Origin of the sequence: Cellulosimicrobium marinum, from assembly GCF_020551945.1 — a bacterium.
GTDB lineage: Bacteria > Actinomycetota > Actinomycetes > Actinomycetales > Cellulomonadaceae > Cellulosimicrobium > Cellulosimicrobium marinum.
Genome location: NZ_JAJBZH010000001.1, coordinates 185,779 through 644,010, shown reverse-complemented (window position 1 = coordinate 644,010; position 458,232 = coordinate 185,779). Strand labels below are relative to the sequence as shown.

Annotated in this window: 412 protein-coding genes, 8 tRNA genes, 1 other RNA gene, 4 pseudogenes, 2 riboswitches and 1 other annotated feature (1 of these 428 only partly in view); of the genes and pseudogenes, 178 read left to right on the top strand and 247 right to left on the bottom strand. The window is 74.3% G+C overall.

Annotated features, from left to right (window positions below; genetic code table 11):
• The first annotated feature begins 115 nt into the window (after positions 1-115).
• Both nadA and LGQ04_RS02905 read left to right on the top strand, forming a co-directional pair.
• On the top strand, positions 116-1,333 hold the full coding sequence (gene nadA, locus LGQ04_RS02910; protein WP_267494116.1) for a quinolinate synthase NadA: 1,218 nt from the start codon (positions 116-118) through the stop codon (positions 1,331-1,333).
• A 21-nt stretch (positions 1,334-1,354) separates the two neighbouring features.
• Complete coding sequence (locus LGQ04_RS02905; protein WP_229242045.1) at positions 1,355-1,954, top strand: DJ-1/PfpI family protein; 600 nt, start codon at positions 1,355-1,357, stop codon at positions 1,952-1,954.
• Here the strand turns inward: LGQ04_RS02905 and LGQ04_RS02900 are convergent.
• Complete coding sequence (locus LGQ04_RS02900) at positions 1,951-2,316, bottom strand: DUF3817 domain-containing protein (RefSeq protein WP_229242044.1); 366 nt, start codon at positions 2,314-2,316, stop codon at positions 1,951-1,953. The genes LGQ04_RS02905 and LGQ04_RS02900 overlap by 4 nt on opposite strands.
• Before the next feature lie 124 nt (positions 2,317-2,440).
• On the opposite strand from LGQ04_RS02900, the gene LGQ04_RS02895 reads away from it, so the two are divergent.
• Both LGQ04_RS02895 and LGQ04_RS02890 read left to right on the top strand, forming a co-directional pair.
• Positions 2,441-2,974 (top strand): acyl-CoA thioesterase, encoded by a 534-nt coding sequence (locus tag LGQ04_RS02895; RefSeq protein ID WP_229242042.1) that lies wholly within the window; start codon positions 2,441-2,443, stop codon positions 2,972-2,974.
• A gap of 97 nt (positions 2,975-3,071) precedes the next feature.
• Entirely contained in the window at positions 3,072-3,905 is an 834-nt protein-coding gene (locus LGQ04_RS02890; protein WP_229242040.1) for a DUF8817 family protein, read from the top strand.
• A gap of 81 nt (positions 3,906-3,986) precedes the next feature.
• Here LGQ04_RS02890 and LGQ04_RS02885 read toward each other — a convergent pair whose 3' ends face one another.
• On the bottom strand, positions 3,987-5,372 hold the full coding sequence (locus LGQ04_RS02885; RefSeq protein ID WP_372469907.1) for a dipeptidase: 1,386 nt from the start codon (positions 5,370-5,372) through the stop codon (positions 3,987-3,989).
• 63 nt (positions 5,373-5,435) lie between these two features.
• On the opposite strand from LGQ04_RS02885, the gene LGQ04_RS02880 reads away from it, so the two are divergent.
• Both LGQ04_RS02880 and LGQ04_RS02875 read left to right on the top strand, forming a co-directional pair.
• Positions 5,436-6,047 carry a DUF3043 domain-containing protein gene (locus tag LGQ04_RS02880; protein ID WP_229242038.1) on the top strand — a complete coding sequence of 204 codons (612 nt, stop codon included), beginning with the start codon at positions 5,436-5,438 and terminating at the stop codon, positions 6,045-6,047.
• Between the two features lie 68 nt (positions 6,048-6,115).
• The gene (locus LGQ04_RS02875; RefSeq protein ID WP_229242036.1) at positions 6,116-7,129 is read left to right on the top strand and encodes an aldo/keto reductase family protein; all 1,014 of its coding nucleotides are present in this window, start codon (positions 6,116-6,118) and stop codon (positions 7,127-7,129) included.
• 62 nt (positions 7,130-7,191) lie between these two features.
• Here the strand turns inward: LGQ04_RS02875 and yczE are convergent, their stop codons facing one another.
• Positions 7,192-7,851: a membrane protein YczE gene (gene yczE / locus LGQ04_RS02870; RefSeq protein WP_229242035.1), complete on the bottom strand. Its 660-nt coding sequence runs from the start codon at positions 7,849-7,851 to the stop codon at positions 7,192-7,194.
• Between the two features lie 63 nt (positions 7,852-7,914).
• Here yczE and yczR point away from each other — a divergent pair, with 63 nt between their 5' ends.
• Positions 7,915-9,390 carry a MocR-like transcription factor YczR gene (yczR, locus tag LGQ04_RS02865; protein ID WP_229242033.1) on the top strand — a complete coding sequence of 492 codons (1,476 nt, stop codon included), beginning with the start codon at positions 7,915-7,917 and terminating at the stop codon, positions 9,388-9,390.
• A gap of 15 nt (positions 9,391-9,405) precedes the next feature.
• On the opposite strand, the gene LGQ04_RS02860 is transcribed toward yczR, so the two are convergent.
• Genes LGQ04_RS02860 through LGQ04_RS02845 form a run of 4 tightly spaced genes read right to left on the bottom strand, consistent with a single transcriptional unit; the run spans position 9,406 to position 11,553 of the window.
• Positions 9,406-9,615, bottom strand: coding sequence for a hypothetical protein (locus tag LGQ04_RS02860; RefSeq protein WP_229242031.1), 210 nt, complete (start codon positions 9,613-9,615; stop codon positions 9,406-9,408).
• Positions 9,612-10,730: a quinone-dependent dihydroorotate dehydrogenase gene (locus tag LGQ04_RS02855; RefSeq protein WP_229242029.1), complete on the bottom strand. Its 1,119-nt coding sequence runs from the start codon at positions 10,728-10,730 to the stop codon at positions 9,612-9,614. Before LGQ04_RS02855 ends, LGQ04_RS02860 begins: the two co-directional genes overlap by 4 nt.
• On the bottom strand, positions 10,727-11,182 hold the full coding sequence (locus LGQ04_RS02850) for a hypothetical protein (protein WP_229242028.1): 456 nt from the start codon (positions 11,180-11,182) through the stop codon (positions 10,727-10,729). The genes LGQ04_RS02855 and LGQ04_RS02850 overlap by 4 nt, the downstream gene beginning before the upstream one ends.
• A 14-nt stretch (positions 11,183-11,196) precedes the next feature.
• Complete coding sequence (locus LGQ04_RS02845) at positions 11,197-11,553, bottom strand: hypothetical protein (protein ID WP_229242026.1); 357 nt, start codon at positions 11,551-11,553, stop codon at positions 11,197-11,199.
• Between the two features lie 80 nt (positions 11,554-11,633).
• Here LGQ04_RS02845 and LGQ04_RS02840 point away from each other — a divergent pair, with 80 nt between their 5' ends.
• Positions 11,634-13,139, top strand: a complete 1,506-nt coding sequence (locus tag LGQ04_RS02840) for a leucyl aminopeptidase (RefSeq protein ID WP_229242024.1) — start codon at positions 11,634-11,636, stop codon at positions 13,137-13,139.
• A 32-nt stretch (positions 13,140-13,171) separates the two neighbouring features.
• Here LGQ04_RS02840 and LGQ04_RS02835 read toward each other — a convergent pair whose 3' ends face one another.
• On the bottom strand, positions 13,172-13,510 hold the full coding sequence (locus LGQ04_RS02835) for an oxidoreductase (RefSeq protein ID WP_229242022.1): 339 nt from the start codon (positions 13,508-13,510) through the stop codon (positions 13,172-13,174).
• 234 nt (positions 13,511-13,744) lie between these two features.
• Here LGQ04_RS02835 and lpdA point away from each other — a divergent pair, with 234 nt between their 5' ends.
• The 3 genes from lpdA to LGQ04_RS02820 all read left to right on the top strand — a co-directional run bounded on the left by lpdA (position 13,745) and on the right by LGQ04_RS02820 (position 17,999).
• On the top strand, positions 13,745-15,127 hold the full coding sequence (gene lpdA, locus LGQ04_RS02830; protein ID WP_229242020.1) for a dihydrolipoyl dehydrogenase: 1,383 nt from the start codon (positions 13,745-13,747) through the stop codon (positions 15,125-15,127).
• Between the two features lie 30 nt (positions 15,128-15,157).
• A complete protein-coding gene (gene sucB, locus LGQ04_RS02825) occupies positions 15,158-16,975 on the top strand; it encodes a 2-oxoglutarate dehydrogenase, E2 component, dihydrolipoamide succinyltransferase (RefSeq protein WP_229242018.1) in 1,818 nt (605 codons plus the stop codon).
• A 133-nt stretch (positions 16,976-17,108) separates the two neighbouring features.
• Complete coding sequence (locus LGQ04_RS02820) at positions 17,109-17,999, top strand: TIGR01777 family oxidoreductase (protein WP_229242017.1); 891 nt, start codon at positions 17,109-17,111, stop codon at positions 17,997-17,999.
• Between the two features lie 28 nt (positions 18,000-18,027).
• Here LGQ04_RS02820 and LGQ04_RS02815 read toward each other — a convergent pair whose 3' ends face one another.
• Positions 18,028-19,671 carry a hypothetical protein gene (locus LGQ04_RS02815; protein ID WP_229242016.1) on the bottom strand — a complete coding sequence of 548 codons (1,644 nt, stop codon included), beginning with the start codon at positions 19,669-19,671 and terminating at the stop codon, positions 18,028-18,030.
• A gap of 66 nt (positions 19,672-19,737) precedes the next feature.
• Positions 19,738-20,778: a Gfo/Idh/MocA family oxidoreductase gene (locus LGQ04_RS02810; protein WP_229242014.1), complete on the bottom strand. Its 1,041-nt coding sequence runs from the start codon at positions 20,776-20,778 to the stop codon at positions 19,738-19,740.
• A gap of 145 nt (positions 20,779-20,923) precedes the next feature.
• Here LGQ04_RS02810 and LGQ04_RS02805 point away from each other — a divergent pair, with 145 nt between their 5' ends.
• Positions 20,924-21,640, top strand: a complete 717-nt coding sequence (locus tag LGQ04_RS02805; protein WP_229242012.1) for an HNH endonuclease family protein — start codon at positions 20,924-20,926, stop codon at positions 21,638-21,640.
• A 70-nt stretch (positions 21,641-21,710) separates the two neighbouring features.
• On the opposite strand, the gene LGQ04_RS02800 is transcribed toward LGQ04_RS02805, so the two are convergent.
• A complete protein-coding gene (locus LGQ04_RS02800) occupies positions 21,711-24,041 on the bottom strand; it encodes an MMPL family transporter (RefSeq protein ID WP_229242010.1) in 2,331 nt (776 codons plus the stop codon).
• Positions 24,042-24,078: 37 nt separating this feature from the next.
• Here LGQ04_RS02800 and LGQ04_RS02795 point away from each other — a divergent pair, with 37 nt between their 5' ends.
• From LGQ04_RS02795 to LGQ04_RS02775, 5 genes are all read left to right on the top strand, one after another.
• Positions 24,079-24,621 (top strand): MarR family winged helix-turn-helix transcriptional regulator, encoded by a 543-nt coding sequence (locus LGQ04_RS02795; RefSeq protein WP_229242009.1) that lies wholly within the window; start codon positions 24,079-24,081, stop codon positions 24,619-24,621.
• Positions 24,622-24,630: 9 nt separating this feature from the next.
• Positions 24,631-25,335, top strand: a complete 705-nt coding sequence (gene lipB, locus LGQ04_RS02790) for a lipoyl(octanoyl) transferase LipB (protein ID WP_229242007.1) — start codon at positions 24,631-24,633, stop codon at positions 25,333-25,335.
• 91 nt (positions 25,336-25,426) lie between these two features.
• On the top strand, positions 25,427-26,740 hold the full coding sequence (locus LGQ04_RS02785) for an MFS transporter (protein ID WP_229242005.1): 1,314 nt from the start codon (positions 25,427-25,429) through the stop codon (positions 26,738-26,740).
• 106 nt (positions 26,741-26,846) lie between these two features.
• Positions 26,847-27,857: a lipoyl synthase gene (gene lipA / locus LGQ04_RS02780; protein ID WP_229242004.1), complete on the top strand. Its 1,011-nt coding sequence runs from the start codon at positions 26,847-26,849 to the stop codon at positions 27,855-27,857.
• Positions 27,858-27,867: 10 nt separating this feature from the next.
• Positions 27,868-28,611 (top strand): DUF4191 domain-containing protein, encoded by a 744-nt coding sequence (locus LGQ04_RS02775; RefSeq protein ID WP_229242002.1) that lies wholly within the window; start codon positions 27,868-27,870, stop codon positions 28,609-28,611.
• Positions 28,612-28,702: 91 nt separating this feature from the next.
• Here LGQ04_RS02775 and LGQ04_RS02770 read toward each other — a convergent pair whose 3' ends face one another.
• Positions 28,703-29,179 (bottom strand): RDD family protein, encoded by a 477-nt coding sequence (locus LGQ04_RS02770; RefSeq protein WP_229242000.1) that lies wholly within the window; start codon positions 29,177-29,179, stop codon positions 28,703-28,705.
• 260 nt (positions 29,180-29,439) lie between these two features.
• Between LGQ04_RS02770 and glnA (LGQ04_RS02765) the strand changes: the two genes are divergently transcribed.
• The 3 genes from glnA (LGQ04_RS02765) to LGQ04_RS02755 all read left to right on the top strand — a co-directional run bounded on the left by glnA (LGQ04_RS02765) (position 29,440) and on the right by LGQ04_RS02755 (position 33,960).
• Positions 29,440-30,864, top strand: a complete 1,425-nt coding sequence (glnA, locus tag LGQ04_RS02765; RefSeq protein ID WP_229241998.1) for a type I glutamate--ammonia ligase — start codon at positions 29,440-29,442, stop codon at positions 30,862-30,864.
• Between the two features lie 225 nt (positions 30,865-31,089).
• Positions 31,090-32,973 (top strand): alkyl/aryl-sulfatase, encoded by a 1,884-nt coding sequence (locus tag LGQ04_RS02760; RefSeq protein WP_229241996.1) that lies wholly within the window; start codon positions 31,090-31,092, stop codon positions 32,971-32,973.
• Between the two features lie 93 nt (positions 32,974-33,066).
• A complete protein-coding gene (locus LGQ04_RS02755) occupies positions 33,067-33,960 on the top strand; it encodes a glycoside hydrolase family 19 protein (protein ID WP_229241994.1) in 894 nt (297 codons plus the stop codon).
• Positions 33,961-33,996: 36 nt separating this feature from the next.
• On the opposite strand, the gene LGQ04_RS02750 is transcribed toward LGQ04_RS02755, so the two are convergent.
• The 3 genes from LGQ04_RS02750 to glnA (LGQ04_RS02740) all read right to left on the bottom strand — a co-directional run bounded on the left by LGQ04_RS02750 (position 33,997) and on the right by glnA (LGQ04_RS02740) (position 38,859).
• On the bottom strand, positions 33,997-34,266 hold the full coding sequence (locus LGQ04_RS02750; protein ID WP_229241993.1) for a hypothetical protein: 270 nt from the start codon (positions 34,264-34,266) through the stop codon (positions 33,997-33,999).
• Between the two features lie 181 nt (positions 34,267-34,447).
• Positions 34,448-37,525: a bifunctional [glutamine synthetase] adenylyltransferase/[glutamine synthetase]-adenylyl-L-tyrosine phosphorylase gene (locus LGQ04_RS02745; RefSeq protein ID WP_229241991.1), complete on the bottom strand. Its 3,078-nt coding sequence runs from the start codon at positions 37,523-37,525 to the stop codon at positions 34,448-34,450.
• Positions 37,522-38,859, bottom strand: a complete 1,338-nt coding sequence (gene glnA / locus LGQ04_RS02740) for a type I glutamate--ammonia ligase (protein ID WP_229241989.1) — start codon at positions 38,857-38,859, stop codon at positions 37,522-37,524. The genes LGQ04_RS02745 and glnA (LGQ04_RS02740) overlap by 4 nt, the downstream gene beginning before the upstream one ends.
• A gap of 128 nt (positions 38,860-38,987) precedes the next feature.
• Here glnA (LGQ04_RS02740) and LGQ04_RS02735 point away from each other — a divergent pair, with 128 nt between their 5' ends.
• Together LGQ04_RS02735 and panB are read left to right on the top strand one after the other, a co-directional pair.
• Positions 38,988-40,712, top strand: a complete 1,725-nt coding sequence (locus LGQ04_RS02735; protein ID WP_229241987.1) for an NAD+ synthase — start codon at positions 38,988-38,990, stop codon at positions 40,710-40,712.
• Positions 40,713-40,767: 55 nt separating this feature from the next.
• The gene (panB, locus tag LGQ04_RS02730; protein ID WP_229241985.1) at positions 40,768-41,598 is read left to right on the top strand and encodes a 3-methyl-2-oxobutanoate hydroxymethyltransferase; all 831 of its coding nucleotides are present in this window, start codon (positions 40,768-40,770) and stop codon (positions 41,596-41,598) included.
• 79 nt (positions 41,599-41,677) lie between these two features.
• On the opposite strand, the gene LGQ04_RS02725 is transcribed toward panB, so the two are convergent.
• Both LGQ04_RS02725 and LGQ04_RS02720 read right to left on the bottom strand, forming a co-directional pair.
• Positions 41,678-42,577 (bottom strand): N-acetylmuramoyl-L-alanine amidase, encoded by a 900-nt coding sequence (locus LGQ04_RS02725; protein ID WP_229241983.1) that lies wholly within the window; start codon positions 42,575-42,577, stop codon positions 41,678-41,680.
• The gene (locus LGQ04_RS02720; RefSeq protein ID WP_308016334.1) at positions 42,574-42,831 is read right to left on the bottom strand and encodes an SPOR domain-containing protein; all 258 of its coding nucleotides are present in this window, start codon (positions 42,829-42,831) and stop codon (positions 42,574-42,576) included. The genes LGQ04_RS02725 and LGQ04_RS02720 overlap by 4 nt, the downstream gene beginning before the upstream one ends.
• 64 nt (positions 42,832-42,895) lie before the next feature.
• On the opposite strand from LGQ04_RS02720, the gene map reads away from it, so the two are divergent.
• Positions 42,896-43,801 (top strand): type I methionyl aminopeptidase, encoded by a 906-nt coding sequence (map, locus tag LGQ04_RS02715; protein WP_229241981.1) that lies wholly within the window; start codon positions 42,896-42,898, stop codon positions 43,799-43,801.
• Positions 43,798-44,595: a polyphosphate--glucose phosphotransferase gene (gene ppgK / locus LGQ04_RS02710; protein ID WP_229241980.1), complete on the top strand. Its 798-nt coding sequence runs from the start codon at positions 43,798-43,800 to the stop codon at positions 44,593-44,595. Before map ends, ppgK begins: the two co-directional genes overlap by 4 nt.
• 34 nt (positions 44,596-44,629) lie before the next feature.
• Here ppgK and LGQ04_RS02705 read toward each other — a convergent pair whose 3' ends face one another.
• The 5 genes from LGQ04_RS02705 to LGQ04_RS02685 all read right to left on the bottom strand — a co-directional run bounded on the left by LGQ04_RS02705 (position 44,630) and on the right by LGQ04_RS02685 (position 49,871).
• The gene (locus LGQ04_RS02705) at positions 44,630-44,995 is read right to left on the bottom strand and encodes an STAS domain-containing protein (protein ID WP_229241978.1); all 366 of its coding nucleotides are present in this window, start codon (positions 44,993-44,995) and stop codon (positions 44,630-44,632) included.
• 341 nt (positions 44,996-45,336) lie between these two features.
• Positions 45,337-48,018, bottom strand: coding sequence for a phosphoenolpyruvate carboxylase (locus LGQ04_RS02700; RefSeq protein WP_229242385.1), 2,682 nt, complete (start codon positions 48,016-48,018; stop codon positions 45,337-45,339).
• A 145-nt stretch (positions 48,019-48,163) separates the two neighbouring features.
• The gene (locus LGQ04_RS02695; RefSeq protein WP_229241976.1) at positions 48,164-48,973 is read right to left on the bottom strand and encodes a PfkB family carbohydrate kinase; all 810 of its coding nucleotides are present in this window, start codon (positions 48,971-48,973) and stop codon (positions 48,164-48,166) included.
• A 62-nt stretch (positions 48,974-49,035) separates the two neighbouring features.
• Positions 49,036-49,451, bottom strand: an RNA gene (gene rnpB, locus LGQ04_RS02690) — RNase P RNA component class A.
• A gap of 36 nt (positions 49,452-49,487) precedes the next feature.
• Positions 49,488-49,871, bottom strand: a complete 384-nt coding sequence (locus LGQ04_RS02685; RefSeq protein ID WP_229241974.1) for a tautomerase family protein — start codon at positions 49,869-49,871, stop codon at positions 49,488-49,490.
• A 99-nt stretch (positions 49,872-49,970) separates the two neighbouring features.
• Between LGQ04_RS02685 and LGQ04_RS02680 the strand changes: the two genes are divergently transcribed.
• On the top strand, positions 49,971-50,768 hold the full coding sequence (locus LGQ04_RS02680) for a YaaA family protein (RefSeq protein ID WP_229241972.1): 798 nt from the start codon (positions 49,971-49,973) through the stop codon (positions 50,766-50,768).
• Positions 50,769-50,783: 15 nt separating this feature from the next.
• Here the strand turns inward: LGQ04_RS02680 and LGQ04_RS02675 are convergent, their stop codons facing one another.
• The 8 genes from LGQ04_RS02675 to LGQ04_RS02640 form a co-directional block, all read right to left on the bottom strand.
• The gene (locus tag LGQ04_RS02675; protein ID WP_229241970.1) at positions 50,784-51,989 is read right to left on the bottom strand and encodes a bifunctional RNase H/acid phosphatase; all 1,206 of its coding nucleotides are present in this window, start codon (positions 51,987-51,989) and stop codon (positions 50,784-50,786) included.
• Positions 51,986-52,729 carry a zinc ribbon domain-containing protein gene (locus LGQ04_RS02670; RefSeq protein ID WP_229241968.1) on the bottom strand — a complete coding sequence of 248 codons (744 nt, stop codon included), beginning with the start codon at positions 52,727-52,729 and terminating at the stop codon, positions 51,986-51,988. The genes LGQ04_RS02675 and LGQ04_RS02670 overlap by 4 nt, the downstream gene beginning before the upstream one ends.
• Before the next feature lie 80 nt (positions 52,730-52,809).
• The gene (locus LGQ04_RS02665) at positions 52,810-53,727 is read right to left on the bottom strand and encodes a Nif3-like dinuclear metal center hexameric protein (protein WP_229241966.1); all 918 of its coding nucleotides are present in this window, start codon (positions 53,725-53,727) and stop codon (positions 52,810-52,812) included.
• 34 nt (positions 53,728-53,761) lie between these two features.
• Entirely contained in the window at positions 53,762-55,552 is a 1,791-nt protein-coding gene (locus LGQ04_RS02660) for a bifunctional 3'-5' exonuclease/DNA polymerase (RefSeq protein WP_372469904.1), read from the bottom strand.
• A gap of 131 nt (positions 55,553-55,683) precedes the next feature.
• Positions 55,684-56,961, bottom strand: coding sequence for a YihY/virulence factor BrkB family protein (locus tag LGQ04_RS02655; RefSeq protein WP_229241964.1), 1,278 nt, complete (start codon positions 56,959-56,961; stop codon positions 55,684-55,686).
• A gap of 254 nt (positions 56,962-57,215) precedes the next feature.
• Positions 57,216-57,289 (bottom strand) — tRNA-Val (locus LGQ04_RS02650).
• A gap of 38 nt (positions 57,290-57,327) precedes the next feature.
• Positions 57,328-57,840 (bottom strand): peroxiredoxin, encoded by a 513-nt coding sequence (locus tag LGQ04_RS02645; protein ID WP_308016333.1) that lies wholly within the window; start codon positions 57,838-57,840, stop codon positions 57,328-57,330.
• Positions 57,824-58,210 (bottom strand): DUF3052 domain-containing protein, encoded by a 387-nt coding sequence (locus LGQ04_RS02640; protein WP_229241962.1) that lies wholly within the window; start codon positions 58,208-58,210, stop codon positions 57,824-57,826. The genes LGQ04_RS02645 and LGQ04_RS02640 overlap by 17 nt, the downstream gene beginning before the upstream one ends.
• Positions 58,211-58,628: 418 nt before the next feature.
• Between LGQ04_RS02640 and aceE the strand changes: the two genes are divergently transcribed.
• On the top strand, positions 58,629-61,376 hold the full coding sequence (aceE, locus tag LGQ04_RS02635) for a pyruvate dehydrogenase (acetyl-transferring), homodimeric type (protein WP_229241961.1): 2,748 nt from the start codon (positions 58,629-58,631) through the stop codon (positions 61,374-61,376).
• A 106-nt stretch (positions 61,377-61,482) separates the two neighbouring features.
• Here the strand turns inward: aceE and LGQ04_RS02630 are convergent, their stop codons facing one another.
• Positions 61,483-62,169, bottom strand: a complete 687-nt coding sequence (locus tag LGQ04_RS02630) for a hypothetical protein (RefSeq protein WP_229241960.1) — start codon at positions 62,167-62,169, stop codon at positions 61,483-61,485.
• Positions 62,170-62,288: 119 nt separating this feature from the next.
• Here LGQ04_RS02630 and LGQ04_RS02625 point away from each other — a divergent pair, with 119 nt between their 5' ends.
• The 5 genes from LGQ04_RS02625 (at position 62,289) to LGQ04_RS02605 (ending at position 67,367) form a co-directional block, all read left to right on the top strand.
• Positions 62,289-63,488, top strand: a complete 1,200-nt coding sequence (locus LGQ04_RS02625) for a PucR family transcriptional regulator (RefSeq protein WP_372469902.1) — start codon at positions 62,289-62,291, stop codon at positions 63,486-63,488.
• A 165-nt stretch (positions 63,489-63,653) separates the two neighbouring features.
• The gene (locus tag LGQ04_RS02620; RefSeq protein WP_229241958.1) at positions 63,654-64,640 is read left to right on the top strand and encodes an ACP S-malonyltransferase; all 987 of its coding nucleotides are present in this window, start codon (positions 63,654-63,656) and stop codon (positions 64,638-64,640) included.
• Positions 64,637-65,644, top strand: coding sequence for a beta-ketoacyl-ACP synthase III (locus LGQ04_RS02615; RefSeq protein WP_229241956.1), 1,008 nt, complete (start codon positions 64,637-64,639; stop codon positions 65,642-65,644). Before LGQ04_RS02620 ends, LGQ04_RS02615 begins: the two co-directional genes overlap by 4 nt.
• Positions 65,645-65,776: 132 nt before the next feature.
• On the top strand, positions 65,777-66,025 hold the full coding sequence (locus tag LGQ04_RS02610) for an acyl carrier protein (protein ID WP_069387563.1): 249 nt from the start codon (positions 65,777-65,779) through the stop codon (positions 66,023-66,025).
• Between the two features lie 97 nt (positions 66,026-66,122).
• Entirely contained in the window at positions 66,123-67,367 is a 1,245-nt protein-coding gene (locus LGQ04_RS02605) for a beta-ketoacyl-[acyl-carrier-protein] synthase family protein (protein ID WP_229241954.1), read from the top strand.
• Positions 67,368-67,445: 78 nt separating this feature from the next.
• Here the strand turns inward: LGQ04_RS02605 and LGQ04_RS02600 are convergent, their stop codons facing one another.
• The 3 genes from LGQ04_RS02600 to LGQ04_RS02590 all read right to left on the bottom strand — a co-directional run bounded on the left by LGQ04_RS02600 (position 67,446) and on the right by LGQ04_RS02590 (position 69,474).
• Entirely contained in the window at positions 67,446-67,946 is a 501-nt protein-coding gene (locus tag LGQ04_RS02600) for a DUF3145 domain-containing protein (RefSeq protein WP_229241952.1), read from the bottom strand.
• Between the two features lie 168 nt (positions 67,947-68,114).
• Positions 68,115-68,600: a peptide deformylase gene (gene def / locus LGQ04_RS02595; RefSeq protein ID WP_229241950.1), complete on the bottom strand. Its 486-nt coding sequence runs from the start codon at positions 68,598-68,600 to the stop codon at positions 68,115-68,117.
• 67 nt (positions 68,601-68,667) lie between these two features.
• On the bottom strand, positions 68,668-69,474 hold the full coding sequence (locus LGQ04_RS02590; RefSeq protein ID WP_229241949.1) for a DUF1206 domain-containing protein: 807 nt from the start codon (positions 69,472-69,474) through the stop codon (positions 68,668-68,670).
• A 135-nt stretch (positions 69,475-69,609) separates the two neighbouring features.
• Between LGQ04_RS02590 and LGQ04_RS02585 the strand changes: the two genes are divergently transcribed.
• Entirely contained in the window at positions 69,610-70,737 is a 1,128-nt protein-coding gene (locus tag LGQ04_RS02585; protein WP_229241947.1) for an acyltransferase family protein, read from the top strand.
• Positions 70,738-70,790: 53 nt separating this feature from the next.
• On the top strand, positions 70,791-71,306 hold the full coding sequence (locus LGQ04_RS02580) for an acyltransferase (RefSeq protein WP_229241945.1): 516 nt from the start codon (positions 70,791-70,793) through the stop codon (positions 71,304-71,306).
• Positions 71,307-71,328: 22 nt separating this feature from the next.
• Here LGQ04_RS02580 and LGQ04_RS02575 read toward each other — a convergent pair.
• A tRNA-Ile gene (locus tag LGQ04_RS02575) sits at positions 71,329-71,402 on the bottom strand.
• A gap of 69 nt (positions 71,403-71,471) precedes the next feature.
• Between LGQ04_RS02575 and LGQ04_RS02570 the strand changes: the two genes are divergently transcribed.
• The gene (locus tag LGQ04_RS02570; protein ID WP_229241943.1) at positions 71,472-71,984 is read left to right on the top strand and encodes a hypothetical protein; all 513 of its coding nucleotides are present in this window, start codon (positions 71,472-71,474) and stop codon (positions 71,982-71,984) included.
• 52 nt (positions 71,985-72,036) lie between these two features.
• Positions 72,037-72,109 (top strand) — tRNA-Asn (locus LGQ04_RS02565).
• A gap of 105 nt (positions 72,110-72,214) precedes the next feature.
• On the opposite strand, the gene dnaG is transcribed toward LGQ04_RS02565, so the two are convergent.
• Together dnaG and LGQ04_RS17595 are read right to left on the bottom strand one after the other, a co-directional pair.
• The gene (dnaG, locus tag LGQ04_RS02560) at positions 72,215-74,170 is read right to left on the bottom strand and encodes a DNA primase (protein WP_229241942.1); all 1,956 of its coding nucleotides are present in this window, start codon (positions 74,168-74,170) and stop codon (positions 72,215-72,217) included.
• A 9-nt stretch (positions 74,171-74,179) separates the two neighbouring features.
• The gene (locus LGQ04_RS17595; RefSeq protein ID WP_229241941.1) at positions 74,180-75,067 is read right to left on the bottom strand and encodes an AraC family transcriptional regulator; all 888 of its coding nucleotides are present in this window, start codon (positions 75,065-75,067) and stop codon (positions 74,180-74,182) included.
• 98 nt (positions 75,068-75,165) lie between these two features.
• Here LGQ04_RS17595 and LGQ04_RS02550 point away from each other — a divergent pair, with 98 nt between their 5' ends.
• Positions 75,166-75,624: a VOC family protein gene (locus tag LGQ04_RS02550; RefSeq protein ID WP_229241939.1), complete on the top strand. Its 459-nt coding sequence runs from the start codon at positions 75,166-75,168 to the stop codon at positions 75,622-75,624.
• A 25-nt stretch (positions 75,625-75,649) separates the two neighbouring features.
• Here LGQ04_RS02550 and LGQ04_RS02545 read toward each other — a convergent pair whose 3' ends face one another.
• The 6 genes from LGQ04_RS02545 to LGQ04_RS02520 all read right to left on the bottom strand — a co-directional run bounded on the left by LGQ04_RS02545 (position 75,650) and on the right by LGQ04_RS02520 (position 83,711).
• Positions 75,650-76,933 carry a deoxyguanosinetriphosphate triphosphohydrolase gene (locus LGQ04_RS02545; protein ID WP_229242380.1) on the bottom strand — a complete coding sequence of 428 codons (1,284 nt, stop codon included), beginning with the start codon at positions 76,931-76,933 and terminating at the stop codon, positions 75,650-75,652.
• A gap of 81 nt (positions 76,934-77,014) precedes the next feature.
• Positions 77,015-77,758, bottom strand: coding sequence for a metallophosphoesterase family protein (locus tag LGQ04_RS02540; RefSeq protein WP_229241937.1), 744 nt, complete (start codon positions 77,756-77,758; stop codon positions 77,015-77,017).
• A gap of 106 nt (positions 77,759-77,864) precedes the next feature.
• Positions 77,865-79,718 carry a glycoside hydrolase family 13 protein gene (locus LGQ04_RS02535; RefSeq protein ID WP_372469931.1) on the bottom strand — a complete coding sequence of 618 codons (1,854 nt, stop codon included), beginning with the start codon at positions 79,716-79,718 and terminating at the stop codon, positions 77,865-77,867.
• Positions 79,719-79,773: 55 nt separating this feature from the next.
• Positions 79,774-80,691, bottom strand: a complete 918-nt coding sequence (locus LGQ04_RS02530; RefSeq protein WP_372469899.1) for a sugar ABC transporter permease — start codon at positions 80,689-80,691, stop codon at positions 79,774-79,776.
• A 1-nt stretch (position 80,692) separates the two neighbouring features.
• Positions 80,693-82,330: an ABC transporter permease subunit gene (locus tag LGQ04_RS02525; RefSeq protein ID WP_229241935.1), complete on the bottom strand. Its 1,638-nt coding sequence runs from the start codon at positions 82,328-82,330 to the stop codon at positions 80,693-80,695.
• Positions 82,331-82,481: 151 nt separating this feature from the next.
• Positions 82,482-83,711, bottom strand: coding sequence for a sugar ABC transporter substrate-binding protein (locus LGQ04_RS02520; protein WP_229241933.1), 1,230 nt, complete (start codon positions 83,709-83,711; stop codon positions 82,482-82,484).
• 259 nt (positions 83,712-83,970) lie between these two features.
• On the opposite strand from LGQ04_RS02520, the gene LGQ04_RS02515 reads away from it, so the two are divergent.
• Positions 83,971-84,999: a LacI family DNA-binding transcriptional regulator gene (locus tag LGQ04_RS02515; protein WP_229241931.1), complete on the top strand. Its 1,029-nt coding sequence runs from the start codon at positions 83,971-83,973 to the stop codon at positions 84,997-84,999.
• 169 nt (positions 85,000-85,168) lie between these two features.
• Entirely contained in the window at positions 85,169-86,953 is a 1,785-nt protein-coding gene (locus tag LGQ04_RS02510) for a glycoside hydrolase family 13 protein (protein ID WP_229241930.1), read from the top strand.
• Between the two features lie 61 nt (positions 86,954-87,014).
• Here LGQ04_RS02510 and dusB read toward each other — a convergent pair.
• A pseudogene (gene dusB / locus LGQ04_RS02505) lies at positions 87,015-88,241 on the bottom strand (tRNA dihydrouridine synthase DusB); the annotation flags it as partial.
• Positions 88,242-88,579: 338 nt separating this feature from the next.
• On the opposite strand from dusB, the gene LGQ04_RS02500 reads away from it, so the two are divergent.
• On the top strand, positions 88,580-88,750 hold the full coding sequence (locus tag LGQ04_RS02500; protein ID WP_229241929.1) for a hypothetical protein: 171 nt from the start codon (positions 88,580-88,582) through the stop codon (positions 88,748-88,750).
• A 74-nt stretch (positions 88,751-88,824) separates the two neighbouring features.
• On the opposite strand, the gene LGQ04_RS02495 is transcribed toward LGQ04_RS02500, so the two are convergent.
• Positions 88,825-90,228 carry a glycine--tRNA ligase gene (locus tag LGQ04_RS02495; RefSeq protein ID WP_229241927.1) on the bottom strand — a complete coding sequence of 468 codons (1,404 nt, stop codon included), beginning with the start codon at positions 90,226-90,228 and terminating at the stop codon, positions 88,825-88,827.
• Between the two features lie 168 nt (positions 90,229-90,396).
• Here LGQ04_RS02495 and LGQ04_RS02490 point away from each other — a divergent pair, with 168 nt between their 5' ends.
• The 6 genes from LGQ04_RS02490 to LGQ04_RS02465 are packed head-to-tail and all read left to right on the top strand — an operon-like array spanning position 90,397 to position 94,883.
• On the top strand, positions 90,397-91,383 hold the full coding sequence (locus LGQ04_RS02490; RefSeq protein ID WP_229241926.1) for a metal ABC transporter substrate-binding protein: 987 nt from the start codon (positions 90,397-90,399) through the stop codon (positions 91,381-91,383).
• Positions 91,380-92,207 carry a metal ABC transporter ATP-binding protein gene (locus LGQ04_RS02485; RefSeq protein WP_229241925.1) on the top strand — a complete coding sequence of 276 codons (828 nt, stop codon included), beginning with the start codon at positions 91,380-91,382 and terminating at the stop codon, positions 92,205-92,207. The genes LGQ04_RS02490 and LGQ04_RS02485 overlap by 4 nt, the downstream gene beginning before the upstream one ends.
• The gene (locus LGQ04_RS02480; protein WP_229241923.1) at positions 92,204-93,193 is read left to right on the top strand and encodes a metal ABC transporter permease; all 990 of its coding nucleotides are present in this window, start codon (positions 92,204-92,206) and stop codon (positions 93,191-93,193) included. The genes LGQ04_RS02485 and LGQ04_RS02480 overlap by 4 nt, the downstream gene beginning before the upstream one ends.
• On the top strand, positions 93,190-93,588 hold the full coding sequence (locus LGQ04_RS02475) for a Fur family transcriptional regulator (RefSeq protein WP_229241921.1): 399 nt from the start codon (positions 93,190-93,192) through the stop codon (positions 93,586-93,588). Before LGQ04_RS02480 ends, LGQ04_RS02475 begins: the two co-directional genes overlap by 4 nt.
• A 3-nt stretch (positions 93,589-93,591) precedes the next feature.
• Positions 93,592-94,140, top strand: a complete 549-nt coding sequence (locus LGQ04_RS02470) for a DedA family protein (RefSeq protein WP_229241919.1) — start codon at positions 93,592-93,594, stop codon at positions 94,138-94,140.
• Positions 94,141-94,196: 56 nt separating this feature from the next.
• Positions 94,197-94,883 carry an alpha/beta hydrolase gene (locus LGQ04_RS02465; RefSeq protein ID WP_229241918.1) on the top strand — a complete coding sequence of 229 codons (687 nt, stop codon included), beginning with the start codon at positions 94,197-94,199 and terminating at the stop codon, positions 94,881-94,883.
• A gap of 20 nt (positions 94,884-94,903) precedes the next feature.
• Here the strand turns inward: LGQ04_RS02465 and LGQ04_RS02460 are convergent, their stop codons facing one another.
• The 14 genes from LGQ04_RS02460 to hrcA all read right to left on the bottom strand — a co-directional run bounded on the left by LGQ04_RS02460 (position 94,904) and on the right by hrcA (position 111,652).
• Entirely contained in the window at positions 94,904-95,704 is an 801-nt protein-coding gene (locus tag LGQ04_RS02460) for an isoprenyl transferase (protein WP_229241916.1), read from the bottom strand.
• Positions 95,704-96,492, bottom strand: a complete 789-nt coding sequence (gene recO, locus LGQ04_RS02455; RefSeq protein ID WP_229241915.1) for a DNA repair protein RecO — start codon at positions 96,490-96,492, stop codon at positions 95,704-95,706. Before recO ends, LGQ04_RS02460 begins: the two co-directional genes overlap by 1 nt.
• A 369-nt stretch (positions 96,493-96,861) precedes the next feature.
• Positions 96,862-98,640 (bottom strand): 2-isopropylmalate synthase, encoded by a 1,779-nt coding sequence (gene leuA / locus LGQ04_RS02450; protein WP_229241913.1) that lies wholly within the window; start codon positions 98,638-98,640, stop codon positions 96,862-96,864.
• Between the two features lie 259 nt (positions 98,641-98,899).
• Positions 98,900-100,915, bottom strand: a complete 2,016-nt coding sequence (locus LGQ04_RS02445) for a DUF7937 domain-containing protein (protein WP_229241911.1) — start codon at positions 100,913-100,915, stop codon at positions 98,900-98,902.
• Between the two features lie 111 nt (positions 100,916-101,026).
• Positions 101,027-102,460 carry an outer membrane protein assembly factor BamB family protein gene (locus tag LGQ04_RS02440; RefSeq protein WP_229241909.1) on the bottom strand — a complete coding sequence of 478 codons (1,434 nt, stop codon included), beginning with the start codon at positions 102,458-102,460 and terminating at the stop codon, positions 101,027-101,029.
• 50 nt (positions 102,461-102,510) lie between these two features.
• A complete protein-coding gene (locus LGQ04_RS02435; protein WP_229241907.1) occupies positions 102,511-104,085 on the bottom strand; it encodes an alpha/beta hydrolase family protein in 1,575 nt (524 codons plus the stop codon).
• A 21-nt stretch (positions 104,086-104,106) separates the two neighbouring features.
• A complete protein-coding gene (gene era, locus LGQ04_RS02430) occupies positions 104,107-105,057 on the bottom strand; it encodes a GTPase Era (RefSeq protein WP_229241905.1) in 951 nt (316 codons plus the stop codon).
• Entirely contained in the window at positions 105,054-106,433 is a 1,380-nt protein-coding gene (locus LGQ04_RS02425; protein ID WP_229241903.1) for a hemolysin family protein, read from the bottom strand. Before LGQ04_RS02425 ends, era begins: the two co-directional genes overlap by 4 nt.
• Positions 106,430-106,882 carry an rRNA maturation RNase YbeY gene (gene ybeY / locus LGQ04_RS02420; protein WP_229241901.1) on the bottom strand — a complete coding sequence of 151 codons (453 nt, stop codon included), beginning with the start codon at positions 106,880-106,882 and terminating at the stop codon, positions 106,430-106,432. Before ybeY ends, LGQ04_RS02425 begins: the two co-directional genes overlap by 4 nt.
• A complete protein-coding gene (locus LGQ04_RS02415; RefSeq protein ID WP_229241899.1) occupies positions 106,879-107,979 on the bottom strand; it encodes a PhoH family protein in 1,101 nt (366 codons plus the stop codon). Before LGQ04_RS02415 ends, ybeY begins: the two co-directional genes overlap by 4 nt.
• Positions 107,980-108,118: 139 nt before the next feature.
• Complete coding sequence (locus tag LGQ04_RS02410) at positions 108,119-108,475, bottom strand: HIT domain-containing protein (RefSeq protein WP_229241898.1); 357 nt, start codon at positions 108,473-108,475, stop codon at positions 108,119-108,121.
• An 88-nt stretch (positions 108,476-108,563) separates the two neighbouring features.
• Entirely contained in the window at positions 108,564-109,370 is an 807-nt protein-coding gene (locus LGQ04_RS02405) for a 16S rRNA (uracil(1498)-N(3))-methyltransferase (RefSeq protein WP_229241896.1), read from the bottom strand.
• Between the two features lie 25 nt (positions 109,371-109,395).
• A complete protein-coding gene (gene dnaJ, locus LGQ04_RS02400) occupies positions 109,396-110,520 on the bottom strand; it encodes a molecular chaperone DnaJ (protein WP_229241894.1) in 1,125 nt (374 codons plus the stop codon).
• 115 nt (positions 110,521-110,635) lie between these two features.
• Positions 110,636-111,652, bottom strand: a complete 1,017-nt coding sequence (gene hrcA, locus LGQ04_RS02395) for a heat-inducible transcriptional repressor HrcA (protein WP_229241893.1) — start codon at positions 111,650-111,652, stop codon at positions 110,636-110,638.
• A 202-nt stretch (positions 111,653-111,854) separates the two neighbouring features.
• On the opposite strand from hrcA, the gene LGQ04_RS02390 reads away from it, so the two are divergent.
• A complete protein-coding gene (locus LGQ04_RS02390) occupies positions 111,855-112,715 on the top strand; it encodes a DUF3097 domain-containing protein (RefSeq protein WP_229241891.1) in 861 nt (286 codons plus the stop codon).
• Between the two features lie 9 nt (positions 112,716-112,724).
• Here LGQ04_RS02390 and LGQ04_RS02385 read toward each other — a convergent pair whose 3' ends face one another.
• The 4 genes from LGQ04_RS02385 to lepA form a co-directional block, all read right to left on the bottom strand.
• Positions 112,725-113,435 (bottom strand): DUF2189 domain-containing protein, encoded by a 711-nt coding sequence (locus LGQ04_RS02385; RefSeq protein ID WP_229241889.1) that lies wholly within the window; start codon positions 113,433-113,435, stop codon positions 112,725-112,727.
• 122 nt (positions 113,436-113,557) lie between these two features.
• A complete protein-coding gene (locus LGQ04_RS02380; protein WP_229241887.1) occupies positions 113,558-114,610 on the bottom strand; it encodes a DUF7544 domain-containing protein in 1,053 nt (350 codons plus the stop codon).
• Between the two features lie 163 nt (positions 114,611-114,773).
• A complete protein-coding gene (gene hemW, locus LGQ04_RS02375) occupies positions 114,774-116,054 on the bottom strand; it encodes a radical SAM family heme chaperone HemW (protein WP_229241886.1) in 1,281 nt (426 codons plus the stop codon).
• A gap of 4 nt (positions 116,055-116,058) precedes the next feature.
• A complete protein-coding gene (gene lepA / locus LGQ04_RS02370) occupies positions 116,059-117,939 on the bottom strand; it encodes a translation elongation factor 4 (RefSeq protein ID WP_267493958.1) in 1,881 nt (626 codons plus the stop codon).
• A gap of 218 nt (positions 117,940-118,157) precedes the next feature.
• On the opposite strand from lepA, the gene LGQ04_RS02365 reads away from it, so the two are divergent.
• Together LGQ04_RS02365 and LGQ04_RS02360 are read left to right on the top strand one after the other, a co-directional pair.
• Positions 118,158-118,718 carry a type 1 glutamine amidotransferase domain-containing protein gene (locus LGQ04_RS02365; protein ID WP_229241885.1) on the top strand — a complete coding sequence of 187 codons (561 nt, stop codon included), beginning with the start codon at positions 118,158-118,160 and terminating at the stop codon, positions 118,716-118,718.
• Positions 118,719-118,768: 50 nt separating this feature from the next.
• Positions 118,769-119,524 carry a maleylpyruvate isomerase family mycothiol-dependent enzyme gene (locus tag LGQ04_RS02360; protein WP_229241883.1) on the top strand — a complete coding sequence of 252 codons (756 nt, stop codon included), beginning with the start codon at positions 118,769-118,771 and terminating at the stop codon, positions 119,522-119,524.
• A gap of 12 nt (positions 119,525-119,536) precedes the next feature.
• Here the strand turns inward: LGQ04_RS02360 and LGQ04_RS02355 are convergent, their stop codons facing one another.
• From LGQ04_RS02355 to LGQ04_RS02345, 3 genes are read right to left on the bottom strand one after another with little or no spacing between them, the layout of a single operon-like run.
• A complete protein-coding gene (locus LGQ04_RS02355) occupies positions 119,537-120,379 on the bottom strand; it encodes a transglutaminase family protein (RefSeq protein WP_229241881.1) in 843 nt (280 codons plus the stop codon).
• On the bottom strand, positions 120,376-121,308 hold the full coding sequence (locus LGQ04_RS02350; RefSeq protein WP_229241879.1) for an alpha-E domain-containing protein: 933 nt from the start codon (positions 121,306-121,308) through the stop codon (positions 120,376-120,378). Before LGQ04_RS02350 ends, LGQ04_RS02355 begins: the two co-directional genes overlap by 4 nt.
• Complete coding sequence (locus LGQ04_RS02345) at positions 121,302-122,987, bottom strand: circularly permuted type 2 ATP-grasp protein (RefSeq protein WP_229241878.1); 1,686 nt, start codon at positions 122,985-122,987, stop codon at positions 121,302-121,304. Before LGQ04_RS02345 ends, LGQ04_RS02350 begins: the two co-directional genes overlap by 7 nt.
• A 219-nt stretch (positions 122,988-123,206) precedes the next feature.
• Between LGQ04_RS02345 and LGQ04_RS02340 the strand changes: the two genes are divergently transcribed.
• On the top strand, positions 123,207-123,788 hold the full coding sequence (locus LGQ04_RS02340; protein ID WP_229241876.1) for a type II toxin-antitoxin system PemK/MazF family toxin: 582 nt from the start codon (positions 123,207-123,209) through the stop codon (positions 123,786-123,788).
• On the opposite strand, the pseudogene LGQ04_RS17885 reads toward LGQ04_RS02340, so the two are convergent.
• Positions 123,717-123,896, bottom strand: a pseudogene (locus LGQ04_RS17885) (hypothetical protein); the annotation flags it as partial. The gene LGQ04_RS02340 and the pseudogene LGQ04_RS17885 overlap by 72 nt on opposite strands.
• Positions 123,897-123,991: 95 nt before the next feature.
• On the opposite strand from LGQ04_RS17885, the gene rpsT reads away from it, so the two are divergent.
• A complete protein-coding gene (gene rpsT / locus LGQ04_RS02335) occupies positions 123,992-124,252 on the top strand; it encodes a 30S ribosomal protein S20 (RefSeq protein ID WP_021482133.1) in 261 nt (86 codons plus the stop codon).
• 146 nt (positions 124,253-124,398) lie between these two features.
• Here rpsT and holA read toward each other — a convergent pair whose 3' ends face one another.
• The 4 genes from holA to LGQ04_RS02315 all read right to left on the bottom strand — a co-directional run bounded on the left by holA (position 124,399) and on the right by LGQ04_RS02315 (position 130,239).
• Entirely contained in the window at positions 124,399-125,403 is a 1,005-nt protein-coding gene (holA, locus tag LGQ04_RS02330; protein WP_229241875.1) for a DNA polymerase III subunit delta, read from the bottom strand.
• 64 nt (positions 125,404-125,467) lie between these two features.
• Positions 125,468-127,987, bottom strand: a complete 2,520-nt coding sequence (locus LGQ04_RS02325) for a ComEC/Rec2 family competence protein (RefSeq protein WP_229241874.1) — start codon at positions 127,985-127,987, stop codon at positions 125,468-125,470.
• Positions 127,984-129,267 carry a ComEA family DNA-binding protein gene (locus tag LGQ04_RS02320; protein WP_229241872.1) on the bottom strand — a complete coding sequence of 428 codons (1,284 nt, stop codon included), beginning with the start codon at positions 129,265-129,267 and terminating at the stop codon, positions 127,984-127,986. Before LGQ04_RS02320 ends, LGQ04_RS02325 begins: the two co-directional genes overlap by 4 nt.
• A 117-nt stretch (positions 129,268-129,384) precedes the next feature.
• Positions 129,385-130,239, bottom strand: a complete 855-nt coding sequence (locus LGQ04_RS02315) for a DegV family protein (protein ID WP_229241870.1) — start codon at positions 130,237-130,239, stop codon at positions 129,385-129,387.
• A 189-nt stretch (positions 130,240-130,428) separates the two neighbouring features.
• Between LGQ04_RS02315 and LGQ04_RS02310 the strand changes: the two genes are divergently transcribed.
• Positions 130,429-131,319: a putative endonuclease domain-containing protein gene (locus LGQ04_RS02310; RefSeq protein WP_229241868.1), complete on the top strand. Its 891-nt coding sequence runs from the start codon at positions 130,429-130,431 to the stop codon at positions 131,317-131,319.
• A 59-nt stretch (positions 131,320-131,378) separates the two neighbouring features.
• On the opposite strand, the gene leuS is transcribed toward LGQ04_RS02310, so the two are convergent.
• Positions 131,379-134,387 (bottom strand): leucine--tRNA ligase, encoded by a 3,009-nt coding sequence (gene leuS, locus LGQ04_RS02305; RefSeq protein ID WP_229241866.1) that lies wholly within the window; start codon positions 134,385-134,387, stop codon positions 131,379-131,381.
• A 74-nt stretch (positions 134,388-134,461) separates the two neighbouring features.
• On the opposite strand from leuS, the gene LGQ04_RS02300 reads away from it, so the two are divergent.
• Positions 134,462-134,902: a YbjQ family protein gene (locus LGQ04_RS02300; protein WP_229241864.1), complete on the top strand. Its 441-nt coding sequence runs from the start codon at positions 134,462-134,464 to the stop codon at positions 134,900-134,902.
• A 66-nt stretch (positions 134,903-134,968) separates the two neighbouring features.
• Here the strand turns inward: LGQ04_RS02300 and LGQ04_RS02295 are convergent, their stop codons facing one another.
• From LGQ04_RS02295 to LGQ04_RS17265, 5 genes are all read right to left on the bottom strand, one after another.
• Positions 134,969-135,628 carry a vitamin K epoxide reductase family protein gene (locus LGQ04_RS02295; RefSeq protein ID WP_229241862.1) on the bottom strand — a complete coding sequence of 220 codons (660 nt, stop codon included), beginning with the start codon at positions 135,626-135,628 and terminating at the stop codon, positions 134,969-134,971.
• A 171-nt stretch (positions 135,629-135,799) separates the two neighbouring features.
• Positions 135,800-137,005 (bottom strand): MFS transporter, encoded by a 1,206-nt coding sequence (locus tag LGQ04_RS02290; protein ID WP_229241861.1) that lies wholly within the window; start codon positions 137,003-137,005, stop codon positions 135,800-135,802.
• A 146-nt stretch (positions 137,006-137,151) separates the two neighbouring features.
• Positions 137,152-137,853, bottom strand: coding sequence for a metal-dependent transcriptional regulator (locus LGQ04_RS02285; RefSeq protein ID WP_229241860.1), 702 nt, complete (start codon positions 137,851-137,853; stop codon positions 137,152-137,154).
• A 26-nt stretch (positions 137,854-137,879) separates the two neighbouring features.
• Positions 137,880-138,581 carry a YceI family protein gene (locus tag LGQ04_RS02280; protein ID WP_229241859.1) on the bottom strand — a complete coding sequence of 234 codons (702 nt, stop codon included), beginning with the start codon at positions 138,579-138,581 and terminating at the stop codon, positions 137,880-137,882.
• 56 nt (positions 138,582-138,637) lie between these two features.
• Positions 138,638-140,524 (bottom strand): metallophosphoesterase family protein, encoded by a 1,887-nt coding sequence (locus LGQ04_RS17265; RefSeq protein ID WP_267493957.1) that lies wholly within the window; start codon positions 140,522-140,524, stop codon positions 138,638-138,640.
• A gap of 87 nt (positions 140,525-140,611) precedes the next feature.
• Between LGQ04_RS17265 and LGQ04_RS02270 the strand changes: the two genes are divergently transcribed.
• Both LGQ04_RS02270 and LGQ04_RS02265 read left to right on the top strand, forming a co-directional pair.
• Positions 140,612-140,872 (top strand): hypothetical protein, encoded by a 261-nt coding sequence (locus tag LGQ04_RS02270; protein ID WP_229242400.1) that lies wholly within the window; start codon positions 140,612-140,614, stop codon positions 140,870-140,872.
• Positions 140,860-141,258 (top strand): type II toxin-antitoxin system VapC family toxin, encoded by a 399-nt coding sequence (locus tag LGQ04_RS02265; RefSeq protein WP_229241857.1) that lies wholly within the window; start codon positions 140,860-140,862, stop codon positions 141,256-141,258. Before LGQ04_RS02270 ends, LGQ04_RS02265 begins: the two co-directional genes overlap by 13 nt.
• A 49-nt stretch (positions 141,259-141,307) precedes the next feature.
• Here the strand turns inward: LGQ04_RS02265 and LGQ04_RS02260 are convergent, their stop codons facing one another.
• On the bottom strand, positions 141,308-142,855 hold the full coding sequence (locus LGQ04_RS02260; protein ID WP_229241855.1) for an MFS transporter: 1,548 nt from the start codon (positions 142,853-142,855) through the stop codon (positions 141,308-141,310).
• A 177-nt stretch (positions 142,856-143,032) separates the two neighbouring features.
• Between LGQ04_RS02260 and LGQ04_RS02255 the strand changes: the two genes are divergently transcribed.
• On the top strand, positions 143,033-143,668 hold the full coding sequence (locus LGQ04_RS02255) for a TetR/AcrR family transcriptional regulator (RefSeq protein WP_229241853.1): 636 nt from the start codon (positions 143,033-143,035) through the stop codon (positions 143,666-143,668).
• Positions 143,669-143,775: 107 nt separating this feature from the next.
• Here LGQ04_RS02255 and LGQ04_RS02250 read toward each other — a convergent pair.
• From LGQ04_RS02250 to ku, 5 genes and pseudogenes are all read right to left on the bottom strand, one after another.
• A pseudogene (locus LGQ04_RS02250) lies at positions 143,776-144,003 on the bottom strand (integrase core domain-containing protein); the annotation flags it as partial.
• A gap of 13 nt (positions 144,004-144,016) precedes the next feature.
• Positions 144,017-145,281 (bottom strand): IS3 family transposase gene (locus LGQ04_RS02245; RefSeq protein ID WP_229241851.1). Its coding sequence is split into 2 segments (ribosomal slippage): positions 144,017-144,990 and positions 144,990-145,281, totalling 1,266 coding nucleotides; the frame shifts between segments, so codons are not numbered across the junction.
• Positions 144,860-145,003: a sequence feature (AL1L pseudoknot), on the bottom strand. (Overlaps the previous gene by 144 nt.)
• A gap of 543 nt (positions 145,282-145,824) precedes the next feature.
• Positions 145,825-146,256 (bottom strand): hypothetical protein, encoded by a 432-nt coding sequence (locus LGQ04_RS02240; RefSeq protein WP_229241849.1) that lies wholly within the window; start codon positions 146,254-146,256, stop codon positions 145,825-145,827.
• A gap of 338 nt (positions 146,257-146,594) precedes the next feature.
• Positions 146,595-147,050 (bottom strand): VOC family protein, encoded by a 456-nt coding sequence (locus LGQ04_RS02235; protein ID WP_229241847.1) that lies wholly within the window; start codon positions 147,048-147,050, stop codon positions 146,595-146,597.
• Between the two features lie 99 nt (positions 147,051-147,149).
• Positions 147,150-148,193 carry a non-homologous end joining protein Ku gene (gene ku, locus LGQ04_RS02230; RefSeq protein ID WP_229241845.1) on the bottom strand — a complete coding sequence of 348 codons (1,044 nt, stop codon included), beginning with the start codon at positions 148,191-148,193 and terminating at the stop codon, positions 147,150-147,152.
• A gap of 86 nt (positions 148,194-148,279) precedes the next feature.
• On the opposite strand from ku, the gene LGQ04_RS02225 reads away from it, so the two are divergent.
• The gene (locus tag LGQ04_RS02225; RefSeq protein ID WP_229241844.1) at positions 148,280-148,609 is read left to right on the top strand and encodes a DUF1905 domain-containing protein; all 330 of its coding nucleotides are present in this window, start codon (positions 148,280-148,282) and stop codon (positions 148,607-148,609) included.
• 70 nt (positions 148,610-148,679) lie between these two features.
• On the opposite strand, the gene LGQ04_RS02220 is transcribed toward LGQ04_RS02225, so the two are convergent.
• Entirely contained in the window at positions 148,680-149,339 is a 660-nt protein-coding gene (locus tag LGQ04_RS02220) for a response regulator (protein ID WP_229241842.1), read from the bottom strand.
• Complete coding sequence (locus LGQ04_RS02215) at positions 149,336-150,568, bottom strand: sensor histidine kinase (protein ID WP_229241841.1); 1,233 nt, start codon at positions 150,566-150,568, stop codon at positions 149,336-149,338. The genes LGQ04_RS02220 and LGQ04_RS02215 overlap by 4 nt, the downstream gene beginning before the upstream one ends.
• A 155-nt stretch (positions 150,569-150,723) precedes the next feature.
• Here LGQ04_RS02215 and LGQ04_RS17260 point away from each other — a divergent pair, with 155 nt between their 5' ends.
• Both LGQ04_RS17260 and LGQ04_RS17590 read left to right on the top strand, forming a co-directional pair.
• Positions 150,724-151,191, top strand: coding sequence for a hypothetical protein (locus LGQ04_RS17260; RefSeq protein ID WP_267493956.1), 468 nt, complete (start codon positions 150,724-150,726; stop codon positions 151,189-151,191).
• Entirely contained in the window at positions 151,188-152,720 is a 1,533-nt protein-coding gene (locus LGQ04_RS17590; RefSeq protein WP_229241839.1) for a multicopper oxidase family protein, read from the top strand. Before LGQ04_RS17260 ends, LGQ04_RS17590 begins: the two co-directional genes overlap by 4 nt.
• Before the next feature lie 21 nt (positions 152,721-152,741).
• Here LGQ04_RS17590 and LGQ04_RS02195 read toward each other — a convergent pair whose 3' ends face one another.
• Positions 152,742-153,440 (bottom strand): GTP pyrophosphokinase, encoded by a 699-nt coding sequence (locus LGQ04_RS02195; RefSeq protein WP_229242373.1) that lies wholly within the window; start codon positions 153,438-153,440, stop codon positions 152,742-152,744.
• Between the two features lie 236 nt (positions 153,441-153,676).
• Here LGQ04_RS02195 and LGQ04_RS02190 point away from each other — a divergent pair, with 236 nt between their 5' ends.
• Together LGQ04_RS02190 and LGQ04_RS02185 are read left to right on the top strand one after the other, a co-directional pair.
• Positions 153,677-156,409 (top strand): ATP-dependent DNA ligase, encoded by a 2,733-nt coding sequence (locus LGQ04_RS02190; RefSeq protein ID WP_229241838.1) that lies wholly within the window; start codon positions 153,677-153,679, stop codon positions 156,407-156,409.
• Between the two features lie 30 nt (positions 156,410-156,439).
• Positions 156,440-156,679 (top strand): hypothetical protein, encoded by a 240-nt coding sequence (locus tag LGQ04_RS02185; RefSeq protein ID WP_229241837.1) that lies wholly within the window; start codon positions 156,440-156,442, stop codon positions 156,677-156,679.
• A 16-nt stretch (positions 156,680-156,695) separates the two neighbouring features.
• On the opposite strand, the gene LGQ04_RS02180 is transcribed toward LGQ04_RS02185, so the two are convergent.
• The 17 genes from LGQ04_RS02180 to LGQ04_RS02100 all read right to left on the bottom strand — a co-directional run bounded on the left by LGQ04_RS02180 (position 156,696) and on the right by LGQ04_RS02100 (position 171,637).
• Positions 156,696-156,977 (bottom strand): hypothetical protein, encoded by a 282-nt coding sequence (locus LGQ04_RS02180; RefSeq protein ID WP_229241836.1) that lies wholly within the window; start codon positions 156,975-156,977, stop codon positions 156,696-156,698.
• A gap of 50 nt (positions 156,978-157,027) precedes the next feature.
• Positions 157,028-157,594: a hypothetical protein gene (locus LGQ04_RS02175; protein WP_229241835.1), complete on the bottom strand. Its 567-nt coding sequence runs from the start codon at positions 157,592-157,594 to the stop codon at positions 157,028-157,030.
• Positions 157,595-157,597: 3 nt separating this feature from the next.
• Positions 157,598-158,395, bottom strand: a complete 798-nt coding sequence (locus LGQ04_RS02170) for a tail fiber domain-containing protein (protein ID WP_229241834.1) — start codon at positions 158,393-158,395, stop codon at positions 157,598-157,600.
• Between the two features lie 2 nt (positions 158,396-158,397).
• Positions 158,398-159,624, bottom strand: a complete 1,227-nt coding sequence (locus LGQ04_RS02165; protein WP_229241833.1) for a hypothetical protein — start codon at positions 159,622-159,624, stop codon at positions 158,398-158,400.
• On the bottom strand, positions 159,621-159,983 hold the full coding sequence (locus LGQ04_RS02160) for a hypothetical protein (protein WP_229241832.1): 363 nt from the start codon (positions 159,981-159,983) through the stop codon (positions 159,621-159,623). The genes LGQ04_RS02165 and LGQ04_RS02160 overlap by 4 nt, the downstream gene beginning before the upstream one ends.
• The gene (locus LGQ04_RS02155) at positions 159,983-161,347 is read right to left on the bottom strand and encodes a hypothetical protein (RefSeq protein ID WP_229241831.1); all 1,365 of its coding nucleotides are present in this window, start codon (positions 161,345-161,347) and stop codon (positions 159,983-159,985) included. Before LGQ04_RS02155 ends, LGQ04_RS02160 begins: the two co-directional genes overlap by 1 nt.
• 4 nt (positions 161,348-161,351) lie before the next feature.
• Complete coding sequence (locus LGQ04_RS02150; RefSeq protein WP_229241830.1) at positions 161,352-161,840, bottom strand: hypothetical protein; 489 nt, start codon at positions 161,838-161,840, stop codon at positions 161,352-161,354.
• 3 nt (positions 161,841-161,843) lie between these two features.
• Positions 161,844-162,254, bottom strand: coding sequence for a hypothetical protein (locus LGQ04_RS02145; RefSeq protein WP_229241829.1), 411 nt, complete (start codon positions 162,252-162,254; stop codon positions 161,844-161,846).
• A gap of 13 nt (positions 162,255-162,267) precedes the next feature.
• The gene (locus LGQ04_RS02140) at positions 162,268-162,648 is read right to left on the bottom strand and encodes a hypothetical protein (protein WP_229241828.1); all 381 of its coding nucleotides are present in this window, start codon (positions 162,646-162,648) and stop codon (positions 162,268-162,270) included.
• Positions 162,648-162,977 carry a hypothetical protein gene (locus tag LGQ04_RS02135; protein ID WP_229241827.1) on the bottom strand — a complete coding sequence of 110 codons (330 nt, stop codon included), beginning with the start codon at positions 162,975-162,977 and terminating at the stop codon, positions 162,648-162,650. The genes LGQ04_RS02140 and LGQ04_RS02135 overlap by 1 nt, the downstream gene beginning before the upstream one ends.
• Before the next feature lie 73 nt (positions 162,978-163,050).
• Positions 163,051-164,574, bottom strand: a complete 1,524-nt coding sequence (locus tag LGQ04_RS02130; protein ID WP_229241826.1) for an HK97 family phage prohead protease — start codon at positions 164,572-164,574, stop codon at positions 163,051-163,053.
• A 95-nt stretch (positions 164,575-164,669) separates the two neighbouring features.
• Positions 164,670-165,710 (bottom strand): phage portal protein, encoded by a 1,041-nt coding sequence (locus tag LGQ04_RS02125; protein WP_229241825.1) that lies wholly within the window; start codon positions 165,708-165,710, stop codon positions 164,670-164,672.
• Positions 165,711-165,726: 16 nt separating this feature from the next.
• On the bottom strand, positions 165,727-167,031 hold the full coding sequence (locus LGQ04_RS02120; RefSeq protein ID WP_229241824.1) for a terminase large subunit domain-containing protein: 1,305 nt from the start codon (positions 167,029-167,031) through the stop codon (positions 165,727-165,729).
• A gap of 1,025 nt (positions 167,032-168,056) precedes the next feature.
• Entirely contained in the window at positions 168,057-168,362 is a 306-nt protein-coding gene (locus LGQ04_RS02115) for a hypothetical protein (protein WP_229241822.1), read from the bottom strand.
• A 207-nt stretch (positions 168,363-168,569) separates the two neighbouring features.
• The gene (locus tag LGQ04_RS02110) at positions 168,570-169,001 is read right to left on the bottom strand and encodes a hypothetical protein (protein WP_229241820.1); all 432 of its coding nucleotides are present in this window, start codon (positions 168,999-169,001) and stop codon (positions 168,570-168,572) included.
• A 124-nt stretch (positions 169,002-169,125) separates the two neighbouring features.
• Positions 169,126-169,674: a hypothetical protein gene (locus LGQ04_RS02105; RefSeq protein ID WP_229241818.1), complete on the bottom strand. Its 549-nt coding sequence runs from the start codon at positions 169,672-169,674 to the stop codon at positions 169,126-169,128.
• Positions 169,675-170,287: 613 nt separating this feature from the next.
• A complete protein-coding gene (locus LGQ04_RS02100; RefSeq protein ID WP_229241817.1) occupies positions 170,288-171,637 on the bottom strand; it encodes a recombinase family protein in 1,350 nt (449 codons plus the stop codon).
• A 15-nt stretch (positions 171,638-171,652) separates the two neighbouring features.
• Here LGQ04_RS02100 and LGQ04_RS02095 point away from each other — a divergent pair, with 15 nt between their 5' ends.
• Entirely contained in the window at positions 171,653-172,678 is a 1,026-nt protein-coding gene (locus LGQ04_RS02095) for an amidohydrolase family protein (protein ID WP_229241815.1), read from the top strand.
• 43 nt (positions 172,679-172,721) lie between these two features.
• Here the strand turns inward: LGQ04_RS02095 and LGQ04_RS02090 are convergent, their stop codons facing one another.
• Together LGQ04_RS02090 and LGQ04_RS02085 are read right to left on the bottom strand one after the other, a co-directional pair.
• Positions 172,722-173,585 carry an alpha/beta hydrolase gene (locus LGQ04_RS02090; protein WP_229241813.1) on the bottom strand — a complete coding sequence of 288 codons (864 nt, stop codon included), beginning with the start codon at positions 173,583-173,585 and terminating at the stop codon, positions 172,722-172,724.
• 110 nt (positions 173,586-173,695) lie between these two features.
• Positions 173,696-176,467, bottom strand: coding sequence for a helix-turn-helix transcriptional regulator (locus tag LGQ04_RS02085; protein WP_229241811.1), 2,772 nt, complete (start codon positions 176,465-176,467; stop codon positions 173,696-173,698).
• Between the two features lie 199 nt (positions 176,468-176,666).
• Here LGQ04_RS02085 and LGQ04_RS02080 point away from each other — a divergent pair, with 199 nt between their 5' ends.
• Together LGQ04_RS02080 and LGQ04_RS02075 are read left to right on the top strand one after the other, a co-directional pair.
• Positions 176,667-177,074 (top strand): VOC family protein, encoded by a 408-nt coding sequence (locus tag LGQ04_RS02080; protein ID WP_229241809.1) that lies wholly within the window; start codon positions 176,667-176,669, stop codon positions 177,072-177,074.
• A 44-nt stretch (positions 177,075-177,118) separates the two neighbouring features.
• Positions 177,119-178,054, top strand: a complete 936-nt coding sequence (locus LGQ04_RS02075) for an NADP-dependent oxidoreductase (RefSeq protein ID WP_229241808.1) — start codon at positions 177,119-177,121, stop codon at positions 178,052-178,054.
• A 13-nt stretch (positions 178,055-178,067) separates the two neighbouring features.
• Here the strand turns inward: LGQ04_RS02075 and LGQ04_RS02070 are convergent, their stop codons facing one another.
• Positions 178,068-178,445 (bottom strand): cupin domain-containing protein, encoded by a 378-nt coding sequence (locus LGQ04_RS02070; protein ID WP_229241807.1) that lies wholly within the window; start codon positions 178,443-178,445, stop codon positions 178,068-178,070.
• A 111-nt stretch (positions 178,446-178,556) separates the two neighbouring features.
• On the opposite strand from LGQ04_RS02070, the gene LGQ04_RS02065 reads away from it, so the two are divergent.
• Positions 178,557-179,729 carry an aminopeptidase P family protein gene (locus LGQ04_RS02065; protein WP_229241806.1) on the top strand — a complete coding sequence of 391 codons (1,173 nt, stop codon included), beginning with the start codon at positions 178,557-178,559 and terminating at the stop codon, positions 179,727-179,729.
• 43 nt (positions 179,730-179,772) lie between these two features.
• Here LGQ04_RS02065 and LGQ04_RS02060 read toward each other — a convergent pair whose 3' ends face one another.
• Together LGQ04_RS02060 and bioB are read right to left on the bottom strand one after the other, a co-directional pair.
• Complete coding sequence (locus LGQ04_RS02060) at positions 179,773-181,158, bottom strand: DHA2 family efflux MFS transporter permease subunit (protein WP_229241805.1); 1,386 nt, start codon at positions 181,156-181,158, stop codon at positions 179,773-179,775.
• Between the two features lie 71 nt (positions 181,159-181,229).
• Positions 181,230-182,321, bottom strand: coding sequence for a biotin synthase BioB (gene bioB / locus LGQ04_RS02055; RefSeq protein WP_229241804.1), 1,092 nt, complete (start codon positions 182,319-182,321; stop codon positions 181,230-181,232).
• Between the two features lie 202 nt (positions 182,322-182,523).
• On the opposite strand from bioB, the gene LGQ04_RS02050 reads away from it, so the two are divergent.
• The 3 genes from LGQ04_RS02050 (at position 182,524) to LGQ04_RS02040 (ending at position 184,457) form a co-directional block, all read left to right on the top strand.
• A complete protein-coding gene (locus LGQ04_RS02050) occupies positions 182,524-183,201 on the top strand; it encodes a pyridoxine/pyridoxamine 5'-phosphate oxidase (protein WP_229241803.1) in 678 nt (225 codons plus the stop codon).
• Positions 183,202-183,678: 477 nt separating this feature from the next.
• Entirely contained in the window at positions 183,679-183,984 is a 306-nt protein-coding gene (locus LGQ04_RS02045; RefSeq protein WP_229241802.1) for an STAS domain-containing protein, read from the top strand.
• A complete protein-coding gene (locus LGQ04_RS02040) occupies positions 183,981-184,457 on the top strand; it encodes an ATP-binding protein (protein WP_229241801.1) in 477 nt (158 codons plus the stop codon). Before LGQ04_RS02045 ends, LGQ04_RS02040 begins: the two co-directional genes overlap by 4 nt.
• A gap of 39 nt (positions 184,458-184,496) precedes the next feature.
• Here LGQ04_RS02040 and LGQ04_RS02035 read toward each other — a convergent pair whose 3' ends face one another.
• Positions 184,497-186,785: a SpoIIE family protein phosphatase gene (locus tag LGQ04_RS02035; RefSeq protein WP_229241800.1), complete on the bottom strand. Its 2,289-nt coding sequence runs from the start codon at positions 186,783-186,785 to the stop codon at positions 184,497-184,499.
• 244 nt (positions 186,786-187,029) lie between these two features.
• Here LGQ04_RS02035 and LGQ04_RS02030 point away from each other — a divergent pair, with 244 nt between their 5' ends.
• From LGQ04_RS02030 to LGQ04_RS02020, 3 genes are all read left to right on the top strand, one after another.
• Complete coding sequence (locus LGQ04_RS02030; protein ID WP_229241799.1) at positions 187,030-187,836, top strand: ABC transporter ATP-binding protein; 807 nt, start codon at positions 187,030-187,032, stop codon at positions 187,834-187,836.
• A 128-nt stretch (positions 187,837-187,964) separates the two neighbouring features.
• Positions 187,965-188,399 (top strand): YciI family protein, encoded by a 435-nt coding sequence (locus tag LGQ04_RS02025; RefSeq protein ID WP_229241798.1) that lies wholly within the window; start codon positions 187,965-187,967, stop codon positions 188,397-188,399.
• A gap of 49 nt (positions 188,400-188,448) precedes the next feature.
• A complete protein-coding gene (locus tag LGQ04_RS02020; protein WP_229241797.1) occupies positions 188,449-189,801 on the top strand; it encodes an RNA polymerase sigma factor in 1,353 nt (450 codons plus the stop codon).
• A gap of 280 nt (positions 189,802-190,081) precedes the next feature.
• Here LGQ04_RS02020 and LGQ04_RS02015 read toward each other — a convergent pair whose 3' ends face one another.
• The 7 genes and pseudogenes from LGQ04_RS02015 to LGQ04_RS01985 all read right to left on the bottom strand — a co-directional run bounded on the left by LGQ04_RS02015 (position 190,082) and on the right by LGQ04_RS01985 (position 198,652).
• On the bottom strand, positions 190,082-191,131 hold the full coding sequence (locus LGQ04_RS02015) for an aldo/keto reductase (protein ID WP_229241796.1): 1,050 nt from the start codon (positions 191,129-191,131) through the stop codon (positions 190,082-190,084).
• A gap of 99 nt (positions 191,132-191,230) precedes the next feature.
• On the bottom strand, positions 191,231-192,256 hold the full coding sequence (locus LGQ04_RS02010) for a beta-ketoacyl-ACP synthase 3 (protein WP_229241795.1): 1,026 nt from the start codon (positions 192,254-192,256) through the stop codon (positions 191,231-191,233).
• A gap of 41 nt (positions 192,257-192,297) precedes the next feature.
• The gene (locus LGQ04_RS02005) at positions 192,298-193,848 is read right to left on the bottom strand and encodes a UxaA family hydrolase (RefSeq protein WP_229241794.1); all 1,551 of its coding nucleotides are present in this window, start codon (positions 193,846-193,848) and stop codon (positions 192,298-192,300) included.
• A complete protein-coding gene (locus LGQ04_RS02000; protein ID WP_229241793.1) occupies positions 193,845-195,245 on the bottom strand; it encodes a Gfo/Idh/MocA family protein in 1,401 nt (466 codons plus the stop codon). Before LGQ04_RS02000 ends, LGQ04_RS02005 begins: the two co-directional genes overlap by 4 nt.
• Positions 195,246-195,601: 356 nt before the next feature.
• A pseudogene (locus LGQ04_RS01995) lies at positions 195,602-196,705 on the bottom strand (ABC transporter substrate-binding protein); the annotation flags it as partial.
• An 83-nt stretch (positions 196,706-196,788) separates the two neighbouring features.
• Positions 196,789-197,718, bottom strand: a complete 930-nt coding sequence (locus LGQ04_RS01990; protein ID WP_229241791.1) for a carbohydrate ABC transporter permease — start codon at positions 197,716-197,718, stop codon at positions 196,789-196,791.
• The gene (locus LGQ04_RS01985) at positions 197,711-198,652 is read right to left on the bottom strand and encodes a carbohydrate ABC transporter permease (protein WP_229241790.1); all 942 of its coding nucleotides are present in this window, start codon (positions 198,650-198,652) and stop codon (positions 197,711-197,713) included. Before LGQ04_RS01985 ends, LGQ04_RS01990 begins: the two co-directional genes overlap by 8 nt.
• 221 nt (positions 198,653-198,873) lie before the next feature.
• Here LGQ04_RS01985 and LGQ04_RS01980 point away from each other — a divergent pair, with 221 nt between their 5' ends.
• Both LGQ04_RS01980 and LGQ04_RS01975 read left to right on the top strand, forming a co-directional pair.
• Entirely contained in the window at positions 198,874-200,826 is a 1,953-nt protein-coding gene (locus LGQ04_RS01980; RefSeq protein ID WP_229241789.1) for a DUF6807 family protein, read from the top strand.
• Positions 200,823-201,944, top strand: a complete 1,122-nt coding sequence (locus tag LGQ04_RS01975; protein ID WP_229241788.1) for a Gfo/Idh/MocA family protein — start codon at positions 200,823-200,825, stop codon at positions 201,942-201,944. The genes LGQ04_RS01980 and LGQ04_RS01975 overlap by 4 nt, the downstream gene beginning before the upstream one ends.
• Here the strand turns inward: LGQ04_RS01975 and LGQ04_RS01970 are convergent.
• From LGQ04_RS01970 to LGQ04_RS01945, 6 genes are all read right to left on the bottom strand, one after another.
• Positions 201,913-203,379: a rhamnulokinase gene (locus LGQ04_RS01970; protein WP_229241787.1), complete on the bottom strand. Its 1,467-nt coding sequence runs from the start codon at positions 203,377-203,379 to the stop codon at positions 201,913-201,915. The two genes, LGQ04_RS01975 and LGQ04_RS01970, sit on opposite strands and share 32 nt — an antisense overlap.
• Positions 203,376-205,484, bottom strand: coding sequence for a bifunctional aldolase/short-chain dehydrogenase (locus tag LGQ04_RS01965; protein WP_229241786.1), 2,109 nt, complete (start codon positions 205,482-205,484; stop codon positions 203,376-203,378). The genes LGQ04_RS01970 and LGQ04_RS01965 overlap by 4 nt, the downstream gene beginning before the upstream one ends.
• Before the next feature lies 1 nt (position 205,485).
• Positions 205,486-206,664, bottom strand: coding sequence for an L-rhamnose isomerase (rhaI, locus tag LGQ04_RS01960; RefSeq protein ID WP_229241785.1), 1,179 nt, complete (start codon positions 206,662-206,664; stop codon positions 205,486-205,488).
• A 149-nt stretch (positions 206,665-206,813) separates the two neighbouring features.
• Positions 206,814-207,221 (bottom strand): TIGR03618 family F420-dependent PPOX class oxidoreductase, encoded by a 408-nt coding sequence (locus tag LGQ04_RS01955; RefSeq protein WP_229241784.1) that lies wholly within the window; start codon positions 207,219-207,221, stop codon positions 206,814-206,816.
• A gap of 103 nt (positions 207,222-207,324) precedes the next feature.
• Positions 207,325-207,993, bottom strand: coding sequence for a ThuA domain-containing protein (locus LGQ04_RS01950; RefSeq protein WP_229241783.1), 669 nt, complete (start codon positions 207,991-207,993; stop codon positions 207,325-207,327).
• Positions 207,994-208,025: 32 nt separating this feature from the next.
• Positions 208,026-208,385, bottom strand: coding sequence for an L-rhamnose mutarotase (locus tag LGQ04_RS01945; protein ID WP_229241782.1), 360 nt, complete (start codon positions 208,383-208,385; stop codon positions 208,026-208,028).
• A gap of 150 nt (positions 208,386-208,535) precedes the next feature.
• Here LGQ04_RS01945 and LGQ04_RS01940 point away from each other — a divergent pair, with 150 nt between their 5' ends.
• From LGQ04_RS01940 to LGQ04_RS01915, 6 genes are all read left to right on the top strand, one after another.
• On the top strand, positions 208,536-209,561 hold the full coding sequence (locus LGQ04_RS01940; RefSeq protein ID WP_229241781.1) for a LacI family DNA-binding transcriptional regulator: 1,026 nt from the start codon (positions 208,536-208,538) through the stop codon (positions 209,559-209,561).
• A 153-nt stretch (positions 209,562-209,714) separates the two neighbouring features.
• Positions 209,715-210,428, top strand: a complete 714-nt coding sequence (locus LGQ04_RS01935; protein ID WP_229241780.1) for a GntR family transcriptional regulator — start codon at positions 209,715-209,717, stop codon at positions 210,426-210,428.
• 16 nt (positions 210,429-210,444) lie between these two features.
• The gene (gene atzF, locus LGQ04_RS01930; RefSeq protein WP_229241779.1) at positions 210,445-212,154 is read left to right on the top strand and encodes an allophanate hydrolase; all 1,710 of its coding nucleotides are present in this window, start codon (positions 210,445-210,447) and stop codon (positions 212,152-212,154) included.
• A gap of 30 nt (positions 212,155-212,184) precedes the next feature.
• Positions 212,185-213,147 carry an ABC transporter substrate-binding protein gene (locus LGQ04_RS01925; RefSeq protein WP_229241778.1) on the top strand — a complete coding sequence of 321 codons (963 nt, stop codon included), beginning with the start codon at positions 212,185-212,187 and terminating at the stop codon, positions 213,145-213,147.
• Between the two features lie 27 nt (positions 213,148-213,174).
• Complete coding sequence (locus LGQ04_RS01920; RefSeq protein ID WP_229241777.1) at positions 213,175-214,071, top strand: ABC transporter permease; 897 nt, start codon at positions 213,175-213,177, stop codon at positions 214,069-214,071.
• A gap of 30 nt (positions 214,072-214,101) precedes the next feature.
• A complete protein-coding gene (locus LGQ04_RS01915) occupies positions 214,102-214,905 on the top strand; it encodes an ABC transporter ATP-binding protein (protein ID WP_229241776.1) in 804 nt (267 codons plus the stop codon).
• Positions 214,906-214,911: 6 nt separating this feature from the next.
• Here the strand turns inward: LGQ04_RS01915 and LGQ04_RS01910 are convergent, their stop codons facing one another.
• A complete protein-coding gene (locus tag LGQ04_RS01910) occupies positions 214,912-216,462 on the bottom strand; it encodes a mannitol dehydrogenase family protein (protein WP_308016330.1) in 1,551 nt (516 codons plus the stop codon).
• Complete coding sequence (locus tag LGQ04_RS01905; protein ID WP_229241775.1) at positions 216,459-217,514, bottom strand: LacI family DNA-binding transcriptional regulator; 1,056 nt, start codon at positions 217,512-217,514, stop codon at positions 216,459-216,461. Before LGQ04_RS01905 ends, LGQ04_RS01910 begins: the two co-directional genes overlap by 4 nt.
• Before the next feature lie 144 nt (positions 217,515-217,658).
• On the opposite strand from LGQ04_RS01905, the gene uxaC reads away from it, so the two are divergent.
• Together uxaC and LGQ04_RS01895 are read left to right on the top strand one after the other, a co-directional pair.
• A complete protein-coding gene (gene uxaC / locus LGQ04_RS01900; protein WP_229241774.1) occupies positions 217,659-219,158 on the top strand; it encodes a glucuronate isomerase in 1,500 nt (499 codons plus the stop codon).
• Positions 219,155-220,501, top strand: coding sequence for a serine hydrolase domain-containing protein (locus LGQ04_RS01895; protein WP_229241773.1), 1,347 nt, complete (start codon positions 219,155-219,157; stop codon positions 220,499-220,501). The genes uxaC and LGQ04_RS01895 overlap by 4 nt, the downstream gene beginning before the upstream one ends.
• A gap of 20 nt (positions 220,502-220,521) precedes the next feature.
• Here the strand turns inward: LGQ04_RS01895 and LGQ04_RS01890 are convergent, their stop codons facing one another.
• Positions 220,522-221,280, bottom strand: coding sequence for a FadR/GntR family transcriptional regulator (locus LGQ04_RS01890; protein WP_308016328.1), 759 nt, complete (start codon positions 221,278-221,280; stop codon positions 220,522-220,524).
• Between the two features lie 167 nt (positions 221,281-221,447).
• Here LGQ04_RS01890 and LGQ04_RS01885 point away from each other — a divergent pair, with 167 nt between their 5' ends.
• The 6 genes from LGQ04_RS01885 (at position 221,448) to LGQ04_RS01860 (ending at position 227,720) form a co-directional block, all read left to right on the top strand.
• Entirely contained in the window at positions 221,448-222,248 is an 801-nt protein-coding gene (locus tag LGQ04_RS01885) for a (Fe-S)-binding protein (RefSeq protein WP_229241772.1), read from the top strand.
• Complete coding sequence (locus tag LGQ04_RS01880; protein WP_372469890.1) at positions 222,245-223,774, top strand: LutB/LldF family L-lactate oxidation iron-sulfur protein; 1,530 nt, start codon at positions 222,245-222,247, stop codon at positions 223,772-223,774. Before LGQ04_RS01885 ends, LGQ04_RS01880 begins: the two co-directional genes overlap by 4 nt.
• Complete coding sequence (locus LGQ04_RS01875; protein WP_229241771.1) at positions 223,771-224,481, top strand: LutC/YkgG family protein; 711 nt, start codon at positions 223,771-223,773, stop codon at positions 224,479-224,481. The genes LGQ04_RS01880 and LGQ04_RS01875 overlap by 4 nt, the downstream gene beginning before the upstream one ends.
• Before the next feature lie 157 nt (positions 224,482-224,638).
• Positions 224,639-225,931 (top strand): sugar ABC transporter substrate-binding protein, encoded by a 1,293-nt coding sequence (locus tag LGQ04_RS01870; protein WP_229241770.1) that lies wholly within the window; start codon positions 224,639-224,641, stop codon positions 225,929-225,931.
• A 71-nt stretch (positions 225,932-226,002) separates the two neighbouring features.
• Entirely contained in the window at positions 226,003-226,896 is an 894-nt protein-coding gene (locus LGQ04_RS01865) for a carbohydrate ABC transporter permease (protein ID WP_229242369.1), read from the top strand.
• On the top strand, positions 226,893-227,720 hold the full coding sequence (locus LGQ04_RS01860) for a carbohydrate ABC transporter permease (RefSeq protein ID WP_229241769.1): 828 nt from the start codon (positions 226,893-226,895) through the stop codon (positions 227,718-227,720). Before LGQ04_RS01865 ends, LGQ04_RS01860 begins: the two co-directional genes overlap by 4 nt.
• A 69-nt stretch (positions 227,721-227,789) precedes the next feature.
• Here the strand turns inward: LGQ04_RS01860 and LGQ04_RS01855 are convergent, their stop codons facing one another.
• Complete coding sequence (locus LGQ04_RS01855) at positions 227,790-228,284, bottom strand: GNAT family N-acetyltransferase (protein WP_229241768.1); 495 nt, start codon at positions 228,282-228,284, stop codon at positions 227,790-227,792.
• A 26-nt stretch (positions 228,285-228,310) separates the two neighbouring features.
• Positions 228,311-228,919, bottom strand: a complete 609-nt coding sequence (locus tag LGQ04_RS01850) for an NUDIX hydrolase (protein ID WP_229241767.1) — start codon at positions 228,917-228,919, stop codon at positions 228,311-228,313.
• Between the two features lie 35 nt (positions 228,920-228,954).
• On the opposite strand from LGQ04_RS01850, the gene LGQ04_RS01845 reads away from it, so the two are divergent.
• Positions 228,955-229,584: a uridine kinase family protein gene (locus LGQ04_RS01845; protein WP_229241766.1), complete on the top strand. Its 630-nt coding sequence runs from the start codon at positions 228,955-228,957 to the stop codon at positions 229,582-229,584.
• 44 nt (positions 229,585-229,628) lie between these two features.
• On the opposite strand, the gene LGQ04_RS01840 is transcribed toward LGQ04_RS01845, so the two are convergent.
• On the bottom strand, positions 229,629-230,453 hold the full coding sequence (locus LGQ04_RS01840; RefSeq protein ID WP_229241765.1) for a putative protein N(5)-glutamine methyltransferase: 825 nt from the start codon (positions 230,451-230,453) through the stop codon (positions 229,629-229,631).
• A 135-nt stretch (positions 230,454-230,588) separates the two neighbouring features.
• On the bottom strand, positions 230,589-233,156 hold the full coding sequence (locus tag LGQ04_RS01835; RefSeq protein WP_229241764.1) for an ATP-dependent Clp protease ATP-binding subunit: 2,568 nt from the start codon (positions 233,154-233,156) through the stop codon (positions 230,589-230,591).
• Positions 233,157-233,448: 292 nt separating this feature from the next.
• Between LGQ04_RS01835 and LGQ04_RS01830 the strand changes: the two genes are divergently transcribed.
• Both LGQ04_RS01830 and LGQ04_RS01825 read left to right on the top strand, forming a co-directional pair.
• Positions 233,449-234,099, top strand: coding sequence for a hypothetical protein (locus tag LGQ04_RS01830; protein ID WP_229241763.1), 651 nt, complete (start codon positions 233,449-233,451; stop codon positions 234,097-234,099).
• A gap of 12 nt (positions 234,100-234,111) precedes the next feature.
• Positions 234,112-235,062, top strand: coding sequence for a universal stress protein (locus LGQ04_RS01825; RefSeq protein WP_229241762.1), 951 nt, complete (start codon positions 234,112-234,114; stop codon positions 235,060-235,062).
• A 7-nt stretch (positions 235,063-235,069) separates the two neighbouring features.
• Here the strand turns inward: LGQ04_RS01825 and LGQ04_RS01820 are convergent, their stop codons facing one another.
• Positions 235,070-237,106, bottom strand: a complete 2,037-nt coding sequence (locus tag LGQ04_RS01820; protein WP_229241761.1) for an ABC1 kinase family protein — start codon at positions 237,104-237,106, stop codon at positions 235,070-235,072.
• 82 nt (positions 237,107-237,188) lie between these two features.
• Between LGQ04_RS01820 and LGQ04_RS01815 the strand changes: the two genes are divergently transcribed.
• Positions 237,189-237,521: a cupin domain-containing protein gene (locus LGQ04_RS01815; RefSeq protein WP_229241760.1), complete on the top strand. Its 333-nt coding sequence runs from the start codon at positions 237,189-237,191 to the stop codon at positions 237,519-237,521.
• A gap of 2 nt (positions 237,522-237,523) precedes the next feature.
• Here LGQ04_RS01815 and LGQ04_RS01810 read toward each other — a convergent pair whose 3' ends face one another.
• Entirely contained in the window at positions 237,524-238,081 is a 558-nt protein-coding gene (locus tag LGQ04_RS01810; RefSeq protein ID WP_229241759.1) for a hypothetical protein, read from the bottom strand.
• A gap of 108 nt (positions 238,082-238,189) precedes the next feature.
• Here LGQ04_RS01810 and LGQ04_RS01805 point away from each other — a divergent pair, with 108 nt between their 5' ends.
• From LGQ04_RS01805 to LGQ04_RS01770, 8 genes are all read left to right on the top strand, one after another.
• Complete coding sequence (locus LGQ04_RS01805; RefSeq protein WP_229241758.1) at positions 238,190-239,320, top strand: LacI family DNA-binding transcriptional regulator; 1,131 nt, start codon at positions 238,190-238,192, stop codon at positions 239,318-239,320.
• Positions 239,321-239,519: 199 nt separating this feature from the next.
• Positions 239,520-240,686 carry a Gfo/Idh/MocA family protein gene (locus LGQ04_RS01800; RefSeq protein ID WP_229241757.1) on the top strand — a complete coding sequence of 389 codons (1,167 nt, stop codon included), beginning with the start codon at positions 239,520-239,522 and terminating at the stop codon, positions 240,684-240,686.
• Positions 240,687-240,754: 68 nt separating this feature from the next.
• The gene (locus LGQ04_RS01795) at positions 240,755-241,996 is read left to right on the top strand and encodes a dihydrodipicolinate synthase family protein (RefSeq protein ID WP_372469930.1); all 1,242 of its coding nucleotides are present in this window, start codon (positions 240,755-240,757) and stop codon (positions 241,994-241,996) included.
• On the top strand, positions 241,993-242,967 hold the full coding sequence (locus LGQ04_RS01790; RefSeq protein ID WP_229241756.1) for a sugar phosphate isomerase/epimerase family protein: 975 nt from the start codon (positions 241,993-241,995) through the stop codon (positions 242,965-242,967). Before LGQ04_RS01795 ends, LGQ04_RS01790 begins: the two co-directional genes overlap by 4 nt.
• A 180-nt stretch (positions 242,968-243,147) precedes the next feature.
• Positions 243,148-245,226: a heavy metal translocating P-type ATPase gene (locus LGQ04_RS01785; protein ID WP_229241755.1), complete on the top strand. Its 2,079-nt coding sequence runs from the start codon at positions 243,148-243,150 to the stop codon at positions 245,224-245,226.
• 122 nt (positions 245,227-245,348) lie between these two features.
• Positions 245,349-245,939: an alpha/beta hydrolase family protein gene (locus LGQ04_RS01780; protein WP_229241754.1), complete on the top strand. Its 591-nt coding sequence runs from the start codon at positions 245,349-245,351 to the stop codon at positions 245,937-245,939.
• A gap of 96 nt (positions 245,940-246,035) precedes the next feature.
• Positions 246,036-246,824: a hypothetical protein gene (locus LGQ04_RS01775; protein WP_229241753.1), complete on the top strand. Its 789-nt coding sequence runs from the start codon at positions 246,036-246,038 to the stop codon at positions 246,822-246,824.
• A 50-nt stretch (positions 246,825-246,874) separates the two neighbouring features.
• Positions 246,875-247,096: a hypothetical protein gene (locus LGQ04_RS01770; RefSeq protein ID WP_229241752.1), complete on the top strand. Its 222-nt coding sequence runs from the start codon at positions 246,875-246,877 to the stop codon at positions 247,094-247,096.
• Positions 247,097-247,169: 73 nt separating this feature from the next.
• Here LGQ04_RS01770 and LGQ04_RS01765 read toward each other — a convergent pair.
• The 3 genes from LGQ04_RS01765 to LGQ04_RS01755 all read right to left on the bottom strand — a co-directional run bounded on the left by LGQ04_RS01765 (position 247,170) and on the right by LGQ04_RS01755 (position 249,593).
• Positions 247,170-247,242: transfer RNA gene (locus tag LGQ04_RS01765), tRNA-Thr, on the bottom strand.
• A gap of 91 nt (positions 247,243-247,333) precedes the next feature.
• On the bottom strand, positions 247,334-248,875 hold the full coding sequence (locus LGQ04_RS01760; RefSeq protein WP_229241751.1) for an alpha/beta hydrolase: 1,542 nt from the start codon (positions 248,873-248,875) through the stop codon (positions 247,334-247,336).
• Between the two features lie 127 nt (positions 248,876-249,002).
• Complete coding sequence (locus tag LGQ04_RS01755; protein WP_229241750.1) at positions 249,003-249,593, bottom strand: hypothetical protein; 591 nt, start codon at positions 249,591-249,593, stop codon at positions 249,003-249,005.
• Between the two features lie 199 nt (positions 249,594-249,792).
• Here LGQ04_RS01755 and LGQ04_RS01750 point away from each other — a divergent pair, with 199 nt between their 5' ends.
• Complete coding sequence (locus tag LGQ04_RS01750) at positions 249,793-250,170, top strand: SHOCT domain-containing protein (RefSeq protein WP_229241749.1); 378 nt, start codon at positions 249,793-249,795, stop codon at positions 250,168-250,170.
• Between the two features lie 92 nt (positions 250,171-250,262).
• On the top strand, positions 250,263-251,252 hold the full coding sequence (locus LGQ04_RS01745) for a TIGR03557 family F420-dependent LLM class oxidoreductase (protein ID WP_229241748.1): 990 nt from the start codon (positions 250,263-250,265) through the stop codon (positions 251,250-251,252).
• A 9-nt stretch (positions 251,253-251,261) separates the two neighbouring features.
• On the opposite strand, the gene LGQ04_RS01740 is transcribed toward LGQ04_RS01745, so the two are convergent.
• The gene (locus LGQ04_RS01740; protein ID WP_229241747.1) at positions 251,262-252,398 is read right to left on the bottom strand and encodes a DNA polymerase III subunit delta'; all 1,137 of its coding nucleotides are present in this window, start codon (positions 252,396-252,398) and stop codon (positions 251,262-251,264) included.
• The gene (tmk, locus tag LGQ04_RS01735) at positions 252,395-253,159 is read right to left on the bottom strand and encodes a dTMP kinase (RefSeq protein ID WP_308016326.1); all 765 of its coding nucleotides are present in this window, start codon (positions 253,157-253,159) and stop codon (positions 252,395-252,397) included. The genes LGQ04_RS01740 and tmk overlap by 4 nt, the downstream gene beginning before the upstream one ends.
• A 55-nt stretch (positions 253,160-253,214) precedes the next feature.
• Here tmk and LGQ04_RS01730 point away from each other — a divergent pair, with 55 nt between their 5' ends.
• Positions 253,215-253,904, top strand: a complete 690-nt coding sequence (locus LGQ04_RS01730; protein WP_229241746.1) for an HAD-IA family hydrolase — start codon at positions 253,215-253,217, stop codon at positions 253,902-253,904.
• 48 nt (positions 253,905-253,952) lie between these two features.
• Here the strand turns inward: LGQ04_RS01730 and LGQ04_RS01725 are convergent, their stop codons facing one another.
• Positions 253,953-254,426 carry a MarR family winged helix-turn-helix transcriptional regulator gene (locus LGQ04_RS01725; protein ID WP_229241745.1) on the bottom strand — a complete coding sequence of 158 codons (474 nt, stop codon included), beginning with the start codon at positions 254,424-254,426 and terminating at the stop codon, positions 253,953-253,955.
• A gap of 75 nt (positions 254,427-254,501) precedes the next feature.
• Between LGQ04_RS01725 and LGQ04_RS01720 the strand changes: the two genes are divergently transcribed.
• Positions 254,502-254,720 carry a hypothetical protein gene (locus LGQ04_RS01720; RefSeq protein ID WP_229241744.1) on the top strand — a complete coding sequence of 73 codons (219 nt, stop codon included), beginning with the start codon at positions 254,502-254,504 and terminating at the stop codon, positions 254,718-254,720.
• Here the strand turns inward: LGQ04_RS01720 and LGQ04_RS01715 are convergent.
• Positions 254,696-255,805, bottom strand: a complete 1,110-nt coding sequence (locus LGQ04_RS01715) for a Gfo/Idh/MocA family protein (RefSeq protein WP_229241743.1) — start codon at positions 255,803-255,805, stop codon at positions 254,696-254,698. The genes LGQ04_RS01720 and LGQ04_RS01715 overlap by 25 nt on opposite strands.
• A 94-nt stretch (positions 255,806-255,899) precedes the next feature.
• On the opposite strand from LGQ04_RS01715, the gene LGQ04_RS01710 reads away from it, so the two are divergent.
• The gene (locus tag LGQ04_RS01710) at positions 255,900-256,721 is read left to right on the top strand and encodes an ABC transporter ATP-binding protein (protein ID WP_229241742.1); all 822 of its coding nucleotides are present in this window, start codon (positions 255,900-255,902) and stop codon (positions 256,719-256,721) included.
• Positions 256,718-259,417 carry an ABC transporter permease gene (locus LGQ04_RS01705; protein ID WP_229241741.1) on the top strand — a complete coding sequence of 900 codons (2,700 nt, stop codon included), beginning with the start codon at positions 256,718-256,720 and terminating at the stop codon, positions 259,415-259,417. Before LGQ04_RS01710 ends, LGQ04_RS01705 begins: the two co-directional genes overlap by 4 nt.
• A gap of 362 nt (positions 259,418-259,779) precedes the next feature.
• Here LGQ04_RS01705 and topA read toward each other — a convergent pair whose 3' ends face one another.
• Both topA and LGQ04_RS01695 read right to left on the bottom strand, forming a co-directional pair.
• Positions 259,780-262,569, bottom strand: coding sequence for a type I DNA topoisomerase (gene topA, locus LGQ04_RS01700; protein ID WP_229241740.1), 2,790 nt, complete (start codon positions 262,567-262,569; stop codon positions 259,780-259,782).
• A gap of 216 nt (positions 262,570-262,785) precedes the next feature.
• Positions 262,786-263,838 (bottom strand): phosphatase PAP2 family protein, encoded by a 1,053-nt coding sequence (locus LGQ04_RS01695; protein WP_229241739.1) that lies wholly within the window; start codon positions 263,836-263,838, stop codon positions 262,786-262,788.
• A 127-nt stretch (positions 263,839-263,965) separates the two neighbouring features.
• On the opposite strand from LGQ04_RS01695, the gene LGQ04_RS01690 reads away from it, so the two are divergent.
• Positions 263,966-264,649, top strand: coding sequence for a TetR/AcrR family transcriptional regulator (locus LGQ04_RS01690; RefSeq protein ID WP_229241738.1), 684 nt, complete (start codon positions 263,966-263,968; stop codon positions 264,647-264,649).
• Here LGQ04_RS01690 and LGQ04_RS01685 read toward each other — a convergent pair.
• Genes LGQ04_RS01685 through LGQ04_RS01675 form a run of 3 tightly spaced genes read right to left on the bottom strand, consistent with a single transcriptional unit; the run spans position 264,646 to position 270,469 of the window.
• Entirely contained in the window at positions 264,646-268,188 is a 3,543-nt protein-coding gene (locus LGQ04_RS01685) for an ATP-binding protein (RefSeq protein WP_229241737.1), read from the bottom strand. The two genes, LGQ04_RS01690 and LGQ04_RS01685, sit on opposite strands and share 4 nt — an antisense overlap.
• Positions 268,188-268,892, bottom strand: a complete 705-nt coding sequence (locus LGQ04_RS01680) for a DUF4194 domain-containing protein (RefSeq protein ID WP_229241736.1) — start codon at positions 268,890-268,892, stop codon at positions 268,188-268,190. The genes LGQ04_RS01685 and LGQ04_RS01680 overlap by 1 nt, the downstream gene beginning before the upstream one ends.
• A complete protein-coding gene (locus LGQ04_RS01675; RefSeq protein ID WP_229241735.1) occupies positions 268,889-270,469 on the bottom strand; it encodes a DUF3375 domain-containing protein in 1,581 nt (526 codons plus the stop codon). The genes LGQ04_RS01680 and LGQ04_RS01675 overlap by 4 nt, the downstream gene beginning before the upstream one ends.
• A gap of 280 nt (positions 270,470-270,749) precedes the next feature.
• Here LGQ04_RS01675 and LGQ04_RS01670 point away from each other — a divergent pair, with 280 nt between their 5' ends.
• Entirely contained in the window at positions 270,750-271,442 is a 693-nt protein-coding gene (locus LGQ04_RS01670) for a vitamin K epoxide reductase family protein (RefSeq protein WP_229241734.1), read from the top strand.
• A gap of 89 nt (positions 271,443-271,531) precedes the next feature.
• Here LGQ04_RS01670 and LGQ04_RS01665 read toward each other — a convergent pair whose 3' ends face one another.
• From LGQ04_RS01665 to LGQ04_RS01645, 5 genes are all read right to left on the bottom strand, one after another.
• Positions 271,532-273,040, bottom strand: coding sequence for a S1 family peptidase (locus tag LGQ04_RS01665; protein ID WP_229241733.1), 1,509 nt, complete (start codon positions 273,038-273,040; stop codon positions 271,532-271,534).
• Positions 273,041-273,125: 85 nt separating this feature from the next.
• Positions 273,126-274,118 (bottom strand): LysR family transcriptional regulator, encoded by a 993-nt coding sequence (locus LGQ04_RS01660; RefSeq protein ID WP_229241732.1) that lies wholly within the window; start codon positions 274,116-274,118, stop codon positions 273,126-273,128.
• 105 nt (positions 274,119-274,223) lie between these two features.
• Complete coding sequence (locus tag LGQ04_RS01655; RefSeq protein ID WP_229241731.1) at positions 274,224-275,876, bottom strand: DUF7059 domain-containing protein; 1,653 nt, start codon at positions 275,874-275,876, stop codon at positions 274,224-274,226.
• Between the two features lie 102 nt (positions 275,877-275,978).
• Positions 275,979-276,506 (bottom strand): hypothetical protein, encoded by a 528-nt coding sequence (locus tag LGQ04_RS01650; RefSeq protein ID WP_229241730.1) that lies wholly within the window; start codon positions 276,504-276,506, stop codon positions 275,979-275,981.
• Positions 276,507-276,610: 104 nt separating this feature from the next.
• Entirely contained in the window at positions 276,611-277,255 is a 645-nt protein-coding gene (locus tag LGQ04_RS01645; protein ID WP_229241729.1) for a hypothetical protein, read from the bottom strand.
• A 101-nt stretch (positions 277,256-277,356) separates the two neighbouring features.
• Between LGQ04_RS01645 and LGQ04_RS01640 the strand changes: the two genes are divergently transcribed.
• Entirely contained in the window at positions 277,357-277,998 is a 642-nt protein-coding gene (locus LGQ04_RS01640) for a TetR/AcrR family transcriptional regulator (protein ID WP_229241728.1), read from the top strand.
• A 36-nt stretch (positions 277,999-278,034) separates the two neighbouring features.
• Here LGQ04_RS01640 and LGQ04_RS01635 read toward each other — a convergent pair whose 3' ends face one another.
• Both LGQ04_RS01635 and LGQ04_RS01630 read right to left on the bottom strand, forming a co-directional pair.
• A complete protein-coding gene (locus LGQ04_RS01635; RefSeq protein WP_229241727.1) occupies positions 278,035-280,356 on the bottom strand; it encodes a sodium-translocating pyrophosphatase in 2,322 nt (773 codons plus the stop codon).
• A gap of 112 nt (positions 280,357-280,468) precedes the next feature.
• Complete coding sequence (locus LGQ04_RS01630; protein ID WP_229241726.1) at positions 280,469-281,005, bottom strand: GyrI-like domain-containing protein; 537 nt, start codon at positions 281,003-281,005, stop codon at positions 280,469-280,471.
• 109 nt (positions 281,006-281,114) lie between these two features.
• On the opposite strand from LGQ04_RS01630, the gene LGQ04_RS01625 reads away from it, so the two are divergent.
• Entirely contained in the window at positions 281,115-282,548 is a 1,434-nt protein-coding gene (locus LGQ04_RS01625) for a M18 family aminopeptidase (protein ID WP_229241725.1), read from the top strand.
• Positions 282,549-282,622: 74 nt separating this feature from the next.
• Positions 282,623-285,169, top strand: coding sequence for a DEAD/DEAH box helicase (gene sftH / locus LGQ04_RS01620; protein ID WP_372469886.1), 2,547 nt, complete (start codon positions 282,623-282,625; stop codon positions 285,167-285,169).
• Positions 285,170-285,175: 6 nt separating this feature from the next.
• Here sftH and LGQ04_RS01615 read toward each other — a convergent pair whose 3' ends face one another.
• The 7 genes from LGQ04_RS01615 to ssd all read right to left on the bottom strand — a co-directional run bounded on the left by LGQ04_RS01615 (position 285,176) and on the right by ssd (position 290,068).
• The gene (locus LGQ04_RS01615) at positions 285,176-285,586 is read right to left on the bottom strand and encodes an Rv3654c family TadE-like protein (RefSeq protein ID WP_229241723.1); all 411 of its coding nucleotides are present in this window, start codon (positions 285,584-285,586) and stop codon (positions 285,176-285,178) included.
• Positions 285,587-285,605: 19 nt separating this feature from the next.
• Positions 285,606-286,013 (bottom strand): TadE family type IV pilus minor pilin, encoded by a 408-nt coding sequence (locus LGQ04_RS01610; RefSeq protein WP_229241722.1) that lies wholly within the window; start codon positions 286,011-286,013, stop codon positions 285,606-285,608.
• The gene (locus LGQ04_RS01605; protein WP_229241721.1) at positions 286,010-286,243 is read right to left on the bottom strand and encodes a DUF4244 domain-containing protein; all 234 of its coding nucleotides are present in this window, start codon (positions 286,241-286,243) and stop codon (positions 286,010-286,012) included. The genes LGQ04_RS01610 and LGQ04_RS01605 overlap by 4 nt, the downstream gene beginning before the upstream one ends.
• A gap of 714 nt (positions 286,244-286,957) precedes the next feature.
• Positions 286,958-287,524, bottom strand: a complete 567-nt coding sequence (locus tag LGQ04_RS01600; protein WP_229241720.1) for a type II secretion system F family protein — start codon at positions 287,522-287,524, stop codon at positions 286,958-286,960.
• Positions 287,521-288,201 carry a type II secretion system F family protein gene (locus LGQ04_RS01595; RefSeq protein WP_229241719.1) on the bottom strand — a complete coding sequence of 227 codons (681 nt, stop codon included), beginning with the start codon at positions 288,199-288,201 and terminating at the stop codon, positions 287,521-287,523. The genes LGQ04_RS01600 and LGQ04_RS01595 overlap by 4 nt, the downstream gene beginning before the upstream one ends.
• Positions 288,198-289,361, bottom strand: a complete 1,164-nt coding sequence (locus LGQ04_RS01590; protein WP_229241718.1) for a TadA family conjugal transfer-associated ATPase — start codon at positions 289,359-289,361, stop codon at positions 288,198-288,200. Before LGQ04_RS01590 ends, LGQ04_RS01595 begins: the two co-directional genes overlap by 4 nt.
• Positions 289,358-290,068 carry a septum site-determining protein Ssd gene (ssd, locus tag LGQ04_RS01585; protein WP_229241717.1) on the bottom strand — a complete coding sequence of 237 codons (711 nt, stop codon included), beginning with the start codon at positions 290,066-290,068 and terminating at the stop codon, positions 289,358-289,360. The genes LGQ04_RS01590 and ssd overlap by 4 nt, the downstream gene beginning before the upstream one ends.
• A 144-nt stretch (positions 290,069-290,212) precedes the next feature.
• Here ssd and LGQ04_RS01580 point away from each other — a divergent pair, with 144 nt between their 5' ends.
• The 3 genes from LGQ04_RS01580 (at position 290,213) to LGQ04_RS01570 (ending at position 293,595) form a co-directional block, all read left to right on the top strand.
• Entirely contained in the window at positions 290,213-291,046 is an 834-nt protein-coding gene (locus LGQ04_RS01580) for an HAD family hydrolase (protein WP_229241716.1), read from the top strand.
• 336 nt (positions 291,047-291,382) lie between these two features.
• Positions 291,383-292,780, top strand: a complete 1,398-nt coding sequence (locus tag LGQ04_RS01575; protein ID WP_229241715.1) for an NAD-dependent malic enzyme — start codon at positions 291,383-291,385, stop codon at positions 292,778-292,780.
• On the top strand, positions 292,777-293,595 hold the full coding sequence (locus LGQ04_RS01570) for a TrmH family RNA methyltransferase (protein WP_229241714.1): 819 nt from the start codon (positions 292,777-292,779) through the stop codon (positions 293,593-293,595). The genes LGQ04_RS01575 and LGQ04_RS01570 overlap by 4 nt, the downstream gene beginning before the upstream one ends.
• Positions 293,596-293,613: 18 nt before the next feature.
• Here the strand turns inward: LGQ04_RS01570 and LGQ04_RS01565 are convergent, their stop codons facing one another.
• Complete coding sequence (locus LGQ04_RS01565; RefSeq protein ID WP_229241713.1) at positions 293,614-294,006, bottom strand: DMT family transporter; 393 nt, start codon at positions 294,004-294,006, stop codon at positions 293,614-293,616.
• Between the two features lie 2 nt (positions 294,007-294,008).
• On the bottom strand, positions 294,009-294,323 hold the full coding sequence (locus LGQ04_RS01560) for a DMT family transporter (protein WP_229241712.1): 315 nt from the start codon (positions 294,321-294,323) through the stop codon (positions 294,009-294,011).
• A gap of 12 nt (positions 294,324-294,335) precedes the next feature.
• Positions 294,336-294,403, bottom strand: a riboswitch (guanidine-III (ykkC-III) riboswitch).
• Positions 294,404-294,633: 230 nt separating this feature from the next.
• Here LGQ04_RS01560 and acs point away from each other — a divergent pair.
• Both acs and LGQ04_RS01550 read left to right on the top strand, forming a co-directional pair.
• On the top strand, positions 294,634-296,649 hold the full coding sequence (acs, locus tag LGQ04_RS01555) for an acetate--CoA ligase (protein WP_229241711.1): 2,016 nt from the start codon (positions 294,634-294,636) through the stop codon (positions 296,647-296,649).
• A 109-nt stretch (positions 296,650-296,758) separates the two neighbouring features.
• Entirely contained in the window at positions 296,759-297,637 is an 879-nt protein-coding gene (locus LGQ04_RS01550) for a pentapeptide repeat-containing protein (protein WP_229241710.1), read from the top strand.
• Between the two features lie 17 nt (positions 297,638-297,654).
• Here the strand turns inward: LGQ04_RS01550 and LGQ04_RS01545 are convergent, their stop codons facing one another.
• The gene (locus LGQ04_RS01545) at positions 297,655-299,025 is read right to left on the bottom strand and encodes an MFS transporter (protein ID WP_229241709.1); all 1,371 of its coding nucleotides are present in this window, start codon (positions 299,023-299,025) and stop codon (positions 297,655-297,657) included.
• A gap of 98 nt (positions 299,026-299,123) precedes the next feature.
• On the opposite strand from LGQ04_RS01545, the gene mshD reads away from it, so the two are divergent.
• From mshD to LGQ04_RS01530, 3 genes are read left to right on the top strand one after another with little or no spacing between them, the layout of a single operon-like run.
• Positions 299,124-300,089 (top strand): mycothiol synthase, encoded by a 966-nt coding sequence (mshD, locus tag LGQ04_RS01540; protein WP_229241708.1) that lies wholly within the window; start codon positions 299,124-299,126, stop codon positions 300,087-300,089.
• Between the two features lie 55 nt (positions 300,090-300,144).
• A complete protein-coding gene (locus tag LGQ04_RS01535) occupies positions 300,145-302,478 on the top strand; it encodes an RNA degradosome polyphosphate kinase (protein ID WP_229241707.1) in 2,334 nt (777 codons plus the stop codon).
• Between the two features lie 4 nt (positions 302,479-302,482).
• Positions 302,483-303,520, top strand: a complete 1,038-nt coding sequence (locus LGQ04_RS01530; RefSeq protein WP_229241706.1) for an NUDIX hydrolase — start codon at positions 302,483-302,485, stop codon at positions 303,518-303,520.
• Between the two features lie 13 nt (positions 303,521-303,533).
• Here the strand turns inward: LGQ04_RS01530 and LGQ04_RS01525 are convergent, their stop codons facing one another.
• The 3 genes from LGQ04_RS01525 to LGQ04_RS01515 all read right to left on the bottom strand — a co-directional run bounded on the left by LGQ04_RS01525 (position 303,534) and on the right by LGQ04_RS01515 (position 306,161).
• On the bottom strand, positions 303,534-304,535 hold the full coding sequence (locus LGQ04_RS01525; protein ID WP_229241705.1) for an inorganic phosphate transporter: 1,002 nt from the start codon (positions 304,533-304,535) through the stop codon (positions 303,534-303,536).
• 5 nt (positions 304,536-304,540) lie between these two features.
• Entirely contained in the window at positions 304,541-305,161 is a 621-nt protein-coding gene (locus LGQ04_RS01520; protein WP_229241704.1) for a DUF47 domain-containing protein, read from the bottom strand.
• A 400-nt stretch (positions 305,162-305,561) separates the two neighbouring features.
• On the bottom strand, positions 305,562-306,161 hold the full coding sequence (locus tag LGQ04_RS01515; protein ID WP_229242367.1) for a hypothetical protein: 600 nt from the start codon (positions 306,159-306,161) through the stop codon (positions 305,562-305,564).
• Positions 306,162-306,353: 192 nt separating this feature from the next.
• Here LGQ04_RS01515 and LGQ04_RS01510 point away from each other — a divergent pair, with 192 nt between their 5' ends.
• Positions 306,354-307,808 (top strand): sugar porter family MFS transporter, encoded by a 1,455-nt coding sequence (locus tag LGQ04_RS01510; protein WP_229241703.1) that lies wholly within the window; start codon positions 306,354-306,356, stop codon positions 307,806-307,808.
• A 49-nt stretch (positions 307,809-307,857) separates the two neighbouring features.
• Here the strand turns inward: LGQ04_RS01510 and LGQ04_RS01505 are convergent, their stop codons facing one another.
• On the bottom strand, positions 307,858-308,193 hold the full coding sequence (locus tag LGQ04_RS01505; protein ID WP_229241702.1) for a hypothetical protein: 336 nt from the start codon (positions 308,191-308,193) through the stop codon (positions 307,858-307,860).
• A gap of 161 nt (positions 308,194-308,354) precedes the next feature.
• Between LGQ04_RS01505 and LGQ04_RS01500 the strand changes: the two genes are divergently transcribed.
• The 3 genes from LGQ04_RS01500 to LGQ04_RS01490 all read left to right on the top strand — a co-directional run bounded on the left by LGQ04_RS01500 (position 308,355) and on the right by LGQ04_RS01490 (position 311,327).
• Positions 308,355-308,882 (top strand): MarR family winged helix-turn-helix transcriptional regulator, encoded by a 528-nt coding sequence (locus LGQ04_RS01500; protein WP_229241701.1) that lies wholly within the window; start codon positions 308,355-308,357, stop codon positions 308,880-308,882.
• 93 nt (positions 308,883-308,975) lie between these two features.
• Positions 308,976-310,676 carry an MDR family MFS transporter gene (locus LGQ04_RS01495; protein WP_229241700.1) on the top strand — a complete coding sequence of 567 codons (1,701 nt, stop codon included), beginning with the start codon at positions 308,976-308,978 and terminating at the stop codon, positions 310,674-310,676.
• 159 nt (positions 310,677-310,835) lie between these two features.
• Positions 310,836-311,327 (top strand): MarR family winged helix-turn-helix transcriptional regulator, encoded by a 492-nt coding sequence (locus LGQ04_RS01490; protein WP_229241699.1) that lies wholly within the window; start codon positions 310,836-310,838, stop codon positions 311,325-311,327.
• Between the two features lie 21 nt (positions 311,328-311,348).
• On the opposite strand, the gene msrB is transcribed toward LGQ04_RS01490, so the two are convergent.
• On the bottom strand, positions 311,349-311,810 hold the full coding sequence (gene msrB, locus LGQ04_RS01485; protein ID WP_229241698.1) for a peptide-methionine (R)-S-oxide reductase MsrB: 462 nt from the start codon (positions 311,808-311,810) through the stop codon (positions 311,349-311,351).
• A 115-nt stretch (positions 311,811-311,925) separates the two neighbouring features.
• On the opposite strand from msrB, the gene LGQ04_RS01480 reads away from it, so the two are divergent.
• Together LGQ04_RS01480 and LGQ04_RS01475 are read left to right on the top strand one after the other, a co-directional pair.
• A complete protein-coding gene (locus LGQ04_RS01480) occupies positions 311,926-312,426 on the top strand; it encodes a hypothetical protein (RefSeq protein ID WP_229241697.1) in 501 nt (166 codons plus the stop codon).
• A gap of 151 nt (positions 312,427-312,577) precedes the next feature.
• Positions 312,578-314,944, top strand: a complete 2,367-nt coding sequence (locus LGQ04_RS01475) for an arylsulfatase (protein ID WP_229241696.1) — start codon at positions 312,578-312,580, stop codon at positions 314,942-314,944.
• A 59-nt stretch (positions 314,945-315,003) separates the two neighbouring features.
• On the opposite strand, the gene LGQ04_RS01470 is transcribed toward LGQ04_RS01475, so the two are convergent.
• A complete protein-coding gene (locus LGQ04_RS01470) occupies positions 315,004-316,533 on the bottom strand; it encodes a DEAD/DEAH box helicase (RefSeq protein WP_229241695.1) in 1,530 nt (509 codons plus the stop codon).
• A gap of 289 nt (positions 316,534-316,822) precedes the next feature.
• On the opposite strand from LGQ04_RS01470, the gene LGQ04_RS01465 reads away from it, so the two are divergent.
• Positions 316,823-317,554: a M50 family metallopeptidase gene (locus tag LGQ04_RS01465; RefSeq protein WP_372469877.1), complete on the top strand. Its 732-nt coding sequence runs from the start codon at positions 316,823-316,825 to the stop codon at positions 317,552-317,554.
• A 25-nt stretch (positions 317,555-317,579) separates the two neighbouring features.
• On the opposite strand, the gene LGQ04_RS01460 is transcribed toward LGQ04_RS01465, so the two are convergent.
• Both LGQ04_RS01460 and LGQ04_RS01455 read right to left on the bottom strand, forming a co-directional pair.
• Positions 317,580-318,104, bottom strand: coding sequence for a hypothetical protein (locus LGQ04_RS01460; protein ID WP_229241693.1), 525 nt, complete (start codon positions 318,102-318,104; stop codon positions 317,580-317,582).
• A gap of 187 nt (positions 318,105-318,291) precedes the next feature.
• The gene (locus LGQ04_RS01455) at positions 318,292-318,573 is read right to left on the bottom strand and encodes a HesB/IscA family protein (protein WP_229241692.1); all 282 of its coding nucleotides are present in this window, start codon (positions 318,571-318,573) and stop codon (positions 318,292-318,294) included.
• 315 nt (positions 318,574-318,888) lie between these two features.
• On the opposite strand from LGQ04_RS01455, the gene LGQ04_RS01450 reads away from it, so the two are divergent.
• The 5 genes from LGQ04_RS01450 (at position 318,889) to LGQ04_RS01430 (ending at position 323,440) form a co-directional block, all read left to right on the top strand.
• Positions 318,889-318,961: transfer RNA gene (locus LGQ04_RS01450), tRNA-Lys, on the top strand.
• 210 nt (positions 318,962-319,171) lie between these two features.
• Entirely contained in the window at positions 319,172-319,867 is a 696-nt protein-coding gene (locus tag LGQ04_RS01445) for a hypothetical protein (protein ID WP_229241691.1), read from the top strand.
• Between the two features lie 1,030 nt (positions 319,868-320,897).
• The gene (locus tag LGQ04_RS01440) at positions 320,898-321,335 is read left to right on the top strand and encodes a hypothetical protein (RefSeq protein WP_229241690.1); all 438 of its coding nucleotides are present in this window, start codon (positions 320,898-320,900) and stop codon (positions 321,333-321,335) included.
• A 13-nt stretch (positions 321,336-321,348) separates the two neighbouring features.
• A complete protein-coding gene (locus LGQ04_RS01435; RefSeq protein ID WP_229241689.1) occupies positions 321,349-322,245 on the top strand; it encodes a hypothetical protein in 897 nt (298 codons plus the stop codon).
• 670 nt (positions 322,246-322,915) lie between these two features.
• Positions 322,916-323,440, top strand: coding sequence for a helix-turn-helix domain-containing protein (locus LGQ04_RS01430; protein ID WP_229241688.1), 525 nt, complete (start codon positions 322,916-322,918; stop codon positions 323,438-323,440).
• 424 nt (positions 323,441-323,864) lie between these two features.
• On the opposite strand, the gene LGQ04_RS01425 is transcribed toward LGQ04_RS01430, so the two are convergent.
• The 3 genes from LGQ04_RS01425 to LGQ04_RS01415 all read right to left on the bottom strand — a co-directional run bounded on the left by LGQ04_RS01425 (position 323,865) and on the right by LGQ04_RS01415 (position 325,589).
• On the bottom strand, positions 323,865-324,695 hold the full coding sequence (locus LGQ04_RS01425) for a GAF domain-containing protein (protein WP_229241687.1): 831 nt from the start codon (positions 324,693-324,695) through the stop codon (positions 323,865-323,867).
• Positions 324,696-324,848: 153 nt separating this feature from the next.
• Positions 324,849-325,190, bottom strand: a complete 342-nt coding sequence (locus LGQ04_RS01420) for an STAS domain-containing protein (protein WP_229241686.1) — start codon at positions 325,188-325,190, stop codon at positions 324,849-324,851.
• A gap of 171 nt (positions 325,191-325,361) precedes the next feature.
• Positions 325,362-325,589: a three-helix bundle dimerization domain-containing protein gene (locus LGQ04_RS01415; protein ID WP_229241685.1), complete on the bottom strand. Its 228-nt coding sequence runs from the start codon at positions 325,587-325,589 to the stop codon at positions 325,362-325,364.
• A gap of 143 nt (positions 325,590-325,732) precedes the next feature.
• Here LGQ04_RS01415 and LGQ04_RS01410 point away from each other — a divergent pair, with 143 nt between their 5' ends.
• Positions 325,733-326,026, top strand: a complete 294-nt coding sequence (locus LGQ04_RS01410; protein ID WP_229241684.1) for a DUF4287 domain-containing protein — start codon at positions 325,733-325,735, stop codon at positions 326,024-326,026.
• 52 nt (positions 326,027-326,078) lie between these two features.
• On the top strand, positions 326,079-327,233 hold the full coding sequence (rlmC, locus tag LGQ04_RS01405; protein WP_229241683.1) for a 23S rRNA (uracil(747)-C(5))-methyltransferase RlmC: 1,155 nt from the start codon (positions 326,079-326,081) through the stop codon (positions 327,231-327,233).
• Positions 327,234-327,281: 48 nt separating this feature from the next.
• Here rlmC and LGQ04_RS01400 read toward each other — a convergent pair whose 3' ends face one another.
• A complete protein-coding gene (locus tag LGQ04_RS01400; RefSeq protein WP_229241682.1) occupies positions 327,282-327,905 on the bottom strand; it encodes a DinB family protein in 624 nt (207 codons plus the stop codon).
• Between the two features lie 48 nt (positions 327,906-327,953).
• Here LGQ04_RS01400 and LGQ04_RS01395 point away from each other — a divergent pair, with 48 nt between their 5' ends.
• Positions 327,954-328,505: a pyridoxamine 5'-phosphate oxidase family protein gene (locus LGQ04_RS01395; protein ID WP_229241681.1), complete on the top strand. Its 552-nt coding sequence runs from the start codon at positions 327,954-327,956 to the stop codon at positions 328,503-328,505.
• A 54-nt stretch (positions 328,506-328,559) separates the two neighbouring features.
• Here the strand turns inward: LGQ04_RS01395 and LGQ04_RS01390 are convergent, their stop codons facing one another.
• Both LGQ04_RS01390 and LGQ04_RS01385 read right to left on the bottom strand, forming a co-directional pair.
• Positions 328,560-329,153 (bottom strand): ASCH domain-containing protein, encoded by a 594-nt coding sequence (locus tag LGQ04_RS01390; protein ID WP_229241680.1) that lies wholly within the window; start codon positions 329,151-329,153, stop codon positions 328,560-328,562.
• Positions 329,154-329,250: 97 nt separating this feature from the next.
• On the bottom strand, positions 329,251-330,849 hold the full coding sequence (locus tag LGQ04_RS01385) for an SAM-dependent methyltransferase (RefSeq protein ID WP_229241679.1): 1,599 nt from the start codon (positions 330,847-330,849) through the stop codon (positions 329,251-329,253).
• A gap of 96 nt (positions 330,850-330,945) precedes the next feature.
• Here LGQ04_RS01385 and LGQ04_RS01380 point away from each other — a divergent pair, with 96 nt between their 5' ends.
• Entirely contained in the window at positions 330,946-331,128 is a 183-nt protein-coding gene (locus LGQ04_RS01380; protein ID WP_229241678.1) for a hypothetical protein, read from the top strand.
• 37 nt (positions 331,129-331,165) lie between these two features.
• On the opposite strand, the gene LGQ04_RS01375 is transcribed toward LGQ04_RS01380, so the two are convergent.
• Positions 331,166-331,702, bottom strand: coding sequence for a hypothetical protein (locus LGQ04_RS01375; RefSeq protein ID WP_229241677.1), 537 nt, complete (start codon positions 331,700-331,702; stop codon positions 331,166-331,168).
• 154 nt (positions 331,703-331,856) lie between these two features.
• On the opposite strand from LGQ04_RS01375, the gene LGQ04_RS01370 reads away from it, so the two are divergent.
• Positions 331,857-332,849 carry a 1-phosphofructokinase family hexose kinase gene (locus tag LGQ04_RS01370; protein WP_229241676.1) on the top strand — a complete coding sequence of 331 codons (993 nt, stop codon included), beginning with the start codon at positions 331,857-331,859 and terminating at the stop codon, positions 332,847-332,849.
• A 20-nt stretch (positions 332,850-332,869) separates the two neighbouring features.
• Entirely contained in the window at positions 332,870-333,625 is a 756-nt protein-coding gene (gene surE / locus LGQ04_RS01365) for a 5'/3'-nucleotidase SurE (RefSeq protein ID WP_229241675.1), read from the top strand.
• A gap of 7 nt (positions 333,626-333,632) precedes the next feature.
• Here the strand turns inward: surE and LGQ04_RS01360 are convergent, their stop codons facing one another.
• Positions 333,633-335,276, bottom strand: coding sequence for a mechanosensitive ion channel family protein (locus LGQ04_RS01360; protein ID WP_229241674.1), 1,644 nt, complete (start codon positions 335,274-335,276; stop codon positions 333,633-333,635).
• Positions 335,277-335,350: 74 nt separating this feature from the next.
• On the opposite strand from LGQ04_RS01360, the gene LGQ04_RS01355 reads away from it, so the two are divergent.
• Positions 335,351-335,755, top strand: a complete 405-nt coding sequence (locus LGQ04_RS01355; protein ID WP_229241673.1) for a pilus assembly protein CpaE — start codon at positions 335,351-335,353, stop codon at positions 335,753-335,755.
• 366 nt (positions 335,756-336,121) lie between these two features.
• The gene (locus LGQ04_RS01350; RefSeq protein WP_229241672.1) at positions 336,122-337,582 is read left to right on the top strand and encodes a M15 family metallopeptidase; all 1,461 of its coding nucleotides are present in this window, start codon (positions 336,122-336,124) and stop codon (positions 337,580-337,582) included.
• A 1-nt stretch (position 337,583) separates the two neighbouring features.
• On the opposite strand, the gene LGQ04_RS01345 is transcribed toward LGQ04_RS01350, so the two are convergent.
• From LGQ04_RS01345 to LGQ04_RS01300, 10 genes are all read right to left on the bottom strand, one after another.
• A complete protein-coding gene (locus LGQ04_RS01345; protein WP_229241671.1) occupies positions 337,584-339,116 on the bottom strand; it encodes a hypothetical protein in 1,533 nt (510 codons plus the stop codon).
• Positions 339,117-339,244: 128 nt separating this feature from the next.
• Positions 339,245-340,117 (bottom strand): prenyltransferase, encoded by an 873-nt coding sequence (locus LGQ04_RS01340; RefSeq protein WP_229241670.1) that lies wholly within the window; start codon positions 340,115-340,117, stop codon positions 339,245-339,247.
• A complete protein-coding gene (locus LGQ04_RS01335; protein WP_229241669.1) occupies positions 340,114-340,467 on the bottom strand; it encodes a lycopene cyclase domain-containing protein in 354 nt (117 codons plus the stop codon). The genes LGQ04_RS01340 and LGQ04_RS01335 overlap by 4 nt, the downstream gene beginning before the upstream one ends.
• Positions 340,464-340,802, bottom strand: a complete 339-nt coding sequence (locus tag LGQ04_RS01330; RefSeq protein WP_308016322.1) for a lycopene cyclase domain-containing protein — start codon at positions 340,800-340,802, stop codon at positions 340,464-340,466. The genes LGQ04_RS01335 and LGQ04_RS01330 overlap by 4 nt, the downstream gene beginning before the upstream one ends.
• The gene (crtI, locus tag LGQ04_RS01325; RefSeq protein ID WP_229241668.1) at positions 340,799-342,466 is read right to left on the bottom strand and encodes a phytoene desaturase family protein; all 1,668 of its coding nucleotides are present in this window, start codon (positions 342,464-342,466) and stop codon (positions 340,799-340,801) included. Before crtI ends, LGQ04_RS01330 begins: the two co-directional genes overlap by 4 nt.
• On the bottom strand, positions 342,463-343,377 hold the full coding sequence (locus LGQ04_RS01320) for a phytoene/squalene synthase family protein (RefSeq protein WP_229241667.1): 915 nt from the start codon (positions 343,375-343,377) through the stop codon (positions 342,463-342,465). Before LGQ04_RS01320 ends, crtI begins: the two co-directional genes overlap by 4 nt.
• A gap of 97 nt (positions 343,378-343,474) precedes the next feature.
• Positions 343,475-344,470, bottom strand: a complete 996-nt coding sequence (galE, locus tag LGQ04_RS01315; protein WP_229241666.1) for a UDP-glucose 4-epimerase GalE — start codon at positions 344,468-344,470, stop codon at positions 343,475-343,477.
• A gap of 76 nt (positions 344,471-344,546) precedes the next feature.
• The gene (locus LGQ04_RS01310; RefSeq protein ID WP_229241665.1) at positions 344,547-345,482 is read right to left on the bottom strand and encodes a cation diffusion facilitator family transporter; all 936 of its coding nucleotides are present in this window, start codon (positions 345,480-345,482) and stop codon (positions 344,547-344,549) included.
• The gene (locus LGQ04_RS01305; protein WP_229241664.1) at positions 345,479-345,799 is read right to left on the bottom strand and encodes an ArsR/SmtB family transcription factor; all 321 of its coding nucleotides are present in this window, start codon (positions 345,797-345,799) and stop codon (positions 345,479-345,481) included. The genes LGQ04_RS01310 and LGQ04_RS01305 overlap by 4 nt, the downstream gene beginning before the upstream one ends.
• A 60-nt stretch (positions 345,800-345,859) precedes the next feature.
• The gene (locus LGQ04_RS01300) at positions 345,860-346,204 is read right to left on the bottom strand and encodes a metallopeptidase family protein (RefSeq protein WP_229242365.1); all 345 of its coding nucleotides are present in this window, start codon (positions 346,202-346,204) and stop codon (positions 345,860-345,862) included.
• Positions 346,205-346,254: 50 nt separating this feature from the next.
• Between LGQ04_RS01300 and LGQ04_RS01295 the strand changes: the two genes are divergently transcribed.
• The 5 genes from LGQ04_RS01295 to LGQ04_RS01275 all read left to right on the top strand — a co-directional run bounded on the left by LGQ04_RS01295 (position 346,255) and on the right by LGQ04_RS01275 (position 347,494).
• Positions 346,255-346,327 (top strand) — tRNA-Glu (locus tag LGQ04_RS01295).
• A gap of 118 nt (positions 346,328-346,445) precedes the next feature.
• Positions 346,446-346,519: transfer RNA gene (locus LGQ04_RS01290), tRNA-Asp, on the top strand.
• A 54-nt stretch (positions 346,520-346,573) separates the two neighbouring features.
• Positions 346,574-346,646 (top strand) — tRNA-Phe (locus LGQ04_RS01285).
• A gap of 126 nt (positions 346,647-346,772) precedes the next feature.
• A complete protein-coding gene (locus LGQ04_RS01280; RefSeq protein WP_229241663.1) occupies positions 346,773-347,195 on the top strand; it encodes a phage holin family protein in 423 nt (140 codons plus the stop codon).
• Positions 347,192-347,494 carry a DUF3618 domain-containing protein gene (locus tag LGQ04_RS01275; protein WP_229241662.1) on the top strand — a complete coding sequence of 101 codons (303 nt, stop codon included), beginning with the start codon at positions 347,192-347,194 and terminating at the stop codon, positions 347,492-347,494. The genes LGQ04_RS01280 and LGQ04_RS01275 overlap by 4 nt, the downstream gene beginning before the upstream one ends.
• Positions 347,495-347,594: 100 nt before the next feature.
• Here LGQ04_RS01275 and LGQ04_RS01270 read toward each other — a convergent pair whose 3' ends face one another.
• Entirely contained in the window at positions 347,595-347,807 is a 213-nt protein-coding gene (locus LGQ04_RS01270) for a BldC family transcriptional regulator (RefSeq protein WP_229242364.1), read from the bottom strand.
• A gap of 386 nt (positions 347,808-348,193) precedes the next feature.
• On the opposite strand from LGQ04_RS01270, the gene LGQ04_RS01265 reads away from it, so the two are divergent.
• On the top strand, positions 348,194-348,403 hold the full coding sequence (locus LGQ04_RS01265) for a DUF3073 domain-containing protein (protein ID WP_229241661.1): 210 nt from the start codon (positions 348,194-348,196) through the stop codon (positions 348,401-348,403).
• Between the two features lie 113 nt (positions 348,404-348,516).
• On the opposite strand, the gene purM is transcribed toward LGQ04_RS01265, so the two are convergent.
• Positions 348,517-349,644, bottom strand: coding sequence for a phosphoribosylformylglycinamidine cyclo-ligase (gene purM, locus LGQ04_RS01260; protein WP_229241660.1), 1,128 nt, complete (start codon positions 349,642-349,644; stop codon positions 348,517-348,519).
• A 47-nt stretch (positions 349,645-349,691) separates the two neighbouring features.
• Positions 349,692-351,239 (bottom strand): amidophosphoribosyltransferase, encoded by a 1,548-nt coding sequence (gene purF, locus LGQ04_RS01255; RefSeq protein ID WP_229241659.1) that lies wholly within the window; start codon positions 351,237-351,239, stop codon positions 349,692-349,694.
• Positions 351,240-351,302: 63 nt separating this feature from the next.
• Between purF and LGQ04_RS01250 the strand changes: the two genes are divergently transcribed.
• Positions 351,303-352,598, top strand: a complete 1,296-nt coding sequence (locus LGQ04_RS01250; protein WP_229241658.1) for a hypothetical protein — start codon at positions 351,303-351,305, stop codon at positions 352,596-352,598.
• A gap of 34 nt (positions 352,599-352,632) precedes the next feature.
• Here LGQ04_RS01250 and LGQ04_RS01245 read toward each other — a convergent pair whose 3' ends face one another.
• From LGQ04_RS01245 to LGQ04_RS01160, 18 genes are all read right to left on the bottom strand, one after another.
• Positions 352,633-352,980: a histidine kinase gene (locus tag LGQ04_RS01245; RefSeq protein ID WP_229241657.1), complete on the bottom strand. Its 348-nt coding sequence runs from the start codon at positions 352,978-352,980 to the stop codon at positions 352,633-352,635.
• A gap of 204 nt (positions 352,981-353,184) precedes the next feature.
• Entirely contained in the window at positions 353,185-357,978 is a 4,794-nt protein-coding gene (locus LGQ04_RS01240; protein WP_229241656.1) for an ExeM/NucH family extracellular endonuclease, read from the bottom strand.
• Between the two features lie 288 nt (positions 357,979-358,266).
• Entirely contained in the window at positions 358,267-358,638 is a 372-nt protein-coding gene (locus LGQ04_RS01235; RefSeq protein WP_229241655.1) for a sterol carrier family protein, read from the bottom strand.
• Positions 358,639-358,657: 19 nt separating this feature from the next.
• A complete protein-coding gene (locus LGQ04_RS01230; protein WP_229241654.1) occupies positions 358,658-360,280 on the bottom strand; it encodes a ribonuclease catalytic domain-containing protein in 1,623 nt (540 codons plus the stop codon).
• A 160-nt stretch (positions 360,281-360,440) separates the two neighbouring features.
• The gene (locus LGQ04_RS01225) at positions 360,441-361,325 is read right to left on the bottom strand and encodes an ABC transporter ATP-binding protein (protein ID WP_229241653.1); all 885 of its coding nucleotides are present in this window, start codon (positions 361,323-361,325) and stop codon (positions 360,441-360,443) included.
• The gene (locus LGQ04_RS01220) at positions 361,322-362,269 is read right to left on the bottom strand and encodes an ABC transporter ATP-binding protein (RefSeq protein ID WP_267493948.1); all 948 of its coding nucleotides are present in this window, start codon (positions 362,267-362,269) and stop codon (positions 361,322-361,324) included. Before LGQ04_RS01220 ends, LGQ04_RS01225 begins: the two co-directional genes overlap by 4 nt.
• A complete protein-coding gene (locus LGQ04_RS01215) occupies positions 362,266-363,411 on the bottom strand; it encodes an ABC transporter permease (RefSeq protein ID WP_229241652.1) in 1,146 nt (381 codons plus the stop codon). Before LGQ04_RS01215 ends, LGQ04_RS01220 begins: the two co-directional genes overlap by 4 nt.
• Entirely contained in the window at positions 363,404-364,402 is a 999-nt protein-coding gene (locus LGQ04_RS01210; protein ID WP_229241651.1) for an ABC transporter permease, read from the bottom strand. The genes LGQ04_RS01215 and LGQ04_RS01210 overlap by 8 nt, the downstream gene beginning before the upstream one ends.
• Positions 364,403-364,454: 52 nt before the next feature.
• Complete coding sequence (locus LGQ04_RS01205) at positions 364,455-366,137, bottom strand: ABC transporter substrate-binding protein (RefSeq protein WP_229241650.1); 1,683 nt, start codon at positions 366,135-366,137, stop codon at positions 364,455-364,457.
• Between the two features lie 204 nt (positions 366,138-366,341).
• A complete protein-coding gene (locus tag LGQ04_RS01200) occupies positions 366,342-367,295 on the bottom strand; it encodes an aldo/keto reductase (protein ID WP_229241649.1) in 954 nt (317 codons plus the stop codon).
• A 37-nt stretch (positions 367,296-367,332) separates the two neighbouring features.
• Positions 367,333-368,142, bottom strand: a complete 810-nt coding sequence (locus LGQ04_RS01195) for a copper homeostasis protein CutC (protein ID WP_229241648.1) — start codon at positions 368,140-368,142, stop codon at positions 367,333-367,335.
• A gap of 66 nt (positions 368,143-368,208) precedes the next feature.
• Entirely contained in the window at positions 368,209-369,546 is a 1,338-nt protein-coding gene (gene gdhA / locus LGQ04_RS01190; RefSeq protein WP_229241647.1) for an NADP-specific glutamate dehydrogenase, read from the bottom strand.
• A 123-nt stretch (positions 369,547-369,669) separates the two neighbouring features.
• Entirely contained in the window at positions 369,670-370,071 is a 402-nt protein-coding gene (locus LGQ04_RS01185) for a hypothetical protein (protein WP_229241646.1), read from the bottom strand.
• 87 nt (positions 370,072-370,158) lie between these two features.
• On the bottom strand, positions 370,159-371,166 hold the full coding sequence (locus LGQ04_RS01180; protein ID WP_229241645.1) for an endonuclease/exonuclease/phosphatase family protein: 1,008 nt from the start codon (positions 371,164-371,166) through the stop codon (positions 370,159-370,161).
• 166 nt (positions 371,167-371,332) lie between these two features.
• Positions 371,333-373,720: a phosphoribosylformylglycinamidine synthase subunit PurL gene (gene purL, locus LGQ04_RS01175; protein WP_229241644.1), complete on the bottom strand. Its 2,388-nt coding sequence runs from the start codon at positions 373,718-373,720 to the stop codon at positions 371,333-371,335.
• A 92-nt stretch (positions 373,721-373,812) separates the two neighbouring features.
• A complete protein-coding gene (locus LGQ04_RS01170; protein ID WP_229241643.1) occupies positions 373,813-374,199 on the bottom strand; it encodes a DUF1304 domain-containing protein in 387 nt (128 codons plus the stop codon).
• Positions 374,200-374,240: 41 nt separating this feature from the next.
• Positions 374,241-374,813: a hypothetical protein gene (locus LGQ04_RS01165; RefSeq protein WP_229241642.1), complete on the bottom strand. Its 573-nt coding sequence runs from the start codon at positions 374,811-374,813 to the stop codon at positions 374,241-374,243.
• Between the two features lie 109 nt (positions 374,814-374,922).
• Positions 374,923-375,819 (bottom strand): LysR family transcriptional regulator, encoded by an 897-nt coding sequence (locus LGQ04_RS01160; RefSeq protein ID WP_229241641.1) that lies wholly within the window; start codon positions 375,817-375,819, stop codon positions 374,923-374,925.
• Positions 375,820-375,908: 89 nt separating this feature from the next.
• On the opposite strand from LGQ04_RS01160, the gene LGQ04_RS01155 reads away from it, so the two are divergent.
• The 3 genes from LGQ04_RS01155 to LGQ04_RS01145 all read left to right on the top strand — a co-directional run bounded on the left by LGQ04_RS01155 (position 375,909) and on the right by LGQ04_RS01145 (position 379,475).
• A complete protein-coding gene (locus LGQ04_RS01155; protein WP_229241640.1) occupies positions 375,909-376,985 on the top strand; it encodes an EamA family transporter in 1,077 nt (358 codons plus the stop codon).
• A gap of 16 nt (positions 376,986-377,001) precedes the next feature.
• Positions 377,002-378,468 (top strand): APC family permease, encoded by a 1,467-nt coding sequence (locus tag LGQ04_RS01150; RefSeq protein WP_229241639.1) that lies wholly within the window; start codon positions 377,002-377,004, stop codon positions 378,466-378,468.
• 119 nt (positions 378,469-378,587) lie between these two features.
• Positions 378,588-379,475 (top strand): DUF2599 domain-containing protein, encoded by an 888-nt coding sequence (locus LGQ04_RS01145; RefSeq protein WP_229241638.1) that lies wholly within the window; start codon positions 378,588-378,590, stop codon positions 379,473-379,475.
• Positions 379,476-379,750: 275 nt separating this feature from the next.
• Here LGQ04_RS01145 and LGQ04_RS01140 read toward each other — a convergent pair whose 3' ends face one another.
• Positions 379,751-381,883 (bottom strand): acyl-CoA dehydrogenase family protein, encoded by a 2,133-nt coding sequence (locus LGQ04_RS01140; protein ID WP_229241637.1) that lies wholly within the window; start codon positions 381,881-381,883, stop codon positions 379,751-379,753.
• On the bottom strand, positions 381,880-382,689 hold the full coding sequence (locus tag LGQ04_RS01135) for a TetR/AcrR family transcriptional regulator (protein ID WP_229241636.1): 810 nt from the start codon (positions 382,687-382,689) through the stop codon (positions 381,880-381,882). The genes LGQ04_RS01140 and LGQ04_RS01135 overlap by 4 nt, the downstream gene beginning before the upstream one ends.
• A 244-nt stretch (positions 382,690-382,933) precedes the next feature.
• On the opposite strand from LGQ04_RS01135, the gene LGQ04_RS01130 reads away from it, so the two are divergent.
• Genes LGQ04_RS01130 through LGQ04_RS01120 form a run of 3 tightly spaced genes read left to right on the top strand, consistent with a single transcriptional unit; the run spans position 382,934 to position 387,038 of the window.
• Entirely contained in the window at positions 382,934-384,376 is a 1,443-nt protein-coding gene (locus LGQ04_RS01130; protein ID WP_372469872.1) for an acetyl-CoA C-acetyltransferase, read from the top strand.
• A gap of 29 nt (positions 384,377-384,405) precedes the next feature.
• Entirely contained in the window at positions 384,406-385,965 is a 1,560-nt protein-coding gene (locus tag LGQ04_RS01125) for a 3-oxoacyl-ACP reductase (protein WP_229241635.1), read from the top strand.
• Positions 385,938-387,038, top strand: coding sequence for a MaoC/PaaZ C-terminal domain-containing protein (locus LGQ04_RS01120; protein ID WP_372469871.1), 1,101 nt, complete (start codon positions 385,938-385,940; stop codon positions 387,036-387,038). Before LGQ04_RS01125 ends, LGQ04_RS01120 begins: the two co-directional genes overlap by 28 nt.
• A 25-nt stretch (positions 387,039-387,063) precedes the next feature.
• Here LGQ04_RS01120 and LGQ04_RS01115 read toward each other — a convergent pair whose 3' ends face one another.
• Positions 387,064-387,609 (bottom strand): hypothetical protein, encoded by a 546-nt coding sequence (locus LGQ04_RS01115; protein ID WP_229241634.1) that lies wholly within the window; start codon positions 387,607-387,609, stop codon positions 387,064-387,066.
• A 189-nt stretch (positions 387,610-387,798) separates the two neighbouring features.
• On the opposite strand from LGQ04_RS01115, the gene LGQ04_RS01110 reads away from it, so the two are divergent.
• On the top strand, positions 387,799-387,969 hold the full coding sequence (locus LGQ04_RS01110; RefSeq protein WP_229241633.1) for a CsbD family protein: 171 nt from the start codon (positions 387,799-387,801) through the stop codon (positions 387,967-387,969).
• Positions 387,970-388,060: 91 nt separating this feature from the next.
• Here LGQ04_RS01110 and LGQ04_RS01105 read toward each other — a convergent pair whose 3' ends face one another.
• Both LGQ04_RS01105 and LGQ04_RS01100 read right to left on the bottom strand, forming a co-directional pair.
• Positions 388,061-388,708 (bottom strand): GNAT family N-acetyltransferase, encoded by a 648-nt coding sequence (locus LGQ04_RS01105; RefSeq protein ID WP_229241632.1) that lies wholly within the window; start codon positions 388,706-388,708, stop codon positions 388,061-388,063.
• Between the two features lie 134 nt (positions 388,709-388,842).
• Entirely contained in the window at positions 388,843-390,273 is a 1,431-nt protein-coding gene (locus LGQ04_RS01100; RefSeq protein ID WP_229241631.1) for an aminotransferase class V-fold PLP-dependent enzyme, read from the bottom strand.
• Between the two features lie 34 nt (positions 390,274-390,307).
• Positions 390,308-390,423: riboswitch (SAM riboswitch) on the bottom strand.
• 266 nt (positions 390,424-390,689) lie between these two features.
• Between LGQ04_RS01100 and LGQ04_RS01095 the strand changes: the two genes are divergently transcribed.
• The 5 genes from LGQ04_RS01095 to recD all read left to right on the top strand — a co-directional run bounded on the left by LGQ04_RS01095 (position 390,690) and on the right by recD (position 401,736).
• Positions 390,690-391,175 carry a rhodanese-like domain-containing protein gene (locus LGQ04_RS01095; RefSeq protein ID WP_229241630.1) on the top strand — a complete coding sequence of 162 codons (486 nt, stop codon included), beginning with the start codon at positions 390,690-390,692 and terminating at the stop codon, positions 391,173-391,175.
• Between the two features lie 29 nt (positions 391,176-391,204).
• A complete protein-coding gene (locus LGQ04_RS01090) occupies positions 391,205-392,470 on the top strand; it encodes an O-succinylhomoserine sulfhydrylase (RefSeq protein WP_372469928.1) in 1,266 nt (421 codons plus the stop codon).
• A gap of 223 nt (positions 392,471-392,693) precedes the next feature.
• A complete protein-coding gene (gene recC / locus LGQ04_RS01085) occupies positions 392,694-396,206 on the top strand; it encodes an exodeoxyribonuclease V subunit gamma (RefSeq protein WP_229242359.1) in 3,513 nt (1,170 codons plus the stop codon).
• Positions 396,203-399,718 (top strand): UvrD-helicase domain-containing protein, encoded by a 3,516-nt coding sequence (locus LGQ04_RS01080; RefSeq protein ID WP_229241629.1) that lies wholly within the window; start codon positions 396,203-396,205, stop codon positions 399,716-399,718. The genes recC and LGQ04_RS01080 overlap by 4 nt, the downstream gene beginning before the upstream one ends.
• Positions 399,715-401,736: an exodeoxyribonuclease V subunit alpha gene (gene recD / locus LGQ04_RS01075; protein ID WP_229241628.1), complete on the top strand. Its 2,022-nt coding sequence runs from the start codon at positions 399,715-399,717 to the stop codon at positions 401,734-401,736. The genes LGQ04_RS01080 and recD overlap by 4 nt, the downstream gene beginning before the upstream one ends.
• Before the next feature lie 12 nt (positions 401,737-401,748).
• On the opposite strand, the gene LGQ04_RS01070 is transcribed toward recD, so the two are convergent.
• Together LGQ04_RS01070 and LGQ04_RS01065 are read right to left on the bottom strand one after the other, a co-directional pair.
• Positions 401,749-402,030 (bottom strand): hypothetical protein, encoded by a 282-nt coding sequence (locus tag LGQ04_RS01070; protein ID WP_229241627.1) that lies wholly within the window; start codon positions 402,028-402,030, stop codon positions 401,749-401,751.
• 46 nt (positions 402,031-402,076) lie between these two features.
• Positions 402,077-402,433, bottom strand: a complete 357-nt coding sequence (locus LGQ04_RS01065) for a hypothetical protein (RefSeq protein WP_229241626.1) — start codon at positions 402,431-402,433, stop codon at positions 402,077-402,079.
• A 170-nt stretch (positions 402,434-402,603) separates the two neighbouring features.
• Between LGQ04_RS01065 and LGQ04_RS01060 the strand changes: the two genes are divergently transcribed.
• The 6 genes from LGQ04_RS01060 to LGQ04_RS01035 all read left to right on the top strand — a co-directional run bounded on the left by LGQ04_RS01060 (position 402,604) and on the right by LGQ04_RS01035 (position 406,699).
• Positions 402,604-403,671 carry an LLM class flavin-dependent oxidoreductase gene (locus LGQ04_RS01060; protein WP_229241625.1) on the top strand — a complete coding sequence of 356 codons (1,068 nt, stop codon included), beginning with the start codon at positions 402,604-402,606 and terminating at the stop codon, positions 403,669-403,671.
• A gap of 115 nt (positions 403,672-403,786) precedes the next feature.
• On the top strand, positions 403,787-404,293 hold the full coding sequence (locus tag LGQ04_RS01055; RefSeq protein WP_229241624.1) for a DUF7832 domain-containing protein: 507 nt from the start codon (positions 403,787-403,789) through the stop codon (positions 404,291-404,293).
• An 82-nt stretch (positions 404,294-404,375) separates the two neighbouring features.
• Positions 404,376-404,618 carry a type II toxin-antitoxin system Phd/YefM family antitoxin gene (locus LGQ04_RS01050; protein ID WP_229241623.1) on the top strand — a complete coding sequence of 81 codons (243 nt, stop codon included), beginning with the start codon at positions 404,376-404,378 and terminating at the stop codon, positions 404,616-404,618.
• Positions 404,615-405,001: a type II toxin-antitoxin system VapC family toxin gene (locus tag LGQ04_RS01045; protein WP_229241622.1), complete on the top strand. Its 387-nt coding sequence runs from the start codon at positions 404,615-404,617 to the stop codon at positions 404,999-405,001. Before LGQ04_RS01050 ends, LGQ04_RS01045 begins: the two co-directional genes overlap by 4 nt.
• Positions 405,002-405,068: 67 nt before the next feature.
• Positions 405,069-405,824 (top strand): MBL fold metallo-hydrolase, encoded by a 756-nt coding sequence (locus LGQ04_RS01040; protein WP_229242358.1) that lies wholly within the window; start codon positions 405,069-405,071, stop codon positions 405,822-405,824.
• Positions 405,821-406,699 (top strand): LLM class flavin-dependent oxidoreductase, encoded by an 879-nt coding sequence (locus LGQ04_RS01035; protein WP_229241621.1) that lies wholly within the window; start codon positions 405,821-405,823, stop codon positions 406,697-406,699. Before LGQ04_RS01040 ends, LGQ04_RS01035 begins: the two co-directional genes overlap by 4 nt.
• Before the next feature lie 12 nt (positions 406,700-406,711).
• On the opposite strand, the gene LGQ04_RS01030 is transcribed toward LGQ04_RS01035, so the two are convergent.
• The 6 genes from LGQ04_RS01030 to LGQ04_RS01005 form a co-directional block, all read right to left on the bottom strand.
• Positions 406,712-407,002 (bottom strand): hypothetical protein, encoded by a 291-nt coding sequence (locus LGQ04_RS01030; protein WP_229241620.1) that lies wholly within the window; start codon positions 407,000-407,002, stop codon positions 406,712-406,714.
• A gap of 49 nt (positions 407,003-407,051) precedes the next feature.
• On the bottom strand, positions 407,052-408,170 hold the full coding sequence (locus LGQ04_RS01025) for a GNAT family N-acetyltransferase (RefSeq protein ID WP_229241619.1): 1,119 nt from the start codon (positions 408,168-408,170) through the stop codon (positions 407,052-407,054).
• Positions 408,167-408,898 carry a phosphoribosylformylglycinamidine synthase subunit PurQ gene (purQ, locus tag LGQ04_RS01020; protein WP_229241618.1) on the bottom strand — a complete coding sequence of 244 codons (732 nt, stop codon included), beginning with the start codon at positions 408,896-408,898 and terminating at the stop codon, positions 408,167-408,169. The genes LGQ04_RS01025 and purQ overlap by 4 nt, the downstream gene beginning before the upstream one ends.
• Entirely contained in the window at positions 408,898-409,185 is a 288-nt protein-coding gene (purS, locus tag LGQ04_RS01015; protein ID WP_229241617.1) for a phosphoribosylformylglycinamidine synthase subunit PurS, read from the bottom strand. The genes purQ and purS overlap by 1 nt, the downstream gene beginning before the upstream one ends.
• A 195-nt stretch (positions 409,186-409,380) precedes the next feature.
• A complete protein-coding gene (locus tag LGQ04_RS01010) occupies positions 409,381-409,989 on the bottom strand; it encodes a hypothetical protein (protein WP_229241616.1) in 609 nt (202 codons plus the stop codon).
• Positions 409,986-410,354: a PadR family transcriptional regulator gene (locus tag LGQ04_RS01005; RefSeq protein ID WP_229241615.1), complete on the bottom strand. Its 369-nt coding sequence runs from the start codon at positions 410,352-410,354 to the stop codon at positions 409,986-409,988. Before LGQ04_RS01005 ends, LGQ04_RS01010 begins: the two co-directional genes overlap by 4 nt.
• Positions 410,355-410,589: 235 nt before the next feature.
• Here LGQ04_RS01005 and LGQ04_RS01000 point away from each other — a divergent pair, with 235 nt between their 5' ends.
• Positions 410,590-410,904: an HNH endonuclease signature motif containing protein gene (locus LGQ04_RS01000; RefSeq protein WP_229241614.1), complete on the top strand. Its 315-nt coding sequence runs from the start codon at positions 410,590-410,592 to the stop codon at positions 410,902-410,904.
• Positions 410,905-410,909: 5 nt separating this feature from the next.
• Here the strand turns inward: LGQ04_RS01000 and LGQ04_RS00995 are convergent, their stop codons facing one another.
• Positions 410,910-411,887, bottom strand: a complete 978-nt coding sequence (locus LGQ04_RS00995) for a phosphoribosylaminoimidazolesuccinocarboxamide synthase (RefSeq protein WP_372469927.1) — start codon at positions 411,885-411,887, stop codon at positions 410,910-410,912.
• Positions 411,888-411,920: 33 nt separating this feature from the next.
• Here LGQ04_RS00995 and LGQ04_RS00990 point away from each other — a divergent pair, with 33 nt between their 5' ends.
• Complete coding sequence (locus tag LGQ04_RS00990) at positions 411,921-413,411, top strand: AAA family ATPase (protein ID WP_229241613.1); 1,491 nt, start codon at positions 411,921-411,923, stop codon at positions 413,409-413,411.
• A 97-nt stretch (positions 413,412-413,508) separates the two neighbouring features.
• Here the strand turns inward: LGQ04_RS00990 and purD are convergent, their stop codons facing one another.
• Together purD and LGQ04_RS00980 are read right to left on the bottom strand one after the other, a co-directional pair.
• Positions 413,509-414,831 carry a phosphoribosylamine--glycine ligase gene (gene purD, locus LGQ04_RS00985; RefSeq protein ID WP_229241612.1) on the bottom strand — a complete coding sequence of 441 codons (1,323 nt, stop codon included), beginning with the start codon at positions 414,829-414,831 and terminating at the stop codon, positions 413,509-413,511.
• An 86-nt stretch (positions 414,832-414,917) separates the two neighbouring features.
• Positions 414,918-416,204: an adenylosuccinate synthase gene (locus LGQ04_RS00980; RefSeq protein WP_229241611.1), complete on the bottom strand. Its 1,287-nt coding sequence runs from the start codon at positions 416,202-416,204 to the stop codon at positions 414,918-414,920.
• A 217-nt stretch (positions 416,205-416,421) separates the two neighbouring features.
• Here LGQ04_RS00980 and LGQ04_RS00975 point away from each other — a divergent pair, with 217 nt between their 5' ends.
• Positions 416,422-416,856, top strand: a complete 435-nt coding sequence (locus LGQ04_RS00975) for a DUF3151 domain-containing protein (RefSeq protein ID WP_229241610.1) — start codon at positions 416,422-416,424, stop codon at positions 416,854-416,856.
• Positions 416,857-416,979: 123 nt separating this feature from the next.
• Positions 416,980-417,342 carry an STAS domain-containing protein gene (locus LGQ04_RS00970; RefSeq protein ID WP_229241609.1) on the top strand — a complete coding sequence of 121 codons (363 nt, stop codon included), beginning with the start codon at positions 416,980-416,982 and terminating at the stop codon, positions 417,340-417,342.
• A gap of 46 nt (positions 417,343-417,388) precedes the next feature.
• On the opposite strand, the gene LGQ04_RS00965 is transcribed toward LGQ04_RS00970, so the two are convergent.
• Positions 417,389-419,614 carry a SpoIIE family protein phosphatase gene (locus tag LGQ04_RS00965; RefSeq protein ID WP_229241608.1) on the bottom strand — a complete coding sequence of 742 codons (2,226 nt, stop codon included), beginning with the start codon at positions 419,612-419,614 and terminating at the stop codon, positions 417,389-417,391.
• Between the two features lie 165 nt (positions 419,615-419,779).
• On the opposite strand from LGQ04_RS00965, the gene LGQ04_RS00960 reads away from it, so the two are divergent.
• Complete coding sequence (locus LGQ04_RS00960) at positions 419,780-420,205, top strand: STAS domain-containing protein (RefSeq protein WP_229241607.1); 426 nt, start codon at positions 419,780-419,782, stop codon at positions 420,203-420,205.
• A 113-nt stretch (positions 420,206-420,318) separates the two neighbouring features.
• On the opposite strand, the gene fbaA is transcribed toward LGQ04_RS00960, so the two are convergent.
• The 3 genes from fbaA to LGQ04_RS00945 form a co-directional block, all read right to left on the bottom strand.
• Positions 420,319-421,341 (bottom strand): class II fructose-bisphosphate aldolase, encoded by a 1,023-nt coding sequence (fbaA, locus tag LGQ04_RS00955; RefSeq protein WP_229241606.1) that lies wholly within the window; start codon positions 421,339-421,341, stop codon positions 420,319-420,321.
• 70 nt (positions 421,342-421,411) lie between these two features.
• A complete protein-coding gene (locus tag LGQ04_RS00950) occupies positions 421,412-422,152 on the bottom strand; it encodes a TrmH family RNA methyltransferase (protein ID WP_229241605.1) in 741 nt (246 codons plus the stop codon).
• 13 nt (positions 422,153-422,165) lie between these two features.
• A complete protein-coding gene (locus tag LGQ04_RS00945) occupies positions 422,166-423,146 on the bottom strand; it encodes a DUF368 domain-containing protein (RefSeq protein ID WP_229241604.1) in 981 nt (326 codons plus the stop codon).
• Positions 423,147-423,265: 119 nt separating this feature from the next.
• Between LGQ04_RS00945 and LGQ04_RS00940 the strand changes: the two genes are divergently transcribed.
• Entirely contained in the window at positions 423,266-424,006 is a 741-nt protein-coding gene (locus tag LGQ04_RS00940; RefSeq protein WP_229242355.1) for an HAD-IIA family hydrolase, read from the top strand.
• Between the two features lie 76 nt (positions 424,007-424,082).
• Here LGQ04_RS00940 and LGQ04_RS00935 read toward each other — a convergent pair whose 3' ends face one another.
• The 7 genes from LGQ04_RS00935 to LGQ04_RS00905 form a co-directional block, all read right to left on the bottom strand.
• Complete coding sequence (locus LGQ04_RS00935) at positions 424,083-428,087, bottom strand: HtaA domain-containing protein (protein WP_229241603.1); 4,005 nt, start codon at positions 428,085-428,087, stop codon at positions 424,083-424,085.
• Between the two features lie 180 nt (positions 428,088-428,267).
• Positions 428,268-428,843, bottom strand: coding sequence for an orotate phosphoribosyltransferase (pyrE, locus tag LGQ04_RS00930; RefSeq protein ID WP_229241602.1), 576 nt, complete (start codon positions 428,841-428,843; stop codon positions 428,268-428,270).
• Between the two features lie 49 nt (positions 428,844-428,892).
• Complete coding sequence (locus LGQ04_RS00925) at positions 428,893-429,657, bottom strand: SDR family NAD(P)-dependent oxidoreductase (protein ID WP_229241601.1); 765 nt, start codon at positions 429,655-429,657, stop codon at positions 428,893-428,895.
• Positions 429,658-429,718: 61 nt separating this feature from the next.
• The gene (locus LGQ04_RS00920; protein ID WP_229241600.1) at positions 429,719-430,114 is read right to left on the bottom strand and encodes a universal stress protein; all 396 of its coding nucleotides are present in this window, start codon (positions 430,112-430,114) and stop codon (positions 429,719-429,721) included.
• On the bottom strand, positions 430,114-431,673 hold the full coding sequence (locus LGQ04_RS00915; RefSeq protein WP_229241599.1) for a tripartite tricarboxylate transporter permease: 1,560 nt from the start codon (positions 431,671-431,673) through the stop codon (positions 430,114-430,116). The genes LGQ04_RS00920 and LGQ04_RS00915 overlap by 1 nt, the downstream gene beginning before the upstream one ends.
• Entirely contained in the window at positions 431,666-432,223 is a 558-nt protein-coding gene (locus LGQ04_RS00910; protein WP_229241598.1) for a tripartite tricarboxylate transporter TctB family protein, read from the bottom strand. The genes LGQ04_RS00915 and LGQ04_RS00910 overlap by 8 nt, the downstream gene beginning before the upstream one ends.
• A complete protein-coding gene (locus tag LGQ04_RS00905) occupies positions 432,220-433,284 on the bottom strand; it encodes a Bug family tripartite tricarboxylate transporter substrate binding protein (RefSeq protein ID WP_229241597.1) in 1,065 nt (354 codons plus the stop codon). Before LGQ04_RS00905 ends, LGQ04_RS00910 begins: the two co-directional genes overlap by 4 nt.
• 186 nt (positions 433,285-433,470) lie before the next feature.
• Here LGQ04_RS00905 and LGQ04_RS00900 point away from each other — a divergent pair, with 186 nt between their 5' ends.
• The 5 genes from LGQ04_RS00900 to LGQ04_RS17585 are packed head-to-tail and all read left to right on the top strand — an operon-like array spanning position 433,471 to position 438,057.
• On the top strand, positions 433,471-435,135 hold the full coding sequence (locus LGQ04_RS00900; protein ID WP_229241596.1) for an ATP-binding protein: 1,665 nt from the start codon (positions 433,471-433,473) through the stop codon (positions 435,133-435,135).
• Positions 435,132-435,839, top strand: a complete 708-nt coding sequence (locus LGQ04_RS00895; RefSeq protein ID WP_229241595.1) for a response regulator — start codon at positions 435,132-435,134, stop codon at positions 435,837-435,839. Before LGQ04_RS00900 ends, LGQ04_RS00895 begins: the two co-directional genes overlap by 4 nt.
• 23 nt (positions 435,840-435,862) lie before the next feature.
• On the top strand, positions 435,863-436,663 hold the full coding sequence (locus LGQ04_RS00890; protein WP_229241594.1) for an exodeoxyribonuclease III: 801 nt from the start codon (positions 435,863-435,865) through the stop codon (positions 436,661-436,663).
• A 51-nt stretch (positions 436,664-436,714) separates the two neighbouring features.
• Entirely contained in the window at positions 436,715-437,293 is a 579-nt protein-coding gene (locus LGQ04_RS00885) for a DUF4190 domain-containing protein (protein WP_229241593.1), read from the top strand.
• Between the two features lie 2 nt (positions 437,294-437,295).
• A complete protein-coding gene (locus tag LGQ04_RS17585; protein WP_229241592.1) occupies positions 437,296-438,057 on the top strand; it encodes a septum formation family protein in 762 nt (253 codons plus the stop codon).
• Here the strand turns inward: LGQ04_RS17585 and LGQ04_RS00875 are convergent, their stop codons facing one another.
• From LGQ04_RS00875 to clpB, 5 genes are all read right to left on the bottom strand, one after another.
• The gene (locus LGQ04_RS00875; RefSeq protein WP_229241591.1) at positions 438,058-438,726 is read right to left on the bottom strand and encodes a TetR/AcrR family transcriptional regulator; all 669 of its coding nucleotides are present in this window, start codon (positions 438,724-438,726) and stop codon (positions 438,058-438,060) included.
• Between the two features lie 57 nt (positions 438,727-438,783).
• Positions 438,784-439,584, bottom strand: coding sequence for a peptidoglycan-binding domain-containing protein (locus LGQ04_RS00870; RefSeq protein ID WP_229241590.1), 801 nt, complete (start codon positions 439,582-439,584; stop codon positions 438,784-438,786).
• Between the two features lie 194 nt (positions 439,585-439,778).
• The gene (locus LGQ04_RS00865; protein WP_229241589.1) at positions 439,779-440,072 is read right to left on the bottom strand and encodes a hypothetical protein; all 294 of its coding nucleotides are present in this window, start codon (positions 440,070-440,072) and stop codon (positions 439,779-439,781) included.
• Positions 440,073-440,336: 264 nt separating this feature from the next.
• Complete coding sequence (locus tag LGQ04_RS00860) at positions 440,337-441,311, bottom strand: diacylglycerol/lipid kinase family protein (RefSeq protein WP_229241588.1); 975 nt, start codon at positions 441,309-441,311, stop codon at positions 440,337-440,339.
• A gap of 168 nt (positions 441,312-441,479) precedes the next feature.
• Positions 441,480-444,104, bottom strand: coding sequence for an ATP-dependent chaperone ClpB (clpB, locus tag LGQ04_RS00855; protein ID WP_229241587.1), 2,625 nt, complete (start codon positions 444,102-444,104; stop codon positions 441,480-441,482).
• A 201-nt stretch (positions 444,105-444,305) separates the two neighbouring features.
• Here clpB and LGQ04_RS00850 point away from each other — a divergent pair, with 201 nt between their 5' ends.
• On the top strand, positions 444,306-445,598 hold the full coding sequence (locus LGQ04_RS00850) for an LppM family (lipo)protein (RefSeq protein WP_229242399.1): 1,293 nt from the start codon (positions 444,306-444,308) through the stop codon (positions 445,596-445,598).
• Positions 445,599-445,676: 78 nt separating this feature from the next.
• On the opposite strand, the gene LGQ04_RS00845 is transcribed toward LGQ04_RS00850, so the two are convergent.
• Complete coding sequence (locus LGQ04_RS00845) at positions 445,677-446,756, bottom strand: enoyl-CoA hydratase/isomerase family protein (protein ID WP_308016318.1); 1,080 nt, start codon at positions 446,754-446,756, stop codon at positions 445,677-445,679.
• 22 nt (positions 446,757-446,778) lie between these two features.
• Between LGQ04_RS00845 and LGQ04_RS00840 the strand changes: the two genes are divergently transcribed.
• The 4 genes from LGQ04_RS00840 to LGQ04_RS00825 all read left to right on the top strand — a co-directional run bounded on the left by LGQ04_RS00840 (position 446,779) and on the right by LGQ04_RS00825 (position 450,756).
• Entirely contained in the window at positions 446,779-447,792 is a 1,014-nt protein-coding gene (locus tag LGQ04_RS00840) for an alpha/beta hydrolase (RefSeq protein ID WP_229241585.1), read from the top strand.
• Positions 447,793-447,825: 33 nt separating this feature from the next.
• On the top strand, positions 447,826-449,448 hold the full coding sequence (locus tag LGQ04_RS00835) for an AlkA N-terminal domain-containing protein (RefSeq protein ID WP_229241584.1): 1,623 nt from the start codon (positions 447,826-447,828) through the stop codon (positions 449,446-449,448).
• The gene (locus LGQ04_RS00830) at positions 449,445-450,041 is read left to right on the top strand and encodes a methylated-DNA--[protein]-cysteine S-methyltransferase (RefSeq protein ID WP_229241583.1); all 597 of its coding nucleotides are present in this window, start codon (positions 449,445-449,447) and stop codon (positions 450,039-450,041) included. Before LGQ04_RS00835 ends, LGQ04_RS00830 begins: the two co-directional genes overlap by 4 nt.
• 61 nt (positions 450,042-450,102) lie before the next feature.
• Positions 450,103-450,756 carry a CatA-like O-acetyltransferase gene (locus tag LGQ04_RS00825; protein ID WP_229241582.1) on the top strand — a complete coding sequence of 218 codons (654 nt, stop codon included), beginning with the start codon at positions 450,103-450,105 and terminating at the stop codon, positions 450,754-450,756.
• Positions 450,757-450,774: 18 nt separating this feature from the next.
• Here the strand turns inward: LGQ04_RS00825 and LGQ04_RS00820 are convergent, their stop codons facing one another.
• The 7 genes in view from LGQ04_RS00820 to LGQ04_RS00790 are tightly spaced (at most 52 nt apart) and all read right to left on the bottom strand, a layout consistent with a single transcriptional unit that may run on beyond the window.
• Complete coding sequence (locus LGQ04_RS00820; protein WP_229241581.1) at positions 450,775-451,776, bottom strand: cation diffusion facilitator family transporter; 1,002 nt, start codon at positions 451,774-451,776, stop codon at positions 450,775-450,777.
• Positions 451,777-451,828: 52 nt separating this feature from the next.
• Positions 451,829-452,287 carry a monovalent cation/H(+) antiporter subunit G gene (gene mnhG, locus LGQ04_RS00815; RefSeq protein WP_229241580.1) on the bottom strand — a complete coding sequence of 153 codons (459 nt, stop codon included), beginning with the start codon at positions 452,285-452,287 and terminating at the stop codon, positions 451,829-451,831.
• Positions 452,287-452,694: an MrpF/PhaF family protein gene (locus LGQ04_RS00810; RefSeq protein WP_229241579.1), complete on the bottom strand. Its 408-nt coding sequence runs from the start codon at positions 452,692-452,694 to the stop codon at positions 452,287-452,289. The genes mnhG and LGQ04_RS00810 overlap by 1 nt, the downstream gene beginning before the upstream one ends.
• On the bottom strand, positions 452,691-453,374 hold the full coding sequence (locus LGQ04_RS00805; protein WP_229241578.1) for a Na+/H+ antiporter subunit E: 684 nt from the start codon (positions 453,372-453,374) through the stop codon (positions 452,691-452,693). Before LGQ04_RS00805 ends, LGQ04_RS00810 begins: the two co-directional genes overlap by 4 nt.
• The gene (locus LGQ04_RS00800) at positions 453,371-454,933 is read right to left on the bottom strand and encodes a Na+/H+ antiporter subunit D (protein WP_229241577.1); all 1,563 of its coding nucleotides are present in this window, start codon (positions 454,931-454,933) and stop codon (positions 453,371-453,373) included. The genes LGQ04_RS00805 and LGQ04_RS00800 overlap by 4 nt, the downstream gene beginning before the upstream one ends.
• Positions 454,933-455,532 carry a Na(+)/H(+) antiporter subunit C gene (locus tag LGQ04_RS00795; RefSeq protein ID WP_372469864.1) on the bottom strand — a complete coding sequence of 200 codons (600 nt, stop codon included), beginning with the start codon at positions 455,530-455,532 and terminating at the stop codon, positions 454,933-454,935. Before LGQ04_RS00795 ends, LGQ04_RS00800 begins: the two co-directional genes overlap by 1 nt.
• A protein-coding gene (locus tag LGQ04_RS00790; protein WP_229241576.1) for a Na+/H+ antiporter subunit A crosses the window boundary here: on the bottom strand, positions 455,529-458,232 show its 3' portion. 356 nt of this gene lie beyond the right edge of the window; only the last 2,704 of its 3,060 coding nucleotides appear in the window; its start codon lies off the right edge, out of view; its stop codon occupies positions 455,529-455,531. The genes LGQ04_RS00795 and LGQ04_RS00790 overlap by 4 nt, the downstream gene beginning before the upstream one ends.

The following is a 458,232-nucleotide window of genomic DNA, read 5'->3' as shown; positions in this document are numbered from 1 at the left end:
AGCCGCGGGAGCCGTCGGGGGTGCCGCGCGCGCGGCGCGAGCGGCTCGGGTCCGGCGCGACCTGCTGTGCGACGATGGTCCCGTGAGCACTGGGAGCACCTTGCTGGACGCCGGGCTGACCGGCCCCGACGCGGGCCGTCGCGCGGGCGGTACCGAGTTCGTCGAACCCGCACCCTCCGCCCTGCTGCTGCTGGGGCAGGGTCGCGACCTCGCGTCCGAGCGGGGCGTGGAGTGCGTGGGCGACCTGCCCGCGCCGAGCGACCCGGACCTCGTGGAGCGCGCGCGGGCCGCGCGCGCGGCGCTGGGCGAGCGCGCGTTCGTCCTCGGCCACCACTACCAGCGCGACGAGGTCATCGACTTCGCCGACGTCACGGGCGACTCGTTCAAGCTCGCGCGCGAGGCCGCGGCCCGCCCCGAGGCGGAGTTCATCCTCTTCTGCGGCGTGCACTTCATGGCCGAGAGCGCGGACATCCTCACCTCCGACGCGCAGCAGGTCGTCCTGCCGGACCTCGCGGCGGGCTGCTCGATGGCCGACATGGCCGCGATCGACCAGGTCGAGGACGCCTGGGACGTGCTCGAGGAGGTCGGGATCGCCGACTCGACGATCCCCGTGACCTACATGAACTCCTCGGCCGCGATCAAGGCGTTCACGGGCCGGCACGGCGGCACGGTGTGCACGTCGTCGAACGTCGAGGTCGCGCTGCGGTGGGCGTTCGACCAGGTGGGCGGCGTCGAGGGGACCGGCAAGGTGCTGTTCCTCCCGGACCAGCACCTGGGGCGCAACACCGCCGTGCTGAAGCTCGCGATGTCGACGGGCGACTGCGTCGTGTTCGACCCGCGCAGGCCGAACGGCGGCCTCACGGACGCCGAGCTGCGCGACGCGCGCATGATCCTGTGGCGCGGGCACTGCTCGGTGCACGGGCGGTTCTCCGCGAAGAACGTCTCCGACGTCCGGGCCGCCGTGCCGGACGTCAACGTCCTCGTGCACCCCGAGTGCAAGCACGAGGTGGTCACCGCGGCCGACTACGTCGGGTCGACGGAGTACATCATCAAGACGCTCGAGGCCGCCGAGCCGGGGTCGTCCTGGGCGATCGGCACGGAGCTCAACCTCGTGCGCCGCGTGGCGCGCGAGCACGCGGACAAGCAGGTGCACTACCTCGACTCGACGGTGTGCTTCTGCTCGACGATGAACCGGATCGACCTGCCGCACCTCGTGTGGGCGATGGAGTCGCTCGCCGCCGGTCGCATGGTCAACCGGATCGTCGTGGACGCCGACGACGCGCACTGGGCGCGCGTCGCGCTCGACCAGATGCTCGCCCTCCCCGGGCTGTAGGGGCGCAGCGGGAGGCACCGCATGGGGACCGGCAACGGCATGAACGTCGGCGTCCTCGTCTTCGACGAGGCGGAGGAGCTCGACGTCGCCGGACCGTTCGAGGTGTTCTCGGCGTGGGCCGAGCACTCGGCCCACAAGCCGCACGTGTCGACCTTCTCGCCCGACGGCGCGGGCGTGCGCCTCGCGAAAGGGCTGCGGCTGCTCCCGGACCGGTCGGCGGACGACGTCGGCCCGCTCCACCTGCTCGTCCACCCCGGCGGCCGGGGCACGCGGCGGCTCGTCGCCGACCGCGCCCACCTGGAGTGGTTGCGCGCCGTCCGGGTGCGGACACCGGTCGTCGCGAGCGTCTGCACCGGCTCGCTCGTCCTCGCCGCGGCCGGGCTGCTCGCCGGGCGACCCGCGACGACGCACTGGGCGCACTACGACGAGCTGGCCGAGATCGACCCGAGCGTCGTGCTCGACACCGAGGCGCGGTTCGTCGACGACGGCGACGTCGTGACGTCGGCGGGCGTGTCGGCCGGGATCGACATGGCCCTGCACCTCGTCGCCCGCCTGGAGAGCGACGACGTCGCACGCGCCGTGCGCCGGGCGATCCAGTACGACCCCGACCCTCCCGTCTAGGAGGCGGCCGTCGTGTGCGCGCCGTAGCGGCCCGTGCGGTGCGCCCAGACGTCGAACAGCACGGTGCAGAACGGCGGGACGGTCGCCGCGAGGGCGAGGAACGTCGTCCACAGCGACCAGGGGACGCGCACGGCGACGAGGACGGCCAGCGCGACGTAGACGAGCACGAGCCCGCCGTGGATCGGCCCGAAGATCTCGACGCCGAGCTCGGTGGTCCCGGCGACCCACTTGAGGTACATCCCCACGAGCAGTCCGGCCCAGGAGAACGCCTCGGCGACCGCCACGGCGCGGAACGCGCGGACGACCAGGTCGGGCCGGGCGGCGGTGGCGGAGGGGCGAGGGGCGGTGCTCGTCGTCGTCACGGCGCGCATCCTCGCACACGCTCCTGGGACGGGCGTCCAGGTCGGACGGGCCGCGCGCTCGGCGGCGCGTCCCGCGCGACGGGCGATACCTGATACCGCCGGTGCGAGACAGTAGTCTGCGACGGTGACCCGACAGATCCAGCTCCTCGTCGCCAGCACGATGCCCCGCAAGGCCGTCCCCGGGCGCGGGGTCCTCGACCCGTCCGTCACCCGGATGCGCGTCCACCCCGGGGACCTCGACTTCTACCTGCACGTGAACAACGGCGTCTACCTGCAGATGATGGACATCGCCCGCAGCAACTTCATCGCCGACGTCGGCGGCTTCGGGCTTCTCAAGGACAAGGGCTGGTACCCCGTCGTCGCCGCGTCGACGATGAAGTACCGGCGGTCGCTGCAGCTCGGCGACCGGTTCGAGATCACGACCCGCGTCCTCGGCTGGGACGAGCGGGTCGTCTACCTGGAGCAGGTGTTCGCGCGCCGGGGCGACCTGTGCGCCCGAGGCCTCGTCGCAGGCCGCTTCCTCGCGCGCGGGTCGGGCGACCGCGTCCCCGCGCCGGACGTCGTCGGGCTCCTCGGCGGTGACGTCACCTCGCCCGAGCTCCCCCACGACGTCGCGGCGTGGGCGCGCGCCGTCGACGTCGCGCACCGCACGGTCTGAGGTCACGCCCGGGTGTCCGGTCCCGGGTGGAACCCGGGTGGCACCCGGGTGGCACCCGGGTGGACCGCCGGCGGTTCGCCGGTGGTTCGATGAGGGGATGGGAACCGACCCCTTCGACGCGACGATGATCCCCGCGCTGCCCTGCCCCGACGTCGACGCGATGCGCGACTTCTGGGTCGCGCTCGGGCTCGAGGTCACCTACCGCCAGCAGCGTCCGAACCCGTACGTCTCCCTGCGGCGGGGCGGGTTCGACCTGCACTACTTCGGCATGGACGGCGTCGCGCCCGAGGACTCGTACAGCACCTGCATCGCGCTCGTCGACGACACCGCGGCCGTGTTCGCGACGTTCGCCGCCGGGCTGCGCGAGCGCTACGGGCGCCTCCCGCTCACCGGTGTCCCCCGGATCACCCGCCCCCGACGGCGCGCGAACGCCGGCGGGGCGAGCGGGTTCAGCGTCGTCGACCCGGCGGGCAACTGGGTCCGGGTCATGCGTCGCCCGTCCGCGGTCGACGCCGCGGCGGTCGACGGGACCGCGGTCGACAGCACGACGGTCGACGGGACCTCGGCCGAGGCGACGGCGACCGGGCGCGACGACTCGGCCGCACAGGTCTACGCCGCGCGACCTCCGGGCAAGGTCGCGCGCGCGGTCGACGACGCGGTCGTCCAGGCCGACTCCCACGGCGACCCCGTGCAGGCCCGCCGGATCCTCGCCGGTGCGCTGCGCCGCTCCGGAGAGGACGCGAGCGACGAGGACCGCGTGCGCGCGATCGCCTACCTCGCCGAGCTCGCGCTGCGCACCGACGACCCCGCGGCCGCTCGCGCCGCGCTCGACGACCTCGACGTGCTGTCGGCGAAGCTCGACCCGGCGGCGCGCGTCGTCGTCGGTCCGACGCTCGCCGACGCGGCGGAGCTGCGCTCCCAGCTCCCCTGAGCTCGACCGATGACGGTCACGCTCACCGTCGGGACACACGCGGAGCGCCGACGGTGCGCGCGTGGTTCACGCGGAGGCGGGTCAGAGGGCGGCGCCCAAGCGGGCGAGGAGCAACGCCTCCGCGAGCACGACCTTCTCGAGCTCGCCGAGGTGGACGGACTCGTTCGCGCCGTGCGCACGCGAGTCCGGGTCCTCCACGCCCGTCACGAGGATGGCCGCGTCGGGGAAGACGTCGAGCAGGTCGGCGATGAACGGGATGGACCCACCGACGCCGATGTCCACCGGGTCGGTGCCCCACGAGGTCGCGAACGCCCAGCGGGCGGCCTGCATGGCCGTGGAGTCGCCGGGGGCGAGGAACGGCTTGCCCTGCTCGCCGTCGCGGACCGTGACGTGCGCCCCGAACGGGGCGCGCGACTCCAGGTGCGCGCGCAGCGCCGCCATGGCCTCCGCGGGGTCCTGGCCCGGCGCGAGGCGCACGGAGATCTTCGCGGTCGCGCGCGGCGTGATCGTGTTCGACGCGTGCGCGACGCTCGGCGCGTCGAGACCGATGACCGCGATCGCCGGCTTGGTCCACAGCCGCCCGACGATGCTGCCCTGCCCCGCGAGCCGCGTGCCGTCCAGGAGCGAGGAGTCCGCGCGGAAGTCCGCCTCGGCGTAGTCCACGCTCGGCTCGTCCCCCACGACGAGGCCGTCGACGGCGACGTCGCCCACGTCGTCGTGCAGCGTGGCGATCAGGCGCGCGAGGAGCGTGACGGCGTCGAGCACCGGCCCGCCGTACATGCCCGAGTGCACGGCGTGGTCGAGCACGGCCACCTCGACCTCGCAGTCGACCAGGCCGCGCAGCGACGTGGTGAGCGCGGGGACGCCGACCTTCCAGTTCTGCGAGTCGGCGACGACGATGACATCGGCGGCGAGCAGGTCGCGGTGCTCGGTGAGGAACGGGAGGAACGTGGGCGAGCCGATCTCCTCCTCGCCCTCGACGAACACGGTCACGCCGACCGGCAGGTCCCCGAGCGCGGCGAGGGCGCGCAGCGCGCCGAGGTGCGCGACGATCCCGGCCTTGTCGTCCGCGGCGCCGCGCCCGTACAGGCGCCCGTCGCGCTCGGTCGGGACGAACGGGTCGGTCTCCCAGGTCGCAGCGTCGCCCGGGGGCTGCACGTCGTGGTGGGCGTAGAGGAGGACCGTCGGTGCGCCGTCGGGCGCGGGCCGGCGCGCGACGACGGCGGGCGCTCCCTCGCGCCCGTCGGCCGACGCGCGCAGGACCTGCACCTCGGGGAGCCCGGCGTCGCGCAGGAGCGCGGCCACGGCGTCCGCGCTCGCCGCGACGTGCGCGGCGTCGAACGCCGTGTTCGAGACGCTGGGGATGCGGACGAGGTCCTCGAGGTCGGCGCGCAGGGCCGGGAACTGGGCGGCGACGGTCTCGCGGAGCGTGGTCGCGAGCGGGGAGATGTCGGGTGAGTTCGTCACGACGAGCACGCTACGCCACGGTGCGTGGTGGGGACCGCTCGCGCGCTCGACTACCCTGGACCCGTGTTCTCCCGCAGCAAGCCCGGCGCGACCTCGCCCACCCCCGACCCCGTCGACGCCACGACGGAGATCGACCGGTCCGGCGAGCCCGTGGCCGCCGGCAAGGGCCGCCCGACCCCGAAGCGCAAGGTGTCGGAGGCGGCGAACAAGCGTCCGCTCGTGCCGGGCGACCGGCGTGCGGCGGCGAAGGCGGCGCGGGAGAAGCAGCGCGAGCTGCGGGACCGGCAGTACCGGGCGATGCAGACCGGCGACGAGCGCTACCTGCCGCCGCGCGACAAGGGCCCCGTGAAGCGGTACGTGCGCGACCACGTGGACGCCCGGTGGAACCTCGGGGAGTTCTTCCTCCCGGTGGCACTGGTGTTCATCGTGCTGTCGCTCTTCACGGCGAACAACGCCGGGCTGGCGTTCGCGACCGTGATGACGCTCTACGCGATCGTGCTGCTGACGATCGTCGACGCCGTGCTCATGTGGCGCGGCCTGCGCAAGCGGATCCGCGCGAAGTTCGGCGAGGTCCCCAAGGGCACCGTGATGTACGCCGTGATGCGCGCGTTCCAGCTGCGCCGCGCGCGCCTGCCGAAGCCGACGCACAAGAAGCACGGCGTCTACCCGGAGTGACCCTCGCGACACCGGACGCCTCGCCGTCCGGTTCCTCGGGCAACCGTCGCGCGCGCTAGGTTGGGGTCATGCCCCATTACCGCTACCTCGGCAACAGTGGTCTCAAGATCTCCGAGATCACCTACGGCAACTGGCTCACCCACGGCTCCCAGGTGGAGAACGACGTCGCGACGGCGTGCGTCCACGCCGCCCTCGACGCCGGCATCACGTCCTTCGACACCGCGGACGTCTACGCGAACACGAAGGCCGAGCAGGTCCTCGGCGACGCCCTCAAGGGGCAGCGCCGCGAGTCCCTCGAGATCTTCACCAAGGTGTACTGGCCGACCGGCCCCGCCGGCCCCAACGACTCCGGCCTGTCCCGCAAGCACGTCATGGAGTCGATCAACGCCTCGCTGACACGCCTCGGCACCGACTACGTCGACCTGTACCAGGCGCACCGGTACGACACCGAGACGCCGCTCGAGGAGACGATGCAGGCGTTCGCCGACATCGTGCGCCAGGGCAAGGCGCTGTACATCGGTGTCTCCGAGTGGACCGCGGACCAGATCCGCGCCGGCCACGCCCTCGCGAGGGACCTGGGCTTCCAGCTCATCTCGTCCCAGCCGCAGTACTCGATGCTGTGGCGCGTCATCGAGGACGAGGTCGTGCCGACGTCGCAGGAGCTCGGCGTGTCGCAGATCGTCTGGTCGCCCATGGCGCAGGGCGTGCTGTCCGGCAAGTACGTCCCCGGGCAGCCGCTGCCCGCGGGCTCGCGCGCCACGGACGACAAGGGCGGCGCGCGCATGATCCAGCGGTTCATGACCGACGACGTGCTCTCCCGCGTGCAGCAGCTCAAGCCGGTCGCGGACGAGCTCGACCTCTCGACGGCCCAGCTCGCGATCGCGTGGGTCCTCCAGAACGACAACGTCGCCGCCGCGCTCGTCGGCGCGTCGCGGCCCGAGCAGGTCGCGGAGAACGTCAAGGCGTCCGGCGTGACCATCCCCGCCCAGCTCATGTCCCGCATCGACGAGATCCTCGGCGGCGCCGTCGAGCGTGACCCCGGCAAGACCGCGGAGGGTGCGCCGAGCAAGCGCCCCTCCTGACGCCGGCCCTCGGGGCGGCGCGCGGACTTCCCCGCGCCGCCCCGAGGGTGACCGGGACCCGCTCATCCTGCGGGTGTCACCATCCGCCGGCCCGGCGCCTCACCGGCCGTCGTCGACGCGCCCCCGACGCGCACCGGGCGCGGTGCGAACCAGCGCGCCGTCGCCTGGACGACGGGCCCGACCCCGAGCGCGTACACGACCGTCGCCCAGCCGAGCGTCCCGCCGAGCGCCCAGCCGAGCGAGACGACGACGACCTCGATGACGGTCCGCACGAGCCGGACCGGGCGGCCGGTGCGGGCCACGAGCCCCGTCATGAGACCGTCGCGCGGGCCGGGTCCGAGGCGGACCCCGAGGTAGGCCGACGTCGCGAGGCCGTTGAGCAGCACGCCCGCGAGCGCCATCGCCACGGCGACGGCCGGGGCCGGCGTCGGGACCAGGTGCTCGACGAGCGCGAGCGCGGGGTCGATGGTGACGCCGATGACGACGACGTTCGCGAGCGTGCCCCAGCCGGGCCGCTGGCGCAGCGGCACCCACGCGGCGAGGGCGACGGCGCTGAGGCTCGCGACGACGACGCCGTAGGGCAGTCCGGTGCGGCGCACGACGCCCTGGTGCAGCACGTCCCAGGGCATGCCGCCCTGGCCGGCGTGCAGGAGGAGCGCCATGGACAGCGCGTAGGCGAGGAGGCCGAGGAAGAGTTGGGCGGTGCGCCGGGTCGGGGACATGGCCCCCATCCTCGATCGGCATTGGCCTGGACTTCCATGGCCAATCACGCCAGAGTGGCCTGCATGCTGCTGCCCGACGTCCACCGGCACCTGTCCCCCGCGGCGGCGACGCGGCTGCTCGGGCGCTGGCACGCGGGCGGGCCCGCCTACGTCGCGCTCGCCGACGCGCTGCGCGCCGCCGTCCTCGCCGGGACGCTCGCCCCGCACACCCGCCTGCCGTCCGAGCGCGACCTGGCCGGGGCGCTCGGGGTGTCGCGCACCACGACGGCGGCGGCGTACGGGCGGCTGCGCGAGCTCGGCTTCGCGCGGTCGCGCACCGGCTCCGGGACGGTCGTCGTGCTGCCGCGCGGGGGTGCGCGCACCACGGGCCGCCCGTCCGGCGGGGACGCGCCGCCGGTCCCCGGTCCGCGCCCGGCCGCGGTCCCCGCGCTCGCCGACCTCTCGCAGGCCACGTCCGCCGCCCCGTCCGGGCTGCACGGGGCGTACACCCGCGCGCTGGAGCGCCTGCCCGCGCACCTCGGCGACGGGGGGTACGAGCCGTACGGCCTCGCCGTGCTGCGTGAGGCGATCGCCGCGCGCTACACCGCCCGCGGGACGCCCACGACGCCCGACGAGATCCTCGTGACCACGGGGGGCCAGCACGCCATCACGACGATCGCCGCGACGCTGCTCGGCCCCGGGGACCGCGCCGTCGTCCAGTCCCCGACGTACTACCACGCGATGGACGCCGTCCGACGCGCGGGGGCGCGCCTCGTGCCGCTGCCCGTGGGCGACGGCTCCGACCCCACCCGGCCCGGTCTCGACCTCGCGCTCCTCGCGTCCACGCTGCGCGAGACGGGCCCCCGCCTGGTCTACCTCGTCCCCGACTTCCACAACCCCACCGGGTACACCCTCACGGCGCACGAGCGCGCCGAGGTGCGCGACGTCGCGGCACGTCAGCGCGTCACCGTCGTCGGCGACGAGACCCTGACCGACCTCGCGCTCGACCTCGGTCCAAGCGAGGACGACGGCGCCGTCCCGCCCCTCGCCGGGGACGGGACGTCGCCGTACGTCGTGACCGTCGGGTCGGCGTCGAAGTCGTTCTGGGGCGGGCTGCGCGTGGGCTGGGTGCGCGCCCACCCCGACCTCGTGGCGCGGCTCGCCCGGACCCGTCAGTCCGCGGACATCGCGACGGCGGTGCTGGAGCAGTTCGCCGTCGTCGAGCTCCTCGAGGACCGGCACGCCGTGCTCGCCGAGCGGCGTGCGATGCTCCGCGCACAGCGCGACCTGCTCTGCTCCCTGCTCGCCGAGGCCCTGCCGTCGTGGACGGTCCCGGTGCCTGCCGGGGGCCTGTCGCTGTGGGCGGACCTCGGGGCGCCCGTCGCGCAGGCGTTCGCCGCCACGGCGGCGGGCCGCGGGGTGCTCGTGAACGCCGGGCCGACCTTCACGCCGGACGGCAGCTCCGCCGACCGTGTCCGGATGACGTTCTCGCGACCCGCGGACGAGCTCGCGCGGGCCGTGCCCGCGCTCGCGTCCGCCTGGGAGCACGTGCGCCGCTGACCGCGCGGCGGGCCCTCAGCGTGCCCGCAGCTCCACGGGAGGGGTCACCTGGACGCCGTCGTGCACCAGGCGCGCGACGGCGACCCCGTCCGCCGCGAGCGACCGCCACGTCTCCCCGAGCCACTGCTCGGCGTCGAACTGCGTGGTGAACACCGGGCTGACGGGGGAGGTCCGGGGACGCCCCTCGGCGTCGTCGAGCTGCCACACCCACTGCGGCCGGATCATGCGCCCTCCTGCCCCGCGTGCGTGCCCGCGCCGCGGACCCGCGTCCCGGGCTCCGGGTGCCGCACGAGCGACCGGTTGATGCGCGCCGCCCAGAGCGGACCCTGGTAGAGGAACCCGGTGTACCCCTGGACGAGGTCGGCGCCCGCGTGCAGGTAGTCGCGCGCGTCGTGCGCGGTGGTCACGCCGCCCACCCCGATGATCGCGCGGCGGGGGCCAAGGCGCTCGCGCAGCCGGGCGACCACGGCGAGCCCGCGGGCCCGCACGGGCGGTCCGGACAGCCCGCCGGGTCCGCGGTCGTGCCCGATCGTCGTGTTCACGGCGACGACGCCGTCCAGGTCGAGCTCGTCGACGAGGTCGGCGACCGCGTCGACGTCCTCGTCGGCGAGGTCGGGCGCGATCTTCACGAGCAGCGGCACGCGGTCCGCCCCCGCCGCGGTCGTGGCCGCGTCTGCCGCGTCGCGGACGGCGACGAGGATGGGGCGCAGCGACTCGACCTCCTGCAGGTCGCGCAGGCCGGGCGTGTTGGGCGAGGAGACGTTGACCACGAGGTAGTCCGCCCACGGCGCGAGGAGTCCCGCGCTCGTCGCGTAGTCGCCGGGGGCCTCGTCCGCCGGCGTCACCTTCGTCTTGCCGATGTTCGCGCCGACGACGACGGCCCGCCCGGCCGGCGTCGCGCGCAGGTCCCGCAGCCGCTCGGCGGCCGCCGCGGCACCCTCGTTGTTGAAGCCCATGCGGTTGCGCACGCCGCGCACGTCCAGCTCGCGCCACAGGCGCGGGCGCTCGTTGCCGGGCTGGGCGTGCGCGGTCACGGTCCCGACCTCGACGAACGCGAAGCCGAGCATCGTCAGCCCGCGGACCGCGCGCGCGTTCTTGTCGAACCCGCCCGCGAGGCCGAACGGCGCCGGGAAGACCCGCCCGAGCACCTCGACGCTCCCCCGGCCCCCGGCCCCCCGCCCGAGGTACGGGGCGACGGCGCCCTGCACGACGTCGCGCAGCACCGGGACGCGCCCGGCCGCCGCGATCATCGTGAACGCGACCTCGTGGGCACGCTCCGGGTCCATCCGGGCGAAGACCGTGTCGAAGAGCAGCGAGTACAGGACCGGGCGGCGGCTCATGCGGCGTCCTCCGGGGTGTCGGGGTCGGTGGGGCGGTCGGGGTCCGGCGTGCGCGTGCGCCACAGCCACCAGAGACCGACGAACGGCAGGACGAGGGGGACGTACCCGTAGCCCTGGCCGAAGCCGGACCACACGGTCGCCTCCGGGAAGGCGGCGGGGTCCACGAGCGAGAGGGTCCCGACGGCGAGGACACCGACGAGCTCGACGCCCACCGCGGACCACGCGACGCGGCGCGCGACCGGGCCGCCGCGCGCGAGGGCGACCGTCGCGACGACGTAGACGACGGCGGCGAACGCCGACAGCCCGTACGCGAGGGGCGCCTCGTGCCAGTCGCGCAGGAGCTGCACGCCGGCGCGCGCCGTCGCGGCGACGGCGAAGACGCCGTAGACGACGACCAGCACCCGGCCGAAGCCGGTGCCGGTCGCGCGCGGTGCGCGCGCGGGTGCGCTCATCCTGCCCTCCGGGCTCACGAGTTCCAGATCTGCCAGACGCGCCACTGCAGGAACGCGACGGTCAGCGCCGCGACGGCGAGCACCACCGAGCTCCAGCGGGTCCGCTCCGCGAACGCCCACAGCGCGGCCACGGGGAGCACGAACAGGGCGGTCACGAGGTAGCCCCACAGCAGCACGGGATCGGTCGGTGCCGTCCCGGTCACGCCGAGGACCGCGAGGACGAGACACTGCAGGAGCATCAGCCCCTCGACGACGGCACCGCCCCAGAGCTGGCGCAGGACCACCGCGCGGTCGCGCACGACGAACACCGTCGCCCAGCCCGCGAGCGCCACGCACGCCGCGACGACGACGAGCACGAGGGGAAGGACCACGCCGCCGAGCGTACCGGCGCCCGCGGGTCCGCCGGGAATCGGCCCGGCCGCCGTCGGTCTCCCGGGTTAGCATCGCCGGTGTGGCTGAACTGACCGTCTCCAGCAAGAATCCCGCCGGTGCCAAGGTCGACGCACTCGTCGTCGGCACCCACACGACGTCGGACGGCGTCGCGATCGTCGGGGGCGACCTGCCCCGCGCGGTCGTCGCCGGCCTCGAGGACCTCGCGCCGTCGCTCGGCATCTCGGGCGCCGCCGACGAGGTCCGCAAGCTCCCCGCAGGCCCCGACGTCGCCGCCGGCGTCCTCGTGCTCGTCGGGCTGGGCGCCCGCCGCGGGGACGGGACCTTCAGCGCCGAGGCGCTGCGGCGTGCCGCGGGTGCCGCGGTCCGCGCCCTCGCCGGGACGTCGTCCGTCGCGGTCGCGCTGCCCGTGGCCGACGACGCGGAGGTCGGTGCGGTGGCGGAGGGCGCCCTGCTCGGCGCGTACGCGTTCGTGCGCTACCGCTCGGGCGACGCCGCGACGTCGCGGGCTGCCCAGCCGCCCGCGACGATCGAGGTGCTCGCCCCCGGCGCGCGCAGCGCGGCGACGAAGGCGGCGGTCGAGCGCGCCCGGGTCGTCGCGGACGCCGTGAACTCCGCGCGCGACCTGGTGAACGCCGCGCCGAACGACCTCTACCCGGCGGCGTTCGCGGACCTCGCGAAGCAGGCCGTCAAGGAGTCCGGCGCGAAGGGCCTCAAGGTCACCGTGCTGGACGACAAGGCGCTCGTCGCGGGCGGGTACGGCGGTCTCGTCGGGGTGGGCCAGGGTTCCGCCCGGGGGCCGCGCCTCGTCAAGGTCGCCTACGCGCCGTCGCGCCCGGCCGGGAAGGTGGCGCTCGTCGGCAAGGGCATCACGTTCGACTCGGGCGGCATCTCCATCAAGCCCGCCAAGGGCATGGAGGCCATGAAGTCCGACATGGCGGGGGCGGCGGCCGTGCTCGGCGCCGTCGTGGCGGCCGCGCGGCTCGGGCTGCCCGTCGCCGTGACGGGCTGGCTCTGCCTCGCCGAGAACATGCCGTCGGGGACGGCGCAGCGACCCTCGGACGTCATCACGATCCGTGGCGGCACCACGGTCGAGGTGCTCAACACCGACGCCGAGGGTCGCCTCGTCATGGCGGACGGCCTCGTCGCCGCGGTCGAGGAGAAGCCCGACGCCGTGCTCGACGTCGCGACCCTCACCGGCGCGCAGATGGTCGCGCTCGGCAACCGGGTCTCGGCCGTCATGGGCTCGGACGACGTGCGCGCGGAGGTCGTGGCGGCGGCGGAGGGCGCGGGCGAGCAGTTCTGGCCCATGCCCCTGCCCGAGGAGCTGGGCGCGTCCCTGAAGTCGAAGGTCGCGGACCTCGCGAACATCGGCGACCGGTTCGGCGGCATGCTCGTCGCGGGCCTGTTCCTCCAGGAGTTCGTCGGCTCGACGCCGTGGGCGCACCTCGACATCGCGGGCCCGGCGTTCAACGACGGCGCCGCGCACGGGTACACGCCCGTGGGCGGCACGGGCGTCGCCGTCCGCACCCTCGTGAGCCTGCTGGAGGGCCGCGCCGGGCGCTGACGCCCCGGTCCCCGTCCGCGCGGCGGCGTCGCTCAGCGGCGCCGCTGCGCGGAGTTCCAGTCCCGCATGCGCTGCGGGTAGCCCGTGAACCGCACGTTGTACACGGGCACGCCGAGCGAGCCCGCGACGTCGAACGCCGTGCGCTCGTCGGGGACGCGGCGGCGCGTCCACTCCCCCGTCGTCGCGATGAGCAGCAGGGTGGAGCCGGTGTCCTGCGTGGGCGGCTCCACGTACGCCTCGACGCCGACGCGCGTGCGGACGAACTCCTGCAGGTGCTCGAGCGTCACGCGGCGGCCGTCCGAGGTCGTCGCGCCGGAGCCGCCCGCGGCGGACGGGCCGCGGCGGGAGAACAGTCGTGAGAGGCGGGACACATCGGCAGGGTACAACCCGCCGCTGAGGCCGTCCCGGGTACGGCTGCCAGCCACGCCCACCGCGCGCCTGTCTCCATCGTCACAGGGGTCGACGCCCGTTTCGATTGGGGAGGGGGTGCGCGAGGTGCCAAGATGTCACAGGAGAACGTCCACCCGTCGCGGTCCGGCGCCCCGTCCCGGCCGGCGGCGCGCGGTGGGCGTCCGCACCGCTCTCCCCTCGCGAAGGAGTCGTCCGTGGCCGATCCCGGCACACCATTCGACGTCGTCGTCCTGGGCGGAGGCAGCGCCGGCTACGCGACCGCGCTGCGGTCCGCCCAGTTCGGCCTCTCGGTCGCCCTGATCGAGTCCGGCAAGCTCGGCGGCACGTGCCTGCACGACGGGTGCATCCCCACCAAGGCCCTGCTGCACGCGGCGGAGCTGGCCGACGGCGCCCGCGAGGGCGAGCGCTTCGGGGTCCGCAGCACGTTCGACGGCGTCGACATGCCGGCCGTGAACCGGTACAAGGACGGCGTGGTCGCCGGCCTGTACAAGGGCCTGCAAGGCCTCGTCGCGTCGCGCGGCATCACGTACGTCGAGGGCCACGGCCGCCTCGTGGCGCCGGACACCGTCGAGGTCGACGGGACGCGCTGGACCGGCCGCCACGTCGTGCTCGCCACCGGCTCGTCCTCCCGCACCCTCCCCGGCCTCGAGATCGGCGGGCGCGTCATCACGTCGGACCAGGCGCTGCGGCTCGACCGCGTGCCGTCGTCCGTCGTGGTGCTCGGCGGCGGCGTCATCGGGGTCGAGTTCGCGAGCGTGTGGCGCTCGTTCGGCGCCGACGTCCAGATCGTCGAGGCCCTCCCCCACCTCGTGCCGAACGAGGACGCGGCGCTGTCAAAGGCGCTCGAGCGCGCGTTCCGCAAGCGCGGCATCGCGTTCTCCCTCGGGGACCGTTTCGCGGGCGTCAAGGAGACCGACTCCGGCGTCACCGTGACGCTCGAGTCCGGGAAGACCTTCGACGCCGACCTGCTGCTCGTCGCGGTCGGCCGCGGCCCCCGCACGGCGGGACTCGGGTTCGAGGAGCAGGGCGTCCGCCTCGACCGCGGCTTCGTGGTCGTCGACGAGCGCCTGCACACCGGCGTCGGCAACGTCTGGGCCGCCGGCGACATCGTCCCCGGCCTGCAGCTCGCGCACCGCGGCTTCGCCCAGGGCATCATCCTCGCGGAGCAGATCGCGGGCCTCGACCCGACGCCGATCGTCGAGTCGTCGATCCCCCGCGTCACGTACTGCGAGCCGGAGGTCGCGTCCGTCGGGCTCACCGAGGCCGCGGCCCGCGAGACGTTCGGCGCCGACGCCGTGGAGTCCCTCGAGTACAACCTCGCGGGCAACGGCAAGAGCAAGATCCTCGGCACGAGCGGGTTCGTCAAGCTCGTGCGCCGCACGGACGGTCCCGTCGTCGGCGTGCACATGATCGGTGCGCGCGTCGGCGAGCTCGTCGGCGAGGGCCAGCTCATCGTGGGCTGGGAGGCGTACCCGGAAGACGTCGCCGCCCTCGTCCACGCCCACCCCACCCAGAACGAGGCACTCGGAGAGGCGCACCTGGCCCTGGCCGGCAAGCCTCTGCACGCCCACAACTGACCCCAACGATCGAAGGAGACCAGGCAGGTCATGTCTGAGAACGTGCAGATGCCGGCCCTCGGCGAGTCCGTCACCGAAGGCACCGTCACCCGCTGGCTGAAGTCCGTCGGCGACACCGTCGAGGTCGACGAGCCCCTGCTCGAGGTGTCGACCGACAAGGTCGACACCGAGATCCCGTCGCCCGTCGCGGGCGTCCTCGAGAAGATCCTCGTCGAGGAGGACGAGACCGTCGAGGTCGGCGCGAACCTGGCCGTCATCGGCTCCGGCGAGGGCGGCGGCGACGCCGCGCCCGCGCAGGACGAGGCGCCGGCGGAGCAGGAGGCCCCCGCCGAGGAGCCCGCCGCCGAGGAGCAGCCCCAGCAGGAGCAGGAGCAGCAGCAGGCGCCGGCCGCCGACGCCGCGCCCGCGAGCGGCGGCGGGGGCGGGGGCGAGGAGATCAAGCTCCCCGCGCTCGGCGAGTCCGTCACCGAGGGCACCGTCACCCGCTGGCTGAAGTCCGTCGGCGACACGGTCGAGGTCGACGAGCCCCTGCTCGAGGTGTCGACCGACAAGGTCGACACCGAGGTGCCGTCCCCCGTGGCGGGCACCGTGCAGCAGATCCTCGTCGAGGAGGACGAGACCGTCGAGGTCGGCGCGGTCCTCGCGATCGTCGGCTCCGGCGCGGCCCCGGCCGAGCAGGCACCCGCCCCGGAGCAGCCGGAGCAGCCGGAGCAGTCCGAGCCCGAGCAGCCGAAGCAGGCCGAGCCCGCGGCCCCGGCCAAGGCCGAGACCCCCGCGAGCGAGGCCGACGTCCCGGCGCAGGCCGCGCAGGAGGCCCCGTCCACCACCAGCGCGCCCGAGCCGAAGCAGGCCGAGCAGAAGCAGGCCGCGCCGTCGGCCCCGGGCGCCACCCCCGCCCCGGCCGCGAAGGCGGGCGGGACCTACCTCACGCCGCTCGTGCGCAAGCTCGCCGCCGACAAGGGCGTCGACCTCGCGTCGGTGACCGGCACGGGCGTCGGGGGCCGCATCCGCAAGGAGGACGTGCTGGAGGCCGCCCGCCAGGCCGAGGCCGCCTCGACGAGCGCCGCCGCCCCGGCGGCACCCGCCGCGGAGTCCGCCCCGAAGAAGCCGTCGGTCCCCGCGATCTCGCCGCTGCGCGGCACCACGGAGAAGACGAGCCGCCTGCGCAAGCTCGTCGCAAGCCGCATGGTCGAGGCGCTGAGCACGCAGGCCCAGCTCACGACGGCGGTCGAGGTCGACGTCACGCGCGTCGCCGCCCTGCGCAACCGCGCGAAGGCGGACTTCAAGGCGCGCGAGGGTGCGAACCTCACGTTCCTGCCGTTCTTCACGCTCGCGGCGGTCGAGGCGCTCAAGGCGTACCCGAAGATCAACGCGACGTTCGCCGAGGACGAGATCACCTACCACGGCCAGGAGAACGTCGGCATCGCGGTGGACACCGAGCGCGGCCTCGTCGTCCCGGTGATCAAGGACGCGGGCGACCTCAACCTCGCGGGCGTCGCCCGGAAGATCGCCGACCTCGGCGCCCGCACGCGGGCGAACAAGGTGGGTCCGGACGAGCTCGCGGGTGCGACGTTCACCATCACGAACACCGGGTCGGGCGGCGCGGTCTTCGACACGCCGATCGTCCCCGTGGGCCAGGTCGCGATCCTCGGCACGGGCACCATCACCAAGCGCGCCGCCGTCGTCACCGACGCGGACGGGAACGACACGATCGGCATCCGCTCGACGTGCTTCATCTTCCTGTCCTACGACCACCGTCTGGTCGACGGCGCCGACGCGGCCCGTTTCCTCACGGCGATCAAGAACCGCATCGAGGAAGGCGCGTTCGAGGCCGAGGTCGGCCTCTGACGATCCGCTGACACCGCCGCGCGGCGCACCCGCACGGCACGACCCCCCGAGGGCCCCGGCAGCACGAGCGCCGGGGCCCTCGGCGTGCCCGGCCCGTCCGGTGAAGTGGCGTCATGCCCCGTACCGTGGGGGCATGGACATCGTGGTGGCCGGCTCGCACGGCCTGATCGGCAGCGAGCTGCTCGAACGGCTGCGTGAGGACGGTCACCACGTGCGCCGGCTCGTGCGCCGCGCCCCACAGACGGCGGACGAGCACGAGTGGGACCCCGACGCCGGGATCCTCGACCCTGCGGCGCTCGACGGCGCGGACGCGGTCGTCAACCTCGCGGGCGCGGGGATCGGGGACCGCCGCTGGACCGCCGCGTACAAGCGCACCCTCCTCACGTCGCGCACCCGCACCACCGGTCTCCTCGCGCGCACGCTCGCCGGTCTCGACGCGCCGCCGCCCGTGTGGGTGCAGGGGTCCGCGATCGGCTACTACGGCGACCGCGGCGCCCAGGTGCTCACCGAGACCTCGGCTCCCGGCGACGGGTTCCTCGCGCGCCTCGTGCGCGAGTGGGAGGCCGCCACCGCCCCGGCGCAGGACGCCGGGGTCCGCGTGGTGCACGCGCGCACCGGGATCGTGCTCGCCCCGGGGGGCGGCGCGCTCGGCCGACTGCTGCCCCTCCTGCGCCTCGGGGTCGGTGGTCGCCTCGGGCCGGGCACCCAGTACTGGAGCTGGATCACGCTGCGCGACGAGGTCGCCGCCCTGCGCCACCTCCTCACCGCTCCCGTCCACGGCCCGGTGAACCTCTGCGCGCCGCTGCCCGCGACGAACGCCCAGGTCACCGCCGCGCTCGCGCGCGCACTGCACCGCCCGGCCGTCGTCGCCGTGCCGGCCGTCGCGCTCAAGGTCGTCCTGGGCGAGCTCGCGACGGACATCCTCGGGTCGCAGCGGGCCCTGCCCACGGTCCTCGAGGCGAGCGGGTTCCGTTACGAGGACCCCGAGCTCGACGGCGCCGCACGGAGCGTCGTCGCGCGCTGACGTCCACCCCTCAGGGCGCCTCGCGCGGTCAGCGCACCTCGCCCACGCGCCACCCGTGATCCGTCCAGCGCAGCACGAGCACCACCGTCGTGCGCGGCGACGCGGGGACGTGCACGTCCGTCCCGTCCACGCGCTGGCGGTGCGCGCCGACCGCGTAGTCCACCTCGACCTCGACCTCCGGCGCGACCTCCTCGCCCTGCACCCCGGACCCGGGTCGCACGGCGAAGACCTCGGCGCGCGCGTCGATCACGTCGACCCCGTCGAGCTCGGCGAGGACCGCACGCTCGGCGTGCTCGGCCGCCGAACCGGGCACGACGACCCCGGCCAGCTCGCCGGACCTCTCGGACAGCAGCGCGACGCGTCGGGCGGTGAGCTCGCGCGCCGCGGTGGCGGGGTCGCTCCTATCCGTCGTCGGGTCCGCCGTCGTCGGGTCCGTCGTCGTCGGGTCCGTCGCCGGCTCGGTCGTCGGCTCTGTCGAGGTCTCGGCGGGCGAGCCGGCCGCGGGCGCCGCCTGCGGGTCCGGGCGCGGGTCGGACGCCTGGCCGACCACCTGGACACCGACGAGGACGAACGCCCCGACCGCGACGGCCGCGCCGAGGGTGAGGAGCGCGACGCGCAGCCGCCCACCGCCCGCCGTGGCGAACGCGGAGGTCGGCCCGGTGCCGCCACGGGCGCCCACTCCGCCGGTTCGCGCCCGGCCTGCACGACGGGGGCGCCTCGGTACGGGCGTCGGTCCTGGGGTCGGCGACCCCGAGCGGCCCGCCCTCGCCTCCCGGGCGGCCCGGCGACCGGGTGGTGTCCCGCCCTCCCCCGTGCCTCGGCCGCTCACCGCCGCGGGCGCCGCCAGCACGCGGCGGCTGCCGAGCGCCGTCGCGACGAGACGCGCCGGGTCCGGCATGACGAGCGGCGACGGGGGCACCGCGTCGTAGCAGCGTGCGGCGAACGTCCCCGCCGCGGGACGGGCGGCCGGGTCGTCGCGCAGCGCGGCGACGAGCTCGGCGTGGAGCGCGGCGAGGGCCGCGGCGCGAGCGGGGTCGAGGGAGTGCGACGGTGCGGCGGGGTGCGACGAGGCGGGTGGCGGCACGACGTCGAGCACGAGCCGGGCCAGGTCGCGCACGTCGTCGGCCGGGGTGCCGCCGGGCGGGGTGAGCGGCGGTCGGACGACGGCGCGGCCGTCGGGGGCGACGGTCACCGCCCGCGCGTCGAGCGACCCGTGCACGCGACCGGTCCGGTGCAGCGCCGCGAGCGCCTGTGCCACGGGGACGACGAGCGTGACGGCCTCCCCCGGGTCGAGGGGCTCGCGCGCAGCCACGAGCTCGTCGAGGCCGAGCCCGTCGGCGTGCTCGACGAGGACCGCGAGGGTCCCCGTGCCCGCGTCGAGGACCTGTCGCACGGCGGCGAGGTGCTGCTCGTCGGTCGGGAGGCCGTGCAGGTGCTCGACGAGCGCGGCGCGGGCCGTCGGCCCCTCCGGGACGTCGAGAAGGTGGATCGTGCACAGCGTGCCGTCCGACCCCGCGGCGACGACGCCGGACGGCGCTCCGGGCCGGTCGCGGACGCTCCAGCCCGCTGCCGCCAGCGCGGCGGCGACGGGAGCGGGGACGGCGGGTTCGGACGGCGTCGGGTCCGACGGTCGGGGGTCGCGGCGCGGCCACGGCGCGGGCGGGACGGGCATGTCCCCATCTCACCGCGGTGGGGGCACTGCCGTGGAGTTATCCACAGGCCGGACCGTGACGGGCGGTCAGACCTCGACGCGCGACCCCGACCGGGCGCTGCGCCGGGCGGCGTCGAGCACCTCGGCCGTCCGGACGGCGTCGGCCGGGTCCACGGGGGCGGGCGCGCCGTCGTGCGCCCACGCCGCGACGGCGCGGTAGAAGTCCGCGTGACCGCCGGGCGCACGCGGTACGGGCGTCCGCTCCCGGCCGCGCGTGACCCAGCCCTCTGTGCCCGCGGGCGCGTCGTCGTCGAACCGCTCGAACGGCGAGGCGTCCTCCTCGAACGTCGTCACGACGTACGCGCCCGCCGTGCCGAGCACCCGCGTCCGCGGCCCGGGCGCACCGACCACCGACCCGGCCCACAGGCGGCTGACGACGCTCGCCCCGGCGTCGTCGGGTGCGTGGTGCAGCACGAGGAACACGTCGTCCTCGGTCGGCGTGGTGTGCGCGCGCAGCTCGGCGAGGACGGAGGTCACCGGGCCGAACAGCTGTGTCGCGGAGTCGACGAGGTGCGGGCCGAGGTCGAGGAGCAGCCCGCCGCCGACGGGGTCGTTCTCCTTCCAGCGGTCGCGGGGCACGGGCCGCCAGCGCTCCCAGCGGCGCTCGAACGTGTGCACGGTACCCAGCTCCCCCGTGGCGAGGAGGGCCCGCAGCGTGAGCTGCTCGGGGTCCCACCGGCGGTTCTGGAACACGGTGAGGGGTGCGCCCGCGGCCTGCGCTGCGGAGACGACGGCGCGCGCGGAGGCGGCGTCGAGGGCGATCGGCTTGTCGAGGACGACGGGCAGTCCCGCCTCGGCGACCGCGGCGGCGTGCTCCGCGTGCAGGGGCGTCGGGCTGGCGACGACGACGACGTCGTACGCGGCGCGGTCGGCGACGAGACCGGCCACGTCGTCGTGCAGGTGCACCCCGGGCCAGTCCTCGGCGGCCGCGGCGCGGCGCTCGGGCGATCGCACCACGACGGCGGTGACCTCGTGCCCCGCCTCGCGCACGAGTCGCGCGTGGATCCCGCGGCCCGCCCCTCCGTACCCGACGATCCCGACCCTCAGCGGACGTGCTGCGTTGACCATGCGCACCAATCTAGACGGCCCGGGTCGCGACGGGACCGAGCGCGCGGACGGTGGCCGGAGCACCCCCTCCGACCTGGCAGAATGTGCGCGTTGGTCCGGATTGGTGTATTGCGCACCGCTGCCCCTGTCTCGGGAAGGTCGTCCGTTGAGCACCTCGATCCGTCGGGTCACCCGACGTACCGCGCTGCGCTATGCCCTCGTCGCGCTCGCCCTGCTGATCGTCCTGGCGAACGTCCTCGACGACGAGTCGGCGGCGGTCGACGCCCCCGAGCCCGCCCCCGTGGCGGGCACGGCGCTGGCCGCGCTCGCGACGCTGGAGGTCAAGGGACCGGCGGCGGACACGGGGTACGAGCGCTCCGAGTTCGGCAGCGCGTGGGTGGACGTGGACGGCAACGGCTGCGACACGCGCAACGACATCCTCGCGCGCGACCTCGCGGACCTCACCTTCTCGACGCGCGACGAGCCCTGCCAGGTGCGCACGGGCACGTTCGTCGACCCCTACACGGGCGAGAGCATCGACTTCCGCCGCGGGAACGCGACGAGCTCCGCCGTCCAGATCGACCACGTGGTCGCGCTCCTCGACGCCTGGCGCAAGGGTGCGCAGGGCTGGGACGACGAGACGCGCACGCGCTTCGCGAACGACCCGCTCAACCTCCTCGCGGCGGACGGTCCGGCCAACCAGGCCAAGGGCGCACGCGACGCGTCGGCCTGGCTGCCGCCCAACCACGCGTTCCGCTGCCCGTACGTCGCGCGGCAGATCGCGGTGAAGTCCGAGTACGGGCTCGCGGTCACGCCGTCGGAGTCGGAGGCCATGGCGCACGTCCTCGCGGACTGCCCGGCGGAACCGGTCCCGGCGGGCTGAGCCGCACCGGCCGAGGACCCGGTGGGAGCCGGCAAGCACCCAGCGGGACCCGGCCGTCGCCCGACGGGACTCAGCGGGACGGCGACGCCACGTCGTCGGGCCGTGCCACGGCGTCGGGCCGCTCCTGGCGCGCGAGCGCGCTCGGCCACCAGGACCGCCGCCCGATGTCGTGCACGAGCGCCGGGACGAGCAGGCTGCGCACGACGAGCGTGTCGACGAGCACCCCGAACGCCACGATGAACGCGATCTGCGCGAGGAACAGCAGCGGGATGATCCCGAGCGCCGCGAAGGTCGCCGCGAGCACCACGCCGGCGGACGTGATGACCGACCCGGTGACCGCGAGCGCCCGCAGGACGCCGCGGCGCGTCCCGACGACGAGGCTCTCCTCCCGCACGCGCGTCATGAGGAAGATCGAGTAGTCGACGCCGAGCGCGACGAGGAAACAGAACGCGTAGAGCGGCACGGCGGGGTCGGCGCCGGGGAAGTCGAGCACGTGGTCGAACACGAGCGCGGCGACGCCGAGCGCGGCGCCGAACGACAGCACGTTCGCCGCCATGAGCAGCACGGGCGCGAGCACCGAGCGCAGCAGCACGATCAGGATGAGCAGGATCACGGCGAGCACGACCGGCACGATGACGCGCAGGTCGCGCTGTCCGGCGAGCTGCGTGTCGAGGCGCTCGGCGGCGGCCCCGCCGACGACCGCGTCCGGCGAGGCGTCGTGGACGGCGTCGCGCAGGGCGGAGACGGTCTCCACGGCCTCCTGGCTGTCCGAGGGGGCCTCGGTCGTGACGTCGACGCGCACCTGCCCGTCGACGACGAGCGGGTCGCCCTGCGCGGGCGCGCCGGGTGCGGGGGCGGGCTGGTCGGTGACGGGGGTGGCGGCGGCCACGCCGTCGGTGGCCTCGGCCGCGTCGAGGACGGCCTGGAGGTCGCCCTCGGGTGCGACGACGATCGCGGGCTGGGCGGAGACGCCCTCGAAGTGCTCGGTGAGGACCTCCTCCCCGTCGACCGAGTCGACCTGCGTGAGGAACACCTCGGAGTCGCCGGTGCCCTCGGCGTCGAGGGTGGGCACGAACGCGGCGCACGCGGCGAGCACGACGGCGGTGACGATCCACACGCGACGGTCGTGGCGGCCGACGAAGCTCGCGACGCGCGACCACACGCCGTGCCCCTCGACCGACACCGCGTCGTCGGGCTGCCTGGCGCCGGCGGGCTGCGGGGCTTCGGCGGGCGCGGTGTCCGGCACCGCTTCCAGGGCGGCATGGTCCCCCGCGTAGCGCGGCATGCGGGGCCAGAACAGCGCGCGCGACCGCTGGCCCGCGACGAGCAGAAGAGCGGGCAGGAGCGTCAGGGCGGCGACGAACGCCGCGGCGATGCCGATCGCGGCGACGGGTCCCAGGCTGCGGTTGGAGGCGAGGTCGGACAGCAGGAGGCAGAGCAGGCCGGCGATCACCGTGCCCGCGCTCGCCGCGATCGGCTCGATCGACGCGCGGACCGCGCGGCGCAGGGCCGTGGTGGTCGAGCGCACGAGGCGCAGCTCCTCGCGGTAGCGCGCGACGACGAGCAGCGAGTAGTCGACCGCGGCCCCGACGACGAGGATCGACAGGATGCCCTGGGACTGGCCGTTGAGGGTGAGGACGTCGTTCGCCGCGAGGTGGTACACGACGAGGCCCGCGAGGGTGAGGGCGAGCACCGCGGTGAGGATGACGAGGAACGGCAGGACGGGCGAGCGGTAGACGACCGCGAGGATGACGAGCACGGCGCCGAGCGCGACGAGGAGCAGCACCGTGTCGATGCCGCCGAACGCCGTGACGAGGTCGGCGACGAAGCCGGCGGGCCCGGTGACGTACACGTCGAGGCCGGTCCCGGCGAGCCCGCCGTCGGCGGCGTCGACGGCGGCGAGGTCGCGCAGCGCCGCGACGGCGAGCTCGCTCACGCTGTCCTCGTCCGCACCGACGTTGTCCGCGGCGACGGCCGCGTCGAGCGAGACGACGACGAGCGCGGCCTCGCCGTCCTCCGCGGGCACGAGGACGGGGTCCGCGACCAGGACGTCCCCGACGGTCGCGGGCTCGTCGCCCGTCGTCCCGTCGAGGGGCGCGTCGGGCACGGCGGCGACGTAGGCCTCGAGCGCCGCGAGGTCGTCGGGGTCGAGCGCGCTGTCGTCGCCGGTCGTGGCGACGACGAGGGCCGGCAGCGCCTCGGTGTCGACGAACTCGCTGCCGAGGTCGGCGGCCCGGGTCGACTCGGCGCTCTCGGGCAGGAACGCGGCGGCGTCGTTGGTCTGCACGGTGCTGAGGAGGCCCTGCGCCTGCCCTCCGAGCGCGCCGATCGCCATCCACACACCGATGACTGCGACAATGATCAGCCCGCGGAGTATCCCGCCCGCCCTGTTGCTCAGCATGCTGAGGAATGGTGCCATGTCGGAGGGAGGAATGCACGTGCACGGACAGACGGCGCCGCACGCGACCGGGTCGGACACCGGCCCGGCCCTCGTCGACCCCGCAGCCGTCGACCCCGGGACCGGGTTCGCCGACCCCGCCTCCCGCAACCCCGACGAGTGGCCCACCGGGCGCATCCTCTTCGCCGTCGCACGCCGCATCGAGCGCGAGTGGAACGCCCACCTCGCGCACTGGGACCTCAACCACGCGGGCTTCCCCGTCCTCATGCACCTGCTCGCGGGCCCTCGCTCGCAGCGCGCCCTCGCGGCCGAGTCCGGCGTCACCGAGCAGACGATGAGCCGCATCGTCGCGCGGCTCGAGCGGTCGGGCTACGTCTCGCGCACCGGCGACCCGGACGACCGCCGCCGCCGCGCCGTGGCGATCACGGACACGGGGCGCCTGGCCGGGCTGGCGGCCGCGCGCCGTCGGCCCGCGGAGGAGCTCGTCACGCGCGGGCTCGACGAGGACCAGGTCGAGGCGCTGCGCGGGCTCCTGCTCTCCATGCTCGAGCACTGGCCCCGCACTCCCGACGACGAGGGCTAGCCTGGCCCGATGGACGTGCTCACCCTGCCGGGCCGGACGGACTACCACGAGGCCTGGGACCTCCAGCGGGCCGTGCACGACGACGTCGTCTCCGGTGCGCGCGGGGACACCCTGATCCTCGTCGAGCACCCCGACGTGTACACGGCGGGGCGCCGCACCAACCGTGCCGACCGGCCCGACGACGGCACCCCCGTGGTCGACGTCGACCGCGGCGGGAGGATCACCTGGCACGGCCCCGGTCAGCAGGTCGTCTACCCGGTCGTGCGGCTCGCGGAACCGGTCGACGTCGTCGCGTACGTCCGCGCGCTCGAGGAGGCCGTCATGACCACGTGCGCCGGCCTCGGCCTGGCGACGATGCGCGTCGAGGGCCGCAGCGGCGTGTGGGTCGCCGCCGACGCCGGACGGCGCGAGCGCAAGGTCTGCGCGATCGGCGTGCGCGTCGCGCGCGGCGTGACCATGCACGGGCTCGCGCTCAACTGCGACCCCGACCTCGCCGTCTTCGACCGGATCGTGCCGTGCGGCATCACCGACGCGGACGTGACGTCGCTCACCGCCGAGCTCGGTCGGGACGTGACGCTCGCGGACGTCGCCGGGCCGCTCGTCGACGCGCTCCACCAGGCCCTCGCCCCGCTCCGCGCGGCGCCGCGCACCACCGAGCACGCGGACGCGCGCGCGACCGGACCGTCGGGCCTCGCCACCGCCACGCCGGGGTAGAGCGCCGCGCGCTACGCTGGAGGTCCAGGGAACGTGAGCGCGCCGGAGAACGGGTGGGTCGGCGCGCGGATCGCCGAACCCTGGACGCACGATGACCCGCACCACCTCTCCCTCCCCTGCCCACCCCTCCCCCGGCCGCCCCTCGCCCGCACCTGTCGCGACGCCGCGCGGCGGCTCCTACGCCCGGCTGCCCCGCCTCGCGGGACCCTGGTTCCTGCCGGTCGCGTTCCTCGCCCGGCTCCCCTTCTCGATGCTGACGATCGCGACGCTGCTGCTCGTCACCGAGGCCACCGGCTCCGTCGGCAGCGGCGGGCTCGCGTCGGCCGCCGCGGCGCTCGGCACCGCCGTCGGCGGACCGGTGCAGGGCGCGCTCGCCGACCGCGTGGGACAGCGCCGGGTCGTCGGCGCGTGCGTGCCGGTCTCGGCGCTGTCCGTGGCCGCGCTCCTCGCCACGACCACCGGCACGGACCTCCCCGCGATGCTCGCCTCGGCCGCGCTCGTCGGCGCGTCCGTGCCCCAGGTCAGCCCCCTCGCGCGCGTGCGCTGGCTCGCCCTCGCGGCCGACGAGCCCCGGACCCTCCGTGCCGCGACGAGCTACGAGAGCACCGCCGACGAGCTGGGCTTCGTGCTCGGGCCGGCGCTCGTCGGGATCCTCGCCGCGGCAGGGTCGCCGCGGACGGCCGTCCTCGTCGCCGCCGCGCTCGTGGTGACGGCGGGCACGGCCTTCGCGCTGCACCCGACCGCGCGGCTGGCCTCCGCCCGCCCGGGCGGCCCGACGACGGACCGTGGGCCGCGCGCCGTCGTGCGGCTCGCGCGGGCGCAGGCCGTGACCGTCGTCGGGATGCTCGCCATGGGCCTGCTCTTCGGCGGCACGCAGGCCGCGCTCACGGGGTTCACGCGCGACGTCGGCGCGCCAGGCCTCGCCGGGCTCGTCTACGCCGTCATGGGCGTCGGGTCCGCCGTCACCGCCCTGTCGGTGGTGGCCCTGCCGGACCGGTGGTCGCCGGCGGACCGCTGGACCGGGTTCGCCGCCGGGCTGCTGCTCTCCGCGGGCGCGCTCGTCGGTGCCGCCGCGTCCGGCTCCCTCGCGGCCGTCGTGGTCGCGGTCGCCGTCCTCGGCCTGTTCGTGGGCCCCGTCATGGTCACCGTGTTCTCCGTCGCCGGCGACCGGGCGGCCGCCGGGCGCACCGCCGCCGCGATGACGCTCGTCGCGAGCGCCAACGTCGTGGGCGTCGCGCTGGGCGCGACGACGGCCGGCCAGCTCGCGGAGGCGGGCAGCACGACGGCCGCGTTCCTCCTGCCCGTCGTCGCCGGCGTCGTGCTGCTCGCGGCCGGTGTGTCGCTGACGTCACGTCCACGTGCTGGGCTGCGCAGGGGAGCCGCGACCTCGGCTGCCGTACGCTGACCTGAGTCCGGCGTCGTACCCGGCGCACCGCCCACCGGTGGTCGCCGACCTGGCCGTTCGCGGTCGGACGCCGGCGCTCACCCGCCACGACGACCGGGAGACACCCGTGACGATCGCACCTGAAGGCCGGCGCATGCTGCGGGTCGAGGCCCGCAACGCCGCGACGCCGATCGAGAAGAAGCCCGAGTGGATCAAGACCCGCGCCACGATGGGCCCGGAGTACTCCGAGCTCAAGGGCCTGGTCAAGCGCGAGGGCCTGCACACGGTGTGCGAGGAGGCCGGCTGCCCCAACATCTTCGAGTGCTGGGAGGACCGCGAGGCCACGTTCCTCATCGGCGGCGACCAGTGCACGCGCCGCTGCGACTTCTGCCAGATCGACACGGGCAAGCCCGCCGACTTCGACGCCGACGAGCCGCGGCGCGTCGCCGAGTCCGTGCAGGCGATGGGGCTGCGCTACTCCACCGTCACCGGCGTCGCCCGTGACGACCTGCCCGACGGCGGCGCCTGGCTCTACGCGGAGACCGTCCGCCAGATCCACACGCTCAACCCGGGCACCGGCGTCGAGCTGCTCATCCCCGACTTCAACGCCATCCCCGAGCTGCTCGACCAGGTCAACGAGTCGCGGCCCGAGGTGCTCGCGCACAACCTCGAGACCGTCCCGCGCATCTTCAAGCAGATCCGGCCCGGGTTCCGCTACGAGCGCTCGCTGTCCGTCCTCACGCGGGCGCGCGAGGCCGGTCTCGTGACCAAGTCGAACATCATCCTCGGCATGGGCGAGACGATCGACGAGGCCAAGGACGCCCTGCAGGACCTGCACGACGCGGGCTGCGACCTCGTGACCATCACGCAGTACCTGCGCCCGTCGCTGCGCCACCACCCCGTGGACCGCTGGGTCAAGCCGGAGGAGTTCGTCGAGCTGTCGGACGCGGCGGAGGAGATGGGGTTCCTCGGCGTCATGTCCGGCCCGCTCGTCCGGTCGTCGTACCGGGCCGGCCGCCTCTGGGGGCAGGCGATGACGCGACGCGGCATGGAGGTCCCCGCCGCGCTCGCCCACCTCGCCGAGCCGACGACGGCCCGCCAGGAGGCCGCGAGCCTGCTGTCCCGAGCTCCCCACTAGACTGACCCCCATGGCCCGCAAGAACTCCGACGCCACCGGCGCGCCCGCCGCCGGCGAGCAGGTCGCCAAGCAGAAGAAGCCCAAGAAGCAGCGCTGGTACCACCAGGTGTGGGCCGCGTACCAGATGACCCGCAAGCAGGACCCCGCGGTCACGTGGGTCATGCTCGCCGTGTTCGTCGGGATCGTCGCCGTCGCGGTCGGCATCGGTCTGTGGTGGGGCCAGTGGGTCTACACCCTCATCGTCGGCATCCCGTTCGGTCTCCTGGGCGCGATGTTCGTGCTCACCCGCCGGGCGGAGCGCGCCGCGTACAAGCAGATCGAGGGCCAGCCCGGTGCCGCCCGCGCCGCGCTCGGCACGATCCGCCGCGGGTGGACGTTCGACGACGAGCCGGTCGCCATCGACCCGCGCACCCAGGACCTCGTGTTCCGCGGCGTCGGCCGCGCGGGCGTGGTGCTCATCAGCGAGGGCCCCGCGCACCGCGTGCGCCGCCTGCTCGAGAGCGAGCGCAAGCGTGTCGCGCGCGTCCTGCCGAACGTCCCCGTGACGCTGCTCCAGGTCGGCGACGACGAGGGTCAGCTCGCGCTGCCCCAGCTGCCGAAGAAGGTCCAGAAGCTCAAGCCGACCCTCACCAAGCCCGAGACGGCCGAGGTGTCCAAGCGCCTGCGTGCCCTCGGCGCGGCGCGCCTGCCGATCCCCAAGGGCATCGACCCCACCCGCGCCCGCCCGGACCGCAAGGGCATGAAGGGTCGCTGACCGCAGCGCCCGGCGTCGCCTCGACGCCACTCCTCGACCGAGCCCGCCCGACCCGCTCACGCGGGGACCGGCGGGCTCCGTCGTGCCCGGGTCACGTCCGGACGAGCACCGTCCCGGCCGCGCGGTCGTGCAGGCCGCGGCCGTCCGCGTCCCACACGACGGCAGGGATGACGAGGAGCAGAAGGACCGTGCGCAGGAGGCCGCGCCCGAGGCCGACCATGCGGGCCGGCTCGGCCACCCGGCGGACCCGCAGCCCGAGGAGCCGGTGCCCCACCGTGAAGCCCAGCGTGCTCACGAGCAGCACGTTCTCCACGGCGAACACGAGCGGCTGCGACCACACCGGCAGGGCAGAGATGCCCTCGAAGAAGCCGTCCGCGACCGGACGGAAGAAGAGGTACGCGACGAGGGTCGCGAGGGTCCAGTCGACGACGAGCGCGACGACGCGCCGACCGAGCGTCGCGAGCGACCCCGGGCCGTCGGGCGGGAGCCCCAGCCGCGCCCCTCGTCCCTGCTGCCCGTCCCCGGGGGCTCCTTCGAGCCACGACCCCATGTCCTCACGCGAAACCACGCCCCCAGCCTACGTGCCACGGCGTGGACGGCCCCGACGCGGGCCCGCGCCCCGGCGGTAGGGTGCGGCACGGCGCACCCGAGCGCCGCGGCTGGGCGCGCCCACGTGTAGCACGACCGTCACACAGGGACGCCGGACGTAACACGGACGAAACACGAGGTACACGGCGGGGAAACCGCGCCGCCCTAGGTTCGTGGGCGCCACGTCAGCGGCTCGTCGCCGCGCAGCCCGACGGCACCACCCGATTCAAGGAGCAACGGATGTTCAACAACGCGGAGGAGGCAATCGCCTTCACGCGGAACGAGGGCGTCGAGTTCGTCGACGTCCGCTTCTGCGACCTGCCCGGCATCATGCAGCACTTCAACATCCCCGTCTCGCAGTTCGACGAGGCGGCGTTCGAGGACGGCCTGATGTTCGACGGATCCTCGATCCGCGGCTTCCAGGCGATCCACGAGTCGGACATGAAGCTCGTGCCGGACGTCAAGACCGCGTTCGTGGACCCGTTCCGCAAGCGCAAGACGCTCGTCGTGAACTTCTCCATCGTCGACCCGTTCACGGGCGAGCCGTACTCCCGCGACCCGCGCAACATCGCGGCGAAGGCGGAGGCGTACCTGCGCTCCACCGGCATCGCGGACACGGCGTTCTTCGCCCCCGAGGCCGAGTTCTACGTCTTCGACGAGGCGCGCTTCGCGACGAACCAGCACTCCAGCTTCTACTACCTCGACTCGGTCGAGGCGGCGTGGAACACCGGTCGCGAGGAGGAGGGTGGCAACCTCGCGTACAAGACGCGCTACAAGGGCGGCTACTTCCCCGTCTCGCCATCGGACCGCTTCGCCGACCTGCGCGACGACATGGTCGCCTCGCTCGAGACCGTCGGGCTCGACGTCGAGCGCGCGCACCACGAGGTGGGCACCGCCGGCCAGCAGGAGATCAACTACCGCTTCAACACGCTGCTGCACGCGGCCGACGACCTGATGAAGTTCAAGTACGTCATCCGCAACGTGGGCTTCGAGGCCGGCAAGTCGGTCACGTTCATGCCGAAGCCGATCTTCGGCGACAACGGCTCGGGCATGCACTCGCACCAGTCCCTGTGGAAGGACGGCGAGCCGCTGTTCTTCGACGAGAAGGGCTACGGCGGGCTGTCGGACATCGCCCGCTGGTACATCGGCGGCCTGCTCAAGCACGCCCCGGCGCTGCTCGCGTTCACCAACCCGTCGGTGAACTCCTACCACCGCCTGGTCCCCGGCTACGAGGCCCCGGTCAACCTCGTGTACTCGGCGCGCAACCGCTCCGCGTGCATCCGCATCCCCGTCACGGGCTCCTCCCCGAAGGCGAAGCGCGTCGAGTTCCGCGTGCCGGACCCGTCGAGCAACCCGTACCTCGCGTTCGCCGCGATGCTGCTCGCCGGCATCGACGGCATCAAGAACCGCATCGAGCCGCCGGAGCCGGTCGACAAGGACCTCTACGAGCTGCCGCCCGAGGAGCACGCGCAGATCGCCCAGGTCCCCGCGTCGCTCGGCGAGGCCCTCGACGCCCTCGAGGCCGACCACGAGTTCCTCACCCAGGGTGACGTCTTCACGCCGGACCTCATCCAGACGTGGATCGACTACAAGCGCACCAACGAGATCGACCCGATCCGTCTGCGCCCGCACCCGCACGAGTTCGAGCTCTACTACGACATCTGATCCTCCGGGCCGCACAGGCCCACGGTGTCGACCACGGCGGCCGGTCCGCACGAAGTCCTCGGACGACGTGCGGGGCGGCCGCCTCGTCGTTCTCCCGCCGGGTCCGCGCGCGCCAGCGCGCGACAGGACGGAGGGAAGGTGCCATCCTCGATGGCGCCGCGCCCCCGGTGCCCACCGGCGGTCCGACGACGCGCGGCGGCGACGACGGACGAGGAGACGCGTGCCATGACCGGGACCCGCAAGGAGCCGACCGAGGCGGTGCGGCGACAGCACCGCCGGGCGCTGGAGACGCTGCCGTTCGACGACACCACCGACTTCGAGGACGCCGAGCGCGGACTGCTGGGACGCGCGGAGTCGTGCGTCGTCCGCGACGACGAAGGCCGGGTCGTGTGGGACAACGACGCGTACGGGTTCCTCGCCGGCGACGCACCGCCGTCGGTGCACCCGAGCCTGTGGCGCCAGTCGACGCTCACGGCGATGCAGGGCGTGTACGAGGTCGTCCCGGACCTGGTGTACCAGGTCCGAGGCTTCGACGCGTCCAACCTCACGCTCATCGAGGGCGACGAAGGCGTCGTCGTGGTCGACCCTCTCGTGTCGGCCGAGACCGCGGCGGCGGCCCTCGCGCTGTACCGGGCCCACCGGGGGGACCGGCCCGTCACCGGGGTCGTGTACACGCACTGCCACGCGGACCACTACGGCGGCGTGCGCGGCGTGACGACGCAGGAGGACGTGGACGCAGGCCGCTGCCCGGTCGTCGCACCGGCAGGCTTCGTCGACCACCTCGTCACGGAGTGGGTGTACGCCGGTGGAGCCATGGCACGCCGGATCGCGTACATGTACGGCACGGTGCTGGACCGGGACCCCTACGGACAGGTGGGGGTCGGGCTCGGGCAGACGAACTCGACCGGGTCGATCACCCTGATCCCCCCGACGATCGACATCACCACGACCGGTGAGGAGCACACGGTCGACGGCGTGCGCATGGTGTTCCAGCTCGCCCCGGGCACGGAGGCGCCCGCGGAGATGCACGTCTTCCTCCCGGACCACCGGGCCCTGTGCGTGGCGGAGAACGCGACGCACACCCAGCACAACCTGCTGACGCTGCGCGGCGCCGAGGTGCGGGACGCCCACGCCTGGGCGCACTACCTGCAGGAGATGATCGACCTTTTCGGCAGCGACGTCGAGACGATCTTCTCGCCGCACCACTGGCCGATGTGGGGCAACGCCCGCATCGTGGAGTTCCTGGCGCTGCAGCGCGACCTGTACGCGTTTCTGCACGACCAGACGCTGCGCCTGCTCAACAAGGGGTATGTCGGGGCGGAGATCGCCGAGATGATGACGCTCCCGCCCGCGCTGGAGAAGGCGTGGCACGCCCGCGGCTACTACGGCTCGGTCAGCCACAACGTCAAGGCCATCTACCAGCGGTACATGGGCTGGTACGACGGCAACCCGGCTCACCTCTGGCCCCATCCGCCGCAGGAGCAGGGCGTGCGGTACGTCGAGTACATGGGCGGGGCGGCGGCGGTGCTGGAACGCGCACGACGGTCGTTCGACGACGGAGACCTGCGGTGGGTCGCCGAGGTCGTGAGTCACGTCGTCTTCGCCGAGCCGGACAACGAGGAGGCGAAGGAGCTCCTCGCAGACGCGCTGGAGCAGCTGGGCTACGGCTCCGAGAACGGGACCTGGCGCAACATCTACCTGGCCGGTGCGCACGAGCTGCGCCACGGCAACTTCGGCACTCCCGTCTCGAGCCGCTCCGCCGACACGCTCGCACAGCTCACGCCGTCGCAGATCTTCGACGCGATCGCGGTCCAGATCGACGGGCCTCGCGCGTGGGACGACCACATCACGCTCGACGTGGTGCTGCCCGACCAGGACCTGACGTACCGGCTGGTGCTGCGCAACGGCGTCCTCACCCACACCGCGGCGCCGGCCTCGACCCCGTCCGACGTCACGGTGACCGTCCCCGGTGACAGGCTCTTCGCGGCGTTCACCGCGCCGGATCCGGCGGAAGCCGGCGTGACGGTCGACGGCGATCTGGCGGTCCTCGATCGCCTCCGCGGGTACATCGACCCGCCGGACCCGGACTTCCCCATCGTGCTGCCCTGACGGACGAACGGGCCTCTTGTCCGGATCGTCCTTCCCCGCTAGGTTCGTTCGGGGCGGTAACGATGCCGCCCGGGAACCTCCGAGGGGGAGACGATGAGGAACCTGGTCCGACGCGTGATCGCGTCGACGACGTCCGTGCTGGCCGTGGGCGTGCTGGCGGTGGCCGGCCCGGCGACGGCGCAGGCCGCCCCGGGCGGCGCGGGAGAGCCGGTGTGCGCGACCACGTGGTCCGCGACGACGGCGTACGGCGGCGGGGCGACGGCGTCGCACCACGGCCGGAACTGGACGGCTCGCTGGTGGACGCAGCGGGAGACACCGGGCTCGACGAGCGTGTGGACCGACGCGGGTCCGTGCCTGGACGGCGGCGACGACTTCGTCGTGAGCCGGGCGGAGTTCGACGAGATCTTCCCGAACCGGCACCCGTTCTACACCTACGACGGTCTCGTGGACGCCCTGGGTGCGTATCCGGCGTTCGCGAGCACGGGTACGCCCGAGACGCGCACGCGCGAGGTGGCGGCGTTCCTCACGCACGCGGACTTCGAGTCGGTGGGCCTGCGGTACGTCAAGGAGATCAATGAGGCGAACTACTGGATCAAGTGCGACCTGTCCCAGCCGTTCGGCTGCCCGGCAGGTCAGACGGCGTACTACGGGCGCGGCCCGATCATGTTCAGCTGGAACTTCAACTACAAGGCCGCGGGCGACGCGCTCGGGATCGACCTGCTGAACGACCCGTGGCTCGTGGAGGAGGACCCGGCCGTCGCGTGGCAGACGGCGCTCTGGTACTGGAACACGCAGAACGGGCCGGGGGTCATGACGTCGCACGAGGCGATGGTCAGCGGCGCCGGGTTCGGCCAGACGATCAACTCGCTCAACGGTGCGCTGGAGTGCGACGGCGGCAACCCGGCGTCCGTGCAGTCCCGGGTCGACCGCTACGTGCGGATCACGGAGATCCTCGACGTCGCGCCGGGGTCGGGCCTGACCTGCTGACGCGCGTGTGACCGTCGCGGGTCGCGCGGCACCCGGTCAGGTGCTGCGCGACCCGTGGGCGACGAACGCCGCTCCCGCGAGGACCAGGGCCGCGTGCAGCACCACGAGCAGCAACGCCACGAGGACCCGCGCCAGGACGTGCCTGCCGTCCGCCCGTCCGGCGGCGAGCAGGGGCACGGTACCGCGGATCAGGAACCCGGACGCCACCCAGAGCGCGGCGCCCGCGAGGGGCGCGGGGTGGTTCCGGACGATGGCGAGCGCCACCGCGTAGACGGCGAGCGCCCACGGCGCCCAGGTGGCGACCATCAGCCGCCAGCCCATCGTCCCCCCGAGAACGGGTCGTTTCCGGGGGGTCGCTTCGACGACGGTGGCCTCGGGCGTCGCGTCGGCAGGTCGTCGCGTCGACCCATCGTCACGAGCGCGACGCAGAGCACGCGGCTCGTGCCGCCGGAGCATCCCGGGGACAGGACCCTCCTCGTGCCCCACGTCAGTCCTCGCCGTAGAAGAGCCGCTCCATGACCGCACGGCCACGTCGGGCCGTGCGCAGGTACAGCTCCTCGAGCTCCGCACCCGTGTCCACGTCGGGCAGGTCGAGGACGCGTGCGAGGCCGTACAGCGCCTGGCGGTCGTGCGGCAGCACGTCCGCGCTCGTCCCGCCCGTCCGGCCGGACCACAGGACGAGGGCGCTGCGCAGCCGCGACGCGAGGTGCCAGGCCTCGCCGAGGACCGCCGCGTCGTCGTGCTCGACGAGCCCCGCCGTGACGGCGGCGTCGAGCGCGTCCACCGTCGAGGTGGTGCGCAGTCCGTCGACCTCGTGGGCGTGCTGGAGCTGGAGGAGCTGGACGGTCCACTCGACGTCCGCCACTCCCCCGCGCCCGAGCTTGAGGTGCCGGCTCGCCTCGACACCGCGCGGCAGACGCTCGGACTCGACCCGGGCCTTGATGCGCCGCACCTCGCGGACCTGGGACTGCTCGAGACCGCCCACCGGGTAGCGCACCGGGTCGACCGTGCGCAGGAACGCGGCGCCCAGACCGTCGAGGTCGCCCGCGACGGGACGCGCACGCAGCAGGGCCTGCGCCTCCCACACGCTCGACCAGCGCTCGTAGTACTCGGCGTACGAGGCGAGGGAGCGCACGAGCGGGCCGTTGCGCCCCTCGGGGCGCAGGTCGGCGTCGACCGGCAGGGCGGGCTCGCGCCCCACGGCCGACAGCAGGGACCGGAGCCGCGTCGCGACACCTGTCGCGTACGACTGCGCGTCGCCGTCGGAGGCTCCCGGGACGGGCTCGTGCACGAACATGACGTCCGCGTCCGAGCCGTAGCCCATCTCACGGCCTCCGAGACGACCCATCGCGACGACGAGCACGCGCGCCGGGGCGGAGGCCGGGTCCTGGGCGTCGTAGCCCAGCTCGCCGCGCGCGACGAACTCGGCGATCCGCAGCCCGCCCACGAGGACGACGTCGGCGGCGTCGGAGATGCTGCGCGCCGCCTGGACGGCGTCGACGAGGTCGAGGAGCTCGGCCGCCCCGGTCCGCGCGAGCTCGCGCCGTCGGACCGCGCGCAGGCTCACCGTCGCGGGCTCGGCCTGGTCGGCGCGCGTGAGGATCGCGTCCGTCTCGCTCGCGAGCCGCTCCGCGCCGCGGGGCCTGAGGGTGGCGTCGTCGGCGAGCCAGCGGACCGACTCGGGCGACCGGGCGAGCGCGTCCGCCAGGTACCGGGAGTTCGCGAGGAGCTGGGCGAGGCGGTATGCGGCGGAGCCGGAGTCGCGCAGGAGCTTGAGGTACCAGTGCGTCGCGCCGAGCTGCTCGGAGAGCGTGCGGAACGCGAGGAGCCCCGCGTCGGGGTCGGCACCCTCGGCGAACCAGCCGAGCATGACAGGCAGGAGCTGGCGCTGGATGGCGGCGCGTCGGCTCACGCCCTCGGTGAGCGCGGTGACGTGCCGCAGCGCGCCCGCGGGGTCCCGGTAGCCGATCGCGGCGAAGCGCGCCTTGGCGGCCTCGGGTGCAAGGCTCGCCTCGTCCGGGGAGAGCTGCGCGGTCGCGGGCAGGAGCGGGCGGTAGAAGATCTCCTCGTGGAGGGACCGCACCTCGCGCTTGGTGGCTCGCCACCGCTCGCCGAGCCCTTCGGCGCCCTCGGACCGCATGCCGAGCGACCGCGCGAGGCGGCGCATCTCGTCGTCGGACGTGGGCACGAGGTGGGTGCGCTTGAGGCGGGAGAGCTGGATGCGGTGCTCGAGCGCCCGCAGGAACCGGTAGCACACGCCCAGGCGGGCGGCGTGCTCGCGGCCCACGTACCCGCCGGCGGCGAGCTCGGCGAGCGCCGTGAGCGTCCCGCGGCTGCGGATCGTCTCGTCGGAGCGGCCGTGCACGAGCTGGAGGAGCTGGACGGTGAACTCGACGTCGCGCAGGCCGCCCTTGCCGAGCTTGAGCTGGCGGTCCGCCTCCGCGGCGGGCACGTGGTCCTCGACGCGGCGGCGCATCGCCTGGGAGTCCTCGACGAAGTTGTCCCGGCCCGCCGCCGACCACACGAAGGGCGCCACGGCCTCCTCGTACTCCCGGCCGAGCGCGCGGTCACCCGCGACGGTGCGCGCCTTGAGCAGCGCCTGGAACTCCCACGTCTTCGCCCAGCGCTCGTAGTAGGCGACGTGGCTCGCGAGCGTGCGCACGAGCGGCCCCTGCTTGCCCTCGGGACGCAGCGCGGCGTCGACCTGCCACAGCGCGGGCTCCGCGGACGTGCCGGAGCACACGCGCGCCAGGCTCGTCGCGAGCCGTGCGCCGACGGTCGTCGCGTACGCCTCGTCGTGCCCGTCGGCGGGTTCGACGACGTAGATGACGTCGACGTCGGAGACGTAGTTGAGCTCGCGGGCGCCGCACTTGCCCATCCCGATGACCGCGAGACGCACGCCGGCGCCGTGGTCGTCGAGCTCGGCCCGGGAGACGGCGAGCGCCCCCTCCAGGGCGGCGGCCGCGAGGTCCGCGAGCGCCGCGCCGACGGCGGGCATGCGGGTGAGGGGGTCGGGCACGGTGAGGTCGGTGGCCGCCACGCGCAGGAGCCGGGCGCGGTAGGCGCGGCGCAGGGCGTCGACCGCGTCCGGGCCGGGCTCGGCGGCGACGGGCACGTCCGCATCGGGGTCGGCGCCGACCGCGCGCAGCAGCTCGGCCCGGACGTCGCCCGCGTCGACGCCGGTCCCGGAGGCGGTGTCGGCGAGGACGTGCAGGAGGGCGGGGCGGCGCACCACGTCGTCCCCGAGCGCGACGGACGCGCCGAGCACGGCGAGGAGGCGGTCGCGCGCGGCTCCGGCGCCCAGGCACGACCGGGCGACGTCGTGCAGGGCGGCGTCCTGCGGGTCGAGCGCGCCCGCGAGCCGCACGACCTGCAGGAGCGCGAGGTCGGGGTCCGCCGTGGCGCCGAACGCGGCGAGCAGGTCGTCCCCCGGCCCGGCGCCGAGCAGGCGGGCGAGCTCGGGGTCCTCGACCAGGCCCGCCGAACGGGTGATGTCGGCGAACCCGAACCGGGCGAGGCGCCCGGTGAGGGTGGGCCGTCGGGAACCGGGGGTCGTCGAGCTCACAGGACCTGGAGGAACCGCTTCAGCTCGAACGGCGTCACCTGGGCGCGGTAGCCGTCCCACTCCTGGCGCTTGTTGCGCAGGACGAAGTCGAACACGTGCTCCCCGAGCGTCTCGGCCACGAGCTCCGACGTCTCCATGACGGCGATCGCGGCGTCGAGGGACTGCGGCAGCGGCTTGATGCCGAGCGCGCGCCGCTCGGAGTCCGTGAGCTCCCACACGTCGTCCTCGGTGGCCTCGGGCAGGTCGTAGCCCTCCTCGATGCCCTTGAGGCCCGCGGCGAGCATGACGGCGAACGCGAGGTACGGGTTCGCGGCAGAGTCGAGCGCGCGGTACTCCACGCGGCTCGAGTTGCCCTTGCCCGGCTTGTACATGGGCACGCGCACGAGCGCGGAACGGTTGTTGTGCCCCCAGCACACGTAGCTCGGCGCCTCGGCGCCGCCCCACAGGCGCTTGTACGAGTTGACGTACTGGTTGGTGATCGCGGTGATCTCGGCCGCGTGGACGAGCAGGCCGGAGATGAACTGGCGCGCCGTCTTCGACAGCTCGAACTGGGCGCCCGGCTCGTGGAACGCGTTCCGGTCGCCCTCGAAGAGCGACAGGTGGGTGTGCATGCCGGAGCCCGGGTGCTCCGCCATGGGCTTGGGCATGAACGACGCGAAGACGCCCTGCTCGAGCGCGACCTCCTTGACGACCGTGCGGAACGTCATGAGGTTGTCGGCGGTCGTCAGCGCGTCCGCGTAGCGCAGGTCGATCTCGTTCTGGCCGGGCCCCGCCTCGTGGTGGGAGAACTCGACCGAGATGCCCATCGACTCGAGCATCGTGATCGCCGCGCGGCGGAAGTCGTGCGTCGACCCCCGGGCGAGGTGGTCGAAGTACCCGCCCTGGTCGACGGGGACCAGCGGGGCGTCCGCGGTCGCGGGCTGGTTGAAGAGGTAGAACTCGACCTCGGGGTGCGTGTAGAACGTGAACCCCTTGTCGCTCGCCTTCGCGAGCGCGCGCTTGAGCACGTTGCGCGAGTCCGCGAGCGACGGCTCGCCGTCGGGCGTGAGGATGTCGCAGAACATGCGGGCCGTCCCGTGGCGCTCCCCGCGCCACGGCAGCACCTGGAACGTCGTCGGGTCGGGCCGCGCGATCATGTCCGCCTCGTACACCCGCGTGAGGCCCTCGATCGAGCTGCCGTCGAAGCCGATCCCCTCGGCGAACGCGGACTCGAGCTCGGCGGGGGCCACCGCGACCGACTTCAGCATCCCGAGCACGTCGGTGAACCAGAGCCGGATGAAGCGGATGTCGCGTTCCTCGACCGTGCGGAGCACGAACTCCTGCTGCCTGTCCATGCGGTACATCCTGCCTGATCCGTGTGACGAACGGGTGACACGACCGTGTGACGGACGCCGCGTCGTCGGGCCCGCGCCCTGCGCGTCCCCGGGGCGGACGGGCCGCGCGGCTCGTCTAGGCTGGCGGCATGGCTGATCTGCGCGTCGCGCTGGCACAGGTCGACACGTGCGTGGGCGACCTCGACGGCAACGCCGCCCTCGTCCTCGAGCACACCCGGCAGGCGGCCGCGGCGGGCGCGGACCTCGTCGTCTTCCCCGAGATGACCCTCACGGGGTACCCGATCGAGGACCTCGCCCTGCGCGCGTCGTTCCGCCGCGCGGCGTGGTCCGCCGCGGCCGACGTCGCGCAGCAGCTCGCCGCGGAAGGTCTCGGCGGGACGACGGTCGTCGTCGGGACGGTCGGCACCGCCGGCACGCCACGCGGCGCGGGGGCGGCGGAGCGCGAGGCCTCGGGCGCCCCGGCCGACCTGCCGACGAACCGCGCCGTCGTGCTGCGCGACGGCGTCGTGCAGGCCGCGTACGACAAGCACCACCTGCCGAACTACGGCGTCTTCGACGAGTTCCGCATCTTCGCCCCGGGCGCCACGACGACGGTCGTCGAGGTCGTGGGCCGCCGTGTCGGCGTCGCGATCTGCGAGGACATCTGGCAGGACGGCGGACCGGTCGCCGAGATGGCGACGTTCGACGAGGCCGGGAACGGCCTCGACCTGCTCGTCGTGCTCAACGGCTCGCCCTACGAGGAGGGCAAGGGGCACGTGCGGGTCGACCTGGCCGCGCGCCGCGCCCGCGAGGTGGACGCCCCCGTCGCCTACGTGAACCTCGTCGGCGGCCAGGACGACCTCGTGTTCGACGGCGGGTCGTTCGTCGTCGGGCCCGACGGGGAGGTCCTCGCGCGCGCCCCGCAGTTCGTCGAGGACCTGCTCGTGTGGGACCTGCCCGACGGCGCTCCCCCCCGCCCCGCCGACGGGCGTCGGCCGCTCGCGCCCGTGCTCTCGGCCGACGAGGAGGTCTACCGCGCGTGCGTCACCGGCCTCGCCGGGTACGTGCGCAAGAACGGCTTCCGCTCCGTCGTCCTCGGCCTCTCCGGCGGGATCGACTCCGCCCTCACCGCGACGATGGCCGCCGACGCGATCGGCGGGACGAACGTCGTCGGCGTCTCGATGCCGTCGGTGTACTCGTCCGAGCACAGCAAGGACGACGCCGCCGACCTCGCGAAGCGCCTCGGTGCCGACTACCGCGTCCAGCCGATCGCCCCGATGGTCGACGCGTTCCAGGGCGAGCTGCACGCGCAGGGCGTCACGGAGGAGAACCTACAGGCCCGGGTGCGCGGCGTCGTCCTCATGACGATCTCCAACGCCGAGGGTCACCTCGTCATCGCGCCGGGCAACAAGTCCGAGCTCGCGACCGGCTACGCGACGATCTACGACGCCGGCAGCATCGGCGGGTTCGCCCCGCTCAAGGACGTCGACAAGTCGCGCGTGTGGCAGCTCGCCCGGTGGCGCAACGACCACGCGCTCGACGCGGGCGAGATCCCGCCGATCCCGGAGTCGTCGATCACGAAGCCGCCGTCCGCCGAGCTGCGGCCCGGCCAGACCGACCAGGACTCCCTGCCGCCCTACGCCCTGCTCGACGAGGTGCTCGACGCCTACATCGAGCACGCCGAGGGGCGCGCCGAGCTCCTGGCCCGCGGCTACGACGCCACGGTCGTCGACAAGGTCGTCACCCTCGTCGACCGCGCCGAGTGGAAGCGCCGCCAGTACCCGCCCGGCCCCAAGGTGACGGCGCTGGCGTTCGGCCGTGACCGCCGCCTGCCGATCACCAACCGCTGGCGCGAGCCGCTCGACGGGATCTGACCCCGCGCGCCCCACACCGGCGCTCCCCTCGGACCCGAACCACGAAAGGTCGTCCATGTCCGCTCACACCGAGCCCGCCGCCGCGCCCCGCCGCGTGCGCGTGCACCACCTCACCGAGGCGAAGGAGCGCGGCGAGAAGATCACGATGCTCACCGCCTACGACGCGGTGACGGCACGAATCTTCGACACCGCCGGCATCGACATGCTGCTCGTCGGGGACTCCATCGGGAACACGATGCACGGGCACGCCACGACGCTGCCCGTCACGGTCGACGACCTGATCCCCCCGGCGCGGGCCGTCGCGGGCGCCGCCGCGCGCGCGTTCGTCGTCGTCGACCTCCCCTTCGGCTCCTACGAGGCCGGGCCCGAGCAGGCGCTCGGCACCGCCGTGCGGTTCCTCAAGGAGACGGGCGTCAGCGCGGTCAAGCTCGAGGGCGGACGCCGTGTCGCCGCCCAGGTCCGTGCCCTCACCGACGCCGGCATCCCCGTCGTCGGTCACCTCGGGTACACCCCGCAGTCGGAGAACGCGCTCGGCGGTCCCCGCGTGCAGGGCCGGGGGGACGACGCCGCCGAGCGCCTCAGCGAGGACGCGCTCGCCGTCGCCGAGGCCGGGGCGGTCGCGATCGTGCTGGAGATGGTCCCCGTGGAGGTCGCGGCGCGCATCACCGAGATCCTGCGCATCCCGACCATCGGGATCGGCGCCGGCGCGCAGTGCGACGGCCAGGTCCTCGTGTGGACCGACATGGCCGGGATGACCGACTGGTCGCCGCGCTTCGCCAAGCGCTACGCCGAGATCGGGGCGGCGCTCGGCCAGGCCGCCGCCGACTACGCCGCCGACGTGCGCGGCGGCGCGTTCCCGGACGAGACCACGAGCTTCGCCCGCTGACGCCCCCGCCGGGACCTCCGTCGGCACCTCCGTCGGCACCTTTGTCGGCACCTTTCTCGGCACCGCGGCCGGGGGGACGTCAGCCGCGGTCCCGCGCCCACGCGACGAGCCCGTCGGCCAGGGCGTCGGCGTACCGCTGACGCCCCGCCGCGGTCTCCATGAGCGCACCCTCCTCCGGGTGCCGCATCTCGCCCAGCTCGACCATGACCGCCGGGCGCTGCGCGTGGTTGAGCGTCGCGAGGTCCGACCGGCGCGACACCGCGCCGTCGTACGCCGACGAGGGCGCGAACCCGGCGTCCGCGAGCGCCGCCACCAGGTCACGGGCGAGCGCGACGCTCGGGGCGCCCTGCGGGTCGTGCACGGGCGGGTCGGCGACGATCGCGAAGAAGCCTCGGACGGTGCGGTCCTCGGTGCCGTTCGCGTGCACGGACAGCAGGACGTCGGCGTCGTTCTCCTGGGGCGACCGGCCCCGGGAGTCGACGCACGGGCCCACACCCGCGTCGTCGGACCGGGTGAGGACCACCGTGGCGCCGAGGTCCGTGAGCAGGTCCGTGAGGCGCGAGGACACGTCCCACGCGAACGCGTGCTCGGGGTAGCCGCCGTCCGTCGACGCCCCGACCGTGTTGCACGCCTTGGTCGCGCCGCGACCGTCCGGCACGGGCGCGTTCACCGTGAGCGGGTTCGCGGCGTTGCCGCCGTTGTGGCCCGGGTCGAGCACGATCGTGAGCCCGGCGAGCGGCGGCGTCTCCTGCGGTGTCGGCGCGACGGGAGACGGGTCGGCCTCCGACGGCGTCGCCACCGGGGCGGTGGCCTCGGCGGGCGCCCCGGCGGTCGACGTCACCGCCCCGCCGCCGCCCACGCCGTCGCGCACCTGCAGCGCCAGGAGGAACGTCAACGCCCCCACCGCCAGCCCCGCGAGGAGCAGGCCCGCGCGCCCGCCCCACACCCGGGCGCGCCCCGGGGGCGGGGCGTGCGTCACTCGCCGCGCTCGCGGCGGTCTTCCTCGTCCCAGGCGTCGGAGCGGCGGCGCGCGGTCTCGAGCGCCTCCTGCGCGGCCTCGCGCGTCGGGTACGGGCCCATGCGGTGCGTCCACGAGCTGCCGCGGCCGCGCTGCACCTCGCCGGTGCTCGTGTCGTACCAGTACTGCTCGTCGGGGGACTGCTCGTCGGAGGACTGATCGGCCGGGGACTGCTCGTCGGGTGCGCCGCCGTCGGCGCCGGGTCCGGTGCTCATGCCCCGATCCTCCCCCAGGTCAGGTGCACGACGCACCAGGGCGCGTGTTCGTAGACTGGCTCCCATGCCCCCGACGCCCTCCCCCGCCGGCACGCCCGGGACCCGGACGCCGACGCGCCGGGGACCGCTCACCCCCGGGGTCGTCGGCCCGCGGCGGACCGTGCCGGCCTCGATCCCCCGGCCCGAGTACGTCGGCCGGCCCGGACCGCAGCCGTACACGGGCAGCGAGGTCAACGACCCGGACACCGTCGACCGCATCCGGGTCGCGTCGCGCGTCGCGGCGCAGGCCCTCGCGGAGGTCGGGCGGCACGTCGCGCCGGGCGTGACGACGGACGAGCTCGACCGGGTGGGCCACGCGTTCCTGCTCGACCACGGCGCGTACCCGTCGACGCTCGGTTACCGCGGGTTCCCGAAGTCGCTGTGCACGTCGGTCAACGAGGTGGTGTGCCACGGGATCCCCGACTCGACCGTCCTCGTCGAGGGCGACATCGTCAACGTCGACGTCACGGCGTTCGTCGGGGGCGTGCACGGCGACACCAACGCGACCTTTCCCGTGGGCGAGGTCGACGAGGAGTCCGCGCTCCTCGTCGAGCGCACGCGGGAGTCGCTCGCCCGGGCGGTCAAGGCGGTCGCACCGGGGCGGCAGGTCAACGTGATCGGCCGGGTGACCGAGCGCTACGCGGCCCGGTTCGGGTACGGGGTCGTGCGGGAGTACACGGGTCACGGCGTGGGCCGCGCCTTCCACTCGGGGCTCGTGATCCCCCACTACGACGCCGCGCCCCTGCACGACACCGTCATCGAGCCGGGCATGGTGTTCACCATCGAGCCGATGCTCACGCTCGGCGGCCCCGAGTGGCGGATGTGGGACGACGGGTGGACGGTAGTCACCGCAGACGCCTCACGCACGGCACAGTTCGAGCACACCCTGCTGGTGACCGACCACGGAGCGGAGATCCTCACACTGCCATGAACGCGCACTCCTCCCACCACCCGGCCACCCCGGACCTCGCGTTCGGCATCGACGTCGGCGGCAGCGGCATCAAGGGCGCCCCGGTCGACCTGACGACCGGCGAGTTCGCCCAGGAGCGTCACCGCATCCCGACGCCGCAGCCCTCCACCCCGCAGGCCGTCGCCGAGGTGATCGCCCGGCTGGTCGACGAGTACGACCTCCCGGCTCACGTCCCCGTCGGCGTCGCGTTCCCCGCACCGCTCCAGCACGGCGTCGTGCGGTTCATCGCGAACCTCGACCAGTCGTGGACGGGGGTCGACCTCCCCGCGCTGCTGCAGCGCGAGACGGGACGGCACGTGGTCGCCGTGAACGACGCCGACGCCGCCGGGGTCGGCGAGGTGCGGTACGGCGCGGCGCGCGAGGCGGACGGGGTCGTGCTCGTCGCGACGCTCGGCACGGGCATCGGCAGCGCCCTCGTCGTCGAGGGCCACCTGCTGCCCAACACGGAGCTCGGGCACCTCGAGATCGACGGCCACGACGCCGAGACCCGGGCGTCGGACGCGGCCCGGGACCGTGACGGCCTGGACTGGGCCGAGTGGGCCGAGCGGCTGCAGCGCTACTTCGGCGTCGTCGAGGACCTGTTCTCGCCCGACCTCATCGTCGTCGGCGGAGGCGTGAGCAAGAAGCACGAGAAGTTCCTGCCGCTGCTGCACCTGCGCGCGCCGATCGTGCCGGCGCGGCTGCGCAACGCGGCGGGGATCGTCGGGGCGGCGTCGCTCGCGGCCGACGGCGCGCGGCGGGCCGCGGGCTCGTAGAGCGCCGGCGGCTCGGCCAGGAGCCGGGTCGCGCTCAGGCGGTCGTGACCTCGCGTCGCTGGGCACCGAAGATCTCGATGACGCCGAGCATCTCGAGGACGTCGGTGACGACGCTCGGCGGGTTGCGCAGCGTGACGGTCAGGCCCTCCTCGGAGCCGATCGTGTAGAACTGCACGAGGAACGCGATGCCCGTCGAGTCCATGAACGTCACCTTCGACGTGTCGATGACGACGGGGACGTCCCGTTCGAGGGCGTTCGCCAGAGCGGCGCTCGCCTCGCTGCGCAGGGCGACGTCGATCTCGCCCCACATGTCGACCACGCTCGCGTCCGGTTCCTCGATCAGCCGGATGCCGCCTGTCTCGGACACCGTCCCCGTCTGCCCCACCTCGTGCTCCGACACCGCCCTGCCCTTCTCCCGCACTGCCCCGCACCGTGCCGGCGAGGCCGGCGCCGCCTGCTCGGCGCCACCGACGCGCCGTCCTGAGGTCCGCGCACGCCGATGGGCGCAGAGCCAGGCCGGTGGCCGGTCCACGCAAGCGTACCCCACGGATGCCACGGAGAGGGAGGGGCCTGGCGAACGCTTTACCGAAGCATCCGAACCGTGCCCGATCCACCGCGATCGTTGATGATTCATTCAACTGTTGGACGTGCGTCCAGGGTGCGACGAGGGCGGACACGCGACCGGCCGCCGTCGGAGGGCTGTCCCTCCGACGGCGGCCGGTCGTCCACGTCCTGCCTGGGTCAGCCCGTGTTCTGCAGGCCGGCGGCCACACCGTTCACCGTGAGCAGCAGCAGGTGACGCAGCTCGTCCTTCTCCACGCCCTCCGCGCCCGCGCGCAGCCCGCGCAGCGCCCGCACCTGGAGCAGGGACAGGGCGTCCACGTACGGGCTGCGCAGCTGGACCGCCCGGCCCAGCACACGCCGACCGGCCAGCGGCCAGTCGTGACCCGTCACCGCGAGGACCTGCTCGCGCGTGAGCCGCAGCTCGTCGAGCACGGCCTGCGCGAGGTCGTCCCGGTCCCCCAGCGCGAGGTACCGCTCCGCGATGCGGGCGTCCGTCTTCGCGAGCGACATCTCGACGTTGTCCAGCAGCGTCGCGAACAGCGGCCACTCACGGTGCGCCTCACGCAGCAGCTCGAGGTCGCCGAACTCCGCGAGCGCCGTCCCGAGGCCGTACCAGCCCGCGAGGTTGATGCGCGCCTGCGACCACGAGAACACCCACGGGATCGCCCGCAGGTCGTCCAGCGACGACACCGACAGGCCGCGACGCGCCGGGCGCGACCCGATCGGCAGCAGCCCGACCTCCTCGAGCGGCGTCACCTCGGAGAACCACTGCGGGAAGCCGTCCGCCTTCACGAGCTCGTGGAACCGGCGGCGCGAGGAGGCGTCGAGCGCCGCCGCGAGGTCGCGGTACCGCTCCGTCGCCGCCGCGTTGCGCGCCTCCACCGACGGCGCGGACGCGAGGAGCGTCGCCGCCGCCACCTGCTCGATGTGCCGCGACGCGATCGTCGGGTCGCCGTAGCGGGCCAGGATGACCTCGCCCTGCTCCGTGAGCTTGAACCGGCCGTCCACCGAGCCCGGGGGCTGCGCCAGGACCGCCCGGTTCGCCGGGCCGCCCCCGCGGCCCAGCGCCCCGCCGCGCCCGTGGAACAGTGTCAGGGTGATGTCGTGACGCTGCGCCCATCGCGCGATGCGGCGCTGCGCGTCGTGCAGCGCGAGCGTCGCCGACACCGGGCCCACGTCCTTCGACGAGTCCGAGTAGCCGAGCATGACCTCGACGCGGCGACCGTTCTCCGCGAGCCGACGCTGCACCTGCGGCAGCGTGAGCATCGACTCGAGGATGTCGACGCTCGCCTGGAGGTCCGCGAAGGTCTCGAACAGCGGGATCGCGTCGACGACCGGCGCGTCCGTGCCCTCGAACGCGAGCTCGGCGAGCTGGTAGACCGCCGCGAGGTGCTCCGGCTTCTGCGTGAAGGACACGATGTACCGGCGCGCGGCGCGCTGCCCGTACCGCTGCTGCACCGCGCCGAGCGCGCGGAACGTGTCGAGGACCTCGCGCGTGCGGTCCGACAGGTCGCCGTGCACACCCTTCTCCGCGAGCTCGGCGAGCGCCGACTCGTGGACCTGGGAGTGCTGGCGCACCTCGAGCTCGGCCAGGTGGAAGCCGAACGTCTCGACCTGCCACACGAGCTGCTGCAGGTCCCCGTACGCCGCGCGCGGCGCGCCGGCCGCCACCAGCGAGTCCTGCACGACCCGCAGGTCCGCCTCGAGCTCCTCCGGCGTCGCGTAGGCGAGGTCGGCGTCCCGGGCCCGCGTCGCCGCCACGCGGTCCGCGACGACGAGCAGGACGGCACGGTGCGGCTCGCGCGGCGACGCCTCGGACGCCGCCGCGGTGACCGCCTCGGACAGCTGGCGCTGGCGCTGCCACAGGGCGCGCAGGCCGTCGGACGGCGGCGTGCCGTCCTGGTCGAGCGTGAGCTTGCGCCCCACACGCCTGGCCTGGTCCTCCAGCGCCGCCAGGGCACGGTCCGACGCGATCGCCGCCGCCTGGCGCGTCACCTCCGCCGTGACGTTGGGGTTGCCGTCGCGGTCGCCGCCGATCCACGTGCCCAGGCTGACGAACGGACGCACGAGCGGTTCCTCGCGGCCCGCCTCGTCACCGAGCAGCCAGTCGTCCAGGCGCCGGTAGACGGAGGGGAACGTGTCGAACATCGTCGCGTCGAACACGCCGAGCGCGGTGCGGACCTCGTCGAGGACCGACGGCTTGCGCTCGCGGATCGGCGCGGTGCGCCACATGGTGTCGATCTCGGCGAGGAGGCTCCGCTCGTTCTCCGCGAGCGACGTCCCGCCGAGGTGCGGCGCGTCCCGCTCGTCGAGCAGCGTCGCGATCCGGCGGACCGCGCCGGAGACGGCACGGCGGCGCGCCTCCGTCGGGTGGGCCGTGAGGACCGGGCGGAACTCGAGCTGGCGCAGGCGGCGCAGCGCCTCGTCCCGGCCGACCTCGCCGACGAGCTGCTCGAACGCCTCCGGCAGGGAGTCGTCGTGCGTCACCGCCCGCGTCGCGAACTCGGCCTCGCGCTCGCGCAGCACCCGGACGCGGTGGTACTCCTCCGCGAGGTTCGCGAGGTGGAAGTAGCAGGTGAACGCGCGGGCGACCTGCTCCGCACGCTCCATCGTCAGTCCGGCGACGACGTCCTCGGCCTCCGCGAGCGACTCCCCCGTGGGGTCGTCGTACGCGCGGATCGTGAGCTCGCGCAGGCGCTCGACGTCGTCGAGCAGGCCCTGCCCGCCCGCCTCGCGCAGCACCGTGCCGAGGAGTCCGCCGAGGAGGCGGACGTCGTCGCGCAGCGGTGTCGGGACGTCGTGGCGCGCGAGACCGCGGTCGTGCGCGTCCGAGGGTCCGGGGTTCGGGCCGCCGGTCACGCCGGGGTCGCCGACGCCGGGGATCAGTTCCGGTGGGGAGAGGTCGTTCACGGGGACGAGGGTATTCCTTGACCGACCCCCGACGTGAACCCGTCCGGTGGGTGGTCCCGACCGACCGGACGGTCGGGGGACGCGGCCGAGGGCGTCACCCCTGGTAGGCGCCCTGCCAGACCGTGTCGAACGGGGTCGCGGCCGGGACCCGCGCGGCGATGCCCTGCGTGACGACCTCCTTGGCGACCTCGACCGCGGCGCGCACCGCGGCGCCCTTGGCCAGCTCGGCCGTGATCGCCGCGGCGAACGTGCAGCCCGCGCCCGACACGCGCTCCTCGCCGACCTTCGGGCGCGTCAGGACGAGCACGCCGTCGTCGTCCACCAGCACGTCGACCGCGTCGGGGCCCGGGAGCTCCACGCCGCCCTTCGCGACGACGACCCGCGGCCCCAGGTCACGGATGCGCCGCGCGGCGTCGACGAGCTCGTCGACCGTCCCGATCGCGTCCACGCCCGCGAGCGTGCGCGTCTCGAACAGGTTCGGGGTCACGACCGTCGCGAGCGGCAGCACCTGCTCCCGCAGCGCCGTGTCGGTGTCGAGCGCCGCGCCCGGCTCCTGGCCCTTGCAGATGAGCACCGGGTCGAGCACCACGTGCTCCCAGGTCCGCGAGCGCAGCGAGGCGGCGACCACGTCGATCGTCGTCGGCGTGCCCAGCATGCCCACCTTGACCACCGACGGCGCGTGCGTCGCCACCGCGGCCTCGAACTGGTCCGCGATGACCTGCGGCTCGACCGGGACGAACCGGTGCCCCCAGCCCGCCTTCGGGTCGAACGACACGATGCACGTGAGCGTGCCCACGCCGTACGCGCCGAGCTGCTGGAACGTCTTGAGGTCGGCCTGGATACCGGCCCCGCCGGTCGCCTCGGAACCGGCGATCACGTAGGCGATGGGGGGCTGCTGCGTCATGGGTGCTCCTCGGTGCGGCACGCTGGGTCAGTCCCCCTCCCGCGTACCGCGGGAGAGGAGCGCGGACGAGTCGGTCTGTACGCCGGGTTCTGTCCCCGCGCGCGGTTGCCCCCGCGCGGGTGACGGTCATCCATCTAGGACGCACGTTGCCGTGCGCCTCCAGCGGTCTACCCGACTGTGCTTCTCGACGGAGAATCGGGCGGGCCGCCCTCCGACACAGTCTGTCTGACCTTGCTCCAGGTGGGGTTTACCGAGCCGGACCGGTCACCCGGTCCGCTGGTGGTCTCTTACACCACCGTTTCACCCTTACCGCGTGCGCCCGGCCGGAGCCCGGTGCACGTGGCGGTCTGTTCTCTGTGGCACTGTCCCGCGGGTCACCCCGGGTGGGCGTTACCCACCACCTCGCCCTGTGGAGCCCGGACGTTCCTCGGCGGGGAGGCCTCGCGACCTGCCCCGACGCGACCGTCCGACCGACTCGTCCGCACCGGCTAGCCTACCGCCGGATCCCGGCCGCTCAGACGTCGACCCGGTAAGTGAGCGCGAGCTCGTCGCCGCTCATGCCCCGGATCCCCCAGCTCTCGCGCGGCGCCTCGAGGACCACGAGCTCGAGGTCGTCGGCGCCGAGACCGAGCGCGGGGGCGACGTCGTCGTACAGCGCGGACACGAGAGCCCGCTTCGCGTCGCGCGTGCGCCCCGCGAAGCACACGACCTCGACGACGAGGTAGGCGTCCGAGCGTGGGGCGACGAGGTCGTCGTCGTCCAGGAGCAGGAACCGGTGGAACCGCTTGTCCTCGGGGAGCCGCCAGGCCCGGACGAGGGCGGCGTGCAGCGCGTCGGACACCTCGGCACGCCGCTCGCCCCACACGCGGCGCCGGCCGTAGATCTTCACGTGGGCCATCGCGAGAGCGTAGCGCCGTGCCCGACGCCGTGACGCACCCCACGTGACCGGACCGCCCCGGGCGCGGGCCGGGGCGAGCGGCGACCGTAGAGTGGCCGGGTGCTCGTGCTCCTCCCCCCGTCCGAGGGCAAGTCCCCGGCGCCCGACGGCGCCGCACCGGCCGACCTGGCGACCCTCACCTCCGCGGTCCTCACGCCCCAGCGGGAGCGGGTCCTCGACGCGCTCGTCGCCGTGAGCGCGGGCGAGGACGCCGTCGAGGTGCTGGGGGTGAGTCCCGGGCTCGCGGACGAGGTGCGCCGCAACACGGGCCTGCGTGCGGCGCCCGCGGCTCCTGCCGCGCACGTGTACACGGGCGTCCTGTTCGGGGCCGCTGACCTCGGCGGCGCGCTCGCCGCGGGTGGCGAGACCGCGCGGCGCGCGACGGACGACGTGCGGGTGGTCTCCGGGCTGTGGGGCGCGCTCTCCCCCGTCGACCGCATCCCGGCGTACCGGTTGTCGATGGGCGTCGCGCTCCCCGGCACGGGGCGGCTCGCCACGGCCTGGCGTCCCCACCTCGGCGCCGCGCTCGACGGCCGGGCCGCGGGCGACGTCGTCGTGGACTGCCGTTCGGCGACGTACGCCGCGGCGTGGCGTCCCCGGACGACCGGCGACGACGCCGCGCAGCACGTCGCCGTGCGCGTCCTGCGCGAGGCGGGCGGCAGGCGCTCGGTGGTGTCGCACAACGCGAAGCACACCCGCGGGGTCCTCACGGGCCACCTGGTGCGCCGGGCGGGCGTCGTGCAGTCCGTCGACGACCTGGCCAAGGCCGCCGACGAGCTCGTCGGCACCGCCCTGCTCGACGCCACGCTGCTCGACGACGGCCGCGGACGGTTCACGCTGGAGCTCGTCGTCTCCTGACCGTCGGCCGCCGGGTCAGAGGTCGCTCGGGACGCCCTGGGCGACGAGCTCGCTCGTGCCGTCGCCCCACAGGCGCAGGATGCTCACGGAGGCGGGCGGGACACGGAACCGCGACCACTGGTCGGGCGGCGCCTGGACCGCGACGCCGATCGCGGCGCGCACCTGCACCGCGTGGCCCACGACGACGACGGTGCGGCCCGCCGCCGGCGCGTCCGCGAGGTGGGTGGTGACGAGGTCCTGGAGCCCGGCGAGGACGCGCACGCCGACGTCGGCGGCGGACTCGCCGCCGGGTGCGGCGACGGTGCCCTCCTCGTACCAGGCGCGTCGCAGCCCGGGCCACCGCTCGTCGACCTCGGGCGGGGTGAGCCCTTCCCAGTCGCCGAAGTCGACCTCGGCGAACCGGTCGTCGGTCGTGACCGGCAGCCCCAGTCGCCGGCCGACGGCGCGGGCCGTCTCCTGGGTGCGGACCATCGGCGAGGCCACGAGGGCGGACGGCCGCGGCACGTCCGTCCATGCCGTGCGGCCGACCCGGTGGACCAGGTCGGCGGCCTGGGCGGCCTGCGTCCGGCCCCGTCCCGTGAGGGAGGGACCGGGCACCGACGACCCGCTGAACGCGCCGGCGAGGGTCAGGGGGGTCTGGCCGTGCCGGACGAGCACGACGGTGAGGGCGGGGGCGTCGTCGAACCGCACCGCGACCCCCGAGGGCCGCGCCTCGGCCGTCGGGGCGTCCTTCTCGATCCCGTCCGCATGGTCGCGGGCCACGTCGCCGCCGGTGTCCATGGCCTCGTTCGCGAGCCGGTCGGCGTCGGCGTTCTGCGCGCGCGGGATCCACTCGTAGGTCACCTGCCCGGCGGGCAGCACCTGCGCGGCCTCGTCCGCGAGCCGACGCATGTCGGCGTGCTTGACCTGCCACCGGCCCGTCATCTGCTCGACGACGAGCCGCGAGTCCATCCGGACGGTCACCCGGGCGTCCGGGTCGATCGCGGCGGCCGCGCGCAGACCCGCGACGAGGCCCGAGTACTCGGCGACGTTGTTCGTCGCGACCCCGAGGAAGCCGGCGCGCTCGGCGAGGACGCGCCCGGTTCCCGCGTCGCGCACGAGCGCGCCGTAGCCGGCGGGACCGGGGTTGCCGCGCGACCCCCCGTCCGCCTCGACGACGAGCGCGCGGTCCTCGCCCCGCCCTGCTCCCGGCTGCCCTGTTCCCTGCTGCGACGCGCTCACGCGCCCGTGGCCTCCGGACGGACGACGATGTGCCCGTAGTCCTCGAGCCGGACCACCTGGTCGGGGCCGGCCGACGTCACGGCGGCGAGCTCGGCGGGGCTGAGGTCCACGTTGAGGCCCTCCACCCGCCGGCCGCGCAGCGCGACGACGCCGCGCCCGCCGTTCTGGTCCCGCACCCGCTCGTAGAGGGCGAGGAGCGCGGCGTCGAGCCCGTCGACCGCGACGCGGCGACGGTTCGCGACCTCGCCGGCCTCCGCGTCGAGCTCCGCGAACCGCGCGTCGCGGGCGGCGACGACGTCCGCGCGGGCGGCCTCCAGCTCGGCGTGGGCGGCCTCCAGCTTCGCGAGGGCCTCCTCGTGGGCCTCGAGCCGTTCCATGACGTCGAGCTCGACCTCCTCGAGCACGCCCTGGCGGCGCGCGAGCGACTCCAGCTCCGCGACGAGCGCCTGCGCGTCCTTCGCCCCGACCTGCCCGGCGTCGAGCCGCGCCTGGTCACGCGCGGCGCGCGCACGGACCTGCTCGACGTCCCCCTCGGCCTTCGTCAGCTCGCGACGCAGGTCGGACGCCGCAGTGCGCGACTCGACGAGCGACGAGCCCAGGTCCTTGAGCTGGGCGTCGAGCTCGGTGACGCGCGCGAGCTCGGGCAGGTTCTTGCGCTGGTGCGCGAGCTGCTGGGCACGCGTGTCGAGCTCCTGGACGTCGAGGAGCCGCAGCTGGTCGGCGGGTGATGCGGTGGGCACGTGGTCGTTCCTCTCGTGGGCCCCGGTCGGTCCGGACGCGGGGTCGGTGCCGCGTCGCGCGGCGGGTCGTGGCGGTGGGGTCACCCGGCCGGGCGGGCGGGCACCGAGGGGAGCCGTGCGCTCCACGGGTCCGTGACGAGCGTGCTCACCCGGGTCTCGACGCGCTCGCCGCGCGCCTCGAGCGCACGCGCCAGGTCCTGGGCAGCGTAGCCGAGCCAGGGCCACTCCGACGCGAAGTGCGGGACGTCGACGAGGAACGGCGTGCCGGACGGCCCCGACTCCTGCCGGGCGCGCTCGCGCGCCTCGGAGACCGGGTGGTGGCGCAGGTCGGAGGTGACGTAGACGTCCGCACCGCTCGCGCGCACGGCGTCGAACAGCGAGTCGCCCGAGCCGCCGACGACGGCGACCGACTCGACGGTGGCGTCGAGGTCGCCCGCCACGCGCACGCCCTGCGCCGTCGCGGGGAGCGCCCGCGCGACGTGCTCGGCGAACGCGCGCAACGTCGTCGGGGCGGCGAGCCGCCCGACCCGGCCCGTGCCGGTCGTGACGCCCGCGCGCCCGGCCGCCGGGCCGCCGTCGGGCAGCCGGTGCGGCACGAGGGGAACGCGGTGCAGCAGGTCGAGGGCGTCCGCGAGCGCGTCCGCGACGCCGCGCTCCGCGGCGTCGGCGTTCGTGTGCGCGACGTGCAGGGCGCACCCGCCGCGCACGAGCCGGTGCACGAGCGAGCCCTTGAACGTCGTCGCCGCGACCGAGTGCACGGGGCGCAGGAACAGCGGGTGGTGCGTGACGAGCAGGTCCGCGCCCCAGTCGAGGGCCTCGTCGGCGACCTCCTCCACCGGGTCGACGGCGAACAGCACCTTGCGGACGGCGGCCTGCGGGTCGCCCGCGACGAGCCCGACGGCGTCCCACTCCTCCGCCGTGTCCGGCGGGTAGAGCGTGTCGAGCGCGCGGACGACCGTGGCGAGCGTCGGCGGGGTCGGGTTCGGGTCGGACGCCATGGCGGCAGGCTATCCCGCGCCCCCGCCCCGGGCCTCACTTGGCCTGGGCGTAGTGCTCGACCGTCGCGACCGTGAGGGGGAAGTCGACGGGGAAGTCGCCGAACAGCAGCCGGCCCGCCTCCGCGGCCGCCTCGCGCACGGCGTGCTCGACCGCCTCGGCCAGCTCGGCCGGGGCGTGGACGACGACCTCGTCGTGGAGGAAGAAGACGAGGTGGGCGCGCCCCCGGAACGGCGGCCGGGCCTCCCCCGGGACGTCGCTCACGGGCAGCTCCCACAGCCGACGCCGGATGGACGCCAGCCAGCACAGCGCCCACTCCGCCGCGGTGCCCTGCACGACGAAGTTTCGCGTGAACCGGCCCCACGCGCGCGTGGCGGACCGGGCGCGGGACTCGGCCTGCGCCCGGTCGGGGACACCGTCGTCGGCCGGGGCGTCGGCCGGGACGTCGACCGCGTACGCGCCCGACTGCACCTCCTGCCAGGCCGCGCCCGGCCTCGGCGAGCTCCGCCCGAGCCGCGTCGTGACGACCTCGCCCCGCTCCCCGGCCCGCGCCGCGCGCTCGACCAGCTCGATCGCCGCGGGAAACGCCTGCGCGAGGCGCGGCAGCACGAGCGCGCTGTCCCCCGTCGTCCCCCCGTACATCGCGCCGAGCATCCCGACCTTCGCGTGCTCGCGCGTCGCGACCACGCCCGACGCCACGATCCCGGCGTACAGGTCGACGCCGCGCCCGGCCTGCGCCATGCGCTCGTCGTGCGCGAGCCCGGCGAGCACGCGCGGCTCGAGCTGGGCGGCGTCGGCGACGACCAGGCGCCAGCCCGGGTCCGCGACGACGGCCCGCCGCACCTGCCGGGGGAGCTGGAGCGCCCCGCCCCCGCTCGACGACCAGCGTCCGGTGACCACTCCCCCGACGACGTACTCCGTGCGGAACCGCCCGTCGCGGACCCACGTGTCGAGCCACGCCCACCCGTTGGCCGTGAGGAGGCGCTGGAGCCTCTTGTACTCGAGCAGCGGGGCGACCACGGGGTGGTCGAGGCGTTCGAGCTCCCCCTTGCGCAGCGAGCGCGCGCCGACGCCCGCGTACTGCAGCGCCTTGAGCAGGTCCGGGTGGGAGTCGGGGTTGAGCGTGGGCGGCGCGTCGACCGCCGCCCGGATCGCGCGCGCGAGCTCCTCCATGCGTGCCGGGCGCTCCCCGGGGCGCGGACGCGGACCGAGGACACCGGCGAGGATCTCGTCGTGCACGTCGGCCCGCCACGGCAGGCCCGCGTGGTGCATCTCCGCCGCGACGAGCGCGCCCGCCGACTCGCCCGCGAGCAGCAGACGCAGGCGGCCCGCCGCGTCGGGCCCCTCGGCCGCGGCGGCGGCGGCGAGCTGGTCCACGAGCTCGGGCAGCGGGTCCAGGCCCGGCGGCGCGGCCCCGCCCCCGCGCCGGTCGTCGCCACCGAGGTCGAACAGGGGGTCCGGGCGCTCGGGGAGGGTCGGGTCCGGGCCGGCGGGTGCGGGGGCGAGCGCGTCCCACGGCCCGGGAGGCCGCGCCGCGAGCCCGGTCCCCGCCGTGAGCGCCGACGCGCGCAGGATCGCGTGCGCGAGGCGCAGGTCGTGCGCGCGGTCGACCCGCGTGCCGGCGGCGAGCAGCGCCGGGTACCAGCGGTTGGTGTCGTCCCACACGACGCGCGTCCCGGGCGCCTGCGCCCCGAGCGCCGCACCGAGCAGTCCCGGCGCGACGACGGCCGGGGCCGGGGAGGCCACGGGCGTCCCGGTCCCGGACACGTGCGTGAGCGCGACGGCGGGCCCGGCGTCGCCGGCCACGTGGGAGAGGACGACGGGCACCGGCCCATCCTCGCGCGGACCACCCACGTCCTCCGTGCGCCGACGCACCACCGTGAGCTCGTCGTCCCGCTCGTCGGGGTCAGTCCGGCCTCTCAGTCCGGCCTCTCAGTCCGGCCTCTCAGTCCGGCCTCTCAGCCCGGCGTCGCGTCCGCCGCCCCCGCGTCCGGCCCCGCACCCGCGCGCTCGAGCTCGAGCTCGGCGGTCAGCACCCCGCCCGCGAGCACGGCGATGCTGGACAGCCACAGCCACAGCACGCCCGCGAGGACGAGGCCGAGCATCTGCCCGGCGACGCGCACGAGCGCGGCCGCCCCGGCCTCGACCCCGGGCGTCTCGGGCACCGCGAGCGCGAGGTAGAGGCCGAAGCCCGACGACACGAGCAGGACGCCGAGCGTGCCGACCACCGCACCGGGCACGCAGCGGGTCCACGTCGTGTCGACGGCGGGCGCGTACCGGTAGAGCAGCGTGAGGTACGCGACGCACACCGCGACCACGACCGGCCAGCGCAGCACGTCCCACGACACCCGGAGCGCCTGGCCGAGGCCCAGGCGGTCGGCGAGCGTCGCGCCGTCGCCCAGGAGCGGGCCGACGACGACGAGCCCGAGCACCAGCACGAGGGTCGCGACCGCGCCGAGCGCGAGGGTCAGGCCGAGGACGTACTGCGCCACGACGCCGCGGCGCCGCTCGACCTGGTACGCGTCGTCGAGCGCACGCACGGCGGCGCGGAACACCCGGCTCGCGAGCCACAGCGCGACGAGGAACGCCCCGAGGGCGAAGCCGGTGCGCGCCTCGTCGAGCAGCCCGTCGACGAGCGGGGCGAGCACGTCGACCGCGACCTGCTCCGCGAACACCGTCGTCAGGGCGTCGACGAGGGTCCGACGGATCGCGTCGACCTGCTCGTCGCCGAGCAGCGGGCGCAGGAAGCCGAGGCTCGCGCCGAGGGCCGTGGTGAGCGGGACGAGCGAGATGAGGCCGTAGTACGACATCTCGGCGGCGAGCCCGGTCACGCGCACGTCGGCCGAGCGGAACCCGGCCCGCAGCGCGACCTCGGCGACGGGGACCCCGCGCACCCGTCCCGGGGTGCGCGCGGCACGGGCCAGGAGCCGGTCGCGGACCGTCGGGGAGTCCCGCGCACGCTCCGCACGCCGCGCGGCCAGCGGCCGGACGACGTGGACGACGACCCAGGCGCCCGCGGCGACGACCAGCGGCGCGAGCACGACGACGGCGACCGCGGCGACGACCGCGCGGGCACCGGGATCCTGGACGACGAGCGTCGCGAGGACGAGCGCGGCGCAGGCCGCCGCGACGACGAGGATCGTCGACGTCGCGGTGCTCGTCGCCGACCGGACGGCAGGGACGCGACGCACGACGACAGCGAGCACCAGCCCCGCGAACGTCACGACGGCGAGCACGGGCCTCCCCGATCGGAACGGGCCGCCGGTCGACCGGCGGTCGTGCGGGCGCGGACACCGCACGGCCTGCGCCGCACGGCACGCGTGAGCCCGGGGGCGTCCGGGCCGACGCCCCAGCGTAGACGCCGGGTGCCGACCCCGGCAGCGCGTCGCCGACCGTGTCAGCGGCTCACGTGGCCCGGTCCTCGACGACGTCCCGGAGGCCCTCGACGCAGGACGGGGAGGCGCCGCCGTCGGAGGAGGGGCGCGTGGGGTGGGCCCGGAGGGACTCGAACCCCCGACATCCACGGTGTAAGCGTGGCGCTCTGACCAGCTGAGCTACAGGCCCCGGAAACAGCGGTGCACAGCCTACCGGGTCGCCGGAGGTCAGAGCTGCTCGAGCGCGCGGTGGTAGGCGTCGAGGTCGCGGCGCTGCCCGCGGGGGTTGACGACGGACCAGCGGACCACGCCGTCGGCGTCGACGAGGAAGGATCCGCGCAGCGCGAGCCCGTTCTCCTCGTCGAGCACCCCGTAGGCCCGTGCGACCGCCCCGTGGGGCCAGAAGTCGGAGAGCAGGTCGAACTCGAAGCCCTCCTGGGCGGCCCAGGCCTTCTGCGCGAACACGGAGTCGCAAGAGATGCCGAGGACGGTGACGCCCGCCGCCTCGAAGTCCTCGATGTTGTCCCGCAGCTCGCACAGCTCCCCGGTGCAGATGCCGGAGAACGCGAACGGGTAGAACACGAGAAGGACGGGTCCGCCGCGCAGGTCCGCGAGGTGCACGGGCGTGCCGTGGGTGTCGCGGAGCGTGAAGTCCGGTGCGGGGTCGCCCGGACCGGGGACGGCCGGGGCGGTGCCGGCCGGGGTGGTGCCGGCCGGGGCGGTGTCAGCGTCCGCGGCCACGCGTGCCGAGCCGTGTGGCGGACCAGTCCGGGGCGAGCGAGAACGTGCTCGTCGCGTGGAGGCCGGCGGTCGTCGCGGCCTCCTGGATGTCGTTGTGGCCGACGTGACCCGGACGGCCGGGCTTGGGCGTGAGGATCCAGATGATCCCGCCGTCGTCGAGGACCGTCTGCACGTCGACGAGCGTGTCCGTGAGGTCGCCGTCGTCCTCGCGCCACCACACGATCACGCCGTCGGTGACGTCGCCGTACTCCTCGTCGACGAGCTCGCCGCCGACGACCTCCTCCACGTCGGCGCGCAGGCCGTCGTCGACGTCCTCCGCCCAGCCGAACTCCTGGACCACGTTCCCGGGCGCGAACCCCAGGCGGTCCACGCCGCGGGATCCTGCGGTGTCCGTCACAGTCGTGCCGTTCCTTTCCTCGTCCGTCCGCGTCACCGGCCCGCGCTGCGGACCGGCCGGCAGGTGGCGCACCACCGCGTGCCGTGTCTGGCAAAGGTAGCCCACCGCACGGTGCGGTGCTTGGCAAGGACGCGGTGGCGGACGCGTGGTGGCGCGGGAGAGGCCCGGTGGACGCCCGCCGTCCGCGTGTCGCGGAAATCACGCCTTCTTGACCACTGGTTGGTGTGACTTCACGCGCCGGGGAGAACACAATGGGGAGACCACCCTGGTCTCGTGATGGGGCGCGGTCGCCACCAGCGGCCGTGGCCGCGCGCCCGGAGTGGCTCCGAGACGGACGACGGCGTGTACCGCGCGACCGACGTCCGGCATCCGACGAGATATGAGGTTGCTGGTGGCTTCGTACGACGAGACCGGACCGCTGATCAACGGCCTGCTCAGCCAGGTACCGGACATCGACCCCGCCGAGACCGGCGAGTGGGTCGAGTCCCTCGACGGCCTGATCGACGACCGCGGGGGCCCCCGGGCCCGCTATGTCCTGCTGAACCTGCTCAAGAGGGCCCGGGAGCGCAACGTCGCGATCCCGACCTCCTTCGCCACGCCCTACGTGAACACGATCGGCGTGCACGAGGAGCCGTACTTCCCCGGCGACGAGGCGCTCGAGCGCCGGTACCGCTCGTGGATCCGCTGGAACGCGGCCGTCATGGTGACGCGCGCGCAGCGCCCGGGCATCGGGGTCGGTGGGCACATCTCCTCCTACGCGTCGGTGGCGACGCTGTACGAGGTGGGCCTGAACCACTTCTTCCGCGGCAAGGACCACCCGGGCGGCGGCGACCAGGTCTACTTCCAGGGGCACGCCTCCCCCGGCGTCTACGCCCGCGCGTTCCTCGAGGGTCGCCTGTCGGCGGACCAGCTCGACGGCTTCCGCCAGGAGAAGTCCCACCCCGCGGGCGGCCTGCCGTCCTACCCGCACCCGCGGCTCATGCCGGACTTCTGGGAGTACCCGACGGTCTCGATGGGCCTCGGCCCGGCGAGCGCGATCTACCAGGCGTGGACGGACAAGTACCTCCACAACCGTGGCATCAAGGACACGAGCCAGCAGGACGTGTGGGCGTTCCTCGGCGACGGCGAGATGGACGAGCCCGAGTCGCGCGGCATGCTCCAGCTCGCGGCGCAGCAGGGCCTGGACAACCTGACGTTCGTCGTGAACTGCAACCTGCAGCGCCTGGACGGCCCGGTGCGCGGCAACGGCAAGATCATCCAGGAGCTCGAGGCGCAGTTCCGCGGCGCGGGCTGGAACGTCATCAAGGTCATCTGGGGCCGCGAGTGGGACGTCCTGCTCAACGCGGACAAGGACCGCGCCCTGGTCAACCTCATGAACGTCACGCCGGACGGCGACTACCAGACGTACCGGGCCGAGGACGGCGCGTTCATCCGCGAGCACTTCTTCGGTCGCGACCCGCGCACGAAGCAGCTCGTCGAGAACATGACCGACGACGACATCTGGAACCTCAAGCGCGGCGGCCACGACTACCGCAAGCTGTACGCGGCGTACTCGGCGGCGCGCGCGCACACGGGTCAGCCGACCGTGATCCTCGCGCACACGGTCAAGGGCTACGGCCTCGGGTCGACGTTCGCGGGCCGCAACGCGACGCACCAGATGAAGAAGGTCAACCTCGCCGACCTCAAGACGCTGCGCGACTCGCTGCGCATCCCCATCACCGACGAGGAGCTCGAGGCGAGCCCGTACGAGCCGCCGTACTACCACCCGGGGGCGGACGCGCCGGAGATCCAGTACCTGCTGGACCGCCGTCGCCAGCTCGGCGGGTTCGTGCCGGAGCGGCGCTCGAGGCCGGCGCCGGTGACGCTGCCGGGCGAGAAGACCTACGAGATCCTCAAGAAGGGCTCGGGCCAGCAGGAGATCGCCTCCACGATGGCCTTCGTGCGCCTGCTCAAGGACCTCATCAAGGACAAGGAGTTCGGCAAGCGCATCGTCCCGATCATCCCGGACGAGGCGCGCACGTTCGGCCTGGACTCGATCTTCCCGTCCGCGAAGATCTTCAACACCCAGGGGCAGAACTACCTCGCCGTGGACCGTGAGCTCATGCTGAGCTACAAGGAGTCCGAGGCCGGGCAGATCATGCACACCGGCATCAACGAGGCCGGCTCGGCCGCCGCGTTCCAGGCCGTCGGCACCTCGTACGCCACGCAGGGCGAGGTCATGGTGCCGGTCTACATCTTCTACTCGATGTTCGGCTTCCAGCGCACCGGCGACCAGTTCTGGGCGGCGGGCGACCAGCTCACGCGCGGCTTCATCATCGGCGCCACGGCGGGTCGCACGACGCTCACGGGCGAGGGCCTGCAGCACGCGGACGGCCACTCGCCGCTGCTCGCGGGGACCAACACCGCGATGGTGCAGTACGACCCGGCGTACGGCTACGAGATCCGGCACATCGTGCGCGACGGTCTGGAGCGCATGTACGGCGACGGGTCCGACGGCCGGGACCAGAACGTCATGTACTACCTCACGGTGTACAACGAGCCGATGGTGCAGCCGGCCGAGCCGGAGGACGTCGACGTGGAGGGCATCCTGCGTGGCATCCACCGCCTGTCGGTGTCCGACGCCGAGGGCCCCAAGGCGCAGCTCCTCGCCTCGGGCGTGGGCGTGCCGTGGGCGCTCGAGGCCCAGCAGCTCCTCAAGGAGGACTGGGGCGTCTCGGCCGACGTGTGGAGCGTGACGAGCTGGAACGAGCTGCGTCGTGACGCGCTCGCCGCCGACCAGGCCGCGTTCCTCGACCCGGCGGCCGAGGTCCGCACGCCGTACGTCACCGCGAAGCTGCAGGGTGCCGAGGGTCCGTTCGTCGCGACGAGCGACTACGACCACCTCGTGCCCGACCAGATCCGCAAGTGGGTCCCCGGCGACTACGAGGTGCTCGGCGCGGACGGCTTCGGCTTCTCCGACACGCGCGCCGCGGCCCGCCGCCACTTCAAGATCGACGGCCCGTCCGTCGTCGTGCGCACGCTGCAGGCCCTCGCCCGCCAGGGCAAGGTCCCCGCGGACGCGTCGGCGAAGGCGATCGAGAAGTACCGCCTCATGGACGTCACGGCCGGCACGTCCGGCAACGCCGGCGGAGAGTCCTGACCTCTCCTCCACCAGAGCACGACGACGGCGGCCCACCTCCGAGGAGGTGGGCCGCCGTCGTCGTCGGGTGGTCCGCTCTGCCGGTCCCGGGCTCAGGTCCCGCGGGTCACGTCCCGGCGCGGTGCTGCTCGGCCTGCGCGACGGCGCGCTCCAGCTCGACGCGCAGCGGCGCGACGGCGCGCGGGTCGCCCAGGTCGACGAGCGAGGCGAGGTGCTGGCGCGCCTCCAGGACGCGGTCGGCCTCGATCGCCGCGAGGACGAGCTGGCGGCCCACCTCCGGGTCGTGCTCGCGGGCGCGCCAGTGCCCGACGCCGAGCCCGAGCGCCTCCTGCGGCAGGCCGGCCTCCCGCAGCACCTCCATGCCCCGGGCGAGGGCGCGCCCGGTGCCCTCCCGCTCGGCCGCCGTGGCGAAGCGGCGCAGCGCGGCCTCCTGGTCGTCGTCGAGGGAGAGCCGGCCGAGCTCGACGAGCGGGTACCAGCCCTTGGGGTGGCCGGCGAGCTCCTCGGCGAGCGCCCACACGGCCAGGTCGGCGGCGCGCTGCTTCTCCTGGTCGTCGGGCGGGGCGGCGAGCGGGTCCTGGTCGGTGTGCGCCTCGGCGGCGCGGCGGCGGACGAGCTCGGCGAGGGCGCCGAACGCGCGTTCGTCGTTCGGGTCGTCGACGAGCATGGCGCGCAGGGCGTCCTCGTGGACGGTGTCCCCGCGCCGCTCACCCGCGCGGGGGCGACGCGCGCCCACGGTCGAGGCGGAGGCGGGGCGTCGCATGAGCTGGCGCAGACGGGGCATGAGAGCCATGCACCGACCCTAGCCGCTCCGCCGTGGGCACACCCTCCCGTCGGCGTCCGACCGCCCGGGGCGCCGCGCCCGCTCCGGGGTTTGTGGACTGTCCACAACCCGGCCCGTATGCTCGCCGGGTGACGGCGACCTCCACCCCCGCCTCCGGCCGCCCCCGCACCTCGGGCGGGTCGGGCAACCCGGACAACCTCCAGCGGCTGCGCGACGGCAGCGGCCTGCTCATGGCCGCGGCGCTGCGGCGCCTCGACGACGAGATCCCCTGGTACCGCGAGCTCCCCGCGGAGGACCGGTCGTACGTCGGGCTCGTCGCCCAGTCCGGCATCACGGCGTTCGTGTCGTGGTACGCCGACCCGCAGGCACCGCCGCACGGCGTGAGCGAGATCTTCGCCGCCGCGCCGCCCGAGCTCACCCGCTCGATCTCGCTGCAGAACACCCTCCAGCTCGTGCGCATCGTCGTCGAGGTCGTCGAGGCGCACTCCGACCGTCTCGCCGCGCCCGGTGGCGAGCGCGACCTGCGCGAGGCGGTGCTGCGCTACTCGCGCGAGGTCGCGTTCTCCGCCGCGGAGGTCTACGCCCGTGCGGCCGAGGTCCGCGGTGCGTGGGACGCGCGGCTCGAGGCGCTCGTCGTGGACGCCCTCGTGCGCGGGGACGGGGACGACTCGCTGCGGTCGCGCGTGTCCGCCCTCGGCTGGGGCGGGCGCGGGTCCACGCTCGTCGTGGCCGGGACGACGGCCGCGCACCTCGACGAGGTCCGGACGGCGGAGCTGCGCCGGGCGACGCGGCGCGCGGCGGGAGACGCGCTCGTCGGGATCCACGGCGACCGGCTCGTCCTCGTGCTCGGCGGGGAGGGCGACCTCCAGGCGGCGGCCGCGTCCCTGCTGCCGCGGTTCGGTCCAGGCCCGGTGGTCATCGGACCGACGGTCGCGGGCCTGGAGGAGGCGGGCCGTTCCGCGCAGGCCGCGCTGGCCGCGCTGCGCGCCGCCCCCGCCTGGCCGCAGGCCCCGCGTCCCGTGCTCGCCGACGACCTCCTGCCGGAGAGGGTGCTCACGGGCGACACGACGGCGCGGCGCACGCTCGTGGTGCAGGCGTACCGGCCGCTCGCGGAGGCGACGGGCTCGGTCCTCGAGACCCTCTCCGCCTACCTGGGCACCGGGCGGTCGCTGGAGGCGGCGGCGCGCACCCTGTACGTCCACCCGAACACGGTCCGGTACCGGCTGCGCAAGGTGTCGGAGATCACCGGGTGGGACCCGCTCGACGCGCGCGAGTCGTTCGTGCTCCAGATCGCCCTCGCGCTCGGCCAGCTCTCCGACGCGCGCTGACGCACGCGGACGCACGCGGACGCACGCGGACGCCTCCCGGACCCGACCGGACCCGCCCGGCCCGTCGGCGCGGAGAGCACTTTGGAGGTTCGGCACAAACGCCCCGACCAAGGTTCGTGCGCGTCGTGACGTGGCGCCCGGGGTCGGGATTGGCACAGTTGACGGGTGCTCGCCGTTCTGTGCCCTGGACAGGGCTCCCAGTCCCCCGGAATGCTCGCCCCCTGGCTCGAGCTGCCCGGAGTCTCCGACCGGATCGCCGCCTTCGGCGCCGCCGCCGAGACCGACCTCCTCGCGCACGGCACCACCGCGGACGCGGACACGATCCGTGACACCGCCGTCGCGCAGCCGCTCATCGTGGCGGCGTCCCTCGTGGCGCTGCGCGAGATCCTCGACGGGCGCGCGGCCACGGACGTCGTCGACGTCACCGCGGGGCACTCCGTCGGGGAGCTCGCCGCGGCGGCCGTCGCGGGCGTGCTCGACGACGCGGGCGCCGTCGGGCTCGTGTCCCACCGCGCGCGGTTCATGGCCCGTGCTGCGGCGGCGAACCCCAGCGGGATGAGCGCCGTCGTCGGCGGCGACGCCGAGGAGGTCCTCACCGCGATCGAGGGCGCCGGCCTGTGGCCGGCGAACGTCAACGGCGGCGGCCAGGTCGTCGCCGCGGGCGCCCTCGAGCACCTGCTCACCCTCGCCGAGACCCCGCCTGCGAAGGCACGCGTCATCCCGCTGCAGGTCGCGGGCGCGTTCCACACGCCCTTCATGGCGAGCGCGCTCGAGCAGTTCGAACCGGTCGCCGCGGGCTGGGACGTGCGGGACCCGGCGCTGCCGTTCCTGTCGAACGCCGACGGCGAGCCGTACGGGCGCATCGACGTGGAGGGCAGCGAGCACGGCAAGGCCCGCGACGTGGTGCGCCGCCTCACGGCGCAGATCGCCGCCCCCGTGCGCTGGGACCTGTGCCAGGAGACGCTGGCGGACCTCGGCGTCACCGGCGTCCTCGAGCTCGCCCCCGGCGGCGTGCTCACGGGCCTGGCCCGGCGCACGCTGCCCGGTGTGGAGACCGTCGCCGTGAAGTCGCCCGCGGACGTCGACAAGGCGCGCGACCTGATCGCCCGCCACTCGGTCGCGGCCGGGGCCACGGGCGGGGAAGGCGCGTGAGCCGCGCGACCCTGCGCCAGGCCACGGGCCCCGCGCACTCCCGCATCCTGGCGATCGGCGGCGTGCGGGGCGAGCACGTCGTGACGAACGACGAGCTCGCCGGGCCCATCGACTCCTCCGACGAGTGGATCCGCCAGCGCACCGGGATCGTCACGCGCCGGCGCGCGGGCGCGGACGTCGACGTGCTCGACCTGTCCGAGGCTGCGGCGCGCGACGCGCTCGAGCGCGCGGGCCTGCAGGGCGCCGACGTGGACGCCGTGATCGTCTCCACGGTCACCTACTTCCACCAGACCCCGGCCGCCGCAGCGGTGCTCGCCGAACGCCTCGGCGCCACGCCCGCCGCCGCGTTCGACGTGTCCGCCGCGTGCGCCGGGTACACCTACGCGATCGCGCAGGCCGACGCCCTCGTGCGCTCCGGCGCGGCACGCCACGTGCTCGTCGTCGGCGCCGAGAAGATGAGCGACTTCGTCGACCCGACGGACCGGTCCATCTCGTTCCTCCTCGGCGACGGGGCGGGCGCGGCGATCGTCGGCCCCTCCGACACCCCCGGGATCGGCCCGACCGTGTGGGGCTCCGACGGCGGGAAGGCGCAGGCGATCCGCCAGACGCACGCCTGGTCGGACCTGCGCGAGGACCCGTCCCTGGGCTGGCCCACCCTGCGCCAGGACGGCCAGAGCGTCTTCAAGTGGGCGAGCTTCCAGATGGCTCCCGTCGCGGCGAAGGCGATGGCGGAGGCCGGGGTCGCGCCGTCGGACGTCCAGGCGTTCGTCCCGCACCAGGCCAACATGCGGATCATCGACCAGATGATCAAGCAGCTCCAGCTCCCCGACACCGTCGCGGTCGCCCGCGACATCGCCGAGACGGGCAACACGTCCGCCGCGTCGATCCCGCTCGCGACCCGGCGCCTCCTCGACGAGGGGCAGGTCCGCTCCGGAGATCTCGCCCTGCAGATCGGCTTCGGCGCCGGTCTCGTCTACGCGGCGCAGGTCGTCGTCCTCCCGTAGGGAAGAATCACCCCCGGACGGCACGTCGCCCGCGGGCGGCGCACGTCCCACCGAGTACCGCAGCACCGTTCGGGCCCGTCCCGAGCACCCGCCACAGGGACCGGCACCCCGGCCCCACGACAAGGAGAAACCATGGCTTACACCGAGCAGGAAGTCCTCGCCGGCCTCGCGGAGATCGTCGCCGAGGAGACGGGTCTGCCCACCGACGCCGTCGCGCTCGAGAAGTCCTTCACGGACGACCTCGACATCGACTCCCTCTCGATGATGACGATCGTCACGCACGCCGAGGACAAGTTCGGGGTCCGCATCCCGGACGAGGAGGTCAAGAACCTCACCACGGTCGGCGACGCCGTCTCGTACATCACGGGCGCCCAGGCCTGAGCACCCGCCTGCCGCGGCAGGCAGCGCGGACGGGTCGGCGGCACCCCGCCGACCCGTCCGTCCCCACGTCGACCGACCACCCCTCGAGGAGCTCCCCATGTCTGCCGTCCCTGAAGTCGTCGTCACCGGCCTCGGCGCCACCACGCCGCTCGGCGGGGACGTGCCCACGACGTGGGCGGCGGCGCTCGCCGGCGAGTCCGGGGCGCGCACGCTCGACAACGACTGGTCCGAGCGCTACGAGATCCCCGTGACCTTCGCCGCGACGATCAAGGTCAAGCCCGAGGAGGTCCTCGCGCGCCCCGAGATCAAGCGCATGGACCCCTCGACGCAGTACGCGATCATCGCTGCCCGCGAGGCCTGGGCCGACGCGGGCACCCCCGAGGTCGACGGCGACCGCCTCGGCACCGTCGTGTCGTCGGGCATCGGCGGCATCTGGACCACGCTCGACGGCTGGGACACGCTGCGCGAGCGCGGCGCCCGCCGCATGCTCCCGATGACGGTGCCCATGCTCATGCCGAACTCCCCCACCGCGTACGTCTCGCTGGAGCTCGGCGCCCGCGCCGGCGCGCACGCGCTGGTCTCGGCGTGCGCCTCCGGCGCGGAGGCGATCGGCTACGGCGTCGACATGATCCGCGCCGGCCGCGCGGACGTCGTCGTCGCGGGCGGCACCGAGGCGACCATCCACCCGATGCCGGTCGCGGCGTTCGCCGCGTCGCGCACGCTGTCGCTGCGCAACGACGACCCGCAGGGCGCGTCCCGCCCGTACGACGTCGACCGTGACGGGTTCGTGCTCGGCGAGGGCGCGGGCGTCGTCGTGCTGGAGAGCGCGGAGCACGCAGCCGCCCGCGGGGCGCGCGTGTACGCGCGGATCGCCGGCGTCGGCCTGTCGGCCGACGCCTACCACATCACGTCGCCCGACCCCGACGGTCGCGGTCAGGTCGCCGCGATGCGGCGTGCGCTGGAGGAGGCGGGCGCGACCGGTCGGGACGTGGTGCACGTCAACGCGCACGCGACGTCGACCAAGGTCGGCGACCTCACCGAGACCCGGTCGATCCGGTCGCTCCTCGGGGACGACGCCGACCACGTCCAGCTCTCGGCGACGAAGTCGATGACGGGTCACCTGCTCGGTGGTGCGGGCGCGCTGGAGTCGATCTTCACGATCAAAGCCGTGGCGGAGCGGCTCGCCCCGCCGACGATCAACGTGGCCAACCCCGACCCGGAGCTCCAGGTCCCGCTGGTGCGCGACACCCCCTCGCCGCTGCCCACGGGCGACGTCGTCGCGATCAACAACTCGTTCGGCTTCGGTGGTCACAACGTGGCGCTCGCGGTGACGAACGCCTGACGGTTCCGCCGCCCGCACGCGACGAGGCCGCCTCCCCCGACCTGGGGAGGCGGCCTCGCGCCGTCGTGCGGTGTCCGCTCAGCCCACGCGGTGCAGCCAGCGCACGGGGGCGCCGGCGCCGGCGTAGCGGAACGGCTCGAGCTCGTCGTCCCACGCCTTGCCGAGGGCGAGGTGCAGCGCGTCGCGCATCGCCCGGGGGTCCTGGGCCTGGTCGAGCGCGGCCCGGACCCGGTCCTCGGGTACGACGATGTTGCCGTGCACGTCGGTCGCGGCGTGGAAGATCCCGAGGTCGGGCGTGTGCGACCAGCGGCCGCCGTCGACGCCGTGGCTCGGCTCCTCGGTGACCTCGTACCGCAGGTGGGACCAGCCGCGCAGCGCGGACGCGAGCCGCGCGCCCGTTCCCTGCGCGCCCTGCCACGAGTGCTCGGCCCGGTACAGTCCGCGCGCCGCGGGCTGCTCGGTCCAGTCCAGGGCGACGCGCACGCCGAGGACGTTGCCCGCCGCCCACTCCATGTGCGGGCACAGAGCACGCGGTGCTGAGTGCACGTAAAGAACACCGCGGGTGATGGCACCGGCCATGTCTGCCTCCCTAGGTCGAGGTTCCGTCTTCCCCAACGTCCTCACCGAGGGTGGTGGCACAGCGTGTCGCGGCGTGTCTCGTGCTCATCTTGCCCGACGTCGCGGCGTCGCGCGAGGGATCCGCGCCCGCGTGCCGGGAAACGGGTCGGGCGGGGACGCCCGCCGGTGTCAGAGGTGCTCGCGCAGGGCGCGCATCGCCTTCTTGCGGACCGACCGGTCGAGGCGGTCGAGGTAGAGCATGCCGTCGAGGTGGTCGCACTCGTGCTGGAGGCAGCGGGCCATGAGCTCGGTACCTTCCACGACGACCTCGTTGCCGTCGAGGTCGGTCCCGACGACGCGGGCGTACCAGGCGCGGCGGGTCGGGTACCACAGGTCGGGGACCGAGAGGCAGCCCTCGTCGCCGTCCTGGTAGTCGTCGGAGAGCTCGACGATCCGCGGGTTGAGCACGTACCCAATCTCGTCGTCGATGTTCCAGGAGAACGCGCGCAGGTTCACGCCGATCTGGTTGGCGGCGAGCCCGGCCCGGCCCTCGTGGTCCACGGTCTCGACGAGGTCGGCGACGAGCGAGCGGACGCGCTCGTCGATCGTGGTGATCTCGTCGCAGGGGGTGCGGAGCACGGGGTCCGGGATGGTGCGGATCTCTCTCATCGCCATGCCCGCATTCTTCCACGCCGACGCGCTGCGGCGGCGCCCGTGCTGGGGCGCCGCCGCAGGGTGCGCGTCACATCCGGGCGTACCGCGCCCGGGCGAACGAGTAGAGCCCGTAGGCGGCGAAGCCGAGCCCGATGGCGACGAGGAGTGCGGTCCCGAAGGGCTGCGCGGCGACGGTCGCGAAGGCGGCGTCGAGGCCTCCGGCCTGCTCGGGGTCGTTCTGCACGGCGGCCACGACGAACAGGGCGCCGAGGACGCCGAGCGCGACCCCCTTGGCGATGTAGCCGACGCGGCCGAGCTGGACGACGGCGGTGCCGACGGTGCCGCCCGTCCCGCCGCGCAGGTCCTGGAGAAACTTCTTCTTCCAGCCCTTGACGACGTGGTAGACGCCGGCGACGACGATCCCGACGCCGACCGCGCCGACGACGAGCACGCCGCCCGGGTTCTGCATGAGGCGGGCGGTGAAGCTCTCCTCCTGGCCGGACCCGCTCGACGCGCCGGTCACGACCTGCACGGCGAGCGCGCCGAGCGCGAGGTAGACGAGGGCCTTGCCGACGGCCTTCAGGCGGTCGGACGTCTTCGGGGAGCCGCTGAGCGCGACGGTGAGCTGCCACAGGCCGAGCGCCGCGAACGCGACGACGGCGAACCACAGGAGCGCCGATCCACCCGGCGTCTCGGCGATGGCGGCGAGCGCACCCGTCTGGCTCGCCTCCTCGCTCGACGCCGACCCGGTCGCCACCTGGACGGCGAGCACGCCCACGACGAGGTGCAGCACGCCGCTCACGGCGTAGCCGGCGCGTGCCAGCATCTCGAGCGTCTTGCTGCTCCGGGCGCTGCGCGCCCCCGACTTGCCTGCCGAGCTCATGCTCGATGCCACTGGTCCTCCTCCGCTCGGGGCGCCGGGGCGCCCGCCGGGTCGTCCGGCCCGGACACCCTGGCAGCAGCCGGGGCTCGTCGCACGTCGTGGGCCGTCGACAGGGCGCGTTGATCACGTTTTGGTAACGTCGCGCAGATGTCCGAGCAGACGTCACCGACACCCTCGCGCCTCGTGGCCCTCGACGGGCTCCGTTTCGCGGCAGCAGCAGCGGTGCTCCTCTACCACTTCGTCGCCGTCAACCACCACGCCTGGGGCGGGCGCACCAGCGAGGTGATGCCGGGGGTCCAGCAGGTGGCCGCGTTCGGGTCGTTCGGCGTCCAGCTCTTCTTCGTGATCAGCGGCTTCGTCATCCTCATGACCGCCTGGGGTCGCGACGTGCGCGGCTTCGTCGCCTCGCGGGCCGGGCGCCTCTTCCCCGCCTACTGGGCGGCCGTCCTCGTGACGCTGCTGCTCCTGGTCGTCGTCATGCCCGGACGGCGGGACGTCGACCTGCCGCAGGCGGTCATGAACCTCACCATGGTGCAGCGGGCGTTCGGGATCGAGGACGTCGAGGCCGTCTACTGGACACTCTGGTCCGAGCTGCGCTTCTACGTCCTCGTCGGGCTCCTCCTCGCGGTGGGCCTCACCCGGGGCAGGCTCCTCGCGTTCGTCACGCTGTGGCCGGTCGCCGGTGCCGTCGCGACGCAGACCGGCTCCGACCTCCTCGCGAACGTGCTCGTCGCCGCCGACGCTCCCCTCTTCGCGGGCGGCATGGTGCTCTTCATGCTCACGCGCGAGCCGCGCTCGCCCGCCCTGTGGCTCGCGCTCGGGCTCGACGTCGCGCTCGCCGCCGCGCACTCCGGCCGCATCCAGGCGGTACGGATCGAGAACAGCACCGACCTCGCGCTCGGTCCGGCGACGTACTGGACGGCGATCGTCCTGTGCTTCGTCATCGTCGCCGCCGCGGTCCTCACCCCGCTGCGTCACCTGTCGTGGGGCTGGCCGACGGCGCTCGGCGCGCTCACGTACCCGCTCTACCTCGTGCACTCCTCCTGGGGGCGGTGGGTCATCGAGTCCGTGCACACGTCGTTGCCGGGCTGGGCGACGCTCGCCCTCGCGAGCGCGACCTGCCTGCTGCTCGCCCTCGCGATCCACCGGCTGGTCGAGCGCCCGTTCGGCCCGCGGCTGCGTCGCGCGCTCGACCGCGACCTGCGCCGAGGACCCGACCTGGGAGAGGGGCGGCCCGTCCAGGCGCCCGAGCGCTCCGCGGCGCTCCGCGGGTGAATCGTCCGCCCGGACGCTGACAGCGGACCCCGCTCCTCGGCACACTGGGCGCCATGGCGCGATCCCGCAGGAGAGAGACCCTCGTGGCGCTCGCCAACGTCCCGCTGCTGCGCCGCGCGACCCGGTTGCGCGTGCTGCGCCGTGCCGGCGTGACCTTCGAGGGGGACGCCGACGTCGCGACGGGCTTCTTCGTGAGCCACGACGGACCGCTCACCATCGGCGACGGCACGTGGATCAACCACCACGTCTACGTCGACACGGCGGCCGAGGTCCGCATCGGGGCCGGGGTCGGCATCGCGGACCACGTGCGCATCCTCACCGCCACCCACGACGTCGGCCCGCGCGCGTCGCGCGGCGGACCCTGGGTGACGGCACCCGTGACCATCGGCGACGGGTGCTGGGTCGGGTCGGGCGTGACGATCCTCCCCGGCGTGACCGTCGCGCCGGGATGCGTGCTCGGCGCCGGCGCCGTCGTGACCGCCGACACCGAGCCCGACGGTCTCTACGTCGGCGTCCCCGCCCGCCGCGTGCGCGACCTCGACGGAGACGCCGCACCCGTCACCGCGTGAGCGGCTCCAGGCCGACGACCGGTGCCCCGTGCAGGACTTGAACCCGCGACCGAGAGATTATGAGTCTCCTGCTCTGACCGGCTGAGCTAACGGGGCGCGCCGCGAGCATACCGCCGGACCTCCGACGTGCCCGGCCTGCGCCGCGGCACGGGCTACCGTGGGGACGTGTCCTGGTTCCGCCGCCCCGCGCTCCCCGACGACGTGCGTCGTTCGCTCGACCTGCCCCCGGGCGACCGGGTGCTCGCGACCGCCGAGCTGGACGACGGCGGGTGGGCCGTCGCCACGCGCTCCTCGCTCATGACGAGCGACCGGGACGACGGCGCCTCCGAGCGTCCGTGGTCGGACGTCGACCGGGCGTCCTACGCGCCCGAGACGTCGACCATCACCGTGACGTGGGTGGACGGCTCTCCCCCGCTCGCGCTCCGCCTGGTCGACGCGCGACGTTCCTCCCTGGTCGCGACGCTGCGCGAGCGGGTGCAGTCCTCGGTGGTCCTGTCGGAGACCGTGACGTTCGACGCCGGGCGCGCCGCACGGGTCGCCGTGCGACGCGGGCCCGACGGCGCGCTGTTCTCCCAGGTGGTGACGGAGCCCGGCGTGGACCTCGACGACCCCGAGGTCGCTGCCCGTGTCGACGCGGCCGAGGGACGGGTCCGGGCGGCGTCCGGACTACCCCTCTGAGCCTGCTAGAGTTTTCCCCGGCCGACACGGTGAACGCCGTGGCAGCCGACGGTCCCGCGTAGCTCAGCTGGCAGAGCATCCGACTGTTAATCGGACGGTCGTAGGTTCAAGTCCTACCGCGGGAGCCCAGGTGCGACATTGCACGACAGCCGGATCGACGTCCTCGTCGGTCCGGCTTCGTCGTTCCCGGGGTCGGCCTCGTCCGGTCCCGGCACGGTCGCTCGACGGCCTCAGGCGATGTCGGCCTCGCGGAGCGTGCGACGCTCGGCCTCGAGCCCGAGCAGCCGGGCGAAGGCGTCCTGGTAGCCGGTCGCGTCGGCGGACGGGTCGAGCCGTTGGAGGTGGCTCTTCGCGTCGGCGATGCGGCGCGTGAGGCCGAGGTCGACGAGACCGCGCACCACCCCGGCGACGTAGCCGCCGAGCACGCTCTCGCGGTCCTCGGGCAGCGGCGCGACGGCGAGCTGGGTGACGAGCGCGCGCACGGGCTCCGCGGCCTGCTCCGCGACGGCCTCGACCCAGCGTCCCGGACCCAGGGCCGCGCCGTCGCGCACTCCCCCGGCCGCGCGGATCGCGGCGTGCACGGCCTGCCACGCGGGCACGGCGAACGCGCCCTCGTCGAGCGTGTCGAAGACGGGCGGGACGTGCTGCGGGTACTGCAGGACGGCGACGAGCGCGAGGCGCTCGCGCCGCGCCACGGGGTCCCGCGGGTCGGGTGCCGGGAGCTCGGGGGCCGACGGCGCGGCGTCGGGCCCTCCGGCCGGGGCGCCGTCGTCCGTGCCGGGCCGGGTGGGCCGCACTGGACCGGGCGTGGTGCGGCGGCTCGCGTTCGCGACCTCGCGGCGCACCCGGTCGGTGTCGGTGCCGATCCACCCGGCGAGGAGCCTGGCGTACTCGGGACGCAGCGCGGCGTCGCGGATGCCCGCGACGATGGGCGCTGCGGCGCGCAGGGCGCCGACGCGGCCCTCGGCCGTGTCGAGGTCGAATCCGGCGAGCGTGGTGCGGATGACGAACTCGAACAGCGGCTGCCGCCCGTCCACGAGGGCACGGACCGCGTCGGGCCCGCGCGCCATGCGCAGCTCGCACGGGTCCATGCCGCCGCCCTCGACGGCGACGAAGGTCTGGGCGTAGAAACGCTGGTCCTCGCCGAACGCGCGCACGGCGGCCTTCTGCCCCGCGGCGTCGCCGTCGAACGTGAAGATCACCTCGCCGCCCAGCGACGTGCCGGACGCGAGCTGGAGGCCGCCGCCCGCCGTCGTGTCCCCCAGGAGGCGGCGCACGATGCGGGCGTGGTCGGTGCCGAAGGCCGTGCCGCACGTGGCGACCGCCGTCGTGACGCCCGACAGGTGGGCCGCCATGACGTCCGTGTACCCCTCGACGACGACAACCCGCTTCTGCTTCGCGATCTCCCGCTTGGCGAGGTCGATGCCGTACAGCACGTGCGACTTCTTGTAGAGCGTGGTCTCGGGCGTGTTGAGGTACTTCGGCCCCTGGTCCTCGTCGTACAGGCGGCGGGCGCCGAAGCCGACGACCTCGCCCGTGACGTCGCGGATGGGCCACACGAGGCGGCCGCGGAACCGGTCGTAGATGCCGCGCTGCCCCTGGCTCATGAGGCCCGACGCGACGAGCTCGGCCTGCGTGAACCCGCGCCCCTGGAGGTGCCGTTGCAGGTTGTCCCAACCCGTGGGGGCGTACCCGACGCCGAACCGCTCCGCGTCGGCCCGGTCGAAGCTGCGCTCGGCGAGGAACGCGCGCGCGGCGCCCGCACCGGGGCCGACGAGCTGCTCGGCGAAGTACTGCGCCGCGACGCGGTGCGCCTCGAGGAGCCGCTGGCGACGACCGGGCTCCTCGCGGGGGCGAGGTGCGCCGCCGCCGCGGCCGGACTCCTCGTAGCGGAGCTGGACGCCGGCCCGGTCCGCGAGGTACTCGACGGCCTCGGTGAACGTCAGCCCGTCGACCTTCTGCACGAACGAGATGACGTCGCCGCCCTCGCCGCACCCGAAGCAGTGCCAGCGGCCCACCCCGGGGCGGACGTGGAACGACGGCGAGCGCTCGTCGTGGAAGGGGCACAGCCCCTTGAGCGAGCCGACGCCCGCGGGCTTGAGGGTGACGTGCGCGGAGACGATCTCGTCGATCCGTGCGCGGTCGCGGACGGCGTCCACGTCCTCGCGTCGGATCAGGCCTGCCACGTGCCGAGTCTATGCCCCGACCGCGGTCCTGAGGGCCTCCCGGGACGCCGCGCACCGGCGGGCGTAGGCGGCCGGCGTGGTGCCGGTGACGCGGGCGAAGTCGGTGCCGAGATGAGCCTGGTCGTAATACCCGACCGCGGTGGCGAGCGCCGCGAGGTCCTGCCCGGGGTCGGCGGCGAGACGGTCCGCCGCGACGTGGACGCGGTGCCGGCGCAGCACCCACTTGGGGCTCACGCCGACCGTCGCGGCGAAGAGCCTCTGGAGCGACCGCGGGGTCGTGCCGACGAGGTCCGCGAGGTCCCGTACCGTCGCGCCCGGACCGAGCGTTCCGCCGACGACGGCGGCCATGACGTCCTGCACGCGCGCGAGGTCGCGCACGGTGCGCGCGGTGCGCACGACGCGTGCGCGCTCGCGCAGCAGCGGCTCGACCACGCGCACCGCCTCGTCGTCCCGGTGCTCCCGGACGAGGGTGAGGGCCGAGCGCCCGGTGGCGGGCGCCGTCGGACCGAGGAACGCCGCCGCGGGGACGAGGGCGCCGGGGCGCAGCGCGTCGTCGGACCCGGCGAGGACGCGGAACGCGCCCGGCCGCAGCTTGGTCCCGAGCACGGCGCCGGTCCCGGTGAGGGTGCGGTCGAACAGGCCCGGCGGGATGCCGTGCGCGGCGTACCCGGACGCCTCCGCGACGAGGTTGGCGACGGGGTGCGGCACGAGAGTCTGCGTGAACGACTCCCCCGGCGGCACGTCCCACCGTACGACCCAGTGCCGCTCGACGAGGTCGGCGAGGTCCGGGGCCGCGGGCAGCCGGTCGAGGGTGAAACCGCGCCGGGCCCGGGCAGGGTCGACCAGCCCGTGCCGCGACGTCGTCTCCCGCGCTCCCGACGGCCCTCGTTCGAACACCTGTCGCATTCCTCCAAGACTGGCACGGCCCGCCGACACGACCATGGTCCTGCCGGGGACGTCCCGGCGCCTGCGGGCGGTCCACCGAGGAGGACACCATGGAGATGTCGGCGCTGCACCCCAACGTGACGGTGACGGGAGCGCGCGACGCGATCGCGTTCTACGAGGCGGCCCTCGGGGCGGAGGTGGTCGACGTCGTCACCGCCGGCGACGCCGTGATCCACTCCGACCTGCGCCTGAGGTCGGCGGCGGGCACCTCGACGTTCACCGTCGCCGAGGCGTTCCCGCCCGACTCGGTCGCCCCGGAGCCCGGCGCGCCCACCCACGCGTCGTTCTCCGTCCCCGTCGAGGACACCGACGCCGCGTACGCGCGGGCGGTCGGCGCGGGCGCGACGAGCCTCGCCGAGCCCGGCGACTGGTTCGAGGGCTTCCGGCAGGCGGCGGTGCGCGACCCGTTCGGGCACCGCTGGTACTTCGTCACCGTCGCGGGATCCGTGACGGCCGCGGACGTCCAGCGCGCGAGCGACGCGTGGCTCGCGGAGCACGCCGACGGCTGAGGAGACGAGGTCAGGGACGACGGGTTCAGGACGGCGGGCGCACGAGCCGCGCGTGGAGCTGCATCGCCGAGACGTCGGTGAGCGCCGCCACCTGGTCGACGACGACGCGCAGGCGCGCGGCGTCGTCGGCCGCGGCCCGCCAGTCCGCCGCGAAGGACGGCTCGAGCGCGAGGGGTGCGCGGTCGGCGAGCACGTGGACGAGGTCCGCGATGACCTCGCGCTGACGCTGGTAGAGCGGCTCCTGCTCGCGCGGCGCCATGACGTACGCGACGGCGATGCCCTTGAGGACGAGGATCTCGGCGACCGTCTCGTCGGGCACGACGAGACGGGCGGCGTAGCGCGTCAGCGGGCCGTCGCCGTAGACGGCGCGCGTCGCGTCCTGCGCGGCCCCGGTGAACCGGCCGATGAGCTGGCTCGTGGCGTCCTTGAGCGCGGCGAGCGCGGGTCGCGACCCGTCGAACCCGGTGACGAGGTGCCCGGTGCCCTGCAGCCGCGTGATCGCGGCGTCGAGCTCGGCCGCGTCCAGCGCGGTGCCGTACCAGGCGTGCACGGCACGGACCACCCGCTCGCGCTCGTCGGCGTCGTCGAGCACGGCGAGCTCGATCCGCCCGCCGACGACCGCGTCCTCGACGTCGTGCACCGAGTACGACACGTCGTCCGCGAGGTCCATGACCTGCGCCTCGAGGCACTTCACGTGCCGGGGGGCGCCGGCGCGGAGCCAGTCGAACACGGGGCGGTCGTCCGCGTAGACGCCGAACTTGTGGGTGGGCCGTCCGTCGGCGTGCGCCGGGCCCTCCCCCGGCCCCCACGGGTACTTCACGCTCGCGTCGAGGCTCGCGCGGGTGAGGTTGAGCCCGACGGCGCGACCGTCGTCGGTCACGACCTTCGGCTCCAGGCGGGTCAGCAGGCGCAGCGTCTGCGCGTTGCCCTCGAACCCGCCGACGTCCACGGCGAGGTCCGCGAGCGCCCGCTCGCCGTTGTGCCCGAAGGGCGGGTGCCCGAGGTCGTGCGCGAGGCACGCGGTGTCGACGACGTCGGGGTCGCAGCCGAGCGCCTTGCCGATCTCTCGGCCCACCTGCGCGACCTCGAGCGTGTGGGTGAGGCGGGTGCGGACGAAGTCGTCGCTGCCGGGGCCGAGGACCTGCGTCTTGGCGCCGAGGCGGCGCAGCGCCGAGGAGTGCACGAGGCGGGCGCGGTCGCGCTCGAACGGCGTGCGCGCCTTCGACTTGGGCGACTCGACGAACCAGCGCTCGGTGTCGGCGTCGGTGTACGACGCCGTGCCCTCCTCTCCGGGGGCGGGGCGCGGCACGGTCCCGACCACGGAGGAGTCGAACGCGCCCTGCTCGAACGTCTGCACGGGCCCAGCGTAGCGAGGGCGTGTCGCCGGTGGTCAGGTGGCGTGTCCGCGCCAGACGGCGGTGCGCAGCTCGCGCTCCCACGCGTCGGCCCGCGGCATGCCGAGCGCGTGCGCGACGGCGATCTCCGCCTCGACGTCGTAGGGCACGCGCACGAGCTGGAGGGCGAGGGGCGCGCGCTCGGGCGAGCCGAGCACGCCCTCGACGACGGCGTAGACGGGCGTGGGCTCGTCGAGCGGGTTGCCGACGCTGCCGACGTTGAACAGGGTGCGCCCGGCGTCGGTCTCGACGTAGGCGTCGTGCGTGTCGCCGTAGCCGACGAGGTCGGGCGTCGGTCCGGGCCCGGTGAGGTCGGTGGGGTCGAACATGGCCGCGGCCTCGTGCGGCGTGTGCCGGCGGAAGAGCTTGGCGTGCAGGGACGCCGCGGTCGCGTGGAGGAGCCTCAGGCGCCGGCCGCTGACGAGGAGGTCGTGGCTCAGCGGGAGGGTGCGGGCCCAGTCGCGCTGGTCGGGGCGGAGCTCGTCGCGCCACCACACGTGCTCGGGGAGACCGTCGTCGGCGACCCCCGGCAGGAAGTCCTCCCAGTTGCCGCGCACGTTCACGCTGCACGCGGCGCGGCAGCGGTCGACGACGGCGCTGCCCCGCGGCCCCTTGCCGACCATGTCGCCGAGGTTGAGCACCTGGGTCACGCCCCGGCCCGCGGCGTCCGCGAGGACCGCGTCGAGAGCGGACAGGTTTCCGTGGACGTCCGAGAGGATCGCGAGGCGCTCGACGGTCACGCCCGCGATCCTGCCACGGGTCGCAGCCGCCGGGAAGCCGCCCCGAAACCGCCGGGAGGCCGCCCGGGAGGCCGCCGCCTACGCCGCGCGCGATCGGCGCCCGACGTCAGTGCAGACGCCAGACCCCGACGGCGGGGCCGTCGCCCGCGAGCCGCCACGCGCCGTCGGGCACGACGTCGAGGTCGAGGTCGCCGTGCAGCCGCTCGGCGTCGCGCGCGCCGGCGACCACCGCGGGGTGGAGCCGGACCCCGGGCCAGGGCGCCCGGGCGACGGCGACGAGCACGCGCTCGTGCGCGGTCTCGCGCAGGAAGACGAGCGCGTCGTCGTCCACGTGGACCCAGCGCATCCCGCCCGACCGCAGGGCGTGGGAGCCGCGACGGACCGCGACGAGCGAGCGGAACAGGTCGAACGTCGCACCGTCCCAGCGACCCGCGCCCGTGACGGCGTCGTCCCACGGCATGGTGGCGCGCGCGTGCTCGCCGTTGAGACCGGTGAGCCCGACCTCGTCCCCCGCGAACACGACGGGGGTGCCCGGGTAGGTGAGCAGGAGCGTGGCGGCGACCTCGACGAGCTCGCGCGAGCCGACGATCGAACGCAGGCGCGGCGTGTCGTGCGAGCCGAGCATGTTCCACTGCGCCGCGGTGACGCGCCACGGGTGGACGGCGTCGAAGTCGCGCATCGTCTGCACCACGGACCGACCGCCGCGGCGCGGGGTGCGCACGGGCAGCCCGAGGTACGGCACCGACGACCCCGCGGGCGACAACCACGTCCACACCGGGCGCGTGAACGCCGCATAGTTCATGGTCGCGTGCCAGCCGTCGCCGTCGAGGTCGCCCGTCGCGTCGTGGAAGTGCTCGGCGACGAGCGCGGCGTCGGGGCTGACGGCCGCCATCGTCGCGCGCAGCGTGCGCGCGACGTCGAGCGTGCGGTCCTCGGCGCCGTGGCGGCCCGTCATGTTGGCGACGTCGATGCGCCAGCCGTCGAGACCGAACGGCTCGCGCAGGTAGCGGCCGACCACCGACCCCGGACCGTCGATCATGCGGGACGCGAGCTCGGCGGAGCCGTAGGAGAGCTTGGGCAGCGACGCGTGCTCGAGCCAGCCGACGTACCCCGGCTCGCCGTCGGTCCAGTAGTAGAAGTCGCGCTCCGGCGCGGCGGGGTCCGCGAGCGCGCGCGAGAACCACTCGTGCCCGACGCCCGTGTGGTTCGTCGTGAGGTCGCCCATGACGCGCAGACCGCGCGCGTGCGCGGCACGGATGAGGGACGCGTAGGCGGCGTCGCCGCCGAGCAGGGGGTCGACGCGGTCGAACGTGCTCGCGTCGTACCGGTGGTTCGAACGGCCCGGGAAGACCGGCGTCGTGTAGAGCGTGGAGACACCGAGCGCCACGAGGTGGTCGAGGCGTTCCTCGACGCCGGCGAGGTCGCCGCCGTAGTACTGCGTCCCCACGTCGGGGCCCGCACCGTGGGGCTCGTCGTCCCAGGCGGCCGGCGTCGCCCAGCCCGGCAGCTCGCGTTCCCCCGCGGCCCGAGAGCGCGCGAACCGGTCGGGGAAGACCTGGTACACCACGCCGTCGGACATCCACGCCGGGGCGGGGTCGTGCACGGTGAGCCGGAAGTCCGCGGCGTCGGGCACGTCGCGCTCGTGCTCGCCGCGCCCGTTGAGCCAGCGGTAGCCGCTCGCGCCGTCCGCGCCGGGGGTGTCGAGGAAGAACCGGTAGGGCGTCACGGGGTTGTGCACGCGGACGTCGGCGACGTACCAGTCCTCGTGCTCGTCCGAGCGGTCCAGCCGGGCGGGCGCGAGCCGGGGCTCGCCGTCGCGGACCGTGCGCAGCCACACGTCCCGCACGCCCGCCCCCCGGGGGACGCGGACGCGCACCGGGACGGTGTCACCCAGCGACGGCGTCCCCTCCGGCACGTAGAGCGCGGAGCCGTCGTGGTGCGCCGTCGGCGCGGCCACCACCGGCACCCCGTCGTGCGGCAGGGTGTCGTGCGGCACGGTGTCGTGCGGCACGCGGTCAGCCCTTCACCGATCCGGCGGTGAGGCCGCCGACGATGTACTTCTGCAGGTAGAGGAACAGGGCGAGCACGGGCAGGGCCGAGATGACGGCGCCCGCGGTGAACAGCCCCCAGTTCGCCTCGCGCAGCGACGACACCCAGCCGTAGAGGCCGACGGCGAGGGTCCAGTTCGCCTCCGACGTCAGGACGATGCGCGCCACGATGAACTCGCCGAACGTGCTGATGAAGGACAGCAGCGCGACGACGGCGAGGATCGGGGCGACGAGCCGCAGGATGATCGTCCAGTAGATCTGGGCGTGCGTGGCGCCGTCGATCTTCGCCGCCTCGTCGAGCTCGCGCGGGACGGTGTTGAAGAACCCGTACATGAGGAACGTGTTCACGCCGAGGGCTCCGCCGAGGTAGACGGCGACGAGCGCGAGCTTGCTGTTGAGCCCGAGCGCGGGGACCACGTCCCCCAGGCCGAGGAGCAGCAGGAAGATCGCCACGAACGCGAGCATCTGCGGGAACATCTGGATGATGAGCAGGGACGTGAGCCCGGCCCGTCTCCCGGCGAACCGGAAGCGCGAGAACGCGTAGGCCGCGGCGGCGCCCATGAGGACCGTCCCGACCGACGTGACGATCGCGATGACGAGCGTGTTCGCCGTCCAGGTCCAGAACATCGTCGTGCCGAGCTCGGCGTAGTTCGCGGTGCTCACGTCGGAGAACAGGGTGTTGGACCCGGTGAGCGTGCCGTTCTCGGACAGCGACGCGGAGAGCACGTAGACGAGCGGGAAGGCCGCATACACGACGGCGATCACACCGACGAGGTGCCGCCAGCCCAGCTCGGAGAACCACCGACCAGGCTTCATGTGGCGGTCGGGGGCTGCGGAGGCCGGAGGTGCGCCGTCGACGACGGACGCTGCGTGGGTGGTCGCCATGTCAGCTGATCTCCTCGAACTTGCGCGTGGTCCGGAACGCCAGGGCGGAGATGGTGCCGACGATCAGGAAGATGACGATCGACAGGGCGCTCGCGAGGCCGAAGTCCTTCGCGGCGGAGCCGTCGACGCCCGAGATCGAGTAGACCATCGAGATGAGGATGTCCGTGTGCCCGAGGGGGACGGACGCGTCGGCGAACCGTGGACCGCCGCCCGTGAGCATGTAGATGAGCGTGAAGTTGTTGAAGTTGAAGGCGAACGACGAGATGAGCAGCGGCGCCGTCGCGACGAGCAGCAGCGGGAGCGTGATCGACCTCCACGTCCGCCACCGTCCGGCGCCGTCGATCTTCGCGGCCTCCATGACGTCGGACGGCAGCGACTGCAGCGCGCCCGTGCAGATGAGGAACATGTACGGGAACCCGAGCCACAGGTTGACGCCGATCACCGACAGCTTGGCGAGCCAGGGGTCGGTCAGCCACGGGATCTCGGCGCCCCCGAGCAGGACCGCGTTGACAAACCCGAAGCGGGTGTTGAGCAGGCCCGACCACAGCAGCGCCGCGAGGAACCCGGGGATCGCGTACGGCAGGATCATGAGCGTGCGGTAGAACCGGCGGCCCCGCATGCGCGTGTCGTTGAACGTGATCGCGAGGAACAGGCCGAGCAGGAACGTCGTCACGACCGACGCGACCGCGAAGACGAACGTCCAGACGAGGATCTTGACGAACGGCTCGGCGTAGCGGCCGTCCGTGAACGCCGTGGCGAAGTTGTCGAGCCCGACCGGCACACGCCAGCCCACGGCGAGCGTCGTGCCGTCCGGGGCCTCGAACTGCCCCTCGTCGTTCGACGTGTACACGACCCCGGTCGTGGTGTCGGTCATGGTGTCCGCCGCCTCGTCCCACTCCAGGGACGACGTGGAGACGTACCCGGTGCGGGCGTCCGACGTGCGGACCGACCCGTCCTCCGGGTCGTCGGAGACGGGGACCCGCAGGTCCGTGACCTCGCCCTGGCGCTGCAGCACCTCCTCGCGCGGGACGACGTCCCAGCCGGGGACCTCGGTGACCCGCCCGTCGACGACCGTGGCGCCGTCTGCGACGGCGAGCGGCGCCTCCGCCGAGCCGACCTCGACCTCGCCGTCCTCGGTGAGGACCGCGAACCCGAGCGCGTCGCCCCGCTCGACGACCGTGAGGGGCACGGAGGGCGACCCCTCGACGCGCCGCTCGTTCTGCACGAGGAGCGCGGAGACCGCCTGCTCCTTGGTGCCGTTGTGCCCGGTCCCGTAGTTCGTGAAGGCGACGTAGCCGGTGTAGGCGACGACGAAGATCTGGAACACGAGCAAGAAGGACAGCCCCGGGAGGATGTACTTCAGCGGCAGCGCGCGACGTGAGAAGTAGACCCAGTTCGCGGCGACGAGCAGCGCGAGCGTCGCGAGGAGGACGCCGAAGGAGTCCGCCTGCCACGCCGACCACACGACGTAGACGCCGAGCGCGTCGACGACGGCCATGAGCGCGAGCTTGACGAAGAATCCCGGCCGGTAGTCGCGGGCGTGCGAGGCGTCCGGGCGCGGTGCGCGCGGACGTCGCGGGTCGCCGGGTGCGCCGCCGGACGGCGCGCCGGCGTCGGTCGTGGTCTGTGGGGCGGACATCGTGGTGCCTCCGAGGTCGAGCGGCACGGCGTCGTGGCCGGGTCAGGGGCGTGGGACGGCGTGCACGAGGTGCGGCGTCGGACCGCCGGCGGGCCGTCGTCGGGCACGGGTCGTCCGTGCCCGACGACGGCCGGTGCCGGCCGGGCGGTGGTCAGGAACCGATCGCGCCCTCGATGTCGGCGACCATCTTGTCCCACGTGGCGACCGGGTCGGCGCCGGAGACGATCGCGGCCTCGGTCACGCCCCAGAAGCTCCAGACGGACGCCATCTCCGGGATGGAGGGCATCGGGACGGCCTCGGCGCCGACCTCGCGGAACCCGGCGAGGATCGGGTCCGTCGCGGCGGCGGAGTCCGCGGCAGCCGTCAGCGCGGGGGGACGGTTGCCCGCCTGGTACAGCGCGATCTGCGCCTCCTCGGTCGACATGAAGTTGACGAGGAAGTCGTTCGCGACGATCGCGTTCTCGCTCTCGGCGCTGAGGTAGAAGCCCTGCACGCCGACGAACGGCTGCGCGGCCTGGTCGCCGGCCGCCGGGACCGGGTCGATCGACAGGTCCATGCCCTCGAACGAGTCGATCATCCAGGGCCCGCCGACGATGAACGGCGACTCGCCGTTCTTGAACGCCTCGACGGCGATGTCGTAGGTCGTGTCCTGGCTGAGCACGCCCGCCGCGCCCTGCTCGCCGAGCCACTGCGCGTAGGCCTGGCCCTCGGGACCGCCCATGGCGAGCTCGGACGAGTAGCTGCCGTCCTCGTTCTGCGTGAAGACGGGAGCGCCGAACGACGTCTGGAACGGGTAGTGCGTGTACGGGTCGCCCTTGTCGTTGTCGGACTGGACGAGGATGGGGAAGGTGGTCCCGGCGTCCTGGCCCGCCGCGACGGCGTCGTCCCACGTCGCCGGCGCCTCGGGCGCGAGCTGGGTGTTGCGGATGAGCGCGATGTTCTCGATGGCGTACGGCAGCCCGTACACCTGGCCGTCCTGGGTGAACGCCTCGAGCGAGACGGGCTCGAACTCCGCGGCCTTGTCGCCGAGCTCGAGCGGGGCGACGACGCCGTTCGTCGTGAGCTCGCCGAGCCAGTCGTGCGCGCCGACGGTGACGTCGGGGCCCTCCCCGGTGGGCACCTGGGCGAGGAAGTCCGCGCGGATCTCCTCGTAGTTCTTGAGGACCACCTCGACGCTCGTCCCCGTCTCCTCCTCGAAGGCTGCGGCTGCGGTGGTCACGGCGTCCTGACGGGTCTCGTCGACCCAGACGGTGAGGGAGCCGGAGGCGGTGGCGCTCTCCTCGGGCTCCGCGGTGGTGTCGTCGCCGCTCTCGCCGGACGAGCAGGCCGCGAGGGCGAGCGTCGTCGTCAGCGCGGCGGCGAGAAGGATGCTCCGTCGCATCAGGGGCACTCCAAGCGTGTGAGGTGGGCGGCCCGGGCGGCTCGAGACCGTCCTGGACCCTGATGGCCCGACCGTAGATCGCCGAGTGGCGTTCCTGCAACTCGTTGCGGTAACTTTCATGCAACAGATTTCAGGGCGCCCGCCGGCGCCCGCCCGCCTCCTCCGGGCGGTGCTGTCGCGCGCGCCCCCCGCGGGTCGACGCGGCTCACCGTCCGGACGACCAGGACGAGGAGGTCCGGTGTCCCCTACGCTTCCCCACGTGCGCACCCGTCTCAGCGATCTCGCCGCCCAGGCCGGCGTCTCCACGGCGACGGTCTCACGCGTGCTCAACGGGAAGGCGGGCGTCGCCAGCGAGACGCGCCAGGCGGTGCTCGCTGCGCTCGACGTCCTCGGCTACGAACGCCCCTCTACCCTGCGCACCCGCTCGGCGGGCCTCGTCGGCCTCGTGGTCCCCGAGCTCACCAACCCCGTCTTCCCCGCCTTCGCCCAGGCCATCGAGTCGGTGCTGGCCGAGCACGGGTACACGCCGGTGCTGTGCACCCAGTCCCCGGGCGGCACGACGGAGGACGACTACGTCGAGGTCCTCATGGACCACGCCGTCGACGGGATCGTCTTCGTGTCCGGTCTGCATGCCGACACGCAGGCGAGCCACGAGCGCTACGAACGGCTGCGCAGCCGCGGGGTCCCGATCGTCCTGGTCAACGGCTACGCCGCCGGCATCGACGCGCCGTTCGTCTCCGGCGACGACGCGACGAGCGTCGAGCTGTCGGTCCGCCACCTCGTCGCGCTGGGCCACCGGCAGATCGGGCTGGCCATCGGCCCCGAACGGTTCGTCCCGGCGCAGCGCAAGGTCGCGGGCTTCCTCGACGCGCTGGTCCACCACGGGCTGGCGGACGACGTCGAGACGGCCCGGGAGCACGTCGTCACCACGCTGTACACCGTCGAGGGCGGCCAGGCCGCGGGCGGCGAGCTCATCGAGTCGCAGCACACGGCGATCGTCTGCGGGTCGGACCTCATGGCCCTCGGCGCGATCCGCGCGGCCCGCTCCCGCGGCCTGTCCGTGCCCGACGACGTCTCGGTCGTCGGGTACGACGACTCGCCGCTCATCGGGTTCACCGACCCGCCGCTGACGACGGTGCGCCAGCCCGTGGCCGCGATGGCCCACGCGGCGGTCAGCGCCCTGCTCACCGAGATCCAGGGCGACCGTGCGCCGCGCACCGAGCTGCTGTTCCAGACGGAGCTCATCGTGCGCGACTCGACGGGCGCGGCACCCCACCCCACGGACTGACCCACCGGACCGCCCCGGAGGCGGCCCGGTAGCACGCGTGCAACGGACCGCAACCGCTTACACTCGAAGTACGGGTCCGGCGCGCTCGCCCCCGTCGGCACGGCCGACGTCCGATCCACCCAACCCCCACGTGAGGACCGACACCTCGATGACTCGTATCGATTCGACGATGCCGACCACGACCGCAGCCCAGCCGCTGACCACCGGCGCGCTCGTCCACGCCGGACCGGGCGAGGCCCCCGAGTGGTGGCGCGACGCGGTGATCTACCAGGTCTACCCACGCTCCTTCGCCGACGGCGACGGCGACGGCATCGGCGACCTGCCGGGCATCACCTCGAAGCTCGACCACCTCGCCGAGCTCGGCGTCGACGCCGTGTGGCTCAGCCCGTTCTACCGCTCGCCGCAGAAGGACGCCGGGTACGACGTCGCCGACTACCGCGACGTCGACCCGCTCTTCGGCACCCTCGCGGACGTGGACGAGCTCCTCGCGCAGGCCCACGCGCGCGGCATCCGGGTGGTCGTCGACCTCGTGCCGAACCACACCTCCGACCAGCACGCCTGGTTCCTGGACGCGCTCGCGGCCCCCGAGGGCTCGCCCGAGCGGGCCCGCTACGTCTTCCGCGACGGGAAGGGCGAGCACGGGGAGCTCCCGCCGAACAACTGGCAGTCGATCTTCGGCGGCCCCGCGTGGACGCGCGTGACGGCCGGCCCCGACGCCCGTCCCGTCACGGGTGCCGCCGGCGAGGTCCCGGGCCAGTGGTACCTCCACCTGTTCGACTCCTCCCAGCCCGACCTCGACTGGCAGAACCCGCAGGTCCGCGCCGAGTTCGAGGACGTGCTGCGGTTCTGGCTCGACAAGGGGGTGGACGGGTTCCGCGTCGACGTCGCCCACGGCATGATCAAGGCACCCGGCCTGCCCGACTGGGACGGCACGGTGTCCATGGTCGAGGGCAGCGACCCCGGGGCTCCCGAGGACGGCTCGACGGGCGCGGGCAACGCCGGCCCCATGTTCGACCAGGACGGCGTCCACGAGATCTACCGTGCGTGGCGCCGCGTGCTCGACGAGTACGACGGCGACCGTGCGCTCGTCGCCGAGGCCTGGGTCGAGCCGCTCTCGCGCCTCGCGCGCTACGTGCGCCCCGACGAGATGCACCAGGCCTTCAACTTCTCGTTCCTCACCACGCCGTGGTCCGCGGCGCCGCTGCGCACCGTCGTCGAGGCGTCGCTGCGCGCGAACGACGAGGTCGGGGCGCCCACCACGTGGGTCCTGTCCAACCACGACGTCGTGCGGCACGCGTCACGCCTCGGGCTCGCCGACCCCGGTCTGCGGCCCAACGGCATCTTCGCGCACGAGCCCCAGCCCGACGAGGAGCTCGGCCTGCGGCGGGCCCGCGCGGCCTCGCTCCTCATGCTCGGCCTCCCCGGGTCGTCCTACCTCTACCAGGGTGAGGAGCTCGGCCTGCCCGAGCACACCGCGCTGCCCGACGACGTCCGCCAGGACCCGGCGTTCTTCCGGACCCGGGGCGCCGAGGCGGGCCGCGACGGGTGCCGCGTGCCCCTCCCCTGGACCGCCGACGCACCCGGCCACGGGTTCGGTCCGACCGGGAGGACCTGGCTCCCCCAGCCCGCGTCGTACGCGCGGTACGCCGCCGACGTCCAGCGGGGCGTCGACGGGTCGACGTACGAGATGTACCGGGCCGCCCTCGCGACGCGTCGCGTCGAGCGGCTCGGCAGCGGCACCCTCGCGTGGGTCGACGAGCACGCGGGCTCGGCGGACGTCGTGGCGTTCCGCAACCGGGACGTCGTCGTGCTGGCGAACCTCGGGGCCGAGCCGGTGCTGCTCCCGCGCGGCACGCAGGTGCTGCTCGCCTCCGGGCCCGTCGTGACCGACCGGTCGGCCGACCCGCAGGTGCGCGTCCCCGCGGACACCACGGTCTGGGTCCGCGCGGTCTGAGCACGGACGACGACGGCGGTCGCCCCGGCACGGGGCGACCGCCGGCGCGGGGCGTGCGGCAGCCGCCGGAGACGCGCAGCTCGGCCTCGCGCAGCCGCGCGCGGTGCTCGTCGTCGAGATCGCGCGAGTCGAGCCAGCCGTACGGCAGGTGCGGCGCCTTCGGGGACCCGGCGCGACCCCGCTGGCCCTCCGCGGGCTCGCCCGGGTAGGGCGCGTCGAGGTCGAGGGCGTCGAGCAGCGACCGCAGCTCCGCCAGGGTCGAGACCATCGACAGCGACCGGCGCGCGTCGCCGCCCACCGCGTAGCCCTTGAAGTACCAGGCCATGTGCTTGCGCAGGTCGCGCATGCCCTTGCCCTCGTCGCCGTCGAAGTAGTCGATCATCAGCTCGCCGTGCCGGTAGACCGTCTCCGCGACCTCGCGCAGGCCGGGCCGGACGCGCTCGGGGCGGCCCGCGAACGCCGCCGCGAGGTCGGCGAACAACCACGGACGGCCCTGGCACCCGCGACCGACGACCACCCCGTCGCACCCGGTCTCACGGACCATCCGCACCGCGTCCTCCGCGGACCAGATGTCGCCGTTGCCGAGCACCGGCACGCTCGTCACGGTCTCCTTCAGGCGCGCGATCGCCGACCAGTCCGCGGTCCCCGAGTAGTGCTCGGCGGCCGTGCGCGCGTGGAGCGCGACCGCGGCGACGCCGAGGTCCTCGGCGACGCGACCCGCCTCCAGGTACGTGAGGTGGTCGTCGTCGATCCCCTTGCGCATCTTCACCGTGACCGGCACACCGTACGGGCGCGCCGCCTCGACCGCCCCGCCCACGACGGCCGAGAACAGCTCCCGCTTCCACGGCAGCGCCGCGCCGCCGCCGCGGCGGGTCACCTTGGGCACGGGGCAGCCGAAGTTGAGGTCGACGTGGTCGGCGCGGTCCTCCGCGACGATGATCCGCACCGCCTCGCGCACGGTGGCCGGGTCGACCCCGTACACCTGGGCGGACCGCGGCGACTCGCCCTCGTCGAACGTGACGATGCGCAGCGCCTCCGGGTTGCGCTCCACGAGCGCCCGGCTGGTGACCATCTCCGCGACGTACAGGCCCGCGCCGTGCTCGCGGCACAGCGTCCGGAACGCCTTGTTCGTCACCCCGGCCATCGGTGCGAGGACCACCGGCGTGTCGACGACGTGCGGGCCGATGCGCAGCGGCGGCAGCACGGCACCGGGCGCGCGGGCGTGGTCGGCAGCGTGGTCGGCGGCAGCGGTCGAGGGGTCGAGGGTCGGAGCGGTCACGCGCTCCATTGTCCCATCCCCCGTCCCCGGACCGCGGCCCCCGCGTCGAACCCGCCGTTCGGCGCGCGAGCGGCCGCGGATCGTGGGAACGTTCCGACGTCGACAACCGGTCGACACCCGGACGAAAGGAACTCCATGCCCCTCTGGCTGATCCTCGTCATCGTCGGCGCCGTGCTCCTCATCCTCGGCGTGGCGATCGAAGCCGCGAAGGTTCTCCTGTGGATCGGTGTCGCGATCCTGGTCGTGAGCCTCGTCATCGCGCTGCTGAACCGCGCCAAGGGCGCGACGAAGAAGATCTAGCGCACGACGGCAGGGGGTACCCGCTCGTCCACGTGAAAGGAAGTCCTGTGCAGCTCTGGCTCGTCCTCATCATCGCCGGCCTGATCGCCCTCGTGCTCGGCCTCACGGGCATCTTCGGCGCGTTCGGCGGCATCCTGACCTGGGGCGGCGTCATCGCCATGGTCGTCGGCGTCGTCCTCGTCCTCGTGGGTCGAGGGAAGCGGACGGTCGGTCGCTGACGGACCCCGGGAGCTCTCCGGGCGGGACGCGAGAGGGCGCGGCCCCACCGGGGGACCCGCCCGCCGGCGTCGGCTCAGGCGCCGAGCAGGTGCCCGCCCAGGTACTCGGCGACCTTGTCGAGCGCGACGCGCTCCTGGGCCATCGAGTCGCGGTGGCGGATCGTCACGGCCTGGTCGTCGAGCGTGTCGAAGTCGACCGTGATGCAGAACGGCGTGCCGATCTCGTCCTGGCGGCGGTACCGGCGGCCGATGGCGCCGGCGTCGTCGAAGTCGACGTTCCAGTGCTTCCGCAGCTCCGTGGCGAGGTCCTTCGCCTTGGGCGAGAGCTGCTCGTTGCGGCTCAGCGGCAGCACGGCGGCCTTGACGGGCGCGAGGCGGTGGTCCAGACGCAGGACGGTGCGCGTGTCGACGCCACCCTTCGCGTTGGGAGCCTCGTCCTCGCTGTACGCCTCGACGAGGAACGCCATGAGCGAGCGGGTCAGGCCGGCGGCCGGCTCGATGACGTAGGGCACCCAGCGCTCGTTCTTCGTCTGGTCGAAGTAGGACAGGTCCTTCCCCGAGTGCTCCGCGTGGGTCTTGAGGTCGAAGTCCGTCCGGTTGGCGATGCCCTCGAGCTCGCCCCACTCCGAGCCGGAGAAGCCGAACCGGTACTCGATGTCGACCGTGCGCGTGGAGTAGTGCGAGAGCTTCTCCTGCGGGTGCTCGTACAGGCGCAGGTTGTCGCGCGCGATGCCGAGGTCGACGTACCAGTCGGTGCGCGTGTCGATCCAGTACTGGTGCCACTCGGCGTCCGTCCCGGGCTCGACGAAGAACTCCATCTCCATCTGCTCGAACTCGCGCGTGCGGAAGATGAAGTTGCCCGGCGTGATCTCGTTGCGGAACGACTTGCCGATCTGCCCGATGCCGAAGGGCGGCTTCTTGCGGCTCGCGCCCATGACGTTGGCGAAGTTCACGAAGATGCCCTGGGCCGTCTCCGGGCGCAGGTAGTGCAGGCCCGACTCGTCCTCGACGGGGCCGAGGTACGTCTTGAGCATCATGTTGAAGTCGCGCGGCTCGGTCCACTGCCCGCGGGTGCCGCAGTTGGGGCACGCGATCTCGGCGAGGCCGCCCTCGGGCGCGCGGCCCTTCTTCTCCTCGAACTCGTCGAGCATCTGGTCCTCGCGGAACCGCTTGTGGCACGAGAGGCACTCGGTGAGCGGGTCGGTGAAGACGCCGACGTGGCCCGAGGCGACCCACACCTGGCGCGGCAGGATCACCGAGGAGTCGAGGCCCACGACGTCGTCACGGCTCGTGACCATCGCACGCCACCACTGCTTCTTGATGTTCTCCTTGAGCTCCGTGCCGAGGGGCCCGTAGTCCCACGCGGAGCGCGTGCCTCCGTAGATCTCGCCCGACGGGAAGACGAACCCGCGCCGCTTGGCGAGGGAGACGACGGCGTCGAGACGGGCGGTCGGTGAGGGCGCTGCGGCCACGGTCATCACTCCTGGAGCTCACGGCCCCGCACGTGGCTCGTGGGGGCTGGACGGGGTTCGGACGGGCGCCCGCGGGCGCCGACCGACCAGCGTACCCCGCGGGGCCGACGTCCCGGTGAACGCCGACGGCATCGTCTTTTGACTTTCATTTTCAACAAGAGGGACACTGGTCCCATGCCCCTCTCGACGCCGTCCCGCCACACGCTCGCCCTCCCCGCCGCGCTCCTGTCCGCGGCGCTCCTCGTCGGCTGCTCGACCGGCGGCGGTGCCGGCGAGGGCGAGGACGGCCGCCTCCAGGTGCTCGCCTCGTTCTACCCCCTCCAGTACGTCGCCGAGCAGGTCGGGGGCGACCTCGTCACCGTCTCGAACCTCACCCCGCCCGCGGCCGAGCCGCACGACCTCGAGCTCGCCCCCGCGCAGGTGCGCGCCATCGGCGAGGCCGACCTCGTCGTCTACCAGTCCGGCTTCCAGACCGCGGTCGACGAGGGAGTGGAGCAGCGGCAGCCCCAGCACGTCGTCGACGCGGCAGAGGTGGCCGGCCTGGAGGAGCACCCCGGCGCGGTGACCGAGGAAGGGCACGAGCACGAGACGGAGGAGGAGCACGCCGAGCACGCCGAGGAGGAGGGCGACGGTCACGACCACGGGTCGCTCGACCCGCACTTCTGGCTCGACCCGACCCGCCTCGCCCCCGTCGGCGAGCAGGTCGCCGCCGAGCTCTCCGCGATCGACCCGGACAACGCCGACACGTACGCCGCGAACGCCGAGGCGCTCGTCGCAGACCTCGACGCGCTCGACACCGAGTACACGACCGCCCTCGCCCCGTGCGCCGGAGCGACCCTCGTCACGTCGCACGAGGCGTTCGGCTACCTCGCCGAGCGGTACGACCTCGAGCAGGTCGGCATCTCCGGACTCGACCCCGAGGCCGAGCCCTCCCCCGCCCGCCTGCGCGAGGTCGGCGAGATCGTGCGGGCCGAGGGCGTGACGACGCTGTTCTTCGAGACCCTGACCAGCCCGAAGGTCACCCAGACCCTCGCCGACGACCTCGGGGTCGGCACCGCGGTGCTCGACCCGCTCGAAGGGCTCGCGGACGACGCCACGGACTACCGTGGGGTCATGGAGTCCAACCTCGAGGCGCTCACCTCGGGCCTCGTCTGCTCATGACGGCCCCCGAAGCGCTGGTCGCGGCGCGCGGCCTCCACGTGCGCCTCGGGGGCAGCGAGATCCTCCGCGGCATCGACCTCTCGATCCCCGCCGGTGACGTCGTCGCGCTCCTCGGCGCCAACGGCTCCGGCAAGTCGACCCTCGTCCGCGCCCTGGTCGGGATCGTCCCCGTGTCGGCCGGCGAGGTGGAGCTGTTCGGGACGCCGCTCGGCCCGAAGGTGCCGTGGCGTCGCCTCGGCTACGTGCCGCAGCGCGTCGCCGCGCCCACGGGCATGCCGTCCACGGCCGGGGAGGTCGTCGCGTCCGGGCTGCTCGGGGGCGGGCGCCTGCGCCTGCCGCGCGACTGGCGCCCTCGCGTCACGGACGCGCTCGACCAGGTCGGCCTCGCCGACCGCGTCCACGACTCCACCGCCGAGCTCTCCGGCGGCCAGCAGCAGCGCGTCCTCATCGCCCGCGCGCTCGTCCGGCGCCCGGACGTCCTCGTGCTCGACGAGCCCGTCGCGGGCGTCGACCGGCCCAGCCAGGAGTCGTTCGCCGCCACCATGGCCCGGCTCGTCGACGACGGGCTCACCGTCCTCGTCGTCCTCCACGAGCTCGGCGCGCTCGCCCCGCTCGTCGGCCGGGCCGTCGTGCTGCGGCACGGGCGGGTGGTGCACGACGGCGCCCCGCCCAGCCCGTCGACGACGCACGCCTCCGCGACCCACCAGCACCAGCACCCCCACGAGCCCGCGCACGACGGCGCCCCCGCCGGCCCCGCGACCGGCCTCGTCGACACCCTGTACACCGACCTCGCGACAGGTCACGGCCCGAGGACGGCGTCATGACGGGCACGATCGGCTCCGAGCTCGCGGCGATGCTCACCGACCCCCTCATGCAGCGCGCGCTCGTCGCCGCGCTGCTCGTCGGGGTGAGCGCCCCCGTCGTCGGGACGTACCTCGTGCAGCGCAAGCTGTCGCTCCTCGGCGACGGGATCGGCCACGTGGCGCTCACCGGCGTCGCGCTCGGCTGGCTCGTCGGCGCCGCGATGGGCCTCGTCCCCAACGACGTCCTCGCCATCCCCGGCGCCGTCGTCGCCGCCGTCATCGGCGCCGTCGCGATCGAGGTCGTGCGCGAGCGCGGCCGTACCAGCGGCGACCTCGCGCTCGCCCTGCTCTTCTACGGCGGCATCGCCGGGGGCGTGCTGCTCATCGGCCTCGCCGGCGGGTCGTCCGGCAGCCTCATGCAGTACCTGTTCGGTTCCATCTCCACCGTCACGACCTCCGACCTCGTCCTCACGGTCGTCCTCAGCGCCGTCATCCTCGGCGTCGGTCTCGGGCTGCGCGCCGCGCTGTTCTCCGTGAGCCACGACGAGGAGTTCGCCCGCGCCTCCGGCCTGCCCGTCCGAGCGCTGAACATCGCCGTCGCCGTCGTCGCCGCCCTCACCGTGACCGTGTCGATGCGGGTCGTCGGGCTCCTGCTCGTCAGCGCGCTCATGATCGTCCCCGTCGCCGTCGCCCAGCTCGTCACGCGGTCGTTCCGCCGCACCATGCTCGTGGCGTGCGTCGTCGGCGTCGTCGTGTGCGTCGTCGGGCTGTCGATCACGTACTGGAACTTCCTGTCCCCAGGTGCGACGATCGTCGTCCTCGCGATCGCGACCTACCTCGTCGTGGCCGTGCTGCGTCCCCTGTGGGCGCGGCGTCGGCCCCGCGTCGAGCGCGACCCGCACCCCGACATCCCGGACGACGTGGACCTCCCCGCGGCCCGCCTCGTCCCCGCCGGCACGCCCGGCGCCGACCCCAGAGAACCGGGAGATGACCCGTGCAGCGGATGACCCGACAGCGCGCCGCGGTGTCCGACGCCCTGGAGGACCTCGACGACTTCCGCAGCGCTCAGCAGCTCCACGAGATCCTGCGCTCCCGCGGCGACTCCGTGGGCCTCGCCACCGTCTACCGCACGCTCCAGAGCCTCGCCGACGGCGGGGACGTCGACGTGCTGCGCACCGAGGACGGCGAGAACCTGTACCGGCGGTGCGAGCGCCGCGAGCACCACCACCACCTCGTGTGCCGCGCGTGCGGCCGGACCGTCGAGATCGACGGGCCGACCGTCGAGGCGTGGGCGACCCACGTCGGCGCGACGCACGGCTTCGTCGACATCCAGCACACCGTCGAGCTCTTCGGCACCTGCGAGTCCTGCGCCGCGTCGACCCGCGGGACCGCGGGGGGCTGAGCCGTGCCCGACGGGCTGGACGACGCCTCCTTCGTCGCGCTGTTCGCCTTCTTCTTCGCGATCGCGTTCGTCCGCACGCAGGCCACCTACTGGGTCGCCCGGCTCGTCACCGTCTGGACCCTCGACCGCTCCCGACCCGTGCGCCCCTGGGTCGCGCGCGTCCACGCCTGGCTCTCCGGACGCTCCGCGGCGCGCGGCGTCGAGGTCGTGCGACGCTGGGGCGTGCTCGCCGTGCCCGCGTCGTTCCTCGCCACCGGGACGAAGACGGTCGTCAACGCGGCGGCCGGCGTCGTGCGGATGCCGTTCGGGCGCTACCTGGCCGCGATGGCGCTCGGGTGCGCCGTGCACGCGACCATCTACGCGACCGTCGGCTGGGCGGCGTGGTCCGCCGCGCTCGCCGCCGCGACCGGTTCGCCCTGGGGCGTCGCGACGCTCGCCCTCCTCGTCGCCGCTGCCGCCGCCGGGGTGGCGCTCGCGGTCCGACGTCGCGCCGCACGACGCGACGAGACCCTCGCGGCCCCCGCTCTCGACGACCGGACCGGCCCCGCCTGACGCGGCCCCGCCCGCACCGACCGATGAGTCCTGGCCGGACCCGCGGTCCGCCCCGCATGACGACCTTCCTCCTCGTCCCCGGCGCCGGCGGACACCCCGGCTACTGGCAGCTCCTCGACCCCGAGCTCCGTGCCCGCGGCCACGACCCCGTGGCCGTCGACCTCCCGCAGCACGACGAGCGCCACGGCTGGACCGCCCTCGCCGACGTCGCGCTCGCCGCCCTCGGCGACACCGACGCCACGAGTCCGCCCGTCGTCGTCGCGCAGTCCATGGGCGCCTGGACCGGGGCGCTCGTCGCGACGCGGGTACCCGTCCGGCTCCTCGTCCTCCTCAACCCCATGATCCCCGCGCCCGGCGAGACCGGGGCCGCGTGGTGGGACGCGACCGGCCACGAGCAGGCGCGCGCCGACGCCGGCCTCGGCCCCTTCGACCCCGTCGACGACTTCTTCCACGACGTCCCCCCGGACGTGACCGAGCGCGTGCTCGCCGGGGAGGACCGATCGCCCTCGGCACGCTCGTTCGAGGACCCCTGGCCCGCCGCCGCGTGGCCCGACGTCCGCACCGTCGTGCTCCAGGCCCGCGACGACCGCCTCTTCCCCCTCGCGTTCCAGCGCACCGTCGCGCGCGAACGCCTCGGCCTCGACGTCGAGACGATGCCCGGTGGCCACCTCGTGGCACTCAGCCGCCCCGCCGAGCTCGCGGACCGGCTCGACGCCCTCGCCCGGGACACCGGAACCACCTGACCACGGGTCCGTGCGGCGCCTCAGGCGCCGTCCGGCCCCACCGCGTCGACCGCACCCCCGTACCGGCGGTCACGCCGCGCGAACTCCTCCACGGCACGCCACAGGTGACGGCGGTCGACGTCCGGCCACGGCTCCGGCAGGAACACGAGCTCTGCGTACGCCGCCTGCCAGAGCATGAAGTTCGACGTGCGCTGCTCCCCCGAGCTGCGCAGGAACAGGTCCACGTCCGGCAGGTCCGGCTCGTCCAGGTACTTCTGCACCGTGCGCTCCGTGACCTTCGACGGGTCGAGCCTGCCCGCCTTCGCGTCCCGTGCGATCGCCGCCGCGGCGTCCGCGATCTCCGCCCGGCCGCCGTAGTTCACGCACATCGTCAGGGTGCACACGTCGTTGTCGCGCGTCTGCTCCTCGGCGACCTCCAGCTCCTTCACCACCGACGACCACAGGCGCGGACGCCGGCCCGCCCACCGCACCCGCACGCCCCACGAGTCCATCTCGTCCCGCCGCCGACGGATCACGTCACGGTTGAACCCCATGAGGAAACGCACCTCCTCCGGGGACCGCTTCCAGTTCTCCGTCGAGAACGCGTACGCCGACACGTGACGCACCCCGATCTCGATCGCGCCCGCGACGACGTCCAGCAGCGCCGCCTCCCCCGCCTCGTGACCCGCCGTGCGCGGCAGACCGCGCGCGTTCGCCCACCGGCCGTTGCCGTCCATGACCACGGCCACGTGGTTCGGCACGAACTGCCGCGGGATCGCGGGCGGCCGCGCCCCCGACGGGTGCGCGAACGGAGGAACCACGTCCCGGCCCCGGCGCCCCATCAGGCGTCGACCCCGGCCGCGGACCCGGCACCGGCGTGCCGCCCCTCGACGTGGGCGTCGTCCCGCTCCACCATGCGCAGTGATCGCAACGTTCTCTCCAGGTGATATTGACCGTAGGCGGCGACGAGGCCGCTCGCCTCCTTGCGGTGCCGCGCGTCCGACGCCTCGGCGACGTCCCACTCCCCCGCCAGGAGCGCGGCGAGGAGCGCGAAGGTCTCGGGCGCGGGCGACGTCGAACCCGGCGGGCGGCACCGCGAGCAGACCGCGCCCCCCTGGGCCACGGCGAACGCGCGGTGCGGTCCCGGCTGCCCGCACCGCGCGCAGTCCGTGAACGACGGCGCCCACCCCGCCACAGCCAGCGCGCGCAGCAGGTAGGAGTCCAGCACCAGGGTCGAGGAGTGCGCCCGCTCCGACAGCGCCCGCAACCCCCCCGCGAGCAGCCAGTACTGCTGCACCGCCGGCTCCCGCTCGTCCGCGACGAGCCGCTCCGCCGTCTCCAGCATCACCGTGCCCGCCGTGTAGAGCGCGTAGTCCTCGCAGATCCGGCGCGCGTACGGCCCCACCGTCTCCGCCTGCGTCACCGTGTCGAGCGACCGGCCCGCGTGGAGCTGCACGTCGACCACCATGAACGGCTCCAGACGCGCACCGAACCGGGACGACGTGCGCCGCACCCCCTTCGCGACGGCACGCACCTTCCCGTGCTCACGCGTCAGCAGGGTGACGATGCGGTCCGCCTCGCCCAGCTTCTGGGTGCGCAGGACGATCGCGTCGTCTCGGTAGAGGACCACGCCGCCATTGTCCCGCATGCCGCCCACGGGCGGGGACGGGCGTGGGTCGGTGGGGTTGGGGCTGGGCGGCGGGATTGGGGCAGCGGGCCAGGACAGCGGGGGTCCGGGGGGCGGGGCGGCGGGCCAGGACGGCGGGGTCGGGGGCGAGGCGGCGGGTCTACCATCCGCGGCCTCGTTCCTCGGCCGCTCCCGCCAGACCCACCACGACCCGTCGCCTCGCCCCCGACCCCGCCTTCGTGGACCGTCACCACACGCCGTCGCACCGGCGACCGGCCTTCGGAGGGGCCCGGCATCCGTGGTACGTCACGCCCTGACGGGGTTAGCGGGCAACCGCCCTACAAGTGCGTCGCCGGGGGCGGCGAGACGTCGTCAGGCGGTGCGCTCGGCGCGGTTGACGGCGGAGACGATGGCCTTGAGGGAGGCCGTGGTGATGGAGGCGTCGATGCCGACGCCCCACAGGACGTCGTCGCCCACCTGGCACTCCACGTAGGCCGCGGCGAGGGCGTCGCCACCCTCGGACAGGGCGTGCTCGGCGTAGTCGAGGACACGGACGTCGACGCCGACCTGGGCGACGGCGTCGACGAACGCGGCGACCGGGCCGTTGCCGGTGCCCTCGAGCGTCAGCTCCTCGCCGCGGTCGAGCACGTCGATGCTCAGGGTGTCCGGGCCGTCCTCGCTCGACGACGCGCGCGTGGCACGCAGCTTGAGCCGACCCCACGGCTCCAGGCCCGAGCCGGGCTCGACGGGCAGGTACTCGTCCGAGAAGATCCGCCAGATGTCGCCGCCGGTGACCTCGGTGCCCTGGGAGTCGGTGTGCCGCTGCACGGCCTGGGAGAACTCGATCTGCAGGCGGCGCGGCAGGTCCAGGTGACGCTCGGCCTTGAGCAGGTACGCGATGCCCCCCTTGCCGGACTGGGAGTTGACGCGGATGACGGCCTCGTACGAGCGCCCGACGTCCTTCGGGTCGATGGGCAGGTACGGCACGGCCCAGACGAGGTCGTCGACCGAGCGCCCCTCGGCCTCGGCGTGCACGGCCATCGCCTCGAAGCCCTTCTTGATGGCGTCCTGGTGCGAGCCGGAGAAGGCGGTGAAGACGAGGTCGCCCGCGTAGGGGTGCCGCTCGGGCACGTCGAGCTGGTTGCAGTACTCGACCGTGCGGCGCACGTGGTCGATGTCGGAGAAGTCGATCTGCGGGTCCACGCCCTGGCTGAACAGGTTCATGCCGAGCGTGACCAGGCAGACGTTGCCCGTGCGCTCGCCGTTGCCGAACAGGCAGCCCTCGATGCGGTCGGCGCCCGCCTGGTAGCCCAGCTCCGCGGCGGCGACGGCCGTCCCGCGGTCGTTGTGGGGGTGCAGCGACAGCACGACGTTCTCGCGGTGGTTCAGGTGACGGTTCATCCACTCGATCGAGTCGGCGTAGACGTTCGGGGTCGCCATCTCGACGGTCGCGGGCAGGTTGATGATGACCTTGCGCTCCGGCGTCGGCTCGAGGACCTCCAGGACCTCGTTGCAGATGCGCGCGGCGAACTCCAGCTCGGTGCCGGTGTACGACTCGGGCGAGTACTCGTAGTAGACGGTGGTGCCCGGGACGGTCTCCTCGAACTTGCGGCACAGCCGTGCGCCGTCGACCGCGATCGCGATGATGCCCTCGGGGTCGGAGCGGAACACGACCTCGCGCTGGAGCACCGACGTCGAGTTGTACAGGTGGACGATCGCCTGCTTCGCGCCCTTGATCGCCTCGTAGGTGCGCGCGATGAGGTGCTCGCGCGACTGGGTGAGCACCTGGATGACGACGTCGTCGGGGATGCGGTCCTCCTCGATGAGGGTCCGCACGAAGTCGAAGTCCGTCTGGGAGGCCGAGGGGAAGCCGACCTCGATCTCCTTGTAGCCCATCTCGACGAGCAGCTCGAACATGCGCAGCTTGCGCTCCGCGTTCATGGGCTCGATGAGCGCCTGGTTGCCGTCGCGCAGGTCGACGGCGCACCAGCGGGGGGCGGTCTCGATGCGTCGGTCCGGCCACGTCCTGTCGGGCAGCGTGACGTCGATCTGCCGGTGGAACGGGAGGTACTTGTGGACCGGCATCCCCGACGGCTGCTGCGGGTTGGCGTGCGCGGCGTCGGACGTGGGAGCGGCTGCAGAGGCGTTCATCATGAGGTCCTTCGGGTCGTCCTGATCGGTGTCAGCCGGCATACCGACCACCGCGACGAGGGACCGGCTAGAGAGCCTCGCCGCGGCAACGAAGGAGGAGCTGCCGCATCAGGTGCACGGTGCCACTGTACCCCGGGCCCCGGTGTGCGTCGCGGACGTCCACCCGGCGGCCTCACCGCACCGGCCAGACCCGACCCGACCCGGCCCGGCCCGGCCCGGGGAGCGTTCCCCGGGCCGGGCCGGGCTCGGCGCGGTCCGGTCAGCGGCGCGAGCGCAGCGCGGCGTCGACGGCCGGGTCGCCCAGGTTCCCCAGCCACTCGAGCAGAGCCGGGTAGGTGGACGGGTTCGCCGCGACCTGGGGGCGCAGGTGCGGCGCGTCCTGCACGATCTGTGCCAGGACCTCGAGCGGCGTCGCCGGGTCCAGCGCCTGCTGCGGCGTGAACTGCGGCTGCGCGGGCTCGAACGCCGGCGCGGAGTACCCGTGCCCGCCGTAATTCTCCTGCCCGTAGCCCTGCTGGGCCCCGTAGCCCTGCTGGGCCCCGTACCCCTGCTGGGCTGCGCCGTACCCCTGCTGGGCGGACTGGCCGGGCGCCTGCTGGGGTGCGTACGCGGCGTGCGGGCCGGTCGCCGGGTAGCCCTCCTGGGCCGCCTGGCCCGGAGAGTTCTGCGGCTCCTCGGTGTAGGCCGGCATGACCGCGGTGGTCTGCGCGTCCACGGGGGTGAGCCCCGGCCGCGCCGCGTAGCCGCTGCGCTCCGGCTCGAGGTTCTGCACGGGCACGACCTGCGTCGGCCGGTCCGCGCCGGGCGCGTCCGACCACGTGCCCGCCGTGCCGGGCTCGGGTGCCGGGGCGGGGGCGGGACGCTGCGGCTTCGGCGCCGGGGGCTGCCACACGTAGGCGCGGGAGGTGTCCTGCCCCTCCTGCGCCGGGACGGGGCGGTGCTCGGCGAAGTAGTCCCGCACCTCGCGCGGGACGGTGAGGGCGCCGACGACGAGCAGCGGCAGGCCGAACGCGAGCAGCAGGTTCTCCACGGCGCCGCCGTACGGCACCTGGCTGGACGTCACGACGAGCAGCACGATCCCCAGGACCGCGACGACGCCCGCGGCTCCGAGCGCCAGCGGCCGACCCGCTGCCGAGTCCCGCGCGAGGGCGCGGCGTGCGACGAGCGCGACCCCGACCACCAGGAGGCCGACGACGATCGCCAGCACGAGGTGGACGCCCCGCATCCCGTCCGCGAGCTCGAGCACGCCGTGCACGGCGACGAACGCCCCGACGACCACGAGGAGGTCCAGCCCGCGCACCGCGACGGACACCCAGGCGTCGACCGCCGGGACCGGGGTCATCGCGCGGTGCACCGCGGGCGAGGACGCCACCGCGGCCAGCGCGGGGACGAGGACCAGCCCGAAGCGTCCGATGTGCGTCCCCTCGAGGAGCAGCAGCCCGTCGTTGCCCGAGCCGAGGACGAAGGCGGCGGCGAGGATGACGCCGAGGCCGACGAGCGTGAGCCGCCCCGCCTCGGCACGGCGCCACGTCGCGAGCACGGGCAGGCCCGCGAGGACGACGACGAACGCACCGCCGGCGATCACGTCGATCACGTCGAAGGCGGTGATCCCGTCCGCGCCGAGCACGGTGAGGACGATCGTGAGGGCCGCGCCCACCACGAGCACACCCGACAGGACCAGCAGGACCCGCAACCACTGGTCCGTGACGGACCGGTCGAGGTCCTGCGGGCCGAGTTCGCTCTGTCGCGGCTGCGCCGCGAGCAGCGCACCGGCGAGGCCCAGCGCCACGGCCGAGCCGACGCCGCCCCAGCCGTCCGACAGGTCGCCGCCGCCCACGACGTCGACGACGACGTAGACGGCCACGAGCAGCACGTAGGGCGCGTTCGCGAGGAGGCGCACCTGCCGGGTCGTGTGCACCGTCCAGGTGGGCGGGAGCACGCCCGTGCGCGCGAGGTACGGCAGCGCCAGCGACAGGAGCGACAGGATCGTCAGGAGGACGACCTCGACCTTGTCCGACGCCCGGTGCGCGACGTCCCACGGCAGGGCGAACGAGACGAGCAGCAGCACGGCGGCGACGCCGTCCCGGACGTAGTCGCTCACCGGGATGCCGGCGAACGGCGAGGACGAACCCGGACCGGACGCCGTCGCCTCCCCCGCGGGCTCGGGGTCGGGTCGAGCGGCCGCTGCGCCGCCGGCGGACGCGACGGGCGTCTCGCCGGAAGCACCGGGATCGGAGGTCTGCGGCGTCTCCACCGCTCCGCTCTCGTTGGTCATCGTGGGCTCCCTACGGTGTCGCGCGGTGCGGTGCGCACGCGCGCCGGGCCGGACGGCCCCGACCGTTTCTACCGGTTCATCCTGTGCGGCTCAAGCGGCCACGCTGCCGTCTCACCAGACGGCGGCGAGCCGGTCGCCGGTGAGGACGAGCAGGCGCCCGTCCGCCGGCACGACCCGGTAGGCGTCGTCGGGGACCTCCCAGCGCCAGCGCACCGACCCGTCCTCCAGCGCGATCGCGACGAGATCCTGCCCGCCGGTGCGCTCGTCGTCGGACACGATCACCGCGTGCCCGTCGGTGAGCGTGGGCCACGACCCCCGCTCGGGCAGGTCCACGTCCCACAGCCGCTCGCCCGACTCCACCGCGACACCGTGCAGCGCGCGACCGGTCCCCAGGACCACGACCCCGTCGACCCTCGCCTCCGCGTGGTAGCCCACGCCCTCGAGCGACCACCGGACCGCGCCGGTCGCCGCGTCCACGCCGGACACGCCGCCGAACGAGTTGACGACGAGCACGCCGGGGACGGAGCCGTCGCTCAGCGCCGTGTCGAGGAAGCGGCCGCGCACGCGGAACGCCTCGTCGCCGTCCGCGGTGTACACCGACGCGGTTCCCCGCCCGTACTCGTTGCCCGCGTAGCGACCGTCGGGCAGGCGGGCGATGCTCCAGACCTCGCCCTCCTCCAGCGCGCGCCCGTCCTCGGTGAACGTCGCGACGGCACCCGGCGCCGTGACGGACACCACACCGCGCCCGGCCTCCAGCCGGACCCCGGCGAGGCGGGGCTGCACGAGCCCGTCGAGCCTCCGCCGCTCCACCCGGTGCTGCCAGCGCACGCGGCCCGACGCCGCGTCCTCGCGCACGACGACCACGTCCGCGCCGACGAGGTGCGCCCGGACGACGTCGGACGACCCGACGAGCGCGACCGCGCGCGGCGCGGCCTGAGCGACCCGCTCCCCGACGACCTCCCCGGTCCTCGAGTCGAGCGTCGTGAGGAGCACGCCGCCCTCCCCCTGCGGCACCACGCAGACGACGACGTCGCGCGCGGGGTCGCCCGCACGGGGCAGGCAGCCGCTCGCCACACCGAGCGCCTCCGAGCGCCACAGCGCCTCCCCGTCCTCCACGGCGTAGGCCGTGAGGCGGTCGTCGACGGTCACGACCGCGTCCGGCGCGGCGACGAGGCCGGCGGCGGGGTCGAGGGCGACGGACCAGCGCTCGACCGGCGCCTCCCGCAAGGGCTCCAGACCGCCCGCGAGGGTCCGCACGTCCTGCTGCCGGGAGCCGTCGAGCACGGCCGTCACCGCCGCCGACGCGCCCAGCGCGAGCCCGGCGGCGACGACGAGCGCGAGCCCGACGCGGCCGGGTCGTCGCACCCCGTGACCGCCACGAGAGACCGGACCGGACTCCGGCCGCACGTCGTGGAGGTCGTCGCCGTCGTCGTCCTCCACCAGCTCGAAGCGCAGCCGCTCCCCCGACGCGGCGCGCGCGTCCACGGTCGCGGACGACCGGGCGCGAGCCGTCGCGTCGGACGCAGGCCGCCGACGCCTCACCACCCCTCCACTGTAGGCAGGCGCGGCCCGTCCCGCCGCCCCGCTACCGGAGGTCAGATGCCGAGCTGGTAGACGCCCCAGTAGGCGAGCACGAGGAGCAGCACCGTCGCCCCCACCACGACGCACCACACCATCGCGCGCGCCGACACGCCCGACGCGACACGAGGGACGTGCCCGCCCGCGGGCGCCGGGTCCCCGTCGGCCGCGAACGCCCGCCGGTGGGCGCGCACCTCGGCCGCACGGTTGAGGAGCAGCGCCGCGGCGACGAGCGTGGCGAGACCGACGAGGCGGACGGCGACCCACCCGCCCTGCACGACCCACGCGTCCTTCTCGTAGTCGAGGGCGAGGCGGGCGACGGCGACGAGGTAGGCGACGAGCGCGACCGTGGTCGCGACCGCCCCGGCGCCGAGCCCGGTGAGCGGACCCCGGACCCCCGGGGCGAGGCCGGTGGCGCGCGTCGTCGGGCGTCCGGAGACGCGTCGCAGGCGGTCGACGAGCACCACGGCGAGGCGCACGAGCGGGCCCAGGACGAGCAGCGCGACCGCACCGAGGACGAGTCCGACGAAGAGGTCGCCGTTGCCGAGCCACCGCGGCGTGGGGACGGGTCCGGCGAGGTACTGCTGGTCCGGCACGGCACCTGCGACCTGCGGGGCGGCGTCGGCGCTCGCGGGGAGCGAGGTGATCCAGGCGGCCGTGTCGCGGGGGAAGTCGGGGACGAGGACGTCGTCGATCTTGATCCCGTGGTTGGCGTCCTGGTAGTAGCGGACGGTGGTGCCGGCGCCGGGCTGGTCGGCCGTCGCGTCGAGGACCTGGACGGCGCCCTGCTCGACGGGCATCGACGGGTCGGCCGTGCCGTAGACGACGAGCACCGGCTGGGTGAGCTCCTGGAGGAAGGGATCGACGTCGAAGTCGGCGTACTCGAAGCCGCCCCCGGGGATCGCCATGCCCACGGCGCGGGGGATGGCGCGGAACACCCCGTGCGGCACGTCGGTGTTGCGCAGGTAGCTGTCGACGGCGAAGGCCGCCTGCTCGCGCGGCGGGACGACGGGTGCCGACACGAGGACGGAGAACGCCACGCGCGGGTCCGCGGCGGCCATCACGGGCACGATCCACGTGCCCTCGGACTCGCCGTAGAGCCCGACGCCGGCCGGGTCGACGCCGGGGCGAGCGCGCAGGAGGTCGACGGAGTGCGCGTAGTCGCGGGCCATGGCCTCGTAGTCGCGGTGCCGCGTCGTGTAGGTGTCGAGACGCTTGTCCGGGACGAGCGTCACGACCCCGGCGCTCGCGAGGTCGGTCGCGACGTCGACGAACGCCACGTCCGCGTCTCCCGTGCCCGCACCGTGCACGAACACGACGCCGGGCCGGTCGCCCTCCGCGCCGACGGGCTCCCGCAGGATCCCGTCGACCGTCGTGCCGTCGAGACGGACGGTCACGTCCGTCTCGCGCACGTCGTAGGTGCCGACCCCCGCGGCGCCGCCCGGGGGCTGTCCCCCGATCGTCGTGTCCGACGTCGCGGGCTCGAGGTGCTCGTCCACGGGCACCGGTTCCCACTGCGGTCCCGTCACCGCGCCGAGGACCGCGAGCACGATCGCGAGGGCGGCCGTCGTCGCTGCGGTCCGGAAGATCACCGGGGAATCGTACGCCGTGGCCTAGAACCCGAGGCGGTGCAGCTGCTTCGGGTCGCGCTGCCAGTCCTTGGCGACCTTGACGTGCAGGTCGAGGTAGACGCGCGTGCCGAGCAGCGCCTCGATACCGCGGCGGGCGCGGGTCCCGACGTCGCGCAGGCGCGCACCGCCGCGGCCGATGACGATGGCCTTCTGGCTGTCCCGCTCGACGTAGAGGTTCACGCGCACGTCGAGCAGGGGCGGTCGCCCGGTCTTCTCGTCGCCGGACCCCTCGCGCGGGACGATCTCCTCCACCTGCACCGCGAGGGAGTGAGGCAACTCGTCGCGCACGCCCTCGAGCGCCGCCTCGCGCACGAGCTCGGCGACCATGACGGCCTCCGGCTCGTCGGTGAGCTCCCCGCCCGGGTAGAGCTCGGGGCCCTCGGGCAGGTGCTGGACGAGCACGTCGGTGAGCACGTCGACCTGGTAGCCGTCCTGCGCGGACACCGGGACGATGTCCGCCCAGCCGCCCGCCTGCTCGCCGAGCCGGTCCACGGCCAGGAGGTGCGCGGCGAGGGTGCCGCGGTCCACGAGGTCTGCCTTGGTCACGACGGCGACGACCGGCGTGCGGCGCCGCCCGCGCCGGACCTCCGCGAGCTCGTTCGCGATGAACCGGTCGCCCGGCCCGATCTTCTGGTCGGCGGGCAGGCAGAACGCGACGACGTCGACCTCGGTGAGCGTGTCGCGCACGAGGTCGTTGAGGCGCTCGCCCAGGAGCGTGCGGGGACGGTGCAGACCCGGCGTGTCGACGAGGACGAGCTGGGCGTCCGGGCGGTGCACGATCCCGCGGACGGTGTGGCGCGTCGTCTGAGGCCGGCCCGACGTGATGGCGACCTTCTGCCCGACGAGCGCGTTGGTCAGGGTCGACTTGCCCGCGTTGGGTCGCCCCACGAAGCAGGCGAACCCGGAACGGTGCTCCGGTGGGGTGGTGCTCATGGGGGGTCCTTCACGGTCGGGAGGGCGGGGTCGGTGGTCGGTGCGCGCCCGGCGGACCGGGACGGACCGCGGTCCGGCGCGTCGTCCTCGGCGGCGGCACGACCCACGAGGAGGGTGGCGAGCTGCTTGCGGCGGCCCTGCACGCGGTCCGCCTCGAGCCGCAGCCCGTGCACCTGCGCAGACGACCCGGGCAGCGGGACCTTGCCGAGCGCCTTGGCGAGCAGCCCGCCGGCGGTGTCGACGTCGTCGTCGTCGAGGTCGAGGTCGAAGAGCTCGCCGAGCTCGTCGACGCCGAGACGCGCGGGGACGCGCAGGCGCCCGTCGCCGACGTCCTCCACCTCGGGCTCCGGACGGTCGTGCTCGTCGGTGAGCTCGCCGACGATCTCCTCGAGCGCGTCCTCGATCGTCACGAGCCCCGCGATGCCGCCGTACTCGTCGACGACCATCGCGATGTGCGACATCGACGCCTGCATCTCGCGCAGCAGGTCGTCGACCGGCTTGGACTCGGGCACGAACACGGCGGGGCGGGCGACGCCGCCCACGGGCAGGTCCGGGTCCGTGGCGCCCTGCAGCACCCGGACCACGTCCTTGAAGTACGCGACGCCGACGAGGTCGTCCGCGGACACGCCCGTCACCGGGACGCGGGAGAAGCCCGAGCGCAGGAACAGGCTGAGCACCTTGCGCAGCGGGACGTCGCGCGACGTCGTCACCATGTCGGTCCGCGGCACCATCACCTCGCGCGTGAGCGTGCTGCCGAGCTCGAAGACGGACCGGATGAGCTCGCGCTCCTCCTCCTCGATGACCCGGGACTCGTTCACCCGGTCCACCATGTCCTGCAGCTCGCGCTCGTGCGCCCCCGCGTCGGGGGCGGGTGCCAGCCGCGTGAGCCACCGGGTGGCGCCGACCACCGCGGTCATCAGCCCCGCGAGGGCCAGCAGGACGCGCACGGCGTGCCGCCGGCCCAGCGAGCGCGGGCTGACCCGCACGACGACGAGGCCCACCACGACGCTCAGGGCGAGCGCGACGAGCAGGATCTGCCACCACGGCTCGAGCCACGCGGCGACGAGCAGCGTGAGGCACGTGATCGCGACGATCTCCGCGACGACCCGCACGAACCCGACGGACCGGGCCGTCGCGGCCGGGTCCGCGAGGAGCGCGAGCGCGCGACGCGGCCCCGGCGCCTGCGGGTCGGCACGCCGCTCGGCCTCGTGGTCGCGCTCCGTCCCCCGCTCGGGCGCGCCCCGGCCGCCGACGGCCTGCAGCACCGCGGCACGCGTCACCCGCAGCACCGCGGCCTCCCCCGCGCTCAGGGCCGCCGCGAGGACGAGCGCCACGAGCGTGAGCGCCGCGAGCAGCGCGACCGGCTCGCCGCTCACCGGCTCGCGAGGAACGTCAGGAGGAGCTTGCGCTGCAGCGCGAACATCTCCTTCTCCTCCTCCGGCTCCACGTGGTCGTACCCGAGCAGGTGGAGGATGCCGTGCGTCGTGAGGAGGAGCATCTCCTCGACCGTGGAGTGGCCCGCAGCGCGCGCCTGCTGAGCGGCGACCTCCGGGCACAGCACGACGTCGCCCAGCTGGCCCGGGCCGGACACCTCGCCGTCGCGCCCGGGGCGCAGCTCGTCCATGGGGAACGAGAGCACGTCCGTCGGTCCGGGCTCGCCCATCCACCGCACGTGCAGCTCCGTCATCACGTCGGTGTCGACGAAGAGGATCGACAGCTCGCTCTGCGGGTGCACGCGCATCGCGTCGAGCACGTAGCGGCCCAGCGCCGCGAACTCGGCCTCGTCGACCTGGGCGTCGGTCTCGTTGTTGACCTCGATGCTCATCGTCCGCCTGCCTGCTCGCCCCGTCGGTGGTCCGTCCCGCGCGTCCCGCGCCCGCCGCCCGGCCGCGACCGGTCCGCCGTCGCCACGTCCCAGCGCGCGTACGCGTCGATGATGTCGCTCACGAGCCGGTGCCGCACGACGTCGGACGACGTGAGACGGCAGAACTCGACGTCGTCCACCCCCGTGAGCACGTCCTCGATGACGCGCAGGCCCGACGTCGTGCCGCCGGGCAGGTCGACCTGCGTCGCGTCGCCCGTGATGACCATCTTCGACGCGAACCCGAGCCGCGTGAGGAACATCTTCATCTGCTCGGACGTCGTGTTCTGCGCCTCGTCGAGGATGATGAACGAGTCGTTGAGGCTCCTGCCGCGCATGAACGCGAGCGGTGCGACCTCGATCGTTCCCGCCTCGATGAGCTTGGGGATCGAGTCCGGGTCGATCATGTCGTGCAGCGCGTCGTACAGCGGGCGCAGGTAGGGGTCGATCTTCTCCGTGAGGCTGCCGGGCAGGAAGCCGAGCCGCTCCCCCGCCTCGACGGCGGGGCGCGTGAGGATGATCCGGTTCACCTGCTTGGACTGCAGCGCCTGCACGGCCTTCGCCATCGCGAGGTACGTCTTGCCGGTGCCCGCGGGGCCGACGCCGAACGTGATGGTGTTCGCGTCGATCGCGTCGACATAGTGCTTCTGGCCGACCGTCTTGGGACGGATGGTGCGCCCGCGGCTCGACAGGATGTTGAAGGTCAGCACCTCGGCCGGTCGCGTCGCGGTCGCCGCGCTGAGCATCCGGATGGACCGGCGCACGACGTCGCCCGTGAGCTGCGTGCCCGCCTCGACGACCTCGACCAGCTCGTCCAGGAGGCGCGACGCGAGCGCGACGTCCCCCGCGGGACCGGTGACGGCGATCTCGTTGCCGCGCACGTGCACGTCGACGGCCGGGAAGCCGTCCTCGACGGCGCGGAGCACGGAGTCGCCGCTGCCGAGGAGGGAGACCATCGGCACGTGACCCGGGATGACGATGCGGTGCTCGACCCGGTGCTCGGCGGCGCGAGCGCCCCCGCGGGCGGGGTCGGGTGCGGTGTCACGGGGCAGTGATGTCATGAGCGGGCTTGCGCCGTCGTGCTCCTTCGTTCGGGCGTGCGTCGCGCACCGGGGACCGGGCGTGGCAGGGCCTTCCCATCGTACCGAGCGGGAGGTGCCTCTTCACGCGCATTGGACGGCGACGGCGGCCCGACCGGGCTCAGGCCGGCGACCAGCCGAGCTCCGCGCCGCCGATCACGTGCCCGTGGACGTGGAACACGCTCTGCCCGGCGCGGGGGCCGGAGTTGAAGATCAGCCGGAACTGGCCGTCCGCGAGCTCGCCCGCCACCTCGTCGGCGAGCGCGACGACGTCGCCGAGCAGCTCGGGATCGGCGGCGGCGAGCTGCGCGATGTCGCCGTGGTGGTCGCGCGGCACCACGAGCACGTGCACGGGCGCCTTCGGGTCGATGTCCCGGAACGCGACGGAGCGCTCGCTTGTCGCGACGACGTCGGCAGGGACCTCGCCCGCGACGATCCGGCAGAAGAGGCAGTCGGTGGAGGTGCCCTGGCTCGTCATGCGCCCGACCCTAGCCCAGGGCCGGTGCGGTCGCCCGCGACCGCGCCGGCCCGCGACGTCGGGACGATGTCCGGCGCCGGTGCGAGGCTCAGCCGTCCTGGGTGGCCCAACGCCCCAGCCGCTGCGCGAGCAGCGCGATCGCGACCGGGCCCGCCGTCGACGTCCGGAGCACGTGCGGCCCGAGGCGCGCCGCGACGGCGCCCGCCGCCGTCAGCGCGTCGAGCTCACGCTCGGAGATGCCGCCCTCCGGGCCCACGACGACCAGCACGCGCGGGGCGACGCCCGCGCCGGTCCGCCCGTCCGGCCCGGCGCCGGGCGCGGGCAGCGCGACCTCCGCGAGCGGCGTCGTCGCCTCCTCGTGCAGCACGACGACGCACCCCCCGCCCGCGACGACCTCCGCCGTCCGCTCGGCGAGGCCGCGCGAGTCGAGCGGCAGCCCCACCTCGGGCAGCCGCGCCCGCCGCGCCTGCTTCGTCGCGGTCCGGACCGTCGCGAGCCACCGCGCACGGGACTTCGCCGCACGCTCGCCGCGCCACACCACGACGGACCGCTCGGCCTGCCACGGCACGACCGCGTCCGCGCCCACCTCGGTCGCCGCCTCGATCGCCAGCTCGTCCCGGTCGCCCTTGGCGAGCGCCTGGACGAGGGTCACGACGACGTCCGGCTCCGGCTCGCGGTCGACCTCCTGCACGAGCAGCGTCACGGCGCCGCCGTCCGCCGACTCCACGACGCAGCGCAGCCGCAGGCCCAGCCCGTCGACGACGTCGACGCGCTCCCCGCGCCCCTTGCGCTGCACGACCCCCGCGTGGCGGCCCTCCGCGCCGTCGAGCACGTACCGGTCCCCGGGCGCGACGGCGTCGAGCCCGGTCTCCGCCAGGAACACGGGCGCGCTCACCGCTCGACCTCCCCCACGGCCGGCCTCAGCGCCCGGAGAGCTTGTCGCGCAGGCGCGAGAAGACACCCGGGTGCGCGGCGGACAGGCGCGGCTCCGGCCGCTCCTCGCCGCGCAGGGACGCGAGCGAGCGCAGCAGCTGCTCCTGCTCGTCGTCCATGCCCGTGGGCACCTGGACCTCGATGTGCACGTTGAGGTCGCCGCGGCCCCCGGCGTGCAGGTGACCGACACCCAGGTTCTTCAGCGTGACGATCTGGCCGGGCTGCGTCCCGGGCCGCAGGTCGATCTCCTGGAGGCCGTCGAGGGTCTCGAGCTCGAGCACCGTGCCGAGCGCTGCCGCCGTCATCGGCACCTGGAGCGTGCAGTGCAGGTCGTCCCCGCGGCGCACGAACGTGTCGTGGTTGCGCTCGCGGATCTCCACGTAGAGGTCGCCCGCCGGTCCGCCCGCCGGGCCGACCTCGCCCTGCGCCGTGAGCTTGATGCGGGTCCCCGTGTCGACGCCCGCCGGGACGTTCACCGTGAGGGTGCGGCGCGAGCGCACGCGGCCCTCGCCCGAGCACTCCGCGCACGGCTCCGGGATGACCGTGCCGAACCCCTGGCACGCGGCGCAGGGCGCGCTCGTCATGACCTGGCCGAGGAACGACCGGGCCACGCGCTGCACGGTGCCGCGCCCGTGGCACACCTCGCACGTGCGCGGCGAGGTCCCGGGGCGGCAGCAGGAGCCGCCGCACGTCCCGCACACCACGGCCGTGTCGACCTGGAGCTCACGCTTGGCGCCGAACGTCGCCTCGGCCAGCTCGATGTCGAGCCGCACGAGCGCGTCCTGGCCGCGGCGGGCGCGCGGGATCGGACCCTGCTGCGCCTGCCCGCCGCCGAAGAACGTCTCGAAGATGTCCTGGAAGCCGAACCCTCCGCCCATCGGGCCGCCCGCGCCGCCGCCGGGGGCGCTCGGGTCGACGCCGAGGTCGTACTGCTGGCGCTTCTCCGGGTTGGACAGCACCTCGTAGGCGCGCGCGACGTCCTTGAACCGGTCGCCCGCCTCCTCCCCCGCGACGTCGGGGTGCAGCTCGCGCGCGAGCCGGCGGTACGCCTTCTTGATCTGCTCCGGGCTGGCGTCGCGGGCCACGCCGAGGATCTCGTAGTAGTCGCTCACACGTCACTCTCTGCTGGTGCCGGTCGCCGGGACGAGGTCCCGTCAGGGTGGGTGGTCCGGGGTCGGAGGTCGGGCCGCGCGCGGGGCGGGGCGACCGCGCGGAACGGGTGGCGGGTCACGTGCCCAGCACCCGGGAGAGGTAGCGGGCGACCGCGCGGACCGCGGCGATCGTCCCCGGGTAGTCCATGCGCGTCGGGCCGATCGACCCGACCAGGGCGACCGTGTCGCCGTCGTTACCGTAACCGGTCGTCACGACGGACGTCTCCGAGAGGTTCTCGAGCTGGGTCTCGCGCCCGATCCGGACGCTCACCCCCGACTCCGCGGCCATCTCCGTGAGGAGCCCCAGGAGCACGACCTGCTCCTCCAGCGCCTCGAGGACGGGACGCAGGGCGTGCTCGAACCGCATGCCGTCGCGCGCCAGGTTCGCCGTGCCCGCGAGGACGAGGCGTTCCTCGCTCTCCTCCGCGAGGGTCTGCGCGACGAGGTCGCCCACCGCACGGGCGAGCGGGGCGTCGTCGGGGTGGAAGGACTCCGCGACCCGGGCGAGCCCCTGCGCGAGGGTCGCGAGCCGCTGCCCCGCGGCGGCGGCGTTGAGCCGTGCGCGGACCTCCGCGAGCGTCCCCTCGTCCGGGACCGTGCCGACCTCCAGCATGCGCTGCTCCACCCGGCCCGTGTCCGTGATGATCACCACGAGCAGCCGGGAGTCGGAGACGGGCACCAGCTCGAGGTGCCGCAGGCCCGAGCGCCGCAGTGACGGGTACTGCACGACGGCGACCTGGCCGGTCAACTGGGCGAGGAGGCGTCCCGCACGGGCGATGACGTCGTCGAGGTCCACCCCCTCGGACAGGAACGTCTCGATCGCGCGCTTCTCCGGCGAGGACAGGGGCTTCACCCCGGAGAGCCGGTCCACGAACAGCCGGTAGCCCTTGTCCGTCGGGACGCGACCGGCGGACGTGTGGGGCTGGGCGATGAACCCCGCCTCTTCCAGCGCCGCCATGTCGTTGCGGATCGTCGCCGGGGACACGCCGAGGTCGTGGCGCTCGGTGAGCACGCGCGACCCCACGGGCTCGCGCGTGAGGACGTAGTCCTCGACGATCGCCCGCAGGACCTCGAGCCGCCGCTCCTCGCTCACGTCCACCTCCTCAGGGTTCCCCGCGCGACCGTCCGACGGCCGGCGCGGGGTCGGCACTCTCGACCTCCGAGTGCCAAGCCTACGCGTCCGGACCCCCGGCCCCCGCGCCCTCCGCTCGCCGCGAACACCCGGCCGCGGACCACCCGGACACGGGGCGTGTCGTTCGCCCGCCCCGCCGCCCGGACGAACCTAGGGTGTGCCCGTGCCTACCGACCGCTACGGCTCCGACGTCCTCGGCGGACCCCCCGCCCCCCACCACCGCGCGCGCCCCGTCTCGCGCCCGCAGGCCGCCCAGCACGGCCTCGTCGTCGAGGAGGTGCAGTCGGGGTGGGTGGGCGCCGTCGTCCGCGTCGAGAAGTCCGGAGGGATGCACCTCGTCGTGCTGGAGGACCGCGCCGGCCGCACCCGGTCCTTCCCCCTCGGCCCCGGGTTCTGGGTCGACGGCGAGCCCGTCGAGCTCACGCCCCCCGTGACGTCCCGCGCACCCGCGCCCCCGGCCCGCACCGCCTCCGGGTCCCGCGCCGTCGCCGGGCAGCGCGCCCGCGTCGCGCGCGGCAGCCGCATCTGGGTCGAGGGCAAGCACGACGCCGAGCTCGTCGAGAAGGTGTGGGGCGACGACCTCCGGGTGGAGGGCGTCGTCGTCGAGCCCCTGCACGGCGTCGACGACCTCGCGGCGGCGCTCGCCGACTTCGGCCCGACGCCGCAGCGCCGCGTGGGCGTGCTCGTGGACCACCTGGTGCCGGGGAGCAAGGAGCGGCGGATCGCCGACGACGCGATCCGCCGCTCCCCCGCCGGCACCGTGCTCGTGCTCGGGCACCCGTACGTCGACGTGTGGCAGGCGGTGAAGCCCACGCGCGTGGGGCTCGACCGCTGGCCGGTGATCGAGCGGGGCACCGAGTGGAAGCGGGGCATCCTGCGCGAGCTGGGCTGGCCCGCGGACAGCGCGGAGGACGTCGGCCGCGCGTGGCAGCGCATCCTCGGCACCGTGCGCACCTACGCCGACCTGGAGCCGTCCCTGCTGGGCCGCGTCGAGGAGCTCATCGACTTCGTCACGGCTCCCTGACCGCCGGGCTCAGGCAGGCGTCTGCCCGAGGAGGCGCCGGTAGGCGTAGGCCGTCGCGACGTAGCTCAGGGGGATCGTCACGAACAGGCCGAGGCCGAGCGGGATCGCACCGAGGACGTTGATGCCCGCGAGCGCCAGGAGCAGCAGCAGGACGGAGCCGAAGCTCCGGGAGACGAGGGCCCAGCTCGACCGGATCGCCGTGAAGGCGTCCTGCCCACGGTCGAGCGTGAACGGGTACACGAACACCGAGAAGACGACGACGAGCAGGCCCGGCACGATGCACAGCACGAGCCCGACCCCGGTGAGGACGCCCACGACGAGGGCGGCGACGAGCACGTTGACCACGTTGCCGATGCGGAAGAACGCCGCGACGTCGGGCCGTCGTCCCGCGGTCTCGTCGAGCGCGCCGCGCGTGAAGAACGCCGTGACGAGGTAGCTGATCACCGTGCCCACCACGCCGAGCAGGACGCTCGTGAACGTCAGCCCGGTGACGGCGGCGAGGTTCGTGGCTCCGAGGTCGAGGGAGTCGGTGAGGCGGTCGACGCTCCCGGTGACGAGGTTCCACGCCACGTTCACGGCGACGAACAGCAGCGCGACGAGGACCCACGGCCCAAGGTTCGACGTCACGGCTCGCCACCCGTAGGAGACGGCCTCGCCCACCCGGAACCCGGGTTCCTCGTACGACGGCACCCGCGGGCCGGCGGTCGGGCCGGACGTCATGGGACCACCCCCTCCTCGTCGCGGTCGCGGCACCGTGCGCCGCTGTCCCTACGATGACCGCTCCGGCCACCGGGCGCGCGTCGGGCGCCCGGCGGCCGGTGACGGTCACCCGGCACGACCCGTCAGACGGGCTGCTCGTGGTTGAGGCGGCGGTACACGTAGGCCGTCGCGATCTGCGCGACGGGGAGCGCGACGAGCAGACCCACGTAGCACAGCAGCACGCCGATGATCTGGGCGACGTAGACCCCGAGGAACAGCACGACGACCGTCCCGAGGTTGCGGCTCACCGTGGTGAAGCTGGCCTTGAGGGCGTCGAACACCGCGAGGTTCTTGTCGATGACGTAGAAGATCGTGAACTGGGCGAAGAACGCGAAGACGATCCCGCCGACGATCGTGATGCTGAGGATCCCGACCGCGAGCCCGACGACGAGCGCCGCGAGGACGACGTTGAGCAGGTTCGGCACACGGAAGAAGTCGGCGAACTCGATCTTCTTGCCGCGCGTGATGAGCAACGACACGTTGACGACGACCGCCTGCACGAACAGGCCGAGCACCACGATGATCGCGACGTAGAGGAACGTGCCGAACCCGAACGCCAGACCACCGGTGGTGCTGAGCTCGCCCGTGTTCGGGTCGATCGTCGTGCTCGCGGTCCCGATGAGGAGGAAGAAGAACACGATGCTGAGGACCAGCAGCGCCGCCGCCCACGCGAGCACGCCGCCGATGATCACGCCGGCGTTCTGCGTGAACTTGTTCCAGCCGTAGTTGAACGCGTCGCCGATCTGGACCGGCTGGTCGGCCTGGCCGTACGGCTGGCCGGGGGGCGGGTAGGGCTGCCCGTACGGCTGGGCGGGCGGCGGCTGCTGGCCGTACGGGGCCTGCCCGGGCGGCGGGTAGCCCGGCTGGCCGGGCGGCGGCTGCTGGCCGTACGGGGCCTGCCCGGGCGGCGGGTAGCCCGGCTGGCCCGCGGGAGGCTGCCCCGCTCCGGGCTGCGGACCCACCGGGGGCTGCTGCCCGTACGGCGAGGCGGCGGAGGGCGGCCCGCCCGCGCCGTACGGGTCGGCCGCACCGGGGGCGCTCTCGGGTGCCGGCGGCTCGGCCGGTCGTCCGGGCTCCCGCGGGGTCTGCGGCTGGTCCTTGTCGCCCGGCGTCGCGCCGTCGGTCGTGTCGCTCATCGCGTCTCCTCGATCAGGTCGTGTCCGGCCGCGGTCCGTGACGCGGTGCGGACCGTGTGAAGGTCTCGTGCCGGTCACGCATTTCGCGGTCGGGTCCAGCCTGTCGAGGATCGGGGCCGAGCGCCAGAGGAACCGCCGGATCGGTGCCGCGAATCACCCGCCCTCAGCCGTCGGTGAGCGCCCGCACGACCGTGTCGGCGAGGAGCCGGCCGCGCAGCGTGAGGACGGCGCGCCCCGCGACGGCGGCGCGCCCGTCCAGCAGCCCGTCGGCGACGAGGCCCGCGACGGCGTGGCGGGCACCGGCGTCGAGCACGCCGAGGTCGAGGCCCTCGCGCAGCCGCACGCCGAGCATGACCCGCTCCAGCGCGCCCTCGTCGTGCGTGAGCAGCTCGCGGCCCGCGGCAGGGCTCGACCCTGCCTCGAGGAGCGCCGCGTACCGTCGCGGGTGCTTGACGTTCCACCACCGCACGCCCGTCGCCCCCGCATCCCGGGCCGCGTCGTCGTCCGCCGCGGCGACGTAGGAGTGGGCGCCGGGGCCGACCCCCCACCAGTCGTCGCCGCGCCAGTACGCGAGGTTGTGCCGGCAGCGGTCGTCGTCGGTCCGGGCCCAGTTGCTCACCTCGTACCAGGAGAGCCCTGCCTCGGTGAGCAGCGCGTCGGCGAGCTCGTACTTCGCCGCCTCGTCGTCGTCGTCCGGCGCCGGCAGGTCGCCACGCCGCACCTGGGCCGCCATGCGCGTGCCCGGCTCGACCACGAGCGCGTACGCCGAGACGTGGTCGACGCCCGTGTCGAGGGCGGCCTCCAGGCTCGCCCGCCAGTCGTCGAGGCTCTCCCCCGGCGTGCCGTAGATGAGGTCGAGCGACACCTTGAGGCCGGCGTCCGCGGCCCACCGCACGACGTCGGGCACGCGCCGCGGGTCGTGGGTGCGGTCGAGCGTCGCGAGGACGTGCGGCACGGCCGACTGCATGCCGAACGACACGCGCGTGAATCCCGCCGCGGCGAGCTCCGCGAGCGACGCGGGCGTCACGGAGTCCGGGTTCGCCTCGGTGGTCACCTCGACACCGGGCGCGAGCCCCCAGGCGGCCCGGACGCCGTCGAGCATCCGCACGAGGTCGCCCGCGGGCAGCATCGTCGGGGTGCCGCCCCCCACGAAGACCGTGGACACCGGACGCTCGGGGACCCGCGCGTCGCGCAGCACGCGCGCCGCGAGGTCGATCTCCCGCAGCGCCGTCGTCGCGTACGACGCCTGGCTCGCGCCGCCGCCGAGCTCGGACGCCGTATACGTGTTGAAGTCGCAGTACCCGCACCGCACCGAGCAGAACGGCACGTGCAGGTACACGCCGAAGCTCCCGCGGCCGGACCCCGCCCCGTCCGGGTCGCCCACCCACGCGGGCAGGGCGCCGTCGTCGGGCACGGGCTCGCCGTCGGGCAGGGCCGGGCTCACCGCGTCACTTCTTCGACTTGTCCTTCGCGTCCTTGGCGCCCGCGGAGTCGGACGAGAGCGCGGCGATGAAGGCGTCCTTCGGGACCTCGACGGACCCGATGTTCTTCATGCGCTTCTTGCCCTCCTTCTGCTTCTCGAGCAGCTTGCGCTTGCGGCTGATGTCACCGCCGTAGCACTTCGCGAGGACGTCCTTGCGCATCGCGCGGACCGTCTCGCGCGCGATGACGCGCGCACCGACGGCCGCCTGGATCGGCACCTCGAACTGCTGGCGCGGGATGATCTCCTTGAGCTTGGCGGTCATCATCACGCCGTAGTCGTACGCCTTGTCCTTGTGCACGATCGCGCTGAATGCGTCCACCTGCTCGCCCTGGAGCAGGATGTCGACCTTGACGAGGTCGGCCACCTGGTCGCCGGACGGCTCGTAGTCGAGCGACGCGTAGCCGCGCGTGCGCGACTTGAGCTGGTCGAAGAAGTCGAACACGATCTCGGCGAGCGGCAGCGTGAAGCGCAGCTCGACGCGGTCCTCGGACAGGTAGTCCATGCCGAGCATCTGGCCGCGCCGGTCGTTGCACAGCCCCATGACGGTGCCGACGAACTCGCTCGGGGCCAGGATGGTCGCGCGCACGACCGGCTCCTGGACCTCCTTGATCTTCCCGCCCGGGAACTCCGACGGGTTCGTCACCTTGACGACCGTGCGGTCCTCCAGCGTGACGTCGTAGACGACGTTCGGCGCCGTCGAGATGAGGTCGAGGTCGAACTCGCGCTCCAGGCGCTCGCGCACGATCTCCAGGTGCAGCAGGCCGAGGAAGCCCACGCGGAACCCGAAGCCGAGCGCGACCGACGTCTCGGGCTCGTAGTTGAGCGCCGCGTCGTTGAGCTTGAGCTTGTCGAGCGCGTCGCGCAGCGCCGGGTAGTCGGAGCCGTCGATCGGGTACAGGCCGGAGAACACCATCGGCTTCGGGTCGGAGTACCCGCCGAGCGCCTCGGCCGCGGGCTTGGCCATGTTCGTGACCGTGTCGCCGACCTTCGACTGGCGCACGTCCTTCACGCCCGTGATGAGGTAGCCGACCTCGCCGACGCCCAGCCCCTTCGTCGGGATGGGCTCGGGCGAGATGACGCCGATCTCCAGGAGCTCGTGCGACGCGCGCGTCGACATCATGGCGATGCGCTCGCGCGGGTTGAGGTTGCCGTCGACGACGCGGACGTACGTCACGACGCCGCGGTACGTGTCGTAGACCGAGTCGAAGATCATCGCGCGGGCCGGGGCGCTCGCGTCGCCCACGGGCGCGGGGACGCGCTCGACGATGCGGTCGAGCAGCGCCTCGACGCCCTCGCCGGTCTTGCCCGACACCTTGAGGACGTCCGCCGGGTCGCCCCCGACGAGCCCGGCGATCTCCTCCGCGTACTTCTCCGGCTGCGCCGCGGGCAGGTCGATCTTGTTGAGCACCGGGATGATCTCGAGCTCGTTCTCCATCGCGAGGTAGAGGTTCGCGAGGGTCTGCGCCTCGATGCCCTGCGCCGCGTCGACGAGCAGCACCGCGCCCTCGCACGCCGCGAGCGACCGCGACACCTCGTAGGTGAAGTCGACGTGGCCCGGCGTGTCGATCATGTTCAGCGCGTGCGCGTCGTCGCCCACCTGCCAGGGCATGCGCACGGCCTGCGACTTGATCGTGATGCCGCGCTCGCGCTCGATGTCCATCCGGTCGAGGTACTGCGCGCGCATCGCGCGCGGCTCGACGACTCCCGTGAGCTGCAGCATCCGGTCGGCGAGCGTCGACTTGCCGTGGTCGATGTGCGCGATGATGCAGAAGTTGCGGATGAGCTCCGGCGGCGTCGCCGCGGGCTGGATCCGGGCGCTGCGCTCGGGGCTGGGGATCGGGGACAACGCGGGTGCGCTCCTGTCACGTGGGCTGGGGCGTGGTCGGTCGGTCGACCGGTCGCGTCCTGCGGTGCGACGCGGACGGACCACCATCCTCCCACGTGCCGCCGCGACGACGGGACGCGCGGCCGACCTGCGAGCGGGTCCGCACCGGCCTAGCGTGACGAGGAGACGCGGGCCGGCGCGCGCCGCCGTCCGCACCGCCCCGACGAGAGGAGACCCCCGTGGCCACGACGGATCTCGGCGGCCGCCGCGTGCTGGCGATCGTCACCAACTACGGCGTCGAGCAGGACGAGCTCGTCGTCCCCCTCGACCACCTGCGCGAGGAGGGCGTCCGGGTCGACGTCGCGGCGTCGTCCACCGACGACGTGCAGACGCTCGTGGGCGACAAGGACCCCGGCCGGGTCGTCACGCCCGACCTCACCCACGCCGACGTCGACGCGACGGCCTACGACCTCCTCCTCGTGCCCGGCGGGACGCTCAACGCCGACGCCCTGCGCCTGCAGGACGACGCGATGCAGATCGTGCGGTCGTTCACGACGGCCGGCAAGCCGGTCGCGGCGATCTGCCACGGCCCGTGGGCCCTCGTGGAGACGGCGGCGGTCGAGGGCAAGACCCTGACGAGCTACCCGTCGCTCGAGACCGACGTGCTCAACGCGGGCGGCGGCTGGGTCGACCGGCCCGTCGTGCGGGACGACGAGGGCGGCTACACGCTCGTCACGTCGCGCACCCCGGACGACCTCGACGCGTTCCTGCGCGAGGTCGACGCGGTCCTCGCCGCCTGACCGGACACGGGGGCTTCCGCGCGCCCGGCCGCTCCGGCAGGATATCGCCCGTGCAGGCCACCACCGTGCCCGACGACGGCCGGGAGCCGCGCGCTCTCGACCACCTCGCCCTGCTGCGCGCGTTCCAGGACGCCTTCCTCACGGACGTCGCCGACGCCGACCCCCGCGCGCCCGTGCCCGCGTGCGGCCGGTGGCGCGTGCGCCACCTCGTCGAGCACCTGGGGCGGATCCACCACTGGGCGGCGGGCCAGGCGCGCCGCCGCACCGAGACGCCGCTCGGCCGCGGCCCCTTCGACCTCGCCCCGTTCTACGCGGCGCAGGCGGCGGAGCTGCGCGAGACCCTCGACGCGCTCGACCCGGACGCGCGGGCGTGGACGCTCCTGGAGAACGACGACCCGGGCTCGACCGTCCGGTTCTGGCACCGTCGCCAGGTTCACGAGACGCTCGTCCACCTCCACGACCTGCGCGCCGCGCGTGGCCGCACGGTCGACGACGTCGCACCCGCCGCCTGGGCCGACACCGTCGACGAGGTGGTCACCGTCATGCAGCCGCGCCAGATCCGGCTCGGTCGCGTCGAGCCACCCGACCACCCGGTCGCGCTCGTCGCGCCCGACGCCGGCCGCTCGTGGGTGCTCGGCGCGCCCGACGACGCCCCGACGACCGTGCGGGTCACGGCACCCGCGCGCGAGCTCGCCCTCGTCCTGTGGCGCCGCGTGCCGCCGGACCCGGGCACCGTTCCGGGTCTGGTGGCCGACGGCGACCCCGACGCGCTCGCGCAGACCCTCGCCGGGCGCATCACGCCCTGAGGACGACGCCCCTCACCGCAGGCGCGTCATCTCGACGGTGACCTCCAGGTCGCTCGCCCCCGGGCCGGCGTAGACGCCGACGAGCGGCGCCACGTCCCGGTACTCGCGCCCGCGCCCCAGCACGACGTGGTCGCGCCCGGCCGGGCGGCGGTTCGTCGGGTCGAACCCGTACCAGGAACCCACCCACCACTCGACCCACGCGTGCGACTCGCCCTCGACGGCCTCGCCCACCGGCGCGTCCGGGCGCGGGTGCAGGTAGCCCGAGACGTAGCGCGTCGGGATGCCGACGCTGCGCAACGCCCCCGCGCACAGGTGCGCCATGTCCTGGCACACCCCCTGCCTCGCCTCCCACGCCTCCGTCGCTGGGGTGTGCGCCGTCGTCACACCGGGGACGTAGTCCAGGCGGTCGCGGACCGCGAGGCACACGGCACGTGCCGCGGCGTGCGGGTCGAGACCGGCCGAGACGTCGAGCGCGAGCGCCGCGACGTCGTCCGGCACCGCCGTGGTCGGGGTGTCGGCGAGGAACGCCGCGTAGGCGTCGAGGACGACGTCGCCGCCCAGCTCGGTCCACGACGGCGGGTCCGCGGGCTCCTCCTGCTCGTCCACCACCACCGTGCTCGTCGCCCGCAGCCGCAGGCGGGAGTGGGGCTCGAGCACCTCGAACGCCGTGACCGTCGTGCCCCAGTAGTCCGCGTAGTCGTGCGACCACGTGGTGGGACGCACGCGGACGTCCGCCTCCTGGACGACCTGGTGCTCGTCCGAGACGGGCGTCATGCGCGCCTCGTTGTAGGACGCCGTCACCGGTGACGGGTAGCGGAACTCGGTCGAGTGCACGACCCGCAGGACGCTGCTCACAACGCCTCCCCCACCCACGTCGTCACGGCTCCCGAGGGGAAGTAGCGCGCCCGGACCGCGTCCGACGCCCTCGAGCACGCGTGCTGCACGCGTTCCATCGTCTCCGGGAGCGCCCCCAGCAGGTCGGGGAGCCGACCGAACTCCAGCGCGCTGCGCACGACGCCCAGCTCGCGGCGCGCCTCGTCCGCGACGCCGCGCCTGCCCTCGAGCGGCCCCAGCTCGCGCAGGCACGTCTCGGCCGTCTCCAGCGCGTGCACGATCGAGCGCGGGAAGAGCCGGTCCAGGAGCAGGAACCCGGCGGCCCGCTCGTCGGACGCCAGCCCCCGGTTGGCCCGCACGTACGACTCGTGCGCGCCGCACGAGCGCAGGAGGGTCGTCCACCCCGGCCCCGCCTCCCCGAGCCGCGCCTGCGTCGTCACGAGCCGCGCCGTCATGTCGGCCCGCTCGATCGACCGCCCGAGGATCATGAAGTGCCAGGTCGCGTCGCGGCTCGTCGCCGAGTCCATGAGCCCGGCGACGATGGCCGCGCGCTCGCGCACCCACGAGAAGTACTCGTGCGGCGGCGCGGTGCGGATCGCCCCGAACACCTGGTTGCGCGTCGTGTTGAGACACTCCCACAGCTCCGTCGAGACGATCTCCCGCGCGCGCCGCGCGTTCTCCCGCGCCGCCACGAGCGATCCCGCGATCGACGACGGGTCGATCTGGTCGTGCGCGAGGACCCGCAGGACGTGCGCGCGGTCGACGAGGCTGCCGTCCGCGGGCACCGGGTGGTCCATGACCGCGAGGAGCGACCGGCACGCGAGGTCCTCCTCCGCCCACGGGTCCTCCGAGAGCAGCTGGACGTGCACGTCGAGGATCCGTGCCGTGTCGTCCGCGCGCTCGACGTACCGGCCGATCCAGAAGAGCGACTCCGCGATGCGGCTCAGCACAGGCCCACCTCCGTCTCCGTCGCGCCCTGTCGTTCCGCGTCGTGCCGCTGTTGCTGCTGTTGCTGTTGCTGTTGCTGTTGCTGCTGTTGCTGCTGCTGCTGGGCGGCGCGGCCGGGGCTGCCCGGGTCGTCCGCGGGGTTGGTCACGAGGGGCACGCCCGGCGCGGCCGAGCCGCCGCCCGCGTGCGCGGCCACCGGGGACCCGCTCCCCCGCGTCCCCGCGGCGCCCGCGGCCTCCGGTCGGCGGTCGTCGCCCGTGAGGACCCACGTGTCCTTCGACCCGCCGCCCTGCGAGCTGTTGACCACGAGCTGCCCCTCCGGGAGCGCGACCCGCGTCAGGCCCCCGGGCAGCACCCACACGTCCCGGCCGTCGTGCACGGCGAACGGGCGCAGGTCGACGTGCCGGGGACGGAACGCGCCGTCGACGAACGTCGGGGTCGTCGAGAGCTGGACGACGGGCTGCGCGATCCAGCCGCGCGGGTCGGCCTGCAGCCGCGAGCGCAGGGCGTCCAGCTCGGCCCGGCTCGCCGCCGGGCCGACGACGATCCCCTTGCCCCCCGACCCGTCGACCGGCTTGACGACGAGCTCGTCGAGGCGTTCCAGCACCTCCGCGAGCGCCTCCGGCTCCTGCAGCCGCCACGTGTCGACGTTCGCCAGGACGGGCTCCTCGCCGAGGTAGTAGCGCACGAGGTCGGGCACGTAGGTGTAGACGAGCTTGTCGTCGGCGACGCCGTTGCCGACCGCGTTCGCGACCGTCACGGTGCCGATGCGGGCGCACGTGAGCAGGCCGGGCACGCCGAGCAGCGAGTCGGCGCGGAACGGCACGGGGTCGAGGAAGACGTCGTCGACGCGCCGGTAGACGACGTCGACACGCCGCCGCCCCTCCGTCGTGCGCATGTAGACGCGACCGCCCGCGCAGAACAGGTCGCGCCCCTCGACGAGCTCGACGCCCATGAGCCGCGCGAGGAGCGCGTGCTCGAAGTACGCGGAGTTGAACACGCCCGGCGTGAGGACGACGACGGTGGGGTCGGGGACGCCGTCGGGCGCGGCGGCGAGGAGTGCGTTGAGCAGCCTTTGCGGGTAGTCGATCACGGGCCGGACCCGCAGGCTGGAGAACAGCTCCGGGAACGTGCGGACCATGGCCCGCCGGTTCGAGAGCACGTAGCTCACCCCGCTGGGCACGCGCACGTTGTCCTCCAGCACGCGGAACCCGCCCGCCTCGTCGCGGATCAGGTCGACCCCGGCCACGTGCACGCGCACGCCGTTCGGTGGCTCGATCCCCCACGCCTCGCGGTGGAACTCCGTCGAGGACAGGACGAGGCGCTGCGGCACGACCCCGTCCGCGACGGCCCGTTGCGGCCCGTAGACGTCGGCGAGGAAGGCCTCCAGCGCCCGGACGCGCTGCGCGACGCCCCGCTCCACGACGTCCCACTCGTCCGGCTCGACGACGCGCGGCACCACGTCGAGCGGGAACGGTCGTTCCTCCCCCGCGAAGTCGAACGTCACGCCCTGCGCGAGGTAGGCGCGCGCGAGGGAGTCGGCGCGTGCGGCGACCTCGTCGGCGGTCAGCCGCGTCATCGTCGCGTGGACCTGCTCGTAGCGTGGCCGCAGCGTGCCGTCGCGGTCGAGCATCTCGTCCCAGGCCCGCGAGACCGGGTAGTCGTCGAACAGGTCCGCCATGCCCGCACGGTAGGCGCGACGGGATGCGGGGGTGTCACGCGCGTGTGTCGCCGCGGTAACGGCCGCCCGCCCGGTGTCACGAGCCCGCGTCCACGACGGGGTGTCCCCTCGCGCGTGGACAAGGTCCCCCTCGCGCGTGGACAAGGTCCCCCTCGCGCGTGGACGAGGTCCCCCTCGCGCGTGGACAAGGTCCCCTCGTCGCGCGTGTAGGGTGCGCGCGTGGCACGCAACCGATGGCTCGGCCTCCTGTCCGACGCGGCGCACGCCCTCGCCCGCGGGCTCTCCCGGTCGTCCGGCGCCCGCGCGTCCGGTTCCCGCACGTCCGGCTCCCGGACGACGTCGCGCGGCCCGGCGTCCCGCGCGTCGGGCGGTACGACGACCGCGCCCCGGCCGGGCGACGGGTACCCCGGCGACCACGAGGGTCCGGTCCGCGCGCAGTACGCGCCGCGCCTCGACGGCGACCCCGACCCGGGCGAGATCGTGTGGACGTGGGTCCCGTTCGAGGAGGACCACTCCCAGGGCAAGGACCGGCCCGTGCTCCTCGTCGGCACCGACGGGCCCTGGCTGCTCGCCGTGATGCTCACGAGCAAGGACCACTCGCGCGACGCGCGCGACGAGGCCCGCTGGGGCCGCCACTGGCTCGACATCGGCTCGGGACCGTGGGACGCGAAGGGTCGCGACAGCGAGGTGCGCCTCGACCGGGTGATCCGCGTGGACCCGGGCGCCGTGCGGCGCGAGGGTGCGGTCGTCGGCCGGTCCGTGTTCGACACGGTCGTCGCGGGGATCGCCGCGCACCGCTGATCCGTCGCGCGAGCCTGCGGCGGTCACGGCGCCGACTGGATCGAGACGGGGCCTGGCTGGTATTCTCGTTGGTCGCGTGTCCGCCCAGGTCGGCGGGCACCGCTCCAGCACCTCACCACGGGTTCCCCACCCCAGTCCCGGAGCTGGAGCCGCCCTCTACGACCTATCCGCTCGCTTCGGCGAACACACCAGAAAGCTCACACGTGGCCAACATCAAGTCCCAGATCAAGCGCATCCGTACGAACGAGAAGGCTCGCCTGCGCAACAAGGCGGTCAAGTCCGAGCTCAAGACGTACGTGCGCCGCGTGCGCGAGGCCGTCGCCGCCGGCGACAAGGAGGCGGCGACCACCGCCCTCCAGGCTGCCTCGCGCAAGCTCGACAAGGCCGTCTCGAAGGGCGTCATCCACGCGAACCAGGCCGCGAACCGCAAGTCGGCCATCGCGAAGTCGGTCAACGCGCTCTGAGCGACGCGTCGCCGTCCAGGCGACCACAGGCTCTCCACGAGGGGCGCCGACCCGCACGGGTTGGCGCCCTTCGTGCGTCCGCCGCCCCCCGCGAGGTAGTACCCCCGGTCTCGCGAGGGAGTCCCGAGGTCCGCGACGGGCCCGCGTCAGCGGCCGTGGGCGCGGGCGATGGTGAGGACGGCGCGCTCGACCGCGTACACGGGGTCACGCCCGGCGCCCTTCACCTCGGCGTCGGCCTGCGCGACGGCGGAGATCGCGGTCGCGAGCCCCTCGGGCGTCCACGACGCGAGCTCGCGGCGAGCCCGGTCGACCTGCCAGGGGGCCATGCCGAGGTCCTTCGCGGACGCGCCGCCGCGTCCGCGCATCGCACCGACCTTCGCGAGCGCGCGGAGCTTCATCGCGAGCGCCGCGACGATCGGCACCGGGTCGGCGCCGGTCGCGAGGGCGTGCCGGAGCAGCGCCACCGCCTGACCGGCGTCACCCGCGACCGCGGCGTCGGCCACGCGGAATCCCGTGGCCTCGACACGGCCCCCGTAGTAGCGGTCGACCACCTGCTCCGTCACGGTGCCCTCGGTGTCGGTGACGAGCTGCGCGCACGCCGACGCGAGCTCGCGCAGGTCGTTGCCGAGCGCCTCGACGAGAGCGCGCACGCCCGTGCCGTCGATGCGTCGGCGGGCACGACGGAACTCGGCCGTGACGAACGCCGACTTGTCGGCGTCCTTCTTGATCGCCTCGACGGCGACGACGGGGGCGCCGCTCGTGCGGATCGCGTCGAGCATCCGCTTGCCGCGCACGCCGCCGCCGTGGACGACGACGACCGTGGTCGCCGGGTCCGCGACCGGCACGTAGGCGACGACGTCGGCGACGAGGGCGTCCGTCGCGGCCTCCGCCCCCGTGACGACGACGATCTTCGCCTCGCCGAACAGTGACGGGCTGGCGGCCACCGTGAGCATCCCCGCCTGGTAGGCGGCGCCCTCGAGCACGACCTTCTCCGTGCCCGGGTCCTGCTCGCGGGCGAGGTCGACGAGGGCGTCGACCGCACGCTCCGCGAGCAACGACTCGGGTCCCTGGACCAGCACCACCGGGGCCAGACGGACGTCGTCCCAGCTCGTCGCGGCGGAGGGTCGGGCGGACCGGGAGGGTGCGGGCATGCGCCAAGCCTGCCACGAACCGCCGACCCGGCCCGCAGCCCGGCAGGCCAGCAGCCCGAGCCGGTCACGAGCCGTCCGCGCACCCGGGGACGGCGAGGCCGTCGTCGTGCGCCACGAGCGCGACGGTTCCGCACCGGTCCGTCCGCAGGACCGTGGCGCCCACGGACCGGTACAGGTCGAGCGCGTGGTCCGTGGGATGGCCGTAGGTGTTCTCGCCCGCGCTGACGAGCACGACGGAGGGCGCCAGCAGCCCGGCGAGGCGGTCCGACTGGACCCGCGAGCCGTGGTGCGCCATCTTCACGACATCGACGGGGTCCGCGCCGCGTGCCGCGAGCGTCCGCGCGAGCGCCTCCTGGCCGGGGTCCTCGAGGTCGCCGAGCGCGACGACGTCGACCGCGCCCACCTGGGCCCGCAGGACGACGCTCGCGTCGTTGGCGCCGCCTTCCCACGCCGTGCCGCCGGTGGCCGGTCCGGCCTGGAGGACCTCCCACGCGACGCCGTCCGCGCCCGTGCCGGCGACGCCGGTCGCACCCGCCTGCGCGACGTCGACCCGGACGCCCGCGGCCGCGAGCGCCCCGAGCGTGCGGTCGGCCTGGGCGGCAGGGTCGCGCGTGGCGGTCACGAGCGCGCCCGTGACACGTCGGCCCTGCAGGACGCGGTCGAGCCCGCCCACGTGGTCGGCGTGGAAGTGGCTGAGGACGAGCAGGTCGACCGTGTCCACGCCGAGCGTGTCGAGGCAGCGGCCGGCGGCAGGGCCGTCCGGGCCGACGTCGACCACGACCGCGGACGACTCGCCCGAGCGCAGGACGAGCGCGTCACCCTGCCCGACGTCGCACGCGACGACCGCCCAGTCGTCAGGGACGCGGGTCCCGAGGGTGGTGGCCGGACGGACCAGCAAGAAGGCCAGGACCAGGGCTGCCACCAGTGCCGTCACCACGAGCGCGCCGCGCGCCCGGCCGCTCCCGAGCGAGCGGGTGCTCCGGCCGGACAAGCGAGCGCCGCGCACCCGCCGGAGCCGGACCGTCCAGGGCGGGCGGTGCGCGCGGTCGCGCAGCCGGGCGTCGCCCAGCCGGTCGAGCGTCCGGGAACGCAGCACCAGCACGAGGGCGACCGCGGTGACGACGGCGAGGAGGAGCAGGCCGCCCGGCCCGCCCGGCCACGGGGTGCGAGCGCCGGGGAGCGCCGCGAACGTCGTCGCGACGGCCGCGATCCACCCGGTGAAGAGGCCCGCGCCTGCGGCGACGACGGTCGAGGCCGCGGGCCAGACAGGAGCGAGCAGGGTCGCGACGAGCCCGAGGACGGTCGCCGGGCCGAGCGCGGGGGCCGCCACGAGGTTGGCGAGGACGCCGTAGGTGCTCAGGCCGGGGTCGAGCAGCACGAGGACCGGGCCGCACGCGGCCTGCGCGGCGACGGGGACGGCGACGAGGTGGGCCGTCGCCCTCCCGCACCAGGGTTCCAGCCGACGGGCGATCGGTCCCGCGCCCAGCGCGAGCCCGGCGGTGGCCGCCACCGAGAGCACGAACCCGTAGGACCGCGCGAGCCACGGGTCGAGGACGAGCAGCACGACGACCGCGGCTCCGAGCGCGGCGACCGCCCGTGAGGGACGGCCCAGCAGCAGACCGACGAGTCCGACGGCGCCCATGGCGGCGGCACGCAGCACGCTCGGCTCGGGGTGGACGAGCAGGACGAACCCGGTCATGGCGGCCGCCGTGACGACGACCCGCACGGTGCGCGGCGCGCGCAGCACCACGCACAGGGCGGCGACGCACGCCACGACGATCGCGAAGTGCCCTCCGGACACCGCGGTGACGTGGGTGAGCGACGTGGTCCGCAGCGCGTCGTCGAGGTCGGGGTCGAGTCGCGACGTGTCTCCCACGGCCACGCCGGGGACGAGGCCTCGGGCCTGGGGCGAGAGCCCGTCGGTCCGGTCGAGCAGCCCGGACCGCAGGGCGTGGACGCCGCGCAGGAGCGCGGGCGGCTCCGTGAGGACGCGCGGGGCGTGGTCGACCTGGAGCACGGTGCGGTCGCCGTCGAGCCGGAGCTGCCCGCGCGCCTCGACCGTCGCCCCGTAGGCGATCCCGTCCCATCCGTGCCCGCCGCCGCGCAGGAGCACCGGCCCGGTCGCGGCCGTGGTGACGCCGCGCGCGGTGAGCGTCCGCAGCCCGACGCGCACCTCGTGCTGGTCCACGGCGCCGGTCCACGGGTTCGTGCGCGGCTCCACCGCGGACGTGGGCACGGCGACGACCGTCGCGGTGGCGCCGTCGGCGGCGAGCTCGGCCGTGGCCGCGCCGGCGCGGGCCGCGAGCTGCGCCCCGCACGAGAGCAGGACGGCGCCCGCGCACGCGGCGACGAGCACCGCCTGTCCCCACGGGAGGCGCCGGGCCGCGCGGCGCACCGGCGACCGCACGTCGTCGTCCCCGGACGCCGGGCGGAGACGGCGGACGGCTGCGACCACGAGGACGCCGCCGAGCAGCACCGCCGTGACGCCCGCGGCCACGAGCACCACGTCGGGTTCGGCCCCGACGGCGCACGCGGCCACCGCCCAGGCGACGAGTGCGGCGGGGGCGAGCCGGAGGTCGGTCACACGCGAACGAGGTCGCGCACGTCCGCGAGGACCGCGGGGCCGATCCCGCTCACCTCGCCGAGCTCGTCGACGGTGGAGAACCTGCCGTGCTCGACGCGCCACGCGACGATCCGTTCAGCCAGCACCGGCCCGATCCCCGGGAGCGCGTCGAGCGCGGTCGCGTCGGCGGTGTTGAGGTCGACGACCGTCCCGGCACCGGCGCTCTCGGCACCGCCGGACGCCGGGGGCGGCGGCGCGGGCGGCGTCTCGCCCGGGCGGGTGACGACGATCTGCTCCCCGTCGACGACGGTCCGCGCGAGGTTGAGGGCGGTGAGGTCCGCGTCGCCGGTCGCGCCGCCCGCGGCCGTCAGCGCGTCGGCGACGCGGGCGCCCGCCGGCACCTGCACGAGCCCGGGCGCGCCCACCTGCCCGACGACGTGCACCACCACGCCGGGCTCCCCCACCGCCGGGGCGCCCGCACCGACGACGGGGTCGCCGGCCTGCCCGGCCTCGGGGCCGGGGACCTGCGCCGCCCCCTCGGCCACCGCGCTCTCCTCCGCCCCCTCCTGCGGATGCCCGTCTGCCGCAGCGTGGTCCGCGGAGCCGTCGTCGTGCCCGTCGAGCGCCACGACGGTGCTCACGGGGTCCGGGCGGGTGGCCGCGACCGCGGTCGCGCCGCCGAGCGCCAGGACGACGACTGCCGCGGCGACCGCGACCCGCAGCCGGACCCTGGTCCGCGGCCTCGTCGCGTCCGTACCGTACGTGCCCTCGTCGGCGAGGTCCACGAACCCGGAGTGCACGGTCGGGTGGCCGTGCAGCGCCGCGTAGGCCTGCGCGGCCGTGGTCGCCGCCCGGTCCCTCGCGCGCGCGGCGACGTCCTCCGGGCCGCGCCGCGGCGGGTCGGCACGCCGCCGCAGGTCGGTGCTCCACGCGTCGTCGGCGCGCGCCGCGGTCGGCCGGTCCGGCAGCCACGCGCCGGCGTCGCCGCCGAGGTCCACCACCGCCGAGGTCCCTCCACCCTCCGAGCCGTCCGGCGGCCCCGCGCGGTCGGGTCCCGCCGTGCGGTCCGGGCCCGTGCGACGCGCGCCCCCGGCCGCCGGGACGAGGTCCAGCGCGGCGGTCGCCGGGTGCCACGCGAGCACCGGGCGTCCCCCGGCCGTGACGGCAGGGACGTCGGACGGTGCGGCACGGTCGCCACCGGTCACGGCGCGGAGCCGTTGCCGCACGACGGCGTCGCTGCGGCGCGGGGCGCGGGCCGTCGTCGGGGTCCGGTCACCGGGAGCGTGCCGTGCTGTCGTCATGCGCGGCACGCTAGGTCGTCGGGAGGTCCGGCGGGCCTGTCGTCGCGGCACCTGTGGATGCCGACGCGGGATCGCGGCCTGTGCACGGCCGTGTGACGAGACCTCAGGCCGGAGCGGTCAGTGCTGCGGCGCCCGGTCGGCGACGACGGCGGCCAGCACCCCGGGGCCGACGTGCGCCCCGAGGACCGCGCTCACCGGGGTCACGAGCACGTCGAGGCCCGTCCTCGCGGTCAGCTCGTCCGCGAGGCGGCGTGCGCCGTCCTCGTCCCCCACGTGGTGCACCGCGAGCGCCGGGTCGTTCCGGCGTCCCGCGGAGCCGACGACGACGCTCGTCAGACGCTCGACGGCGGCGGCCCGGGTGCGTACCTTCTGGACCACCTCGATCCGGCCGTCACGCACGGCGAGGAGCGGCCGCACGCCGAGCACGGTGCCGAGCGCGGCGGCGGCGGGGCTCAGCCGGCCCCCGCGCCGCAGGTGGTCGAGGGACTCGACGAGGAACACGGCCCGGCTCGAGTCGGCGACGGTCAGCGCTCGCCGCGCCACCGTGTCGACGTCGGCCCCCTCCTCCGCGGCCGTGACCGCCGCGAGGACGGCGAACCCGAGCCCCGCCGCGGCGGTCCGCGAGTCGACGACCCGCACCGGGACGGGGGCGTCGGACGCCGCCAGGGCCGCGGCGTGCACGGTGCCCGACAGCTCGCCCGAGAGGTGGACGGACACGATCGCGCGCGCCCCGGACGCGGCGGCGGCGGCGTACGCCCGGGCGAACGCGCGCGGCGTCGGCTGGGACGTGGACACCCGGTGCCCCGCCGCGAGGTGCGCGGCGACGTCCTGCGCGGTGATCTCCTCGCCCTCGAGGAACGAGTCCCCCTCGACGGCGACGTGCAGCGGGACGGTGCGCAGCCACGCCACGTCCTGCGGCGGCAGGGAGGCCGTCGAGTCGGTGACGACGTGGACGTGCGGAGCGGGGTTCATGGCCGCGCCACCCTACGGCGTCCGGGCCGTGGCACGCATCTCCGCCCGGCTGCGCCGCCTCCGCTGAGTGCTGGGGATGTGTCGCCGCGAACGTGTTCCGAGGACGAATGGGCCGCACTCAACGGAGGGTTCTCCACAGATCGCCGCGCGGCCTGTCCGGCCGTGCCTCACCACGGCCAGTCTCGGGCCATGACGACGACGATCCTCACCACGGCCGAGGCGCTCGCCGCCGGCCTGACCCCCGGCGTCCTGCGCGGACCGAGCGCCCACGCACCGACGTCAGGAGTGCGGGTGCTCGGCACCACCGACCCGACCCTCGCAGACCGGTGCCGCGCCGTCGCCCGCGTGCTCCACCCCGACAGCGCCTTCGCCCGGACGACCGCCCTCCGGCTGCTCGGGGTCGAGGTCCCGTGGGAGATCGCCCGCGACGACCGTCTCCACGTCGTCTCGACGCGGCGGGGCGATCGTGCCCAGCGGACCGCGGTCGTCTCCCACTACTGCGGGCAGGACCGTCTCGACGTCGTCGAGGTCGACGATCTGCGCGTCACGTCCCCCGCGCAGACCTGGCTCCAGGTCGCGCACGCGCTGCCGCCCGACGCCGTGGTCGTCCTGGCCGACTCGATGACGCGCCGGAGACACCCCGCGACCACCGTGGCCGAGCTGCGACGGCTCATGGACTCGACCTACAAGATGCGTGGGATCGTCCGGTGCCGGGAGGCGATCGGCCTCGTCCGGCCGGGCACGGACTCGAGCATGGAGACCCGCACGCGACTGATCCTCGTGCAGGCCGGGCTGCCGACGCCGGCCGTCAACCGCCCCGCCCTCGACGACGCAGGCCGGTTCCTCGCCCTGCCTGACCTGTCCTACCCGGAGCTGCGCATCGCGATCGAGTACGACGGCGACGTGCACCGCACCGACCCGGCGACGTGGCGACGCGACGTCGAGCGCCGCCAACGCCTGGAGGACGCGGGCTGGGTCGTCGTCACCGCGACGGCCGACGACGTGCTCCGCCTCCCCGAGCGTCTGGTGCGTCGGGTGCGGGCGGCGAGGGCTCGTCGTCGGGCACGGGCATGGCCGTGAGTGCATGAAAAAGTCGCGCCTGGGGCTCCCCGACGCGACTATTTCATGCACTCAACGGGTCAGACGACGATGTTCACCAGCTTCGGCGCGCGGACGATCACCGTGCGGACCTCCGCGCCGTCGATCGCGCGCACGACGTTCGGCTCCGCGAGCGCGGCGGCCGTGAGGTCCTCCTCCGAGATCGACGGCGGCACGTCGAGACGGCCGCGCACCTTGCCCTTGACCTGCACGACGCACGTGACCGTGTCCTCGACGAGGTACTGCTCGTCGGCCGTGGGGAACGGCTCGTGCGCGAGCGAGGTGTCGTGTCCGAGGCGCTCCCAGAGCTCCTCCGCGAGGTGCGGCGCGACGGGCGCGGTCATGAGCACGAGCGGCTCCACGGCCTCGCGCGGCACGCGGTCGAGGGACGTGAGGTGGTTGTTGAGCGTGATGAGCTTCGCGATGGCCGTGTTGGGGCGCATGTGCTCCATCTCGACGCGCACGTCCGCGATCGCACGGTGGACGGCGCGCAGGGTCGCGACGTCGGCGGGCTCGTCCGACACGACCGTCTCCCCCGTGTCTTCACTCACGACGTTCCGCCACAGCCGCTGCAGGAACCGCTGCGACCCGACGACGGCGCGCGTCTCCCACGGGCGCGACAGGTCGAGCGGACCCATCGACATCTCGTAGACGCGGAACGTGTCGGCGCCGTACTCGGCGTACATGTCGTCGGGCGTGACGACGTTCTTCAGCGACTTGCCCATCTTGCCGTACTCGCGCTGCACGACCTCGCCGTTCCAGCGGTAGACGACCTCGCCGGAACCGTCGGCAGCGGGCTCCTCGGTGACCTCTGCCGCGGGGACGTACTGGCCGCGCGCGTCGGTGAACGCGTACGCCTGGACGTACCCCTGGTTGAAGAGCCGGTGGAACGGCTCGATGCTCGACACGTGGCCCAGGTCGTAGAGCACCTTGTGCCAGAACCGGGCGTAGAGCAGGTGCAGCACGGCGTGCTCGACGCCGCCGACGTACAGGTCGACGCCGCCCGAGCGGCCCGCCGTGGCGTTGTGCTCCGGGCCCATCCAGTAGCGCTCGAGGTCGGGGTCGACGACGACGGGTCCCGTGCCGGCGGACCCGGCAGCCTCTCCCCCGGTCCACGCCGGGTCGAGGTAGCGCAGGTAGTACCAGCACGACCCGGCCCAGTTGGGCATGGTGTTGGTGTCGCGGCGGTACTGCTTCGGCCCGTCGCCGAGGTCGAGGGTGACCTGCACCCAGTCGTCGTTGCGGCCGAGCGGCGCCTCGGGCGAGGAGCTCGCGTCGTCGGGCTCGAACGTGCGGGGGGCGTAGTCGGGGACGTCGGGCAGCTCGACGGGCAGCAGCGCGTCGGGGAGGGCGACGGGACGGTCGTCGGAGTCCCACACGATGGGGAACGGCTCGCCCCAGTAGCGCTGTCGGCTGAAGAGCCAGTCGCGCAGGCGGTACGTCGTGGTGCCCTCGCCCAGGCCCTTCGCGACGAGCCACTCGGTGATGCGGCGCTTGGCGTCGGCGACCCCGAGCCCGTCGAGGGACACCTCGTCGTTCGACGACCCCACCGCGACGCCGTCCCCCGTGTACGGGCCGGTGAAGTCCTCGGGCAGCCCGCCCGCGGGCTCGACCGTGCGCACGACGGGCAGCCCGAACGCCTCGGCGAACGCGAAGTCGCGCTCGTCGCCGCCGGGGACGGCCATGATCGCGCCGGTCCCGTAGCCCATGAGCACGTAGTCGGCCGTGAAGACGGGGATGGTCGCGCCGTTGACCGGGTTGACAGCGAGGTGCCCGGTAAACACGCCGGTCTTCTTGCCGGCGTCGGCCTGCCGCTCGACGGCCGTCTTCGCCGCGGCCTCGCGCCGGTACGCCGCGACCGCCTCCACGGGTGAGCGGTGCCCGCCCGTCCACGCCGACGACGTCCCGTCCGGCCAGTGCGCGGGCACCTCGTCGAGCAGCGGGTGCTCGGGCGAGACCACCATGAACGTCGCGCCGAACAGCGTGTCGGGGCGCGTCGTGAAGACCTCGATCTGCGAGCCGGACTCCGCGGCGGCGTCGTTCGCGCCGTCCGCGGCGCCGAGCACCGCGAAGCGCACGAGCGCGCCCTCGCTGCGCCCGATCCAGTTGCGCTGCATCGCCGTGACCTTCTCCGGCCAGTCGATGAGGTCGAGGTCGTCGGCGAGGCGGTCGGCGTACGCCGTGATGCGCATCTTCCACTGGCGCAGGCTGCGCTGGAACACCGGGAAGTTGCCGCGCTCCGAGCGCCCGTCCGCGGTGACCTCCTCGTTCGCGAGGACGGTCCCGAGCCCGGGGGCCCAGTTCACGGGCGACTCGTCGACGTACGCCAGACGCTGGGAGTCCACGACGGCGCGGCGCTGGGCCGGCGTGAGCGTCGCCCAGTCCGCGCCCGCCTCGACGCCCTCGACGCCCGCGGGGACCGGACGCGACCCCGCGGCGAGCTCGGCCTCCAGCTCGGCGATCGGTCGTGCGCGGCCCAGCCCTCCGTCGGGGCGGGCGGAATCGGCGTCGTACCAGGAGTCGAAGATCTGCAGGAAGATCCACTGCGTCCAGCGCACGTACTCGGGGTCGATCGTCGCGAACGACCGCCGCGAGTCGTGCGCCAGGCCGAGGCGGCGCAGCTGGCGGCGCATGTTCGCGATGTTCGCCTCGGTCGTCACGCGCGGGTGCTGACCCGTCTGCACCGCGTACTGCTCGGCGGGCAGGCCGAACGCGTCGTAGCCCAGCGCGTGCAGCACGTTGTCGCCGCACATGCGCCGGAACCGCCCCACGACGTCGGTCGCGATGTATCCCAGCGGGTGCCCGACGTGCAGGCCCGCGCCCGACGGGTACGGGAACATGTCCATGATGAAGTACGGGCTCGCGCCGCCCGGGCCCTCACCGGCGCCGTCGGTGAGCGGACCGTCGGGGTTCGCGGCGAAGAACGTGCCGCGCTGCTCCCACAGGTCCTGCCACTTGAGCTCGATCTGCTCCGCGAGGGCCGGGGTGTACCGGTGGGCGGGCTGGCCGGGGGCGTGCGTGATCTCAGGGGCGGCGTCAGGGGTGGTCACGCGGGCGATTCTACCGGCGGCACCCGTGCGGGACGGCGGCCCGGCGACCGGGTGCGCCGTGGCAGGATGCGCGCATGATCGTGGTGACGACGAACGAGGTCCCGGGCTACCGCATCGACGCCGTGCTCGGGGAGGTGATGGGCATGACCGTGCGCAGCGCCAACTTCGGCGCGAACTTCACGGCGGGCTTCCGCGCGCTCGGCGGCGGCGAGGTCAAGGAGTACACCCAGCTCGTGTACGAGTCGCGCCAGGAGGTCATGCACCGCATGGTCCAGGAGGCGCAGCGCCGCGGCGCGAACGCCGTGATCGGGATGCGGTTCGACACCGGCGACATCGCGCAGCAGTTCTCCGAGGTGTGCGCGTACGGCACGGCCGTGGTCGTCGCCCCCATCCCCGCGGGTCAGCCGGGCGCCACGGCGCAGTCCGCGCACCAGGCGCAGTCGGCGCCCGCCCCGGCGTACGGGGCGCAGGGCGGTCCGCAGGACGCCGCCCCGGACCAGCCGGGCTGGCGCTGAGGCCCCGACGGCGACCACGGCCCGACGGCGCGGGGTCGCCCCGGGGCTGCCCCGCGCCGTCGTCCGTCAGAGGCTGCTGACGATGTACTGCCCCATGACGAGCAGCACCCACGCCACGAGCGCGACGTAGCCGATCGCGAGGAAAAGGTGGCGGTTGCGGACGAGCGTGCGGCGCACGCCGGCGCTCGCCGGGAGCCAGCCCTCCTGGACGGCGTGCACGACCTGGTACCAGAAGAGCGGCAGCACGACGGCCCACACCACCATGCACCACGGGCACAGCCGCACGAGCGCGTAGAGGCTGGTCCACACGAGGAAGACGACGAGCGCGAGCGCGAGCGTCGTCCCGCCCAGCAGCGCGAGCCAGTACCAGCGCGGGAGCCGGGCCCCCGCGAGGACGACGACGCCCGACGTGATGACGACGGAGAACCCGGCGATGCCGAGGAGCGGGTTGGGGAAGCCGAGCAGCGACCCCTGCCACGAGCCCATGGCGGGGCCGCAGTCGACGAAGACGCTCAGCGTGCACGAGAGCGCGTGGTCGGGGTCGACCAGCGTGAGGTAGCGCTCGATCGTGAGGTCGGCGGACGCGAGGAAGCCGATCGCCCCCAGCACGACGAGCAGCCATCCCATGGTCCGCGCGCTGATCGGTCGGGGTTCGCCGGGCTCGGGCAGGTCGGCCTCGTCGTGCCCGGTCTCGTTCGTCGCACCGGCGGTGGCGCTCTTGCTCACGGGGACGCTCCTCGTGGGTCGCCGGCTCGCGCCGGACCGTCGTGGTCGCGCCTGCGGCGCGGTGGGCACAACCTACCGCGTGTCGCTGGGACCTGGCTGTGCGCGGCCGCCCGCCGTCGGCCGGGGTGCTCCCTCGCGCGGCCGGGGTACTACCCTCGGGCGCCCTCGGTACTACCTCGGCGCGGCGGCGTCGGCCGTGGCGGGCAGCTCGCCGACCGTGACGCCGGCGGGGCGACGGCCCGCGACGAGGATGATCGCGAAGCCGACGAGCGTGAGCACCAGCCCGGTCCAGGCAGGGGCGAGGTAGCCCCAGCCCGCGGCGATGACGACGCCGCCGAGGAACGCCCCGCTCGCGTTGCCGACGTTGAGCGCGGAGTGGCACAGCGCGGCGCCCAGGGAGGGCGCGGCGGGCGACAGGTCCATGAGGCGCGTCTGGAGCGAGAGCCCGAGCACCTGGGACGTGACGCCGAGGAGGAAGAGCGCGAGCACGGCGGGCACGGGGTGCTGGCCGGTGAGGGCGAAGAGCACGAGCGACGCGGCGGTGGAGGCGAAGCCGAGGTGGACGGTGCGCATGACCGACCGGTCGGCGAGGCGGCCGCCCACGAGCGTGCCGACGGTCATCCCGACCCCGAAGACGGCGAGGACGACGGGCACGCCGGCGGACGCGAGCCCCGTGACACGCGTGATGGTGGGCTCGACGTAGGAGTAGACGGCGAACATGCCGCCGAAGCCGATGGCGGCGGCGACGAACCCGATCCACAGAGGCCCGTTGCGCAGCGCCGCGAGCTCCTGCCGGGCGCTGGACACCTCGTGCCCGGCGCGTGCCGGCACGAGCCACCACAGGGCCGCGAGGGTGACGAGCCCGAGGGCGCCGACGAGGACGAACGCGGCGCGCCACCCGAGCTGCTGCCCGACGAACGTGGACAGCGGGACGCCGACGACGTTGGCCACGGTGAGGCCGGTCATCATCATGGCGACGGCGTGGCCGCGGCGGCCGGGGCCGGCGACCGCCGCGCCGACGGCGGCCCCGACGCCGAAGAACGCGCCGTGCGGCAGCCCGGCGAGGAAGCGCCCGGCGACGAGCGTCTCGATGCTGCCCGCGGCGGCCGAGAGCACGTTGGCGACGGTGTAGAAGGCCATGAGCGTCAGGAGGAGCGTCTTGCGGGGCAGGCGGGCGGCGAGCACGGTGAGGGTGGGCGCGCCGACGACGACGCCGACGGCGTACGCGGTGATGGCGTGGCCCGCGGTGGGGATGGACACGCCGAGGTCGGTCGCGACGTCGGACAGCAGGCCCATGGTGGCGAACTCGGTGGTGCCGATGGTGAACCCGCCCATGGCGAGGGCGAGGAGCGCGGGGCCGGTCCTCGGTGCGGTCATGGTGCTCCCTGGGTCGTCGCGCGGTCGTGCGGTGGTTCCGGGCGGGTGGTTCCGGTCGGGTGGTGAGTACGCAACGCACGAGCGGATCGAATCGATTCGAGCCCGGTGTCGGCAACGCTGGCGACGAGAAGAGGTGTGGGGACAGTCTAGGCGGGCACGGCGTCGCGCACGACCCACACGTGGCCGGCCGCCCGCAGACCCAGCGGCGACGGGCGCGCACCGGCCGCGCCGGCACCCGACCAGACGAGCGTGAGGGTCCCCGCGTACTCGCGCCGCTCGGTGACCTCGACGCGCGTGTCGAGGCCGACCCCGAGCTCGGCGAGGTAGCGCAGGACGTCCGGGTCGGCGTCGGAGATGCGGGCGACCACGCCGCGGTCGCCCGCCGCGAGCTCGGACAGCGGCGTGGCGGGCGGCCGCACGACGCTCCCGTCGGCGCCGGGGATCGGGTCGCCGTGCGGGTCGCGCGTCGGTCGGCCGAGGCGGGCGTCGATGCGCTCGATCATGAGGTCGGAGACGGCGTGCTCCAGCACCTCCGCCTCGTCGTGCACCTCGTCCCAGCCGTACCCCAGCTCGGAGACGAGGTAGGTCTCGAGCAGGCGGTGGCGGCGCACCATCGCGAGGGCGAGCGCCCGGCCGCGGTCGGTGAGCGCGATCGACCCGTAGGGCGCGTGCTCGAGCAGCCCCTGCGCGCTGAGCCGGCGCACCGTCTCGGACACCGTCGAGGCGCCCACGCCCATGCGCTCGGCGAGAAGCTTCGTGGTGACCCGCTCGTCGGACCACTCGCGCGCCGACCACACGACCTTGAGGTAGTCCTGGGCCACGGGCGTGAGGTCGTCGGGGCGGTCCACGCCACCACCCTAGGCCACGGGCCGGTTCAGGCCCCGGAGCGGGCGAGGACCAGACGCATCTCGACGGTGCCCTGGTCGTCCACCTGGACGGGCGACGACGGGGCGAGCGTCAGCCCGAAGTCGGAGAACCGGACGCTGATCGCCCCCGCCACGACGACGCCCTCGCCGGAGCGCTGCGCCTCGAGCGCCGCCGTGACCGGTTGCGTCTCCCCGCGCAGCGTCAGGGTGCCGCTCGCCTCGAGGTGGACGGCGTCGGTGGTCTCCTCCAGCGCGGAGACGTCGAGCGGGGACGTGAGCGCGAACGTGGCCGTGGGGTTGAGGTCGACCTCGAGCACCTGCCGGACGAGACGGTCCTGCTCCGCGTCGCCCGTGGTGAGCGTCGCGGTGCGGTTCTCGACGGTCGCGCGGACGACCTCCCCGTCGCGGACCTCGACGGAGCCCGTGACGTCGTCCGTGGTCCCGACGACCTCGGCGTCGCCCTCGGGGACGTCGAGCAGCTCGGCACGGAACCCCGCGGCCGAGCCGGGGTTGACGGCCCAGCGGCCGTCGGCGTCGAACGCCCCCGGGGCGGGCGGGTCCACGTCGAGGGACGGCTCCCCCGGCGTCTGGAGGCCGAGCGGGGGCGGGGTCCGGCCCTCCGTGAGCTCGGAGTACACGAACGGGGCGAGCAGGACGACGACGAGGGCGAGCGCCACCGAGACGACGATCCACCGTGCCGACCTGCTCATACGTCACATCCTGCCCAGCGCGCCCCGGCTGCGCGGGGAGCGACGCGCGGGCCGCGTCACCCGTCCTCGCTCGGTGCGTCCGACGTCGCGCCGTCGCCCGGGGTGGAGGTGGCGTCGTCGCCCGGGGTGGAGGTGGCGTCGTCGGCCGGGGTGGAGGTGGCGTCGTCGGCCGGGGTGCCGGCGTCCTCGTCCGTCATGCCCGGGGGCAGCGGGGCGGGCCAGGCGAGGCGCGGCCACACCTTCGCGGACATGTCGGTGCCGACCTGCACGAGCTGCCAGTCGACGACGCGGCGCTGCTGCGGGTCGAAGCGCAGCACGGTCATCTCGGCGGTGCCCTTGAGCGGGCCGATGCGCAGCTGGTCCTTGACGGCGCCCGCGGTGCTGCCGCTGACGTACCGCACTCCCCCGCCCATCCGTTCGGGGCCGGACCGGGTGTGCATGTGTCCGGAGATCTGGTCGGGCACGCACCCGGACTCCATGGCCTCGTTGCCCATGCGGGGCGTGTGGATCATGAGCAGGTCGATCTCCTCGCCGTCCTCCTGGGCGGCGCAGGCGGTCTCCGCGAGGCGCGCCGCGTACTCCTCGGGCGTCTCCTCGCGCTCCGGCTGGGCGCCGACGGCGAGCCGCGTCTCCAACGGGTCGCGGTCGCCGAGGATGCGGATGCCCTCGACCTCGACGATCTCCCCGTCGAGCACGACCTGCCCGTGCGACCGTTCGGTGGCGGACGTCTCGACGCTGTCGTGGTTGCCGTCCGCGACGACCATGGTGACGTCCTGCGGGATCGCCGACGCGAACGCGTCGACGCAGTACGACTCGACCGACGTGCCGTTCATGGTGGTGTCGCCGGCGTTGAGCACGACCTGCGCGCCGGAGCGTTCGACGACGGTGCGGATGAGCGGCGCCATGCCGATGTTGCAGTGCAGGTCGGAGATGACGACGAGCGTGACGAGGTCCTCCTCGGCCGCGGGGGCCGGCGTCGCGGGTGCGTCGACCTGCGTGTCGGTGGCGCCCTCGTCGATGGCGCCCTCGTCGGAGGATCCCTCGTCGGCGGTGCCGTCGGTGGCGCCCTCCGTGGCGCCGTCGGTGGGGGTCTCGTCGGTGGGGTCCGACGGCGCGGGGTCGGGCGTCACGTCCTCGTCGCCCTGGCCGGCGCTCGCGGGGGGCGTGGTGAGGCGCTGGATGGTCGCGCGGCGGTCCCACGCGGCGACGAGGTTGTCGTTCGCCTCGGCGTAGAAGTCCTCGTTCTCGCGGTACAGGTCGATGACCATGCCGCCGTAGGTGTCGACGACGCCGGAGAGCCGCCCGGTGATGCGGGCGCCCTCCAGCGCGGTCCCGGCGAACACGGCGGAGGCGGGGACGGACGGGCCGCGTGTGGTGGCCGGGTCGCTGGCGGACAGCGACGCCCCGACGAGCGCGACGAGGACGACGCTCGCGGTGATCTCGTAGGTGCGGGGCGCGACGACGCGGGTGAGCTCGCGCCGTCGGGCGGCACCGAGGAGGGCGTACAGCCCCGCGCCGGCCGCCGCGACGACGACCACGGCGAAGGCGGTGCGCCGCGCCGCGTCGACGACGAGGGCGCGCGTGACGGAGCCGATGGTCTCCTGCGGCCCGCCGAAGAACCGCAGGTAGTCCTCGAGGTCCTGCTCGAGCCCGGCGAGCGAGTCCGCCTGGCCGACGGCGGTGAGGTCGGCGGGGATCTCCTGGACGGTGACGTCCACACCGAGGTCGAGGGGCAGCGGCGAGTCGATCTGGAGCGTGCCGAGCGGGCCGAGGTCGACGACGACGAGGCCGTCGGTCGAGATCTCGTACCGGGCCTCGTGCGGGCCGAGGCTGCGGTCGGCGGTCGCCGTCGTGACCCCCCACACGACGCAGGGCACGAGCGCGGCGAGGACCGCGAGGGTCCAGCGGGCCCAGCGGGGCGGGGTGCGGTGACGGCTGCTCATCACGGACAACCCTGGCGGATCTGCCGCCCGCCCGCCAACCCGTCCGGCACGGTGTCACACCCCATGCTCCGGTGTTACTCTCGGAGGATGCCGACGCTCAAGCCGCGACACGCGATCACCGAGACCGACGGCGTGGCGCGCGCCCTGGCCGTCGCGCGACGCCGCTGGCCGGGCCAGCCCGCGACTCGACTGCTCACCCGCCTCATCGAGGAGGGGGCGTCTGCCGTCGAGCGGGAGGAAGCGGCGGGACGCGACGAGCACGCACGCGCCGTCGGCGCGCTGACGACGCTCGCCGACTACTACCCCGAGGGGTACCTGGACGACGTGCGCTCCGGGTGGGACACGTGATCGTCGCGGACGCGAACGTCGTGATCGCCGCCTCGAACCCGTCGGACGTGCATCACGCCGGGGCGGTGGCCGTCGTGCTCGAGCACGGTCGTGACGGGATCGTGCTGCACTCGCTGACGATGGCCGAGGTGCTCGTCGCCCCTGCGCGCACGGGTGCGCACGAGCAGGTGCGGGCGCGGCTGGGCGCGGCCGGCTTCCGCCTCTCGCCGGAGGGCGAGCCGTCGCCCGAGGCCCTGGCCCTCGTCCGCGCCGGGACGTCGCTGAAGATGCCCGACGCGTGCGTCCTGGCGACGGCCGAGCACCTGTCCGTCGGGCTCGCGACCTTCGACGCGCGCCTCGCGCGGGACGCCCGCGCCCGTGGCGTGACGGTGCTCGGCCCGACCTGACCTGTGGACGACGAGGTCAGGCTGCGCGCACGCCGTCCCCGTGGTGCCGTCAGGCTCGCGCGTCCCGCAGCGTGACGAGCGCGACACCCGCGGCGACGAGCATGAGGACGACGCCGATGAGCGACGTGACCCCGACGCCGCTGCCGAACGCGGCGTGCGCGGAGTCGAGCAGCGCCTGGGCCTGACCGGCGGGCAGGGTCGAGGCGACCTGGGTCGCGCCGCCAAGGGTCTCGGCCGCGGCGACGGCGTCGGCCGCGGGGACGCCGTCGGGCACGACGACGTTCGCGTGGTACGAGGCAGTGAGGATGCTGCCGAGCACGGCGGTGCCGAGCACGGCCCCGACCTCGTACGCGGTCTCGGAGATCGCCGACGCCGCGCCCGCCTTCTCCGCGGGGACGGACGAGACGATGAGGTCGTTGGAGACGGTCTCGGCGGCGCCGACGCCGAACGACAGGACGACGAACGCGACGACGAGCAGCGCGAGCGTGCTCGTCCCGGCGCCCGCGGCGACGATCGCGTACCCGGCGGCGGAGAACAGCAGCGCGACGGCCACGACGCGTGCGGGCCGCACGTGCCGCACGACCTTCACGACGCCGAGCCCGGCGACGACCATGACGACGAGGCCGGGCAGGAGCGCGACGCCGGCCTGCATGGGCGAGAGCCCGAGGACGAGCTGGACGTCCTGCGAGGCGAAGAACAGGAACCCGACGAGGGAGAACACGGACAGCAGGTTGACGAGGACGGCCCCGCTGAACGCGCCGCGCGTGAAGAGCCGCACGTCGAGCATGGGGTCGGGGCGGCGGAGCTGGCGGCGCACGAACAGCGCACCGGCGGTGAGCCCGACGGCGATGCTCGCCAGCGCGACGCCGCTCACCCCGGACTTGGCGAGGGTCTTGATGCCGTAGACGACGGGCGTCATCGCGGCCATCACGAGCAGGATCGAGAGGACGTCGACGCGCCCGGGGTGCGGGTCGCGCGACTCGGGCACGAAGATCGGCGCGAGGACGAGCAGCAGGACGAGCACGGGCACGGCGAGGAGGAACACGGAGCCCCACCAGAAGTGCTCGAGCAGGAACCCGCCGACGATGGGCCCGAGGGCGGCGCCGGCGGCGAAGCCGGCGGCCCAGATCGCGATGGCGAGGCGTCGTTCCTCGCGGTCGGTGAACACGTTGCGCAGGAGCGAGAGCGTGGACGGCATGAGCATCGCGCCGAAGAACCCGAGGCCCGCGCGCGTGAGGACGAGCGCCTCGGCGGTCGGCGCGTAGGCGGCCACGACGGACACGGCGGCGAAGCCGACGGCGCCCGCGAGGAGCAGGCGGCGGCGTCCGACGCGGTCGGCGAACGACCCCATGGGCACGAGCAGGCCCGCGAGGACGAGCGGGTAGATGTCGATGATCCACAGGAGCTGCGTTCCGGTGGGGCGCAGTGCCTCGGAGATCTGGGGCAGCGCGAAGCTGAGCACCGTGTTGTCGATGGACACGAGCAGCACGGGGAGCATGAGTACCGCGAGCGCGAGCCACCGGCGTGCGGCACCGGGCTGTGGTGCGGCGGGGGTGCTCGGCGGGAGCGCGGGGCGCGAGAGCTGGGTCGCCGTCACGACGAGGTCCTTCCACGAACAGCGGACGGCTGGGGCGGGCACGGCGGCGCCCGGTCTTCCACACCGTCCAGACGGTACAGTAACGTGATCAGCAGGCTCCGGTCATCCCGGAACCGGTGTGACGCTCCGCACCGGCCCCGCTCAGGATCACGACCGGCAGCAACTAGGCTCGACGCCATGCCCCCGCCCCCCGCCGCCCGCGCCAAGGTGCTGCGCGCGTTCGCGTCGCTGCTCGTCGAGCACGGCGAACGCGCCGCGACGATCGAGGCCGTCGCCGACCTCGCCGGGGTGTCGAAGGGCGGGCTGCTCTACCACTTCGGCTCCAAGGACGCGCTCGTCGACGGACTCGTCGAGCACCTGCACGAGCTCACCGACGCCGACGTCGAGACCATGCGCGCCGCGCCCGCCGGACCCGTCGACTACCTCCTGCGCACCTCCACCGTGGTCGACAGCGAGTTCGAGCTCGTCTACCTCGCCGTCACCCGCCTCGCCCAGGGCGCCTACCCCCACGCCCGCGCCGCCCTCGACACCGCCCACGACGCCTGGACACGCACCGTCCTCGACGAGGTCGGCGACCCCGTCGTCGCCCGCGCCATCGTCCTCATCAGCGACGGCCTCTACGCCCACGCCGCCCTCGCCGGCTCCGCCCTCACCGACGGCCCGACGACGACCCGCGCCCCCGCACGCGACCTCACCTACCCCGCCCCCCGCCCCGGCGACGACGTCGATGACCTCCTCGCACTCGTCGCCGAGGTCGTCACGATGCGCACCGGCCGGACGGTCAGGGAGGGCCGGGCAGCCGGGGAGGACTGAACCCAGCGTGGCTGCCTGGGTGACCCTGGCTATTCACCACATGACACGCCAGCCGACAGTGTCACCAATCCACGCTTGGGGCTGCTGCACGATTCCGTGACAGTTGGTTAGGCAGCTTGGTCGGCGGCCTGGCTCATGATGATCTCGAACTCGATCGGGGTCAATCGTGCGAGTCGGGCCTGGCGTCGGCGACGGTGGTAGGTCCGTTCGATCCAGGTCACGATCGCGATCCGCAACTCCTCTCGGCTGGTCCACCTCTGCCGGTCCAAGACGTTGCGCTGAAGCAGGCTGAAGAAGCTCTCCATGGCGGCGTTGTCACCGGCTGATCCGACCTGTTGCGCCCCGGGTTCAGTGGAGGCTCGGAACTGACGCTTCGACGGTAGTCGCAGCGGTGTGGTGACGGTAGTAGGTGTCCTCGAGCTCGGCGGGCGGGACCATGCCGATCTCGCCGTGCAGGCGCCGATGGTTGAACCAGTCGATGTACTCCGCGGTGGCGATCTCGAGGTCGTCGATCGTCTTCCACGGCCCCTTGTTGCGTACGAGTTCGGCCTTGAACAGCGAGTTGAACGCCTCAGCGGCGGCATTGTCATACGAGTCGCCCGTCGAGCCGACCGAGGCGACCGCGCCGGCCTCGGCCAGACGCTGCGTGTACCGAATAGCGACATATTGGACTCCCTTGTCGCTATGGTGCGTCAGCCCGGTGACGTCGTGCCCGTCGCGGGTGCGGGTCCAGATCGCCATCTCCAGGGCGTCCAGCGCCAGATCGGTGCGCAGCGACTTCGACAACTGCCAGCCGACCACGCGACGGGAGAAAACGTCCGTGACGAAGGCGGCATACGCCCAGCCGGAGAACGTGCGGCAGTAGGTGATGTCGCAGACCCACAGTCGGTTCGGGGCGGTGGCGGTGAAGTCGCGCTCGACAAGGTCCGGGCGTGTGTCGGGCCCGCTGCCTTGGATCGTGGTGCGTGGCCCCTCGGCGCGGCTCATGCCCCGCAGCCCGGCCACCCGCATGAGGCGTTCGACCGTGCAGCGCGCCACCCGCTGCCCGCGGCGGCGCAGCTCGGCATGGACCTTGCGAGCCCCGTAGACCCCGTAGTTCTCCCCGTGGACCTGCTGGATCAGGGTCGTCGTGGCCGCGTCGGTGACCGACCTGCGCGACGGCGGGCGCGTCTTGGCCGCGTAGTACGTGCTCGCAGCGACCTGCATCCCTGCACCGGCAAGGACCCTGCAGATCGGCTCGACCCCGAACACCTCGCGGTGCTGGTCGATGTAGTCGACCAGCACCGCAGTACTCACTTGATCTTGCGGTCGAGCTCCGCCGCGGCGAAAAACGCTGACGCGGTCCTCAAAATCTCGTTCGCCCGCCGCAACTCGCGAACCTCACGCTCGAGCTCGGTGATCCGCGCCTGCTCCACCGTCGTGGTCCCGGGCCGCTCGCCGGCATCGACCTCGGCCTGGGTCACCCAGTTGCGCAGCGTCTCGGGGTTGATCCCGAGTTGCTCACCGACCCTGGCCAGCGCGCCCTTGCGGGTCGCAGGGTCACGACGCAGATCGACCGCCATGCGGATGGCGCGGTCCCGGAGCTCGTCCGGGTACTTCCTCGGTGCAGCCATGACTCTCATCCTTCCGTGGATTGAGAGCCTCCATCAGACCCGGGGCGCAACAAATCCGCCTCAAGCAGGCTGCCACGGAGCGGAGAGCGCTCATCGTCAAGAATCACGACGGCGACGCTGGTGCCAATCACTGGCACGTGACCTCCGGCCTTGGTCTTGTCGACGAGCACATCAGTGCCGTCCGTGAGTTTGACCAAGAGACCCCAGGGCAACTCCCGGTCTACCACGGCGGTGAACTCCCGATGCAGGTGCGCACTCATTGACCAACCCAAAATCCATTCATCGCTAGGTCGCTAAATGTGCCGAGTTGATCGGCAGGAATTGCCCACTCGGCTGCGCGCGGCTCCGCCATGCCCTTGCCAGTCTCCCGGACCGACGAGTCCGCCGACGAGGACCAGGCCCGTACTCGCCGCAACCGCGCGACCAGCACGACGAAAACACGAACGAGCGACCACCGACCACCGCTTCCCCGGCCCCGTCGCCCATCTCGAACGCGATCACATCACCGATCGTCCCGAAACCCACCAGCAGGCCCTTCACCGGTCATGCATCGGTACCGCCCAGAATTTCCCGCACCGCTAGATCTCCGCCATTGACTTCAAGACGCAGGACATCCGCTTCGAAGATAAGGTCCAAGGCAGCCATTTCCCCAACTTCATTAAACAATGGCATAAAGTTCAGCAGTCGTTTTCCAACCATTGCCAGGCCAGGTTCGCCCCTCCCGACCGACTCCTTCGTCCACGTGCCGAGGTCCCACGAGGGGTCGTCAGTGTTGATGCCAGCGTACGGGTTCCGCCATGGTCCGCCAGTGACGGCCAGAGTCCAGTCGGACTCCACGTCGAACACGAGAGTCGAACCGTCCTCCCAGGCCAGTTCAAGCGCACCTGGCATCGGTGATTCGCCGCGCCACCAAAAGACGGCGCGGTTCGCCGCCGTGCAGCGCGAGCCGACCCTGAGATGCTCATGAAGCGCCATCAGCGTGGCTGTGCGCCAGAAGCGCTCGCGACTCCCGGAACGACGAGTCCACCGACGAGAGCCAGGCTCGCACCCGCCGCAACCGCGCGAGCAGCACAACGAAAGAACAAACGAGCGACCACCGGCCACCGCTTCCTGTGCTCGGCGCCCGACGACGTCGACGAACGCAGCTTCGCCACGCGCCACACGGCGCGGGCCCTGCCCGGCTCAGACAACTCCCAGCCGACAGGTGCCCGGAAACTACAGTAATGGCCACACTCTGCACAAACACGTCCACGCGATGCCACGCCACTCAATCTCCAGCTTCCCGCCTTTACGGCAGAGACTTTCGGGCGGCCTCAGCCGGCGAACGCCTCGCGCAGCGGGCCGAGGTCGAGCTTGGCCTGGGTCATCATGACGTCGACGACGCGCTGGACCTTGGCGGCGTCGGGGTCCTGGAGCATCTTCAGGAACTCGACGGGCACGATCTGCCAGGACAGCCCGTACCTGTCCTTGAGCCACCCGCACTGCGACTCCTGGCCGCCGTCGGCGGTGAGCGCGTCCCAGTACCGGTCCACCTCGTCCTGCGACTCGCACTCGACGACGAACGACACGGCCTCGGTGAAGGGGAACTGCGGGCCGCCGTTGATGGCGTCGAACCGCTGCCCGGCGATCTCGAAGTCGGCGGACACGACGGTGCCGTCGGGCTGGCGGAGCACGTCCCCGCGCTTCACGTCGGGGAACACGGTCGCGTAGAAGTCGATCGCCTCCTCGAGGTTGTTGTCGAACCACAGGCTCGGGACGATCGCGCGCATGGTGCCTCCTCAGGGTCGCCGCGGCCCGTGCGGGCCGTCACGGGGTACGACGGCGCCCGCCCGCCGAAGTCATCGGCGCGGCACACAGGGCCGGTCGGGTCAGGCGGACTTCTTCTTGCGCGTGCTCGTCGACGAGGTCTTGCGCGTCGACGCGCTCTTCGACGTGCTCGTGGTCGAGCTCTTCGTCGAGGTGGACGTCGACCCGCTCGTGGACGCGCCGGACTTCGCCGTGCGCGTCGAGCCGGACGACCCGCCCTTGCTCGACGAGGCGCGCTTCGAGCCCGTGCCCGACCCCGACTTTGAGGAGGACGACGAAGACGACGAGGACGACGACGCCCCGCTCTTCGAGCCCTTCGTGCTCTTCGACGACGCGACGGACTTGCGCAGCGCCTCCATGAGGTCGATGACCTCGGCGCCCTCGTCGGCCTCGGCCTGCTCCCCGAACGTCTCGGACGTGTCGAGCGCGTCGCCCTGCTCGAGCTTGGCGTCGATGAGAGTGCGGAGCTGGGCCTGGTAGTCGTCCTCGTACTCGTCGGGCTCGAAGTCGGCCTCGAAGCTTGCGACGAGCTGGGAGGACATCGCGAGCTCCTTGTCGGTGATCTTGGCGGGCTCGTCGAGCGACGGGAACGCGGCCTCGCGCACCTCGTCGGCCCACAGCAGCGTCTGGACGACGAGCACGTCGTCGCGCACCCGCAGGGCGGCGAGGCGCGTGCGCTGGCGCAGCGCGAACTTCACGATCGCGGTGCGGTCGGTCTCCTCCAGCGTGCGGCGCATGAGGACGTACGCCTTGTTGGACTTGGAGTCGGGTTCGAGGTAGTAGCTGCGGTCGAGCAGGAGCGGGTCGATCTGGTCGCTCGGCACGAACTCGACGACCTCGATCTCGCGGCTGCGCTCGGCGGGCAGCGCGTCGAAGTCGTCGGACGTGAGCACGACGGTCTGCTCGCCGTCGGTGTACGCCTTGGCGATGTCCTCGTACGGCACCACCTCGCCGTCGATCTCGCACACGCGCCGGTAGCGGATCCGCCCACCGTCCTTCTCGTGCACCTGGTGCAGCGGCACGTCGTGGTCCTCCGTCGCGGAGTACACCTTGACGGGGACGTTGACGAGCCCGAACGTGATGGCGCCCTTCCAGATGGCCCTCATCCGTCCATGGTGGCGCGCCGCGCGCTCCGACGCGAGACCAATCGGGCACGGGCGCCCATGTGGGTGGTCCGGGGCACCATGATCGGGTGGGGACGACAGGGGAAGCGAGAGCGAGCGCGGGCACCCGCTACGAGTTCCGGGCGGAGCTGTGGCGTTGGGAGGCGCGCACCGACAGCTGGGTGTTCCTCGCGCTGCCGGAGGACGTGAGCGACGAGATCGCAGACCTGCCGCTGCTGCCCGCCGGCTTCGGGTCGGTCAAGGTCGAGGTCACGCTCGGCGGCTCGCGGTGGTCCACGTCGATCTTCCCCGACGCGGGCCGCAAGACGTACGTGCTGCCCGTCAAAGCGGCGGTGCGGCGCGCCGAGCGGGTCGACGTCGGGGACGTCGTCACCGTCCGCGTCACCACGGTCGGCTGAGGACCCCGGCCGCACCGCTCAGTCACACCGTTCAGTGGCACCGTCGAGTCGCGCCGTTCACCACCACCGCTCAGCCGCCCGGTCGCACCAGCCCCGTCTCGTAGGCGAGCACGACGAGCGCGGCCCGGTCCCGCGCGTCGAGCTTGGTGAGGAGCCTGCTCACGTAGGTGCGCGCCGTCGCGGGGCTGAGGTAGAGCACGCGCGCGATCTCGTCGTTCGTCAGCCCGCGGCCCACCTGTTCCAGCACCTCCCGCTCGCGCTCGGTCAGCGGCGCGAGGCGGGACTCGTCCACCGCGAGCGGCACGCCGTCCGACAGCGCGCGCATCACCGAGGCCGTGACCGTCGGGGACAGCAGCGACCCGCCGTGCGCGACGACGCGGATCGCCTCGCGCAGCGCACCCGGCGACACGTCCTTGAGCAGGTACCCCGCGGCGCCCGCGCGGATCGCCTCCAGCACGTGCTCGTCCTCGTCGAACGTCGTGAGCACGAGCACTCGCACGCCCTCCAGCGCGGGGTCGGCGACGACGGCGCGCGTCGCCTCGATCCCGTCCATGCCCGGCATGCGCACGTCCATGAGCACCACGTCGGGCCGGTGCTCGCGTACGCGCGCGAGCCCGTCGTGGCCCGACGCCGCCTCCGCCACCACCTCGACGTCGCCGTCGTGCACGGCGAGCGACCGCAGCCCGGCGCGCACGAGCTCCTGGTCGTCGACGATCACCACGCGGATCATGCGTCCAGCCTCGCGGGCAGGTCGGCCTCGACGGCGAACCCGCCGCCCGGCGCGTCGTGCGCCGCGAGCCGGCCGCCGAGCAGCGCGGCCCGCTCGACCATGCCCGCGATCCCCTGGCCCCGGCGGCCCGAGTCCGGCACGCCCGACCCCGCGCCGTCGTCCACGACCCGCAGGCGCAGCCGGCCGTCCGCGACGTGCGCCGCCACGGTCGCGCGCCGTGCACCGGCGTGGCGCAGCACGTTCGTCAACGACTCCTGGACGATCCGGAAGGCCGCGGCGTCGATCGCGCCGTCGAGCGCACCGCGCGGCACGTCGACGTCGAGCACGACGTCGAGACCGGTCGCGCGCGCGGGCCGCACGAGCGCGTCGAGCCCGGCGAGCGACGTCGCGCCGCGCGGGGCGCCGTCGGGCAGCGGTCCGCGCAGCACCTTGACCGTGGTGCGCAGCTCGCGCAGCGCCGCCGAGGTCGCGTCACCCACCTGGCCGAGCGCGGCGCGTGCGGCGGCATCGTCGGCGCCGACGGCCTCCCCCGCGACGTTCGCGTGCAGGGCCACGACGGACAGGTGGTGACCGAGGACGTCGTGCAGGTCGCGCGCGATGCGCACGCGCTCCGCCTCCAGCCGCCGGTCGGCGGCCTGCGCCTGCTCGGCCGCGGTGAGCGCGCGCACCCGCTCGGACTGCGCGCGCGCCTCGCGCGTGAGGCGTACCGCGACACCCAGCGCGATCGCCGCCGCGACCAGGGCGACGTTCGTGAGGATCTCGTACCCGTAGAGGTAGGCGAGCGGCTGGCCCTCGTCGACGCGGAAGTACGCCGCGACCCCCACGAGCACGGCCCCCGCACCCGCCGCCCACGCCGTGCGCCCGAGCTCGGCCGCCGAGTACAGCGCGGCGACCGCGGGCAGCGCCATCCCGATGACGGGCAGGCCGAGCGCGTAGTAGACGAAGATCCCCAGCACGGTAAGGACGAGGAGCGTGCGGGGCCACCGGCGGCGGATCAGCACGAGGGCGCCGAACCCCAGCGCAAACACGTACGACACCGGGCCGGACTCCCCCGGCCCGTCGAAGTCCGCGGCGATGACGACGGCGATCGCGAGCGCCATCGCGACGGCGAGGAGCGCGTCGATCAGGCGGGGGTCGACGACGCCCGGCTGCGCACCGGGCACCTCGTCCCGCACCGCTCGCCGCACCTCGTCCCGCGCCTCGTCCCGCCCCTCGCCTCCCGCCGTCATGCGGCCAGCGTACGGAGGGGCACCCCGAGCGGCATCAGCCCGTGGTCCCGGGGTGGTGTCGCCCCCGGGCGACACCCTCGGTCGCGGCGCGACGACCCCGACCGACGCCCCGGGCCCGATGTGCCGCCCACCGCTCGCCCGGCATCGTCGCCGGCATGAGCGTCGACGACCCCCTGCCCCCCGGCTACTCGCCCCACCTCTCCGGCCCCGGGCGCCCGTCCGGAGGCACGCCCGGCCCCCCGGAGCCCGACGGTCCCGACCGCGGCCCGGTCTCCTGGCCGATCGTCCTCGGGCTCGGCGCGACCGCGCTGCTGTGGCCCCTCACGGGCCTGCTCGGCGTCGACCCGGGCGCCCCGCGCGCGCTGACCCTCGTCGTGCTGACGGCCGCGCTGTGGGTCGGCGTCGTCGGGCTCGGCCGCGTCGCGCGCCCCGTGCTCACGCTGACGCTCGTCGGGCTCACCTACGGCGCGGTCGCGGCCGCCGTGTCCGCGCTCGTGGGCGTCGGCGCAGGCCGACCCGCGTGGACGGTCGCGCCCGCCCTCGCCCTGCACGCCGGGTGGGGCGCCCTCGCGGGCCTCGTCGCCGCGGCGGTCCAGCGACGCCGAGCGAGGTCGGACCGGTGACGACGCGCCAGCGAACCACGCGCCGTCGGCCCGCCCGCTCCGCGGGCCTCGCCGCACTCCTCGCCGTCGTCCTCGCCACGGGGACGACGGCGGGCTGCGCGCTCGCGCCGTCCGTCCACCCCGTCCAGGAGCAGGACTTCACGACGCCGCTCGCGATCCCGCCGCTCGCGCCGTCGCGCGTCGTCGACGGGACGCGCGTCTTCTCGCTCACCGCGCAGGAGGGCACGAGCGAGTTCCTGCCCGCTGTCGAGACCGAGACGTGGGGCTTCGACGGCCCCTACCTCGGCCCGACGCTGCGGGCGAGCCGCGGCGAGCGCGTCGCCGTCGAGGTGACGAACGACCTGACAGAGACCACGAGCGTGCACTGGCACGGGATGCACCTGCCCGCGGCGATGGACGGCGGTCCGCACCAGGAGGTCGCACCCGGCGAGACGTGGCGTTCCACCTGGGTCGTCGACCAGCCCGCGGCGACGCTCTGGTACCACCCGCACCCGCACGGCCGGACGGAGCAGCACGTGTACCGCGGGCTCGCGGGCGTCTTCCTCCTCGACGACGACGCGTCCGACGCCGCCGCCCTGCCCGGCGAGTACGGCGTGGACGACGTCCCGGTCGTCGTGCAGGACAAGGCGTTCGACGACGCGGGCCGGCTCACCACGGAGGGCGCGGGCGAGCCGGGCATCCTCGGGGACGTCGTGCTCACCAACGGCGTCGCCGGGGCCTACCACGACGTGACGACCGAGCGCGTGCGGCTGCGGCTCGTCAACGGGTCGACGGCGCGCACCTACTCCCTCGGCCTGCCCGACCGCCCCGTCGACCTCGTCGCGACCGACGGCGGCCTCCTCGACGCGCCGGTGCGCGTCGACCGGGTGCGGCTCGCGCCGGGCGAGCGGGCCGAGGTCGTCGTGACGATGTCCCCCGGCGAGACGACACGCCTGCACTCGTTCGCCCCGGACCTCGGGGGCGTCGCCGCGTCGTTCGCGATGGGCGGCAAGGAGGCGTTCGACGTGCTCGAGCTCCGCGCCGCCGACGACCTCACGCCCTCCCCCGCCCCGTCCTGGGACCCGTCGCGGCACGCGGACACCGACACGCTGCGCGCGTCCGAGGCCGTCGTCGAGCGCACCTTCGAGCTCGCCGACCGCCGGATCAACGGCCGCCGCATGGACCTCGCCCGGATCGACGAGACCGTCACCGTCGGCGACACCGAGGTGTGGACCGTGCGCAACGCCCACCCCGTGCCCCACAGCTTCCACGTCCACGACGTGCAGTTCCGCGTGCTCGACGTCGACGGCGAGCCCCCGCCCCCGGCGCTCGCCGGACGCAAGGACACCGTCTACCTCGAGCCGAGCCGCACGTACCGCCTGGTGCTGCGCTTCGACGACTACACCGACCCCGACGTGCCGTACATGTACCACTGCCACATGCTCCGGCACGAGGACGAGGGCATGATGGGCCAGCTCGTCGTCGTGGCGCCCGGCGAGACCGCGGGAACCGTCCCCGACCCGGTCGAGCACGGGCACGGGCACGGCTGACGGCCGTCGCCCGGATCGCGGTCAGCCGTCGTGGCGGCGCTCGTGGAACGCCTCGTCCGCGACCTGCACGGTCCGCATGAAGCTCTCCACCATCTCCCGCGGCGACATCAGCGCGTCCGTCGTCTCGACCGGCTCCGCACCGCCGTCGAGCTCACGGACCTCGTCGTGGATGCGCTCCATCGTCGTGTCGAGCGTCGCCGCGACGTCGGCCGCGAGCTTCAGCGCGTCCGTGAGGTGCTGCGGCACCTCGCGCTCGTACTTGTAGTAGATCTTGTGCTCGAGGCTCGCCCAGAAGTCCATCGCGATCGTGCGGAGCTGGATCTCCACCACGACGTCCTCGACCCGGTCCGACAGGAACACCGGCACCTTCACGATGAGGTGCAGGCTCTTGTACCCGTTGCCCTTCGGGTGCGCGATGTAGTCGCGCTCCTCCAGGACCGTGAGGTCCCGCTGGCCCACCAGCATGTCGCGCACCCGGTAGATGTCCGAGACGAAGCTGCACGTCACGCGCACGCCCGCGACGTCGAACATGCTCTCCCGCACCCCCTCCGGGGTGAGGGGGATCCCCTTGCGCTGCGCCTTCGAGAAGATCGAGTCGATCGTCTTCAGCCGCGACCCCAGGTGCTCGATCGGGTTGTAGTCGTGGATGTGACGGAACTCGTCGCGCAGCACCGTGATCTTGGTCATCACCTCGTCGATGCCGAACTTGTACGTCATCATCAGGCGCCGGAACTCCCGCACCCGCGGACGGATCTCCGCGCGGCTCTCCCCCGAGGGCGGCACGTCGTCGGTCGTCAGGTGCGTCACGAGGTTCCTCTCGCCTCCGGTCCGGGCCCGGTCCGGGCCCCGGGCGGCCCGACCCCCGGACCACCACTCCTCCAGTGTGCACGGTCGGACCGGCCGGAAAGTTCCCGCCCTCCGCGCGCCGGACCGGCGAACCTGACCGACGATGGACCATGGCCACCGGGACGGCGGCCGGCCAGACCGTGGACGTCGACGGCCACCGCCTCAAGCTCACCAACCTCGACAAGGTGCTCTACCCCGCGACGGGAACCACCAAGGCCGACGTGCTCGCCTACCTCGCCGCCGTCGCCGACGTCATGCTCCCCCACTGCGCGAACCGGCCCGCGACGCGCAAGCGCTGGCCCGACGGGGTCGACGGCCAGGTGTTCTTCCAGAAGAACGCCGGGCAGGGCGTCCCCTCGTGGGTGCGCACCCGCCGCATCCAGCACAAGAGCAGCGCCAACGACTACGTCCTCGTCAACGACCTCGCGACGCTCACGTGGCTCGGGCAGACCGCGTCCCTCGAGCTGCACGTCCCGCAGTGGCAGTTCGGCCGCACCGGCGTCCACCTCGACCCCGACCGCCTCGTCCTCGACCTCGACCCCGGTCCCGGCGCCGGGCTGCCCGAGTGCGCCGAGGTCGCGCGGCACGCCCGCCGCATCCTCCAGGGCATGGGCCTCGACCCCCTGCCCGTGACCAGCGGGTCCAAGGGCATCCACCTGTACGCCGCGCTCGACGGCACGCAGGACGCCGCCGCGGTCTCCGCCGTCGCGCACGAGCTCGCCCGCTACCTCGAGGCCGAGCACCCCGACCTCGTCGTCAGCGACATGAAGAAGTCCCTGCGGGGCGGCAAGGTGCTCGTCGACTGGAGCCAGAACAACGGCAACAAGACCACCATCGCGCCCTACTCGCTGCGCGGCCGCGAGCGCCCCACCGTCGCCGCGCCCCGCACGTGGGACGAGCTCGACGACCCCGACCTGCGTCACCTGGAGACGGACGAGGTCGTCGAACGCGTCCGCACCCTCGGCGACCCCCTCGCCGCCCTCACCGCCGGGCACCTGTCCGCGCTCGAACCGACACCCGCCCGCATGGCCACCTTCGACCGACTCGCCACCTACCGCTCCATGCGCGACGCCACGAAGACCCCCGAACCGGTCCCCGCCGACGCGCCCCCCACCAGCGAGGGCATGAGCTTCGTCATCCAGGAGCACCACGCCCGCCGCCTGCACTGGGACTTCCGCCTCGAGCACGACGGCGTCCTCGTCAGCTGGGCGCTGCCGCGCGGCGAGCCCACCGACCCCAAGAAGAACCACCTCGCCGTCCAGACCGAGGACCACCCCCTCGCCTACGGCTCGTTCGAGGGCACCATCCCGAAGGGCGAGTACGGCGCCGGCGACGTGACGATCTGGGACGCCGGCACGTACGAGCTCGAGAAGTGGCGCGACGGCGAGGAGGTCATCGTCACCCTCCACGGCGAGCAGCACGGCACCCGCCGCCTCGCCCTCATCCACACCGGCGGCCGGGGCGGTGACGCCGAGAACAACTGGCTGATCCACCTCATGGCGCCGCGGGGCGGGTCGGGTTCGGCACAGGGAGACTCGGCGCAGGGGAAGGGCCGGGACGCGGAGGACGGGGAGGGGGCGCCGGGTCTACCCTCCGCGGCGCGCGGTGGGCCGGAGACGGTGGGGGGCCGACGCGCGTCGGGTCGTGGCGGGTCTGGCGGGAGCGGCGAGGAACGAGCCGCGGATGGTAGACCCGGCGCGCGCCGGCCCCCCACCACCCGAGCCAGCCACGACATCGACATCGACACCGACACCGACACCGACACCGACACCGACACCGACACCGACCAAGGCTCCGGCACCACGCACGAGCCGCCGCGCGCGCGGACGGACTGGCGGCCGATGCTCGCGTCGCCGGGTCGGCCGTCGGACTTCGTGGCGGCCGGGGACGCGTGGGCGTTCGAGATGAAGTGGGACGGGTTCCGGTCGCTCGTCGAGGTGTCCGGGGGCGGGGTGCGGCTGGTGAGCCGGTCGGGCAAGGACATGACGGTGACGTACCCGGAGCTGCAGGCGGTCGCGGAGCAGGTGCCGGCTGACGCGCTGCCGCTCGTGCTCGACGGCGAGATCGTGGCCCTGGACGCGCGGGGCAGGCCGAGCTTCCGCCGGTTGCAGCACCGGGCGAACATCGCCAAGCCGGGTGACGTCGCGGTCGCGCGCCGGCGCGTCTCGGTGGACCTCATGGTGTTCGACGTGCTGGAGACGGCGGGGCGCTCGCTCGCGAAGCGTCCCTACGACGAGCGGCGCGCGGTGCTGGAGGACCTGCTCGCGGACGCGCGGGCGCCGTTGCACGTCCCGCCGGTCTTCGACGGCGACCTGGACGCCGCGATGTCCACGTCGAGGTCGCTGGACCTGGAGGGCGTGGTCGCGAAGCGGCGGGACAGCACGTACGTCGTGGGGCGGCGGTCGCAGCAGTGGCTCAAGCTCAAGCACGCGCGGTCGCAGGAGGTCGTGGTCGTGGGGTGGCGGCCGGGGCACGGCGACCGCACCCACCTCATGGGGTCGCTGCTGCTGGCGGTGCCCGACGGCGACCGGCTCGTCTACGTGGGGCGCGTCGGCTCCGGCTTCACGGACGCCGAGCGTCGTGGGCTCGTGGCCGAGCTGGGCCGGATCGGGCGGACGACGCCGGCGGCGGTGGGGGTGCCGCGCGAGGACGCGGCCGACGCGCGGTGGGTGTCGCCGCGTCGCGTCGCGGAGGTGGTGTACGGCGAGTGGACCGGGCAGTCCGCCGGGGACGACGGCGACCCGGACGACACCCCGCTCGGCAAGCTCCGGCACCCGGTGTGGAAGGGGTGGCGGCGCGACAAGTCGCCGGAGGACGTCGTCGTGGAGCATCCTCGGGTCTGATCCTGCCCGCGTCACCGAGACGGAGTCCTGATGTCCCTGCCTGCCCCCACCGCGCCCGCTCCGGCGACCGACCTCGTGCTGCGCGACGTCCGTCCCTGGGGCGGCGACCGCGTCGACCTGCACGTCGCGGGCGGTCTGATCGCGGCGGTGACGCCGCACGACCCGGCCGTGCCCGCGCCGTCGGGCAGCACGGGGGCGGTGGTCGACGGGAACGGCCTGCTCGCACTGCCCGGGCTGGTCAACGCGCACGCCCACGTCGACAAGAGCTGAGCGTTCGCGCTACTGCCTAGCGACGACGGAAGGGCCTCCGGGACCGCGACTCCAGAGCCTCCAGACGGCGGTCCAGCTCGTCGTCCCGCTTCTCCGCGTAGTCCATGTGCTCACCCAGCGCGGCTTCGATCCGGTTAACGGCGTCCGCCAGCGAGTGCCCGGAGTTGGGCCGTACCTCGTGGGCGGCAATCTCGGCCTTCTGCTTGACCTCCCGCACGTCCCGCTTCGTGTCCCTGGTGTTGATCCACGCGAGGATGCCTGGCCACATGAGCAGCCCGAAGACGATGAACGCTCCCACGAGCGCACCGGGCCAGGTGAGGACTTGGGAGGCGTCCGGCAGTCCATTCATCACAGACGTCCCGCGAGGGAGATCCCAAGGAACGGGTACGTGGTGCCTCCGAGTACGTCGAGGTTGCCCCTGGAGGTCTGGTAGACCTCCAGGCGCACGATGTCTGACGCCGCGAGCGGGTAGGCCACGGTGACGGTCGCGCCGGAGCCTGCGGCACCGGATGCGGCACCCTCCTGCACTGCGATGGTGTCGGTGTTGTTGACGGTGAGCAGGACGCGGCGCATCCCCGTGCCGTTGGACGCCCACCGGACCACGCCCGTGATCGTGTACCACCCGGCCACGGGTGCCCGAAGCCCACCACCGGAGCCCGACACACCGCCTGCGTAGGCGAACGCGGACGGCAGGACGAGAACCGCCGTCGTGCCGCTCGGAATGGCCTGATTGGTGCCGTTGGTGCGCCGGATGCCCGCGACGGCACCGAACTTGCCTTCGGCTGTGTCCATGCGGGAGTCGAAGTCGCCCACCCTGTCCGACGTGGACGCGGCCAGGAGGTTGAGCAGGTCCGACGCCGTGGCTTCGGAGTCGCCCTCGGTGTACTGCCAGATGCCGTTCGTGTCGAGTGCCACGTCTCAGCCCTCCTCGGGGGTCGTCGGGGTCGGGCTCTCCAGCGCCTCCAGGCGCGTCGCAAGGGCCTTGATCTGTGCGTCCTGAGACTTGACGACCGACAGGAGCGAGACGGCCAGGAGGTCGTACCGGATGCCGTCGATCTGGTCGGCGTACCAGGTGACAACCTCCGGCATCCCGGCGTCGTGCACGTCCTCCGCGATGAGCCCGAACTCACGCACTCCTACGGGGTCGTTCTTGTGCTGGTAGGTCACAGGCTGGAGCGCGAGGACCACGGCGGGGTCGATGTCGTGAGGCTCAATCTCGGACTTATAGCGTCGTGAGGACGTGGCCCTGCCGATGTTGCGGTCCCCGTCCATCCACATTGCGTAGCGCGATGCCCCGGCCTCACGCCCGTAGGCGGCACTGGTCACCTTGTCGGCGTCCGACGACGGCACGGACGTCAGGAAGCGCCCATTGGCCCACGCCTGCACATCGTCCACACGGTCCTCGACGTACTGCCGGTTTGCGGCATGGCTCGCACTCGTCGGGTCGGCCACGGCGGTCTGCCCCACAGCGTTGCGCGTCATGATCGTGTAACCGTCCGCGCTGGACGACAGGGTGGGCTTGTCCACCATCGTGTCCCAGTCCGAGGGGTACGTGGTGGGCTTGCCGGTGATCTTGGACCAGGCGTGCGTCCCGTTTGTCTCGTGGTCCGCGAGGTAGTCGCGAGTCTTGTTGATCTCGTCGTACCCCTGCCGCGCGTCGGCGGTGCCCGGGACGACATCCATCCCCGCTGCGGCTGCGGCGTCTCCGTTCGCCATCGTCAGTCCTCCACTTCCATGTGCCAGTCGAGTTCGTCCCAGGACATCCCCATCGGGATGGCGTCCCACGCCCACCCGGGGGGCATGAGCGCCCACGCCATCGGAGGCGTGTCCGTTAGGTCGCGCGAGCGGACCTGCATCTCGTCGGTGTCGAGCGACCACGTGACGCGGGTGATAAGTCCGGTCTGGATCGGGGTGTCCGCCAGGTTCACGGTTAGCGCCTGCCCCGGGGTCGCTTCGGGGTTCGCGACCGCCGACACGGCCTCCACTCGTCCACGCCCACGAGCGCGGTTGAGGATCGCCTGAGCGGCACCAGGGCCGGGGTAGCGCCGCTCATGCTCCACCGTGTAGACGCGAGTAGGCACGCCCACCTGCGCGGTGTCGTAGCGCACCTGTTCCTGCCCGGATGAGTCGGTCCAGCGATACCGGATCACTACGGCGTCGAACCACCCCGTGTCTCGGCTGAGCTGGTCCTCTAGAAGAGTTGCCGTCGCTCCGGAGAACGCAAGCGCGCCCTGAGTGGGAGACAGCGGCGACGTGAGGTGCCACCGTCGCGTCTCGTCGCAGTACAGGCGCATCCCAGCCGTGTCGATCAGTGGCTTCACGTAGTCCCACGCGCTGCGCCCTGGCTCCCATCCCGTCGAGTCCGCCTCAAGGGGAACGTCCGGCCCGTCGATGACCACCGTTGCGCCGATGGAAGCCAGCGCCAATGTGGCCACGCCCTGAACCGTGTTCGTCGGAGGCAGAGCCGCACTCGTGGCCACCAGAGCGAAGTCCTGAAGCAGAGCCTCATCCGAAGCCAGATCAACGTTCACGGTGCCGCGCTCATAGTTCACGACGCGAGAGCGAACGCCCAGGTTCAGACGCCGTACCCGCGAGGGACGCGCTCCGGAAGCGTTGAACGGCAGCGAGTGGCTACCCGTCCAGTTGGCAAGGGGACCGCCGTCGAGGTCTGCGGTCCACCCCGCAACCGACGAACCGACCAGATCCGTCAGGTGCTGGGGCGTGAAGGAAGTCCCGAACTGCTGAGCGAGCGTGAGCCGCACCCTTGCACCTACTCGGGGGTCAAGCGCGTTGAGCACGTCAGGATCGTTCGGCAGCGGGATGGTCAACGAAGCTTGCGCATACGGGGACCACGACTCATCGAGAGTGACGCTGCCGCCAACAGGCGACACACGATGTCCAGCGCCGACGACTTCGACCGAGTACGCAAGATGGGAGCGCGTCACGGAGACACCTCCGCGTAGTCCACGGTCACAGTCCACTTGTCGTTCTCGGCGTCGTAAGACGACCCGACCCGTCCCGAAGCAACGTAGGTCATGTTTGCCAGCGGGTCGTCGTCGCTCTCCAGCGTCAACGGCAACGCCGCCGTGTGGACCGCTTCCATGAACGCCGCCTGATCCCGGCTGGTGCAGAACAGGGCCAGGGTTCCCCGGCGAAGCCCGGTGTGGCGAAGCGTCACGTCAGGTTCTGAGCGATCAAGCACGGCGTGGACCATGGTCCGCGCCTCACGCTCATAGGCGTAGTTCAGCACAAGCTCAGGAGAGGCCGCAGTCTCCGTGCCAGGAACGCTGATCGTGGTAGTCATCAGATCGCCGCCTGTCCAAGTCGGGCCTGGACGACGATGGCGGGCACGTGCAGCCCGTTGACCGTGTTGTACACCGCGCGCTGCCAGGATGCCTGGTCGAACGAGGGGCGCACGGCCACCGTCGCCTCCCCGCCCTCGATGTTGTCGATCTGCTGCTGGGTCAGCTTCGCCGTGCCGTCGTCGGTGACCTCGATGACCTTCCCACCCGGCAGCGCCCGCATGGCGACCGTCACGCCGTCGATCTCGACCTCGAAGTCCTTCGCCTTGCCCGTGGAGTCCGCGAGGGCCTGCGCCTGGTCCGCGATGCGCCGGTTCGCGATGGCGTCCACCTCCGCCTTCGCGGAGGCCGCATCGGTCGCGGCGTTGAGCGCGTCCGTGTTGGTCTCGTAGGAGGACGTCACGTTCGCGATGGCGTCCCCCAGCCCGCGCGACTTCTCGCGCCACTCGTCGGCGGCGGCGGCGGTTGCTTCTGTCGCCAGCCCGTTGTCCTGGATCTGCTGCGCCTCGCGGTCCCACACCGCCACGGCCTCCTCGGTCGCGGCGGTGTGCGCCTGCGTCACCTCCGTGAGCGCCCGCTGGTCCCCCGCCATCGCCCGGAGCACCACGCCACGCTCCACCCCGAGGGAGTTGGCGACGCGAGTAGCGTCGGCCATCTTCTGCGTGTCCTCCGCGAACTCCCCCGCCACGGAGGTGATCGCGAGTTCGCGGCCCATCTCTGCGCCCGCCGTCGCGATGTTCTGGAAGGCGTCGGTGAACGTGGACTGGAACTCCTCCGCGCGCTGCTGCGCGCCCTCGATGAGCGGACCGGCGAACATCTGGGTGACCGACGCTGCCGCGAGCCCTGCGGCCACGCCGACCGGGCCACCGACCGCACCCACAGACACCATCGTGTCCGTGATGCCGTCCACGATGGTCTCCATGTCCTCGGAGTCGAAGCCATCCTTGAGCCCGCGAGCGATCTCCGCGCCCGACTCGGCGGCGTTGGACAGGATCTCCGCCTTGACCTCCGCCCCGAACACGTCATCGGCGGTGATCGCGTTGTCCTCGACGGACTGCGAGATGTCGCGCGCGGCGTCGTCCACGGCGTCCGCCGTCGTGCGGGCCGTGTCGTCCACGTCGCGAAGGGCCTTCTGCACCTTCTCGATCTCGGTGGGGCCGTCGCGCCCGATGCGGCGGGCCGCGTCGAGCAGGTCGTCCCGCGCGCCCGCCTCGCGGAGCGCGTCCTCGACCTTCTGGGAGGCACCCTCCCAGTCGCCCGCCATCCCGTCCGCCTCGCGCTTGATCTCGCGGCGCAGCGCGGAGAACTCCTGCCGGGTGGCCCTCGTGTCGGTGTCTACGACGATGCCAAGCTTGATGTCTGCCACGGGGTCACTTCCCTTCCAAGAGTTCGTGGAGAGTGCGGACGACGGTCTGCCCGTACGCACTCATCAGGCGCTTCACCGCTTCCTTGCCGTACCGGTAGACCACTCGCCCCTTGGCGTTTCGGGCCGGAAGCTGTGCCTGCGTGTTGCGCGTCACCCGGTGCGTCCCACCCCGACGGGAGCGCCGGGAGTAGGTCTGCTTGGTGTGGTTGCTGTCTCCGAACTCAACCGCGTAGGCCGGAACCCGGATGGTCGGTGCCGTGGCACCACTGAGGGTGGTACTGCGTGCCGATGACCGAACCCGAGTACCCGCAAGGGCTGCACGGTCCATCGGTGACTGCGCGTACTTCATCACCGTTGAGTTCGTCCACACGCGGCCAGCGATGGAGGGCACGTGAGCGCTCAGAGCCGCACGAATGCGAGCGTCCGCACCCTCCATCTTGGCTGCGCGCTGGTAGAGCTGATCCCAGTCACGAAGCCGCAGCTTCGACGGCATCGCTCACTCAGCCGGGACCAGAACGGGCTTCGCAGAGCAGGGCAGCGTCACCGACGCGGTAGCCACGGCGTTCACCGCACCACCGATAGCGCCGGGAACAATGGTGACCTCCACCGTGAAGGACGGCCCGCTACCCGACTGAGGCTTGAAGGTCATTTCGATCTTCTCGCCCTCGTTCGCGAACAGGTACTGAGACAGGCTGTTGGCCGTCTCCCAGTCCTGCGCGTACTCGATGGTCACGACCCACGTTGCGATGGACGCACCCGTGTAGCTGTTCTTGCCCAGACCGTTCCACGTAACAGTGGAGCTGGTCGGGGTGAGAGTCACGGACGACACGTTCTTGGCGTAGTCGTCAGTGGGGATGAGAAGCGACACGTCCGTCAGGACGATAGGAGCGACCTCGATGGTTGCCATTGGTTCTGTCCTTTCAGGACGTAGTGGGCTTGATGTTGGAGACGACTTCCGCCTGGACCATGAAGACGGGCACCTTCTCGTTCAGCACCTGGTAGGTAGCCGAGACGAAGACGGCGTTGTGTACGCCGTGAAGGGCAACGATCACTTCGTCCAGGGCCACGTCCAGGGCGTCCAGCGCCTTCGGGCCAACCTGGTTGGAGGTAGCGACATAGAGCGTCACCCGGTTATCCAGGTAGCCGGAGCCAGGAGCGTCCGGGGACGGGACGACGGAAGAGCGGAAGAACATCACCGTCTTACGGGACGGCGTGAACTCCTGGTCGTACGGCATGAGCAGCCACGAGGTACCGAGAGACGCGCGTAGCTGGTCCATGAGCCACAGCCGGACGTTGGCCATCAGAGCACCACCGGGACTGTCTTGGGCCGCAGAAGGTTCTTCACGGTCCAGTCCATCGGGAACACCGTTACCGGGAACTCAGCCCCAATCTGGTTGTTGCCCCCGGCGATGCTGGAGCGGTGCAGTGCGCGCGCCTGCAACACCTGCGCGAGCTTGAAGCGCTGCTGGTCGGTGCCCTCGGGGATGACCTCGAAGCCCACGAAGGCTGCGCACTGCGCGAAGGAAGTTGCGAGAAGCGTGGTGAGCGTCGCCTGATCGAGCGGTGCATCGGACCACAGGGTGGCGACAAGTGCTTGGTCCTCCGGGTCGTTCAGGTTGAGCCAGCTCACGACTTCGTCTCCCTTCGCAGTGTGTGGTGGACCGCTGCCCCTCCGGGCGGAATCGCAGAGGGGCAGCGGAAGGTCACGCGCCCTCAGCCACCAGAGCGAAGGCGTCCGCGCTACCGGTGTTGACCGCGTGGTAGGAGAAGACGCCCGTCTCGACGCCACCCGTCGCGATGTTCACCGTGTCCACGCGAACGGTCTTCTCGCCGTACCACTGGTGCGCCTCAGAGGCACCCACCAGCACCTTCCCGGCAAGCGCCGGGTCAGCCGAAGGAACGATCTTGAAGTTGTTCAGCGCGCCCTCAGAGGGGTCCAGGCCCACAGCCACCGACAGGTACGCAACGGCGTCCTGGTGGCGGGTAAGCGCCAGCTCCCGGTAGAGGTCCACACCGACGATGGCGAAGTCCGGAGTAGCAATGTCCTGAATCGCCAGGACGCCATCGACGGTGTAGGCCAGCGCGATGGGAACGCCGGTCGGGACCGTGCCACCCTCAACCTCCGTGTAGTTCGCAGAGGTCAGCATGTGCGCGAGGGCAGACGCGTCCTGCTTACGGCTCAGGTCGTTCGCGGCCTCTCGGTAGTACCCGGCCCAGAACTCCGGCGTGGAGAAGTCCACGAAGGCACGATCCACAGCGTTAGCACCCGCCAGACGCTGCGCATTGATCGTGACGGCCTCCGTCTTGACCTCAGTCGAGTTCGGCTCAGCCGGGAAGCCCGAGTAGCTAGCGACGGTCGGAGTCGCGGGCGGCTGAGGCGGCGTGCCGGTGCGAGCGGCGAACTTCCAGCCAGTGATCTTCAGGCCGGTGAGCGCCTGCCGGTTGAACAGCGGGACGAACTTCTGGCGGTGCGTACGGCTGTTCCAGATTTCCCCGGCCCACTGCGGCTGCTGAGCGGAGATGGCGTCCGCCTGGACCGTCTGGTCCAGCGCAGCGAGCATCTGCCGGTCACCCGTCGCGTGCGCGTTCGCGAGCGCGGCGAACAGCTCGTTGGCGCTCTTGTCGCGGTTCTCGTTGACCTTGACCGCCGTCGCACGAAGGCCCACGGGAGCGGACGCCTGCGTGGCGACGATCTGGTTGTCCTCGGCCACGGTGGCCTCCTCTTCTGTGTTGTCCTCGTCCGTTGCGAGGGCGTCTGTGGTGTCGTCGTCGGTGTCCTCGGGAAGCTCCCCGGCGTCCTCAGCCACGAGCTGAGCGGAGGGGAAGGCCGGGCGGACGACGGCCCCGGCACCCGTGAGCAGGCCAGCCACGAGACGGCCAGCGCGAATGACGGGGTTGTCCAGCTCCACCGAGACGGCGGGACGAAGGCCGTCCGCAGCCTCAGCCAGCAGGTCGTTGCCTGCCGTGGTGGCGGCAACCTTGAAGGTCGCGGTGAGACCGGCAGCGTCCTCGTCGATGTGGACTGCACGGCCCACCGGACGCTTGAAGTCGTGTTCGAGGTTGAGCGTCACGTCCCCGGCGTTCTCAGGGATGGTCACACTGCCCTTGCTGGCGGTGATCTTCCCCAGGTTCGTCCGGCCTTCCTCGCCGTACGGCAGAAGGCGGTACGTCAGCGTTCGCTCGTCCGCATTCGCGGTAAGCAGCGTTCCGTATGCCTGCATGGTCACGCGCCCCTCTCACGGAGAATCTGGGCCACCGTCTTGGCCTTCTTAGGCTTCGGCCTCTGCTGCGGCTTGGGCTTGGGCTTCTCGTTGGTCATTCCTCAGTCCTCCATGTCAGGTCCGGTGGTGGCCTGCGGAACGGCCAGAAGGTTGGACATGTCGAATGCCACCCGCTGGCCGCGAGGGACCACGTTGTCCATCGAGAGCTGCGCCTCAATCGGCATGGCCCACATGTTCGTCAGTGCGTCGATGAAGTCGTTGCGGCCCGTCTCCGTGGTCTTGTACGTGAGCGACGACTGAACCTGTGAGGCGTCGAGCATCGTTGCGGGGATGCCCGTCATTCGGGCCACATCCAGAGCGATGGCGTTTCGACCCTGGATGAACAGGTCAGTAACGGCGTCGCCGTGAATCCGGAGCTCGATTTCAGCCGGGGTGATGACGACCGCACCGTCCGGGTTCTTGCGTGCCTGGACGTACTCGTCCCGCAGCGTCGCCTTCTCTTCCTTGCTCAACTCGATGTTCGAGTCCGTGATGTGCAGCTCCACCACCGGGATGGGGTTACGCACACGAGCTGCCCAGGTCTGCTCAAGGTTGCGCGCGGCACGGATGGCCGAAGGCGCAGCGGCCAGAATCCCTTCGAACGGCCCCGGAATCAGGATGACTTCGCCGGAATCGACGGGGTTTCCATCGACCTCCACCCGCCCAACCTCATCGAAGCTCCAGCGGTCTGGAGAGACCCGCACTGCGTCGGTGATCTGGTCATCAGCTCCGCGCTGAACGGCCCACAGGCACCAGCCGTAGAAGAACAGATCATCGAGCGTGTAGGCCATGCGCATTTGCGGAGGCGTGTCACTGTTGGTGCGGTACAGCCACGCGGGCTGAGTGCTCAGCTCCGCCTCACCACGGAACACCCGCAGAGGCTGACGGGCCAGCGTCGTGGTGATGAGGTGCCGCGCCTTTGCGATGGCCGGGACACTCATTGCCTCTGCGCGAGACGGGGGAAGGTCCGGCGCACCGAGAACGTCAGCGATGACGAGATTTGGCGAGAGCGTCGAAGGGGTCCAGGGACTCTGAACAGATGCGCCGCTGATGCCGGGCATCTGAAGGCCGTGATTCGGCCGGAAGAGGTCGAGGAATCCCACACCCTTCTATATGCACTCAGCCGACGATGCTGATTCCGCCCGTCCGCCTGTTCATGGCGTCATAGGTGCGAAGAGCCACGGAGGCAGCGACAAGGGGCGCAACGTCGTTTGTGCTCAGCTTTCGAGCGAACAGGCGGGAGTGCCCCGACTCACGCCACGCCGCACCTTCCACTGCGTTGTTGAGCGCCGGTTGGTCAAGGTGCCGAACGCGCGCTTCCCGTACGTCGTTGGCGATGAGGGCAGCAGCAGCCGCCATGTCCTTCATGGAGTGCGTCACGATCTGAGGGCTAGGCCGAAGCCGCGCGATCTGCTCCCCCACGATCTGGTTGTCCCCGATGGAGTCGTACGCGACGGGAGCGCGGTAGGTACGCGCGACACGTCCAGCCTCACCAGGGAGCCAGGAGAAGCCGTCGCGGTACGCCACGACCTCCAGGAAGGCCGTACCGTCCTCGTCGCGCCATGCGGCCACCAGGGCAGCGCTGGTGCCTCCTGGGGCCACGTCGAAGCCCAGGGCCATGCGCTCCGGCCTCTCCGCGAAGTCGGTAGCTCCCTCTGCCCACTTCTCGACGTTGAGCGCTGAGGTCTGCGCGTCGAACGGGAAGCGGCACAGATACTCGCGCTCGAACTGTGGAAGCGTCATCTTCGCGAAGCGCTGTTCCAGCCGTGCCAGCGTGGTGAGCGTCCCGATACCCGGGTGAACGCGCCGCCAGACCTCACGGTCCAGGGAGTCTTCGTCGTCGCGGATGGAGTAGTCCACGACGCCCGTTCCAGGCTTGCCGCTGCGCCCTGACTCCAGCGTCTCCCAGAGCAGACCAGCGCGGACCTTCGAAGGCGTCCCGGCGATGATGGCTTGCCCGTTGGGACGGGTGTCGAGCAGCGGGAGCGCGCCACTCATCAGGTCTTCGGACTTGGCTGGGTCGTACTCGCCGGCCTCATCGAACAGCAGCGCATCCGCAGCTTCACCACGGAAGGCACCAGCGGAGGGAGCAACGACCCACAGCCGGGAGCCGTTGGCGAACTCGAAGCTCTCATCTCCGTTGGCCCAACGGATGCGGTGCCCCTGGCCCTCGAAGCCCGTAGCCTCCAGCGTGCGCGCGACCTCACGGAAGCGCTGGCGCGCGCGGGTGCCGTCCTGTGCCGTGGTGACGACCTTGTACCCGGGGATCATCAGGCACCGGCCCAGGAGCACGGCCCAGATGCTGGTCGTCTTGGTGCTACGACGCGGCATGAGAATGCCCGTCTCGGGGTACAGCGGGAATCCGTCTGCGTCCTTAGCCTCCAGGACGCGCGCAACGTTCAGACCCTGCTCGAACAGGTCCATCCCCAGGAGCTTCGCCCCAGCGTGGGCCGTGGTCAGGTCCACGTCGTCTGGAATCGCGCTCAGAGCCGTTGGAACCGCCATGCCTAGATATATGCCCTGGCGGTCCCCGTTCGGCCCTCACAGGCGCATCCAATCCCCACACAGAGGACAGAGAGATTGTCAGGGGCAAGCAAGCGGAGGCTATCGAGCTCGTCTCAAAACTCAGGCGACGATGTGCGCTTCACGATCACGTCGAACGTGTCGCTGCCATCGGTGGATCAGTTCGTCTTCGCTGACTCCGATGAACCGGTTGTCACATGAGCACACCAGCACGGTGGACCACTCGGTCACATCGAGGGTGAAGCTCTCGTCCCTGTCACTCGTACGGGTAGGTGATCCGTACCTACGCCACCGGGAGTAGTGGGTGCCACACCATCCCCTACCTACCTGGGGTTTGTTGCACCCGGGCAATGTGCATGGTTGTGCGTTGTGCTCCACGTACCACTTGCGATAGCAGGTGCTGCACATCCCCCGGCGAGACTTGGTGCCAACTCCCCTTCCGCACTGGCACGTGTGATCGGAGCAGTACCCGTTCGTGCCCGCGTACCTCTTGCACGTACGACGCTCACACCGTGATGTGCCGACAGTCGCTAGCGCATCCCCGTTCTTGTCCCATCGTTGGTAGTGCTTCCCGCACATTCCCCGCGCTACGTGCTTACCTGTGCACCCGCCGATAGAACGCACGTTCGACATGCGTTGAGCTTAGCTCTCACCACGGTCTGAGTCGCTGATCCTGCTGTTGTATCCGCGTCATTGTCGCTGCCCGTCTTGCCGCCGTCATGCGTCCCCCGCTTCTGTCGCTGCACGCACGGTGAGACACCCACTGATTGGACGGGTCGGTGAGTGATCCGCCCATGCTTCTCGGGACGATGTGCTCAACCACCCACGCCTGATCGGGAAGCACGGGATAAGGGCACAGGAAGCACGGGAGCGGGAGTCTGGGCTTCCACTTGGCACGTGCGTTCGTGACGGTCCTCCCGGCCCACTCAGAACTCATTGCCCTGCTCCCTCAGCTCGTCCAGGCTTCGGGCGTTCTTGATGGCCCACGCGGTGCCTCCTGGCTTGCCCCGGCCTACGTGCCGTTGCAGCTCGTTCCTGGCCGCTGAACGGGCGTGTACGTCCCTCCAGGCGTTCCAGGCTCCCTTATCCGGGTTGAACGTCTGTGAGGCCCGCCAGATGGCTTCTACGGCTGCGCTCTCCAGCTCGTCCCTCAAGTCGTACCGACGCCCGTTCCTCGCCACCTGATCTGCGACGACCACGGCCCTTTCGAGGTCTTCCTTCGACAGCTCCATCAGGACGCCTCCCCCACGATGCGGGGCGTGATCCGTGATGCCACCCGCAGCAGCTCGTGGGTCCAGCAGTAGCGGGCGTGAGCGTGAGCGATGAACTCGTTGCAGCCGTCTGCACGGCACTGAGCCGCCGTCTTCATCGGATCACCGCCAGCAGCAGCGCAGCCACGACCGCAGAGCCCCAGACAGTGAGCAGAGCCTTCAGAGGGGTCATCGTGCAGCCCTCCGCTGTGCGTCCTTGGCGTGGTGGCAGGCGATGCACAGCGGCTCCCAGAACCGGAAGTCCGTAGACGCCGTGAAGCGGTACCCACCGGGGGTGAGCAGTTCGTCGGGGTCGTTGCCCTTGTAGCTCCAGGTCTGAGCCTGCGAACCGCACTCGCAGAACCACTCGGAAGAGCTGCCCCAGCGCTTCGCCACGGCCCTGTGAACTCCGGGGTAGCTGGGTGCTGCGGTGCGCGGGTGAACGCTCCTGTCACCGCACGTCTTCGTGTTGCCGGACAGGAGGTTCTGGCTGGCGACGATGACCGTCCGCTTGCACGTGAAGCACCAGCACTTCCAGTGGGCGTGCCTGTTCCTGGCGTCTGCCCTACCGATCACCCACAGGGTGCCGAACTTCCGCTTGATGAGGTCTCGTGTTGCCATGTCGTCCGCCTTCAGATGGTGTGCGTTCGCTTACACACTCACCATGCGGAGAACGTCAACACCCTAAATCGGACATGCGAAAGGCCCCGACCGAAGCCAGGGCCTTCCTTGGATGGTTGATGCTCTAGAAGCCGCTCATGACGAACTCGCCCCAGGCGCTGGCTTCGACGTAGCAGCCCTCGGCCATGAGGTCACCATTGGCCCCAATGTCCTCCTGGAGCTGTGCGTATTCCTCGTTCGTGGTGAAGGGAGTTCCGTCCGCGTGCCCGTACTGGTTGGTCTCGGGGTTCACGGCGTACTTGCTCGTCCACTCCGCCTTCAGCTCTTCCAGCCACGCGGCACAGTCCACCGACTCTTCGACAGGCTCCGGGGTAGCCACGGTCTCGGGTTCGTTGTCGGCCCTGTAGCCCTCCATCGTGATGTCCACCAGGAGGTCCGATGCGTCGCTCCGCTCGATGGGGCAGCGGTCGTCCATCTCTTCCAGCATGGCGTCCCAGTCGTCGCTGCCCTCGGGACGAACGGTGTTCATCTGGTACTCGGCTGACGCTGCCCACTCGTCGTAGAGGTCCGTGCACGGTACGTCTGCGTACTCGCTTGGGGTGGAGCATCCGGACAGCGTGAGTGCCAGCACAGCAGCTCCAGCGAGGACCAGAGGCTTCAGGGTGTTCTTCACGCTGGCATCCTTCCATGCGGTTCCGGGAGCGTCGAGTTCTTGATGTTGAAGTGATATGTTGTAGCCACAACCGAATGAGTGTTCGCTAGGGAAGAGGGCTACCAGATGGTGGTCCTCTTCCCGTATCTAGTGTTCTTACGCTCTTCCCTCACTCGGGTAAGCACAGGTCGCCCTAGCCGTTCTTATCCGGCCTCCAGCAACCTGGCTAAGACTCATCGGTCTAAGCCCCAGGGTCTCGCACCCTAGAACCACCTGACTTGGTATCGCGTGTTCCCGGTCTTGCTGGGCCACTGTCCGAATCGCTGAACAGGTGCGGTCGAGCCGACATTCTCTGCCGGACCTAGCGCGGGCACTTTCCTCTGTCTCGCGTCTGTGACTCGGCGCGTTCCTCACCCGTTGTCTCTCGGGATCGTCCAGCGCTCTGCTCCCACGGCGCTCCTGGATGGGAGCGGGACAGAGGCTCCACCACAACGTGGTGCCGTCTTGTTAGTTGAGCAGTGCTGCCGTGACCGATGCCAGAAGGCCGGTGGTCCGACAAGTGTTCGCTTCGCTGGACTGATACTCACACGGGGTCCGGGCATCCTCCAGCCACACCACGCCATCCCTCCTAGGTTTAACCCGTCGTGTTGTCAGCGAGGGTGACGCTCACGGAGTCCTCGTCCCTCTTGGCCCCACGGGGCACGGGCTGAACCACGACCTCGAAGTACGCCAGAGCTGCACGCTTCGCGTCTGCGTCCTCACCCCGGAAGTTGGCCATGATCTGGGAGACGGGGACACCAAACCTGCGTGGTGCCTCTGCGGCTCCCAGAGCCTCCTGGACCGCCTCAAGCTTGGTGTTGAGGGCCTGAGTAGCAGTCGTGAGCTGAGAGAGCGTCACGTGGCCCTCTGCGAAGGCCGTAGCCAGGTCGTCCAGACGCTGGCGAAGGGTCTTGGCCTCCTGCTCCAGTCCCGACGTGTCCACGGCCTCACGCTCCGGCTCCAGGAAGCTCGCATCCGTGGACATGTAGAGCCGCATGGCTTTGCCCAGAACGATCCGCTCCAGAGCTTCGGCACGAACCGTCAGGTGGGACGTGGGGCACCGATAGCCCTTGTACCGGTTCGGGGACGTGCCGGTGGAGCAGGCCACCATCGTTCGCCCGCACTTGCCGCACTTGACCAGACCCGTGAGCAGGTTCCGCCGTGGCGACCCGCCCTTGCCGCGCGACTCATCCTTGAGCACGGCCACGGCTGCGTAGTAGGTGCCCTCGTCCACGATGGGCTCCCACGCTCCCTTGCCGACGACCTCTTGCCGGTACTCCCGCAGCCCTGCGTTACGGGCGGACAGCAGGAAGCTTCGGACGCGCACACCACGCCAGAGCTTGCCGCCCAGCTCTCCGTTGCCAGAGGTCAACAGACCGGCGTCGTTGAAGTCCCGCGCGATGGACGCAAGGGTCTTGCCCGCCAGGACAGCCTGGTACGCCTCCCGGACTGCCTGAGCTTCGTCCTCGCGGTGCGTGCCGTCCTTCTCGAAGCCGAACGGACGGTGTGCCCAGAAGTGCTTCCCGGAGGCTGCACGCTGGCGCAGAGCGGCCTTCTGGCGCTCCGCCTTCTGCTCACCCTCGTACGTGCTCCAGGCCGTCACTGTGCGGGCCACAGCGCGCCCCGTAGGCGTCGCCAGGTCCAGAGAGCCAGCCGTGACCGTGTGGACCGTCAGACGGGCGTCTAGCACCCTCTCCAGGTCTCTGGTCACTCGCAGCAGTCGGTCCTGGTGCCAGACGACTACGGGACGACCGTCCTTGATGACGGCTTCGAACCCGGGTCGGGTCTTGCCCTTCGTCGCGGACACGTCGTTGTCCGTGTAGACCTCCGCAACGGTCCACTCGCGATCTTGCGCGAAGCGTCGGCACTCGTCCTCCTGACGGGTCACCGCCAGCTCGTCGCCAGCTCGGTCCATCGACTGCCTGGTGTAGATCACAACGTCCATGCAGCAGACAGTAGCGTGAACCGCACTCTCTCGGACAAGTCGTGGTGGGGCCGGTCGTGGGTGAGCTACCGCGGCGAGCCGACGACGCAGGGTCGGATCGCGCACGAGCGTGCGCACCGTGACGAGCTCGGCATCCCGGGCGTCGAGGTCACGCTGGCGGTGCTGCGGGAGTTCGTGCGCCACGGCACGACGGCGGTCCGCACCCACGTCGACGTGGACCTCGGGGTGGGGCTGCGCGGCGTCGAGGTGGTGCGCGAGGCGCTCTCCGCGCTCGACGGCGCCGTGCACGCGGAGGTCGTCGCGTTCCCCCAGGACGGCGTGCTGCGGCGGCCCGGCGTGCTCGACCTGCTCGACGCGGCGGCCGCGGCGGGCGCGGAGCACGTGGGCGGGCTCGACCCGGCGTCGATCGACCGCGACCCCGTGGGCCAGCTCGACGGGCTCTTCGCGATCGCGGAGCGCCGGGACGTGGGCATCGACGTGCACCTGCACGACGGCGGCGAGCTCGGGGCGTTCCAGGTCGAGCTCCTGGTCGAGCGCACGCTGCGGTCCGGGCTCCAGGGCAGGGTCAACGTGGCGCACGGCTTCGCCGTCGGGGAGCTCCCGGCGTCGCGCCGGGCCGACCTCGTCGCCGCGATGGGCGAGGCGGGCATCACCATGACGACGGTCGCGCCCCTCGGCGCCGCGCCCCTCCCGCTGCACGACCTGCGGGGCGCGGGGGTCGCCGTCGGGCTCGGGACGGACGGGATCCGCGACCTGTGGTCGCCGTACGGCACGGGCGACCTGCTCGCCCTCACCACCCAGCTCGCGCGCCTGTCGCGGTTCCGGCACGACGACGAGCTCGTCACCGCGGCGCGCGTCGCGACGTCCGACGCCGCGCGGTTCGTGGGCCGCGACGTGCACGACCTCGTCGTGGGCGCCCCGGCGGACGTGGTGCTCGTCGACGCCGAGAACGTCCCCGACGCGGTCGTGCGGGCCCCGCGCCGCGCGCTGGTGGTGGCGGGCGGGCGGGTCGTCGCGCGCGACGGCGACGTGCTCGTCTGACCGGGTGCGGGCGGCGGCTCGCGGTGGCCGCCGCCCGCACGCGTCAGTCTGTCGCGGCCGGGGTGCGGGCGTGCTCGAGGGCCCAGTCGAGCGCGAGGTCGGCGACGGCCTCCCACCCGGGCGCCGCGCACGTCCAGTGGTCGCGGCCCTCGAGCTCGACGTACTCCGTGAGCGCGGGCGACTTCTCCCAGTGCTTCGCGTTGGAGCGGTTCACCGAGGGGGGCATGATGTGGTCCTTCTCGCCCGCGACGAACAGCAGGGGCGCACGGTCGACCGAGAAGTCGACCCACGTCTCCTGGTGGCCCGGCTTGAAGTTCGCGATGAGCCCGTAGTCCCACACCCACGCCCCCGGGGCGGGGATGGCGTACCGCTCCCAGACGGCGAGGGACTCCTCCGCCGAGAGCGTGTTGGTGAACGCGTAGTGGAACTCCTCGGGCGTGAAGCCGACGGCGCGGTGCCGGTTCGCGGGGTTGCGCAGCGCGGGGAAGAGGGAGCGTGCCTGCGACGGCGGCGTGACGCGCACGCCCTCGGGGGGCGCGGAGTCGACGACGACCCCCGCGGCGCCGAGGCCGCGGCCGAGCAGGAGCTGGGTGAGGGTCCCGCCGAACGAGTGGCCCATGATGATCGGCGGGGCGTCGAGCGCCTCGATCACGCCGGCGAGGTGGTCGACGGTCTCGGGGACGGTGAGCTCGGCGATGACCTGCGGGTTCTCCCGCAGCGCCTCGACCTCGATCTCGAAGCCGGGGTACCCCGGGGTCAGGACGCGCATGCCCTTCGCCTCGTAGTGCGCGACCCATCCTTCCCAGCTGCGCGGCGTCATCCAGAGGCCGTGCACGAGGACGACGGTGTCGGGTCGGGCGCCTCCCGGCGTCGCGGGCTGCGCCACGGGTCGTTCGGTGTCGGTCATGGCAGGTCCCTCCTACGGTGTGCTCGGACCTCCCGAGCGTCCCGCCGCGACGCGTGGGCCGGACCACGCGCGGCGCGTAGTGCGTCGGGTCCGTGCGGCGCGCCGGAGGGTCAGGCGACGGCACCGCCGAGCCGTTCCCGGAGCTGGCGGCGCGAGGAGACACCGAGCTTCTGGAAGACCTTGCGCAGGTGGTAGTCGACCGTGTTGGCGCTGATGAAGAGCGTCGCGCCGATCTCGGCGTTGGTGCCGCCGTCGGCGGCGAGCCGCGCGACGGCCTCCTCGCGGGCGGTGAGCGGCGACGTGCGGGGGCTGCGGCGCTCCGCGGGGTCCAGACCGGTCGCGGTGATCTCGGCCCGCGCGCGTCGAGCGAACGCCGACGCCCCCGCCGTCGTGAACGCCTCCTCCGCCGCGCCCAGCAGGTCCCGGGCCGACGACCGGCGCCGGCGGCGGCGCAGGAGCTCACCGTGCAGGAGACGCGACCGGGCGGCGTCGACCACCGCGCCGACACCGTCGAGCGTGCGCGCCGCCTGCGCGAACGCGTCGGCCGCGGCGTCGCCGTCGAGCAGCAGCGCGCGGCACCGCAGCGCGACGCCCGCGCTCCAGGGCGAGCCGTCGGCACGTGCGCCCGCCTCCAGCCGGTCGACGTGCGGGGCCGCCTCCTCCGGGCGCCCGGACCGTACCGCCGCCTCGACGAGGTCCGGGACCTGCAACGGCGTGACCTGGAGGAACGGGTCGTCGACGAGCGGGGCGAGGGTCGCGTAGGCGTCGCGGTACCGGCCCTCCGCGAGGTCGTGGATCGCGAGCGCACCGACGGCCGCCGTCTCGACGCCGCCGAACCCGGCCTCCCGGGCGGCCGCCGCCCCGGCGAGCACCTGCTCGCGGGGCGCGTCGACCCACGCGAGGTAGGCGAGGTTGACGACGTGCTCGCCGTCGTACCCGATGGACCGGCGCAGCTCGCGCACCTGCTCCAGGTGCTGCGCGGCACGGCGCGGCGTGCCGCCCGTGAGCTCGGCGAGCGACGCCATCCAGTGGCCGGTGTCGAGCATCTGCACGGACCCCGCCTCGCGGGCCGCCGCCAGGACGCGGCGCAGCCACGCGTCGCGCCCCGGCAGGTCCCACAGGGCCGTGGCGATCGCGACCCCGGCGGTCGCGTGGGCGAGGACGCCCGGACCGTCGAGCGCGTCGAGCGAGCGCCGACCGTCCCGCAGCGCCGCCACGGCGTCCACGCGGTCCCGCAGCACGAGAGCCGCGAGCGCGCGCAGCACGTCCGCCGTGGGCCCGGGACGGGCGTGCGCGCCGGCGGCGAGCCGGGCGCCCAGGGCCGGCAGCGTCGTGCCGCGCAGCCCCCGGTCGGCGACGGTGGCGTGCTCGAACGCGCGGACCAGGGCCTCCTGCTCGCGCGCCGGGTCGACCCCGTGGAACAGGTCGGCCACGGCGAGCATGTGGGCGGTCGCCCGCGTCACGACGGCGGCGTCGCCCGTGAACAGGCCCAGCGCCACGCGCACGGCGAGAGCCCGGGCACGCACCTCGGGTGCGAGGCCGTCCTCGGTGTCCGCCGCCCCGTCTCCACCCGTGCCGACCTGATGGTCGCGCCGCAGGTCGTCGAGGAGGGACGCGGCGATCTGCGCCGCCCCGGCGGCGACCGCCGCCTCGGCCGCCGCGACCCGCCGCCGGTCCCGGTCCGCTCCGGGCGGCGTGAGCTCCGCGGCGCGGCCCAGCACGCGCGCCCGCGACACGAACCCGCCCCGCGAGCCCGCGGCGTCGGCCACGGACTCGAGGCGGGACGCGACCGCGGGGTCGACGCCGACGGTCGCCCGCGACAGGTGCCACGCGGCCCGCTCCGGCGACGAGTCCTCGGTGGCGCGCGCGAGGGCGGCGTGCACGCGCCGTCGGTCACGCCCCGCGGCGGCGCCGTAGGCGGCCGCGCGCACGAGCGGGTGCCGGAAGCGCGCCGTCGTCCCGAGCTGCACGAGCCCGAGGTCCTCCGCGGTCTCCGCCGCGGCGTGGTCGACGCCGAGCGCGTCGCACGCGCGCGCCACGACGGCGAGGTCGCCGGTCGTGTCCGCCGCCGCGACGAGGAGCCAGGTGCGTACGGCGGGGTCGGCGCCCCGCACCCGGTCGAGGTAGTGCTCCCCGAGGTGCCGTCCCACCGGTACCGGGTCCTCCCCCACGCCCGAGTCGTGGAGCTCGCGCGCGGTGAGGTCGTGCGCGAGGTCGACGAGCGCGAGCGGGTGTCCCCCGGTCGCCCGCACGACGCGCGCGACCACGAGGGGGTCGACGCCGTCCCGCGCCCGCGCGGTGAGCAGGCGTGCGGCCGACACCGCGTCGAGACCGCCGAGCACGAGGGTCTCGATCCCGGCGGTGAGCGCGTCGAGACGGGGCTCGTCGCGGCACGCGAGGAGGAGCGCCACGGGCTCGGCACCGAGGCGCCGCGCGGCGAACGCGACCACCTCGGCCGACTCCGCGTCGACCCAGTGCAGATCGTCGACGACCACGACGAGCGGGGCGTCCCGCGCGACGGCCGCGAGCAGCTCGAGCAGTCCGAGCCCGACGGCGAGGCGTTGGGGTGCCCGGCCGTCCTCCAGGCCGAGGACCGTGCGCAGCGCGGCACGATGGGGCGCGGGCAGGGCCCCGAGCGCGTCGTGCCACGGGGCGACGAGGCGGTGCAGGGCGGCGTACGCGACCGCCGACTCGGCCTCGAAGCCGTCCGCCCGCACCACGCGGGTGCCGGGCAGGTCGCGCGTCGCGGCGGCGAGCAGCGTCGTCTTGCCGATGCCGGGCTCGCCGCGCACGACGACGGCGCCACCCACGCCGGCGCGTGCGGCGTCGACGAGCGCCGCCAGCCGCCCCAGCTCGTCCCGCCTGCCCACCGGCTCGTCCACCAGCGCGCCCGTCCTTCCTCGGACCGCGACCAACCCCCGGGTCGACGACCCCGCACCGGCAGGCTAGCGGCCTGGCGCGCGCCACGGATAGCCCCGGACTCCGCCGACCTGCGGCGATGAGTTCGCGCCCCCGGGCACGTCTACCCCGGCACAGACCCTCCGGGCGTGACCGACGACGCCCGACGACCCGAGGAGAGCCATGAGCACCCAGATCTTCGTCAACCTGCCCGTGAAGGACCTCGACGCGTCGAAGGCGTTCTACACCGCGCTCGGCTACGCGGTGAACGAGGAGTTCACCGACGAGAACGCGTCGTCGATCGTGGTGAGCGACGCGATCTACGTGATGCTCCTCAGCGAGGAGTTCGCCACCCAGTTCACGAACAAGGCGATCGCCGACGCGACGGTCACCACCGAGGTCATCAACGCGCTGAGCGTGGACAGCCGCGCGGAGGTCGACCGGCTCGCGGACGCCGCATTCGCCGCGGGCGCGACGCCCGTGAAGGACCCGCAGGAGGAGGGCGGGTTCATGTACTCGCGCAGCTTCGCGGACCCGGACGGGCACCAGTGGGAGGTGCTCCACATGGACCCGGGCGCGCTCGGCGGCTGACCCGGTCGGGAATCGTCCGCGGGGCCGGACCGTTGGCGCGGAGTATGCGAGCCATCACGTACTCCCGCTACGGCGGCCCCGAGGTCCTCGAGCTCACCGAGCTCCCGACGCCCAAGGTCGGGCCCGACTCCGTGCTCGTGCGCGTGCGCGCCGCGAGCGTCAACCCGGTCGACTGGAAGGTCCGTGAGGGCTACCTCGACCCGCTCCTCGACGCCGTCTTCCCGGTGGTGCCCGGGTGGGACGTCGCGGGCGTCGTCGAGCGGGTCGGGCTGGACACACCGGAGCTGCAGGTGGGCGACGAGGTGTTCGGCTACGTCCGCAAGGACGTCGTGGGCGGCGAGGTCGCGGGCGGCACGTTCGCCGAGCTCGTCGCCGCACCCGTGCGCACCCTCGCGCGCAAGCCCGCCGCGTGGTCGTTCGAGGAGGCGGCGGCCGTGCCCCTCGCCGGGCTGACCGCGTACCAGACGATCCGCCGCGCGGGCGTGCGGCCCGGGCACACGGTCCTCGTGCACGCCGCCGCGGGCGGCGTGGGGTCGTTCGCCGTGCAGATCGCGCGGGCGCTCGGTGCGCGCGTGATCGGCACGGCCTCGGAGCCCAACCACGACTTCCTGCGGACGCTCGGCGCCGAGCCGGTCACGTACGGCGACGGGCTCGCGGGCCGGGTCCGGGCTCTCGCGCCGGAGGGCGTCGACGTCGTCCTCGACTACGTGGGCGGCGACGCGCTCGACTCCGTGCCCGACGTCCTGCGCGACGGCGGCACGGTCGCCTCGATCACGGACGCGCGGGCCCGCGACGAGCTCGGCGGGCACTACGTGTGGGTGCGGCCCGACGCGGCGGACCTCGCCGAGCTCGCCCGGCTCGGGGACGCCGGCGAGGTGACACCGCACGTCGCCGAGGTGTTCGACCTCGCCGACGCCGCGGACGCGCACCGCGCGAGCCAGACCGGCCACGTCCGCGGGAAGGTCGTCGTCCGGGTCTGACCCGCGGCGGCGCTCAGCCGGGCAGCTCGCGCAGGGCGGACGTCATCGCCCCGCCCGCGTCGCCGGTGTTCACCGTGCCCTGGCGCTCGACGATCACCGCCGACGTCTCGACGTCCGCCCGCGGGCGGTGCTCGACGCCGCGCGGCACGACGAACAGGTCGTGCGGCCCGAGGACGACCTCCCGCTCGGCGCCGCCCTCCCGCAGCCCGATCGTCAGCGCGCCGTCGAGCACGAGGAACAGCTCGTCGGTGTCCGGGTGGGTGTGCCAGACGAACTCGCCGAGCACCTTGACGACCTTGACGTCGTGGTCGTTCGGGCTGGCGACGCGGTGCGGCTGCCAGTGCGCGTCGAACGCGTCGAGCGCGGCGAGGAGGTTGCGCACGTCGGTCATGCGTCCACCCTGCCACGGCCGGGTCGTCCGGAGGTCGCCGCCCGGCGGCTCTGCACGAACCCGTGCGCGGCTCCGGTCGAGCTCCCGCCCGACCGGTGGGAGGCTGGCGTCATGAGCAGCGACGACGCACGCCCGGGGGCCGCGTTCGGGCCGGAGGTCTACGCCGCCCGCCGGGAGCGCGCCGCCGCCCGCGCGCGCGACGCCGGGCTCGCGGGCCTCCTCGTCTCCCCCGGGCCCGACCTCGCGTACTTCACGGGCCACGCCCCGCCGACCACCGAGCGACTCACCCTCCTCGTCCTGCCCGCGGCGGGCGATCCGGCGGGCCCGCCGCGCGTCGTCGCGCCGCTGCTGGAGGCGGGCGACCTCGCGCACGCGCCCGGTGCCGCCGGGCTCGACGTCGTGACGTGGCGCGACGGCGAGGACGAGCACGCGACGACGGCCCGCGTCCTCGCGGCGGGCGGCACCTGGGCGGTGTCGGACGCGACCTGGGCGCTGCACGTGCTCGGCCTCCAGCGTGCGCTGCCCGTGGCGTCGTTCGTCGCGTTCACCGACGCCGTCCCCACGCTGCGCGCCGTGAAGGACGCGGAGGAGGTCGACCGGCTCGCCGCGGCCGGCGCCGCCGCCGACGCCGCGTTCGCCGACGTGCTCCGCGTGCCGTTCGCAGGCCGCCGGGAGGCCGACGTCGCGGCCGACCTGGACCGCTTCCTGCGCGCGCACGGGCACGAGCAGGTCGACTTCACGCTCGTGTGCTCGGGCCCGAACGGCGCCGACCCGCACCACGAGGCCGGGCAGCGCGTCATCGAGCGCGGCGACCTCGTCGTGCTGGACTTCGGCGGCCTGCGCGCCGGCTACGGGTCGGACACGAGCCGCACCGTGCTCGTCGACGGCGGCACCGACGAGGACGCGCTCGCCGTGCAGCGGGAGGTGTACGAGGTGGTCCGCGCCGCGCAGCAGGCCGGGGTGGACGCCGTCCGCCCCGGGGCGACCTGCCAGGACGTCGACCGTGCGGCGCGCGCCGTGATCGAGGACGCGGGCTACGGCGAGCGCTTCGTGCACCGCACCGGCCACGGCATCGGCACCACGACCCACGAACCGCCCTACCTGGTCGAGGGCGAGGACCGCCCGCTCGAACCCGGCATGTGCTTCTCCGTCGAGCCGGGCATCTACCTGCCCGGCCGGTTCGGGGTGCGCATCGAGGACATCGTCGTCGCGTTCCCCCCGGACGTGCCCGACGGCGCCCGGCGGCTCAACACGTCCACCCGCGCGCTCCAGGTGGTCACCTGACACCGGGCACGGTCCGGTCCTCGCGCGGCGGTGCTGACGCGGGTCAGCGGGGAACCGTCGAGCGGACGTGCTCGTCGCGGATGCCCACCCAGCTCAGCACGCCCCCGAGCACGAGGAGCGCCGCCGTCACCACGAGAGACCGGTGGAAGCCGTCGAGGTCGAGCGCCCCGCCGACGATCACCCCGGCGAGCGCGATGACGACCAGCCCCGCGACCCGCGACACCGCGTTGTTCACCGCCGAGCCGATCCCGGCGTCCGCGGCGGGGATCGAGCCGAGGATCGCCGACGTCAGCGGCGCCACCGTCATCGCCAGCCCGAGACCGAACAGCGCCAGGCCCGGCAGGACCTGGGTGAGGTAGGCCGCCTCCTCGGTGGTCGTGAGCAGCAGGAGGTAGCCGGCGCCCCCGACGAGCGGACCGACCGTCATGAACAGCCGCGGACCGAACCGGCCCGCGAGCGCCCCGAACCGGGTCGAGAGCCCGATGAGCAGCAGCGTGACGGGGATCTGCGCGAGCCCGGCCGCGGTCGCGCTGTACCCGCCGACCTGCTGGAGGAACAGCGTGACGACGAACCCGCCGAAGTAGAGCGCGCCGTAGATCGCCGCGGTCGCCAGGTTGCCCCACGCGAAGTTGCGGATCCTGAACAGGCGCGGCGGGAGCATGGGGTCCGGGGCGCGGCGCTCCCACGCGACGAACCCGACGAGGCACGCCGCACCGACGGCCGCGGGCACCCACACGACCGGGCTCGCCCAGCCGAACCGGCCCTGCTCGATGAGCGCGAACACGGTCCCCGCGAGCCCGACCGCGGCGAGCGTCGCCCCGAGCACGTCGATCCTGCGTCCCGACGCCGACCCCTCCTCCTCCGCGGCCGACCGCGGGATCCCGCGCAGAAGCCACAGCGTCCACGCGACCGGCAGCACGTTGATCCAGAACACCCAGCGCCACGAGATCGCGTCGACGAGCACCCCGCCGAGCAGCGGCCCGACGATCGACGCCGTGCTCGTCCATGCCGTCCAGGCGCCGATCGCGCGGGCCTGCCGCGCGCCGTCGAACGTCGAGATGATCATGGCGAGCGAGCTCGGCACGAGCAGCGCCCCCGCGACACCCTGCAGGCCGCGCGCGACCACGAGGAACAGGCCGTCGGGCGCGACCGCGCACGCGACGGACGTGACGGCGAACCCGACGAGGCCCACGGCGAGGACGCGGCGTCGCCCGTGCACGTCGGACAACGACCCCGCGAGCAGGATGAGCGCGCCGAGCGTGATCATGTACGCGTCGACGACCCACTGCTGCAGCGCGAGTCCCGTCACCGGGCCGGTCGTCAGCTCGTCGGAGATGGCGGGCAGCGCCACGTTCACCACCGACCCGTCGAGGAACGACACGAACGAGGCGAGGATCGCGACCACGAGCACGCGCTGCGGCACCGTCACCCGACCACGGTACGACCGGACCGTCCGGCGCACCGGGCGGCGGGGCGCCGTCGTGCACGGGCCCGGGCAGGTCAGGCGTTCGGCGCCTCCGCGGTGCCCGCACCGCGACGGCGCACCGCGACCCGGCCGGACCGCCCACCGGAGGGCGCGCCCACGGCGTCGACCTCGAACCCCGCGTCGGCGATCATCGCGCGGTCCGCCGACGCGTCCTGCCCCTCGCTCGTGAGGTAGTCGCCGAGGAACAGCGAGCTCACGACGTGCAGGGCGAGCGGCTGGAGCGTCCGCAGGTGGACCTCGCGACCCGCCGCGAGGCGCAGCTCGGCGGCGGGCAGGGCGAAGCGCGCCGCGGCGAGGACCCGCAGGCAGTGCTGCGGCGTGAGGTCCCACCGTCCGGCGAGCGGCGTCCCGTCGAACGGCACGAGGAAGTTCACGGGCACGGAGTCCGGCTCCAGCGCGCGCAGCGCGAGCAGCGCGTCGACCAGCTGTGCGTCGCTCTCCCCCGCCCCCGCGATCAGCCCCGAGCACGCCGAGAGGCCGGCGCCCTGCACGCGGCGGACCGTCGCCACGCGGTCGTCGAAGCCGTGGGTCGTGCACAGCTCCGCGTACGCCTCCTCGGACGTGTTGAGGTTGTGGTTGTACGCGTGGGCGCCCGCGTCGCGCAGACGCTCGGCCTGGCCGTCGGACAGCAGCCCGAGGCACGCGCACACCTCCAGGCCCGGGTGCTCGGCGACGATCCCGGACACGATCCCCGCGACACGGGCGACGTCGCGGTCCGTCGGGCCCCGCCCGCTCGCGACGAGGCACACGCGCGCCGCGCCCCCGTCCACCCCGGCGCGTGCGGCGTCGAGCGCCTCCGTGGGCCGCAGCCACGTGTACCGCAGGATGTCGGACGGCGCACCGAGCCGCTGCGAGCAGTACGTGCAGTCCTCCGGGCACAGCCCCGACCTGAGGTTGACGAGGTAGGCGAGCCGGACCCGCGTGCCGAACCGGTGCCGGCGCACCCGTGCGGCCGCCGCGACGACGTCGAGGAGGGCCTCGTCGGGCGTCCGCAGCACGGCGAGCAGGTTCTCCGGGTCGGGCACGTCGCCGCGCAGCGCCCCGGCGACGAGGCGGTCGAGCAGGTCGGCGGTGGGGCGGACGGGTCCGGCGGCGTCGTGGGTCATGACGACGATCCTCCCCAGGCCCGCCCGTCCGCCGCGTGCGCGGACCGCCCATGCCCGGCGCCGGTGGCCGGTGGGATCCGTGGCCGCGTTGGCGACCACCCACACCGTGTCGGCCCTCACCCTGCACGGTGCGCCCGTTGCGTGGTTGCCTGCTGTCGTGCGGTGGCCCGCACCGCAGGACCGCACGACGTGGAGGGGCGCGATGACCGACGAGACAGGACCGACGATCCGCGAGCGCCTGCGAGCGCTGCCCGTCCTCGGCGACGACCTGCCGGGCCTCGACCTCGACGCCGTGCCAGCCGATCCCGTCTCGCTGTTCGTGTCGTGGCTCGACGACGCCGTGACCGCCGGGGTCCTCGCGCCGCACGCCGCGACGCTCGCGACCGCGGACGCGAGCGGTCGCGTCGACGCGCGCACCCTCCTGCTGAAGGACGTCGGGGCGGACGGCTGGGTGTTCGCGACCCGTGCCGACTCCCCGAAGGGCGTCGCGCTCGCGCAGAACCCGAACGCCGCCCTGACGTTCCTGTGGCGCGAACGTGGCCGTCAGGTCCGGGTGCGCGGCGCCGTCGTGCCGCTGGGGGCCGAGGCCTCCGCGGCGGACTTCCGTGCCCGCTCGGACGCGTCGCGCGCGACCGCGCTCGCCGGCCCGCAGAGCGCTCCGCTGGCCTCACGCGCGCAGTACCGGTCCGCGTGGGACGCCGCGCTCGCCCGGGTGCGCTCCGACCCGGAGCTCGTCCTCGACGCGTGGACCACGTACGCGCTCGAACCCGCGGCGGTCGAGTTCTGGGCGTCGGCACCGGACGGCCAGACCCGCCTCCGCTACACCCCGACCGGCGCGGCCACCCCCACGCCCTGGACCACCCAGCTCCTCTGGCCCTGACGAGGGACGAGAGGAACCGCCCCTCGAGCCAGTCCCGCGGCCCGCGAGGTAGTACCGGAGTTGGCCGAGGTCGTACCGCAGTCCGCCGAGGGAGTACCCAGGTGCGCCGGCTACGGCCCATTCCCTGGTCGGTCCTGCCCGACGGCGAGCGGTCACCAGGGTGGGACGGCACCGGGAGGGGCGGGTGGGGCGCCGCGTCGTGGCGGGTCTGGCGGGAGCCGCGAGGAACGAGCGGCGGAGGGAAGACGCGGCGCCCCACCCGCCCCGACACCCCGGGCGACCACGCGACGTCGGGCACGAGAACCTCGGTACTACCCCGGCCAACCTCGGTACTACCTCGCGTCACCCCGGCACTCCCTCGGCGGCGAGGACTCACGCAGTCGTCCATGCCCGGGTCGCGCGGTGCGAGACGCGGCACGGTCGCGTACCGTTGACGATCGTGCCCCGGAGGTCCCGGGCCGTGGAGGAGACGCATCGATGACCGAGAGCGGGGTCCGGATCCAGGACGAGGGATCGCTGTGGGTCATGTACGGCGAGATCGACGCGGCGGTGCAGTCCCGGCACGAGGACGACCTGCTCCGTCACGCCCGCGCGGTGCCCGGACGGATCCGGATCGACCTCTCGGCCGTGACGTTCATGGACTCGGGCGGTCTGCGCCTGCTATACCACGCGGCGACGGCGGGCGACGACAGGCCGGCGCTCGTCGGGACGCCGCGGCGTGTCCGTGACCTGCTCGAGCTGAGCGGTGTGGACGGTCTCTTCGAGCTGGTCGAGGCACCGTGACGATCGCGCGCATCCCTGTCCCGCCCAGGTTCGTCGAGATCGGTTCCTGGCCCTTGCTGTCCATGGCGGACCTCGCACCGCTGCGGGCGGACCTGCACCGGATGCTCACCGGGACGCCGTGCCCGCCGGACCGTCCGCTGGACGCCCCTCAGGAGCGCATCGTGCTGGTCGCGAGCGAGCTCGCGACGAACGCTCTGCGCCACTCGGCGCCGCCGGCGCGCGTGCTGCTGCTGTCGGACGGCCGGGAGATCGTCGTGGACGTGGTGGACCACTCTCCTGACGCGTCTCCCCGTCTCGCTCCGGGTCGCCCGCCGGGTGCGGGTGGTTTCGGGCTGCAGCTGGCTCGGCGCACGGCCCAGGAGGTCGGCTGGTTCAGCACGCTCGCGGGCGAGAAGCACGTGTGGGCGCGGTTCGCCGTCCCCGTGTTCCGCGCGGGCGCGACGACGCGCAGCGCGTTCGCCCTGCAGGGCTGACCGCCCGCCCCGACCCCTCGGACCGGCGGTCCGACGCCGTCAGTCCTCGCGTCGCACCACGACGAGGGTCGCGTCGTCCGCGGAACGCGGGTCGCGGGCTGCCGCGACGATCGCGTCGACGTCGACCGCCCCGCCGGCGACGACGGCGTCCGCGAAGGCTGCTGCGAGCCGGTCGAGCCCGTCGCGGACGGACTCGTCCCGGCGTTCCACGAGGCCGTCGCTGTACAGCACGAGCGTGCCGCCGGGCGGGACGTGCAGTTCGTGCCCGACCGGGCGGTGGTCCACGAGCCCCAGCGGGGGCGACGTCGCGCGCGCGGTCCACACCGGTGTGCCGTCCGGGTCCACGACGAGCAGGGGCGGGTGCCCGGCGCTGACGTGCTGCACGACGCCGGTGGCCGGGTCGAGCAGCGCGACGGTGAGGGTCGCGATCTCGCCCGGCATGGTCCAGCGTGCGAACTCGCCGAGCCGGCGCACGGCCTCGACCGGGTCGTCCGACGCGACGAGCGCGGCCCGCAGGGTGGTGCTGAGCTGGGCCATCGTCGCGGCGGCCTGCAACCCGTGGCCGGTCACGTCGCCGACGACGAGGGCGACGCGGCCCGAGGGGAGGACGAGCACGTCGTACCAGTCCCCGCCGACGAGCCCGGACCCGGCCGACTCGTACCGCGACTCGACCGTCCACCCGTCGACGCGGGGCAGGAGGCCGGGCAGCAGGCTGCGTTGCAGCGCCTGCGTCGCGCGCAGGTCCTTGCGGCCCCGCAGGTACAGCGCCTCGACGAGGTGGCCTCGCAGTGCTGCCGCCGAGTCGGTCTGGTCGGCGGTCCACGGGTGGCTGTGCCCGCGCACGACCTCGCGCCAGCGGTCGAACGAGCGGCGGGGGCTGAGCCGCACCGTGTCGCCCTCGCGCCGCGCGATCGCCTTGTTGTGCGGGTCGCCGCCCCAGTCGACGGTGCGCAGCACCTCGTCGCGCACCCAGACGACGACCTGCCCGTCGGGCAGCACGATCCCCAGGACGCCCGCGACGTCGGGCGTCAGCGCTGACACCTCTGGCGCGGCCTCGCCCAGGCAGTCCGTGGACACGACCTCCTCGTCCTGGGCGAGCACCCAGGCGACGAGGGCGCGGCAGCCGTCGTCGTCGGGCACGCTGCCCACCGACGTCAGCCGGCCCTCCGCGACGACGGCCGCGCCGTCGGCGTGGACGAGCCGGCGCAACCAGCCCGAGCGGGTGATCGCCGTGCCGAGCGGCACGGTGTCGTCGTGGGAGTCCGCGGCGAGGTGGGCGAGCACGCGCTCGGCGCGCTGGACCTCCGCGTCGCGCTCCTCCTCCGCGCGGGCCACGAGCCGCACGGACAGGGTCGAGCCGAGGAACTCCGCGGCCGTGCGCACCTCGTAGGGCGGCTCGTGCGGGCCCGCGTAGTGGTGGCACGCGATGAGGCCCCACAGCTTCCCGTCGCGCAGGAGCGAGATCGACATCGACGCCCGCACGCCCATGTTCCGCAGGTATTCGAGGTGGATCGGGGAGACGCTGCGCAGGGTGGAGTACGTGAGGTCGATCGGCTCGCCCGTCGTGGGCAGGTCCGTCGGCACGACCGGGGACGGCTCGTAGTCGACGTCCGCGATGAGGCGGATCCAGTTCTTCTCGTACAGCGCGCGCGCCTGCGGCGGGATGTCCGACGCCGGGTAGTGCAGTCCCAGGAACGAGTTCAGGTCGTCCCGGCGCGCCTCCGCGACGACCTCCCCGTTGTACGCGGCGTCGAAGCGGTAGATCATCACGCGGTCGAAGCCGGTGAGGTCGCGCACGTGGCGCGCCGCGTCGTCGTACAGCTCCGCGAGCGTCGCGGCCCGTTCCAGGTCGCGCAGGGCGTGGCGCACCGCGAGGTATGTGTTGGGGAACGTCAGGGGGCGTGCCCCGGCCGCGTCCTCCAGCTCGACGACGAGCACGGGCTCCGCCCCGGGACCGTCGGCGGGCAGCGGCGGGCGGTGGAGCACGGCGTCGACCGTGCGGGTCGTGCCGCGCACGTCGAGGTGCAGGGTGACGGGGTTGCGGTCGGCGAGCTCCACCGACGCGCCGACGTGCTTCAGCACGCGCGCCGCGGGGGCCGCGCCGAGCGCCTGCGACAGCGGGGCGCCGAGCAGCGCGTCCGGCGCGGTACCGAGCACCTGATCGACGTTCTCCGAGACCTGGAGGACCGTGCCGTCGGCCTCGCGGACGACGAGCAGCGCGCCGCGGGGCTGGATCATCCCGGGGACGTGGATCGGTTCGCGCGCGCAGTTGTCGAGGTCGACGGGCGCTCCGGGCGCGAGCAGTCCACGTGGGTCGGCCGTCTCCACCTGACCTCCGTCCGTCTCCGCGCACGCCAGGGGACGGCGGGAGCTCGTCGACGGACCACCTGGGCTCGAGGGTCCGGATCGAACGGGACACGATACCGCGCCGTGCGCCCCCGGCTCGACCACGCGGGCGGCACGGCGTGTGAGCGGGCGCACGGAACTCCGCGGTACCGTCGTTCGTCTCACGACAGGGACGGGCCGGGACGGGGCCGCCCTCCGCGACCTCCCCACGGACCCGAAGGTGATCATGAGCACGAGCCCGAGCAGCACCACGCCCGTCCTGCGCGCCACCGGCCTCGCCGCCGGGTACGCCGGACCGGACGTCGTCCACGACATCGACCTCGACGTCGTGCCCGGCACCGCCCCGGTGGGCATCGTGGGCGAGTCGGGCGCGGGCAAGTCCACGGTCGTGCGGGTGCTCGTCGGGCTGGTGCGCCCCACCCGCGGGCACGCGACGTTCGAGGGCCGGACGGTCACCAAGCTGTCGCGACGCGACAAGAAGACCTTCAAGGCCGAGGTCCGGCGCGTGTCGCAGGACGGCCTCTCCGGCATCGGCGTCGACCCCCGGTGGACGGTCGACCGCACGCTCTCGGCCGCGCTCACCGACGCGCGCAAGGCCGGACGCCCGAGCGGCCGGTCCGTCGCCGACCTCCTCGGCGACGTCACGCTCGAGCCGCGCTACGCGCCGCGGACCGTCCACTCGCTCTCGGGCGGCGAGAAGCAGCGGGTCGCGCTCGCCGTCGCGCTCGCCACCCGGCCCCGCGCGCTGCTCCTCGACGAGCCGCTCACCGCCGTCGACCCGGCCATGCGGGGCGACGTCGTGCGCCGCCTGCGGGAGGCGACCGACGCCCTCGGCGCCGCCGTGCTCCTCGTCTCCCACGACCTCGAGCTCGTCGAGCGGCTCTGCGCCACCACGCACGTGCTCGCCGACGGCACGTTCGTCGCCTCCGGGCCCCTGCGCGACCTCTTCGCCGGCACCGCCCCCGGCGCCGACCACCCCACGGTGCGGGCGCTCGCCGAGGCCGCGCCGCTCGCGGTGCAGCGCTTCCGCTGAGCACCGGCGAGGACCCGCGCGGAACTCGTCGCGCGGTCGTGTCGAAACCGGCCGTACCTCGTTCGACGTCCTGGTGAACCCGCCCCCTCGGCACTACGGTCGAGGGGCACTCACCGAGGAGGAACGTCATGCGAGTCATGGTCCTGATCACCGGTACCGGCGCGGACGAGGACAAGATCGCCCCGACCGAGGAGATGCTCGCCCGGATGGGCGCGTACAACGAGGAGCTCGTCAAGGCCGGCGCCATGCTCGACGGCCAGGGTCTCCAGCCCAGCGCGACCGGCGCGCGCGTCGTCTTCGAGGGCGGCGGCACGTCCGTCGTCGACGGGCCGTTCACCGAGTCCAAGGAGCTGCTCGCCGGGTACTGGGTCTGGCAGGTCTCCTCGCTGGAGGAGGCCGTCGAGTGGGCGCGGAAGTGCCCGTCCGACCCGAAGTACGGCACCACCCAGGTGCTCGAGATCCGGCCGGTCTTCGAGGTGGAGGACTTCGGTGCGGAGTACACGCCCGAGCAGCGCGAGAAGGACGAGCGCCTCGCCGAGCAGATCAAGGCGCAGCACGGCTGAGGGCGAGGGCGGAGGGGTCGGCCGGCCCGCGCGGGCGAGGAGCGCACGCATGGACGCGCGACGCACCGTCGAGGCCGTCTGGCGCATCGAGTCCCCGCGCCTCGTCGCCGGCCTCGCCCGCACCCTGCGCGACGTGGGTCTCGCCGAGGACGTCGCGCAGGAGGCGTTCGTCGCCGCGCTCGAGCAGTGGCCCGTGGACGGCGTGCCCGACAGCCCCGGCGCGTGGCTCACGACCGTCGCCCGACGTCGCGCCGTCGACCTGGTCCGCCGCGAGCGCACGCGCGACGAGAAGTACGCGCGGCTCGCGGCGGACCTCGCCGCGCCCGCCGCGCGGGGCGGCGCGGCGCGCGGGCACGACGGCGGTGCCGTCCTCGTGGGGAGCGTCCCCGCACCCGACCGGGTGGTCGAGGATCCCGTGGACGACGACCTGCTCGCCCTCGTCCTCGTCGCGTGCCACCCCGTGCTCCCGCGGGAGGCGCGCGTCGCGCTGACGCTGCGGCTCGTCGGCGGGCTGACGACCGACGAGATCGCCCGCGCGTTCCTCGTCCCGTCCGCGACGCTCGGGCAGCGCGTCTCGCGCGCCAAGCGCACGCTCGCCGAGGCGCGCGTGTCGTTCGAGGTGCCGCAGGCCGACGAGCTCGCCGCACGCCTCCCGGCCGTCCTCGAGGTCGTGTACGTCGTGTTCACCGAGGGGTACTCGGCGACGTCGGGCGACGCGTGGGTGCGTCGCGACCTCGCGGAGGACGCGATGCGTCTCGGCCGCGTCCTCGCCGGTCTGCTGCCTCGCGAGCCGGAGGTGCACGGCCTCGTCGCGCTCATGGAGCTGCAGGCGTCGCGCTTCGCGGCCCGCACGGGGCCCGACGGCGAGCCCGTCCTCCTGGAGGACCAGGACCGTTCGCGCTGGGACCGGCTGCTCGTCGGGCACGGCCTCGCCGCGCTCGACCGTGCGTTCGCGCTCGGCACGCGCAGCGGGCGCGTGCTCGGCCCGTACACGCTGCAGGCCGCGATCGCGGCGTGCCACGCGCGCGCCGCCACGTTCGCCGACACCGACTGGGAGGCGATCGTGTCGTTGTACGACGCGCTCGCGAGCGTCGCCCCGTCGCCCGTCGTCGAGCTCAACCGCGCCGTGGCCGTGCTCATGGCGGACGGCCCCGAGCCCGCCCTGGCCGTGCTCGACGCCGTGCACGACGACCCCCGGCTGGCGCGCCACCACCTCTACGGGGCGGTGCGCGGCGACGTGCTCACGCGCCTCGGTCGGCACGCCGAGGCCGCGGACGTGCTCGAGCGCGCCGCCGCCCTCGCCCCGACCCGCCACGAACGTCGGCTCCTCCTCGCCCGGGCCGCCACCGCCTCGTCGGCCGCTAACACCTCGCCGACGGGGAACCGTGGTCCCGCGACGTAGAACCGTGGTCCGCCGAGGTAGTAGCCAGGTGCGCCGGCAACGGCCCAGTCGCTGGTCGGTGGTGCCCGACGGCGCGCGGTCACCCAGGTGGGACGGCACCGGGAGGGGTGGGTGGGGCGCCGCGTCGTGGTGGGTCTGGCGGGAGCCGCGAGGAACGAGCGGCGGATGGAAGACGCGGCGCCCCACCCACCCCGACTCCCAGGGCGACCACGCGACGTCGGGCACGAGAACCCCGGTACTACCTCGCGCGACCTCGGTACTACCTCGGCAGACCCCGGTACTACCTCGCGAGGGCCTTCTCGATCGCGGCGGTCTCGTCGTCGGTGAGCGCGGGGGCGGAGAGCGCGGCGACGCTGTTCTCGAGCTGGCCGACGCTGCTCGCGCCGACGAGGGCGGAGGTGACGCGATCGTCGCGCAGCACCCACGCGAGGGCGAGCTGTGCGAGGGACTGCCCGCGGCCCTGCGCGATCTCGTTCAGGGCGCGCGCCGTCGCGAGGTAGTCCTCGTCGAGGTCGTCGCCGGACAGGAACGGCGAGTCGGGGCGTGCGGCCCGCGAGCCCTCGGGGGCGGACCCGGACAGGTAGCGGTCGGTGAGGAGGCCCTGCTGGAGCGGGGAGAAGACGATGGTGCCGACGCCCAGGTCGCCGACGACGTCGAGCAGCGACTCGGTCTGCGCGCCGTCGTACCGGTCCTCGTGCGCAGGGTCCTCGACGTGGCGGTTGAGCATCGAGTAGCTCGGCTGGTGGATGAGGAGGGGCGTGCCGAGGTCGGCGAGGATCGCGGCGGCCTCGCGGGTGCGCGCGGGCGAGTAGTTGGAGACGCCGACGTACAGGGCCTTGCCGGCCTGGACGGCGTCGTGCAGGGCCCTCATGGACTCCTCGAGCGGCGTGCTGGGGTCCGGGCGGTGGTGGTAGAAGACGTCGACGTAGTCGAGTCCCATGCGCTGCAGCGACTGGTCGAGCGACGACAGGAGGTACTTGCGCGACCCGCCGTCGCCGTACGGGCCCGGCCACATGTCGTAGCCGGCCTTGGACGAGATGACGAGCTCGTCGCGGTAGGCGCCGAGGTCGCGGGCGAGGTGGCGCCCGAAGTTCTCCTCGGCCGACCCGTAGGGCGGCCCGTAGTTGTTGGCGAGGTCGAAGTGCGTGATCCCGAGGTCGAACGCGCGGCGCAGCACGGCGCGCTGCGTCTCGAACGGGTTCACGTCGCCGAAGTTGTGCCACAGGCCGAGGGAGATCGCGGGCAGGTCGAGGCCGCTGCGCCCCGTCCGACGGTAGGTCATCGTGTCGTATCGGTCGTCGGCGGCGACGTAGCGCGGGGTGAGGGGCATGACCCCATTCTGCCGCGCGCCGACGTCACGCGCCGTCCGCCGGTGGTGGCCCCGCGGGGGCGCCCCCGCGCAGCCTCCGGCGGACGGCGGACGACGACCTCAGCGCGAGGGCGTCTCCACGACCTGCCCGGCCCAGGCGAAGCCGCCGCCGAAGCCGAACAGCAGCGCCGGGACGCCCGCGGGGATCTTCCCGGCGTGCCACCACTTCGACAGGCCGAGGGGGATGGAGGCGGCGGACGTGTTGCCGGACTCGACGATGTCGGCCACCACCACGCGGGACTCCATGCCGAGGGCCTTGGCGAGCGGTTCGATGATGCGCAGGTTGGCCTGGTGCGCGACGAGCACCTCGATGTCGTCGAGCGCGACGCCGGACCGTTCGACGACGCTGCGTGCCCGCTCGGCCGCGCGCGTGATGGCCCACTTGAAGACGGCGCGTCCGTCCTGCGCGAACCGGTCGGCGGGGGCCTCGATGAGCACGGCTGGCGTGAGGTCGGGCTCGGACCCCCAGGTCACGGGGCCGACGCCGGGGGTGTCGGTGGCCTGGAGCACGGCGGCGCCCGCGCCGTCGGCGGTGAGGATGCAGGTGCTGCGGTCGGTCCAGTCGGTGAAGGCGGTGAGCTTCTCGGCGCCGATGACGACGGCCGTGCGCGCGGACCCGGCGCGGATCGCCTGGTCGGCGAGGGCGAGGGAGTGCGCAAACCCGGAGCAGGCGACGTTGACGTCGAGCACGGCGGGCCCGACGACGCCGCGCAGGTCGAGCTCGGACGCCTCCTCGGGCGTGGACCGCCCGGGCATGACGCCGGTGCGCAGGTGGTAGGCGACGCGGCCGGCGGTGTTGGGCGAGCGGTCGACGGCGGTCGCGGTGGCGACGATCACGAGGTCGACGTCGGCGGCGGCGACGCCGGCGTCGTCGAGCGCGTGGCGGGCGGCCCCGACGGCCATGTCGGCGACGGTCGTGTCGTCGTCGGCGACGTGGCGGGTGACGATCCCGGTGCGCGAGCGGATCCACTCGTCGTTCGTCTCGACGAGGCGGGCGATGTCGTCGTTCGTGAGGGTCTTCTCGGGCTGGTGGTGACCGAGGCCGACGATGCGCGACCCGGCCGCGCCGGTGGCGGGAGTGAGCATGGGGACGATCATGTCACGCGGTCCCGGGCGTCCCGGACGGGTCAGGTGACGGTCCCGAGCTGCCAGGGCACGAACTCCTCGCCGCCGAGGTCGAGGTCCTCGCTCGCGGTCTGCTCGCCCGACGCGACGGCGAGGATGCGGTCGAAGATCTCGTCGGCGACCTGCTCGAGCGTCGCGGTGCCCTCGACGACGCGGCCGCAGTCGATGTCGACGTCGTCGCCCATGCGGGCGAACAGCTCGCTGTTCGTCCCGAGCTTGATCGACGGGGTGGGCTTGCACCCGAACACGGAGCCGCGACCGGTGGTGAAGCAGACGACGGTGGCGCCGCCCGCGACGAGGCCGGTGACGGAGACCGGGTCGTAGCCGGGGGTGTCCATGAACACGAACCCGGGGGTGGTCATGGGCTCGGCGTACTCGTGCACGGCGGCGAGGTCGGCCTGGCCGCCCTTCGCGACGGCGCCGAGCGACTTCTCGAGGATGGTGGTGAGGCCGCCGGCCTTGTTCCCGGGCGAGGGGTTGTTGTCGAGGCTGCCGCCGCCGGCGGCGGCGTACTCCCGCCACCAGGCGAGCCGGTCGAGGAGGCGCTGCCCGACCTCGGGCGTGACGGCGCGCCGGGTGAGCAGGTGCTCGGCGCCGAAGACCTCGGGGGTCTCGGCGAGCGCGGACGTGCCGCCGTAGGCGACGAGGCGGTCGGACGCGATCCCGAGGGCGGGGTTGGCGGTGATGCCGGAGTACCCGTCCGACCCGCCGCAGTTCAGCCCGAGGACGAGCTCGGACACGTCGCACTCGGTGCGCTCGAACCGGGCGTCGATCTCCTCGACCATCTCGCGGACGGCCTCGACGCCGGCGCGCACGGTGGCCCGGACCCCGCCGGTGTCCTGGATCGTCAGGGTGCGCACGACGGTGTCCGGCGAGAGCTCGGCGCCCGCGAGGACGGTGTCGACGGCGATCATCTCGCAGCCGAGGCCCAGCACGAGGACGCCGGTGACGTTGGGGTGCGCGGCGTACCCGCGCAGGGTGCGCAGCAGCACCTGGGCGCCCTCGCTCGTCGGGACGAGCCCGCACCCGGACTGGTGGGTGAGCGCGACGACGCCGTCGACGTCGTCGTACGCGTCCGTCGCGAACCCGCGGAACTGGTCGGCGATCATGCGCGCGGTGCTCGCCGAGCAGTTCACGGAGGTGAGGATCGCGACGTACGAGCGGGTACCGACGCGGCCGTCCGCGCGGCGGTAGCCGCGGAACGTGGGCCGGGGCCCGGGCGGCACGGTGAGGTCGGTGCGGACGGTCGCGAGCTCGTGCTCGCGCTCTCCCTCCTCGAACCCGAGGTTGTGGCCGTGGACGTGCTCGCCGGGCCGGACGTCGCGCGTGGCGACGCCGATGACCTGCCCGTACTTGCGCACCGGGTCGCCCGCGGCAACCGCCCGCAGGGCCATCTTGTGCCCGCGGGGCACGGCGTCGCGGGCGGTGACGGGCGCGCCGTCGTCGGGGGCGACGATCTCGCCGGGGACGAGGTCGCGCGTGGCGACCGCGACGTCGTCCTGCCCGCGCAGCACGAGCAGCGGGGCCCGGTGGGCCGTGGGGGCCGCCGTCACCGGGCGCCGCCCGTGGCGAGGACGTGGGGAGCGTCGAGGCCGAGGTCGGCGACCCGCACGGTGCGTCCGGTGGCGGCGGAGGCGTTCGCCGCGAGCCCGACGGCGGTGGCGGCGACGCCGTCGGACAGCCCGGCGGCCCGGCCGAGGGGGTCCTCCGCGACGCCGCGGAACAGGTCCCGCAGCATGACGGCGTCCCCGCCGCCGTGCGCGCCGCTGCCCGCCGGGATCTCGACCTCGCGGGCCGGCTCCCAGTGACGCTGGACGACGAGGCGGTCGCCGCGTCGTCGGACCGCGTCCGCGGTGGCGTCCTCGACGGCGGACGGGTCGACGACGGGCCGCACGCCGTCGCGCAGCTCGATCGCGGCGCGCTCCACGACCTCGAGCTCGGCGCGCCCGCGCGTGCCCGTGACGGACACCCGGTACCCCTCCCACGGCCCGTAGGCGGTGAGCGAGTACGACAGCATGGCCCCGCCCCGGTACCCGACGAGCACCGACATGGTGTCGTCGATGGTGACGCCGGGCGCGAAGGGGTCCTGGTCGCGGCGGTACCCGTCGTGCGTCTCCGCGTCGAGGTACAGGGCGGCGAGGCGCGGGTCGTCGGTGAGGTCGAGGAGGAACGGGTCGCCCGTGCTGCCCGACGGCGGCCCGTCCGGCCGGCCCGGGGTGCCGCGGACGGGGCGGTGGCCGGGGGGCGCGTGCTCGGCCCCGTAGAACCGGCGGCGCGCCTGCGCGCTCACCGACTCCGGCTCGTCGCCGACCCACCAGTTCACGAGGTCGAAGTGGTGGCTGGCCTTGTGGACGAGCAGCCCGCCGGAGCGTGCCGCGTCGCGGTGCCAGCGGCGGAAGTAGTCGGCGCCGTGCACGGTGTCGAGGACCCACTCCAGGTGGACGGCGGTGACCTCGCCGATCTCCCCCGAGGCGATGACCTCGCGCAGCGCGCTGTTCCGCGGCGAGTAGCGGTAGTTGAAGGTGAGGACGAGCTCGCGCCCGGTCTCCTCGACGGCGGCGGAGATCGCGCGGACCCCCGCGGCCGACGTCGTCATGGGCTTCTCCAGCACGACGTCCGCCCCCGCGCGCAGGGCCCGCACGACGAGGTCGGCGTGGTCCGCGTCGGGCGCCGTGACGACGACGCGGTCCACGGCGTGCTCGGCGATCGTGCGCTCGAGGTCGTCGGGCGTGGTCGCCGCGACGGCGCGGCCCTGCTCGACCCACCAGGCGGGCGCGCGCTCGGCGACGAGGTCGTCGTAGTACGCGACGCGCTGCGGGTTGGGCTCGCACCAGGCGACGACGCGGCCGACGTCGGCGTGCGGCCCGCACAGCGCCTCGACGTACATCTGGGCGCGGTGGCCGGTCCCGACGACGGCGTACCGCGTGCTGCGGTCACCTGCGGTTGTCATGCTCTGTCCTCTCGGTGGTCCTCGCCGTGCGGCCTCGCACGGGCCCGGTGCGGCGTCCGCGCGGGGGCGCGCGCGGACGCTGCGGCGGACCGGCGCCCCGCGGACGGGGCGCCGGTCCGGCTGGGTCAGCCGCCGATCGCGGCGGTGACCTCGCTCGTGTACTGCGTCGCGGCGTCGGCGGGGCTGAGGCGGCCGAAGATCAGCTCGGTGTTGATGCGCGTCGTGATCTCGGGGACCTCGGCGGCGCCCTCCGGCGGCACGGGCGGGCCGTCGACGATCTCGCTCTCCAGACCGGCGAGGAAGTCGGCGGACTGCTGGTCGGCCGGGTCGAGGTCGTCCTGGATGGCCTCGCGCACGTCCGTGTTCGACGGCAGACCGCGGTCGGCGAGGATCAGCGCGCCGGCCTCGGGGTCGTTGAGGAGGAAGTCGACGAACGCCGCGGCGGCCTCGGGGTGCTCGCTCGTCTTGGAGACCGAGTAGTACATGGCAGGCTTGAAGTACATGCCGGTGCGCTCGGCCTCCGACTCGCCCGGCACGCGCAGGAGCTGCAGCTCGCGGCCCGCCGCGCTGGAGATCGCGGGGAGCTGGTTGGACCACCAGAAGCCCATCGCGCCCTTGTTCGTGCCGAGCAGCGACTGCTCGGGGCCGCCCTCGGCGATCTCGACGCTGCGGGCCGGGTCGGGCTGGCCGCCGCCCTCGATGAGGTCCATGGTGATCTGGTTCCACTCGGCGAGCAGCGCGTCGTCGTACCCGACCCCGCCGTCCGGGGAGTAGAGCGACTGGCCGTGCTGGCGGGCGAAGATGTTGAAGCCCGCCTCGTTGCCGCCGAACTCCTGCACGCCGTACACGTCGTCGGGCGTGTTCGCGGAGATCTCGTTCGCGATCTCGACGAAGTCCTCCCACGTCCACGTGCTGTCGTCGGGCATGGGGACGCCGGCCTCCTCGAAGATCGCCGGGTCGGCGACGATCGAGTACGCGTTGACGCCCGTCGCGACGCCGTACAGGCCGTCCTGGGTGGTGCCCGACTCGAGGACCGACTCGTCGATCATGCTCGTGTCGACGCCGATCTCGTCGAGGTCGGCGAGGACGCCGCGCGCGGCGTAGTCGGCGAGGTACCGCTCCTCCTGGGTGATGACGTCGGGCGTGTCGCCGCCGGCGACGGTCGTCGCGAGCTTGTCCCAGTAGCCGCCCCAGTCGGTGAAGTCGGGGACCACCGTGATGTCGGGGTTCTTGTCCTCGAACAGGTCGATGACGGCCTGCGTCGTCTCGTGCCGCGTGTCCGACCCCCACCAGGAGAACCGGATCTCCACGGGACCGGAGTCGGCCGACGCGTCGTCGTCGCCCCCTCCGTCGCCGGCGGCTCCCCCGTCGCCGTTGCAGGCGGTCAGGGCCAGGGTCCCGGCCGCGAGCAGCGCGGCGACGCGCACCCCCCGGCGGAACTGTCGGGTCGAGCTCTTCATCGTGCGTCTCCTTCTATCGAACGTCGTCGTTCTTCGAACAGGGTGGTCGTGCGGGTGGTGCGGGTGGTGCGGGCGTCGGCGGGCTACTTGAGGCCCGTGGTGGCGATGCCCTTCACGAGGTACTTCTGGCCGAACAGGAAGATGAGGAACAGCGGCAGCAGCGAGATGATCGACATCGCGAACAGCGGTCCCCACGAGCTCTCGCCGGTGGAGTCGATGAACGTCCGCAGGGCGACGGGCACGGTGTACATGTCCGGCCGGGTGAGGAACACGAGCTGGCTGAAGAAGTCGTTCCACGTCCAGATGAACGTGAAGATCGCGGTCGTGGCGAGGGCCGGGACGGACAGCGGCAGCATGATGCGCAGGTAGATGCGCCCGTGCCCGCAGCCGTCGATGCGGGCCGCCTCGTCGAGCTCGGTGGGGATGCCGCGGAAGAACTGCACCATGAGGAAGATGAAGAAGGCGTCGGTCGCCAGCAGCTTCGGCACGATGAGCGGCAGGAACGTGTTGATCCACTGGAGCTCGGAGAACAGGATGTACTGCGGCACGATGATCACGTGGATCGGCAGCATGATCGACATGAGCATGACCGCGAACCACAGGTTGCGGCCCCGGAACTGCAGCCGGGCGAACGCGTAGGCCGCCATCGAGCAGGACACGAGGTTCCCCAGGAGCGAGCCGAGGACGATCATCGCGCTGTTGAACAGGTAGTGGTCGAACGGGTGCAGCAGCGCCGTCCACCCGTCGGTGTAGTTGCTGAGCGTCACCTCGCTGGGGATGAGGCCCGTCTCGCGGAAGATGAGGTCGTTCGGCTTGAACGAGCTCACGAGCATCCACAGCAGCGGGTAGAGCATCGTCAGCCCGAAGAGGATCAGCGCCGTGTGCTTGGCGATGGTCCGCAGGCGCGAGCGCCAGTAGACGGGCTTGCGCCGGGGCTGGGGGAAGGTGTCGGCCACCTCGGTGAGCGTGGGCTTGGTGGGGGGCGCGTCGTCGCGCACGAAGACCTCAGTCATTGTAGAAGACCCAGTACTTGGAGGCGAGGAAGTTGACGGCCGTCATGCCCGCGACGATGGCGAGCAGGAGCCAGGCCATGGCGGAGGCGTACCCCATGTCGAGGGCGCTGAAGCCCTTCTGGTAGAGGTACAGCGTGTAGACCATCGTCGAGTCCGCGGGGCCACCGGTGCCGCCGCTGATGATGTTGGCCTGGGTGAAGGTCTGGAACGCGTTGATGACCTGGAGCACGAGGTTGAAGAACACGATCGGCGTGAGCAGCGGCAGCGTGATGGAGCGGAACTGCCGCAGCTTGCTCGCCCCGTCGATCGACGCGGCCTCGTAGTACATCTGCGGGATCTGGCGCAGGCCGGCGAGGAAGATCACCATCGGCGCGCCGAAGGTCCACACGTTGAGGATGATCAGCGTGTCGAGCGCGTAGTCGGGGTGGGAGACCCAGCCCTGGCCCTCGATGCCGAAGATCGCGAGGAACTGGTTGACCAGCCCCTCGGCGCCGAACACCTGGCGCCACAGCAGCGCGACGGCGACGCTCCCGCCGAGGAGGGACGGCAGGTAGAACACGGAGCGGTAGAACGACAGGCCCCGCAGTCCCCGGTCGAGCAGCAGCGCGAGGCCGAGGGCCGCGGCGAGCTGGAGCGGGACGGACACGAGCACGTACCGGAAGGTCACCGCGAGCGAGTTGAGCAGGCGCGGGTCCTCGAACATGCGGGTGTAGTTGTCGAGCCCGATCCACTCCGGCGGCGCCAGGAGGCTGTAGTCGGTGAACGACAGGTAGGCGGAGGCCACCATCGGCCCGGCCGTGATGACCACGAGACCGACGAACCAGGGGGCGAGGAAGACCGCTGCGGCGCGCCCGTCGTGACGGTGCGCGGCGGAGCGTCGCTTGCCCGTGCGGCCCGTCCCGCGGACGCTGCGGAGCTCATCCACGACGGCCATGCGCCACCTCCTCGCACAGCTCGGCGCCGCGGCTTCGTCGCCGTTGCGTTCCCGCCATCGGGACACCTCCGGATCGTCGTCGATCGTGCGGTCCCCCACGGCGGGAAACCGGTTCCACGTGGGGAACGTAACACATGGGGAACCGGTTTCCAATGGTGTACGGTCACGAGTGAGACACGGAGCGGTCACAGACGACCGCACCTCAGGAACCAGGAGACGACATGCCGGACGCGAAGCAGCGCAGTGCCGTCACCATCGCCGACGTCGCGGCTGCGGCCGGGGTGTCCCGCGCGACGGTGTCGCGCGTGATGAACGGCCGCGCGACCGTCGACGAGGCGATCAGCCAGCGCGTCCGCGAGACCGCACAGGCGCTGCAGTACCGGCCGTCCAACGTCGCCCGCAGCCTCTCGCTCGGCCGCACGAACACCGTCGCGCTCGTCGTCCCCGACCTCGGGAACCCCCTGTTCCAGCAGGTCCTGCGAGGCGTCACGAGCGCCGCGGCGCCCGCGGGCTACCGCGTCCTCGTCGCCGACACCGCCGAGGACCCCAGCGAGGAGGCCGGCATCGCGCTGGAGGCACGCCTGCGCTGCGACGCGCTCGTCCTCGTCTCCCCCCGCATGCCCGACGCCGAGCTCGCCGCCCTCCTGCCGACCGCGTCGCCCGTCGTCCTCGTCAACCGCGCGCTCGACGACGCCCCGGGCGTCCCGTCGCTCGTCGTCGACTACGCGCGCGCGGCCGAGCAGGTCGTCGAGCACCTCGTCGCGCTCGGGCACCGCCGCATCGTCTACCTCGCCGGCCCGCCCGGGAGCGCGTCCGACGCCCTGCGCCGCGCGGGGCTGCGACGGGTGCTCGACCGCCGCCCCGACGTCGAGATCGTCGACCTGCCCGCCGGGCCCGACATCGCCTCCGGCCACGGCATCGTCGACGAGGTGCTCACCGCGCGCCCGACGGCGGTCGTCGCCTTCAACGACCTCGTCGCGTTCGGCCTGCTCGCCGGTCTCAACGAGGCGGGCGTCGCCGTCCCCAAGGACATGTCCGTCGCCGGGTTCGACGACATCGACCTCGCCCGCTTCGCCACCCCCTCCCTCACCACCGTCGCCGTGCCGCAGGCCGAGCTCGGCCGCCACGCCTGGAAGGAGCTGTCCGCGTTGATCGACGCCACCGGTACCCCCTCGCGCGCCACCCGGTTCGAGCCCCGCCTCGAGCCCCGCGCGAGCACGGGCCCCGTCCCGCGCCAGGTCGCGCAGGCCCGTGCCGTCCCGCGCCCGCAGGCCCCCGCGCCCGCGACCGCCCCCGGCGCCCCCGGCGCGGGTCGCGACGTGCGCTGGGCGCCCGACGGCGACGCCGTCGTCCTCCGGCACGGCGAGCTGCGCCTCGCCCGCTACCAGCAGGGCGACCGCATCCCCCCGGTGCACGCGCCGCGCGCGCACCTCCACCCCGTGCACACCCTCGCGGGCGTGCCGCTCACGGACGCCGGTCCGGTGGACCACCGCCACCACTACGGCGCGTCGATGGCCGTGCCCGACGTCAACGGGACGTCGTACTGGGGCGGGCGCACGTTCGTCGCGGAGGTCGGCCCCACCCTGCTGCCCAACCACGGCCGCCAGGTGAGCCACGCGCTCCTCGTCGACCCCGTCGAGCAGCACCTCCTGCACGACGCCGTGCGCTGGCACGACGAGCACGGCGTGCCGCAGCTCGAGGAGCAGCGCCGCCTCGACGCGCGCGTGCTCGACGACGAGACCTGGGTCCTCGACTGGACCTCGACCCTGCGCGCCGAGCGCGGCGCCCTCGTCATCGGCTCCCCGGCCACGAACGGTCGGCCCGGCGCCGGGTACGGCGGGTTCTTCTGGCGGCTGCCCGTGGCGTCCGCGACGCACGTCCTCAGCGTGGGCGGCCCGGGCGAGGCCGCCGCCCACGGCAGCTCCTCGCCGTGGGTCGCGTTCGTGCAGGACCACCCCACCCACGCCACGACGCTCGTGCTCGTCCAGCACGGGGTGCCGCGGCCCTGGTTCCTGCGCGCCGCGGAGTACCCGGGCGCGGGGCCCGCGCTCGCCTGGGACGCGCCGCTGACGATCGCGGCGGGCAGCTCGGTGGACACGGGCGCCGCCGCGGTGCTCGTCGACCGCGCCCTCGACCTGGACGAGGCGGCGGAGCTCGCCGGGCGCGTGCGATGAGCGCGACGCCGGTCGCCGTCGTCGGCGTGCACGGGCACGGGGCGTCGCACGTGCGGGCCGTGCAGGGTCTGGTCGAGCGCGGGGTCGCGCGGCTGTGCGCCGTGGTCGACCCGCGCCGGCCCGACGACGCGCCCGCGCCCTGGTTCCCGACGCTCGGCGACCTGCTCTCCGCGCCGGAGCCGGACGTGCGCCCCGAGGTCGTGGTGCTGTCGACGCCGATCCACACGCACCTGCCGCTCGCGCGCGCGGCGATGGAGGCCGGGCTGGACGTGCTGCTGGAGAAGCCGACCGCGGCGTCCCTCGCCGAGCACACGGCGATCGTCGAGGCGGCGGAGCGCACCGGCCGGCTCTGCCAGGTCGGCTTCCAGTCGTTCGGGTCGCACGCCGTCGACGCCGTGACCGAGCTCGTCGAGGACGGCGAGATCGGCGACGTGGTCGGGTACGGCGCCGTCGGCACGTGGGTCCGCACCGCGGGCTACTGGGGGCGAGCCGCGTGGGCGGGGCGGCGACGCCTCGACGGGCGCGACGTCGTGGACGGGGTCGTCACGAACCCCCTCGCCCACGCGGTCGCGACGATGCTGCGCGTGGGCGGTGCCCGCACCGCGCAGGACGTCGCGCACGTCGTCGTCGACCTGCACCGGGCCAACCCGATCGAGGCGGACGACACGTCGTCGCTGCGCGTCGTCACCGCGGACGGCACCCGGTTCGGCGCGGGGCTGACGCTCTGCGCGCCGCACCGCCCGCCCGCGCAGGTGCTCGTGCTCGGCACCGCGGGCGAGATCGTGCTCGAGTACGAGCACGACCGCGTGCTGCTGCGCACACCGCGCCTCCAGGTGGAGAAGAGCTACGACCGCACGAACCTCCTGGAGGACCTCCTCGCCGTCCGCCGCTCCCCCGGTCGCCGCCTCCTGAGCGACGTGCGCGACACGGGCGCGTTCATGCGGGTGCTGGAGGCCGTGCGCACCGCGGCGCCGCCGCGCGCGATCACGCAGGGCGTCACCTGGCTCGGCGAGGGCGACGAGCGCCACCCCGTCGTGGACGACGTCGCGCGCTGGTGCGAGGAGGCCGCGCGTACCGGTCGCACGTTCACCGAGCTCGGCGTGCCCTGGGCGCGCTGAACGTCGTGGGACGCGGCGCGTAGCGGGTCGGTGCGGTGGTCGCGCGGACGACGGCGCGCAGGTCCTTGAGCCCGCCGGTGACGAGACCGGCGGCGCGCGCCTGGACCAGCACGTTGCCGATCGCCGTCGCCTCGACGGGACCGGCGAGGACGGGGAGGCCCGCGCGGTCGGCCGTGGCCTGGCACAGGAGGGTGTTCTGCGCCCCGCCCCCGACCACGTGGATCGCCGAGACGGTCCGCCCGGCGAGCCGGGCGGCGTCGTGCACCGCGTCGGCGAACGCCTGGGCGAGGCTCTCCACGATGCTGCGGACGACCTCGCCGCGCGTGCCGGGGACCGGCCGGTCGTGCTCGCGGCACCAGTCCGCGATGCGCGCGGGGATGTCGCCCGGCGCGAGGAAGCGGGGGTCGTCGACGTCGAAGAGGGTCACCGGGGCGCGGACCGCCGCGGCCTCGCCGAGCAGCTCCTGGAGGGTGCTCGACCGCTGCGCGGCCGTCGCCGCCCGGTCCCACGTGCGGATCGACTCCGACAGCAGCCACAGGCCCATGACGTTGTGCAGGAAGCGCGTGCGCCCGTCGACGCCGCCCTCGTTGGTGAACCCGGCGAGGCGCGCCTGCTCGGCGACGACCGGGGCGTCGAGCTCGAGGCCGACGAGGCCCCACGTCCCGCACGAGACGAAGGCGACGTCGTCGCCGTCGGCCGGGACCGCGACGACGGCGGACGCCGTGTCGTGGGACCCCACCGCGACGAGCGGCACGTCCCGGCCGACGAGCGCCGCGACGTCGGGCGTGAGCCGACCGAGGTCCGCTCCCGGGTCGACGAGCGGGGGCAGGATCCGCTCCGGCAGACCGACGCGGCGGACGAGCTCGCGGTCCCACTCCCCCGTACGGGGGTCGAGCAGGCCCGTGGTCGACGCGTTCGTCCGCTCGGCGACCTCGGCGCCCGTGAGCCAGTGGGCGAGAAGGTCCGGGACGAGCAGGACGCGGTCCGCGACGTCGAGCAGCGGGCCCTCGGTCGCGAGCTGGAAGAGGGTGGTGAAGGGCAGGTGCTGCAGCCCGTTGCGGGCGTACAGCGCGGCCGGGTCGACCCGGGCGTGCACGCGCTCGACCCCGGCCGCCGTGCGGTCGTCCCGGTAGTGGTACGGCAGGCCGAGCAGGCGCCCGTCGCGCAGCAGGCCGTAGTCCACCGCCCACGAGTCGATCCCGACGCTCCCGATCGCGCCGGGGTCCTCCCGCTCGGCCGCCGCGAGCCCGTCGAGCACGCTCCGGTAGAGCCCGAGCAGGTCCCAGTGCAGCCCGTCGCGCGTGCGCACCGGCTCGTTGGGGAACCGCGCGACGTGCCGCAGGCGCAGGTCCGGCCCGTCGAGGTGGCCGACGATCACGCGGCCACTCGTCGCGCCGAGGTCGACCGCCGCGACGGCGCCGGACCGGCGCCTCATCGCAGGAACGCCGCGGCGACGCCCGAGTCCACGGGGACGTGCAGGCCGGTGGTCTGGGCGAGGTCCGGGCCCGTGAGCGCGAGCACCGCGGCGGCGACGTGCTCCGGGAGCACCTCGCGCTTGAGGAGCGTGCGCTGGGCGTAGAACGCGCCGAGGTCCTTCTCCTCGACGCCGTAGACGGCGGCGCGCTGCGCGCCCCACCCCGCGGCGAAGATGCCCGAGCCGCGCACGACCCCGTCGGGGTTCACCCCGTTGACGCGGATCTGGTGCTCGCCGAGTTCGGCCGCGAGGAGCCGCACCTGGTGCGCCTGGTCCGCCTTCGTCGCGGAGTAGGCGACGTTGTTCGGGCCCGCGAAGACGGCGTTCTTGGACGCGATGTAGACGATGTCGCCGCCCATGCCCTGCGCGATCATCGCGCGCGCGGCCTCGCGGGCGACGAGGAACGACCCCTTGGCCATGACGTCGTGCTGGAGGTCCCAGTCCGCCTCGGTGGTCTCGAGCAGCGGCTTGGAGATCGACAGGCCGGCGTTGTTCACGACGAGGTCGACCCCGCCGAACGCGAGCGCCGCGGCGTCGACCATGGCGGCGACGTCGCGCGCGGAGGTGACGTCGCCGCCGACGGCGACCGCGACGTCGGGCCCGCCGAGCGAGTCCGCGACCTCCCGCGCGCCGTCGAGGTTGCGGTCCGCGACGACGACGCACGCCCCCTCGGCCACGAGCCGCTCGGCGATCGCCTTGCCGATGCCCGACCCGCCGCCGGTGACGAGCGCGACGCGCGTCGCCAGCGTCCTCGGCTTCGGCATCCGCCGGAGCTTGGCCTCCTCGAGCGCCCAGTACTCGATGCGGAACTTCTCGGACTCCTCGATGGGCGCGTACGTGCTGATCGCCTCGGCGCCGCGCATGACGTTGATCGCGTTGACGTAGAACTCGCCCGCGACGCGCGCCGTCTGCTTGTTCCTGCCGAAGGAGAACATGCCCACGCCCGGGACGAGCACGACCGCCGGGTCGGCGCCGCGGATCGCGGGGCTGTCCGGCGTGGCGTGGCGGTCGTAGTACGCGCGGTACTCCTCGCGGTACGCGGCGTGCGCCTCGCGCAGCGCCGCGACGGTCTCCTCGACCGACGCGTCGGCGGGGACGTCGACGACGAGCGGGCTCACCTTGGTGCGCAGGAAGTGGTCGGGGCAGCTCGTGCCGAGCGCCGCGAGCGGGGCGAGCTTCTGGCGGGCCAGGAAGTCGAGCACGACGTCGGAGTCGGTGAGGTGCCCGACCTGCGGGGCATCGGTCGACGCCAGGCCGCGGATCGTCGGCGCGAGCGCGGCGGCCTTGGCGCGGCGCTCGGCCTCCGGCAGGGCCTCGTAGCCCGGCCGCACGGCGCCGAACGGGTGCTCCCCGCGCTCGGCGAGCTCCGCCGTCCGGCGCGCGACGAACTCCTCCGCCGTGCGGACGATGCGCAGCGAGCGCTCCTCGGCCTCGGCCGACGTGTCACCCCACGCGGTGATGCCGTGCCCGCCGAGGACGCAGCCGATCGCCTGCGGGTTGGCCTCCTTGATCGCGGCGATGTCCAGACCCAGCTGGAAGCCGGGACGGCGCCACGGCACCCACACGACCTCGTCGCCGAACACCTCGCGCGTCAGCGCCTCGCCGTCGACGGCCGTGGCGAGCGCGATGCCGGCGTCAGGGTGCAGGTGGTCGACGTGCGCGGCGTCGACCAGGCCGTGCATGGCCGTGTCGATCGACGGCGCGGCGCCGCCCGTGCCGTGCAGGCAGTAGTCGAACGCCGCGACCATCTCGTCCTCGCGCTCGACGCCCGGGTACACGCCGGTCAGCGCGCGCAGGCGGTCGAGGCGCAGCACCGCGAGGTTCTTCTCGGTGAGCGTGCCGAGGTCGCCGCCCGAGCCCTTGACCCACAGGAGCTCGACGTCCTCGCCCGTCACCGGGTCCGTCGCCGTGCCCTTCGCGGACGTGTTGCCGCCCGCGTAGTTCGTCACGCGCGGGTCCGCGCCGAGGCGGTTGGACCGTGCGACGAGGTCGGCGACGGCCTCGGTGGCGTGCTGCCGCCCGCCACCCGCGGCGGGCCGGCTCGCGCCGGTGGTGGTGCTGGTCATCTCAGGCTCCCCATCCGGCCTGGGCGCCACCCACGCGCTCGGCCACGATCGTCTCGGTGTAGCCCGACGCCGCGAACGCGGCCATCGGGTCGGGCGCGAGGCCCTGGGCGACGCGCAGGTCCGCGAGGAGCGGGCGCACGTCGGTGCTGTAGGCGTCCATGAGCACGCCGTGCGCGGCGAGCACGTCCCCCGCGACCTGGGCGGCGTCGAGCGCGTCCGTGTCGACGAGCAGGGCCTTCGCGGTCGCCTCCTGGACGTTCATCACGGACCGGATCTGGCCGGGGATCTTCGCCTCGACGTTGTGGCACTGGTCGAGCATGAAGTTCACGCCGGAGTCCGGGGCGAGCGCCCCGGCCTGGACGATCTCGTGCATGATCCGGAAGAGCTGGAACGGGTCGGCGGCACCGGCCATGAGGTCGTCGTCGGCGTAGAAGCGCGAGTTGAAGTCGAACGCGCCGAGCCGCCCCTGGCGCAGGAGCTGCATAACGATGAACTCGATGTTCGTGCCGGGCGCGTGGTGGCCCGTGTCGAGCACGACGAGCGCGCGCTCGCCCAGGGCGAGGCAGTGCAGCAGCGAGGTGCCCCAGTCCGGGACGTCGGTGGCGTAGAACGCGGGCTCGAAGAACTTGTACTCGAGGACGAGTCGGTTCTGGGGGTGCGCGGCGGTGAGGGCCGCGTAGATCTCGGCGAGCGAGTCGGCGAGCCGGTCCTGGCGGGCGCGCAGCGCGTCCTGCCCGGGGTAGTTGATGCCGTCCGGGAGCCACAGCTTGAGGTCGCGCGAGCCGGTCGCCGCCATGACGTCGAGGCACTGCAGGTGGTGGTCGACGGCCTTCTTGCGGACGACCGGGTCGGCGTGCGTGAGCGAGCCCAGCTTGTAGTCGTCGTCCTGGAACAGGTTCGAGTTGATCGTGCCGATCTGCACGCCATGCTCGGCCGCGTGCCGCGCGAGGTCCGCGTAGTCGTCGACGAGGTCCCACGGGATGTGGAGCGAGACGCGCGGCGCGACCCCGGTGTGCCGGTGGACCTGCGCGGCGTCCGCGATCTTCTCGTACGGGTCGCGCGGCACGCCCGGCTGGGCGAACACCTTGAAGCGCGTGCCCGAGTTGCCGAACGCCCACGAGGGCAGCTCGATCGTCTGCTGCGCCAGTGCGGCGCGCGCCGCCTCGGTGCGGTCGGTCATGCTCGTCCTCCTCCGCGCGGCGTCGCGCGTCCTCGACCCGGGACGGCTCCCGGGGCAGTCCTGCTCGGCGTGAATGAATCGTTTCATTCACGTGGCCGTGACGGTACGCGGAACGGTCGGGAGCGGTCAAGCCGCCGTCGCGGCCCGGGTCAGGCGTCCCGGGTCTCGCCCCACCCGTGCCAGCGCTCGACCTCGATCCGGGCGCTCACGCGCGGCGCGGTCCGGTTCGGGTACGGACGGCCCGTGTAGTGCGTGGAGATCCGGTCGATGTCCGCGAGACCCTCGTCGTCGCGCAGCTCGACGACGCGCCCGATCAGCGTCACGTGCGTGTACCAGTCCTCCGCGAGCACCGTGAGGGACGTGCGCGGGTCGCCCCGCAGGTGACCGAGGCGCACCCGCGTCCCGTCGAGGTTCACCAGGACGTGGCCGTCGTCCTCCCACAGGTACCAGGTCGCGGCGGTGACGGGGGTGCCGTCCGCGCGCAGCGTCGCCATGACGGCGGCGTTGGGCAGGCGCAGGAGCTCGACGGCGCGGGGCGGCAGCGGGGGTCGGGACACGACGGTTCCTCTCACGACGGGACGAGCGGACCCCACGACCGTAGGACACCTCGACGGACCGCACGATCGGCGGACCCGATCGGCGGCCGGGTCGGCGAACCCGTCACCGCCCGAGCAACCAGCCGACCTCGCGCCGCAGGAGCTCGCACCGCGACGGCGAGGCGTACGACCCGACGTCGTGGCCGAGCCCGTCGTAGACCGCACGCGCACCCCCGCTGACCCACGCCACGGGCTGGTCCGCGTCGTCGTGGCGCGCCGTGAGCAGCACCCGCGACCCCGGTGCGACGACGAGGTCGCGGTACCGCTCGTCGTCGGCCACCACGTCGCCGAGGCCGCGCACGACGTCGTGGTCCCCCGCCGGGGAGAACCGTGCGACGTCCTGCGGCGGGTGCCACGACGTCCCGGGGACCCAGCGGCCGCCGAGGAGCGTCGCCCAGTGCGGGCTGTCCGCGAACGTGTTCGCCGCCTGGTGCAGCCCGAGCAGGGCGACGCCCGCGGCCGCGGCGTCGCGGACGGCGTCGTGCGCGGGCGCCCAGTCGGCGTCGTCGCCGTCAAAGGTCGCGTCCGTCCGGCCGCGGCCGGCGTTGACGACGACGAGGTCGAACGCGCGAAGGTCCGCGAACGCGTCGCGGAACGTCCCGCGGACGTGCACGTCGAGGCCCTGGTCCGCGAGGAGCCCCGCGACGACGTGGGACGTCGCGGCGTGGTCGTGCCACGGGTCCGCGTAACGCCCGCGACCGGCGAGCACGAGGACGCGCGGGTGCGTCGGCATGGGCCCGACCGTAGCAGCGGCGGCGGGACGCGTCAGGCCGTCGGGAGACCCGCTCGTGCGAGCTGGCCCTCCAGGTGGAACACCTCGTCGAGCAGCGTGAAGCCCTCGTCCGGGTTCCCGTCCGCGACGAAGAAGTCGCCCATCGCCGCCTGCCAGCGCGCGTTGACCTCCGTGCGGGCCATCGCGTCCTGCGCGGCAGCGTAGTCGTCGGTCTCGAGGAACCCGACGAGCAGCCCGTCGGGACGCAGGAACAGGTGGTAGTCGCGCCAGCCGGAGTCGCGCAGCGCCTCGAGCATCTCGGGCCACACGGCGGCGTGGACCTCGCGGTACTCCGCGAGACGTTCGGGACGCACCTGCGACGTGAAGCACACGCGGGCGGGACGGTGGGGCATCGACGACCTCCGGTGCGGCGCCCGGCACGACGCCATGATGAATCGGTTCATCACTCTAGCCGAGACGGTCCTGGGGGCGTCCCTGCGCCCGCGGTGCGCGAGGATGTCCCTCGGGCGAGCGGCGCCCACGGACCACGGGACGGAGGACCCATGACCACGGGGAGCACGCGCCGTCGGGCGTCGGTGAACGACGTCGCGCGGCACGCCCGGGTGTCGGTCGGCACGGTGTCGAACGTGCTCAACCGGCCCGAGCGCGTCTCCCCGGCGACGCGCGAGCGCGTGCTCGCCGCGATCGCCGAGCTCGCGTTCGTCCCCAACGGGTCGGCGCGCCAGCTGCGGGCGGGCACGATCACCACGGTCGGCGCGGTCCTGCTCGACATCGCCAACCCCTTCTTCACCGACGTCGCGCGCGGCATCGAGGACCGGCTCGCACGCGACGACTACACGCTCATGGTCGCGAGCTCCGAGGAGGACGCCGAGCGCGAGTCGCGCTACCTGCGGCTGTTCGAGGAGCACGGGGTCCAGGGCGTCCTCGTCGTGCCCGCGACGGACCGGGTCGACCACCTGCTCGCACTCCGGGAGCGCGGCGTCGGCGTCGTCCTCCTCGACCGGCCCGCCCCGACGCCCGACCTGTCCTCCGTCGCGGTCGACGACCGCCTCGGCGGCGCGCTCGCGGCGCGGCACCTGCTCGCCGAGGGCCGCACGCGCCTCGCGTTCCTCAACGGCCCCCACACGATCCGGCAGTGCGCGGACCGTCTGCGCGGCGTCGAGCAGGCGCTCGCCGACGCCGGGCTCGACCCTGCGGACCACCTCGAGGAGATCACCCTCGACGCGCTCAACGCCGACGGCGGGGAGGCCGCGACGCGCACGCTGCTGGCGCGCGACGACCGGCCCACGGCACTGTTCTGCGTGAACGACCTCGTCGCGCTCGGGGTGCTGCGCACCCTGCGCCGCGAGGGCGTCGCCGTACCGGACGAGGTCTGCGTCGTCGGGTACGACGACGTCGCGTTCGCCGCCGAGCTCGCCACTCCCCTCACGTCGGTCCGTCAGCCGACGCACCGGCTCGGCGAGACCGCTGCCGACCTGCTCCTGCGCGGGCGCGACGCCGCCCCCGAGCAGGTGGTCTTCCGCCCGGAGCTCGTCGTGCGGGCGTCGAGCACGCGACGCACGCGCTGACATCGCGGAACACCGCGCCGTCGGGCCCGCGCGGTCCACGGACCGGGACGCGGGCCGCGTGTCACGAGAACTTCACCGGGGGCGCCCGGAAGTCACCGCGGGGAAACGCTGCGCAACACCCCGGAAACGGTGGATACAGAACGCTGTCCAACTATGGATACAACGACGCCGGCGGAGCTCGAGACGCCTGGTGAGCCGCGGCGCAAGGCCCGGGTGCGGGTCTACGAGGACCTCCGGGACGAGCTGCTCTCCCAGGCCGTCTCGCCGTTCCTCCGCTACACGGAGGAGAGCGTCGCGCGGCGGTTCGACGTCTCCCGGACGCCCGCGCGGGACGCCCTGGCACGCCTGGAGGCCGACGGCCTGCTGGTCAAGCGCGACGGCGGGCTCTACCGGTACACGCCGACGCTGACCGAGTTCACGGAGCTGTACGAGCTGCGGGTCCTCCTGGAGTCCCACGGCATCGAACGGGCCATCGAGGACCCCACGGTCCGGCACGACACCCGGCGCATCGAGGCGGAGCTCGGGCTCTGGCAGGAGCGTGCCGGTGCGGGTCTCACGCCGGACGCCGGGTTCGTCGTCGCCGACGAGCAGTTCCACACGGTGCTGCTGGCCTCCGCGGGCAACGTCGAGCTCGTCCAGGCGCTCGACCGCGTCAACCGGCGGATCCGGCCGATGCGCATGCACGACTACCTCACCCAGGACCGCGTGGACGCCACGATCACCGAGCACATGGAGATCGCCGAGCTCGTCCTCGCGGGCCGCCTGCGCCAGGCGCGCGACGTCCTCAAGAAGCACGTGGGCCAGTCGCAGTCGATCGTCCAGGCCCGCGCCGCGCACGCCATGCACCTGACCCAGCTCGCCCCTTGATCGCAGAGGAGATCGAATGAGCCACACCGACCCGGTGGAGGCGGTGCGGGCCGCCTACGCCCGCATCGGAAGCACCGCGGCCCGTCACGTCTGGATCGGGCTGCGCCCCGAGGACGACGCCGTCGCCGACGCACGCGCCGTCCGGGCGCGCCTGCGCGCGGGCGAGCCGCTGCCCCTCGCGGGGCTCGTGTTCGCCGTCAAGGACAACATCGACGTCGCCGGGATGCCGACGACGGCCGCGCACCCCGCGTTCGCGACCGTCCCGTCGCGCACCGCGAGCGCCGTCACGCGGCTCACGGACGCGGGGGCGGTGCTCGTCGGGAAGACGAACCTCGACCAGCTCGCCACCGGGCTGGTCGGGACCCGCAGCCCGTACGGGGCCGTGAGCAGCGCGGTCGACCCGGGTCGGGTGGCCGGCGGGTCGAGCTCGGGCTCGGGGGCGGCCGTGGGGCTCGGGCTCGTCGACTTCGCGCTCGGCACGGACACCGCCGGGTCGGGGCGCGTCCCCGCGGCGTTCAACGGGGTGGTGGGGCTCAAGCCGACGCTCGGGCTGGTCGCCAAGGACGGCGTGGTCCCGGCGTGCCCCTCCTACGACACGGTCTCGGTGTTCGCCCAGGACGTCGTCTCGGGGGCGCGCGTGCTCGCGGTCGCGGTCGGGCCGTCGGCCGACGACCCGGGCTCGCGCGCGTGGCCCGCCGACGCGCCGCAGGGCGTCCCGCGGCGCCCGGTCGTGGCCGTCCCCCGGGACGAGGACCTCGCCGTCCTGCCGCCGGGGGCCCGTGCCGCGTTCGACGCCGCGGTGGCCCGCGTCGAGGCCCAGGGCGCCACGCTGCGCACGGTCGACCTCACGCCGTTCCTCGAGGCCGGGCGGCTCCTGTACGACGGCGGGCTGGTCGCGGAGCGCGCCTGGTCGTACGGCGACTTCCTCGCCGAGCACCCCGACGACGCGGACCCGTCGGTCGCCGCCATCGCGGCGGCGGCCGCCGCGGTCCCGGGGGTCCGGGTGGTCGCGGACCAGCAGCGGCTGCGCACCCTCACGGCGCAGGCGCGTGCGGCGCTGCGGGGCACGCACGCCCTGGTGGTCCCGACGGCGCCCGTCCACCCGACGCACGAGCAGGTCGCCGCCGACCCGATCGGGCTGAACTCGACGATCGGGACCTTCACGAACTTCGTCAACCTCATGGACATGGCCGCGGTCGCCGTCCCGGCGGGCCGGGTCGACGGCGAGGGGCTGTTCGGCGTGACCTTCGTCGTGCCGGCGTTCCACGACCAGGTGGCCGTGGACCTCGCCGCCCGCTTCCTCGGCGAGAGCGTTCCCGCGCTGCTCGGCGCGCCCGGGACCGACGTCGCGGTGTTCGGCGCCCACCTGCGGGGCGAGCCGCTCAACGTGCAGCTCGAGGCGCTCGGCGGGCGCTACGTCCGCGACGTCGCCACCGCCCGGACGTTCCGGATGCTGCTCGTCGAGGGGGACGTGGAGCGCCCCGCCGTGGTGCGGGGCGAGCCGGGCGCCTCGATCCCCGGCGAGCTCTGGCGCCTCTCGCCGCAGGGCCTGGCGGGACTGCTCACGAGCGTCGCCGCGCCGCTGGCCCTCGGGCCCGTCGAGCTCGCCGACGGGTCGACCGTCGTCGGCTTCGTCGCCGCACCGTCCGGGACCGAGCCCGACATCACCCACCTGGGCGGCTGGCGGGGGTATCGGCACGCCCGACCCCTCGCCGCGTCCGTCTGACCACCCCAGCACCACCCACGAGGAGATCCGATGCCCCTGAAGAAGCACGCTCTTGCCCTCGGCGCCGCCGGCGCGCTGGTCCTCAGCCTCTCCGCCTGCTCCACCGGGTCCGCCGAGAGCGCGGAGGACGGCACCGTCACCGTCGGCACGCTGCGCGCGCAGCCGCACCTGTTCACCCCGTTCCTCTACGAGTCCTTCGCGCCCGAGGGGCTGGAGTTCGAGGTCGTCCTGTTCGACTCCTCCACCGACATCAAGAACGCGGTCGTCTCCGGGTCGGTCGACTTCGGGGTGACGGGCGCCTCGTCGGTGCTCTCGGGGATCTCGCAGGGCCAGGACGTCACCGTCGTCGCCTCGTCCGCCGACGGCGGCACGCGCATCGTCGCCTCGGAGGGCGTCGAGACGCCCGAGGACCTCGTCGGCAAGAAGGTCGGATACCCGATGGGCGCGACGCAGGAGATCCTCCTCAAGCAGACGCTCGACGCGGCGGGGATCGACCCGGCCACGGACGTGGAGCTGGTCAACCTGCCGTTCGCGGAGATGGCGAACGCGTACGGGTCGGGGCAGATCGACGCGTTCATCTCCGCGGAGATCGGGCCGTCGGTCGCCATCGAGGCGGGCGCGCACGAGCTGATGTCGCCCTACGAGACCGGGATCGGCCGCACGAACATCGTCCTCGCCACCACGGGGGCGCTCGTCGAGGAGAACCCGGACCTCGTGCAGCAGGTCGTCGACACGCACGCCGCCGCGACGGAGCACCTGCTCGCCGACCCGGACGCCTGGGCGTCCGGCCTGGTCGAGGAGTTCGGCCTGGACGAGGCGGTCGTGCGGACCGCGATCGAGAACATCTGGCCCCGCTGGGAGATCGACGCCGCGTACCAGGCGACGCTCGAGGCGATGAACGACGAGATGGTGGCGTTCGACCAGCTCGGCGCGCCCGCCGACCCCGCAGCCCTCACCGACACCACGTTCACCGACGCGGTCACGGTCGGCTGACCCACCGCGCTGTCCAGGGAGGACGCCATGACGACCACGACACGAGCCGCCGCCCCGGCGACCGCCGGCACCGAGGGTGACGCCGGCCGGCGGACGAGCACCGGGCCGCGCCGCCGACGTCGCCCCTCCGCCCGGGCCGGCTGGCTGCTCGGCCTGCCGGTGCCGATCCTGATCCTGATCCTGTGGCACCTCGGGGTGCAGGGCGGGTGGACCCTGCCGTTCGACATCAAGATGGCGTTCCTGCCCACGCCCGTGGAGGTCGGGCGCCGGCTCGTCGACGTCGCGTTCGGGGGCGTGTACGACGACTCGTTCAGCGGGACGCTCTGGGTGCACCTGTGGGCCTCCACGGTGCGGGTGCTCCAGGGGTTCGCGCTGGCGGTCGTCGTCGCGGTCCCGCTCGGCGTGGTCATGGGTCGGTCCCGGCTGGCGTTCCGCATGCTCGAGCCGACCGTGAACGTCGTGCGGCCGATCCCGGTCACGGCGTGGGCCCCCCTGACCCTGCTGATCATCGGGTTCGGGGACCGGTCGACGGTGTTCCTCGTGTTCCTCGCCGCGGTGTTCCCGATCCTGCTCAACACGATCAGCGGCGTGCGCCAGGTGCCCGGACGTCTCCTCGAGGCGGCCGCCATGCTCGGCACGCCCCCGTTCCAGGCGCTCTACAAGGTCGTCATCCCGGCGGCGACGCCCAGCATCGTCGGCGGCATGCGGATCGCCATGGGCCTGGCCTGGGTGATCCTCGTCGTCGGGGAGACGGTCGGCATCAGCACCGGCCTGGGCGCGATGATCACGCAGGCCCGCGACCAGTCCCGCACCGACCTGATCGTCGTCGGGATGATCGTCATCGGTCTGGCGGGGTTCCTCGCGGACCGCCTCCTCGGCCTGGTGTTCCACCTGGCCTTCGGGCGCCGCCCGATCCTCAAGTAACCACGGTCCTCGAACGACGGAGAAGTGCTCATGGTGAAGATCGGACCCGACCGGGAGACCCGCCCGGCGGACATCGTCATGGACGGCCTCGGCAAGCGGTACCCCGGCGCGGAGCTCGCCGCCGTCGCGGACGTCGACGTCACCGTCGCCGCGGGGGAGGTGGTGTGCATCGTCGGGGCGTCGGGGTGCGGGAAGTCGACGGTGCTCCGGATGGTCGCCGGGTTCGAGACCGTCACGGACGGCACGCTGCTCGTCGGCTCGGAGCCCGTCGCGGGGCCGGGACCGGACCGCGGCGTGGTGTTCCAGGACTACGGGCTGTTCCCGTGGCTCACCGTCGCGGAGAACGTCGCGTACGGGCCCAAGCAGGCGCGCCACCAGGCCGGGGTCGTCAAGGACAGGACGCGCGCCGCCCTGGAGGCCGTCGGGCTCACGCGCATGGCGGGGTCGTTCCCGCACCAGCTCTCCGGGGGGATGCAGCAGCGCGTGGCGATCGCGCGCGTCCTGGCGAACCGCCCCTCGGTGCTCCTCATGGACGAGCCCTTCGGCGCGCTGGACGCGCTCACGCGCACGGAGATGCAGCACGAGCTGCAGCGCATCCAGCGCGAGGCGGGGATCACGGTCCTCTTCGTGACGCACAGCATCGAGGAGGCCGTGTACCTGGGCGACCGGATCATCGTCATGGCCGGGGGCACCTCGCACGGCGTCTCGGGGCACGTGCGGGAGATCGTCGACGTCGACCTCGGGGTCGACCGCGACCCGACGTCCGCGGAGTTCAACGCGATCGAGCGGCACGTCGACGCGCTCGTGCACGCCGGCCACGTCGTCCCCGCGTAGACCTCCTCAGCCCGGCGCGCGCGCGAGCAGGGCGGCGGCCCGGGCCGCGACGTCCTCGGCCACGGCCGCGAGGGGCCCGGCGGGGACGCCCGGCAGCAGACCCGGGGCGTGCACGAGCGCACGGACCGCCGCGTCGTCGTCCGGCGCCGCCCCGACGAGCGCGGCCAGCTCGTCCGCGCGCGGGTCGTCGACCGTGCGGCCCGCACGGGTCTCGGCGACGACGTACGCGGACCAGGCCGCGAGCGCCGCCACGACCCCGGCGGGCGCGGCACCGGCGGCGAGGCGGTCGGCGAGCGTCCCGCCCCAGCGGAACGGGATCTTCTGCGTACCGTCCATCGCGACCTGGCGGGTCGTGTGCCCGGTCGCAGGGTTGGCGAACCGGTCGAGGACCTGCTCGGCGTACGCGGCGAGGTCGAGCCCGTCGGGCGCGTCGAGCGTCGCGAGCGCGTCGGCCTGGAGCGCGCGCGCACCTGCGGCGAGCGCGGGGTCGGCGACGGCCTCGGCGATCGTCGCGTGGCCGGCGAGCGACCCCGCGTAGGCGAGGTAGGAGTGCGCGCCGTTGAGGAGGCGGAGCTTGGCGCGCTCGTACGGGGCGACGTCCGCGGTGAGGGTGGCGCCGCCGTGCTCCCACGGGGGACGGGGGCCCGCGAAGCGGTCCTCGACGACCCACTGGAGGAACGGCTCGGCGACGACGATGCCCTCGTCGCGCGCACCGAGCAGCGTCTCGACGTCGTCGCGCTGGGCGGGCGTCGTGGCGGGGACGATCCGGTCGACCATGCTGCACGGGAACGTCACGGACGCGGCGAGCCAGGTGCGCAGGTCGTCGCCCGCCGCACCGGGCAGGGCGGCGTCGACGGCCTCGCGCACGAGCGCGGCGAGGACGTGGCCGTTGTCGGCGAGGTTGTCGCAGCTCAGCACGGTGAGCGGCGCTCCCCCGGCCCGACGGCGCGCGGCGAGCCCGCGCACGAGCAGCCCGACCGCGCTCGTCGCCGGGACGGCGGTCCCCGCGTCGGCCGGTGTTCCGTCCACGGCGGGGGCCTGCCGCTCCTCGTCCGCGAGCGCGTCGAGGTCGGCGTGCACCGCACCGAGGTCGAGGTGGCCGTCGGCGCCGCGCGCGTAGCCCTTCTCCGTGATGGTCAGCGTGACGACGTGCGTCGTCGGGGCGGCGAGCGCGGCGAGGACGCGCGGCGTCTCCTCGGCCGGCCACGCGACGTCGGTCACGGACCCGAGCACCCGGGGGGACGCGCCGTCGGGCCCGACCGTGAGCACCGTGTACGCGCCGCCCTGCGGGCGGAGCTGGTCGCGCACGGACGCGGAGCGCTGCGTGACGCCGAGGATGCCCCAGCGCAGGTCGCCGGTGGCGAGCGCGGCGTCCTCGGTGACGACGGCCTGGTGGGCGCGGTGGAACGCCCCGATGCCGAGGTGGACGACTCCCACTTGTGCGGGGCGGACGGGCTCGGGGAGCCCGGCGGGGACGTGGTCGCGGTGCAGGCGGGCGCGCTGCCGGTCCGGTCGCTGCGGGGACTGCGGCGGGGTCGTCGCGGCGGGGGTGCTCACGGGATGGCCTCCGGGGTCGGGGGGACGGTGGTGGAGTCGCGGACGACGAGCTCGACGGGCAGCTCGTCGTCCGCCGTCGGCTCGGCGGGGTCGGTGCCGTCGGTGGCGTCGGCGGCGGGTCCGGCCGTCGCGGGCGGCGTCCCGCGGCGCGGGCCGAGGCGGGCGACGAGACGGTCGACCGCGCGCGCGCCGAGCTGTGCGAGGTCGGTGCGCACGGTGGTGAGGCGGGGCGTGACGAGCGTGGCGACGAAGGTGTCGTCGAACCCGACGACGCTGAGGTCGCGCGGCACGACGAGGCCGCGCTCCCGCAGCCGGTCGACGAGCCCCAGGGCGACGAGGTCGTTGTACGCGAGGACGGCGGTCGCGCCGGACGCGACGACGAGGTCCGCGGCGGCACGGCCCCCGTCGACGTGGGGCCGGAAGGACCCCACGGGCACGGTCTCCACGTCGGGGTGGCGCTCCCGGGCGGCGGCGAGGCCCGCGCGGCGGCGCGCGTCCGACCACGACCGTCCGGGCCCGCCCACGTACGCGACGCGGGTGTGGCCGAGCGCGCGCAGGTGCTCGACGGCGAGCAGCACGCCGTGCGCGTCGTCGGCCGACACGGCGGGCACGCCCGGCAGGCGCAGGTTGACGAGGACGACGGGCGCGTCCCCGGCGGCGGCGAGGTCCGCCTCGGCGGCGCGGGGCGCGCAGAGCACGAGCCCGTCCGTCTGGGCCCGCAGACCGGCGACGAGCTCGGTCTCCAGGGCCGGGTCCTCCGCTGCGTCGACGACGAACACCGCGTGGCCGGTGCGTCGTGCGCGCGCCTGCACGCCCTGCGTGACGGACGCGAAGTACGGGTTCTCGAGGTCGGGGACCACGAGCCCGAGCGCGCCGGTGCGCCCCGCCCGCAGCCCGCTCGCGGCGCGGTTGGGGCGGTAGCCGAGCCGGGTGGCCGCGGCGACCACGCGGTCGCGGGTCGCCGCGGCGACCCGGTCGGGCTCGGCGAGCGCGCGCGAGACGGTGGAGATCGACACGCCGCTGGCGCGGGCGACGTCGTGCACGGTGACCACGGCGGCCTCCTCGCTGTGCCGGAACAATGCTGCGAACGATTGTATCCCGGCTGCTCTCGGACGAGCGCAGACCACCTCTGCACTCCACGCGCGCGGCGGTGGGCTACGCTGCAAACGTTCGCATCGACGTCGAAGGAGATCCCCGTGACGAGCACCGCCCACCGTGAGCCCGCCACCACGACGGCGCCGTGGACGCTGCACCCCGACCGCGCCCTGCCCGCGGACCCCGTGCTGCGCCCCCTCGCGCGCGAGATCCTCTCGGCGACCCGGGGTCTGCCCGTCGTGTCGATGCACGGGCACGTGGACGCCGCGCTCCTCGCCGACGACGCGCCGTTCGGCGACCCGGCCGCGCTCTTCGTCACGCCCGACCACTACCTCGTGCGGATGCTCGTCGCGCAGAGCACGTCCCCGCACGGCGCCCCCGGAGTGCGCGGCATCCACGACCTCGGCGTCGCCCCGGCGCCCGGCGCCCCCGCGGGCACCCCGCCCGCCGAGACCGACCCGCGCGAGATCTGGCGACGCTTCTGCGCGGGCTGGCACCTCTTCCGCGGGACGCCCACGCGCTACTGGCTCGAGCACGCGCTCGTCGAGGTGTTCGACGCGCCCGTCGCGCCGTCCGCCGCGAGCGCCGACGCGCTGTACGACCACCTCGTCGACCGGCTCGCGCGCCCCGAGTTCCGGCCTCGGGCGCTGTTCGACCGGTTCGGCCTGGAGATCCTCGCGACGACCGACCCCGCGCAGTCGCCGCTCGCCGACCACGCCCGCCTCGCCGCCGACGGGTGGGGCGAGCGGGTCGTGCCGACGTTCCGCCCCGACGCCCTCCTGCACGTCGACCGCGCCGACTGGGCGCAGCAGGTGGCCGAGCTCGGCGCCGCGGCGGGGACCGACGTCGTCGACTACCGCTCGTACCTCGACGCCCTGCGCGCACGCCGGGCCGCGTTCGTCGCGGCGGGCGCCCGGGCCACGGACCACGGCCACCTGCGCGCCGACACGACGCCCCTGGACGACGCGGACGCCGCGCGCATCCTCGACGCCGCGCTGCGCGGCGACGTCGCGCCGGCCGACGCGGCCGCGTTCTCGGCCCACATGCTCTTCCAGATGGCCGCCATGTCGGCCGAGGACGGCCTCGTCATGCAGCTCCACCCGGGCGTGCTGCGCGACCACTGCGCGGGCGTCGCCCAGGGGTACGGCCCCGACACGGGCTACGACGTCCCCGAGCGGACGGAGTACGTGCGCGCGCTGCGCCCGGTGCTGGAGGCGTTCGGCCACCACGAGCGCTTCCGGATGATCGCCTTCACCGTCGACGAGACGACGTTCTCGCGCGAGCTCGCACCCCTCGCGGGCGTCTACCCGGCGCTGCGGCTCGGCGCGCCGTGGTGGTTCCTCGACACCCCGGAGGGCATGCGCCGGTTCCGCGAGGCCGCCACCGACACCGCGGGCTTCTACAACACGAGCGGGTTCGTCGACGACACGCGTGCGTTCTGCTCGATCCCCGCCCGCCACGACCTCGCCCGCCGCGTCGACGCGGGCCACCTCGCCCGCCTCGTCGCCGAGCACCGGCTCGACCTCGACGAGGCGGTGACGACCGCCGTCGACCTCGCGTACCACCTTCCCCGCGCGTCGTACCCCTCGCCCCGGGCATGACCCTCGCCGGGCTCGCCCACGACGCCGAGGCCCTCGGGATCGCGCTGCACGGCGTCGAGGTCGGTGTCGGCCGCGAGCTCGTGCTCTCCGCGGGCTGCGCTCCCGCCGGCCCGCACGTGCCGCACCGCGCGTACTCCGTGACGAAGACGCTCACGGCGCTCGCCGTGGGCACCCTCGTCGGCGACGGGACGCTCGACCTCGACGAGCCCGTCGCCGACACCTTCCCCGAGCACCGGTCCCCGCACCCGTGGGTCGCCCGCACGACGGTCCGCGACCTGCTCACCATGCGCGGCCCGCACGCCGCCTCCCCGTTCGCCCCCACCGACCCCGAGCCGCTGGCCTCGTGGTTCACGACGCCGCCCACGCACCCGCCCGGCACGCTCTTCACCTACGACACGAGCGGCTCGTACGCGCTGGGCGCCCTCGTGGAACGGCGCACCGGCACCACCCTCGTGGAGCACCTGCGCCCGCGCCTGCTCGACCCCCTCGGCGTCGCGCCCGACCTGCGCGTGCTCCCCGGGCGCGACGGCCGGAGCCACGGCGGGTCGGGGCTCGTGTGCCGGCCGCGCGACCTGCTGCGCCTCACGCACCTGCTGCTCGACGAGGGGACGCACGCGGGCGAGGCCCTCGTGCCCGCGGGGTTCGTGCGGGCGGCGACGTCCGTCCAGGCCGACACGTCCTCCCTCACGTGGGGCGCGGCCTTCCGCGGCGGGTACGGGTACCAGGTGTGGGTCCCGCCGCGCGGCGGCTTCCTGCTCTTCGGCCTCGGCGGCCAGATCGCCTACGGGTCGCCCGAGCAGGACCTCGCCGTCGTCGTCACCGCGGACGCGCAGGCGTGCGCGCACGGCGACCGTCGGCTCGTCGAGCTCGTGCTGCGGCACCTCGTGGACGACGCCCCCTCCGGTGCGGCCCCCGACCCAGGGACCGCACCGGGGTCCCTGCGGTGGCCCGCACCCCCGCACGACGCGCGGAACGCAGCACCGCGCACCGGCCGCGTCCACGCCCTCGGCACGGGCCCCGCCGTCCTCGACCTCGACCTCGGGACGGACGCCGGGCGCGTCGGCCCGCTCGGTGACGGGGTCCACCTCGCCTACGACGTCGCGCGGCCCGTCCCACAGCCCGTCGGACCCGCCCGGCGCCCGGGCGTCGTCACCGCCGGCTGGACCGCGCCCCGCACCCTGGACGTGCGGTGCTGGACCCTCGATGACGACCTCGACGTCCTGCTCCTGCGGCTGCACGTGGGCGACGACGGCACGGTCGCGGTCCGCGCGGAGGGTCTCGGCGAGGCCGTCGACCCGCGCTGGTCGTTCGTCGGCGGCTACGCGGACGCTCCCGCGCGCTGAGGGCCGCCGGGCGGCGGCCGTCAGAGCCCGGTCTCGGCGGAGAACCCCTCGATGTGGGTGCGGACGGCGCGCTCGGCCTCGTCGGCGTCGCCGGCGACGACGGCGGCGAGGATCGCGCGGTGCTCGGCGCGCAGGCGGGCGGCGGTGCGCTCCCACGACGGCAGGGCGGCGCTCCCGGCGGCGACGTAGGACTCGATCGCACCGCGCAGTCCCGTCATGACCGCCTCGACGAGGGCGTTGCCCGCGAGGCGGACGAGCACGAGGTGGAACGACGCGTCGAGCACGCGGAACTCGGCGGCGGTGAGCGCCGGGTCGTCCATGCGGTCGAGGAGCGCGGCGGCCTCGGCGTGGAGGGGCGCCCCGGCGCGCTCGGTCGCACCGCCGGCCGCGCCGGCAGTGGAGTCGGCAGTGGCGTCGGGAGCGGGGCCGGGTGCCGGGTCGGTCGCTGCGGCGCGCACCGCCCAGGTCTCCAGCAGGACGCGGGTCTGGACCACGTCGCGCACGTCGAGGGTGCCCGAGGCGACGTGCAGGCGCACGGCCGCACCGAGGGCGGCGGCGGGCCGGTCGACGACGGTCGCGCCGGCGTCGGGCCCGGAGCCGACGGCGGTGCGGACGACGCCCATCGCCTCCAGCACCCGCAGGGCCTCGCGCACGGACGGGCGGGAGACCCCGAGCTCCTCCGCGAGCGCCCGCTCGGCGGGCAGGCGCTCGCCGAGGGCCCAGCGGCCGGCGGCGAGGTCGGCCTCGATGCGGGCGAGGACGCGTTCATGGGTGCGCACGCGCTCAGCGTAGGCGAGCGGGCGCTGTGGTCAGACCACAGCGCGCTCGTGGTCTACAGTGGGCCGATGTGGTCTGACCACACCCCGCCGCCCCCGGCGGGGGTCCCGGCGGGCAGCGCGGCCGCTGCCCGGCGAGACCGGCACCGTCCCCTCTCCCCGGAGCACGCATGCGCATCGCCCTCGCCGCCACCTGTCTCGGGGACGTGATGTTCCCGGAGGCGCCGCGCGCCACGGCCCTCCTGCTCGAACGCCTCGGCCACGAGGTCCACGTCCCCGACGGGCAGGCCTGCTGCGGCCAGATGCACGTCAACACCGGGTACATGGACGAGGCCGTGCCCGTCGTCCGCAACCACGTCGAGGCGTTCTCCCCCGTGCTCGACGGCGAGTGGGACGCCGTCGTCGTGCCGTCCGGGTCCTGCACCGGGTCGATCCGTCACCAGCAGGGCATGGTGTGCCGGCGCGCGGGCCTCGACGCGCTCGGCGCCCGCGCGGACGCGGTCGCGGCGAAGACCTACGAGCTGTCCGAGCTCCTCGTGGACGTGCTCGGCGTCACCGACGTCGGCGCGTACTACCCCCACCGCGTGACCTACCACCCGACGTGCCACTCGCTGCGCATGCTGCACGTCGGCGACCGGCCGCTGCGCCTCCTGCGCGCCGTCGAGGGGATCGACCTCGTCGAGCTGCCCGGCGCGGAGTCGTGCTGCGGGTTCGGGGGCACGTTCGCGCTGAAGAACGCCGACACGTCGACCGCGATGCTCGCGGACAAGATGGCGCACGTGAGGTCCACGGGCGCCGAGGTCCTCACCGCGGGCGACGCGTCGTGCCTCATGCACATCGGCGGGGGCCTCTCCCGGATCCGCGCGGGCGTGCGCACGCTGCACCTCGCCGAGATCCTCGCCTCCACGAAGGACGCACCGGCCCCACGCCCCGCGGCCGCTGCCGGCCGCCCGGCGGGAGGTGCCCGGTGAGCACGTTCCTCGGCATCCCCCGCACCCGCACCGCCGTGCCCGACGGCGCCCGCGACGTCCCGCACCCCGACGCACCGCTGCGCTGGGGCCAGGCGTTCCCCGACGCCGCCCGGCAGGCCCTCGAGGACACCCAGCTCCGGCGCAACCTCGCGCACGCGACGTCGACGATCCGCGCCAAGCGGGCGGCGGTGGTCGACGAGGTCCCCGACTGGGAGGCGCTGCGCGACGCGGGCTCCGCGATCAAGACCGACGTCATGGCCCGCCTCCCCGAGCTCCTGGAGGAGCTGGAGCGCAACGTGGTGGCGCGGGGCGGCGTCGTGCACTGGGCGCGCGACGCCGCGGAGGCGAACCGGATCGTCGCGGACCTGGTCAGGGCCAAGGGCGTCGACGAGGTCGTCAAGGTCAAGTCGATGGCGACGCAGGAGATCGGCCTCAACGAGGCGCTCGCCGAGGAGGGCGTCGCCGCGTACGAGACGGACCTCGCCGAGCTGATCGTCCAGCTCGCCGACGACATGCCGTCGCACATCCTCGTGCCCGCGATCCACCGCAACCGGGCGGAGATCCGCGAGATCTTCCTCGAGCGCATGGGCGACGCGCCGCCCGACCTGTCGGACGTGCCGCGCGAGCTCGCCATGGCCGCGCGCGCCCACCTGCGCCGCAAGTTCCTCTCCGCGAAGGTCGCCGTGAGCGGCGCGAACTTCGGCGTCGCCGACACGGGCACGCTCACCGTCGTGGAGTCCGAGGGGAACGGGCGCATGTGCCTCACGCTGCCCGAGACGCTCATCACGATCATGGGGATCGAGAAGGTCGTGCCGTCGTTCACCGACCTGGAGGTGTTCCTCCAGCTCCTGCCGCGCTCGTCCACGGGCGAGCGCATGAACCCGTACACGTCCCTGTGGACGGGGGTCACGCCGGGCGACGGCCCGCAGGAGTTCCACCTCGTGCTGCTCGACAACGGCCGCACCGACGTCCTCGCCGACGAGGTGGGCCGGGCCGCGCTCCACTGCATCCGCTGCTCGGCGTGCCTCAACGTGTGCCCCGTGTACGAGCGCGTGGGCGGGCACGCCTACGGGTCGGTGTACCCCGGGCCGATCGGCGCGATCCTCACGCCGCAGCTCACGGCGTCGTCGGGCGGCCTGTCCGGGCACCACGACCCCAACGCGTCGCTCCCCTACGCGTCGACGCTGTGCGGCGCGTGCTACGAGGTGTGCCCCGTGAAGATCGACATCCCGTCGATCCTCGTCGAGCTGCGGGCGCGCGAGGTCGACGCCGACCGCGGCGGCCTCCCGACGGGGTGGGGCGCCGCGATGAAGGCGGCGTCCTTCGTGATGTCCGACGCGCGGCGGTTCGGGCTCGCCGGGAAGGCGGCGGCGGTGGGCCGCGTGGTCGCCGGGCCGAAGGGCCGCATCTCGACGCTCCCGCCGCCCGCGAGCGCGTGGACGCGCTCGCGCGACCTGCCCGCGCCCGCCCGCCAGTCGTTCCGCGACTGGTGGCGCGACCGCCCCGAGGGAGGTGAGGCGCGGTGAGCGCGCGCGACGCCGTCCTCGCGCGGGTCCGGAACGCCCTGCGCGGGACGACCGCCGGGCCGGCCGCTCCCCGGCAGGGCCCGACGCCGCCCGGTGACCCCGCGCCGTCGGCCACCCCGGTCCCCCGGGCGTACCGGACCACCGGGGAGCACGCGCCCGGCTCGGACGCGGCGGTCGAGGTCCTGGTGGACCGGCTCGTCGACTACCGGGCGCACGTGCACCACGCGTCGTCGACCGAGGAGGTGGCCGAGGTGGTCGCCGACCTGCTCGCCTCGGCGCGGTCCGTCGTCGTGCCGCCGGGGCTCGACGACGCGTGGCTCGCCGGGCTCGGGCCCACGACGGCGCGCGTCGCGGACTCGCGGGAGGACCCGCGCACCGCGGACGAGCTCGACGCGGTCGACGCGGTGGTGACGGCGGCCCGCGTGGCGGTCGCGGACACGGGCACGATCGTGCTGGACGGCGAGCCGGACCAGGGCCGACGAGCCGTCTCGCTCGTCCCCGACCTGCACGTGTGCGTGGTCCGGACGGAGCAGGTGGTGCACACCGTGCCGGAGGCGGTACGCCTGCTGGCGCAGCACCCGGAGCGGCCGCAGACCTGGATCAGCGGGCCCAGCGCGACGAGCGACATCGAGCTGTCGCGGGTCGAGGGGGTGCACGGTCCGCGCACGCTCCACGTCGTGCTCGCGCGGAACGGCGCGGCCAGGTAGCGTCTGCGACACCGGCCGGGCTCAAGTAAGGGCAGGTAACGATCACGTCACCGTCCCGTGAAATTTCTTCACCCACACCGCTGAGTGTGTGAGGATAAGTTTCACGCGCGGAGCAACACCGCTCCGCATCCGGACGGACAGGCCAGGTGATGACGCCTTGAGGACTACTCGTACGATCTCCGCGGTCGCGACGATCAGCGCGACCGCTCTACTGCTCGGAGCATGCTCGGGCGGCGGGGGCGACGACGCCGACTCCGCCGACGGCGGCTCCCTCGAGGTCTGGATCATGCAGGGCACCAACCCTGACTCCGAGGCCTTCTTCGACGAGGTCGCCACCGCCTTCGAGGAGGAGACCGGTGCGACGCTCGACGTCGAGTTCGTCGAGTGGGGCGACGCCCACGACCGCTTCGTCACCTCGATCGCCGGCGGCACGACCCCCGACGTCGCGGAGACCGGCACCACGTGGACGCCGGAGTTCGCCGCGGCGGGCGCCCTCGCACCCCTCGACGAGTACGTCGCCGAGGCAGGTGTCGACGGCGACCTCGTGCAGGGCCTCGTCGACGCCGGCACCTACGACGGCAGCCTCTACGGCATGCCGTGGTACGCCGGCGTGCGCTCCCTCGTCTACAACACCGAGCTCTTCGACGAGCTCGGCCTCGAGGCGCCCACGAACTGGCAGGAGATCGAGGACGCCGGCCTCGCCATCAAGGAGGCGCACCCCGACAAGCTGGGTGTCGCCATCGCGGGCGACGCCGAGTTCACGGTCTACCCGTGGGTCTGGGGCGCCGGCGGCGAGGTCGCGACCGAGGACGGCGGCGAGTGGACGTCGCAGCTCGACAGCCCCGAGTCCCAGGAGGGCATCGGCTTCTGGACGGGCCTGCAGACCGAGCACTCCCTCTCCTCGGCCGGCGCCACGACCTGGCGCGAGACCGACGTCCTCGACGCGTTCGCCCAGGGCGACGTCGGCATGGCCGTCATGGGGTCCTGGACCCCGGCCGCCATCGTCGAGGCCAACGCCGACATGGAGGGCAAGTTCGCGGCCGTGCCGATCCCCGGCAAGGACGGCGGCATCGCCCCCTCGGTCCTCGGCGGCTCGCACCTGAGCATGTTCGAGACCGCGGACGACAAGGACCTCGCGTTCCAGTTCGTCGAGATGATGACGACCGGCGAGTTCGCCGAGAAGTGGGCCGAGCAGTCGGGCTACTTCCCGGGCCAGACGTCGCTCCTCGACGCGGCCGTCGCGAGCGACGACCCGCTCGTCGCGCCCTTCGCCCAGCAGTTCGTCGACGGCGGCGGCGCGGTGCCGAACTCGCCGAACTACGGCGCCGTCCAGGCGAAGAAGACGACCAGCACGATGATGCAGTCCATCCTCTCCGGCCAGGCCGACGTCGCGACCGCGACGACGACCGCCGCCGACGAGATGACCGGCCTGCTCAACCAGGGCTCGTGACGACGACCGTCACGCGCACCGAGCCGACGGGGGCGGGCCGAGGGCCCGCCCCCGTGCGGCGCGGCGCGAGCATGCGCCGCATGGCGCTCGCCCGGCCCTGGATGCTGCTCGCCCCCGCGCTCGCGGTGCTCGCCGCGCTGCTCCTGTGGCCGCTGGTCCGCGTCGTCCTGTTCTCGCTGCAGGACTACGGGCTGCGCCAGATCGTCTCCGGCGAGCAGAACTGGATCGGGTTCGCCAACTTCGTCGAGATCCTCACGTCGGCCCAGCTCTGGCAGGTCGTCCTCCCCAACACGTTCGGCTTCGCCATCCTCGCCGTCGTCGCGACGGTCGCGTTCGGGACCGGCGTCGCCGTGCTGCTCGCGTCCCTCGGCCCGTTCTGGCGCACCGTGACGTCGAGCGCCATCATGGCCGCCTGGGCCATGCCCGCCGTGACCGGCACCTACGTGTGGGTGTGGATCTTCGACGCCGACCGCGGCGTCTTCAACGAGGCGCTGCAGTCCCTCGGCATCATCGACGGCTCCGTCAACTGGTTCACCGACCGCTGGTCGTTCTACGCGATCGTGCTCCTCAACGTCGTGCACCACGGCTTCCCGTTCGTCGCCGTCACCGTGCTCGCCGGTCTGCTCGGCGTGCCCAAGGAGATCCTCGAGGCCGCCGAGATCGACGGCGCCGGGGCGTGGCGCCGGTTCTTCCAGGTGACCGTGCCGCAGCTGCGCCAGGTCTTCGCCGTCGTCATCATCATGTCGACCATCTGGGACTTCAAGGTGTTCGCGCAGGTCTACCTCATGCCCGGCGGCGCCGGGTCCAACCGTGAGGTCCTCAACCTCGGCGTGTGGTCGTACGTGGAGTCGTTCGGGCAGAACCGGTACGGCTTCGGATCCGCCATCGCGGTGCTGCTCACCGTGCTGCTGCTCGTGATCACCGCCGTCTACGTGCGCACGATCCTCAAGGAGGAAGAGCTGTGAGGCGCCCCTCGACCGCGATCCAGGTCGTCAAGGGCGCCCTCGTCGCCCTGCTCCTGGTGTTCACGCTGTTCCCGATCTACTGGATGATCGTCAGCTCGCTCGACGCGCGCAGCGGACGCACCGGAGGGTTCTGGCCGACGGAGCTCACGTTCGACAACTACGTCTTCGTGCTCACCGACGGCGGGTTCGCGACGTTCCTCAAGAACTCGCTCGTCGTCGCCGGCGTGACCGTGCTCATCTCCGGCGTGCTGGCCCTGCTCGCGTCCGTCGCCGTGGCCCGCTTCCGGTTCCGCATGCGCACGCAGATCCTCCTGATGATCCTCGTCGTGCAGATGGTCCCGCTCGAGGCGCTCGTCATCCCCCTGTTCGTGCAGATCCGCGACCTGCAGCTGCTCGGCACGCTCGCCGGCCTCGTCGTCGTGTACGTCGCGCTCGCCCTGCCCTTCGGCATCTGGATGCTGCGCGGCTTCGTCGCCGCCGTGCCGCGCGAGCTGGAGGAGGCCGCGTTCCTCGACGGCGCGTCCTGGGGCCGCATGTTCCGCTCGGTCCTGCTGCCGCTCGTCGCCCCCGGCCTCGTCGCGACCAGCATCTTCGCGTTCATCACCGCGTGGAACGAGTTCATCTTCGCCATGACGATGCTCGGCGGCGAGGAGCAGAACTACACCGTCGCGATCGGTCTGCGCTCGTTCTTCGGGCAGCACTCCAACGACTGGGGCTCCATCATGGCGGGCTCGACGATCATCACCATCCCCGTGATGATCTTCTTCATCATCGTCCAGCGCCGCCTCGCGTCCGGGCTCACGTCCGGCGCCGTCAAGGGCTGACCCCTCCACCACCCGACGGGCCGGTCGCGTCGCACCCGCCGCGACCGGCCCGGCGTCGTCCCCGCACCGTCACAGCGCGCGGTAGTAGTGCACGACGGGCAGGGCCGTGAAGCCACCCGCCTCATACATCGCGCGCGCCGGACCGTGGCCTGCGTCCCCGCCCGTCCACACGTTCGCCCACGCGCAGCCCGCTTCCCGCATGAGGTCGAGGCTCGCGTCCAGGAGCAGACGCCCCGTGCCGGCGCGCTGCGCCCGAGGGTCCACCGCGATCATCTCCAGGTCGCCAGCGCGCATCCCTCGCGCGTCCGGATCCCCGACGACGACGGCCGCGAACCCGACGACGCGCCCGTCCCGCTCCGCGACGAGGGTCGTCCCGGCGTGCGTCGAGCAGGTGGACCGCACCGCGTCCGCCTGGGCGTCGCGCCACGACGGGTGCGCCAGCGCGAAGAGCTCGTCCCCCAGCACGTCGCGCCACGCCCTGAACACGGGCTCCCACGCCCGCAGGGACAGGTCCACCAGGGGATCGAGATCGGCGGTCGCGAAGGGGCGCAGCGTCGTGGTCACGCCGGGAGCCTAGGGTCGCCCGCGCGTCAGGAACCAGGTGTTTCCCGGCGTCCCCGCACCTCCGCGAGGACCGTCGCCAGGCGGTCCGGGAAGTCGGGCGGCGTGCCCGCAGGCAGGTCGTCGACGGCGAACCATGCGACGTCCTCGCTCTCGTCGCTGACGACCGTCCGCGCCGCGGGGTCGGCGAACGCGACGAACCCGACGTCCCGGTGGGCACGGCACGCGCCGAACGCCGCCGCCAGGTCGTGCCGGTGCACGTCCACCGGGAGCACCGCGCCGCCGTCGGGCGCGAACGGCACCAGGTCCGCGAGACCGCTCTCCTCGCGCGCCTCGCGCAGCGCCGCACCGGCGAGCGTCGTGTCGCCCTCCTCCGGGTGCCCGCCCACCTGGACCCAGAACCGGCCCTTGCGGTGGTAGCACAGCAGCACGTGCGCGAGGTCCGGGCTCAGCACGAAGCAGCTCCCCGTGAGGTGCTCGGGCCCTCCGTCGCGCCGCACCGCGTCCGCCCGCGCGCCGCCGTCGTCCGCCCGGAGGAAGTCCGCGTAGTCCGCCGCGAGCGCCGCCTGGGCGGGGTCGACGGGCTGCCAGCGGACGAGCAGGCCGAGCGCGTCGGCGGCGAGGAGCGGGAACGTCACCGGGGCAGCGTACGCGCCTGGGAGAATGGTTCCCCGTGAGCGACCCCGCCCTGTTCGACCTGCCGCCCGGCTCCCGCGACGTCCCCACGCGGGTGGTCCTCCTCACGGGCGCGTCCGGCTCGGGGAAGACGTCGCTCACGCGCCGTCTCGGCCTGCCCGTCGTCGCGCTCGACGACTTCTACCTCGACCACGACCACCCCGGTCTGCCGCGCCGCTTCGGCATCGTGGACTGGGACGACCCGCGCAGCTGGGACGCCGACGGCGCGGTCGCCGCGCTCGTGGAGCTCGCCCGCACGGGCCACGCCGACGTGCCCGTCTACGACATCCCCACGTCGACCCGCACGGGGACGGCGCACCTCGACGTGACGGGCTCGCGCGTCCTGCTCGCCGAGGGCATCTTCGCCGCGGAGATCGTCGCGGCGTGCCGGGCGGAGGACGTGCTCGCCGACGCGATCTGCCTCCGCCGGCCCCGGCTCGTGACGTTCTGGTTCCGCCTGCTGCGCGACCTCGCGGAGATGCGCAAGCCGCCGCTCACGCTGGTGCGGCGCGGCTGGGCGTTGCTGCGGGCCGAGCCCGCGCTCGTGCGGCACTGGGAGTCGCGCGGCTGCCGCGCGCTCTCCCCCGCGCAGGCCGAGAAGGCCGTGCGGGCCCTGCTGCGCCGCTGACCGGGCCCGGGGCGACCTGGCTACCGGGCTACCGGGCTACCGGGCTACCGGGCTCGGAGGGTCGCGACGACGGCGGTCGCCCCGGCCTCCGGGTCCCGCACGACGCGCGGGGCGAGGCCCGCCGACGCCAGCACCTCGACCGCGCCCGCGGCCTGCCGCTCCCCCGACTCCGTGAGCAGCACGCCCCCGGGCGCGAGCCAGAGGGGCGCCGCGTCCGCGACCCGGCGCAGCACGTCGAGCCCGTCGCCCCCGCCGTCGAGCGCGACGCGCGCCTCGTGGTCACGGGCCTCGGGCGGCAGCAGCGCGATCTGGTCCGTGGGCACGTAGGGCACGTTGGCGAGCAGCACGTCGACGCGGCCGCGCAGCCGCCCCGGGAGCGGGTCGAACAGGTCGCCCCGGTGCGCGGTGCCACCGACGGCGGCGACGTTCCGGGCCGCGCACGCCACGGCGGCCGGGTCAACGTCGCACGCGTGCAGCTCGACGTCGGGGCCGTCCGGGCGGCCGGCGCCGAGCTCCGTCGCCACGACGAGCCCGAGCGCCCCGGTGCCGCAGCACACGTCGACCACGACGAGCGACCCGCCGGGCCGCGGGGCGGCGCGGCGCACGTGCGCGACCGCCTCGTCGACGAGCAGCGCCGTGCGCTGCCGCGGGACGAACACCCCCGGGTCGACCCGGACCCGCACGCCGCGCAGCTCCGCCCAGCCCAGCACGTGCTCCAGCGGCTCGCCCGCGACGCGGCGCGCGACGAGCACCTCCAGCGCGGCGGCGTCCGCGGCCTCCGCGCGCAGCAGCGCCGCCTCCTCCTCCGCGAAGACGCACCCCGCCGCCCGCAACCGGGCGACGAGCGCGTCGGTCGGTCGCCCGTCCACCCCCGGACCGTACCCCGAGGCCCCGGGGCCCCGCCCGGCACGACGACGGCCCCGGCCCTCCCGCAGGAGGTCCGGGGCCGTCGTGGTCAGGCCGTGCCGATCGTGCCGCGCGTCAGGGACGCGTCACCCGGCTCCTCATTCGGCGCCGGCCTGCAGCTCGCCCGTCGGCGGCAGGTCGCGCACCGACACGCCGGACGGCGCGTCGAGCGCGGCGGCCGCGCCCACGCTCACCGGGCCGCGGTCGTGCTCGCCCTTGGAGACACCCCGGAAGGTGAACTCCCCGAGCAGACCCTCGCCCTCGGCGTCGACCAGGACGATCTCGCCGGCCTTGAGCTCGCCGAACAGGATCTTCTCGGACAGGACGTCCTCGATGTCGCGCTGGATCGCGCGACGCAGCGGGCGGGCGCCGAGCACCGGGTCGTAGCCCTTCTCCGCGAGGAGGAGCTTGGCGGCCGGCGTGAGCTCGATCCCCATGTCCTTGTCGCGCAGGCGCACGTCGAGGCGGGCGATCATCAGGTCGACGATCTGGATGATCTCCTCCTGCGAGAGCTGCGGGAAGACCACCACGTCGTCGACACGGTTGAGGAACTCCGGGCGGAAGTGCTGCTTCAGCTCGTCGTTGACCTTCGCCTTCATGCGCTCGTACGACGTCACGAGGTCGCCGCCGGCGTTGAAGCCCGTCTGGACGCCCTTCGCGATGTCCCGCGTGCCGAGGTTCGTCGTCATGATGATGACGGTGTTCTTGAAGTCCACGACACGGCCCTGCGAGTCGGTCAGGCGACCGTCCTCGAGGATCTGCAGGAGCGAGTTGAAGATGTCCGCGTGGGCCTTCTCCACCTCGTCGAACAGGACGACCGAGAACGGCTTGCGCCGCACCTTCTCCGTGAGCTGGCCGCCCTCGTCGTACCCGACGTAGCCGGGGGGCGAGCCGAACAGCCGCGAGACGGTGTGCTTCTCGGAGAACTCCGACATGTCGAGCTGGATGAGCGCGTCCTCGTCCCCGAAGAGGAACTCGGCGAGCGCCTTGGCCAGCTCGGTCTTCCCGACGCCCGTGGGGCCGGCGAAGATGAACGACCCACCGGGGCGCTTGGGGTCCTTGAGGCCCGCACGCGTACGGCGGATGGCCTGCGACAGCGCCTTGATCGCGGCCTCCTGGCCGACGACGCGCTTGTGCAGCTCGTCCTCCATGTGGAGCAGGCGGCTGGACTCCTCCTCGGTGAGCTTGAACACCGGGATGCCCGTGGCCATCGCGAGGACCTCGGCGATCAGCTCCTCGTCGACCTCCGCGACCGTGTCGAGGTCACCGGACTTCCACGCCTTCTCCTTGTCGGCGCGCTTCGCGGTGAGCTGCTTCTCGGTGTCGCGCAGGCCCGCGGCCTTCTCGAAGTCCTGCGCGTCGATCGCGGACTCCTTCTCGCGGCGCGCCTCGGCGATCTCCTCGTCGAGCTCCTTGAGCTCCGGCGGGGCGGTCATGCGGCGGATGCGCAGGCGCGCGCCCGCCTCGTCGATGAGGTCGATCGCCTTGTCCGGCAGGTAGCGGTCGTTGATGTACCGGTCGGCGAGCTGCGCGGCGGAGACCAGCGCGGCGTCCGTGATGGACACGCGGTGGTGCGCCTCGTAGCGGTCGCGCAGGCCCTTGAGGATCTCGATGGCGTGCGTGAGCGACGGCTCGGCGACCTGGATGGGCTGGAAGCGCCGCTCCAGGGCCGGGTCCTTCTCGACGTGCTTGCGGTACTCGTCGAGCGTGGTCGCGCCGATGGTCTGGAGCTCGCCGCGCGCCAGCATCGGCTTGAGGATGCTCGCCGCGTCGATGGCGCCCTCCGCGGCGCCGGCGCCCACCAGCGTGTGGATCTCGTCGATGAACAGGATGATGTCGCCGCGGGTGCGGATCTCCTTGAGCACCTTCTTCAGGCGCTCCTCGAAGTCGCCGCGGTAGCGCGACCCGGCGACGAGCGCGCCGAGGTCGAGCGTGTAGAGCTGCTTGTCCTTGAGCGTCTCGGGGACGTCGCCGCGGACGATGTCCTGCGCGAGCCCCTCGACGACGGCCGTCTTGCCGACGCCGGGCTCGCCGATGAGGACGGGGTTGTTCTTCGTACGGCGGCTCAGCACCTGCATGACGCGCTCGATCTCGAGGCTGCGCCCGATGACGGGGTCGAGCTTGCCCTCGCGGGCCGCCTGCGTGAGGTTGCGGCCGAACTGGTCGAGCACGGCCGAGCCGGACGGCTGACCCTCCGTGGGGCCGCCGGCGGCGACGGGCTCCTTGCCCTGGTACCCGGACAGGAGCTGGATGACCTGCTGGCGCACCTTGTTGAGGTCGGCGCCCATCTTCGTCAGGACCTGGGCGGCGACGCCCTCGCCCTCACGGATGAGGCCGAGCAGGATGTGCTCGGTGCCGATGTAGTTGTGGCCCAGCTGGAGCGCCTCGCGCAGCGACAGCTCCAGCACCTTCTTGGCGCGCGGCGTGAACGGGATGTGTCCGCTCGGGGCCTGCTGGCCCTCGCCGATGATCTCGGTCACCTGCGTGCGGACGCCGTCGAGGGAGATCCCGAGGGACTCCAGCGCCTTCGCCGCGACACCCTCGCCCTCGTGGATGAGGCCCAGGAGGATGTGCTCGGTGCCGATGTAGTTGTGGTTGAGCATCCGCGCCTCTTCCTGGGCGAGGACGACGACCCGACGGGCTCGGTCTGTGAATCTCTCGAACATCTGCTGCTCCTCACGAGCGGCGTACACCTGCCCGCCGGGACGACGGGTACAGCCTGACCGCATTGACTCTATGTGCTCCGAACGAGCCGCACCGCCTCCGTATGCCGTTGTTCGCCAGGGGCGTGAAAGTGCTGCCGGACCGTGACCTGCGCGCCCGTCCGGGGCGGGTCGCGGGGGCCGCCGCGCGGACCGGGGTGCCCGACACGCGCCGCGGGCGTTGACCCGGACCCCGCCCGGCGGCAGGCTCGGGGGTGCCGGTCCCGCACGGCCCGGCAGGAGGGTGGGACGCGCGATGCCCGGACAGGAGCAGCACCCCGAGGAGTCGTCGCCGCGCCACGACCGGCCGACCGGCGGCGTCCACCGCGCCCCCGGGTCCCCGGCCCCGTGGGAGCACGTGGTCGCCCGGTTCCAGGGCGACGTCGCCGAGGTGTCCGACCCGTTGACGTGGGGCCTCGACCTCGACGAGGAGACGCTCACCGGCTGGGCCGAGGACGCCCCCGACCCGACGGACGAGCGCTTCCTGCGGTCGTACGTGTCGTTCGCGGGCGAGACGCTCGACGTCGAGACGCTGCGCGTGCGCGCGACCGACACGGAGGCGGACGAGATCGTGCGCACCGCGCTGTCCGGCGCGCTCGCCGCGCCGCTCGACGCGGAGGCGGGCGACGACGACCACCTCCTCGACAACTACCAGGCCTACCGCGCCGCGATGCGCGCGATCGTCGACGAGGTCGACCGCACGCCGCTGGAGGACGTGCCGTTCGTCGTGGACGACGTCGCCCTGCCGTCCCGGCGCGGCGTCCTGCGGGACCGCGCCGCGGTGTACGTCGTCGCGGGCGGGCGGGGCGTCGTGGTGTCCGGGCCGGTCGACCTGGTGGACCAGGTCGACGTCGTCACGGGTCCGCTGCGGGCGATCCTGCACGACGACGAGCAGCACGGGACGTAGGGGGTGGACCGGATGGACGGCACGGTCGTCGGCGTCGACGGGTCGGACGGGTCGGACGCGGCGCTCGACTGGGCGCTGCGGGAGGCCGCGTCGCGGGGCGGGCCGCTCACGGCCGCGCTCGCGTGGGACCCGGGACGGCACGCGGGTCACGACGACACGGGGGACGACGACGCCCGTGCCGCCCGCCGGGTCGCGGCGGTCGCGGGGTGGGTCGAGGCCGCGCGCGGGCGCACCGGTCTCGGGCCGGACGCGGTCGCCGTCGACCCCGTGGAGCTGCGCGGCACGGCCGCGCCCGCCCTCCTCGCGCTCGCCGAGGACGCCGGGGACGAGCTCGTCGTCGGGCGGTGCGGGCGCGGGCGGGTGAGCCGCATGGTGGTCGGCTCCGTGACGACCGCGGTGGCGCAGCACGCGACCGTGCCCGTGACGGTCGTCCGCGGGCCGGACCCGGCGCGCGACGGGCCGGTCGTGGTGGGGGTCGACGGGTCGGCGACGTCCGTCCTCGCGCTCCGGCACGGCGCCGAGGTGGCGCGCCGCACGGGCGCGACGCTGGAGGCCCTGTTCTGCTGGCAGATCGTCACCCTCGCCCCCCTGCCCGACTCGTGGGGCTGGGCGCCGCCCGTCGACGACTACGAGGCGTTCGCCGCGAAGGCCCTCGACGGCGCGCTCGCGCGCGCGGGCGTCGACCTGCCTGCCGAGCAGGTGCAACGCACGGTGCGGCACGTCAACGCCGCGAAGGGCGTCATCGAGGCCTCCTCGCACGCGGGCCGACTCGTTCTCGGCAGCCGCGGCGTGGGCGGCTTCGACCGCCTCCTCCTCGGTTCGGTGACCCGGCACGCGGTCGAGTACGCGCACTGCCCCGTCACCGTGGTGCGACCGCCCCGCCCGGCACCGCCGGTCGACGCCCCGCCGACCGCGGCGCCGCCGACCGCCGAGCCGCCGGCCGACGGCGCCGCGACCGCCTGAGCGCGGGTCACCGCCCGGCGTCGCCCCGGAACGCGAAGACGAGCACCCGCACGCCGAGGACGGTCCCGGCGAAGCCGAGCGCCGCCCCCAGCACCGGGTAGAGGGCGACGTCGTCGCCGAGGCGGGGGCCGCCGTCGGCCACGAGCAGGACGACGGCCGCCACCACGGCCGCGCACGCGACCACCGTGGACACCACCTGCCGCACGAGCCCGGTGAGGAACGCACGGTCCTGCGGGTCCGCGAGCACGCGCACGTTCACGGCGAGGCGACCGGCCTCCAGGTCGCTCACGAGGCGCGAGGCGCGCCGCGGCAGGCGCTGCAGCTCGGGGGCGAGCCCGACGAGCTGCTGCGTCACCTTGCGCCGCAGCGCGTCGGGCGTGACGAGCCGGCGCACCAGGGGCTCCGCCTCGTCCCGGGCCCCGGCGACCAGGTCGAACCCGGGGCTGAGCAGGCGCAACGTCCCGTCGAGCGCCGTGAACGTGCGGAACGCCGCGGCGACCTGCGGCGGGACGGCGCACCCCGCGTCCGTGACGAGGCGGAACAGCGTGCCGAACGACGCGTCCACCGCCGCACCGGCCCGGAAGCGCAGCACGACCTGCCCGACGGCGCGCTCCAGCCGGCGCGCGTCGAGCCCCGGCGGGGCGTCGAGCAGCTCGAGGAGGGCGTCGGTCGCGGCGACCGCGTCGTCCCCGTCGACGGCGAGGAGCAGCGCGCCGAGCCCGAGACGCTCGGGCTCCCCCAGCCGCCCGACCGCGCCCATGTCGAGCAGCGCGAGCCCGCCGTCGGGCGTGACGAGGACGTTGCCCGGGTGCAGGTCCGCGTGGAACGTGCCCGCGACGAGCACCTGCTCCAGCGTCGCCCGCAGCAGACGCCGCGCCAGCCCGGCGCGCGCGGCCTCGTCGAGCGCGCCGAGCACGTCCTGCGCCCGCCCGACCGGCGTGCCCTCCAGGTGCTCCAGGACGAGCAGGGCCGGTCCCGACAGCTCCGGTACCACGTCCGGGACGGTCACGAGCGGGCCCGACGACGCGCCCTCGCCGTCCGGGACGACCCGCAGCGCCGCCCGCAGCGCCAGGGTGTTCTCCGCCTCCGCCGTGTAGTCCAGCTCCTCGCGCAGCGACGCGGCGAACCCGTCCGCGAGCGCCACGACCCCGAGGGACCGCCCCCACACCGTGTCCCGCTCGAGGCGGCGGGCGACGCGGGCGAGGATCGCGAGGTCGAGGTCGACCTGCTCGCGGGCGCCCGGTCGGCGGACCTTGACGACGACGCGCCGCCCGTCGACGAGCGTCGCCGCGTGCACCTGGCCGACGGACGCCGCGGCGAGCGGCTCGGGGTCGAGCCGGGCGAACGCGTCGTCCACCGGACGGCCCAGCGCCGCCACGAGCTCGCGCTCGACGTCGGGCCACGGCGCGGGAGGAACGTCGCTCTGCAGCGTGGCGAGGGCGTCGACGAAGACGGGCGGCAGGAGGTCGCGCCGCGTCGACAGGAGCTGCCCGAACTTCACGAACGTCACGCCCGCCTCGCCCAGGGCGTCCGTCAGCCCGCGGGCGAGACGTTCCGCGTCGCCCGGGACGAGACCCGTCGGGTCGTGCCGGCGTGCCGTGCGGCGCACCGCGCCGACGAGCCCGTGCCGCACCGCGATCGTCACCACCTGCGCGTAGCGGCGCGACTCGCGCCGCCCCTGCCGCAGCCCGCGCAGCGCGCGCCACGGCGTCGGCAGCGCCCCGGTCGGGACGAGCAGCTCCAGGACGAGGAGCACGCACAGCCCGAGGACGAACGTCCACGCGAACGTCAGCGCGATCCCGGCGAGCGCGACGAGCGGGTCGACGGCGAGCCGCCCGTCCGACGTCGCCCAGCCGGCCCGGCGCATCCCGTACGTCAGGGCGGACGACGCCACCGTGAGGGAGACCAGGGAGACGAGGCCCGCGCGCACCCACCCGACGGGTGCACCCATGACGCGGCGCGCCGTCGCGGCGAGGAGCGCGAGCATGACCGCCGTCGCGAGGAGCCCGACGAGGCCGGCGAGGAACCCGGAGACCGCCTGCATGCACCCCACTCTTCCCGACAGCCGCCCGCGCGGTCGTGCGCGCCACGCGGCAGGATGAGAACCCCGACCCTGGAGCCCGCCGATGACGAACGTCGACCTCCTCACGGACGCCCACCTCACCGGGGCGCGGTCCGCGCCGCACGGCCGCAGCGCCGAGGTCGTGCTGCACGACGGTCCTCTGCGCCAGACGATCATCGCCCTGCTCGCGGGCGTCGAGCTCGGCGAGCACAACTCGCCCCCGGCGGCCTCCATCCAGGTGCTGCGCGGCCGCGTGCGCGTCACGGCGCTCGGCGAGGGCGACACCGAGCTCGGCGCCGGAGAGCTGCGCGTGCTGACGCACGAACGTCACGCGGTGCTCGCGCTGGAGGAGAGCGCGTTCCTCCTGACGACCGTGACCGGGGTCGGCGGGGACTGATCTCAGCGGCGCAAGGCCCAGGCGGCGAGCGTGAGCGCCGCCGCGTCCTCGGCGACCGCCCCCGGCCAGTCGGGCCGCACCCCGACGGCGAGCCGCCGCCACGCGGCCCCGCCCCACGTCCCCGCGAGCGCGCCCGCCGCGCCGACGCAGGCCGCCACGACCGTCACGCCCGCCCCGTGGCGCCGACGCGCGAGCAGCACCGCCCCGGCCGCACCGCTCGCCGCGCGCACCGCCGGGCCGGGCGGGTCCAGGCGGCTCGGCGTGCTCGGCAGCTTGTCGCCGACCAGCTCGCCGACGACCGCCACGGCGAGCAGCGCACCGCCGAGTCGTCGCAGGGCGGGCCTCTGCCGTGCGGGCCCTCGCTGGCCGGGTCGCCGCGGGCCGGTGCGGGAGGGGCCGTCGGGCACGGGACGGGCGAGCAGCGGGGCGACGACACCCAGGCTGCCGCGCCCGCCCGCCGCGACACCGAGCGCGGCGGCCCGCGCGAGCGTGGCGGCCACGCCACCCGTGCCGTCGGTGCCGTCCGTGCCGTCCGTGCTGCGCGTCGTCGTCCGTCCCATGGGGCTCCCTCCGCCGGTCCGCCCCCGACGCTAGCCCGGCCACCGGGCAGCCGCTCGGCGGTCCCGGACCGCCCGCCGCACGCCCGCGCCGCCCGGTACCCTGGCCCCGTGGCCGGACCGACCCTGAGCGACGTCGCACGCGAGGCGGGCGTCTCGCTCGCCACCGCGTCCCGTGCGATCAACGGCAGCGCGACCCGCACGGTCCGTGCCGACCTGCACCAGCGCGTCCTCGAGGCCGCGGAACGGCTGCGCTACACGCCCGACCCGAGCGCGCAGGCCATGGCGCGGGGCCGCACGACGACCGTCGGGCTCGTGGTGCACGACATCGCCGACCCGTACTTCTCCTCCCTCGCCGCCGGGGTCGCCGACGCCGCCGAGCAGGAGGGCCTCATCGTCACGCTCACGAGCACGCAGCACCGCCCCGACCGTGAGACGGCGTTCGTCGAGCTCATGGACCGCCAGCGGGCCCGCGTCGTCGTGCTCGGCGGCGGACGGCTGGGCGACGACGACGCCGCGCTGCTCGCCGCGCTCGAGAGGTACCGCGAGGGCGGGGGCCGGGTCGCGCTGGTCGGGCAGCCGCTCGGCACGCTGCCCGTCGTCGAGGTCGCCAACCGGCAGGGCGCCGCCGACCTCGCGACGGCGCTCCACGGCCTGGGCCACCGGTCCTTCGGCGTGCTCGCCGGACCTCCCGGGCACCGCACCGCGCGGGACCGCGTCGCCGGCTGCACGGAGGCCCTCGCGGCGCTCGGCTCCCCCGTCGACCCGCGCGCCGTCGTGCCGTGCGCCTTCACGCGTGACGGCGGGTACGCCGGCATGCGCGCCCTGCTCGACGCGGGCACGCCCCGCCCGCGCGTCGTGCTCGCCGTGAACGACGTCATGGCCGTGGGCGCGATGGCCGCGGCGCGCGACGCCGGGCTGCGCGTCCCGGACGACGTCGCCGTCGCGGGGTTCGACGACATCGTCACGCTCCGGGACGTCGTGCCCGGCCTCACGACCGTCCGCATCCCCCTCGTCACGCTCGGCCGCGTCGCCCTGCGCCTCGCCCTCGGCCTCCCCCCGGGCGACGACCTCCCCCCGGGCGTCACCGTCGCCGGTCCCTCGGCCACGCCGGGCGCGACGGGCGCCGGACCCTCTGCCACGCCGGGCGCGACGGGCACGAGCGGACGGGACCGGGGCACGGACCGCGTCGAGGTGCGCGGCGACGTCGTGCTGCGCGACTCCACCCGTCTGCCCGCGTAGCACCGGACCGGCGGAGGCGCGCCCAGGACCGCGAGGGTAAACCGCGGCCACGCGAGGTAGTACCGGTCAGCCGAGGTAGTACCTCGCGCGGCCGCGCGTTCTCCCGCGGCGCGCCCGTTGACAGCGGAAAGCGCATTCCATACGCTCGGAGGACGCCTTTCGCGGCCGACGTCGCGACCGACAGGACGGAGCCGTCCCGATGACCACCACCCGCACCCTGCGCATCGCCATGAACGGCGTGACCGGCCGCATGGGCTACCGCCAGCACCTCGTGCGCTCGATCCTGCCGATCCGCGAGCAGGGCGGCGTCACCCTCCCCGACGGCACGCGCCTGCAGGTCGAGCCCGTCCTCGTGGGCCGCAACGAGTCGAAGCTGCGCGAGCTCGCCGCCCTGCACGACGTCGAGCACTGGACCACCGACCTCGACGGCGCGATCACCGACCCGGCGACCGACGTCGTGTTCGACGCGTCCATGACCGCGCTGCGCGCGAAGACGCTCACGAAGGCGATGCAGGCGGGCAAGCACGTCTACACGGAGAAGCCGACGGCGGAGACGCTCGCCGAGGCGGTCGACCTCGCCCGGCTGCGCGAGGAGACCGGGGTGACGGCCGGCGTCGTGCACGACAAGCTCTACCTGCCCGGGCTCGTCAAGCTGCGCCGCCTGGTCGACGAGGGGTTCTTCGGCCGCATCCTGTCGCTGCGCGGCGAGTTCGGCTACTGGGTCTTCGAGGGCGACCACCAGGCCGCGCAGCGCCCGTCGTGGAACTACCGCGCCGAGGACGGCGGCGGCATGACGACGGACATGTTCTGCCACTGGAACTACGTGCTGGAGGGGATCCTCGGCTCGGTCCGCACGGTCACCGCGCAGACCACGACGCACATCCCGACGCGCTGGGACGAGCAGGGCCAGGAGTACACGGCGACCGCCGACGACGCGGCGTACGGCATCTTCGAGGTCGAGACCCCGGGCGGGGACCCGGTCGTCGCGCAGATCAACTCGTCGTGGGCCGTGCGCGTGTACCGCGACGAGCTGGTCGAGTTCCAGGTGGACGGCACGCACGGCTCCGCCGTCGCGGGGCTGCGCAAGTGCGTCGCGCAGCAGCGCGCCCACACGCCGAAGCCGGTCTGGAACCCGGACCTGCCCGTCACCGAGCCGTTCCGTGAGCAGTGGCTCGAGGTGCCCGCGAACGCCGACCTCGACAACGGCTTCAAGGCCCAGTGGGAGGAGTTCCTCCGCGACGTCGCCGCCGGCCGCACGCACCGCTTCGACCTGCTCTCGGCGGCGCGCGGCGTGCAGCTCGCCGAGCTCGGCCTGCGCTCGTCCGCCGAGGGACGCCGCCTCGACGTGCCGGAGATCGCGCTGTGAGCGCTCCGACCACCACCCCCCTCCCCGGCGGGCGCGAGGTCCGCGACCGCGACGGGTCGGGCGCCGTCGTGCACCTGCCACGGTTCGCCGACGACGGGCGGGTCGCGGGCACCGAGGTGCGCGAGCTCCTCGTCCCCGGGCCGTGGACGACGCCGACCGCACCGATCACCTCGCGCGTCGCCTTCGCGGCGGCACACGTCGTGCCGCACGTCGGCGCCGACAACGTCCCGGGCGCGCCCGCCGCGGTCGACTGGGACACGACCCTCGCGTACCGCCACCGCATCTGGGAGCACGGACTCGGCGTCGCGGACGCGATGGACACCGCGCAGCGCGGCATGGGGCTCGACTGGGCGGCCACGCAGGAGCTCGTGCGACGGTCCGCGGCCGAGGCGCGCTCGGTCGGCGCGCGGGTCGCGTGCGGGGCCGGCACCGACCAGCTCGACCCCGCGGTCGTCGCGCGCTGGGAACCCGGCGACCCCGCCGCGCTCGCCGCCGTCGTGGACGCGTACCGCGAGCAGGTGCACGTGGTCCAGGACGCCGGCGCGCAGGTCATCGTCATGGCGTCGCGCGCGCTCGCGCACGTCGCACGCTCGCCCGAGGACTACGCGCGCGTCTACGACGCGGTGCTCGCCGAGGCGGGCTCGCCGGTGATCCTGCACTGGCTCGGCACGATGTTCGACCCGGCGCTCGCGGGTTACTGGGGCACCGGGGACGACGTCGCGGCGGCCACCGACGTGTTCGTCGACCTGATCCGCGCCCACCAGGACCGGGTCGACGGGGTCAAGGTGTCGCTGCTCGACGCCGACCACGAGAAGGGGCTGCGGGCGCGGCTCGCGGCGCTCGACAGCGCCGACCGGACCGGCACCGGCCAGAGCGCCCCCGGGGCCGTGCGCCTCTACACGGGCGACGACTTCAACTACCCCGAGCTCGTCGTGGGCGACGGCACCCTGCACTCGGACGCGCTGCTCGGCATCTTCGCGGCGATCTACCCCGCGGCGTCGACGGCGCTGCAGGCGCTCGACGCGGGCCGCCCCGACCGCGCGCACGCGATCCTCGCGGCGACGGAGTCGCTGGGTCGGCACGTGTTCGCCGCGCCGACGTTCTTCTACAAGACGGGCATCGCGTTCCTGTCCTGGCTGAACGGCGCGCAGCCGGGGTTCCAGATGGTCGGCGGGCTCCAGTCGGGGCGGTCGGTCGCGCACCTCGTGACGCTCGTGCGCCTCGCGGACCGGGCCGGGCTGCTGCTCGACCCGGACCTCGCCGCGCAGCGCACGCGCGCGTTCCTCGACACGAACGGGGTGACCCGATGAGCACGACGACCGCGGGGCGCGACCCGGGGACGACCAGCCCGGGCCACGCGCCGTCGGGCATCCCGCGCGACGCCGCCCCGGACCTGACGCGCTGCTCGCTCAACACCGCGACGGTCAAGCGGGCGACGCTCGAGGAGGCCGTGGCGCTCGCCGCGGAGGCGGGGTACGGCGCCGTCGGGCTGTGGCGCGACCGGGTGCAGGAGACCGGCGCGGCGCGCGCGGCGCGGGTCGTCGCCGACGCCGGGCTGCGCGTGTCGTCGCTGTGCCGCGGCGGGTTCCTCACCGCGCCGGACGACGCGGGGATCGCCGCCGCGCTCGACGACAACCGCCGCGCGATCGAGGAGGCCGCGACCGTCGGCACGCGCGAGCTCGTGTTCGTCGTCGGGGGCCTGCCCGCGAACGGCACGCCGGGCCAGGGCCCGCGCCCGGAGGCCGCACCGGAGGACCGGGACGTCGTCGCCGCGCGCGCCCGGGTCGCCGACCGGATCGGCGACCTCGTCCCGTTCGCGACCGAGCACGGCGTGCGGATCGTCCTGGAGGCCCTGCACCCGATCTTCGCCGCGGACCGCGCGGTCGTCTCGACGCTCGGCCAGGCCCTCGACCTCGCCGCGCCGTTCGACCCGGCGGCCGTGGGCGTCGTCGTCGACACGTACCACGTGTGGTGGGACCCGGACCTGCGCGGGGGCGTCGCGCGCGCGGGCGCCGAGGGTCGGCTCGCGGGCTACCAGGTGTGCGACTGGGTGCTCCCGCTCGCGCCCGACCCGCTCCTGTCGCGCGGGTACCCCGGCGACGGCTACGTCGACTTCCCCACGATCACGCGGTGGGTCGCCGAGGCCGGGTACACCGGCGACGTCGAGACGGAGATCTTCCACCAGGACGTCTGGGACGCGGACCCGCGCGACGTCGTGGCGACCGTCGCCGACCGCTACGCGCGGCACGTGCTCCCCCACCTGGAGGGCACCCACCGGTAGAGCACCCCGCCCGCCCCGGCACGAGGTCGGCGGACCTGGTCGAGATCGGCAGCCCCGCGCTGCCGACCTCGGTCGGGTCCGCCGACCTCGTCGTCGTGCGCCACTTGACGAACGGATGTCGAGGGGGCATGGTGGGCGACGTGCATACCCCGTAGGGGTATACGACGGAAGGAGTCACCGGTGGAGCACGCGGAGCAGACCTCGCACGAGCAGCACACCTCGCACGACGAGCACGCGGGGCACGGCGCCGGGCACGCGGGGCACGGCGCCCACGTCGCGCAGTACCGCCGGCTGTTCTGGGTCATGCTCGCGCTCGCCGTCCCGACCGTCGCGCTGAGCGAGATGTTCGCGACGCTCCTCGGCTACGACCTGCCCGACGCCGCATGGGTGGCCTGGGTCTCGCCGGTGCTGGGCTCCGTGATCTTCCTGTGGGGCGGGCGCCCGTTCCTGAGCGGCGCGGTGGACGAGCTGCGGGGTCGCGCGCCCGGGATGATGACGCTCATCTCGCTCGCGATCACGGTCGCGTTCGTGTCCTCGCTCGGCGCGAGCCTCGGCCTCCTGGCGCACGAGCTGGACGTGTGGTGGGAGCTCGCGCTGCTCGTCGTCATCATGCTGCTGGGCCACTGGATCGAGATGCGCTCGCTCGCGCAGACCGCGTCCGCGCTCGACTCCCTCGCCGCGCTGCTGCCCGACGAGGCGGAACGCGTCGCCGACGACGGGACCGTCACCACGGTCTCCCCGACGGACCTGCGCGCGGGCGACCTGGTGGTCGTGCGCCCCGGCGGCCGTGTCCCGGCCGACGGCGAGGTGACGGAGGGGGACGCCGACGTCGACGAGTCGATGATCACCGGGGAGTCGCGCCCGGTCCGGCGCGGGGTCGGCGACCCGGTCGTCGCGGGGACCGTCGCGACCGACGACGCCCTGCGCGTGCGGGTCACGGCCGTCGGCGACGACACCGCGCTCGCGGGCATCCAGCGTCTCGTCGCGGACGCGCAGTCGTCGTCCACGCGGACGCAGCGTCTCGCGGACCGGGCCGCGGGCTGGCTGTTCTGGTACGCGCTGGGCGCGGCCGCGCTGACGGTGGTGCTGTGGCTCGCGTTCGGTACCCCGGAGCAGGCGCTGATCCGGGCCATCACCGTGCTCGTCATCGCGTGCCCCCACGCGCTGGGGCTCGCGATCCCGCTCGTCGTGTCGATTTCGACGGAGCGCGCGGCGCGCGCGGGCGTGCTCGTCAAGGACCGGCTGGCGCTGGAGCGCATGCGCGCCGTCGACACCGTCCTGTTCGACAAGACGGGCACGCTCACCGCGGGCGAGCCGGCGGTCACGCACGTCGCCGTGGCGGGCAGCACCACGGAGGACGACCTGCTCGCGCTCGCGGCCGCGGCCGAGGCGGACAGCCAGCACCCGCTCGCGCGCGCGATCGTCGCCGCGGCCGCCGAGCGCGGCGTCGACGTCCCGCGTGCGTCGGGCTTCCGCTCCCTCACCGCCGTCGGCGTGGAGGCCACGGTCCGCGGCCGGGACGGGGAGCGGCACGTCGCCGTGGGCGGCCCGACGCTGCTCCGCGAGCGCGGGCTCGACCCCCTGCCCGACGCCGCGGCGTGGGCCGACGACGGCGCGACCGTCCTGCACGTGGTCACCGGGACGGACGACGACGCCACGGTGGTCGGCGCGCTCGCGCTCGCCGACGCCGTCCGGCCCGAGTCCCGCGACGCCGTCGACGCGCTGCACCGGCGCGGCCTGCGCGTCGTCATGATCACCGGCGACGCCGAGCCCGTCGCCCGGTCCGTGGCGCGCGAGCTCGGCATCGACCAGGTGTTCGCGGGCGTGCGGCCCGAGGACAAGGACGCGAAGGTGTCGCAGCTCCAGGACGAGGGCCGCGTCGTCGCGATGGTCGGGGACGGCGTGAACGACGCCCCGGCGCTCGCCAAGGCCGACGTGGGCGTCGCGATCGGCGCGGGCACGGACGTGGCCGTCGCCTCGGCGGGGGTGATCCTCGCCGGCTCGGACCCGCGTGCCGTGCTGTCCGTCATCGAGCTGTCCCACGCGTCGTACCGGAAGATGCGTCAGAACCTGTGGTGGGCCGCCGGGTACAACATCGCGGCCGTCCCCCTCGCCGCGGGCGTGCTCGCCCCGGTCGGGTTCGTCCTGCCGATGGCGGTGGGCGCGATCCTCATGTCAGCGTCGACCGTCGTCGTCGCCGCCAACGCCCAGCTCCTGCGCCGTGTCGACCTCGACCCCGCCCGGCTCGCCGACGCCTGAGGGTCTGCCGAGCACGAGGTTGCTGTCGTGAACGCGCTCAGAACGACAGCAACCCCGTGGTGAAGCGCGAGCAACCCCGTGCTCGCGGCGTGTCTGGCCGACGGCGCTGGGAGACTGGGGCGATGACGACCCCCTCCGCCCGACCGCCCGTCGCCGGCGTCCTGCTCACGCCCGGCGCGGGCGCGAGCCGTGACCACCGCGCGCTCGTCGCGATCGAGGAGGCGCTCGCGGCGCTCCCCGAGCCCGTCCCGGTGCGGCGGGTCGACTTCCCCTACCGGCTCGCCGGCAAGAAGATGCCCGACCGGCCGCCGGTCGCCGTCGCGCACGTGCGCGCCGAGGCGCAGGCGTTCGCCGAGGAGCTCGACACGACGACGGACCGGCTCGTGCTCGGCGGCCGGTCGTACGGCGGGCGCATGTGCTCGATGGCCGTCGCCGAGGGCCTGCCCGCCGCGGGGCTCGCGCTCGTCAGCTACCCGCTGCACCCGCCGGGCCGGCCGGACCGGCTGCGCGTCGACCACTTCCCGCAGCTCCGGGTGCCCGCGCTGTTCGTCTCCGGCCGCACCGACCCGTTCGCGACACCGGACGAGCTCGCCGAGCACACGGCCGCCGTCCCCGGCCCCGTGACGCGCGTCGAGCTGACCGGCGCGCACGACCTGAGGAACCAGGACGGGGCGGTCTGCGAGGCGCTGCTCGCCTGGCTCGCGACCCTCTGACAGCGTGGGACGGCGTGCGGCCCGTCCGGCGTCCGACGGCGCCCCGCGGCGTGCGTACGATGTGGCCCGTCCGTCCCCGCGAACCCGGAGGTCCCCATGCGCGCCGCAGCCCGCGCCGTCGCGATCACGCCCGTGGCGCTGGCGCTCCTCGCCGGGACCTGCGCACCGGCGTGGGCGGCCCGCGGCGGTGAGCTCGTCGTCACCCCGGAGCACGTCACGTTCGACGCGGACCAGGTCGACGAGGGCCGCGGCTGGCTGAACTACGCGGTGACCGCGCTCGACGGCTCGCGCCTGCGCTACCTCGGCAGCGGCTACGGCCCGGACGACGTCGCGGACGGTCGTCTCGAGCTCGACGTCCCCGGCCGCGGCGCGTACCGCGACGGGTGGTGCGTCGTGTGGGTGCACCTCACCGGTCTCGACGACCAGTTCGCCGGGTGGGCCGGGGACGACCCGGTGTGCAGCGACGACGAGCCCGAGCCGACCGCGTCACCGTCACCGACGGCGACGGCGACGGCGACGGCCACCGCGACCGCATCACCCGTCCCCCTGCCGTCGAGCACCGCCACCGCGTCGCCCGTCCAGGTCGCGCCCGCCCCCGCCGAGACGGTCGACGCCGCCCCGGCACCCGCGCCGTCGAGCACGCCGACCGCCTCCCCGACGAGGACCGAGGCCGAGCCGACCGCCGAGCCCACGACGACGGCACCCACCACGCGGGCCACGGCGCCCCGGCCCGAACCGTCCCGCACCCCGCTGGTCGCCGCGGGCGAGCGCAGCGCGCCGCCCGCCCCCGACGCCGCGTTCCCGGGCCTCGCCGTCGCCGGGGTCGGCGGGCTCGTCGCGGCCGCGGCGGGCGGCGCGATCCTTCTCCTGCGCCGCGCCGGCTGACCGTCCGCCGCCCGGGTGCCACGCCCCGCCACGCGTGGCAGGGTGGCGCCATGACCTGGACAGCGCGCTACGTCGGCGGCGACCTCGACGGCCGGACCACCACCCTCGACGACGACGCCCTCGACTGGTCCGGGCACGTGGTCCACGACCCCGCCGAGGGCACGACGACGCACATCCTCACCCAGACCGACCCGCCGCAGCACGCGCAGCGCTACGAGCGCCGCCCCGACCCCGACGGCGAGGTCGACTACCTGCTCGTGCTGGTGCCCTGACGGCGCTCGCGGACGAACATGCGGGCACGCACGACGAAGGCCCGGAACCACGAGGGTTCCGGGCCTCCTAGCGAGCCGCCTGTGGGAATCGAACCCACGACCTATTCATTACGAGTGAATCGCTCTGCCGTCTGAGCTAAGGCGGCGTGCTGCGTCCCGGTCCGCTCCGCGAACCGCTGGCAACGAGCGCCTACTGTACCCGGCGAACCGCCCAGACTCCAAAGCGGCTCCGGGCGGTCAGCAGACCAGCCCGTCCTCAGGCACGGTGCCGTCCACGAGGTAGTCGTCGACGGTGTCCTCGAGGCACGCGTTCGCGCGGCCGTAGGCCGTGTGGCCCTCGCCCTCCCACGTCACGAGGACGCCGGAGTCGAGCACGTCGGCGAGGCCCTGCGCCCACACGTACGGCGTGGCCGGGTCGTTGGTCGTGCCGAGGACGAGGACGGGGGCGGCGCCGCTCGCGTGGACGTCGAACTCGGGCTCGGCGACGGGAGCGGGCCAGTCGGCGCAGCGCAGCGCGCCGTAGGTGAAGAACGTCCCCATGGTCGGGGCGGCCGCCTCGATCCGCTCGCGCTGGTCCTCCATGACGTCGGGGTCGGTGTCTTCCCGCCCGTCGAGGCACCCGACGGCGCGGAACGCCTCGGCCGAGTTCGTGCTGAAGGACCCGTCGGCCTCGCGGTCGTTGTAGAAGTCGGCGAGGTACAGCAAGGTGTTGCCGGTCCCCTCGTCGATCGCCTCGGTGAGCGCCTGGGTGAGCGCGGGCCAGCTCTGGTCGTTGTAGAGCGTCACCGCGACGCCGTAGAACGCGAGGGTGGTGGTGACGGACCGCCCCGACGTCGTGGGGAACGGGTTCTCCTTGGCCCGGTCCAGCACCTGACGGACCTGGCTCATGCCCGTGTCGACGTCGCCGCCGAGCGGGCACGCCCCCCCGGCCTGGCAGTCCTCGACGTACGCGCGCAGGGCGTTCTCGAACCCGACGGCCTGCTGCTCGCTGGTCTCGGCGGCGCTCAGGGTCGTGTCGATCGCGCCGTCGAGCACCAGGCGGCCCACGCGGTCCGGGAACAGGCCGGCGTAGGTCGCGCCGAGCTGGGTGCCGTAGGAGTACCCGAGGTACGTCAGGGTCTCGTCGCCGAGGACGGCGCGCAGCAGGTCCATGTCGCGCGCCGCGCTCTGCGTGTCGACCTCGGCGAGCAGGGCGCCCGTGCCGTCCGCGCACGCCCGCGCCCACTCCGCGTAGGCGGCGCGGCGCTGCTCGACGCCCGCCGCGCCGTCGGGCACGTCGAACTCGGTGCTCAGCGCCTCGTCCTTCGCGGCGTCGTCGAGGCACTGCACGGCGCTCGACGACCCGACCCCGCGCGGGTCGAACCCGACGAGGTCGTACGCCTCCAGGACCCGCTCCCCGACCATCGACGCCGCGCCGGAGACGAACTCGACGCCCGACGCGCCGGGGCCGCCCGGGTTCGTCAGCAGCGACCCGACGCGCTCCCCGCTCGCGGGCAGCCGCTTGACCGCGATCTCGACGTCCCCGGAGCCGGCGTCCTGCCACGACAGGGGGGCGACCGCCGTCGCGCACTCCCACCCGCCGCCGCAGTCCTCCCAGGCGAGCGACTGCGCGTAGTAGTCCTCGAAGCCCGCGGGCCCGCTCTCCCCCGTGCCCTGCGCGCTCCCGGAGGCCGCGGCCTCGTCCGCCGGGGTCTGCGACTTGGGTGAGGCGGAGCACGCCCCGACGACGAGCGCGAGGGCGAGGGACGAGGCGCACAGCAGGGCGCGGCGGGACTTCACCCGGCAACGGTAGCCGCTGGCCGCGCCGCGCCGGGCACCCTCCGGACGCCGTCGTGGGCCCTTCACGCCCTCTTCACCGCGGGGGCCCTGAGACCTCGCCCGGTCACGACCCGGGTGACCGCTCGGGTCACTGCGCGGCGACCCACACCGCCCGGCCGGGGGTGCCCGGCTCCGCGGGCGGCAGGACGACGCTCCCCTGGTTCCCGAGCACGACCGTCACCTCCGCGGACGAGTCCACGTCGGCCGGCACGGCGGTGACCGACGTCGCGGGCGCGAGGTCCATCGTGCAGGGCGTGCCCCCGGGGATCTCCTCGAACGTCACGACGACCTCCCCGCCCCGCACCGCGGCGTCGGGCTCCGCGACGAGCGGGCAGCTGCTCGACCCGAACGTCACGACGTACAGCAGGCCGGGCTCCGCGCTCCACGCGGCACCCGTCCCCCCGCCGAGCGGCGCGTCGGCGCCGGGCGGCAGGCCGCGTCCGACGGCGCCCGCCTCCACGGCCATGGTCGCCGCGTCCGGCGCGGGCGTCGCCGTCTCCTCGGGCGACGGCGACGGCTCTGCGGTCGTCCCGGGCGACTCCGGATCGGTCGACGGCGTGCCCGACGCGCTCCCGCCGCCGTCCGTCGACGTCGCGCAGGCGCCGAGCACGGCGACGACGGCGACGAGCCCGGCGAGCACCACCAGGGGTCGGCGTGCGCGGGGGTGGGTGGTGGTCATCGGCGGGTCCCTCCGACGTCGGGATGTGCGGGTCGTGCCATCCTCTCGCCTCCTGCGCGTCCCGGCAGCCGCACCTGCACCGGGTGAACGTCAGGGTTCAGCGCGCGCACTTCGCCCGACATCGCTACCTTCTGCCCTGTAGCCGTCCTCCTGAAACGTTCCGGCCGAAGGGCGGTACTCGTCGAGAAAGGGCGGAAACATGGACTTCTGGGACTTCTTCTGGCTGCTCGTCTGGAGCTTCTTCTTCATCGCGTACCTCATCGTCCTGTTCCAGATCGTCGCGGACCTGTTCCGTGACAAGGAGCTGTCGGGCTGGTGGAAGGCGGTGTGGATCCTCTTCCTCATCTTCCTCCCGGTGCTCACGGCGCTGATCTACCTCATCGCGCGCGGCCGCGGCATGGCGGAGCGCCAGGTCGACGCCGTCTCCCAGGCCAAGCAGGACACCGACGCGTACATCCGCAAGGTGGCCGGGTCCTCGCCGGCCGAGGAGATCGCGAACGCCAAGGCGCTGCTGGACTCCGGGGCGATCACGCCCGAGGAGTTCGCCCACCTCAAGGCCAAGGCCCTCGCCGCCTGACGCGGTGCCGCTCCGGGCGGCGAACGCCGGGACCTCCGGGCCGGGCCTCCCCACCACGTGCGGGGCGGTCCGGCCCGACCCACGATCGGATCATGACCCGATTCGGCTACACCCTCATGACCGAGCAGTCCGGCCCGCGCGAGCTCGTCCGCTACGCCGAGCAGGCGGAGCGCGTCGGGTTCGACTACGAGGTGATGAGCGACCACTACTTCCCGTGGCTCGACACGCAGGGGCACTCCCCCTACGCGTGGTCCGTCCTGGGCGCCGTCGCCCACGCGACCGAGCGCGTCGGCCTCATGACCTACGTGACGTGCCCCACCCTGCGGTACCACCCCGCGGTCGTCGCCCAGAAGGCCGCCACGGTCGGGCTCCTCTCCGACGGCCGCTTCACGCTCGGTCTCGGCGCGGGCGAGAACCTCAACGAGCACGTCGTCGGCGAACGCTGGCCCGCCGTGGACGAACGCCACGCCATGCTCGTCGAGGCGGTCGACATCATCACCGAGCTCTCCACCGGCGACTTCCTCACCTACGAGGGCCAGCACTTCCGCGTCGACTCCGCGCGGCTGTGGGACGTGCCCGACGAGCCGGTGCAGATCGGTGTCGCCGTGTCCGGCGAGCAGTCGGTCGGGCAGTTCGCCACCGTCGCCGACCACCTGATCGCCACCGAGCCGAAGCCGGACCTCGTGCAGCAGTGGGAGTCGTTGCGGTCCGACGCCGCGCTCGAGCCCTCCCGCAAGATCGGCCAGATCCCCATCTCCTGGGATCCGGACGTCGACACCGCCGTCCAGCGCGCCCACGAGCAGTTCCGCTGGTTCGGGCTGGGATGGCCCGTCAACGCCAACCTGCCCACGACGGAGGCGTTCGCCCGCGCGACCGGGTTCGTCCGGCCCGAGGACGTCGCGGCGTCGATCCCGTGCGGCCCTGACCTCGACGCCGTCGTGGAGGCGGTGTCGGCCTACTGGGAGGCCGGGTTCACCGACGTCGGGATCGTGCAGATCGGCGACCAGAAGCAGCAGCAGTTCCTCGACGAGGCCGCGGGGCCGCTCCTGGAGAAGCTCCGCGCGGCCGCGCCCCAGGACTAGCGGCGCCGCTCAGCCCTGGGGCCGCAGCGCGATCGTCATCGCCTCGACGGCGAGCAGCGGCGCGACGTTGCCCTCCAGCCGCTCGCGCGCGACCCCGATCGCGTCCATGCGCCGCACCGTCTGCTCCGGCGTCGAGTCCGCCGCGAGGGTGCGGACCGTCTCCGCGAGACCCGTGTTCACGAGGTCGACGTCCGCACCGAGCTGCACCACGAGCACGTCCCGGTACAGCGACAGCAGGTCCACCATCGCCCGGTCGAGGACGTCGCGCTGGTGCCGGGTCGCCCGACGCTTCTGGTCGGCCTCGAGCTCGCGCACCTGGGACCGCAGGCGCGGCGGCAGCGTCTCCCCGTCGGTCACGCCGAGCGCGCGCAGCAGCTCCGCCTTCTCGTCCGCGTCCCGCTCCTCGGTCGCGGCCCGCGCCTCCGCCTGGGCGAGCTCCACGAGGTCGCCGGCCGCGAGCACCGCGTCGCCGACGCCACGGATGCGGCGGGCGAGCGCGAGCACCGACGACCGCCGCGAGCGCGCGTCCGCGTCCCGCGCGAGCCGCCGCGCGAGCCCGACGTGGCTCTGCGCCGCCCGCGCGGCCTCCTCCGCCAGGGCGGGGTCGACGCCGTCGCGCTCCACGAGCAGGCGGGCCACGGCGTCGACGGGCGGCACGCGCAGCACGACGCCGCGGCAGCGCGACCGGATCGTCACGAGCACGTCCTGCGGGCTCGGGGCGCACAGCACCCACACCGTGTGGGGGGCGGGCTCCTCGACGGCCTTGAGGAGCACGTTCGTGGTGCGCTCGCTCATGCGGTCCGCGTCCTCCACGACGATCACCCGGCGCCGGCCCTGGGACGGGCTGCGGCTCGCGACCGTGACGAGCTCGCGCACCTCCTCGATCTTGATCGTCACGAGCTCGGTCGCGACGAGCGTCACGTCGGGGTGGGTGCCCGCGAGGACCGTGCGGCACGCCTGGCACACCCCGCACCCGCCCTGCTCGCACTGCAGCGCGGCGGCGAACGCGCGCGCCGCGTTCGACCGGCCCGAGCCCGGCGGGCCGGTGAGCAGCCACGCGTGCGTCATCGCCGCGGGGTCGGCCACGGCGGCGCTCAGCGTCGCGACCGCCTGCTCCTGACCGACGACGTCGTCCCAGACGCTCATGCGGACCGCGTCCCGTCCGCGCGGGGGGCCGGGTGGTCGGCCCGGCCGGAGCCGGGCTCGTAGCCGATGGCGCTCTCCGAGTCGTCGAACCCGTCGTCCGGCTCGGCCGCGACGGTGTCCTCCGCCTCCTCGACGACCGGCGTCAGGTCCAGGCGCGCCGCGACGTCCACCCGGATCTGCGCCTGGAGGTCGTCGACCGGCGCGGACGCGTCGAGCACGAGCCACCGCTCGGGCGCGGCCGCCGCACGGGCGAGGAACGCCTCGCGCGCACGGCGGTGGAAGTCGAGGCCCGCGCGCTCCAGCCGGTCGTGCTCGCGGCGGATCCGCGCGGCGGCGACCGACGGCTCCAGGTCGAGCAGGATCGTCACGTCCGGCATGAGGTCCTGCACGGCCCAGCGCGAGATGAGCTCGACCTCGTCCGCGCCGAGCTCGCGCCCGCCCGCCTGGTAGGCGACGGACGAGTCGAGGTACCGGTCCGTGACGACGATCGCTCCGCGCGCGAGCGCGGGCCGCACGAGGCTCGCGACGTGGTGCGCGCGGTCCGCCGCGTAGATCAACGCCTCCGTGCGCGGGTCCATGTCCTCGCCGTGCAGCACCGCGGCGCGCAGCTCCGTGCCGAGCGACGTGCCGCCCGGCTCGCGCGTGAGCACGACCTCGCGTCCCGTCAGCTCGCCGAGCCACTGCCCGAGCAGGCGCGCCTGCGTCGACTTGCCGACGCCGTCGCCGCCCTCGAACGAGACGAAGTACCCGGGTGCGCTCACGGCGACCACCCTAGCCGCGGCGTCGGACACCACGCCCCGCGGCTAGCCTCGACGCATGACCGCGATCCCCGCACCCGGCGCCGCGTTCGCGGGCCGCACGTTCGACGCCGTCCTGTTCGACATGGACGGCACGCTCGTCGACTCCGTCCCCGCGGTGGACCGGAGCTGGCGCCGCATGGCGGCCGAGCACGGCATCCCGGACCCGGACGAGTTCGCGATCCCGCACGGGACGCCCGCCCGGACGGTGCTCGCCGCCGTGCTGCCGCCGGACCGGGTCGACGCGGCGTTCGACCGGCTGCACGAGCTCGAGCTCACCGACGACGAGGGCGTGACGGTGCTGCCGGGCGCACGGGACGCGCTCGCCGCGCTCCCGGAGGAGCGGCGCGCGATCGTCACGTCGTGCACGGCTCCGCTCGCGGCGGTCCGCGTGCGCGCGTCGGGGCTCGCGGCACCCGCGGTCCTCGTCACGGCGGACGACGTGGAGCGCGGCAAGCCGGACCCGGACCCGTTCCTGCTCGGCGCGCGGCGCCTCGGCGTGGACCCGGCCCGCTGCCTCGTGGTGGAGGACGCCCCGGCGGGGATCGCGGCGGCGCGCGCCGCCGGGTGCGCGGTGCTCGCGGTGACGGGCACGCACTCCGCCGAGGAGCTCGCCGCCACCGACCCGGCCCCGGACGCCCTCGCGCCCGGACTCGTGGCGGTGCGGCTCGCCGTCGGGCCGGACGGCGTGCGTGTCACCGACGCCTGACGCCGGACACCCGACGCCGGGCGTGGTCGACGACGCGGGTCGGGTTGGTCAGTAGGCCCCGGCGCGCGCGGCGGCCGCGACGACCTTCGCCGCGGCGGCGTGGACCTGGGCGAGCTCGTCGAGGCTCAGGCCGGTGGCGGCGACGATCGCGGGCGGGATGCGCTCGGCGTCGGCGCGCCGCGCCCGGCCCTGGTCGGTGAGGGTCACGTGGACCTGGCGGGCGTCGGCGGCGGAGCGGGCGCGGCGCACGTAGCCGAGCGCGTCGAGGCGCTTGAGCAGCGGCGAGAGGGTGCCGGGGTCGAGGTGGAGCCGGTCGGCGAGGGCGGTGACGGTGGTCGTCGTGCCCGCCGCGTCGTCCTGCCAGAGCGCGAGCAGGACGAGGTACTGCGGGTGCGTGACGCCGAGCGGCTCGAGCAGCGGCCGGTACATCGCGACCATCCCGCGCGCGCCGGCGGACAGCGCGAAGCACACCTGCGCCTCCAGGGCGAGCGGGTCCTCGGGCGGGGTCGTCGCGTCGGTCACGTGGCCAGGGTAGTCCGCGCCGCGCTATCGTGTGGTCCACCAATGGTTGGCCCACCAAATATCAGGAGCGCGACGATGGCACGACGCCCCCGCACCCCCGACCCGCGACCGCTCGGGCTGCGCATCACGGAGAGCTTCCTGCCGGTCTTCGGGCCCGCGCAGGTCGGCCGCCAGGACGCGGACGGCCGGGGCGTCTCCGACGCCGAGCGCGAGCGCGAGCACGCGCTGCGGACCCGCTTCGAGCGGGTGACCGGCCCGGACGGCCGCAGCTACGTCGTCGAGCACACCGACTGACCCGACGCCCCGCAGCCGCGCCCGCGCGGCCCGCCGCTACTCCCCCGGTACACGACCCCGACCTGGCGGCGCACCTCGTCGAGCGTGCGCATCACCTCGAGCGTCCCGTCCCACGACATGCGCGGGCTCTGCGTCTCGCCCGCGGCCACGCGCCGCGCCACCTCCGCGGCCTCGAACTGGAACCCGTCGACGGTCGTGCCGGCGTAGGACCACGTCGTCCCGTCGAGCCGCACCACCCGGAACGAGGTCGGCGCGTAGAAGTCCCCGTCGACCTCGATGCGCCCCTCGGTGCCCGAGACCACGGCGGTCGTCGCGGTGCGCGACCACAGGGTCGTCGACAGCGTCGCCTGCGCCCCGCCGTCGTACCCGAGGACCACGCTCACCTGCCCGTCCACGCCCGTCTCCGTGAGCGCACCCACGGCCGTGACGGACGACGGCGCGCCCAGCAGGTCGTGCGCGAACGACACCGGGTACACCCCCAGGTCGAGCAGCGCTCCACCGGCGAGCGCCGGCGCGTACAGCCGGTGCCCGGGGTCGAACGCGAACCGCTGCCCGTGGTCCGCGGCGACGTGGACGACGTCGCCGATCTCGCCGCGCGCGATCACGCCCCGCAGCGCGGCGACGTGCGGCAGGTGGCGCGTCCACATGGCCTCCATGACGAACACGCCCGCCGCGCGTGCGGCGTCGAGCACCTCGCGCGCCTGCGCCTCGTCGCGCGTGAACGCCTTCTCGACGAGCACGTGCTTGCCCGCCGCGATCGCGAGGAGCGCGTGCTCGCGGTGGTGCGAGTGCGGGGTCGCGACGTAGACCACGTCGACCTGCGGGTCCTCGACGAGCGCGTCGTAGCCGACGTGCGTCGTCGGGACGCCGTGCGCCGTCGCGAACCGCTCGGCCTTGACCCGGTCGCGCGACCCGACCGCCGCGACCCGGCCCTGCGTGTGCCGCCGCACGGCGTCGGCGAGCGTCGACGCGATCCCGCCCGCACCGAGGATCCCCCACCGCACGGGCGGCGCGGTCCGCGGGTCGGGCACGACGCCGCGCAGCTCGGTGGGCACGGACCGGTGGCCGGGGGCGTCGGCGCTCATGCGCCCACGCTATCCCGGTGGGACCGGTCCCACGACGTCCGTCCACGTCCCCCCGGGTGATGCGCCGTCGCGACGACCGGGCCACGATGGGCCCATGACGACGCCCGCGCGACCGACCGGACGGCACGCCGGACCCTCCGCCGACACGCCCGCCGATCCGCCCGCCGGGACCCCCGAGGCCCGCGCGAGCGCCCGCGACCTCGTCAAGGTCTACGGGTCCGGCCCGACGGCGGTGCGCGCCCTCGACGGCGTCGACGTCGACTTCGCGCGCGGACGCCTCACGGCGATCATGGGCCCGTCCGGGTCGGGCAAGTCCACGCTCATGCACTGCATGGCCGGCCTCGACTCCCCCAGCTCCGGCAGCGTCGTCGTCGACGGGCGCGAGATCAGCCGCATGTCCCAGCGGCGCCTCACCGCGCTGCGTCGCACCCGCGTCGGGTTCGTCTTCCAGTCGTACAACCTCGTGCCCACGCTCACCGCCGCCGAGAACATCACGCTCCCCCTCGACATCGCCCGCGCCCCCGTGGACCGCGCGTGGTTCGACGAGGTCGTGGACGCCGTCGGGCTGCGGGACCGCCTCCACCACCGTCCGTCCGAGCTGTCGGGCGGGCAGCAGCAGCGCGTCGCGTGCGCGCGCGCCCTCGTCTCGCGGCCCTCCGTCGTCTTCGCCGACGAGCCCACGGGCAACCTCGACTCCCGCTCCGCCGGGGAAGTGCTCGGCTTCCTGCGCCGCTCCGTCGACGAGCTCGACCAGACCGTCGTCATGGTCACGCACGACCCGCGGGCCGCGTCGTTCGCGCACCGCGTCGTGTTCCTCGCCGACGGCCGCCTCGTCGGCGAGCTGCACGACCCCTCGCAGCAGGACATCCTCGACGCGCTCGCGGAGGCGGCGGACGACGCCGCCGCGCCCGCATGATCCGCGTCGCGCTGCGCGGCGTGCGCGCGCACCTCGTGCGCTTCGTGCTGTCCGTGCTCGCCGTGACGCTCGGGGTCGCGTTCGTCGTGGGGACGTTCGCGTTCCGCGGCATGCTGTCGTCGACGTTCGACGACATCATCGCGACGACGCTCGTCGCCGACGTGTACGTGCGCGGGTCCCAGGAGGTCACCGGCGCGGCCCCGCAGGAGGGGGGCGGCGGGGGTGCGCCCGGCAGCGGCTTCGGCACCGAGCGGACCCTCGTCCCCGACTCCCTCGCGGCGACGGTCGAGGACGTCGACGGCGTCGACCGGGCCGTCGCCGACGTGTCCGGGCCCGCGGTGCTCGTCGCCGCCGACGGGACCGCCGTCGTGACGAACGGCCCGCCGAGCGTCGGTCTCGCCGTCGACGAGGAGGACCCCAGCCTCACGCTGCTCGACGGCGCGTGGCCCGGCCCCGGCGAGATCGTGCTCGAGGAGAGCGCCGCGCAGGCCGCCGACCTGCGCACCGGCGACGAGACGACGGTCGTGCTGGCCGACGAGCCGCGCCCCGTCACCGTCTCCGGCGTGTTCGGGATCGAGGCCGCGGCCGCCGGTGCGGTGCTCGTCGGCCTCGACGACGCCACCGCGCGCGAGGCGTACGCGCCCGACGGGCAGGTCGCGCAGATCGCGGTGTGGGCGTCCTCGGACGGTGCCGGTGACGCGTCGGGCGAGGCGGCGGGCGAGGGCGCGGCGGGCGAGGAGGCGCTCGCCGACCGGGTCGGCGCAGTGCTGCCCGACGGCGCGGAGGCCGTCACGGGGACGCAGGCCCGGGCCGAGGCGAGCGAGGCCGTGGAGGAGGTGCTGGGCTTCGTCGAGACGTTCCTCCTGGTCTTCGCGGCCATCGCGCTGTTCGTCGGCGCGTTCATCATCGCCAACACGTTCCAGATGTCCGTACGCGAACGGCTCCGAGAGCTCGCGCTCCTGCGCGCGCTCGGCGCGTCCCCCGGTCAGGTGTTCGCCTCCGTGCTGGTCCAGGCGCTCGTGGTCGGGCTCGTCGGCGGGGCGCTCGGCGTCGCGGGCGGCGCCGCGCTCGTGCGCGTCATCCGGTGGGGCCTCGCGGCGGCGGGGATGGAGTTCTCGGGCCGCGTCCCCCTCGGCGGGACGCAGCTCGCCGCAGCGGTCGGCCTCGGCGCGGCCGTCAGCGTGCTCGCCGCCGTCCTGCCCGCGCGCCGCGCCGCGGCGATCCCGCCCGTCCAGGCCATGCGCGACGACGTCGCCCCCGAGCGCGGGACCCGCACCCGCGCCGTCGGCGGCGTCGTGCTCGTCGCGGCGGGCGCGGGCGTCCTGTGGCTCGCGGCGTTCCTCGGCTCGTCCGTCTCCGACACCCCGACCGGGTGGGCGTGGGTCGACGACCTCAGCCCTCGTGTGCTGCTCGGGGTGGGCGCCGGGCTCGTGCTCGTCGGCGTGCTCGTCGGCTCCCCCGCCGTCGCGCGCGGCGTGCTCACCGTGCTCGCCTGGCCGCTCGTCGTCACGCTGCGCCCCCTCGGGCGGCTCGCGCGCGGCAACGTCACCCGCAACCCGCGCCGCACCGCGAGCACCGCCGGCGCCCTGCTCATCGGCATGGCGCTCGTCTCGGTCACGGGCGTCATCGCGGCCTCCACGCAGGCGTCGGTGCGCAGCATCGTCGAGACCGAGGTGCGGGCCGACCTCGTCGTCGACTCCGCGACCCTCACCGTGCCCGACGGCGCCGTCGACGCCGTGCGCGCCGTGCCCGGCGCCGAGACCGTCGACACCGTGCGGCTCGGGCTCGCGCCCGCCGCCGCGGTGGGGTCGAGCGGGTCGGGCGACGAACCGCGCGGGACCGACGTCGCGGGCGTCCCGGCGGCGTTCTTCGACACCGCGCTCGACCCCGTGACCCTCGAGGGGGACGCGACGTCGACGCTCGAGGACGGGGGCGTCGTCGTGCACCGGCGCACCGCGCGCGAGCGCGGCTGGGAGGTCGGCGACACGCTGCGCCTCGGGAGCCAGGCCGAGGGGACCGGTGCCGCCGACGGCGGCACGTCGGCGGTGGTCGACGTCCGGGTGGGCGCGATCATCGACAGCCAGCTCGTCGGCACGGGCGTCCTCGTGCGCGACGACCTGTTCGACACCGTCGTGCCGCCCGCGCAGGCGAGCGTCCGCATCGTCTACGTGAGCGCGGCGAGCCCCGCCGAGGTCGAGGCGTTGCGCGCGGACCTCACGGACGCCGTCGCGCCCTACCTCGTGCTCACCGTCCAGGACCGCGAGGAGACCGCGTCCGCGTTCGCCGACCAGGTCGACCAGGTGCTCGTCATCCTCTACGCCCTGCTCGCGCTGTCGATCGTCATCGCGCTGCTCGGCATCGTCAACACGCTCGCGCTGTCCGTCATCGAGCGCACGCGCGAGATCGGGCTCCTGCGCGCGGTCGGGCTCGGCCGCCTCCAGCTCGCCGGGATCATCGCCGTCGAGTCGGTGCTCACCGCCGTCTACGGGACCGTGCTCGGCGTCGCGACCGGCATCGGCATCGGCGCCGCCCTGCCCGGCGTGCTGGCCGACGAAGGCCTGAGCACCCTCGCGATCCCCTGGGGCCAGGTTCTCGTCATCCTCGCCGCCGCCGTCGTCATCGGACTCGTCGCGAGCGTCTGGCCCGCCATCCGCGCCGCCCGCCTCCCGGTCCTCGACGCCGTCACCGTCGACTGACCACGCCGCGAGGGAGTACCGAGGTCACGAGAGTGGTACCGAGGTCGCGTGAAGTAGTACCGAGGTCGCGTGAAGTAGTACCGAGGACCGCGAAGTAGTACCGCGGTCGCGCGAGGTAGTACCGCAGGTCGCCCGACCTGCACACCGTGGTGACGGACAGCAGCCGAGCGGTGCGGTGGGCTCGGATGCGAAGGGGCGTCAGGCCGCGCGTCGGGAACCCCAGCCCACAGGACGGGCCGACGGCGCGGCAGCCCCGAGCACCGAGGCCGCCGCACCGCGGACCCAGCCCAACCACGGTCCTACCTCGCGGAACCACGGTCCTACCTCGCGCGACCGCGGTACTACCCCGCGGGACTGGGGTACTACTTCGCGGACTTCGCAGCGGGCTTCTTCGCGGGGGCCTTCTTCGCCGCCGGCTTCTTGGCGGGCGTGCGCTTCTTCGCGGGGCCCTGGGCGCGCTTCTCCGCGAGCAGCTCGATCGCGCGCTCGGGCGTGATCGACTCGGGCGTGAGGTCGCGCGGGAGGGTGCGGTTGGTCTCGCCGTCGGTGACGTACGCGCCGAACCGGCCGTCCTTGACGACGATCGGCTTGCCGCTGGTCGGGTCGTCGCCGAGCTCGCGCAGCGGCGGGGCGGCGGTGCGTCCGCGGCCGCGCTTCGGCTGCTTGTAGAGCTCGATCGCCTCGTCGAGCGTGACCGTGAACATCGACTCCTCGCTGGGGAGGGTGCGGGAGTCGGTGCCCTTCTTGAGGTAGGGGCCGTAGCGGCCGTTCTGCGCGGTGATCTCCTCGCCCGACTCGGGATCCGTCCCGACGACGCGCGGCAGGGACAGGAGCTGGAGCGCGTCCTCGATGGTCACGGTGTCGAGGGTCTGCGTCTTGAGCAGCGACGCGGTGCGCGGCTTGGGCTGGGCGGCCTTGGCCTTCTTCTGCGCCGCGGCGGACAGCGACGTGTCGATCGGCGGGAGGTCGAGCACCTCGGTGACGTACGGGCCGTAGCGGCCGGCCTTCGCGATGATCTCGTTGCCCGAGCCGGGGTCGGTGCCGAGCACCTTGCCGTCGTCCGCGCCGGCGGCGAGGAGCTCGCGCGCCTTGGCGACGGTGAGCTCGTCGGGGGCGACGTCGTCGGGCACGGAGGCGCGGGGCGGGTTCTCGCCCTCCTTCACCTCGACCGACAGGTCCTCGACGTACGGGCCGTAGCGGCCGACGCGGAGCTGGATGCCCTCGCCGATCGGCACGGAGTTGATGCCGCGCGCGTCGATGTCGCCGAGGTTCTCGACGAGCTCGCGCAGGCCCTCGCCCGCGTCACCGCGTGCGGCGTCGCCGAAGTAGAACTGGGTGAGCCACTCGACGCGGTCGCGACGCCCGGTCGCGATCTCGTCGAGGTCGGCCTCCATCGCGGCGGTGAACCGGTAGTCGACGAGGCGGTCGAAGTGCTCCTCCAGGAGCCGCGTGACGGCGAACGCGAGCCAGCTCGGCACGAGCGCCTGGCCACGGCTGAGCACGTACCCGCGGTCCTGGATGGTCGAGATCGTCGACGCGTACGTGGACGGCCGCCCGATCCCGAGCTCCTCCAGCGCCTTGACGAGGCTCGCCTCGGTGTAGCGAGGCGGGGCCGACGTCGAGTGGCCGGCCGCCTCGACGTCCTCGCCGCGCAGCGCGTCGCCCTCGGCCATCCGCGGGAGGCGGGTCTCGCGGTCGTCGCCGCCCTTCGCACCGAGGGCGTCCTCGGCGTACCGGTCGACGTCGGCGCTCTCCTCGTACGCGGCGAGGAAGCCGCGGAACGTGATGACGGTCCCGGAGGCCGCGAACACGGCGTCGCGCCCGGCGAGGTCGCCGGCGGCACCGGCGAGCGGCGCGCCGAGGCGCACGGACGCCGTCGAGCCCTTCGCGTCGGCCATCTGCGACGCGACGGTGCGCTTCCAGATGAGCTCGTAGAGCTTGAACTGGTCGCCGCTGAGCTCCTTGGCGACCTGCGCGGGCGTGCGGAAGGAGTCCCCGGCGGGTCGGATCGCCTCGTGGGCCTCCTGCGCGCCGGCGTTCTTCGACGCGTAGACGCGCGGCTTGTCGGGCACGAAGTCCGCGCCGTAGAGCTCGCCGGCCTGGCGGCGTGCTGCGCTCGTCGCCTCGGCGGACAGCGACGGCGAGTCGGTGCGCATGTAGGTGATGTACCCGTTCTCGTACAGCGACTGCGCGGTGCGCATCGTCTGCCGCGAGGACATGCGGAGCTTGCGGCTCGACTCCTGCTGGAGGGTCGACGTCGTGAAGGGGGCGGCCGGTCGCCGCGTGTACGGCTTGGTCTCGAGGGACCGGACGGTGAAGTCGGCGTCCGCGAGGCCCGTGACGACGGCGCGGGCCGTCGCCTCGTCGAGGTGCGCGACGCCGTCGCGCGCCGAGGCCTTGAGCTGCCCGCGGTCGTCGAAGTCGCGGCCGGACGCGACGCGCGCGTCGCCGACCTGGACGAGCCGGGCGCCGAACGCCTTGCCGGCGTCGTCGGGGGCGGCGGCCGCGGCGTCGCCCGCGAGCCCGAACGTGCCGGTGACGTCCCAGTACTCGGCGGCGACGAACGCCATGCGCTCGCGCTCGCGCTCGACGACGAGGCGCGTCGCGACGGACTGCACGCGTCCGGCCGACAGGCCCTGGCGGACCTTGCGCCACAGCACCGGCGAGACCTCGTAGCCGTAGAGGCGGTCGAGGATGCGGCGGGTCTCCTGCGCGTCGACGAGGTGCTCGTCGAGGTCGCGCGTGTTCTCCAGGGCCCGCTGGATGGCCTCGCGCGTGATCTCGTGGAACACCATGCGCTTGACGGGGACCTTCGGCTTGAGGGCCTCCAGCAGGTGCCAGGCGATGGCCTCGCCCTCGCGGTCCTCGTCGGTCGCGAGGTAGAGCTCGTCGGCCTCCTTGAGGGCGCGCTTGAGCTCGGAGACCTTCTTCTTCTTGTCCGCGTAGACCTCGTAGTAGGGGTCGAACCCGTTGTCGACGTCGACGGCGAACTTGCCGTACGGGCCCTTCTTCATGTCGGCGGGCAGCTCGGACGGCTGCGGCAGGTCGCGGATGTGCCCGACGCTCGCCTCGACCTCGTAGTCGTCCCCGAGGTAGCCCTGGATCTTGCGAGCCTTGGCGGGCGACTCGACGATCACGAGCTTGCGTGGCATCCCATCCTGCTTTCCGTCGGTGGTGCGTCGTGCGGTGCGGGCCGCCGTCGCGAGGTGTGGCGGCCGGTGTGGTCCGGGTGGCGGTCGTGCGCGCGTCGTCGTGGGGTCGACGACGGCTGGTCGCCGTGGGCGTCGCACCGCTGCGCCTCCCGGGCCTCCGGTCGGCGGACCGGTCCAGGCAGCCTACGACGTTACGCCATCCGCGCCAGCCGCACCCTACCCCCGAACGGAGAGCCGGTCGGGGCGGGCCGTCGCCTGACGGACGAGGAGCAGGACCGCGAACGCGGCGGCCGTGACCGCGACGACCCCCGCCACGCCCCCGGCGTAGGCGCTCGCCTCCTGGACGGTCGTCGTGTCCCACGTCGCGGGTGTCGCGCGCAGGGCCCAGAGGGCGACGGCGCCCGCCGCACCGGCGCCGAGGAGGAGCAGGACGGCGGTCACGGTCGAGCCCGGGGACGTCCCCGCACCGGGGTCGAGCGCGGAGCGCGGCGTGAACGCGCACACGAGCGCACCCCAGGCGAGGACCACGAGCACGGCCGCGACGACGTCGCTCGGCCGGTGCCACTGCCCGACGAGCGTCGAGATGCCCGTCGCGGCCGTGTACCCGCCGCCGAGCACGGCGACCAGCGGTCGCCATCCTCGCGGCACGACGAGCAGGACGGCCGCCGCGACGGAGCCCGCGACGGTGGTGTGCCCGCTGGGGAGCGAGTTGTCGGCGGTCCAGCCGCCGATGAGGTTCTCGCGACCGAGGAGGACGTGCTTGACGGCCTGCGTGGTGACGTTCGCCCCGACGACGAGGAACGCGACCTGCACGGCCAGGCCCCACCGGCGGCGCAGCAGGGCGATGCCCATGGCTGCGCCGAGGCCCGCGACGACGAACGTCAGGGAGACCGTGTCGAGGACGGGCTTCGCGACGGACCACAGCCGCCCCTGCCCGTTCGTCGCGCCGTCGAACGCGGCCCGCTCGGCCATCTGCCCGGCGTACGTGTCGACGAAGTACCGCCACACCATCCAGCCGAGGACGGCCGCGGCCACCGCGACGAGCGCCGCCGCCACGCGCGACCCGACCCGGGCGGACGCGCCGGCCGGCAGGGTCGGTGGCGCGGTCGACGGCGCGGTCGACGGGCGCGAGACCGGAGCGGCCCCGGACTGCCCGGACGGGGGCGGCACGGCCGCGGGCGGCCCCGCGGACGGGGTGACCGGCAGGGGGCGCGTCGCCCCGTCCCCCGAGCTCGGCAGGGGGCGCGTCGGTGCGTGGTCGGCGGGCATCCTCCCACCGTAGGCGACGATCGTGCCGGTTCCGAGAAGACGACGGGAAGGTCGTGGTCGGTCCGACGGCGCGGCGCCCCTCTCCCGGCCGGTCCGGGCACCCGGGGACCGGGCTAGGGTGGCGGGCATGCCCGACGACACCGCGGGACAACCGCCCGTCGCGCCGCGCCCACCGGGTGCCGGACGCCGCCCGCGCGGCCCCCGCCCCGAGACGATCGCGCGGCGCGAGGAGATCCTGCGGGCGGCCGCGCGCGTGTTCGGCGCGAAGGGCTACCACCAGGGCTCGCTGGCCGAGGTCGCGGAGCAGGTCGGGATCACGCACGCCGGCGTGCTGCACCACTTCGGGTCCAAGGACCGTCTGCTCACCGCCGTGCTCGAGCACCGCGACCGCAGCGACGTCGAGCACCTCGACCCCCAGCACATCCCGGAAGGGCTCGACCTCTTCCGCCACCTCGTCGCGACCGCCGCCGCCAACGCCGAGCGGCCGGGCCTCGTGCAGACGTACACGGTGCTCACCGGGGAGTCCGTGACCGACGGCCACCCCGCCGCCCCGTGGGTGGCCGAACGGTTCCGCGTGCTGCGCGCCGACATCGCCACCGCGCTGCGCGCCGTCGCCGGGACGGACGTCGACCTCGACGCCGCCGCCCTGGACCGGGCGGCGTCGTCGATCATCGCCGTGATGGACGGCCTCCAGGTGCAGTGGCTCCTCGCGCCCGACGCCGTCGACCTCGCCCGGTCGACCGCCTTCGCCGTCGAGGCGATCCTCGCCGCCACCCTCGCGGGCGCCGACCGACCCCGGCCGCTCGGCTAACCGGCGACGGTCTCGGCGGCGACGGTCTCGGCGGCGACGGTCTCGGCCGCGACGGCGTCCCGGGTGTCCCGGCCGTCCCGGTAGGCGTCGATGGTCAGGGTGCGCAGGCGCGACGAGCGGCCGGTCGGGTTGTCGACGAACCCCACGGCGGAGATGTACGGCTCGATGACGTGGATCTTCTGCAGGGGCGTGACGATGAGCAGCTGGAGCCCGAGCCGGCGGAAGAGCTCGAGCGCGAACCGGGTGGACTCGTCCGACCCGCGCCCGAACGCCTCGTCGATGACGACGAACCGGAACGCGGTGGAGCGCACGGCGCCCCAGTCGAGCTTGAACTGGTAGGCGAGGGACGCGGCGAGGACGGTGTAGGCGAGCTTCTCCTTCTGCCCGCCGGACTTGCCGCCGGAGTCGGAGTAGTGCTCGTGCTCGGTGTCGTCGGCGCGGGAGCGCTCGGACGCGGAGAGCACGAACCAGTGCCGCACGTCGGTGACGCGGCGGCGCCACGCGTCGTCGAGGTCGGTCATGCCCTCGCGGCCGCGGAAGCGTTCGACGAGCGCCTTGACGCGCAGGAACCGGTCCTCCGAGTAGGACAGCGCGGCGTCGGCCACCGACCCGTCGCCCTCGGCCAGGGCACGGTCGTCCTCGGCGAGGATGCCGTCGCCGTCGGTGCAGGCCCGCAGGTCCTGCTGGAACTCGCGCACCTCCAGGTTGGGCGTGCGGGACACTTCGAGGCGGATGTACCGGCCAGGGTTGTAGTCGATCGCCCGCAGGGAGTCGTTGATGGTGTCGATGCGGTCGCGGATGAGGTCGGCCTGCTTGGCGAGCTCGGCGGCGAACCCGGCGATGTCGCGGATCGCGTTGGTGTTGAGGTACGCCTTGAAGTCGGCCTCGAAGCGGGGCAGGTCGTCGCGCACGAGCCGGTCGTGGATCTCGCGGTAGCCGTCGGCGGAGCGCACGTCGGCGTCGAGCTCGGCCGTCTCGACGGGGTACGCGGAGCGGAACGCGGCCATCTGCCCGGCGACGCGGGTGCCGAGGTCGGCGCGTTCGCGCTGCGCCTGCTCGGCCTCGGCGGTGAGGCGTGAGCGCACCGCGTTCTCGACCGCGTCGAGGTCGGTGGCCGACGCGAGCTCACGGTCGAACTCCTCGGTGAGCGCCGCCGTCGTCTCCGGGTCGAGGGGCTTGCCCGCGCCGTCGAGCACGGCCCGCGCCCGCTCGCGGGCGGTGCGGGCCTCGTCGAGCGCGTGCCGGTCCGCGCCGAGGGTCGCGACGACGTCGTCCCGGTCGGCCTCCAGGGCGGCGTGGGCGCGCGCGTTCGCGGTGAGCGCGGCGGCGATGCGCCCGAGCTCGTCGCTCGCCTGCTCCAGGCGACGCTTCTCGTCGTCGAGCTCGGCGACGCGGGCCACCTCGGCGCGCCAGTCCAGCTCGTCCCAGTCGCGGTACACGTCCAGGCGCCCGAGGGCGGTCGCGCGCGCCTGGAGCGCGGTGCGCCGGGCGACGACGGCGTCCCGACGCCGCGCGAGGTCGTCGCGCCGCGCCGTCACCTCGGCCGCCTGCTCCAGCAGCGCGTCGACCTTCGCCTGCGTGGACCAGCCGAGCACGTACCCGCGCCGGTCGTCGACGGCGCGCACGTCGTTCTTCTCGTGGTGGTCGGGCGAGTGCTTGACCTGGCCCGCGCGGGTCACGGCGCGCGGCAGGCGGCGGAACGCCGCGAGGTCGTCGGCGCACGCGTGGTCGGCGCGGCGCTCCAGCTCGGCCTCGACCCACGCGGTGAGCGCGGGCGCGTCGTCGAGCGCGCGGACGTCGAGCAGGTCGGCGAGGACGAGCACGCCGTCGGGCCGGTCGGCCTGTCGCGGCGGCGCGACCTGCTCCGGCACGCGGTGGTAGACGAGCCGCAGCCCCAGGTGCTCCCGGTCGACCCACGCCGCGACGGCGTCGGCGTGCGCGACCGGGACGAGCAGCGAGAGCGCGAAGGGGCGCAGGACCCGCTCGGCCGCGCCCTCCCAGTCCTCGTGCTCGGGCCGCACCGCGAGCAGCTCGCCGACGAACGGCAGGTCGCCCGGGGCGAGGCCGACGCCGGCGCTCAGCCGGTCCCGCACGTCGAGGTGGGCGCGCGGGAGGTTGGAGCGACGGTCGGCGAGGCTCGCGAGCTCGGCCTTGACCTCGGCGGTCTCCTGCTCGACGGCGCGCACCGCCGCCGACACCTCGCCCACCTCCTCCTCGACGCGGGCGAGGTCGTCGCGGACCGTGCGGGCGGCGTCGTCGGCGTCGGCGCGCAGCGCGGCGAACGCGGTGGCGTCGACGAGGGCGTCCGCGACGGCCTGCCGGGCCTGGCCCTCACCGTCGGCCGGGGCCCCGGACGACCCGCCCGCCTGCGCGGCGTACCCCGCGAGCTGGGTGACGCGGCGCTCGCGCGCGGCGCGCTCGACCTCGCGGCGCGCCACCTCGCCCTCGATCGCGGCCAGCCGGTCCCCGCCGTGGCCCGCGCGCTCGAGCTCGAGCCGCTGCCGCTCCGACCCGAGGGCGCCGAGCTCGTCGCCGATGCGCGCCCGCCGCGCGTCGCCGTCCGCGACCCGCTCCTCCAGCGCGCCGATGAGCCCGTCGAGGTCCGCGACCCGCCGCGACGCCGTGAACGCGCGCAGGGCGTCCCGTCGCGCCGTGACCGCCTCCGCACGACGTCCGAGCGCGTCGTGCGCGTCGCAGTCGGCGAGCAGCGGGACGAGCCGGGCGACCTGTGCCGTCGCGCGCACGACCGCGTCGTGCGCGCTCGTGAGGTCGTCGAAGTGGGCGACGAGCCGGTCGGTCCAGCGCTGCGCGTCGAACGGCTCGAGCATGTGCTCGCGGACGAACTCGCCGAGGTCGCCCACCGACTTCATGGACACCGTCTGGTGGAACAGGTCCATCGCCTGCTCCGACGGGATGCCGAGCAGGCGCCGGAAGTCGCGCCCGTACTCGGGGAAGTGGTCGCGCACCTGCGCGCCGGACTCGCGCAGGCGCCGCCGCAGCGCCGCCACGTCGCCGCCGAACCCGGCGAAGTCCTCCGTGACCGTCAGGGGCCGGTCGGCCGTGACGAAGAACCGGTCGGGCTGGCCCGTCTGCCCCGGCGCGAGCCAGAACACCTGGGCGAGCGTGGCTTCCTGCTCGAACCCGCGGTTCGCGAACCGCCCGAGGACCACGGAGTACGTGCCGCGCTCGCGCAGGCCGACGTGCCGCGTCGCACCCGTCGCCTCGTCACGCTCCGCCTTGTAGTGGCCCGCGACGTACGACCGCAGCGACCGCTCGCGCGCACCCGCACCCGCCGCCTTGTTGTAGGAGATGCGGTGCGACGGCACGAGGAGCGTCGTCACCGCGTCGACCACCGTCGACTTGCCCGAGCCGATGTCGCCCGTGAGGAGCGCGTTGCGCCCGTCCAGGTCGAACGCCCACACCCGCTGGTCGAACGTGCCCCAGTTGAGCACCTCGAGCCGTTCGAGCCGGAACCCGGCGCGCGCGTCGACGTCGGCCGCCGGGTCGTGCAGCTCTACCGCGCTGAACAGGCCCTCCATCACGCCACCGTGCCCTTCGTCGTCCCGTCCGTCCGGCCTGCCGCCACGTCGAGGTAGGCGGCGAGCCGCGCGTCGAGGTCCGCGAGCCACTGCGCGTCGACGAACGCCTTGAGGATGCGGCGCACCTCGTAGCGCCGCGCGTCGCCCGGCCCGTCGCCGTCCGCCGCCCCGCCGCCGTCCGGCGACCCCGCGGCGTCGTCCCCCGGGTCCGCCGGCCGCAGGAAGCCCAGCTCGACCACGCGGCGCACGAGCGCGTCCACGCGGTCCACGAGCCGTGCCTCGTTCGCCGCGGCGCCCGCGTCCTGCGCGAGGAACACGCGCAGCAGGTCGACGATCTCGGCGCGCGCGAGCACGAGCCGCGTCTCGCCCCCCTCGGAGTCGGCCTGCGCGAGCCGCTTGCGCAGCAGCGCGAGCAGGAGGCTCACGTCGAACGGCAGCTCGCGCCGCGGGACGAGCCGCGGCACCCGCTCGTCGCGCTCGTGCTCCGGCTGCGAGCGCAGGAACGCGTACCCGTCGCCGTCGTCGACCACGACCTGGAGGCCGAGCAGCGCCACCGCGTCGCGCACCTGCGCGTCGTGCGCGAGCAGGTCGCGCCACGTCTCGGGGCTCGTCTCGCGGTAGACGACGCCCTTGAGCAGGGACGTGACGACGACGGACAGCTCGGGGCTGCGCGCGGGACGGGTCGGGGCGGCCGACGTGCTCACTGGTCCTCCTCGGTGCGGGCGGGGGCGGTCGTGGGTCCGCGACGCGCGAACGTGACCCGGGGCAGGCGCGCGACGCGCACCACGGGCTGCGTCCCGGGGCGCTCCGCCGCGGGTTCGTCGGCGTGCCCGACGGCGGGCGGCGGCTCCCCGAGCCAGCTCACCTCGTCGGTGGCGTCGTCGTCGTGCACGACGGCGAACCGGGGGTCGTCGAGGGAGAGGTACGTGACGAGCTCCGCGAGCCCGTGCTCCAGCGGGGCGTCGCGGACGAGGTCGGTGAGCGAGACCTGCGACCGGGCCCCGGGCCCGGCGAGCGCGCCCCGCACGGTCCGGGCGAGGCGGTCGGGGTCGACGTGCACCTGCTCGTAGAGCGCCCCGACCTCGAAGTCGTCGTCGCCGCTCTCCACGTGGTCGGAGTCGACGCGCGCGACGGGCCGCGGCGCGAACAGGGGTCGCTCCGTGGGCAGCACGACCTCCGGGGCGACGGCGTCGACGGTCGCGCCCGGGGGCGTGCCCGCACCGGCGGCAGCGGCGTCGCGCACCGCGAGCGCCTTCGCCTCGATGCCGCGCAGGAGGTCCATGACGCGGCGGTTCTCGAGCCAGACCTGGTCGTCGAGGAAGCGTCGCAGCTGCTCGGACAGGGTCCGCACGGTCGCCTGGGTGCGCTCCCCGGCGTCGAGCCAGTCGTAGTGGACGCGCCGCAGCCGGCGGTGCTCGGCGGCGTGCGCGTCGGGGTCGTCGGCGGCGAGGGCGTCGAGCCCCTGGACCTGCTCGACGAGGCGGGCGAACTCCTCCTGCCGGCCGCGGTCGAGGAGGAAGTCGTAGAACGCGTGGAAGGAGCGGCCCTGGTCGGACTCGGCGATGGCGCTGCGCGAGCGGACGACCTCCTCCAGGAGCTCGCCCTTCGCGCCGTCCCACCCGGTGATCCGCTCCCGCAGCCCCCGGTCGAGGGTGCGGAAGTTCGCCTCGACCTCCCGGAAGTCGGAGAGCAGGTCGGCGGCGGTCTGGGTGAGCTGCTGGTAGCGGTCGCGCTGCGCAGCGGCGTCGAGGACGGCGAGCCGGCCGGCGCGCACCTGGGCGATCTCGTCGTCGATGCGGGCGCGCCGCTCCTCGAGCTCGCGGAGCCGCTCGGCCGGGTCGGTCTGCGTGCCGACGGCGAGCTGGCGCAGGAGCTCGAACACGGTCGCGAGGCGCGACTCCGTGCCGACGAACGCGCGCCCGTGCAGGGACGTGACCCACCGCACGGCCTGCTCGACGGCGGGCGTGGCGTCGTAGTGGGGCTCGGCGGACCCGGGCGGGTACCAGGCGCGCAACCAGCCCTGGTCGGGGTGCGCCCAGTGGTCGACGTACGCCTGCGGGGCGCGCGGGTAGCGGGGCTCGGTGCCGGGCGCGTCGGCGCGGTGCAGGGCGTACAGGTGGTCGTCGAGGCGGGCGACGAGCGCGCTCTCGGGGATGGCGCGCACGTTCTCCTCGACGAACACGGTGCCGAGGAAGGACAGGACGAGGGGGGCGGTGTCGGCGCGCAGGAGACGCCATGCCGCGCTCGACCGCCGCAGGTCCTCGACGTCGTCGTGCAGCACGCGGGTCCTTCCGGGCGGGGGCGGGCGGTCGCCGTGCCGGGAGGGCAGGGGCGCGGGGACGATCCTAGGTCGGGCGCACCGCGAACGATGCACGCCGGGCCGGGCGATGCACCTCTGAGCGCATCACCCGGCCCGGAGTGCATCGCTCGGGCCCGCGAGGGCAGGGACCATGGTCCCTGTCGCCCGACGTCGCGCGCTCCTACGCTGGATCCCGGCGCCTGGCCGGCAGCGCGCCCACCCTGCCGGCCGGTCGCCGCTCCCGCCCCCCGGAGGACCGCCCATGACCGACGTGACCACCGCCCTCGCCGACCGGCCGGGTGCGGGCGCGCGCGCGTCGTCGGGCACCCGGGGCGGGTACGACCCGCTGGAGCGGCCCACCGGGTGGACGCACTCCCGCGCCGTCCTGTTCGGCGAGATGCTCGTGTTCGGGCTGCTCAGCCTCACGGCCGCGTTCGTGCTGTCGTACGACGCGGTGGTGCTGGCCGCGAACCCCACCGCGACCCTGGCGTGCGACGTGAACACCGTGCTGTCGTGCGGCACGGTCGCGCAGTCGTGGCAGGCGCAGGTGTTCGGCTTCCCGAACGCGTTCCTGGGGCTGGTCGCGGAACCGATCGTCATCACGGTCGCGGTCGCGTCGCTCGGCGGGACGCGGTTCCCGCGCTGGTTCCTCTTCGCCGCGCAGTGCGTGCACTTCCTCGGCGTCGTGTTCGCGTACTGGCTCTTCTACCAGTCGATGGTCGTCATCGGGGCGCTGTGCCCGTGGTGCCTGCTCATCACCGTCTCCACGACCCTCGTGTTCGCCTCGCTCCTGCACTGGAACGTGCTGGAGGACAACCTCTACCTGCCCCGGCGCGCCCAGGAGCGGCTGCTCGGGTTCGTGCGGTCCGGCGCGTACGGGTACCTCGTCGCGGCGTGGCTCGTGGCGCTCGCGATCCTCGTCGTCGTGAGCTACGGCCCGGCGCTCCTCGCCTGATCCACCGCCGTCCGCCGCGCCCGGCCCACCGCGCTCCGCCGGGACGGGCCCGCCGCCGCACCCCGGGTGCGACGACGGGCCCGCCGGGCTCACGGCGTCGTGACTCCCAGCGTGTACGACCCGGAGCCCGAGTACGCGTGGACCACGTACCGGTAGTAGCCGGGCGTGCCCGCGTAGGTGACGGACTCGTTCGCGCCGGGCGACGTCGAGCTCGCGACCGACGCCCACGCGGACCCGTTCCACTTCTGCAGGTACAGGTCGACGTCGGTGCCGCTCGCACCGGTGACGCAGCCGCGGTGGGTGCCGGACGACCCGACGGTGAAGTAGGACCCGTTCGGCTGGACCGCGGTCGCGCCGGACGACAGCGAGCCCGTGTAGGTGCGCGCGTAGCCCGAGCACCCCGTCGGCGGCTCGGGGTTGCCGCCGCCGCCGCTCGTGACGAGGGTCAGCCCGTACGTCGAGAGGATCTCCCCGACGGGCTGGAAGTACGTCGTCCCGCCGCTGCGGCAGTTGCCCGACCCGCCGGACGTCACGCCCTGCGCCTGGTTGCCCGCGAGGAGGGAGCCGCCGGAGTCCCCCGGCTCGGCGCACACGTTCGTGCGGATGAGACCGGTGACCGTGCCCTGCGGGTACGTCACCGAGGCGTTGTACGCCTGGACGGTGCCGCAGTGCCAGCCCGTGGTGGAGCCGGAGCGGCACACCGACGACCCGACGGGGGCCTGCGTGGCGCCTGCGACCGGGACGCGTCCGCCGGAGTAGTTGTTCACGGCCCCGACGGGGGTGTTGCCGGCGTCGACCTGCACCCACGCGTAGTCGTTGCCGGGGAAGCTCGACCCGCGGAACGTGCCCGCCGGCCCGGACGTCCGCGCGCCCGTGGAGCCGCAGTGCCCGGCCGTGACGAACCCGCCCTGGACCGCGAACCCGACCGAGCAGCGGCTCCCGCCGCCGATCGTGTACGCGTTGCCGCCCACCACGTCGATCAGGGGCCGGGGCGTCTCCGTGGTCTCGGCGTACGCGACCGCGTCCGCCGGGACGCCCGCGGCCGCGACCTGCGCGGCCACCTCCGCGCGCTCGCCCGCCCGCACGGACACGACGACGCGGTTGCGCGTCACGTCCACGTACCAGCCGGGGAGGGCGGCGGGGTCGTCGGCGAGGGCGTCGTCGAGCGCACCGCGCCACGTCTCGAGGTCGTCGAGCGAGTGCGCGACGGCGACGGCGCGCGCCCCCTCGGCGCGGACCGCGGCGGAGTCCGCGGCGGACGCGCCCTCGGCGACCCCCACGTAGAGCACGTTGGCGTCGTCGTCGACCCACGCACCCGCGTAGTCCGCGCCGAGCTCGTCCTCGAGCTCGGCCTCGGTGCCCGCGGCGTCGGACTGGAACGCGAGACGCTGCCGTGCGTCGCGCGCGCTGAGGCCCAGGTCGCGCTGCAGCGCGCGCTCCAGGCCGGGGGCCGTCTTCGGGACCGCGCGCACCGTCGCGCGGGTCTCGTCGGGGGCCGGTGCGGGGGCCGCGGCGGCGGTCTGTGCCGCGGCGGAACCCGCGAGGAGCGTCGCGGCGGCGGTGACCGCGGCGAGCGCCCTGGGGAGTGGTCGTGTCATGTCGTCCGTCCCTTCGCCGGGCCCGGGTGACCCGGTCGAGGTCACGCTAGGCGGGCTCCCCGACGCCGCACAGATGCCATTCAGGTCATACCCGGGCGGTATGTCCGGGTGGTCCCGTACCCGTACCCGCCCCGTGCTCGACGAGCCACCGCGCGTAGTAGGGCGAGCGCGCGACGGCGTCCCGGTGCGCGGAGCGGGCCGCCGCGGCGACCACGTGCACGGGCAGGCGCTCCCCCGCGTCGTGCCGCCAGCCGACGTGGTGCGTCCAGCGCAGCGGCGCGCCGTCGAGCGCGACCGTCCGCACGCCGGGGGCGTCGAGCAGCACGGGCTGGACGAGCGCGACGGCGTGCCCGCCCCGGACCTGGTCGATGCACGCCGTCCGGTCCGACTCGCCCATCGCGCGCGGCGTGAACCCCGCACGGGCGCACGCCGCGACGAAGCACTGCTCGAAGCAGCCGCTGCCCGGCGCGGACAGCCACAGCGCGTCCGCGAGCTCGCCGAGGCCCACGACGCCACGCCCGGCGCACGGGTGCCGCTCGTCGACGAGGACGAACACGGGGTCGGTGCGCACCGCCGTCCACGTCAGCCCCGGGCCGGGAGGGCGCGAGTCGCCGCACATGCCGACGAGCGCGGCGTCGAGCGTGCCCGCCGCGAGCCGCTCGGCCGTGTCGTCGACGCTCCACGACGTGGCCGTCGTGACGGTCAGGCCGGGCGCCGCCGCGGGCAGCGTCTCGTGCAGGCGGCGCGCGAAGAGCCCGCCGATCGCCGTGCTCACCGTCCCCACGCGCACCGTCCGGCCCGACGGGACGGCGCTGAGGAGGTGGCGCGCGTCGTCGACCAGGGCCGACATCGCCGGCAGCAGGACGCGCGCGTGGCGCAGGACGAGCTCACCGAGCTCGGTCGGACGTGCCCCCTGACGGTCGCGCGTGAAGACGCACCCGCCCAGCGACCGGTCGATCCGGTTGAGCTGGGCGGTCAGCGCGGGCTGGGCCACGCCCAGCGACGCGGCGGCCTTCGTCACGCTGCCCGACTCGGCCACGGCCACGATCATCCGCAGGTGCCGCAGTTCGAGGTCCATGCCTCCCGAACGTAACCGCCCGCACGGGGCGTGTCGCGCAGTGCGGCCCGTCCGGTCCGGCGCCGAGCACGAGGTCGCTCGCCGTCGACCACGGGGTCGTCGTCGTTATCCGGGCTCTTCCGACAGCAACGTCGTGCTCGGCCGGAGCAGGCCGTCGCGCACCAGCCCCCGCACGCCCGGGACGAGCTCCGCCGCGAGGTCCGCCGCCGGGACCTCGAACAGCGCGGCGATCGCCCCGACGAGCTGACCGACGGCCAGCTCCCCGTCGCACGCGCCGACCAGCGCCGCGAGGCCCGTCGACGCGTGCACCGCACGGCCGAGACCCCCGCCCTGGCGCAGCAGCACGACGCTCGGGTCGGCGGCACCCGGCGTGTGGAACCGCTCCTCCGTGACGTCGCCGGCGACGACGAGCCGCTCGGCGGCGAGCGCCGCGTCGTCGCGCGCCGCGAGCCAGTCGTGGGCCGCGAGCGACGCCGCGAGGTGCGCGCCCAGCGGCTGGTGCACCGACCCGGTGTGCTCCTCCAGCCGACGCAGCGTGGGGGCGCCGTCCCGCGGGCGACGCAGCGTGACGATCCCGAACCCGACGGCCTCGACGTCGCGCGACGCGAGGTCGTCGAGCCACGCCTCGTACGCGGCGTCCCAGGCGCCGGGCTCGCGCTCGGCCGTCGTGCCGCCGTCGCGGATCCACGTCTCGGCGTACTCCGCAGGGTCGAGCACCTCGCGCTGCACCACCCACCCGTCGAGGCCCGCGGCGTCGAGCCACGCCCCGACGCGCTCGGTCCACGGCTCGCCGCGGCGGTGCTCCCAGTTGCCGAGGAGCTGGGCGACCCCGCCCGGGGCGAGGACGGCGCCGACGCCGGTGACGAGGTCGCGCACGAGGTCGTCGCCCGCGCGCCCGCCGTCGCGGTACTCGTACTCGGTGACGCCCGCGGTGCGCGGGGTGATGACGAACGGCGGGTTCGACACCACGAGGTCGAACCGCTCGCCGGCGACGGGCTCGAGCATCGACCCGGCGCGCAGGTCGAGGGGCGCCGCCCCGCCGCCGGACGACCCGGCGCCGCCCGTGGGCAGGTCGAGCGCGGCGTTGAACGCGGCGAAGCCGAGCGCACGCCGCGAGATGTCCGTCGCGACGACGTGCCGGGCGTGGCGGGCCGCGTGCAGCGCCTGGATGCCGCACCCGGTGCCGAGGTCGAGCACCCGCTCGACGGGGTCGCGGACGGTCACCTGGGCGAGCGTGAGGGACGCGCCGCCCGCGCCGAGCACGTGGTCGGCGGCGAGACGGCGGCCGGTCGCGAGCTCGCCGAGGTCGGAGGCCAGCCACCACGTGACATCGCCCGCGGCGTCGGACGCGGCGTACGGGCGCAGGTCCACGACGGCGCGCACCGGGTCGTCCGGGCCCGTGCCCGCCGCCTCGACGAGGCCGAGCCGCTGCGCGCCGTCGGTCCCGGTGCGGGCGAGGGCGGCGTCGAGGGCGCGGCGCGGGACGGGGTCACCGAGGAGGAAGAGCGCCGCGAGCGCCGCGGCGGGGTGGTCCGCGGACGTCGCGGCGCGCTCGCGCAGCACCCGGCGTGCGGGGGCGGCCTGCTCGCGGTGGAGCGCCGCGGCGGCGACGGGCCCGAGGACGTCCTCGACCCCGTCGACCGTGAAGCCCGCGCCCGCGAGGTCGGCGTGCAGGGCGTCCACGGCGGGCTCGAGCGCGCCGGGCGGCAGTCCCGTCCCGGGCGGCGGCGGGCTGGGACGGTCCTCGGGTGCGGGCATGGGTCCATCTTCGCGCAGCGGCGGGGACGACGGACCCCGAGCCGCACGGTGTGCCCGGTGGGGCGTGCCGCGCGACCCGGGGTCGGGTCGGTCAGGGTCGGGTCAGCAGTTCTGCGCGCCGTACGTGGCGACGTTCGTCAGCGCGGTCGTGAACGCCTCGTCGCTCAGCAGGCCCATCGCGGCGCTCGGGTCGGCGTTCTCCGGGTCGTTCGTCGCCGTCTCCAGCGTGTCCGTCAGGGTGCGGAAGCCCCCGGCGACGGTGTCCCAGTCGTCGGAGAGCTCGGCCGGGGCCTCGGCGGCCTCGAGCGTGCCCGTGAACTCCTCGAAGGTCGCGAGCGCAGCCTCGGGGTCGTTCATGTCGAGACCGGAGAGCTCGCCCTGGGCGGAGGTCAGGGTGCCGAAGGCGGTGCAGAAGTCGCCCTCGCCCTCCGCCTCGGTCGTGCCCTCCTCGGTCGTCTCCTCGGTGGTCTCCTCGGTCGTCTCCTCGGTGCCGGTCGACTCCTCGGTGGCGGTGTCCTGGGTGGTGGCCTCGTCGTCGCCGGACCCGCCGCAGGCGGCGAGCCCGAGGACGAGCAGGGTGCTCGTGGCGAGCGCGGCGGTGGTCCGGGTGATCGTCGTTCGGTTGCGCATGGACACATCGTGGCCGGTCCCGGGCCCGACGGCGCGCCGCACACCCCCGACCGGGGAGGTCTCCCCATGTGGCGTACGTCATGCGGGTGAAGTCCGGGGCGGCGTCAGGCCGGGCAGCCCGCCTGGAAGAACTCCGTGACGCGCTGGGAGGACGTCGTGAGCGCGCCCGCGTCGATGCGGCGGCCGACCCGGTCGATGGAGCGGGCCAGCTCCTCCGGGTCGTGGGGCCCCGCGGCCTCCACCGCGTCGGCGAGCATCGTCAGGTACGTGGAGACGACGGCCCAGTCGTGCGCGACCTGGGCCGGCGGCTCGGTCGCGGCGAGGGTGTCCCGCGCGGTGGTGAACCCCGTGACGAGCGCCGCCGGGTGGTCCACGCTGAGGTTGACCTGCGCCTTCGCGGCGGCCCCCCACGCGACCTCGGCCTCGCGGCACGCCGGGTCCGCGGGCTCCGCCGCGACGGGCTCCTCCCCGTCCGGTGCCGCGTCGTGCTCCGCGTCGGCGCCGTCCGCCGCCGTGCCCGACGTCGCGGGGTCGGTCCCGGGGTCGGCCGGGGCGTCGGCGGCGGCGTCCGCCGTGCTGTCCGTGGCGGCCGGGTCCGCCGACCCGCCCGACGACCCGGCCGACACCGCGCCGGGTGCCGCACCGAGCGTCACCACGTCGAACGCCCCGCTCAGGACCGTCGCGACGCAGAGGCCGGCCACCGCGACGAGCACGGCACCGTGGGCGACGGCACGCACCGGAGATCGCATGGCCCCTATGATGACGCGTCGCGGCCCGGAGCCGAACCCGTGCGTCCCGCGAACCCGCACACGACCCCTCCGCGCGTCTGCCTCCTCGCTACGATCGTGCCGTGAGCAGCGTCGATCACGCCCCCGAGCGCACCGCCGCCGCACCGGGCGCGGCACCGCAGCCGCGCACCACCGTCCAGGTCCGCAGCACCCGGCGCCAGCAGGCGATGGTCGACGCCGCGGCCCGCCTCCTCATCGAGCACGGCTTCACCGCCGTCACCCACCGGCAGGTCGCCCGCGCCGCCGGGGTCCCGCAGGGCTCCGCGTCGTACTACTTCCCCACGAGCGCGGCCCTCGTCGCCGCCGCCGTCGGCGCCGCCGAGGACCTGCGTGCGCGCGCGGCACGGGAGCACGCCGACGCGCTCGCACCCCGCGCCCGCTCCGCACGGGAGACGGCGCGGGAGGTCGTCGCGACGCTGTACGCCCCGCACGTCGACGACACCGTGGTCGACACCCGCCTCGACCCGATGATCACCGCGCTGCGCGACCCCGCGCTGCGCCCCCTCATGCGCGCCTCCCGGCCCCGGCTGCTCGCGGCGGTGCGGACCGTCCTCGACGTCTCCGGGCACGGCGCCGTGGACGACGTCGACCTCCTCGCCCACGTGGTCGACGCCGCGCTCGTGTCCGCCGCCGCACGGGAGGACGGCCACGTGCTCGACCACGCGACGTCGACCGTCGCCCGGTTCCTCGACCGCTGGACCTGACGGCGCCCGGCGTCGTCGACGTCCTCGGCGTCGACCTCAGGAGGCCGCGACGCGCTCCGGGACACCGACGGCCGACTCCTCGCGGTCGACGCGCGCGGCGCGCAGCCGGGACAGGACCACCGCGCCGAACGCGATCGCTGCGGCCACGACGGCGATGCCGATGCGCAGGACCTGGTTGGCGTCGGCCGGGACGCTGAGCATGACGACGGCGGGCGCGATGAGCACCGACACGAGGTTCATGACCTTGATGAGCGGGTTGATCGCGGGACCGGCGGTGTCCTTGAACGGGTCGCCGACGGTGTCGCCGATGACCGTCGCGGCGTGCGCCTCGGAGCCCTTGCCGCCGTAGGCGCCGTCCTCGACGATCTTCTTCGCGTTGTCCCACGCTCCGCCCGAGTTGGCGAGGAACACCGCCATGAGCACGCCCGCGCCGATCGCGCCCGCGAGGAACCCGGCGAGCGGCCCGACGCCCAGGCCGAAGCCGACGGCGATGGGGGCGAACGCCGCGAGGAGCCCCGGGGTGGCGAGCTCGCGCAGGGAGTCGCGCGTGCAGATGTCGACGACCCGGCCGTACTCGGGGCGCTCCTGGTACGTCATGATCCCGGGGTGCTCGCGGAACTGGCGGCGCACCTCGAACACGATCGCCCCGGCGGCGCGCGTGACCGCGTCGATCGCGAGCCCCGAGAAGAGGAACACCGTCGCCGCGCCGAGGATGACGCCGACGAGCGTGACCGGCGAGATGATCTCGTAGTCGAGCATCGACGTGACGAGCCCGGTGCCGGCCTCCTGGACGTCCGCCATCGCGTGGCTCACCGCGTCGGCGTACGAGCCGAACAGGGCGGTCGCGGCGAGGACGGCCGTGGTGATGGCGATGCCCTTGGTGATGGCCTTGGTCGTGTTCCCGACGGCGTCGAGGTCGGTGAGGATCTGCCCGGCCTCCGTCTCGCCGCCGTCCGCGACGTCCTCGCCGACGGACATCTCGTAGATGCCCTGCGCGTTGTCGGAGACGGGACCGAACGTGTCCATCGCGACGATGACGCCGACCGTGGTGAGCAGGCCGCAGCCCGCGAGCGCCACGAGGAACAGCGCGAGCCAGACGGACCCGCCCGCGAGGAGGAACAGGCCGCAGATCGCGGCGGCGATGACACCGGCGGTGTACACGGCCGACTCGAACCCGACACCGATGCCGGACAGCACGACCGTCGCCGCGCCCGTGCGGGAGGTGGCGGCGACGTGGAGGGTGGGCTTCGACGTCGTGCCCGTGAAGTAGCCCGTGATCCACAGGATGATGCCCGCGAGGACCACGCCGATGACGACGGCGAGGCTCGCCACGACGCGCGGGTCCGCGGCGAGGCCGGAGAGGTCGCCGAGGTCGGCGGTCCCGTCGAGGGCGTCGAACGACGACGGCAGGTAGACGAAGGCGGCGAGCGCGGCGAGGACCGCGCCGATGAGGGCGGAGAGGTAGAACCCGCGGTAGATGGCCCGGAGGCCGTTCTCCTGCCCCTTGACCCGGGTGATGAACACGCCGAGCACGGCGACGAGCGCGCCGACCGCCGTGACGACGAGCGGGAAGACGAGGCCCTCCTCGCCCATCGCGGCCTTGCCGAGGATGAGCGCGGCGACGAGCGTCACCGCGTAGGACTCGAACAGGTCGGCGGCCATGCCCGCGCAGTCGCCGACGTTGTCGCCCACGTTGTCGGCGATGGTCGCGGCGTTGCGGGGGTCGTCCTCGGGGATGCCCTGCTCGACCTTGCCCACGAGGTCGGCGCCGACGTCGGCCGCCTTGGTGAAGATGCCGCCACCCACGCGCATGAACATGGCGAGCAGCGCGGCGCCGAAGCCGAAGCCCTCCAGCACCGCGGGCGCGTCCCCCCGGTACAGCAGGACGACCCCGGCCGCGCCGAGCAGGCCCAGCCCGACGACGGACATCCCGACGACGCCGCCCGTGCGGAACGCGATGCGCGCCCCCTCGGTGCGCCCGCCCGGCCGCGTGGCCGCGTGCGCGACGCGCACGTTCGCCCGGACCGCGAGCCACATGCCGAGGTAGCCGATCGCCGCGGAGAAGCCCGCCCCCACGAGGAAGGCGACCGACCGGCCCACGCGGACGCCGCCGTCGCCGGGCAGGAGGAACAGCAGCCCGAACACGACGACCGCGAAGAGGGCCAGGGTGCGGAACTGCCGGTTGAGGTAGGCGCCGGCACCCTCCTGCACCGCCTGCGCGACGTCGCGCATCTTCGCCGACCCCTCCTCGGCGGCGAGGACCTGTCTGCGCAGGACGACGGCGAATCCGAGGGCGACCAGCGCGATGAGCGCGATCACCCCGACGATGGTCAGACTTCCGGTACCGAGGGTGGGCATCCGTCCTCCTTGACGACTGCGGCCGGCCGGCCCCCTGCCGACACGATGGGGGTGAGTCTACGCACGTGTGGCGCAGGTCACGCACCCCGCGTGCGGCCTCGCGTGAAGGACGTCACGAGCCGTCCGCCGGGTCGGCGAGGCGGAACGCCAGCTCGGTCTCCCACCGTTCCATGTCGTGCTCCTCGCGCGGGTCGGTCCGGTAGGACTCCAGGCGCACGCCCCAGCGCCGCTGCTCGGCGTCCGCGTCCCACGTCAGCCCGCGCTCCGCGGCCCACGCGAGCAGCTCACCGGTCGCCCGCTCGAGCCCGTCGGGGTGCCCCCGGTGGAGCACGACGGCGTAGCGCCCCCCGGGCAGCACGCCGAGGGCGGGGCTCGGGCGGGCCGGGTCGTCGGCGGTCCCGTCGCCGTCGGGCAGCCCGTCGGTCGTGGCGACCGGGACGCCCGCCTCGACGACGAGCCGGGAGTCCATCTCCACGGCGAGGTAGCGCAGGAACGGTGGCCCGGCAGGCTCGACGCCCTGCGCCAGGAGCCAGCCGACCACCCCGGGGAGGCGGTCGGCGATCTCGGGGACGGTCTGCATCGTCACCGTCCGGGTCACGCCGACGTACGGCTGGTCGGGCCGGTGCTGGATCTGCGGTGTCTGCTCCATGGCCGTCGGACCGCGGCCGGAGCGTCGACTCATCGGTGACGGGGCTCGCGCACGTCGCGCGCACCGCGGCGCGCACGGGCGCAGGGTGCGCGTGCGTAGGGTTGACGACGTGCCCACGCCGAACCCGTTCCCCCCGCAGCCCTCCGACAGCACCGCGCGCGAGCGGGCCCGGGCCCACGCGCACGACCTCGCGACGTTCGTCGAGGCCTCGCCGTCGTCGTTCCACGCCGCCCACGAGGTCGCCCGACGGCTCGTCGCCGCGGGCTTCACGCGGCTGGAGGAGACCGCGGCCTGGCCCGGCGCCGGGGACGACGGCGCAGCCGGCGGACGCTACGTCGTCGTGCGGGACGGCGCCGTGATCGCCTGGGTCGTGCCGCCGGGCGCGACGACGACGACGCCGTTCGCGATCCTCGGCGCGCACACCGACTCGCCCGGGTTCACGCTCAAGCCGCGGCCGAGCGTCGTGCGCGAGGGCTGGTGGCAGGCCGGGGTCGAGGTGTACGGCGGGCCGCTGCTCAACTCCTGGCTGGACCGCGAGCTCGAGCTCGCGGGCCGCGTCGTCGTCGGCGACGGCACCGGGCCCGACGACGTGCGCCTCGTGCGCACCGGGCCGCTCCTGCGCATCCCGCAGCTCGCGATCCACCTCGACCGCGCCGCGAACGACGGCCTCGCGCTCGACAAGCAGCAGCACACCCAGCCCGTCTGGGGGCTCGCCTCGGCGAGCGGGCCCGCGGGCTCGGGCGACGTCGTCGGGCACGACGGGGCCGACGACGGCCGCACCGCGGGGGCCGACGTGCTCGCCGAGCTCGCGCACCACGCGGGCGTGCGCGCGAGCGAGATCACCGGGTACGACGTCGTCGTCGCGGACACCCAGGCCCCGCGCGTGTTCGGCGCGCGCGACGCGTTCCTCGCGTCCGGGCGGCTCGACAACCTGCTCTCCGTCCACGCCGGCCTGACGGCCCTGCTCGAGGTCGCGGCGTCGGGCGCGGACGACGCCCGGGACACCGCGCCGACGACGATCCCGGTGCTCGCGGCGTTCGACCACGAGGAGATCGGCTCCCAGTCGCGGTCCGGGGCGTCGGGGCCGTTCCTCGCGGACGTCCTGGCGCGGGTCGCGGCCGGGCTCGGGGCGACCGAGGAGGAGCGGCACCGGCAGCTCGCCGCGTCGCTGTGCGTGTCGAGCGACGTCGGGCACTCGGTCCACCCGAACTACCCGGAGCGGCACGACCCGGTGAACCGCCCCCTCGCGGGCGGCGGCCCGATCCTCAAGATCAACGCCAACCAGCGCTACTCGACCGACGCCCTCGGCGCGGCGGCGTGGGCGCGCGCGTGCGCGGCGGCGGGCGTGCCGAGCCAGGAGTTCGTGTCCCGCAACACCGTGCCGTGCGGCTCGACCATCGGCCCGCTCACCGCGACCCGGCTCGGCATCCGCGTGGTGGACGTCGGCGTGCCCCTCCTGTCGATGCACTCGGCGCGCGAGCTCACCGCCGTCGTCGACCCCTGGTACCTGACGCGCGCCGTCGTCGAGGTGTTCCGCGGCTGACCCTTCCCCCTGCCGGGCCCAGCGCCGAGCAGGCGATCACCTCCCGATCCGGGGGCCCGACGGTCGCCAGGCACATGGTCGGCGGTCGCCAGGCGCATGCTCGGCGGGTGGGTACGGGGTGGGAGACTCGGGACGTGCCCGACGCCCCCGCCCCGCCGACGAACGCGCTGCTCGACGTGCTCGTCGCGGGCGGCCGCCGCGCCGACCGGCTCACCCACGTGCGCGAGCTGCCCGCGCGCGAGGGCACGCACGGCGAGTGGCCCGCGTGGGCCGACGCGACGCTCGTCGCCGGGTACCGCGCGCTCGGCGTCGACCGGCCGTGGGTGCACCAGGCCGTGGCGGCCGACGCCGCGTGGTCCGGCCGGCACGTCGCGCTCGCCACGTCCACGGGGTCGGGCAAGTCGCTCGCGTTCTGGCTGCCCGCGCTGACCGCCGTGCGGGCCGACGCCGCGGCCCGCACCCTCGACCCGGGGCGCATCGAGTCGGTGGGGCGCCGCGGCTCCGTGCTCTACCTGTCGCCGACGAAGGCGCTCGCCGCGGACCAGCTCGCCGGCCTGCAGCGGCTCCTCGACGCGGCCGGGACGCGGGACGTGCGCGTCGCCACCTGCGACGGCGACACGTCGCCCGACGAGCGCCGGTGGGTGCGCGAGCACGCCGACGTCGTGCTCACCAACCCCGACTTCCTGCACTTCGCGCTCCTGCCGAACCACCGCCGCTGGTCGCGTCTCCTGCGCGACCTGCGCTACGTCGTCGTCGACGAGGGCCACGCCTACCGGGGCGTGTTCGGCGCGCACGTGTCGCTCGTGCTGCGGCGGCTGCGGCGCCTCGCCGCCCACTCCGCGCGCGAGGGCGACACGGCGCCGACGTTCGTCGTCGCCTCGGCCACGACGGCCGACCCCGCCGTCAGCGCCGCGCGGCTCGTGGGCGTCGGCGCGCAGGACGTGGTGACGGTCGCGGGCGACACGTCGCCGTCGGGTCACCGCACGTTCGCGCTGTGGGAGCCGCCCGTCGTCGCGGGCTTCGACGACGCGCACGGCGGGTCGGACGCCCACCCCGACGACCCGCCCGTCCCCGCCACCGTCCGCACCGCGGCGGACCACCCGCGCCGCAGCGCGACGGCCGAGGCCGCCGACCTCCTCGCCGACCTCGTCCTCGCCGGGGCCCGCACGCTCGCGTTCACGCGCTCGCGCCGCGGCGCCGAGGCGGTCGCGACGCAGACCCAGGACCACCTGCGGCCCGTCGACGCCGACCTCGCCCGCCGCGTCGCCGCGTACCGCGGCGGCTACCTGCCGGAGGAGCGGCGCGAGCTCGAGGACGCGGTGCGCACGGGAGCGGTGCGGGCGCTCGCGACGACGAACGCGCTCGAGCTCGGCGTCGACATCTCCGGCCTCGACGCCGTGCTCGTCGCGGGCTGGCCCGGCACCCGGATGTCCGTGTGGCAGCAGGCGGGTCGCGCCGGCCGGGCGGGCGCCGACGGACTCGTCGCGTTCGTCGCGCGCGAGGACCCGCTCGACACGTTCCTCGTGCACCACCCCGAGGCGATCTTCGACGCCCCGCTCGAGGCGACCGTCTTCGACCCCGCGAACCCGTACGTCCTCGCCCCCCACCTGTGCGCCGCCGCCGCGGAGGTCCCGCTGCGCCAGTCCGACCTCGCCGCGTTCGGCGACCCCGCCGCCGTGACGAGCCTCCTCGGCGTCCTCGTCGCGCGCGGCGCGCTGCGCCGCCGGTCGTCCGGCTGGTACTGGACCCACGCGCAGCCCGCCGCGGGCATGACGGACCTGCGCGGCTCCGGCGGCGCGCCCGTGCGGGTCGCCGAGGCGAGCACCGGGCGGCTGCTCGGCACGGTCGACGCCGCCTCCGCGGACGGGTCCGTGCACGACGGCGCGGTCTACGTCCACCAGGGCTCCACCTACGTCGTCGAGCGCCTCGACCTGACCGACGGCGTCGCGCTCGTGCGCCGCACCGACGTCGACTTCGGCACGTGGTCGCGGTCCGTCACGTCGATCACCGTCGCCGACGACCCGGACGCCGGCGACGTCGCAGCCGGACGCGACGTCGTCGAACGGCGGTGGGGTCCCGTGACCTGGGGGTACGGGCCCGTCGACGTCAGCTCCCAGGTCGTGAGCTTCCAGCGCCGCCGCCTGCCCGACCTGCAGATCCTCGGCCAGGAGCCCCTCGACCTGCCCGAGCGCACCCTGCCGACCATGGCCGTGTGGTGGGCCGTCCCCGAGTCGGTGCTCGACGAGGCCGGCGTCGACCCCGACACCGCCCCCGGAGCGCTGCACGCCGCCGAGCACGCGTCGATCGGGCTCCTGCCCCTGCTGGCGACGTGCGACCGCTGGGACCTCGGCGGGGTGTCCACCGCGCTGCACGTCGACACCGAGCAGGCGACGGTGTTCGTCTACGACGCCTACCCCGGCGGCGCGGGCTTCGCCGAGCGCGGGTTCGAGCTCGGCGCGACGTGGCTCCGGGCCACGCGCGACGCGATCTCCCGCTGCCCGTGCCACGACGGGTGCCCCGCGTGCGTCCAGTCGCCGAAGTGCGGGTCGTACAACGCCCCGCTCGACAAGGACGCCGCGGTCCGGCTGCTCGACGCCGTGCTCGCCCACGCGCCCGCCTGACCGCCGTCACCCGTCCCGCGCGGTCGCGGGCCCGGCGCGCGCCGCCGCGGACGTCTCGCCGAGCGCGACGCCGAACGCCTCGACGGCGGGCCCGGACACGACGTCCACCCGGACGGAGCCGTCCCCGGCCGCGGTGCACGCCACGACCCGCACGGCGTTGCGCGCCGCGGTCTCGTGCGCGACCGTGCACGCGTCCCACCCGTCGCGCAGCGCCGTCGCGGCGGCGATCGCCGCGAGGTCCGCCCCGGTCTGCGCCCTACCCCGGCCCGCCTGGGCCTGGGCGAGCGCGGCGAGCGCGAGCAGCACGACGGCGACGGCACCGACGACGCCGAGGACCAGCGCCGTCCCGCTGCCCCGCTCGGCGCGCCGGTCCCCGTGCGGGCGCGCACCCGGGCCCGCCCGCACGGGGCCGCTCACGGCCCGACCCGCACGCCGCTCACGGCTCGACCCGGGCCACGGCCTGCCCGCTCGCGCGCAGCGGCGACGACGAGAGCCAGCCGGTGACGACGGGGCTGGTGACGGAGACCTCCACCCACGGGTCGTCCCGGTGGACGACCACGAGCGTCCCGTCGCCGGCGACGTGCTCCGCCGTCGCGCGGACGACCGCGTCCTCCTCGCCGATCGCCGCCGCGCGGGCACCCGCCCGTGCGGCGTCCGCGGACCGCATCTGGGCGCCCGACGCCGCGGAGACCGCGAGGACCCCGGCGAGGACGAGCACGACGGCGGGCAGCGCCACCGCGAGCTCGGCCGTGACGGCGCCCCGCTCGGACGTCGCTCGACGACGCGTGCCGGGCCGGTGGTCGGACCGCGCCCGCCGCCGCGCCCGCTCTCGCCACACGCTCATCCCAGCGCCAGGGCGCTGCGCACGATGCCGAGCAGCAGCTCGCGCACCTCACCGCTCTTCAGCACGACGATGAGCAGCCCGGCGAAGCCCGCCGCGGCGACGGTGGCGATCGCGTACTCGGCGGTCGCGAGCCCGTCCTCGCGCCGGGGCGAGCCCGGCCCACCGGTCAGGCGTGCCGCGATCCGTCCCCCGTGACGCCCCGCCGTCGTGCGGTGCCGTGTCCTCGACATCATTTCTCCCCTTCCTCGTGGCCCGCGCGGTCGCGGGCGGCCGGTCCACTGTGGCGGCGCACGGCACGCCGCGGGGCGGGCGTCGAGCGCCGCTGTGGAGGACGCCGTCGGGCACGGGCCTGTGCACGGCCAGGACGGGCGCGGACCCGGACCCCGGCACCCCGTGGGGCGGTCGGGGGAGCTTCTTGCCACAGTGGTGTCGATCTGCGGGGGCCTCGCACGTCACCACCACGAGACCTCGTCGAGGTCCTCGTCCGGGGGCCACTCGGACGGCGGGACGACGCCCGGAGAGACCATGAGCACCGAGTACGTGATCCTCGTCCACGACGACGAGAGCGCGTGGGTGGACCCGGCCCCCGAGCTCCGGGCGGCGACGTACCCGCGGCACGACGAGTTCGCCCGCCTCGCCGCCGCGCGGGGGCGCCGCGCTACGCGGTCGAGGTCCGACCCGACGACGCGCTGTGACGCCCGGCGCGGCCACGCCCGAGGCGCGCGCGGCCCGGACGCTGCGGTTCGTCGACGGGCTCGGCGTGCCCGACCTCTCCCGCCTGTTCGTCGTCCCGGAGACGACCATGGCGACGAGTCTCACCCGGGCCAAGAAGCGGCTGGCCGCCTCGGGCATCCCCTGCGCGGTCCCGCCGCCGGACCGGCTCGACGAACGGCTCGACGTCGTCGCGACCTGCTCCCCGGGCCGCGACCGTCCTGAGCCGACCCTCACCCGCCCAGCAGCCCCGCCCCGAGCGACAGCAGGACGGGGACCAGGCCGACGAGGACGAAGGCCGGGAGGAAGCAGGCGCCGAGCGGGAGCACGAGGTGCACGCCGAGCCGGGCGGCCGCAGTGCGCGCCGCCGCGGCCCGGTCCTGACGCAGCGCCTCTCCCGCCGCCCGCAGCGACGCGACAGGTCCCGCGCCGTGCACCCAGGCCGGGCGCAGCGCCCGGCGCACCACGTCGAGGCGGGCGGGCGTCCCCGTCCAGGCCGTGTCCCAGGCGGCGCCGAGGAGCAGGGCGGACGCCGCGCGCCGCAACCCGGCGCCGTCGGGCCCGCCGACCGCCGCGCCCACGGCGTCGAGGGCGCGGGGCACCGACGCGCCCGCCCGCACCGCGGCGGCGAGCAGCTCGAGCAGCACCCCGCTCTCCACGCCCGGCGCCGGGTCCTCCCCGCGCCGTGGGCTGCTCGTCGTCCGGCCCAGCGACGCGACGCGGCGCCCCGCCCGGGCGCGCGCCGACCACCACGGACCGAGGGCGACGAGCGCGCAGCACGCCACCAGCGTGCCCGTCACGTCGGCTCCTGCCCGACGGCGCGCGCCCGGTCCACGAGCTTCGCCGACCACGTGCGGCCCGCGAGGAGGAGCAGGACGCCGGTGAGCACGCCGAGGGTGCCCACGCCGCCGTCGAGCGCCGACGCCACCGGGTCCGCACCGAGGACGTACCCGAGCACGACGCCGACGGCCGGGAGCCACAGCAGCACGCGCGTCGTGGCGCGCGGGCCCGCGAGCGCCGCGTCGCGCTCCGCGCGCGCCTCGGCGTCGGCCGCGACCGCCGCGGCGACCTCGTCCAGGACCGTGGCCAGCGGCGCCCCCACCTCGGCGGCGAGCCGGCAGGCCGCGACGACGGCACGGGCGGTGGGCTCGCCGCCGACGTGCGGGGCGAGCGCGGCGACCCGTGGGGCGCCCGCGGCGTCCGCGGGCGCACCGGTGACGGCGGCCCAGGCGGCGGCGGGCGAGCGGCCCGCGCGCAGCAGCGCACCGACCTGCGCGACGACGAGCCGCACCGCCTCCGCCTCGCCGCGGCGGCGGCGACCCCACGGCCACGACCGGCCCGGGCCCGCGGTCGGCCGACCGCCGAGGGGCGTCCGCGCGGCGGGAGAGCCCCCGGCCACGGGCCGTGCCCGCCGTCCCCCGGGGTCGAGCGCGCTCCACGCCGCCAGGGCGACGAGGCCGCCGACGAGGAGCGTCATGCCGCCCACCGCCGGACCAGCTCGGCCCACGCCGGCCCCGGAGCGGGCGCACCCCGCCCGTCCCACGACGCCGCGAGCGCGACGTCGAGTGCGCCCCTCGCGTCGCGACCGACGAGCCCGACCTGCGCGAGGTACCGCCGCCTCGTGCCTCCCGCGCGGTCGCGGCGCAGGTGCAGCACGACGTCGAGCCCGCTCGCCGCCTGCGCCGCCACGGCGGCCCGGCTCATCCCGGCCAGGGACGCGAGCGCCTCCAGCCGCGCGGGGACGACTGTGACGTCGTTGGCGTGCAGGGTCGCCAGGCCGCCGTCGTGCCCCGTGTTGAGCGCCATGAGGACCTCGCGCACCTCCGCGCCGCGGCACTCCCCCAGCACGACGCGGTCGGGCCGCATGCGCAGCGCCGCGCGCACGAGCGCGGCGAGGTCGACGCCGCCCGCGCCCTCGACGTTCGGGCGGCGCGCGGTGAGCGGCACGACGTGCGGGTGGTCCGGGACGAGCTCGCGCGCCTCCTCGACGCACACGACGCGTTCGTCGTGCGGCACGAGCGCGAGGAGCGCGGCGAGCAGGGTCGTCTTGCCCGTCCCGGTACCGCCGGTGACGAGGACGGACGCGCGCCGCGCGACGAGGGCCCGCAGGAGCGGTTCCCACGCCGGCGGGACGGTCCCGCGGGCGACGAGGTCGGGCAGCGCGAACGCGTGGGGTCGCAGGACGCGCAGGGAGATCACGGCGCCGGCGGCGCAGACGGGTGCGACGACGGCGTGGAGCCGGGTCCCGTCGGGCAGCCGGGCGTCGACGACGGGGCTCGCGTCGTCGAGCCGGCCCCCGCCGGCGGCGGCGAGGCGCACCGCGAGCGCCCGCACGTCGGCGGGGCCACCGAGCGGGACGTCGGCACGTTCGAGCCCGGCGCCGCGGTCGACCCAGACCTCGTCGGGACCGTTGACGAGGACGTCGGTGACGTCGGGGGCGTCGAGGAGGTGCTGGAGCGGCCCCGCCCCGAACAGCTCGGCGCGGGTGGTCCGGGTGAGCTCGCGCAGCGCCGTGGACCCGAGCACGCGGCCGGTGGCGAGCAGCGCCTCGGCGACGGCGTCCGGGCCGTCGCCCACGCCCGCGAGGCGCTCGCGCACGGTGTCGAGGAGCCGGGGGTCGGCGGCGGGGCGCGTCATCGTCGCGGCCCGAGGTAGCGCGCGGCGAGCACGCGCCCGGCGCGGTCGAGCGGACCGCCCGCGGGGCCGTGCCCGCGCTCCACGGCGGCGGGCAGGCGCCGGTCCCGGCGGACCGTCGCGGCGACGTCGAGGCCGACGGCGCGCGCCACCTCCCCGGCGCCGAGCCGGCCGGGGGCGGGCCCGCGGACGACGAGCGCGGCGGGGCCCGCGCCGAGGCGGGGACGCAGGGCGGCGGCCCCGGCGACGGACGGCACGTCGAGCGGGGTGACGACGAGCAGCTCGTCGCACGCGGGGAGGAGGTCGGGCACCGGGCCGGTCGCGGCGGCACCGGGGCGGGGCAGGTCGAGCACGACGAGGCCGCCCCGCGGCACGACGCTCTCCGCGAGGGCGGTGACGACGTCCACGACGCACTCGGCCACCGGCCCGCTCGCCGTCGTCGCGCTGACCACGCCGACGCCGTCCCACCGGGGCAGGCGGGCCGCCAGGTCGTCCCCGTCGAGTCGACCCCGCGCGTCCGCGAGGTCCGGCCAGCGGACGCCCGGCTCGTCCTCGACGCCCAGCAGGACGTCGAGGCCGCCGGTGTCGGCGAGGTCGACCACGCAGGCGGGCACGCGGCGTCGGGCAGCGGCCCGGGCGAGGCACGCCGCGACCACGCTCGCCCCGGCTCCGCCACGCGCGCCGACCACCCCGACGACCGCACCGTCCACACGTCCTCCTCCGCCGACCACCCGTGACGGAGCGAGAGCCTGGCGCGCGGGGCGCGCCGTGACCAGGCGCCCGCGCCGACCTGGGGACGCGCCCGTCGCGACCAAGGCCTGTGGACGGCCACGTCGCGCCGCTAGGCTCACGGCGTGACCTCGCCGTCCGAGCAACCACACGTCCCCGACGACCGCGTCGCCGCGTTCTTCGACCTCGACAAGACGATCATCGCGACGTCGTCGGCGGCCGCGTTCTCGCGCCCGTTCTTCGCCGGGGGCCTGCTCAACCGCGCCGACGTGCTCCGCAGCGCGTACGCCCACTTCCTCTTCATGGTGGGCGGCGCCGACGCCGACCAGACGGAGCGGATGCGCGCGCACCTGTCGAGCCTCGTCACCGGCTGGGACGTCGCGACCGTCTCGCGCATCGTCACCGAGACGCTGCACGAGCACATCGACCCCGTCGTGTACGCCGAGGCGGTCGAGCTCATCGACTCCCACCACGCCCACGGGCACGACGTCGTCGTCGTGTCCGCGTCCGGCAGCGAGGTCGTCGAGCCGATCGCGGCGGTCCTCGGCGCCGACCACGTCATCTCCTCGCGCATGGCCGTCGAGGAGGGCCGCTACACGGGGTCGATCGACTTCTACGCCTACGGGGAGAACAAGGCCGTCGCGATCCGCGAGCTCGCCGACCGCGAGGGGTACGACCTGGACGCGAGCTACGCCTACTCCGACTCCGTGACCGACGTCCCGATGCTCGACGCCGTGGGGCGCGCGTCCGTCGTCAACCCGGACCGGGCGCTGCGCCGGCTCGCCGCCGAGCGCGGCTGGGGCGTCCTCACGTTCACCAAGCCCGTCGCGTTGCGCAGCCACCTCTCGCCCCGCGCGCCCGCGCTCGCCGCAGCCGGGGTGCTCGTCGTCGCCGTCGTGGCCTGGTGCGTGTGGCGCGCGGCCCGCCGTCGGGCCCGACGGCGCCAGGACGGCACCTGACCGGCCGGACCGGCCGTTCGAGGTGACCGTCGGAGGCGACCGTCGGGGCAGCCGTTCGAACACCGCGGTAGAACACCGTGTGCACGTCTCGCCCCGCACCCCTCGACCGCTTGCGCTCCCGGCCCTCCCGGGCTGTCATGGGAGGAACAGCATCGCGGCGGAACCCACGCGCAGGAAGTCCACGTAGGGACTCGCTGACCGGGCGGGACCAGGCCACAGCCGGCCCCCCGCACCGTTGCAGCGGAGACGAGACAGCACGCCTGATAGCCGCCGCGATGCTGGCGGGACGGCGTCCGCGAGGGCGCCGTCGTCGTGCCCGGCGCGATACTGGTCCGCATGACCAGTGCGCCCAGCGTGTCGTCGTCCATCACCGCCCGTCTCCAGGTCGAGGCCCGCCCCACCGCCGTGAGCGAGCTGACGACGGCGATCGAGCAGACCGGCGGTCTCGTGTCCGCGCTCGACGTCACGGCGTCGGGCCACGAACGCATCACCGTGGACGTCACCGTCGCGACGCGCGGCGAGGACCACGCCGCCGAGATCGTCGACGCGCTGCGCGGGCTGCACGGCGTCACGGTGGACCGCGTGTCCGACCGCACCTTCCTGCTGCACCTCGGCGGCAAGCTGAAGATCGAGTCGAAAGTGCCGATCCGCAACCGCGACGACCTGTCGATGATCTACACGCCCGGCGTCGCGCGCGTGTGCGAGGCGATCGCGGCGACGCCCGACGACGCCCGCCGCCTCACCATCAAGCGCAACACCATCGCGGTGGTCACCGACGGGTCGGCCGTGCTCGGCCTCGGCGACATCGGACCGCTGGCGTCGCTGCCCGTCATGGAGGGCAAGGCCGCGCTGTTCAAGCGGTTCGCCGACATCGACGCGTTCCCCATCGCCCTCGACACGACCGACGTCGACGAGATCGTGCGGACGGTCAAGGCGATCGCCCCCGTGTTCGCGGGCATCAACCTCGAGGACATCTCCGCGCCGCGCTGCTTCGAGATCGAGCAGCGCCTGCGCGCCGAGCTCGACATCCCGGTGTTCCACGACGACCAGCACGGCACCGCGATCGTCGCGCTCGCCGCGCTCACCAACGCCCTCACGGTCGTCGGCAAGGACCTGCCCGACGTGCGGGTGGTCCTGTCCGGCGCGGGAGCGGCGGGCACCGCGGTGCTCAAGCTCCTCCTCGCGGCGGGCGCGCGCGACGTCGTCGTCGCCGACGTGGAGGGGGTCGTCCACCCGGCGCGGCCCGGCCTCTCGCCGTCGCTCGCGTGGACCGCGGTGAACACCAACCCGCGCGGCGTGACCGGCACGCTGCGGGACGCCGTCGTGGACGCCGACGTGTTCATCGGCGTCTCCGCGCCCGACGTCCTCACGGGCGAGGACGTCGCGCGCATGGCGCCCGGCGCGATCGTCTTCGCCATGGCGAACCCGCGCCCCGAGGTCGACCCGGTCGAGGCGGCGCGGCACGCCGCGATCGTCGGCACCGGACGGTCGGACTTCGCGAACCAGATCAACAACGTCCTCGCGTTCCCGGGCGTGTTCCGCGGCCTGCTCGACGCGCGCTCGCACCGCATCACCGACGCCATGCTGCTCGCCGCGGCCCGCGCGCTCGCGTCCGCCGTGCACCCGGACCAGCTCAACCCGACCTACATCATCCCGAGCGTGTTCAACCCCGAGGTGACGACCCTCGTCGCCGCCGCCGTCGAGCAGGCCGCCACGACGACGCAGGAGGCGTGAGCGTGCAGCGCGTCACGACCCGCAACGCGGCCTTCCAGCAGTGGGAGGCCCTGCTCGCCAACCGGACCAAGCGGCACCGCGCGGGCGAGACGATCGTCCAGGGCGTCCGCCCGATCACCGTCGCCGTCGAGTCGGGGTGGACGGTGCGCACGTGGCTCGTCGACGCGGACCGCTCGCTGTCCTCGTGGGCGCACGGGATGCTCGACCGCGTCCGCACGCGCCGCTTCGCCGTGTCGAGCGCGCTCATGCGCGAGCTCGGCGGCAAGGACGACGACGCGCCCGAGCTGCTCGCCGTCGTCGCCACCCCGCCGGACGACCTGGGCCGCCTCACCGTGACCGACGACTTCCTCGGCGTCGTGATGGACCGGCCGACCAGCCCCGGCAACGTCGGGACGGTCGCGCGCTCCCTCGACGCGTTCGGCGGGACGGGCCTCGTCGTCGCCGGGCACGCCGCCGACCCGTGGGACCCGCGCGCCCTGCGCGCGAGCACCGGCTCGCTGTTCGCGGTGCCGACGGTCCGTGTCCCGGCGGGCCGCGACGTCCTGGGCTGGGTCGCGGCGCAGCGCGCCGCGGGTCGCCCGCTGACCCTCGTCGGCACGGACGAGCACGGCGACGTCGAGCTCGCCGACCACGACCTCACCGGGCCCACGCTCGTGCTCACCGGGAACGAGACGTCGGGCCTCAGCGCGGGCTGGCGCGACGCGTGCGACGTCATGGTGTCCATCCCCATGGCCGGGTCCGCGAGCTCGCTCAACGCCGCGAGCGCGACGACCGTCGTGCTCTACGAGGCGGTCCGCCAGCGCCGCGCGACCTGACGCCCACCGAGAAGGACGTCAGGACCGACCGACCGCCGCGCGCCCGGCCTCGGGACCGGCGTCGGCGTCGGGGCCAGGGCCCGGTGTGGGCTTCCCGGACGGGACGAGCTTGAGCCCGACCACCGCGGCGATGATGCCGACGATGAAGACGACCTTGCCGACGCTGACCGACTCGTCGCCGCTGAGGATCGCGTACGTGACGGTGAGCGCCGCGCCGACACCGACCCACACGGCGTACGCCGTGCCGATGGGGATGTGCTTGGTCGCCCAGCCCAGGCCGATCATGCTGAGGGCGAGCGCGACGAAGAAGACGATCGACGGCGCCAGGACGGACAGGCCGTCGGACATGCCGAGGGCGGTCGCCCAGACCGCCTCGAAGACGGCGCTGACGAGAAGGACGATCCACGGCACGGTCAGCTCACCGCCTTGAGACCGATGACGGAGCCGACGAGCAGCACGAGCAGGCCGACACGGGCCAGGGTCGCGCGCTCCGTGCCGGTGACGAAGCCCCAGACGACGGTGAGCGTCGCGCCGATCCCGACCCAGACCGCGTAGGCGGTGCCGGTCGGCAGGGACGTCATCGCCCAGGCCAGCCCGACCATGCTCAGGGTGATGGCGACGACGAAGACGACCGTCGGTCGCCACTTCCGGAAGTTCTCCGACGCGCCGAGCGCGGTGGCCCACACCGCCTCGAGCAGGCCCGAGAGGACCAGGACGAGCCATGCCATGACAGACACTCCTTCGAGGCAGTCTTGTCCGGTGCGGGTACTGCTCCCTCGTCCGCAGAGTCACCTCCGTGCAACTCTGGTACTAACGTACCACAAATGCGCCAGGCGTCGCGGGCGCCATGGCTCGGACGACTTTGCTACCGATCCCGCCGAATCGTAGGACGGTGTGACCGCCCTCACCCGGAGGGGTCTAGACTCCGCAGGGTCGGGGCCCGAACGGCGGGCGCCCGGCCGCCCCGCGTCCGTCGCCGCTCTCCCGGCGACCCGCGCGCGGGCGCCGCACCGAAGTCGATGCGCACCGGAGGTCAGCGTGCCAGAGAACGAGTCCACCCCTGCTCAGACCGGTCTGGAGAACCTCCTCCACGAGACCCGGAGCTTCCCGCCGAGCCCGGAGTTCGCCGCGCAGGCGAACGCGACGCCCGAGCTCTACGAGGAGGCGCGTACCGACCGGCTGGCCTTCTGGGCGAAGCAGGCGAACGAGCTCGTCTCGTGGCGGACGCCGTTCACCGAGACGCTCGACTGGTCGCAGGCCCCCGTCGCGCGCTGGTTCGCCGACGGCACGCTCAACGCGGCGTACAACGCGGTCGACCGGCACGTCGAGGCCGGCCTGGGCGACCGCGTCGCGATCCACTTCGAGGGCGAGCCGGGCGACACGCGCACGGTCACGTACGCGGAGCTGCAGCGCGAGGTGTCGCGCGCGGCGAACGCGCTGGCGGCGCTCGGCGTCTCCACCGGCGACCGCGTCGTCATCTACCTGCCCATGATCGTCGAGGCGGTCGTCGCGATGCTCGCCTGCGCGCGGCTCGGCGCGCCGCACTCGGTCGTCTTCGGCGGCTTCTCCGCCGACGCGCTGCGCAGCCGCATCGCCGACGCGGAGGCCACCCTCGTCATCACCGCCGACGGCGGGTACCGGCGCGGGTCCGCGTCGGCGCTCAAGCCCGCGGTCGACGAGGCGCTGGCACCCAAGGAGGGCGCGGAGCCGACGACCGTGCAGCACGTCCTCGTGGTGCGGCGCACCGGGCAGGACACCGCGTGGACCGAGGGGCGCGACGTGTGGTGGCACGACGCGCTCGAGTCGGCCGACACGACGCACACGCCCGTCTTCGTCGAGGCGGAGCACCCGCTGTTCATCCTCTACACGTCGGGGACCACGGGGAAGCCGAAGGGCATCCTCCACACGACCGGCGGCTACCTCACGCAGGCCGCGTTCACGCACAAGAACGTGTTCGACCTCAAGCCCGAGACGGACGTGTACTGGTGCACGGCCGACATCGGCTGGGTCACCGGCCACTCGTACGTCGTGTACGGGCCGCTGCTCAACGGCGCGACGCAGGTGATCTACGAGGGCACGCCCGACTCCCCGCACCAGGGCCGCTGGTGGGAGATCGTCGAGAAGTACAAGGTCTCCATCCTCTACACCGCGCCGACGGCGATCCGTGCGTGCATGAAGTGGGGCGCGGAGATCCCGGCGAAGTTCGACCTCTCCTCCCTGCGCGTGCTCGGCTCGGTGGGCGAGCCCATCAACCCCGAGGCGTGGATGTGGTACCGCCGCGTCATCGGCGGCGACCGCACGCCGATCGTCGACACGTGGTGGCAGACCGAGACGGGCGCGATCATGATCTCGCCGCTGCCCGGCGTCACCGCGGCGAAGCCCGGCTCCGCGCAGGTGCCGCTCCCCGGCATCGCCGCGACCGTCGTCGACGACGAGGCGCACGAGGTGCCGGACGGCGGCGGCGGCTACCTGGTCCTGTCCGAGCCGTGGCCGTCGATGCTGCGCGGCATCTGGGGCGACCTGGAGCGCTTCAAGGACACGTACTGGTCGCGCTTCCCCGGCATCTACTTCGCCGGCGACGGCGCGAAGAAGGACGAGGACGGCGACATCTGGCTGCTCGGCCGTGTCGACGACGTCATGAACGTCTCGGGCCACCGCCTGTCGACGACGGAGATCGAGTCGGCGCTCGTGTCGAACGACCTCGTGGCGGAGGCCGCGGTCGTCGGCGCGTCGGACGACCTCACGGGCCAGGCGGTCGTCGCGTTCGTCATCCTGCGCGGCGAGCACGCGTCCCGCGCGGCCGACGCCGACGGCGCGGCGGCGGTCCAGACGGAGTTGCGCAACCACGTGGCGAAGGAGATCGGCCCGATCGCGAAGCCGAAGAAGATCCTCGTCGTGCCGGAGCTCCCCAAGACCCGCTCGGGCAAGATCATGCGCCGTCTCCTGCGCGACGTCGCGGAGAACCGGACCGTGGGCGACGCGACGACGCTCGCGGACTCCTCGGTCATGGAGCTCATCGCGTCGGGCCTGCAGAAGCCGTCGTCCGAGGACTGACGTCGAGCACGGGGTTGTTGCCGTTCTCCTCGCGGGGGCGGCACCAACCTCGTTCTCGTCAGCACGTCTCCCCGTGCTCGTGGGGCCCCCGGCGGCGTAGCGTCGGGGGGTGCCCGCCTCTCCCCCGACCGACCGTCGCGCACTCGTGGAACGGCTCGACCTGCGCGCGGACTGCTCGCGCTGCACCGGGCTGTGCTGCGTCGCGCTGACGCTGCAGCGGTCGAGCGACTTCGCGATCGACAAGCCCGCGGGGACCCCGTGCCCGAACCTGCGCTCCGACTTCGGGTGCGCGATCCACTCGCGGCTCCGCACGAGCGGGTTCCCCGGCTGCACGGCATACGACTGCCTGGGCGCCGGGCAGCGCGTCACCGCGGCGGTCCGCGCGGCGCACGACGGCGCGACGTGGCGCGACGACCCCGCCGCGGCCCGCGAGTCGTTCGCCGCCCTCCCCGTCGCCACGCAGGTCCACGAGCTGCTCTGGTACCTGGCCGAGGTGCTGTCCCTCCCCGGCGCGGCCCCGGTGCACGACGACGCCCGGTCGGCCCTGGACCGCCTCTCCCGTCTCGCGGACCTCGCCCCGGCGGACCTGCTCGCGGCCGACGTCGCCGGCGTCCGGCGCGAGGTCGGGCCGGTCGTCGACGACGCGAGCGCGCTCGTGCGCGCCGCGGCCCGGCCGGGCGGCGGTCGTCGGCCACGCGGCCACCTGCTGACGCGGCTCCGGCCGGGCGCCGACCTCGTCGGGGCGGACCTGCGCCGACTGGACCTCTCCGGGACGGACCTGCGCGGCGCGCTGCTGCTCGGCGCGGACCTGCGCGACGCCGACCTGCACGCGGTGGACCTGCTCGGCGCCGACCTGCGCGGTGCGGACGTCCGGGGCGCGGACCTCGCGCGTGCCCTCTTCCTCACGCCCGCCCAGGTCGGCGCGGCCCGCGGCGACGTACGGACGCGCCTGCCCGCCGCCCTGGACCGCCCGACGGCCTGGAGGTAGCGCGGGCTCTCGGCCGGTCAGCCCCGGACCGACGGCGCGGCGGATCGGCGCGCGACCGCCCGGGCGAGCGGGAGGGCCACGGCGGCGCACACCGCGACGAGGACCGCCGCGCCCCACGCGAGCGCCCCGTACGAGGAGAAGCCGATGATCGCGCCCGCGAGGATCCCGCCGAGCGCGCCGCCGCCGTTCATCAGCAGGTCGGACAGTCCCTGCACGGCGGTGCGCGACCCCGTGGGCGTGGCGTCGACGAGGAGCGCCGACCCGGCGACGAGGCCGCACGACCAGCCGAGCCCGAGCAGCACGAGGCCGACGGTGAGCCGGGCGGAGTCCTCGCCGGGCGCGCCCGCGACGACGACGGCGGACGCGAGGAGCAGGAGGCCGCCGAGGTAGAGCACCCGGGCGTGGCCGAACCGGTCCGCGAGCCAGCCGACGACCGGGCTGAGCGCGTACATCCCGGCGATGTGGGCGCTGATGACGAGCCCGACGACCTGCAGCGTGGCGCCGCCGTGGTTCATGTGGACGGGCGTCATCGACATGAGGCCCACCATGACGAGGTGGCTGAGGACGATCGCGCCGAGGGCGAGCCGCGCCGTCGGGCTCGAGGAGACGACCGACCACCCGGCGCGCAGGCCTCCCCCGCGCGGCAGGGGGTTCGCGGGGGCGTCCGCGGGGCCTCCTGCAGCGGTGCCGCCCGCGGGGGCCCGGGAGACCAGCAGGGGGTCGGGCCGCAGGAGCACCGCGACGACGACGGCGGCGAGGGCGAACGCGATCCCGCCGAGCACGAACGGGGCGGCGCTCGGTGCCGTGTCGCCGTGGTGGGCGTGCGCGTCCCCGCCCAGCCGCAGCGCGGGCCCGGCGACGCGGTCGGCGAGCCCGGCGAGCGTCGGCCCGACGACGGAGCCGACCGTCGTCGCCCACACGACGACGGACAGGTCGCGTGCGCGGTGCGCGGGCGTCGCGAGGTCGGTGGCGGCGAAGCGCGAGGCGAGCCCCGCGGCCGTCCCGGAGCCGAACAGCATCATCGCGACGACGAGCAGGGGCCACGACCCGACGAGCACGGCCACCGTCGCGAGCGCCGCACCCCCGGTCGCGAGCGCGAAGCCGAGGAGGAGGGAGGGTCGTCGCCCGTGCCGCCCGGCGACGTGCGCGAGCGGGAGGGCGACGAGCGCCGCCCCGACGACACCGCCCGTCGCGGTGAGACCGGCGATGGCGTCGGACCCGGACAGCGCCGACGCGACGAGGGGCGCGACGGCGATGCCGCTCGCGACGCCGACGCCCGAGAGCACCTGCGCGGCGGCGAGCGTCGCGACCGTGCGCCGCTGGACGGCGGTGTCGGACGTCTCGGCCAGGTGCGGGGAACCGTCCTGCGACGGCGGGGGTGTGGTCACCCCCGCACGGTAGGCGGACGGAGCCGGTGCGGGCGAGCGTCAGGACCGCCACCGTCCGTCAGGATCCTGCCACGCCGCACGGGGGGCAAGATGGACGGGTGGAGACCGAGATCCTCTGGCACGCCGGACCCCTCATCGACGACGTCGAGATCGCCCAGGTGCACGCCCTCGCGGCGGCCGCCCGGGAGGCGGACGGCGTCGCGCCGCTCTCGGAGCAGCCGCTGCTCAACCTCCGGACCGACAGCGACGACGTGGTCCACCTGCTGACCTGGCGCCGGGGCGAGCTCGCCGGGTACGCGCAGGTCGACCGGCGGGGCGACGCACCGAGGGCGGAGCTCGTGGTGCGGCCGACGTACCGGCGCCGCGGCCTGGGGTTCCACCTCCTCGCGAGCGCGGCGGACCGCGCGTCCGAGTCCGCGACCGCACCGGGGTCGTCGTCCGGTCCCCCGACGAACGGCGCACCGGCGTCGCTGCGGGTCTGGGCGCACGGCGACCTCCCCGCGGCGCGCGCCCTCGCGGCCCGGTCCCGCTACGTCCCCGTCCGCGAGCTCCTCGTGCTCGCCCGACCGCTCGACGCCCTGCCGGAGCCGCCGCCGGTCCCCACCGGCCTGTGGCTGCGCCCGTTCGTGCCCGGGGACGACGACGCGGCGTGGGTCCGCGTCAACGCGGCGGCCTTCGCCCGGCACCCCGAGCAGGGGCGGCTGACGGTGGCGGACCTGCACGACCGCGTGCGCGAGGACTGGTTCGACCCGGAGGGACTGCTCCTGCTCGAGCGCGGGGAGGGCGGTCTCGTCGGTTTCGTCTGGACGAAGGTGCCCACGGGGCAGGACCCGTCGCGCGCGCCCGAGGGCGAGATCTACGTCGTCGGCGTGGCACCCGAGGCCCAGGGCCAGGGGCTGGGAGGGCTGCTCACCGCCGTCGGCCTCGCGCACCTCGCCCGCGTCGGGGTGGGCACCGCGGTCCTCTACGTGGACGGCGACAACGTCCCCGCGCTGCGGACCTACGAGCGCGCCGGGTTCACCCGCCGGGAGGTCCACGTCCAGTACGCGCCCGACGGGCCGTGACCACGAGGAGACCCACGTCACGCGCCGTTCATCCGGCGGTGACACGATAGGGCGCATGAGCACGACTGCGGAGAAGAGCGGACGGACCCGGGACTCCAAGGGGCGCTTCGCCGCCGACGACGAGCAGCGCCCGAACGGAGCGCGCGCCGCGATCGACCCGTCGCTCGCGGCGCACATCGCCGAGCACATCGCCGAGGAGCCGGAGATCGACGGCAGCGTGCTCGAGACGGACGCGCCGCCCCTGCCGGACGACCGGTTCGCCGACCGCGAGCTGAGCTGGCTCGCGTTCAACCAGCGTGTGCTCGAGCTCGCCGAGGACCCGCAGCAGCCCCTGCTGGAACGCGTGCGCTTCCTGGCGATCTTCGCGTCGAACCTCGACGAGTTCTTCATGGTCCGCGTCGCCGGGCTGAAGCGCCGCATGGCGACGGGCATCGCCGTCACCGCCGCCTCGGGGCTCTCCCCGCGCCAGGTGCTCGACGCGATCAGCGAGCGCGCCCACGCGCTCATGGACCGGCACGCGAAGGTGTTCGCGGGCGACGTCCAGCCGGCGCTCGCCGCCGAGGGCATCACGCTGGTGCACTGGGACGAGCTGGAGACGCGTGAGCAGGAGCGCCTGCACAAGTACTTCCGCAAGCAGATCTTCCCCGTCCTCACCCCGCTCGCCGTCGACCCGGCGCACCCGTTCCCCTACATCTCGGGGCTGTCGCTCAACCTCGCGGTCGTGGTGGCGAACCCCACGACGGGCAAGGAGCACTTCGCGCGTGTCAAGGTGCCGCCGCTGCTGCCGCGGTTCATCGCGGTCGACGCGCGGGGCCGGCCCTCCGCGCCGACGTCGAAGACCGCGGCGTCGGACCGCGGGCCCACGTCCTTCGTGCCGGTCGAGGAGGTCATCGCCCAGCACCTCGACCACCTGTTCCCCGGCATGGAGGTGCGGGAGCACCACACGTTCCGGGTCACGCGCAACGAGGACGTGGAGGTCGAGGAGGACGACGCCGAGAACCTCCTCCAGGCGATGGAGAAGGAGCTCCTGCGGCGGCGCTTCGGCCCGCCGGTGCGGCTCGAGCTCACCCACGGGATCAGCCCGCGCATCCGTGCGCTGCTCGTGCGCGAGCTCGACGTGGTCGAGGAGGAGGTGTACGAGCTCACCGAGCCGCTCGACCTCACGGGCCTCAACCTCATCGCCGACCTCGACCGGTCCGACCTGCACTACCCGCCGTTCGTCCCGACGACGCACCGCCTGCTCGCGGAGGTGGAGAGCGCGTCCCCGACCGACGTCTTCGCCGCGATCCGCGAGCGCGACGTGCTGCTGCACCACCCGTACGACTCGTTCTCCACGTCCGTGCAGACGTTCCTCGAGCAGGCCGCGGCCGACCCGGCCGTGCTCGCGATCAAGCAGACGCTGTACCGTACGTCGGGCGACTCCCCGATCGTCGACGCGCTCATCGACGCCGCGGAGGCCGGCAAGCAGGTCCTCGCGCTCGTGGAGATCAAGGCGCGGTTCGACGAGCAGGCGAACATCTCGTGGGCGCGCAAGCTGGAGCAGGCGGGCGTGCACGTCGTGTACGGGATCGTCGGGCTCAAGACGCACTGCAAGCTCTCGCTCGTCGTGCGCCAGGAGTCCGACGGGCTGCGCCGCTACTGCCACGTGGGCACGGGCAACTACCACCCGAAGACGGCCCGCCTGTACACCGACCACGGGCTGCTCACGTGCGACCCGGACGTCGGTCAGGACCTCACGCGCCTGTTCAACCAGCTCTCCGGCTACGCGCCGCAGTCCCGCTTCCACCGCCTGCTGGTCGCGCCCCGCACGGTCCGGTCGGGGCTCGTCGAGCGCATCGAGCGCGAGGCCGCTGCGGCACGCGAGGGCCACGAGGCGTGGGTGAAGATCAAGGTGAACTCCGTCGTCGACGAGACGACGCTCGACGCGCTGTACCGGGCGTCGCAGGCCGGCGTGAAGGTCGACCTCGTCGTCCGCGGCATCTGCGCGGTGCGGCCCGGCGTCCCCGGTCTGTCGGAGAACATCCGGGTGCGCTCCATCCTCGGGCGCTTCCTCGAGCACTCCCGCATCTTCGCGTTCGCGAACTCCGCCGGTCCGGCGATCGGCGAAGGGCCCGAGTCCGGGCCCGAGGTGTTCATCGGCTCCGCCGACCTCATGCACCGCAACCTCGACCGCCGGGTGGAGGCGCTCGTCCGGATCACCGACGAGGGCCAGGTGCGCGAGCTCCTCGACCTGCTCGACACGTCGATGGCCGACTCGACGGCGTCGTGGCACCTCGACGCGGACAACACGTGGCACCGCCCCGAGGCGGCGCCCGACGGCGGTCCCCTGGTCGACCTGCAGGCGGGGCTGGTCAACCGCCAACGGCGCCGGCTGGTGGGGAGGCGCTGAGCGCATGGGAGTTCCGCCGTCCGCACTCCAGGGCGGGGTCCCGCTCGTGCCCGCCCTCGGGCCCACGCACGTCGAGCACGCCCCCGTGATCGAGTCCGCCGGTGCGCTGGTGTGGCGCCGTCACGAGGGCGAGCTGCAGGTGCGGCTCGTCCACCGGCCCCGCTACGACGACTGGTCGTGGCCCAAGGGAAAGCTCGACCCGGGCGAGACCTTCCCCACGGCGGCGGCCCGCGAGGTCGCGGAGGAGACGGGCAAGCCCGTCGTCCTCGGCGTCCCCCTGCCGGGGCTGCAGTACCTCACCCCCGAGGGGCGCGTGAAGCGCGTGCACTACTGGGCGGCACGGCGCGCCTCGCGGTCGCGCGACGCCGGCGCGCTCGCCGCGCGCGCCCCCGTCCCCCCGGTGTCCCCGCAGGAGATCGACGACGCCACGTGGCTCTCGGTGCCCGACGCCGCGCGCCGGCTCACGCGGTACGCCGACCGCGGTCCGCTCGACGCCCTCGTCCGCGAGGACCAGGAGGGCCGCCTGGACACGCACGTCGTCGTCATCGCCCGTCACGGCAAGGCGGTCGCCCGTGGCACGTGGCACGGCGAGGAGCAGGACCGCCCGCTCACGCCGGCCGGCCACGCGCAGTCGGTGGCGCTGGTGCCGGTGCTCGCCGCGTACGGTGTCGAGGCGGTCGTGACGAGCCGGTGGGAGCGCTGCGCGCGCACCATCGAGCCGTACGGCCGCGCGGCGGGGCTCGAGCCGGTGCGCAGCGACCACCTCTCGGAGGCGCAGCACGAGCGGTCCCCCGCCCGGGTCGCGCGCACGGTGCGCGAGCTCCTGGAGGCCGGGCGGTCGTCGGTGCTGTGCACCCACCGCCCGGTCCTGCCGACGGTGCTCGACGTGCTCGGGCAGCACTCGCGCCGCGCGGTCGCGAACGCTCTGCCGACGCGCGACCCGTACCTGGAGCCGGGCGAGATGATCGTCGCGCACGTGGCGCGCACGCCGCGGGGTCCGCGCGTCGTCGCGGCCGAGAAGGTGGCGCCGCCGCTGCACTGACGGCGACGACGGGTCAGATGAGGATCGGGCCGAGCACCCAGTAGACGACGGCCGCGACGAGGGCCGCCATCGGGATGGTGAGAACCCACGCGGCGCCGATGTTCTTGGCGACGCCCCAGCGCACGGCGGAGAGCCGCTTCGTCGCACCGACCCCCATGATCGCGGACGTGATGGTGTGCGTCGTGGAGACGGGCGCGTGGAAGATGAACGCGTTGGCGTAGAGGACGAGCGCGGAGACGGACTCGGCGACGAACCCGCGCGCGGGGTCGAGCTCGATGATCCGCCGCCCCAGCGTGCGCATGATGCGCCAGCCGCCCGCGTAGGTCCCGAGCGAGATCGCGCCCGCGGCCGACAGCTTCACCCACAGCGGGATGGTGTTGTCGTCCTGGAACCCGCCCGCGACGAGCGCGAGCACGATGACGCCCATCGTCTTCTGCGCGTCCTGGAGGCCGTGCCCGAGGGCCATGGCGGCGGCGGACGCGGTCTGCGCGATGCGGAACCGGCGGAACGCCTTGGCCGGCGCCGCCCGGCGGAACAGCCACAGGACGCCGACCATGAGCGCGAACGCGAGGCCGAACCCGATGAGGGGCGAGAAGATCATCGGGAGCACGACCTTGTCGAGGATCGCGTCCCAGTGCACGGTGATGCCCGACGCGATGCCCACGCCGGTGAGCCCGCCGATGATCGCGTGGGTCGACGACGACGGGAGCCCGAACCACCACGTGATGAGGTTCCACGTGATGGCGCCGACGAGGCCGCACAGGACGATGACGAGACCCTGGTGCGGTGGCACGTCGCCGACGGCGACGATGTCCTCGGCGATGGTCTGCGCCACGGCCGTGCCCATGAGGGCGCCGACGAGGTTGAAGAACGCGGCCATCAGGAGCGCGGCGCGCGGCGTGAGGGCGCGGGTCGAGACCGACGTCGCGATCGCGTTCGCCGCGTCGTGGAAACCGTTGGTGTAGTCGAACGCGAGCGCGAACGCCACGACGACGACGACGAGCACTACCTCCACGGCGCTCAGGACTCCTTGAGCGCGATCGTCTCGACCGTGTTGGCGACCTTCTCGAAGGCGTCGGCGGCCGCCTCGAGCGTCTCCACGATCTCCTTGAGCTTCATGAGCAGGATCGGGTCCGACACCTCGTCGAAGAGCTGGGCGAGGAGCTTGCGGTGCAGCTTGTCGGCCTGGTTCTCCAGGCGGTTGAGCTCGACCCAGAACTCCGCGAGGTCGCTCATGGACCGCAGGCGCGGCATGGCATCGGCGGTGAGCTCGGCGGCGCGCTGGAGCACCTGGACCTGCTCGGACACCCGTGCCGGGAGCTCGTCGACCTTGTACAGGACGATGAGGTCGGACGCCTCCTCCATGAAGTCCATGCAGTCGTCGAGCGCGGACGCGAGCGCATAGATGTCGTCCCGGTCGAACGGGGTGACGAACGTCTGGTTGAGGCGCCGCATGATCGTGTGCGTCGAGTCGTCCGCGAGGTGCTCCGTCTCGCTGAGCTGCTTCGCGATCTCCTTGCGCGTCGCCCGGTCGGCGCCGAGCAGCTCTCCGAGGAGCGTGGAGCCGGTGACGAGGTGCTGCGCCAGGTCGGCGAGGAGGTCGAAGAACGAGGTGTCGCGCGGTGTCAGGCGCAGGCGCACGGGTGGCTCCGTTGTGGCGTGGTGGGCGTCGTCACGAGTGGGGACGGTCTCGGTGCGGTCCGGCACGGCCCTCCCCGGAACCGACGGCCTCCGAGGAGACATCGACGGGGTGCGGGTGAACGCCGGTCGAACTCTCGTCAAATGTAGCCGACCGTCACGCGTGCTCCGGCACCGGAACCTGTGCGTCGGCCACGAGGTCCGTCAGGGCCTGTCCGCGTCGTCGCGGCGGCACGCCGCCGAGGGAGCGACGCCGGGCCGGGAGCGCCTCTCGGCGCGTGGCCGCTCGGAGCGGCTGAGTGTGGAGCCCGGGGCTACCGCGGCCCGGCGTCGTCGTCCATCGTACGGGTCGGCCCGGCGTGCAGGCACCCCGGGGGCGCCCGTGTTCGCGGAGCGCGATCGGTCAGTCCAGGCGACCCGCGCGCCACAGCGAGGCCGCGTGCTCGAGCTCCTCGGCGGTCCGCTGGAGGGACGACGCGCCACGGGTCGTGCGCAGCGCGCCGTCGGGGTCGGCGACCTCGCGCGCGTCCGCGTCGAACGCGGCGCCCGTCGCGAGGATGCGGCAGAACGACGCCGCGCGCTCGAGCGCGACGGCGAGGTCGCCCGCGAAGACTCCGGAGAGCACGTCGTCGGCGAGCCGGCGCAGGTCCTGGGGCTCGGGCGGTCGCGGCACGCCGGCGATCGCCTCGTGGACGGGAGCCGCGTCGACGCCGAGCCGGTAGCGCAGGGCGACCGTCTGCGGGTCGCGGCGCACCCACTCCCGCAGGACGTAGAGCCGCCAGAGCGCGCCGGGGAGCGAGCCGGGGGCGGCGTCCGCCCAGAGCGAGGCGACGACGTCGAGCCCCTCGGTCTCGACGAGACGGACCAGACGCGCGACGACCTCCGGGTCCTCGGCGTCGCGTGCGCCGTGCACCATCGCGTGCGCGGTCGTGTGCGCGACCTGGTCGCGCAGGGCGGGGTCGAGCTCGCCCGGGAGGTCCTCGGCGTCGCGGGGGTCGAGCATCGCGGGGCGGCGGGGGCGGGGCGGCCGCGGGGCGTCGTCGGGCATCGCCCCAGTCTCCCCCTGCCGGTGCCGACGACGCACGCCCGCGCCGCCCGGTCCGGCGACGTGCCCGTTCGCCGCGCCCGGCCGACGTGTCCGCCCTACAGTGACGAAAGGGACCGGCAGGGCCCGGAGAGCGACCGGAGGGGATCCATGTCCAGCAGCGACGCCGCAGGTCAGCCGACAGCCACCGCGAAGGACGCGCAACGCAAGGCGATCGGTCTCGCCTTCGCGGCCGCGGTCGGCGGCTTCCTCTTCGGGTTCGACTCGTCCGTCATCAACGGTGCGGTCGAGGCGATCGAGGGCCAGTTCGAGCTGAGCTCGGGCGTGACCGGCCTCGTGGTCGCGATCGCCCTGCTCGGGTGCGCGCTCGGGGCGTGGTCGGGCGGCAAGCTCGCCGACCGCTGGGGGCGCACGCGCGTGATGGTGCTCGGGGCGGTGCTGTTCTTCGTCTCGTCGATCCTGTCCGCGATCGCGTGGTCCGCCGTCGACCTCGCGGTGTGGCGCTTCATGGCGGGGGTCGGCATCGGCATCGCGTCGGTCATCGCCCCGGCGTACATCGCGGAGATCGCCCCGGCCCGCCTGCGCGGCCGCCTCGGCTCTCTGCAGCAGCTCGCGATCACGGTCGGCATCTTCGCCGCGCTGCTCTCGGACCAGCTCCTCGCGGAGTCGGCCGGCGGTGCGGCGAACGAGCTGTGGCTGGGCTGGGAGGCGTGGCGCTGGATGTTCCTCGTGTGCGTCGTGCCGGCCGCGGTCTACGGCCTGCTCGCCGCGCGTATCCCGGAGTCGCCGCGCTACCTCGTGGCGAAGGGCCGGGACGACGAGGCGCGCTCCGTGCTGGCGTCTGTCCTGGGCCCCGACGAGGACGTCGACGACCGCATCGCGCAGATCCACCGGTCCATCGCGATCGACGAGCGCAACGCGGCGGAGGGCACGCTGCGTGGCCCGCGCTTCGGGCTCAAGCCGATCGTCTGGGTCGGCATCATCCTGTCGATCTTCCAGCAGTTCGTCGGGATCAACGCGATCTTCTACTACTCGACGACCCTCTGGCAGTCGGTGGGCTTCGACGAGAGCCAGTCGTTCCTCTTCTCGACCATCACGGCGGTGACCAACGTCGCGGTGACGTTCATCGCGATCGCGCTCGTCGACCGTGTGGGTCGACGCCCCATCCTGCTCATCGGGTCCGCGGGCATGACCGTGTCCCTGGCGCTCATGGCGCTGGCGTTCACCTTCGCGAGCGGCACGGGCGACGACGTCTCGCTCCCGGACCCGTGGGGACCGGTGGCGCTGGTGGCAGCGAACGCGTTCGTCGTGTTCTTCGGTGCGTCGTGGGGACCGCTCGTGTGGGTGCTGCTCGGCGAGATGTTCCCCAACCGCATCCGCGCTGCGGCGCTGGGCGTCGCGGCGATGGCGCAGTGGCTCGCGAACTTCACCGTGACCATCGCGTTCAAGCCGCTGCTCGACGCCTTCGGGGCGTCCGTCCCGTACCTCGCCTTCGCGGTCTTCGCGGCGCTGTCGTTCGTGTTCGTCCTCGGCAAGGTCCCGGAGACGAAGGGGATCGAGCTGGAGGACATGGGCAACGAGTCCCGGTCGCGGGCGTCGTCCTGACGGGACGTGCCCGCGCGGCGGGAACCGGTGCCGCCGCGCGGGCACCGGGTCAGCAGCTCGTGACGCCCCGGATGTAGGAGGGGTTGGCGCTGTTCTTCACCCAGTACCAGGAGACCGTGGCGTACGGGGTGACGGTCTGGCACGCGAGGTCGAAGCCCAGGGCGATGTCGAGCCGCTTCTTCACGGTGACGGAGGAGCAGTTGCGGAAGTACGTGGTGTACGGGGTCTGGCGGTAGATGCGGTTGCTCGCGACGTAGGTCCACGACGTGTGCTTCACCTGCGACATGCCGCAGGGCTGGGCGGCCTGGCTGGCCGGCGCGGCCACGACCATCCCTCCGACCGCCATCATGGCGGCCAGCAGGCTCGAGATCAGTCGACGTCTCATGTCTCTCCCTCGAAACGGGCCCCCTCGGACGGGGGGCGTGGCGGGAGGCTAGCAACGGGGCCGTGGTCCCGCTCGACGAGGGTTGGTGAGGCGACACGTCCAGATGGTTGCTACAAGCAACTTGCGGGCGTACTCTTGCCTGCAGCAACCAAGGAGTTCCCGTGCCCGTCACCCCCACCCTCGTGCCCGACGACGCGCCCCCCGCCTCCCCCGGCCGCACCCCGACCACCGCGCTCGTCCGCGCGCTCGACGACCTCGCCCGGGTGCAGAAGGAGAGCGCGGCGCGGCTCGCCCGCGAGCTCGACGTCCCCCGCGCCGCCCTCGGCGTCCTGCGCATGCTCGACCGCTGCGGCACCGTCCAGCTCGGCGACGTCGCCGGCCGCCTGCGCGTCGACCTGTCCGTCGCGAGCCGTCAGGTGAGCCACCTCGTCGACGCCGGCCTCGCCCACCGCACGGTCGACGACGACGACCGCCGCGCCCGCACCGTCGAGCTCACCGACGCCGGGCGCGAGGTCGTGCGCCACTCGGGCGCGCTCGTCGAGGCCATGGGCGCCGAGGTGTTCGCGGACTGGACGCCCACCGAGATCCACGCCGCCACCGAGCAGATCGAGCGCGTGACCGCCGCGGTCACCGCCGCGCACGCCCTCCCCGCGCCGCTCCCCGCCCCGACCCCCGCCACGACCGGGTGACCGTCGCGCCCGACGACCCCCACGCCGTCGGGCAGCCCCACCGCGCAGCGCCGCGCCCGACCTCCTGACCGCCTCTCCCCGAGGAGCCCCCTCATGACCACCGCCACCCCGGCGACGCCACCCGACGTCGCGCCCACCATGACGCGCCGCGAGGTGCTGGAGTCCCTCTCCGGCATCCTCCTCGGCATGTTCGTCGCGATCCTCGCGAGCTCCATCGTGTCGAGCTCGCTGCCCAAGATCGTCAGCGACCTCGACGGCTCGCAGGCGTCCTACACGTGGGTCGTCACCTCGACCCTGCTCGCGATGTGCATCTCCACCCCGATCTGGGGCAAGCTCGCCGACCTCACCGACCGCAAGGTCCTCATCCAGGTGGCGCTCGTCGTCGCCGTCGTCTCCTCCGCGCTCGCCGGCCTCTCGCAGAACGTCGGCACGCTCATCACCTTCCGCGCGTTCCAGGGACTCGGCGCGGGCGGCCTCATGGCGCTCGCCACCGTCCTGGTCACCGACATCATCTCCCCGCGCGAGCGCGGCAAGTTCATGGGCCTCATGGGCGGGATCATGGCCGTCAGCCAGATCGGCGGCCCCCTGCTCGGCGGCGTCCTCACCGACACCGTGAGCTGGCGCCTCAACTTCTTCGTCGGGCTGCCGTTCGCCATCGCCGCCATCGTCGTCCTGCAGCGCACGCTGCACCTGCCCACGGTGGCGCGCCGCGTCGTGCGGATCGACTACTGGGGCGCGGGCCTCATCAGCGTCGGCGTCGCGACGCTGCTGCTCTGGGTGACGTTCGCCGGCCAGAACTTCGACTGGCTCTCCTGGCAGACGTACGTCATGGTCGGCGGGGCCGTCGCGGCGCTCGTCGCGGCCGTGCTCGTCGAGCGTGTCGCCGCGGAGCCGATCATCCCGCTCCACCTCTTCCGCAACCGCACGTTCGTCCTCGCCGTCGTCGCGTCCGTCGCCGTCGGCGTCGCGATGTTCGGCACCGCCGTCTTCCTCAGCCAGTACATGCAGGTCGCCCGGGGGAAGACGCCGACCGAGTCCGGGCTGCTGACCATCCCCATGATCATCGGGACGTTCGTCGCGTCGACCCTGTTCGGCCAGCTCATCACGCGCTTCGGCCGGTACAAGGCGATCATGGTCGGCGGCGCGGCGCTGCTCACCGTGTCGCTCCTCGCGCTGTCGACGATCGACTACCACACGAGCTTCGTGCTCGTGAGCCTCTACCTGTTCCTGCTCGGCACGTCCATGGGCATGCTCATGCAGAACCTCGTCCTCGCGGTGCAGAACACGCTCGCGGTCGCGGAGATGGGCGCCGGGTCGTCCACCGTCGCGTTCTTCCGCACGCTCGGCGGCGCGATCGGCGTCTCGGTGCTCGGGGCGGTCCTCGCGTCGAAGGTGTCCACCTCGATCCGGTCGGGCCTGGAAGGACTCGGCGTCCCCGCCGACTCCATGGGTGGCAGCAGCGCCGTGCCCGACGTCGCGACGCTCCCCGCGCCGGTCCGGGACCTCGTCGAGCGGTCGTACGGCGACGGCATCGCGGAGATCTTCCTCGTCGCGGTCCCGCTCGCGCTCGTCGCCCTCGTCGCGGTGTCCTTCCTCAAGGAGGTCCCGCTCGGCACGAAGACGGGTCTGCAGGAGCGCCTCGAGCAGGAGGCGGCACGCACCGCCGACCCCGACGACGCCCCCGTCGACACCACCCCCGGTCGCATCACCCTGGCCGAGGAGACGGAGTCGACCCTCGTCGACGCCCTCGCCCCGGGCGGCGTCGTCGACGACCCGGCGGCCCGCACCCGCTGACCCGGCGGCGCCCCCCGTCCGCTGAGTGCGGGAGATCTGTCGTCCCGAATCGATTCGGGACGACAGATCTCCCGCACTCAGCGGACGGGGCACCCTGTCACGGGTGACGTTTGGGTCACGGGCGTGACCCGTCGGCGTGCGGGGCGCCATGATGGGCCTGTGCCCCACGAGACCCCCGCCCCGCAGCCCGCACCGACGCCCGCGCCCGACGCCGCGTACGTCGACCTCGAACGCGAGCTCCGCATCATGCTGCGCCGCGCCGGCGCGGTCGCCGGGTCCATGGCACGCCGCATCCACCCCGACCTCGACGCGAGCGCCTACCCCCTCCTCGCGCACGTCGCCGACCACCCCGGCGTCCGGGGGTCGGAGCTCGCGGCCCACTTCGGCGTCGGGCGCGCGACCATCTCGCGCCAGCTCAGCCGCCTCCACGGGCTCGGGCTCGTCGCCCGCGAGGTCGACCCGGACGACTCGCGCGGGCAGCGCATCACCCTCACGGCCGACGGCGCCGCCCGCCTCCAGGCCGCGCACGTCGGCCGCGTCCAGTCGATCACCGAGGCGCTCGACGGGTGGGACGAGCGCGACGTCGCGCAGCTCGCCACCCTGCTCCACCGCTACTCCGACGACGTCGTGCGGTGGAACGCCGCGCGGTGACCTCTCGTCGGCCGGTCCGGACTACTGGGCCGGCTCGAACGTCAGGCTGACCGAGTTCATGCAGAACCGGTCGCCCGTCGGGGTCTGCGGGGCGTCGTCGAACACGTGGCCCAGGTGCGAACCACAGCGTGCGCAGCGCACCTCGGTGCGCACCATGCCGTGGCTGCGGTCGGTCAGCAGCTCGACACGGTCGCCCGCCAGGGGGCTGAAGAAGCTCGGCCACCCGCAGTGGGAGTCGAACTTCGTGTCGGACCGGAAGAGCTCGTTGCCGCACGCACGACACGCGTAGACGCCCGTGCGCCTCTCGTCGAGCAGCTCACCGGTCCAGGCGCGCTCCGTGCCGGCGTGCCGCAGCACGGCGTACTCCTGGGGCGACAGCTCGGCGCGCCACTGCGCGTCCGTCTTGGTCACCGCGTAGGCGCCGGCCTCGGGGACGCTCTGCGGGGTGCTCGGCTGGGTGCTCTCGTGGGTCTTGTCGGTCATGATCCACCTCCGACGTGAGCAACCACGCCGGCGCCCGGCGTGTTCCGGCCCCGTGGCGGTCGACCGTCGGGCCGAGCATGATGGGGCGCGAGGGGCGAGGACCGCGAGGAGCGCCATGGCCGAGATGCCGAAGTCGTTGCGACGCCACGTGCACTCGCGCGCCGCGCCCGAGCTGCTGTACGGGGCGGTCGTCACGGGGTCGGTGCTCGCGGTGAGCAGCACGCACGCGCAGACGGGCGACCGCGTGGCGATCGGTGCCGCCGTGGTCGCGGCGATCTACTGGCTCGCGCACGTCTACGTCGACGCGGTGGGCGGCCGGTTCACGGACCCGGAGCACTCGACGGGCCAGCGACTGGCCGAGGCGCTGCGGACGAACACGGGCGTGCTCGTGGGCAGCGTCCCCCCGATCCTCGTGTTCATCGGCGCGCGCGCGCTGGGGATCGACGTCCCCGGGGCGGCGTTCGTGGCGCTGTGGTTCACCGTCGCCGTGCTCGCCGGGACCGGAGCGTACGCGGCAGCACGGGCGGGCGACCGCGGCTGGAGGCTCGTGGGCGAGACGTGCGTCGCGGCGGGTTTCGGGCTCGTCGTGATCCTGCTCAAGGTGCTGCTGCACTGAGCGGCGTCGGGTCGCGCGGACGGCGCGATCTCCCGCTCGCCGAGGTCCCGGTCGCCGCACCCCTTACGCCGTGATACAGATCACAGTGATGTGCCGACCGTGACCCGACGCGAACGCGGCCCGCCGGCCGCGACCGGCCCCAGGAGGCTCGATGCGCCCCGACACCCACGCCCGCGCCATGCTCCCGATCCCCGACCGCACGCCGCCCGGTCTCACCACGTACGACGCACGGGACCCCGACACGGCGTACCCCCCGATCGAGCCGCTGCTGCCGCCCGAGGGCGCGCCGAACGTCGTCGTGATCCTGCTCGACGACGTGGGATTCGGTGCGTCGAGCGCGTTCGGCGGTCCGTGCCGCACCCCCACGGCGGAGCGCCTCGCTGCCGGCGGGCTGCGCTTCAACCGCTTCCACACGACGGCGCTGTGCGCCCCGACGCGGCAGGCGCTGCTCACCGGCCGCAACCACCACTCGGTGGGCATGGGCAGCATCACCGAGACCGCGACGTCGGCCCCGGGGAACAGCTCGCTGCGCCCCAACACCAAGGCGCCCCTGGCGCTCACGCTGAAGCTCAACGGCTACTCGACCGCCCAGTTCGGCAAGTGCCACGAGGTGCCCGTGTGGCAGACGTCGCCCATGGGACCGTTCGACGCGTGGCCGTCCGGCGGGGGCGGGTTCGAGACGTTCTACGGCTTCATCGGCGGGGAGAACAACCAGTGGGACCCGGCCCTGTACGAGGGGACGACCCCCGTCGAGCCGCCCGCGACGCCGGAAGAGGGCTACCACCTCACCGAGGACCTGGTCGACCACGCGACGGCGTGGGTGCGCCAGCAGAAGGCCCTCATGCCGGACAAGCCCTTCTTCGTCTACCTCGCCCCCGGCGCGACGCACGCGCCGCACCACGTGCCCGCGGAAGGGGTCGAGAAGTACCGCGGGGCGTTCGACGACGGCTGGGACGTCCAGCGCGAGCGGACGTTCGCCCGGCAGAAGGAGCTCGGGGTCGTGCCGGAGGACGCCGAGCTCACCGCCCGTCACGACGAGATCCCCGCGTGGGACGACATGCCCGACGATCTCAAGCCCGTGCTCGCGCGCCAGATGGAGGTGTACGCGGCGTTCCTCGAGCACACCGACCACCACGTCGGGCGGTTCGTCGACACGCTCGACGAGCTCGGCGTCCTCGACGACACGCTCGTGTACTACATCGTCGGGGACAACGGGGCGTCGGCCGAGGGCACGGTCAACGGCGCGTTCAACGAGATGGCGAACTTCAACGGCATGGCCGCCCTGGAGACGCCGGAGTTCATGCGGTCGAAGATGGACGACTTCGGCTCGCCCGCGTCGTACAACCACTACGCGGTCGGCTGGGCGTGGGCCATGAACTCGCCCCTGCAGTGGACGAAGCAGGTCGCGTCGCACTGGGGCGGGACGCGCAACGGGACGGTGGTGCACTGGCCGCGGCGCATCGCGGAGCGCGGGGGGCTGCGGTCGCAGTTCACCCACGTCGTCGACATCGCGCCGACCGTGCTGGAGGCGGCAGGCATCCCCGAGCCGACCATGGTCAACGGCGTGCTGCAGTCGCCCATGGAGGGCACGTCGATGCTCTACGCGTTCGAGGACGCCACGAGCCCCGAGCGGCACGACCTGCAGTACTTCGAGATGTTCGGCAACCGCGGGATCTACCACAAGGGGTGGAGCGCGGTGACGAAGCACCGCACGCCCTGGATCCTCGTGGGCGGCGACCTCGTGCCGTTCGACGAGGACGTGTGGGAGCTCTACGACGGGTCGTCGGACTTCAGCCAGGCGCACGACCTCGCGGCGGAGCAGCCCGAGCGGCTGCGCGCGCTGCAACGCCTGTGGCTCATCGAGGCGACGAAGTACGGCGTGCTGCCCATGGACGACCGCACGGCGGAGCGCGTCGAGCCGTCCATGGCCGGGCGCCCCACCCTGCTGCGGGGCACGCGGCAGGTGTTCTACCCCGGCATGGGGCGGCTGTCGGAGAACAGCGTCCTCAGCGTGAAGAACCGGTCGTTCTCGGTGACGGCGCAGGTCGACGCACCCGACGCCGGGCTGGCAGGGGTGCTGCTCGCGCAGGGCGGCCGGTTCGGCGGCTGGAGCCTGTACGTGCACGAGGGGCGCCTGACGTTCCTGTACAACGTGCTCGGCATCCACCACTTCGCCGTCCGTGCGGACGTCCCCGTGCCCGCGGGCAGCCACCAGCTCCGGGCCGAGCTCGCGTACGACGGCGGCGGGCTGGGCAAGGGCGGTGACGTCACCCTGTTCCACGACGGCGAGCAGGTCGGCGCGGGGAGGGTCGACGCGACCCAGCCGATGATCTTCTCCGCCGACGAGACGACGGACGTCGGCTACGAGTCGGGCACGTGCGTCTCGCCGGACTACACGTCCCGCACGAGCCGCTTCACGGGTCGCCTGCACTGGGTGCAGCTCGACGTGGGCGGCGACTCGCACGACCACCTCGTCGACCCGGAGACGGTCCTGCGGATCGCGATGGCGAAGCAGTGAGTCGGGGGGGGGGGGGGCCTCGGGCCGCCCCGACTCACGGGTGCTGTGCGCGCGGAAGGTCAGCGCGGCGTGGACGTCGAGTAGACCGTGCCGCCCGCGGGGCGCTGGGCGCGACCGCGGCCGCCCCGACGACGCCCGGTGGACTGGCCGGCCCCGGACGCGGCGGCGCCGGCGCCCTGGTTCCCGCGGCCACCCTGGGCGCTCCGACCGCCGCCGGACGGGCGCTGACCGCCCTGGCCGCGCTGCGTCGTCGTGCCGGAACCCTGGGCGCCGCCCTGCGCGGCGCGGCCGCCACCCTGGCCGCCGCCCTGACCAGCACCCTGGCCACCACGGCCGCGACGCGACGCGCGCGAGCCGCCGTTGGACGACGCCGTCCCGCGCTTGGCCTGCGTCTGGGGCGGGGTGATGTCGGCGGGGCGCACGTACTCGGCGACCTCGCCGACGAGCCCGGTGATCGTCGCGTCGCCCGGCGCGACGGGCGTCGGCTGGGCGGTGATCTTCGCCTTGCGGGTCAGGTCGCGCACGTCGCCGCGCTGCTCGGGGAGCATGACGGTGACGACGACGCCCTCGGACCCGGCGCGGGCGGTGCGGCCCGAGCGGTGCAGGTAGGCCTTGTGCTCGGCGGGCGGGTCGACGTGCACGACGAGCTCGACCTCGTCGACGTGGATGCCGCGCGCCGCGATGTCGGTCGCGACGAGCACCTTCACGCTGCCCGACGAGAACGCCTCGAGGTTGCGCTCGCGCGCGCCCTGGCCGAGGTTGCCGTGCAGGTCGACGGCGGGGACGCCGGCGGCGGTGAGCTGCTTGGCGAGCTTCTTCGCCTGGTGCTTGGTCCGCATGAACAGGACGCGACGGCCGGTGCCGGACGCGAGCTCCTGCACGACCTGCTTCTTCGCCTCCGCGTCACGCACCGCGAGGATGTGGTGCGTCATCTGCGGGGGCGCGGCCGCGGCGTCGTCCACGGAGTGCCGCACCGGGTTGGACAGGTAGCGCTTGACGAGCTGGTCCACGCCGTTGTCGAGCGTGGCGGAGAACAGCATGCGCTGCCCCTGCTTCGGCGTCTTGTCCATGATGCGCTTCACGCCGGGCAGGAAGCCGAGGTCGGCCATGTGGTCCGCCTCGTCGAGCACGGTGATCTCGACGCCGTCGAGCGTGAGGAGCCGCTGGTTGAGCAGGTCCTCCAGGCGACCGGGGCACGCGATGACGATGTCCACGCCCTTGTCGAGCGCCGCGACCTGGCGGGACTGCGCGACGCCGCCGAAGATCGTCGTCGTCGTCAGGCCGAGGGCCTTCGCGACGGGCTCCATGGTGGCGTTGATCTGGTTGGCGAGCTCGCGCGTCGGGCACAGCACGAGCGCACGGGGCCGGCGCGGGTGGCGCGACGACTTCGCCCACGACAGGCGCGAGACCGTCGGGAGGGAGAACGCGAGCGTCTTGCCCGAGCCGGTGCGGCCGCGGCCGAGGACGTCACGACCCTTCAGCGAGTCGGGCAGCGTGGCGGTCTGGATGGGGAACGGGGAGTCGATGCCCTGGCGCGAGAGCTCGCGCACGACAGGGGTGGGCAGGCCGAAATCGGCAAAGGAAGTCACAGGTGAAAAGGCCTCTCGGGGCTGGGGGTCGGGGTCCGCCGCACGCAATCCGGGGGGATCTCCACGACGCGGGGCGCGCAGTCGGCGCTGCCCTCAGGGGACCAGTCTCTCATGCCCGACGCCGCCCGGCCCGGATCGTGGCGGGCGTCACGCCACCCCGCTCCCGCCGAGCACGAGGTTGGTGCCGTTCTGAGCCTCATTTTGGCAGCAGCCTCGTGGTCGACGGCGAGAAGGACCGTTCTCGCGCGACCGCACCTCACGTCCGGCCGGCTGTGGTGGAATGTCGCGCGTGGACTGGGGAGCGGTGACCGACGTCGTCGGGCAGATCTGGGACGCGGCGGTCACACCCGTCGCGCCCCCGGAACCTGCGGTGGTGCTCGCGACGGGAGCCCTCGCCCTGGCCGTCGTGCTCGTCACGCCCGTGTGGCGCGTCGCCCGGCACGCCGTGACCATCGCGCACGAGGGCGCCCACGCCCTCGCCGCCGTCCTCACCGGACGCCGCCTCACCGGGATCCGCCTGCACTCCGACACGTCCGGCCTCACCGTCTCGCGCGGCCGCCCCCGCGGCGTCGGCATGGTCGTCACCGCGTTCATGGGGTACGTCGGCCCCGGGCTGGTCGGGCTGGGCGCCGCCGCGCTGCTGCGTCAGGGCTACGCCGTCGGGCTGCTGTGGCTCCTCGTGCTGCTGCTCGCCCTCATGCTCGTGCAGATCCGCAACTGGTTCGGGCTGTGGTCCGTCCTCGTGAGCGGCGCCGCGCTCGTCGGCGTGTCCTGGTGGGCGACGCCGCCCGTCCAGAGCGCCGTCGCGTACACCGTCACGTGGTTCCTGCTGCTCGGCGCCGTGCGCCCCGTGCTCGAGCTCCAGGCCCAGCGGTCCCGCGGCCAGGCACGACGCTCCGACGCCGACATGCTCGCCGCGCTCACCCGCACTCCCGGCATCCTCTGGGTCGGGGTGTTCCTCCTCGTCACCCTCGGCAGCGCCGTGCTCGGGGGCTGGTGGATCGTCGGCCCCGCGCCCTGACGCCCCTGCCCGCCGCGCCGCGGCGTCACTCGGCGCGCTGGCCGAGCACGCGCACGTGGAGGTCGTCCCGCACGTCCGGCGCGGTGACCTCGACGTGCACGACGACGCCCGCGTCCGTGCGCAGGCACGCCTCCAGCCCGTCGCCGAGCAGGGCCACGGGCACGGCACGGGCCGACGCGCCGGCCTGCTCCCCCACGCCCCCGCCGGTCGACCCGGCGCTCTGCGCGAGGACCTCGTCGCACGTGTCGGGCTCGGTCCCCTCGACCAGCGCCGTCCCGACCGGGAGCGTCAGCCGCTCTCCGTCCCACGCCAGCTCCACCTCCTGGGAGGCCAGCACGACCGTCTCGCCGTCGAGGTCGACCTCGTCGCCCGGGCCCAGGGTCACCGACCCGTCCCGGACCGTCGGCGGGTCGTCGTGCGCGGCGCGCGCACCGCTCGTCACCGGGTCGTCCTCCGCGGGGAGCCGTGCCGGGGCGCACGCCCCGACCAGCGCCGCGACCCCCGCGGCGCACAGGACCGCGGCCGTCGTGCTCGTCGTCCTCGACGTCATCGTCTTCCCTCCCGGTCGCCGGTCGGCGACCCCACGTGACCGGGCTCCCGGCCACGGGAAGGAGGGAGTACCGCAGGCCCGTCCCTGATACGCGCAGCACGACGGGCCGCCCGCGTCAGCGGACGGCCCGTCATGGGGTTCGAGGACGCACCCGGAGGAGGTGGGTGCGCCGTCGACAGCTGGTGCGTCAGCCCTGAGGAGTCAGGACGAACGACGGACCCTGAGCGTTCGGGTCCGTGTCGAGGGTGAGGTTCGACAGCGTCTGGACGGTCTGGGCCTCCACGAAGACCTTCGCCTCGCCGTTCTCGACGACCTCGTCGTCGGGCTGCGGGGCGGGAACGAGCGCGAGCTCGAAGCTGCCGGCCTGGTCCGTCGACTCGGCGATCCGCAGACCGCCTCCCTCGGGGACACCGGCCTGCGTGGTGAGGTCCTGGACAGCGGTACGTGCGTTGTCGGTCAGGGTAAGCACGAGAGCTCCTCTCGTCGCCGGGCGGGGCTACGGGACACGTCGAGCGGCACGCACCTGGAGTGGTGCGACCAGCCGTCGGTGCACCCTCCCGCGGGCCCCTCGGTCTCTACCAACCAAGCAAGAACGCCGGGGGCTCGCAAGCGAATCGCCCCGATCTCACCGAACTTCTCACGGAGCAAGACCCCACCTGACAGGTCGGCCGACCCCGCGTACGGTACGCGCCCGCGCGAGCCGACGGCGCCCGCAGGACGCTCCCGTCCCGCGTACCCTGTGCGTGTCGACGTCCCGGCGCACCCGCGCGCAGACGGACGTCACGGGCCTCTAGCTCAACTGGCAGAGCTGCGGACTTTTAATCCGTAGGTTCCGGGTTCGAACCCCGGGGGGCCCACCCTCTGACCTGGGAAAACACCCCAGCGGACGAACGCACGTTCGAACTCGCTGGGCAGTTGTTGGGCACAGGGTTTGCCGCCGCACCGTCGCCGCGGCCCTCGCCCTGGCCACACCGGCGCTGCTCGCCGGGTCCGCCGCGAGCGCCGACCCGGCCCACGAGCCGGAGCGCTTCGCCGCCTACTCCCCCGCGACGCCGGGCACGTCGTGCGTGCCCGACGAGGCGCTGGGCACGCACGACGCGATCGCCTGGGCGGAGATCGAGCGTCTCGGGAAGGCCGGCCTGCCGGTGTGCGACGTCGACTGGCAGCTCGTGCCCGATCGGGACGAGTGGTGGTGGTGGGGCTGGGCCGCGCCGAGCCGCGGCGAGGGCGACCTGCCGACGGTGTGGATCGTGCACGACGTCGCGGCCTACGCCGAGGACGGCGAGGACCACGTCGACGGCGACCTGCTCGAGCAGCACGTGCGCACCACCGTCAGGCACGAGCTCGGGCACGCCCTGACCTACATGCTCGGCCTCGACGAGATCTCCCTCGAGCGCCTGTTCGTCGCGGACCTCGAGGTGACGCACCCCGGGACGAGGCCGTGGCACGAGGCGTCGGCCGAGGCGCTGGCGCTCGCCCTGACCCCCGACGACGAGCAGCGGACCGTCTTCTACGACGAGGACGTGCCCGCCCAGAACTCGACCGTGGCAGTGCTCGTGCTCAACGCGGTCACCACAACGCACAACCCCTATATGCAGGACGGCCCCGGACGATGCTGCCCCGGCGCCGTCCGGGCCGCCGTCCGCCCGATCTCAACCAACCGCGCGCTGTTCGCCGATCACGTCGAGGCCGCCGCCCTCGCACCACCGCGTCGAGCATGTCCGCAACCGTCCCCGTCCTCGCCAGGCTGCTCGTCGTGCTAGTCGCCGTCGCGGCCGCGAGCTTCACGCTGTCCTTCATGGGACTGTCCGCCGCTGCGCCCTGGGCGTCGATCCCGCCTACTTCGCATGGCGTGCCCCGGTCGCGCTCAAGGTTGCCATGCTCGCCTTCGTCGCCGTCGCGTTCATCCGCACCCACCGCGGCGAACGTGCCCGTCTCCCTGGACGCTCGTGTGGGCCCTGACCACGGTCTCGTCCGCACGGAACGCGCTGCACGCCTGGGGCGCTGGCGACCAGAGCTGGCAGGGCGCCGTAGAGGCGGGCCTCACGGGCATGCCCCCGTTCATGACGCTCGCCGCCGCGCACGTCGTCGCGCACGTCGCGTTCGCTCCTCGTCCGGACATCGCAGGCAAGGCAGACACCGAACAGACGTCCGCGAGCGCCGGACGGGCGGACGGCCGGACGGGCGACGAGCAGGACGCCGGACAGGACACGTCGCACGCCGGACACCCCGCCCGCGGACAGTGTCCGGGTCGCCGCTGAGACGACGGACAGCCCGACGGCGGACACGACGGACGTCCGGACGGAGGCCGGCGTCGCGCCCGAGCGGACGGACGTCCGCGCGCGGACGCGTCGCCGAGCACCGCGCGGACATCATCCGCCCGCACGGACGACCACCCAGTCCGGACGCGCCATCGCCGCCGAGCTCAGTCTGGACAAGTCCGCGGTGTGCGCGATCGTGCGCGCCGTGCGGACGCAGACGAGCCCTGGGGGGACCGACCGCCGGGTGAACTTCGCCGGTAGCCCTGTGATCGGCGCCGCGGCATCCGTAGGGTCGCTAGCATGACGCGGCGCCAGGGGGCCGCGGCCGCAGCATGGCCGCGCTCCTCGTCGCCGTGCTCGGAGCGTCGGTGTGGGCGGTCGGCTCGTCGATGGTCGCCGAGACCCGGCCCGCCTACTAGGCGTACAGGGCGACTACGCCGGGTACGAGCTGCGTCCCGGACGCCCCGGCCGGGGTCGTCGACCCGATCGCGTGGGAAGAGATCCGCCGACTGGGCGAGGCCGGACTTCCGGTGTGTGCGATGTCGAGTGGCCGTTCGTCCCGTCCTCCGACGACTGGGCCTACTGGGGCACGGTGATGGAGGCAGCGCCCGAGTGGGGCAACCGCCCGAAGGTATGGATCGCGAACGACGTCGCCGCCTACGCGACGGGCGGCGACGCCAGCGTCGACTACGAGCTGCTCGAGCAACACATCCAGACGACTGTGAGGCACGAGCTCGGACACATCCTGAACCAACTTCTCGACCTCGACGACGCGTACCTCAAGGCAGTGTTCGGCGCTCAGTTCGACTACACCGAGCCAGATACAAACCTCGGCTACGAGACCTCCGCGGAGGCGATCGCCGTCGCGCTCACGCCGCCCGCTGAGAGCAGGACCTGGTTCTACGAGGAGGACGTCACCGCGGCAACGTCGAGCAGGCGCGGCGGCTCCTCGCCGCGTTCACCGATCTAGGAGAGGATCCGACGTGACGACCTTCGAGCCTTACGACGCTGCGATCTCGATCGAGAGGTCATTGCGACAACTCCTTGATCATGCCTACCGGCGCGCCTTCGGGCCCGACTGGTACGACGAGCTCTCGAACACCAAGATCCGGGACAACGCGCGGAAGTCGCGTGCGGCGTTCGAGGCCGTCGCCGACGACGAAGCGCGCGTCGCCGGGGCCACGAGCGAGCTCGACTTCACCCGCCTGGAAGACCTCGTGATCATGGCGAGGAAGGAGTGGACACCGCTCGAGGAGGCGCTGGGCGACGAGCGTGACATCGACCCGCTGCTCCGTCGAGTCATCGAGTACCGGAACGACGTCATGCATGGGCGCGGCCTCCCGGCGTCGGCGCGCGACATCTTGTCCGGCGTGGCCGTCGAACTACAGAACAGGATCGGTAGGTACATGAGCGAGCAGCATCCGACCGGCACCTTTTACCCGCGCGTCGCCGCCGCTTCCGACTCCCGCGGCCGCGTCGCCACCGCCGAGAAGCTCTCGTCGTGGGCGAGCCGCAGGGTTGTCTACGTCGACGTCGACGTCCTCGTCGGACTGGGCGAGCGCGTGGAGATCGAGGCCACGTTCGTGGACCCGCACGACCGCGAGCTCGAGGTTATCGCGATGCCCGACCTCTCATCTGGGTTCCAGCAGCACCTTGACCGCGGCGAGACGATCGCCCACCACGAGTCGATCCCCTCCGGGGGTACCGTCCGCGTTGCCTACACCTTCACCGAAGTCCGGCACCAGTACGTGACGATCTCCGCGCGAGTCCGCGGCGTCGAGCACCACCAGCACGGTCGCGACGGCGCCGACGTCCACGTGTCCTTCCCGTTCGAGGTGCTTCCGCCAGCACCTGAGGGCGTCAACGACTCCGACGAGTGAGGTCCCCAGCGCCCATCCAGACCCCGATGCCCGCCCACCGGTGGTCGTCGCGCGGGCGCTGGACGAGCGCGGGGGGGCCGTCCACGCGTAGGCGTAGGTGTCGATCCGCTCCTCACCATCGAGCTCGCAGACTATCCGCGCGCGACACCGCGCCCACCCCGTGCGCTGCGCACGGAGCAGTGGTATGGATGCGCGTTGACGATGCGCTGCACCAAGTGGCCGTTCGCGTCCATCGTCCTACTCACTCACGCCCCCAGCGTGCGCGCGCTCGAACACCTTTCGAACTCTCCGAACCGATCTCGCTCCCTGGCTTGCTAGTTAGCAACGTGCGGCAGGGTTGTTCTCTTGTCAGAAAGACGGAAGGAGGAGACCATGGACAAGGACCTCAAGGAGATCCTCGCGGCGATCGAGGCAGCCGGGTACAAGTTGCAGATCAACCGCAAGGGTCACCCCGAGGTCTACACCCGGGACGGGGAGAAGGTCGCGACCTTATCGGGCACCCCGAGCGACCGGCGCAGCGTACTGAACGCGCTCGCCCGCTCAAGCGCCGCGGGTTCCGCTGTCCGCCCAGGCGGTAGCGGACAGGGCCCGGGAGCTGAAGAAAGCACCTCCCGGGCCCAGGACTCCATCCTCCCCCACCAGCACACCGCACGACCAGGAGGCGCCACCCGTGACGGAGTACAACGCCCGTATCGAGTGGCGCACCCGAACCACCGACGACGACCCCCGCGTCGACGAGCTCGTCGGCGCGCTCATCGACTATCGTCCCGCCGTCTCCCGCAGCGAGCGCGGGTGGATCAACGCCGACATCACTCTGCCCGCCGAGAACCTGCGCCAGGCACTGAGCACCGCCCTCGCGATCGCCACAACTGCAGGCACCACCGTGCTCGCCGACGCCGAGCCCCTCGTCCTCGAGGTCATGCCCACAACCGAGTTCGACCAGCGCAACGGCATCGCCCCCGTGCCTGGGCTCGTCTCCGTCACCGACGCCGCCGCCCAGCTCGGCATCAGCCGTCAGGCCGTCCTGCAGCGCCTCAAGTCCGGCTCCCTCGCCGGCTCCAAGGTCGGCAAGACCTGGGTCGTCCAGGCCGCATCCGTCGCCGCAGCCGACCCCGAGCGCCTCGCCGCGGACCTCGCACGCGACCGCGCCGTCCAGTTCACCGCCAGCCCCGAGATCGACAAGACGCGCATCTAGACCTCGTGGGCACGACGAAGGGCCCCACCTCGCCGGAGCGGGGCGGGGCCCGTCGTCGTGCTCTACTGCGCGCTGGCAGTGGTGCGAACTGACGAAGGCGACCACGCAGTTGTGGGGAGCCCTCAACCACTAGGACGCGTGAATCGCCCTGTTCGATGTCCGCTGACGTGCAAGCCGCAACTCGCGTTCCCGACGCTTCTCAGCCTCGCGTCGCGCACGGTCGCGAGCCTCGCGGAAGTAGCTGTCGGGATCCTGAATGATGCGTTGCGCCCTGTCATCGGGTCGAGTTACGCGAAATGCCATCAACCCTCCCTCGGTGTCTACAGACAGCGAAAGCCCCGCAGGTGCGGGGCGGTGCTGACTGGTGTTGACAGCATGAAGTATACCGATGCGGTATGCAAGGTCCGGGACCCTGACGTGTTGGTCACGTCGTGTCCTGGAGTCGCTTGCCGATGGCCAGGATCGTGGCGACGACTCTGACGAAGTCTCCGTGGCCCTCCTTCAGCGCGCCCTTGTACGGCGAGTCCACGGTGACCATGCCGTAGACGACGCCGTCCGCGCGACACGGTACGGAGAGGTAAGCCTTGTAGCTGCGCGGGAGCTTGCCCGCCATGCCGGGCGGAGGATGTTTGCGGACGTTGTCACAGAATTCGACGCGGTCTTCCTTGAGCTGCGCGAGCACGTGGTCGCCCTCGGGCGTCCCCTCCACGAACTCGTAGCGAGAGCGCGGCGCGCGGCCCGAGCTACCCCCTCGAAGACGCAGCCGCGCCTTCCCGTCATCAGTGGCCGCGCCATCCATGAGGTCGTAGTAGTTCACCCGCGCGCGACGGACGTTCAGGACGTGGATGATCGAGTTAAGCGCCTGCTTTCGCAGGCTGCCGAACGCCTCCTTGCGCTGGTCCGGATCGGATGAGGTGAGCTCGGCCAACGAGTCGACAAGCGGGTCCAGCGCGTCGTTGAAGGACATCTCCGTCTCGGCCCGCGCGTCGATGTCGTCGGCCTTGCGCTTCCTCTCGGCCGCGTCGTTGCGCATCTTCAGCACGAGAGTCAGCAACCCGGAAGCGGCGGCGAGGCCGATCTGAAGAGCTCGCGTGACTTGTTCGCCCTTCTCCGTCTCCGCCGCGCCCGCCTGGACACCGCACCACGTGGACACGCCGATGAGGGCGATGGCGAGCGTCGGGAGGATCCACGTCGTCCACCCGAAGTAGGGCAGGCGCTTGCGTACCCTTCGCAGCACCTTCCTCGACCCACTCACAGGTGCGAGGATACGTGCAGCTGTCACACAACCTGCACAGTTGTGCCGGGTGAGATAGGCGTCGACGCCCATCCCGCGTGATGACGCCAGGCCGCGGGCGTGCGATTCAACGGACGGTGATGTCGCCCGCCGCGCAGGAGGGGTTGCCACCAGTCAGGACGCGCGGCCCCCGTCGGCGGGGTGGGCGCTGCGCCCGGTGCCGGGCGGGTCGGGGACGGGGCGTGTCACGTGGTCGACCATCGACGTCGCGCCGGACATCTCGAGCAGGTCGTGGACCTGCTGGGGCGCGTTGACGAGGCGGGGCCGGGACGCGGCGGTGACCTTCATGAGCAGGAGGTGGAGGCCGGAGGAGTCCATGAACGTGACGCGGGACAGGTCGACGGTCTTGGGGAACCCGTCGATCGTCGCGGCGAGCGCTCGCTTGACGCGGTGCGTCACGGAGAAGTCGATCTCACCCGTCATCACCCACCGGGAACCGCCGTCCTCGATCGTCACGTCGCCTGCCTGGTCCGCACCCACCGTGCTCCTGCTCCTCTCCGTCGGCGGGCACGACGGTACGCGCGAAAGCGCCCGTCCGCCCAACGGGGGCCGGTGGGCGCGCTGGTTCGCGACAGGCAGGCGCCGGGACCGCCGCCGGGCAGGAGACGCGCCGGTGGCAGGTGACGCTCAGGCAGGCTCGTCGGTGGTGGCGACGGGGGTCGGGTCGAGGGAGGAGCGCAAGGTGTCCATGACGGCGTTCTCGACGAGCACGGGCACGAAGTCGCGCACGTGCGCGTCGTCGAACCGGTCGAGCTCGGCCAGGACCTGCTCGCGCACCTCGTCGGTGGGGAGCTGGGGGAAGCGGTCGGCGATGCGCTGCACCACGACGTCGATCTCGCGGGACTCGTCGGTCATGCGCGGAGCGTCGCACCCTTTGGTGGCGACCGGTGGAACTCCGGGTGAACACCGGCGGGCGGCGTGACGGTCCGATGAGTTCTGCCGGTCCGGCAGGTCGACGCCTTGGACCGGGCACGGGGCCCGGCACGAGAGGAGCACCCATGTCGTTCCAGGCGTACCTCGACGCGGTCGAGGACAGGACGGGGCTCACGCCGCGCGAGCTGGTGGAGAAGGCGCACGAGCGCGGGTTCGACGCGTCGACGAAGGCGGGGCCGATCCTCGAGTGGCTCAAGGACGACTACGGTCTGGGCCGCGGTCACGGCATGGCGATGGTGCACGTCATCACGAAGGGCCCGCAGATCGGCTCGACGCACGTCGGCACGCAGGGCAGCCACCGCGACGAGACGGACACCCTCTGGCTCGACGGGAAGGCGACGAGGCCCGCCCCCGCCTGAGGGCGGGCCGCGCGGGGCGGACCGGGCGCCGTCGGCCCGTAGACTCGAACGAGTGCAGTGCCACCACTTCGACGCCTGGCGGTGCCGCTCGTGCACCCTGCTCGACCAGGCGTACGCCGTCCAGCTCGCGGGCAAGGTGGGGCACTGCGCCGACCTGCTCGACCCGGTCGCGCCCGGGCTGCGGTGGCTCGACCCGGTGACGTCGCCGGAGGCCGGGTTCCGCAACAAGGCGAAGATGGTCGTCACGGGCACCGTCGACGCGCCGGTGCTCGGCATCCTCTCTGACGACGGCGGCGTCGACCTCACCGACTGCCCGCTCTACCCCGCGGCGCTGCGGGACGCGTTCGGTCCGCTCGCGGCGCTCGTCACGCGCGCCCGCCTCGTCCCCTACGACGTCCGCGCCCGCCGCGGCGAGCTCAAGTACGTCCTCGTCACCCTGTCGCCCGACGGCGACCTCATGGCCCGGTTCGTCCTGCGCTCGACCGAGTCCCTGCCGCGGTTGCGCAAGCACCTGCCGACGCTGCTCGACGACCTCCCCGCGCTGCGTGTCGTGTCCGCGAACATCCACCCCGAGCACAAGGCCGTCGTCGAGGGCGACACGGAGGTCCTGCTCACGGAGGCCGAGACGCTGCGCATGAGCGTCAACGGCCTCGACCTGCACCTGCGCCCGCAGAGCTTCTTCCAGACGAACACCGACGTCGCCGCCGCGCTCTACCGGCAGGGCCGCGCCTGGGTGGACGACGCCGCACCCTCCTCGGTCTGGGACCTCTACTGCGGCGTGGGCGGGTTCGCGCTGCACGTCGCGGGCGGCGGTCGCGACGTCGTGGGGGTCGAGACGAGCGCCGAGGCGGTCGCGAGCGCGCGCCTCACCGCGCACGACGCCGGCCTCGCCGGCACGACGTTCCGCGCCGACGACGCCACCGCTTTCGCCCTCGCCCAGCCGCCGACGGCGCACCCCGACCTCGTCGTCGTGAACCCGCCGCGGCGCGGCATCGGCGAGACGCTGAGCCGCTGGCTGGAGGACTCGGACGTCGGCCACGTCGTCTACTCGAGCTGCAACGCGACGTCTCTCGCGCGCGACCTCGCCCTCATGCCGTCGCTGCGCCCCGTCGAGGCGCGCGTCCTCGACATGTTCCCCCACACCGCGCACTACGAGGTCGCCGTCCTCCTCACCCGGACCACCGACCGGCCCACCCCGGCGAGGTAGGACCCTGGTCCTGCGAGGGAGAACCGTGGTCGCCGATGTGGCGTCCGGTCAGCCCTGCCCGACGCCGCGTCGCCCGGCCTCGAGCGCGGCCTCCTCGACGCGCTGCCGGTAGGCCGACCACTCGTCGTCGGTCAGGTCGGGGAGGTTGCGGCCGTCCCCCGCCGACCCGTCGATCAGCTCGCGGACGATGTCCGCGTGGCCCGCGTGGCGGGCCATCTCGTCGAGCACGTGGACGAGGACCTCGTGCAGCGTGACGACGTTGCGCCCCGGCGGCCACCACGGCACCTCGCCGCGCGCGTCGAGGTCCAGACCGGCCACGGTCGCGTCGCAGAGCTCGGACGACCGCCGGAAGAACGCGACGACGTCCTCGCTCGACTCGTCGGCCGTCGCCCACATGTCGGCGTTGACCTCCGCGTCGTCGTCGAACCACGGCATCGCGAGGTCGTGCGTGCCGCCGAACGCCTCGCACAGGTACCCCAGCTGCACGCTCGCCACGTGCTTGAGCAGCCCGAGCAGGCTCGTGCCCGTGCGCGTCAGGGGACGGTGCGCGTCGTACTCGCCGAGGCCGTCGGCCTTGGCGAGCAGCGCCTCGCGCTCGCGCGCGAGGTACCGCAGCAGGGTGGCCTTGGGGTCCGCGGGCGCCGTCGCCCCGCTCGTCGTCGAGTCGCTCATCACCCGGACGCTACTCCCGAGCCACCGCCGGCATGCCAGACTTTTCGCATGGCCACCGTCCACGCGGAGATCACCGAGAGGATCGCGTCGTTCGTCGTCGCCCAGCCGGTGTTCTTCGTCGGGACGGCTCCGCTGGCCGCCGACGGGCACGTCAACGTCTCTCCCAAGGGCATGGCCGGGACGTTCGCCGTCCTCGACCCGCACCGGGTCGCGTACCTCGACTACACCGGGTCCGGGGCCGAGACGGCCGCGCACCTGCGCGAGAACGGGCGCGTCGTCCTCATGTTCTGCGCGTTCGACGGACCACCGAACATCGTGCGGCTCCACGGCACGGGCCGCTACGTCGAGGCGGGCACCGCGGAGTTCGACGCGCTGCGTCCGGCGTTCGCGAAGCCGCGCGAGATCGGCCAGCGCGGGGTCGTCGTGGTGGACGTCGACCGTGTCTCCGACTCGTGCGGGTTCTCCGTGCCCCGCATGGGCTTCGTCGAGGACCGCGACGTGCTCGACCGGGCGCAGGAGCGCCGATCGCCCGAGTACTTCGAGACGTACTGGCGCGACCGCAACGCCCAGAGCCTCGACGGCCTGCCCGCGATCGGTTGACACCTGTCAGCACCCCACCGGTCCCCCGACCCGTGGAGCGCTGACAACAGGCCGTCAGCCGACGGTCGTCGCCGCCAGGTACGCCGCGCCGCGCGGCGAGATCCGGTAGCCGACGTCGAGGCTCTCCGTCAGTCCCAGCTCCTTGAGCCGTCGCACCCGCACCTTGAACGGGTCGCGCTCCATCCCGATCCCCGCGGCCAGCTCGCGCGCGACGACACCCGGGTTCCCGGCGACCAGCTCGAGGTACGCGCGCGTCCACGGCGCGTCGGCCGCGCGGTCCATGCGCCCGAGCCGCACCCGGATCGCCTCCACCGCGGCAGGGTCGAGGTCGGCGTCGGCACGCAGCGCGACGCGCGGGTCCTCGCCCGCGAACCGCAGCCCCACCCGGTACAGGTCGCCCTCCCGGGCGGCTCCCCGCGCGAGCACCCGCTCGGGCGACGCCATCCCGGCGAGGTGCGCGTCGTCGTCGGACACGAGCGGGACGCCGTCGGGGCCGACCGGCACGCGGTCGACCGACGTCACCTCGACCACCCCGATGCGGGTGCGCTGGCGCGTCCCGACCCGCACGCGCGGCGTCGTCCAGCGCCGGAAGGCGAGCGTCACCGTCCCGTCCTGGATGCCGCGGAGCGTCCGCGCGTCGAGCAGCACGTCTCCACGATCCCAGCCCGACGGCGTCCGTCAACCGCGCGACCGGGGTACTCCCTCGCGCGACCAGCGTTCTACCTCGGCGGGACGGGTGCTGCCGTCAGGCGAGCTCGGGGCGGCGGGCGACGGTGAGGACGTGGGTGTCGGGCCAGTCGACGGGCTCGCCCGTGACGGCGTCGTGCAGCGCGGCGACGGGCGCGAAGGAGTGCTCGACGAGCCACGCGTTGCGCCACGCGCCGCTGCCCGGCTCCAGGACGAAGCCGGCGTCCTCCAGGAGGGTGGCCCACCCCGCCCCGGTGAGGTCGCAGAACCGTTCGTGGGCCTCGGACAGCCAGTTGTCGACGTAGTCCTTGCGCGTCATGAACTCCATCGCCTCGCGCAGCGTGAGGCGCCACCGCCCGCCGCCGAGCGCCGCGGGCGCGAAGAGCGCGCCGGAGGACCGGGGGAAGTCGTGCGCGAACTGCGCCATGCGCGCGTCGGTCGACAGCGCGCCGACGTACGCGGCGACGTCCTCGCGGGCGAGCGAGCCGAGATCCGTGCGCGCCCCGTGCGGCCCGTCGCCCTGCGCACCCAGGCCGTCGTCCGTGCGCAGCGTGAGCACGACGGCGCGGGCCGGCTCCGCGGGCCCGCACACGTCCGAGTTGACCCACACGCCGCCGGGCCGCGTGTGGTCGTGCACGCGTCGCGCGAACGTCTCGACGTCGCGCACACCGTCGCCGTACGACGACACCTCGTGCGTGAGCGCGATCGTCAGCGTGGTGTCCACCGACGCGGCGGGCATGACGGACCGGGCGAGGATGTTCGCCTGGACGAACCACACGTTGGGGTTCGCGAAGACGCCCTGCGCCTTCTTGTGCTCCGCCTCGGCGACGAGGTGGCGGGCGACGTCGACGCCGAACAGGTCGGACTCGTGCAGGCGCGGCTCGCGCGCGGCGTGCTCGAGGAGGCCGCCCGTCGCGCAGCCGATGTCGACGACGCGCCCGGGGCGCACGTGCGGCGCGACCTGCGCCCACTTGCGCGCTGACGCCTCCTCGAACGCGGCGGCGTACGTGCGGTAGTCGCGCGTCGTCGTGAGGTCGCCGTCGCCGGACACGACGGGGTCGGCGAAGATCTCGCGCACCTGCTCGACGAGGCCGTAGCGGGCGTAGAACTCGGGGACGGCGGGGTGCGCGAGGTCGTGCCAGCGCGCGTCGCCGGCGGCGAGGAGCTCGACGGCGTCCCACGGCCGGGGCGCGGCGTCGGCGCCGTCGGCCACGTCGAGCTCGACACCCACGACCCGGAACCCGAGGTCCTGGTACGCGGCGACCACGGCGGGCGTGGAGCACGCCACGACCGTGTCGTCCGGGGTCGGGGCGCGGCCGGTCTGCGTGGCGACGCTCGTCACCACGAGCGCGGCGAACCGGGGGTGGGGCGCGACGTCGGGCACCGGCACGACGACGCCCGGCAACCCTTCGCGGACCGCGACGTTCTCGATCAGCGCCTCGCGCCGGTGGCCCGGCAGGGGGTTGCGCCGGGTGCCGGAGTGGTTCGCGGACGTGACCGCCCAGACCACCTCGACGTCGGGCGCGCACCGGACACGGTGCCCGTCGAGGTCGTGGACGAGGCCGGCGCGCAGCGCACGCAGGTAGTCGACCTGGAAACGGGTGACGAGGTGGTGCCGGCCGGGGAACAGGACGCGGCGGACGAGGGTGTCGGGCACGGGCACACCGTGGCGTGCCGGGGCCCCGCGGCGCAAGCCGCGACGGCACGACGGCCCGCTGTGCGGCGACCGAGAGCCCGTGGAAGGGTGGTCGCGATGCTGTGGATCGCCGTGGGCGCGTTGCTCGTCGTGTCAGGCGTCGCGGTCACCGCGACGGCCGTCCGGAGCACGCCTCGCGACCGCTCGACCGGCGCCAACGGACTGGCGATCGCGTGCGGGGCGGGCCTCGCGGTGTGGGGTGCGGTCGCCCTCGGGGTCGCGCTCGTCGTCCGGTCCTGAGCGGCGCCCGGCCGCCCTGAGCCGCACGGAGCCGCGCTCAGGCGTCCGACGGCTCCCCGGTGCCCGTCCCGTCCGTCGTACCGCACAGCTCGCGGTAGGCGGTCAGCCCCGCGTGCGCGGACGCGACGTCCAGGTCGACCGACTCCTCGGTCGCCGTGTCGAGGTTCTCCTGGAGCTGGAGGAAGGGGACGCGCACCTGGTCGACGGCGTCCGTGAACTCCTCCGGCACGCGCACCGAGAGCGAGCCCAGCTCGATGCCGACGGCCGTCATCGCCTGGACGCTCTCGGTGTCGGCTCCCTCGCTCACGTCCACGAGGGCGGCGACGACGCGCCGTTCCAACGGCTCGTCGCCGTCGACGTACATCGCGGCGCACGCCTGCTGCGCGCTGAGGGGCGCGTCGGGGTCCGCGGGCTCCGTCGTCGGGGCGGTCGTGGTCGTGGCCGACGGCGCGGGGTCGTCCGGGTCGTCGGACGTGCCGGTGCAGGCGCCGAGCAGGGCGGCGCAGAGCACGCCGACGACGACGGCGGGTCCCGCCGCGCGGGCGCGCCGGGTCACGGCGGGTCGCTGGGTCATGGTCAGCATGAAACCACCCGCACCCGCCGGACGGGAAAACCCGGGGCGTCACCGACCGGCCGGACCGGCTCGCCGGGTGGCTCGACGGTCGGCTCGGCACCCCGGACGCGCCGCTCGCCGGGTGAGGACCCGCCCGGCACCCTAGCCTCGACGGATGGACGCGACCGTACCGGCCTCCGGGCCCACGCCGGCCGGTTCCGCGGCGCCCGGGGCCGAGGGGCGCACGCCGACGGTGTGCGTCCTCGCCCTGACGCCGCTGCTGACGATCGAGATCGAGCCGTCGGGCCCGCACGAGACGTCGCCCGAGGTGCACGTGCACCCCGGCGGCCAGGGCCTGTGGCTCGGGCGCATGGCGTACTCGCTCGGGGCGCGCGTCGTCGTCTGCGGCCCGTTCGGGGGCGAGACGGGCCAGGTCGCGGCCCACCTGGCCCGCGCGGAGAACCTGGAGCTGCGCACCGTGGCGACGGGCGGCAACGGCGCGTTCGTCCACGACCGCCGCTCGGGCGAGCGCACGGAGGTCGTGACGATGGACCCGTACCCCCTCAACCGGCACGAGGTCGACGACCTCTACAGCACCGTCCTCGTCAGCGCCCTCGACGCCGCGGTGACCATCCTCACCGGGTCCGAGACGGCGGTCGGCGTGCCCGCGTCGTTCTTCGGACGCCTCGCGCGCGACCTCGACGCCTCCGACCGGCAGGTCGTCGCGGACCTCTCCGGCGACCAGGCCCGTGCGCTCGCGGGAGCCCCCGGCGTGGTGCTCAAGATGAGCCACGAGGAGCTCGTCGAGGGCGGCTTCAGCGACGACGACACGGAGGCGTCGCTGCTCGCGGCCGCCCGGGGGATGGTCGACGCCGGGGTGCGGGCCCTCGTCGTCTCGCGTGCCCAGGACCCCACGCTGCTCGTGACGCGCGAGCACACCTACCGCGTGACGACGCCGCGCGTGACGACCGTGGACCACCGTGGCGCGGGCGACTCGATGACCGCCGGCATCGCCGTGGGGCTGGGGCGCGGGCTCGCGCTGCCCGACGCCGTGCGTCTCGGTGCCGCGGCGGGCGCCCTCAACGTCACGCGCCGCGGCCTCGGCACGGGCCGCCGCGACCAGATCGAACGGTTCGCGCACCGCGTCACGGTGCGCGAGGCCCGCTGACCCCGACCCAGGAGGACGCCGTGCACGCGCTCGTGACGAACGACGACGGGATCGACTCCCCCGGCCTCGCGGTGCTCGCGGGCGCCGCGCTCGACGCCGGGTACGCGGTGACCGTCGCCTCCCCGGCGCGCGAGTCCTCCGGTGCGAGCGCGTCACTGCTCGGCGCGGAGCACGACGGTCGCCTCGTCGTGGAGCCGCGCGACGCACCGGGGCTGCCCGAGGGCGTGACGGCCTCCCTCGCGGTGCGCGCGGCACCGGCGCTCATCGCGTTCGTCGCGGCCTACGGCGGGTTCGGCCCGAAGCCGGACCTCGTGCTGTCCGGGGTGAACAAGGGCGCGAACACGGGCAACGCGATCCTCCACTCGGGCACGGTGGGCGCGGCGCTGTCCGCGACGACGCACGGCATCGCGTCGATCGCGGTGTCGGTCGACGCCGCGGACCCGCGGCACTGGGAGACCGCCCGGCTCGTCACGGACCACGTGCTCGACTGGGTGCGTCGCACGCCCCTCGAGGGACGCACCCTCAACGTCAACGTCCCCGACCTGCCCGTCGACCGGCTGCGCGGGCTGCGCGCGGCACCGCTCGCGACGTTCGGGCTGGTGCAGGCGCGCGTGCACGAGGACGGCGACCGGCACCTCATGCTCCAGTACTCGGGCACCGAGCGGCACTCCGAGCCCGACTCGGACACCGGCCTCCTCACGCGCGGGTGGGCGACCGCGACCCTCCTGCGCGCCCCGTTCGCCGACACGGAGGTCGAGGTCCCCGGGCTCGCCTGACCGCGGCTCAGCGCTCGCGAGCCGGTGGCTCGCGCCCCTCGGCCCCCGCGTCGTGCGCGGACCCCGGCTCGCCCGCGTCACCCGCCTCGGCGGTGCCGGTGCTGCCCGTCGCGTGCTGCTCGTCGTCGACCAGGTCGTGCTCGGCCGTGCGCTCGCGCTCGTCGATGACGTCCTGACCGGGCCCCGCGAACGCGCGCGACCGCTGCTCGCCCTCGGCGCTGCCGCTGAAGAACGCCGACTCGGCCGCCTCCAGGTGCTCCCCCGCGTCGGGCCCGACGGCGGGGAGCACCGTGGTCCCGCCGTCGTCCTCCGGGCCGGGCACCACCCCGACGAGCCGCGTCGGGTCGTCGCTCGGCGCCGCACCCGCGCCGCCCGCGCGGCGCAGCGTCCCCAGGACGACCGGGGCGTCGGCCCGCCGGGCCCCCCGGTCGGGCGGGAGACGCGGCGGTCGCGCGGGCGCGACGGGCGGCTCGTCGTCGGCGCGGTCCGACTCGTCGTCCGGGAACCCGCGCGACGCGGCGTCGTCCCGCGCGGCCCCGTCGTGCACGCCCGCCCCGGCGGGAGCCGACCCGACCGCCGGGGCCGACCGGGCGTCGTCGGGCCCGTCCACGGCGCCCTCGAAGCGCGTGCGCGGCAGGCCCTGCGGCGCGGCCCGCTGCAGCCAGTCGACCAGTCCCTCGCGCACGAAGCACCGCAGGTCGAACAGCGTCGGGGCGTCGTGCGCGCTCACGAGCGCCCGCACGCGCACGAGGCCGCCGACGGCGTCGGTCACCTGGAGGATCCCCACGCGCTCGTCCCACAGGTCCGTGAGCGCGAGCAGCCGCTTGAGCTCCGCCCGCATCGGACCCACGGGCACCTCGAAGTCCAGGTCCAGCTCCACCGTGCCGAGCAGGTCCGCGGCGCGGCGCGTCCAGTTCTGGAACGGCGTCGTCGTGAAGTACGTGGACGGCATGATGAGGCGGCGGTCGTCCCACAGGTGCACCACGACGTAGGTCATGGTGATCTCCTCGATCCGGCCCCACTCCCCCTCCAGCACGACGACGTCGTCGACGCGGATCGCGTCGGTGAACGCGATCTGCATCCCGGCGAAGACGCTCGCGAGCGACGTCTGCGCCGCGAGGCCCGCGACGATCGAGATGAGACCGGCGGACGCGAGGAGGCTCGCCCCGGCCGCCCGCGCCTCGGGGAAGGTGAGGAGCACGCCCGCGATGGCGCAGACGACGATGATCGCGACGGTGAGGCGCCGGATCACGGTGATCTGCGTCCGCACCCGGCGCGCGTGCCGGTTGTCCGTGGTGTCCACGCGGTAGCGCTGGAGCGCCGAGTCCTCCAGGACGAACGCGAACGCCCCCACCCACCAGGCCGCCACGCAGATGAGGGCGATGAGGAGGAGGTGCTCGACGAGCGGCAGCCACGGCGTCGCCGCGTCGGTGGTGACCCGGACGGCGATCCACACCGCGACGACCATGAGCAGCGCGCGGTCCGGCCTGCGCAGGCGCCGGGACAGGTCCCGCACGAGCTCGCTGCGGCGGCCGATCCTGCCCACGACGGCCGACAGGACCGTGCCGAGCAGGAACGCGACGACGAGTCCGCCCGCCGCGGCGGCGAGGGTCACGACGATGTCGGTGGCGTTCTCGATCTCCGGCTCCATCCCCCCAACGTAGGCAGGACGACGCCGCGTCGCGCGCCGCTGCGGGCGGGGCTCCTGCGCCCTACGGTGGTCGGATGATCTCGTGGGACCTCGCCCTCGCCCTACGGGACGCCGGTCTGCGCTGGTCCCCCGCGTCCGGCGACCGGTTCCGGCTCCTCGCGACCGGCCCGGGCGGCGACCTCTTCACCGTGAGCGACATGACGATCGAGCCCCACGAGTTCGACACCGGCGTGATCCTCGGGTTCAACGGCACCACGGAGTGGGCCCTGGACTCCGTGGCGCTCGAGGACGCGCTGTGGCACCCGACGGAGGGCCAGCTGCGCGACCTGCTGCGCTCGACGTTCCGCGCGCTGCGCCGCACGTCGGACGGGTACGTGGTCGAGGTGGAGATCCTCGGCGCGCCCCGGACCTTCGACGACGCCGACCCCGCCGGGGCGTACGGCCGGGCGCTCCTGGAGCTCGTCGCGCGGAGCCGGTGAGGGCGTCGAGTCGTGCCGGTCGTCCGCTCTTCACATCCCGGCCACCGACCCGCCACCCCATTCGCGTCGCTTCCCCGCGGAAACGGGTCTGGCTGGACGCCCGTCTAGTTGACCATTGAACGGCCGACAGGTCGCTCGCGGGCTCCCCGGACGTCGCCTGGCCGGCTCGCCGCGCGCCGGACCGTCCCCCGACGCCGCGGCCGCACACACCGTCGTGGCCACCCACCGCCCTGCGTGGGTGGCCTGCGCCCCGGACCGGACCGTCCGGGCGCTGCGCGACCCGACCGACGATCGGACGACGTCTTGACCACCTCGCTCCACCACGCCTGCGCGTCCCGCCGGGCCCGCACCGGCGGAGGCCGCTGAATGGGCCGCCACTCCGCCTCCCGCCCGTCCCTGCGCGCGGCCTTCCTCGCGACCCCCCTGCGCGCGCAGACCCGCCGCCTCGGCGGGACCCGACGCACCCTCACCGGGGCGGGCGCGGCCGTCGCCGCCGTCGCCCTCACGGCGAGCACCGCGACCGCGGCCCTGACGGCCGGCGGCGCGACGACCGGCGCGCCCACCACGACCGGCACGACAACCGGCACGACGACGGGTTCGACGGCCGACGGCACGAGCCCGGCGGCCGGCGCCACCGTCCGCGCGCTCGTCGCCGACGCAGCCATCAGCGACCCGGAGGTCCTCGACGCCGCGAGCGACGCGCTCGTGCGCGCCGAGTACCTGACCCAGGAGGGCTCGGGGGCGCTCTCGGCCGAGCAGTCCGCGAAGATCGAGAAGGCGCGCACGCGTCTCGCCGAGGTGATCTCCGCCTCCGGGTCCACCGCACCCGCCGTCGACGCCCTGGGGACGGTGACCCTGTCCTCCGCCGAGGCCGACGTCGCCCCGGACCGGGAGGCCGACGACGCGACCACCGCCGCGGACACCCCCACCGCCACCGACGCGGGCCCGCTCGGCGACCGTGTCGAGGACCGGGCGAGCCGCAGCGCCGGACGGACCGCCCTCGAGGACCTCGCCGCGCCGCTGACGGCCGACGGCGGCCTCTCGGTACCGCTCGTCCCGCTGGGTGACGAGGACACCGCGACGGCGTCCGCCGCAGAGCCCGTGGCCGGCGAGACCGCCGACGCGAAGAGCGCCCCGGACGGGGCCGGGTCGGCGGAGGCCGACGCCGACACGACCGACGCCGACCCTGCCGCCAGCGACGCTGCAGCCACCGACACAGCCGCCACCGACACGGCCGACGAGGAGACGACCAGCGCGGACGCCGCGCCTGGCGTGCCGTCGGTGGACGAGATCACCACGCTGACCGCGGAGCTCCGGGCGCTCCTCGACGCGTCGGAGGCCGGCACCGCGGTCGAGGTCGTCCCGGGCCCGCCGTCGGCGGCGGAGGTCGCCGCGCAGCTCGACGCCTGGGCGTCCTCGACCGAGGGGTACGGCAACGGGCGGATCCCCGAGTCGACGCTGTGCGAGCTGTCGTTCGCGCCGGGCGAGATGCTGCGCTGCGACGCCGACCACCAGATCGAGGCGCTCAACGTGAAGTACCGCGAGAAGTTCGGCACGGACCTGCAGGTCACGGACTCGTACCGCTCGTACGCCTCGCAGGTCGCGACGAAGGCGGCGCGCGGTCACTTCGCCGCCGTCCCGGGCACGTCGAACCACGGCCTGGGGCTCGCGCTCGACCTGAGCGGCGGGATCCAGAGCTTCGGCACCGCGCAGTACACCTGGATGCGGGAGAACGCCCCGGCGTTCGGCTGGGACAACCCGGAGTTCGCGCGCGCCGGCGGCGCCCTCCCCGAGGCGTGGCACTGGGAGTACGGCGACCCGTCCTGACCTACGACGCTTCGTCGGAGAACGAGACGTCGAACGTGAGAACCTCCGGCGCACTGAACGTCTTGCGGTGCTGCGTCATCCCGGACGTATCGATCCGTGAGTACTCGATGCTGCCCACCGGACGGAATGAGACCGTGAACGTCGTCGCGTCGGAGTCCACGAGGAACACGGCTCGATCATCGTCGGAGGTAGCGGGCTCGGCATGGATGCCCTCGTCGCCGAACTCCGCCACCCACGACTCCGACCAGTTCAGCGACGAGTCTGTTCCGCGGGCACCGTGGCTCGCGTTCTGCAGCGGGACGACGAGCCAGGCCCGCCCGTCCGGCGCCCACCCGTGTACAGCGTCGAACGGAGTGCGGTACACGCTCGCGATGTCTCCACCGTAGCTGTAGGAGATCGGGGAGCGGTCGTACGTCCCGCGCTCTTCCGAGGACACTGTCTCGAAGGTCTTCGTCCCCCACGCGACGGAAACCTGCCGCACGGTCGGGAGGTCGCTGTAAGCCGCTCGCGAGTGCTCCGTCTCCACCTCGCCTCCGGCGAGGTGAACGATCTCCTCCTCGCCGTCCGTCATCGCGACGAGAGCTGGTTCCTCCGACGACGACGAGGACACCACGAGGAGATAGCGCGCTGGATCCGGCGGTGTGCACGGCACGGCGGCGCAGGGAATCTTCGCGACCCCGTCACCGTCCTGCGCGCCGAGCGGGTTCGCGGTGTCGGCCGGTCCTCCCACCACCGCGAGCCGCTGACTACCGACGCCGACCGCGAGGCTGAGGGATGCGTCCCGATACTGCTCCCTCGCCGCCCAGGCGGAATACTCGTCGGAGGGCCCGAGATCCGGCGGGTCAGCGATGTCGATCTGCCAGCCGGTGAGTGTCTGGTTCTCGGCCGGTCGGTACAGGGATGCGTCGAGCGGCGTGCTCGGGTCGAGCGCACCGAGAACGGGGACGGGGATGTGCTCGAGCACGACCTGTGCAGACACGGTGACCGTCGCGGCGGGGGCACGGATCTCCGCAGGCTTCTCGATCCCGTTGAGCTCGATCGAGCGGACCGCATCGAGCGGTACGAGCGCGGCGAAGTCCTTCAGAGACGTTCGCGGTCCGTCTGGGGGCGCCAGGCTTGCGGGGTCATCGGGTTCCTGGCCGTCAGGACGAAACAAGGTCCCCGTCGGGCTGCGGTAGTCACCGACGACCGGCTCGGACAGGACGACCTCGTCGTCACGCACGTTGGTGGTGAAGCTCATCGTGAACCACGGCTCGTCGTAGCCGAGCAGGCGCACAGGGCCGCAGTAGAGCTCGTCACTGATCTCTCGATCGCCGAGGTTCTCGAGATAGCAGCGCGCGCCAGGAGCGACACGCGCGACGTCCACATCGACGTCGGCGAAGACCTCGTCGAAGAGCGCGTCCGCTTCGGTGAGGAACTCGTCCGCGTTTACGATCGGATCACGTCCATGGATCACCGCGTCGCTGCAGGCGGACGTGGCCATGAGAAGAAGGGCTAGTGCGCAGGCCCCGACGATCGTGCGAGTTCTCTCCATGCGTCCCCCTGGTGCCATGCAACAGAGGCGCGCCCCCTGATGCCGCGCGAGATGCTACCGGGACGGCGCCTCGCCCCCGCGGGTTCGTCCACAGATCGTGCACTGACCGATCGCGTCGGCTCCCTGGATCAGCCGGCGAGCGCCGTGACGAGCAGGAGCATCGTCACGACGAAGCCGGTCACGAGGTTCAGCCAGAGGAACGTGCGCCACCCGGCGTTGGCGCGCTCACAGTCGGCGTCGCGCACGTCCCGGAAGCGCAGGACGTTGAGCGCGTACGGCAGCGGGAGCAGGGCCGCGAGCCAGCCGGGCCACGGCAGCAGGGCGAGCACGGTGGCCGCGGCGACGTACGACGCCGCGGCGCCGAGCACCGTGGCGTGCGCGCCCACGACCGTGGCGACGGACCCGATGCCGGCCTCTCGGTCGGCCCGGACGTCCTGCACCGCGCCGAACGCGTGGGACGCGACGCCCCAGAGGAAGAACCCGACGAGCACGGGCCACACCGAGCGCGCCGCGAGGTCGGCGTCCACGAGGACGAGCGCGTACAGCAGCGGGCCCACGAAGTGCATCGACGACGTGACCGAGTCGAGGAAGGGCCGCTCCTTGAACCGCAGCACCGGTGCGGAGTAGGCGACGACGAGGAACACGACGAGCGCGAGCACGAAGCCCGCGGCGGCGTCGCCGAGCGCGAGCAGCCACGCGACGAGCGGCACGTTGGTCACGGCGCACGCCCACAGGATGCGCCGGTGCGTCGCGCGCGCGGTCGCGGGGTCTGCGAGCGCCCCCTCGATCCCGCCCTTGCGGGGGTTGCGCAGGTCGCTCTCGTAGTCGAAGACGTCGTTCACGCCGTACATGAGCAGGTTGTACGGGACGAGGAAGTAGAGGGTGCCGACGACGAGCGCGACGTCGACCCGGCCGCCGGTCGCGACGAGGTAGCCGGCGGCGAACGGGTAGGCGGTGTTGACCCACGAGAACGGGCGGGACGCGGCGAGGACCTCCTTCACCGGCCGTCCTCCTGGTGGGCGTCGTGGTCGGTGCCGTGGTCCGCGTCGTGGTCGGCGACCGGGCGTCGGCGGCGGCCGAGCACCGTCCACAGCACGGGCATGCCGAGCGCCGCGGCGACGGCGTAGGCGAAGTCCTCGAGGGGTGCGCCCCACAGGTACACGCCGAGGATCTTGTCCGGGTCGTAGACGTAGAGGTCGGCGGCGATCATGAGGGTGTCGAACACGAGCGTGAGGACGCACAGCGCGAGCACGGTGAGCCAGAGCGGTCCGGGCCGCAGGCGCCGCAGGACGCGCCAGGAGACGACGACGAGCACCGCGAGGACGATCGCGTTGAGGACGATGTTGGTCACGCCTGTCCCCCGTCCCGCGGTCGCGGTGCCTTCTCCAGGAGCCGCCACAGCACGAGCGCGACGTAGCAGAGCAGCGTGAGGAAGAAGACCTCCTCGACGGGCAGGTCGGGCGCGAGGAGGATGCCGGTCATCCAGGGGCTCTCGCCGCGCGCGAAGATCCCCAGCACGAGCCCGGCGACGTCCCACAGCAGGAACGCGACGACGCCGAGCCCGACCGTGAGGGCGGCGCGTCGTGCGTCGTGCCAGAACGCGAGGCGCCAGCGCCGGTCGATCATCGCCATGCCGCCGATCGACACGACGAGCGCCCCGAGGTAGGCGAGCCCGGTCACGCTCACCGGCGCACCTCGACGGGTGCGCCGAGGCGTGCGGGGCGTCGGCTCGCCGCGAGGTATCCGGGGCGCAGCGGCTCGGGCAGCGGGCGCGCGGACGTCTCGCCGAGGAGCCGCTTGGCGACGAGCTCGGCGCTGATGAGGCACATCGGCAGTCCCACGCCCGGGATCGTGCCACCCCCGGCGTGGTAGAGCCCGTCGACGCGCGGGGAGGCGACGCCTGGCCGCCACAGCGCCGACTGCCGCAGGGTGTGCTCCATGCCGAGGGCACCGCCGCGCCACGCGGAGAGCTCGGTCGCGAAGTGCGCGGGCCCGAGGACCCGCCGGGTGACGACGCGGCCCGGCAGGTCGTCGATCCCGGCCCAGTCACCGACCTGGGCGAGGTAGCGGTCCGCGAGCCCGTCGAGCGCGCGCCGCGAGGGCGCGTCGGCGCCGAGCGCCGGGTCGGCGGGGAACGGCACGAGCACGAAGAGGTTCTCGTGCCCGGGCGGTGCGGCCGGTCTGCCCGACGCCGCGGTGTCGGTCGCGGACGTGCGCGACACGTAGAGCGACGCGGGCTCGGGGACGCGGAGCCCGGCGACGGTGCTCGCCGTGTCGGTCCCGAGGATCGCGTCGAAGTTGCGCGGCCAGTCCCGCGTGAAGAACAGCGAGTGGTGCGCGAGCTCGGGCAGCTCGCCGCGCACCCCGGCGAGGACGAGCAGCGCCGAGATGCCCGGGCTGCGGGTCTCCCACCAGCTCTCGGGCCGCGTCGACCAGCGCGCGTCGAGGAGCCGCGTCTCGGTGTGGTGGAGGTCGGCCGCGCTCACCACGACGTCGGCGGCGACCGTCTCGCCCGAGGCGAGGCGCACGCCCGTGGCGCGCCCGCGGCGTCGGGCACCGGGCTCCACGTCGATCGCGGCGACCTCGCACCCGGTGCGCACGTCCACGCCCTCGGCACGCGCGAGCCGCGCCATCGCCTCGATGACCGTGTACATGCCCCCGCGGGGGTAGCGCACGCCGTCCACGAGGTCGAGGTGGCTCATGAGCGAGTAGAGGGCGGGCGCCCGGTAGGGCGAGGAGCCGAGGAAGACGGCGTGGTAGCCGAGCACCTGGCGCAGCCGGGCGTCGTCGACCGCCCCTGCGGCGTGCTGCGCGAGCGTGCGGCGCAGCAGCCCCGCGAGCCGCGGGAGTCGGCGCAGGACCTCGGGCGACAGGGCCCGGTCGGGGCGCTCGAACGTCGTGTAGAGGAAGTGGTCGAGCGCGAGGCGGTACGCCTCGCTCGCGTCGTCCGCGTACGCGCCGACCCGCTCGCCGGCGCCGGGTTCGAGGGCGTCGAGCGCGGTGAGCGTCGCGGCGCGGTCCGCCGACACGTCGAGCGAGGTCGCTGCGGCTCCGGCGGCGTCGTCCGGCTCGAAGAAGACCCGATAGGCGGGGTCGAGGCGCACGAGGTCGACATGGTCCTCGACGCGCTCCCCCAGGAGCCCGAAGAAGTGCTCGAACACCTCGGGCATGAAGTACCACGACGGTCCGGTGTCGAACCGGAACCCGTCGAGCTCCAGCGTCCCTGCCCGACCGCCCACGGTGTCGTGGCGTTCGAGCAGCGTGACGCGCGCGCCGCCGCGCGCGAGCAGGGCGGAGGTCGCGAGCCCGGCGATGCCCCCGCCGACGACGACGACGCGCGGCGCCCTCACACGCCCGCCCGGGTGCGCGCGCCGACGGGGCGGCCGAAGGACGGCGCGACCTGCACGAGGAGCTGCGAGCTCGCCGCACGTGCCGCGAGCGCGACCTTCGTGGGGTCGCTCACGCGCACCCGGGCACGCAGGATCTCCGCCGGCGGGGTGGCGCACAGGCGGGCGAGGAGGGCGTCGTAGACGGCGAGCGTCGCGGCGACGGCCAGGCGCGCCCGCGCAGGAAGGCCCGGCAGGGCCGCGCGCGCGGCCGCGAGGTCGGCGTCGATCTCCGCGCAGAAGTCGTCGACGTCGCGGCGCCGGAGGCGGTCCGGCGTGACCCCGGGCAGGTACGACCGGCCGAGCTCGGCGAAGTCGGTGCGCAGGTCGCGCAGGAAGTTGATCTTCTGGAACGCGGCGCCCAGGGCCCGCGCGCCCCGGACGAGCGTCTCGTCCGGGACGGTGAGGGGCTGCCCGAGGCGGCGGTGGGCGTTGAGGAACACGGCGAGGCACATGAGCCCGACGACCTCGGCGGAGCCGTACACGTACTGCTCGAAGCTCGCGCGGTCGTGCACCTGGACGGTGAGGTCCGCGCGCATCGACGCGAAGAACGGGTCGACCTCGTCGTGGCCGATCCCGCAGCGGCGCGCGGTGCGCGCGAAGGAGTGCACGACGAGGTTCGTCGACCATCCCGTGCGCAGCGCTCGCGCCGTCTCCTCCTCCAGGTGGTCGAGGAGCTCGCCGGCGATGTCGCCGCGGCACGTGTCGACCACCTCGTCGGCGATGCGCACGAGCCCGTAGACGGCGTCGATGCCGTCGCGCGTCTCGCGGTCGAGGATCTTCGCGCCCAGGCCGAACGACGTCGAGTACGACGCGAGCACGAGCCTGCTCGCCCGCGCCGCCGTCCGGTCGTACAGGTCCTGCTCGGCGCCCACCGCCACCACCTCGTCCCGGTCGTCGGAGTGCAGGGCAGACGCCGCCCCGCATTCCTCAGCATGCTGAGGGATGCATCCTCGCACGGGACGGCCCGGGCTACACGCCGGACGGCACCTCGATCCGGCGCGGGCCCGCCTGCCAGGCCTCCCAGGCGGAGGAGATGATCTCGGGCAGCCCCTGCGAGGCCCGCCACCCGAGCACCTCGTTGATCCGGCGCGGGTCCCCCACGAGCTGCGGCGGGTCCCCCGCACGGCGCGGCTCCACGTCCACCGTCACGTCGAGACCGCTCACGCGCCCGATCTCGTCGACGACCTCGCGCACCGACGACCCCTCGCCCGTGCCGACGTTGAACACGTCGAACGGGCGCTCGTCCGTCTCGAGGTAGTCGAGGGACGCGAGGTGCGCGCGCGCGAGGTCGAGCACGTGGATGTAGTCGCGGATGCACGTGCCGTCGGGCGTCGGGTAGTCGTCCCCGAAGATCTTCGGGCGCTCGCCGCGCGCGAGACGGTCCAGCACCATGGGGACGAGGTTGAGCACGGCAGGGTCGCCCAGCTCGGGCCACCCCGCCCCCGCGACGTTGAAGTAGCGCAGCGCGACGAACCGCAGGCCCCACGCGCGCCCCGCCGCACGACCGAGCCACTCGCCCACGAGCTTGGTCTCCCCGTACGGGTTGATCGGCTCGGCGTGCAGCTTCTCCTCGACGAGCGAGACCGACGGCATCCCGTACGTCGCCGCGGACGACGAGAACACGAGCCTGTCGACCCCCGCCGCCTGCATCGCCGACACGAGGTTGGTGAAGCCGCCGACGTTCTGCTGGTAGTACCACGCCGGCTTCTCCACCGACTCGCCCACCTGCTTGCGGGCCGCGAAGTGGATGACGGCGCGCACGTCGTGCTCGGTGAGCGCACGGGTCAGGACGTCCACGGCCTCGGGCGACGCGACGTCGACCTGGACCAGCTCGGCGCCGCCGACCCGGTCCGCCCTGCCCGTGCTCAGGTCGTCCACCACGACGACCTCCTCGCCCTTCTCCTGCAGCAGCCGCACCACGTGGGCCCCGATGTAGCCTGCTCCGCCGGTCACCAGAATCGTCATGCGGCCAGCCTATCGGCGGCCCCGGCCGCACCACCGCGCCGTCCAGGGCGCGCGCGGAGGGCGCTCGGCACGCACCTCAGTGGTGGGCCGACGCCTCCGTGCGGCGCATGTCCGGCGGCTCGATCTGGAACGTGCAGTGGTCGACGTCGAAGTGGCCGCTGAGGCAGGACTTCAGCCGCCGCAGCACCTCGGTCCCCTCGCCGCGCTCGATCCGCTCCGCCTCGACCTCCACGTGGGCCGAGAGCACCGGCACGCCCGACGTGATGGTCCACGCGTGGAGGTCGTGCACGCCGACGACGCCCGGCACGCCCTCCATGTGCTCCCGCACCGCGTCGAGGTCGACCCCCGGGGGCGTGGCCTCCAGGAGGACGTGCGCGACGTCGCGCAGGAGCAGGACGGCGCGCGGCAGGATCATGAGGCCGATCGCCACGGACGCGATCCCGTCCGCCCGGGGGAACCCGGCCGCGACCGCGACGCCCGCCGCGACGACCGCGACGGAGCCGAGCAGGTCGCCCAGCACCTCCAGGTACGCGCCCCGCACGTTGAGGCTCTCGGCCTGCCCGGCCGACAGCAGGCGCAGGCCGACCGCGTTCGCGACCAGCCCGACGACGGCGACGGCGATCATCACCCCGGCCTGGATCTCCGGCTCGGGCGCCGCGACCCGCGCCACCCCCTCGACGACCACCGTGACCGCGACGGCGGCGAGCAGCAGCCCGTTGGCGAGGGCCGCGAGGATCTCGGCCCGCTGCCAGCCGAAGGTGCGGCGCGTCGTCGCCGGGCGCCCCGCGAGCCAGCTCGCGAACAGCGCGATGGCGATGCCGGAGGCGTCGGTGAGCATGTGCCCGGCGTCGGCGAGGAGCGCCAGCGACCCGGAGACGAGCGCGCCCACCACCTCCCCGACCATGACGGCGAGCGTGATCGCGAGGACGACGGCGAGGCGGCGGCGGTGCGCGCCCGTCGCCGTCCCGTGGGCGTGGCCGCCGTGAGCGTGGCCCGTCACGTGGCCCGTCACGAGGTCTCCCCGGAGCCGGGGAGCGGGGTGAGCGCGACGTGCTCGGCGTCCGCCAGCAGGTGCGCGACCTCGGGCCTCAGCAGCCGGTACCAGGACGACCGTCCCTCCTGCCGGACCGCCACGACCCCGGCGTCGCGCAGCATCGTCAGGTGGGCGGAGACGGTCGACTGCGCGAGACCGAGCTCGCGCGTGAGGTCGACGACGCGCCGCTCCGTCCCGGTGAGCAGGTGGACGAGCGCGAGGCGGCTGGGCTCGGCGAGCGCGTGCAGCAGACGCGCCACCGCCTCGTGGTCGTGACCCGTGCCATTCATCGTCATGTGGCGATGATATCGGCGCTCGACGATGTCGGCCAGCCCGGGTCGACCGGGCGGGCGGCGTCAGCCCCAGCCGAGCTCGTGCAGGCGGTCGTCGTCGATGCCGAAGTGGTGCGCGATCTCGTGCACCACGGTGATGGCGACCTCCTCCACCACGTCCTCACGCGTCTCGCAGATCGCGAGCGTCGGGTTCCGGTAGATCGTGATCCGGTCGGGCAGCGACCCCGCCGCCCAGAACTCGCCCCGCTCCGTGAGGGGCACGCCCTCGTAGAGCCCCAGGAGCTCGGGGTCGTCGGCGGGCGCCTCGTCCTCGACGAGCACCACCACGTTGTCCATCCGGGCCGCGAGGTCCGCGGGGACGAGGTCCAGCCCGTCCCGCACCGCGTCCTCGAACGCCTCGCGCGTCATCTCCACCACGGGACCATCCTCTCCCGCTGTACACTGGCCGACGTCCTCGAGCCCCCATCGTCTAGCGGCCTAGGACCCCGCCCTTTCACGGCGGTAGCACGGGTTCGAATCCCGTTGGGGGTACGGCGAGGTCGCACCAGGACCGGTGGTCACCGGCCGATTTACGGATCGGCTCATCGGTACGGTACGATCCTCTCGGTTCGAAAGCGGGCCGCCGGACGGCGGACGTTAACGAATGCAAGGCCCTGTAGCGCAGTTGGTTAGCGCGCCGCCCTGTCACGGCGGAGGTCGCGGGTTCAAGTCCCGTCAGGGTCGCGCGAGGCGAGAGCCCGGGCCGGTCGACATCGGCCGCCCGGGCTCTCGTGTCAAGGCTCTGTAGCTCAGTTGGTAGAGCGTTCGACTGAAAATCGAAAGGTCACCGGATCGACGCCGGTCGGAGCCACCCACGAGACCCCCGCCCGGGACCGGGCGGGGGTTTTCTCGTGCTGCGACCACCTGCGGGAAGTTGCGGAGCAACCCCGCGGCCGGTTGAGTTGGACGAGGACGACCACCGGCGAGAGGCGGAGAGATGAGCGACTGGATCGACGGGCGCATCCCGCCCGAGGAGCAGAAGCCGACGGTCGGGCAGCTCGTGGAACGACTGTCCGAGCAGGCGACCCGCCTGGTCCGCTCCGAGATCGCGCTCGCCAAGGCCGAGCTCAAGGACAAGGCGGTGCACGCGGGAGTCGGCATCGGCATGCTCGTCGTGGGCGCCGTCCTCGTCCTCTACGGCCTGGGGTTCCTCTTCGCGTCCGGCATGGAGGGCCTCGCCACGGTCATGCCGACGTGGCTCGCCGCGCTCATCGTCGGACTCGCGCTGGTCCTCGTCGCCGGCGGCCTCGCGTTCGTCGGCGTCAAGCAGCTCCAGCGCGGGGTCCCGCCGACGCCGACGACCGCGGTCGAGAGCATCAAGGAAGACGTTGAGACGATCAAGAAGGGGGTCCGCCGGTGAGCGCGCCCGACAAGGCACCCACGCCGTCCCCGAGCCAGCTCGAGGACGAGATCGCCCGGACCCGCGCCGAGCTGGCCGGGACCATCGACGAGCTCGCGACCCGTCTCGACCCGCGGGTCCAGGCGACGCAGGTCGCGCAGCAGGCCAAGCAGGCCGCGACCGACACCGGGACGTTCCTCACCGGCGGCGGGCTCCCGGAGGAGGACCCCGACCGCTCGCGCAACGTCAAGGTGCTGCTCGGTGCGGCCGCCGCCGGCGCCGCGCTCGTGCTCGCCGCGGTGCTGCGCCGCCGCTCCTGAGGGCTTCCGACAGCCCGATCGACGGGCCGTTCGGCCCCGCCGGGACCGCCCCGGGGACGGGGTTCCCCGGGTCGGGCCGCGCGCGACCCGACCGATCGGGTCAGCTCTTGTCGGGGCCCTCGGCCGGTTCGCTCGCCGCGCCCAGCAACGCGCGCACCTCCGACTCGCGATACCGGCGATGCCCACCGAGGGTACGGATCGAGGACAGCTTGCCTGCCTTGGCCCAGCGCGTCACCGTCTTGGGATCGACCCGGAACAGGCTGGCGACCTCGGCAGGCGTGAGCAGGACTTCCGACTCTCCGTGCATCGACATCACGGCACCTCCTCCTGGAGCACGCTGGTCCCGCGGATTTGCCCCGGAGCACGACGACAGCGCGACGCCAGTGCCTTCTATTGTGGCAGGATGCGGAATTCGGGCGACTTGACGGACGGGTGAACTTATCGCTCTATGGTCCAAAGGGCCGGTGGGTCGCTCCTGCGCCTTACGGGCCCGATGCGCCACTGCTCCTCGGCCTGGTGACGGACGGGCGCCTCGACGGCGTGTGACGCTCTGCACGTCGCGGGCGCCACGGCCGCTTCCGAGTGGATGGAATAGCCGTCCAGCATGTACCGTTGGACTCTGAACAGACGAAACTACACCCCGGGGCCGCACGTCTGAGCACGTAGCCGCCCCGCTTCTACGTTGAGGGGGTCGGAGCCATGGGCCGCGGCCGTCAGAAGGCAAAGCAGACCAAGGTCGCTCGCGCGCTGAAGTACTACAGCCCCGAGACGAACTACAGGGCTCTCGAGCAGGAGCTCACCGGTCACAGCCATACGGATGTCGTGACGGACTCCCGCTACGAGGCCGAGTCCTCCGACGACGTCGAGCGGTACGACCAGCGGTACACCGGCTGGTCCGACGACCGCTGAGTCGGCACCCCCAGCATCTCCCGGTCCACAGCCGGACCGACGACGAACGGCGACCCCCGCGCGGGGGTCGCCGTTCGTCGTCGGGCGTAGTCCGTCGGGCCGCCCTGGACATGTCAGGCCCGGTAGTCACCCACGAGGCGCACGGCACCAGCCTGCACGCCCTTGGTCCCGGCCACGAGGTCGCCGTCCGCGACGTCGGCCGCGGCGGTCGGGTCGAACGCCTCGACCTGGCCGAGCACCCACGCGGGCAGGCCGAGCGCGGCGCAGCGGGCGAGCGCCGCGTCGACGCCGTCGGCGCCGACGACGGCGACCATCCCGACGCCCAGGTTCAGCGTGTTCTCCAGGTCGCCGCGCGGGACACCGCCGAGATCGCGCACGAGGCCGAAGACGGGCGGGACGGCCCAGCTCGACCGGTCCACGACGCCCACGAGTCCCGCGGGCAGCACGCGTGCGAGGTTCGCCGCGAGGCCGCCGCCGGTGACGTGCGTGAACGCGTGGACCTGCGCCGCGTCGTCGGCGGCGAGGGCGAGGCAGTCGCTCGCGTAGACGCGGGTCGGCTCCAGGAGCTCCTCGCCGACGGTCCGACCGAGGTCGTCGACGTGCCGCTCCAGCCCCCACCCGGCGTGCTGAAGCACCGCCCGCACGAGCGAGTAGCCGTTCGAGTGCAGGCCCGACGAGGCGAGGCCGATGAGCACGTCGCCCTCGCGCACCCGGTCCGGGCCGAGCAGCGCGTCCGCCTCGACGACGCCGGTGGCCGCACCCGCGACGTCGTACTCGTCCGGTGCGAGCAGGCCCGGGTGCTCCGCCGTCTCGCCGCCCACGAGCGCGGTGCCTGCCACCTCGCACGCCGCCGCGATGCCGCGGACGACGCCCGCGATGCGCTCGGGCACGACCTTGCCGCACGCGATGTAGTCCGTCATGAACAGGGGCTTCGCCCCGACCACGACGATGTCGTCGACGACCATGCCGACGAGGTCGAAGCCGATCGTGTCGTGGACGTCCATCGCCTGCGCGATCGCGACCTTCGTCCCGACGCCGTCCGTGGACGTCGCGAGCAGAGGGCGGCGATAGCGCGTGAGCTCCGCGGCGTCGTACAGGCCCGCGAACCCGCCCACGCCGCCCAGGACCTGCGGTCCCTGGGTGCGACGCACGGCGTCCTTCATGAGCTCGACGGCCTTGTCGCCCGCCTCGGTGTCGACGCCCGCGGCGGCATAGGTCAGGCCGGGGTTCTCGGCAGTCACGATCGTGGGCTCCAGGGTCTCAGGGGTGGTGCGTTCCCGCGGTTCGGTCAGGGGTGCTGCAGGGCGCCGGCGCCGCCGGAGCTCACGGAGAGGCTGCGCAGGCCGTCCTCCGGGGCACCGAGGGGAAGCTCGGCCTGCTCCAGCAGGTGCTTGCCGAGCTGGTCGTCCGGGGGCAGCTCGATGGGGTACTTCCCGGTGAAGCAGGCGGTGCAGAGCTGCGACGCAGGCTGCTCGGTGGCGGCGATCATGCCCTCGGTCGAGATGTAGCCGAGGGTGTCGGCACCGAGCGACTGGCCGATCTCGTCCGGGGAGAGACCGTTGGCGATGAGCTCGGCCCGGGACGCGAAGTCGATGCCGTAGAAGCAGGGCCACTTCACGGGCGGCGAGCTGATCCGCACGTGGACCTCCGCGGCGCCCGCCTCCCGGAGCATCCGGATGAGCGCGCGCTGGGTGTTCCCGCGCACGATCGAGTCGTCCACGACGACGAGCCGCTTGCCCCGGATGACCTCGCGCAGCGGGTTGAGCTTGAGCCGGATGCCGAGCTGGCGCAGCGTGTCCGACGGCTGGATGAACGTCCGTCCGACGTACGCGTTCTTCGTCAGGCCCTGCCCGAACGGGATGCCCGACTCGGCCGCGTACCCCACGGCGGCGGGCGTGCCCGACTCGGGGACGGGGATGACGAGGTCGGCGTCGACGGGGTGCTCGCGGGCGAGCTGGCGCCCCATCTCGACGCGGGCGGCGTGCACCGAGCGGCCCTTGATCGCCGTGTCCGGGCGGGCCAGGTAGACGTACTCGAACACGCACCCGGCACGCTCGACCGGCGCGAACCGCTGCGAGCGCAGCCCGTCGGCGTCGATCGCGATGAGCTCGCCCGGCTCGACCTCGCGCACGAACGACGCACCGACGATGTCGAGCGCCGGGGTCTCGCTCGCGACGACCCAGCCACGCTCCAGCCGACCGAGCACGAGCGGGCGGACGCCCTGCGGGTCGCGCGCGGCGTAGAGGGTGTGCTCGTCCATGAACACGAGGGAGAACGCGCCGCGCAGGCGCGGCAGCACCTCGAGCGCGGTCGACTCGAGCGTGTGGTCGGCGTCGCCGGCGAGGAGGGCGGTGACGAGCGCCGTGTCCGTCGTGTTGCCGCGGGCGAGCTCGCCGCGGCGCTGGGCGCCGTACCGCTCGGCGACGAGGTCGACGAGCTCGGCGGAGTTCGTGAGGTTGCCGTTGTGACCCAGGGCGACGGTGCCGGAGGACGTGGCGCCGAGCGTCGGCTGCGCGTTCTCCCAGGTTACCCCACCGGTCGTCGAGTAGCGGCAGTGCCCGACGGCGATGTGTCCCGTCAGGGCGTTGAGCGCCGTCTCGTCGAACACCTGCGAGACGAGTCCCATGTCCTTGTAGACGAGGATCTGCTCGCCGTTGCTCGTCGCGATGCCCGCGGACTCCTGGCCGCGGTGCTGCAGCGCGTAGAGCCCGAAGTAGGCGAGCTTGGCGACCTCCTCGCCGGGCGCCCAGACTCCGAAGACGCCGCAGGCGTCCTGGGGGCCTTTCTCGCCGGGCATGAGGTCGTGGTTGAGAAGTCCATCTCCGCGGGGGGCCACGTACTTCAGTGTCTCACGTGGACGCGGTGCCCTCCGATTCTTCGCTCTCGCTATCCTCGCCCGGTGTCCAGCCGCCGTCCTCGCGCCGCGCACGTGCGCGAACGGACGCTGTTCCGCTTCGTCGAGGTCGTGCCCGGTCGGGCGCTCGTCCTGCTGGACGGTCTGGCGACCGCCGTGGGAGCCGTGCTCGGCGCCGCGGTCGCATCCTTCCTCGCGCTGCTCGGTGTGGTGCTCGTCGGCGGCGAGGTGTTCGGGTCCTGGCGGTTCGAGCTCGAGGAGCTGGGACGGGGCGTCCTCGGCTGGTGGGCCCTGCTCGTCGTCCTCGCCGCCGTGGTGTTCGTCCCGCTGCGCGCGGCCGCGACGGCACGACTCGCGCACGAGCTCGCCGCGGCGGCTCGCCCTCGGACGCACGTGCCACCCCGCTCCGTGCGCGACCGGATCGCGCGGTCCGGCCCACCGGGCGCCGTGACCGGTCTGCTGTGGACGACGCTCGCCGTCGCCGGGGTCGGCGGTGGCGGCATCGGGGCGGTGATGCTCGCGTCCGACGACGCGTCCGGCCGCGCCGTCGTCGTCGCCGGGGTCGTGCTGGCCGGCGCGAGCGGGCTGGGCCTCGTCGCGGCGCGCGGGTGGCGCACCCGGTGGGAGAGCACCCAGCACTGGCTCCGGACGACCTGGGGGCAGAACGAGGCGCGCGCTGCGGAGGCCGCCGAGCGGCGTGCTCGCGCGGCCCTCGGCCCTGCGCCGGTCACCGGCCGTTCCCGCGCGGAGGACCGGGTCCGGTCCCGCCGGACCACGGTCGGGTCCGCGGTCGTCGGGGCCGGCGGGGCGGTGGGCTTCGTCCTGTTCATGGTGGGCCTGTTCCTGCGACAGCCCGGGAGGAACGCGCCGCGCCGGTACTACGGCCCGTTCGGGGAGACGCTGATCGACGTGCTCGTGGGCGTCGGAGGGGTCCTGGTCGCCGCAGCGGCCCTGTGCCTGGTCGTCTGGCTCGGCGCGACCGTCGTCCGGGCAGGGCTCCAGGAGCGCCGGGTCCGGGCCGCGCTGGCGGACCCCGCGCTCGCGCGCCCGCTGCCGGACGCCGTCGTGCTCGACGTCGCGACCGCGCCGCACACCACCGCCGGACTGGTGGCGGTGGGCTGGCTCGTCCTCCTGGGGTTCGTCTCCCCCGTGGTGACCGCGGCCGCGACGGGGACCCTGCCGGGGCCGTGGTCCGCGGGGTCGGCGCAGCTCGTCGCGATCGCCTGCGCGGTCACGGGACTCGCCGCCGGGTACGTCGTCGTCGCCGACGTCCGGCGCGCGGCCGCCCTGCGCGACCAGGTCCGGACCCGGTGGACACCCGGCGACCGGACCCCCGCCTGACCGGGAGCCGTCACCGACCCCGTCGGGGCGCGGCTCAGCGCCCGCGCATGCTCCGACGGTCCGCGACGACCGCCCACAGGCCCGCGACGCCCGCGCCGAGCGCGGCGCACGTCACGAGGATCACGGAGAAGTAGACGCCCGGCTTGAACACCGGTGCGGACATCGGCGACTGCAGCCACGCGCCGCCGAGCCCGAGCCCCACGACGAGACCGAGCACGACCCCCACGGTGAAGAACGCGCGATAGCGCGGCGCACGACGCACCGTGGCGGGATCGAGGACCTGCTCGACCTCCACCTCCTCCTGCGCCGGGGCACCGCCCTGCGGCGCGCCGGAGGTGTCGGAGGACGCGGCGTCGGGCACGGGGGACTGCTCAGAGCTCACGGGCACGACGATACCCGGGCTCCCTGGGAGGGAACGGAGCACGTCGCGCGCACCGGCGGGACGCACGCGGACGGTCGGCGGTGCGCGCGACGTTCACGCGTAGGCGCGGGCGGACGGCCCGCGGCCCGGCTGGACGCACCGCGACCCGGGTCCGTCGGACGGAACCCGGGTCGCGGTCTCGGTCTGCGCGTCAGCGCACGGGGGTCAGCCGCAGGTGATGCCCTCGTACGTGACGCGGTGCTGCTCGTAGCGCGGCGTCGCGCCGGACACGTAGCCCGCCACCGTCACCGAACCACCCTCGATCGAGGACTGGCGGCTGTTGTACGCCTGGTACGCCGACGACCCGGGCTGGACGCCCGCGAACCGCTTCTCGCCGAACGGCGTGTAGTGGCGGACGTCGATCCGCACGTCCTCGCCGTTGGTCGCCCGGACCGCGAGGTACGCCGTCCCGGCGAGGCAGCGCGCCTGCGCGGTGACGGCGACGTCGACGCCGGTCGGCTCCTCGGCCGCCTCCACCGTGACCGGGACGCGGCTCACGGTCCCGCTGGGCGACGCGACGACCCACAGGTCGTACGCCCCCTCGGCGGTGTCCTCGGGGACGGTCGCGGTGAGGGTCGCAGCGCCGTCGGTCGCGGTCGCCGTCGCCACGGCGTCGCCCGGGTTCTCCGGGTCGAACGTGCCGTCGGCGGGGACGAGGTACCCCGTCACCTCGGTGTTGCGCGGCGACCCGAGCGACGTGAGGTCGAGGGCGGAGAGCTCCACGCTCACGTCCTCGCCCGCCGTGACCGGGCCGGGCAGCGCGCCGACCACCACGCGCGACCGCGCGAAGGACGGCGTGAGCGGCGAGTTCTCCTCGAGGTAAGCGATCCACGCGTCGCGGTCGACCAGGCCCGAGTCGCGCGGGTTCGTGCCCTGCGTGAACACCCGGAAGTTGTCGCCGCCCGTCGCGAGGAACGAGAACGTGGCGACCCGGTACTCGCCGGCGGGGTCGACGGGCTCGCCGTCGATCGTCACCGACAGGACGTTGTCCCCGGGAGCGGCGTTGCCGTCCGCGGTCGCCGCCGTCCAGCTCACGTTGTCCGACAGCCCGAGCGCGAGGTACGGGCGCGACGGGCGCGTCCCGTTCGGGAGGGTCTGCCACTGCTGCTCGAGCATCTCCACGACCTGCTCGCCCGTGAGGGTCACCGTCCACAGGTTGTTGACGAACGGGAGCACCGCGTTCGCCTCGGCGAACGTGACGACGCCGTCCGGGCCGTAGAACAGCTCGTTGCGCAGGCCGCCCGGGTTGACGACGCCGAGGTCGGCGCCGCCGCGGTCCGGGTCGGCGAGCGTGTCGCGCAGCGAGTTCGCCACGAGGTTGCCCAGGGTCGACTCCGACATGCGGTCGTCACGGCCCGAGCTCGGCTGCGGACCAGGACCGACGTACGTCCCGCCCGGGCCCGTGTAGGCGCCGCCGGTGTACGCGGTCGTGATGTCGGCCGTGACCTCGCCCACGGGCTGCGAGCCGATGACCTCGGCCTCGGCCAGCGCCGGGTCGAGCACGTCCTTGACGGCCTGCACGCGCGGGTACGTCTCGACGAGCTGCTCCCACGGAGTGGTGGTGCGCCGCACGTTGACCGCCGCGTGGTCGACGACCTCGTGCGTCTCGTCGTCGATCGTCAGGGTGATGTGCCCGACGAACTCGCCGTAGCTGCCGGTCTGGACGATCGGTCGCGTCGCCCCCTCGACGCCCGGGACGGGCGCCTCCCACGCGTACTGCTTGTGGGTGTGGCCCGTGAAGAACGCCGCGACGCGCGGGTCCGTCTCGGTGACGAGCTCGGCGAAGGGGCCGCCCGCGGCGACCTCCTCCTCCAGGGTCGACCCGTCCGGCGTCCCCGCGCCCGCACCCTCGTGCACGAGCGCGACCACGACGTCCGCCTCGCCGTTCGCGTCGTCACCGTCCTGGAGCTGGGCGGTGACACGGTTGAGCGCCTCGACCGGGTCCCCGAAGTCGAGGTCCGCGATGCCGGCGGGGGTGACGAGCGTCGGCGTCTCCTCCGTGACGACGCCGACGAACCCGACGTCGATCCCGTCGATCTCGACCACCTGGTACTCCGGCAGGGCCGGGTCCTGGGTGCCCTTGTCGTAGACGTTCGCCCCCGTGTAGGTCCAGTCGGCGGCGTCGGCCACCCGACCCGTGAGGTCGTCGAAGCCCTGGTCGAACTCGTGGTTGCCCACCGCGGAGGTGGCGAGGTCGAGGGCGTTGAGCACGTCGATCGTCGGCTGGTCCTGCTGCAGCGCCGAGGCGAACAGCGACGCGCCGATGTTGTCCCCCGCGGACACGAACGCCGTGCCGTCGGGGTTCTGCGCCCGCAGCTCCTCGACCGTCCCGGCGAACGACAGCGTGTTGTTCGTGACGACACCCGTGGTCGAGTTCGTCGAGTACGGCTCGATCCGCCCGTGGAAGTCGTTGATCGCGAGCAGGTCGATCGTCGTGGTGCCCGGCTCGACGTCGCCCGCGAGGTCCAGGCCCACGAGGACCGGGTCGTGGTCGGAGGACCGGAACGCCGTCTCGTCGTAGAGGATCGACGCGTTGTAGTTGTACCGGCTGTACTCGTTCGCGATCGGCTCGACCGAGTTGATGTTCCACACGTCGGTACCCGTCACGGCGTCCGCCGCGGCCGGCGAGGCGAACACGTGGTCGAGCGACCCGACGTAGCCGTCGAACAGGTACGTCTGCTCGCCCGTGGTCGCGCCGAGGTCGACGTAGCCGGCCTCCTTGAACACCTCGAGCGGGTCCTCCTGCGAGTACGAGTTGAAGTCGCCCGCGAGCAGGACCGTGTCCGTCCCGGCGTCCGCCGCGACGTCCTCCGCGAAGCCGACGAGCGCCTCCGCCTGCGCGACGCGGGACGCGTTGAACGCGCCCTGGCCGTCGCCCGAGTCCTCGTCGCCGTCGAGCACCGGGGTACCCGAGCCCTTCGACTTGAAGTGGTTGGCGACGACGAGCACGTCGTCCTCCGCACCGTCGGCGCCACCCGCGGGCTGGAACACCTGCGCCAGCGGCTCGCGCGCGTTGACGAACGCCGCGTCGTCGAGCAGGATCTGCGACCCGCCCACCGGCTCGGCCGCGTCGACCTGGTAGATGTACGCGAGGCGGATGACGTCCTCGTCGTCCGGCAGCGCAGCCGGGGACGGGACGAACGCCCACTCGTCGGCACCGGCGGCGTCGTTGAGGGCGTCCACGAGGTCGGACAGCGCCTGGTCACGGTCCTTGCCGAACGGTGCGGAGTTCTCGATCTCCATGAGCGCCACCACGTCGGCGTCGAGCGCGTCGATCGCCGCGACGATCTTCGTCTGCTGCCGCTCGAGGTTCTCCGCGTCCGCCGCACCGCGCGCGGCGCACCCGGTGCGGACCGTGATCGGGTTGCCCTCACGGTCGGTGTAGAACTGGCAGCCCGCGAGCTGGTCGCCCGTCGTCGTGAAGTAGTTGAGGACGTTGAACGTCGCGACGCTCAGGTCCCCGCCCACCGCGGCAGGTGCCGCCTCGCGCGTGTCCGCGAACGTGGCCGGCTGGACCTCGTCCGCGTTGCCGCCGTCGCCCGCACGCAGGTGGGTGAGCGGCTGGAACGTCCAGGCGTCGAACCGGTAGTCGAGGATCACGGGCGTCTCGAACGTCACCCCGGCACCGACCCGGGCCGGCGCACCGCCGGTCAGGTACGGCAGGGGGATCGCCTTGTTCGCCGTGCTGTTGAAGTTCGTCGTCGCACCGTCGTCGAGGACGACGCCGCGCGCCGCCCGGTCCGCCACCGCGGCAGCCGCCTCCGCGCTGCCCGGGCGACCGGCCGACGTCGGCTGCAGGAACGGGTCCGTTCCCGCCGCCAGCAGGAACGAACCGTAGAAGTTCGTGTCGTAGTTGTCCGCGACGGTGTAGTCGCCGGCAGGCTGCAGCAGCATCCCCTCCAGCGCCTCCCGCTCGGCGTCCGACGCGGGGAACGCGACGTCCGCCGGCTTCACGGCCTCGGCCGGCTCGTCGAGCACGGTCCAGCCGCCCGCGGCGGGCGCGATCTGCGTCATCGAGAAGTACTCCGAGACCGGGCCCGTCACCTCGACGTGGTCACCCGCCTCGACCCCCGCGGCCGCGGCCGCCGAGTACACGAAGATCGCGTCGGACGCGTCGTGGTCGTCGGCCAGGTCACCCGTGCCCTCCGTCTGGAGGTAGAAGCCGTCGTAGCCGCCCGTCGGGTACGACGCCGTCACCACGCCCCGCGTCGTGACCGTCTGCCCCACGAGCGGGCTCGCCGCGCCCGTGCCCTGGATCTCGGCGATCGGGACCACCTCGCCCGGCTCCGGGTCCGGGCCGCCGTCGTCGCCGCTGTTCTGCGGGGTCACCGCGTCGAGCACCGCGAAGTCCGCGCTGTTGTCGTCCGTGTCGGCGAAGCCCGCGCGGTTGAGCGAGCCGCCGGCGGTGTTCGCGCGCCCCGCGGGCGCCGCCGCGGTCTCGAACGAGTTCGACGACCCGTACCCGACGAGGTCCACGACCCCGGCGGTCCCGGCGAGGTCACCCGTCCCCGGGTTCAGCGCCGTCGTCGTGCTCGCGAGCGCGATCGTCCCGTTCTGCCCCTGGAACGAGACGGTCCCGCTCGCGTCCGGCGTCGGCAGCGCCGCACCGTTCGAGCCGTTCGACGCCGCCTGCACGAGGTAGTACCCGCCCGCCTCGATGCTGCCGGACAGCGGGACGACCCCCGAGAACGCGGCCGAGCCGGTCGCGGACCGGTACTGGACCGACCAGCCGTCGAGCGCGACGTCGGCCGACGTCGGGTTGTACAGCTCGACGAACTTGTTCGTGAACGGGGCGTTGGCGCTCCCGCCGCTCAGGTAGGCCTCGTTGATGACGACGCCCGAACCGTCGGGCGCGGCGCTCGCGGCGGTGGCCGCGGTCACGGACAGGGGGACGGCGAGCGCCAGCGTCAGCCCGCTCGCCACCACCCTCCGTCGCCGCAGGTGCTGGTGGTCGGACACGCTGACTCCTTCATCTCGTGCGGACGGCCCGGTGACGCCCGCGGTCCACGTCGTGGACAGCGCGGCTCTCCGCCCCCGCAGGAGATCGCACCCCACCCACATGAACGCACGGTTGCATCCGTGTCACCGCCGCGAGAACGTCGTCGCACGTCGTCGTGCGTCGACCGTCCGGCACGGACGGTGGCCGATCATCCTCGGAACCTAGCCCTCCGGATCGCGGGCCGCCAGAGATCGCCGCGACTGTTACGCATCAGTAACACCCGCGACGGTATCGCCGGGCCGTTCCGCTCAGCGCGCCCGCGCCGCCTGCAGCGGCAGGTACGCCGACAGGTCGGTCCGCTCCCCCGACGCCCGCACCCGCCCCGCGGCGACCGCCTCCGCCCAGGTCGTCGCACCCGACGCCAGGGCCAGCCAGGTCTGCGGGTCCGTCTCGACCACGCCCGGCGGCGTCCCCCGCGTGTGCCGCGGCCCCTCCACGGCCTGCACCACGCCCGCCGGAGGCACCCGCACCTCGACCGCGTGCCCCGGCGCGACGTCGGCGAGCTCCTCGAGCGTGAAGCGCACCGCCGTCGCGACGTCACGGCGCTCCGCCGTCCCCTCCCGCCACGCGGCCAGGGCGAGACGGCCGGCGGACGGGTCGGTGCGGCGTCGGGCAGGCATGCGCCCAGCCTAGGCGTGCTCAGTCGACGGTGAAGAGCACGCGGCGGTCGGCCACGGAGACCTCCCGCAACGTCGCGCGCACCGCCTCGCCGAGGGGAAGGTCGACCCCCTCGGCACGGGCCCGCACGGCCGGGTCCGCGAGGACCACCTGCCCGCGACGCAGCGCGCCCGCACCGTCCTGCGCACCTCCCTCGCGGTCGACGCGACGGGCACGCTCGGCGTCGTCCTCGACGTCGACGACCACGGCGTCGAACTCCTCGCCCTCGCGCCCGGACAGCAGCACGGCCTCGACGACGTCGACGATCGCCCGCTCGTACGACCCGGCCCGCTGCCCCGTGCGCGCCATCGTCCGCGGCAGCCCGGGAAGCGCCTCCAGCACCCAGTCCGGGACCGGCTCGTCGGCGCACAGCGCCAGGCACACCTCGGTGCCGTACCGGTCGACGAGGCGCCGCAGCGGGGCCGTGACGTGCGCGTACTCCGCGCCGATCGCGGCGTGCACCGCGTCGTCCGGCACGCCCGGCTCCTGACCCGTGCCGCCGAACGCCTCGTACGACGCCCCCCGGAACAGCGACGTCGCCTCGTTGAGGAACGCCGCGTGCGCGGGCGACGACGAGTCCAGCGTCGGCACGAGGTCGGCGTACTCGACGTCGCGGGGCCAGTCGATCCCGAGCGCCCGGGCGGTGCGCCGCAGGCGGGCCACGTCACGCGCGTCCGCGGGCGGCAGCGCCCGGAAGACCCCCACGCCACCCGCCCGCATGAGACCGGCCGCCGCGATCCCCGTGAGGAGTGAGATCTGCGCGTTCCACGCCTCGACCGGCAGCGTCGCGCGGAACTCCAGCCCGAACGACCCGTCGTCGCGCACGACGACCTCCTGCTCCGGGACCTCCAGCGACACCCCGCCGCGCTCGCGCTCCCGCGCGAGCCGCAGCTCGCCCACCGTCCGCAGCAGCCCGAGCGTCCCGTCGGGCGAGACGGTGCCGGACGAGGTGCCGGGCGGACCGTCGGGCGAGTCGTCGGACGAGGCGGCGGGCGAGGGTTCGACGTGCGCGGCGTCGGACGGGAGGGCGTCGATCCGCCGCTGCGCCTCCTCGTAGGTCAGGCGCTGCCGGGAACGGACGACGGCGCGCCGGACCTGCGCGCCGACGATCTCGCCCCGGTCGTCGAGGACGATGCGCCAGGCCGCGGCGGGACGGTCCTCGCCCGGCAGGAGGCTTGCGGCGCCCTCCGACAGCTCGGCGGGGTGGAGCGGTGTGCGGTGGTCCGGGGCGTAGAGCGTCGTGCCGCGCTCGTGGACGGCGGCGTCGAGCGCACCACCGGGCTCGACGAACGCGCCGACGTCCGCGATGGCGTAGTGGACGACGAACGCACCCTCGCCGCCGGTCTCCCGTTCGAGGTGCAGCGCCTGGTCGAGGTCCATCGACCCCGGAGGGTCGACGGTGAGGAACGGGAGGTCGCGCAGGTCCGCGCGGTCCCCGACAGGCATCGCTGCCGCGAAGGAGCCTGCCGCAGCGCGCGCCTCGTCGAGAGCCTGCGGCGCGAACGCCTCGGGGATCTCCATCTCGCGGCGCAGCGCGGCGAGGGCGGACCGGGCGGCGGCACCGTCGTCGGGCGTGGCGGCAAGACGCACGTGGGGTCGAGGCACGGTCCCGACCCTACTGGCGCCGGGACGAGCGCGCGGGCCAGGACGTCCGACGGCCCTGGCCCGCGCCCCCGCACGCACCACCACCCGGCGCGCGGGAAGATGGCGGGCGTCCGGCGAACCGGACGCCCGCCCACCGGCCCGGGGCAGGGGCCGGTGCGTCTCAGAGGTCGCGCGTCCCGAAGCGGTCGCGCGTCGCGTCGTCCTGCGCGCCGGCGCCGGCCGCGGCGAGCTCGGCACGCACCTCCTCGCGCAGACGACCCTGGTTCTCCGGGTTGGGCGCAGCGCCCAGGAGCAGCTTCGTGTAGTCGTGCTGCGGGTCGAGGATCACGCGGTCCGACGGTCCGCGCTCCACGACGTTGCCGCGGAACATGACGATGATCTCGTCCGAGAAGTGCCGGGCCGTCGCGAGGTCGTGCGTGATGTACAGGACCCCGAGGTTCTCCTCGCGCTGCAGCCGCGCGAGCAGGTTGAGCACGCCGAGGCGGATCGACACGTCGAGCATCGACACGGGCTCGTCGGCGACGAGGAACCGCGCCCCCGGGGCGAGCGCGCGGGCGATCGCGACGCGCTGGCGCTGTCCGCCGGACATCTCGTGCGGCTGCTTGGCCGCGAACACGGGTGCGGGGGTGAGGTTCACGCGCTCCAGAAGCTCGTGCACCCGGGCGTCGATCGCCTCCCGCCCCCGCGCGACCTTGTGCAGGCGCAACGGACGCTCCAGGTGGTGCGCCACCGTGTGGAACGGGTTGAGCGACGCGAACGGGTCCTGGAACACCATCTGCACGTCGTGCCGGTAGGCGTCGAGGGCGCGCCCCCGCGTGGCGGACGGCCTGCCGTCGAGCAGGATCTGGCCCGACGTCGGCGTCTCCAGCTTGGAGATCATCCGCGCCACGGTCGACTTGCCGGAGCCGGACTCCCCGACGACGGCGATCGTCTTGCCGGGCTCCAGCGTGAACGACACGTCGTTCACGGCGCGCAGCGTGGACCGCTTCAGCCCCTTGCGGAGCGCGAAGTCCTTGACCAGGTTGCGGACCTCGAGGGTGCTCATGCGTGGGGTCCTTCCTGGTGCTCTCCGGTGCCCTCGCCCGTGCGCACGAACGCACCGCGCTCTCCCGTGAGGCTCGGGAACGACCCGAGCAGACGGCGCGTGTACGGGTGCTGCGCGGACGCGTAGACCGCCTCCGCCGTGTCGAGCTCGATGATCTCGCCGCGCAGCATCACGGCGATGCGGTCGCTGATCTCCAGCAGGAGCGGGAGGTCGTGGGTGATGAACACGACCGCGAACCCGAGCTGCTCGCGCAGGCGCATGATCTCGCGGAGGATGCCGCGCTGGACGACGACGTCGAGGGCCGTCGTCGGCTCGTCCATGATCATGACCTGCGGGTTGAGCGCGAGCGCCATGGCGATCATGACGCGCTGCCGCATGCCCCCGGAGAGCTCGTGCGCGTAGCTGTCGAGGCGCACCGGGTCGACGCCCACGAGCTCGAGGAGCTCGGCGGAGCGCACCGCGCGCTCGGCGCGGCTCATCCCGGGACGGTGCGTCTTGAGGACGTCGCCGAGCTGGTCGCGGACGCTGATGACCGGGTTGAGCGAGTTCATCGCGCCCTGGAACACCATCGAGACCTTGTCCCAGCGGAACGCCCGCAGCGCGTCCCCCGACAGCGCCACGACGTCGATGTCGTCGCCGCCCTGGTCGTGGAACGTGACGGTCCCGCTGGTGAGGAGCGCGGGCGGCTTGAGCAGCCGGTTCAGCCCGTACGCGAGGGTCGTCTTGCCGCAGCCCGACTCGCCCGCGAGGCCGAGGATCTCGCCTCTGTGCAGCGTGAGGGAGACGCCCTTGACGGCGTGGACGACCGGCTCGACCTCGTAGTCGATCGAGACGTCGTGCGCGGTGAGGACGGGCTCCTTGCCCACGAGGTAGGCGTCGTGGCTCGCGCTCGTCAGCGGCCCGGTGGCCGTCGGCGGTGTCGTGGCCGGCGTGGTGGCGGTCATGCGTCCACCGTCTCCTTCGCGTCGTCGTCCCCGTCGGTGCGCGGGGCCGCCTCGGTGGTCGGCGCGCCGTGCGCGTCGGTCTCGACGCCCAGGCCTGCCTTGCGCGCCTTGCGCACGCTCTTGACGGCGGCGGGCGCGAGACGCAGGCGCGGGTTGATGATCTCGTCGAGGCTGAAGTTGATGAGCGCGAGGCCGCACCCGAACAGTGCGATGAGCAGGCCCGGTGGCACGAACCACCACCACATGCCGAGGCTCAGGGCGTTGTTGGCGCTCGCCTGGTTGAGGATCGTCCCCCACGTGATCGACCCGGACGGGCCGAGGCCGAGGAACGACAGGCCCGCCTCGCCGAGGATGGCGAGCAGCACGGCCCCGAGGAACTGCGCGGTGAGCAGCGGCAGCAGGTTGGGGAAGATCTCGACGAGGATGATGCGCGGCGTCTTCTCCCCCGCGACGCGCGCCGCCGAGACGTAGTCCCGGCTGCGCAGCGACTTCGCCTGCATGCGGAGCACGATCGCCGCGCCCGGCCAGGCCGTCAGGCCGAGGATGACCGCGACGACGACGAGCGAACGGGTCTGCAGGTAGGCCGAGATGACGATGATGAGCGGCAGACCGGGGATGACCAGCATGACGTTCGTGACGAGCGAGAGCGCCTCGTCCGTGAACCGGCCGCGGTAGCCCGCGACGATGCCGAAGAGGATCGACATCACGAGCGCGATCGACCCGGCGATGAGCCCGACCATGAGCGAGCCCTGTCCGCCGTAGGCGACCTGGGCGAAGATGTCGACGCCGATGTGGTTGGTGCCGAGCAGGTGCTCGGCGCTCGGCGGGAGGAAGCGCTCGTTGTCCGACGAGCGCGGGTCCTGCGTGAAGAACGGCGCGACGAACGTGAAGAGCAGGATGCCGACCACGAGGGCGATGCCCGCGGTGAGCTTGCCGGAACGGCGCGGCAGCATCGCGCGCAGCCCGCGACGGGGCGGGGCGGGCGGTGCGCCCTGGTCCTGCATCGCCGGGGTGTCGCGGACGTCGGGGACGATCCCCTTCGTCGTGGTGGCGGGCGGGAGACCGTCCACGACGACCGTGGCGGCCGGCGCGGCGTCGGCGGCGGGGGTCACGACTTCCGTGTCGCGGGAGTTGTCAGACATTGGCGCGCGCCCTCGGGTCGATGAAGCCGTAGATGATGTCCATGAGGAAGTTCGCCGCCAGCACCGCGACGGTGATGACGAGGAACGTGCCCTGCATGAGGGCGAAGTCGCTCGCCTGGACCGCGTTGAACAGCAGCTTGCCGAGACCCGGGTAGCTGAACACCTGCTCCATGACCACGGACCCGGCGACGACGAACCCGAGCGCGACGCCGAAGCCGGCGAACGACGGGAGCGCCGCGTTGCGCGTCGCGTACGTCAGGGCCACCCGCATGCGCCGCAGGCCCTTGGCCTCGGCCGTGACGACGTAGTCCTCGGACAGCGTGGACACCATCATGTTGCGCATCCCGAGGAGCCATCCGCCGACGGACGACAGGACGATCGTCAGCGCCGGCAGGAAGCCGTGGTAGATCACGGACCCGACGAAGGCCCACGACCACTCCGGACCGTTGTCGAACCCGAAGATGTCGTAGTTGCCGATCCGCGGGAACCATCCCGTCGAGACCGAGAACACCGACACGAGGATGAGAGCGAGCCAGAAGTACGGGACGGCCTGGAGGAGCGTGGACGCCGGGATGATGCTGTCCACCCAGGTGCCGCGCTTCCAGCCGGCCCAGGCCCCCAGCCCGACGCCGAGCGCGAACGAGATGATCGTCGCGAGACCGACGAGGCCCACCGTCCAGGGCAGTGCCTGGCCGATCAGCTCGACGACGGGCTGGGGGTAGTACGTGATGGAGACGCCGAGCTCGCCCTGGAAGAGTCGGCCCCAGTACGCGAGGTACTGCTGCCAGAGGGTGGCGTCGTCGTCCGCGCCGAAGAGGAGGTCGACACTGTTCTGCATCTGGGGCGTCATCTCGCCGCCCCGTCGCATCAGCCGGTCGATGAAGATCTGCTTGGGGTCACCAGGCATGAGCTTCGGGATGAGGAAGTTCAGCGAGACCGCTGCCCAGAGGGTGATCACGTAGAACGTGATCCGCCGGACGTAGTACCTCATGATGCGTGCCTGTGCCTCTCGTTCCCCGGTCCTCCTCCTCGGCGCGTGAGCATCAGCTCTTGGGCTCGAGCTTCGAGAGCACGATGCCGTTCGCGACGTTCTCCCACGAGGGCGGGAAGGCATAGAGGTCGTCCTCCGTGGGCCAGCCCGTGAAGTCCTTCGTGTCCATGAAGGTCTGCGTCGCGTTCACGACGACGGGGATGTAGGGCAGGTCACGAGCGATCTCCTCCTGGATGATCGCGTACTGCTCCTGCTTGGCCGCCTCGTCCTCGGTGGCCGCGGCCGCCGAGACCGCGGCGTCGAGCTTCGGGTTGGTGTAGCGCACGAAGTTGAACTTGCCCGACTCCATGACCTCGCCGACCGGGAGCGTGTACTCCGTCGACATCCACTGGCGGTAGATCTGGAACGGGTCGTCGAGCGCGGTGCCCGTGATGCCGCCGACCATGAGCTCGTAGGTGCCCGCGGCGCGCGCGTCCGACATCTCCTGCTGGGAGACCTTCGTGTGCGTCAGGGCGATGCCCGCGGCCTTCGCGTCCTCGACGAACAGGTCGCCGAGGGCGTTGTAGTCGTTCCAGCCGTCGACCGTGATGAGGTCCATCTCGACCTTCTGGCCGTCCTTCTCGTAGATGCCGTCCGCACCCTTGGTGTAGCCGGCGTCCTCGAGGACCTTCGCTGCGGCCTCGGGGTCGGCGCTCTGCGGCGACTCGGCCTCGACGTCGGGCGAGATCCAGCGGTCGTCGCGCCCGAGCAGGGCGAACGTCGGGGACGCGGTCGCCGAGAGGCCGGCGAAGGCCTTCTCGTTGATCTCCGTGCGGTCCATGGCGAGGTTGAGCGCCTGGCGCACGGCGACGTCGGTCTGCGGGCCCTCGCAGCCGAGGTCCACCGAGACGCAGCTGTAGATCGTCGTCGGGTTCTGCGGCGTGTTGAGCATCGACAGGCGGCCGTCCGCGGTGATGCGGTCGGGGTCGGCGACGAACATCGCGGTCCAGTCGACCTTGCCCGTGGTCATGAGGTCCTCGGCGCTCTGGTTCTGGTCGATGCCGAGGTAGCGGACCTTCTCCAGCTTCGGCGCACCGTCCCAGTAGTCCTCGTTCGCGACGACCGTGTACGCGGCCTCGGTCACCGAGTCGAACTTGAACGGACCGGTGCCGACCGGGTTCTCGTTGGTGAACGTCACGAGGTCGTCGACCTCGGCGAAGATGTGCTCGGGGACCACGAACGCCGTCCCGAGGAGCTGCACCTCGGACGTGAACTGCGGCGAGCTGAACGTCCACTTCACCGTGTGGGTGTCGAGCGCCTCGACGGACTCGATGAAGTCGCGCTGCGCCGCGGCGTTCGTCTGGGAGAACACGACGTCGTCGGCGTCGAAGTCCTCGCCGTCGGTCCACTTGACGCCCTCGCGCAGCGTGACGGTGAGCTCGAGGCCGTCCTCGGACCACTCCATCGTCTGGCCGAGGCGGGGCTCCGGCTCGCTGGCCTGCGCCTTGTTGTAGTAGAAGAGCGGCTCGTAGATCGCGCCGTTCGCCGCGTGCAGCGGGTTCGGCGAGTAGGGGTTGAAGTTCGCGACCACGGGCGTCTGGGTCCCGGCCCAGATGTTGAGGGTCCGGCCGGCCGCGGCCTCGCCGTCGCCCTCGCCCTCGCCGCCACCGCCGGTGCACCCGGCCGCGAGGAGCGACACGCCGGTCACGAGCGCCGCCGCCGTGAGCAGACGCTTGCGCGTCGTGCGTCGAATCATCTTCGGTCCTTTCGCAGGGACGACGCGCCCTCGCGTCGTTCGTCGTGCGCCCCCGGAGGGCGTGTGGCAGGAACACTAACTAATGAGGAACCGTCTTCCGGTCGATACGACAGGAAAGTTACCTAACTGAGATTTCTCTCACGTCGGCGCGGGGTGACGAGACGACACGCAGACCGTCGTCCCGCTCTGCCGGGCGGTCCGGCGTCAGCCCTGGTGCGCGTCGTCGAGCCGCGCGAGCTGGTCCTCGTCCAGGCGCAGCGCCGCCGCGCCCAGGCACTCGTCGAGCTGCGCGACGGTGCTGACCCCCACCACCGGGACCACGGGCCGCGCCCGCCGGACCATCCAGGCCAGGACCACCTGCACCGGCCCCACGCCGTGCTCGTCCGCCACCTGGTCCAGCACACGCAGCGCCGCGTCGGACCGCGGGCCGCGGTACGCGTCCGGCAGCCGGTCGCGGGACGCGTAGGCGCCCGAGAGCAGCGGCGAGTACCCGAGCGCCGTGCAGCCGGGTCGTCGCCCCAGGTGGTCCAGCAGGTCGGCCCCGGCGAGCCGTTGCACGCCGAAGTCCGTGCCCTCCGCCGGCCGCAGGTACGTGAAGCGCTGCTGCACGGCGGTGTACCCCGGGACGCCGAGCTCGTCGGCCGCCCGGTGCGCGGCGCGCAGGGTGCCCAGGTCGTGGTTGCTGCAGCCCAGCGCACCGACCAGGCCCTCGTCCACCACCTCGGCGAGGGCGGAGACGGTCTCGCGCACCGGCGTCGCCGGGTCCGTCACGTGCGCGTACAGCAGGTCGACGCGGTCCGTGCCCAGCCGGCGCAGGCTGCCCTCGACCGCACGCCGGACCGCCGGGCGCGACAGGCCCTCCATGTCGGCCGGGCACCCTCCGGGCCGTGCCGGGTCGCTGCGGGCACCGACCTTCGTGGCGAGCACCGTCCCGTCGCGGGCGCCCGGCCGGTCGGCGAACCACCGGGCCAGCAGGTCCTCGCTCTCGTCCCCGCTGGCACCGTCCTCCCACTGGACGTAGTTGTTCGCCGTGTCCAGGTGCTGCCCGCCGGCCTCCCGGAAGCGGTCCAGCACCGCGTACGACGTCGCGCGGTCGACCCGCGAGCCGAAGGGCAGCGTGCCCAGGACGAACGGGACGGGACTGGTCAGGTCGAACATCGTGCTTCCCCCTAGGTCGTGCGGTGTCGTCGTGGTGTCAGGACTCGGGTCCCCGCGCGGCGTCCAGCGCCGCACGCGCGGCCGCGGCGACGCCGGGGTCGGTGACCTCGTAGCCGGCGTCCCCGCCCCCGCCCGGCCCGGCGTCGTCGGTCACGACCCGCTTGGCGGAGAGGTGGACCGCGTCCACCCCGGCCGCGACGAGCGCGGGGACGTCCTCGACCCGCACGCCGCCGCCCGCCATGACCTGGAGGCTCCCGTCGAGCACGTCGTGGGCGTGGCGGGCGAGGTGCGCGAGCCGGTCCACGCCGTCGATGCTGCGCGGCGCCCCGCCGGACGTCAGGACCCGCCGGACGCCGAGGGCGGCGAGCCGGTCGAGCGCGGCGAGAGCGTCGGGGACCACGTCGAGCGCGCGGTGGAAGGTGACCTCGGCGTCGCCCGCCGCCGCGACGAGCGCGGCGACCGCGTCCTCGTCGACCCGGCCCTGCGGGGTGAGCGCGCCGACGACGACGCCGTGGGCGCCGGCGGCGACCGCTGCCCGGACCTCGCGCACCTGCACGTCGAGCTCGTCGGCGGCGTAGACGAAGCCCCCGGGCCGGGGGCGGACGAGGACGTGCACCTCCGGTCCGGCACCCGCGGCCCGTGCCGCCTCCGCGGAGGCGTGCAGCGCGGCCTCCACGAGCCCCGCGCCCGGCGTCAGGCCGCCCGTGGCGCCCAGTCCGGTGCAGAGCTCGACGCGTCGCGCGCCGACCGTCGCCGCGACACCGACGCCTGCCGGGTCCTGGACCGCGATCTCGAGCGCGACGTCGCGCCCCTGCGGACCGGACCCCGTGCTGCTGCCTGCCGACACCTCGTGCTCCTGTCGCTCGCCGTGCGGCCGACGAGGACGACGGCCGCCCGTCAGGGTAGACGACGCTCAGATCACCCCGAGGGCGATGATCGCGTCCGCGACCTTCGTGAACCCGGCGATGTTCGCACCCAGCACGTAGTCGCCCGGCGCGCCGTACTCGTCGGCCGTCTCGACGCACCGGTCGTGGATCCCGGCCATCGTCTGCGCGAGCCGCTCCTCGGTGTGCTCGAACGACCACGAGTCCCGCGAGGCGTTCTGCTGCATCTCCAGGGCCGACGTCGCGACCCCGCCCGCGTTCGCCGCCTTGCCCGGGGCGACCAGCACGCCCGCGTCCTGCAGGAGCGCGACGGCGGCGGGCGTCGTCGGCATGTTGGCCCCCTCGGCCACGGCGACCACGCCGTGGGCGACGAGCTGCTTCGCGGCCTGCTCGTCGAGCTCGTTCTGGGTCGCGCACGGCAGGGCGACGTCCGCCGGGACGGCCCAGACGCTGCCGTCGGTGACGACGCGGGCGCCGGGTCGGCGTGCCGCGTAGTCGGCGACCCGGCCCCGCTCGACCTCCTTGACGTGGCGCAGCAGGTCGAGGTCCACGCCCGCCTCGTCGACCACGTACCCGGACGAGTCGGAGAAGGTCACGACGTGCGCGCCGAGCGCCTGCGCCTTCGCGATCGCGTGGGTGGCGACGTTGCCGGAGCCGGAGACGACCACCCGCCGCCCGTCGAGCCCCTCGCCGCGCGTGCCGAGCATCCGCTCGGCGAACAGCACGGTGCCGTACCCCGTGGCCTCGGTCCGCACGAGCGACCCGCCCCACGTGAGCCCCTTGCCGGTGAGCACGCCCGACTCGTAGCGGTTCGTGATGCGCTTGTACTGGCCGAACAGGTACCCGATCTCCCGTCCGCCGACGCCCGTGTCGCCCGCGGGGACGTCGGTGTGCTCGCCGAGGTGCCGGTAGAGCTCGGTCATGAAGGACTGGCAGAACCGCATGACCTCGCCCTCGGAGCGTCCCCGCGGGTCGAAGTCGGAGCCGCCCTTGCCGCCGCCGAGCGGCATGCCGGTGAGCGAGTTCTTGAACACCTGCTCGAACCCGAGGAACTTGACGATCCCGAGGTACACGGACGGGTGGAAGCGCAGCCCGCCCTTGTAGGGCCCGAGCGCGGAGGAGAACTCGACCCGGAAGCCGCGGTTGATCCGCACGCGCCCCGCGTCGTCGACCCACGGCACGCGGAACACGACCTGCCGCTCGGGCTCGCACAGGCGCTCCAGGACGGCGGCCTCGACGTAGCGCGGGTGCTTGGCGAGGACGGGCGCGAGGGAGTCGAACACCTCCCGGACGGCCTGGTGGAACTCGAGCTCGCCGGGGTTGCGACGCAGGACGTCGTCGAACACGGTCTGCAGGCGGCTGTCCATGGGTTCTCCTCGGTGCGACGGACAGAACTGCCGACTGTACGCCTGTACCGGAAACCCTCGGGCCGGGTGTTCCGCGGATCACGTGTCGCCCCCGTCACACGACGCGCGGGCCGCCCGCAGCGGTCACCAGCTCCAGCCGCGCGCGCTGAGCTCGAGCTCCTCGCGCAACCGCTCGTCGTCGTGCGCCCGCAGCCCCGCGCGCAGCGGCGCGTCCTCGACCGGCAGGCCCGTCAGGCGGCACGCCTCCCGCAGCAGCGCGTCGTACGCGCCCTGCACGGCCAGGTAGTGGTGGGCGCGCGCGTACACGTCCGGGTCCGCCTCGATGCGCCGCATCTCCGCCGCGAGCTCCGTGAGCCGCACCTGCAGCGCGAGCGTCCGCAGCGGGTCCGGGGGCCCGACCCGGCGACGACGCGGCACCGCCGCGCGCAGGGCCGCCACCACGTCCGGCCGGTGGCGCAGCAGCACCCGGACGACGGCGACCGTCGTGCACGCCGTCGCGCACCAGAACAGGAGCTGCCACGTCATCGTCAGCGACCTCGCACGCCCCACGGGTCCCGCGCCCAGGGACCCTCCCAGTCTAGGCACCGACCCGCCGCCCGGCCCAGGGAGTCGTCAGGGCCGCGGCACGTGCACGGTCGCGAGGATCGCCCGGTGGTCGCTCCCCCGCACCGCGACCGAGCCGACGTCGGTCACGACGTTCTCCCGGTCCGTCACCACGTGGTCGAGGTCCAGCAGGTCGGGCGTGCCGGGCCGCGCGGACCACGAGAGGTTGAGCCCATGCCCCGCGCTGCGCGTCGCGTCCTGGAAGCGGTCGCCCAGCAGCGCCCGGAACGACGCGTGGTCGTAGGTGGCGTTGAAGTCCCCCACGAGGACCTGCGGCTGCGCGTCGGCGCGCGCCCTCGCACCCAGGCGCAGCAGCTCGTCGTGCCACGTCGACGTGGTCCGCAGCAGCGGCGGCACCGGGTGGACGGCCGTGACCCGCACCGGGCGCCCGTCGAGCTCGACCGTCGCGGACGGCATCGCGAACGTCGAGAACGGCGTCAGGTCCACGTCGGTCAGCGGCAGCGCGCTCCACAGCCCGCTGCCCTCCGACCCGTTGCCCGCCTTGTCGTCCACGTGGTGCGGCAGGACCTCCTCCAGCCCCTCCGCCACGAGGCGCTCGCGGAAGTCCGCGGTGAGCTCGACGACGGCGAGCACCTGCACGTCCTCCGCGCGGACGAGGTCCACGACCTGCCGGGCGTCGGCCTGCCCGAGCCAGGCGTTGGCGCCGAGCACCCGCAGCGGCGCGGACCCGGTCGCGGGCGCGCGCTCCTCGGGGACGAAGAACGGCACGACCCACAGCGCCTGCCCGACGACGCACGCCGCCACGAGCAGCGCGAGGGCCCGACGCCGCGCGAGCAGCACCACGACCAGCAGCAGCGCGGCCGCGCCCGCGACCCAGGGCGTGAGCCCCACGAGCTGCGCGAACGGCACGGCCGCGTCGAACGGCACGAGGCGCACGAGCGTCATCGCGACGACGGCCGCCGTCGCCAGGCCCAGCACGACCCCGAGCACCGGGCCGCCCGGGCGACGACGGGTGGCGACGCGGGCGGGCGGGAGCGCGGTGGCCGTCGAGGTCATGCCCGGACTCTCCCAGCGCGCGCGGTCGCCGAGCCACGCCCCGCACCACGTCGCCCGCCGACCTCCACGAAACCCGCGCACGGCGACCGCCGAGCACGAGGTCGATGTCGTTCTGGGCCTCTTGACGACATCAACCTCGTGCTCGGCGGCCGGTCAGCCCACGATGTCAGCCGAAGATGCGCGGCAGCGTCCCGCGGAAGGCCTCGTCGGCCTCGGCCAGCGGGATCGTGAACAACCCGACGACGTCGAGCGTCTCGCCCGCGTCCGCCGCGGCGGCGGGGTCCGTGCCCGTCTCGCCGATCTTCACGACCGGGACGCCGCGCGCCACGCACGCGTCGACGAGCTTGCTCTCTTCACCCCGCGGCACGGAGACCAGCGCACGCGCCGTCGACTCGGAGAACAGCGCCTCGAACGGCGTGACGCCGTCGCGCTCGGTGATCGCGTCGAGCGACACGCTCGCGCCGACCCCGAACCGCAGCGACGCCTCGAGCAGGCCCTGGACGAGGCCGCCCTCGGACAGGTCGTGCGCCGCGGAGACGAGGTCGTCGCGGCTCGCGTTGACCAGCACCCCGGCGAGCGCCTTCTCGGCCGCGAGGTCGACGCGCGGCGGGACACCGCCGAGGTGGCCGTGCTCGACGTCGGCCCAGGCCGACCCGTCGAGCTCGCCGCGCGTGGTGCCCAGCAGGTAGATGGCCTCGCCGGTCTCGCGCCAGCCCGAGGGCGTGGCGTGCGCGACGTCGTCGAGCACGCCCAGGACGCCCACGACGGGGGTCGGGTGGATCGACGAGTCGATCTGCCCGGGCTCGCCCGTGCCGTTGTAGAGCGAGACGTTGCCGCCCGTGACGGGCGTGCCGAGCTCGCGGCACGCGTCCGCGAGGCCCTCGATCGCCTCGACGAGCTGCCACATCGAGTCCGGGTCCTCCGGCGAGCCGAAGTTCAGGCAGTCCGTCACGGCGAGCGGGCGAGCGCCCGTCGTCGCGACGTTGCGGTACGCCTCGGCGAGCGCGAGCTGGGCGCCCGTGCGCGGGTCGAGCTTGCCGTACCGGCCGTTCGCGTCCGTCGCGAGCGCGACCCCGAGGCCCGTCGTCTCGTCGACGCGCACGACACCCGAGTCGTCGGGCTGGGCGAGAGCCGTGTTGCCCTGGACGAACCGGTCGTACTGGTTCGTCACCCACTCCTTCGACGCGAGGTTCGGCGAGGCGAGCAGGCGCAGCGCCGTGGCGCGCAGGTCGTCGCCGGTCTCCGGACGGGCGAGGCGAGCCGCGCCGTCGGGCCCCGAGACGGTGTCCGCGTTCAGCCCGTCCTGCCACGTCGGGCGCGCGTACGGCCGGTGGTACACCGGGCCCTCGTGCGCGACCGTGCGCGGGTCGACGTCGACGATGCGCTGCCCGTGGTGGTCGATCGTCAGGCGGCCGGAGTCGTTGACCTCGCCGATGACGGCCGTCTCGACGTCCCACTTCCCGGTGATCGCGAGGAACGCGTCGAGCTTGTCCGGCGCGACGACCGCCATCATGCGCTCCTGCGACTCCGACATGAGGATCTCGCCCGCGTTGAGCGTGGGGTCGCGCAGCAGGACGTCGTCGAGCCACACGTGCATGCCGCCGTCGCCGTTGGAGGCGAGCTCCGACGTCGCGCAGGAGATGCCCGCGGCACCGAGGTCCTGGATGCCCTCGACGACCTTCGCCGCGTAGAGCTCGAGGCAGCACTCGATGAGCACCTTCTCCATGAAGGGGTCGCCCACCTGCACGCTCGGGCGCTTCGCGGGGACGCCGTCCTCGAACGTCTCCGACGCGAGGATCGAGGCGCCGCCGATGCCGTCGCCGCCCGTGCGCGCACCGAACAGGACGACCTTGTTGCCCACGCCCGAGGCGTTGGCGAGGTGGATGTCCTCGTGGCGCAGCACGCCGAGGCACAGCGCGTTGACGAGCGGGTTGCCCTGGTACGACGGGTCGAACACGAGCTCGCCGCCGATGTTCGGCAGGCCGAGCGAGTTGCCGTAGCCGCCGACGCCCGACACCACGCCGTGGACCACGCGGGCCGTGTCCGGGTGGTCGACCGCGCCGAAGCGGAGCTGGTCCATGACGGCGACCGGGCGCGCGCCCATCGAGATGATGTCGCGGACGATGCCGCCGACGCCCGTCGCGGCGCCCTGGTAGGGCTCGACGAACGACGGGTGGTTGTGCGACTCGACCTTGAACGTCACGGCCCAGCCGTCGCCGATGTCGACGACACCCGCGTTCTCGCCGATGCCGACGAGCAGGTGCTCCTTCATCTCGTCGGTCGTGGCCCTGCCGAACGACGACAGGTGCACCTTGGACGACTTGTAGGAGCAGTGCTCGGACCACATCACGGAGTACATGGCGAGCTCCGCGGCCGTCGGGCGGCGCCCGAGGATGTCGCGGATGCGCTGGTACTCGTCGGGCTTGAGGCCGAGCTCGGCGAACGGCTGGACCTCGTCGGGGGTGGCTGCGGCCTGCTCGACCGTGTCCAACGTCGGTCGAGCGGCGCTGGGAGCAGCAGGGCGTGCGGAGGCCTGGGGTGCGGGGGCGGTCATCGGTTCCCTCGGGTGGACGCTGACGGGGAGCGCACGACGGCGCGCGGCCAGTCTACCGGCGGTTCGCCGACCGGTCGGCTGCCGCCCGAGGCTCAGGACACCAGGCCCACGACGACGCCGACCGCGCCGAGGAGCGGAGGGACGAGCTGCACGAGCGCCGCCCGCGCCTTCGACGGCGACGACACGAGCAGCACGGCACCCGCCGCGACCATGCACCCGGTCCCCGCGAGCACGAGGGTCGCGCCCGCCGTCGTCCACCCCGCCGCGTGCAGGACGATCCCGAGCAGGACGAGGACGGCGAGGAAGAGGTTGTAGAACCCCTGGTTGAACGCGAGCTCCCTCGTCTGCTCGGCCTGCTCGCGGGTGGTCCCGAACGTCGCGCGCGTGCGCGCGCTCGTCCACGTGAGCGACTCCATGACGAAGATCCAGACGTGGACCGCCGCGGCGACCCCCGCGAGCACCAGCCCGACGACGAGCACGGCGCCTCCCTCCGGCCCTCGGGCCCCGACGGGAGCCGGCGTCAGGCCGTCGGCTCGGTGTCCTCACCCTTCCACAGGAAGGGCTCGGCGACCGCGAGCGCCACGGCGACCCCGGCCATCGCGACGCCGACACGGGTGTGCGGCAGGCGCACGCCGCGCTCGCGCAGCCTCTCGCCGCGGCGGTACGCCCACTTCTCCCCCGCGACGACGAGAGCCGCGCTCAGCGCGACCGCCCCGACGCTCGCGGCGGCGAGCACCGCCGGCGGGACGGGGAACGGGGCGTCGTCGACGGCGGGGACGTAGGCGTTGTCCTCGCGCGGGCCGTCGTCGGGCGTCCCGTCGGACGCCTCCCCGTCCGTGGGGAGGGTGCCGTCGGCGGCCGCGCGGGCCGTGTCCCGCAGGGTGCGCACCGCGTCCTGCAGGTCGCGACCGTCGCGCGTCGCGGTCACCGTGGCGACCGCACCGGCCACGCCGACCACCGACTTGAGCAGGGCGCGCACGCCCCGGCGGCGGGCGACGTCGGGCACGGCGTACCAGGCGAGGGTCATCGCCCCGGCGACCGCGACGGCCGTGGGGTCGGGGGTGCGTCGGGCGGTCGGGGTGTCCGCGGTCATCGGTGCCCTTCTCGTCGGGGCGCGGCGTCCGGTTCTCGGCAGCGCGCGGGTCGTGCGTCGAGGTCTCCTGGTGCCCAACGGCCCGGGCCCGGTCGGAGTTCCGGCACCGTCAGGGCACGACGTCGCGCAGCCGCTCCCGCAGGAACCGCACCGCGGGCGCGTCGGACATCGTCGCGCGCCACACGACGGTCACGGGCCGCGTGGGGACGGGCTCGCGCACCGGGACGGCGGCGACGTCGGCGGGCAGCGGTCCGCGGCCGAGGCGCGGGACGAGCGCCACGGCGAGCCCGTGCCGGACGAGCTCGACCTGCGACGCGAACTCCAGGCACCGGTAGTCGATGCGCGGCACGCGGGGCTCGCGGGCGAACATGTGGCAGAACCACTCGTAGCAGATCGTGCCGTCGGGCGTGCAGACCCACGTCTCGTCGAGGAGGTCCGCGGGCGTCAGGGTCTCGCGGGCGGCGAGCGGGCTCGACCGGTGCACGAGCACGTCCGCCTCGTCGCGGAACAGCTCCTCGCTGCGCAGGGCGGGCGGCAGCGAGATCCCCACACCCTCCCAGTGGTGCACGAGCGCGAGGTCGAGGGTGCCCGCGGCGACGGCGGCCACCGCGTCCCAGGGCTCGAGCTCCTGCACGACGACGCGCAGGTCCGGCTCGTCCGCGCGGACCCCGGCGAGCAGCGGGGCGACGACGCCGCGCGCCGCGGTGGAGAACGTCCCGAGGCGCACGGTGCCGGTGGGGCGGGCCCCGGCGTCGTGCAGGCGCGCGCGCAGCGCCTCGACCTGCTCGCGCAGGACGCGGCCCTCGTCGACGACGCGGCGCCCCGCGGCGGTGAGGACGACGCCGCGTCCGGCCCGGTCGAGCAGGCGCACCCCGAGCTCGCGTTCCAGCCGCTTGACCTGCTGCGACACGGCCGACGGCGTGTACCCCAGGTCGCGGGCGGCGGCGTGCACGGTGCCGGTGCGGTCGACGGCGACGAGCGCGTCCACGGCGGCGAGGTCGATCATCCCTCGACGGTACCGTGCAGCCACGCTTCCGGGAACTCGTCATGATCGTTCGCTGGACGTGCACGATCGGGCGGGGGCACGCTGACCGCATGCCCCTGCGCCCCTCCCTCCTCGCGACCCTCGTCGCCGTGCTCTGGGGAGCGAACTTCGTCGTCATCGACCTCGGCCTCGGCGACCTGCCGCCCACGCTCTTCGTCGCCCTGCGGTTCGCCGTCGTGCTCGTCCCCGCGATCTTCCTCGTCCCGCGCCCCACCGCCCGGTGGCGCGACGTCCTGCTCGTCGGCCTGTTCATGAGCCTCGGCCAGTTCGGCCTGCTCTACACGGCGCTGTCCCTCGGCATGCCGCCCGGCCTCGCCTCCCTCGTCCTCCAGGCGCAGGTCGGCCTCACCGTCCTCTTCGCCGCCCTGTCCCTGCGCGAGTCGCCGACACGCCGCCAGGTCGTCGGGGTCGTCGTCGGGGCGCTCGGCCTCCTCGTCGTCGGTCTCGGCCGCAGCGAGACGACGCCGGCGCTCGCCTTCCTGCTCACCCTCGCCGCCGCGTCGTCGTGGGCGGTCGGGAACGTCGTCGCGCGCCGGGCGGGCAGGCGTGACCGGAGTACTACCTCGCGGGACCAGCGTTCTACCTCGCGGGACCAGCGTTCTACCTCGCGTGACCAGCGTTCTACCTCGCGTGACCAGCGTTCTACCTCGCGCGACCGGGGTGCTCCCTCGCGGGGGCGGCGCGGTGCGCCCGCGTGGGCGGACGGGCTGTCGATGACCGTCTGGTCCGCGCTCGTCGTGCCGGTCCCCCTGCTCGGGCTGTCGCTCTGGGTCGACGGGCCGGACGCCGTCGGGCACGCCCTCACCCACCTGACGCTCGCCCCCGTGCTGTCCACGCTGTACACGGCGTGGCTCGCGAGCCTCGTCGGGTACGGCGTCTGGAACGGGCTGCTCGCGCGCTACCCGGCGTCGGCGGTCGTGCCCTTCACGATGCTCGTCCCTCCCGTCGGGATCCTCGCCGCGTGGCTCGTGCTCGGTGAGGTGCCGAACCCGGCCGAGGCGACCGGCGGCGTCGTGCTCCTCCTGGGCGTCGCGATCACCACCGGCGTGCTGCGCCGCGACACGCCCCGGATCGCCGTGGCGGCCAGGACCCCGGCGCGGTCCAATGGAGGTCCAGGACGTCCGTGAGCGCGAGGGGGCCGTCATGACCGAGGACGCCGGCACGACCACCGAGCGCGACGGGCGGCCCGAGCTGCGCCGCGTCATGGGCCCCAAGCTCCTCCTGCTGTTCATCGTCGGGGACATCCTCGGCACGGGCGTCTACGCCCTCACCGGTCAGGTCGCGGGCGAGGTGGGCGGGGCGGCGTGGCTGCCGTTCCTGCTCGCCTTCGTCGTCGCGACGATCACCGCTTTCTCCTACCTCGAGCTCGTCACCAAGTACCCGAGCGCCGCGGGCGCCGCCCTCTACACGCACAAGGCGTTCGGCATCCACCTGCTCACGTTCGTCGTCGCGTTCATGGTCATGAGCTCGGGCATCACCTCCGCGTCGACGGCGTCCAACGCGTTCGCCGGGTTCGTGTCCGACGGGTTCGGCCTCGACCTCGACGTCGGGGGCGCCGGACGCCTGTGGATCGCGCTCGGGTTCATGGCGCTCGTCGCGCTCGTCAACTTCCGTGGCGTCGGCGAGAGCGTGCGCGCCAACGTCGTGCTGTCCCTCGTCGAGCTGTCCGGCCTGCTCCTCGTGATCTTCGTGGGCCTGTGGGCCGCGACGCAGGGCAGGGCCGACTTCTCGCGCGTCGTCGTGTTCGAGTCCGCCGACGACAAGAGCGTGTTCCTCGCCGTCACCGCCGCGACGACCCTCGCGTTCTTCGCCATGGTCGGGTTCGAGGACTCCGTGAACATGGCCGAGGAGTGCACGAACCCCGTGCGCGACTTCCCCCGCATGATGCTCACCGGGCTGTCCATCACCGGTGTCATCTACGTGCTCGTCGCCGTCACCGCCGTCGCGCTCGTCCCCGTCGGCGACCTCGTCGACGAGTCGAAGGGCTCCGCGCTCACCCAGGTCGTCGCCGTCGGCGCGCCGAACCTGCCCTTCGCGACCATCTTCCCGTTCATCGGCATGTTCGCCGTCGCGAACTCCGCCCTCATCAACATGCTCATGGCGTCCCGCCTGCTCTACGGCATGGCGAACCAGGGCGTGCTCCCCCGCGCGTTCGGGCAGGTGCACCCCTTCCGCCGCACCCCGTGGGTCTCGATCGTCGTGACGACGGCCATCGCGTTCGGCCTCATCACGTACGTCGTGCGGCAGTCCGCGACCGAGGGCGGCGCGAACGCCGTCGCGCTGCTCGGCGGGACGACGTCCCTGCTGCTGCTCGTCGTGTTCACCGTCGTCAACGTCGCGCTGCTCGTGCTGCGCCGCCGACCCGTCGACCACGAGCACTTCCGGACCCGCACCCCCCTCGCCGTGCTCGGCGCCGTCACGTGCGGCTACCTCGCCGGCCCGTGGGCACGCAGCGCCGAGCAGCAGGAGCAGTACGTCATCGCCGGTGCGCTCGTCGGGCTCGGCGTCGTGCTCTCCTTCCTCACCTGGCTGTGGAACCGTGCCGTCCGCAAGCGGCAGATCGCCTTCACCGACGTCTCGCGCCTCGACGACGACGTCGACGAGCGCTGACGACCTGTCGCACGCGCCCGCGAGGCCCCATGATGAGCGCATGGACCTTCGCGCCGACACCGCGCGCCGCTGGGCCGGCCTCCTCGACGTCGTGGCCGCACTCGAGCGCCTGTGATCGCGTGCTGACCCGCGTCGCCGCGGGGTCCGTGGTCCTCGCCGTGCTCGCGACGGCGGCGTGCACGTCGGCGCCAAGCCCGAGCGGCACGGCCACCGGCACGGAGACGCACGCCCCCTCGGACGCTGCCCGAGACCCTGCGCAGGAGGACGGGACCGGCGACGGCCCGACCACCCCCGACCCGGCCGCACCGCCGGTCGTGCTGTCCTCCGGCGACGTGGAGATCGAGGTCGTCTCCCCGCCGGACGCCGGCGTGCGGCTCGACCCCGACGGCGAGGGGGCGACGACCCTGACCGTCGGGGGCGGCAGCGGCTCCGTCGGCCTCCGGCTCTCCGACGACGTGACCTTCCTCGCGAACACCGACGGGACCGTCACCGTGCTCGACGCCGCGGGGTCGCCCGTGGGTGGGCTCACCGCCCCGCGCGCCACCGGCACCGGCACACGCGCCGGGGACGCGCGGCTCGTCGTCGTGGACGCGCGACGCGTCGAGATCCGCACCCCGGACCGGGCGACCGACCCGGCCGAGGAGGGCGCGACGTCGGGCACGGGGACCACGAAGGGCACGGAGACCGAGGAGGGCACGGGGACCGTCACCGTGACGACGACGCTCGGCACCGACCCGCTGCGCTCCGCCGAGTGGGGCGAGAACGAGGGCGGGCGGTCGCTCGCCGTCGACCCGACGGCGTGGGCGCGGTCCGCCGGAGTCGCGGGACGCGCGGTGCTGTGGGAGGCGCTCGTGGCGGCGGAGCCCGAGGCCGGGACGCCCGGCATGCACGACCAGCTGGTCTGCCACGCCCTCGGCGCGCCCGACAAGGCGACGTGGAACCTCGAGCCGTGGAGACCCGACGTCGGGCTCGTCGCCGTGGTCGCCGCCCGCTGCAACCCGACCTGACCCGCACGCGACCCGCCCGGCCCGGCCCGCCTGCCGACCACGAGCCTCCTCGCCCGCGAACACGAGCCTGATGCCGTTATACGGGCGAGAACAACAGCAACCTCGTGCTCGGCGGGACAGGGTGCGGGACGCCGACGGGCGCCGTGACGGCTGGTGGTCGTCACGGCGCCCGGGAGGACCCTCGACCGGCGGTACCGCTCCGCCGTGCGTGGTCGAGGAGTGGGTCGCGCACCGGGCGGCCACCTCAGGTCGAGGCGGGCGCCCGGCGCGCGGCGTCAGTGGCGGGTGGCCACCGACGAGCCCTTCGAGGCCTTCTCGGCCTTGCGCAGCGACTTCTCGCTGACCGGCTGGTCGCCGCTCGCGCGCAGCCGCCGGTAGTAGTCGCGCGCCTCGTCCTGGCGCTCCTTCTCCGCGCCCGACGCGATCTTCGCGCGCAGGTGCTCCGGACCGTAGCCCCACGCGTCGACGAGGTCCTGCGCGTGCGGGCGCAGCCGGTCGATCAGGCGGTCGAGGTAGCTCGTCACCGTGCGGGCGCGCTGCGCCGACAGGCGCCCGTTGAGCAGGTACCAGGCGAGGTGACGCTCCACGAGGCTGAGACCGAACAGGTCGCGCACCGTCGTGAGCACCTCGCGGGTGCCGGCGTCCTCGACCGTCGACAGGGCCTGCGTGAACGCCTCCCACCGCAGCAGCTCCGCGTGCGCGCGGGCCGCCTCGACGAGCTCGACCTGGTGGGCGTTGAACAGGTTCGCCGCCGTCTCCGGGTCCGCCTTCTGCGCGGGGCGCAGCGCCTGCGCGACCTCCGCGACCATCGTCTCGACGCGGTCCGTGAGCAGCTCGCGCTGCGTCTCCGGGTCGCGCAGGTGACCCGCCGCACGACGCGGGTCGCCCACGTCGGCGAGCGCCTGCGCCGCGCGCTTCAGCGGCGTGCGGTGCAGGGCCATGTCACCGGCGCGCTCGACGACGACGCGCGCCATCTGCCCCGGCGTGATGCCCTTGAACTGCTTGCCGTAGTCGGCGAGCAGTCGCTTCGCGACGAGCTGGAGCAGCACCGTGTTGTCGCCCTCGAACGTCGCGTAGACGTCGAGGTCGGCGTGCAGGCTCGTGATGCGGTTCTCCGTGAGGAAGCCCGCGCCGCCGCACGCCTCGCGCGTCTCCTGGAGGGTGTCGAGCGCGAACCGGGTGCTCGTCGCCTTGAGCGCGGCGGCCGTGGTCTCCAGGTCCTCGCGCTGCTCCGGGGTGTCCTCCTCGCCGGAGAACACGGAGTGGAACAGGTCGAGCAGGCGGTCGTGCGCGAAGTGCGCGGCGTACGCCTCCGCGATCGGCACGATCAGCCGGCGCTTGTGCGTGCCGTAGTCGAGAAGCACGACCTCGTCCGTCGACGACGCCCCCGTGAACTGGCGGCGCTCGTTCGCGTAGCGCACCGCGATCGCCAGGCCGAGCTTCGCGGCGGTGACCGCGGCGCCGTCGAGCGACACCCGCCCCTGGACGAGCGAGCCCAGCATGGTGAAGAAGCGGCGCCCGGGGCTGTCGATCGGGCTCGAGTAGGTGCCGTCCGCCGCGACCGACCCGTACCGCGCGAGGAGGTCCGTGCGCGGGACGCGCACGTGGTCGAAGTGCAGGCGGCCGTTGTCGATGCCGTTGAGGCCGCCCTTCTGGCCGTCGTCCTCGCCGCCGACGCCCGGCAGGAACGGCAGACGGCCGAGCTCGTCGCGCTCGCCCTGCGGGTCGCGGATCGGCACGTAGAACGCGTGCACGCCGTGGTCGACGTTCTTCGTGATCAGCTGCGCGAACACGACGGCGGCGGTGGCGTGCACGGCCGCGTTGCCGAGGTAGTCCTTCCACGCCCCGCGGAACGGGGTGTGGATGACGAACTCGTCCGTCTCGGGGTCGTAGGTCGCCGTGGTGCCGATGCTCGCGACGTCGGACCCGTGCCCGGTCTCCGTCATCGCGAACGCGCCGGGGACGGACAGGTCCATCGCGCCGGGGAGCAGGCGGTCCTGCTGCTCGGGCGTGCCGAGATGGAGGATCGCCGAGGCGAACAGCCCCCACTGGACGCCCGCCTTGATCTGCAGCGACGGGTCCGCGGCGACGAGCTCCTCGAACCCGGCGAGGTTGCCGCCGGGGTCGTTCGCGCCGCCGAGGCGCTCGGGGAACGCGCGCCACACCTGCTTCTTGCCCACGAGCAGGTGCATCTGCTCCAGGACGTGCTCGCGGTGCACCTCCTTGCTCTGGCCCTCGACGCGCCAGAACGCCGGCTCGCCCGCCGTCGCCCGCGCCGTCATGCGCAGCTCGGCCCACCGGCCGAGGAGGAGACGCTCCAGGCCGGGCACGTCCACGCGCGCGTCGGAGCCGGTCGTGAGGGAGCCGTCCACCGGGCTGAGGGCGGGACGGTCGGACGTGGCGGTCATCGGGTCTCCTGGGGGTCTGAGGACGGCGCGGCCGACGAGGGCGCGGTCGTGCGGGGAGCGTTCTCGGGTCGGGGAGCGTTCTCGGGGCGGGAGCCGCCCGGGTTGTGGGAGAGGACGCCGACGGGCCCGGACCACAGCCACGAGGCGACGCGCTCGGTGAGCTGCTCACGGTCCGGGGTGTCCGGGGCGGCGCGGTGCGCGAGCCACCACTCGCCCGCCCCGCGGACGAAGCCGACGGCGCCCGCGGCCCACGCCGCGGCGTCGGCGGGCGGGACGTCCGTCACGCGGGCGAACGGCTCGGCGACGAGCTCGATGACGGAGTCGAGGAACGCGGCGAGCGGGGCCCGCGCACCGGTGCCCGCACCGGCGGTGACGACGCCCGCGGTGTCCTGCGTCCCGGCGACCGCGCTCGTGCGGGTGACGAAGTAGTAGACGTTGGGCGAGCTCTCGATCATCTCGAGATACACGCCGACCATCGCGCGCAGGGCGCGCTTGGGGGTCTCGGCGGCCTCGGCGGCCTGGGTCAGCGCGTCGTGCATCTGCCCGACGACAGCGGCGCCGAGCGCGACCTGCAGGCCCGTCTTGTCGTCGAAGTAGCGGTAGATGATCGACTTCGAGGTGCCCGACGCGGCGGCGATCTCGTCCATGGAGACGCCGGGGCCGCCGCGGTGCACGGCCTTGCTGGCGGCACGGATGAGCTCCGCGCGCCGTGCGGCCCGGTGCTCGTCCCAGCGGGTGGAGCGTCCGTCCACCGTGGGCCGGCCCGCTGCCGGGCGGGCACCCACCCCGCTCACGCTTGCGTTCACGCTCGTCCTCCGTCGCGACGTCGGTGTCGTCGTGAGCCTGCCCGGCACGTCCGGGCACGGCAGGTCCCTGTGACCCGACTCACGATACTGACAGTATCAGGTACTGTTGGTCTTGGACACCCGCCCTGGTCCGGCCCCTCCCGCCGGACGCGACGACGGCGGGGACGGGAGCGGGTCGACCAGGCCGCCCCGGAGACCGACGAGCAACGCAGCGCAGCGAGTGCGGACGAGGAAGGCAGGCGCAGTGGCCACGAGGAAGACGCCGGCGACGAGCACGACGAGCGACCGGACCACCCAGCAGAGCACCACCCCGGACGGCGCGGGCACGCCCGGCGTGCGCGACGCGTACGTCGTCGGCGGCAACCGGATCCCCTTCGCCCGCGCCGGCGGGAAGTACTCGCGGGCGAGCAACCAGGAGATGTTCACCGCCGCGCTCGAGGGCCTCGTCGCGCGCTTCGGCCTGCAGGGCGAGCGCATCGGCGAGGTCGTCGGCGGTGCTGTGCTCAAGCACTCCCGCGACTTCAACCTCGTCCGCGAGTCGGTCCTCGGCTCGTCGCTGTCGCCGCAGACCCCCGCGTACGACCTGCAGCAGGCCTGCGCCACCGGCCTCGAGGCGACGGTCACCGTCGCGAACAAGATCCGCCTCGGCCAGGTCGAGTCCGGCATCGCGGGCGGCACCGACACCGTCTCCGACGCCCCGATCGCCGTGAGCGAGGGCCTGCGCCGCGCGCTGCTCGACGCCTCGCACGCGAAGACCTTCCCGGCACGCCTCAAGGCCTTCGCGTCGATCCGCCCGTCGGACCTCGCACCCCTGACCCCCGCGACCGACGAGCCCCGCACCGGCCTGTCGATGGGCGAGCACCAGGCCGTCACGACGGCGCGCTGGGGCATCACCCGCGAGGCGCAGGACGAGCTCGCCCTCGCCTCCCACCAGCACCTCGCCGCGGCCTGGGACGCCGGGTTCTTCGACGACCTCGTCACGCCGTTCCGCGGCCTCGTGCGCGACCAGAACCTGCGCGCCGACTCCTCGCTGGAGAAGCTCGCGTCGCTCAAGCCGGTGTACGGAAAGCGCCTCGCCGGGTCGGAGGGCGGCGCCGAGCCCAGCATGACCGCGGGCAACTCCACCCCGCTGACCGACGGCGCGTCGACCGTCCTCCTCGCGTCGCGCGAGTGGGCGACGGCGCGCGACCTGCCGCTGCTCGCCCGCGTCGTCGACGCCGAGACCGCGGCCGTGGACTTCGTGCACGGGCACGAGGGTCTGCTCATGGCGCCCGTCCACGCCGTCCCGCGCCTGCTCGCGCGCAACGGCCTCACCCTGGGCGACTTCGACCTGTACGAGATCCACGAGGCGTTCGCCTCCACCGTCCTCTCGACCCTCAAGGCCTGGGAGGACGACGAGTACTGCCGCACCGAGCTCGGCCTCGACGGCGCCCTCGGGTCGATCGACCGGTCGCGACTCAACGTCAACGGCTCGTCGCTCGCCGCGGGGCACCCCTTCGCCGCGACCGGCGGACGCATCGTCGCGACGGCCGCCAAGCTGCTCGCCGCCCGCGCGGCCGAGACCGGCCGACCCGCCCGCGCCCTCGTCTCCGTGTGCGCAGCCGGCGGCCTCGGCGTCGCCGCGATCCTCGAGTCGGTGCCCACCGACGACCAGGCCGGCAAGCCCGCCACCCCCGACGCCGCGTGACCGGCCCGACGACCGAGAGGACCACCCCCGTGACCGACTCCTACGTCAAGGCCGTCAACTCCGGCTTCACCAAGACCCTCGCGAAGAAGCTCGGCCTGCCGCGCCCCGCCGCCCTGCGCCGCCACCGCGCGGGCGACCCGCTCACCGTCGGGCCGGTGCTCGTCCTCGGCGGGACGCCCGGCGTGCACGACGACGCGGACCGCGTCGCGACGGCGCTGCTCGCCTGGGACCTCGACGTCCGCCAGTCCCCGGACGACCAGGCCCGGTGGGGTGCGATCGTCGTCGTGCTCAGCGGCATCGAGCGCCCCGAGGACACCTCCGCGCCCGTCATGGCGCTGTCCGCGAACCTGCGACGCCTCGCTCCCAACGGGCGCGTCGTGACGGTCTCCCGCGCTCCCGGCGCCGATGACGCCCCCGAGCTCGCCGCCGCCCGCGAGGGCGTCGACGGGTTCCTCCGCTCCGTCGCCAAGGAGCTGCGCTACGGCGCGACCGGCAACGGCGTCCAGCTCACCGACGGCGCCGCCGTCGACAGCCCCAGCGCCCTCGCGACGCTCCGCTTCTTCCTCTCCGCGAAGTCCGCCTTCGTCGACGGCCAGCTCCTGCGCGTCGGCGACCCCTCAGGCGTCGACCAGGGTTCTCCCTCGGCAGGCGAGACGGCCGCCGAGGCGGGGGCGGCGGCGTCGGAGGCGAAGGGCGTGGCGGGCCTGGCGGGAGGAGCCCGAGGAACGAGGGCTCCGGATGGTAGCCCGAGCCTCGACGCCGCCTCCCCCGCCGGACCCGAGCCCACCACCCCCGCCGGACCCGACGCCGCCACCCCCGCCGGACCCGACACCGTCGGACCCGAGCACCCCCTTGCGGGGAAGGTCGCGGTCGTCACGGGGGCCGCGCGCGGGATCGGTGCGCAGGTGGCCCGGACGCTGGCGCGCGACGGCGCCAAGGTGGTCGTCGTGGACGTGCCGGCTGCGGGCGAGTCGCTCGCCGCGGTGGCGAACGAGATCGGCGGCACGGCGCTGCAGCTCGACGTGACGGCCGACGACGCGGGCGCGCGGATCCTCGAGCACGCGCGGGCGCGGCACGGCGGTCTGGACGTGCTGGTGCACAACGCCGGGATCCTGCGCGACAAGCTGCTCGCCAACATGTCTGCGGACAAGTGGGACGCGGTGGTCGCGGTGAACCTCGCGGCGCAGCTGCGGATCACGGAGTACCTGCTGGGGGCGAACGGCTTCTCGGGGGCGCCGCGTGTGGTGTCGCTCGCGTCGACGAGCGGTATCGCGGGGAACCGCGGGCAGGCGAACTACGCGTTCTCGAAGGCGGGCGTGATCGGGCACACGCGCGCGTTCGCGCGCCTCCTCGACGAGCAGGGCACGGGCGGGACGGCGAACGCGGTCGCACCGGGGTTCATCGAGACGGACATGACGGCGTCGATCCCGTTCGTGACGCGCGAGGTGGCGCGACGGGTGGCGTCGCTGCAGCAGGGCGGCCAGCCGGTCGACGTCGCGGAGGCGATCGCGTTCCTCGCGTCGCCGGGTGCGGCGGGCGTGAACGGTCAGGTGCTGCGCGTGTGCGGGCAGAACCTGGTGGGCCGGTGACGGGCGCGGGCGTCCCCGGGGCGGTCGGGGCGCCGGCGCGCGTCGAGACGCTGCCGGCCGTCCCGGGTCTCGGCGGTCTGTACGTGCGGGGGGTCGCGGCGTCGGGCCGGCTCGCGGCGGCGCGCCGGCTCCCCGGTGGTCGCGGGCCCGACCTGGTGCTGCCGGACGTGACGTACCGGGTGGCCGGGGTGCGGACGGGCGACGACGCGGAGCCGGGGGCTCCCGGCAGCGCGGAGCACGTCGCGCGGTACGGCGAGGTGGTGGGCGAGGCGCCGTCGGAGCTGCTGCCGGCCGGGTACCTGCACGTGCTCGCGTTCCCGCTGGCGACCGCGCTCATGGTGCGTGGTGACTTCCCGTTGCCGCTGCTCGGGATGGTGCACCTGGCGAACTCGGTGTCGCTCGTGCGGCCGGTGCGCCTCGGGGACTCGCTCGAGGTGCGGTCGTGGGCGCAGGACCTGCGGCCGCACCGCCGGGGCGCCCGGGTGGACCTCGTCACGGAGGTGTCGGTGGAGCGCACGGACGCAGAGCGCGCGGGGGGCTCCGGGCTGCCTGCGACGACGCTCGCGTACCGGGGCGTGTCGACGTACCTCGCGAAGGGGGTCGACCTCGGCGTCCCGACCGCGGAGGAGGAGGCCCCGCGGGGCGGCGCGTTCGTCCCGCCGTTGCCGACGGCCCGCTGGTCGCTCGGTGCGGGGACGGGTCGCGCGTACGCGGCCGTGTCGGGCGACCGTAACCCGATCCACACGTCGTCCCTGGGGGCGAAGGCGTTCGGGTTCCCGCGGGCTATCGCGCACGGCATGTACACGGCCGCGCGGGCGCTCGCCGAGGCGGGGCCGGCGCGGGGCGAGACGTACGACTGGACCGTCTCGTTCGCCGCGCCGGTGCTGCTGCCCGGCACGGTCGACGTCGCGCTGCGCCCGGCGGGGTCCGCCCCCGCGGAGGTGCGGCGCGCCGTCGGGCAGGTCGCGGCGGCGGTGTCCGACGGCGCGGGCGACCCGGGCACGGGTCTCGCCTACGAGGCCTGGGACCGGCGTGGCCGCCTCCATCTCGCGGGGCGCGTCGTCCCGCGCTGACGCGCCCGCCCCCGGAGGCACCGGGTCAGCGGAGGCGCGCGCGGGCGACCGACCGCTGCGCCACCCACGACCGGGCGTCGGCGCCGCGGAGGAGGACGATGCCGGTCGCGGTCGTGACGAGCCCCGCGGCGAGGACGGGCAGGCCGCCCCACCGGGCCCCGGCATGGAGCCCGGCCAGGAGCACGAGGTCGGCGACGGCGAGCGCGAGCAGCGAGCCTGCGAGCGCCACGACGGCTGCGCGGACCGTCCGGCCGCCCCGGACGAGCGACGGCGCGGTGGCGGCGAGCGTCAGACCGACCAGCGCCTGGACGACGAGCAGCGCACCGATCCCGGGAGGGACGTCGAGGCCGAGCACGAGGGTCGCACCGACGGGCACGAGCGCGGCACCGGCGACGAGGTGCCGGGACGCGACGACGACGGTGCGAGGCGCGACCGACCACCGGCGCTCCGCCGCGCCGCGCCGCGGTCCCGTGCGTCCGTCCCGGCGGTCCCGCCGCACCTCGTCGTCGTGCACCCGTGCCCAGTCGTCGAGCGTCCCGCGCGTGCCCTGCGGCCCGTGGTCGTGCACCATCCCGTCTCCCCCTCGTGTCCGGTCCGGCCGCCGCTCCGGCGCGCCCCGGTCACCGTAGCCGCGCCGCACGACCCCGCGGCCGTCGTCCACAGGCCCGGTTCCCCGGGGGACGGCGTGCGCGACCCCTCACCGCGTGCGAGCACGCCGAAGCCTGCCTACGTTCGGTGGTACCGACGAGAGGAGGTCCCCATGGGACTCGGCGACAAGATCGAGCACGCGGCCGAGGAGGCCAAGGGCAAGATCAAGGAGGGCACCGGCAAGGCGAAGGACGACGAGCGCCTGGAGGCCGAGGGCCAGGCGGAGCAGTCGAAGGCCAACCTCAAGCAGGCGGGCGACGACGTCCGGGACGCCTTCAAGTAGTAGCTCGGGTACGACGCACGAGGGGCCTCGCCGACCGGCGGGGCCCCTCGTCGTGCAGGCCCCTCGTCGTGCAGCCGGGGCCCGGTGGGCGTCACGACGCCGCGAGCGGCAGGGCCGGCGCGGGGGCGAGGGTCGCGAGGGCGGGCACGACGCGCGGGCGGGTGATCCGGTCGAGCAGGCCCACCTCGATCCCGGGCCACTCGGGCGCGAGGACGGAGAAGACGACGGAGTCGGCGCGCGACCCGTCGGGCGCGGCGCGGTGACCGCGCATCACGCCCTCCTCGTACGCGCCGAGACGACGCATCGCCGCGAGCGAGCGCTCGTTGCGCGCGTCGACGCGAAATCCGACGCGGTGCACGTCCCAGGTCTCGAACGCGTGCCGCATGAGCAGCCACTTCGTCACCGGGTTGACGAGGGTCCCCCACGCGGGGCGCGCGTAGAACGTGCGGCCGATCTCGACGCGCCGGTCGACGAGCGACAGGTCGCGGAACGCGGTGCTGCCGAGCACGTCGCCGGGGCTCCCGTCCGGCTCCGCCCGGCGCACGACGAAGCCCGTCAGGTCGGCCGCGGAGCGTGTCGCGGCGACGAGGTCGGCCATACCGTCGAGCCCGCGGGGCAGGGGTGTGCTCATGCCGGACCACATCGCCTCGTCGACGATGCCGGCGAGCGGTCCAGCGTGCTCCGGGGCGAGCGGTTCCAGGCGGAACCCGTACCCCGTGAGGACGACGTCGTGCAGCACAGCGCATATCAGAGCACACCGCGGGGCGCGCGCAAAGGGCCCGGGACGCACCGGGGGAGAACGTCGGTCGACGAGTGCGTGAACAGCCGTCCGTCGGGCGGTCGGCGGGCGGTCGGCGGGCGGTCGGCGGGCGGCTACGCGGGGGCCGGGCCGCAGCCCGCGGCCTCCGCGAGGAGACCGGCCGCGGCGGTCGCGACGAGGCCTTCGAGCCCGGACCCCGCGGGCACCGGACGGGGGTCGTCGACGACGGCCCAGCACCCGTCGACCACCGCGTACCGCGCGGCCGGGCCGTGCTCGACGTAGGCGCGCACCGCGTCGACGAGCCGGGCGACCTCCGCCCCCGTCGTGCCCACCCCGACGGACGCGCGGATCGCGCCCTCGTCGAGGCCGAGGCGCGCGAGCAGCGGGTGCGCGCAGAAGCGCCCGTCGCGCACGCCGATGCCGTGCTCGGCGGACAGGTATGCGGCGACGAGACCCGGGTCGTGCCCGGCGACCGTGAACGTCACGACGCCCACGGGGTCGGTCGCGTCGGGCCACACGCTCACGACCCGCACCCCGTCGACGTCCGCGAGCCCGGCCACGAGCGCGGCGCGCAGCGCGGCCTCGTGCGCGTGCAGCGCGGCCGGGTCGAGCGCGGCGAGCGCGTCGCACGCGGCCGCGAGCGCGACGGCGCCCACGACGTTGGGCGACCCGGCCTCGTGGCGCGCGGGCGCCGTCTGCCAGTCGGTGCCGTCGACGCGGACGTGGCGGACCGCGCCCCCGCCCGCGAGGTGCGGCGTCCCGGCGTCGAGCCAGTCGCGGCGTCCGACGAGCGCGCCCGCGCCGAACGGCGCGTACGTCTTGTGGCCGGAGAAGGCGACGTAGTCGACGCCGGAGGCGGCGAGGGAGAACCCGCGGTGCGGGACGAGCTGGGCGCCGTCGAGCACGAGGCGCGCCCCGGCGTCGTGCACCGTGCGCACGACGTCGGCGAGCGGCAGGGACTCGCCCGTGACGTTGGACGCCCCGGTGACGGCGACGAGCGCGTAGTCGAACCGGGCGAGCTCGGTGCGCAGCCCCGCGAGGGTCTCGGCGACGCTGTTCCCGCCCGCGAGGACTGTCGCGCCGCCCGTGCGCTGCCAGGGCAGGAGGTTGGCGTGGTGCTCGACGTCGAGGACGAGCACGCGGCCGGGCGTGCCGTCCGGGTTCGCGGGGACGCAGCCGGCGAGGAGGTTGAGGGAGTCGGTGGTGTTGCGGGTGACGATCGTGACGTCGTCCTCGCGGGCCCCGACGAACGCGCCGACGGTGCGGCGCGACGCCTCGTACAGCGCGGTGGAGACCTGCGAGAGGTAGCCCGCGCCGCGGTGCACGCTCGCGTAGAGCGGCAGGACCTCGGTGACACGGTCCGCGACGGACCGCAGGGCGGGCGCGGAGGCGGCGACGTCGAGGTTGGCGTACGGCACGGCGCGGCCGTCGACGAGCGGGACGAGCGTGTCGCTGCCGACGACGGGCAGGAGCGCGGGCCGGGCCGCGACGTCGGTGACGGCGGGGGGCGTCGTCGGACAGGCGGTGTCGGCGAGAGCGGTCATGGCACGGTCCTCCGAGGTCGTGTCGGGGAGGTGCTCCCCGCGCTTGCCGCACGCCGGTCGACGGGCGGCCTGGTCGTCACCCGGGGCACCCCGCCGCGAGAGGAGGGTTGCCGGCCAGCAAACCGGGGTTTCACGCTGGCGCTCATGACCTGCGTCCAGGATGTGCGAGCCCTTCCGGGGTGTCAACCCGTGGGCACGGGCTCTCGCATGGCGAGACGACGGCGGGACGCGCGTCCCTTCCACGACGCGAGACGTCCGTTCCGGCGGGCCCGCGAGGTGTCGTACGATCCGAGCAACCATCCGGAGCGGCCGAGTGACGTGGCACGTCGACGCCGCAGCAACCCCCCGGGGTCGCGACCTCTCGAGGCGCGGCACCGGGTGCAGGGTGCTACTGCCACGATCGATGGAGGAGACCCATGAGCGACCTCACCCCCCGCCCCGCCGTCGGCTACGCCGGCGACCTCACCCCGCAGCAGGCGTGGGACCTGCTCGCCGCCGACGAGCGCGCCGTGCTCGTCGACGTGCGCACCGAGGGCGAGTGGCGCACCGTCGGCGTGCCCGACTCCACGGACCTGGGCCGCGACGTCCTGTTCGACGAGTGGGTCACCCCCCTCGGCCCCAACCCCGCGTTCCTCGACACCCTCGTCGGCGCGGGTCTCACGCCGGGCGACGAGCGCCCCGTCGTCTTCCTGTGCCGGTCCGGTCAGCGCTCCATCGGCGCCGCGCGGGCCGCGACCGCCGCCGGGCTCGGCCCGTCGTACAACGTGCTCGAGGGGTTCGAGGGCGGCCAGGGGTTCTCCGGCGCGCGGGACGTCGAGGGCTGGAAGGTCCGCGGGCTGCCCGCCACGACGTACGACGCCGCGCTCGCGGCGCGTGCGGCGGACGGCGAGGTCGCGCGGTGACCGCGGTCCCTGACGCCGTGCCTGACGTCGTGCCCGGGTCCGGTGCCCTGCCCGGGGTGCCGGGCGGCTCGGGCCGCAAGCCCCTGCCCGCGGGCGTCCGCCCCGCGACGCTCGCGGTGCGCGGCGGCCACGCGCGCACCGAGTTCCAGGAGACGTCCGAGGCGCTGTTCCTCACGCAGGGGTACACGTACGACCGCGCGGCCGACGCCGAGGCGGCGTTCAAGGGCGAGCTCGACCGGTTCGTCTACTCGCGGTACGGCAACCCGACGGTGCACACGTTCGAGGAGCGCCTGCGTCTGATCGAGGGCGCCGAGGCGTGCTACGCGACGGCGTCGGGCATGTCGGCGGTGTTCACGTCGCTCGCGGCGCTCGTGTCCTCCGGCTCGCGCATCGTGGCGGCCCGCGCGCTGTTCGGGTCGTCGGTGGTGATCTTCGACGAGATCTTCCGCAAGTGGGGCGTGCGCACCGACTACGTCGACGGACACGTCCTGTCGCAGTGGGAGGAGGCGCTCTCCACGCCCGCGGACGTCGTGTTCTTCGAGACGCCGTCCAACCCCATGCAGGACGTCGTCGACGCGCGGCGGGTCGCCGACCTGGCCCACGCGGCCGGAGCCGTCGTCGTGCTCGACAACGTGTTCGCCACGCCGCTGATGCAGAAGCCGCTCGAGCTCGGCGCGGACGTCGTCGTGTACTCGGCGACGAAGCACATCGACGGCCAGGGCCGCGTGCTCGGCGGGGCGATCCTCGGGTCCGAGGAGTACATCGGCGGGCCCGTGCAGACGTTCGTCCGCAACACCGGACCGACCCTCTCCGCGTTCAACGCGTGGGTGCTGCTCAAGGGCCTGGAGACCATGCCGGTGCGCGTCGCCGCGCAGAACGCCCACGCCGAGCAGGTCGCGACCGCCCTGGAGCAGCTCCCGGGGATCGCCCGCGTGCGCTACCCGTTCCTCGCGTCCCACCCGCAGGAGGCGCTCGCGCGCTCGCAGCAGTCGGGCGGCGGCACGGTCGTGACGTTCGACCTCGACGTGCCGGGTGCCGACGACCCCGAGACCGATCCGGACCTGCTCAAGAAGCGGACGTTCGCGTTCCTCGACGCGCTCCAGGTCGTCGACATCTCCAACAACCTCGGCGACGCGAAGTCCCTCGTCACGCACCCCGCGACGACGACGCACCGCAAGCTCGGTCCGGAGGGGCGCGCCGCCGTCGGCATCGCCGAGACGACCGTGCGCCTGTCCGTCGGCCTGGAGGACCCGCTCGACGTGATCGAGGACGTCGAGCAGGCGCTGCACGCCTGAGCCCGCGCCGAGCATGCGGTCGGCTCCCGTTTCGGTCCCGGATCGGGAGCGAACCGCATGGTCGGGGTCGGCACGCGCAGGGTCGCCAGGCGCCCGGCGCGTCGTCGGCCGCGGCCGTCGTGGACCGCGGTTCGACGGTGTGGGACGCACCTCGTAGCCTCCTCGTAGCGCCCGGCCGTCCGGTCGGCGTGGTCGCCGCCGGAGGGGGTCGTCGTTGCTGCACGTGCACCGGTCGGAGCGCGCGGACGCGCTCGTCGCGCCGCTCGCCGCCGTGCTCGCCGACCCGCCGGAGGACCCGTTCACGCCCGACGTGGTCGCGGTCCCGACGCGCGGCGTGGAGCGGTGGCTCGCGCAGCGGCTCTCGCACGTGCTCGGGGCGGACGACGGCGTCTCCGGGGTGTGCGCGAACGTCGACTTCCGCGGTCCTCGGCGCCTCGTCGAGCAGGTCGTGGCCGACGTCACGGGCGTGGACCCCGACGACGACCCGTGGCGTCCCGAACGTCTCGCGTGGTCCGTGCTGGAGGTCCTCGACACGCACCTCGGGGAGCCGTGGGCCGCTCCCCTGGCCCGCTACGTGGGCGAGCCGGGCGACGAGGTGCGGCGAGGGCGACGCCTGACGCTCGCGCGGCGCGTCGCCGACCTCCTCGTCGACTACGCGCGCCAGCGGCCCGACGTCGTGCTCGCGTGGTCGGGGCCCACCGACCCGGCGAGCCGGGCGACCGACGACGGGACCGGCGTCGTGCCCGCCGACACCGTCCCCGCCGACACCGTGCCTGACGACCTCGCGTGGCAGCCCGTGCTGTGGCGCCTCCTGCTGGACCGGGTGTCCGGCGCGGACCCCGCGGCGCGCGTCGCCCGTGCGGTGGACGCGCTGCGCGCGGACCCGGGCGCCGTCGACCTCCCGCCGCGCCTGTCGGTGTTCGGTCCCACGCGGCTGCCCGAGGACGAGCTGCGCGTGCTCCGTGCGCTCGCCGAGCACCGCGACGTCCACCTGTGGCTGGTCCACCCCTCCCCCGCGCTGTGGGACGCGGTCGCGGCGCAGGGGCCCACGCTCCCCACCACCTCTGCCGTGGTGCCCGACGGCGCCCGGCCCCGCCGCGCGGACGTCCCGCCTCTCGCACGGCACCCGTTCCTCGCGTCGACCGCGCGCGACGCGGTCGAGCTGCAGCTGCGGCTCGACGATGCCGCGGAGGCGCACCACCCCGCGCCGGCTCCCCCGGCGACGCTGCTCGGCGCGCTCCAGGCGTCGCTGCGCGCGGACGCCCCGGACGGGACGTTCGCCCCGGGCCCGGACGACCGCTCGGTCCAGGTCCTCGCGTGCCACGGGCGCGCACGGCAGGTCGAGGTGCTGCGGGAGACGCTCGTCGGGCTGTTCGCCGCCGACCCGACGCTGCAGGCGCGCGACGTCATCGTGCTGTGCCCGGACGTGGAGACGTTCGCGCCGCTCGTCACGGCCACGTTCGGCGCGGTGCCCGAGCTCGGCGAGGACGCCCACCCCGGCCAGCAGCTGCGGGTGAGCCTCGCGGACCGCGGCGCGGGCACCACCAACCCGGTGCTCGCGCTCCTCGCGTCGCTGCTGCGCCTCGCGGACGGGCGGGTCACGGCGTCGGAGGTGCTCGACCTCGCGGCGAGCGCCCCGGTGCGCCGCCGGTTCCGGTTCTCCGACGACGAGGTGGACCGCCTGCGGCAGTGGGCCGTCGAGGCGGGCGTGCACTGGGGCGAGGACGGCGGTCGTCGGGCCCGGTTCGGCATCGACGCGCGCGTGCGGCAGGGCACGTGGGACGCGGCGCTCGACCGCGTGCTGCTCGGGGCGGCGATGGCCGACGAGGACGCACGGTTCGTGGGGCCCGCGCTGCCGCTGGACGACGTGGGCTCGACGGACGTCGACCTCGCGGGCCGTCTCGCGGAGCTCGTCGAGCGGCTCACGCTCGTGCTGGACGACCTCGACGGCGTGCACCCGCTGGGCCACTGGCTCGACGCGCTGGACCGCGCGGTCACGCTGCTCGCCGAGGCGCCGCCCACCGAGGCGTGGCAGGTCGGGTCGGCCCGACGCGTCCTCGGCGACGTCCGAGCGGCCGGGTCCGCGCACGGCGCCGTGCCGTTGCGCCTCGCGGACGTGCGCGCGGTGCTCGACGACCGCCTCGCCGGCCGCCCGACGCGCGCCGGCTTCCGCACCGGCGCCCTCACCGTGTGCTCTCTCGAGCCGATGCGCTCGGTGCCGCACCGGGTCGTGTGCCTGCTCGGCATGGACGACGGCGTGTTCCCCCGCACGACCGCCGCCGCGGGCGACGACCTGCTCGCCCGGCACCCGGAGGTCGGCGAGCGCGACGCGCGCAGCGAGGACCGGCAGATCTTCCTCGACGCGGTGGCCGCGGCGGGCGACCACCTCGTCGTCGTGCACACGGGCGCCGACGAGCGCACCGGCGCGGCCCGCCCGCCCGCCGTGCCCGTCGCGGAGCTGCTCGACGCGCTCGACCGTGTCGCGACGGCGCCGGGCGGCGGGTCGGTGCGCGACCACGTCGTGACGGCTCACCCGCTGCAGATCGTCGACGAGCGCAACTTCACCCCGGGGGCGCTGGGCGTGCCCGGCGCGTTCAGCCACGACGGCGCCGCGTTCGCCGGGGCGGTCGAGGCGCGCGAGCGCACGCGCCGCGGGCAGCGCGACAGGGTCGACGTGCGACCGGCCACCGTGCTCGTCCCCACGCCTCTCGACCTCGCGGCGCAGGACAGGGCCGCGGGCGCGGGAGCGCAGGACACCGCGGCGCGGGACGTGGCGCTCGACGACGTCGTCCGCCTCCTGGAGAACGCGCCGCGCTGGTTCGCGCAGACGACGCTCGACGTGGGGCTCGTGGTCGACGAGGACGACGTCGACGACCGCCTCCCGCTGTCGCTCACCGGGCTCGCGGGCTGGGGCGTCGGCGACCGTGTCCTGCGTGCCGCGCTCGCCGGGGTCGACCCCGGACGGGCGCTCCAGGCGGAGTGGCGCCGCGGGCAGGTGCCGCCGCGCGAGCTCGGCCGCGCGGCGCTGCAGGGTGTGCTGCAGTCGGTGGGACCGCTGCGGGGGGTCGCGCTCGACGCGGCGCGCGAGGCGGACGAGGCCGCGGGACGGCCGGTGAGCGGGGACGTCCTCGGCTCGGGCGAGACGGTCGACGTGCGCGCGCCGCTGCCGGGCGGTCGCACGCTCGTCGGCACGGTGCCGGGCGTCCACGGGCGGCGCGTCGTGCGCACGGAGTACTCGCGGCTCGTGCCGAAGCACCGCCTGCGCGCGTGGGTGCAGGGGCTCACGCTGGCCGTGAGCGAGCCCGGCCCGGCGTGGGACGCGGTGACGGTCGGGCGCGCGTCGCGCGGCCCCGGGGTCGCGTGGTCGACCCTCGTGCCGCCCGCGCCGGACCTCGCGGCGCAGGTCCTCGCGGACCTCGTGGCGCTGCGCGACGAGGCGGTCCGCGAACCCCTCCCGCTGCTGCCGGAGGTGTCGCTGAAGTACGTGGAGGAGCGCCGCGCGTCGGACGCCCGGGACGCCCTCATGCGTGCGGGCTGGCTGTGGAACAAGGGGTTCGAGCGCGCGGACCCGTACGTCGTGCTCGCGTGGGGGCGCGACCCCGCGCTGCCCGACGTCGCGGGGCAGGCCACGACCGCGGACCTCGCCCGGTTCCCCGACGACCCGTCCCGCCTGGGCGCGCTCGCGCGTCGCGTGTGGGAGCCCCTGCTGGAGAACGAGCAACGAGGTGCCCGGTGAGCAGCCCGACGCCCGCAGCGGCGACCACCCCGGCCGGCCCGGCCGTGTCCCCGCGTCGGTTCGACCCGTTCGGCGCTCTGCCGTCGGGGACAGTCGTGCTGGAGGCGAGCGCCGGCACGGGCAAGACGCACACGATCGCGACGCTCACCGCCCGGTTCGTCGCGGAGGGCGTCGCGACGCTGCCCGAGATCATGCTCGTGACGTTCGGGCGCGCGGCGACCTCGGAGCTGCGCGACCGGGTGCGCGCCCGACTCGTGGAGACCGAGCGGGCGCTGCGCTCCGCGGACGCCGCCCAGGACCCCGACGCGCTCGTCGCGTTCCTCGCGGCGGTGGACGACGCCGAGCTGGACCGCCGCCGCGAGCGCCTGCGCGTCGCGCTGTCCCAGCTCGACGCGGCGACGATCACGACGACGCACGGCTTCTGCCAGCGGATGCTCGCGGCGCTCGGGACGGCGGCGGACGTCGACCTGGAGACGGGTTTCCTGCCGGACGTGGCGGACCTCGTCGAGGAGGTCACGGACGACCTGTACGTGCGGCTCTTCGCCGACCGTGCGGACCCGCCGCTCACGCCGCACGACGTGCGGCAGGTCGCGCGGGTCGCGGTGAGCGACCACGGCGCGCTGCTCGGCCCGCCCGACGCCCCCGAGGGCTCGCTCGCCGCGCTGCGGTACGAGGTGGCGGTCACGGTGCGGCGCGAGGTCGAGGCGCGCAAGCGGGCGATGCACCTGCTCGACTACGACGACCTGCTCGTGCTGCTGCGCCGTGCCCTCGCGGACCCCGAGCACGGGGAGACGGCCGCGGAGCGGGTGCGGTCGCGGTTCCGGGTCGTCATGGTGGACGAGTTCCAGGACACGGACCCGGACCAGTGGGAGATCCTGCGCACGGCGTTCCACGGCCACCGCACGCTGGTGCTCATCGGGGACCCGAAGCAGGCGATCTACGCGTTCCGCGGCGCGGACGTCGTCACGTACCTGCGGGCCGTCGAGCACGCGCAGGACACGGCGACGCTGAGCCGGAGCTGGCGCAGCGACGCCCCGCTGCTCGCGGGCCTGCACGCCCTGCTGGGCGAGACGGCGCTGGGCGACCCGCGCATCGTCGTGCGGCCGGTCGACGCGCAGCACCCGGACGCGCGGCTCGCGGGCGAGCGCACGGTCCCGGTCCGGCTTCGCCAGGTCACGCGGCGTGCGTACCGGCTGGGCGGGTCGTCCGCGCCGTCGGCGCCGGACGCGCGCACGCTCGTCGCGCGGGACGTCGCGGCGGACGTCGCGGCGCGCCTCGGGTCGGAGCGCGTGCGTGACGGCGACGGCAGCACCGACGGCGAGCGCTGGCGCGCTCTGGAACCGCGCGACGTCGCGGTGCTCACCCGCACGAACGCGCAGGCGGAGGCGGTCCGGTCGGCGCTCGTCGCGCTGGGCGTGCCGGCGGTGGTGTCGGGTCCGTCGAGCGTGTTCGGGTCGGCGGCGGCGCAGGACTGGCTCACGCTGCTCGCCGCTCTGGAGCAGCCCGGGCTGCACCGGCGCGCGACGGCGCTCGCGCTCACGCCCTTCGTGGGGTGGGACGCGCAGCGGCTCGCGACGGCGGGCGACGCGGACCACGACGAGCTCGGCGACACCGTGCGCACGTGGGCGCGGCTCCTCGCGGACCGGGGGGTGGCGGCCGTCGCGGAGGTCGCGGCACGTGGTGGCGCGACCGCGCGCGTCATGGCCCGCCCCGACGGCGAGCGGTACCTCACGGACCTGCGGCACGTCACGCAGGCGCTGCACGAGGCGGCCGCGACGGACGGGCTCGGCACGGCCGCGCTCACGGCGTGGCTGCGCGCCCGCGTCGCCGAGGTCGGGACGGTGTTCACGGACGAGCGCACGCGGCGCCTGGAGACCGACGCGGCCGCCGTGCAGGTCGTCACGGTGCACGGCGCGAAGGGCCTGGAGTTCGGCGTCGTGTACGTCCCGTTCGGGTGGGACCGGTTCGAGCCCGACGACCAGGAGGTCTTCGCGTTCCACGACGACTCGGGGCGGCGCGTGCTGCACGTCGGCGGCGTGGGGTCGCCGGGCTTCGTCGACGCGCGGGTGCGCTCTCGCGACGAGGAGCTGGGCGAGGACCTGCGACTGCTGTACGTCGCGCTCACGCGCGCCCGTCACCAGGTGGTCGTGCACTGGACGCCGACCAAGAGGAACACAGCATCGGGACCGCTCACGCGCCTGCTGCTCGCCGACCGTCTGCTCGGCGGGGAGCCCGGCCGGCACGCGCGCCCGGACGCGATGCGCGACGACGCGGTCCGGTCCGCGTTCGAGGCGGTCGCCGCGCGCTCGGGGGGCACGGTCGTCGTCGAGCAGGTGGACGCCCGCCCGAAGGGCGAGCCGTGGTCGCCCGCGGCCGAGCGGCCCGCGGACATCGCGGTCGCGACGACCGTGCACCTGCCCGACCGGGAGTGGCGGCGCGCGTCGTACTCGGCGCTCACCGCCGCGGCGCACCACGGGCCGGTCGGCGGGATCGAGTCGGAGCCGGAGGACCCCGGCGTCCAAGACGAGCCGGAGGAGACCGCCGAGGACGAGGCGCCCGCCGTCGTCGTGCCGGGCACGGGTGCCGCCGGAACCGCCGCGGACGCGGCCCTCGGTGTCGCGCCGGGTGCCGACGTCCCGTCGCCGTTCGAGGGGCAGCCGGGCGGCACGGCGTTCGGCACGCTGGTGCACGAGATCCTCGAGTACGTCGACACCGCGGCTCCCGACCTCGACGCCGAGGTCCTGGCGCGGTGCGCGCAGGCCGCGACGGTCCGCGTGCCCGGCGTGGAGCCCGTCGCGCTCGCCGCGGCGCTCGGCCTCGCGCTGCGCACGCCGCTGGGCCCGGTCGCGGGCGGGCGCACCCTCGCGCAGATCCACCCGCGCGACCGGCTGCCCGAGCTCGAGTTCGAGCTGCCGCTCGCGGGCGGCGACGCGTCGGCGGGCGTGACGCCGTCGACGCTGCGCGATCTCGCGGCCGTGCTGCGTCGCCACCTGGTCGCCGACGACCCGTTCGCCCGCTACCCCGACCTGCTCGACGCGCTCGCCGACGAGTCCGGGGGGAGCGGGGCGCGCGCCGCGACGTCGGACGGCGTGCCGCTGCGCGGGTACCTCACGGGGTCGATCGACGCGGTGCTGCGCGTGCCGGGCGACGACGGCCGCGCGCGGTACCTCGTCGTCGACTACAAGACGAACCGCGTCGGTCCCCCGCCCGGCGTGCCGCTCACCGTCGCGGACTACAACCCCGCGGCGACGCGCGACGCGATGCTCGCCTCGCACTACCCGCTGCAGCTCGTGCTGTACCTCGTGGCGCTGCACCGGTACCTGCGCTGGCGCGTGCCCAGGTACGACGCCGACCGCGACCTCGCGGGCGGGGCGTACCTGTTCGTGCGCGGCATGGCGGGCCCGGACACCCCCGTCGGTCCCGACGGCGCGCCGTACGGCGTCGTCGCGTGGACGCCGCCACCGGGTCTCGTCGTCGCCCTGTCCGCCCTGCTCGACGGAGACCGCGCATGACCGCCCGCGCCCACCTGACGTCCGCGCCCGGCACGGCTCCCCTGCCCGGCCCGGCGCCCGCCCCGGCGACCGCCGCCGACGACGGCGACCCGCGCCTCGCCGTCGGGGTCCCCGCGTGGCTCGCCCGGTTCAACGCGGCGCGGGTCGTGTCGTCCGCGGACCTGCGGGTCGCGCTACGCCTCGGGCGTCTCACGCAGGAGAACGACGAGAGCGTGCTGCTCGCCGTCGCGCTCGCGGTCCGCGCGGTGCGCAGCGGCTCGGTGTGCGTGCAGCTCGACGACCTGGGCTCGCTGCGGCTCCCGGAGGACGAGGACGCGGTGCGCACCGACGCGGGCGACCTGCCCTGGCCCGACGCCGCGGCGTGGGCGGAGGCGGTGGCACGCAGCCCGCTCGTCGCGACGGGAGTGGACGGGCCGCCGGACCGGCCCGCGCGCTGGGTCGGCGGCCTGCTCTACCTCGACCGGTACTGGCGCGACGAGCTCGCGGTGCGCCGCGACGTCGACGGCCGGCTCGCCGCCCCCGACCTGCCCGTGGACGGCGCCCGGCTGGACGCGGCGCTGACGCGCCTCTTCCCGGCGGCGGGCGACGCCCGCCAGCGCCTCGCGGCCGCGCACGCCGCCCACCGCCGCTTCACCGTCCTCACCGGCGGGCCGGGCACGGGCAAGACGACGACGGTCGCGCGGCTGCTCGCCGTCCTGCACGACGCCGCGTCCCCCGCCGAGCGGGCGGCCGCACCCGGGCTGCGGGTCGCGCTCGCCGCGCCGACCGGCAAGGCCGCGGCCCGCCTCCAGGAGGCGGTCCGCGAGGTCGTGGCCGGGTTCGACGACCCCGACGACCGCGCACGCGTCGGCGCGCCCGTCGCGACGACCCTGCACCGGCTGCTCGGCTACAAGCCGGGCAGCAGCACCCGGTTCCGGCACGACGCGCAGCACCACCTCCCGCACGACGTCGTCGTGGTCGACGAGACCTCGATGGTCGCGCTGCCGCTCATGGCACGGCTGCTCGAGGCCCTGCGTCCCGACGCCCGGCTCGTGCTCGTCGGCGACCCGGACCAGCTCGCGTCGGTCGAGGCGGGCGCCGTCCTCGGCGACCTCGTCGACCGCGTCCCCGTGACCCCGCCCGCGGCCGCGGTCGCGCAGGTCGCGGACACGGCTCTCGCCGACGCCGCGGGACCGGCTCCCGCCGGCGCGCCGGAGCCGGCGGACGGTGAGGTGGACGACCGCGCGGCGCTCGGCAACGGCGTCGTGCGGCTGCGGACCGTCCACCGCCAGGACAGCGACTCGGCGATCCTGCCGCTCGCCGCCGCGGTCCGCCGCGGGGACGCCGACGCGGTCCTCGACCTCCTGCGCGCGGGGGCGGCGTCGGTCGAGTTCCGCGAGTGCCCGGACGGCGAGCCCGACGACGCGGCGCTCGCCGCCGTGCGGGCCGACGCCGTCGAGTCCGGCACGCTCCTCGTCGAGGCCGCGCGCGCCGGGGACGCCGCCGGGGCGCTGTCGGCGCTCGCCCGCCACCGCGTCATGGTCGCGCACCGCCGCGGTCCCGCGGGACGGGGCCGGTGGGCCGCCCAGGTGGAGGCCTGGGTCGAGGAGGCCACCGGGCACGGCGCGACCGACTCACCGTGGGTGGCGGGGCGTCCGCTCCTCGTCACGACGAACGACGCCGAGGTCGGGCTCTACAACGGCGACACGGGCGTGCTCGTCGCGGACGACGGAGGCGGCGTCGTCGCGGTCTTCGGCGACCCGCGCGCGCCGCAGCGGGTCCGCACGCACCGACTGCCCCCGGTGGAGACGGTGCACGCGATGACCGTGCACCGGGCGCAGGGCAGCCAGTTCGCCCGGGTCACGCTCGTGCTCCCGCCCGCGACGTCACCCCTGCTGACGCGCGAGCTGCTGTACACGGCGGTGACGCGCGCGCAGACGTGCGTGCGCGTCGTCGGCTCCACGGACGCGGTGCGCACGGCCGTGACCACGCCGGTGCACCGGGCGAGCGGTCTGCGGACGGCTCTGCCGAGCCCCTGAGCCGACGGCTCGTCAGCGCTGCGAGCGTAGGGCGGCGAGGACCTCCAGGTGCCGCTGCGCGACCGCCCGGACCCCGACGACCACGAGGCCGCCCACCAGCATCGCGACGCCCGCCAGGTGCATGGCGTACCCGACGGCCTTGACGTCCGTCTCGCGGTCGGCGGTCGCGAGGAACACGAACCCACCGAACACGAGGAGCACGGCGCCCACGACGAGCAGGAACGTGCCGACGCGCGGCAGCGGCAGGCGGGTCGGGGCGTGGTCGGGGGCGTGGTGTGCACCGGGGTCGGACATGGCCGCGAGGTTACCGCCCTCATGCCGTTCGCGGCCAGAGGCCGTGTCACGCGAAGCCGGGGTACTCCCACGGCTCGACGTCGAACAGCGCGCGGGACGCGGGCTCCCCGCGGACGAGCTCGTCGACCACGTGCCGGTGCAGCACCTCCGCGCCCTCGCGCGTGTACGACGAGCTGAACAGACCGCCGGGCTCGACCCGGGTCGAGTACATGAGCGGCATGCGCCCTTCGGAGCGGTCGTACCCGACCCAGCGTGTGAACACGGACCACCCTCCGACGACGTCCAGGCCCACGACGGACCGGTCGTCCCCGCGCAGCTCGTGCCAGGTCCGTTCGTCGACGGGCATGCCGTCGAAGTCGTAGTACAGCACCACGTCGGCGTGGAAGTTGATCTCCTCGTCCACGGCCGCTCCCCTCGCCCCAGGGTCTCGTCCCACGGTCCGGCGCCACGACCTCGTGGGCGCCTCACCGTCCTCGTGCTGCCGATGATGCCGCGACCTCTGCCGGACCGCCATCCGACGCGCTCGGCGCGTCGCGGGAATGCCCCGCGGGCGTCCCGGGGTTGTCGCCGGTGATGACCTCCTCGCCCGGCGCCGCGCCGTCCCCCCGCCTGTCCGTCCTCGACCTCGTGCCCGTGCGCTCGGGCCAGACCACCGCCCAGGCGGTCGCCGCGTCGCTCGACCTCGTCCGCCTCGCGGACCGGCTCGGGCTCGAGCGGTTCTGGTTTGCGGAGCACCACAACATGCCGGCGGTGGCCGCGTCGACGCCGCCCGTGATGATCGCCGCGGCGGCGTCGGTGACGTCGCGCATCCGTGTGGGCTCGGGCGGCGTGATGCTGCCGAACCATGCGCCGCTCGTCGTCGCCGAGCAGTTCGCGGCGCTGGAGGCGGTCGCGCCCGGTCGTGTCGACCTGGGACTCGGCCGCGCGCCCGGCTCCGACCCGGTGGTCACGCAGCTCCTGCGCGCGACGGGCCCGACGGCCGACGTCGACCGCTTCCCTCAGCACGTGACCGACATCCTCGCGCTGATGAGCCCGGAGGGCGCGCGCCTGCGCCTCACGAGCGGTCAGGTGTACGACGTGCACGCGACCCCGGCGGCGCAGAGCACGCCCACGGTGTGGCTGCTCGGGTCGAGCGACTACTCGGCGCGGCTCGCGGCCGAGCTCGGCCTGCCGTACGTGTTCGCGAACCACTTCTCGGGGCAGGGGGTCGACGAGGTGCTCGCGCTGTACCGGGACGGCTACCGGCCGAGCGAGGCGTTCCCCGAGCCGCAGACGTTCCTCACGGTGAACGCGGTCGTGGCGGACACCGACGACGAGGCTCGCGCCCGCGCGCTCCCGCAGGCACGCATGATGGCCCGTCTGCGCACGGGTCGTCCGCTCACCGCGCTGGAGACGGTGGAGGACGCCGAGGCGTCGCCGCTCGACGCCGTGGCAGAGCAGATGGTGGAGGACGGGCTCGCGCGCTGGGCCGTCGGGACGCCCGACGCCGCGGCCGCCGAGGTCCGGCGTCTCGCCGCACGGCACGGCGTCGACGAGGTCATGGTGGTCCCGGTGGCCGCGGAGCGTGCCGACGCGCCGCTCGACGCGACGCCGGGCCGCGCGCGCACGCTCGAGCTGCTCGCGGGCGCGCTCGCCGCCTGACCACGAGGTTCCTCCGCCTCGAGCACGAGGTTGTCGTCGTTCTGCGACGCATGGCGACATCAACGTCGTGCTCGGCACCGGCCGGGGCACCGCGCCGGGCGGTAGCGTCTCGACCATGACGACGTACGACGACGCGGCCTGGCACCACGACGGCGAGGGGTACCCGGCCGACGTCGGCCCCGCGGCGGGCGCGACCCACCTGGGCGTGTTCCTCGCCTGGGCGGTGCTCGCCGACCACGCCTCGACCGGGCTCCTCGACGCCGCGGGGGCGGAGGTGGAGGCGCTGCGGGACCGGACGACGACGCCCGGTGCGTTCGTGCTCGCTGCTCGCCAGGGTCGTCTGGACGCCGCCGACCTCGACGACGTCGCGCGCCCGTTCGCCGACGCGTACTACGCGGGCGAGGACGACGTGGACGGCGACCCCGAGAGCGACGGTGGCGGCGGCCTGTACCTGGAGGACTACGTCGACGCCGTGAGCCCGGGAGACGGCGACCCCGAGGACGTCTACCGCGTCCCCGACACGTGGGACACGTACGACCAGGTGGGGCCGCTGATCGACGCGCGGTTCGCCCAGTGGGAGGACGAGGGCCGGCCCGCGGTCCTGCGTCAGCGCGGCCGGTGAGGCCTGGCCTGGCCTGGCCTGGATCGGACTGAACTAGACTGACTAAGTCTGCCTAGTCATCACGCAGCTCTCGGGAGGTCGAGTGCGAACCGTCAACGTCCACGAGGCGAAGACCCACCTGTCGCGACTCCTCGCCGACGTCGAGGCCGGGGAGGAGATCGTCATCGCGCGCGCCGGCAAGCCCGTCGCGCGGCTGACGCCGACCGGCGACGCTCCGCCGTCCACGCGCCGCCTCGGGTTCCTCCGCGGCCAGGCCCACGTCCCCGACGACTTCGACCGCTGGGCGAGCGACGAGATCGCGGACTCCTTCGAGGGTCACCCGTGAGAGTCCTGCTCGACACGCATCTGCTGCTCTGGGCGGCCGACGAGGTCGACCGCCTCCCCGCGGCGGCGACCGACCTCCTGGCCGACCCGGACGTCGACGCATGGTTCAGCGCGGCGAGCATCTGGGAGATCGCGATCAAGCGCGGCCTGGACCGCCCCGACTTCCGGGTCGACGCCGGTGTCTTCCGGCGCGCGCTGCTGCGCGCCGGTTTCGTCGAGCTCGCCGTCACCGGCGCGCACGCCGCCGCGGTCGCGCTGCTCCCGCCCGTCCACCGCGACCCGTTCGACCGGCTGCTCGTCGCGCAGGCCGCGACGGAGGGGATCACGCTGGTGACGCACGACGAGGTCGTCGGCCGGTACCCCGGCCCGGTCCGGGTGGTGTGACGTGCCGGCGATCCCCACCCCGATCACGCGGCTCGCGTCCGTCCTGCGCGCCGACAACCCCGGACCGATGACGCTCGACGGCACGCGCTCGTACGTCCTGCGCGCGCCGGGCTCGCCCGAGTGCGTCGTCGTGGACCCCGGGCCCGACGACGTCGCGCACCTGGAGGCGCTCGCCGCGACGGGGTGCGTGGTGCTCGTCCTCGTCACGCACCGGCACGCCGACCACACGGCGGGCTCGGCACGGCTGCACGCGCTGTCGGGCGCGCCGGTGCGCGCCGCCGACCCCGCGTTCTGCCACGGCGGCGACCCCCTGGCGGACGGCGAGACGGTCCGCGCCGCGGGCGTCGTCGTGCAGGTCGTCGCGACGCCCGGCCACACCGCGGACTCGGTGTGCCTCGTCCTGCCCGACGACGGCCCCTCCCCGACCGTGCTGACCGGCGACACCGTGCTCGGCACGGGCACGACCGTGCTCGCGGAGCCGGACGGCTCGCTCGCCGCCTACCTCGCGAGCCTCGAGGTGATCGAGGCCCTGTGCGGCGACGGGCCGGCGACGGGCCTGCCGGGGCACGGCCCGGCGGTCGACGACCTCGCCGCGCGCGTCCGCGCGTACCGGACGCACCGGCTCCTGCGCCTCGCCCAGGTGCGCGGGGTGCTCGCGGAGCTCGGCCTCGCGCCCGGGGACGACGACGCGGTCGAGCGCGTCACCGAGCGCGTCTACGCCGACGTCGAGCCGTCCGTCCGCCCGGCCGCGCGTCAGTCCGTCGCCGCGCAGCTCGACTTCCTGCGGGCGGCGTCGGAGGCGTCGGGCACGATGGGCGCATGACGACACCTCGCCTCGGGATCGCGTTCGTGCCCACCCACGCCCCGGAGTCGCTGCGCGCCCTCGCGACCGGCGCCGAGGCCGCGGGCCTCGACGACCTGTGGGTGTGGGAGGACTGCTTCAAGCAGAGCGGGCTCGCGTCCGCCGCGGCCGCGCTCGCGTGGACGGAGCACCTGCGCGTCGGGCTCGGCCTCATGCCCGCACCGCTGCGCAGTACCGCGATCACGGCGATGGAGGTGGCCACGCTGGGCCGCGCCTTCCCGGGGCGGTTCGTCGCCGGCGTCGGCCACGGGGTGCAGGACTGGATGGGCCAGGCGGGCGTCCGAGCCTCCTCGCCCCTGACGCTCCTGCGCGAGCACACCGTGGCGCTGCGGGCGCTGCTCGCGGGCGACGCGGTCACGACCACGGGCCGCTACGTGACGCTCGACCGCGTCCGGCTGGACTGGCCGCCCACGGTCCCGGTCCCGCTGTGGCTGGGTGGCGTCGGGCCGCGGTCGGTGGCGCTCGCGGGCGAGCTCGGCGACGGGCTGATCCTCGCCAACGCGTACACCCCGGCGGAGGTGCGCGAGACGGCCGCTGCGGCGCGGTCCGCCGCGGGCGAGGCGGGGCGGGACGTGTTCGACGTGCACGCCACGCTCATCACCGCGACGGGTCCGGGAGCGCAGGAGCGCGTCGACCGGGAGGTGCCCCTGTGGGGTCGGGAGGCCGGCATCGGGATCGGCGCGGCGGGCGACGCCCGTGCGGTCGCCGACGCGGTGCTCGCGCTCGCCGACGCGGACGCGACGGCGGTCGCGATCCAGCCGACGGCCGACGAGCCGGACCTCGACGGCTTCGTCCGGTTCCTCGGGCACGAGGTCCGCCCGCTGCTGACCTCCTGACGCCCGGCGCGGTCAGCGACGCGGGCGCGCCGCACGGCGGCGCTCGCGCAGCCCGTGCACGATCGCGGCGGTCGCGCTCACGACGGCGACCACGAGCACGGCCACCGCGAGCCGCGCCGGGAAGCCCGCGTAGAGGTCGCTCAGCTCGGCGACGGGGATGCCCCACGCCGTGACCGTCTCGCGGACCTCGACGGCGACGACACCCACGCGGCCCGGGACGAGCGCGACGACCCCGAGGACCCATCCCAGCAGCTCACCGAGCAGCACGGGCACGGAGAACGCGGCGGGAAGGGTGGGGAGCACTCCCGCACCCTATCGGGCCGAAGGCCCCCGAACCAGGACATCTCGCGCGTCAGGTCAGCGGCTTGGCGAAGCAGAGCCCGATGCCCAGCGGGTCGTCGTCGTACGGCGGGTAGGGCAGCACGACGCGGAACCCCAGGGAGCGGTACAGCGCCACGGCCTGCGGCTGGCGTCGCCCCGTCTCGAGCAGGAGCGTCGCCGCTCCCGCACCGCGGGCCTCGTGCTCCGCCGCCGCCATGAGCGCCCGTGCGACGCCCGAGCGGCGGGCGTGGTCGCGGACGAAGACCTTCTTCACCTCCAGGGCCTCGCCGTGCACGTCCCGCACGGCGCCGGGCACCTCGCGCAGGAACGCGCACCCGACCGGCTCGTCGGCGCGCCACGCCACGAGCGACGCCACGACCCCCTCGCCGAGCCGCGCGTCGACGGCGTCGAACCCGCCGGCGGCCTCGAACCCCGGCAGCAGCTCGGGGTAGAGCACCACCGAGGACGTCTCGTGCATCTCGCGGCGCAGCCCGGCCGCCACGGGGTCGTCCCACGTGGTCGCACGGACCTCGACGACCGCGCGCGCTCCCGGCGCGGCCACCGGGGCGGTGACGGGACCGGAAGTCGGCGCAGAGGTCGGCGCGGTGTCGTCGCCGGGGAGCTCGAGCGCGAAGCAGCGGGTGAGCGGCGTGCCCGCGTAGTGCCCGTACGGCTCCGTCGGCGCGTAGCCGAGGTCGAGGTACAGGTCGACCGACTCGGGCTGCCGCGTCCCCGTCTCCAGGACCAGCCGCTCCAGGCCCGACGCCGCGGCGTGGGCGTGCAGCGCGTCCATCGCGGCGCGCGCGTGCCCCCGTCCCCGGTGCTCGCGGGCGACGTACAGGCGCTTGACCTCGCCGGTGCGGGCCGGGTGCAGGCCGCCCCGCCCGTCGTCGGTGGCCGACACGTCGCGCAGTGCCACGCACGCCACCGGCTCGGCGTCCGCCGCACCGTCGTGCACGACGACGGCCGCGAGGAGGTCCGCGGGGTCGAACGTGCCGGTGTCCGGCTCGCCGTACCGCTCCGCGAGCTCGGCCTGCTGGTGGGCGAACAGGGCGAGCGCCGCGGCGTCGTCCCCGGCCACCACGCGCACCGTGGCGGCCGACCGTCCGGCCGACGGGGCGCCGTCGGCCCCGCGCACCGCGACGGTCACCGCTGGACGAGCGTGCTCAGCACCGAGGTGAAGAAGCCGAGGCCGTCCGTCCCGGCGCGCGGTCCCGCCGCGGAGGCGGGACCGAAGCCTGCCTCGACGGCGTGCTCGGGGTGCGGCATGAGGCCGACGACGTTGCCCGCGGCGTTCGAGATGCCGGCGATGTTGCGGCGCGACCCGTTGGGGTTCCAGCCGTCGTAGCGGAAGACGACGCGGCCCTCCCCCTCGAGCTCGTCGAGCGTGCGCTCGTCGGCGACGAACTGGCCGTCCTGGTTCTTCAGCGGCACGGTGATGCGCTGCCCGGTCGTGTAGTCGCGGGTCCAGGCGGTGTCCGCGTTCTCCACGACGAGCGTCTGCTCGCGGCAGACGAAGTGCAGGTGGTCGTTCTTGATCATCGACCCGGGCAGGAGGTGCGCCTCGGTGAGGACCTGGAAGCCGTTGCAGATGCCGAGGACCGGCAGGCCGCCCTTCGCCGCGGCGACGAGGGACGTCATGACGGGCGCGAAGCGGCTGATCGCACCGGCGCGCAGGTAGTCGCCGTACGAGAAGCCGCCCGGCAGCACGACCGCGTCGACGCCGTGCAGGTCGGCGTCCGCGTGCCACAGCGCCACGGGCTCGCCGCCCGCCAGCCGGACGGCGCGCGCGGCGTCACGGTCGTCGAGCGTCCCGGGGAAGGTGACGACGCCGACGCGAGCCGTGGCCAGCGCCGTGGCGCCCGCGGTGGCGCTCATCAGGCGAGGCCCTCGGCCGTGACCGTGCCGGCGGCGTCGGTCGCGGCGTCGGCGACGCGCACGACGTCCTCGATGACCGGGTTCGACAGGACCGTGGTCGCGGCCTCCTGGGCGGCGGCGAGGATCTCGGGCGTGACGTCGCCCTCGACCTCGAGCTCGAACCGCTTGCCCTGGCGCACCGAGGTGAACTGGGTGAAGCCGAGGCGCGGCAGCGCCCCGACGACGGCCTTGCCCTGCGGGTCCAGGATCTCGGGCTTGGGCATGACCTCGACGACGACGCGTCCCACGGGGGCTCCTTGACGATGAGTGCGGGAGGGCCGGGGCTCCGGGATCCCGGCCACGTCGTGGGCGTCTGGGACGGCCGGTGCGACGGGACGAGCGGGAGCCGACGGCGGGATTCCGGGCCACAGTCTACCCGCGCCACCAGCGCGCTCCGGGCGATGCCCACCGCGGCCGTCACGCGCTGTCCGGCCGCGACCCGGTCAGCCGTCGACGGCGGGCGGGACTCCCGCCGGGAGGTTCCCGAAGACCACGTGCTTGCGCCATGCCCGGGCGACGTTCCGCTCCCGCCAGAGGAAGCCGGAGACGACCAGGACGACGAGGAGGGTCGCGACGAACCACACGGGGAGGAGTGTCATGTTCTCGATGCCCACGAGCTGCCCGAGCAGCGGCAACCCGTAGACGACCTGCAGCGTCACGACGGCGTTGAACACACCGAGGCGCCAGGCGAACAGCGCGCCCTGGACGTCGTCGGCGACCCACCACCAGTACCGTGCGGGGAGTCGCACGTCGAACAGCCTATAGAGCAGCCACCGGCCGAGGGGCGGGTGCTCGCGCCGGCGCAGCGACCACCCGGACCGGAGGAGGCCCCACGCCTCGCGCGCCCCGATCCCTGCCGCCAGGTGCCCACCGCCGGCCGCGGTCGGCGCGAGGTCGAGAAGCACGGCGACGGCTTCCTCCTCGTGGGCGACGCGCCACCGCCGCGGGTAGGCGCGGAGCCAGAGGCGCGCGGAGCGCTCGTAGCGCTCCGAGGCCTCGCCCCGGCGTGGCCTCGGCCCGCGGTCGCGGGCCGCCCCGTCGTCGGCGGTCATGCCCGGCCCCCGACCGCCCCGTCGACCCCGGGGTCGCGCCCGAGCGTGCGCCTCGCCCGCTCGGCGAGCGCGGCGAGCCGCAAGGTCTCGGCGCGCGCGGCGCGGCGTCCGTCGTCCGTGGCGCGGTAGTAGCGCCGCAGCCGCCCGTCGACGACCTCCTCACCCGCGTCGACGACGAGTCCCGCCGCCAGCAGCCGGTCGAGGTTGCCGTAGAGCGTGCCCGCGCCGAGCCGGGTCCGACCTCCCGAGAGGTCGCGCACGGCCTGGATCACGCCGTACCCGTGGCGCCGTTCCTCGGTGAGGGCGAGCAGCACGAGGTACGCCTGCTCGGTCATGCGGAAGCCGCCACGCGGCACGGGATCCATGGTCGATATATATCGCACGACGACCTATCAGGCCAAGGGGCGCCACGCGCACCTTCCCTGGTCACCTACGGCGACGGCGACCGAGACACCCGTCCACGCCTCCACGACGATGTCGGCGGCAGCCGCTACTGTCGAACACGTGTTCGAGACGCACGCTCGACCACCCGTGCGGGGGCGAGGTCCTGCCCCTTCCTCGCCCTCGCACGGCTCACCCCCAGCAGGACGGAGACCGGTCATGACGCCCCCACGCCTCCCCGCTCCCGGACGACCCACGTCCGGCACCGTCGCGGCGGTGCTCGCCCGCGACGTCACGTGCACGTTCCCGGGCTGCGCCGTCCCCGCGTTCCGGTGCGACCTCGACCACGTGGTGGCACCCCGGCCCGGCGACGAGGACGCGCACGACGCCGCGAACCTCGTCTCCCTGTGCCGTCCCCACCGCGTGGCGCGCGCCCGCGACGGCTGGCGCCCGGCGCTCCTGCGGGACGGGACCGTGCGCTGGACGGCGCCGAGCGGGCACGTCTACCTCCGGGCGGCCACCCGGAGCGCGTGATCGGGTCAGGCGAGGGGCGAGCCCGTCAGGCGCTCGTACGCCTCGAGGTAGCGCGCCCGGGTGCGGGTGACGACGTCGGCGGGCAACGACGGCGGCGGCGTGTCGCTCGCGCGGTCCCAGCCGGACGCGGGCGACGCGAGCCAGTCGCGCACGAACTGCTTGTCGAAGCTCGGCTGGGCGCGGCCCGGCTCCCACTGGTCGGCCGGCCAGAACCGCGACGAGTCGGGCGTGAGCACCTCGTCGCCGAGGACCGTCGCGCCGCTGGTCGGGTCGACGCCGAACTCCAGCTTGGTGTCCGCGAGGATCACGCCGCGCTCGCGCGCGACCTCCTCGGCCCGCGCGTACACGGCGAGCGTGAGGTCGCGCAGTCGCGTCGCGGCGTCGGCCCCGATCCGCTCCGCGACCACCTCGAACGACACGTTCTCGTCGTGCTCGCCGACCGCGGCCTTCGTCGCGGGCGTGAAGACCGGCTGCGGCAGTCGCGACCCGTCCACGAGCCCGTCGGGGAGCGGCACCCCGCACACCGCACCGCCCGCGCGGTACTCCACGAGCCCGGAGCCGGTGAGGTAGCCGCGTGCGACGCACTCGACGGGGAACATGTCGAGGCGGCGGCAGATCATGGCGCGACCCGCCACGACGTCGGGCACCAGGCCGTCACCCGGCTCGGCGGACACCTCCGTCGAGACCACGTGGTTCGGCACGAGGTCCGCGAGCTGGTCGAACCACCAGAGGCTGAGCTGCGTGAGCACGACCCCCTTGTCGGGGATCCCGGGCGACAGGACGTGGTCGAACGCGCTGACCCGGTCGCTCGCGACGACGAGCACGACGTCGCCGAGCGGGTGCACGCCGCCGAGCGCGGGCAGGTCCGGCTCGTACAGGTCACGGACCTTGCCGGAGTAGGCGTGCCGCCATCCTGGCAGGTCGAGCGTCGCGGTGTCGAACCCGTCCGCCTCGCCGAGCGAGAGCGCCGGTGCGGGATCCAGGGGGGTGTCGGTCACGGGCCCTAGTGTCGCACCATGTTCTTCGCCGCCGCCCCGGGGTCCACCGGTGACGCCGCGCACGGGCCCGTCACCGACGACCCCGCCGTCGCGCGCTTCCTCGACACGTTCGCGACCTTCATGGAGGTCGCCAACCAGCACGCCCAGCAGAGCAGGGGCCCCGCCCAGCGGTCCGTCGCCGACGCGCTGCGCGACCACCTCGGCACGGACCCGCGCGCACTGCCCGTCCTCACCGAGACCGTCTCCGCCCTGCGGACCGTCGACGCGGACGTCGCCCTGGAGGTCGTCGTGGCGCGCCACGGCGGCGGCACGCTCGTCGGGGTCGGGGGCGGCGAACAGCGCATGCACACGTCGTTCTCCGAGATCGTCGAGCAGTCGGCGCAGTGGAACCAGTTCCCCCTCGGCGCGGTGGACTACGCGCGCGCCGCGACCGGGCCGGAGTCGGAGCGGCGGACCGTCGCGTTCGGGCTGCACCTGTTCGGCTACGACGGGTCGCCGGTCGCCGTCCTGCAGCGGGCCGGGAGCCCTCGCCACGGGAACGAGTCCGCGCTGGAGGTCCTGTGCGCCGACGAGGACGCGGCGCTCGCGCTGCTCGCCGAGCTCCGCGCCGCGATGATCGAGCACAGCGTGCTGCGCGGCCAGGTCGTGACCTTCGCGGCCTCCGACTACGGCCCCGAGGCGGGCGGCATGACGTTCCTGCCGCGCGAGCGCGTCCCCGCGTCGGACGTCGTGCTCCCGGAGGGCACCCTGGCGAGGGTCGAGCGCCAGGTCGTCGGGGTCGCGCGGCACCGCGACGCGCTGCGCGGGGCGGGGCAGCACCTCAAGCGCGGCGTCCTGCTCTACGGCCCTCCCGGGACGGGCAAGACGCACACGGTGCGCCACCTCGTCGGCGAGAGCCCCGGGACGACCGTCGTCCTGCTCGCGGGCGGAGCGCTGCGGCTCGTGCGCCTCGCCGCTGAGACGGCCCGCGCGCTGCAGCCCGCCGTCGTCGTCCTGGAGGACTGCGACCTCATCGCCGAGGACCGCTCGTTCCACGACGGGCCCCAGCCCCTGCTGTTCGAGGTGCTGGACGCGATGGACGGCCTGGGCAACGACGCCGACGTCGCGTTCGTGCTCACGACGAACCGGGCCGACCTGCTGGAGCACGCCCTGGCGCAGCGGCCCGGCCGGGTCGACCTCGCCGTCGAGATCCCCCTGCCCGACCGCGACGCGCGCCGCCGCCTGTTCGAGCTCTACCGCTCCGGCCTGCCGTTCTCCGCGGACGCGCTCGACGACGCGGCGGACCGGACCGACGGCGTCACGGCGTCGTTCGTCAAGGAGGCGATCCGCCGTGCGGTCCTGCGCGCGGCGGAGGCCGGGCACGACGTCACCGACGCCGACCTGCGGACCGCCGTCGAGGAGATGACCGGCGACGCCGAGCGCATCACGCGCTCGCTGCTCGGCTCCTCCCCGGGCCTGCTGGGCGCCCTCGACGACCCCGACGACGGCCAGGTCGGGTCGTACACCTGACCCACCAGCTCGCCGAGCACGAGGTTGCTGCCGCTATCCGGCGCTTCGCGACAGCAACCGCGTGCTCGACGGCGAGGAACCTCGTGGTGGCGCGGCCTCAGCCCGCGAGCGTGACCTCGCCCGCCGCGGCCTTCGCGGCGATGTCGGTGCGGTGGTGCGAGCCGGGCAGGACGATCCGGTCGACGGCCGCGTACGCGCGGCGGCGTGCGTCGGCGAGGTCGGCGCCGCGAGAGACGACGGACAGCACGCGACCGCCGGAGGCGACCAGCGCGCCGTCGGCGTCGCGCGACGTGCCGGCGTGGAGCACGTGCACGCCCTCGACGTCCTCGGCCGCGTCGATCCCGGTGATCGGGTCGCCGCTGCGCACCGCGCCCGGGTAGCCCTGCGCCGCGACGACCACGGTGACCGACGCGTCGTCGGACCACGAGAGCGCCGGCTGGTCCGCGAGCCGACCCTGCGCCGCCGCGAGCATCACCGCGGACAGCGGGGTGCGCAGGCGCGCGAGAACCGACTGCGTCTCCGGGTCGCCGAAGCGCGCGTTGAACTCGACGACGCGCGTCCCGCGGCTCGTCAGCGCGAGGCCGACGTACAGCACGCCCACGAACGGCGTGCCGCGCCGCGCCATCTCGTCGACCGTCGGCTGCGCGACCCGGCTGACGACCTCCTCGACGAGGCCCGACGGCGCCCACGGCAGCGGGCTGTACGCGCCCATCCCGCCCGTGTTGGGCCCGGCGTCGGCGTCGAACGCGCGCTTGAAGTCCTGGGCGGGCTGCAGCGGGACGACCGTCGCGCCGTCGGACAGGCAGAACAGTGACACCTCGGGGCCGTCGAGGTACTCCTCGACGACGACACGGGGGTCCTCGGGCGTGCCGTCGGCGCCGACGCGCGGGGACGCGAAGCACGCGGCGGCGTGCTCGAGCGCGGCCTGACGGTCCTCCGTGACGACGACGCCCTTGCCCGCGGCGAGTCCGTCGTCCTTGATGACGTAGGGCGCGCCGAACGCGTCGACCGCCGCGGCCACCTCGTCGACGTCGGTGCACACGTGCGCGAGCGCCGTCGGGACGGACGCCGCGGCCATGACCTCCTTGGCGAACGCCTTCGACCCCTCGAGGCGGGCCGCCTCCGCGGACGGGCCGAAGACCGGGATCCCCGCCGCACGCACCGCGTCACCGACCCCGGCGACGAGCGGTGCCTCCGGGCCGACGACGACGAGGTCGGCCCCGAGCTCCGTCGCGAGCGCCGCGACCGCCGCGCCGTCGTTCTGGTCGACGCGGTGCAGCGTCGCGTGGTCGGCGATGCCCGGGTTGCCGGGCGCCGCGTGCAGCTCGTGCGGGGCCGTGCCGAGACGGCCGGCCTCGTGCGCGAGGGCGTGGACGATGGCGTGCTCGCGGGCACCGGTACCGACGACGAGGATCTTCACGGGCGCCGAGTCTACCGAGGGCCGTCGGGCGACCTGTCAGCGTCTCACCGACCCCGGGGCCTGCGAGGCGCTGACAGGTCCGCGGATCAGTGGATGAGGTCGTGCCGCGGGATGATCGCGTCGCGGCTCGGGCCCACGCCGATCGCGGAGATGCGCGTGCCCGACATCTCCTCCAGCGCGAGCACGTAGCGCTGCGCGTTGACGGGCAGGTCCTCGAACGTCCGGGCGCCGGAGATGTCCTCCCACCACCCGTCGAGCTCCTCGTAGACCGGCGTCGCGTGGTGGAACGCCGTCTGGTCGAGCGGCATCTCGTCGTGCCGCACGCCGTCGACGTCGTACGCGACGCAGACGGGGACCTTCTCGAACCCGGTGAGGATGTCGAGCTTCGTGAGCACCATGTCGGTGATGCCGTTGACGCGCGTCGCGTAGCGGGCGATGACGGAGTCGTACCAGCCGCAGCGGCGGGCGCGGCCCGTCGTCACGCCGTACTCGCCGCCCTGCTTGAGCAGGTACTCGCCGTGGTCGTCGAACAGCTCGGTGGGGAACGGCCCCTCGCCCACGCGGGTCGTGTACGCCTTGATGACGCCGATGACCGACCCGATGCGCGTGGGCCCGACGCCGGAGCCGGTGAGCGCGCCGCCCGCCGTCGCGTTGGACGACGTGACGAACGGGTAGGTGCCGTGGTCGACGTCGAGCATCGTCGCCTGACCGCCCTCGAAGAGGACGTTCTTGCCCGCGTCGAGCGCCTTGTTCAGCACGACGGAGGTGTCGGCGACCATCGGCTTGACGCGCTCGGCGTACTGGAGCAGCTCCTCGACGGTCTCGTCGACGGTGATCGCGCGGCGGTTGTACACCTTGACCAGCAGGTGGTTCTTCTGGTCGAGCGCGCCCTCGATCTTCTCCGCGAGGATCTTCTCGTCGAACAGGTCCCAGATGCGGATGCCGACGCGGTTGATCTTGTCCGCGTAGGCCGGGCCGATGCCGCGACCCGTCGTGCCGATGCGGCGCTTGCCGAGGAACCGCTCGCTCACCTTGTCGATCGTGCGGTGGTAGCCGGCGATGACGTGCGCCGAGCCCGAGACGAGGAGCTTCGACACGTCGACTCCGCGCGCGACCAGGTCGTCGAGCTCCTGGAACAGCACGTCGATGTCGACGACGACGCCGTTCGCGATGACGGGCGTGACGCCCGGCGACAGGATGCCCGAGGGCAGCAGGTGCAGCGCGTACTTCTCGTCGCCGATGACGACGGTGTGGCCGGCGTTGTTGCCGCCGTTGAACTTCACCACGTAGTCGACGCGCGACCCGAGGAGGTCGGTCGCCTTGCCCTTGCCTTCGTCGCCCCACTGGGCACCGACGAGCACCACGCCTGGCATGGATTCCCCACTTTCGACTGCCTGTTCCTCGGGCCGGTCAGTCGCGCACGGTGGTCCGCGCGGCGGGGCGGGGTCGTGCCCGACGGCGCGTCCCCCGCGAGCCCGAGGCGTCGCCCGGGCGGCAGTCACCCGGGGACCGCGACGAGTTTACCCGCCCATGACCTTCACGGCGGGCCAGGACGCTGCCGCGCACCCCGGGGTTCGGCACAATGAGGTCATGAGCGACTCCCACCGCAACCTGCTCGACGGGCCGGCACCGGTCCACCTCCCCGACGACTTCGCCGCCGTGCGCGACGCCCTCGACGCGGGCGGCGACCCGTACGAGGTCGCGGCCCGCGAGCCCGCGTCGTCGCTCGCCTGGGCGTTCCTCGCCGAGGACTACCTGCACGAGAACGGCTCCAAGGGCGCCGTCACCGCGTACGCGTTCGCCCGCACGGGCTACCACCGCGGGCTCGACGCGCTGCGTCGCGCCGGCTGGCGCGGTCAGGGCCCCGTGCCCGCCGACCACGTCCCCAACCAGGGCTTCCTGCGCGCGCTCCTCGCGCTCGCGGAGTGCGCGGCGTACATCGGCGAGATCGACGAGGCCGAGCGCTGCGAGGCGTTCCTGCGCGACTGCGGCACGTCCGCCGACGCGGTGCGCGCCCTGCGCTGACGACCCTGCGGTTCGCGCCCGCCGAGCATGCGCCTGTGGCCCGTTCCGGCGTCGGGACGGGCCACAGGCGCATGGTCGGCCGTGGACGGGCATGCTGCCGGAGCGGCGTCTAGAGTCGAGGGCATGATCGAGATCGCCACCTCCCCTGCGACGACGACCCTCGTCATCGCCGGGGACCTGGATCTCGCCGAGCGCGACCAGTTCCCCGAGATCGCGGCCCGGGTGGTGGGGCTGCGGCGTCAGCTCCTCGTCATCGACATGTGCCGCGTCACGTTCATGGACTCCACCGGCGCCGCGTTCCTCATCTCCCTCGCCGACGCCGGTCGCAAGCGCGGCGGGGCCACGGTGCTGCGCGGGTGCGACGACCGCGACCTGTTCGTCCTCGAGGTGTGCGGGGCGCTCGAGCTGTTCCGCATCGACGGCGACCACCGCTGCGAGCCCGCCACGCCGCCGTCGGGCTTCGCCAAGGTCGAGCCCCGCACCTGACCGGCCCGACCACGCGGGCGCCCGAAGCGAGCGAACGGCGCAGGACTCAGCGGGGGGACGCGGGCCGCAGCGTCGCCCACACGAGCTTGCCGGCCGTCGTCGGCCGCCACCCCCAGTCCGCGAGCCGCTCCACGATCTGCATGCCGAAGCCGCCCATGCGGTTGGCGTGACCGTCCGTCGGGACCGGCGGTGCGGGGTTGGAGTCCTCGACCTCGACGCGGATCCCGTCGCCCGTGTCGAACAGGCGCAGCGCGAGGTGCCCCCACCCGTGCAGCACGCCGTTCGCGACCAGCTCCGACACCACGAGCTCCGCGTTCGCGCTGTCCCGCACCCCCCACGCCTGGCACGTCCGCACGACGGCGTGGCGCGCCCGCCCGATCGACGCCGGCTCGCTCGGCAGCAGCCAGCGGCGGCTGCGCGGGCTGAGGACGACCGCCGACGCGTCACCCACCGGGTCGGGGATGCGCACGACGACGAGGGCGACGTCGTCCTCCGGGGCGTCCGCGAGACGGGACAGCAGCTCCTCGCCCACGCCCGCGGCGTCGACGGCGGTGATGACGCCCGACGCCGCGACGAGCGCGTCCAGGCCCACCCGCAGCGCGCGGTCGCGCCGCTCGATGAGGCCGTCGGTGTAGAAGACGAGGGTGTCGCCCGGGCGCAGCGACACGACCCCGGTCGACCGGCTGCGGGCGCCGAACCCCACGAGCGCGCCGCCCGCGTCGTCGAGCTGGGTGACGTCGCCGTCGCGCAGCAGGAGCGGCGGGAGATGGCCCGCGCGGGAGTACTCGATGCGCCACACGTCGTCCGGGTCCGTCGCGTCCGGCCGCGTCAGCGCCGCGTAGACGAGGCTCGCGGAGCGCGGGATCCGCATGCCCTGGACGAGCTGGTCCACGCGGTCCAGCACCGGGCCGGGCGTCGTCAGCTCGTACGCGTACGAGCGCACCACGCTGCGGAGCTGTCCCATCGCGGCCGCCGCCTCGACGTCGTGCCCCACGACGTCACCGATGACCAGGCCGACGACGTCCGGCGTGATCTGCAGGACGTCGTACCAGTCCCCGCCCACCTGGGCGTGCTCGGAGTTCGGCGCGTAGTACGTCCACACGTCGAGCCCGGTGACGTCCGCCTGCTCGGGCAGCATCGCGCGCTGCAGCGTCTCCGCGAGACGGTGCTCCCGGGCGTAGAGCCGCACGTTGTCGATCGCCGTCCCGGCGCGGCGCGCGATGACCTCCAGGAGGGTGTGCACCCCCGCCTGGACGTCCAGCTCGACGCCGCCGGAGCCGTCCTCGGGCGGGTGCGGGTCGCCGCTCGTCACGAGCAGACCGAGGATCCGGCGCCGACCGGGCACGGCGAAGACCGTCACCGTGCGCGGCCGCTGCGCGAACCGCGCGTGGCGGTGCTCCAGGTCCCGCTGGATCCAGCCGGACGCCGACCACTGCGGGTACGCCGTGCCGAGGTCCAGCGTCACCGGCCCCTCGACCCGGCCGTCGAGGAGGTCCTGGACCCGGTCCGGGACGTCGACCAGCCGCGCGCGGGTGGGGGCGTCCGGGACGGGCGAGTCCCCCAGCGCGTCCGTGTCGTGGGGGCCGGAGGCGGAGACCAGCGCACCGGGCGTGTACCGCCCGTGACGCTGTCCGCGCCCGCTCGGCGGTGCCGCCGTGTCCACCCCCTCCGCGAACCGCAGCCCGTCGTCGTTGAGGTAGAACCCGGCCCAGTCGACCACGTACCCCGTGAGCAGCTCCGTGATGTCGCGCAGCGCGTACGGCTGGTCGAGGTCCGCGAGCAGGTCCGAGCTTCGCGCGACGACGTCGAGCACGGCCCGCTCGCGACGCTCCAGCGCGAGGGACGCGACCTGCGCGGCGTAGCGCTCCAGGTGCTCGGACACGTCGACCTGGACCCCGACCCAGTGCGTGACCTCGCCGTCGGGACCCGCCAGCGGAGCGAGCGAGAGCTGGGCCCACACGGGCGCACCGTCCCGGCGACGGGCCCGCACCGTCTGGGTGATCTCCCGGCCCTGGGCGATCGCGAGACGCAGCTCGTCGGCGTCCACCGGCTCGGTGAGCAGCGCCTCCAGGGCGCGAGGGCTGCGCCCGACGACGTCCTGCGCGGCGAAGCCCGTCTGACGCTCGAACGCCTTGTTCACCCACACGATCGGCATCCCGTGCGCACGCGAGCCGGTGACGAACATCGCGACGCCGGCACCCTCCATCGCCCGCGCGCAGAGCTCGAGGACGTGCGCGGGCAGGTCGGTGCCGAGGCCCGGCGATCCGCCCATGCTCACCTCCGAGGCTCCTGCTCCCGGTGCGCGCAGCCGCGCGCTCCCCGCGTGGCTCTGGCTGCGCACGCCCCGGTCGCGTTACTGTCCCGACTGGACATTCAACCGTAGATTGGGACTTCCCGAGACCGGAGACGGTCGAGAGCCCCGCTGAGAGGAGCGCCGGTGCGCGAAGGTACGACCCCGGCCGCCGACCGTCCCGTCGGCGTCGCCGGCGACCCCGCAGGGAGCGGCGAGCCGGCGAGCGTGCACGTCATCGTCGGGACGACGCGTGCGCGCATCGTCCTGTCCGGCGAGATCGACGCCGACCTCGGGGCCGACCTCCAGGAGGCCACCGCGGCCGCCGAGGACTCCGGCCTCCCCGTCGAGATCGACGCCCACCACGTGACCTTCATGGACTCGTCCGGCGTGGCGTTCCTCGCCCGCCTCGCCTCGCGCGGCCCGCACCGGGTCCGGGTGCTGCGCGCCCCGCCGACGGTCCGGTTCCTGCTGGAGGTGACCCGGATCGGCGAGCTCCTCGACATCGTCGACACCGACCCCGGGTTCGACCTCGACGAGCGCGAGCAGCCCTCCCCCACCGACCGGGACTGACGGGACGCACGCACGCCCGCGACGTCGGGCACGGCCTGCCGGACGCGCGACGGCCCCCGCTCCGTGGAGCGGGGGCCGTCGTCCGTCGTCCGGGCCCGTCGGGCCCGGTCGGGTCAGCGGAGCTTCTGGCCCGCCGAGCGCAGCTGCTGCGCGGCCTCGACGATGCGCGCGGCCATGCCGGCCTCGGCCAGCTTGCCCCAGGCGCGCGGGTCGTACGCCTTCTTGTTCCCGACCTCGCCGTCGACCTTCAGGACGCCGTCGTAGTTGGTGAACATGTGGGAGACCACGGGACGCGTGAACGCGTACTGCGTGTCCGTGTCGATGTTCATCTTGATGACGCCGTTGTCGACCGCCTCGGAGATCTCCTCGGCCGTGGAGCCGGAGCCGCCGTGGAACACGAGGTCGAACGGGTTGGCCTTGCCGACCTCGGCGCCGACGCCCTCCTGGATCTCCTTGAGGAGCGCCGGGCGGAGCCTGACCGCGCCCGGCTTGTACACGCCGTGCACGTTCCCGAACGTCAGGGCCGTGAGGTAGCGGCCCTTCTCGCCCGTGCCGAGCGCGCGGACCGTCGCGAGGCCGTCCTCGACCGTCGTGTAGAGCTTCTCGTTGATCTCCGCCTCGTGGCCGTCCTCCTCGCCACCGACGACGCCGACCTCGATCTCGAGGATCGTGCGCGCGGCGACCGAGAGCTCGAGCAGCTCCTCGGCGATCTGCAGGTTCTCCTCCAGCGGCACGGACGAGCCGTCCCACATGTGCGACTGGAACGTCGGCAGGCCGCCGTTCTTCACCTGCTCCGCCTCGATGGCGAGCAGCGGGCGGACCCACGAGTCGAGGTTCTGCTTGGCGCAGTGGTCCGTGTGGATCGCGATCTGCACGGGGTAGTTCTTCGCGACCTCGGCGGCGTACGCGGCGAGCGCGAGCGAACCGGTGACGCGGTCCTTGACCGTCGCGCCCGAGCCGTACTCGGCGCCACCCACGGAGACCTGGATGATGCCGTCGGACTCGGCCTCGGCGAAGCCCTGGAGCGCGGCGGTGATGGTCTGCGACGACGTGATGTTGACGGCCGGGTAGGCGAACGAGCCTGCCTTCGCCCGGTCGATCATGTCGGCGTAGACCTCGGGGGTTGCGATGGGCATGCGGATCTCCTGGGGAGTCGTGCGGGGGTGGTCTGTCCTTCGAATTCTGGCACGGATGGGCGCCGGACGGTCAGGGCCGTTCGGCCCGTGGTCCGCGGACGGCCGTGGCGTGGCGGGCAGCCCAGGCGTGCAGCGCGATCGCGCCCGCGGCGCCCGCGTTGAGCGAGCGCGTGGAACCCGTCTGCGTGATGTGCAGGACGTCGCGGCACGCGGCGAGCGCCTCGGGCGTCAGACCCGACGACTCCTGCCCCAGCAGCAGCACGCACGACGCCGGCAGCGCGTACCCCTCGATCGGCACCGAGCCGGGCACGTTGTCGACGCCGAGCAGGGGCAGGTCCGCGACGTCGGCCCACGCGGCGAGGTGCGCGACGTCGGGGTGGTGGTGCACGTGCAGGTAGCGGTCGGTCACCATCGCGCCCCGGCGGTTCCAGCGGCGCCGGCCGACGACGTGCACCCCCGCCGCGTTGAACGCGTTCGCGGTGCGCACCACGGACCCGATGTTGAGGTCGTGGGACCAGTTCTCGATCGCGACGTGCAGCGCGCGCCCCGGCGGGCGGCGCGCGTCGAGGTCCGCGACGACCGCCTCGACGGTCCAGTACCGGTAGCGGTCGACGACGTTGCGCCGGTCGCCGTGCGCGAGCAGCTCGGGGTCGTAGCGGGGGTCGAGGGGGTCGTGCGGATCGGTCGACGGCGCGCCCGCGGCGTCGACGCGCGGCCACGCGTCCGGCCCGCCCGGCCACGGCCCGACGCCGACCTCGCGCACGTCGTCCCGCAGGCGGTCCTCGCCCGGCGGGTGCGCCCCGTCGGTCACGCGGCGCCCCGGGTCACGCGCGGACCGCGGCGCGGCGCGTGACGCGCGCCTCCCAGACCATCGCGACGAGCACGACGGCGGCCCCCGCGAGCGCGAGCAGCACGGGCCCCAGCACGGATCCGGTGGGCGCGAGGAGCGTGCCGTCCTCGGTCTGCCAGGGCCACAGCGCGCGCAGCGACCCGATCATGAGACCGGCGAGCACGGCCATCGTCGCCTGCCGGCGGTGGTGCAGCAGCCACTGCAGGAGCTTGACGAACGACCCGAGGCCGATCGCCGCGCCGAGCACGAACGTGCCGACGAACGCGAGGTCACGGTCCGAGACCGCCTCCTGCACCGGCACGTACAGGCCCATCGCGAGCAGCACGAACGACCCCGAGACACCCGGTAGCACGAGCGCGTTGATCGCGACGGCCGCGCCGAGGAACACGAGCCACAGCGACGGGTCGTCGACCTGCCCGGGAGGCAGGCTCGTGAGGAGGAAGCCGACGACCGCCGCCACGGCGAGCAGCACGCCGTCGAGCACGCGGAACCGCCCCGGCATGAGGCGCAGGGGCACCGCGACGGACACGACGATCATGCCGAAGAACACCGACCGCACCGGGACGGGGTTCGACTCCAGCAGGGGCGCGACGAGCTGCAGCGACAGGAGCAGCACGACCACCATGCCGAGCAGCACGGGGACGAGCAGCGGCCAGTCGACGGCGCGCAGCGCACCCAGCGCGGGGCCGACGCCGCGGCGCCGCACGACCCCGGTGACGAGCTCGCGCGCCGCGTGCAGGAGCTGGCTCGCCGCGTCGATGAGGTCGTCGTAGAGACCCACGACGAGCGCGATCGTGCCGCCCGAGATGCCGGGGACGGACTCGGCGGCGCCGACCAGGCCGCCGCGCACGGCGTTGCCGGGCGCGGAGCGCCACGCGGTGCGGCGGTGCGCGAGGTGCGCGGGGTGCTCGTCGGGCCCGGGGGTCACCGGCTGCTCGTCAGGCGTGCTCGTCACCCGCGAAGGGTAGCCGGTGCCGGTGGCCGGGCGGGGCGGGCCAGTAGGCTGGCCGCGGTATCACCGGGCAGAAGGAGCGCAGCGTGACCGAGCGGACCACCGAGTCGTGGCTCACCGACATGGACGGCGTGCTCGTGCACGAGGGTCACGCGATCCCGGGGGCGCCCGAGTTCGTCCGGGCCCTGCGGGACAAGGGCCGCCCGTTCCTCATCCTCACGAACAACTCGATCTTCACGGCCCGCGACCTGCGGGCGCGCCTCGCGACGTCGGGCATCGACGTGCCGGAGGAGGCGATCTGGACGTCGGCGCTCGCCACCGCGCAGTTCCTCAGCGACCAGGTGCCGAACGGCAGCGCGTACGCCGTGGGCGAGGCAGGGCTGACGACGGCGCTGTACGAGGCCGGGTACACGCTCACGGAGTCGGACCCGGACTACGTGGTCCTCGGCGAGACCCGCACCTACTCCTTCGAGGCCATCACCAAGGCGATCCGCCTCATCCTCGGTGGCGCCCGCTTCATCTGCACCAACCCGGACACGACCGGGCCCTCGCAGGAGGGCCCGCTGCCCGCGACGGGCGCCGTGGCCGCGATGATCACGTCGGCGACGGGGCGCAAGCCGTACTTCGTCGGCAAGCCCAACCCGATGATGTTCCGCTCGGCCCTCAACCGCATCGACGCGCACTCCGAGAAGACCGCGATGATCGGCGACCGCATGGACACCGACGTCGTCGCGGGCATCGAGGCCGGCCTGTACACGTACCTCGTCATGACGGGCTCGACGCGCCTGTCCGAGGTCGACCGCTACCCGTTCCGGCCGAGCAAGGTCGTCGACTCCGTCGCGGACCTCGTCGACCTCGTCTGAGCGCCCGGCCCCGTGCACGACGGCGCCCGGTCACCTGGGGTGACCGGGCGCCGTCGTGCTCCTGCGGCTCAGGCCGTCAGGCGAGCGCTCCTGCCCGGGTGCGGCGTCGCGCCGCCCCGACGAGCAGCGCGCCGGTGAGCAGCAGGCCGAGCGCGAGGAGCGCGACGTCGCCCTCGTCCGACCCGGTGGCCGCGAGCCCGGAGTACACGTCGCACGCGACGTCCCCGCCGACGGGGAACGAGAACGTCACGGGCGAGAGCGCCGTGCCGGGCTCGTAGAAGCCGGCGAAGGCCGCCGCCCCGGCCGCGGTGAGCGTCGCGGGTGCGCCGCTCCACGTGATCGTCGAGCCCGAGGTGGACTTCGCCCCGGACAGGTTCAGGCTCGCGAACGCGACACCGTTCGACGAGGACGTGTTGCCCTCCATGTCGCTGCTCCGCACGTCGACCACGAGCGTGCCCGTGGAGCCGTTCACGACGACGCGCGGGTTCGAGATCCGCAGGTCGAGGATCCCGTCGTGCCCGGAGAAGGACACGGTGCCGCCGTAGCTCGCGCGGCCCTTGCCGAGCTCGGTGTTGAACGACCCCGTGCCGCCGCTCCACGTGAACGTCGTGCCGTTGTCCCGCACGCCGCTCGTCGAGACCGCGCCCTGCGCGATCGGGCCCGTCACGTAGGCGCGGAAGCGGTCGCTCACGCCCCACGTCAGCGTCGCGCCGTTCACGCCCTGCGCGAAGCACTTCTCCTCGGTGGCCGTCGCCGAGCCCTGGTCGGAGCCCGAGCCGGTGGTGCCCGCGGCGACGATGGTGATCGGCGCCGTCGCCTCGTGGTCGGCGCCGACGAGCGCGAGCGTGTGCTCGCCCGGGGCGACGTCCGTGGGGATCGTCACCGTGGCGCTCGCCGCACCGCCCGCGTTCGCGGTGAGGCCCGTGGCGAGCGTCCGCGGCGTCGAGCGGATCTCCGAGCGGATGCCCGCCTCGTTCGCGCCGAAGCCGATGCCGCTGATCGTGACGCGGTCGCCGGGGGCCGCCTGGGAGACCGAGAGCGTCGCCTTCGCCGGGTCGGCCGAGCCGCCCGTCGAGCCGTCGCCCGGGTCGCCGATCGAGCCGCCGTCGCCGTCGCCCGGGGCGGACGTCGCCGCGCCGACCGTGAAGGTCACGTCGTCGAGCTCCGTCCCGGCCGGGTAGAACCCGGAGAACGCGGTCGAGCCGGTCGCCGTGAGCGTCGCCGCGGCGTCGCGGTACGTGACCGCGCCGTCCGCGCCGGTGCTCGGGGTGCCGAGCGCGAGCGTCGCGAACGCGACGCCGTCGCGGTCGAACGTGGAGCCGTCGAGGCCCGTCGAGGTCACGTCGACCAGGAGGCGGGCGGTGCCCGACCCCGTGATCTCGACCGCCGGGTTCGTCAGCGTGAGGTCGAGCAGACCGTCGTGCCCGGTGAAGCGGACCGTGCCGCGGTAGTCCGTCACGACGCCCGCGGCGGGCGCGTCCCACGCGCTCGACTGCTGGAACGTGAACACGTCGCCCGCGACAGCGGCACCGTCGGACGCCGTCGCGCCGCCCTTCGCGACCGGGCCGCTGATGTAGTCGCGGAACGACTCCTTGACGCCCCACGCGAGGCTCCCGACCGTGGTCGGCTCGGAGGGCTCGGGCTGCGGCTCGGCGCCCTGGACGGCGACCGGCGTGAACGTGTCGAGGCGACGGTCGGTCGCGGACAGGCCGTGCGCCGCCGACGTCGCGACCACGTACTCCACCTCGGGGTCGAACGACCCCGCCGGAACCGTCAGCGTCGTCGAGAACGCACCGTCCACGACCTGGTTCGGACGCACCCACGCCAGCTGCAACCAGCCGCTCGCGACCAGCGGGCCCGACCCGTCCCAGATCGACGCGTCACCCAGCAGCACGTACGCGCCGTACTGCGCCGCATCGCCCACGAAGCCGGTCCCCGACACCGTGAACGAGTTCTCCACCGACGGGTCCACCGCCCCCGACGGCGACACCGTCACCTTCGGGTCCGCGACGAGCGGCGCCTCCACGGTCAGCGTGGCCGACCCCGCGACGCCGAGCGTCGACGTCACCGCGACCGTCAGGTCGCCGTCCTGCGCGTCGGCGGGGATCGAGACGACGAGGGTGTCGCCGTCACGCGTGTACGTCGCGGCCTTGCCGCCCAGCGTCACGCCCGCGACGGAGTCCCCCTCGACGAGGCCGGACACGGTGAGGGTGGCCGAGCCGCCCGGCTCGACGGTGGCGGACTCCGCCGTCACCGTGAGCGGCGCCGGGACGTCGTACGCGACCGGGACGGAGAGCTCCTGGTCGGCGTTGACGACCCCGCTCGCCGGGTAGGTGTAGACGCCGTACCGGCCGCCCTCCAGCGCCGCGGGGTTCTTCACGACGAGCTCGGCCTCGAAGGTGCCGTCCTCGGCGATCTCGGTCCAGGCGGCGCGGATCGCGCCCTGGAACTGCGGCGGGACCTGGTCGAGCACGTCGGCGGCGAGCGCCCACGACTGCGACCCGACCTTGCGGGTCGCGGAGCCCGCGCCGGTCGACGGCTGCCACGCCTCGGCGAAGCTGCCGAACACGACGTAGGTGCCCTGCGGGAGGTGCGCCGGGATCGGCATGCCGCGTCCGCCGACGTTCCCTGCCGGGTCGAAGCCCGAGCCCCTGACGACGACCGTGTCCCCGAGCGACACCTCGGAGTCGCCGAGCGGCGTCGTGCCGTCGCCCGCGAACACCTCGATCGCCGGCTCCCACACGGGCTCCGGCACCGCGACCTCGAGGGGCGTGAAGGTGTCGAGGCGACGGTCGGTCGCGGACAGGCCGTGCGCCGCCGACGTCGCGACCACGTACTCCACCTCGGGGTCGAACGACCCCGCCGGAACCGTCAGCGTCGTCGAGAACGCACCGTCCACGACCTGGTTCGGACGCACCCACGCCAGCTGCAACCAGCCGCTCGCGACCAGCGGGCCCGACCCGTCCCAGATCGACGCGTCACCCAGCAGCACGTACGCGCCGTACTGCGCCGCATCGCCCACGAAGCCGGTCCCCGATACCGTGAACGAGTTCTCCACCGACGGGTCCACCGCCCCCGACGGCGACACCGTCACCGCCGGGTCCGCGACCGGCTGGGGCTCCGGCTCGGGCTCCGGCTCCGGCTCCGGCTCGGGCTCCGGTTCGGGCTCGGGCTCGGGCTCGGGCTCGGCGGCCGTCACGGCGTGCGCGACGGTCGCGGACGTCGACCCGACGAACGCGGCCGCGTCCGCGGGCGTGAAGACCGCGCTCAGGGCGTGGTCACCGGCGGTGAGGTCCGAGACCTCGAGGCGCGCGACGCCGTCGGACACGGCCTGCGTGCCGAGCACCGCGCCCCCGTCGCGGAACTCGACCGAGCCGGCCGCGGCGGGCGCGACGGTCGCGGTGAGCGTCACCGCGCCGCCCTCGGCCGACGTGCCGGACGGGTCGACGCCGAGCGTCGTCGTCGTCGGTGCGGCCGGGGCGACGGGCTCGGGGACGGTGACCGTCGCGGTGAGGGTCGACATCGCCTGGCCGACGTAGCCGGCGAGCTGCGCGTCGACCTGGCCGACCTCGGCGCCGATCGGACCGTTCGCCGTGAGGACGAGCGTGTCGCCGTCGCGAGCGGCCTCGACGACGACGTCGGCGACCTTCACGTCGTCGGAGACCGTCCCGGCCGTGGTGAAGTCGGCGGTGAGGACGCCCGTCGTCGGGCTGGTGACCGCGAGGCGGGTGTCGGAGATCGTCACGTCCAGGGCGCCACCGTGCGCCGAGTAGTGCACCGAGCCGCCGAGCCGGACCTCTCCGACCCCGGTCTCGGGGTCGACGGACCCCGAGGCGGACGGGTAGACCGACTTCCCGCCGACGAGTGCGGGCGTGATCGTCCCGCCGGCGTTGGAGATGTAGTTCGTCCAGGAGTCCTTGAAGTTCCAGGTGGCCGAGCCGCTCTGGATCTCGACCGGCTCCGCCGCCTGCGCGGGGGCGACGACGCCCCCGACGGCCAGGCCGGCGACCAGGGCGCCGGTGAGGAGGGAGGCCAGGCCGCGGCGGGCGCGTCCGGGCCGTGGGGGCAGTGTTGTGCGCACAAGGTCTCCCGTGCTGTTCCGTGCTGACCCGCCACGGTGGGGTCCGGGCGGTGGGCGCGCGCGTGATCTGACACGCCGTCGCCACCCGGACTGTATAAGGCAAGCCTCACCGAAACAAGGTAAGGCTTGCCTGCCAAGGTGTGAGATAGGCCCGGCGGCACCGCCGCCGGGCCGCCGCGGTCAGACCAGACCGAGGTCCTCCAGGCTGAACAGGGCGTGGTACGGCACGCCCAGCGCCTCGATCTTCTGCGCCGCGCCCGTCGCGCGGTCCACGATCGTCGCGACGCCCGCCGCCTCGCCGCCCGCTGCCCGGACGGCCTCGATCGCGGCGATCGGCGACCCGCCCGTCGTCGTCGTGTCCTCCACCACCACGACCCGACGGCCCGCCACGTCCGGGCCCTCGATCTGGCGCTGCATCCCGTGCGCCTTCGCCGCCTTGCGCACGACGAACGCGTCGAGCTCCTGGCCGCGCGACGCCGCCGCGTGCAGCAGCGCCGTCGCGATCGGGTCGGCGCCCAGCGTCAAACCGCCCACCGCGTCGATCTCCGCCGTCCCCAGCCCCTGCTCCTCCAGGAGGTCGAGCATCTGGTGGCCGATGAGGGGCGCGGCGCGGTGGTGCAGCGTCACGCGGCGCAGGTCCACGTAGTAGTCCGCCTCCTTGCCCGAGGAGAGCGTGACCTTGCCGTGCACGACGGCGAGCTCGCGGATGAGGTCGAGCAGCTGCTCGCGCGGGGTCGAGGAGAGGTCGGTAGTCACGACCGTCAGGGTAGTCGCCCCGGCCCGCACCGCCGCCCCGCGCGACCGCCTACCGGTACCTGCCGATCGCCCGCACGGCCGAGCGCGGCATGACGCGCAGCGCGGCCGACGCGAGGCGGTACCGCGTCGACGGCGTCGAGATGACGACGCCGCGGCGCACGTCCGCGAGCGCCGTCGCCACGACCCGGTCGGCGTCGAGCCACGCGACCTCGGGGGTCGACGACATGTCGATCCCTGCGCGGTCGTGGAACTCGGTGTGCGTGAACCCGGGGCACAGCACCGTCGCGCTCACGCCCGTGCCGGCGAGCTCGACGGCGAGCCCCTCGGTGAAGGTGCGCACCCACGCCTTCGCGGCGGCGTACGTGCCGCCCGCGGTGAGCGCCGCGACCGACGCGACGTTGAGGATCGCCCCGCGCCCGCGGGCCGTCATCTGCCCGGCGGCGGCGTGGGAGAGCACGAGCACGGCCCGGACCATGACGTCGAGCGCGCGCACCTCCGCGTCGACGTCCCCGCCGACGAACCGCTGGTGCGTCGCGAAGCCCGCGTTGTTGACGAGCAGACCCACGGGGCGCTCGTCCCCGCCCCCGGCGGAGGCGAGCCGTGCGGCGACGCGCGCGACGTCGTCGGGCACGGACAGGTCCGCGGGCAGCACCTCGACCCGGACCCCCGCGGCAGCACGGATCTGCCGCGCGACGTCGTCGAGACGGTCCTCGTCGCGGGCCACGAGGACGAGGTCGTGCCGGGCGGTGGCGAGCTGCCACGCGAACTCCAGGCCCAGTCCGGCGCTCGCGCCGGTGATGAGTGCTGTCGCCATGGCCACAGCCTACGGGCGCCGGTCGAGGGTGCGCCGACGCCCGCGGGCCGTGTCCCGAGGCTCAGGCCGGAGCCTTCACCGCGAGGACCGGGCAGCGCGCACCGAGCAGGATCTGCTGCGCGGTGGACGCGAGCACGAGCTTGCCGACCGGCGTGCGGGGCCGTACCCCGACGACGACGAGGTCGGCGTCCACCTCGTCCGCCACGCCGAGCACGACCTCGGACGGCAGGGCGGACGAGCGCAGGTGGCGCACCTCGTGGTCCACCCCGGCCGCCTCCAGGGCCGTGCCGACCTCGACGAGGTCGTCGTGGTCGGCCCAGCGCGGGTCGACGAGCCGGTCGCCGCGCGTGGTGTTCACGACGACGACGCGGGTGCCGAGCAGCGCGGCGGCCCGCCCGGCGGCGCGGGTCGCGGCCGACCCGAGCTCGCCGGGCGCGTAGGCGAGGACGACGGTCATCAGCGCACCTCCTGGTCCTGGGACTCGACACGCACGTCCTCGGCGAGGGCGGCGAGCTCGGCGTCGGTGCGGCGCTCGCGGCGGCGCACCCACAGCCCGGCGACGACGACCACGGCGAGCAGCGCGTACGCGGTCGCCGCGAACGGGCTGGTCACGAGGGTGGAGAGGTCGCCCTGGCTGATCGCGAGGGAGCGGCGCAGGCGGTCCTCCGCCATGGGGCCGAGGATCATGCCGACCACCATGGGCGCGACGGGGTAGCCGTAGCGCCGCATGACGAACCCGGTGAGCCCGACGAAGAGCAGGATGAGCACGTCGACGGGCGAGAAGTTCAGCGCGTACGAGCCGAGGGCGCCGAACAGCAGGATCCCGGCGTACAGGTAGTGGCGCGGGATCTGCAGCACCTTGACCCACATGCCGACGAGCGGCAGGTTGAGCACGATCAGCATGAGGTTGCCGACGTACAGGCTCGCGACGAGCGCCCACACGAGCGCGGACTGGTTCTCGAAGAGCAGCGGCCCGGGCTGGATGCCGTACGACTGGAAGGCGACGATGATGATCGCCGCGGTGGCCGTCGTCGGGAGCCCGAGCGTGAGCAGCGGGACGAGGACGCCCGACGCGGCGGCGTTGTTCGCGGCCTCCGGGCCGGCGACGCCCTCGATGGCGCCCTTGCCGAACTCGTCGCGGCGGGTGCGGGCCGCCTTGCGCTCCGTCGCGTACGACAGGAAGGTCGCGACGTCGGCGCCGCCCGCGGGGATGGTGCCGACGGGGAACCCGATCGCGGTGCCGCGCAGCCACGGCTTCCACGACCGTCGCCAGTCCTCGCGGCTCATCCACGACCGCCAGCCCTTCGCGACGGGGATGACGTGGACCGGTCCGTGCCGCAGCCGCGACCCGACGTACAGGGCCTCCCCGACGGCGAACAGGCCGACCGCGACGACGACGACGTCGATGCCGTCGGCGAGCGCCGGGACGTCGAAGGTGAAGCGCTGCTGCCCGGTGAGGGTGTCGGTGCCCATGAGGCCGAGGAACAGGCCGAGGGACAGGGACGCGAGGCCGCGCGGGACGGAGGCGCCGAGCAGGGCGCCCACGGTGACGAACGCGACGACCATGAGGGCGAAGTAGTCGGGCTCGCCGAGCTGCACGGCCCACCGTGCGAGGTACGGGGCGACGAAGGTCAGGGCGACGGTCGCGAGCGACCCGGCGACGAACGACCCGATGGCGGCGGTGGCGAGGGCGGCGGCGCCGCGGCCCGCCCGGGCCATGCGGTTGCCCTCCAGGGCCGTGACGATCGACGACGACTCGCCCGGCGTGTTGAGCAGGATCGACGTGGTCGACCCGCCGTACATGCCGCCGTAGTAGATGCCCGCGAACACGATGATCGCGGCGGTCGCGTCGAGGGAGTACGTGAGGGGCAGGAGCAGCGCGATGGTCATGGCGGGGCCGATGCCGGGCAGCACCCCGACGGCGGTCCCGACGAACACCCCGAAGAGGGCGTACAGCAGGTACTGGGGCTGGGCGACGGTCGCGAAGCCGTCGAGCAGCGCGGACATCTCACCCACGGAGCCAGCCCACCCCCTCCAGCAGCGGGCCGGGCGGCAGGGACAGGCCGAGCAGACCGCCGAACACGACCTGGACGACGAGCCCGAGCAGGAGCCCGAGGAGCGCGGCGCGCCACCACGGGCGCGCGCCGAGCGCGACGGCCGCGCCCGCGAACAGCAGCGCCGCGGCGAACGGCCAGCCGAGCAGGTTGATCGTCCAGACGTGGACCAGCAGCACGGCCCCGAGGAGGCCGACGGTCAGCCAGTCGGTCGGCGCGTCCGGGTCGACGTCCTCCCCCTCCTCCGGGCTCCCGCCGTGCCCGCGCCACACGGCGACGAGCAGCACGAGACCCGTGACGAGCAGCATCGCGCCGACGAGGTACGGGAACGCGCGCGGGCCGAGCGTGTTCGCCGAGCCCGGGACGACGATCGTGCCCGCGTCCAGGAGGACGAAGAGGCCGAGCCCGGCCGTCGCCCCGGCGAGCACCAGCGCGCCGGGCCGACGCCGGGGACCCGGTGCCGCCACGGGGCGGGTGGCGGCACCGGGGGGACCTGCGGAGGGGCCCGTCACGACGTGACCAGCCCGATGTCGGTCAGCGTGGCCTGGACGTCGGCGATGTTCTGCGTGAGGTAGTCCTCGAAGTCCGCCCCGCCGAGGTACGCGTCGTCCCAGCCCTTCTCGTCGAGCGTCGTCTGCCAGTCGTCGGACTCGACGAGGTCGGCCACGACGGCCTCCAGCGCGGCCCGGTCGGCGTCCGGCACGTCGCCCGGGGCGACGACGCCGCGCCAGTTCGTCAGCTCGACGTCGTACCCGGCCTCGGTGACCGTCGGGACGTCGGGCAGCGCCTCGACGCGCTCGGCGCCGGACACCGCGAGCGCCCGCAGGTTCCCGGCCTTGACCTGCTCCGCGTACTCCCCGACCCCGGAGATCCCCGCGCTCACCTTGTTCCCGAGGAGCGCGGCGAGCGACTCCCCGCCGCCCGAGTAGGCGACGTAGTTGAGCTGCGCCGCGACGTCCTGCGACTCGACGCCCGCGGCCTGGAGCAGCATGCCGGCGAGGATGTGGTCCGCCCCGCCCGCGGAGCCGCCGGTCACGGAGACGTCCTTGCCGTGCGCGACGACGTCGTCCACGAGGTCCTGCAGCGTCTCGTACGGCGACGACTCGGGGACGACGACGACGAGCGCCTCCTCGGTGAGGCGCGCGATCGGCGTCGTGTCCTCGATGCGGGCCTGGGACTGGTTCGTCTCGACGGCGCCGACCATGACGAGGCCCATGACCATGAGGGTGTGCGGGTCGGTGGTGTTGGCGAGCGACGCGAGGCCGACCGTCCCGCCGGCGCCGCCGACGTTCGTCACCGTCACGGTGTCCACGAGGCCGGTGCCCTGCAGGTCCTGCTGCAGGGCACGACCGGTCTGGTCCCAGCCGCCGCCCGGGTCGGCAGGCACGACGACCGCGAGCTCGGTCACCTCGGCCGGGCCGTCCGCGGCGTCGCCGGAGCCGGCGGGCGCCTCCGGGTCGAGGGCCGAGCACGCGCCGAGCGCGAGCACGAGGCCCGCGGCGACGGTCCCGGCGGCGAGGGGGTGCCACGGGCGGGCGGGGTGCCCGGGGCGCGGGCGCACGACGGATCGCATGTCTCCTCCTTGAGCGGGACCCGCACCGGCGCGGGCCCGACGACCTTGGTCCGGGGAGCGTAGGGACGCCGCGGCGCCGGGCGGGGCTTGGGGTCGTAGCGGACGTTGCGGACGCTGCGGAGGTTGTGGTCGTTGCGGTCACGGGGCGTGCGGGGGGACGCCCGCGGCTGGGGCACACTTGTCCCCGTGGGTCGGGCAGTGTCGCTCCGGGTGCAGCTCCTCGTGCTGCAGGTCGCCATCGTGCTGCTCGTCGTCGCGGCCACGGGCGCCGTCGCGTCGACCCTCCAGCAGCGTCAGCTCCGCGACGCCTACCTCGACCGCATGACGGCGGTCGCGCTCTCCGTCGCCCGCCTGCCCGCCATCATCGACGCGTTCGACGACCCCGACCCTGCCGCCACGATCCAGCCCATCGCCGAGGTGATCCGCGAGGCGTCCGACGTCACGTACGTCGTCGTGACCGACGACGCGGGCGTGCGCTACTCCCACCCGGAGCCCGCCCGCATCGGCGAGCAGGTGTCGACCGACCCGTCGGTGCCGCTGTCCGGCGAGGTGTGGACCGGGACGCAGACGGGCACGCTCGGCGAGTCGTGGCGCGTCAAGGTACCCGTGTTCGGCCCGGACGGCGACGTCGTCGGCACCGCGAGCGTCGGCATCCTCGAGTCGGACCTCGCGGAGGACCTCGCCGACGACCTCGGCTGGCTCCTCGCGGCGCTGTCCGTCGCGGCGGCCCTCGGCGTCGTGTGCGCCGCCGTCGTCACCCGGGTCGTGCGGCGCCGCATCTTCCGCCTGGAGCCCGAGGAGATCGCGTCCCTGCTGGAGACGCGCGACGCGATGCTCCACGGCATCTCGGAGGGCGTCGTCGCGCTCGACCGCGAGGGCGGCGTCGTGCTCGTCAACGACGAGGCCCAGCGCCTCCTCGGCCTCGTCCCCGCCGACGCCGTGGGCCGTCCCGCGCGCGACGTGCTCGACCCGCAGCTCCTCGCCCTGGTGCCCGACCTGACGGCGGCCGACCCCTCGGCGGCCGGCCCCTCGGCGGACGGCGGGCCGGGGACGGTCGCTCCCGACGACGGGGGCGTGCTCGTCCTCGCCGGAGAACGCGTGCTCCTCGCCCGCGCGGACCGGGCCCGGGTCGACGGCCGCGCCGTCGGCACCGTCCTCGTGCTGCGCGACCACACCGAGCTGCACGCCCTGCTGCGCGACCTCGACGGCGCGCGCGGCCTCACCGACGCCCTGCGCGCCCAGTCGCACGAGTTCGCGAACAAGCTGCACGTCGTCTCCGGGCTGCTCGAGCTCGGGCAGCCCGACGAGGCCGTCGCGTTCATCGAGCGCGCCGGGCACGGCGGCCTCCTCACGGCGTCGGGCGTCGCGCCGGGCGTCCACTCCCCCGAGGTGGGCGCGCTCCTGCTCGTCAAGGCCACGACGACGCGCGAGCGCGGCACCCGGCTCGACGTCGCGCCCGCCACGCACCTCGCCGCGCCGTCCGGACCCGACGGGGCGGCGCTGCACGGCGACGTCCTCACCGTGCTCGGCAACCTCCTCGACAACGCCGTCGACGCGACCGGGCCGGGCGGGTGCGTGCGCGTGCTCGTCACCGACCGGGACCGGCCCGACGGGTCCGTGCACGTCGTCGTCGAGGACGACGGGCCCGGGATCCCCGCCCGGCACCGGTCCTCCGTGCTCAGCGCGGGCTGGACGACGAAGGCCGACCCGCAGGGCCGCGGCATCGGCCTCGCCCTCGTCCACCGGGTCGTCGAGCGGCGCGGCGGCGACGTGACGGTCACGACGTCCGACCTCGGCGGCGCACGCCTCGCCGTGCGCCTTCCCGCCGCCGTCCCCGCGGTGACGGCGTGACGGCGACCGGCGGGCACGGCCGCCCGCCCCTGCGCACCCTCGTCGTCGAGGACGACCCGACGATCGCGCGCCTGCACCGCGGGTTCGTCGAGTCCCACCCGCGGTTCGTCGTCGTCGGCGAGGCCCGGACCGCCGCCGAGGCGCTGCGCGCCTTCGCCGCGCTCGACCCCGACGTCGTGCTGCTCGACATCTACCTCCCCGACGCGACGGGCCTGCACGTGCTGCGCCAGATCCGCCGACGCGCCGCGCCGCCCGTGGACGTCATCGCCACGACCGCGGCGCGCGAGCTGGAGAGCGTGCGCCAGGCCATGGCCGGCGGGGTGCAGCACTACCTCGTCAAGCCGTTCACCGCCGCGACGCTGCGCGGCCGCCTCGACGAGGTCGTGCGCCTGCGCGACGAGCTGCGGGGCCTCGGCGACGACCTCGACCAGGACGCCGTCGACCGCCTGGTGCGCCGCGGCCCGACGACGCCGACGCTCCCCAAGGGCCTGTCCGAGCGGTCCCTGCGCCTCGTCGCCACGGCGCTCGCCGCGGCGTGCACCGATGGCGGCGACGTGTCCGCGGGCGAGGTCGCCGAGCGCACCGGCATGTCGCGCGTGAGCGCCCGCCGCTACCTGGAGCACCTCGTGGCGACGGGGCACGCCGACGTCACACCCCGCTACGGCACCGCCGGACGACCCGAGAACGGGTACCACCCGCTCTGAACGGACCACGTACGGTGGGCCCCGTGCGTCTGGCGACCTGGAACATCAACTCCGTCCGTGCCCGCGTCGACCGTGCCGTCGCGTTCCTCGAACGCTCCGGCACGGACGTCCTCGCCCTCCAGGAGACCAAGTGCACCGACGCGCAGCTCCCCGTCGCGCCGTTCGAGGCCGCGGGCTACGAGGTGGCGCACGTCGGCGTGAACCAGTGGAACGGCGTCGCGATCGTCTCGCGCGTCGGCCTGGACGACGTCGAGACCTCCTTCCCCGGCCAGCCCGCCTTCGGCGACCCGGCCCGGGTGGAGGCCCGCGCGCTCGGCGCGACGTGCGGCGGCGTGCGCGTGTGGAGCCTGTACGTGCCGCACGGGCGCGAGATCGACGACCCGCACTACGCGTACAAGCTGCGGTGGCTCGACACGCTCCGCGAGCAGGCGCACGGCTGGCTCCTCGACGACCCGCGGGCCCAGGTCGCGCTCGTCGGCGACTGGAACGTCGCCCCGCTCGACACCGACGTGTGGGACGTCGCGAAGTTCGCCGGGAAGACGCACGTGACCCCGGCCGAGCGGGACGCGTTCGCGGCGTTCGCCGCCGCCGGGTACACCGAGGTGACGCGCGAGGCGATCCCCGCCGAGCGCGCCTACACCTACTGGGACTACCAGCGTCTGCGCTTCCCACGGAACGAGGGCATGCGCATCGACTTCGCCTACCTGTCGCCCGCCGCGCGCGCACGCGTCACGAACGTCGTCATCGACCGCGACGAGCGCAAGGGCACCGGCGCCTCCGACCACGTGCCCGTCGTCGTCGACCTCGACGCCGCGACCGGCTGACGTGCACGGGTCGCGGCCCGGGGAGCGCCCGCACGTCGATACGGTGTGTGCATGACGTCGCCCCCCGACCCGCCGTACGGCACCCCCGGCCCCGAGGACCCGTACGCTCCCCGCCGCCCGCAGCAGCCGCCGCTGTCGCCGTACGGCCTGCCCGCGGAGGACGACGCGGGGGCGACGGACGCGGACGGGTTCGCCCCGCCGTCGGGCGCGACGTACCCGGCGAGCCCGTACGGGCCGCCCGCGGGCTACGCCACCGGCCCGTCCCCGCAGCCCCCGTACCCGCAGCAGGCGTACCCGCAGCCCGGATACCCGCAGCAGGGATACCCGCAGCCCGGGTACCCCCCGGCGAGCTACCCCGGGTCGGGGTACCCCCCGCCCGCGTACGCCGCCTACTCCCCCGTCCGCACCAACGGACTGGCCGTCGCGTCCATGGTGGTGTCCGTCGCGAGCCTGCTCCTGTGCCTGGGACTGACCGGTGTGATCGGTCTCGTGCTGGGCATCGTCGCGCTCAACCAGGTCCTGCGGGACGGCACGCGCGGCAAGGCGTTCGCCGTGACGGGGATCGTGGTCGGCGCGGTCGGGACCGTGATCCTCGGGCTCCTGCTCATCGGCCTGGCATCGGGGAGCTGACGGTGGGCGACGACCTGTTCGCGGCCCCCGGCAGCACGCCCGCCGCGCCGGTGCCCGCACCTCCGCACAGCCCCGCGCCTCCGCACAGCCCGGCGCCCCCGCACGGCGCTGCGCCCCCGCAGAGCGCCGGAGGGTTCGCGCCCGGGACGTACCACGCACCGGGCTGGACACCGCCCCCGCCGCGCACCGATCCGCTCGCCGTCGCGAGCGTCCCCGCCGGGCTCCTGCTGGGCCCCGTCGGCGTGGGCCTCGGTGGCGCCGCCCTCTCACGCGTGCGCGCGCAGGGCACGCGCGGCCGGGTGCTCGCCCTCACCGGCATGGCGTTGGGCGCCGCCGTGACCCTCGGCTGGGTCGTCGGCGGGGTCTCGTGGTGGCAGCAGGACCGCGCCGCCACGCCCCTCGCGGGCGACGTCGCAGCACCGGTCACCGTGCACGCGCGCCAGCTCGTCCTCGGCAGCTGCGTCGACGAGCTCGGGCCCGACGGCGCGGTGTCGCGCGTCCGCGTCGTCCCGTGCGCCGACGAGCACCGGGCGCAGGTCGTCGCCCGGACCGACTTCGGCGACGCCGAGATCTGGCCCGGGCAGGACGCCGTCGACCGGCGCGTCGGGCGCGTGTGCGGGCCCGAGGTCCTCGGCGCGCACGCCCCCGACGGGGTGGAGCGCGTCGTGTGGGCGCCCACCGAGGCGTCCTGGGCGGACGGCGACCGCACCGGCCTGTGCCTCGCCACGAGCGCCGACCCCCTGCCCGGCGACCTGCTCGACTGATCAGGCAGTCGGCGCGGGCGGGTCGTGGACGACGAGCCGGAGGAAGTCGCGCAGCACGGCGGCCATGTCGACAGGCTGCGCGGGCTCGGACCCCAGGGAGAGGAGCCACTGCACCTGGAGGCCGTCCATGACCGCGACGAGCTGGCGGGCGGCGACCTGCGGGTCCACGCCGTCCCGCAGCGCCCCTGCGGCTCCCAGCCGGGCGAGCTCCTTCGCCGCGCGCGCGACCGTCGACTCGTAGCGGCGCACGAAGTACGCGTGCGCCGGGTGGTCCGGTGACGTCGCCTCCGCCGCGAGCGCCGTGAACGCCTCGACGATGGGGCGCCGCGTCGCGTTGCGCTCGACGAGGTGGACGAGGGCCTCGACGTACGACGCGCCCTCGGCGCGGTCCTGCTCGAGATCGGCGCGGTCGACCTCGTCGCGACGTTCCAGGACGGCCTCCAGGAGGGCGACCTTCGTCGGGAAGTGGTGGAGGAGGCCCGGGTGGGACATCCCGACCCGGCCCGCGAGCTCACGCAGCGACGCGGCGTGGTAGCCCACCTCGCCGAACAGCCCGACCGCGGCCTGGACGATCTGCTCCCGCTTCGCACGCCCCTTCGCGTACCCGCGCGGTGCGACCGCCCGCCCCCTGCCGTGCGGGGCAGCCTGCCCCTGCGAATACCCGCTCATCGTGCTCGTCGTCGTCCCGTCCTCGTGTCCTGCCGACGAGCCAACCTATCGGACGGATCAGCCGTCGGCGTTCTCCGTCTGGTCCGGGGTCGGGGCGGCATCGCTCTCCGCGACCGAGGAGGACGCGTCCCCGGTCGGCTCGGACGTCGACGGCGGGGGCACCGGGTCGGGGGCGGCTGTCGTCTCGTCGCCGCCCTCGGCGTCGGTCGGGTCACCCGCGAGCGCCGCCCGCGTCGCGTCGTCGAGGGCGTCCCCCTCGGGGGCGACGAGGCCGTGGGCCTCGCGGAACGCGCTCAGGGCGGCGCGCGTCGCGTCGTCCATCGACCCCGTGACGGCCACGTCGGCGCCGTGGGCGCGCAGGCGCTCCTGGAGCCACGTGACCTGGAGGACCCCCGGCGCGGTCGTCGGCTCGTCCGGCGTGGGCGTCGGTGTCGGTCGCGGCGTGGGCGACGCCTCGTCCGTCGGGGTGCTCGACGGCGGCTGCTCCGGCTCCGCGACGACGGGCGGCTCGGACGCACCCGGGGCGGGGGCGTCGTCGGCCGATGAGTCCTCGACGTCGTCCTGCCGGTCGACGGGGAGGTCGACGGCGGCGGGCGGCGGGATGCGGGTCACGACGGGACGCGGCTCGTCGGGACGCGGGAGGACCGTGGGGTCCCCGCCCGCCTGCCACTCCGCGGCGTGGTCGCCGGTGACGACGGCCGGGAGCGGTCCGCCCGTGGCAGCCCCGACCATGCCCGCGGCCGTGACGACGAGGGTCACCGCACCCGCGCCGGCGACGACCGCGCCCCAGGGCAGCGCCGAGGGGCGCGCGGGCGCGTGCCGGGCGGTGTCACCGGGTGGTCCTGGACGGCGCAGCACGTCGCCTCCTTCCAGGGCTGTCGGGGCCGGGAGGGCACGACGTGCGGCCCACCGGCGGTCGGTCGGGCACACCACACTGCCCCATGGCCGGTGAGCTTGTCACGCCCACCCCCATGACCTGGGCGAACCCGGGCGAGGGGCGTGCCGGGCGGGGCGCCGTCGGGCCGGAGCCGTCGCACGCGACCGGCCCCTCGTCACATGACCCGGTAGAGCGCTCCCTGGGCGAACGAGACGACGAGCCCGAGGATCGCCGACGCACCCAGAGCGACTCCTGCGGCCGCGAGCGCGGTCCCGCCGGCACGCCGCACGAGCACGACCGCACCGGTGACGACCGCGACGAGCCCGAGCAGCGCGGAGAGCACGCCGTTCACCGTCTGGATGGTGCCGAGGACCGCGTAGTCGTACCGGGCAGAGGACAGCACGAGCGGGATCGCGAGAGTCGTCGCGACGCCGACGAGCACGGTCGCCACGCCAGCCACGAACGCCACGACGGCGAGGGGCGAGCGGCCGCCACCCGCGGTCCCGGTCGGGGCTGGGCCGTACGGTCCCTCCGTTCCGTACGGCGTCCGTGTTCCGTAGGGCGGCTGTGCTGCATGCGGCGGGTGCGTTCCGTCGGGCTGTCGCTCGGCGCTCGCGCCGGGTCGAGGCCAGGACTCGGGTTCGCTCATGCGCCCATCCTGCCGAACGTCGTCGTCCCGGCGCGGCCCGCGTCCACGGGTGCGCCGCCCGCGGACCGCGCTCGGGGACCCGGCTCAGCGGGTCCCCGGCGCCCCCTCGGCGATGTCCGCCGACTCCTCCGGCTGGTAGACGCACACGTGCAGGGCTGCGGGGCGCACGGTCACGTCGAGGCGGCGGCCGGGCTCGACGACGTCGCCGTCGAGCTGGCGGGGCTGCGGCCGGTCGCACACGACGCTCACCTGCCTCCCGCGCACCACCTCGCGGCTCGGGACACGGCTGCGCCCGCGCACGACGCCCCACAGCAGCTGGACCCAGTGCTGCAGGTTGCGGGGCGCGATGATGGCGACCTCGAGCTGCCCGTTGTCCGGCTCGGCGTCGGGCAGGAGGTTCGTGCCCGCCTGGAGCCGGCCCACGTTCCCCACGACGACGGTCCGGGCGCGACGCCGCCGCGTCGTCCCGTCGACCGTCACCTCGACGTGCATCTCGTCGTCGGCGAGGTGCTTGAGGGCGGAGAACACGTAGGCGACCGAACCGGCCCGTGCCTTGAGCGCCGTCGGCGCGTCCTCCATCATCGCGGCGTCCAGGCCCATCCCGGCCATGACGGCGAACACCTGGCCGTCGACCTCTCCCACGTCGATCGTGCGGCGGCCACCCTCCAGGGCGATCCGCACCCCGTCGACGGAGCGGGTGGGGATGCCGAGGTTCGTCGCGAGCAGGTTGCCCGTGCCGCCCGGAAGGATCGCGAGGGCGGCGTCCGTCCCCGCCAGCCCCTCGATGCACGCGCGCACCGTCCCGTCGCCTCCCGCGACGAAGACGACCTCCGCGCCCTGCGCCACGGCCTCGCGGGCCTGCCCGGTCCCCGGGTCCTCGGCCGTCGTCTCGAACCATGCCGGGGCGGGCCATCCCGCCGCGGCGAGCTCGTCCTCGATGGTGCGACGCAGCGTGTCGGCACCCTCGACCCGGTTCGGGTTGACGACGACGGCGGAGCGCAGCGGTGCGTCGTCGGCTCGCGTCGCGGCGGTGGTCTCGGTGGTCTCGTCGGTCGGCACCACCCGAGTATGTCCCGCACGCCCCCGCCCCGCCCGGGAAGGCCCAGGTCACCGGTCCTTGACGTACCGGAACAGGTGCTTCTCGCGCGTCGCCACAGCGCGCCGAACCCCGGGTTGCTGGTCACGACGAGCGTGTCGTGACGAGTAACCCGGGGTTCGGCGGGTCCGTCAGGCGGTGAGGACCTCCGTCGCGAGGGTGAGGCCCTCGGCGTCGGGGTCGCGGTCCACGCGCACGAGGTCGCCGTCCGCGACGTCGCCCGCCAGGAGCATCCGAGCGAGCCGGTCGCCGATCTCGCGCTGGACGAGCCGGCGCAGCGGTCGCGCGCCGTACGCGGGGTCGAAGCCCTCCAGGGCGAGCCACTCGCGCGCCGCGGGCGCGACGTCGAGCGTGATCCGCCGGTCCGCGAGTCGACGCCCGAGGGCGGCGACCTGCAGGTCGACGATGCGGCCGAGCTCGTCGAGGCTCAGCGGGTCGAAGACGACGACGTCGTCGAGCCGGTTGAGGAACTCCGGCTTGAACGCGGCGCGCACGGCCGTCATGACGCTCTCGCGCTTCGCCGAGGCGTCGAGCAGCGGGTCTACGAGGAACTGCGAGCCGAGGTTCGACGTGAGCACGAGGATGACGTTGCGGAAGTCGACCGTGCGTCCCTGGCCGTCGGTGAGACGACCGTCGTCGAGCACCTGGAGCAGGATGTCGAACACCTCGGGGTGCGCCTTCTCCACCTCGTCGAGCAGGACCACCGAGTACGGCCGACGTCGCACGGCCTCCGTGAGCTGGCCGCCCTCCTCGTACCCGACGTACCCGGGGGGCGCCCCGACGAGGCGCGCCACCGAGTGCTTCTCGGAGTACTCCGACATGTCGATGCGCACCATGGCGCGCTCGTCGTCGAACAGGAAGTCGGCGAGCGACTTCGCGAGCTCGGTCTTGCCGACGCCCGTCGGGCCGAGGAACAGGAACGAGCCCGTCGGCCGGTCCGGGTCGGCGACGCCCGCGCGCGAGCGACGAACGGCGTCGGACACGGCGGACACGGCCGCCTGCTGCCCGATGAGGCGCTCCCCCACGACCTCCTCCATGTGCAGGAGCTTCTCCGTCTCGCCCTGCAGCATGCGCCCGGCCGGGATGCCGGTCCACGCCGAGACGACCTCCGCGATCTCGTCCGCGCCGACCTTGTCGGCGATCATCGGCGCCTGGGCGACGTCGGCCGCGGCAGCACCCTCGATGGCCGCCTCCTCCGCCTCCGCCGCGTCGAGCTCGCGCTGCACCTGCGGGATCTCGCCGTACTGGAGCCGGCCCGCGGTCTCCAGGTCGCCCTCGCGCACGGCACGCTCGACGGCGGTGCGCAGCTCGTCGAGACGCACCCGGAGGTCGCCCACGCGGTTGTGCCCGGCCTTCTCGGCCTCCCACCGCGCGGTGAGCGCGGCGAGCTCCTCGCGCCGGTCGGCGAGGTCCGCCCGCAGGCGCTCCAGGCGGTCGACCGACGCGGCGTCGGTCGAGTCCGAGAGCACGACCTCCTCCATCTCGAGGCGCGTGACGGCGCGCTGCAGCTCGTCGATCTCCACCGGGGAGGAGTCGAGCTCCATCCGCAGGCGCGACGCCGCCTCGTCGACGAGGTCGATGGCCTTGTCGGGGAGCTGGCGGCCGGTGATGTACCGGTCCGACAGGGACGCGGCGGCGACGAGCGCGGAGTCGGCGATCGTCACCTTGTGGTGCGCCTCGTACCGCTCCTTGAGCCCGCGCAGGATCGCGACGGTGTCCTCGACCGACGGCTCGCCGACGTACACCTGCTGGAACCGGCGCTCCAGCGCGGGGTCCTTCTCGATGTGCTCGCGGTACTCGTCGAGCGTCGTCGCGCCGACGAGCCGCAGCTCGCCGCGCGCCAGCATCGGCTTGAGCATGTTGCCCGCGTCCATCGACGAGTCGCCGCCCGAGGCACCCGCACCGACGACGGTGTGGAGCTCGTCGATGAAGGTGACCACCTCGCCGTCGGACGACCGGATCTCCTCCAGGACGGCCTTGAGCCGCTCCTCGAACTCGCCGCGGTACTTCGCGCCCGCGACCATGCTCGCGAGGTCGAGCGAGACGAGCCGCTTGCCCTGCAGCGACGTGGGGACGTCGCCCGCGACGATGCGCTGCGCGAGCCCCTCGACGACGGCCGTCTTGCCGACGCCGGGCTCGCCGATGAGCACGGGGTTGTTCTTCGTGCGGCGGCTCAGCACCTGTACGACGCGCCGGATCTCGGCGTCGCGCCCGATCACGGGGTCGAGCCGCCCGTCCGCGGCGGCGGCGGTGAGGTCGGTGCCGTACTGCTCCAGCGCCTTGTAGGTGCCCTCCGGATGGGGGCTCGTGACGCGCCCGCTCCCGCGCACCGCGGGCAGGGCGGCCCGCAGCGCCTCGGCGGTCGCGCCCGCCTGCTGGAGCGCGGCCGCGGCCTGCGACGCGCCGGCGGCGAGGCCGATGAGCAGGTGCTCGGTGGACACGTACTCGTCGCCGAGGCCCTGTGCCTCCTTGGCCGCGTTCTCCAGCACGACGGACGTCGCGCGCGACGGCGTGGGCTGCGCGACGGCGGACCCGCTCGCGGTGGGGAGGGCGACGAGCGCGGCGCGCACCTTCTGGCCGATCGCGCGGGTGTCCGCCCCGACGGCGTCGAGGAGCCCGACGGCGACCCCGCCGTCCTGCGCGAGCAGCGCGGCGAGGAGGTGGGCCGGTTCGAGCTGCGGGTTCCCGGCGGCCGACGCGGTCTGGATCGCCTCGCCGATCGCCTGCTGCGACATGGTGGTGAACTTCGTGTCCATCGGTGCTCCGGTGGTGATCAGGGACAGGGTCTGACCAGGGAACGGTCCTGAAGTTGAGTGTATTCCGCTCAACTTCGTTCGTCAGCCCGTGCCGCCCCGGTCCCGGCGGGTCCCGCGACGACCGGATGAAGTCGCGGCGCATTCCGTCTCACATCGGCACCGGCCCTGGCCCCGCGCGACGATCCGCGACATGCTGGGCAGGTGAACTCCTCCGGCTTGCGCAGACGTCTCGGCATCGGTGCCCTCTTCGCCACCCTCGCACTGTTCCTCGCGGGGTGCATGAAGATGGACATGAACCTCACGCTCAACGAGGACGACACCGCCGACGGCACGATCATCATGGCGTTCTCCGACGAGTTCGCCGAGTCCCTGGGCCAGGACCCGCAGGCGCTGTGGGACCAGATGGGCTCCGAGATGGAGTCCGACCTGCCGCCGGGTGCCACCCAGGAGCCGTACGCCGAGGACGGCTACACCGGCACCAAGATGACGTACACGGGCCAGCCCATCTCCGAGATGTCGACGGGTAGCGCGGACGAGCTGTCGATCACGCGCGAGGGCGACGAGTTCGTCGTCTCGGGGACCATGGACATGTCGGACGAGGAGTTGGGCCTGGACGGCTCCGACCCGAGCACCGACGAGATGACCCGCCAGATGATGGACGGCTTCGAGGTCATCATCTCCATCACCTTCCCCGGCGAGGTCGGCGAGACGAACGGCGAGGTCGACGGGAACACCGTGACCTGGCGCCCCGTGATGGGCGAGGTCAACGAGATCTCGGCCCGCGGGTCCGCCGTCGCCGGCGGCGCGTCCGCCGGGTCGGGCTCCGAGGGCGGGACGACCGACGAGGGCACCACCGGCTCGGACGGTTCCACGTCGGGCTCCACCGCCGGGTCCGACTCGGACTCCGGCAGCGGCTTCCCCTGGTGGCTGCTGGGGCTGATCGGCGGGATCGTGCTGCTCGCGATCATCGGCCTCGTGCTGTGGCTCGTGCTGCGCAAGAAGCCCGACGGCGCGGACACCGCCACCGCCCAGGGTGGTTACCCGGGCCAGTACCCGCCGCCCCCCGGCACCTACCCCGGCCAGTACACGCCCGCCCAGGGCTACCCCGGTCGGCCCGGCCCGCAGCAGCCCGGCCAGTACCCGCCCGCCCAGGGCGGCTACCCGGGACAGTCGTACCCCGGTCAGCCCGGTCCGCAGCAGCCCGGCCAGTACCCGCCCGCCCAGGGCGGCTACCCGGGACAGCCCTACCCCGGTCAGCCCGGCGGCCCGTACGCGCCGCCGCAGGGCGCACCCGCGCACCCGCAGCAGAGCCCGACCACGCCGTACGCGCAGGGCCCTGTCCCCACCCAGCCGCTGCCCCCGGCACCGGGCCCCGTCCCGCCCGCACCGACGCAGCCGCTCCCGCCGCAGCAGGGCGCACCAGGCCCCGAGAACCCCGGGTCCGACGGCGACGACGAGATCGACGACGCGACGCGGCTGCGCCCGCCGTCCTGACCGCTCCCACGACGGCCCGCCCCGGACGTACCGGGGCGGGCCGTCGTGCGTCCGCACCCCACCGGAGCCGGGCCCGCGTCACGACCAGAGCGGCTCCGGCGGGACGTAGGCGAGCGCCTCGTCGCCGAGGGACGGGTCGACGACGGCGAGGGACGCGGGCGACCAGCGCGGGTCGCGGTCCTTGTCGACCACCTGAGCGCGGATGCCCTCGACGAGGTCGGGCCGGGTGTCGACGAACCACGAGACGACGCCGTACTCGTGCGCGAGGGCGGACCGCAGGTCGCGCAGCCCGCGGGCGTGGCGCACCGACGCGAGCGCGACGGTGACCGCGGTGGGCGACAGCGCCTCGAGCTCGTCGGCCTCGGCGGAGGCCGCGGCGTCGCCCGCGGCTCCCGCCGCACGGAGCCGTCCGACGATCTCGGGCACCGTGGCCGCGGCGTAGCACGTGTCGACGCGCGACCGTCGTGCCGCGAGCGCCGAGGGCGGCGGCGTGGTGGCGTGCCGCAGGGCGACGGCGTGCACGGCCTGGGCGTCGAGGGGGTCGACGCCGGCGGTCGCGAGGGCGACGAGGTCCTCGCGCAGCAGGTCGAGCCGTTCGCTCGGCACGTAGTGGTCGGCGAGGCCGGCGTGGACGGCGTCGGCGCCGTCCATCGTCACGGCGCCGAGCGCGAGGTGCTCACCGAGGCGCCCGGGTGCGCGGGCGAGGAGCCAGGACCCGCCGACGTCGGGCGTGAAGCCGATGCGCGTCTCCGGCATGGCGACGCGGGACCGCTCGGTCACGACGCGGACCGTCGCGTGCCCGCCGAGGCCGATGCCGCCGCCCATCGTGATGCCGTCCATGAGCGCGACGACGGGGACGGGGCTCTCGGCGACCGCCGCGTCGACGGCGTACTCGCGCCGGAAGTAGCGGCGTGCGTCCTCGGGTCGTCCGGCGGCGACGGACGCGTGCAGCTCCCGGATGTCGCCGCCGGCGCAGAACCCGCGGTCGCCCGCGCCGTCGAGCAGGAGCACGCGCACCGTCGGGTCGTCGCGCCAGGCGTCGAGGACGGCGGCGATCTCGCCGAGCATGGCGAAGGAGAGGGCGTTGAGCGCGCGGGGCCGGTCGAGGGTGAGGTGCCCGACACCGGTGTCGGACCGCGCGATGATCTGGCTCGTCACCCGAGCCACGGTACCGTCGGGCATGGCTCTCGTGACGGAGGACTGGCGTCCTGACGTGCTCGGCGACGACTGGCAGGCCCGCGACCTCGCCCTGCCCGACGGCGCGGTGGCGACCCTCGTACGACGAGCGAGGGACGCCGTCGGGCACCCGGGCGGCGGAACCGCGGACGACCCGGCCGGTCCGCGGCCCGCCGTGCTGTACGTGCACGGCTTCATCGACTACTTCTTCCAGACCCACGTCGCCGACGCGTTCGCCGCGCGCGGGTACCCGTTCTACGCGGTCGACCTGCGCGGGTACGGGCGCTCCGTCGGGCGGGGGTCGGGGGCGCCGTCCCGCCCGGACGACGACCCGAACTTCGTCACCGACCTCGCCGTGTACGCCCAGGACCTCGACGCCGCGGCGCGCGCCGTCCGGGCCGAGGGCCACGAGCGCCTGGTGGTGCTGGGGCACTCGACGGGCGGGCTGGTCGCGAGCCTGTGGGCCGACGCGCGGCCGGGGCTGCTCGACGCGCTCGTGCTCAACAGCCCGTGGTTCGACCTCAACAAGCCGTGGGTGTTCCGCGGGCCGGTGACGTGGGTGCTCGACGCGGTGGGGAGGGTCGCGCCGCGGCTGGTCGTCGGGCACCTCGACGAGCACTGGGCGCGCGCGCTGCACGCGAGCACGGGCGGCGAGTGGGAGTTCGACCTCGCGTGGAAGCCGCTGGAGGGGTTCCCCGTGCGGGCGGGGTTCCTGCGCACGGTGCGTCGCGCGCACGCGCGCGTCGCCCGGGGGCTGCACGTCGACTGTCCCGTGCTCGTGCTCGCGTCCGCGCGCAGCGGCCCCGCGGCGGGGTGGCACCCGGAGCTGCTCACCACCGACTCCGTGCTCGACGTCGGGCACATCACGTCGCGCGCCCGCGGCCTCGGTGACGACGTCGCGGTCGTGACGGTCGAGGGCGGCGCGCACGACCTCGCGCTCTCGCCGGAGCCTGCTCGGTCGACGTACCTGACCGAGGTCCTCGACTGGCTCGGCACCGCCGTGTCCGATTCCCGCTAGCCACCACACCCTCGCGCGGGTCAGGATCGACCCATGACCACGCCCCCGACGCGACCCGGCGCAACGACGTCGACCGACGACCCGGTCTTCGCCGAGCGCTACCGCGCCATCGCGTCGCGCGACGCGCGCTTCGACGGCCAGTTCATCACCGCCGTGCGCACCACCGGCATCTACTGCCGCCCGTCGTGCCCCGCCCGCACGCCGCGCCCCGAGAACGTCACGTTCTACCGCACCTCCGCCGCCGCCCACGAGGCCGGCTACCGGGCGTGCAAGCGGTGCCTGCCGGAGGCCGTGCCCGGCTCGCCGACGTGGGACGTCGCGCAGGACCTCGCCGCGCGCGCCATGCGGCTCGTCGGGGACGGCGTCGTGGACCGCGAGGGCGTCGAGGGCCTCGCCGCCCGCCTCGGCTACTCGTCGCGGCACGTGCACCGCGTGCTCGTCGCCGAGCTCGGCGCGGGACCCGTCGCGCTCGCCCGCGCCCTGCGCGCCCAGACCGCCCGCGCGCTCGTCACCGGGACGGACCTGCCGCTCGCCGACGTCGCGTTCGCGGCCGGGTTCGGCAGCATCCGGCAGTTCAACGACACCGTGACCGAGGTGTTCGACACCACCCCGAGCGAGCTGCGCGCCCGCGTGCGCCGCGGCACCCCCGCGGCCCGCGCCCACGCGGTGCCCGCCCCGAGCGGCGGGACCGCCGACGTCGGCACGACCGACCAGGACGCGCCCGCCGGGCTGTCGCTCGTCCTGCCGCTGCGCGAGCCCTACGACGCGCGGGGCGTGTTCGGCTTCCTCGCCGCCCGCGCGGTCGACGGCGTCGAGGTCGCCGGCCCGCTCGACGGCACCGTCCTCACCTACGCGCGCGCACTCGCCCTCCCCCGCGGCCCCGGGGCCTTCCGCGCGTCGTACGACACCCGGGCCGACGCCGCCCGGTTCCGCCTCGACCTCGAGCTGTCGACCGTCGCGGACCTTCCCGCCGCGATCGCGCGCGTGCGCCGCCTGTTCGACCTCGACGCGGACCCCCTCGCCGTCGACACCGCGCTCGGCACCGACCCGGCGCTCGCGGGGCCCGTCGCGGCGACGCCCGGCGTCCGCGTGCCGGGCGCGGTGGACCCGGCGGAGATCCTGGTGCGCGCGCTCGTCGGGCAGCAGATCTCGGTCGCGGCGGCACGGACCCACCTGTCCCGCCTCGCCGCGGGCCTCGGCACACCCGTCGCCTCACGGCTCGGCCCCACGCTCCTGTTCCCCGCCGCGGACGCGATCGCGGCCGACGGCGCGGGGCTGCTCCGCGGACCGGCCCGCCGCACAGCCGCCGTCGTCGGCGCCGCCCGCGCGCTGGCCGACGGGACGCTCACGCTCTCCCCGGCCGCCGAGCCCGCCGCCGCACGCGCCGCGCTCGAGGCGCTGCCCGGCGTCGGGCCGTGGACCTCCGGGTACGTCGCGATGCGCGTCCTGCACGACCCCGACGTCCTGCTCGACGGCGACCTCGCACTGCGCGCCGGGGCGCGCGCGATCGGGCTCCCCGACGACCGGCGGGACCTCGTCGCCCGCGCCCGGGCCTGGGCGCCGTGGCGCTCCTACGCCGCGATGCACCTGTGGCGCGCGGCCGCACCCACCCACCCCGACACCTCGACGCTCACCACCCCTCAGGAGACCCCGTGACCACCACAGCAGCAGCCACCGCACGCACCGCCGCGCCGGCCACGGCGCCCGTCACCGCGCACGCCACCGCCCTCACGACGACGGTCCGCACCGCCGACGGCCCCTTCACCCTCGTCGTCGCGCCCGACGGCGCAGTCCTCGCCTCGGGCTGGACCACCGACCCGGACACGCTCGTCGCGCTCGTCCACCCCACGCTGCGCCCCGCAGCGCTCGACCCGGTGCCCGACGACCACGCCGCCGTCGCCCGCGCCGTCGGCGCCGTCCGCTCCTACTACGCGGGCGACGTCCACGCGATCGACGACGTCCCCGTGCGCCAGACGTCCGGGCCCTACCGGGCGCACGCCTGGGACGTGCTGCGCACGGTCGAGCCCGGCGCACCCGTCACCTACACGGGCTACGCCGAGCTCTCGGGACGACCGGCCGCGGTGCGCGCCGCCGCGGGCGCGTGCGCCATGAACGCCGCGGCCCTGTTCGTGCCGTGCCACCGCGTCCTGCGCACCGACGGCACCCTCGGCGGGTACCGGTACGGGCTCGACGTCAAGCGCAGCCTGCTCGACCGCGAGCGCCGCACCGACGACGTCCCCGCCCTGTGACGGGACCACGGGGCACGAAATCCCCTACCGCGGGCGCCGCCCGGACCGCGAGGATCGACGGGTGAACCAGCTCCGGCCCGTCGACACCGCCTCCTGGCCACGCCGGGAGCACTTCGAGCACTACCGCCACCGCGTGCCGTGCACCTACGCCGCGACCGTCGACCTCGACGTGACCGCGCTCGTGGCGGCGCTGCGGGCCGCGTCCCGGAAGACGTACGTCGCACAGGTGTGGGCGCTCGCGACCGTCGTCGACCGGCACGCGGCGTTCCGCACGGACGTGACGCCCGACGGCGCGCCCGGCGTCTGGGACGTGCTCCACCCGGCGTTCACCGTCCTCAACCCGGAGCGGGAGACGTTCGCGAGCGTGTGGGCGCCGTATGACCGCGACTTCGCGTCGTTCCACGCGCACGCGGCGGCGCTGCTCGCCGAGCACCGGGGCGCGACCGCGTTCGTCCCGCAGGACGACGTCCCGCCGAACACGTTCGACGTGTCGAGCCTGCCGTGGACGCGGTTCACCAGCTTCACGCTGCAGCTCGCGCACGGGTGGGAGCACCTGCGGCCGATCTTCACCCTCGGGCGGCAGGAGCCCCGCGGGGACCGCACCCTGCTGCCGCTCGCGATCCAGGTGCACCACGCCGCCGTGGACGGGTTCCACCTGGGCCGCTTCGTCGAGGACCTGGAGGCGCTCGTCGCCGACCCCTCCTGGGTCGTGTGACCCGGGCGGGCCGCGCCGTCAGAGCAGCGACGGCTCCTCCGGCGTCGAGACCGTGAAGACGGCGCCCGCGACGAACGACGACCGGGTGGCCGCGCGCTCGAGCTCGTCCAGTCGACGGGCGACCGAGACCTCCGCCTCGTCGCCCACGAGGTCCACGCTCGCGACGAGGTAGAGCGAGCGCGGACCCACGTACTCGAGCCGCAGGTAGGTGACACGCTCGACCACCGGCATCGCGGCGATCGCACGGAGCACGGCGTCGCGCGTGCCGGGCAGGGCCGCCTCCCCCACGAGGAACCGACGGTTGCGGTCGATGAGCACCACGGACACCACGGCCAGGACGGCGCCCACCACGATGGACCCGATCGCGTCCGGCACCGGGGAGCCCGTGAGCTGGTGGGCCAGCACGCCCGCGAAGGCGACGACCAGGCCGACGAGCGCCGCGGCGTCCTCCGCGAACACGGCGCGCAACGTCGGGTCCGACGTCGCGAGCACGTGGTGCAGGGTCTCCTGGTCCGCACGCCGCGCCTCGGCCCGCACCTGCCGACGCGCCTGGAGGAACGACACCCCTTCCAGCACGAACGCGAGCCCGAGCACCGCGTACGCGACACCGAAGCTCCCCGCCGGCTCCGGGTGCACCAGCTCCTGGATGCCGTGCGTGATCGACACGCCGGCGCCCACGGCGAACAACCCGATCGCCGCGAACATCGACCACACGTACGCCTCGCGGCCGTAGCCGAGCGGGTGCGCGGGGTCGGCGGGGCGGCGCGACCGGCGGTCCGCGACGAGGAGGAACACCTCGTTCCCCGTGTCCGCCCAGGAGTGCACCGCCTCCGCGAGCATCGAGGCCGAGCCCGTCAGCGTCGCGGCGACCGACTTGGCCACGGCGATGAGGGCGTTCGCCACGAACGCGATCACGACCGTGAGCGTGCTCTCCCCGCCCTCGTGCGCGTCCCCCTGCACGACGCGCGGGCTGGTCCCCGGGAACGGGGCGGACGCGGTCGGGTCGTCGCGCTCGGGCATGGGTTCGGTCTACCACGGGCGCGACCTCGGTACTACCTCGCGGGCTGCGGTACTACCTCGGCGGACCTGGGTACTCCCTCGCGGGGCGGTCCGACGCCGGGGGATGGGCCTCGCCCTCCACCTCCGGGAAGTCGTGCTCGCCGTCGTCCTCGCGGTCGGCGTCGTCCTGGTCGCGCGTGAGCTCGTCGACGACGAGCCCTGCGGTGCCCGCCTTGCCCGTGCGGTAGCCCGCGCGGCCCACCATGTGCGCGGCGACGGGCGACGTGAGGAGCTGGAAGAGCACAACGAGCGCCAGCGTCGCGACGGCACCCCACGAACGCAGGCGCAGCGCGAGGCCCAGGAGGACGAGGATCAGGCCGAGGACCTGCGGCTTCGTCGCGGCGTGCATGCGCGCGAGCAGGTCCGGGAAGCGCACCACCCCGACCCCGGCCGCGAACGCCAGGAACGCCCCCAGCAGCAGGAGCACGGCGGAGACGACGTCGGCGACGGCGTCCCAGGTCGAGCCGTCCATCAGCGCACCTCCCCCTCGGCAGAGGTGCCGTGGTGGTCGCGGTCCACCGCACCGTCGCGCTCCGCGTCCTCCGCGGCCCGGCGCTCGGCGTCCTCGCGCGCAACCTCCTCGGCCGTGAGGATGCGCCCCTCGCCCTCCGGCTCGACGGACGCGAACCGGGAGATCGTCACCGAGCTGACGAACCCGACGAGCGACAGCACCACCAGCAGCGGGATGGTGTCGGTCCGCCGGGAGAACGCGGCCTCGAGCGCGATCGCGGCGACGAGCGTCGTCGTGAACACGTCGAGCGCGACCGTGCGGTCGAGCATCGACGGGCCGCGCTCCGCCCGCACGACGGCGAGGGTCGCCGCCGCACCGAGCAGCAGGGCCGCACCGATCACGACGACGAGGTACACGGTGTCCGTCATCGTCCGTCCTCCGTCCCGTCGCCCCCGGCGGCCGCCGTGGACGCCCCCGTCTGACGCCCCGGCCGCCCGCCGCCCTCGCCCGGGTCGACACCCGGCGGCGTGCCGCCGGGGCCGTGGTAGAGACCGGCCGCCCGCAGGTCCTCGTTCGACGCGAACGCGTGCAGCACGCGCGCCTCCAGCGCCAGCGCGTCCGCGCGCACCTGCTCGACGCCGCCCGCCTGCTCCAGGTCGAGGACGTGCAGGTACAGCATCCCGGTGAGGCGGTGGGCCTCCACGACGAGCGACCCCGGCACGAGGGACGTGAGCTCGGCGGTCAGTGTCATGTACACGTCGGAGGGGTTGCGCAGCCGCACGCCGACCACCGCGCCCCGGGGCGTGCGGCGCGGGTCGATCGCGAGGGCGCTCACCTGGAACGACGCCGTGACGAGGTCCGCGACGAACCGCGCCAGCAGCACCAGCAGGTGCCACGGCCGCAGCCGGCCCCGCGTCGCCACGGACGGGAGCGGGAACAGCACGATGACGAGCGCACCGACGAGCACGCCCGCCACGACCGTCCCCCACGCGAGGTCGCCCCACAGCATGACCCACACGAGGGTGAGCCACACGACCGTGCGCCACTGCGTCGTGAGCCGCCGGAACCCGCCGGTCGCGAGGGCGCTGCGGCGCCGGTGCAGGCTCACGAGTCCTCCTCTACCACGTCGCTCGACACGCCCTGGCCGCGGTCGGACCCGTCGACGAACACCGCGTCGACGTACGTGTGCCCGTCGAGCAGCGTCGCGGCCGCGCGCTCCGAGTACGAGTAGAGCGGCCCCGCCACCACGGTCAGGGCGACGCCGAACGCGACGAGCGCCGTCGCGGGCCCCACCATCCCGCGCGGCATGGTGACGCCCTGCGGCACCTCGACGGGCGGCGTCTGCCAGAACGCCTTGTTCCACGCCTTGACGATCGCGTACAGCGTGAGCAGCGACGTCACGACCGAGCCGACGACCAGCGCCCACGTCAGCGGCGTGCCCTGCGCGACACCCTCCTGGAGCAGGCCGAGCTTGCCGAGGAAGCCGGACAGCGGCGGGATGCCGGCGAGGTTCATCGCGGGGACGAAGAAGAGGATGGCGAGCCCGGGCGCGAGCTTCGCCAGCCCGCCGAGCCGGTCGAGCGACGTCGACCCGCCGCGGCGCTCCACGAGACCGACCACGAGGAACAGCGTCGTCTGCACGGTGATGTGGTGCACGACGTAGAAGATCGCCGCCGCCATGCCCGGCTCCGACGCCAGCGCGACGCCGAAGATCATGAAGCCGATGTGGCTGACGAGCGTGAACGACAGGAGTCGTTTGATGTCGTTCTGCGCGACCGCACCGAGGATGCCGACGACCATCGTGAGCAGCGCGAGCCACATGAGCACCTCGTCGACCCGGCTGTCGTCGGGGAACAGGAGGGTCTGGGTGCGGATGATCGCGTAGACGCCGACCTTCGTGAGCAGGCCCGCGAACACGGCCGTGACGGGCGCGGGTGCCGTCGGGTAGGAGTCGGGCAGCCACGACGACAGGGGGAACAGCGCGGCCTTGATCCCGAACGCGAGCAGCAGGAGGAGCTGGATCGTCAGCCGCACCCCGGGGTCGATCTCGGCGAACCGCTCCGAGAGCTGCGCGAGGTTGACCGTGCCCGTCGCGGCGTAGGTGAGCGCGATCGCGACGAGGAAGATCACCGAGGACAGCAGCGCCACGACCACGTAGATCGACCCCGCGCGGATCCGCTCGCCCGTCCCGCCGAGGGTGAGCAGCACGTAGCTCGCCGCGAGGAAGATCTCGAACCCGACGTAGAGGTTGAACAGGTCTCCGGACAGGAACGCGTTGAACACGCCCGCCGCGAGCACCATGAACGTCGGGTGGTAGATCGCGACCGGCGCCTCCTCGTCGCCGTCGGCGACGCCCTGCGCGAGCGAGTAGAGCAGCACGCAGAGCATGACGAAGCTCGACACGGTGAGCATGAGCGCCGAGAGGCGGTCCGCGACGAGGTCGATCCCGACCGGCGCGGCCCACTCCCCGATGTCGACCACGACGGGCCCGGCGTCCGCCGCGACGAGCAGCAGGACCGAGACGACGAGGACGAGGGCGAGCGTGGTCGCGGCGATGACCCGCTGGGCCCGGGTGTGGCGCCACAGCGCGAGCGTCAGGCCCGCGGCGACGAGCGGCAGCACGACGGGCAGCGGCACGATCGAGCGTGCGACGTCGGCGAGCTCCATCAGCGGCCCCTCCCCTCGTCGCGCGCTGTGCCGGTCGGGCCGGTCGGGCCGGTCGGGCCGGTGCTACCGGTGGTGCCGGTCGGGCGGGCGTCCGTGAGGCGGGCGTCGGTGATGCCGTCGCCGTCGGCGTCGGTCTCGTCGTGCACCTCCGCCGCCTCGTCGTCGAGGGTCTGGCCGCTCTCCAGGGAGTCCAGGTCCTCGAACGCCGGGGCGTTGCGGGCGGCGTGCCGCGCGACACGGCGGTCTTCGAGGTCGTCCTGCACCTCGTCGTGCCCGTGGAGCTGCCACGACCGGTACGCCATGGCGAGGACGAACGCGGTGAGCCCGAGGGTGATGACGATCGCGGTGAGCGCCATCGCCTGGACGAGCGGGTCGCTCATCTCCTCCTCGGGCGTCGTCCCGACGATCGGAGCGCCGCCCGGCCTGCCCCCGGCGACGAGGAAGAACAGGTTCGCCCCGTTGCTCAGGAGGATGAAGCCGAGGAGCACGCGCGTCAGGCTCCGCTCGAGCAGCAGGTACACGCCGACGGCGAAGGACACGCCGATCGCGAGCACGAGCACGAGGCTCGGCGTCATGTCGATCACGCCCGCGGGGGTCATCGCCGACCACCCCCGATGGAGTCCGGCTCCATCGCCTCGAGCGGGCCCGTGTCCTCGCCGGGCTCGCGCCCGGACGCCGCGCGCTCGGTCTGCCGGTCGATCTCCGCCCCCAGGGTGCGCAGGATGTCGAGCACGAGCCCGACGACGACGAGGAACACGCCGACGTCGAAGAACAGGGTCGTGACGAACTTGACGTGGCCGAACACCGGGACGGTGACCTCGTAGATCGAGCTCTGCAGCACCGAGTCGCCGAAGAACAGCGGGACCAGGCCCGCGCCCGCGGAGAGGAACAGGCCGAGGCCCAGCAGCAGGCCGGGGTGCACCGGCGCCGCCTCGCCGAGCTCGTACCGGCCTCCCGCGAGGTAGCGCACGGTCAGGGCGATGCCGACGACGAGACCTGCCGCGAACCCTCCTCCGGGGTTGTTGTGCCCGGAGAACAGCAGGAACAGGGCGAAGACGATCATCGAGTGGAACAGCACGCGCGTGACGACCTCGAAGATCACCGAGCGGCGCTGCGGCGCGAGCGTGCGGCCCGCGCTGAGCCACACCGACATGCGCGGCTGGGCCGTCGGGTTCACGCCCCGACGGCGCAGGGCCGCACCCGGGTCGGGCTCGCCGCCCCAGACGCCCGGGTTGGTGCGCGACCCGGTGCGCCCCACGACCTTCGCCGTGCCGAGCCGCAGCACCTCGCCGGAGCGGGTGCGCAGGAACACGAGCGACGCCACGCCCGTCGCCGCGGCGAGCAGGACGGAGATCTCGCCCATCGTGTCCCACGCGCGGATGTCGACGAGGGTGACGTTGACGATGTTCTTCCCGCCGCCCCACTCGTACGCCTCCTCCGGGAAGTCGACGGAGATCGGCGTCGCGACCCGCGCGAGCGGCACCACGAGGGCAAGGCCCATCATGACGACGCCCACGGCGACGCCGATGCCGAGCCGCACCCACCGGCTGCTCGCGAGGGGGCGGTCGGAGAAGTACGGGGGCAGGCGGCGCAGCACGAGCACCATGACGACGAGCGTGATGGTCTCGACGAGCACCTGGGTCAGCGCGAGGTCCGGTGCGCCGTGCAGGAGGAACAGGACGGCGTTGCCGTAGCCCGCGACCCCGATGAGGATGACGGCCTTGAGCCGCCGCCGCGACCGTGCCGCGAGGATCGACGCGACGCAGATCGCGACGACCGCGGCGAGCTGGGCGGGCCGGTCCCACGCCTTGAGCTCGTCCGGCCAGGAGGTTCGCGCGACCAGCACCGACCCGGGGCCCACGACGAGCACCAGGAGGATGATGCCGAGGTAGAGCGGCAGCGACCCGCGCTGGGTCACGGCCGTCACGTCGGCCGCGAGGTCGTCGAGCTTGCGCATGACGCGCCGGTACGTGACGTCGGCCTCGGGCCCGGTCCACAGCGACGCCTGGAACCGCTCGACGCGCGAGCGCTGCCAGAACAGCAGCACGCCGACGGCGAGCACGAGCACGGTGAGGGCGAGCGCGGGCGTGAACCCGGCCCACAGGACGAGGTGGCCCGGCTCGCCCGCCGGGTAGGTCTGCGCGTACGGCTGCAGGAGGTCCTCGCCGAAGTGGGGCACGAGGGCGGCGGCGAGGCCGAGGACCGCGAGCACGACGGCGGGGGCGACGAGCAGGAACGGCAGCGGCTTGATGCGCGACGGGTCGATCGGCGGCTCGTCCGCCTCGACGAGCGGCCCCCGGGCCGCCCGCAGGTCGAGGTGCTCGTTCGCGCGCGCCGGCGCGCCCGCGAACCGCTTGCGGGACGAGAACGCGCCCCACCAGAAGCGCAGCCCGTACGCGACCGTGAGCATCGACCCGACGACGACGGACCACAGCACGACGGCGTCCAGCCACCCCGGGCCCTCGCCGTGCAGCAGCGCCTCCAGCGCGGCCTCCTTCGCGACGTACCCCGCGAAGGGCGGCAGCCCGATCATCGAGGCCGTCGCGAGCGCTCCCGCGGCCGCGGTCCAGGGCAGACGGCGCCCCACGCCCGTGAGCCGACGCAGGTCGCGCGTGCCCGTCGCGGCGTCGACGGCGCCGACCACGAGGAACAGCGCAGCCTTGAACATGGCGTGCGCGCCGATCATCGCGAGGCCCGCGAGCGCCGCGCCCTGGGTGCCGAGGCCGACGAGCAGCACGATGAGCCCGAGCTGGCTCACCGTCCCGAACGCGAGGACGAGCTTGAGGTCGTACTGGCGCAGCGCCCGGTACCCGCCGACGAGCAGCGTCCCCGCGCCGAGCACGACGACGAGGGTGCGCCACACGGTCGTGTCCGCGTAGGCGGGGGCGAACCGCGCGACGAGGTAGACGCCCGCCTTCACCATCGCGGCGGCGTGCAGGTACGCGCTCACGGGGGTGGGTGCGGCCATGGCCGCCGGGAGCCAGAAGTGCAGCGGGATGAGCGCCGCCTTGCTCGCCGCGCCGACGAGCAGGCACACGACGGCCGCGGTGACGGCGCCGCCGGACGGCGGCGACGCGACGATCTCCGACAGGCGGAACGTCCCTGCTTCCACGCCGAGCACGACGAGGCCGACGAGCATCGCGAGCCCGCCCGCCGTCGTCAGCACGATCGCCTGCATCGCGGCGCGGCGGCTCGCCTTGCGGTCGGCGTAGTGGCCGATCAGCAGGTAGGAGAAGACGGTCGTGAGCTCCCAGAAGACGAAGAGGAGCAGCACGTCGTCCGCGACGACGAGCCCGACC

Excerpts from the sequence above, each read along its gene's own strand:
- LGQ04_RS02070 (WP_229241807.1), bottom strand. The coding sequence starts at position 178,445 with ATGACCGACGTGCGCAACCTCCTCGCCGCGCTCGACGCGTTCGACGCG.
- LGQ04_RS01825 (WP_229241762.1), top strand. The coding sequence starts at position 234,112 with ATGGACGGCACGGTCGTCGGCGTCGACGGGTCGGACGGGTCGGACGCG.
- LGQ04_RS01745 (WP_229241748.1), top strand. The coding sequence starts at position 250,263 with ATGACCCGATTCGGCTACACCCTCATGACCGAGCAGTCCGGCCCGCGC.
- purQ (WP_229241618.1), bottom strand. The coding sequence starts at position 408,898 with ATGAGCGCCACCGCGGGCGCCACGGCGCTGGCCACGGCTCGCGTCGGC.
- LGQ04_RS02720 (WP_308016334.1), bottom strand. The coding sequence starts at position 42,831 with ATGAGCACCGGACCCGGCGCCGACGGCGGCGCACCCGACGAGCAGTCC.
- LGQ04_RS02100 (WP_229241817.1), bottom strand. The coding sequence starts at position 171,637 with ATGGACGTTGTGATCTACACCAGGCAGTCGATGGACCGAGCTGGCGAC.
- LGQ04_RS02525 (WP_229241935.1), bottom strand. The coding sequence starts at position 82,330 with ATGTCCGCCCCACAGACCACGACCGACGCCGGCGCGCCGTCCGGCGGC.
- LGQ04_RS00835 (WP_229241584.1), top strand. The coding sequence starts at position 447,826 with ATGACCACGCCCCCGACGCGACCCGGCGCAACGACGTCGACCGACGAC.
- LGQ04_RS01690 (WP_229241738.1), top strand. The coding sequence starts at position 263,966 with ATGCCCGACGACACCGCGGGACAACCGCCCGTCGCGCCGCGCCCACCG.
- LGQ04_RS00920 (WP_229241600.1), bottom strand. The coding sequence starts at position 430,114 with ATGACCGTCGTCCTCGCCTACGCGCCCGGCGAGCTCGGGTCGGCCGCG.
- LGQ04_RS01010 (WP_229241616.1), bottom strand. The coding sequence starts at position 409,989 with ATGACCGCCGACGACGGGGCGGCCCGCGACCGCGGGCCGAGGCCACGC.
- LGQ04_RS02385 (WP_229241889.1), bottom strand. The coding sequence starts at position 113,435 with ATGACGTCCGGCCCGACCGCCGGCCCGCGGGTGCCGTCGTACGAGGAA.
- yczR (WP_229242033.1), top strand. The coding sequence starts at position 7,915 with ATGCTGCTGCCCGACGTCCACCGGCACCTGTCCCCCGCGGCGGCGACG.
- galE (WP_229241666.1), bottom strand. The coding sequence starts at position 344,470 with ATGACGATTCTGGTGACCGGCGGAGCAGGCTACATCGGGGCCCACGTG.
- LGQ04_RS01895 (WP_229241773.1), top strand. The coding sequence starts at position 219,155 with ATGACCCTCGCCGGGCTCGCCCACGACGCCGAGGCCCTCGGGATCGCG.
- LGQ04_RS01070 (WP_229241627.1), bottom strand. The coding sequence starts at position 402,030 with ATGTCCGACCCCGGTGCACACCACGCCCCCGACCACGCCCCGACCCGC.
- LGQ04_RS01150 (WP_229241639.1), top strand. The coding sequence starts at position 377,002 with ATGACCGAGGACGCCGGCACGACCACCGAGCGCGACGGGCGGCCCGAG.
- LGQ04_RS01205 (WP_229241650.1), bottom strand. The coding sequence starts at position 366,137 with ATGATTCGACGCACGACGCGCAAGCGTCTGCTCACGGCGGCGGCGCTC.
- LGQ04_RS01415 (WP_229241685.1), bottom strand. The coding sequence starts at position 325,589 with ATGACCGACGAGTCCCGCGAGATCGACGTCGTGGTGCAGCGCATCGCC.
- LGQ04_RS02480 (WP_229241923.1), top strand. The coding sequence starts at position 92,204 with ATGACGGGCACGATCGGCTCCGAGCTCGCGGCGATGCTCACCGACCCC.
- ybeY (WP_229241901.1), bottom strand. The coding sequence starts at position 106,882 with ATGAGCATCGAGGTCAACAACGAGACCGACGCCCAGGTCGACGAGGCC.
- LGQ04_RS01270 (WP_229242364.1), bottom strand. The coding sequence starts at position 347,807 with ATGTCGATGCACGGAGAGTCGGAAGTCCTGCTCACGCCTGCCGAGGTC.
- LGQ04_RS01280 (WP_229241663.1), top strand. The coding sequence starts at position 346,773 with ATGAGCGACTGGATCGACGGGCGCATCCCGCCCGAGGAGCAGAAGCCG.
- LGQ04_RS02120 (WP_229241824.1), bottom strand. The coding sequence starts at position 167,031 with ATGGACCTGTTCGAGCAGGGTCTGAACGTTGCGCGCGTCCTGGAGGCT.
- LGQ04_RS01820 (WP_229241761.1), bottom strand. The coding sequence starts at position 237,106 with ATGCAGGCGGTCTCCGGGTTCCTCGCCGGCCTCGTCGGGCTCCTCGCG.
- LGQ04_RS02220 (WP_229241842.1), bottom strand. The coding sequence starts at position 149,339 with ATGATCCGCGTGGTGATCGTCGACGACCAGGAGCTCGTGCGCGCCGGG.
- LGQ04_RS01945 (WP_229241782.1), bottom strand. The coding sequence starts at position 208,385 with ATGCCCCACCGTCCCGCCCGCGTGTGCTTCACGTCGCAGGTGCGTCCC.
- LGQ04_RS01665 (WP_229241733.1), bottom strand. The coding sequence starts at position 273,040 with ATGACACGACCACTCCCCAGGGCGCTCGCCGCGGTCACCGCCGCCGCG.
- LGQ04_RS02410 (WP_229241898.1), bottom strand. The coding sequence starts at position 108,475 with ATGACGAGCCAGGGCACCTCCACCGACTGCCTCTTCTGCCGGATCGTC.
- sucB (WP_229242018.1), top strand. The coding sequence starts at position 15,158 with ATGTCTGAGAACGTGCAGATGCCGGCCCTCGGCGAGTCCGTCACCGAA.
- LGQ04_RS01755 (WP_229241750.1), bottom strand. The coding sequence starts at position 249,593 with ATGACCACCACCCACCCCCGCGCACGCCGACCCCTGGTGGTGCTCGCC.
- LGQ04_RS02820 (WP_229242017.1), top strand. The coding sequence starts at position 17,109 with ATGGACATCGTGGTGGCCGGCTCGCACGGCCTGATCGGCAGCGAGCTG.
- LGQ04_RS01265 (WP_229241661.1), top strand. The coding sequence starts at position 348,194 with ATGGGCCGCGGCCGTCAGAAGGCAAAGCAGACCAAGGTCGCTCGCGCG.
- LGQ04_RS02320 (WP_229241872.1), bottom strand. The coding sequence starts at position 129,267 with ATGACGACAGCACGGCACGCTCCCGGTGACCGGACCCCGACGACGGCC.
- LGQ04_RS17260 (WP_267493956.1), top strand. The coding sequence starts at position 150,724 with ATGAGCGTCGACGACCCCCTGCCCCCCGGCTACTCGCCCCACCTCTCC.
- LGQ04_RS02855 (WP_229242029.1), bottom strand. The coding sequence starts at position 10,730 with ATGAGCCGCCGCCCGGTCCTGTACTCGCTGCTCTTCGACACGGTCTTC.
- LGQ04_RS02460 (WP_229241916.1), bottom strand. The coding sequence starts at position 95,704 with ATGGGGCGCCGGGGCCGGGACGTGGTTCCTCCGTTCGCGCACCCGTCG.
- LGQ04_RS02280 (WP_229241859.1), bottom strand. The coding sequence starts at position 138,581 with ATGAGCAGGTCGGCACGGTGGATCGTCGTCTCGGTGGCGCTCGCCCTC.
- LGQ04_RS00885 (WP_229241593.1), top strand. The coding sequence starts at position 436,715 with ATGACGTCGCCCCCCGACCCGCCGTACGGCACCCCCGGCCCCGAGGAC.
- LGQ04_RS01780 (WP_229241754.1), top strand. The coding sequence starts at position 245,349 with ATGACGACCCCCTCCGCCCGACCGCCCGTCGCCGGCGTCCTGCTCACG.
- LGQ04_RS02080 (WP_229241809.1), top strand. The coding sequence starts at position 176,667 with ATGAGCACCCAGATCTTCGTCAACCTGCCCGTGAAGGACCTCGACGCG.
- LGQ04_RS01925 (WP_229241778.1), top strand. The coding sequence starts at position 212,185 with ATGCCCCTGAAGAAGCACGCTCTTGCCCTCGGCGCCGCCGGCGCGCTG.
- LGQ04_RS02600 (WP_229241952.1), bottom strand. The coding sequence starts at position 67,946 with ATGGCCGGTGCCATCACCCGCGGTGTTCTTTACGTGCACTCAGCACCG.
- LGQ04_RS01590 (WP_229241718.1), bottom strand. The coding sequence starts at position 289,361 with ATGACGCGCCCCGCCGCCGACCCCCGGCTCCTCGACACCGTGCGCGAG.
- LGQ04_RS01610 (WP_229241722.1), bottom strand. The coding sequence starts at position 286,013 with ATGAGCGTGTGGCGAGAGCGGGCGCGGCGGCGGGCGCGGTCCGACCAC.
- LGQ04_RS01355 (WP_229241673.1), top strand. The coding sequence starts at position 335,351 with ATGATCTCGTGGGACCTCGCCCTCGCCCTACGGGACGCCGGTCTGCGC.
- LGQ04_RS02665 (WP_229241966.1), bottom strand. The coding sequence starts at position 53,727 with ATGGCGTCCGACCCGAACCCGACCCCGCCGACGCTCGCCACGGTCGTC.
- LGQ04_RS02090 (WP_229241813.1), bottom strand. The coding sequence starts at position 173,585 with ATGACCGACACCGAACGACCCGTGGCGCAGCCCGCGACGCCGGGAGGC.
- LGQ04_RS01815 (WP_229241760.1), top strand. The coding sequence starts at position 237,189 with ATGACGAACGTCGACCTCCTCACGGACGCCCACCTCACCGGGGCGCGG.
- LGQ04_RS02775 (WP_229242002.1), top strand. The coding sequence starts at position 27,868 with ATGGCCCGCAAGAACTCCGACGCCACCGGCGCGCCCGCCGCCGGCGAG.
- LGQ04_RS01720 (WP_229241744.1), top strand. The coding sequence starts at position 254,502 with ATGGCACGACGCCCCCGCACCCCCGACCCGCGACCGCTCGGGCTGCGC.
- gdhA (WP_229241647.1), bottom strand. The coding sequence starts at position 369,546 with ATGGACAGCCGCCTGCAGACCGTGTTCGACGACGTCCTGCGTCGCAAC.
- rhaI (WP_229241785.1), bottom strand. The coding sequence starts at position 206,664 with ATGACCGACCGCACCGAGGCGGCGCGCGCCGCACTGGCGCAGCAGACG.
- bioB (WP_229241804.1), bottom strand. The coding sequence starts at position 182,321 with ATGACCCACGACGCCGCCGGACCCGTCCGCCCCACCGCCGACCTGCTC.
- LGQ04_RS01800 (WP_229241757.1), top strand. The coding sequence starts at position 239,520 with ATGACCACCACCCGCACCCTGCGCATCGCCATGAACGGCGTGACCGGC.
- LGQ04_RS01980 (WP_229241789.1), top strand. The coding sequence starts at position 198,874 with ATGCCGGACGCGAAGCAGCGCAGTGCCGTCACCATCGCCGACGTCGCG.
- LGQ04_RS01575 (WP_229241715.1), top strand. The coding sequence starts at position 291,383 with ATGACCAGTGCGCCCAGCGTGTCGTCGTCCATCACCGCCCGTCTCCAG.
- LGQ04_RS01375 (WP_229241677.1), bottom strand. The coding sequence starts at position 331,702 with ATGACCCAGCGACCCGCCGTGACCCGGCGCGCCCGCGCGGCGGGACCC.
- LGQ04_RS01560 (WP_229241712.1), bottom strand. The coding sequence starts at position 294,323 with ATGGCATGGCTCGTCCTGGTCCTCTCGGGCCTGCTCGAGGCGGTGTGG.
- LGQ04_RS01705 (WP_229241741.1), top strand. The coding sequence starts at position 256,718 with ATGATCCGCGTCGCGCTGCGCGGCGTGCGCGCGCACCTCGTGCGCTTC.
- LGQ04_RS01770 (WP_229241752.1), top strand. The coding sequence starts at position 246,875 with ATGACCTGGACAGCGCGCTACGTCGGCGGCGACCTCGACGGCCGGACC.
- LGQ04_RS02195 (WP_229242373.1), bottom strand. The coding sequence starts at position 153,440 with ATGATGACGTACAAGTTCGGCATCGACGAGGTGATGACCAAGATCACG.
- LGQ04_RS02695 (WP_229241976.1), bottom strand. The coding sequence starts at position 48,973 with ATGACGCAGCAGCCCCCCATCGCCTACGTGATCGCCGGTTCCGAGGCG.
- holA (WP_229241875.1), bottom strand. The coding sequence starts at position 125,403 with ATGCCCGCACCCTCCCGGTCCGCCCGACCCTCCGCCGCGACGAGCTGG.
- LGQ04_RS02580 (WP_229241945.1), top strand. The coding sequence starts at position 70,791 with ATGGCGCGATCCCGCAGGAGAGAGACCCTCGTGGCGCTCGCCAACGTC.
- LGQ04_RS02150 (WP_229241830.1), bottom strand. The coding sequence starts at position 161,840 with ATGCCGTCGAAGCTGCGGCTTCGTGACTGGGATCAGCTCTACCAGCGC.
- LGQ04_RS00840 (WP_229241585.1), top strand. The coding sequence starts at position 446,779 with ATGGCTCTCGTGACGGAGGACTGGCGTCCTGACGTGCTCGGCGACGAC.
- LGQ04_RS01200 (WP_229241649.1), bottom strand. The coding sequence starts at position 367,295 with ATGTTCGACCTGACCAGTCCCGTCCCGTTCGTCCTGGGCACGCTGCCC.
- LGQ04_RS01345 (WP_229241671.1), bottom strand. The coding sequence starts at position 339,116 with ATGGAGAGAACTCGCACGATCGTCGGGGCCTGCGCACTAGCCCTTCTT.
- LGQ04_RS01055 (WP_229241624.1), top strand. The coding sequence starts at position 403,787 with ATGACGACGTACGACGACGCGGCCTGGCACCACGACGGCGAGGGGTAC.
- atzF (WP_229241779.1), top strand. The coding sequence starts at position 210,445 with ATGAGCCACACCGACCCGGTGGAGGCGGTGCGGGCCGCCTACGCCCGC.
- recD (WP_229241628.1), top strand. The coding sequence starts at position 399,715 with ATGACCGCCCGCGCCCACCTGACGTCCGCGCCCGGCACGGCTCCCCTG.
- LGQ04_RS01660 (WP_229241732.1), bottom strand. The coding sequence starts at position 274,118 with ATGGACCTCGAACTGCGGCACCTGCGGATGATCGTGGCCGTGGCCGAG.
- LGQ04_RS01115 (WP_229241634.1), bottom strand. The coding sequence starts at position 387,609 with ATGGTGCACGACCACGGGCCGCAGGGCACGCGCGGGACGCTCGACGAC.
- LGQ04_RS01220 (WP_267493948.1), bottom strand. The coding sequence starts at position 362,269 with ATGACCGCCACCACGCCGGCCACGACACCGCCGACGGCCACCGGGCCG.
- LGQ04_RS01410 (WP_229241684.1), top strand. The coding sequence starts at position 325,733 with ATGTCGTTCCAGGCGTACCTCGACGCGGTCGAGGACAGGACGGGGCTC.
- LGQ04_RS01730 (WP_229241746.1), top strand. The coding sequence starts at position 253,215 with ATGACCGCGATCCCCGCACCCGGCGCCGCGTTCGCGGGCCGCACGTTC.
- LGQ04_RS02300 (WP_229241864.1), top strand. The coding sequence starts at position 134,462 with ATGATCGTGGTGACGACGAACGAGGTCCCGGGCTACCGCATCGACGCC.
- LGQ04_RS00800 (WP_229241577.1), bottom strand. The coding sequence starts at position 454,933 with ATGGAGCTCGCCGACGTCGCACGCTCGATCGTGCCGCTGCCCGTCGTG.
- LGQ04_RS02605 (WP_229241954.1), top strand. The coding sequence starts at position 66,123 with ATGTCTGCCGTCCCTGAAGTCGTCGTCACCGGCCTCGGCGCCACCACG.
- LGQ04_RS02345 (WP_229241878.1), bottom strand. The coding sequence starts at position 122,987 with ATGGCGGACCTGTTCGACGACTACCCGGTCTCGCGGGCCTGGGACGAG.
- LGQ04_RS02610 (WP_069387563.1), top strand. The coding sequence starts at position 65,777 with ATGGCTTACACCGAGCAGGAAGTCCTCGCCGGCCTCGCGGAGATCGTC.
- LGQ04_RS01645 (WP_229241729.1), bottom strand. The coding sequence starts at position 277,255 with ATGCGATCTCCGGTGCGTGCCGTCGCCCACGGTGCCGTGCTCGTCGCG.
- LGQ04_RS02475 (WP_229241921.1), top strand. The coding sequence starts at position 93,190 with ATGACCCGACAGCGCGCCGCGGTGTCCGACGCCCTGGAGGACCTCGAC.
- LGQ04_RS01750 (WP_229241749.1), top strand. The coding sequence starts at position 249,793 with ATGGACTTCTGGGACTTCTTCTGGCTGCTCGTCTGGAGCTTCTTCTTC.
- LGQ04_RS02045 (WP_229241802.1), top strand. The coding sequence starts at position 183,679 with ATGACCGAGAGCGGGGTCCGGATCCAGGACGAGGGATCGCTGTGGGTC.
- fbaA (WP_229241606.1), bottom strand. The coding sequence starts at position 421,341 with ATGCCCATCGCAACCCCCGAGGTCTACGCCGACATGATCGACCGGGCG.
- LGQ04_RS02520 (WP_229241933.1), bottom strand. The coding sequence starts at position 83,711 with ATGCGACGGAGCATCCTTCTCGCCGCCGCGCTGACGACGACGCTCGCC.
- LGQ04_RS02025 (WP_229241798.1), top strand. The coding sequence starts at position 187,965 with ATGCGAGTCATGGTCCTGATCACCGGTACCGGCGCGGACGAGGACAAG.
- LGQ04_RS01380 (WP_229241678.1), top strand. The coding sequence starts at position 330,946 with ATGCTGTGGATCGCCGTGGGCGCGTTGCTCGTCGTGTCAGGCGTCGCG.
- LGQ04_RS01035 (WP_229241621.1), top strand. The coding sequence starts at position 405,821 with ATGACGACACCTCGCCTCGGGATCGCGTTCGTGCCCACCCACGCCCCG.
- LGQ04_RS02750 (WP_229241993.1), bottom strand. The coding sequence starts at position 34,266 with ATGGTCGCCACCTGGGCGCCGTGGGCGCTCGCCGTCTACGCGGTGGCG.
- ppgK (WP_229241980.1), top strand. The coding sequence starts at position 43,798 with ATGAACGCGCACTCCTCCCACCACCCGGCCACCCCGGACCTCGCGTTC.
- era (WP_229241905.1), bottom strand. The coding sequence starts at position 105,057 with ATGAGCACCACCCCACCGGAGCACCGTTCCGGGTTCGCCTGCTTCGTG.
- LGQ04_RS01630 (WP_229241726.1), bottom strand. The coding sequence starts at position 281,005 with ATGGAGCAGACACCGCAGATCCAGCACCGGCCCGACCAGCCGTACGTC.
- LGQ04_RS01185 (WP_229241646.1), bottom strand. The coding sequence starts at position 370,071 with ATGACGTGGCAGCTCCTGTTCTGGTGCGCGACGGCGTGCACGACGGTC.
- LGQ04_RS01100 (WP_229241631.1), bottom strand. The coding sequence starts at position 390,273 with ATGACCGCTCTCGCCGACACCGCCTGTCCGACGACGCCCCCCGCCGTC.
- mnhG (WP_229241580.1), bottom strand. The coding sequence starts at position 452,287 with ATGGACGGCTCGACCTGGGACGCCGTCGCCGACGTCGTCTCCGCCGTG.
- LGQ04_RS01935 (WP_229241780.1), top strand. The coding sequence starts at position 209,715 with ATGGATACAACGACGCCGGCGGAGCTCGAGACGCCTGGTGAGCCGCGG.
- LGQ04_RS02905 (WP_229242045.1), top strand. The coding sequence starts at position 1,355 with ATGGGGACCGGCAACGGCATGAACGTCGGCGTCCTCGTCTTCGACGAG.
- LGQ04_RS02890 (WP_229242040.1), top strand. The coding sequence starts at position 3,072 with ATGGGAACCGACCCCTTCGACGCGACGATGATCCCCGCGCTGCCCTGC.
- LGQ04_RS01210 (WP_229241651.1), bottom strand. The coding sequence starts at position 364,402 with ATGAGGTACTACGTCCGGCGGATCACGTTCTACGTGATCACCCTCTGG.
- LGQ04_RS02760 (WP_229241996.1), top strand. The coding sequence starts at position 31,090 with ATGACCGGGACCCGCAAGGAGCCGACCGAGGCGGTGCGGCGACAGCAC.
- LGQ04_RS01505 (WP_229241702.1), bottom strand. The coding sequence starts at position 308,193 with ATGAGACGTCGACTGATCTCGAGCCTGCTGGCCGCCATGATGGCGGTC.
- LGQ04_RS01180 (WP_229241645.1), bottom strand. The coding sequence starts at position 371,166 with ATGACCTCGACGGCCACCGCGCTCCCGCCCGCCCGCGTCGCCACCCGT.
- LGQ04_RS01370 (WP_229241676.1), top strand. The coding sequence starts at position 331,857 with ATGGACGCGACCGTACCGGCCTCCGGGCCCACGCCGGCCGGTTCCGCG.
- LGQ04_RS01685 (WP_229241737.1), bottom strand. The coding sequence starts at position 268,188 with ATGGAGGGCCTGTTCAGCGCGGTAGAGCTGCACGACCCGGCGGCCGAC.
- LGQ04_RS01655 (WP_229241731.1), bottom strand. The coding sequence starts at position 275,876 with ATGCCCGCACCCGAGGACCGTCCCAGCCCGCCGCCGCCCGGGACGGGA.
- LGQ04_RS02115 (WP_229241822.1), bottom strand. The coding sequence starts at position 168,362 with ATGGAGCTGTCGAAGGAAGACCTCGAAAGGGCCGTGGTCGTCGCAGAT.
- leuA (WP_229241913.1), bottom strand. The coding sequence starts at position 98,640 with ATGAACGCCTCTGCAGCCGCTCCCACGTCCGACGCCGCGCACGCCAAC.
- LGQ04_RS01535 (WP_229241707.1), top strand. The coding sequence starts at position 300,145 with ATGAGCACGACTGCGGAGAAGAGCGGACGGACCCGGGACTCCAAGGGG.
- LGQ04_RS01480 (WP_229241697.1), top strand. The coding sequence starts at position 311,926 with ATGGCCGAGATGCCGAAGTCGTTGCGACGCCACGTGCACTCGCGCGCC.
- LGQ04_RS01350 (WP_229241672.1), top strand. The coding sequence starts at position 336,122 with ATGGGCCGCCACTCCGCCTCCCGCCCGTCCCTGCGCGCGGCCTTCCTC.
- LGQ04_RS02530 (WP_372469899.1), bottom strand. The coding sequence starts at position 80,691 with ATGGCGACCACCCACGCAGCGTCCGTCGTCGACGGCGCACCTCCGGCC.
- LGQ04_RS00820 (WP_229241581.1), bottom strand. The coding sequence starts at position 451,776 with ATGCCCGAGCGCGACGACCCGACCGCGTCCGCCCCGTTCCCGGGGACC.
- LGQ04_RS01165 (WP_229241642.1), bottom strand. The coding sequence starts at position 374,813 with ATGACCGCGGACACCCCGACCGCCCGACGCACCCCCGACCCCACGGCC.
- LGQ04_RS02015 (WP_229241796.1), bottom strand. The coding sequence starts at position 191,131 with ATGCCCCTCACCCCGCGCTACGTCGCCGCCGACGACCGATACGACACG.
- LGQ04_RS02190 (WP_229241838.1), top strand. The coding sequence starts at position 153,677 with ATGGCCACCGGGACGGCGGCCGGCCAGACCGTGGACGTCGACGGCCAC.
- LGQ04_RS01810 (WP_229241759.1), bottom strand. The coding sequence starts at position 238,081 with ATGGGACGGACGACGACGCGCAGCACGGACGGCACGGACGGCACCGAC.
- LGQ04_RS01400 (WP_229241682.1), bottom strand. The coding sequence starts at position 327,905 with ATGAGCGACTCGACGACGAGCGGGGCGACGGCGCCCGCGGACCCCAAG.
- LGQ04_RS02685 (WP_229241974.1), bottom strand. The coding sequence starts at position 49,871 with ATGGCCCACGTGAAGATCTACGGCCGGCGCCGCGTGTGGGGCGAGCGG.
- LGQ04_RS01110 (WP_229241633.1), top strand. The coding sequence starts at position 387,799 with ATGGGACTCGGCGACAAGATCGAGCACGCGGCCGAGGAGGCCAAGGGC.
- LGQ04_RS01885 (WP_229241772.1), top strand. The coding sequence starts at position 221,448 with ATGCGCATCGCCCTCGCCGCCACCTGTCTCGGGGACGTGATGTTCCCG.
- LGQ04_RS02145 (WP_229241829.1), bottom strand. The coding sequence starts at position 162,254 with ATGGCAACCATCGAGGTCGCTCCTATCGTCCTGACGGACGTGTCGCTT.
- LGQ04_RS02000 (WP_229241793.1), bottom strand. The coding sequence starts at position 195,245 with ATGACAACCGCAGGTGACCGCAGCACGCGGTACGCCGTCGTCGGGACC.
- LGQ04_RS01915 (WP_229241776.1), top strand. The coding sequence starts at position 214,102 with ATGGTGAAGATCGGACCCGACCGGGAGACCCGCCCGGCGGACATCGTC.
- LGQ04_RS01790 (WP_229241756.1), top strand. The coding sequence starts at position 241,993 with ATGAGCACGACGACCGCGGGGCGCGACCCGGGGACGACCAGCCCGGGC.
- LGQ04_RS01225 (WP_229241653.1), bottom strand. The coding sequence starts at position 361,325 with ATGAGCACCCTCGAGGTCCGCAACCTGGTCAAGGACTTCGCGCTCCGC.
- LGQ04_RS01605 (WP_229241721.1), bottom strand. The coding sequence starts at position 286,243 with ATGTCGAGGACACGGCACCGCACGACGGCGGGGCGTCACGGGGGACGG.
- LGQ04_RS01235 (WP_229241655.1), bottom strand. The coding sequence starts at position 358,638 with ATGCCTGCCCGACGCCGCACCGACCCGTCCGCCGGCCGTCTCGCCCTG.
- LGQ04_RS00965 (WP_229241608.1), bottom strand. The coding sequence starts at position 419,614 with ATGGGCGGATCGCCGGGCCTCGGCACCGACCTGCCCGCGCACGTCCTC.
- LGQ04_RS02020 (WP_229241797.1), top strand. The coding sequence starts at position 188,449 with ATGGACGCGCGACGCACCGTCGAGGCCGTCTGGCGCATCGAGTCCCCG.
- LGQ04_RS01060 (WP_229241625.1), top strand. The coding sequence starts at position 402,604 with ATGACCTCCTCGCCCGGCGCCGCGCCGTCCCCCCGCCTGTCCGTCCTC.
- LGQ04_RS01475 (WP_229241696.1), top strand. The coding sequence starts at position 312,578 with ATGCGCCCCGACACCCACGCCCGCGCCATGCTCCCGATCCCCGACCGC.
- LGQ04_RS01095 (WP_229241630.1), top strand. The coding sequence starts at position 390,690 with ATGAGCGACCTCACCCCCCGCCCCGCCGTCGGCTACGCCGGCGACCTC.
- LGQ04_RS01975 (WP_229241788.1), top strand. The coding sequence starts at position 200,823 with ATGAGCGCGACGCCGGTCGCCGTCGTCGGCGTGCACGGGCACGGGGCG.
- LGQ04_RS02170 (WP_229241834.1), bottom strand. The coding sequence starts at position 158,395 with ATGGCGAACGGAGACGCCGCAGCCGCAGCGGGGATGGATGTCGTCCCG.
- LGQ04_RS02860 (WP_229242031.1), bottom strand. The coding sequence starts at position 9,615 with ATGATCCGGCCGCAGTGGGTGTGGCAGCTCGACGACGCCGAGGGGCGT.
- LGQ04_RS01970 (WP_229241787.1), bottom strand. The coding sequence starts at position 203,379 with ATGAGGCGCCGGTCCGGCGCCGTCGCGGCGGTCGACCTCGGCGCGACG.
- LGQ04_RS00925 (WP_229241601.1), bottom strand. The coding sequence starts at position 429,657 with ATGGCGACAGCACTCATCACCGGCGCGAGCGCCGGACTGGGCCTGGAG.
- LGQ04_RS01835 (WP_229241764.1), bottom strand. The coding sequence starts at position 233,156 with ATGTTCGAGAGATTCACAGACCGAGCCCGTCGGGTCGTCGTCCTCGCC.
- LGQ04_RS01000 (WP_229241614.1), top strand. The coding sequence starts at position 410,590 with ATGACGCCCCCACGCCTCCCCGCTCCCGGACGACCCACGTCCGGCACC.
- def (WP_229241950.1), bottom strand. The coding sequence starts at position 68,600 with ATGGCGATGAGAGAGATCCGCACCATCCCGGACCCCGTGCTCCGCACC.
- LGQ04_RS01155 (WP_229241640.1), top strand. The coding sequence starts at position 375,909 with ATGCCCCTGCGCCCCTCCCTCCTCGCGACCCTCGTCGCCGTGCTCTGG.
- LGQ04_RS02310 (WP_229241868.1), top strand. The coding sequence starts at position 130,429 with ATGACGACGACGATCCTCACCACGGCCGAGGCGCTCGCCGCCGGCCTG.
- LGQ04_RS01740 (WP_229241747.1), bottom strand. The coding sequence starts at position 252,398 with ATGAGCGTCTGGGACGACGTCGTCGGTCAGGAGCAGGCGGTCGCGACG.
- sftH (WP_372469886.1), top strand. The coding sequence starts at position 282,623 with ATGGTCGGCGGTCGCCAGGCGCATGCTCGGCGGGTGGGTACGGGGTGG.
- LGQ04_RS01695 (WP_229241739.1), bottom strand. The coding sequence starts at position 263,838 with ATGCCCGCCGACCACGCACCGACGCGCCCCCTGCCGAGCTCGGGGGAC.
- map (WP_229241981.1), top strand. The coding sequence starts at position 42,896 with ATGCCCCCGACGCCCTCCCCCGCCGGCACGCCCGGGACCCGGACGCCG.
- LGQ04_RS00980 (WP_229241611.1), bottom strand. The coding sequence starts at position 416,204 with ATGCCAGGCGTGGTGCTCGTCGGTGCCCAGTGGGGCGACGAAGGCAAG.
- LGQ04_RS00905 (WP_229241597.1), bottom strand. The coding sequence starts at position 433,284 with ATGCGATCCGTCGTGCGCCCGCGCCCCGGGCACCCCGCCCGCCCGTGG.
- LGQ04_RS00990 (WP_229241613.1), top strand. The coding sequence starts at position 411,921 with ATGTTCTTCGCCGCCGCCCCGGGGTCCACCGGTGACGCCGCGCACGGG.
- LGQ04_RS01215 (WP_229241652.1), bottom strand. The coding sequence starts at position 363,411 with ATGTCTGACAACTCCCGCGACACGGAAGTCGTGACCCCCGCCGCCGAC.
- LGQ04_RS01985 (WP_229241790.1), bottom strand. The coding sequence starts at position 198,652 with ATGGCCGTCGTGGATGAGCTCCGCAGCGTCCGCGGGACGGGCCGCACG.
- LGQ04_RS01395 (WP_229241681.1), top strand. The coding sequence starts at position 327,954 with ATGGCCACCGTCCACGCGGAGATCACCGAGAGGATCGCGTCGTTCGTC.
- LGQ04_RS02240 (WP_229241849.1), bottom strand. The coding sequence starts at position 146,256 with ATGGCGCTTCATGAGCATCTCAGGGTCGGCTCGCGCTGCACGGCGGCG.
- LGQ04_RS02735 (WP_229241987.1), top strand. The coding sequence starts at position 38,988 with ATGGCTGATCTGCGCGTCGCGCTGGCACAGGTCGACACGTGCGTGGGC.
- LGQ04_RS01040 (WP_229242358.1), top strand. The coding sequence starts at position 405,069 with ATGACGCTCGACGGCACGCGCTCGTACGTCCTGCGCGCGCCGGGCTCG.
- LGQ04_RS02415 (WP_229241899.1), bottom strand. The coding sequence starts at position 107,979 with ATGACATCACTGCCCCGTGACACCGCACCCGACCCCGCCCGCGGGGGC.
- LGQ04_RS02010 (WP_229241795.1), bottom strand. The coding sequence starts at position 192,256 with ATGCTCACTCCCGCCACCGGCGCGGCCGGGTCGCGCATCGTCGGCCTC.
- LGQ04_RS02585 (WP_229241947.1), top strand. The coding sequence starts at position 69,610 with ATGTCCGAGCAGACGTCACCGACACCCTCGCGCCTCGTGGCCCTCGAC.
- LGQ04_RS01530 (WP_229241706.1), top strand. The coding sequence starts at position 302,483 with ATGGGAGTTCCGCCGTCCGCACTCCAGGGCGGGGTCCCGCTCGTGCCC.
- LGQ04_RS02445 (WP_229241911.1), bottom strand. The coding sequence starts at position 100,915 with ATGACCAACGAGAGCGGAGCGGTGGAGACGCCGCAGACCTCCGATCCC.
- LGQ04_RS02160 (WP_229241832.1), bottom strand. The coding sequence starts at position 159,983 with ATGACTACCACGATCAGCGTTCCTGGCACGGAGACTGCGGCCTCTCCT.
- LGQ04_RS01950 (WP_229241783.1), bottom strand. The coding sequence starts at position 207,993 with ATGCCGACGCACCCGCGCGTCCTCGTGCTCGCCGGTCGCGGGCGTTAC.
- LGQ04_RS02495 (WP_229241927.1), bottom strand. The coding sequence starts at position 90,228 with ATGACCGTGGCCGCAGCGCCCTCACCGACCGCCCGTCTCGACGCCGTC.
- clpB (WP_229241587.1), bottom strand. The coding sequence starts at position 444,104 with ATGGACACGAAGTTCACCACCATGTCGCAGCAGGCGATCGGCGAGGCG.
- LGQ04_RS01990 (WP_229241791.1), bottom strand. The coding sequence starts at position 197,718 with ATGACTGAGGTCTTCGTGCGCGACGACGCGCCCCCCACCAAGCCCACG.
- msrB (WP_229241698.1), bottom strand. The coding sequence starts at position 311,810 with ATGACCGACAAGACCCACGAGAGCACCCAGCCGAGCACCCCGCAGAGC.
- LGQ04_RS02800 (WP_229242010.1), bottom strand. The coding sequence starts at position 24,041 with ATGCTGAGCAACAGGGCGGGCGGGATACTCCGCGGGCTGATCATTGTC.
- LGQ04_RS01920 (WP_229241777.1), top strand. The coding sequence starts at position 213,175 with ATGACGACCACGACACGAGCCGCCGCCCCGGCGACCGCCGGCACCGAG.
- LGQ04_RS00875 (WP_229241591.1), bottom strand. The coding sequence starts at position 438,726 with ATGAGCGGGTATTCGCAGGGGCAGGCTGCCCCGCACGGCAGGGGGCGG.
- LGQ04_RS01300 (WP_229242365.1), bottom strand. The coding sequence starts at position 346,204 with ATGACGCGCGAGGCGTTCGAGGACGCGGTGCGGGACGGGCTGGACCTC.
- lipB (WP_229242007.1), top strand. The coding sequence starts at position 24,631 with ATGGACGTGCTCACCCTGCCGGGCCGGACGGACTACCACGAGGCCTGG.
- LGQ04_RS02270 (WP_229242400.1), top strand. The coding sequence starts at position 140,612 with ATGCCGACGCTCAAGCCGCGACACGCGATCACCGAGACCGACGGCGTG.
- LGQ04_RS02030 (WP_229241799.1), top strand. The coding sequence starts at position 187,030 with ATGAGCACGAGCCCGAGCAGCACCACGCCCGTCCTGCGCGCCACCGGC.
- LGQ04_RS01940 (WP_229241781.1), top strand. The coding sequence starts at position 208,536 with ATGACCACGGGGAGCACGCGCCGTCGGGCGTCGGTGAACGACGTCGCG.
- LGQ04_RS01140 (WP_229241637.1), bottom strand. The coding sequence starts at position 381,883 with ATGACCGCCACGTCCGACCGTCCCGCCCTCAGCCCGGTGGACGGCTCC.
- LGQ04_RS01305 (WP_229241664.1), bottom strand. The coding sequence starts at position 345,799 with ATGACGATGAATGGCACGGGTCACGACCACGAGGCGGTGGCGCGTCTG.
- LGQ04_RS01865 (WP_229242369.1), top strand. The coding sequence starts at position 226,003 with ATGCGCCGCATGGCGCTCGCCCGGCCCTGGATGCTGCTCGCCCCCGCG.
- panB (WP_229241985.1), top strand. The coding sequence starts at position 40,768 with ATGTCCGCTCACACCGAGCCCGCCGCCGCGCCCCGCCGCGTGCGCGTG.
- LGQ04_RS02850 (WP_229242028.1), bottom strand. The coding sequence starts at position 11,182 with ATGAGCGCACCCGCGCGCGCACCGCGCGCGACCGGCACCGGCTTCGGC.
- LGQ04_RS02290 (WP_229241861.1), bottom strand. The coding sequence starts at position 137,005 with ATGACCGCACCGAGGACCGGCCCCGCGCTCCTCGCCCTCGCCATGGGC.
- topA (WP_229241740.1), bottom strand. The coding sequence starts at position 262,569 with ATGCCACGCAAGCTCGTGATCGTCGAGTCGCCCGCCAAGGCTCGCAAG.
- LGQ04_RS02785 (WP_229242005.1), top strand. The coding sequence starts at position 25,427 with ATGACCCGCACCACCTCTCCCTCCCCTGCCCACCCCTCCCCCGGCCGC.
- LGQ04_RS01460 (WP_229241693.1), bottom strand. The coding sequence starts at position 318,104 with ATGACGTCGAGGACGACGAGCACGACGGCCGCGGTCCTGTGCGCCGCG.
- LGQ04_RS00970 (WP_229241609.1), top strand. The coding sequence starts at position 416,980 with ATGATCGAGATCGCCACCTCCCCTGCGACGACGACCCTCGTCATCGCC.
- LGQ04_RS00810 (WP_229241579.1), bottom strand. The coding sequence starts at position 452,694 with ATGACGGACACCGTGTACCTCGTCGTCGTGATCGGTGCGGCCCTGCTG.
- LGQ04_RS02875 (WP_229242036.1), top strand. The coding sequence starts at position 6,116 with ATGCCCCATTACCGCTACCTCGGCAACAGTGGTCTCAAGATCTCCGAG.
- yczE (WP_229242035.1), bottom strand. The coding sequence starts at position 7,851 with ATGTCCCCGACCCGGCGCACCGCCCAACTCTTCCTCGGCCTCCTCGCC.
- purL (WP_229241644.1), bottom strand. The coding sequence starts at position 373,720 with ATGACCGCCCCCGCACCCCAGGCCTCCGCACGCCCTGCTGCTCCCAGC.
- ku (WP_229241845.1), bottom strand. The coding sequence starts at position 148,193 with ATGAGGGCCATCTGGAAGGGCGCCATCACGTTCGGGCTCGTCAACGTC.
- LGQ04_RS02065 (WP_229241806.1), top strand. The coding sequence starts at position 178,557 with ATGAGCAGCGACGACGCACGCCCGGGGGCCGCGTTCGGGCCGGAGGTC.
- LGQ04_RS01715 (WP_229241743.1), bottom strand. The coding sequence starts at position 255,805 with ATGAGCGCCGACGCCCCCGGCCACCGGTCCGTGCCCACCGAGCTGCGC.
- LGQ04_RS02815 (WP_229242016.1), bottom strand. The coding sequence starts at position 19,671 with ATGCCCGTCCCGCCCGCGCCGTGGCCGCGCCGCGACCCCCGACCGTCG.
- LGQ04_RS01510 (WP_229241703.1), top strand. The coding sequence starts at position 306,354 with ATGTCCAGCAGCGACGCCGCAGGTCAGCCGACAGCCACCGCGAAGGAC.
- LGQ04_RS02185 (WP_229241837.1), top strand. The coding sequence starts at position 156,440 with ATGTCCCTGCCTGCCCCCACCGCGCCCGCTCCGGCGACCGACCTCGTG.
- LGQ04_RS02315 (WP_229241870.1), bottom strand. The coding sequence starts at position 130,239 with ATGAACCCCGCTCCGCACGTCCACGTCGTCACCGACTCGACGGCCTCC.
- LGQ04_RS02050 (WP_229241803.1), top strand. The coding sequence starts at position 182,524 with ATGACCGACGAGACAGGACCGACGATCCGCGAGCGCCTGCGAGCGCTG.
- LGQ04_RS02485 (WP_229241925.1), top strand. The coding sequence starts at position 91,380 with ATGACGGCCCCCGAAGCGCTGGTCGCGGCGCGCGGCCTCCACGTGCGC.
- LGQ04_RS01830 (WP_229241763.1), top strand. The coding sequence starts at position 233,449 with ATGCCCGGACAGGAGCAGCACCCCGAGGAGTCGTCGCCGCGCCACGAC.
- LGQ04_RS17265 (WP_267493957.1), bottom strand. The coding sequence starts at position 140,524 with ATGAGCAGCCGTCACCGCACCCCGCCCCGCTGGGCCCGCTGGACCCTC.
- LGQ04_RS02755 (WP_229241994.1), top strand. The coding sequence starts at position 33,067 with ATGAGGAACCTGGTCCGACGCGTGATCGCGTCGACGACGTCCGTGCTG.
- LGQ04_RS00795 (WP_372469864.1), bottom strand. The coding sequence starts at position 455,532 with ATGACCCCCGCGGGCGTGATCGACATGACGCCGAGCCTCGTGCTCGTG.
- LGQ04_RS02550 (WP_229241939.1), top strand. The coding sequence starts at position 75,166 with ATGGAGATGTCGGCGCTGCACCCCAACGTGACGGTGACGGGAGCGCGC.
- LGQ04_RS01005 (WP_229241615.1), bottom strand. The coding sequence starts at position 410,354 with ATGGATCCCGTGCCGCGTGGCGGCTTCCGCATGACCGAGCAGGCGTAC.
- LGQ04_RS02810 (WP_229242014.1), bottom strand. The coding sequence starts at position 20,778 with ATGGTCAACGCAGCACGTCCGCTGAGGGTCGGGATCGTCGGGTACGGA.
- LGQ04_RS01670 (WP_229241734.1), top strand. The coding sequence starts at position 270,750 with ATGACCGACGTGACCACCGCCCTCGCCGACCGGCCGGGTGCGGGCGCG.
- LGQ04_RS02465 (WP_229241918.1), top strand. The coding sequence starts at position 94,197 with ATGACGACCTTCCTCCTCGTCCCCGGCGCCGGCGGACACCCCGGCTAC.
- LGQ04_RS02490 (WP_229241926.1), top strand. The coding sequence starts at position 90,397 with ATGCCCCTCTCGACGCCGTCCCGCCACACGCTCGCCCTCCCCGCCGCG.
- LGQ04_RS01635 (WP_229241727.1), bottom strand. The coding sequence starts at position 280,356 with ATGCCCACCCTCGGTACCGGAAGTCTGACCATCGTCGGGGTGATCGCG.
- LGQ04_RS01710 (WP_229241742.1), top strand. The coding sequence starts at position 255,900 with ATGACGACGCCCGCGCGACCGACCGGACGGCACGCCGGACCCTCCGCC.
- LGQ04_RS02380 (WP_229241887.1), bottom strand. The coding sequence starts at position 114,610 with ATGAGCGACACGACCGACGGCGCGACGCCGGGCGACAAGGACCAGCCG.
- LGQ04_RS01775 (WP_229241753.1), top strand. The coding sequence starts at position 246,036 with ATGCGCGCCGCAGCCCGCGCCGTCGCGATCACGCCCGTGGCGCTGGCG.
- LGQ04_RS01595 (WP_229241719.1), bottom strand. The coding sequence starts at position 288,201 with ATGACGCTCCTCGTCGGCGGCCTCGTCGCCCTGGCGGCGTGGAGCGCG.
- LGQ04_RS02630 (WP_229241960.1), bottom strand. The coding sequence starts at position 62,169 with ATGGCTCTCATGCCCCGTCTGCGCCAGCTCATGCGACGCCCCGCCTCC.
- LGQ04_RS01495 (WP_229241700.1), top strand. The coding sequence starts at position 308,976 with ATGACCACCGCCACCCCGGCGACGCCACCCGACGTCGCGCCCACCATG.
- LGQ04_RS02075 (WP_229241808.1), top strand. The coding sequence starts at position 177,119 with ATGCGAGCCATCACGTACTCCCGCTACGGCGGCCCCGAGGTCCTCGAG.
- LGQ04_RS00940 (WP_229242355.1), top strand. The coding sequence starts at position 423,266 with ATGGACGGCGTGCTCGTGCACGAGGGTCACGCGATCCCGGGGGCGCCC.
- LGQ04_RS02510 (WP_229241930.1), top strand. The coding sequence starts at position 85,169 with ATGCCGACCACGACCGCAGCCCAGCCGCTGACCACCGGCGCGCTCGTC.
- LGQ04_RS02215 (WP_229241841.1), bottom strand. The coding sequence starts at position 150,568 with ATGACGGCGGGAGGCGAGGGGCGGGACGAGGCGCGGGACGAGGTGCGG.
- LGQ04_RS01360 (WP_229241674.1), bottom strand. The coding sequence starts at position 335,276 with ATGGAGCCGGAGATCGAGAACGCCACCGACATCGTCGTGACCCTCGCC.
- LGQ04_RS01650 (WP_229241730.1), bottom strand. The coding sequence starts at position 276,506 with ATGCGCAACCGAACGACGATCACCCGGACCACCGCCGCGCTCGCCACG.
- glnA (WP_229241998.1), top strand. The coding sequence starts at position 29,440 with ATGTTCAACAACGCGGAGGAGGCAATCGCCTTCACGCGGAACGAGGGC.
- LGQ04_RS00975 (WP_229241610.1), top strand. The coding sequence starts at position 416,422 with ATGAGCGACTCCCACCGCAACCTGCTCGACGGGCCGGCACCGGTCCAC.
- LGQ04_RS01515 (WP_229242367.1), bottom strand. The coding sequence starts at position 306,161 with ATGCTCGACCCCCGCGACGCCGAGGACCTCCCGGGCGAGCTCGACCCC.
- glnA (WP_229241989.1), bottom strand. The coding sequence starts at position 38,859 with ATGGACAGGCAGCAGGAGTTCGTGCTCCGCACGGTCGAGGAACGCGAC.
- LGQ04_RS02255 (WP_229241853.1), top strand. The coding sequence starts at position 143,033 with ATGCCCCCGCCCCCCGCCGCCCGCGCCAAGGTGCTGCGCGCGTTCGCG.
- LGQ04_RS02140 (WP_229241828.1), bottom strand. The coding sequence starts at position 162,648 with ATGGCCAACGTCCGGCTGTGGCTCATGGACCAGCTACGCGCGTCTCTC.
- LGQ04_RS01965 (WP_229241786.1), bottom strand. The coding sequence starts at position 205,484 with ATGACCAGCACCACCACCGGCGCGAGCCGGCCCGCCGCGGGTGGCGGG.
- LGQ04_RS02110 (WP_229241820.1), bottom strand. The coding sequence starts at position 169,001 with ATGGCAACACGAGACCTCATCAAGCGGAAGTTCGGCACCCTGTGGGTG.
- LGQ04_RS02235 (WP_229241847.1), bottom strand. The coding sequence starts at position 147,050 with ATGCGCGCGATCGTCCCGAGCCTGTGGTTCGACAACAACCTCGAGGAG.
- LGQ04_RS01160 (WP_229241641.1), bottom strand. The coding sequence starts at position 375,819 with ATGATCGACCTCGCCGCCGTGGACGCGCTCGTCGCCGTCGACCGCACC.